At 60.1% G+C, this 457,617-nt stretch carries 411 protein-coding genes, 12 tRNA genes, 3 rRNA genes and 4 pseudogenes (2 of these 430 cut by a window edge); 178 read left to right on the forward strand and 252 right to left on the reverse strand.

The features are described from left to right. The 5 genes in view from B5495_RS00740 to B5495_RS00760 are tightly spaced (at most 60 nt apart) and all read left to right on the forward strand, a layout consistent with a single transcriptional unit that may run on beyond the window. Positions 1-3,764, forward strand: the 3' portion of a protein-coding gene (locus B5495_RS00740; protein ID WP_079550473.1) for a nitrate reductase subunit alpha. Its footprint begins 13 nt before the window's first position; the window shows 3,764 of its 3,777 coding nt (coding positions 14-3,777); its start codon lies beyond the left edge, outside the window; the stop codon is at positions 3,762-3,764. Continuing rightward, complete coding sequence (narH, locus tag B5495_RS00745) at positions 3,761-5,338, forward strand: nitrate reductase subunit beta (RefSeq protein ID WP_079550475.1); 1,578 nt, start codon at positions 3,761-3,763, stop codon at positions 5,336-5,338. The genes B5495_RS00740 and narH overlap by 4 nt, the downstream gene beginning before the upstream one ends. Beyond that, complete coding sequence (gene narJ, locus B5495_RS00750) at positions 5,331-6,134, forward strand: nitrate reductase molybdenum cofactor assembly chaperone (protein WP_079550477.1); 804 nt, start codon at positions 5,331-5,333, stop codon at positions 6,132-6,134. The genes narH and narJ overlap by 8 nt, the downstream gene beginning before the upstream one ends. A 12-nt stretch (positions 6,135-6,146) precedes the next feature. Then, the gene (narI, locus tag B5495_RS00755; protein ID WP_079550479.1) at positions 6,147-6,830 is read left to right on the forward strand and encodes a respiratory nitrate reductase subunit gamma; all 684 of its coding nucleotides are present in this window, start codon (positions 6,147-6,149) and stop codon (positions 6,828-6,830) included. A 60-nt stretch (positions 6,831-6,890) separates the two neighbouring features. Further along, positions 6,891-7,703: a peptidylprolyl isomerase gene (locus tag B5495_RS00760; RefSeq protein ID WP_079554831.1), complete on the forward strand. Its 813-nt coding sequence runs from the start codon at positions 6,891-6,893 to the stop codon at positions 7,701-7,703. 102 nt (positions 7,704-7,805) lie between these two features. Here B5495_RS00760 and B5495_RS00765 read toward each other — a convergent pair whose 3' ends face one another. Continuing rightward, complete coding sequence (locus B5495_RS00765; protein ID WP_079550481.1) at positions 7,806-9,347, reverse strand: cation:proton antiporter domain-containing protein; 1,542 nt, start codon at positions 9,345-9,347, stop codon at positions 7,806-7,808. A 236-nt stretch (positions 9,348-9,583) separates the two neighbouring features. Here B5495_RS00765 and B5495_RS00770 point away from each other — a divergent pair, with 236 nt between their 5' ends. Further along, positions 9,584-10,930 (forward strand): Na+/H+ antiporter family protein, encoded by a 1,347-nt coding sequence (locus tag B5495_RS00770; RefSeq protein ID WP_079550483.1) that lies wholly within the window; start codon positions 9,584-9,586, stop codon positions 10,928-10,930. 22 nt (positions 10,931-10,952) lie between these two features. On the opposite strand, the gene B5495_RS00775 is transcribed toward B5495_RS00770, so the two are convergent. The 8 genes from B5495_RS00775 to B5495_RS00810 all read right to left on the reverse strand — a co-directional run bounded on the left by B5495_RS00775 (position 10,953) and on the right by B5495_RS00810 (position 18,224). Then, positions 10,953-11,690 (reverse strand): RNA methyltransferase, encoded by a 738-nt coding sequence (locus B5495_RS00775; protein ID WP_079550484.1) that lies wholly within the window; start codon positions 11,688-11,690, stop codon positions 10,953-10,955. A 65-nt stretch (positions 11,691-11,755) separates the two neighbouring features. Continuing rightward, positions 11,756-13,078, reverse strand: a complete 1,323-nt coding sequence (locus tag B5495_RS00780) for an IS4 family transposase (protein ID WP_079550486.1) — start codon at positions 13,076-13,078, stop codon at positions 11,756-11,758. Between the two features lie 128 nt (positions 13,079-13,206). Further along, complete coding sequence (groL, locus tag B5495_RS00785; RefSeq protein ID WP_079550488.1) at positions 13,207-14,853, reverse strand: chaperonin GroEL; 1,647 nt, start codon at positions 14,851-14,853, stop codon at positions 13,207-13,209. 56 nt (positions 14,854-14,909) lie between these two features. After that, entirely contained in the window at positions 14,910-15,203 is a 294-nt protein-coding gene (locus B5495_RS00790) for a co-chaperone GroES (protein WP_079550490.1), read from the reverse strand. 182 nt (positions 15,204-15,385) lie between these two features. Continuing rightward, positions 15,386-15,904, reverse strand: coding sequence for an FxsA family protein (locus tag B5495_RS00795; protein WP_079550492.1), 519 nt, complete (start codon positions 15,902-15,904; stop codon positions 15,386-15,388). Between the two features lie 157 nt (positions 15,905-16,061). Beyond that, complete coding sequence (locus B5495_RS00800; protein ID WP_231897208.1) at positions 16,062-17,069, reverse strand: hypothetical protein; 1,008 nt, start codon at positions 17,067-17,069, stop codon at positions 16,062-16,064. 63 nt (positions 17,070-17,132) lie between these two features. Beyond that, positions 17,133-17,762 carry a hypothetical protein gene (locus B5495_RS00805; protein ID WP_079550493.1) on the reverse strand — a complete coding sequence of 210 codons (630 nt, stop codon included), beginning with the start codon at positions 17,760-17,762 and terminating at the stop codon, positions 17,133-17,135. Between the two features lie 377 nt (positions 17,763-18,139). Further along, positions 18,140-18,224: transfer RNA gene (locus B5495_RS00810), tRNA-Leu, on the reverse strand. Between the two features lie 110 nt (positions 18,225-18,334). Here B5495_RS00810 and B5495_RS00815 point away from each other — a divergent pair. After that, a complete protein-coding gene (locus tag B5495_RS00815) occupies positions 18,335-19,045 on the forward strand; it encodes a ComF family protein (protein ID WP_079550495.1) in 711 nt (236 codons plus the stop codon). 33 nt (positions 19,046-19,078) lie between these two features. Then, positions 19,079-20,053: a serine/threonine protein kinase gene (locus B5495_RS00820; RefSeq protein WP_079550497.1), complete on the forward strand. Its 975-nt coding sequence runs from the start codon at positions 19,079-19,081 to the stop codon at positions 20,051-20,053. Positions 20,054-20,082: 29 nt separating this feature from the next. Here the strand turns inward: B5495_RS00820 and B5495_RS00825 are convergent, their stop codons facing one another. Then, a complete protein-coding gene (locus B5495_RS00825) occupies positions 20,083-20,649 on the reverse strand; it encodes a hypothetical protein (protein ID WP_079550499.1) in 567 nt (188 codons plus the stop codon). Between the two features lie 300 nt (positions 20,650-20,949). Between B5495_RS00825 and folE the strand changes: the two genes are divergently transcribed. Together folE and B5495_RS00835 are read left to right on the forward strand one after the other, a co-directional pair. Further along, positions 20,950-21,501, forward strand: coding sequence for a GTP cyclohydrolase I FolE (folE, locus tag B5495_RS00830; protein ID WP_079550500.1), 552 nt, complete (start codon positions 20,950-20,952; stop codon positions 21,499-21,501). A gap of 168 nt (positions 21,502-21,669) precedes the next feature. After that, positions 21,670-23,127, forward strand: coding sequence for an NAD-dependent succinate-semialdehyde dehydrogenase (locus B5495_RS00835; protein WP_079550502.1), 1,458 nt, complete (start codon positions 21,670-21,672; stop codon positions 23,125-23,127). A 111-nt stretch (positions 23,128-23,238) separates the two neighbouring features. Here the strand turns inward: B5495_RS00835 and purH are convergent, their stop codons facing one another. The 8 genes from purH to ppa all read right to left on the reverse strand — a co-directional run bounded on the left by purH (position 23,239) and on the right by ppa (position 32,359). Beyond that, positions 23,239-24,819 carry a bifunctional phosphoribosylaminoimidazolecarboxamide formyltransferase/IMP cyclohydrolase gene (purH, locus tag B5495_RS00840; RefSeq protein ID WP_079550504.1) on the reverse strand — a complete coding sequence of 527 codons (1,581 nt, stop codon included), beginning with the start codon at positions 24,817-24,819 and terminating at the stop codon, positions 23,239-23,241. 47 nt (positions 24,820-24,866) lie between these two features. After that, complete coding sequence (gene fis, locus B5495_RS00845; RefSeq protein WP_079550506.1) at positions 24,867-25,202, reverse strand: DNA-binding transcriptional regulator Fis; 336 nt, start codon at positions 25,200-25,202, stop codon at positions 24,867-24,869. Continuing rightward, the gene (dusB, locus tag B5495_RS00850; protein ID WP_079550508.1) at positions 25,199-26,236 is read right to left on the reverse strand and encodes a tRNA dihydrouridine synthase DusB; all 1,038 of its coding nucleotides are present in this window, start codon (positions 26,234-26,236) and stop codon (positions 25,199-25,201) included. The genes fis and dusB overlap by 4 nt, the downstream gene beginning before the upstream one ends. A gap of 17 nt (positions 26,237-26,253) precedes the next feature. Next, positions 26,254-27,177 (reverse strand): 50S ribosomal protein L11 methyltransferase, encoded by a 924-nt coding sequence (prmA, locus tag B5495_RS00855; protein ID WP_079550509.1) that lies wholly within the window; start codon positions 27,175-27,177, stop codon positions 26,254-26,256. A 113-nt stretch (positions 27,178-27,290) separates the two neighbouring features. After that, on the reverse strand, positions 27,291-28,631 hold the full coding sequence (gene accC / locus B5495_RS00860) for an acetyl-CoA carboxylase biotin carboxylase subunit (protein ID WP_079550511.1): 1,341 nt from the start codon (positions 28,629-28,631) through the stop codon (positions 27,291-27,293). Between the two features lie 31 nt (positions 28,632-28,662). Next, a complete protein-coding gene (accB, locus tag B5495_RS00865; RefSeq protein ID WP_079550513.1) occupies positions 28,663-29,130 on the reverse strand; it encodes an acetyl-CoA carboxylase biotin carboxyl carrier protein in 468 nt (155 codons plus the stop codon). Positions 29,131-29,594: 464 nt separating this feature from the next. Continuing rightward, positions 29,595-31,490 (reverse strand): protein-disulfide reductase DsbD, encoded by a 1,896-nt coding sequence (gene dsbD, locus B5495_RS00870; RefSeq protein WP_079554835.1) that lies wholly within the window; start codon positions 31,488-31,490, stop codon positions 29,595-29,597. Positions 31,491-31,828: 338 nt separating this feature from the next. Then, a complete protein-coding gene (gene ppa, locus B5495_RS00875; protein WP_079550515.1) occupies positions 31,829-32,359 on the reverse strand; it encodes an inorganic diphosphatase in 531 nt (176 codons plus the stop codon). Positions 32,360-32,695: 336 nt separating this feature from the next. Between ppa and B5495_RS00880 the strand changes: the two genes are divergently transcribed. Further along, the gene (locus B5495_RS00880; protein WP_079550517.1) at positions 32,696-34,411 is read left to right on the forward strand and encodes a bifunctional protein-serine/threonine kinase/phosphatase; all 1,716 of its coding nucleotides are present in this window, start codon (positions 32,696-32,698) and stop codon (positions 34,409-34,411) included. Positions 34,412-34,615: 204 nt separating this feature from the next. Here B5495_RS00880 and B5495_RS00885 read toward each other — a convergent pair whose 3' ends face one another. Together B5495_RS00885 and rnt are read right to left on the reverse strand one after the other, a co-directional pair. Beyond that, positions 34,616-35,875, reverse strand: coding sequence for a 6-phosphofructokinase (locus B5495_RS00885; RefSeq protein ID WP_079550519.1), 1,260 nt, complete (start codon positions 35,873-35,875; stop codon positions 34,616-34,618). A gap of 143 nt (positions 35,876-36,018) precedes the next feature. Then, positions 36,019-36,687: a ribonuclease T gene (rnt, locus tag B5495_RS00890; RefSeq protein ID WP_079550521.1), complete on the reverse strand. Its 669-nt coding sequence runs from the start codon at positions 36,685-36,687 to the stop codon at positions 36,019-36,021. A 281-nt stretch (positions 36,688-36,968) separates the two neighbouring features. Between rnt and B5495_RS00895 the strand changes: the two genes are divergently transcribed. Then, complete coding sequence (locus B5495_RS00895; RefSeq protein ID WP_079550522.1) at positions 36,969-38,189, forward strand: argininosuccinate synthase; 1,221 nt, start codon at positions 36,969-36,971, stop codon at positions 38,187-38,189. A gap of 119 nt (positions 38,190-38,308) precedes the next feature. Next, positions 38,309-38,650, forward strand: coding sequence for an HlyU family transcriptional regulator (locus B5495_RS00900; protein ID WP_079550523.1), 342 nt, complete (start codon positions 38,309-38,311; stop codon positions 38,648-38,650). Between the two features lie 13 nt (positions 38,651-38,663). On the opposite strand, the gene B5495_RS00905 is transcribed toward B5495_RS00900, so the two are convergent. The 10 genes from B5495_RS00905 to B5495_RS00950 form a co-directional block, all read right to left on the reverse strand. After that, complete coding sequence (locus B5495_RS00905; protein ID WP_079550525.1) at positions 38,664-41,420, reverse strand: ATP-binding protein; 2,757 nt, start codon at positions 41,418-41,420, stop codon at positions 38,664-38,666. Then, positions 41,413-41,652 (reverse strand): hypothetical protein, encoded by a 240-nt coding sequence (locus tag B5495_RS00910; RefSeq protein ID WP_331712885.1) that lies wholly within the window; start codon positions 41,650-41,652, stop codon positions 41,413-41,415. Before B5495_RS00910 ends, B5495_RS00905 begins: the two co-directional genes overlap by 8 nt. Then, entirely contained in the window at positions 41,649-43,733 is a 2,085-nt protein-coding gene (locus B5495_RS00915) for a 3'-5' exonuclease (RefSeq protein WP_079550526.1), read from the reverse strand. The genes B5495_RS00910 and B5495_RS00915 overlap by 4 nt, the downstream gene beginning before the upstream one ends. Continuing rightward, complete coding sequence (locus tag B5495_RS00920; RefSeq protein WP_079550528.1) at positions 43,720-44,115, reverse strand: response regulator transcription factor; 396 nt, start codon at positions 44,113-44,115, stop codon at positions 43,720-43,722. Before B5495_RS00920 ends, B5495_RS00915 begins: the two co-directional genes overlap by 14 nt. Before the next feature lie 160 nt (positions 44,116-44,275). After that, entirely contained in the window at positions 44,276-44,911 is a 636-nt protein-coding gene (nth, locus tag B5495_RS00925; protein ID WP_079550529.1) for an endonuclease III, read from the reverse strand. Continuing rightward, on the reverse strand, positions 44,908-45,720 hold the full coding sequence (locus B5495_RS00930) for an RnfABCDGE type electron transport complex subunit B (protein WP_079550531.1): 813 nt from the start codon (positions 45,718-45,720) through the stop codon (positions 44,908-44,910). Before B5495_RS00930 ends, nth begins: the two co-directional genes overlap by 4 nt. Then, entirely contained in the window at positions 45,720-47,756 is a 2,037-nt protein-coding gene (gene metG, locus B5495_RS00935; protein WP_079550532.1) for a methionine--tRNA ligase, read from the reverse strand. The genes B5495_RS00930 and metG overlap by 1 nt, the downstream gene beginning before the upstream one ends. Positions 47,757-47,882: 126 nt before the next feature. Beyond that, positions 47,883-48,164 carry a hypothetical protein gene (locus B5495_RS00940; RefSeq protein WP_079550533.1) on the reverse strand — a complete coding sequence of 94 codons (282 nt, stop codon included), beginning with the start codon at positions 48,162-48,164 and terminating at the stop codon, positions 47,883-47,885. Positions 48,165-48,287: 123 nt separating this feature from the next. Continuing rightward, positions 48,288-49,496 (reverse strand): 1-acyl-sn-glycerol-3-phosphate acyltransferase, encoded by a 1,209-nt coding sequence (locus tag B5495_RS00945; RefSeq protein WP_079550534.1) that lies wholly within the window; start codon positions 49,494-49,496, stop codon positions 48,288-48,290. A gap of 24 nt (positions 49,497-49,520) precedes the next feature. Beyond that, complete coding sequence (locus tag B5495_RS00950; protein ID WP_079550535.1) at positions 49,521-50,474, reverse strand: recombination-associated protein RdgC; 954 nt, start codon at positions 50,472-50,474, stop codon at positions 49,521-49,523. 341 nt (positions 50,475-50,815) lie between these two features. Here B5495_RS00950 and B5495_RS00955 point away from each other — a divergent pair, with 341 nt between their 5' ends. From B5495_RS00955 to B5495_RS00995, 9 genes are all read left to right on the forward strand, one after another. Next, entirely contained in the window at positions 50,816-51,253 is a 438-nt protein-coding gene (locus B5495_RS00955) for an acyl-CoA thioesterase (RefSeq protein ID WP_079550536.1), read from the forward strand. Between the two features lie 146 nt (positions 51,254-51,399). After that, positions 51,400-54,129, forward strand: coding sequence for a DNA gyrase subunit A (gene gyrA / locus B5495_RS00960; RefSeq protein WP_079550538.1), 2,730 nt, complete (start codon positions 51,400-51,402; stop codon positions 54,127-54,129). Next, positions 54,113-55,216, forward strand: a complete 1,104-nt coding sequence (serC, locus tag B5495_RS00965) for a 3-phosphoserine/phosphohydroxythreonine transaminase (protein WP_079550540.1) — start codon at positions 54,113-54,115, stop codon at positions 55,214-55,216. The genes gyrA and serC overlap by 17 nt, the downstream gene beginning before the upstream one ends. Before the next feature lie 5 nt (positions 55,217-55,221). Continuing rightward, a complete protein-coding gene (pheA, locus tag B5495_RS00970; protein WP_079550542.1) occupies positions 55,222-56,313 on the forward strand; it encodes a prephenate dehydratase in 1,092 nt (363 codons plus the stop codon). Between the two features lie 11 nt (positions 56,314-56,324). After that, the gene (locus tag B5495_RS00975) at positions 56,325-58,592 is read left to right on the forward strand and encodes a bifunctional prephenate dehydrogenase/3-phosphoshikimate 1-carboxyvinyltransferase (RefSeq protein ID WP_079554839.1); all 2,268 of its coding nucleotides are present in this window, start codon (positions 56,325-56,327) and stop codon (positions 58,590-58,592) included. Further along, positions 58,592-59,290: a (d)CMP kinase gene (gene cmk / locus B5495_RS00980; RefSeq protein ID WP_079550543.1), complete on the forward strand. Its 699-nt coding sequence runs from the start codon at positions 58,592-58,594 to the stop codon at positions 59,288-59,290. The genes B5495_RS00975 and cmk overlap by 1 nt, the downstream gene beginning before the upstream one ends. A 186-nt stretch (positions 59,291-59,476) precedes the next feature. Next, positions 59,477-61,153 carry a 30S ribosomal protein S1 gene (gene rpsA, locus B5495_RS00985; protein WP_079550545.1) on the forward strand — a complete coding sequence of 559 codons (1,677 nt, stop codon included), beginning with the start codon at positions 59,477-59,479 and terminating at the stop codon, positions 61,151-61,153. 441 nt (positions 61,154-61,594) lie between these two features. Beyond that, positions 61,595-63,013: an IS1380 family transposase gene (locus tag B5495_RS00990; RefSeq protein ID WP_079550240.1), complete on the forward strand. Its 1,419-nt coding sequence runs from the start codon at positions 61,595-61,597 to the stop codon at positions 63,011-63,013. Between the two features lie 263 nt (positions 63,014-63,276). Then, positions 63,277-63,645: a histone-like nucleoid-structuring protein, MvaT/MvaU family gene (locus B5495_RS00995; protein ID WP_079550546.1), complete on the forward strand. Its 369-nt coding sequence runs from the start codon at positions 63,277-63,279 to the stop codon at positions 63,643-63,645. Positions 63,646-63,731: 86 nt separating this feature from the next. Here the strand turns inward: B5495_RS00995 and B5495_RS01000 are convergent, their stop codons facing one another. Next, the gene (locus B5495_RS01000) at positions 63,732-64,559 is read right to left on the reverse strand and encodes a helix-turn-helix transcriptional regulator (protein WP_079550548.1); all 828 of its coding nucleotides are present in this window, start codon (positions 64,557-64,559) and stop codon (positions 63,732-63,734) included. Between the two features lie 404 nt (positions 64,560-64,963). Between B5495_RS01000 and B5495_RS01005 the strand changes: the two genes are divergently transcribed. After that, positions 64,964-65,296, forward strand: coding sequence for a hypothetical protein (locus B5495_RS01005; RefSeq protein WP_079550550.1), 333 nt, complete (start codon positions 64,964-64,966; stop codon positions 65,294-65,296). 62 nt (positions 65,297-65,358) lie between these two features. On the opposite strand, the gene B5495_RS01010 is transcribed toward B5495_RS01005, so the two are convergent. From B5495_RS01010 to pilB, 6 genes are read right to left on the reverse strand one after another with little or no spacing between them, the layout of a single operon-like run. Continuing rightward, positions 65,359-66,240, reverse strand: coding sequence for a DNA replication terminus site-binding protein (locus tag B5495_RS01010; protein ID WP_079550552.1), 882 nt, complete (start codon positions 66,238-66,240; stop codon positions 65,359-65,361). A gap of 41 nt (positions 66,241-66,281) precedes the next feature. Continuing rightward, positions 66,282-66,530, reverse strand: a complete 249-nt coding sequence (gene yacG, locus B5495_RS01015) for a DNA gyrase inhibitor YacG (RefSeq protein WP_079550554.1) — start codon at positions 66,528-66,530, stop codon at positions 66,282-66,284. Positions 66,531-66,574: 44 nt separating this feature from the next. Further along, entirely contained in the window at positions 66,575-67,174 is a 600-nt protein-coding gene (coaE, locus tag B5495_RS01020; protein WP_079550556.1) for a dephospho-CoA kinase, read from the reverse strand. A gap of 26 nt (positions 67,175-67,200) precedes the next feature. Beyond that, positions 67,201-68,043, reverse strand: coding sequence for a prepilin peptidase (locus B5495_RS01025; protein ID WP_079550558.1), 843 nt, complete (start codon positions 68,041-68,043; stop codon positions 67,201-67,203). 9 nt (positions 68,044-68,052) lie between these two features. Continuing rightward, the gene (locus tag B5495_RS01030; protein WP_079550560.1) at positions 68,053-69,285 is read right to left on the reverse strand and encodes a type II secretion system F family protein; all 1,233 of its coding nucleotides are present in this window, start codon (positions 69,283-69,285) and stop codon (positions 68,053-68,055) included. Positions 69,286-69,288: 3 nt separating this feature from the next. Continuing rightward, positions 69,289-71,046 (reverse strand): type IV-A pilus assembly ATPase PilB, encoded by a 1,758-nt coding sequence (gene pilB / locus B5495_RS01035; protein ID WP_079550562.1) that lies wholly within the window; start codon positions 71,044-71,046, stop codon positions 69,289-69,291. A gap of 215 nt (positions 71,047-71,261) precedes the next feature. Here pilB and B5495_RS14990 point away from each other — a divergent pair, with 215 nt between their 5' ends. The 4 genes from B5495_RS14990 (at position 71,262) to B5495_RS01055 (ending at position 73,039) form a co-directional block, all read left to right on the forward strand. Further along, entirely contained in the window at positions 71,262-71,756 is a 495-nt protein-coding gene (locus B5495_RS14990; RefSeq protein WP_079550563.1) for a pilin, read from the forward strand. Between the two features lie 78 nt (positions 71,757-71,834). Next, a complete protein-coding gene (locus B5495_RS01045) occupies positions 71,835-72,350 on the forward strand; it encodes a pilin (RefSeq protein ID WP_079554841.1) in 516 nt (171 codons plus the stop codon). A gap of 12 nt (positions 72,351-72,362) precedes the next feature. Next, on the forward strand, positions 72,363-72,854 hold the full coding sequence (locus B5495_RS01050) for a pilin (protein WP_079550565.1): 492 nt from the start codon (positions 72,363-72,365) through the stop codon (positions 72,852-72,854). Positions 72,855-72,962: 108 nt separating this feature from the next. Next, a tRNA-Pro gene (locus B5495_RS01055) sits at positions 72,963-73,039 on the forward strand. Between the two features lie 82 nt (positions 73,040-73,121). Here B5495_RS01055 and B5495_RS01060 read toward each other — a convergent pair. Beyond that, positions 73,122-73,873, reverse strand: a protein-coding gene (locus tag B5495_RS01060; protein ID WP_422821999.1) for an IS5 family transposase whose coding sequence is annotated in 2 segments (ribosomal slippage) — positions 73,122-73,547 and positions 73,550-73,873 — 750 coding nt in all. Because the reading frame shifts where the segments join, the coding sequence is not laid out codon by codon here. Positions 73,874-73,985: 112 nt separating this feature from the next. Between B5495_RS01060 and B5495_RS14865 the strand changes: the two genes are divergently transcribed. From B5495_RS14865 to B5495_RS01100, 9 genes and pseudogenes are all read left to right on the forward strand, one after another. After that, positions 73,986-74,306, forward strand: a complete 321-nt coding sequence (locus tag B5495_RS14865) for a hypothetical protein (protein ID WP_154045158.1) — start codon at positions 73,986-73,988, stop codon at positions 74,304-74,306. A gap of 19 nt (positions 74,307-74,325) precedes the next feature. After that, positions 74,326-74,892: a PDDEXK nuclease domain-containing protein gene (locus B5495_RS01070; RefSeq protein WP_079550569.1), complete on the forward strand. Its 567-nt coding sequence runs from the start codon at positions 74,326-74,328 to the stop codon at positions 74,890-74,892. Positions 74,893-75,338: 446 nt separating this feature from the next. Then, positions 75,339-76,331, forward strand: coding sequence for an IS30 family transposase (locus B5495_RS01075; protein WP_079550571.1), 993 nt, complete (start codon positions 75,339-75,341; stop codon positions 76,329-76,331). Between the two features lie 92 nt (positions 76,332-76,423). Continuing rightward, positions 76,424-76,813, forward strand: coding sequence for an MbcA/ParS/Xre antitoxin family protein (locus B5495_RS01080; RefSeq protein WP_079550572.1), 390 nt, complete (start codon positions 76,424-76,426; stop codon positions 76,811-76,813). Between the two features lie 50 nt (positions 76,814-76,863). Continuing rightward, positions 76,864-76,992, forward strand: a pseudogene (locus B5495_RS14520) (IS630-like element ISHsp2 family transposase); the annotation flags it as partial. A 145-nt stretch (positions 76,993-77,137) separates the two neighbouring features. After that, on the forward strand, positions 77,138-77,887 hold the full coding sequence (locus tag B5495_RS01085; RefSeq protein ID WP_079550575.1) for an IS5 family transposase: 750 nt from the start codon (positions 77,138-77,140) through the stop codon (positions 77,885-77,887). Between the two features lie 229 nt (positions 77,888-78,116). Further along, positions 78,117-78,710 carry a sugar dehydrogenase complex small subunit gene (locus B5495_RS01090; RefSeq protein ID WP_172824503.1) on the forward strand — a complete coding sequence of 198 codons (594 nt, stop codon included), beginning with the start codon at positions 78,117-78,119 and terminating at the stop codon, positions 78,708-78,710. 121 nt (positions 78,711-78,831) lie between these two features. Then, positions 78,832-80,445, forward strand: a complete 1,614-nt coding sequence (locus B5495_RS01095) for a GMC family oxidoreductase (protein WP_079550578.1) — start codon at positions 78,832-78,834, stop codon at positions 80,443-80,445. Between the two features lie 2 nt (positions 80,446-80,447). Then, positions 80,448-81,962 carry a cytochrome c gene (locus B5495_RS01100; RefSeq protein WP_172824504.1) on the forward strand — a complete coding sequence of 505 codons (1,515 nt, stop codon included), beginning with the start codon at positions 80,448-80,450 and terminating at the stop codon, positions 81,960-81,962. Between the two features lie 164 nt (positions 81,963-82,126). Here the strand turns inward: B5495_RS01100 and B5495_RS01105 are convergent, their stop codons facing one another. The 4 genes from B5495_RS01105 to B5495_RS01120 form a co-directional block, all read right to left on the reverse strand. Beyond that, a complete protein-coding gene (locus B5495_RS01105) occupies positions 82,127-83,023 on the reverse strand; it encodes a hypothetical protein (RefSeq protein WP_079550580.1) in 897 nt (298 codons plus the stop codon). Between the two features lie 48 nt (positions 83,024-83,071). Continuing rightward, positions 83,072-84,589, reverse strand: a complete 1,518-nt coding sequence (locus B5495_RS01110) for a molybdopterin-dependent oxidoreductase (RefSeq protein WP_079550581.1) — start codon at positions 84,587-84,589, stop codon at positions 83,072-83,074. A 13-nt stretch (positions 84,590-84,602) separates the two neighbouring features. Further along, the gene (locus B5495_RS01115; RefSeq protein WP_079550582.1) at positions 84,603-85,130 is read right to left on the reverse strand and encodes a hypothetical protein; all 528 of its coding nucleotides are present in this window, start codon (positions 85,128-85,130) and stop codon (positions 84,603-84,605) included. Positions 85,131-85,783: 653 nt separating this feature from the next. Beyond that, on the reverse strand, positions 85,784-87,202 hold the full coding sequence (locus B5495_RS01120) for an IS1380 family transposase (RefSeq protein ID WP_079550256.1): 1,419 nt from the start codon (positions 87,200-87,202) through the stop codon (positions 85,784-85,786). A gap of 92 nt (positions 87,203-87,294) precedes the next feature. On the opposite strand from B5495_RS01120, the gene B5495_RS01125 reads away from it, so the two are divergent. Further along, positions 87,295-89,256 (forward strand): methyl-accepting chemotaxis protein, encoded by a 1,962-nt coding sequence (locus tag B5495_RS01125; protein WP_079550584.1) that lies wholly within the window; start codon positions 87,295-87,297, stop codon positions 89,254-89,256. 35 nt (positions 89,257-89,291) lie between these two features. On the opposite strand, the gene B5495_RS01130 is transcribed toward B5495_RS01125, so the two are convergent. From B5495_RS01130 to B5495_RS01140, 3 genes are read right to left on the reverse strand one after another with little or no spacing between them, the layout of a single operon-like run. Next, positions 89,292-91,517, reverse strand: coding sequence for a PepSY domain-containing protein (locus tag B5495_RS01130; RefSeq protein ID WP_079550585.1), 2,226 nt, complete (start codon positions 91,515-91,517; stop codon positions 89,292-89,294). A 22-nt stretch (positions 91,518-91,539) separates the two neighbouring features. Then, a complete protein-coding gene (locus B5495_RS01135) occupies positions 91,540-92,010 on the reverse strand; it encodes a DUF2271 domain-containing protein (RefSeq protein ID WP_079550587.1) in 471 nt (156 codons plus the stop codon). After that, a complete protein-coding gene (locus B5495_RS01140) occupies positions 92,007-92,390 on the reverse strand; it encodes a PepSY domain-containing protein (protein WP_079550589.1) in 384 nt (127 codons plus the stop codon). Before B5495_RS01140 ends, B5495_RS01135 begins: the two co-directional genes overlap by 4 nt. A 167-nt stretch (positions 92,391-92,557) precedes the next feature. Between B5495_RS01140 and B5495_RS01145 the strand changes: the two genes are divergently transcribed. The 3 genes from B5495_RS01145 to B5495_RS01155 all read left to right on the forward strand — a co-directional run bounded on the left by B5495_RS01145 (position 92,558) and on the right by B5495_RS01155 (position 95,283). Beyond that, on the forward strand, positions 92,558-93,217 hold the full coding sequence (locus B5495_RS01145) for a response regulator (protein WP_079550591.1): 660 nt from the start codon (positions 92,558-92,560) through the stop codon (positions 93,215-93,217). Then, on the forward strand, positions 93,214-94,539 hold the full coding sequence (locus B5495_RS01150) for a sensor histidine kinase (protein WP_079550593.1): 1,326 nt from the start codon (positions 93,214-93,216) through the stop codon (positions 94,537-94,539). The genes B5495_RS01145 and B5495_RS01150 overlap by 4 nt, the downstream gene beginning before the upstream one ends. Before the next feature lie 189 nt (positions 94,540-94,728). Continuing rightward, positions 94,729-95,283 (forward strand): cytochrome b, encoded by a 555-nt coding sequence (locus B5495_RS01155; RefSeq protein ID WP_079550595.1) that lies wholly within the window; start codon positions 94,729-94,731, stop codon positions 95,281-95,283. Between the two features lie 402 nt (positions 95,284-95,685). Here the strand turns inward: B5495_RS01155 and B5495_RS14870 are convergent. Next, a pseudogene (locus tag B5495_RS14870) lies at positions 95,686-95,853 on the reverse strand (transposase); the annotation flags it as partial. A gap of 110 nt (positions 95,854-95,963) precedes the next feature. Further along, on the reverse strand, positions 95,964-96,782 hold the full coding sequence (locus tag B5495_RS01165) for an AraC family transcriptional regulator (protein WP_079550599.1): 819 nt from the start codon (positions 96,780-96,782) through the stop codon (positions 95,964-95,966). An 86-nt stretch (positions 96,783-96,868) separates the two neighbouring features. Between B5495_RS01165 and B5495_RS01170 the strand changes: the two genes are divergently transcribed. Then, positions 96,869-98,062: an MFS transporter gene (locus B5495_RS01170; RefSeq protein WP_079550601.1), complete on the forward strand. Its 1,194-nt coding sequence runs from the start codon at positions 96,869-96,871 to the stop codon at positions 98,060-98,062. 108 nt (positions 98,063-98,170) lie between these two features. Here B5495_RS01170 and B5495_RS01175 read toward each other — a convergent pair whose 3' ends face one another. From B5495_RS01175 to B5495_RS01190, 4 genes are read right to left on the reverse strand one after another with little or no spacing between them, the layout of a single operon-like run. Continuing rightward, the gene (locus B5495_RS01175; RefSeq protein ID WP_079550602.1) at positions 98,171-98,575 is read right to left on the reverse strand and encodes a DUF6691 family protein; all 405 of its coding nucleotides are present in this window, start codon (positions 98,573-98,575) and stop codon (positions 98,171-98,173) included. Beyond that, positions 98,572-99,045: a YeeE/YedE family protein gene (locus tag B5495_RS01180; protein ID WP_079550604.1), complete on the reverse strand. Its 474-nt coding sequence runs from the start codon at positions 99,043-99,045 to the stop codon at positions 98,572-98,574. The genes B5495_RS01175 and B5495_RS01180 overlap by 4 nt, the downstream gene beginning before the upstream one ends. 45 nt (positions 99,046-99,090) lie before the next feature. Continuing rightward, positions 99,091-99,972 carry an MBL fold metallo-hydrolase gene (locus tag B5495_RS01185; protein ID WP_079550605.1) on the reverse strand — a complete coding sequence of 294 codons (882 nt, stop codon included), beginning with the start codon at positions 99,970-99,972 and terminating at the stop codon, positions 99,091-99,093. Positions 99,973-99,998: 26 nt separating this feature from the next. Then, a complete protein-coding gene (locus B5495_RS01190) occupies positions 99,999-100,304 on the reverse strand; it encodes an ArsR/SmtB family transcription factor (protein WP_197685631.1) in 306 nt (101 codons plus the stop codon). Positions 100,305-100,392: 88 nt separating this feature from the next. Here B5495_RS01190 and B5495_RS01195 point away from each other — a divergent pair, with 88 nt between their 5' ends. Next, positions 100,393-100,680: a YgaP family membrane protein gene (locus B5495_RS01195; protein ID WP_422822011.1), complete on the forward strand. Its 288-nt coding sequence runs from the start codon at positions 100,393-100,395 to the stop codon at positions 100,678-100,680. A gap of 235 nt (positions 100,681-100,915) precedes the next feature. Then, complete coding sequence (locus tag B5495_RS14525) at positions 100,916-101,092, forward strand: carboxymuconolactone decarboxylase family protein (protein ID WP_154045159.1); 177 nt, start codon at positions 100,916-100,918, stop codon at positions 101,090-101,092. Between the two features lie 179 nt (positions 101,093-101,271). Here the strand turns inward: B5495_RS14525 and B5495_RS14875 are convergent. Next, positions 101,272-101,451, reverse strand: a pseudogene (locus B5495_RS14875) (IS481 family transposase); the annotation flags it as partial. Between the two features lie 268 nt (positions 101,452-101,719). On the opposite strand from B5495_RS14875, the gene B5495_RS01200 reads away from it, so the two are divergent. Then, positions 101,720-102,574 carry an MHYT domain-containing protein gene (locus B5495_RS01200; protein WP_079550608.1) on the forward strand — a complete coding sequence of 285 codons (855 nt, stop codon included), beginning with the start codon at positions 101,720-101,722 and terminating at the stop codon, positions 102,572-102,574. 33 nt (positions 102,575-102,607) lie between these two features. Beyond that, positions 102,608-103,357 (forward strand): methyl-accepting chemotaxis protein, encoded by a 750-nt coding sequence (locus B5495_RS01205; RefSeq protein ID WP_079550610.1) that lies wholly within the window; start codon positions 102,608-102,610, stop codon positions 103,355-103,357. A gap of 42 nt (positions 103,358-103,399) precedes the next feature. Here the strand turns inward: B5495_RS01205 and B5495_RS01210 are convergent, their stop codons facing one another. The 4 genes from B5495_RS01210 to B5495_RS01225 all read right to left on the reverse strand — a co-directional run bounded on the left by B5495_RS01210 (position 103,400) and on the right by B5495_RS01225 (position 108,544). Further along, a complete protein-coding gene (locus B5495_RS01210; protein WP_079550612.1) occupies positions 103,400-103,579 on the reverse strand; it encodes a hypothetical protein in 180 nt (59 codons plus the stop codon). Between the two features lie 149 nt (positions 103,580-103,728). Further along, positions 103,729-106,218, reverse strand: coding sequence for a trimethylamine-N-oxide reductase TorA (gene torA, locus B5495_RS01215; protein ID WP_079550613.1), 2,490 nt, complete (start codon positions 106,216-106,218; stop codon positions 103,729-103,731). Then, positions 106,215-106,874, reverse strand: a complete 660-nt coding sequence (locus B5495_RS14530) for a TorD/DmsD family molecular chaperone (protein ID WP_154045161.1) — start codon at positions 106,872-106,874, stop codon at positions 106,215-106,217. Before B5495_RS14530 ends, torA begins: the two co-directional genes overlap by 4 nt. Further along, positions 106,871-108,544: a c-type cytochrome gene (locus tag B5495_RS01225; protein WP_079550615.1), complete on the reverse strand. Its 1,674-nt coding sequence runs from the start codon at positions 108,542-108,544 to the stop codon at positions 106,871-106,873. The genes B5495_RS14530 and B5495_RS01225 overlap by 4 nt, the downstream gene beginning before the upstream one ends. A gap of 373 nt (positions 108,545-108,917) precedes the next feature. Here B5495_RS01225 and tnpA point away from each other — a divergent pair, with 373 nt between their 5' ends. From tnpA to B5495_RS01250, 5 genes and pseudogenes are all read left to right on the forward strand, one after another. Then, entirely contained in the window at positions 108,918-109,274 is a 357-nt protein-coding gene (gene tnpA, locus B5495_RS01230; RefSeq protein WP_079550617.1) for an IS66-like element accessory protein TnpA, read from the forward strand. Beyond that, on the forward strand, positions 109,271-109,606 hold the full coding sequence (gene tnpB / locus B5495_RS01235; RefSeq protein ID WP_172824506.1) for an IS66 family insertion sequence element accessory protein TnpB: 336 nt from the start codon (positions 109,271-109,273) through the stop codon (positions 109,604-109,606). The genes tnpA and tnpB (B5495_RS01235) overlap by 4 nt, the downstream gene beginning before the upstream one ends. Before the next feature lie 75 nt (positions 109,607-109,681). Continuing rightward, positions 109,682-111,202: pseudogene (gene tnpC, locus B5495_RS01240) on the forward strand (IS66 family transposase); the annotation flags it as partial. Between the two features lie 103 nt (positions 111,203-111,305). Further along, positions 111,306-112,292, forward strand: coding sequence for an IS481 family transposase (locus B5495_RS01245; protein ID WP_079550619.1), 987 nt, complete (start codon positions 111,306-111,308; stop codon positions 112,290-112,292). Positions 112,293-112,482: 190 nt separating this feature from the next. Further along, a protein-coding gene (locus B5495_RS01250; protein ID WP_154045165.1) for an IS5 family transposase occupies positions 112,483-113,336 on the forward strand; the annotation gives its coding sequence in 2 pieces (ribosomal slippage) (positions 112,483-112,840 and positions 112,840-113,336; 855 coding nt in all). Positions 113,337-113,505: 169 nt separating this feature from the next. On the opposite strand, the gene B5495_RS14535 is transcribed toward B5495_RS01250, so the two are convergent. Further along, a tRNA-Met gene (locus B5495_RS14535) sits at positions 113,506-113,612 on the reverse strand. A gap of 445 nt (positions 113,613-114,057) precedes the next feature. Between B5495_RS14535 and B5495_RS01255 the strand changes: the two genes are divergently transcribed. After that, positions 114,058-115,206, forward strand: coding sequence for a PD-(D/E)XK nuclease family protein (locus B5495_RS01255; RefSeq protein ID WP_172824507.1), 1,149 nt, complete (start codon positions 114,058-114,060; stop codon positions 115,204-115,206). A 105-nt stretch (positions 115,207-115,311) separates the two neighbouring features. Here the strand turns inward: B5495_RS01255 and B5495_RS01260 are convergent, their stop codons facing one another. From B5495_RS01260 to B5495_RS14880, 4 genes are all read right to left on the reverse strand, one after another. Beyond that, positions 115,312-116,349, reverse strand: a complete 1,038-nt coding sequence (locus tag B5495_RS01260; RefSeq protein ID WP_079550622.1) for a helix-turn-helix transcriptional regulator — start codon at positions 116,347-116,349, stop codon at positions 115,312-115,314. 113 nt (positions 116,350-116,462) lie between these two features. Continuing rightward, positions 116,463-117,143, reverse strand: coding sequence for a DUF2201 family putative metallopeptidase (locus B5495_RS01265; RefSeq protein WP_079550624.1), 681 nt, complete (start codon positions 117,141-117,143; stop codon positions 116,463-116,465). Between the two features lie 106 nt (positions 117,144-117,249). Continuing rightward, positions 117,250-117,486 carry a hypothetical protein gene (locus B5495_RS15085; protein ID WP_422822028.1) on the reverse strand — a complete coding sequence of 79 codons (237 nt, stop codon included), beginning with the start codon at positions 117,484-117,486 and terminating at the stop codon, positions 117,250-117,252. Then, on the reverse strand, positions 117,402-117,857 hold the full coding sequence (locus B5495_RS14880; RefSeq protein WP_231897210.1) for a hypothetical protein: 456 nt from the start codon (positions 117,855-117,857) through the stop codon (positions 117,402-117,404). Before B5495_RS14880 ends, B5495_RS15085 begins: the two co-directional genes overlap by 85 nt. Positions 117,858-118,083: 226 nt before the next feature. Between B5495_RS14880 and B5495_RS01275 the strand changes: the two genes are divergently transcribed. The 3 genes from B5495_RS01275 (at position 118,084) to B5495_RS01285 (ending at position 120,349) form a co-directional block, all read left to right on the forward strand. Beyond that, on the forward strand, positions 118,084-118,500 hold the full coding sequence (locus B5495_RS01275) for a DUF6088 family protein (RefSeq protein WP_079550629.1): 417 nt from the start codon (positions 118,084-118,086) through the stop codon (positions 118,498-118,500). Further along, positions 118,497-119,441 carry a nucleotidyl transferase AbiEii/AbiGii toxin family protein gene (locus tag B5495_RS01280; RefSeq protein WP_079550632.1) on the forward strand — a complete coding sequence of 315 codons (945 nt, stop codon included), beginning with the start codon at positions 118,497-118,499 and terminating at the stop codon, positions 119,439-119,441. Before B5495_RS01275 ends, B5495_RS01280 begins: the two co-directional genes overlap by 4 nt. A 278-nt stretch (positions 119,442-119,719) precedes the next feature. Next, complete coding sequence (locus tag B5495_RS01285; RefSeq protein WP_154045167.1) at positions 119,720-120,349, forward strand: hypothetical protein; 630 nt, start codon at positions 119,720-119,722, stop codon at positions 120,347-120,349. A gap of 21 nt (positions 120,350-120,370) precedes the next feature. On the opposite strand, the gene B5495_RS01290 is transcribed toward B5495_RS01285, so the two are convergent. The 4 genes from B5495_RS01290 to B5495_RS01305 all read right to left on the reverse strand — a co-directional run bounded on the left by B5495_RS01290 (position 120,371) and on the right by B5495_RS01305 (position 123,150). After that, complete coding sequence (locus B5495_RS01290; RefSeq protein WP_079550636.1) at positions 120,371-120,883, reverse strand: opioid growth factor receptor-related protein; 513 nt, start codon at positions 120,881-120,883, stop codon at positions 120,371-120,373. A gap of 64 nt (positions 120,884-120,947) precedes the next feature. Further along, entirely contained in the window at positions 120,948-122,543 is a 1,596-nt protein-coding gene (gene tnpC, locus B5495_RS01295; RefSeq protein ID WP_079550638.1) for an IS66 family transposase, read from the reverse strand. A gap of 44 nt (positions 122,544-122,587) precedes the next feature. Beyond that, positions 122,588-122,944: an IS66 family insertion sequence element accessory protein TnpB gene (gene tnpB, locus B5495_RS01300; RefSeq protein WP_079550639.1), complete on the reverse strand. Its 357-nt coding sequence runs from the start codon at positions 122,942-122,944 to the stop codon at positions 122,588-122,590. Then, positions 122,941-123,150, reverse strand: a complete 210-nt coding sequence (locus B5495_RS01305) for a hypothetical protein (RefSeq protein ID WP_079550641.1) — start codon at positions 123,148-123,150, stop codon at positions 122,941-122,943. Before B5495_RS01305 ends, tnpB (B5495_RS01300) begins: the two co-directional genes overlap by 4 nt. Before the next feature lie 67 nt (positions 123,151-123,217). Between B5495_RS01305 and B5495_RS01310 the strand changes: the two genes are divergently transcribed. Both B5495_RS01310 and B5495_RS01315 read left to right on the forward strand, forming a co-directional pair. Next, the gene (locus B5495_RS01310; RefSeq protein ID WP_154045169.1) at positions 123,218-124,003 is read left to right on the forward strand and encodes a hypothetical protein; all 786 of its coding nucleotides are present in this window, start codon (positions 123,218-123,220) and stop codon (positions 124,001-124,003) included. 429 nt (positions 124,004-124,432) lie between these two features. Next, positions 124,433-125,450 (forward strand): IS630 family transposase gene (locus B5495_RS01315; RefSeq protein ID WP_154045171.1). Its coding sequence is split into 2 segments (ribosomal slippage): positions 124,433-124,822 and positions 124,824-125,450, totalling 1,017 coding nucleotides; the frame shifts between segments, so codons are not numbered across the junction. A gap of 292 nt (positions 125,451-125,742) precedes the next feature. Here the strand turns inward: B5495_RS01315 and B5495_RS01320 are convergent. Further along, on the reverse strand, positions 125,743-126,186 hold the full coding sequence (locus tag B5495_RS01320; protein ID WP_079550645.1) for an ECs1072 family phage-associated protein: 444 nt from the start codon (positions 126,184-126,186) through the stop codon (positions 125,743-125,745). 240 nt (positions 126,187-126,426) lie between these two features. Further along, positions 126,427-127,824: a nucleotide 5'-monophosphate nucleosidase PpnN gene (gene ppnN, locus B5495_RS01325; protein WP_422822012.1), complete on the reverse strand. Its 1,398-nt coding sequence runs from the start codon at positions 127,822-127,824 to the stop codon at positions 126,427-126,429. A gap of 192 nt (positions 127,825-128,016) precedes the next feature. Between ppnN and B5495_RS01330 the strand changes: the two genes are divergently transcribed. Beyond that, on the forward strand, positions 128,017-128,895 hold the full coding sequence (locus B5495_RS01330; protein ID WP_079550647.1) for a LysR family transcriptional regulator: 879 nt from the start codon (positions 128,017-128,019) through the stop codon (positions 128,893-128,895). Positions 128,896-128,989: 94 nt separating this feature from the next. Here B5495_RS01330 and gcvP read toward each other — a convergent pair whose 3' ends face one another. Further along, positions 128,990-131,938, reverse strand: coding sequence for an aminomethyl-transferring glycine dehydrogenase (gene gcvP, locus B5495_RS01335; RefSeq protein WP_079550648.1), 2,949 nt, complete (start codon positions 131,936-131,938; stop codon positions 128,990-128,992). A gap of 81 nt (positions 131,939-132,019) precedes the next feature. Next, positions 132,020-132,406: a glycine cleavage system protein GcvH gene (gene gcvH / locus B5495_RS01340; protein ID WP_079550650.1), complete on the reverse strand. Its 387-nt coding sequence runs from the start codon at positions 132,404-132,406 to the stop codon at positions 132,020-132,022. Positions 132,407-132,820: 414 nt separating this feature from the next. Between gcvH and B5495_RS01345 the strand changes: the two genes are divergently transcribed. Beyond that, complete coding sequence (locus B5495_RS01345) at positions 132,821-134,224, forward strand: alanine/glycine:cation symporter family protein (RefSeq protein WP_079550653.1); 1,404 nt, start codon at positions 132,821-132,823, stop codon at positions 134,222-134,224. Positions 134,225-134,424: 200 nt separating this feature from the next. Further along, on the forward strand, positions 134,425-135,537 hold the full coding sequence (gene gcvT, locus B5495_RS01350) for a glycine cleavage system aminomethyltransferase GcvT (protein WP_079550655.1): 1,113 nt from the start codon (positions 134,425-134,427) through the stop codon (positions 135,535-135,537). A gap of 157 nt (positions 135,538-135,694) precedes the next feature. Here the strand turns inward: gcvT and B5495_RS01355 are convergent, their stop codons facing one another. The 3 genes from B5495_RS01355 to B5495_RS01365 form a co-directional block, all read right to left on the reverse strand. Next, positions 135,695-136,564 carry a LysM peptidoglycan-binding domain-containing protein gene (locus B5495_RS01355; protein WP_154045175.1) on the reverse strand — a complete coding sequence of 290 codons (870 nt, stop codon included), beginning with the start codon at positions 136,562-136,564 and terminating at the stop codon, positions 135,695-135,697. Between the two features lie 8 nt (positions 136,565-136,572). Further along, complete coding sequence (locus tag B5495_RS01360) at positions 136,573-137,475, reverse strand: acyltransferase (RefSeq protein ID WP_079550658.1); 903 nt, start codon at positions 137,473-137,475, stop codon at positions 136,573-136,575. 125 nt (positions 137,476-137,600) lie between these two features. Then, positions 137,601-137,864 carry a GrxA family glutaredoxin gene (locus B5495_RS01365; protein WP_079550660.1) on the reverse strand — a complete coding sequence of 88 codons (264 nt, stop codon included), beginning with the start codon at positions 137,862-137,864 and terminating at the stop codon, positions 137,601-137,603. 164 nt (positions 137,865-138,028) lie between these two features. Here B5495_RS01365 and hybE point away from each other — a divergent pair, with 164 nt between their 5' ends. Beyond that, positions 138,029-138,481 carry a [NiFe]-hydrogenase assembly chaperone HybE gene (hybE, locus tag B5495_RS01370; protein WP_079550662.1) on the forward strand — a complete coding sequence of 151 codons (453 nt, stop codon included), beginning with the start codon at positions 138,029-138,031 and terminating at the stop codon, positions 138,479-138,481. Here the strand turns inward: hybE and B5495_RS01375 are convergent. From B5495_RS01375 to B5495_RS01385, 3 genes are read right to left on the reverse strand one after another with little or no spacing between them, the layout of a single operon-like run. Further along, positions 138,478-139,017 (reverse strand): response regulator transcription factor, encoded by a 540-nt coding sequence (locus tag B5495_RS01375; RefSeq protein ID WP_079550665.1) that lies wholly within the window; start codon positions 139,015-139,017, stop codon positions 138,478-138,480. The two genes, hybE and B5495_RS01375, sit on opposite strands and share 4 nt — an antisense overlap. A gap of 40 nt (positions 139,018-139,057) precedes the next feature. Continuing rightward, entirely contained in the window at positions 139,058-140,335 is a 1,278-nt protein-coding gene (locus B5495_RS01380) for an ATP-binding protein (protein ID WP_079550668.1), read from the reverse strand. Positions 140,336-140,340: 5 nt separating this feature from the next. After that, a complete protein-coding gene (locus B5495_RS01385; protein WP_231897211.1) occupies positions 140,341-140,820 on the reverse strand; it encodes a hypothetical protein in 480 nt (159 codons plus the stop codon). A 195-nt stretch (positions 140,821-141,015) separates the two neighbouring features. Between B5495_RS01385 and pyrC the strand changes: the two genes are divergently transcribed. Next, the gene (gene pyrC / locus B5495_RS01390) at positions 141,016-142,053 is read left to right on the forward strand and encodes a dihydroorotase (RefSeq protein WP_079550670.1); all 1,038 of its coding nucleotides are present in this window, start codon (positions 141,016-141,018) and stop codon (positions 142,051-142,053) included. A gap of 31 nt (positions 142,054-142,084) precedes the next feature. On the opposite strand, the gene mtnN is transcribed toward pyrC, so the two are convergent. Next, entirely contained in the window at positions 142,085-142,792 is a 708-nt protein-coding gene (gene mtnN / locus B5495_RS01395) for a 5'-methylthioadenosine/S-adenosylhomocysteine nucleosidase (RefSeq protein WP_079550671.1), read from the reverse strand. 54 nt (positions 142,793-142,846) lie between these two features. Then, a complete protein-coding gene (gene folD / locus B5495_RS01400; protein WP_079550673.1) occupies positions 142,847-143,731 on the reverse strand; it encodes a bifunctional methylenetetrahydrofolate dehydrogenase/methenyltetrahydrofolate cyclohydrolase FolD in 885 nt (294 codons plus the stop codon). 172 nt (positions 143,732-143,903) lie between these two features. Here folD and B5495_RS01405 point away from each other — a divergent pair. The 8 genes from B5495_RS01405 to B5495_RS01445 all read left to right on the forward strand — a co-directional run bounded on the left by B5495_RS01405 (position 143,904) and on the right by B5495_RS01445 (position 149,091). Next, a tRNA-Pro gene (locus B5495_RS01405) sits at positions 143,904-143,980 on the forward strand. Positions 143,981-144,077: 97 nt separating this feature from the next. Next, positions 144,078-144,154, forward strand: a tRNA-Arg gene (locus tag B5495_RS01410). A gap of 66 nt (positions 144,155-144,220) precedes the next feature. Further along, a tRNA-His gene (locus tag B5495_RS01415) sits at positions 144,221-144,295 on the forward strand. Between the two features lie 58 nt (positions 144,296-144,353). Continuing rightward, positions 144,354-144,428 (forward strand) — tRNA-His (locus B5495_RS01420). 396 nt (positions 144,429-144,824) lie between these two features. Then, the gene (locus B5495_RS01425; RefSeq protein ID WP_079550676.1) at positions 144,825-146,066 is read left to right on the forward strand and encodes an NAD(P)/FAD-dependent oxidoreductase; all 1,242 of its coding nucleotides are present in this window, start codon (positions 144,825-144,827) and stop codon (positions 146,064-146,066) included. 90 nt (positions 146,067-146,156) lie between these two features. Beyond that, on the forward strand, positions 146,157-146,366 hold the full coding sequence (locus B5495_RS01430) for a putative motility protein (protein WP_079550679.1): 210 nt from the start codon (positions 146,157-146,159) through the stop codon (positions 146,364-146,366). 207 nt (positions 146,367-146,573) lie between these two features. After that, positions 146,574-148,163, forward strand: coding sequence for a peptide chain release factor 3 (locus tag B5495_RS01435; RefSeq protein WP_079550681.1), 1,590 nt, complete (start codon positions 146,574-146,576; stop codon positions 148,161-148,163). A gap of 154 nt (positions 148,164-148,317) precedes the next feature. After that, complete coding sequence (locus B5495_RS01445) at positions 148,318-149,091, forward strand: TatD family hydrolase (protein ID WP_079550683.1); 774 nt, start codon at positions 148,318-148,320, stop codon at positions 149,089-149,091. A gap of 9 nt (positions 149,092-149,100) precedes the next feature. Here the strand turns inward: B5495_RS01445 and ygfZ are convergent, their stop codons facing one another. Further along, complete coding sequence (gene ygfZ / locus B5495_RS01450) at positions 149,101-150,087, reverse strand: CAF17-like 4Fe-4S cluster assembly/insertion protein YgfZ (RefSeq protein ID WP_079550685.1); 987 nt, start codon at positions 150,085-150,087, stop codon at positions 149,101-149,103. Between the two features lie 161 nt (positions 150,088-150,248). Here ygfZ and B5495_RS01455 point away from each other — a divergent pair, with 161 nt between their 5' ends. The 6 genes from B5495_RS01455 (at position 150,249) to B5495_RS01480 (ending at position 157,639) form a co-directional block, all read left to right on the forward strand. After that, positions 150,249-150,446, forward strand: a complete 198-nt coding sequence (locus B5495_RS01455; protein ID WP_079550688.1) for a hypothetical protein — start codon at positions 150,249-150,251, stop codon at positions 150,444-150,446. 30 nt (positions 150,447-150,476) lie between these two features. Beyond that, positions 150,477-152,501: an excinuclease ABC subunit UvrB gene (gene uvrB, locus B5495_RS01460; protein WP_079550689.1), complete on the forward strand. Its 2,025-nt coding sequence runs from the start codon at positions 150,477-150,479 to the stop codon at positions 152,499-152,501. A gap of 3 nt (positions 152,502-152,504) precedes the next feature. Further along, positions 152,505-153,332 (forward strand): endonuclease VIII, encoded by an 828-nt coding sequence (nei, locus tag B5495_RS01465; RefSeq protein WP_079550691.1) that lies wholly within the window; start codon positions 152,505-152,507, stop codon positions 153,330-153,332. A gap of 235 nt (positions 153,333-153,567) precedes the next feature. Next, on the forward strand, positions 153,568-155,076 hold the full coding sequence (locus tag B5495_RS01470) for a fumarate hydratase (RefSeq protein WP_079550693.1): 1,509 nt from the start codon (positions 153,568-153,570) through the stop codon (positions 155,074-155,076). A gap of 129 nt (positions 155,077-155,205) precedes the next feature. Next, positions 155,206-156,624: a cardiolipin synthase gene (gene cls / locus B5495_RS01475; RefSeq protein ID WP_079550696.1), complete on the forward strand. Its 1,419-nt coding sequence runs from the start codon at positions 155,206-155,208 to the stop codon at positions 156,622-156,624. 97 nt (positions 156,625-156,721) lie between these two features. Next, the gene (locus B5495_RS01480; protein ID WP_079550699.1) at positions 156,722-157,639 is read left to right on the forward strand and encodes a LysR substrate-binding domain-containing protein; all 918 of its coding nucleotides are present in this window, start codon (positions 156,722-156,724) and stop codon (positions 157,637-157,639) included. Between the two features lie 45 nt (positions 157,640-157,684). Here the strand turns inward: B5495_RS01480 and B5495_RS01485 are convergent, their stop codons facing one another. Beyond that, positions 157,685-158,779: a bifunctional nicotinamide-nucleotide adenylyltransferase/Nudix hydroxylase gene (locus tag B5495_RS01485; RefSeq protein WP_079550701.1), complete on the reverse strand. Its 1,095-nt coding sequence runs from the start codon at positions 158,777-158,779 to the stop codon at positions 157,685-157,687. A gap of 240 nt (positions 158,780-159,019) precedes the next feature. Between B5495_RS01485 and B5495_RS01490 the strand changes: the two genes are divergently transcribed. Next, complete coding sequence (locus B5495_RS01490; RefSeq protein ID WP_154045177.1) at positions 159,020-159,940, forward strand: YihY/virulence factor BrkB family protein; 921 nt, start codon at positions 159,020-159,022, stop codon at positions 159,938-159,940. Positions 159,941-159,947: 7 nt separating this feature from the next. Here B5495_RS01490 and B5495_RS01495 read toward each other — a convergent pair whose 3' ends face one another. Then, complete coding sequence (locus B5495_RS01495) at positions 159,948-160,886, reverse strand: D-2-hydroxyacid dehydrogenase (RefSeq protein ID WP_079550705.1); 939 nt, start codon at positions 160,884-160,886, stop codon at positions 159,948-159,950. A gap of 195 nt (positions 160,887-161,081) precedes the next feature. On the opposite strand from B5495_RS01495, the gene aspS reads away from it, so the two are divergent. The 12 genes from aspS (at position 161,082) to B5495_RS01555 (ending at position 171,847) form a co-directional block, all read left to right on the forward strand. Beyond that, positions 161,082-162,863: an aspartate--tRNA ligase gene (gene aspS / locus B5495_RS01500; protein WP_079550707.1), complete on the forward strand. Its 1,782-nt coding sequence runs from the start codon at positions 161,082-161,084 to the stop codon at positions 162,861-162,863. 104 nt (positions 162,864-162,967) lie between these two features. Beyond that, positions 162,968-163,516, forward strand: a complete 549-nt coding sequence (gene ruvC / locus B5495_RS01505) for a crossover junction endodeoxyribonuclease RuvC (RefSeq protein ID WP_079550710.1) — start codon at positions 162,968-162,970, stop codon at positions 163,514-163,516. Positions 163,517-163,633: 117 nt separating this feature from the next. After that, positions 163,634-164,233, forward strand: a complete 600-nt coding sequence (gene ruvA / locus B5495_RS01510; RefSeq protein WP_079550712.1) for a Holliday junction branch migration protein RuvA — start codon at positions 163,634-163,636, stop codon at positions 164,231-164,233. A gap of 60 nt (positions 164,234-164,293) precedes the next feature. Then, entirely contained in the window at positions 164,294-165,331 is a 1,038-nt protein-coding gene (ruvB, locus tag B5495_RS01515; protein WP_079550715.1) for a Holliday junction branch migration DNA helicase RuvB, read from the forward strand. Further along, on the forward strand, positions 165,328-165,753 hold the full coding sequence (gene ybgC, locus B5495_RS01520; protein WP_079550717.1) for a tol-pal system-associated acyl-CoA thioesterase: 426 nt from the start codon (positions 165,328-165,330) through the stop codon (positions 165,751-165,753). The genes ruvB and ybgC overlap by 4 nt, the downstream gene beginning before the upstream one ends. Positions 165,754-165,847: 94 nt before the next feature. Continuing rightward, positions 165,848-166,537: a protein TolQ gene (gene tolQ / locus B5495_RS01525; protein ID WP_079550719.1), complete on the forward strand. Its 690-nt coding sequence runs from the start codon at positions 165,848-165,850 to the stop codon at positions 166,535-166,537. A gap of 13 nt (positions 166,538-166,550) precedes the next feature. Then, positions 166,551-166,988: a protein TolR gene (tolR, locus tag B5495_RS01530; RefSeq protein ID WP_079550722.1), complete on the forward strand. Its 438-nt coding sequence runs from the start codon at positions 166,551-166,553 to the stop codon at positions 166,986-166,988. Beyond that, positions 166,981-168,060 (forward strand): cell envelope integrity protein TolA, encoded by a 1,080-nt coding sequence (tolA, locus tag B5495_RS01535; protein WP_079550724.1) that lies wholly within the window; start codon positions 166,981-166,983, stop codon positions 168,058-168,060. The genes tolR and tolA overlap by 8 nt, the downstream gene beginning before the upstream one ends. Positions 168,061-168,119: 59 nt before the next feature. Further along, positions 168,120-169,379 carry a Tol-Pal system beta propeller repeat protein TolB gene (gene tolB, locus B5495_RS01540; protein WP_079554846.1) on the forward strand — a complete coding sequence of 420 codons (1,260 nt, stop codon included), beginning with the start codon at positions 168,120-168,122 and terminating at the stop codon, positions 169,377-169,379. Positions 169,380-169,498: 119 nt separating this feature from the next. Next, positions 169,499-170,059 (forward strand): peptidoglycan-associated lipoprotein Pal, encoded by a 561-nt coding sequence (pal, locus tag B5495_RS01545; RefSeq protein WP_079554847.1) that lies wholly within the window; start codon positions 169,499-169,501, stop codon positions 170,057-170,059. A 102-nt stretch (positions 170,060-170,161) separates the two neighbouring features. After that, positions 170,162-171,028, forward strand: coding sequence for a tol-pal system protein YbgF (ybgF, locus tag B5495_RS01550; protein ID WP_154045283.1), 867 nt, complete (start codon positions 170,162-170,164; stop codon positions 171,026-171,028). A 57-nt stretch (positions 171,029-171,085) separates the two neighbouring features. Continuing rightward, on the forward strand, positions 171,086-171,847 hold the full coding sequence (locus B5495_RS01555) for a YciK family oxidoreductase (protein ID WP_079550727.1): 762 nt from the start codon (positions 171,086-171,088) through the stop codon (positions 171,845-171,847). Here the strand turns inward: B5495_RS01555 and B5495_RS01560 are convergent. Beyond that, a complete protein-coding gene (locus B5495_RS01560) occupies positions 171,844-172,509 on the reverse strand; it encodes an HAD-IA family hydrolase (RefSeq protein WP_079550729.1) in 666 nt (221 codons plus the stop codon). The two genes, B5495_RS01555 and B5495_RS01560, sit on opposite strands and share 4 nt — an antisense overlap. After that, positions 172,506-173,255 carry a bifunctional 2-polyprenyl-6-hydroxyphenol methylase/3-demethylubiquinol 3-O-methyltransferase UbiG gene (gene ubiG / locus B5495_RS01565; RefSeq protein ID WP_079550731.1) on the reverse strand — a complete coding sequence of 250 codons (750 nt, stop codon included), beginning with the start codon at positions 173,253-173,255 and terminating at the stop codon, positions 172,506-172,508. The genes B5495_RS01560 and ubiG overlap by 4 nt, the downstream gene beginning before the upstream one ends. Positions 173,256-173,352: 97 nt before the next feature. Between ubiG and galU the strand changes: the two genes are divergently transcribed. From galU to msrA, 6 genes are all read left to right on the forward strand, one after another. Beyond that, a complete protein-coding gene (gene galU, locus B5495_RS01570; protein ID WP_079550733.1) occupies positions 173,353-174,267 on the forward strand; it encodes a UTP--glucose-1-phosphate uridylyltransferase GalU in 915 nt (304 codons plus the stop codon). 2 nt (positions 174,268-174,269) lie between these two features. Then, entirely contained in the window at positions 174,270-175,586 is a 1,317-nt protein-coding gene (locus tag B5495_RS01575; RefSeq protein WP_079550736.1) for a nucleotide sugar dehydrogenase, read from the forward strand. Positions 175,587-175,595: 9 nt separating this feature from the next. After that, positions 175,596-176,366: a hypothetical protein gene (locus tag B5495_RS01580; protein ID WP_079550739.1), complete on the forward strand. Its 771-nt coding sequence runs from the start codon at positions 175,596-175,598 to the stop codon at positions 176,364-176,366. Positions 176,367-176,399: 33 nt separating this feature from the next. Further along, a complete protein-coding gene (gene tamA / locus B5495_RS01585; protein WP_079550741.1) occupies positions 176,400-178,307 on the forward strand; it encodes an autotransporter assembly complex protein TamA in 1,908 nt (635 codons plus the stop codon). A 9-nt stretch (positions 178,308-178,316) separates the two neighbouring features. After that, positions 178,317-182,510 carry an autotransporter assembly complex protein TamB gene (tamB, locus tag B5495_RS01590; RefSeq protein WP_331712887.1) on the forward strand — a complete coding sequence of 1,398 codons (4,194 nt, stop codon included), beginning with the start codon at positions 178,317-178,319 and terminating at the stop codon, positions 182,508-182,510. Positions 182,511-182,609: 99 nt separating this feature from the next. After that, complete coding sequence (msrA, locus tag B5495_RS01595) at positions 182,610-183,221, forward strand: peptide-methionine (S)-S-oxide reductase MsrA (protein WP_079550743.1); 612 nt, start codon at positions 182,610-182,612, stop codon at positions 183,219-183,221. Between the two features lie 16 nt (positions 183,222-183,237). Here msrA and can read toward each other — a convergent pair whose 3' ends face one another. Continuing rightward, entirely contained in the window at positions 183,238-183,885 is a 648-nt protein-coding gene (gene can, locus B5495_RS01600; protein ID WP_079550746.1) for a carbonate dehydratase, read from the reverse strand. Between the two features lie 186 nt (positions 183,886-184,071). Here can and gorA point away from each other — a divergent pair, with 186 nt between their 5' ends. The 4 genes from gorA to B5495_RS01620 all read left to right on the forward strand — a co-directional run bounded on the left by gorA (position 184,072) and on the right by B5495_RS01620 (position 188,053). Next, the gene (gene gorA, locus B5495_RS01605) at positions 184,072-185,454 is read left to right on the forward strand and encodes a glutathione-disulfide reductase (protein ID WP_079550748.1); all 1,383 of its coding nucleotides are present in this window, start codon (positions 184,072-184,074) and stop codon (positions 185,452-185,454) included. Positions 185,455-185,585: 131 nt separating this feature from the next. Continuing rightward, complete coding sequence (gene ectA / locus B5495_RS01610) at positions 185,586-186,164, forward strand: diaminobutyrate acetyltransferase (RefSeq protein ID WP_079550750.1); 579 nt, start codon at positions 185,586-185,588, stop codon at positions 186,162-186,164. Between the two features lie 113 nt (positions 186,165-186,277). Then, on the forward strand, positions 186,278-187,561 hold the full coding sequence (gene ectB, locus B5495_RS01615) for a diaminobutyrate--2-oxoglutarate transaminase (protein WP_079550751.1): 1,284 nt from the start codon (positions 186,278-186,280) through the stop codon (positions 187,559-187,561). A gap of 99 nt (positions 187,562-187,660) precedes the next feature. Then, positions 187,661-188,053, forward strand: a complete 393-nt coding sequence (locus B5495_RS01620; protein ID WP_079550753.1) for an ectoine synthase — start codon at positions 187,661-187,663, stop codon at positions 188,051-188,053. A gap of 203 nt (positions 188,054-188,256) precedes the next feature. On the opposite strand, the gene B5495_RS01625 is transcribed toward B5495_RS01620, so the two are convergent. Both B5495_RS01625 and B5495_RS01630 read right to left on the reverse strand, forming a co-directional pair. Continuing rightward, on the reverse strand, positions 188,257-190,299 hold the full coding sequence (locus tag B5495_RS01625) for a CocE/NonD family hydrolase (protein WP_079550755.1): 2,043 nt from the start codon (positions 190,297-190,299) through the stop codon (positions 188,257-188,259). A gap of 23 nt (positions 190,300-190,322) precedes the next feature. After that, positions 190,323-191,624: an ATP-grasp domain-containing protein gene (locus tag B5495_RS01630; RefSeq protein ID WP_079550757.1), complete on the reverse strand. Its 1,302-nt coding sequence runs from the start codon at positions 191,622-191,624 to the stop codon at positions 190,323-190,325. Positions 191,625-191,861: 237 nt separating this feature from the next. On the opposite strand from B5495_RS01630, the gene B5495_RS01635 reads away from it, so the two are divergent. From B5495_RS01635 to yidD, 6 genes are read left to right on the forward strand one after another with little or no spacing between them, the layout of a single operon-like run. Further along, entirely contained in the window at positions 191,862-192,701 is an 840-nt protein-coding gene (locus B5495_RS01635) for an ATP-dependent zinc protease family protein (RefSeq protein WP_079550759.1), read from the forward strand. A 48-nt stretch (positions 192,702-192,749) separates the two neighbouring features. Further along, positions 192,750-194,273, forward strand: a complete 1,524-nt coding sequence (locus B5495_RS01640) for an inactive transglutaminase family protein (protein WP_079550761.1) — start codon at positions 192,750-192,752, stop codon at positions 194,271-194,273. After that, positions 194,270-195,262, forward strand: coding sequence for an alpha-L-glutamate ligase-like protein (locus B5495_RS01645; protein ID WP_079550763.1), 993 nt, complete (start codon positions 194,270-194,272; stop codon positions 195,260-195,262). Before B5495_RS01640 ends, B5495_RS01645 begins: the two co-directional genes overlap by 4 nt. A gap of 54 nt (positions 195,263-195,316) precedes the next feature. Continuing rightward, on the forward strand, positions 195,317-195,778 hold the full coding sequence (locus B5495_RS01650) for a transcriptional repressor (RefSeq protein ID WP_079550765.1): 462 nt from the start codon (positions 195,317-195,319) through the stop codon (positions 195,776-195,778). Positions 195,779-195,791: 13 nt separating this feature from the next. Then, a complete protein-coding gene (hisI, locus tag B5495_RS01655; RefSeq protein WP_079550767.1) occupies positions 195,792-196,259 on the forward strand; it encodes a phosphoribosyl-AMP cyclohydrolase in 468 nt (155 codons plus the stop codon). Further along, positions 196,256-196,555, forward strand: coding sequence for a membrane protein insertion efficiency factor YidD (gene yidD / locus B5495_RS01660; RefSeq protein ID WP_079550769.1), 300 nt, complete (start codon positions 196,256-196,258; stop codon positions 196,553-196,555). The genes hisI and yidD overlap by 4 nt, the downstream gene beginning before the upstream one ends. On the opposite strand, the gene B5495_RS01665 is transcribed toward yidD, so the two are convergent. The 3 genes from B5495_RS01665 to B5495_RS01675 form a co-directional block, all read right to left on the reverse strand. Further along, positions 196,552-197,178, reverse strand: a complete 627-nt coding sequence (locus B5495_RS01665) for a DUF938 domain-containing protein (RefSeq protein ID WP_079550771.1) — start codon at positions 197,176-197,178, stop codon at positions 196,552-196,554. The two genes, yidD and B5495_RS01665, sit on opposite strands and share 4 nt — an antisense overlap. 22 nt (positions 197,179-197,200) lie before the next feature. Continuing rightward, positions 197,201-197,623 carry a SufE family protein gene (locus B5495_RS01670; RefSeq protein WP_079550773.1) on the reverse strand — a complete coding sequence of 141 codons (423 nt, stop codon included), beginning with the start codon at positions 197,621-197,623 and terminating at the stop codon, positions 197,201-197,203. A gap of 78 nt (positions 197,624-197,701) precedes the next feature. After that, positions 197,702-198,805, reverse strand: a complete 1,104-nt coding sequence (locus tag B5495_RS01675; protein ID WP_231897257.1) for a tyrosine-type recombinase/integrase — start codon at positions 198,803-198,805, stop codon at positions 197,702-197,704. A 213-nt stretch (positions 198,806-199,018) separates the two neighbouring features. Here B5495_RS01675 and B5495_RS01680 point away from each other — a divergent pair, with 213 nt between their 5' ends. Next, complete coding sequence (locus tag B5495_RS01680; protein WP_079550776.1) at positions 199,019-200,095, forward strand: DNA-binding protein; 1,077 nt, start codon at positions 199,019-199,021, stop codon at positions 200,093-200,095. 57 nt (positions 200,096-200,152) lie between these two features. Here B5495_RS01680 and nfuA read toward each other — a convergent pair whose 3' ends face one another. Next, positions 200,153-200,800 carry a Fe-S biogenesis protein NfuA gene (nfuA, locus tag B5495_RS01685; protein ID WP_079550778.1) on the reverse strand — a complete coding sequence of 216 codons (648 nt, stop codon included), beginning with the start codon at positions 200,798-200,800 and terminating at the stop codon, positions 200,153-200,155. A 196-nt stretch (positions 200,801-200,996) separates the two neighbouring features. On the opposite strand from nfuA, the gene B5495_RS01690 reads away from it, so the two are divergent. From B5495_RS01690 to B5495_RS01700, 3 genes are all read left to right on the forward strand, one after another. Then, on the forward strand, positions 200,997-202,121 hold the full coding sequence (locus B5495_RS01690; protein WP_079550780.1) for an ISAs1 family transposase: 1,125 nt from the start codon (positions 200,997-200,999) through the stop codon (positions 202,119-202,121). 168 nt (positions 202,122-202,289) lie between these two features. Beyond that, entirely contained in the window at positions 202,290-205,973 is a 3,684-nt protein-coding gene (metH, locus tag B5495_RS01695) for a methionine synthase (RefSeq protein ID WP_079550782.1), read from the forward strand. A 36-nt stretch (positions 205,974-206,009) separates the two neighbouring features. After that, on the forward strand, positions 206,010-207,317 hold the full coding sequence (locus tag B5495_RS01700) for an MATE family efflux transporter (protein ID WP_079550784.1): 1,308 nt from the start codon (positions 206,010-206,012) through the stop codon (positions 207,315-207,317). Here the strand turns inward: B5495_RS01700 and smrA are convergent. Then, positions 207,314-207,904: a DNA endonuclease SmrA gene (smrA, locus tag B5495_RS01705; RefSeq protein ID WP_079550786.1), complete on the reverse strand. Its 591-nt coding sequence runs from the start codon at positions 207,902-207,904 to the stop codon at positions 207,314-207,316. The two genes, B5495_RS01700 and smrA, sit on opposite strands and share 4 nt — an antisense overlap. An 87-nt stretch (positions 207,905-207,991) precedes the next feature. Here smrA and B5495_RS01710 point away from each other — a divergent pair, with 87 nt between their 5' ends. The 4 genes from B5495_RS01710 to B5495_RS01725 all read left to right on the forward strand — a co-directional run bounded on the left by B5495_RS01710 (position 207,992) and on the right by B5495_RS01725 (position 210,160). Continuing rightward, positions 207,992-208,477, forward strand: a complete 486-nt coding sequence (locus B5495_RS01710) for a gamma-glutamylcyclotransferase family protein (protein WP_231897213.1) — start codon at positions 207,992-207,994, stop codon at positions 208,475-208,477. A gap of 34 nt (positions 208,478-208,511) precedes the next feature. Then, complete coding sequence (gene wrbA / locus B5495_RS01715; protein ID WP_079550790.1) at positions 208,512-209,132, forward strand: NAD(P)H:quinone oxidoreductase; 621 nt, start codon at positions 208,512-208,514, stop codon at positions 209,130-209,132. Next, positions 209,132-209,539, forward strand: coding sequence for a DUF2069 domain-containing protein (locus B5495_RS01720; RefSeq protein WP_079550792.1), 408 nt, complete (start codon positions 209,132-209,134; stop codon positions 209,537-209,539). Before wrbA ends, B5495_RS01720 begins: the two co-directional genes overlap by 1 nt. Before the next feature lie 150 nt (positions 209,540-209,689). After that, positions 209,690-210,160, forward strand: coding sequence for a c-type cytochrome (locus B5495_RS01725; RefSeq protein WP_079550794.1), 471 nt, complete (start codon positions 209,690-209,692; stop codon positions 210,158-210,160). Between the two features lie 74 nt (positions 210,161-210,234). On the opposite strand, the gene B5495_RS01730 is transcribed toward B5495_RS01725, so the two are convergent. Beyond that, the gene (locus B5495_RS01730) at positions 210,235-210,915 is read right to left on the reverse strand and encodes a cytochrome b/b6 domain-containing protein (protein ID WP_079550796.1); all 681 of its coding nucleotides are present in this window, start codon (positions 210,913-210,915) and stop codon (positions 210,235-210,237) included. A gap of 131 nt (positions 210,916-211,046) precedes the next feature. On the opposite strand from B5495_RS01730, the gene B5495_RS01735 reads away from it, so the two are divergent. The 3 genes from B5495_RS01735 (at position 211,047) to pdxH (ending at position 212,785) form a co-directional block, all read left to right on the forward strand. After that, positions 211,047-211,736 carry an AzlC family ABC transporter permease gene (locus B5495_RS01735; RefSeq protein ID WP_197685633.1) on the forward strand — a complete coding sequence of 230 codons (690 nt, stop codon included), beginning with the start codon at positions 211,047-211,049 and terminating at the stop codon, positions 211,734-211,736. After that, positions 211,726-212,076 carry a branched-chain amino acid transporter permease gene (locus tag B5495_RS01740; RefSeq protein WP_079550800.1) on the forward strand — a complete coding sequence of 117 codons (351 nt, stop codon included), beginning with the start codon at positions 211,726-211,728 and terminating at the stop codon, positions 212,074-212,076. Before B5495_RS01735 ends, B5495_RS01740 begins: the two co-directional genes overlap by 11 nt. Positions 212,077-212,137: 61 nt before the next feature. Then, entirely contained in the window at positions 212,138-212,785 is a 648-nt protein-coding gene (gene pdxH / locus B5495_RS01745) for a pyridoxamine 5'-phosphate oxidase (protein WP_079550802.1), read from the forward strand. Positions 212,786-212,815: 30 nt separating this feature from the next. Here pdxH and B5495_RS01750 read toward each other — a convergent pair whose 3' ends face one another. Next, positions 212,816-215,566, reverse strand: a complete 2,751-nt coding sequence (locus B5495_RS01750; protein ID WP_079550804.1) for a bifunctional acetate--CoA ligase family protein/GNAT family N-acetyltransferase — start codon at positions 215,564-215,566, stop codon at positions 212,816-212,818. Between the two features lie 139 nt (positions 215,567-215,705). Here B5495_RS01750 and B5495_RS01755 point away from each other — a divergent pair, with 139 nt between their 5' ends. The 6 genes from B5495_RS01755 to dgoD all read left to right on the forward strand — a co-directional run bounded on the left by B5495_RS01755 (position 215,706) and on the right by dgoD (position 223,124). Continuing rightward, entirely contained in the window at positions 215,706-216,668 is a 963-nt protein-coding gene (locus tag B5495_RS01755) for a histone deacetylase family protein (RefSeq protein WP_079550806.1), read from the forward strand. Positions 216,669-216,931: 263 nt separating this feature from the next. Further along, on the forward strand, positions 216,932-217,984 hold the full coding sequence (gene gap, locus B5495_RS01760) for a type I glyceraldehyde-3-phosphate dehydrogenase (RefSeq protein WP_079550808.1): 1,053 nt from the start codon (positions 216,932-216,934) through the stop codon (positions 217,982-217,984). Positions 217,985-218,173: 189 nt separating this feature from the next. Then, a complete protein-coding gene (gene edd, locus B5495_RS01765; RefSeq protein WP_079550810.1) occupies positions 218,174-220,057 on the forward strand; it encodes a phosphogluconate dehydratase in 1,884 nt (627 codons plus the stop codon). A 7-nt stretch (positions 220,058-220,064) separates the two neighbouring features. Next, positions 220,065-221,063 (forward strand): glucokinase, encoded by a 999-nt coding sequence (glk, locus tag B5495_RS01770; RefSeq protein ID WP_079550812.1) that lies wholly within the window; start codon positions 220,065-220,067, stop codon positions 221,061-221,063. Positions 221,064-221,162: 99 nt separating this feature from the next. Further along, positions 221,163-221,927: a FadR/GntR family transcriptional regulator gene (locus B5495_RS01775; protein WP_231897214.1), complete on the forward strand. Its 765-nt coding sequence runs from the start codon at positions 221,163-221,165 to the stop codon at positions 221,925-221,927. A gap of 48 nt (positions 221,928-221,975) precedes the next feature. Beyond that, positions 221,976-223,124: a galactonate dehydratase gene (dgoD, locus tag B5495_RS01780; RefSeq protein ID WP_079550816.1), complete on the forward strand. Its 1,149-nt coding sequence runs from the start codon at positions 221,976-221,978 to the stop codon at positions 223,122-223,124. Between the two features lie 162 nt (positions 223,125-223,286). On the opposite strand, the gene B5495_RS01785 is transcribed toward dgoD, so the two are convergent. The 6 genes from B5495_RS01785 to B5495_RS01810 form a co-directional block, all read right to left on the reverse strand. Continuing rightward, positions 223,287-224,438, reverse strand: a complete 1,152-nt coding sequence (locus tag B5495_RS01785) for an IS3 family transposase (RefSeq protein WP_154045179.1) — start codon at positions 224,436-224,438, stop codon at positions 223,287-223,289. 120 nt (positions 224,439-224,558) lie between these two features. Further along, on the reverse strand, positions 224,559-224,909 hold the full coding sequence (locus B5495_RS01790; protein ID WP_079550820.1) for a TusE/DsrC/DsvC family sulfur relay protein: 351 nt from the start codon (positions 224,907-224,909) through the stop codon (positions 224,559-224,561). 13 nt (positions 224,910-224,922) lie between these two features. Further along, positions 224,923-225,216, reverse strand: coding sequence for a sulfurtransferase complex subunit TusB (gene tusB / locus B5495_RS01795; RefSeq protein ID WP_079550822.1), 294 nt, complete (start codon positions 225,214-225,216; stop codon positions 224,923-224,925). A gap of 12 nt (positions 225,217-225,228) precedes the next feature. Next, positions 225,229-225,594, reverse strand: coding sequence for a sulfurtransferase complex subunit TusC (tusC, locus tag B5495_RS01800; RefSeq protein WP_079550824.1), 366 nt, complete (start codon positions 225,592-225,594; stop codon positions 225,229-225,231). 25 nt (positions 225,595-225,619) lie between these two features. Next, entirely contained in the window at positions 225,620-226,012 is a 393-nt protein-coding gene (tusD, locus tag B5495_RS01805) for a sulfurtransferase complex subunit TusD (protein WP_079550826.1), read from the reverse strand. A gap of 99 nt (positions 226,013-226,111) precedes the next feature. Further along, on the reverse strand, positions 226,112-226,792 hold the full coding sequence (locus B5495_RS01810; RefSeq protein ID WP_079550828.1) for a Bax inhibitor-1/YccA family protein: 681 nt from the start codon (positions 226,790-226,792) through the stop codon (positions 226,112-226,114). Positions 226,793-227,364: 572 nt separating this feature from the next. Between B5495_RS01810 and B5495_RS01815 the strand changes: the two genes are divergently transcribed. Next, positions 227,365-228,783, forward strand: coding sequence for an IS1380 family transposase (locus tag B5495_RS01815; RefSeq protein ID WP_079550240.1), 1,419 nt, complete (start codon positions 227,365-227,367; stop codon positions 228,781-228,783). 335 nt (positions 228,784-229,118) lie between these two features. After that, the gene (locus tag B5495_RS01820; protein WP_079550830.1) at positions 229,119-230,105 is read left to right on the forward strand and encodes an IS481 family transposase; all 987 of its coding nucleotides are present in this window, start codon (positions 229,119-229,121) and stop codon (positions 230,103-230,105) included. 247 nt (positions 230,106-230,352) lie between these two features. On the opposite strand, the gene B5495_RS01825 is transcribed toward B5495_RS01820, so the two are convergent. Together B5495_RS01825 and B5495_RS01830 are read right to left on the reverse strand one after the other, a co-directional pair. Then, positions 230,353-230,934: a recombinase family protein gene (locus tag B5495_RS01825; protein ID WP_079554850.1), complete on the reverse strand. Its 582-nt coding sequence runs from the start codon at positions 230,932-230,934 to the stop codon at positions 230,353-230,355. A gap of 561 nt (positions 230,935-231,495) precedes the next feature. Next, a complete protein-coding gene (locus tag B5495_RS01830) occupies positions 231,496-231,870 on the reverse strand; it encodes a hypothetical protein (RefSeq protein WP_079550831.1) in 375 nt (124 codons plus the stop codon). 844 nt (positions 231,871-232,714) lie between these two features. On the opposite strand from B5495_RS01830, the gene B5495_RS01845 reads away from it, so the two are divergent. Beyond that, complete coding sequence (locus tag B5495_RS01845; protein WP_079550256.1) at positions 232,715-234,133, forward strand: IS1380 family transposase; 1,419 nt, start codon at positions 232,715-232,717, stop codon at positions 234,131-234,133. A 146-nt stretch (positions 234,134-234,279) separates the two neighbouring features. Here B5495_RS01845 and B5495_RS01850 read toward each other — a convergent pair whose 3' ends face one another. The 12 genes from B5495_RS01850 to B5495_RS01905 all read right to left on the reverse strand — a co-directional run bounded on the left by B5495_RS01850 (position 234,280) and on the right by B5495_RS01905 (position 245,271). Next, complete coding sequence (locus B5495_RS01850; RefSeq protein ID WP_079550837.1) at positions 234,280-234,981, reverse strand: antA/AntB antirepressor family protein; 702 nt, start codon at positions 234,979-234,981, stop codon at positions 234,280-234,282. A 296-nt stretch (positions 234,982-235,277) separates the two neighbouring features. Further along, positions 235,278-235,874: a hypothetical protein gene (locus B5495_RS01855; RefSeq protein ID WP_079550839.1), complete on the reverse strand. Its 597-nt coding sequence runs from the start codon at positions 235,872-235,874 to the stop codon at positions 235,278-235,280. A gap of 1,241 nt (positions 235,875-237,115) precedes the next feature. Beyond that, positions 237,116-237,862 (reverse strand): hypothetical protein, encoded by a 747-nt coding sequence (locus B5495_RS01860; RefSeq protein ID WP_079550841.1) that lies wholly within the window; start codon positions 237,860-237,862, stop codon positions 237,116-237,118. A 489-nt stretch (positions 237,863-238,351) separates the two neighbouring features. Further along, positions 238,352-238,711 (reverse strand): MarR family winged helix-turn-helix transcriptional regulator, encoded by a 360-nt coding sequence (locus B5495_RS01865; RefSeq protein WP_079550842.1) that lies wholly within the window; start codon positions 238,709-238,711, stop codon positions 238,352-238,354. Positions 238,712-238,732: 21 nt separating this feature from the next. After that, positions 238,733-238,912, reverse strand: coding sequence for a KilA-N domain-containing protein (locus B5495_RS15090; protein ID WP_079550844.1), 180 nt, complete (start codon positions 238,910-238,912; stop codon positions 238,733-238,735). Next, positions 238,900-239,064, reverse strand: coding sequence for a KilA-N domain-containing protein (locus B5495_RS15095; RefSeq protein WP_079550846.1), 165 nt, complete (start codon positions 239,062-239,064; stop codon positions 238,900-238,902). Before B5495_RS15095 ends, B5495_RS15090 begins: the two co-directional genes overlap by 13 nt. A 63-nt stretch (positions 239,065-239,127) precedes the next feature. After that, complete coding sequence (locus B5495_RS14540) at positions 239,128-239,496, reverse strand: hypothetical protein (RefSeq protein WP_154045181.1); 369 nt, start codon at positions 239,494-239,496, stop codon at positions 239,128-239,130. A 367-nt stretch (positions 239,497-239,863) separates the two neighbouring features. Next, on the reverse strand, positions 239,864-240,370 hold the full coding sequence (locus B5495_RS01885; protein ID WP_079550849.1) for a site-specific integrase: 507 nt from the start codon (positions 240,368-240,370) through the stop codon (positions 239,864-239,866). 248 nt (positions 240,371-240,618) lie between these two features. Beyond that, on the reverse strand, positions 240,619-242,037 hold the full coding sequence (locus B5495_RS01890; protein ID WP_079550466.1) for an IS1380 family transposase: 1,419 nt from the start codon (positions 242,035-242,037) through the stop codon (positions 240,619-240,621). 43 nt (positions 242,038-242,080) lie between these two features. Further along, positions 242,081-243,328 carry a DUF6538 domain-containing protein gene (locus B5495_RS01895; RefSeq protein ID WP_197685634.1) on the reverse strand — a complete coding sequence of 416 codons (1,248 nt, stop codon included), beginning with the start codon at positions 243,326-243,328 and terminating at the stop codon, positions 242,081-242,083. A gap of 101 nt (positions 243,329-243,429) precedes the next feature. Next, positions 243,430-243,519 (reverse strand) — tRNA-Ser (locus tag B5495_RS01900). Positions 243,520-243,564: 45 nt separating this feature from the next. Continuing rightward, positions 243,565-245,271, reverse strand: coding sequence for a potassium/proton antiporter (locus tag B5495_RS01905; protein WP_079550850.1), 1,707 nt, complete (start codon positions 245,269-245,271; stop codon positions 243,565-243,567). A gap of 152 nt (positions 245,272-245,423) precedes the next feature. On the opposite strand from B5495_RS01905, the gene B5495_RS01910 reads away from it, so the two are divergent. After that, entirely contained in the window at positions 245,424-246,554 is a 1,131-nt protein-coding gene (locus tag B5495_RS01910; protein ID WP_079550852.1) for an ABC transporter substrate-binding protein, read from the forward strand. On the opposite strand, the gene B5495_RS01915 is transcribed toward B5495_RS01910, so the two are convergent. Continuing rightward, positions 246,551-247,345, reverse strand: coding sequence for an alpha/beta fold hydrolase (locus B5495_RS01915; protein ID WP_079550854.1), 795 nt, complete (start codon positions 247,343-247,345; stop codon positions 246,551-246,553). The genes B5495_RS01910 and B5495_RS01915 overlap by 4 nt on opposite strands. Positions 247,346-247,370: 25 nt before the next feature. Beyond that, the gene (locus B5495_RS01920; RefSeq protein WP_079550856.1) at positions 247,371-248,039 is read right to left on the reverse strand and encodes a 7-cyano-7-deazaguanine/7-aminomethyl-7-deazaguanine transporter; all 669 of its coding nucleotides are present in this window, start codon (positions 248,037-248,039) and stop codon (positions 247,371-247,373) included. Positions 248,040-248,349: 310 nt separating this feature from the next. Between B5495_RS01920 and B5495_RS01925 the strand changes: the two genes are divergently transcribed. Further along, the gene (locus B5495_RS01925) at positions 248,350-248,667 is read left to right on the forward strand and encodes an ArsR/SmtB family transcription factor (RefSeq protein WP_079550858.1); all 318 of its coding nucleotides are present in this window, start codon (positions 248,350-248,352) and stop codon (positions 248,665-248,667) included. Positions 248,668-248,687: 20 nt separating this feature from the next. On the opposite strand, the gene sohB is transcribed toward B5495_RS01925, so the two are convergent. Further along, positions 248,688-249,758 carry a protease SohB gene (gene sohB / locus B5495_RS01930; RefSeq protein WP_079550860.1) on the reverse strand — a complete coding sequence of 357 codons (1,071 nt, stop codon included), beginning with the start codon at positions 249,756-249,758 and terminating at the stop codon, positions 248,688-248,690. A 136-nt stretch (positions 249,759-249,894) separates the two neighbouring features. Here sohB and B5495_RS01935 point away from each other — a divergent pair, with 136 nt between their 5' ends. After that, positions 249,895-250,206 (forward strand): SCP2 sterol-binding domain-containing protein, encoded by a 312-nt coding sequence (locus B5495_RS01935; protein ID WP_079550862.1) that lies wholly within the window; start codon positions 249,895-249,897, stop codon positions 250,204-250,206. A gap of 34 nt (positions 250,207-250,240) precedes the next feature. On the opposite strand, the gene nudC is transcribed toward B5495_RS01935, so the two are convergent. Genes nudC through B5495_RS01955 form a run of 4 tightly spaced genes read right to left on the reverse strand, consistent with a single transcriptional unit; the run spans position 250,241 to position 253,033 of the window. Next, positions 250,241-251,023: an NAD(+) diphosphatase gene (nudC, locus tag B5495_RS01940; RefSeq protein WP_079550864.1), complete on the reverse strand. Its 783-nt coding sequence runs from the start codon at positions 251,021-251,023 to the stop codon at positions 250,241-250,243. Continuing rightward, positions 251,010-251,759 (reverse strand): DNA polymerase III subunit epsilon, encoded by a 750-nt coding sequence (gene dnaQ / locus B5495_RS01945; protein ID WP_079550866.1) that lies wholly within the window; start codon positions 251,757-251,759, stop codon positions 251,010-251,012. Before dnaQ ends, nudC begins: the two co-directional genes overlap by 14 nt. A gap of 24 nt (positions 251,760-251,783) precedes the next feature. Continuing rightward, the gene (rnhA, locus tag B5495_RS01950) at positions 251,784-252,245 is read right to left on the reverse strand and encodes a ribonuclease HI (RefSeq protein WP_079550868.1); all 462 of its coding nucleotides are present in this window, start codon (positions 252,243-252,245) and stop codon (positions 251,784-251,786) included. Next, the gene (locus B5495_RS01955) at positions 252,242-253,033 is read right to left on the reverse strand and encodes a methyltransferase domain-containing protein (RefSeq protein ID WP_079550870.1); all 792 of its coding nucleotides are present in this window, start codon (positions 253,031-253,033) and stop codon (positions 252,242-252,244) included. The genes rnhA and B5495_RS01955 overlap by 4 nt, the downstream gene beginning before the upstream one ends. Before the next feature lie 63 nt (positions 253,034-253,096). On the opposite strand from B5495_RS01955, the gene gloB reads away from it, so the two are divergent. From gloB to ycaO, 7 genes are all read left to right on the forward strand, one after another. After that, positions 253,097-253,864 (forward strand): hydroxyacylglutathione hydrolase, encoded by a 768-nt coding sequence (gloB, locus tag B5495_RS01960; protein WP_079550872.1) that lies wholly within the window; start codon positions 253,097-253,099, stop codon positions 253,862-253,864. Between the two features lie 80 nt (positions 253,865-253,944). Further along, complete coding sequence (locus B5495_RS01965; protein ID WP_079550874.1) at positions 253,945-255,240, forward strand: transglycosylase SLT domain-containing protein; 1,296 nt, start codon at positions 253,945-253,947, stop codon at positions 255,238-255,240. Positions 255,241-255,276: 36 nt separating this feature from the next. Further along, the gene (locus tag B5495_RS01970; protein WP_079550876.1) at positions 255,277-257,136 is read left to right on the forward strand and encodes an extracellular solute-binding protein; all 1,860 of its coding nucleotides are present in this window, start codon (positions 255,277-255,279) and stop codon (positions 257,134-257,136) included. 40 nt (positions 257,137-257,176) lie between these two features. Continuing rightward, complete coding sequence (locus B5495_RS01975; protein WP_079550878.1) at positions 257,177-258,250, forward strand: microcin C ABC transporter permease YejB; 1,074 nt, start codon at positions 257,177-257,179, stop codon at positions 258,248-258,250. A 3-nt stretch (positions 258,251-258,253) separates the two neighbouring features. Continuing rightward, positions 258,254-259,339 carry an ABC transporter permease gene (locus B5495_RS01980; RefSeq protein WP_079550880.1) on the forward strand — a complete coding sequence of 362 codons (1,086 nt, stop codon included), beginning with the start codon at positions 258,254-258,256 and terminating at the stop codon, positions 259,337-259,339. Beyond that, on the forward strand, positions 259,332-260,912 hold the full coding sequence (locus B5495_RS01985; RefSeq protein WP_079550881.1) for an ABC transporter ATP-binding protein: 1,581 nt from the start codon (positions 259,332-259,334) through the stop codon (positions 260,910-260,912). The genes B5495_RS01980 and B5495_RS01985 overlap by 8 nt, the downstream gene beginning before the upstream one ends. A gap of 110 nt (positions 260,913-261,022) precedes the next feature. After that, a complete protein-coding gene (ycaO, locus tag B5495_RS01990) occupies positions 261,023-262,744 on the forward strand; it encodes a 30S ribosomal protein S12 methylthiotransferase accessory factor YcaO (protein WP_079550883.1) in 1,722 nt (573 codons plus the stop codon). Here ycaO and B5495_RS01995 read toward each other — a convergent pair. Both B5495_RS01995 and B5495_RS02000 read right to left on the reverse strand, forming a co-directional pair. Continuing rightward, complete coding sequence (locus B5495_RS01995; protein ID WP_079554852.1) at positions 262,741-263,445, reverse strand: pseudouridine synthase; 705 nt, start codon at positions 263,443-263,445, stop codon at positions 262,741-262,743. The genes ycaO and B5495_RS01995 overlap by 4 nt on opposite strands. 65 nt (positions 263,446-263,510) lie before the next feature. Continuing rightward, positions 263,511-264,341: an amidohydrolase gene (locus B5495_RS02000; RefSeq protein ID WP_079550885.1), complete on the reverse strand. Its 831-nt coding sequence runs from the start codon at positions 264,339-264,341 to the stop codon at positions 263,511-263,513. A gap of 290 nt (positions 264,342-264,631) precedes the next feature. Between B5495_RS02000 and rarD the strand changes: the two genes are divergently transcribed. Then, entirely contained in the window at positions 264,632-265,528 is an 897-nt protein-coding gene (rarD, locus tag B5495_RS02005) for an EamA family transporter RarD (RefSeq protein ID WP_079550887.1), read from the forward strand. On the opposite strand, the gene B5495_RS02010 is transcribed toward rarD, so the two are convergent. Both B5495_RS02010 and B5495_RS02015 read right to left on the reverse strand, forming a co-directional pair. Beyond that, on the reverse strand, positions 265,514-267,172 hold the full coding sequence (locus B5495_RS02010) for a methyl-accepting chemotaxis protein (RefSeq protein ID WP_079550888.1): 1,659 nt from the start codon (positions 267,170-267,172) through the stop codon (positions 265,514-265,516). The two genes, rarD and B5495_RS02010, sit on opposite strands and share 15 nt — an antisense overlap. Before the next feature lie 189 nt (positions 267,173-267,361). Then, positions 267,362-268,642, reverse strand: coding sequence for an O-acetylhomoserine aminocarboxypropyltransferase/cysteine synthase family protein (locus B5495_RS02015; RefSeq protein ID WP_079550890.1), 1,281 nt, complete (start codon positions 268,640-268,642; stop codon positions 267,362-267,364). Between the two features lie 112 nt (positions 268,643-268,754). Between B5495_RS02015 and B5495_RS02020 the strand changes: the two genes are divergently transcribed. Continuing rightward, a complete protein-coding gene (locus tag B5495_RS02020) occupies positions 268,755-270,482 on the forward strand; it encodes a SulP family inorganic anion transporter (protein WP_079554853.1) in 1,728 nt (575 codons plus the stop codon). Positions 270,483-270,580: 98 nt separating this feature from the next. On the opposite strand, the gene B5495_RS02025 is transcribed toward B5495_RS02020, so the two are convergent. The 6 genes from B5495_RS02025 to B5495_RS02050 form a co-directional block, all read right to left on the reverse strand. Beyond that, positions 270,581-271,288 (reverse strand): ABC transporter permease, encoded by a 708-nt coding sequence (locus B5495_RS02025; RefSeq protein WP_231897258.1) that lies wholly within the window; start codon positions 271,286-271,288, stop codon positions 270,581-270,583. Between the two features lie 43 nt (positions 271,289-271,331). After that, complete coding sequence (locus tag B5495_RS02030) at positions 271,332-272,297, reverse strand: ABC transporter ATP-binding protein (protein ID WP_079550893.1); 966 nt, start codon at positions 272,295-272,297, stop codon at positions 271,332-271,334. Then, on the reverse strand, positions 272,294-273,511 hold the full coding sequence (locus B5495_RS02035; protein WP_079550895.1) for an ABC transporter permease: 1,218 nt from the start codon (positions 273,509-273,511) through the stop codon (positions 272,294-272,296). Before B5495_RS02035 ends, B5495_RS02030 begins: the two co-directional genes overlap by 4 nt. A 3-nt stretch (positions 273,512-273,514) precedes the next feature. After that, the gene (gene osmF, locus B5495_RS02040; protein ID WP_079550897.1) at positions 273,515-274,426 is read right to left on the reverse strand and encodes a glycine betaine ABC transporter substrate-binding protein OsmF; all 912 of its coding nucleotides are present in this window, start codon (positions 274,424-274,426) and stop codon (positions 273,515-273,517) included. Between the two features lie 121 nt (positions 274,427-274,547). After that, on the reverse strand, positions 274,548-275,963 hold the full coding sequence (cysS, locus tag B5495_RS02045; RefSeq protein ID WP_079550898.1) for a cysteine--tRNA ligase: 1,416 nt from the start codon (positions 275,961-275,963) through the stop codon (positions 274,548-274,550). Positions 275,964-275,973: 10 nt separating this feature from the next. Then, positions 275,974-277,653 (reverse strand): glutamine--tRNA ligase/YqeY domain fusion protein, encoded by a 1,680-nt coding sequence (locus B5495_RS02050; protein WP_079550900.1) that lies wholly within the window; start codon positions 277,651-277,653, stop codon positions 275,974-275,976. Positions 277,654-277,815: 162 nt separating this feature from the next. On the opposite strand from B5495_RS02050, the gene B5495_RS02055 reads away from it, so the two are divergent. Both B5495_RS02055 and B5495_RS02060 read left to right on the forward strand, forming a co-directional pair. Next, positions 277,816-278,328, forward strand: coding sequence for a peptidylprolyl isomerase (locus tag B5495_RS02055; RefSeq protein ID WP_079550902.1), 513 nt, complete (start codon positions 277,816-277,818; stop codon positions 278,326-278,328). A gap of 14 nt (positions 278,329-278,342) precedes the next feature. Then, the gene (locus B5495_RS02060; RefSeq protein WP_079550904.1) at positions 278,343-279,125 is read left to right on the forward strand and encodes a UDP-2,3-diacylglucosamine diphosphatase; all 783 of its coding nucleotides are present in this window, start codon (positions 278,343-278,345) and stop codon (positions 279,123-279,125) included. 78 nt (positions 279,126-279,203) lie between these two features. Here the strand turns inward: B5495_RS02060 and B5495_RS02065 are convergent, their stop codons facing one another. From B5495_RS02065 to tig, 6 genes are all read right to left on the reverse strand, one after another. Beyond that, complete coding sequence (locus B5495_RS02065; RefSeq protein ID WP_079550906.1) at positions 279,204-281,039, reverse strand: SurA N-terminal domain-containing protein; 1,836 nt, start codon at positions 281,037-281,039, stop codon at positions 279,204-279,206. Positions 281,040-281,297: 258 nt separating this feature from the next. Further along, positions 281,298-281,570, reverse strand: coding sequence for an HU family DNA-binding protein (locus B5495_RS02070; protein WP_079550908.1), 273 nt, complete (start codon positions 281,568-281,570; stop codon positions 281,298-281,300). Between the two features lie 186 nt (positions 281,571-281,756). After that, on the reverse strand, positions 281,757-284,168 hold the full coding sequence (gene lon / locus B5495_RS02075) for an endopeptidase La (RefSeq protein ID WP_079550910.1): 2,412 nt from the start codon (positions 284,166-284,168) through the stop codon (positions 281,757-281,759). Positions 284,169-284,376: 208 nt separating this feature from the next. Further along, positions 284,377-285,657 (reverse strand): ATP-dependent Clp protease ATP-binding subunit ClpX, encoded by a 1,281-nt coding sequence (gene clpX, locus B5495_RS02080; protein WP_079550912.1) that lies wholly within the window; start codon positions 285,655-285,657, stop codon positions 284,377-284,379. 74 nt (positions 285,658-285,731) lie between these two features. Beyond that, positions 285,732-286,349 carry an ATP-dependent Clp endopeptidase proteolytic subunit ClpP gene (clpP, locus tag B5495_RS02085; protein ID WP_079550914.1) on the reverse strand — a complete coding sequence of 206 codons (618 nt, stop codon included), beginning with the start codon at positions 286,347-286,349 and terminating at the stop codon, positions 285,732-285,734. Between the two features lie 73 nt (positions 286,350-286,422). Continuing rightward, on the reverse strand, positions 286,423-287,775 hold the full coding sequence (tig, locus tag B5495_RS02090; protein ID WP_079550916.1) for a trigger factor: 1,353 nt from the start codon (positions 287,773-287,775) through the stop codon (positions 286,423-286,425). 246 nt (positions 287,776-288,021) lie between these two features. On the opposite strand from tig, the gene B5495_RS02095 reads away from it, so the two are divergent. After that, the gene (locus B5495_RS02095) at positions 288,022-290,541 is read left to right on the forward strand and encodes an EAL domain-containing protein (protein WP_079550917.1); all 2,520 of its coding nucleotides are present in this window, start codon (positions 288,022-288,024) and stop codon (positions 290,539-290,541) included. A 24-nt stretch (positions 290,542-290,565) separates the two neighbouring features. Here the strand turns inward: B5495_RS02095 and B5495_RS02100 are convergent, their stop codons facing one another. Together B5495_RS02100 and B5495_RS02105 are read right to left on the reverse strand one after the other, a co-directional pair. After that, positions 290,566-290,925, reverse strand: a complete 360-nt coding sequence (locus B5495_RS02100) for a hypothetical protein (protein ID WP_079550919.1) — start codon at positions 290,923-290,925, stop codon at positions 290,566-290,568. After that, the gene (locus B5495_RS02105; RefSeq protein WP_079550921.1) at positions 290,926-291,390 is read right to left on the reverse strand and encodes a flavodoxin domain-containing protein; all 465 of its coding nucleotides are present in this window, start codon (positions 291,388-291,390) and stop codon (positions 290,926-290,928) included. It lies immediately after the preceding gene. Between the two features lie 149 nt (positions 291,391-291,539). On the opposite strand from B5495_RS02105, the gene B5495_RS02110 reads away from it, so the two are divergent. Then, positions 291,540-291,758, forward strand: coding sequence for a DUF2788 domain-containing protein (locus tag B5495_RS02110; RefSeq protein ID WP_079550923.1), 219 nt, complete (start codon positions 291,540-291,542; stop codon positions 291,756-291,758). A 120-nt stretch (positions 291,759-291,878) separates the two neighbouring features. On the opposite strand, the gene B5495_RS02115 is transcribed toward B5495_RS02110, so the two are convergent. The 9 genes from B5495_RS02115 to B5495_RS02155 form a co-directional block, all read right to left on the reverse strand. Next, positions 291,879-292,187 carry an integration host factor subunit alpha gene (locus tag B5495_RS02115; RefSeq protein WP_079550924.1) on the reverse strand — a complete coding sequence of 103 codons (309 nt, stop codon included), beginning with the start codon at positions 292,185-292,187 and terminating at the stop codon, positions 291,879-291,881. Between the two features lie 75 nt (positions 292,188-292,262). Beyond that, positions 292,263-294,644 carry a phenylalanine--tRNA ligase subunit beta gene (pheT, locus tag B5495_RS02120; protein ID WP_079550926.1) on the reverse strand — a complete coding sequence of 794 codons (2,382 nt, stop codon included), beginning with the start codon at positions 294,642-294,644 and terminating at the stop codon, positions 292,263-292,265. Between the two features lie 26 nt (positions 294,645-294,670). Then, the gene (pheS, locus tag B5495_RS02125; RefSeq protein ID WP_079550928.1) at positions 294,671-295,690 is read right to left on the reverse strand and encodes a phenylalanine--tRNA ligase subunit alpha; all 1,020 of its coding nucleotides are present in this window, start codon (positions 295,688-295,690) and stop codon (positions 294,671-294,673) included. Positions 295,691-295,872: 182 nt separating this feature from the next. Then, positions 295,873-296,226 (reverse strand): 50S ribosomal protein L20, encoded by a 354-nt coding sequence (gene rplT / locus B5495_RS02130; protein ID WP_079550930.1) that lies wholly within the window; start codon positions 296,224-296,226, stop codon positions 295,873-295,875. A gap of 64 nt (positions 296,227-296,290) precedes the next feature. Then, positions 296,291-296,485 carry a 50S ribosomal protein L35 gene (gene rpmI, locus B5495_RS02135; protein WP_079550932.1) on the reverse strand — a complete coding sequence of 65 codons (195 nt, stop codon included), beginning with the start codon at positions 296,483-296,485 and terminating at the stop codon, positions 296,291-296,293. Positions 296,486-296,566: 81 nt separating this feature from the next. Further along, positions 296,567-297,106, reverse strand: coding sequence for a translation initiation factor IF-3 (infC, locus tag B5495_RS02140; protein WP_079550934.1), 540 nt, complete (start codon positions 297,104-297,106; stop codon positions 296,567-296,569). Between the two features lie 12 nt (positions 297,107-297,118). Beyond that, a complete protein-coding gene (gene thrS, locus B5495_RS02145) occupies positions 297,119-299,041 on the reverse strand; it encodes a threonine--tRNA ligase (protein WP_079550935.1) in 1,923 nt (640 codons plus the stop codon). A 242-nt stretch (positions 299,042-299,283) separates the two neighbouring features. Further along, on the reverse strand, positions 299,284-300,153 hold the full coding sequence (locus B5495_RS02150; RefSeq protein WP_079550937.1) for an OmpA family protein: 870 nt from the start codon (positions 300,151-300,153) through the stop codon (positions 299,284-299,286). Positions 300,154-300,424: 271 nt separating this feature from the next. Further along, positions 300,425-300,892, reverse strand: coding sequence for a DUF2489 domain-containing protein (locus B5495_RS02155; protein WP_079550939.1), 468 nt, complete (start codon positions 300,890-300,892; stop codon positions 300,425-300,427). Between the two features lie 216 nt (positions 300,893-301,108). Here B5495_RS02155 and B5495_RS02160 point away from each other — a divergent pair, with 216 nt between their 5' ends. Continuing rightward, complete coding sequence (locus B5495_RS02160) at positions 301,109-301,324, forward strand: hypothetical protein (RefSeq protein WP_079550940.1); 216 nt, start codon at positions 301,109-301,111, stop codon at positions 301,322-301,324. Positions 301,325-301,439: 115 nt separating this feature from the next. On the opposite strand, the gene rrf is transcribed toward B5495_RS02160, so the two are convergent. The 7 genes from rrf to B5495_RS02195 all read right to left on the reverse strand — a co-directional run bounded on the left by rrf (position 301,440) and on the right by B5495_RS02195 (position 309,396). After that, a 5S ribosomal RNA gene (gene rrf, locus B5495_RS02165) occupies positions 301,440-301,555 on the reverse strand. Between the two features lie 147 nt (positions 301,556-301,702). Further along, positions 301,703-304,590, reverse strand: a 23S ribosomal RNA gene (locus B5495_RS02170). Between the two features lie 262 nt (positions 304,591-304,852). Continuing rightward, a tRNA-Ala gene (locus B5495_RS02175) sits at positions 304,853-304,928 on the reverse strand. Between the two features lie 114 nt (positions 304,929-305,042). Beyond that, positions 305,043-305,119 (reverse strand) — tRNA-Ile (locus tag B5495_RS02180). A 167-nt stretch (positions 305,120-305,286) separates the two neighbouring features. After that, a 16S ribosomal RNA gene (locus B5495_RS02185) occupies positions 305,287-306,824 on the reverse strand. The 16S, 23S and 5S rRNA genes sit together here with 2 tRNA genes alongside, the layout of an rRNA operon. Positions 306,825-307,344: 520 nt before the next feature. Continuing rightward, positions 307,345-308,346 carry an adenosine deaminase gene (locus tag B5495_RS02190; protein WP_079550942.1) on the reverse strand — a complete coding sequence of 334 codons (1,002 nt, stop codon included), beginning with the start codon at positions 308,344-308,346 and terminating at the stop codon, positions 307,345-307,347. Between the two features lie 78 nt (positions 308,347-308,424). After that, on the reverse strand, positions 308,425-309,396 hold the full coding sequence (locus B5495_RS02195) for a calcium/sodium antiporter (RefSeq protein ID WP_079550944.1): 972 nt from the start codon (positions 309,394-309,396) through the stop codon (positions 308,425-308,427). A 194-nt stretch (positions 309,397-309,590) separates the two neighbouring features. Here B5495_RS02195 and B5495_RS02200 point away from each other — a divergent pair, with 194 nt between their 5' ends. The 7 genes from B5495_RS02200 (at position 309,591) to B5495_RS02230 (ending at position 317,576) form a co-directional block, all read left to right on the forward strand. Further along, entirely contained in the window at positions 309,591-310,958 is a 1,368-nt protein-coding gene (locus B5495_RS02200) for a paraquat-inducible protein A (RefSeq protein WP_079550945.1), read from the forward strand. Then, entirely contained in the window at positions 310,951-312,648 is a 1,698-nt protein-coding gene (gene pqiB, locus B5495_RS02205) for an intermembrane transport protein PqiB (RefSeq protein WP_079550947.1), read from the forward strand. The genes B5495_RS02200 and pqiB overlap by 8 nt, the downstream gene beginning before the upstream one ends. Positions 312,649-312,700: 52 nt before the next feature. Then, positions 312,701-313,291: a PqiC family protein gene (locus tag B5495_RS02210; RefSeq protein ID WP_079550949.1), complete on the forward strand. Its 591-nt coding sequence runs from the start codon at positions 312,701-312,703 to the stop codon at positions 313,289-313,291. A gap of 108 nt (positions 313,292-313,399) precedes the next feature. Beyond that, positions 313,400-314,662, forward strand: a complete 1,263-nt coding sequence (locus tag B5495_RS02215; protein WP_079550951.1) for a DEAD/DEAH box helicase — start codon at positions 313,400-313,402, stop codon at positions 314,660-314,662. Positions 314,663-314,757: 95 nt separating this feature from the next. Next, positions 314,758-315,261 carry a hypothetical protein gene (locus tag B5495_RS02220; RefSeq protein WP_079550952.1) on the forward strand — a complete coding sequence of 168 codons (504 nt, stop codon included), beginning with the start codon at positions 314,758-314,760 and terminating at the stop codon, positions 315,259-315,261. 8 nt (positions 315,262-315,269) lie between these two features. Next, positions 315,270-316,469: an MFS transporter gene (locus B5495_RS02225; RefSeq protein WP_079550954.1), complete on the forward strand. Its 1,200-nt coding sequence runs from the start codon at positions 315,270-315,272 to the stop codon at positions 316,467-316,469. Between the two features lie 105 nt (positions 316,470-316,574). Beyond that, positions 316,575-317,576: an asparaginase gene (locus B5495_RS02230; protein WP_079554855.1), complete on the forward strand. Its 1,002-nt coding sequence runs from the start codon at positions 316,575-316,577 to the stop codon at positions 317,574-317,576. Here B5495_RS02230 and B5495_RS02235 read toward each other — a convergent pair. Continuing rightward, positions 317,573-317,998 (reverse strand): SRPBCC family protein, encoded by a 426-nt coding sequence (locus B5495_RS02235; protein WP_079550956.1) that lies wholly within the window; start codon positions 317,996-317,998, stop codon positions 317,573-317,575. The genes B5495_RS02230 and B5495_RS02235 overlap by 4 nt on opposite strands. A gap of 206 nt (positions 317,999-318,204) precedes the next feature. On the opposite strand from B5495_RS02235, the gene queC reads away from it, so the two are divergent. Both queC and B5495_RS02245 read left to right on the forward strand, forming a co-directional pair. Next, complete coding sequence (queC, locus tag B5495_RS02240) at positions 318,205-318,915, forward strand: 7-cyano-7-deazaguanine synthase QueC (protein ID WP_079550957.1); 711 nt, start codon at positions 318,205-318,207, stop codon at positions 318,913-318,915. Then, positions 318,899-319,207: a YkgJ family cysteine cluster protein gene (locus tag B5495_RS02245; RefSeq protein WP_079550959.1), complete on the forward strand. Its 309-nt coding sequence runs from the start codon at positions 318,899-318,901 to the stop codon at positions 319,205-319,207. Before queC ends, B5495_RS02245 begins: the two co-directional genes overlap by 17 nt. 40 nt (positions 319,208-319,247) lie before the next feature. Here the strand turns inward: B5495_RS02245 and B5495_RS02250 are convergent, their stop codons facing one another. Together B5495_RS02250 and B5495_RS02255 are read right to left on the reverse strand one after the other, a co-directional pair. Further along, positions 319,248-323,144 carry an ATP-binding protein gene (locus B5495_RS02250; RefSeq protein WP_079550961.1) on the reverse strand — a complete coding sequence of 1,299 codons (3,897 nt, stop codon included), beginning with the start codon at positions 323,142-323,144 and terminating at the stop codon, positions 319,248-319,250. A 30-nt stretch (positions 323,145-323,174) separates the two neighbouring features. Then, positions 323,175-323,855: a MiaE family protein gene (locus B5495_RS02255; RefSeq protein ID WP_079550963.1), complete on the reverse strand. Its 681-nt coding sequence runs from the start codon at positions 323,853-323,855 to the stop codon at positions 323,175-323,177. A 331-nt stretch (positions 323,856-324,186) separates the two neighbouring features. On the opposite strand from B5495_RS02255, the gene acnB reads away from it, so the two are divergent. From acnB to B5495_RS02270, 3 genes are all read left to right on the forward strand, one after another. Next, positions 324,187-326,790 carry a bifunctional aconitate hydratase 2/2-methylisocitrate dehydratase gene (gene acnB, locus B5495_RS02260; RefSeq protein ID WP_079550965.1) on the forward strand — a complete coding sequence of 868 codons (2,604 nt, stop codon included), beginning with the start codon at positions 324,187-324,189 and terminating at the stop codon, positions 326,788-326,790. A 133-nt stretch (positions 326,791-326,923) separates the two neighbouring features. Beyond that, positions 326,924-327,406, forward strand: a complete 483-nt coding sequence (rraA, locus tag B5495_RS02265) for a ribonuclease E activity regulator RraA (protein WP_079554856.1) — start codon at positions 326,924-326,926, stop codon at positions 327,404-327,406. A gap of 6 nt (positions 327,407-327,412) precedes the next feature. Next, positions 327,413-329,323, forward strand: a complete 1,911-nt coding sequence (locus B5495_RS02270; protein ID WP_079550967.1) for a glycerophosphodiester phosphodiesterase family protein — start codon at positions 327,413-327,415, stop codon at positions 329,321-329,323. A 22-nt stretch (positions 329,324-329,345) separates the two neighbouring features. Here B5495_RS02270 and ggt read toward each other — a convergent pair whose 3' ends face one another. Both ggt and ppsA read right to left on the reverse strand, forming a co-directional pair. After that, entirely contained in the window at positions 329,346-331,169 is a 1,824-nt protein-coding gene (gene ggt, locus B5495_RS02275; RefSeq protein ID WP_079550969.1) for a gamma-glutamyltransferase, read from the reverse strand. Positions 331,170-331,297: 128 nt separating this feature from the next. After that, positions 331,298-333,670, reverse strand: coding sequence for a phosphoenolpyruvate synthase (gene ppsA / locus B5495_RS02280; protein WP_079550971.1), 2,373 nt, complete (start codon positions 333,668-333,670; stop codon positions 331,298-331,300). Positions 333,671-333,984: 314 nt separating this feature from the next. Here ppsA and ppsR point away from each other — a divergent pair, with 314 nt between their 5' ends. Then, positions 333,985-334,818, forward strand: a complete 834-nt coding sequence (gene ppsR, locus B5495_RS02285; protein ID WP_079550973.1) for a posphoenolpyruvate synthetase regulatory kinase/phosphorylase PpsR — start codon at positions 333,985-333,987, stop codon at positions 334,816-334,818. A gap of 20 nt (positions 334,819-334,838) precedes the next feature. On the opposite strand, the gene B5495_RS02290 is transcribed toward ppsR, so the two are convergent. The 3 genes from B5495_RS02290 to B5495_RS02300 all read right to left on the reverse strand — a co-directional run bounded on the left by B5495_RS02290 (position 334,839) and on the right by B5495_RS02300 (position 337,122). Then, positions 334,839-335,417, reverse strand: a complete 579-nt coding sequence (locus tag B5495_RS02290; protein ID WP_079550975.1) for a hypoxanthine-guanine phosphoribosyltransferase — start codon at positions 335,415-335,417, stop codon at positions 334,839-334,841. Between the two features lie 65 nt (positions 335,418-335,482). Beyond that, positions 335,483-336,508 (reverse strand): beta-N-acetylhexosaminidase, encoded by a 1,026-nt coding sequence (nagZ, locus tag B5495_RS02295; RefSeq protein ID WP_079550976.1) that lies wholly within the window; start codon positions 336,506-336,508, stop codon positions 335,483-335,485. An 86-nt stretch (positions 336,509-336,594) separates the two neighbouring features. After that, positions 336,595-337,122 carry a L,D-transpeptidase gene (locus B5495_RS02300; RefSeq protein WP_079550977.1) on the reverse strand — a complete coding sequence of 176 codons (528 nt, stop codon included), beginning with the start codon at positions 337,120-337,122 and terminating at the stop codon, positions 336,595-336,597. A 156-nt stretch (positions 337,123-337,278) separates the two neighbouring features. On the opposite strand from B5495_RS02300, the gene B5495_RS02305 reads away from it, so the two are divergent. Further along, positions 337,279-337,545 (forward strand): hypothetical protein, encoded by a 267-nt coding sequence (locus B5495_RS02305; protein ID WP_079550978.1) that lies wholly within the window; start codon positions 337,279-337,281, stop codon positions 337,543-337,545. Positions 337,546-337,570: 25 nt separating this feature from the next. Here the strand turns inward: B5495_RS02305 and B5495_RS02310 are convergent, their stop codons facing one another. Further along, the gene (locus tag B5495_RS02310) at positions 337,571-338,215 is read right to left on the reverse strand and encodes a TetR/AcrR family transcriptional regulator (RefSeq protein WP_079550979.1); all 645 of its coding nucleotides are present in this window, start codon (positions 338,213-338,215) and stop codon (positions 337,571-337,573) included. Positions 338,216-338,513: 298 nt separating this feature from the next. Between B5495_RS02310 and lexA the strand changes: the two genes are divergently transcribed. Then, the gene (gene lexA / locus B5495_RS02315) at positions 338,514-339,182 is read left to right on the forward strand and encodes a transcriptional repressor LexA (RefSeq protein WP_079550980.1); all 669 of its coding nucleotides are present in this window, start codon (positions 338,514-338,516) and stop codon (positions 339,180-339,182) included. A gap of 12 nt (positions 339,183-339,194) precedes the next feature. On the opposite strand, the gene B5495_RS02320 is transcribed toward lexA, so the two are convergent. Next, positions 339,195-339,866, reverse strand: a complete 672-nt coding sequence (locus B5495_RS02320; RefSeq protein ID WP_079554858.1) for an energy-coupling factor ABC transporter permease — start codon at positions 339,864-339,866, stop codon at positions 339,195-339,197. A 271-nt stretch (positions 339,867-340,137) separates the two neighbouring features. Here B5495_RS02320 and B5495_RS02325 point away from each other — a divergent pair, with 271 nt between their 5' ends. Then, a complete protein-coding gene (locus B5495_RS02325) occupies positions 340,138-341,721 on the forward strand; it encodes a ribonuclease J (RefSeq protein WP_079554860.1) in 1,584 nt (527 codons plus the stop codon). A gap of 27 nt (positions 341,722-341,748) precedes the next feature. Here the strand turns inward: B5495_RS02325 and moaE are convergent, their stop codons facing one another. The 15 genes from moaE to B5495_RS02400 all read right to left on the reverse strand — a co-directional run bounded on the left by moaE (position 341,749) and on the right by B5495_RS02400 (position 354,876). After that, positions 341,749-342,219 carry a molybdopterin synthase catalytic subunit MoaE gene (gene moaE / locus B5495_RS02330; RefSeq protein ID WP_079550981.1) on the reverse strand — a complete coding sequence of 157 codons (471 nt, stop codon included), beginning with the start codon at positions 342,217-342,219 and terminating at the stop codon, positions 341,749-341,751. 1 nt (position 342,220) lies between these two features. Next, positions 342,221-343,018 carry a cyclic pyranopterin monophosphate synthase MoaC gene (gene moaC, locus B5495_RS02335; RefSeq protein ID WP_079550983.1) on the reverse strand — a complete coding sequence of 266 codons (798 nt, stop codon included), beginning with the start codon at positions 343,016-343,018 and terminating at the stop codon, positions 342,221-342,223. A gap of 35 nt (positions 343,019-343,053) precedes the next feature. Continuing rightward, a complete protein-coding gene (mobB, locus tag B5495_RS02340; protein WP_079550985.1) occupies positions 343,054-343,638 on the reverse strand; it encodes a molybdopterin-guanine dinucleotide biosynthesis protein B in 585 nt (194 codons plus the stop codon). 25 nt (positions 343,639-343,663) lie between these two features. Continuing rightward, positions 343,664-344,914 carry a uracil-xanthine permease family protein gene (locus B5495_RS02345; protein WP_079550987.1) on the reverse strand — a complete coding sequence of 417 codons (1,251 nt, stop codon included), beginning with the start codon at positions 344,912-344,914 and terminating at the stop codon, positions 343,664-343,666. Between the two features lie 103 nt (positions 344,915-345,017). Then, positions 345,018-345,647 (reverse strand): uracil phosphoribosyltransferase, encoded by a 630-nt coding sequence (gene upp, locus B5495_RS02350; RefSeq protein ID WP_079550989.1) that lies wholly within the window; start codon positions 345,645-345,647, stop codon positions 345,018-345,020. 119 nt (positions 345,648-345,766) lie between these two features. Next, positions 345,767-346,462, reverse strand: a complete 696-nt coding sequence (gene ung / locus B5495_RS02355; protein WP_172824510.1) for a uracil-DNA glycosylase — start codon at positions 346,460-346,462, stop codon at positions 345,767-345,769. 12 nt (positions 346,463-346,474) lie between these two features. After that, a complete protein-coding gene (gpt, locus tag B5495_RS02360) occupies positions 346,475-346,954 on the reverse strand; it encodes a xanthine phosphoribosyltransferase (protein WP_079550992.1) in 480 nt (159 codons plus the stop codon). Positions 346,955-346,960: 6 nt separating this feature from the next. Further along, positions 346,961-347,506 (reverse strand): adenine phosphoribosyltransferase, encoded by a 546-nt coding sequence (locus tag B5495_RS02365; RefSeq protein ID WP_079550994.1) that lies wholly within the window; start codon positions 347,504-347,506, stop codon positions 346,961-346,963. Between the two features lie 49 nt (positions 347,507-347,555). After that, the gene (locus B5495_RS02370; RefSeq protein ID WP_079550996.1) at positions 347,556-348,851 is read right to left on the reverse strand and encodes an NCS2 family permease; all 1,296 of its coding nucleotides are present in this window, start codon (positions 348,849-348,851) and stop codon (positions 347,556-347,558) included. A gap of 113 nt (positions 348,852-348,964) precedes the next feature. Continuing rightward, positions 348,965-349,597 (reverse strand): riboflavin synthase subunit alpha, encoded by a 633-nt coding sequence (locus B5495_RS02375; RefSeq protein ID WP_079550998.1) that lies wholly within the window; start codon positions 349,595-349,597, stop codon positions 348,965-348,967. A gap of 203 nt (positions 349,598-349,800) precedes the next feature. After that, positions 349,801-350,526 (reverse strand): SDR family oxidoreductase, encoded by a 726-nt coding sequence (locus tag B5495_RS02380; protein ID WP_079550999.1) that lies wholly within the window; start codon positions 350,524-350,526, stop codon positions 349,801-349,803. Positions 350,527-350,839: 313 nt separating this feature from the next. Further along, positions 350,840-351,616 (reverse strand): hypothetical protein, encoded by a 777-nt coding sequence (locus B5495_RS02385; protein WP_079551001.1) that lies wholly within the window; start codon positions 351,614-351,616, stop codon positions 350,840-350,842. Between the two features lie 85 nt (positions 351,617-351,701). Next, positions 351,702-352,643 carry a retron St85 family RNA-directed DNA polymerase gene (locus tag B5495_RS02390; RefSeq protein ID WP_079551003.1) on the reverse strand — a complete coding sequence of 314 codons (942 nt, stop codon included), beginning with the start codon at positions 352,641-352,643 and terminating at the stop codon, positions 351,702-351,704. Continuing rightward, complete coding sequence (locus B5495_RS02395; protein WP_154045185.1) at positions 352,633-353,550, reverse strand: retron St85 family effector protein; 918 nt, start codon at positions 353,548-353,550, stop codon at positions 352,633-352,635. The genes B5495_RS02390 and B5495_RS02395 overlap by 11 nt, the downstream gene beginning before the upstream one ends. A gap of 288 nt (positions 353,551-353,838) precedes the next feature. Next, positions 353,839-354,876, reverse strand: coding sequence for a glycosaminoglycan attachment site (locus tag B5495_RS02400; RefSeq protein WP_079551007.1), 1,038 nt, complete (start codon positions 354,874-354,876; stop codon positions 353,839-353,841). Between the two features lie 393 nt (positions 354,877-355,269). Here B5495_RS02400 and B5495_RS02405 point away from each other — a divergent pair, with 393 nt between their 5' ends. From B5495_RS02405 to B5495_RS02425, 5 genes are all read left to right on the forward strand, one after another. Further along, complete coding sequence (locus tag B5495_RS02405; RefSeq protein WP_079550256.1) at positions 355,270-356,688, forward strand: IS1380 family transposase; 1,419 nt, start codon at positions 355,270-355,272, stop codon at positions 356,686-356,688. A gap of 802 nt (positions 356,689-357,490) precedes the next feature. Beyond that, entirely contained in the window at positions 357,491-358,534 is a 1,044-nt protein-coding gene (locus tag B5495_RS02410) for a methionine ABC transporter ATP-binding protein (RefSeq protein WP_079551009.1), read from the forward strand. Continuing rightward, positions 358,515-359,168, forward strand: a complete 654-nt coding sequence (locus B5495_RS02415; protein ID WP_079551011.1) for a methionine ABC transporter permease — start codon at positions 358,515-358,517, stop codon at positions 359,166-359,168. The genes B5495_RS02410 and B5495_RS02415 overlap by 20 nt, the downstream gene beginning before the upstream one ends. A gap of 117 nt (positions 359,169-359,285) precedes the next feature. Further along, entirely contained in the window at positions 359,286-360,071 is a 786-nt protein-coding gene (locus tag B5495_RS02420; protein WP_079551012.1) for a MetQ/NlpA family ABC transporter substrate-binding protein, read from the forward strand. A 107-nt stretch (positions 360,072-360,178) separates the two neighbouring features. After that, positions 360,179-360,667 carry a GAF domain-containing protein gene (locus tag B5495_RS02425; protein ID WP_079554861.1) on the forward strand — a complete coding sequence of 163 codons (489 nt, stop codon included), beginning with the start codon at positions 360,179-360,181 and terminating at the stop codon, positions 360,665-360,667. Between the two features lie 132 nt (positions 360,668-360,799). On the opposite strand, the gene B5495_RS02430 is transcribed toward B5495_RS02425, so the two are convergent. The 5 genes from B5495_RS02430 to B5495_RS02450 form a co-directional block, all read right to left on the reverse strand. Further along, positions 360,800-360,876, reverse strand: a tRNA-Val gene (locus B5495_RS02430). 60 nt (positions 360,877-360,936) lie between these two features. Then, a tRNA-Val gene (locus tag B5495_RS02435) sits at positions 360,937-361,013 on the reverse strand. A gap of 104 nt (positions 361,014-361,117) precedes the next feature. Further along, on the reverse strand, positions 361,118-362,512 hold the full coding sequence (locus B5495_RS02440; protein WP_079551014.1) for a class II fumarate hydratase: 1,395 nt from the start codon (positions 362,510-362,512) through the stop codon (positions 361,118-361,120). Between the two features lie 49 nt (positions 362,513-362,561). After that, positions 362,562-363,266, reverse strand: coding sequence for a DnaA regulatory inactivator Hda (gene hda, locus B5495_RS02445; RefSeq protein ID WP_079551016.1), 705 nt, complete (start codon positions 363,264-363,266; stop codon positions 362,562-362,564). Further along, a complete protein-coding gene (locus B5495_RS02450; protein WP_079551018.1) occupies positions 363,263-364,381 on the reverse strand; it encodes an AI-2E family transporter in 1,119 nt (372 codons plus the stop codon). The genes hda and B5495_RS02450 overlap by 4 nt, the downstream gene beginning before the upstream one ends. Positions 364,382-364,553: 172 nt before the next feature. Here B5495_RS02450 and purM point away from each other — a divergent pair, with 172 nt between their 5' ends. Beyond that, positions 364,554-365,645, forward strand: coding sequence for a phosphoribosylformylglycinamidine cyclo-ligase (gene purM, locus B5495_RS02455; protein WP_079551020.1), 1,092 nt, complete (start codon positions 364,554-364,556; stop codon positions 365,643-365,645). Continuing rightward, positions 365,642-366,373 (forward strand): phosphoribosylglycinamide formyltransferase, encoded by a 732-nt coding sequence (gene purN, locus B5495_RS02460; protein ID WP_079551022.1) that lies wholly within the window; start codon positions 365,642-365,644, stop codon positions 366,371-366,373. The genes purM and purN overlap by 4 nt, the downstream gene beginning before the upstream one ends. An 81-nt stretch (positions 366,374-366,454) precedes the next feature. On the opposite strand, the gene dcd is transcribed toward purN, so the two are convergent. The 5 genes from dcd to B5495_RS02485 all read right to left on the reverse strand — a co-directional run bounded on the left by dcd (position 366,455) and on the right by B5495_RS02485 (position 371,881). Next, a complete protein-coding gene (dcd, locus tag B5495_RS02465) occupies positions 366,455-367,021 on the reverse strand; it encodes a dCTP deaminase (protein WP_079551024.1) in 567 nt (188 codons plus the stop codon). 55 nt (positions 367,022-367,076) lie between these two features. After that, positions 367,077-367,877 carry an iron-sulfur cluster carrier protein ApbC gene (apbC, locus tag B5495_RS02470; protein ID WP_079551026.1) on the reverse strand — a complete coding sequence of 267 codons (801 nt, stop codon included), beginning with the start codon at positions 367,875-367,877 and terminating at the stop codon, positions 367,077-367,079. Between the two features lie 75 nt (positions 367,878-367,952). Then, positions 367,953-368,807 carry an enoyl-CoA hydratase-related protein gene (locus B5495_RS02475; RefSeq protein WP_079551028.1) on the reverse strand — a complete coding sequence of 285 codons (855 nt, stop codon included), beginning with the start codon at positions 368,805-368,807 and terminating at the stop codon, positions 367,953-367,955. Next, positions 368,804-370,966 (reverse strand): acetate--CoA ligase family protein, encoded by a 2,163-nt coding sequence (locus tag B5495_RS02480; RefSeq protein WP_079551029.1) that lies wholly within the window; start codon positions 370,964-370,966, stop codon positions 368,804-368,806. The genes B5495_RS02475 and B5495_RS02480 overlap by 4 nt, the downstream gene beginning before the upstream one ends. 69 nt (positions 370,967-371,035) lie before the next feature. Next, on the reverse strand, positions 371,036-371,881 hold the full coding sequence (locus B5495_RS02485) for an enoyl-CoA hydratase/isomerase family protein (RefSeq protein WP_079554863.1): 846 nt from the start codon (positions 371,879-371,881) through the stop codon (positions 371,036-371,038). 202 nt (positions 371,882-372,083) lie between these two features. On the opposite strand from B5495_RS02485, the gene B5495_RS02490 reads away from it, so the two are divergent. The 4 genes from B5495_RS02490 (at position 372,084) to B5495_RS02505 (ending at position 376,272) form a co-directional block, all read left to right on the forward strand. Continuing rightward, on the forward strand, positions 372,084-372,977 hold the full coding sequence (locus tag B5495_RS02490) for a MurR/RpiR family transcriptional regulator (RefSeq protein ID WP_079551031.1): 894 nt from the start codon (positions 372,084-372,086) through the stop codon (positions 372,975-372,977). Then, a complete protein-coding gene (locus tag B5495_RS02495; RefSeq protein ID WP_079551033.1) occupies positions 372,974-373,738 on the forward strand; it encodes a glycerophosphodiester phosphodiesterase family protein in 765 nt (254 codons plus the stop codon). Before B5495_RS02490 ends, B5495_RS02495 begins: the two co-directional genes overlap by 4 nt. Positions 373,739-373,939: 201 nt before the next feature. Continuing rightward, positions 373,940-375,670, forward strand: coding sequence for a proline--tRNA ligase (locus tag B5495_RS02500; protein WP_079551035.1), 1,731 nt, complete (start codon positions 373,940-373,942; stop codon positions 375,668-375,670). Then, a complete protein-coding gene (locus B5495_RS02505; RefSeq protein WP_422822014.1) occupies positions 375,667-376,272 on the forward strand; it encodes a lytic transglycosylase domain-containing protein in 606 nt (201 codons plus the stop codon). The genes B5495_RS02500 and B5495_RS02505 overlap by 4 nt, the downstream gene beginning before the upstream one ends. 67 nt (positions 376,273-376,339) lie before the next feature. On the opposite strand, the gene B5495_RS02510 is transcribed toward B5495_RS02505, so the two are convergent. From B5495_RS02510 to B5495_RS02515, 3 genes are all read right to left on the reverse strand, one after another. Further along, positions 376,340-376,495 (reverse strand): DUF1328 domain-containing protein, encoded by a 156-nt coding sequence (locus tag B5495_RS02510; RefSeq protein ID WP_079551037.1) that lies wholly within the window; start codon positions 376,493-376,495, stop codon positions 376,340-376,342. A 206-nt stretch (positions 376,496-376,701) separates the two neighbouring features. Next, positions 376,702-376,845, reverse strand: coding sequence for a cytochrome c oxidase subunit CcoM (ccoM, locus tag B5495_RS15100; RefSeq protein WP_422822015.1), 144 nt, complete (start codon positions 376,843-376,845; stop codon positions 376,702-376,704). Positions 376,846-376,972: 127 nt separating this feature from the next. Then, entirely contained in the window at positions 376,973-377,494 is a 522-nt protein-coding gene (locus B5495_RS02515) for an FKBP-type peptidyl-prolyl cis-trans isomerase (RefSeq protein ID WP_079551039.1), read from the reverse strand. A 121-nt stretch (positions 377,495-377,615) separates the two neighbouring features. Between B5495_RS02515 and B5495_RS02520 the strand changes: the two genes are divergently transcribed. Continuing rightward, positions 377,616-378,986, forward strand: a complete 1,371-nt coding sequence (locus tag B5495_RS02520) for an AmpG family muropeptide MFS transporter (RefSeq protein ID WP_079551040.1) — start codon at positions 377,616-377,618, stop codon at positions 378,984-378,986. Here B5495_RS02520 and B5495_RS02525 read toward each other — a convergent pair. Together B5495_RS02525 and B5495_RS02530 are read right to left on the reverse strand one after the other, a co-directional pair. Next, the gene (locus B5495_RS02525) at positions 378,970-380,787 is read right to left on the reverse strand and encodes an SEC-C domain-containing protein (RefSeq protein WP_079551042.1); all 1,818 of its coding nucleotides are present in this window, start codon (positions 380,785-380,787) and stop codon (positions 378,970-378,972) included. The genes B5495_RS02520 and B5495_RS02525 overlap by 17 nt on opposite strands. Before the next feature lie 125 nt (positions 380,788-380,912). Then, positions 380,913-382,163, reverse strand: a complete 1,251-nt coding sequence (locus B5495_RS02530) for an ABC1 kinase family protein (protein WP_079551044.1) — start codon at positions 382,161-382,163, stop codon at positions 380,913-380,915. A gap of 120 nt (positions 382,164-382,283) precedes the next feature. Between B5495_RS02530 and B5495_RS02535 the strand changes: the two genes are divergently transcribed. From B5495_RS02535 to B5495_RS02545, 3 genes are all read left to right on the forward strand, one after another. Then, positions 382,284-384,212, forward strand: coding sequence for a DNA topoisomerase 3 (locus tag B5495_RS02535; protein ID WP_079554866.1), 1,929 nt, complete (start codon positions 382,284-382,286; stop codon positions 384,210-384,212). A gap of 115 nt (positions 384,213-384,327) precedes the next feature. Then, a complete protein-coding gene (locus B5495_RS02540) occupies positions 384,328-384,843 on the forward strand; it encodes an invasion associated locus B family protein (protein WP_079551045.1) in 516 nt (171 codons plus the stop codon). Continuing rightward, entirely contained in the window at positions 384,840-385,775 is a 936-nt protein-coding gene (locus B5495_RS02545) for a ketopantoate reductase family protein (RefSeq protein WP_269457142.1), read from the forward strand. Before B5495_RS02540 ends, B5495_RS02545 begins: the two co-directional genes overlap by 4 nt. Positions 385,776-385,818: 43 nt before the next feature. Here B5495_RS02545 and B5495_RS02550 read toward each other — a convergent pair whose 3' ends face one another. The 6 genes from B5495_RS02550 to cysM form a co-directional block, all read right to left on the reverse strand. Continuing rightward, positions 385,819-386,940: an enoyl-CoA hydratase/isomerase family protein gene (locus tag B5495_RS02550; RefSeq protein ID WP_079551047.1), complete on the reverse strand. Its 1,122-nt coding sequence runs from the start codon at positions 386,938-386,940 to the stop codon at positions 385,819-385,821. Positions 386,941-386,982: 42 nt separating this feature from the next. Beyond that, entirely contained in the window at positions 386,983-389,631 is a 2,649-nt protein-coding gene (gene ppc / locus B5495_RS02555) for a phosphoenolpyruvate carboxylase (protein WP_079551048.1), read from the reverse strand. 55 nt (positions 389,632-389,686) lie between these two features. Continuing rightward, entirely contained in the window at positions 389,687-390,532 is an 846-nt protein-coding gene (gene mazG / locus B5495_RS02560; RefSeq protein WP_079551050.1) for a nucleoside triphosphate pyrophosphohydrolase, read from the reverse strand. After that, a complete protein-coding gene (gene relA / locus B5495_RS02565; RefSeq protein ID WP_079551052.1) occupies positions 390,532-392,811 on the reverse strand; it encodes a GTP diphosphokinase in 2,280 nt (759 codons plus the stop codon). Before relA ends, mazG begins: the two co-directional genes overlap by 1 nt. Positions 392,812-392,896: 85 nt before the next feature. Beyond that, positions 392,897-394,366, reverse strand: a complete 1,470-nt coding sequence (locus tag B5495_RS02570; RefSeq protein ID WP_079551054.1) for a TRAM domain-containing protein — start codon at positions 394,364-394,366, stop codon at positions 392,897-392,899. Continuing rightward, positions 394,367-395,263 (reverse strand): cysteine synthase CysM, encoded by an 897-nt coding sequence (gene cysM, locus B5495_RS02575; protein WP_079551056.1) that lies wholly within the window; start codon positions 395,261-395,263, stop codon positions 394,367-394,369. 155 nt (positions 395,264-395,418) lie between these two features. On the opposite strand from cysM, the gene B5495_RS02580 reads away from it, so the two are divergent. After that, positions 395,419-397,584, forward strand: a complete 2,166-nt coding sequence (locus B5495_RS02580) for an ATP-binding protein (RefSeq protein ID WP_079551058.1) — start codon at positions 395,419-395,421, stop codon at positions 397,582-397,584. Here B5495_RS02580 and acpS read toward each other — a convergent pair. From acpS to rpoE, 11 genes are all read right to left on the reverse strand, one after another. Further along, on the reverse strand, positions 397,581-397,958 hold the full coding sequence (gene acpS / locus B5495_RS02585; protein WP_079551060.1) for a holo-ACP synthase: 378 nt from the start codon (positions 397,956-397,958) through the stop codon (positions 397,581-397,583). The genes B5495_RS02580 and acpS overlap by 4 nt on opposite strands. Positions 397,959-397,961: 3 nt before the next feature. Continuing rightward, the gene (gene pdxJ, locus B5495_RS02590) at positions 397,962-398,774 is read right to left on the reverse strand and encodes a pyridoxine 5'-phosphate synthase (protein ID WP_079551062.1); all 813 of its coding nucleotides are present in this window, start codon (positions 398,772-398,774) and stop codon (positions 397,962-397,964) included. A gap of 30 nt (positions 398,775-398,804) precedes the next feature. Next, positions 398,805-399,503: a DNA repair protein RecO gene (gene recO / locus B5495_RS02595; protein WP_079554869.1), complete on the reverse strand. Its 699-nt coding sequence runs from the start codon at positions 399,501-399,503 to the stop codon at positions 398,805-398,807. Between the two features lie 21 nt (positions 399,504-399,524). Then, entirely contained in the window at positions 399,525-400,424 is a 900-nt protein-coding gene (gene era / locus B5495_RS02600) for a GTPase Era (RefSeq protein ID WP_079551064.1), read from the reverse strand. Beyond that, positions 400,421-401,113 carry a ribonuclease III gene (gene rnc, locus B5495_RS02605; protein WP_079551066.1) on the reverse strand — a complete coding sequence of 231 codons (693 nt, stop codon included), beginning with the start codon at positions 401,111-401,113 and terminating at the stop codon, positions 400,421-400,423. The genes era and rnc overlap by 4 nt, the downstream gene beginning before the upstream one ends. 106 nt (positions 401,114-401,219) lie before the next feature. Then, a complete protein-coding gene (gene lepB, locus B5495_RS02610) occupies positions 401,220-402,023 on the reverse strand; it encodes a signal peptidase I (RefSeq protein WP_079551068.1) in 804 nt (267 codons plus the stop codon). Positions 402,024-402,037: 14 nt separating this feature from the next. Continuing rightward, a complete protein-coding gene (lepA, locus tag B5495_RS02615; protein WP_079551069.1) occupies positions 402,038-403,855 on the reverse strand; it encodes a translation elongation factor 4 in 1,818 nt (605 codons plus the stop codon). 207 nt (positions 403,856-404,062) lie between these two features. After that, the gene (locus B5495_RS02620) at positions 404,063-405,499 is read right to left on the reverse strand and encodes a DegQ family serine endoprotease (protein ID WP_079551071.1); all 1,437 of its coding nucleotides are present in this window, start codon (positions 405,497-405,499) and stop codon (positions 404,063-404,065) included. A gap of 99 nt (positions 405,500-405,598) precedes the next feature. Beyond that, positions 405,599-406,567, reverse strand: coding sequence for a MucB/RseB C-terminal domain-containing protein (locus B5495_RS02625; protein ID WP_079551073.1), 969 nt, complete (start codon positions 406,565-406,567; stop codon positions 405,599-405,601). A 12-nt stretch (positions 406,568-406,579) separates the two neighbouring features. Continuing rightward, positions 406,580-407,344 (reverse strand): sigma-E factor negative regulatory protein, encoded by a 765-nt coding sequence (locus tag B5495_RS02630; protein WP_079551075.1) that lies wholly within the window; start codon positions 407,342-407,344, stop codon positions 406,580-406,582. 187 nt (positions 407,345-407,531) lie between these two features. Then, on the reverse strand, positions 407,532-408,131 hold the full coding sequence (rpoE, locus tag B5495_RS02635) for an RNA polymerase sigma factor RpoE (RefSeq protein ID WP_079551077.1): 600 nt from the start codon (positions 408,129-408,131) through the stop codon (positions 407,532-407,534). A 444-nt stretch (positions 408,132-408,575) separates the two neighbouring features. Here rpoE and B5495_RS02640 point away from each other — a divergent pair, with 444 nt between their 5' ends. Further along, positions 408,576-409,652: a 3-deoxy-7-phosphoheptulonate synthase gene (locus B5495_RS02640; RefSeq protein WP_079551079.1), complete on the forward strand. Its 1,077-nt coding sequence runs from the start codon at positions 408,576-408,578 to the stop codon at positions 409,650-409,652. 119 nt (positions 409,653-409,771) lie between these two features. On the opposite strand, the gene dinG is transcribed toward B5495_RS02640, so the two are convergent. Beyond that, positions 409,772-411,898: an ATP-dependent DNA helicase DinG gene (gene dinG / locus B5495_RS02645; RefSeq protein WP_079551081.1), complete on the reverse strand. Its 2,127-nt coding sequence runs from the start codon at positions 411,896-411,898 to the stop codon at positions 409,772-409,774. A gap of 5 nt (positions 411,899-411,903) precedes the next feature. Further along, complete coding sequence (rhlB, locus tag B5495_RS02650) at positions 411,904-413,178, reverse strand: ATP-dependent RNA helicase RhlB (RefSeq protein WP_079551083.1); 1,275 nt, start codon at positions 413,176-413,178, stop codon at positions 411,904-411,906. Positions 413,179-413,380: 202 nt separating this feature from the next. Between rhlB and B5495_RS02655 the strand changes: the two genes are divergently transcribed. Beyond that, a complete protein-coding gene (locus tag B5495_RS02655) occupies positions 413,381-413,632 on the forward strand; it encodes a hypothetical protein (protein ID WP_079551085.1) in 252 nt (83 codons plus the stop codon). Continuing rightward, entirely contained in the window at positions 413,632-414,465 is an 834-nt protein-coding gene (xthA, locus tag B5495_RS02660) for an exodeoxyribonuclease III (protein ID WP_079551087.1), read from the forward strand. Before B5495_RS02655 ends, xthA begins: the two co-directional genes overlap by 1 nt. A 10-nt stretch (positions 414,466-414,475) precedes the next feature. On the opposite strand, the gene B5495_RS02665 is transcribed toward xthA, so the two are convergent. The 13 genes from B5495_RS02665 to B5495_RS02725 all read right to left on the reverse strand — a co-directional run bounded on the left by B5495_RS02665 (position 414,476) and on the right by B5495_RS02725 (position 426,563). Then, positions 414,476-415,525, reverse strand: a complete 1,050-nt coding sequence (locus B5495_RS02665) for a coiled-coil domain-containing protein (RefSeq protein ID WP_231897215.1) — start codon at positions 415,523-415,525, stop codon at positions 414,476-414,478. Positions 415,526-415,563: 38 nt separating this feature from the next. After that, entirely contained in the window at positions 415,564-416,328 is a 765-nt protein-coding gene (locus B5495_RS02670; RefSeq protein ID WP_079551091.1) for an energy transducer TonB, read from the reverse strand. Continuing rightward, a complete protein-coding gene (locus tag B5495_RS02675) occupies positions 416,325-416,732 on the reverse strand; it encodes an ExbD/TolR family protein (protein ID WP_079551093.1) in 408 nt (135 codons plus the stop codon). The genes B5495_RS02670 and B5495_RS02675 overlap by 4 nt, the downstream gene beginning before the upstream one ends. Then, complete coding sequence (locus B5495_RS02680; RefSeq protein ID WP_079551094.1) at positions 416,725-417,279, reverse strand: MotA/TolQ/ExbB proton channel family protein; 555 nt, start codon at positions 417,277-417,279, stop codon at positions 416,725-416,727. The genes B5495_RS02675 and B5495_RS02680 overlap by 8 nt, the downstream gene beginning before the upstream one ends. Further along, complete coding sequence (locus B5495_RS02685; RefSeq protein WP_079551096.1) at positions 417,257-418,636, reverse strand: MotA/TolQ/ExbB proton channel family protein; 1,380 nt, start codon at positions 418,634-418,636, stop codon at positions 417,257-417,259. Before B5495_RS02685 ends, B5495_RS02680 begins: the two co-directional genes overlap by 23 nt. Beyond that, a complete protein-coding gene (locus B5495_RS02690) occupies positions 418,633-419,439 on the reverse strand; it encodes a DUF3450 domain-containing protein (RefSeq protein WP_331712888.1) in 807 nt (268 codons plus the stop codon). Before B5495_RS02690 ends, B5495_RS02685 begins: the two co-directional genes overlap by 4 nt. Positions 419,440-419,841: 402 nt before the next feature. Next, positions 419,842-420,828 (reverse strand): class 1b ribonucleoside-diphosphate reductase subunit beta, encoded by a 987-nt coding sequence (gene nrdF, locus B5495_RS02695; RefSeq protein ID WP_079551099.1) that lies wholly within the window; start codon positions 420,826-420,828, stop codon positions 419,842-419,844. Between the two features lie 54 nt (positions 420,829-420,882). Further along, positions 420,883-423,039 carry a class 1b ribonucleoside-diphosphate reductase subunit alpha gene (nrdE, locus tag B5495_RS02700; RefSeq protein ID WP_079551101.1) on the reverse strand — a complete coding sequence of 719 codons (2,157 nt, stop codon included), beginning with the start codon at positions 423,037-423,039 and terminating at the stop codon, positions 420,883-420,885. Further along, entirely contained in the window at positions 423,021-423,434 is a 414-nt protein-coding gene (nrdI, locus tag B5495_RS02705; RefSeq protein ID WP_079551102.1) for a class Ib ribonucleoside-diphosphate reductase assembly flavoprotein NrdI, read from the reverse strand. The genes nrdE and nrdI overlap by 19 nt, the downstream gene beginning before the upstream one ends. Continuing rightward, on the reverse strand, positions 423,431-423,664 hold the full coding sequence (nrdH, locus tag B5495_RS02710) for a glutaredoxin-like protein NrdH (protein ID WP_079551104.1): 234 nt from the start codon (positions 423,662-423,664) through the stop codon (positions 423,431-423,433). The genes nrdI and nrdH overlap by 4 nt, the downstream gene beginning before the upstream one ends. Positions 423,665-424,001: 337 nt before the next feature. Next, positions 424,002-424,613 carry a superoxide dismutase gene (locus tag B5495_RS02715; protein WP_079551106.1) on the reverse strand — a complete coding sequence of 204 codons (612 nt, stop codon included), beginning with the start codon at positions 424,611-424,613 and terminating at the stop codon, positions 424,002-424,004. 268 nt (positions 424,614-424,881) lie between these two features. Next, complete coding sequence (locus B5495_RS02720; protein WP_079551108.1) at positions 424,882-425,814, reverse strand: electron transfer flavoprotein subunit alpha/FixB family protein; 933 nt, start codon at positions 425,812-425,814, stop codon at positions 424,882-424,884. Then, positions 425,811-426,563 carry an electron transfer flavoprotein subunit beta/FixA family protein gene (locus tag B5495_RS02725; protein ID WP_079551110.1) on the reverse strand — a complete coding sequence of 251 codons (753 nt, stop codon included), beginning with the start codon at positions 426,561-426,563 and terminating at the stop codon, positions 425,811-425,813. Before B5495_RS02725 ends, B5495_RS02720 begins: the two co-directional genes overlap by 4 nt. A 284-nt stretch (positions 426,564-426,847) precedes the next feature. Between B5495_RS02725 and B5495_RS02730 the strand changes: the two genes are divergently transcribed. Next, positions 426,848-428,527: an electron transfer flavoprotein-ubiquinone oxidoreductase gene (locus B5495_RS02730; RefSeq protein WP_172824587.1), complete on the forward strand. Its 1,680-nt coding sequence runs from the start codon at positions 426,848-426,850 to the stop codon at positions 428,525-428,527. Positions 428,528-428,530: 3 nt separating this feature from the next. Here B5495_RS02730 and B5495_RS02735 read toward each other — a convergent pair whose 3' ends face one another. From B5495_RS02735 to B5495_RS02825, 19 genes are all read right to left on the reverse strand, one after another. After that, positions 428,531-429,349: a sulfurtransferase gene (locus B5495_RS02735; protein WP_079551112.1), complete on the reverse strand. Its 819-nt coding sequence runs from the start codon at positions 429,347-429,349 to the stop codon at positions 428,531-428,533. A 70-nt stretch (positions 429,350-429,419) separates the two neighbouring features. Continuing rightward, a complete protein-coding gene (locus B5495_RS02740; RefSeq protein WP_079551113.1) occupies positions 429,420-431,624 on the reverse strand; it encodes an ATP-dependent helicase in 2,205 nt (734 codons plus the stop codon). Further along, positions 431,615-432,178: a DUF1285 domain-containing protein gene (locus B5495_RS02745; protein ID WP_079551115.1), complete on the reverse strand. Its 564-nt coding sequence runs from the start codon at positions 432,176-432,178 to the stop codon at positions 431,615-431,617. The genes B5495_RS02740 and B5495_RS02745 overlap by 10 nt, the downstream gene beginning before the upstream one ends. A 62-nt stretch (positions 432,179-432,240) precedes the next feature. Beyond that, positions 432,241-433,071: a TatD family hydrolase gene (locus B5495_RS02750; protein WP_079554873.1), complete on the reverse strand. Its 831-nt coding sequence runs from the start codon at positions 433,069-433,071 to the stop codon at positions 432,241-432,243. Between the two features lie 54 nt (positions 433,072-433,125). Then, entirely contained in the window at positions 433,126-433,416 is a 291-nt protein-coding gene (locus tag B5495_RS02755) for a PilZ domain-containing protein (RefSeq protein ID WP_079554875.1), read from the reverse strand. Positions 433,417-433,474: 58 nt separating this feature from the next. After that, positions 433,475-434,485: a DNA polymerase III subunit delta' gene (locus B5495_RS02760; RefSeq protein ID WP_079551117.1), complete on the reverse strand. Its 1,011-nt coding sequence runs from the start codon at positions 434,483-434,485 to the stop codon at positions 433,475-433,477. Beyond that, the gene (tmk, locus tag B5495_RS02765) at positions 434,476-435,129 is read right to left on the reverse strand and encodes a dTMP kinase (RefSeq protein WP_079551119.1); all 654 of its coding nucleotides are present in this window, start codon (positions 435,127-435,129) and stop codon (positions 434,476-434,478) included. Before tmk ends, B5495_RS02760 begins: the two co-directional genes overlap by 10 nt. A 37-nt stretch (positions 435,130-435,166) precedes the next feature. Beyond that, positions 435,167-436,174: an endolytic transglycosylase MltG gene (gene mltG, locus B5495_RS02770; protein WP_079551121.1), complete on the reverse strand. Its 1,008-nt coding sequence runs from the start codon at positions 436,172-436,174 to the stop codon at positions 435,167-435,169. Beyond that, complete coding sequence (gene pabC / locus B5495_RS02775; RefSeq protein WP_079551122.1) at positions 436,174-437,010, reverse strand: aminodeoxychorismate lyase; 837 nt, start codon at positions 437,008-437,010, stop codon at positions 436,174-436,176. The genes mltG and pabC overlap by 1 nt, the downstream gene beginning before the upstream one ends. Beyond that, positions 437,011-438,249 carry a beta-ketoacyl-ACP synthase II gene (fabF, locus tag B5495_RS02780; protein ID WP_079551124.1) on the reverse strand — a complete coding sequence of 413 codons (1,239 nt, stop codon included), beginning with the start codon at positions 438,247-438,249 and terminating at the stop codon, positions 437,011-437,013. A gap of 213 nt (positions 438,250-438,462) precedes the next feature. Further along, positions 438,463-438,696 (reverse strand): acyl carrier protein, encoded by a 234-nt coding sequence (gene acpP, locus B5495_RS02785; RefSeq protein WP_079551125.1) that lies wholly within the window; start codon positions 438,694-438,696, stop codon positions 438,463-438,465. Positions 438,697-438,817: 121 nt separating this feature from the next. Beyond that, positions 438,818-439,576 carry a 3-oxoacyl-ACP reductase FabG gene (gene fabG, locus B5495_RS02790; protein ID WP_079551127.1) on the reverse strand — a complete coding sequence of 253 codons (759 nt, stop codon included), beginning with the start codon at positions 439,574-439,576 and terminating at the stop codon, positions 438,818-438,820. Between the two features lie 59 nt (positions 439,577-439,635). Next, the gene (fabD, locus tag B5495_RS02795; RefSeq protein ID WP_079551129.1) at positions 439,636-440,595 is read right to left on the reverse strand and encodes an ACP S-malonyltransferase; all 960 of its coding nucleotides are present in this window, start codon (positions 440,593-440,595) and stop codon (positions 439,636-439,638) included. 79 nt (positions 440,596-440,674) lie between these two features. Then, positions 440,675-441,703 (reverse strand): phosphate acyltransferase PlsX, encoded by a 1,029-nt coding sequence (gene plsX, locus B5495_RS02800; RefSeq protein WP_079551131.1) that lies wholly within the window; start codon positions 441,701-441,703, stop codon positions 440,675-440,677. Between the two features lie 41 nt (positions 441,704-441,744). Next, positions 441,745-441,915 (reverse strand): 50S ribosomal protein L32, encoded by a 171-nt coding sequence (rpmF, locus tag B5495_RS02805; RefSeq protein WP_079551133.1) that lies wholly within the window; start codon positions 441,913-441,915, stop codon positions 441,745-441,747. A gap of 35 nt (positions 441,916-441,950) precedes the next feature. Then, positions 441,951-442,484: a YceD family protein gene (locus tag B5495_RS02810; protein WP_079551134.1), complete on the reverse strand. Its 534-nt coding sequence runs from the start codon at positions 442,482-442,484 to the stop codon at positions 441,951-441,953. Positions 442,485-442,590: 106 nt separating this feature from the next. Next, positions 442,591-443,652 carry a signal peptide peptidase SppA gene (gene sppA, locus B5495_RS02815; RefSeq protein ID WP_079551136.1) on the reverse strand — a complete coding sequence of 354 codons (1,062 nt, stop codon included), beginning with the start codon at positions 443,650-443,652 and terminating at the stop codon, positions 442,591-442,593. Positions 443,653-443,661: 9 nt separating this feature from the next. Beyond that, on the reverse strand, positions 443,662-444,348 hold the full coding sequence (locus B5495_RS02820; RefSeq protein WP_079551138.1) for an HAD family hydrolase: 687 nt from the start codon (positions 444,346-444,348) through the stop codon (positions 443,662-443,664). A gap of 23 nt (positions 444,349-444,371) precedes the next feature. Beyond that, a complete protein-coding gene (locus B5495_RS02825) occupies positions 444,372-445,313 on the reverse strand; it encodes an RluA family pseudouridine synthase (protein WP_079551140.1) in 942 nt (313 codons plus the stop codon). A 772-nt stretch (positions 445,314-446,085) separates the two neighbouring features. On the opposite strand from B5495_RS02825, the gene rne reads away from it, so the two are divergent. Then, positions 446,086-449,190 (forward strand): ribonuclease E, encoded by a 3,105-nt coding sequence (gene rne / locus B5495_RS02830; RefSeq protein ID WP_079551141.1) that lies wholly within the window; start codon positions 446,086-446,088, stop codon positions 449,188-449,190. A gap of 151 nt (positions 449,191-449,341) precedes the next feature. On the opposite strand, the gene B5495_RS02835 is transcribed toward rne, so the two are convergent. The 8 genes from B5495_RS02835 to B5495_RS02870 all read right to left on the reverse strand — a co-directional run. Continuing rightward, positions 449,342-450,697: an IS1182 family transposase gene (locus tag B5495_RS02835; RefSeq protein WP_079551143.1), complete on the reverse strand. Its 1,356-nt coding sequence runs from the start codon at positions 450,695-450,697 to the stop codon at positions 449,342-449,344. Positions 450,698-450,858: 161 nt separating this feature from the next. Then, positions 450,859-451,884 carry a UDP-N-acetylmuramate dehydrogenase gene (gene murB, locus B5495_RS02840; RefSeq protein WP_079551145.1) on the reverse strand — a complete coding sequence of 342 codons (1,026 nt, stop codon included), beginning with the start codon at positions 451,882-451,884 and terminating at the stop codon, positions 450,859-450,861. After that, a complete protein-coding gene (locus B5495_RS02845) occupies positions 451,884-452,348 on the reverse strand; it encodes a low molecular weight protein-tyrosine-phosphatase (RefSeq protein ID WP_079551147.1) in 465 nt (154 codons plus the stop codon). The genes murB and B5495_RS02845 overlap by 1 nt, the downstream gene beginning before the upstream one ends. 9 nt (positions 452,349-452,357) lie before the next feature. Then, entirely contained in the window at positions 452,358-453,140 is a 783-nt protein-coding gene (gene kdsB / locus B5495_RS02850) for a 3-deoxy-manno-octulosonate cytidylyltransferase (protein WP_079551149.1), read from the reverse strand. 1 nt (position 453,141) lies between these two features. Next, complete coding sequence (locus B5495_RS02855) at positions 453,142-453,351, reverse strand: Trm112 family protein (RefSeq protein WP_079551151.1); 210 nt, start codon at positions 453,349-453,351, stop codon at positions 453,142-453,144. Beyond that, positions 453,344-454,360 carry a tetraacyldisaccharide 4'-kinase gene (gene lpxK / locus B5495_RS02860; protein WP_079551153.1) on the reverse strand — a complete coding sequence of 339 codons (1,017 nt, stop codon included), beginning with the start codon at positions 454,358-454,360 and terminating at the stop codon, positions 453,344-453,346. The genes B5495_RS02855 and lpxK overlap by 8 nt, the downstream gene beginning before the upstream one ends. Continuing rightward, a complete protein-coding gene (gene msbA, locus B5495_RS02865) occupies positions 454,357-456,093 on the reverse strand; it encodes a lipid A export permease/ATP-binding protein MsbA (protein WP_079551155.1) in 1,737 nt (578 codons plus the stop codon). Before msbA ends, lpxK begins: the two co-directional genes overlap by 4 nt. A gap of 56 nt (positions 456,094-456,149) precedes the next feature. Beyond that, positions 456,150-457,617: the 3' portion of a DNA internalization-related competence protein ComEC/Rec2 gene (locus B5495_RS02870; protein WP_231897216.1), read on the reverse strand. It continues 836 nt past the right edge of the window; the window shows 1,468 of its 2,304 coding nt (coding positions 837-2,304); its start codon lies beyond the right edge, outside the window; the stop codon is at positions 456,150-456,152.

Below are 457,617 nucleotides of genomic sequence, written 5' to 3' on the forward strand. Positions count from 1 at the left end.
TTGACCGGCTGAATTTTTTCCGCAAGGCCCGCGAGCCTTTTGCCGACGACCACGGCGAGCTGCGCCAGGAGTCGCGTAAATGGGAAGACAGCTACCGCCGCCGCTGGCAGCACGATAAGGTCGTGCGCTCCACCCACGGTGTGAACTGCACCGGCTCGTGCAGCTGGAAAATCTACGTCAAGAATGGCCTGGTCACCTGGGAAACCCAGCAGACCGACTACCCCCGCACACGCCCGGATCTGCCCAACCACGAACCTCGTGGCTGCCCGCGCGGTGCCAGCTATTCGTGGTACATGTACAGCGCCAACCGCCTCAAATACCCGCTGGTCAGAAGGCCGCTGCTGGAACTTTGGCGCAAGGCGCTGGCGGACAAGAAAGATCCGGTTGATGCCTGGGCGGCGATTGTCGAAGACCCGGCCTCCACCAAGCAATACAAGCGCGCCCGGGGCATGGGCGGTTTTGTCCGTGCGGACTGGGATGAGCTCAACGAAATCATCGCCGCTTCCAACGTCTACACCGCCAAGCAGTACGGCCCGGACCGCATTGTCGGCTTTTCGCCGATTCCCGCCATGTCGATGATTTCCTACGCCTCCGGCGCGCGCTACCTGTCGCTGATCGGCGGGGTTAATCTGTCGTTTTACGACTGGTACTGCGATTTGCCGCCGGCCAGCCCGCAAACCTGGGGCGAGCAGACCGACGTCCCGGAATCCGCCGACTGGTACAACTCCGGCTACATCATCGCCTGGGGCTCCAACGTGCCGCAAACGCGCACGCCGGATGCGCATTTCTTCACCGAAGTGCGCTACAAGGGCACCAAAACCGTCTCGATATGCCCTGATTACTCCGAAGTCTCCAAGCTCACCGACGAATGGCTTTCTGCCAAGCAGGGCACCGACGCCGCGCTTGCCATGGCCATGGGCCACGTGATTCTCAAGGAATTTCACCTCGAGAATCCGAGTCCCTACTTTACCGAGTACGTGCGCCGCTATACCGATATGCCGTGTCTGGTCGAGCTTGAGCCCCGCGAAGACGGCAGCTACGCGGCGGGCCGGCAAATGCGCGCCAGCGATTTTGAAGCGAGCCTGGGTCAGGACAATAACCCCGAGTGGAAAACGCTGGTGTGGGACGAGGCCCGCGACCAGATCGTCGTCCCCCGCGGTTCGATCGGTTTCCGCTGGGGCGAAGACGACGCCAATGTTGGCAAGTGGAACCTGGAATCGCTGGACGCTGACGGTGCCGAGCTGGCACCGCTACTGAGCATGGCCAAGAGCCATGACGACGTAGCGCGGGTGGCGTTTCCGTATTTTGGCGGCATCGAACACAAGCACTTTGAAAGCGTGAAAAACGAAGGCGTCCACGATGAAATCGTCTACCACAGCCTGCCGGTAAAGCGCGTCAAAAAGGCCGACGGCAGCGACGTGCTGATGGTCACCGTGTTTGACCTGATGTGTGCCAACTACGGCATTGATCGCGGCTTTGGTGCTGAGGGCGAAGACGACGGTGCGACGGACTATAGCCAGATCCGGCCGTACACGCCGGCGTGGCAGGAAAAAATCACCGGCGTGTCCGCTGATCAGGCCATCCGTATCGCCCGGGAATTTGCCGACAACGCGCATAAAACCAGCGGTCGCTCGATGATCATCGTGGGTGCCGGCATGAACCACTGGTACCACATGGACATGAACTACCGCGGCCTGATCAACATGCTGATCATGTGCGGCTGTATCGGTCAGACCGGCGGCGGCTGGTCGCACTACGTGGGTCAGGAAAAGCTGCGTCCGCAAACCGGCTGGACGCCGCTGGCCTTCGGCCTCGACTGGCAGCGCCCGCCGCGCCACATGAACGGCACCTCGTTTTTCTACAACCACTCCAGCCAGTGGCGCTACGAAAAGCTCGAAATCAAGGAGCTGTTGTCCCCGCTGGCCAAAGCCGAAGATTATTCCGGCAACCTGATCGACTATAACGTGCGCGCCGAGCGCATGGGCTGGCTGCCGTCCGCGCCGCAGCTGACCACCAACCCGCTGCATCTGGCCGGTGCCGCTGAAAAAGCCGGCATGGGCACCGCGGACTACGTGGTGGAACAGCTGAAAAACGGCAAGTTGGCCTTCGCTGCGGAAGACCCGGATAACCCCAAGAACTTCCCGCGCAACATGTTCATCTGGCGTTCCAACCTGCTGGGTAGCTCGGGTAAAGGGCATGAATACATGCTCAAGTACCTGCTGGGTACGCGCCACGGCATTCAGGGCAAAAACCTGGGCGACGCCGGCGAGCACAAGCCCGAAGAGGTCAAGTGGCACGACGATGCGCCCGAAGGCAAAGTCGACTTGCTGGTAACGCTGGACTTCCGTATGTCCACCACCTGCCTGTATTCTGACATCGTGCTGCCCACCGCCACCTGGTACGAGAAAAACGACCTCAATACCTCGGACATGCACCCGTTCATCCACCCGCTGACCGCGGCGACGGATCCGGCGTGGGAATCGCGCAGCGACTGGGAAATCTACAAGGGCATCGCCAAGACGTTCTCCAGGGTCTGTGTCGGGCACCTGGGCGAAGAAACCGATCTGGTCACGCTGCCCATGCAGCACGACTCCCCCGGGGAACTGGCACAAGCCGCCGTGCTCGACTGGAAAAAGGGCGAGTGTGACCCCATCCCCGGCGAGACAATGCCCAGCCTGATCGAGGTTAAGCGCAACTATCCGGAAACCTACGAACGCTTTACCTCGGTAGGCCCGCTGCTGGAAAACGTGGGTAACGGCGGCAAGGGCATCGGTTGGGAAACCAAGTCGGAAATCGAGCTGCTGGGCAAGCTCAACCACTGCAAGCTGGACGGCCCGGCCAAAGGCCAGCCGCTTTTGGAAAGCGCTATTGACGCCGCCGAAATGATCCTCACGCTGGCACCGGAAACCAACGGTCAGGTGGCGGTAAAAGCTTGGGGGGCGTTGTCGAAAATCACCGGCCGCGACCATACCCACCTGGCGAAGCCGAAGGAAGACGAGAAGATCCGCTTCCGCGATGTCGTCGCTCAGCCGCGCAAGATTATCTCCAGTCCCACCTGGTCGGGCCTTGAAGATGAGCACGTGTCTTACAACGCCGGTTACACCAACGTCCATGAGTTTATTCCGTGGCGCACGATGAGCGGCCGCCAGCAGCTGTATCAGGATCACCCCTGGATGCGTGCTTTTGGTGAAAGCCTGCTGGTGTATCGCCCGCCCATCGACACCAAGGCGGCGGCCAGCGTTTCTGAGCCGCAGGGTAACGGTAACCCGGAAATTGCGCTCAACTTCCTGACGCCGCACCAGAAGTGGGGGATTCACTCAACCTACTCTGACAACCTGCTGATGCAGACGCTATCCCGGGGCGGGCCGATTGTGTGGATGTCGGAAGACGACGCCCAGTCTATCGGCGTGGAAGATAACGACTGGATCGAAGCCTACAACGCCAACGGCGCGATTGCCGCACGGGCGGTGGTTAGCCAGCGGGTGAAAAACGGCATGGCGATGATGTATCACGCCCAGGAGCGGATCGTGAACATTCCCGGCTCCGAGGTCACCGGTACGCGTGGCGGTATTCATAACTCGGTGACGCGGGTGTGCCCCAAACCGACGCACATGATCGGCGGCTACGCGCAGCTGTCTTACAGCTTTAACTACTACGGCACCGTGGGCTCCAACCGTGATGAGTTTGTGCTGGTACGCCGGATGAAAAACATCGATTGGCTCGACGGCGAGAATAACGACTACGTTCAGGAGGCCGTGAAATGAAAATTCGCTCCCAGGTAGGCATGGTCTTGAACCTCGACAAGTGCATCGGCTGTCACACTTGTTCAGTGACGTGTAAAAACGTCTGGACCAGCCGCGAAGGCGTCGAGTACGCTTGGTTTAACAACGTCGAGACCAAGCCCGGCATCGGTTATCCCAAGGAATGGGAAAACCAGAACAAATGGAAAGGCGGCTGGATGCGCGGCAAAAACGGCAAGATCACGCCGCGCATCGGCGGTAAGTGGCGGGTACTGGCGAATATTTTTGCCAACCCCGATCTGCCCGAAATCGACGACTACTACGAGCCGTTCACTTTCGACTACCAGCACCTGCACAACGCCAAGCAGGGCGAGCACCAGCCCACTGCGCGGCCGCGTTCGCTGATTTCCGGCAAGCGCATGAAAAAGATCGAATGGGGCCCCAACTGGGAAGAGATTCTGGGCACCGAGTTTGCCAAGCGGCGCAAGGACATGAACTTCGAGAAGGTGCAGGCCGACATTTACGGCCAGTTTGAAAACACCTTCATGATGTATCTGCCCAGGCTTTGCGAGCACTGCCTGAACCCCACCTGCGTGGCGGCGTGCCCGAGCGGTGCGATTTACAAGCGCGAAGAAGACGGCATTGTGCTGATCGATCAGGACAAGTGCCGCGGCTGGCGGATGTGTATTTCCGGCTGCCCGTACAAGAAGATTTACTACAACTGGAAGTCGGGTAAATCCGAGAAGTGCACTTTCTGCTATCCGCGCATCGAGTCCGGTCAGCCGACGGTGTGCTCGGAAACCTGCGTGGGCCGGATTCGCTACCTGGGTGTGATGCTTTACGACGCCGACCGTATCGAAGAGGTCGCCAGCACCCCGGACGAGCGCGATCTGTACCACCGCCAGCGCGAAATTTTCCTCGATCCGCACGACCCCGAGGTCATCGCTCAGGCGAAGAAAGACGGCATCATGGACAACGTCATCAAGGCCGCGCAGGAATCGCCGGTCTACAAGCTGGCGATGGACTGGGGGCTGGCGCTGCCGCTGCACCCGGAATACCGCACGCTGCCGATGGTCTGGTACGTGCCGCCGCTGTCGCCGATCCAGTCCGCTGCCGAGGCCGGTGACGTCGAGTTTGACGGCATTCTGCCCAAGATCGAATCGCTGCGTATTCCGGTCAAATACCTGGCTAACATGCTCACCGCCGGTGAAGAAGCGCCGGTCGTGCTGGCGCTCAAACGCCTGATGGCGATGCGCGTTTACATGCGCGGCAAGCACGTTGAGGGCAATCCCGACGTTGCAGTGCTCAAAGAAGTAGGGCTGACCGAAGCCCAGGTGGAAGACATGTACCGCTACCTGGCGATTGCCAACTACGAAGACCGCTTCGTGATTCCCACCAGCCACCGCGAAATGGCCACCGAGGCCTTCCCCGAGCGCGGCGGCTGCGGCTTTAGCTTCGGCGACGGCTGTCACGGTGAAAGCGAGCCGAGCCTGTTTAACGGCAGCTCGACCACCTCGACGCTGGTCAAGCCGGTGGACGTGTACGATCCGCAGGAAAACGCGCCGGCGGAAACCAAGCTGGAGGTGCCCCATGAGTAACGCCGCTGAGATATATACGCCAGGGGCTGTTCCCACCGGTGCCGATGAGGCACCGGTGGCCCCGGAAGGCATGCTTTGTCTGCGCGTGCTGGCGCGGTTGCTGGACTACCCAACCGTCGAGCTACAGCAGGCGGCGGGTGAGATGATCGAGATTATTCACGCCGAGCGCCGCTGGGCGGCAGCGCACCGGCGCAGCCTGATGGACTGGTGTCAGCGCCTGGCCGATGCCGAGCTGCTTGACCTTCAGGCCGAGTACGTCGAGCTGTTTGACAAGGGCAAGGCGACGTCGCTTTTGCTGTTCGAGCACGTACACGGCGAATCTCGCGACCGCGGCCAGGCCATGGTTGATCTGATGAATGAGTACGAAGACGCCGGCTTTGAGCTTGACGCGCGAGAGCTTCCGGACTATTTGCCGATGTTTCTCGAGTATCTGTCCACCCGCGGGGAGGCAGACATAGGCCGCTGGCTGGGGGAAATTCGGCATATTCTGGCGCTGCTGACCGCCCGTCTGGAAGAGCGCGAAGCGGATCATGCGCTTGTGCCGCTGGCACTGCTGGCGCTGATTGGCGCCGAGGGCGACGTTGATAACCACCGCGCTGCGGCCCAAGCCGAGGAACCCGACGACACCCCTGAAGCGCTGGACGCCGTCTGGGAAGAGGAAATGGTGACCTTTACCGCCGACTCCGACCAGGACTGCGCGCTGCAGTCGGCCGAAGGCCGCCGCCTTGCCGAGCGCAAGAAGACGGTGCCCAGTGACCCCGTTAACATCATGCCGTCCGGTTCGTCCGCCCGCTAAAGGAGATACGCCATGTTTATCGAATACTTGCAGCACCTGATCTATGGCTACTATCCGTATCTGGCCGGTACGGTGTTTCTGGTGGGCAGCCTGATGCGCTTTGATCACGGGCAGTACACGTGGAAAACCGGCTCCAGTCAGATGCTTTCGTCAAAGAACATGCGTGTGGCCAGCAACGTGTTTCATATCGGCATTCTGGTGATCTTTTTTGGCCACCTGTTCGGTATGCTCACGCCGCACTGGATCTATGCGCCGTTTATCAGCGCCAGCGCCAAACAGATTATTGCCATTGTGATCGGCGGTATTGCCGGCGTGATGGTACTGATCGGCGGCGGCATGCTGCTTTATCGGCGACTGTACAATGCCCGTGTCAAGGCGTCTTCCAGCACCATGGATACGCTGATTCTGGGGATTCTGGTGCTGCAGGCAGCGCTTGGCGTGATCACCGTGTTTGTCTCGTTGGGTCACCTGGACGGCGAAATGATGCTGACCCTGGCGTCGTGGGCGCAGTCCATCGTGTTCTTCAGCGGCGGTGCGGCGGATTACATGGCCGATGTGTCATGGATCTACAAGCTGCACGTGTTTTTGGGGCTGACCATTATTCTGCTGTTTCCCTTTACCCGTCTGGTACACGTCTGGAGCGTACCGTTCGGCTACGTCACGCGGCGCTACCAGTTGGTACGCAAAAGAGGCTGATAGCAAACGGTTGATGCAGATGCAGACGGTTGAAGCAGGTAGAGAGGGATACGCATGTCCATACAGATGATTGATATTGAAGAGCTGCCCGGAAAGCAAACGCCGCCGCCGGTGGTCGTTGGCAATCGCGAGATCAACGAGGCAGACATCGCTGCTGAGATGCAGTATCACCCGGCCGATAGCGCCGGCAGCGCCCAGCTGAAAGCCGCCCGAGCGCTGGTCGTGCGCGAGCTTTTACACCAGCGTGCGCAGCAGATAGGGCTAACGCCTGCGGACAGCGACGCTGATAACGACGCCATCGCCGAGCTGTTGGAGCAGGAGCTTGCGGTACCCGAGCCCGGGAAAGACGACTGCGAGCGCTTTTATGCCATACATCCCGAGCGCTTCAGCCAGCCGGAGCAGCTTAGCGTGCGACATATCCTGCTGTCAGCGCCGCCGGATGACGCCAAGGCGCGCGATGCGCAATACCATCTGGGGGTTGATCTGCTTGAGCAGCTGTCAGCGCACCCCGAGCGTATGACCGAGCTGGCCCAGCGCTATTCGGCCTGCCCGTCAAAAGACGCCGGTGGCGAGCTTGGTTGGCTGTTGCCGGGGCAAACCGTGGCCGAGCTGGATCGGGCGCTCAAGCACCTGCCGGAAGGGCTTCACGAACGTCCACTGGCGTCGCGCTATGGCTGGCATTTGGTGTGGGTCGACGCGCGCGAAGAAAGCCGCCAGCTGCCGTATGAGGCGGTGGCCGAGCAGGTGCGTCTCAGCCTGCTCGAACAGGCCACCAGGCGCGGCCTGCGCCATTACCTGCTGGCGCTGGAAAGCGAGATCGGCGTGGCCGGGGTAACGCTGGACGAGGACAGCGGCGGCAGTCTGATGCGCTAAACTGCGAGCGTTTGTCGTACCGCTGTTGACAAGACTCAAGCCCCGAACGTGACCGCACGTTGCGGGGCTTTTTCAGCGATGACGCTGAGTAAAGCTGCCGCGCTAGGCGGAGGCCTTGAGGCATTCGCAGGTTTTCTCGGCAATGCCGATGCCCGCACCGGACATCAGCAGGTAGGTGTGATCCACACCCGCGGCCTTGAGCGGCTCTTCTTCATCTTGAAAGTGCAGCCCGGCGATAATATTGCCGTGAAACCCGCCTTTTCTCAGCTGCTGGGCGGCCATCAGCTTGCTTTCGATAGTAGGCATGGCCAGCGTCACGGCTTTCAGCTGCGCCATGTCCAAGTGATGCCAGAAGCCGGCGTCTTCGACGTCGGCGTAGAGTACATGACGCGCTTCCTGACCCGCTTTATTGGGGTCCGAATCGAGGCCTATAACGCTAACCCCCTGCTCGACAAAAAAGTCGTAGGCGGCGCTTCCGGTACGCCCCATGCCCAGCACCAGCACGTTGGCATCGCCCAGGTCAGCGGGCTGCTCGTCGGGGTGACGGGTGTCGGTCTCAAAGCGCACCAGGTACTTTTCCCAGCGGTCGAACAGCGCGTGGGCAAAGCGGTTGGCCGGAGCGGCAATCACAAACGACAGTGCTACGGTCACCGCCAACGGCACCAGCCACTCCTCAAGGATGCTGGCGGCGACAATCAAACCGAACTCGCTGTACGCGGCAAGGCTGAGCCCGCCGAGAAAAGCGTTGCGCGCGCGTACCCGAAACGCAATGAGCAGGGCGGAAAACAGCGCGCCTTTCAGCGGCAGCAGCAGCGCCATGATGGCGGCGAACATCAGCGCCTTGGCGTCGGGCAGGCCAGACATGCCGATCTGCAGAAAAAAGCTGATCAGAAACACTTCCTTGATGCCCCACAGCGCCTGGGACAGCTCCTGGGCACGCGGGTGCTGGGAGAGCACCAGCCCCATGGCCAGCGCGCCCACTTCAGAGCTCAAGCCGACCGCCTGAAAGCCCATTCCGCCGGCGGCTACGGCCAGTACCACGCCCATCAGCACCAGCAGTTCGTCGTGGGCTGCGACTTTCATCAGCCAGTAAAACAGCGGACGCAATAGCGGCAGTGCCAGCACCCAGAGTGCCCAGATCGAAGGCGTCTGCCCGCTGTAAACGCTGAGCACGGCCAGCGCGATCAAATCCTGCATCACCAGAATGCCGATAGCAATCCGGCCGTGAAAAGCACGCAGTTCGCCTTTGCTTTCCAACACCTTGGCGGCCAGCACCGTGCTGGAAAATGACAGTGCAATCGAGAGCAAAATAGCGGTTTCAAGGGGCAGGCCGGCCAGCCAGGCAAACCCGGCGGTAAACACGCTGCCGCTGATCAGCAGGTGGGCAAAAGCGCTGCCGAGCACCACGGGCTCGAACAGATTCTTGATATTGAGCTTGAGTCCGATGGTAAACAGCAGCAGCAATACGCCGAGGTGCGCGGTGTGCTCCAGAATCGGTCCGGCATCGCTTGGCAGGCCGACCATGGGGCCGTAAGCATTGAGAGCAAAGCCCGCGCCCAGAAATCCTACCAGCGGCGGAAGCCCGATTTGTCTGACCAGAATGCCGAACACGAAGGCGAACGAAAGGGTAACGACTTCAAGCATGCGTGAGGCCTGACGTGTCAACGGCTCTGGCTAACGCAGCTCTGGCGAACGTAGTGGCGTGGGGCATGGTGGCGGTGATCTCCTTGAAAGCGCGGCGGTCTTCGTGACCCGATAAAAAATGGCAGTATTATGCTGGCATTTTAACGTCTCTTGACCTGAACGCCAGCGGCCCGGCGCGTTTTATCTGCTAAAATCGGGCGCCTTTCTTTCAATCTTGATGCTTCTGGATATTTTCGATGAACGCTGTAATTCTTGCCGTACTTGTCATGGTGGCGCTCGCGCTTGCGCGCGTGTCGGTGGTGTTTGCTCTGGTGCTGGGGGCGCTGGTGGGCGGTATCGCCGGCGGGCTGACGCTTGAGCAAACGCTAAACGCCTTTAATGAAGGCGTGGGCGGCGGAGCCCAGGTGGCGCTCGCCTACGCCACGCTGGGGGCTTTTGCCGTGGCCATTTCGCGCTCCGGCCTGCCGGACATGCTGGCCCAACGCCTGATCGCCATGCTCGGCCAGGAAGCCGATGCGGCGCGTCGGGCGCGGGTCAAAATGCTGCTGCTGGTTGCGGTGCTGCTGGTGGCAATTTCATCCCAAAACCTGATCCCCGTGCACATTGCGTTTATTCCGATTCTGATTCCGCCGCTATTGAAGGTGATGAACCAGCTCAGGCTTGACCGCCGGGCGATTGCCTGCGCGTTGACGTTTGGCCTGACCGCGCCGTACATGATGCTGCCGGTGGGCTTTGGCGCGATTTTTTTGAACGATATTCTGCTGGCTAATATCAATAGCGCCGGCGCGCCGCTGGGCCTGGAAATTACCCGCGGTATGCTGCCGCTGGCCATGGCGGTGCCCGTGAGCGGCATGGCCGTGGGGCTCGCGGTGGCGGTGTTTATCAGCTACCGCCGGCCGCGCGACTATCAAGCGCTTGAGGTGGCCGATAGCACCACGCATGAGGGCCACTCGGCTCCCCGCCCCAGCGCGATGGGGCTTGCCATGTCGGGGCTGGCGATTCTGGCCGCACTGGGGCTGCAGCTTTACAGCGGCTCGATGATCCTTGGCGGTCTGGTAGGGATTGCGATCCTGTCGCTGAGCGGTATTTTCAAGTGGCGCGAGGCGGACGATCTCTTCACCAGCGGCATGCGCATGATGGCGCTGATCGGCTTTATCATGATCTCCGCCGCCGGCTTTGCCGAGGTGATGAAAACCACCGGCGAGATCGATGCGCTGGTGCAGGGCGCCTTTGCGCTGTTTGGCGACAACCGCGGCTTGGCGGCGATTGCCATGCTGCTGGTGGGGCTGTTTATTACCCTGGGCATTGGCTCGTCGTTTTCGACGATTCCGATTATTGCCGCGATTTTCGTGCCGCTGGCGGTGCAGTTCGGCTTTTCACCCTTGGCCACTACCGTGCTGGTGGGCACCGCGGCGGCTTTGGGCGATGCCGGGTCGCCGGCCTCGGATTCGACCCTCGGGCCCACTTCCGGGCTGAACGTTGACGGCCAGCACGACCACATCATGGGCAGCGTGGTGCCGACCTTCCTGCACTACAACCTGCCGATGATCGCCTTTGGCTGGACGGCCGCGATGATGCTCTAGGCTTTTGTTGAAATGTGCCGAGTCAGGCATCTTGCGGGTCGCCGGGTTCAAGCGCGCTCAACAGCCCGCGCAGCAGCGAAAGCTCCTTGCGGCTGGGCTCGGCGCGGGCAAACAGCGCCTGCAGCTGCTCTTCGGTGCGCGCGTGGGGCTGGGTCAAAAAGCCGCTGTGCTGCATCACCTTATGCAGGTGTTGCTGAAAATGCTCAAACTGCTCGCGGGTGGGCGGTGTGGCCTGGGTCGGTGCCTGATAGGCAAATTCGCTGCCGCGTTGGGTGCGCCAAGCGCGATGCACTTCATAAGCCAGAATCTGCACCGCCTGGGACAGGTTTAGAATACCGTAGTCGGGGTTGGCCGGAATGCTGACCTGATGCGTGCAGCAGCAGATTTCATCGTTGGTCAGCCCCGAGCGCTCGCGGCCGAACACCAGCGCAACCGGTGCGCTACGGGCATTGCCCAGCGCGCTTTGGGCCATGGTGTCGGGTTCATCAAAGTGGGGCAGCGGCAGGTGGCGCAGCCGAGCGCTGGCGCCAATTACCTGCACGCAGTCGTCAACGGCCTCACTCAGCGAGTCCACCACGCGGGCGTTGTCCAGCACGTCGGTGGCACCTGCGGCTAGCCGGGTCGCTTCATCGTCGGGAAAGGCGCGTGGGTTGACCAGCGTCAGCTCGGTCAGGCCCATGGTTTTCATGGCGCGGGCAGCGGCGCCGATATTGCCGGGGTGAAACGTTTGCACCAGCACAATGCGGATGTTGGAAAGCACAATAAAACCTCTTGCCGGAATCAGGGAGCCACGAACAAAAAACCCCGCCGAAGCGGTAATGCCAGTCAGTTAAGCCTGACTGGCATTTTTCGTCTGGTCGGATACTTCTGCGGCCTTTGCTTGACCGATCTGGGATAAGATCTCTCACGTCGCGCCGGTAGGATAAAAGACGGTGCCATGTCCAGCATTGACTGAATTACCTCGGGAATACGGCCTGGCGAGACCCAAGGTAACACTGTTAACTCCTTGATAATCCAATGAGCCGCCTGATGAAAGCTGAGCTGATTCGGGTGGACGGCTTTTAAACTGTAAGCCATGCGAGCCATCTGAAACCGAATCAGATTGTAGGCGAGTAACGTGCCCCAAAGCTCTTGGCAGATCATCTCGGGCGTCCGACTGCGCAGCGTCATACGATTTCCCAGCAACGATTGCTTGATTTCCCGATAGCCCAGTTCGATTTCCCAGCGGTAGCTGTAAAGATCGACAATATCCGCCGCTGGAAAACGCATCGGGTCCGTCATTGATGTCAGTACTTGAACCTCTTTTCCATTCACTTTCCGCCGTAGCAAGCGCGCGGTGACCGTCGACGGTAAACCGGGCCACTTCTTTCGGGCTTGCGGAGAGGACGTTAATGTCACCAATCGATCCTGCCGACCCAGCGACCGCTCTTCCTGGTACTGCGTACCCTTTTTTAACGGAATAAGCCAGTGACGCTGCTCGCCTGCGCTTTGCCAGGCATGCAACAGCCCCAGCGAGTAGAAACCACGGTCAAACAACGTCAGGGAGTGATCCGGCGTGCTGGTGATGAGCTCTGGCGTCAAGTCCATCTCGCTCCTCGCCACACTATCGAACGCGGATCCCGTCAATAGATGACTGGTTAACTCCATCTGACACACCATACGGACCTGCGGATAACCGGCTTCATGGTGTGCGTTACGGGTCCGGGCAAATGTGGTGTGGTTCTCGGGAGAATCAGGCGTGCGCCATACGACACCATCAACGCCCAGCAAGGTCAGGCCGCACCAATGCGGGTGAGGCGTCTGTTGGTGCCAAAGCGCTTGTGTCTGCTCGAAGACACGCTTCACGGGATCGACTCCCAGCCGTTGACGTGCCTGAACCACGGCGCTGGGTGCCACAAAGGGCCGTTTTCCGGGCAGCATAATATCAAGATGGTTGACGATCTGGCCCATGGGAATATGCCGGAACAGGGCCATCCCGACCACGGCCCAAACGACCATGTCCAGCGGCAGTCGTCGTTTACGTAGTGTGGCGACGCCGGCCTCCTCGAGGCAGGTATCGATCAAGTCGGGAGACAGCACCTCGGAGAGGCTGGAGAAGTCGTCGGGTACTGCTTTGGCGATGGCACCAATGGCTTGACTGAAATGCATACAAAAATCCGGCATCAGTAAGTGGCTGATGCCGGAATATCGCATTACCTGCCAGGTGATGAAAGGCTTAACTGACTGGCATTACGCCGAAGCGGGGTTTTTTAGCTGGCAATAGCGTGGTGAGAGGCTTACATCATGCCGCCCATTCCACCCATACCGCCGCCCATGCCGCCCATATCCGGCGCGGCGTCTTGCTCGTCCGGATCATCGGCGATCATGCATTCGGTGGTGATCATCAGACCAGCAACCGAACCGGCAGACTGCAGCGCGGTGCGGGTTACCTTGGCCGGGTCGAGTACGCCCATCTCGAACAGGTCGCCAAACTCGCTGGTTTGCGCGTTGTAGCCGAAGTTGCCTTCGCCGTCCTTGATGCGGCTGATGATGAGGGCGGGCTCGTCACCGGCGTTGGTGACGATCTGACGCAGCGGCGCTTCCATGGCGCGCAGCGCCATGTTGATGCCGTGGTTCTGGTCTTCGTTGTCGCCGGTCAGGCCGCGCACCTTGGACAGCGCGCGTACCAGCGCGGTACCGCCGCCGGGCACAACGCCTTCTTCGACCGCTGCACGGGTAGAGTGCAGCGCGTCTTCCACGCGGGCCTTCTTCTCTTTCATCTCGACTTCGGAACCTGCACCAACGCGGATAACCGCAACGCCGCCGGCCAGCTTGGCCACGCGCTCTTGCAGCTTTTCCTTGTCGTAGTCGGAAGACGTTTCCTCGATCTGGGCACGAATCTGGCTGACGCGCGCCTCGATGTCGGCTTCGGCGCCGGCACCGTCGATGATCGTGGTGTTTTCCTTGGACATGGTAATGCGCTTGGCGGTGCCCAGGTGGTCCAGCGTGGTCTGCTCGAGGGTCAGACCGACTTCTTCGGAAATCACCGTGCCGCCGGTCAGGATAGCGATGTCCTGAAGCATGGATTTGCGACGATCACCGAAGCCGGGCGCTTTGGCCGCAGCAACCTTGACGATGCCACGCATGTTGTTGACCACCAGAGTAGCCAGCGCTTCGCCTTCGATGTCTTCGGCGATGATAGCCAGCGGCTTACCGGCCTTGGCGACGGCTTCAAGGGTCGGCAGTAGTTCGCGGATGTTGGAGACTTTCTTGTCGACCAGCAGGAGGAACGGATCTTCCAGTTCAACCGCCATGGTTTCGTGGTTGGTCACGAAGTAGGGCGAGAGGTAGCCGCGATCAAACTGCATGCCTTCGACGACTTCCAGCTCGTTGTCAAAGCCGCGGCCTTCATCAACGGTGATCACGCCTTCCTTGCCGACTTTCTGCATCGCTTCAGCGATGATTTCACCGATGTGCTTGTCGCCGTTGGCGGAAATGGTGCCCACCTGGGCGATAGACTTGGTGTCGGTGCAGGGCACGGACAGCGTTTGAATCTCTTTGACCGCTGCCGCGACGGCCTGGTCAATGCCGCGCTTGAGGTCCATCGGGTTCATGCCGGCGGTCACGCCTTTCAGGCCTTCAGCAACGATGGCATGGGCCAGAACGGTCGCCGTGGTGGTGCCGTCACCGGCCGCGTCAGAGGTTTGTGACGCAACCTCTTTGACCATTTGCGCGCCCATGTTCTCGAACTTATCTTTCAGCTCGATTTCCTTGGCGACGGACACGCCGTCCTTGGTCACGGTCGGCGCGCCGAAGGATTTGTCCAGCACAACGTTACGTCCTTTCGGGCCCAGCGTTGCTTTTACGGCGTTAGCGAGTACGTCAACGCCGCGCATCATGCGCTTGCGTGCATCATCAGAGAACTTAACTTGCTTAGCTGCCATGTTGAATAATTCCTGAATAGTTAAAAGGTCAACGTGAAACGTAAAGCGTCGGCTGCTTAGCCTTCGACCACGGCCAGAATGTCGGCTTCGCTCATGATCAGGACTTCTTCGCCGTCAATTTTTTCCTTTTCGACGCCAAAGCCGTCTTTGAAAATCACGGTATCGTTAACTTTGACATCCAGCGCGCGGACGTCGCCATTATCCAGAATCCGGCCGTTACCCACTGCCAGGACCGTGCCGCGCGTGGGCTTTTCCTGAGCGTTGCCCGGAAGCACGATGCCGCCAGCGGTGGTCTGTTCTTCTTCAACGCGACGGATAACAACGCGATCGTGCAAAGGACGGATATTCATTCACGTTCTCCTGGGGTTTGATAGACGATGGTACTGATAAACAATAAGTGGCGACTGAATGACAAGGCCACACGGCCTCGCCGATCTTGTGTGCTGGCTAAAAAATGGGGGCTGGCGGCATCCTTTCAAGGGGCGCAAATGAAAAAAGTCGGCTTTTTTCATTCCCTTGGCCGCCGGACCGGCTAGCGCCGATGAAACGGCTCGTCGTGGGCGATAAAATCGCCTTCAAGGGGCTCGTCCTCGGTATGCGGTCGGTCCGCCTTGCGCGAACGTCGCTGTGAGCCCGAGGGGCGCTGGGTATTCCACTCGTTGGCACCGTGGGTGCTGCTGCTTTGAGTACCGCTGACGCTGGCCTTTAACCCCAGCCAGGCCAGCAGCTTGAACAGCAGGCGCCGGGCATCGGGTATCAGGCAGGCAAGGCCAAGGGCGTCGGATAAAAACCCCGGTGCCATCAGCAGCGCACCGCCAAAGATGAGGGCGGCGCCGGTAAACAGCTCGGTGGAGGGGACTTCGCCGGCGTTGAGGCGCTCACGCGCCCGGGCAAAGGTGTGGGCACCCTCGCGGCGGATCAGGTGCAGCCCGCCAATGCCGGTGAGCAGTACCAGCAGCAGCGTCGCCAAAAGCCCGATATGGCCGCCGACGCTGAACAGGACGACAAAATCGAGCAGGGTAAATAGGGAAATAACAATCAGTACCGGCATGGGGGCTCCGCCTCGTTCCAGCGCGCGTGTTTAATCTACAGTGCGGAGAATATGGTGACGCAGCACGCGTAAAACAAGCGTCAAGCCGGATGACGGACCAATAGGATGCGCCATGTCGTTAAGCAACGTCGTTCGTCAGCATTGCCGGTCCAAACAGTCAGTCAAAATAGTTTTCGGCCAACTGCTTTTGAAAGTACATTTCCACGCGCAGCGACATGGCCCAGCGGGGGTCGTAGCTGGTCTCGCGCTGAAAGTGCAGCTCGGGGATCACATCGGCGAACAGCACGCCCTTGTGCAGGTCGCGCCGATAGCGGGTTTGCAGATAGTAATTGGTCATGCGTGGGTGTGACGCGCTTTCGCCAATGGCGATGGCGGAATAGCGCAGGGCGCTGCGCTCATTCAACCGATGGTTCAGCTCGGCGGTTTCGCTGTATTCAAGCGTGTCTTCTTCTTCGCGCCACTGCACGTTGGTAATAAATCGTAGGTGCTGTGCGTCGCTTAGCGGGCGGCCGACATCCCAGCGGGTACGGGCAAAGTAGCCTTCGTTGTTGAACCACGAAAGCCGGTTATTGGATTCCAGTTGCCAGGGGCCGTCGCTCAGCTGCCATAGACGCTTGCTGGTAAAGCGCACGTAAGGGTCAATAGGCAGGCGCAGCCGCACACCGGCACTCACGCGGTTACTCCAGTTGTCGCGCTTGTCGCGGCTTTCCAGCCAGTCCAGCCCCAGCGTTGAGGTGCGTCGGTCACGCTGGTCATTGGTCAGCCGGCCGGAGCCCTGTTCGGCAAGCGTCCCCTGAGTTTCTTCGGGGTCGCTTTCAATAATGAGCCGCAAGCGTTCTTCCGAGGTGGGTAGGTCAATCCGGTAGCGCAGGCCGAAATCATTGTTGAAGCCTTCACCTTCCATCCAGTCGAGCTCCTGGCTGATGCGCAGGTACGACTCGTTGTCGACGTCGAGACTGTCCTGTGTGCCAAAAAAGCTGTCAATGCTGCGCGAAGTGCCGTCTACCCAGAGGCCAATACGCTCCCGTAGCGGTTCGACGCGTTCCGAGGCCCAGGCGGGCAGGTCGCTGTCCTGTTCGCCAGCATTAACACCGGCGGCGTTGGCATAGCCCGGCTGGTAAAAGACGAAGGTGCCCAGCAGTAGAAAAGAAAAACGTGTTTTCATGCTGTGTTATCCAAGCGTCAGGCTGTGCCTTGTGTTGTCGTTATGTGCTGTGTGCTGCAGGATTTAATAGGCTTTGTGTATTTCGATGTCTTCTGCCCACTGCAAAACGCGCTTGCGCTCGCGTTTGCTGTTCATACGGTGGGTGTCGATGGTGGTTGGCGCCAGCTGGCGCGCCGGCGATTCAGAGAGGTGCATCTTGAAGGTGCGCCAAGCGCCGATGGGCATGTCCTCTGAGCCGTAGAGCGCCACGACGCGTATACCAAGCGATAGGCCTTCCTGTTCGAGAACGGCGTCGTCAATGTCCCAGTAGCTCACAATCTGCTGCAGAATCGAGTTAAACGACTGTACGTGCAGGTAATCACCTGAGCCAAGCGGGCCCTGGTGGGTGCGATAGCAGTCTTCTTCCTGATCGTCGCCTTCCTGCTGGTATTCGACCACGTCCAGCGAGTAGGCCTGTTTTTCGGTGTGCAGGACAGCGATCAGATGCTGCACGTAAATGGCTTCGTTGCTCATGTTGCTGATCAGGCACAGCGCCTCCATGCCCACGCCCTTGCCACGGTTAATGATGATCCGCGGGCGCCGCTGGCGTGCATAGCCGGCGTAAAGCAGCTGCGCATAAAACACCCAGACGAACAGCGTACATATGCTGGTAACAGCCGAGATGGCCGAGCCGTGCTCACTGAGCCATTCCATTGTCGCGCTCCTTGCTTCAATTCAGGTGTCAAGGCGGATAACTGGCTTGATTGTAGGCGTAAAGCGCGAAGAGAAACAGAGGTTAATATGCCTGTTGCGACAGCTGAGTTAAGGTAGCTAATAGCCGTAGAGGGTATCTATGCACCTGAATTCAGGCAGACGGGGGTACAGGAGTCGGCAACAAGGGAAAGCGAGGCCAAATGCTGAAAACATAAGACGCAGAGAGAAGCTAAAAGAGTGTTAAAGCGTTAGGGGTAACGTAATACAGACGGGGCAGCCAGCGGATGGCACGTAACTCTTAGGGGGAAATCGCCGAGCGAAAGGAGATAGTCGGGGAAAACTATGACCGGGTATTGGGAGCTTGCTTATTACTGAATTGGTGCGGATGGGGAGACTTGAACTCCCACGCCTTACGGCACTAGAACCTAAATCTAGCGTGTCTACCAATTCCACCACATCCGCAGAATCGATGCACATCCTACCCATTATTCGGCTAAAGTCAACGTTTAATCCGCATCAACCAATACATTGGCTATGACATTGGCTACGCGGCTTGAGCGGGAGGCAGAATTATGTACACAAAAGTGGCGGGTTCGCTGGCCGCGCTGGAGAAGGTTCTGCACCGCCTGCTGCCGGGCTACTGCGCCTTTTGTCTGGGGGCGCCCGAGCAAGGGTTGAGTTGGTGTTTGCCCTGTTATCGGGCACTGGCGTGGAACGTGCACGGCTGTCGTGCCTGTGGCGAGCCACTGGGAAGGGCTCGCGGCCTGTGCCGGCACTGTCGCGACAGCCCGCCGGCTTTTGATGCGGCGTGCGTGCCGCTGGTGTATGAGGGCGCCATTCGTCAGCTGGTGCAGGACTTCAAGTTTCACGCGTCGCCCAGAGCCGGCGTGCTGCTCACCGAGCTGTTTGTCTCGGCGCTGGATGACCGTCAGGCGCAGGCACTGCTGCCGGTACCGCTGCACCCTGCGCGGGCCCGCGAGCGCGGATTCAATCAGTCGCAGTGGCTTGCCGAGCAGATCGGGTCGCGCCTGGGGCTGCCGGTAATGAAGGCGACGCGCAAGGCGGATACGCCCAGCCAGCGTGCGCTTTCACGCCGCGCACGGTTTGCCAATCTGGCCGACGCGTTTGCGCTGCCCCGAGCGCTGCCGGCACGCATTGCGATTATTGACGATGTGGTCACCACGGGAGCGACGGCGAATGCGCTGGCACTGGCGGCGCGAAAGGCCGGCGCACGAGAGATAACTATTTACGCGTTGGCGCGTACATCGCTGGCGTCGCCTTGATAAGATAGTGCTTTTACCCAAGCGGAGGCGGACATGACCCATGCGTTTAGCGCGCTATCGCCGGCTACCATCGTGACGGCTATCGAGTCGATCGGGATTTATCCGGCCGGTGAACCCTTTGCGTTAAACAGCTACGAGAACCGCGTGCTGCTGTTCCGCGACGACGAACGCTGTGGCTGGGTCGTCAAGTTTTATCGTCCCAAGCGCTGGACGACGGCGGCCATTCAGGAAGAGCACGACTATCTTCACGAACTTTTGCAGGCCGGCGTTCGCGTGGTAGCGCCGTTGCGCCTGGCCGGCGGGCAGACGCTGCATCATTTTGGCGGCTTTGATTTTGCGCTGTTTCCACAGCAGGCAGGGCAGGCCCCCGAGCTTGATAACCCCGCGCATCTGTTTGCACTGGGTGGAGTGCTGGGCCGGCTGCATACGGTGGCCAGCCGTCAGACGTTTACCCATCGGCGGCAGCTGGCGCTGGCGTCAGATGTGGCCGAAGCAAGTGCCAAGGTGTTGAAAAGCGGTTGGCTGACGAAACACCAGCGGCGCGCTTACGAAACGGTGACCTCACATCTCATGAAGGCGCTGGAGGGCCATCCCACGGCGCCGGCGAAGATGATCCGCTGTCACGGTGACTGTCACCTGGGTAATATTCTGGGGCGCGACGAAGCGTTTACGCTGGTGGATTTTGACGACTGCCTGATGGCGCCGGCGATTCAGGATATCTGGATGCTGCTCGCTATTGACGAGCCGGCCGCCTGGCGTGCCCAGCTGAGTGAGATCAGCGAAGGTTATGAAGAAGAGCGGCCATTTCCCCACGCCGAGCTTGATCTGATCGAGCCGCTACGCAGCTATCGGCTGGTGCGCCACAGCGCCTGGCTTGCCGCGCGTTGGGACGATCCCGCTTTCCCCCAGGCGTTTCCCTGGCTGGGTGAAAGCGGGTATTGGGACGGGCATATTCGCCAGCTTGAGCAGCAGCGGCTGCAGTTGAAAACGCCGCGCTGGCTGGCCTGAAAGAAGAGTCCTGAAAGAAGGGTAACGGCCTATTCGTCGCTGGCGTCAGGGTCCGGGCGATCAGCGGGAATGGGGTTGGCCACGCCTTCGCCGTCGGTCTGGCGGCGCTTCTCATTGATCCGTGCCGAGGGGTTGTCCTGCTCGGTAATTTCCAGCGGCGCGTTGAGGGTCAGCGTAAACGCGTGGCCCGATGCCAGCTCGCAGTCAGCGCCGTTGCAGCTGAGGCCGTAGTCACCGTCATCGCCGTAAACGGCGGCGTCGATCTCGCCGGAGAAAATCGAGCTGTCGGCCTCGTCGGTTTCAATGCAGGTGACGTCGTGGGTGGTGATGCGTACGCGGGCGTCGTCGCGCTGGGCATCACCCACGATGACGCAGTATTCGGGCAGGGTATGCGAGGCCTGGCTAATATCAGCGGGTCTTAATAAAATACCCTCCTGGCGGTTCTGGCCGTCGGCAAAGCTGATGGCATCGACCAGCTCCACGCCGACGGTGGCATCGTCCGGCAACGACAGCGTGGCCGCTGACGCCGACAACGGGGCGATCAGCAGAGCCGATAACAGGGATGACGCTAGCAAGGGTGTCTTGATGAAGGACATAACGGTCTCTCGCGGTTGGTGACTGCCGACAGGCTAAAACACTGCCGCTATTATATCACAGTGTGAGATTTTGCCGATGGCACGTCGCGCTGCACTGTTGCATGCCGCCGTTGCGGCTTACCGGTGCCCTGGCTGCCTGCTGTATAGTGGTATGTCTTGCCATGCTAGTGGCATGTCTCGTCATACCGGCGTCGCCCGGCGCGAGGGCGGGCTTTCAGCGTATTGAATGAGCCAAAGTCTTACTGAATAAGAGTCTTACGAGCAAGAGTCTTGATAAATAAAGGAACAACGAGGCGTCACATGACCGATGAAATCGCGCAGCACTACCGCCAGATCATGCAGCATCTGGGCGAAAACCCTGACCGCGAAGGGCTGAAAGATACGCCCCAGCGAGCGGCCAAGGCGATGCAGTTTTTGACCGCCGGTTACCATCAGACGCTTGAAGAAATCGTCAACGGCGCCGTGTTTGAATCACAAACCGACGAGATGGTGCTGGTCAAGGATATTGAGCTTTACTCCATCTGCGAGCATCACCTGCTGCCGTTCATCGGCAAGTGTCACGTGGCGTATCTACCCCGGGGCAAGGTGCTGGGGCTGTCCAAATTTGCCCGTATTACCGACATGTTTGCCCGCCGCCTGCAGATCCAGGAAAACCTGACGCTGCAGATTGCCGAGGCCGTTCAGGAAGTGACCGATGCGCGCGGGGTGGCGGTCGTCATCGAGGCGCAGCACCTGTGCATGATGATGCGCGGGGTGGAAAAGCAGAACTCCAGCATGTCGTCGTCGGTCATGCTTGGCGCGTTTCGTAACAACCAGCCCACGCGCCAGGAGTTCCTGACACTTATCAGCTGACGGCCAGACCTTTATCCTTGTATTTCTACCCTTGTACCTCTCGTGGTGAATAACCGCGCTACTTGGGGTTAATTGCGCTGTCATCCTTGGTTAGGCGCGGTATTTCGTCTTAGCATGAAGGCAACGGTTGTTTATGCCCCAATGCCACCCTCTGGTCTGGAGTCCGTCATGGAATCGCTAAAAGAAACCCAGCTTTATTGCCCGTTTGCGTATATCGACGGCAGCTGGGTCGCCGCTGATAGCGGTGAGCAAATCAGCGTCTACAATCCTGCCACCAACGAAGTTGTCGGCAACGTGCCACGTCTGGGCGAAGCCGAGACCCTGCGGGCGATTGATGCCGCCGACGCGGCCCAGCCGGCCTGGCGCGCGATGACCGCGCAGCAGCGCGCCGATTTGCTGCTCAAGTGGTACGACCTGATGCTCGAGCATCAGCGGGATCTGGCCATGCTGATGACCCACGAGCAGGGCAAGCCGCTCAAGGAAGCCGAGGGCGAGATCGCCTACGCGGCGAGCTTTTTGCGCTGGTTTGCGGAAGAAGGGCGCCGCGCTTACGGGGAAACCATTCCCGCCGCCAAGGCCAACCAGCGCATCGTCATCACCAAACAGCCGGTGGGCGTTGTGGGCGCGATCACGCCGTGGAATTTCCCTGCGGCGATGATCACGCGCAAAGCCGGTGCGGCGCTGGCGGCGGGCTGCACGATTGTGGTCAAGCCGGCCAGCCAGACGCCGTTTTCGGCCACGGCGCTGGCGCTTTTGGCCGAGCGCGCGGGGATTCCGCGGGGCGTATTCAACGTGGTTCCCGGCAGCGCCAAGGACATCGCCAAAGCGCTGACGCAGTCGCCCAAGGTGCGCAAGATTACCTTTACCGGTTCCACCGAAGTGGGCAGCCAGCTGATGACCCAGGCCGCCGAGAACGTGCAGAAGATTTCGCTGGAGCTGGGCGGCAACGCGCCCTTTATCGTGTTTGAGGATGCCGATCTGGACGCCGCCGTGGAAGGCGCGATGGCGGCGAAGTTTCGCAACGCCGGGCAAACCTGCATCTGCACCAACCGTTTTCTGGTGCAGTCGAGCGTGGTCAACGCCTTCTGTGAAAAGCTCGCGGTGGCCATGCACAGCGAGCTGCACGTGGGTGACGGTGAAAAAGCCAACAACAATATCGGCCCGCTGATTGATGAAGCCGGGGTCAAGAAAGTTACCGAACACGTCAAGGATGCGGTCGACAAAGGTGCCGAGCTGATGCTGGGCGGACATCCGCATCCGCTGGGCGGCAACTTCTTCTCGCCGACGCTGATCAGCGGTGCGACCCCCGATATGCTGGTGGCTCAGGAAGAAACCTTCGGTCCGCTCGCCGCGGTGTTCCCGTTTGATGACGAAGAAAGCGCTATCGAGATGGCCAATGACACCCGTTACGGGCTGGCGTCGTACTTTTATTCGCAGAATCTGGCGCGTGTATGGCGCGTGGCCGATGCGCTTGAGTACGGCATGGTGGGCATCAATACCGGCGCAATCTCCAACGCCGCCGCGCCGTTCGGCGGGATGAAAGCGTCAGGGCTGGGGCGCGAAGGCGGCCACCAGGGGCTGGATGAGTACCTGGAAACCAAGTATCTGTGCATGGATATTAGCTAGCGCTGGCAGTACGGAAGCACTCGCGTAGTACGGGATGACCCGCATAAAAAACCGGCGGCTGGTTCAACCAGCCGCCGGTTTTATGTGTTCGCCTGATATCAGTGACGACCCTTAGTGGCGAAAGTGACGCATACCGGTAAACACCATGGCAATGCCGGCTTCGTTGGCCGCGTCGATCACTTCCTGATCGCGCATGGAGCCGCCCGGCTGGATAACCGCGGTAATGCCTGCAGCAGCGGCGGCATCGATGCCGTCACGGAAGGGGAAGAAGGCATCTGACGCCATCACCGAGCCGGGCACCGAGAGATTCTCGTCGGCGGCTTTGATGCCGGCGATTTTGGCGGAGTACACGCGGCTCATCTGCCCCGCGCCGACGCCCACGGTCTGGCCGCCCTTGGCGTAGACGATGGCATTTGACTTGACGAACTTGGCCACGCGCCAGGCAAAGGTTAGATCATCCAATTCCTGCTCCGAGGGTGCGCGCTCGCTGACCACTTTCAGCTCATCGCGGCTGACCATGCCGTGGTCGCGTTCCTGCACCAGCAGCCCGCCGTTAACGCGCTTGTAATCCAGCGCGGGCGCTGCGGCGTCGATCGGCCAGCCGGCGCTGGCATCGAGCAGGCGCACGTTGCGCTTTTCCGCGACGATCGCGGCGGCGGCGTCATCAATCCCGGGGGCGATGATGACTTCGACAAACTGGCGATCAACGATCATGCGGGCAGTGTCGGCGTCGAGTGCGACGTTGAACGCAATGATGCCGCCAAAGGCGCTGGTGGGGTCGGTCTTGAAGGCCATGTCGTAGGCGTCAGCGGCGCTTTTGCCCACGGCGACACCGCAGGGGTTGGCGTGCTTGACGATCACGCAGGCGGTGTCGTCAAAGGCCTTGACGCACTCGAAAGCCGCATCGGTATCGGCAATGTTGTTAAACGACAGCGGCTTGCCCTGACGCGTCTGTGCAGTGGCCACGCCGGGCTCGCTGGCCTCGGGGTCGACATAAAACGCGGCGTTCTGGTGCGGGTTTTCGCCGTAGCGCATGTCCTGCTTTTTGGCCAGCTGCAGGTTGAAGGTGCGCGGGAAGTTGGCATCTTCGGCATTGATCTGACGACCCAGATAGTCGGCGATGGCGCCGTCGTAGCCGGCGGTATGTTCAAACGCCTTGACCGCCAGATCAAAACGCGTGGCGGTGCTGACCTGACCCTGCTGTGCGCCCAGCTCTTCGAGCACCCGGGCGTAGTCGACGGTGTTGACCACAATGGTGGTGTAGGCGTGGTTTTTGGCGCAGGCGCGCACCATTGTCGGCCCGCCGATGTCGATGTTCTCGATGGCGTCAGTCAGGCTGCAGTCGGGTTTGGCCACGGTCGCGGCAAAGGGATACAGGTTGACCACGACCATATCGATCGGCGTGATGTCGTTTTCCGCCATGACCGCATCGTCCTGCCCGCGGCGAGCCAGAATGCCGCCGTGGATTTTGGGATGCAGGGTCTTGACCCGTCCGTCCATGATTTCCGGAAAGCCGGTGTGCTCGGACACTTCCGTAACGGGCACCTGATTGTCCTGCAGCAGGCGGAAAGTACCGCCGGTGGACAACAGCTCGACGCCGTGGTCGCTAAGGCCACGGGCAAAGTCAACGATGCCGGTTTTATCGGAAACGCTTAGCAAAGCGCGGCGAACGGGAGTCGCGGTATTAGCCATCAATGTGCTCGTTTGCAATGAGTTCAAGAGGAAAACAACGACGCCCCTCAGGGGGCGTCGCTATCAATAAAGCCGTACGCTTTGAGTTTTTTGCGCAGGGTGCCGCGGTTAAGCCCCAATACCTTGGCGGCGCGGGTCTGGTTGCCGTTGGTGTATTCCATCACCGAGGCCAGCAGCGGGGTTTCCACCTCGGCCATGACCATGGCGTAAAGGTCGCTGGTTTCGCCGCCGTCGAGGTGTTCAAAATAGCGCCGCATGGAGGTTTCCACGGCTTCGCGCAGCGGCTGGGGCGGTGTATCCGGCGCTGCTGCGCGGGGCGGCGTCGAGTGAGCCAGGCCGGCGCTTGCGTGAGCGCCATGTGACATCAGATTGCGGTCAGTCATGCGGCATGGCTTCCTTTAGCTAACAGGCGCGCAGGGGCATCCGGCGCCATGGCATTGTTCATCCAGGCAAACTGCGCCGCCGGGGTGTCCAGCGCGTTGAACTGCTGCTTCAAAGTGCGCTGGAGCGCGGCGTCAAAGCGCGTATCCGCGGCGAGATACCAGCCCACATGCTTGCGCGCGATGCGCACACCCATGACCTCGCCGTAAAAAGCGTGCAGCGTGGCAAGATGTTCGCCGAGTACCTGATGGCGCTCGTCAAGCGTCGGCGGCGCCATATGAATGCCGTGGTCCAGATAGTGGCTGACCTGCTCGAAGATCCACGGGTTGCCCTGGGCACCGCGGCCGATCATCAGTGCGTCGGCCTGAGTATAGGCCAGAACGCGTGCGGCTTTCTCGGGACTGTCGATATCGCCGTTGGCAAACACCGGCAGCGACACCCGGGATTTCACTTCGGCGATGGTGTCGTATTCGGCCTCGCCGGCGTAGCGCTGCTGGCGGTGGCGGCCGTGCACGGCCAGCGCCTGAATGCCGGCATCCTCGGCAATTTTGGCCACGCGCACGGCGTTGTTGCTGTCGGCGCACCAGCCGGTGCGAATCTTGAGCGTGACGGGGACGTCCACCGCGGCGACTACGCCTGCGACGATCTCGGCGACCAGCCGTTCATCGCGTAGAAGCGCCGAGCCGGCAGCCTTGCGGCAGACTTTTTTCGCCGGGCAGCCCATGTTGATATCGATCACCTCGGCGCCCAGTTCGGCGTTCAGGCGCGCGGCTTCGGCGAGCATCTCGGCGTCGCCGCCGGCAATCTGCACCACCCGGGGAGCGGGCTCGCCGCGATGATCCATGCGCTGCCGGGATTTGCGTGTATGCCACAGGCTGGGGTCGGCCGTGACCATTTCACCCACCACCCAGCCGGCCCCCAGCCGCCGGCATAGCTGACGAAAAGGGCGATCGGTAACGCCCGCCATCGGCGCGAGTATCACGCGGTTGGGTAGCGTATAAGGGCCGATGGAAACAGCCGATGATGGTGGTGTCATAGCGTTAATCCGGGCGTTTAATTCGGGCGTGTGCCGGTCAGGCGAACCCAGCCTTCGCGAATTTCCGGCTCATCGATGATAAGCCCTTGAACCTCATAGGCCGCGCTAACATCGTCGGCCTGATTGGCGAGAATACCGGATAGCGCAATGCGCCCGCCCGGTGCCACGTGGCCGGCAATGGTGGCGGCAAGCTCGATCAGCGGGCCGGCCAGAATATTGGCGGTGACGATGGGGTAGCGCTGGTCAGGCAGCTGTTCGGCGAGCTGTTCAGGGTAGTACAGCGCCAGATCGGCGTCAGCAACGGCGTTACGCTCGGCGTTGTCGCGGCTGGCCTGCAGCGCCTGAGGGTCGATGTCGGTGCCCACGGCGTGGCTCGCCCCCAGCTTCAGCGCGGCGATGGCCAGAATGCCCGAACCGCAGCCCACGTCGAGCACGCGGGTGCCGGCCAGCTCGCCGTCTACCGCCAGCGCATCCAGCCAGGCCAGGCACAGCGCGGTGGTGGGGTGTGTGCCGGTACCAAAGGCCAGCCCCGGGTCGAGCATTAGGTTGACGGCATCAGAAGCTGGCGGAGTATGCCAGCTGGGCACGATCCACAGCCGCTGGCCCATTTGCAGCGGCTCAAAGCTGTCCATCCATTCGCGTTCCCAGTCGCGGTCGGCCAGCAGCTCGTATTCGATCTCGGGGCAGGGTTCGCCGGGAAAATGCTCGGCCCAGGTGGCGTGAATCCGCTCCAGCATTTCGCCCACGCCTTCCAGGTCATCATAGAGGCCGGTCAGCACGGTATCCTGCCACAGCGGCGTGGTGCCGCGCTCGGGCTCGAATACGGGGTCGTCTTCGGCGTCCTGCAGGCCAATGGCCGTCGCCCCTTCGTCAAGCAACAGCTCTTCCAGCTGTTCGGCCTGTTCGGGAGCCACATGGGCCTTGAGTTGTAGCCAGGGCATGGCGTTCTCCGCACGGCGGGGAAAAGGACGGGGTGGCGCTGGCCACCCCGTATCAGGTTGAGTATGACAAGTAGGGCTCGTCAGTGATCCGCGTCAGCCGTCGGCGGTAGCGGTCAAGACTCGAGCTTTTTTTCCAGATAGTGGATAGTGACGCCGCCCTGGCGGAAGTAGCTATCGCGTACCAGATCCTTGTGCAGATCAATATTGGTCTTGATACCTTCGACCAGCAGCTCGTCCAGCGCGTTGCGCATGCGCGTCAGGGCGATGTCGCGGTCTTCTCCCCAGGTGATCAGCTTGCCGATCAGCGAGTCGTAGTGGGGCGGCACGGTGTAGCCGGTGTAGAGGTGCGAATCCATGCGCACGCCCAGCCCGCCCGGCGGATGATACAGCGTGATCTTGCCCGGCGAGGGCATGAAGGTGCGGGCGTCTTCGGCGTTGATGCGGCACTCAAAGGAATGGCCGTTGATTTTGACGTCGTCCTGGGTGATCGACAGCGGCATGCCGGCGGCGATGCGTAGCTGTTCCTTGACGATATCCACGCCGGTGACCATTTCCGTCACCGGGTGCTCGACCTGCACGCGGGTGTTCATCTCGATAAAGAAAAACTCGCCGTCTTCGTAGAGAAACTCGAAGGTACCCGCGCCGCGGTAGTTGATGTCGATACAGGCGTCGCGGCAGGCGGTGAGCACCTTCTCCCGGGCGGCGGGATCGATACCCGGCGCCGGGGCTTCTTCCAGCACTTTCTGGTGGCGGCGCTGCAGCGAGCAGTCGCGATCAAAAAGGTGAATGGCGTTGCCCTGACCGTCGGCCAGTACCTGCACCTCAACGTGGCGCGGTTTTTCCAGGAATTTTTCCATGTAAACCGTGCCGTCACCAAACGCCGCGCTGGCTTCGGTGCGGGTGATGCTGATGGCCGAAAGCAGCGAGCCTTCGCTGTGCACCACGCGCATGCCGCGCCCGCCGCCGCCGGAGGCGGCCTTGATGATAACCGGATAGCCGATGCGCCGCGCGGTGGCCAGGTTGGCGTCGCCGTCGTCGCCCAGCGGGCCGTTGGAGCCGGGCACAGTGGGTACGCCGGCTTCTTTCATGGCCCGGATGGCGCTGACCTTGTCGCCCATCAGGCGAATGGTGTCAGCGCGCGGGCCGATGAATTTGAAGCCCGAGCGTTCCACCTGTTCGGCAAAGTCGGCGTTTTCCGAAAGAAAGCCGTAGCCGGGATGAATGGCGCTTGCATCGGTGACTTCAGCCGCGCTGATCAGCGCGGGAATATGCAGATACGACTGTGCCGAGGAAGCCGGGCCAATACATACGGCCTCGTCGGCGAGACGTACATGCATCAGCTCGCGGTCGGCCTTGGAGTGCACAGCGACCGTTTTGATGCCCAGCTCTTTGCACGCGCGCAAAATACGCAGGGCAATTTCGCCGCGATTGGCGATCAGTACCTTGTCCAGCATGGGAGAGTCCACCCGTGTCAAAAATGAAAGATCAGGCGATCACGATCATGGGCTGATCGAATTCCACCGGTTCGCCGTCTTCCACCAGAATGGCTTCCACCACGCCGTCGCGGTCGGCTTCGATCTGGTTCATCATCTTCATGGCTTCAACGATGCACACGGTATCGCCTTTTTTCACCGTGTCGCCGACGTCAGAGAAGGGCTTGGCGCCGGGCGCCGGGCTGCGGTAAAACGTGCCGACCATGGGCGAGTTGACGGCTTCGCCGCGGTAGGTAGGCGCGGCTGGGGCTTCCGGCGCGGGGCTGGCATGGCCCGGCGCGGCGGGATCGGGCGCCTGCTGCTGGGGCGGCGCATACTGCGGCATCGGCTGCGGCGCATAGGCGCTGCCGTTCGGGTGGCGGCTGATGCGTACCGACTCTTCGCCTTCCTGAATCTCGATCTCGCTGATATTGGATTCTTCCAACAGCTCGATCAGTTTTTTGACTTTGCGAATATCCATGAGAGAACCCCATCCTCAATGAAAGTGAAAAACAGCAAAAATAAAAGCGCTGAAAGTGATAGCCGTGACAGCCCGGCTCGTCGACGTAACGGCAGCGTTTAAGTAGCAGCTCCGCATTGGCAGCAGTCGCGGCGGTAGCGCTTAAACGGCGCAGCACGTGTGGTGAAAAAGCGCGTTGATCTTGCCTTTGGTAGCGTCGCTTTTTGTCGCAGTAAACCAGACTAAAAATAAAAGAGAACGCGGCACGTTAGCGAACGTTACAGCTTTATCAATGCCCAGTGCTGCGTATTCAGGCCGACGTGAAGGCGAAGTTTGCCGAAAAAAAGACCTGATGTCTAGCAAAGCAAAGGCGTGTCCAGATATGACTGCCGTAAACGAACGTTTGACGACGTTGGCGTCATGGGCGCGTCAAAATGCCGGCAAGGTCATGGGAAAAATGACCTTGCCGGCAGCGCGGCGGTAGATTAACCGGCCTGACCGTTCAGCCATTGCCCCAGACGCTCAAGGTGCGCGCTGAACTGCTGGGCATCCACTTCGCCCTGAATGCGTGCCTGGGAGATTTCTTCGCCTCCGGCAAAAAACAGCAGGCTGGGCGGACCAAACAGGTCGTAGTTTTGCAGCAGCTCGCGGGTGTCATCGTCGGTCTCGGTGACGTCGGCCTGAATCAGCGCATAGCCGGAAAGTGCCTTGGCGACGCGCGGATCGGGGTACACCTCGCGCTCCATTATCTTGCAGGAAATGCACCATTCGGCGGTAAAGTCGACAAACGCCGGTTTTCCCTGAGTGCTGGCGCGCTCAAGCTCGGCTTCAAGCCCGGTCAGGGTATCGACCCGGGTAAACTCGGGCGTTGCCACCGCCGCTGCGCCGCCGTTGCCAGCGTGCTGCAGGTTTTGCAGCGGGCGCAGTGGATTACCGTTGCCCTGAGCGGCCCCGAGCAGCAGGGCAATGCCCCAGGCGAGCAGCAAAACGCCCAGCGCCTGACGCGCTCGCGCCCAGCCCTGCGGCTGGTTGAACTGCAGTGCGCCCAGCGTCAGCGCGGTACCCACGGCCAGCGCGGCCCACAGCATCAGTGCCAGTGGGGCGCTTACCAAGCGTTCAATCATCCAGATGGCAACGCCCAGCAGCAGTAGGCCAAAGGCAATCTTGACGCCGTTCATCCACGCACCGGAGCGTGGCAGCAGCGTGGCCCCAAAAGTGCCCACCAAAAGTAGCGGCACCCCCATGCCCAGCCCCAGCGCAAACAGCACCATGCCGCCCAGCACGCCGTCGCCGGTGGACGAGATGAACACCATGGCGCCGGCCAGCGGCGCGGTCACGCAGGGCGATACCACGAGTACCGACAGCGCACCGGCCACGGCCAGCCCCAGCGGGCCGCTTTGCTGGGCGCGAGCTTGCCAGGCGTCCACTTTGGTTGCGATACGCGGCGAGAGGCGCAGCTCAAAGGCACCAAACATGGCCAGCGCAAACAGCGTGAACAGCACGGCAAAGGTAATCAGCACCGGCGCTGACTGCAGGTGTGCCTGCAGGTTAAGCCCGGCGCCGAACAGCCCCATCAGCACGCCGACCAGCGCGTAGGTCAGCGCCATGCCCAGCACGTAGCTCGTCGAGAGCACGAAGGCGCGCGGGCGCGTCGGATTCTGGCCGACGATGATCGACGACATGATCGGCAGCATAGGCAGTACGCAGGGGGTGAAGGTAAGCCCGAGCCCGGCGAGGAAGAAAAGCCCCAGCGCCAGCGGCAGGCTGGCCTCGTTGAGCAGGCTGGCAAAGCGGTGATCTTCGCTTTGGGGGCCGCTAAAGTCGGCAGCGGCCGCGCTGTTCTCTTGCTGTTTCTGGTCGGGGCCGTTGCTGGGCGAAGCTGCGGACGCCTCGGATGCGGTGGCCGCCGTTTGTTCACCGGCAAAGGCGGCGGGGGCCCGGGTTTCGCCGGCTTCAAGCGTCATGCGCTCGGGTGGATAGCAAAGCCCGGCATCGGCACAGCCCTGAAACGTCAGCTCAAGCGTAAACGGACCGGCGTGGGGCGCTTCCAGCGGCACCTCGAATACCACGCTATCGCGGAACGTGTAGACATCGCCGAGAAACTCATCGGTGGTGAAGGTGCCGGGGGGGATTTTCGGTTCGCCCAGGCTGACGTCCGGCGTCTGGCTTTCTACGGCGAACTGGTGGCGGTAGAGGTAGTACTCCTCGGCGGCCTTGACGCCGATATACAGCGTGTCGCCGTTGTGCCAGGCGCTGGGCTGAAACGCCTCGCGCACGGGCAGAAAATCACTCTGATCGTCAGAAAACCACTGTGCCTGAGCGCTGCTGAACGGTACGGCAAGCAGTAACACGGCCAATAGCCACAAGGCCAGTAGCGACAAGGCATCATGGCGCGAGAGCGCGGTCAGACGGGCAGGCAAGTGAACATGAAACAACACGGGATATCCTTCTTGCTGAAAAGCAGCTGGGCAGAAAAACGCGACCGGAACGGGAGTACGCTATATGGACAGCGGGGCGCGGGATAGATTCTGTGTATCAGGTGCGCCCATCTGTCGCGGCTGCGCCGGCGGTGGGATAGAAGCACCTTCATGGAATGTTAATCGTTGCCGGAAACGCCAGCGGGCTGCCCGAAGGCAGCCCGCTGGTGGTGTGATCATCGTTGTGCGTTAACGAGAGTGCGTTAACGATAACCATGGCACGGCAATGTTATCTGGCGCCATCAGGCTTTCTGGTAGGCGGCAGCGGATTTTTCAATCGCCTTGCGCGCAGCGTCGGCGCCTTCCCAGGATTCCACTTTCACCCATTTGCCTTTTTCCAGATCCTTGTAGTTTTCAAAGAAGTGGGCAATCTGCTGGCGCAGCAGCTCGGGCAGGTCGGTGACTTCCTCGATGCCGTCGTAAAGCGAGGACAGCTTGGCGTGGGGCACGCAGACCAGCTTGGCATCTTCGCCGGCTTCGTCGGTCATGTTAAGGACGCCAACCGGGCGGGCACGGATGATGCTGCCGGGCGTGACCGGGTGCGGCGTGACGACCAGCGCGTCCAGCGCATCGCCGTCGTCGGCCAGGGTGTGCGGAATGAAGCCGTAGTTGGCCGGATAGAACATTGGCGTAGCCATGAAACGATCCACCATCAGCGCGCCCATGTCTTCGTTGATCTCGTACTTGATCGGCGCGTGATTTGCCGGAATCTCGATGGCCACGTAAATATCGTTGGGCAGGTCCTTACCGGCGGGGATGTTAGCAAAGTTCATCGTTGGATCCTTGGGGCTTGTGCGTGTTGCAACGCGTCAGGGCATGATAGCGCTGACCGGTGCCGAACGTAATGGCGTTAAATTATACGAACATGGCGTAAGGATTACCAATGCGACATAGGGCGAGTCTATAAATAGGCCGGTTATGTAAAGAAGCGTATGTCAGGAACAGTGAGCCCCGGCGAAAAGTCCAACCGGCGCTGAGCGCATTTGGCAAGCCTTCTTTGTATGCAATAAGTCGCATAGTGGTATACAGCTTGCGGCGTGTATGATTCCTGGTTGTTTATGCATACCCCACAATAACCTCGGCCCGCCCGACGAGGTTGGGAGGAGAACGTGGCGCACGCACAGTTGCTTATCAGTTACGGCCAGGCGTTGGTGGCGCCTAACCGGGGCCAGCAGCGCAGCTCGATGTCGGTTAGGCTGCCCGAACAGCCGGTAATTCAGGCCAAGGGTGGCTGTGCGATTATCAGCGATTCAATCTCGCGCAACGCGCTGGCCAAGCAGGCGGGGGATTTGAGCGTACGCGCTTTTCTCGCGGATTATTTTGCCACGCCCGACCACTGGAACGTGAAAAAATCGGCCACGCGGGTGCTGAGTGCGCTGAACGGCTGGTGCTACGGCCAGAGCCGCCAGCTGGATGCCGGCAGCTTTGTCGCGTCGATGTCGGCGATGATCTTTCGCCGGCAAAGCGCGCATCTGTTTCATCTGGGGGATACGCTGGTGTTCCGCCTGCGCGGCGCGGAGTTCGAGCAGCTCAGCTGCGACCACGTGACTGACCTCGGCGGCTACCGCTATCCGTCAAGGGCGCTGGGGCTGGATAACAGTGTAGATATCGATTACGCCGAAATCCCGCTCAAGCAGGGCGATATTTTTCTGTTCACCACCCAGGCGGTGCGCGGCACGCTGTTGCCCTCTGACTATGTGCGTCTTATTCGTCAGGATGCCAGTGACCTTCACGCCGCCTGCGACCGACTGGCTGGCGAAGCCACCACGCGCGCCCAGCAGCGCGGCTACGCCGTGGATCAGTTCTGCTTTCAGCTGGTGCGCATCGATGAGCTGCCCGAGGTGCAAAGCGACGAGCCCAGCCAGCTTTACGGCAGCCTGCCGATTCCTCCGGAACTTGCTTCGGGTGATCGGCTTGACGGCCTGGAAGTGATTGATGTGCTCGCGCGCACCGCGCAGTCACGGGTCTATCGCGTGCGTGACGTGCATTCCGGGGCCGAGCGGGTGATGAAAGCGCCAAGCCCGGAGCTTTCGCTGCGCAATGCCTATCTGGAGCATTTTTTGCTGCAGCAGTGGGTGGTAGAGCACGTCAAATCGCCGTTTGTAGTGCGCGGGGTCGCGCCGTCTCGTCCGCGCCACTATCTTTACTATCTGCTGGAAAGCGTACGCGGTGAGACTCTGCGCGAGTGGGCAGCGCGTCACCCGCAGGCAACGCTTGGGCAACGTCTGGAAATGGCCGGCCAGCTGGGCAAGGCGGTACAGGCGTTGCATCACCACGAGGTGCTGCATCAGCAGATCAATCCGGATACCGTACTGGTCGATGAGCACGGCAAGCTGGTGCTGACCGATTTTAGTGCCTGCCACCTGCGCGACGCCGATGGCCATCGCCAGTCCGGCGAGATACTGCGCCCGATCGGTTTTACGCCGCATACGGCGCCGGAATACGCGCTGGGTGACGGTGTGGGACAGCGCAGCGACCAGTACGGGTTTGCCTCTACGGTCTATTGGCTGTTAACCGGCCAGCTGCCGTACCGGCTGACGCCGGATACGCTGCGCAATCATACCGATCTGGAAGCACTCAGCTACCGCAGTGCCCGCAGCGCCAACCCGGAAATCACCCCGGCGCTGGACGACATCCTGCGCCGCGCGCTCGACCCTCAGCGCGCGCTGCGCTTTCGGCGCATGTCAGAGCTTTTGCACGCGTTACGCAAGCGACAGGGTCTTTCGCCGCCGGACGCCGCACAGCGCGCCGACGCCCGGCGCTTCTGGCAGGGCGTGGCGGGTATTCTGCTACTGTTGCTGGTGCTGTCCTGGGTACTGCGGTAGGGCCGATACAACCTGGGGATGCCGTCGCGCGTGGGGTGTGGCAATGCACGGGTTTTGTAGGAGGCCGGCTTTGCCGGGCGAAGCGGGCCAGAGGCCCGCCGGGGTTGCTGTTGGATGTCGGTCGCGCAGCGGAGCTGCCCTCCTACAACCTCTTGATGTAGCAAGCTTTTCGCAGGAGGCCGGCTTTGCCTTTAGAGGGTAACTTCAGAGCGTAAACACGGGCAGGCGCTTTTCCACCTTGACCAGCTTCAGCTTGGCGACCTTGGGCAGGCCGTTTTCAAACGGCGGGAAATCCTCGCCCTGGATCAGCGGGGACAGATAGTCGCGGCAGATGGGAGTGATGCCGAAGCCGTCTTCGCTGATAAAGTCGCGCGGCATGAACTTTTCCTGATTGGCGATATCAACCAGCGGCGCAGAAATCACGTCCCACTGGTAGGGCGCCTGCGACGTGCGGCGAATCGCCGGCATCATCGAGTTCTTGCCGGCCAGCGCGAGCGTTACCGCTTCGCGGCCCACGGCGTACGCCTGTTCGACATCGGTTTTTGATGCCAGATGGCGTGCAGCACGCTGCAGGTAGTCGGCCACGGCCCAGTGATACTTGTAGCCCAGATCCTGCTTGACCATGCCCGCAAGCGTCGGCGCCACGCCGCCCAGCTGGCGGTGGCCAAAGGCATCGGTGTTGCCGGCATCGGCGAGAAAGGTGCCGTCTTCGTAGCGTGCGCCTTCCGAGACCACAATCACGCAGTAGCCGTAGTGCTTGACGCTGTATTCCACCCTGGCCATGACCGCTTCGCGGTCAAAGGCGATTTCGGGGAAGATGATCAGGTGCGGCGGCTCGCCTTCGCCCTGGCCGGCAAGCCCGCCGGCGGCGGCAATCCAGCCGGCGTGGCGGCCCATGACTTCAAGCACGAACACCTTGGTCGAGGTGGCGCACATCGAGGCGATATCCAGCGAAGCCTCGAGGGTTGAGGTGGCAATGTATTTGGCCACGCTGCCAAAGCCCGGCGAGTTGTCGGTAATCGGCAGGTCGTTGTCCACGGTTTTGGGCACGTGGATGGCGGTCAGCGGATAGCCGAGCTTCTCGGACAGCTGGGAGACTTTCAGGCAGGTATCGGCGCTGTCGCCGCCGCCGTTGTAAAAGAAGTAGCGGATATCGTGCGCTTTGAAAACTTCGATCAGGCGCTCGTACTGGGCGCGGTGAGTGTCGATATCCTTGAGCTTGTAGCGGCAGGAGCCGAACGCGCCGCCCGGCGTGTGGCGCAGCGCGGCAACCGTCTCGTCGCTTTCATGGCTGGCGTCGATCAAATCTTCGGTAAGCGCCCCGATAATGCCGTTATGACCGGCGTATACCTTGCCGATGTGTTCCGGCGCTTCACGGCAGGCTTCGATAACGCCGCAGGCGCTGGCGTTGATGACGGCGGTGACGCCTCCGGACTGAGCGTAAAAAGCGTTGTGCTGGGCCATGGAAACGGTGTGACTCCTGAAAAACGGGACGTAAAAAAACGCCGAGGACGGCAAGCCCCCTCGGGTGTGATTACATTAACGGTGACGAATTCTAGCGCAAAGCGCCGGCGGCTGCATCTGCCTCGCCGCCGGGCGGTAGGGTATTAGCCGGGGCTGTCCATATCCTGTTCACGCTGGGCAAGCTGCCAGCCGCCGAGGTCCTTGTAGCGGTTGACCATGGAGCAGAACAGCTCGGCGGTGCGCTCGGTATCGTAGCGCGCCGAGTGTGCTTCCTTGTTGTCAAACTCGATACCGGCCGCGCGGCAGGCGCGGGCGAGTACCGTCTGGCCGTAGACCAGCCCGGCAAGCGAGGCGGTATCAAAGCTTGAGAACGGGTGAAACGGGTTGCGTTTGATATCGCAGCGGTTGGCCGCCGCGTTCAAAAAGCCGTGATCAAAGGCGGCGTTATGGCCGACCAGAATAGCGCGGGTGCAGCCGTGGGCCTTGAGGGCCTTGCGGATAGGGCGAAAAATCTCGCCCAGCGCCTGCTGTTCATCCAGCGCGACCTGCTGGCGCAGCGGATCATCCAGATTGATGCCGGTAAAATCCAGCGCTGCCTGCTCAATATTGGCGCCTTCAAAGGGGCGAACATGATAAGAGTAGGTGGCATCGGGCAGCAGGTTGCCGTCCGGGTCCATGGTCAGCGTGACGGCCGCAATTTCCAGCAGCGCATCGCCATTGGCGTTAAAGCCGCCGGTTTCCAGATCGATCACGACCGGCAAATAACTACGAAAACGCCGGGCCATCAAATCGCGGGCAATTGCCTCGCTCATGCTGCTCTCCTTTAGCAAGTAGTAGGGATAGCGAGTAAGTGAAAACCCTCGAGGGCAAAAAAGGCACCGCTTTCAAGGTGACCAAACAGGCGGATTCTAGCAGCTTTATACGCAAAGCGTCGCTTGCGGTATTCGTTGGCAGCCCGGGGCGCTATACTTGGGGTTTGCTTTATCATCCATTTTTTACCTCTTTACTTTTACTCGTGGGATGTTTAGCCACGGGTTTTATCAACCCCCTTGGGTGCTAGTAATACGGGTTTTATTAACTGAAGGAGCACAAGATGTCCGATGTCAAAAAGGTGGTGCTGGCCTATTCCGGCGGCCTGGACACGTCCGTTATTGTCAAATGGTTGCAAGAAACCTACAGCTGCGAGGTGGTCACCTTTACCGCTGACATCGGTCAGGGCGAGGAAGTCGAGCCGGCGCGCGCCAAGGCCGAAGCGCTTGGGGTCAAGGAAATCTACATTGAAGATCTGCGCGAAGAATTTGTGCGCGACTATGTCTACCCGATGTTTCGTGCCAACACCGTTTACGAAGGCGAATACCTGCTGGGCACCTCGATTGCCCGCCCGCTGATTGCCAAGCGGCTGATTGATGTTGCCAACGCCACCGGCGCCGACGCCATTTCTCACGGCGCCACCGGCAAGGGCAATGACCAGGTGCGCTTCGAGCTGGGTGCTTACGCGCTCAAGCCTGGCGTCAAGGTCATCGCGCCGTGGCGCGAGTGGGACCTCAACTCCCGCGAGAAGCTGATGGCGTACTGCGAGGAGAACGCTATTCCGGTGGACTTCTCCGGCAAGAAGAAAAAATCGCCGTACTCCATGGACGCCAACCTGCTGCACATCTCCTACGAAGGCGGCATTCTGGAAGACCCCTGGGCCGAAGCCGAGGACGACATGTGGCGCTGGAGCGTCTCGCCGGAAGACGCGCCGGACACGCCCACCTACATCGAATTGACCTATGAAAAAGGCGATATCGTCGCCATTGACGGCGAGGCGATGAAGCCCCACGAAGTGCTCGAAAAGCTCAATCAGCTGGGCGGCGACAACGGCATTGGCCGGCTGGATATTGTCGAAAACCGCTACGTCGGCATGAAGTCGCGCGGCTGCTACGAAACGCCGGGGGGCACCATCATGCTGCGCGCCCACCGCGCCATTGAGTCGCTCACGCTTGACCGCGAAGAAGCGCACATGAAAGACCAGCTGATGCCCAAGTACGCCGAAATCGTTTATAACGGCTACTGGTGGAGCCCCGAGCGCCGCATGCTGCAGGCCGCCATTGACGAAACCCAGCACAACGTTTCCGGCGTGGCGCGCATGAAGCTTTACAAAGGCAGCGTGACGGCAGTTGGACGCAAGTCCGAGGCGTCGCTGTTCGATGAGTCCATCGCCACTTTTGAAGACGATGACGGCGCCTACGATCAGAAGGACGCCGAGGGCTTTATCAAGCTCAACGCGCTGCGCCTGCGCATTGCCGCCGGTAAAGGCCGCAAGCAGTCCTAGCGCCGTGTCAGGCACAGCGCCTGAGCCAAGCGGGGAACGACAAAAACGGCAAAGGCCACCAGGGTCTTTGCCGTTTTGTGCTATTAAGAGGGAATGGTCAAGAAAAGGGGAGAAGAACAATGTTAAAAAAACTGTTTGCCGGCCTGTTTGGCAGTGCGAAAAGCACGGGGGCGAGTCATGGCGCCCAGTCAGCCGAGCCGGTTGACTACAAGGGCTATCTGATTATTTCCTGTCCCGACGGGCAGAGTGGCCAGTTTCGCGTCAGCGGCATCATTCAGCAGCCGCTTGACGATGGCGAGGTGCGTGAGCATCGCTTTGAGCGTTCGGATATATTGCCTGGCCGCGAGGCCTGCGATGCGATGATGATCACCAAGGCGCAGCGTTTTATTGATGAGACCGGTGACGCCATGTTTGCGCTCGATCCACGCCGGCGAGACGATCACGACACCTCCGCGCAATAAGCGTTAATAGACCTTATTGCCTCGCCGCCTCATTCTCAGGGGCTTCGGGAAGCTCCAGGGTCAGGCAGGCGCCGGACAGACGCTGGCCGTTGTCGACCCATAGCCGCCCGCCAAGGTGGGCGATAATGCCGCGGCTGATGGAAAGCCCCAGCCCGGTGCCCCGAGGGCGACCTTGAGCGCTTGCCTGTTGCTGCAGCTGATGAAACTTCTCAAACACCCGCTCGCGCTCGGCGGCGCCGATGCCCGGGCCGTTGTCCTCGACGCTCAGGCGAAAGTGATCCTTGTGGCGGCCAAGGCGTAGGAGCACCTGTGGTGCTGTGGGGTCGGCGAACTTTCCGGCGTTATCCAGCAGGTTGATGATCACCTGCTCCAGGCGGTCCACATCGCCGACGATCATGGCCTGAGTGTCGGGAAGCTCGACCGCGAGGGTTATGCCACGGTCATGCTGCAACCGCGCGACGGCATCCACGCCGCGGCGAGCAAGCACGGCGAGGTCGAGCCGCTCGGGATTGAGCGTGAGGCGCCCGCTTTCCAGCTGCGCCAAATCAAGGATTTCTTCGATCAGGCGTGAAAGCCGCTGGCTTTCGTGGACCATGACTTCCAGAAAGTGGCGGCGTTTGTCGGCGTCCAGAGTGTCGTCAGCGTGCAGGATTTCAGCAAAGGCGCGAATGGACGTGAGCGGAGTACGCAGTTCGTGGCTGACCATGGCGACGAACTCGTCCTTGAGCCGGTCAAGCTCACGCAGGCGCTCGTTGGCACGGCGTAGCGCTTCGCTGGCGCGCTCAAGCTCGGCGGATTTCTGCTCCAGCCGGCGGTTATATTCAAGCGCCTGGGAGGTGGTATCCAGAATGCTGAGGATGGACGCCAGATCAAGGGCTTCGCCGCGCACCACGGAGTTGATCAGTACCCGCGCTGAAGCGTTGCCCAGCGACCCCGCCAGCGCCTGTTCAGCGCGAGTAATCAGCTGGTGCGATGCCGGCTTTTCAGCGGCCAACTGAGGTTGCGTTGACGACTGTTTTGAGGAAAGAGCAAACACCCGCTGGGTGGCCGCCGCGCCCAGATAGCGATTGACCAGCTCGCTCAGCTCGCCCTGGGTGGTTTGTCCGTGCCACAGCGAGGCGCTGGGCAGGTTGGGGTGCAGCGCCTCGGTGAACAGCGCCGCCTGGGTTTGTTCCAGCGCCGTAGGGCGGGTGAACAGCGACACGCCAACCAATAGTCCGATATTGGCCAGCAGGCTCCACAGCAGCGCATGGGTGTAAATATCCCAGCCTTCAAGGCCAAACAGCGCGTAGGGGTTGAGCCAGCCAATGCCCCAGGGCCCCTGTTCGATCAGCGAGATATCAAGCCAGCCCGATTGGGCAAAGCCGGGAATCAGCAGGGTATAGGCCCAGATGCCAAAGCCGGCGCCCAGCCCCAGCAGCGCGCCGGTGCGCGTCGCGCCGCGCCAATAAAGACCGATCAGCATGGCGGGAGCAAACTGTGCCGCCCCGACGAACGACACCAGACCAATGGTGACCAGACTGTAAGCATCGCCGATGAGCGCGTGGTAGCCATAGCCCAGCAGTAGAATCAGCACGATGGCCACACGGCGAATGCCCAGCAGCCAGGCGGCGAGCTCGCCTTTGCCGCTCAAATGCAGCAGGTCAAGGCGCAGCAGCAAGGGCATCACCAGCTGGTTGCTGACCATGGTGGAAAGCGCAATGGTTTCGACGATCATCATGCCGGTCGCGGCGGAAAGCCCGCCGATAAACACGAACAGCGGCAGCGCCTCGGCGCCGGCAGATAGCGGCAGGGTGAGTACGAAGCTGTCCGGGTCGGCATTGGCGCCGCCCAGCAGCAGCCCCGCCAGCGCAATGGGAATGACAAACAGGTTAATCAGTAAAAGATACAGCGGGAACAGCCAGCTGGCGCGGTCGATGTGGGTTTCATCAACGTTTTCGACCACCAGCACCTGAAATTGCCGTGGCAGGGTCAGAAACGCCAGCACGGCGAGCACCAGCACGCCCACCCAGCCCGTCGCGCCGCCGGGCACCTGCTCCAGGCTGAGCACGTGAGAAAGCTCGGGCGTGCGAGCCACCTGACCCAGCAGGTCGGCGGGGCCGTTGAACATCACGAAGACGACAAACACGCCGACGGCGAGAAACGCCACCAGCTTGACCAGCGATTCCAGCGCAATAGCGGCGACCATGCCTTCGTGGCGCTCGCTGGCGTCAAGATGACGGGTGCCGAACAGAATAATGAACACCGCTAGCACCAGCGCCACCCAGAACGATTTGTCGATCCAGAAATGCGCCTCTTCCAGCGCCACGTCGGCGGGCTGGGGATAATTCACCAGCACCGCGTGACTAACGGTAATCGCCTTGAGCTGAAGGGCGATATACGGCGTGCTGCTGATCAGCGCCATAAACGCCACCATGGCCCCCAGCCCTGCGCTTTTGCCGTAGCGGGCGCTGATGAAATCGGCAATCGAGGTGATCCGCTGGCGGGCGGCGATGCGCACCATCTTGCGGATCACAAACGGCGCGCTGAGCATGGCCAGCGTAGGGCCAAGGTAAATCAGCAAAAAGTGGGGCCCCTGCGTAGAGGCGCGTCCGACGCTGCCGTAAAACGTCCAGGCGGTGCAATATACCGCGATCGACAGCGCGTACACCGTGGGCGAGCCAATGGCCGAGCGGCCTGCTTCGGCGCGCCGGTCGCCCCAGGCGGCGACCACGAACAGCAGCGCCAGATAGCCGAAGGCCGCAGCCAGAATCACCGCGTCGCTATGCATGGTTGGGCGGCTCGCCCTTGTCGGGTGTCTCGCGGGTTTCCATCAGCCAGGCGGCAAGGCCGATAACGCTCGCCCAGGCGCCAAACAGGTACACTACCAGCCACACGCCGGTCACCGAGGGCAAGCGGTCAATGATCAGCAGCAGCGGCGGGCTGAATAACACCACGGCGGCAATAATAAGCGCGGCCAAGCGCTCTTTTTTGCGCGAAGGGGGGCGCGGAGACGTATTCACAGGCTGGCATCCTCCACGTCGATGGCGTTGGCCTGCAGCGCCAGCAGCGTTTCCAGGGTATCTATGCCTCGGGCTTCCAGGCGCGGCAGCAGGGCCAGCCACAGCGCAGCGGTGACCCGGGCATCGCCCAGTGCGGTGTGGCGCGTGCCCGGCGGGAAAGTGATGTCATAGCGCGCCGCAAGGCTGTCCAGATCGTGCCCGTCCAGCGCTTCGTCCAGCGCCCGGGAAATCAGCAGGGTGTCCAGCACCGGCATGGCAAATTCAACGCCGTGCTGGCTGATGGCGAGCATATCGAAGGAGGCGTTGTGGGCGAGGAGCACCGCATCGCCCACATAGTGGCGAAACTGCGGGAGCGTGGTGGCAAGCGTCGGCGCGTCGGCCACATCGGCGTCAATAAGGCCGTGGATGGCGGTGCTCGCGGCGGAAATGGCGCGTTCGGGGTTGACGTATTGAGCGAAGGTTTCGCTGGCCAGCACCCGGGCGTTGACGATGCGGCACGCGCCCAGACTGACCACGGTATCGCCGCGGCGCAGCGCCAGCCCGGTGGTTTCGGTGTCGAAGGCGACGACTTCCAGGCTGCGCAGCGACAAGTCGGCCAGCCTTTCATCGGGTGAGGGCAGATTGGCGATGCCGAAGTCATGGAACTCGGGGCGCGGCGCTACGGCGCGGGGCGGTGCGCCGACCCGCTCGGCGGCGGGCAGCGGCAGGCGAATGCGCGCTCGCTTGCCGTCGGCATCGGCCAGGCTCCAGATCTCGCTGGCGTGCTGGCGCAGCACCTCGGCGGCGGTAGGTGAGTGGGGCAGCGTGGTCAGCGGCTGGCGCTGCCAGCGGGCCAGCTCGCCTTCAGGCAGCGGTGGGCCGTGCCAGCTCATATCCAGATACACCCGTTTGTTGCCCAGCCCCATTTCCCCTTCAAAGCCAACGCCTTCAAAGCGGCCGGTGGGCAGCTGTGCGCCAAGAAATTGCAGCAGTGAGTCGAGCAGCGCGATCAGCGCCGGCGCGTCGCCCTTGAACCACGCGGGCATGCCGATGGGGGTAATCAGGCGGCGCGACGGGTCGAGCCGCTCGTCCAGTGCCTGCCAGAAATCGTTGGACCAGATCGGCGTCAGCTGCTCGCCCTGGCGCTGCATATCGTCAATCAGCTGGCCCATGTGGGTAATGCTGTGGCCCAGTGCCAGGCTATCTTCATCGATGGCGCTTTCCAGCCGCTCGCGCAGCGCGCTGGCATCAGCGTTGGATACGCTCAGCGTTTTCAGCACCTCGGCGGCGCTGGTGACGCTCGCCGCTTGGCGGCGCAGTTCGGCCAGCCGGGCGCCAAGCTCGGCGCGTACGCCCATTTCAGTACTCCAGGCGAGGGTGGCATCGGTGAAAGTGACAAGGCTTTCGCCGTCGCTTTCCGGCAGCCGGCGTAACGTCACCTTTAACCAGCGCTCATCGCAGGGCAGCAGCAGCTCGCGCGGAGTACCGTCATTGGGCAGCTGAGCCAGCGCGTTCTGCAGGCTGGCGGCCGGCAGTAATGCATCGATGCGCTTGCCCAGCCCCAGCCCGGTATGGCCGGCAAAAAAGCGTTCCGCCGCGGCGTTCAGCAGCAGCAATCGGCGGTGGCGGTCGCAGAGCAGCAACGGCGTGTGCAGCACCTGCAGCAGGGCTTCAAGCCGCTGGCGTACCTGGGCGGCGTCGTGCGCGCCTTCAGCATACGCCTGCGTTAGTCGACTACGGTCGGCGCGCCAGCTTTCCCGCACTCGCGCAAGATCCGGCCCCAACCCCGTTAGCCAGCCTTCGGGCGGGTTCTCATCGCGGGCATCGGGGCTTGCCACCAGGCGCGCCAGCTGTGCCTGCAAATGGCGCAGCGGAGTAAACAGCATGCGCTCCAGCGCCAGCCCTACGAGCAGAATCGTCGCGCCGCCGGAAAAACTCCCGAGCCACAGCGCGACGCGTTCACCGCCGCCCACGCCCAGCCGGGCATCCAGCCAGGCAGCAAAAATCGCGCCACCCACAAGGCTGACGCCGCTGAGCAACAGCCACAGGCCGATCAGGCGCTGGCGTTTGGGAAGCCCCTGACGGCGGTCATGGCGCGTCATGATCGGACTCGGTCAGTAGCGTCTTGACCTTCTCGACCAGCGCCTGAGTCGAAAACGGCTTGGTGATGTAGTCATCCGCGCCCAGTGCCATGCCTTTTTCGCGTTCGACCTCGCGGCCGTGGGCGGTGAGCATGATAATCGGCAGGCGGCGGGTCGCGGCGGCGGCGCGCAGCCGTTCGAGCACGTCAAAGCCGCTGATGCCGGGCAGGCTGATGTCGAGCAGCAGTAAATCGGGCAGGCCGGCGTCAATGCGCTCAAGGGCGCTTTCGCCGTCGGCGGCCGTGGTCACGTCAAATCCGGCCTGCTGCATCAGAAACTCAAGCGAGAGCAAGATGTTGGGCTCGTCATCGACCACCAGTACTTGCGCCGGTACCTGAGCCATGGCGTTCTCCTGCAGTGTTGAGCGTTGTTGTGGTTATGACTGGAGTCTATGCAAGCAGATGCCTTCAGCCAAGGCGACCTTGGCCGAATATCGGGAGCGGTGGTTCGGTTTAACAGAGCCGTGCTTTATCAGGGCTGGGTCTGCTCAGAGTCTCGTCTTGTCAGAGTTCCGTTTTTTCAGAATAGTCGCACAGGTCTTCAATGACACAGCTGCCGCAGCGCGGTTTGCGCGCGATGCAGGTGTAGCGGCCGTGCAGGATAAGCCAGTGGTGGGCATCCTGTTTGAACTCGCGAGGAACGTGGCGGATCAGTTTTTGCTCGACCTCGACCACGTTTTTGCCCGGCGCCAGCCCGGTACGGTTGGAGACGCGGAAAATATGCGTATCCACGGCGATGGTGGGCTGGCCAAAGGCGGTATTGAGGATCACGTTGGCGGTTTTGCGGCCCACGCCGGGCAGCGCTTCAAGCGCCTTGCGGGTGCGGGGCACCTCACCGCCGTGCTGGTTGACCAGCAGGTGGCAGGTTTTCATCAGATTGACGGCCTTGGTGTTGTAAAGGCCGATGGTCTTGATGTGTTCTTTGAGGCCGTCGAGCCCCAGGTCGATAATCGCCTGGGGTGTATTGGCGATGGGATAGAGCCGCGCGGTGGCCTTGTTGACGCCGACGTCGGTGGCCTGCGCGGAAAGCAGCACCGCGGCAAGCAGCTCAAAGGGCGTCGCCCAGTTAAGCTCGGTGGTCGGGTGCGGGTTTTCGGCCTGCAGCCGGGCAAAAATCTCAAAGCGCTTGTGGGCATTCATGGCGTGGCGTCAACGTCCGGTGAAGCGTCTTCAAGAGCCCGCTGGGCGTCGGCCACCAGCCGCTCGGCGCTGGGGATCTGGTCGATGGCGGTGGCCTCGGCGTCGGCATCGCCGCGTCGCCGCGCGCTGGAAAGCTGCTGGTGAACGCGCTTGAGCGCTTGCTCGGCCGCCCGCGCCGCGAGCTTTTTCTGGCGCAGCGCGGTAGCGTTGGCAGAGCTGCCGTCCGGCGTTGAGCCTGTGGGGCTTGCCGAGTGGCTTTTTTGCCGCCGACGTTTGCGCCGCTCGAGGCGTTTTTCGCGTGCCTCGCGGGTCAAACGCTGCTGGCGCGCGCGGTGGCGCTGGCGGCCGAGTTCGGCACGACGGGCGATATAGTCGTCTTGCTCTTCAGCGCTTCGCGACGCCTGCCAGGCGGGGTGTGCGACCATGTCGATACAGTCGACCGGGCAGGGTGCTACGCACAGCTCGCAGCCGGTGCACTCGTCGGTGATCACCGTATGCATGCGCTTGGCCGCGCCGAGAATGGCGTCCACCGGGCAGGCCTGAATGCACTTGGTGCAGCCGATGCATTCGTCTTCACGAATCACCGCGGCAAGTGGCGGCTGGGCGGGCTCGGCAAGCGTTTGCGCCGGCTGGCCGGTCAGCTTAACTAGCTGGGCAAGGGTGTCCTCGCCGCCCGGCGGGCAGCGGTTGACCGGCTCGCCGTCGGCGATGGCCTCGGCGTAGGGCAAACAGCCGTCGAAGCCGCATTTGCCGCACTGGGTCTGCGGCAGCAATGCATCGACGGCGTCTATCAGGGCGTGACGGCTCATCAGCTAACGCGCTGGCCGGGTTCGGCGCCGTCGTCCGGCGACAGCAGGTAAATGCCGTCGTCGTTGGCCGAGGCCAGCACCATGCCTTCCGATACGCCAAAGCGCATTTTACGCGGCGCGAGGTTGGCCACCATGATGGTCAATCGGCCTTCCAGCGCTTCGGGCGCGTAGGCCGAGCGGATGCCCGAGAACACGTTGCGCGTTTCGCCGCCGAGATCCAGCGTGAGCTGCAGGAGTTTGTCGGCGCCTTTGACGTATTCCGCCTTGGCGATGCGGGCGATACGCAGGTCGACCTTGCTGAAGTCGTCAAAGCTGACTTCCTCGGCAATCGGGTCGGCTGCCAAGGCACCTTTGGGGGCGTCTTTGAGTTTTTGCTCTTCCACCAGATCCTCCTTCGACGCCTCGACCATGGCCTCGATCTTGTCGCGTTCGATGCGCGTCATCAGCGGCTTGAACTTGTTGATGGCGTGGTGCGACAGCACCTTGTGGCGGCTTGCCCAGTCGAGCGTTTCAAGGTCGAGAAATGCGCGCGCCTGCTCGGCCATGGCCGGCACCACGGGCGCCAGATAGACCATCAGCTGGCGGAACAGGTTGATACCTACCGAGCAGATATCCAGCACTTCCTGCTCACGACCTTCCTGCTTGGCGAGCACCCATGGCTCGGCGTCGGCGATGTAGGTGTTGGCTTCGTCGGCCAGCTCCATCACGCGACGCATGGCGCGGGAAAACTCGCGGCCTTCAAAGTCGTTGGCGATGTCGTCGCCGGCGGCGATAAAGCGTGCCAGCATCGCCGGTTCGGCGCAATGCTCGGACAGCGTGCCGCCGCCGAGTTTTTTCACAAAGCCGGCGCAGCGGCTGGCAATGTTGACCACCTTGCCGACCAGGTCGGCGTTGACCTTCGCGGCGAAGTCGTCAAGGTTCAAATCCAGGTCGTCGACCTTTGACGTCAGCTTGGCGGCAAAGTAGTAGCGCAGGTATTCGGGGTTCAAGTAGTCGGCGTAGGTGGCGGCCTTGATAAAGGTGCCGCGCGACTTGGACATCTTGGCGCCATCGACGGTGACAAAACCGTGGCAGTTGACCGCCGTCGGCGTGCGCAGCCCCGCGCCGTGCAGCATTGCCGGCCAGAACAGCGCGTGGAAGTAGACGATATCCTTGCCGATGAAGTGGTATACCTCGGCGTCGGAGCCGGGCTGCCAGTAGCTGTCAAAGTCCAGCCCGTCGCGATCACAGAGGTTCTTGAAGCTCGCCAGATAGCCGATGGGCGCGTCGAGCCAGACGTAGAAATATTTGCCCGGCGCATCGGGAATCTCGAAGCCGAAGTAGGGCGCATCGCGGGAAATGTCCCACTCGTTGAAGCCTGCCTCGAACCATTCCATCAGCTTGTTGCGGATCTGCGGCTGCACGTGGCCGTCGTTGATCCAGTTTTGCATGAAGTCGGCAAAATCGGGCAGCTTGAAGAAATAGTGGCTGGAGGTTCGCACCTCGGGGGTGGCGCCGGAAACGGCCGAGACCGGATCGATCAGTTCGGCTGGGGTGTAGGTCGCGCCGCAGGCTTCGCAGTTGTCGCCGTACTGATCGTCGGCGTGACATTTGGGGCAGATACCCTTGATGAAGCGGTCGGCGAGAAACAGCCCTTTTTGCGGATCATACATCTGCTCGATATCGCGGGTAGAGATATGCCCGGCATCGCGCAGGCGGGTGTAGATCAGCTCGCTGAAGTAGCGATTTTCATCCGAGTGGGTTGAATGGTAGTTATCAAAGCCCACGCCAAAGCGCGCAAAATCTTCCTGATGATCCCGGGAGACGCGCTCGATCAGCGCCTCCGGGGTAATGCCTTCCTGCTCGGCGCGCAGCATGATAGCGGTGCCGTGGGCATCGTCGGCGCATACATAGTGGCACTGCTGGCCACGACTTTTCTGGAAGCGTACCCAGATGTCGGTCTGAATGTACTCAAGCAAATGGCCCAGGTGAATGGCGCCGTTGGCATAGGGGAGCGCGCTGGTCACCAGAATCTTGCGCGTGGCGGTGTTAGGCATGGTGGGTGATACTTCCGTTAACGTCAGGCGGTGTGTAAGGCCGTTGATAAAACCCGTATATAAGACAGCGTCAAAAACGGCGAAGCCTGTTGGCGCCTCGCCGTTGGGGGCAGTGAGCGGAGCGAGCTAGTAAAGCGCCTGCTCTTCGAGCACGACTTCACGCAGCAGCGCCAGAAACATCTTGTCGGCTTCTGAATGCTCGGCCGGGTCTTCCGGAATGTGCACGCTGGTGGTGTCAGAGATCTCGTTGGCCACGCGCGCCATGCTGTCGGCGCTGCCGCCGTTGTCCAGCTGTTGGCGGGCGGCGGCCAGCGACTGCTCAAGGATCTCAGGATCTTGCAGCAGCTTACGGATAAAACTTTGTAGTTCGTTGATAACGCGCGTTTTTTGAATTTCTGAAGCGGACATTGAGGCTCTCCTGAATACGCCTTGGCACGCGGCTACCCCGTCGGGGCGCAATTATTTGACCATAGCATTTTTTGCCGCTCGGCGCAGTGCCCGGGCGCCGCTTTGAAGGCGGCGGCGCCGGCGTTAAAGCGTCAAACGACCGGCCTTGTGCTTGACCGGATTGGCGTACTGGGCCAGCCAGTAAGGGCGCAGCGGCTCGGGCACCGCGGCGAGGCGCTTGGCAAAGCGTTCGCGGTCCTGCGCGGTGATGGCTTTGCGGGGCACCAGCTCAGGCGCATCCCCCAAGGCTTCAAGCGCCAGATAATGCGTGGGGAACAAGCGATAGCCGCCGATCACCTGACGGTCGATCTCGGCGGCCACTTCGTCCGGCGTGCCCATATCGGTGCCGATCGGGCGGCCAAAGTGCAGCTGTACGCGGCCTTTGTCGCCGGTGATGCCGGCAACGATTGACTGGATATCCTCGAACTCGCTTTTGTCGTAGCCGCCCCGGGTATCCATGTCGTAAAGCTCCTGGGCTTTCTGCACGTCGCAGGGGTCAAGCTCGTAGCTGATGGATACCGGCACGATGCGCAGCTCGGCAACCGCCTCGCCAAAGGGAGCCTGTTTGTCGGCCATGCGCCGCGCCATGGTGAGCATTTTGACGGTGGCGGAGTCAGTGAGATCGATGCCGGTTTTGGCGCGGCCTTCGCGCTGGGCCATCCAGATCGAGTGGTTGTCGGCGGTAATCGAATGGCGAATATAGGCCGACAGCTTCTGGTAGGCGGCGAGCATGGCGCGCTTGCCGCGCGCGCTGCGCGGCACGATAAAGCTTTTGTTGAGGCGCATCAGGTCGGTGACGTAGGGCTTTTTCAGCAGGTTGTCGCCGATGGCGATGCGCACCGTGTCGCGCCCGGCCTGATACAGCGCATAGTTGACGAACGCCGGATCCAGTGAAATATCGCGATGGTTGCCGATAAACAGGTACGCGACGTTGGCGTCCAGCCGGTCAAGCCCCGAGACCTCGAAGGCGTCCGTGCTGGTGCGGATCATGCGATCCATATAGTGGGCAATGCGCTGCTGGAAAGCGCGCACGCTGGTCACGTCTTTGACCTCACGGCGCACTGCTCGGCTGGCCAGCAGTCGCGCCAGCGGCGGTGCCACCCGGGCCAGGCGCGGCAGGCGGAAGCGCGTCAGCGCGTTAAGCAGTTCGTTATCACGTGCCAGCCGCTTGAGCACGGCGTTGACTTCGGCGTCGGTGTAAGGGCGAATCTCGGCCCAGGGGTCCGTTTCAGCTGAATCCGGGGCGGCGTGGGCTGAACTATGGGCCTGGGATAAATTATTGTCGTCAGTCATGCGATCCGTCGATCCGTCGAGTCGTTAGGGGGTATCCGAAAAGTGCCCGTGCTCGTTTGCGTTGCCGCTCTGCGCTTCGCCGCCGAGCCACTCGAGCAGGCGCACTGCGTCTTCGGAAAGCGCCTGGGCCATGAGGATAAAGTCGGTTTCCAGACGCGCCAGCGCATCGTCGCCGTCGTCGGCATGGTCAGCCTCTTCAATCAGCGCGTCGCCAAAGCGCAGCGATTTGAGCGTTAGATCGTCGGTGAGCACAAAGCCGAGCCGGCCTTCCACGCCCAGCGCGAGCTGGCTGGCCTGGCGGCCGCCTTCCAGCAGCTGCTGGATGTCATCGCCGTCAAGGTCGACCTGACGGGCGCGCAGCACGCCGTCGTCGCCCTTGGCCTTGAGCTCGACCTGATCGCCAAGGATCATGTCGGCGGGGCGGCTGGCGGGATCGGTCAGCCAGGTGGTCATCGCGCGGATGGGCAGCGTTTGCGCGGCCAGCGGGGTGACTTTCAGGCTGCCCAGCGTCTCGCGCAGCAGATCAAGGATGTCGTCGGCGCGGGCGCGAGAGCCGACGTTGATGCCGATCAGCCCCTGGCGCGTATCCCACCAGAGATCGGTCTTCTGTCGGCGGATGAAAGCACGCGGCAACAGATCCTCGGTGATTTCTTCCTTGAAGGCGGTCTTTTCCTTACGTGTGACCTTGCGGCCCTCGGCCTGTTCGATATCGGCCACCCGCTCGTCGACCTCTTCCTTGACCACGGACGCCGGCAGCAGGCGCTCCTGACGCAAGACCGAGAGCAGGCGATGGCCCTGGATTTCGTGTACGAACTGGCCGCCACCGGCGCGCCCGGCCGGCGCTGTCCAGCCCAAGCGGCGGGCATCGGCGTTGCCCAGCGGCGCGGCGGCGTGTTCGGTCAGCGCGTCTTCAAGCGTGGCGCAGTCGAGCTCGGGGGCGCCGTGTAGGCGGTAAAGCAGCAAATTCTTAAACCACATCGTTAAACCACATGTCGCCTGTCCTTGAGATCGGTTATTGAGATCTATTCTTGAAATGGATGCTGAGAAAAGGAGCACATTATGGCGAAAGCGGTGCCTTCCTGCCAGCGTGTCGCGGGGATTCCTGCCGGGGCTTTTGCTTAAGGGCTTTTCTTGAGCTTTTTCCTTGATAGGCACACTTGTTGTAGTCGTTTCAAACTTGTGTTTGATTGGGCTGGCGGTCAACACCCATGCCGGTAACGCTGCATGCAGCCACCGGCAGCCAAAAGACGTTAAGAACAGACGTTAAGAACAGACGTTAAGAACAGACGTTAAGAACAAAACACCAGGGAGCCATGACCATGAACGATTTACTCTCACGCACGGCGCTGCGCGTACGCGGGTATCAGCTGGACGGCTACGGCCACGTCAATAACGCCCGCTATCTGGAGTTTATGGAAGAGGGGCGCTGGGCGTTTTTCGACGAGCAGCCGCAGTTGATTGCCGGGCTGCATCAGGCCGGCCGGGCTTTCGTGGTGGTCAATCTGAATATTGATTACCGCAGCGCGGCGGTGCTCGGCGATGATCTGGTGGTGCTCACCGGCATTGTCCACGTGGGCGAGCGCAGCGCGGTATGCCACCACCAGATTATTCGCCGCCACGATAGCGCGCTGGTGGCACAGGCAGATCTGACCTTTGTGCTGCTGGATTTGAAAGCCAATCATGCCGCTTTTATTGAAGGCGACGTGCGTCAGGCGCTCAACGCGCTGATCACGACTCGCGAGGCTTTTACCGCCTAGCGGGGTAGTGTTCCAGGGTCAAGGGTGCCAGCGGCTGCCCTTGGCGCTTCTGCAGTGGTATGATGTGGCGATATTTGCGCGCCGTTGTCCGGTATTCGCGCTTTCCACTCTCGCAGTGCCAATGCAGTGCAAAGGATCTGACTTCCATGGGTGACATCGCCAGAGAAATTCTGCCCGTTAACATTGAAGACGAGCTTAAGCAGTCGTATCTCGACTATGCGATGAGCGTCATTATCGGCCGTGCGCTTCCTGACGTGCGCGACGGCCTTAAGCCCGTGCATCGGCGGGTGCTGTTCGCCATGCACGTGCTCAATAATGACTGGAACAAGCCGTACAAGAAATCGGCGCGTGTGGTCGGCGATGTGATCGGTAAGTACCACCCCCACGGGGATAGCGCCGTGTACGACACCATCGTACGCATGGCGCAGCACTTTTCGATGCGCCACGTGCTGGTCGACGGCCAGGGCAACTTCGGTTCGATCGACGGCGATAACGCTGCCGCCATGCGTTACACCGAAGTACGCATGGCGCGGCTGGCCCACGAGCTGCTGGCCGATCTGGATAAAGACACCGTTGACTGGGTCGACAACTACGACGGCACCGAGCGCATCCCCGACGTTCTGCCTACCCGCGTGCCCAACCTGTTGATCAACGGCTCCTCGGGCATTGCCGTGGGCATGGCGACCAACATCCCGCCGCATAACATGAGCGAGATCATCGACGCCTGCCTGGCGTTGATCGACGACTACACGCTGTCCATTGATGACCTGATGGAGTACGTGCCGGGGCCGGATTTCCCTACCGGCGGCATTATCAACGGCCGCGCCGGGATTCTCGAAGCCTACCGCACCGGCCGCGGGCGTATTTATATCCGCGCCTGTCACACCATCGAGCATGACGACAAGAGCGGCCGCGACCACATTATCGTCACCGAGCTGCCGTATCAGGTGAACAAGGCGCGGCTGATTGAAAAGATCGCCGAGCTGGTCAAGGAAAAGCGCATCGAAGGCATTGCCGAGCTGCGCGACGAGTCGGATAAAGACGGTCTGCGCGTCGTCATCGAGGCCAAGCGCGGCGAGTCCGGCGAGGTGATCGTCAACAATCTGTTTGCCCAGACCCAGCTGCAAAATGTCTTCGGCATCAACATGGTGGCGCTGGAAAACGGCCAGCCGCACCTGCTCAATCTGAAAGAGTTTCTCGAAGCCTTTGTCCGCCACCGCCGCGAAGTGGTCACCCGGCGCACGCTGTTCGAGCTGAAGAAAGCCCGCGAGCGCGGTCATCTGCTCGAAGGCCTGACCGTGGCTATCTCAAACATCGATGAAGTGATCGCGCTGGTTAAGGCCGCGCCCAACCCGGCCGAGGCCAAGGAAAAACTGCTGGCGACCACCTGGCAGCCGGGCCAGGTGACCGGCATGCTTGAACGCGCCGGCGCCACCTCGTGCAAGCCCGCAGAGCTGGATGAAGCCTTTGGCCTCAACACCGCAGCGACGGCCTATCAGCTGTCGCCGGCGCAGGCGCAGGCGATTCTGGAGCTGCGGCTGCACCGTTTGACTGGCCTTGAAACCGAGAAGCTGCTCAGCGAATACCTGACGATTCTTGAGCGGATTGCCGAGCTGACCGAGATTCTGGCCTCGCCCGACCGGCTGATGGACGTCATCCGCGAAGAGCTGGTCGCCGTGCGTGATCAGTACAGCGACCCGCGCCGCACCGAGATTCAGGCCAGCCATCTGGACCTGTCCATCGAGGACCTGATCGCCGAAGAAGACATGGTGGTCACCGTTTCGCGCTCGGGCTACGCCAAGACTCAGCCGCTGTCCGACTATCAGGCGCAGCATCGCGGCGGGCGCGGCAAGTCGGCCACGGCGATGAAAGACGAAGACGTCATCGAGCACCTGCTGGTCGCCTCGACCCACGACACCGTGCTGCTGTTCTCCAACCGCGGCAAGGTCTATTGGCTCAAGGTCTACGAAATGCCCAACGCCAGCCGTGGCTCGCGGGGCAAACCGCTGGTCAACATGCTGCCGCTGGCCGAAGGCGAAGCGATTAACGCCATCATGCCGGTGCGCGAGTACGATCCCGATCACTACATCTTTTTTGCCACGGCCAAGGGCACGGTCAAGCGCACCAGCCTTGAGCAGTTCTCGCGGCCGCGTAGCGTCGGGCTGATCGCCATTGATATCGACGACGACGACCGCCTGGTCGGTGCGGCGATTACCTCAGGTCAAGACCACGCCATGCTGCTGTCGTCCAACGGCAAGGCCATCCGCTTTGAAGAAGGTAACGTGCGCGCCATGGGCCGCACGGCCCGCGGCGTGCGCGGCATGCGTCTGGCCAAGGGCGCCGAAGTCATCAGTCTGATCATTCCCCAGCACCAGCAGATTGACGCCGAAGACGAGGCCAGTGCCGACGTTGAGAGTGCTGAAAGTGCAACGCACGTCGAGCCTGCCAGCGCGCCGTCGCCGATCTACATTCTGACCGCCAGTGAAAACGGCTACGGCAAGCGCACGCTGCTGGGCGAGTTCCCGCTGCGCGGCCGCGGCGGGCAGGGCGTTATCGCCATGCAGACCAGCGAGCGCAACGGCGCGTTGGTGGCCGGTATGCAGGTCTACGACAGCGACGAAATGATGTTGATCACCGACCGCGGCACTCTGGTGCGTACCCGGGTTGACGAAGTCTCGACCACCTCGCGCAACACCCAGGGCGTGATGCTTATCCGTCTGGGTAAAGAAGAGCACCTGGTGAAAACCGTGCGCGTTGACGAGCCCGAAGACACGGCGCCGGACGCGCTTGACGCCGACGCCGAAAGCGCTGACGAAAACGTCGAAAATCAAGACGTTGAGAATGAAGAGGGCGGCAGCGATGACCCGTCAGCATAATTTTTGTGCGGGGCCGGCAGCGCTGCCCACTGCGGTACTCGAGCGCGCTCAGGCGGAAATGCTCGACTACCGCGGCTACGGTCTTTCGACCATGGAAATGAGCCACCGCAGCGCCGAGTTTGTCGCCATTGCCGAGCGCGCCGAGGCCGATCTGCGTACGCTGTTGGGCGTGCCGGATAACTACAAGGTGCTGTTCTTTCAAGGCGGCGCCACGCTGCAGTCCTCCATGCTGCCGATGAATCTGCTGGGCAAGGGCGGCAGCGCCAACTTTATCCAAACCGGCATCTGGAGCAAAAAGGCGCTGGCGGAAGCGCAACAGCTGTGCGTGTCGCACCATTTGGCAGCGAGCACCGAGGCCGACGGCAACGTCGCGGTGCCGCGCCAAGAAGCGCTTTCTATCAGCCATGACGCCGCCTACCTGCACTACGCCGCTAACGAAACCATCGGCGGGCTGGCGTTTGACTACACGCCTCAGGCGCGCCGCGCCGATGGCGTTGACGTGCCGCTGGTGTGCGATATGTCATCGAGCATTCTCTCCGGCCCGATTGATGTCTCGCAGTTTGGTGTGATCTACGCTGGCGCGCAGAAAAACATCGGCCCGGCGGGGCTGACGCTGGTCATCGTCCGCGACGACCTGCTGGATCAGGCGCAAGCGGGCATGCCCGGTTTGTTTAGCTACAAGGCCATGGCCAAAGCTGGTTCGATGATCAACACGCCGCCGACCTACGCCTGGTACCTGACCGGGCTGGTATTTGAATGGCTCAAAAACGACGTGGGCGGCCTTGAGGCGATGGACGCGATCAATCAGCGCAAAGCCGACAAGCTCTACGCGGCGATTGACCAAAGCGGCTTTTACAGCAACCCGATTGCACCGTTAAACCGCTCGCGGATGAACGTGCCCTTTGTGTTGGCGGATGCGCGTCTGGACGACGAGTTTTTGCAGGACGCCGACGCCGCCGGGCTGTTGAATTTGAAAGGCCATCGGAGCGTGGGCGGCATGCGTGCCAGCCTGTACAACGCCGTACCCGAAACCGCCGTGGATGCGCTGACCGCGTTCATGGCCGATTTTGAACAACGAAAAGGCTAACCACCATGTCTGATGCGTCAGCCAGGCTGGACGCGCTGCGAGAGCGCATCGACCAGCTCGACAGCGATATTCTTCATCTGATCAGCGAGCGCGCCCAGTGCGCCAAGGATGTCGCTGCAGTCAAGCTTGCCGAAGATCCGACCACGCTGTTCTACCGCCCCGAGCGTGAAGCCCATGTGCTGCGCCGGATCATGGCGGCGAACAAGGGGCCGCTTTCCGATGAGGAAATGGCGCGGCTGTTCCGCGAGATCATGTCGGCCTGTCTCGCGCTTGAGCAGCCGGTCAAAGTCGCCTATTTGGGGCCCGAGGGCACCTTTACCCAGCAGGCGGCGCTCAAACACTTCGGAGAAAGTGCGGTCAGCCTGCCGATGGCAGCGATCGACGAAGTATTCCGCGAGGTAGAAGCGGGGGCGGTGAACTACGGCGTAGTGCCGGTGGAAAACTCCACCGAAGGCGTGGTCAACCACACCCTGGATACTTTTCTGGAATCGTCGATTCACATCAGCGGCGAAGTGGTGCTGCGTATTCATCACCACCTGCTGGTGGGCGAAAATACCCGGCGCGACAAGGTCTCGCGGGTGTATTCGCATCCGCAGTCGTTCGCCCAATGCCGAAAATGGCTGGATGCCCACTACCCGCACGCCGAGCGTGTGGCCGTGGCCTCCAATGCCGAAGCCGCCAAGCTGGTCAGGACCGAGTGGCACAGCGCCGCGATTGCCGGCGACATGGCCGCCAAGCTTTACGATCTTGAAGTGATTGCCGATAAAATCGAAGACCGCCCGGATAATTCCACGCGGTTTTTGATCATTGGCAGCCAGGATGCGCCGCTCTCGGGTGACGACAAGACCTCGCTGGTGGTGGCCATGCGTAACCAGCCCGGCGCGCTGCACGACCTGCTGGAGCCGTTCCATCGCCACCAGATCGACATGACGCGGCTGGAAACGCGCCCCTCGCGCAGCGGCGTATGGAACTACGTGTTCTTTATCGACTTCATCGGCCATCACGAGCAGCCCCATGTTGCCGCGATGCTTGATGAAGTGCGCCTGCGCGCTGCCGACCTGAAGGTGCTGGGGTCTTACCCCCAAGGTGTGCTGTGAGCCAGGCGTCAGTGAATGAATCTGCCGTTGATGAGTCACGCTTGCTGATTGTCGGGCTGGGGCTGATCGGCGGCTCGCTGGCCGCCGCGCTGCGCGCTGCCGGCTTTCAGGGCGAGATCATGGCCTGCGACCCCGACGCCCGCGAGATTGAGCGCGGCATCGAGATGGGGCTAATCGACGGTGGCAGCACGCGGCTGGCCGAGCAGGCGCCAGCGGCAAGTATGATTGTGCTGGCCGTGCCGGTGCTGGCCATGGAAAGCGTGATGGGCGAGCTTGCCACACTCAACCCCACGCTTGCCGGGCAGGTGGTCACCGATGTGGGCAGCACCAAGGCAGCGATTCGCGATGCGGCCCTCAAGGTATTTGGCCATATGCCGCCTACGCTGGTGCTCGGCCACCCGATTGCCGGCTCGGAAAAAAGCGGCGTGGCGGCGGCCAATTCCACCCTGTATGTGGATCACAACGTGATTCTAACGCCCGAAGCGGAGACCGATGCCGGCGCCTTGGCGAGGGTGCGCGCGCTGTGGCAAGCCTGCGGTGCCCAGGTGCTGGAAATGGACGTATCGCGCCACGACGAAGTGCTGGCGCAAACCAGCCATTTGCCGCACCTGCTGGCGTTTTCGCTGGTGGATACGCTGGCGCGTCAGGATCAGCGGCTGGATATTTTCCGCTACGCGGCGGGTGGTTTTCGTGATTTTACCCGCATTGCCGGCAGCGATCCGGTAATGTGGCGGGATATCTTTACCGCCAACCGCGAGGCGGTGCTTTCCTCGCTGGATGATTTCGAGAGGGGGCTTGCGCGCCTGCGCACGGCCGTTGAAACCGGCGACGGCGACGCCATGCTGGCCACCTTTGATCGCGCCAGCCATGCGCGCCATTATTTTGAATCACTGCTGAATAAAACCAGTTATCAGACGGAATATGCTATGCAATCACAGGGTCAGGTGACTTACCGGGTGCGTCCGGGCGGCAGCGCTCAGGGCAGCGTGCGCGTTCCCGGCGACAAGTCGATTTCGCACCGTTCGATTATGCTCGGCGCGCTCGCCGAGGGCGTTACCACGGTGACCGGCTTTCTCGAAGGCGAAGACAGCCTCGCCACGCTGCAGGCGTTTCGTGAAATGGGCGTAGCCATTGAAGGGCCGCACCAGGGGCGCGTGGTCATTCATGGCGTAGGCATGCACGGGTTACAGGCGCCGTCAGGGCCGATTTACGTCGGCAACTCGGGTACCGCGATGCGCCTGTTTGCCGGGCTGCTGGCCGGTCAGGCCTTTACCAGCGAACTCACCGGTGATGAATCGCTGACCAGGCGCCCGATGAATCGCGTGGCCGAGCCGCTGCGCGCCATGGGCGCGGTCATCGACACCGCCGAGGGCGGCCGCCCGCCGCTGCATATTCACGGCGGCGCGTCGCTTAAAGGGATGTATTACGACATGCCGGTGGCCAGCGCTCAGGTGAAGTCCTGCCTGCTGCTGGCCGGCCTCTACGCCGACGGCGAAACCCGTGTGCGCGAACCGGCGCCCACCCGCGATCACACCGAACGTATGCTCGGCGGCTTTGGCTACCAGGTCGAGCGTCAGGGCGATACCTGCTGGCTCAACGGTGGCGAGCGTCTGACCGCCGGCGCGATTGACGTGCCCGCGGATATTTCCTCGGCGACGTTTTTCATGGTTGCCGCAGCGATTACGCCGGACGCCGACCTGACGCTTGAGCACGTGGGCATCAATCCCACGCGCATTGGCGTGATCAACATCCTTACGTTGATGGGCGCGAACCTTGAGCTGGTCAATGAGCGCGAAATAGGCGGCGAACCGGTCGCGGACATCCGCGTGCGCTATGCGCCGCTGACAGGCATTGATATTCCCGTAGCGCAGGTGCCGCTGGCGATTGACGAGTTTCCCGCGCTGTTTATTGCCGCGGCCAACGCCTCGGGCACCACCCGGCTGCGCGGCGCCGCTGAGCTGCGGGTCAAGGAGTCCGATCGCCTGCAGGCCATGGCCGACGGCCTTGCCACGCTGGGCGTTGAGCACCGTCTGCTCGATGAAGGCATCGACATCGTCGGCAACGGCGATGCGCAAACGCCCAGCTACGGCGGCGGTCGCATCGATAGCCTGGGCGATCACCGCATTGCCATGGCGTTTGCCGTAGCAGCGTTGCGCGCCGGTGATGACATCGTTATCGACAACTGCGCCAACGTCGCCACGTCGTTCCCCGACTTTATCGAGCTGGCCACGCGCATCGGCATGACGCTGGACGCGGAGCGCGCGGGCGGAGAAGGCTAATGAACGCCAGCGTTCTGACCGATAACGTGTTGACCATTGACGGCCCCGGCGGGGCGGGCAAGGGCACCATCAGCGGCTTGCTTGCCGAGCGGCTGGGCTGGCACCTGCTGGACAGCGGCGCGCTCTACCGGCTGACCGCCTATGCCGCAGGCAAGCACAGCATCGCGTTTGACGACGAAGCCGGCCTTGCGCAAGTCGCCGAAAACCTTGACGTAGCGTTTCCGGTGGCCGACGGCGCGGTGCAAACGCTGCTTGAAGGCGAAGACGTCAGCCGCGCGATTCGTACCGAGCAGGCCGGTGAGCGCGCCTCAAAAGTGGCCGCATTGCCGGCAGTGCGCACGGCACTGCTCAAACGCCAGCGCGACTTCAGCCAGCCGCCGGGGCTGGTGGCCGACGGCCGCGACATGGGCACGGTGGTGTTTCCTGGCGCGGCGCTGAAGATATTTCTCACCGCCAGCGCTGATGAACGTGCCCGCCGCCGGTATGAGCAGTTGCAGCAAGCCGGCGTGGATGCTAGTCTTTCAAGTCTTTTACAGGAAATTCAGGCACGCGATGCACGCGACACGCAGCGCAGCGTGGCACCTCTCAAGCCGGCAGATGATGCCATTACGCTTGATACCACGCGCCTGAGTATACCGGAAGTGGTTGAACAGCTGACCGAATGGCTTGCCCTGCGGGGTATGACGTCCGGCGCTTGATTCTCCCTTGCGGCGCTTTTGATGCGGCGTCACGGCGTGGCCGGGCAGTTTACTCACACACGATGAGCCCGACCAGGTCTAACCAGCGTTAACGCCCTTGAAAGCAGAGTGACATTAGGCCCGTACTTGCTGGTGGTACGGAGAAGGCAGCGATGCCTCAAACAACGTTGATCACGTAGGAACACCATGAGCGAAAGCTTTGCTGAACTGTTTGAACAGTCTCTTAACGACATCAATATGGAGCCGGGCGCGATCGTTGCGGCTCAGGTTGTCGACATTGACGGTGACTGGGTTACCGTTAACGCCGGTCTGAAATCCGAAGGCCAGATCCCCGCTTCGCAATTCCTCGACGAAAACGGCGAGCTCGCCATTGCCATCGGCGATGACGTGCACGTGGCGCTTGAAGCCGTGGAAGATGGCTTCGGTGAAACGCGTCTGTCGCGCGAAAAAGCCAAGCGTGCCGAAGCGTGGAAAGTGCTGGAAGCTGCTTTCGAGAAAGACGAAATCATCAAGGGCGTGATCAACGGCAAGGTCAAGGGTGGCTTCACCGTTGACGTTGATTCCATTCGCGCCTTCCTGCCGGGCTCGCTGGTTGACGTGCGTCCGGTGCGCGACACCACGCACCTGGAACACAAAGAGCTGGACTTTAAAGTCATCAAGCTCGACCCCAAGCGCAACAACGTTGTCGTATCGCGTCGTGCCGTGCTTGAAGCGGAAAACAGTGCCGAGCGCGAAGCGCTGCTGGCCACGCTTCAGGAAGGCCAGCAGATCAAGGGTATCGTCAAGAACCTGACCGACTACGGCGCCTTTGTTGATCTGGGTGGCGTTGACGGCCTGCTGCACATCACCGATATGGCCTGGAAGCGCATCAAGCATCCGTCCGAAATCGTTGCCGTTGGCGACGAGATCAACGTCAAGGTGCTGAAGTTTGACCGCGAGCGTAACCGCGTATCGCTGGGTCTCAAGCAGCTGGGTGAAGATCCGTGGGTCAACATCAAGGGCCGCTACCCGGAAGGCACCAAGGTTCACGCCACCGTGACCAACCTGACCGACTACGGCTGCTTCGCCGAGCTGGAAGAAGGCGTCGAAGGTCTGGTTCACGTCTCCGAAATGGACTGGACCAACAAGAACATCCACCCCTCCAAGGTTGTGCAGGTGGGTGACGATGTTGACGTCATGGTGCTGGATATCGACGAAGAGCGTCGTCGTATCTCGCTGGGTATCAAGCAGTGCACGGCCAACCCGTGGGAAACCTTCAACGCCGAGTTCAACAAGGGCGATCGCGTTTCCGGCACCATCAAGTCGATCACCGACTTCGGTATCTTCATCGGTCTGGCTGGCGGCATCGACGGCCTGGTACACCTGTCCGACATCTCCTGGACTGACACCGGCGAAGAAGCGGTACGTGGCTTCAAGAAAGGCGACGAAGCCGAAGCCGTTATCCTCTCGATTGATCCCGAGCGCGAGCGCATCTCGCTGGGTATCAAGCAGATGGATACCGATCCGGTAGCCGAGTACCTGTCGGTTAACGACAAGGGCACCATCGTCACCGGTCGTGTCGTTGAAGTTGACGCCAAGGAAGCTCAGGTTGAGCTGGCGACTGACGTCGTTGCTCTGCTGAAAGCCTCCGAGATCAGCGCTGATCGCGTTGAAGACGCGCGCAACGTGCTTAACGAAGGCGACAGCGTTGAAGCGCGCATCGTCAGCGTTGACCGCAAGAGCCGTCAGATCAATCTTTCGGTCAAGGCCAAGGATCAGGACGACACGCGTCAGAACATGAAGAAGTTGCAGGACCAGGATCAGGATGCAGGTGGTGCCACTACCATCGGTGACCTGATCAAGCAGCAGATGGGTCAAGACTAAGCGTCTCAGATTGACTGCTATGATTAAACGCCGCCCTCCGGGGCGGCGTTTTTTATGCGTGCCGATTAATGCTCGGGTGAGCGCTGCGCTAACGATTGGGTTGAAAGCTGTGGTTTAAGGTTTAGCCAGTGATTGTTATAAATGCCGCTATATGCAATTAATATGATCGTGACTATTACGCCACGATGCGCGAGTCTTTTGCTACGCTTCTATGATTAATGGTTGCGAGTTGCCGTTTATACAGCAATAATATGTCAGGTAATTGAACGCCTGTTCCTATTGGTGGTCAATATATTTTGTTACGGTCGTACTGATTCTGCTCTCTGCGATTTTCCGCCTGTATGCGGTTCTTGCAGGTGTCATTCAGTCACGTCCCCCCGCCTTATTCACCGGGCTGAGACAGAAAAGAAGATGGCGAGCAGTTTCTCTTGTAGAATCAATATGTTCCTAACCGAACTTGACTCAAGAGGACCACTCGCCATGGGTGAAAGCCTATCCCCCTGGACCCCGTCATGCAACGGGTCCATCCGCGTCGAGCTCAGCGGCCATCGCACCACCAGCGACAGCGGTGCTTTGCTGTTGCGTGAAGCCCTCGACAACAGCGGCATGATCGATGCGCTGGACGACCATCTGGTCGATCATCGCGACCCGGATCGCGTCCGCCACTCGTTAGCCAGCCAGCTGCGTACCCTGGTGCTGCAGCGTTCGATGGGCTGGATCGACCTCAGCGATACCGACACGCTCCGCCGTGACCCGCTCTGGCAGCTAGCCTGCAGTGATGCCCGCGGGACAACGCCGTTGGCTCAGGACCGGCCATCTCAAGCGACGCTGTCGCGGCTGCTGACGTGCCTGGGCCGCGACGACAATATCGATACCGTGCATGAGGGCCTGCTGCGGCTGGCGGTCTGGCGACTGACCTCGCTGGACGGCGGCGAACGCCCCGAGCATCTGACGCTGGACATCGACGGCTTGCCGATCGACGTCCACGGCCACCAGGGCGGTTCGGCGTTTCATGGACTTTACGGGGCCAGAATCTACTCGCCTTTGGTGGCCTCGCTGGCAGAGACCGGCGACATGGTGGGCGGTCTGCTGCGTGAAGGTAACGCCGGCCCAGCCGAGAATGCCGATACCTGGATCCCACATCTGGTGCGGCGACTCAACGAGAGCACCGGGGCCAAGGTCAAGGTACGCATCGACGCGGGTTTCACCGACAACGACACGCTTGAGGCGCTGGAAGATCGCGACATCGAGTATCTGGGCCGGTTGCGCAGTCATACGGGCCTGCAGACACTGGCAGCGCCACATCTGAAGCGGCCACGCGGCCGGCCCCCCGAGCAACCTCGGGAATGGTGCCATGACCTGGCGTACCAAGCCGGTACCTGGCCGGCGCCGCGGCGCGTGGTGCTGGTGGTACAAGAGCGGCCCGATGATCTGCTGCTGCATGCCTTCTTTTTGGTCACCAACCTCGGCAAGTTCAACTGGCCGCCGGAAAAGGTCCTGGCGCTTTATCGCAAGCGCGGCAGCGCCGAAGCCCACATGGGCGAGGTGAAGTCGGCGCTCGACCTGCATCTCTCCTCGACTGATCGCGGTGTCTCCACCGTCCAGGACGTCATGGCCCGCAACGAGGTAAACCTGCTGCTGACTCTCTGCGCTTATCAGGTGCTACACGGGCTGCGTTGCCTGTTGGAACGACAGACCCGGCAGGGCTGGAGCCTGAAGCGGATGCGCGAGCAGGTGCTTAAGGTGGCCGCCACGCTGACAGTGCACGCCCGGCGCATCACCGTGCACCTCGGCGATGCCGCCGATAAATGGTGGCCATCTTTACTGAAAGGGTTGCCGCGGCTGACGGCATTGACCTGACACGTCGCATTACTCAGCCTTTTCCAGCAGACAAAACGGCCACTATGGAGGCCGACGACCACGGCTGCGCCGACACTCGAAACCAATGAACTTCAGTTATAAACATCACGTCATTGATACGATAAAGCTATGCGCTAATCGGCTACGCAACGACCGTATGACATAAAAGTCGGTCGGTACCGGTCATCACGGGACGTAAAACGCTCGTTCGGCGTCCTGATGAATAAGGCGGGGTCCCCTGATCCACAGAAGGATTTTTTTCCATGTCTTTGATTAACGAATATATTCAGAAAGAGCAACAGCTCAAACAACTGCAGCAAGAACTGGCGCGTCTTGAAGACGACCAACGCTTGAAAAGCGAGCTTGAGTTCAAGGCGAAACTTGAAAGCCTGATGGCTGAGTTTGAAAAACGTCCGGCTGACGTTATCGCACTGCTGGATCCTAACCAGGGAAGTGGCAAGTCGGCTACCAGCACAACCGGCCGCCGTAAGCGCCGCTTGAAAATCTATAAAAACCCGCATACCGGCGATGTCATTGAAACACGTGGCGGTAATCATAAAGAGCTGCGCGGCTGGAAAAGTGAACACGGCGATGAAACCGTCGAATCCTGGCTGGTTCGCATGGAAGACTAAGCCGCGAGGTAAACTGCCGCTGCTACGACTGCCGCACTTTGCCGGCTCAGGCAGGGCGGCGCACGGGTCAAATCGGGTAGTGTCTGCTAGGGGCCGAGCGGAATACGCAGCTCCGGGTAACCTTCCAGCCACAGCACGTAAGGCGCCTTGCCGCTGATATGGTAAGGCACGGGTTGGCGTAGCAGGTCGCGCACAAGGCAGTCCACGGCATCGTCCAACTGGCTGATATCTTGCAGGCGGATAATGGCATAGTGCTGTGCCTCAACGTGTAAACGGCGATATGAGGCGGGTAGCGGCAAGCTGTCTGCTTCGCTTTGCGGAACCAGACACAGCCCGATGTCGGTACGTCGTGACGCGGTTGTCTCAGCGCATGCGCCGATGCGCTGAGACAGCAAATCCGGCAGCGCAATGCCCGGGGCTGCTTCGCTGTACCGGCTATCCATTCCCAGCAAGTCACTCGCGTGAAGGTCTGGTTGACCCAGCGGCCAAAGCGTATCGGGCGCCTGGTAGAGACGGCGCATGATGGCGTAGTGGCTACTCTTTTGTTCGATGCGTGTGACCATGTCACAGGGTGGCGGAAGTCGGTTCAGCGTTTGACGAACAGTGCTTCGATAGCAACGGGGCGTTTCGCCATAGGTGCGCTGAAAAGCACGCGAAAACGCGGAATGATTCTGATAGCCGCAGGCGACCCCGATGTGCGCTATATTTTTGCTACCCAGCGCAAGCAGTACGGCAGCGCGTTCAAGGCGCCGCCGATCGCGATATACACCCGGTGAGCTGCCAAAGTAGTGGCTGAACTGGCGCCTGATCTGCGACGTTGAATATCCCAGATGCGCGGCAAGGGCATCAATACCCAGCGGAGTGCTGAGTGAATCCTGTAGCCAGATTTCGGCGCGTGTCATCGCATTCAACATGAATTTGCCTCCCTTGCGTCTGTCGGGCAGGCGATTACATGCTTCGCCTGCATTGCACTATCCCGGTGCGTAGAGGTAAAACTGCCAAACGTGGTTGATACGCGCACGCAAGGTCGAGTCGATGGTCTGCTGGTCTGGGCGGCTGTAACGCTGCGGCATTGATATAAAATGGCAAAAACCCACGATAAATGTGCAAAAAAACGCTACATGCACTGCCTTTATGCGGGTTTTATAAGGGAAATGGCAAGTTTACTTTGCCCGTGTGCGCGTTTAAGCACAGTTTTCATAAGAAATTCGTTATGAACTATCTTGAGCCAGCGTTTTGCCGGGCGTTGCGGCCTTTGTAACGCGATGGCCGTCTTCAAAGCGACAGCATTTTTCCAACAGGTGTAAATGGAACATCAATGAAATATCGGAAAGCGGATAAACCGCATAACGAACGCGATAAGCTGCGCCAGTTCAAAGACCTGGACGATGCTTTTTCCAAAGCATTGCAGGCGCTGGATGATCCGAATAACAGCCTGGACATTCCTACCGGGCCGCCGGTGCGCTCGCTTGCAGCATTGGAGGAAGAAGACACCCAGGCGCAGGCAGAAGGGCGCCATCAGGAATTTACGCGTCGGATCGAGGCACTGCTCAATGAATATGGGATACCCCACGCAGAGCTTACGGAGCTGATTGAAACGCTGCTGGAACACGGGCTCTGGCAAGAACAGGCGCCCGCGCCGCGCACATAGTCCGTTTGATATCGTCCGTTTCACACAAGCCCTTCAGCGCAGCCCTTCCATGCAGGCGCCGCTTAGCGGTAGCGGTAGACTCGCAGGCTTGGCAGAAACGGTTCGCTCTCGAGCTTCTCATCGCGGCGTTTGGCGCGTGTGCGCTTTTCGGGAGGTGTGAGCGGCGGCAGGTTGGTGTGCGGCAGGCGGCCATCTTCACTGGGCATGAAAATCGGCATGGCAACGTTTAACGCGCGCCGCGTGTGGCCGTCTTCAAGAGGTTCGGTAAAAAACAGGTTGGCACGCATCAGCGGTGCTTGGGGTTGCACCTGTGCCAAGGGCTCGGCACTGGGAATGCCGGCCAGCTTGCGCAGTTGGATGCGCACGTGCGCGGCCTCGCTATCCAGCGCGAGCAATTTTTTTTCCACCTCCTGTACGCTTAGCCGCTTGATCGAGCGCCCGCTGCTGTACCAGGCAAAACGTACGCGGGATACCGGCGCTTCGGCCACTGGCAGATGGCGCCAGCACTGCTTCAAATGCAGGCGGGCAAGGCCGTTACGTTCGAGCACCGCTTCAACCTGCGGGTGACGTCCTGGCAGCCGCGAGCGGCTCTCGCTGAGCAAGGCCGGCGCCTGCTGCTTGATCGCCTGCAGGCATTCGCTAAAGGCGCTTTTGGCCGCGTTAGCCTTAAGCACGGCTTGCATCAGCTCGTCATCTGCGGCAATGAGCCCAACATAGTTGCGCGTTTCGCGTCCGTCCTGGCCCTGCTGATGCCACATGTCAAACAGCGCCGTGTTCAGCCAGTCAGCATCCGCGCTGGTGCCATCCAGCGTCCAGGCGCTGGCGGAGCCCTCGGCAAACCGGGCGGTTACCTGGGTAAGCGCGGTCAGCACATCGTCAAAGCAGTTATCCAGACGGTGAAGTAGCTGATAGTCAAGTTGTTGGGCGTCTGGCGGGCTGGGCATGGTGGCTCCTGATCAAGATAGCGGCTCAAGACGGTAGTGGTTCAAGATAGCGGAGCGTCGCGGTCGGCCTCGCGCAGCATGGCGTCGATATCGGCTTCGTCCATGGCGGATTCGCCGCCGATACGGTGTGATTCATCGGCCCAGGCGCCCAGGTCCAGCAGCTGACAGCGACGACTGCAAAAAGGTCGGTAGGCGTTTTCTGACGACCAGACAACGCGGGTGCGGCACTGGGGGCAGGGGAGCTCGCTGGGGGCACGCGGGGCGCTATCGTTGGGGTTGGCGGGGGGCATAAAGGCTCCTTGCTGGCTGAGTTCGGGTGACAACGCGCAGCGCGTTAGGGGGCAAGCGCACGGTAGCGCGCATCAAGGGCGCTGACCTGTTGACGCATGAACGCCGCGTCCCCGCTATTATCGATGACATCGCAGCCGTGGGAAAGGCGCTTTTCACGCGATAGCTGCGCGGCCAGAATCGCGTTGACCTGATCGCGGCTGACGTTATCGCGTGCAAGCGTGCGCTCGCGCTGTAGCGCTTCGGGAAGATCCACCACCAGGCAGCGCTCAACCAGCGCGTCCTGTCCACTTTCAAACAGCAACGGCGAGACCAGCAGCACGTACGCGGCGGGCGTGGCCTGCAGGCGTTCAAGGTGGGTCAACAGGCGTTCGCGGACGCGCGGGTGGGTCACGCTTTCCAGCCATTCGCGCTCGGTCGGCGTAGCAAAGATAATCTCACGCAGCGCCGCACGATTAAGCGTGCCGTCCTGCTGGAGCACGGCCTTGCCGTAGCGGCGGCTGATCGCCTCAAGCGCCGGTTCGCCGGGGGCGACAATCTCCCGGGCGACGTCATCGGCGTCTACCCAGGCCGCTCCCAGCGCGGCAAACGCGCGGGCGACGGTGGATTTTCCCGAGCCGATGCCGCCGGTCAAACCGATAATCATGGTGACTCTCCGGTGGGTTGAGACGGTCAGATAACCAGCGCCAAGTAGGCGGCCATCAGCTCATCGCCAACGAGCAGTGCCGCCCAGCCCGCCATGGCCAGGAACGGGCCAAAGGGCATGGGCATGCCTCGACGTGCCGGGTTGGCCTGAAGAGCCAGCCCGACCATGGCACCAAACCCGGCCGAAAGCACCAGCATCAGCGGTAAAAAACTCCAGCCCAGCCAAGCGCCGAGTGCGGCCAGCAGTTTAAAGTCGCCGTAGCCCATACCCTCCTTGCCGGTAATCAGTTTGAACAGCCAATAAAAGCCCCAGAGCACCAGATATCCCGCCATGGCGCCGATGACCGCGGAGGGCAGCATTAGCGGCTGGAACAACAGCTGATATAAAAGGCCTGCCCACAGCAGCGGTAGCGTAATAATGTCGGGCAACAGCTGGGTGCGAAAATCAATCACCGCCAGCGCCAGCAGCATAAGGCATGCCGCGAGGATAAAGCCTGATTCCCAGCCAAGGCCGAACAGGGCAAAGACGGTAATGCTTAATATACCGCCGGCAAGTTCGATCAGCGGATACTGCACACTAATACGAGTATGACAGTCTGCGCAGCGGCCACGTCGCTTTAACCAGCCAATAAGAGGAATATTATCGTGCCAGCGAATAGGAGCTTCACAGACTGGACACAGTGATTGGGGAACGGCCAGGTTAAAGCGCGACTGCGATTCGACGGGCAGCTCAAGCGCGGTGCGCGCTTCAGTGCGCCACTCGCGCATCAGCATCACCGGCAAGCGGGTAATGACCACGTTGAGAAAGCTGCCCAGGCAGAGCCCCAGCAAGAGCACAAATAGCCAGACAGAAAGTAAAAGCGGTGACATGAGGATCCTTTATAGCGCCGTACCCAGATTGATGATGGGAAGATACATGGAAACCACCACGCCGCCAACGAGCACACCCAGCACTACAATGATGACCGGCTCCATTAGCGAGGTCAGCGCATCAACCTTGTTATCGACTTCTTCTTCGTAGTAGTCCGCTACGCGATTGAGCATGGCATCTAGCGCGCCGGACTCTTCGCCAATGCTGATCATCTGCACGACAAGAGAAGGAAACTGATTGGTCATGCGCATGGAGAAATGCAGCGGTTGGCCGGTTGCCACATCCTGGCGCGCCTGCATGACAGCGCGTTGATACACCTTGTTGCCCGTAGCGCCGGAACAGGTTTGAAGCGCCTCAACGAGCGGTACACCCGCGGCAAAGGTGGTGGCGAGCGTGCGGGAAAAACGCGCTACGGCGGACTTTTTTAAAATATCGCCCACGATGGGCAAGCGCAGCAGCAAAAAATGCAGGCGGTAGGCCAGCTTTGGCGAACGACGGGCGGCCCGGCGTAACAAAAAGATGCCGGCGGCAAGCCCACCAACCGCGTGCAGCCAGTAGGCCTGCGCTAGCTCCGAAAGGTGCAGGGTCATCCGGGTCATGGCCGGCAGTTCGGCACCAAAGCTATGAAACATGTCTTCAAACTGCGGCACTACCTTAATCAGCAGCAGCATGGTGATTCCCATGCCTATGGACATGACGGCGGCAGGGTACCACATGGCTTTTTTGACGCGCCCCTTGAGCATTTCCACCTTTTCCTTGTAGGTGGCAATGCGTTCCAGCATCTGATCGAGCGCGCCGGCCTGCTCGCCGGCCTCGACGAGGTTGATGAATAGCTGATCGAAATGCCTGGGGTGGCGGCGCAGCGCATCGGAAAAGCTGGCCCCGGCCGACACCTCGTTGATCATTTGCTGAATCAACAGCACCATCACCGGCTTTTCAATGCTTTCCGTCACGATATGCAACGCTTGAAGCAGCGGTACGCCGGCACGAATCATGGTGGCCATCTGACGTGCAAAAACGGCGATATCCTGCGCCTTGATCCGCCCACGGCCATGCAGGCTGCTTGTTTTACGCACGCGCCGGATAATGATGTCGTGGCGTTTAAGCTCGGTGCCGACTTCCGTTTTGCTGCGGCTGACCATCTCACCGCTGAGTTTGCGACCGCTTGTGCTCTTGCCGCTCCATTTGAACCGGTACAGCTGAATGGCCGGCGTGCGGCGCTTGCGATGTGATTGCGCCATGCTTTATTCCCTGGTGACCCGGTTGACTTCCTCAAGGCTGGTGACGCCCTGCATCACTTTTATCAGGCCGCTATGGTGCAGGTTGGCGTAGCCCTCTTCGCGTGCGAGCCGGTCAATATCCAGCGCGTGCGCTTCGTGCATGATGAGCTGGCGCATCGCTTCGGTCACGGGAACCACTTCGTAAATGCCGATACGCCCTTTATATCCCTGGGTACACTGTTTGCAGCCCACAGGCTGATAGATGGTCGAGCGCGTAATATCCGCATCGTTGAACCCTTCGCGGCGGAGCGCCTGATCCGGAATATCAGCCGGTTCCTTGCAGTGCTTGCACAGCACCCTGACCAGCCGCTGGGCGATGATCAGACTGACGGCACTGGCTATATTGAACGGCGAGACGCCCATGTTGGAAAGACGCGTGAGCGTTTCTGCCGCCGAGTTGGTATGTACCGTGGATAGCACCAGGTGACCCGTTTGTGCGGCTTTAATAGAAATTTCAGCTGTTTCCAGGTCACGAATTTCGCCGACCATCACTACGTCGGGGTCCTGGCGTAAAAATGCGCGCAGGGCGCTGGCAAAATCCAGCCCAATCCGGGGTAGCACGTTGACCTGATTGACCCCCGGCACTTTGATTTCCACCGGGTCTTCAGCGGTGCAAATGTTGCGCTCAATCTGGTTGAGTATATTAATGCCGGTATACAGAGACACGGTTTTACCACTGCCGGTCGGCCCCGTGACCAGGATCATGCCCTGGGGCTGGGCCAGTGCCTGCTCGTAAAACGTGCGCTGATCATCCGTAAAGCCCAGCTGGTCAATACCCATTTGAGCAGCGCTTGGATCCAGCAGACGTAATACGATTTTCTCACCGTATACCGTGGGTAGAGAGTTAACGCGAAAATCCAGCGACCGGGTACGTGAAAGCCTGAGTTTCAGCGCGCCATCCTGTGGCAGGCGGCGTTCGGAAATATCCAGCCGTGCCATGATTTTCAAGCGGGCGGCGATGCGATTGCGCATGGCAAACGGCGGGCGGGCAATCTCGGTCAGCATGCCGTCAACGCGAAAGCGAATGCGGTACTGGGTTTCGTAAGGCTCAAAGTGGATGTCGGAAGCACCCCGACGAATTGCATCGAGTAATATTTTGTTAACAAATTTGACGACCGGTGCATCGTCGCTTTCCCGAGGCGTTTCGTCCAGGGGAACTTCTTCGCCTTCAGCACCCTGCACCACGCCAAGTGAGGAGACCGCGTCGTCAACGCTGTCGAGCTCTTCAAGCATGCTGCGCTCGTTCTGCGCCAGATAATGGTTCAGGGCGTTTTCCAGCTTGTCAATCGGGGCCAGCACGCCCTCAACGCTTAATCCGGTCGCAAACTGCAGCTCGTCCAGCTGCGTTAACGTGGCCGGGTAGGGGACGGCCACTGTCAGGCGGTGGTTGTGTCGCGCCAGCGGCAACACGCCGAGATTTCTCAGCACCTTGACCGGATAGTTCTCGGCCGGCGGCAGTGCGCTGATACGCACCGCGTCAAGGTCAATCACGGGCAGCCCATACTCCCAGGCCGCGGCGACCGTTGCCTCCGCAGGGTCAACCAGGCCGCACTCCACCACGTGGCGCAGCAGCGGAATTTCCTGCTCCTCGGCGGCGGCCTCGGCTGTGGCGATCTGAGCCTGGGTCAACAGGCCGTGGTTGACCAGGCGTTCGGCAATACCGCGTAGCCCGCCGCGCGCTGCTGCGTGACTCAGCGTTGACTCAAAAGAAGATTGGCTCATGCGCTACTCGTTGGTGGCTGTTCGCTGTGCGCCTTACTTGTACCACACTTGAGGCATGAGCGGCATCAGCCCACACCCGGCTGCGCGCTAACTGATTTACGTCAGTAAAAATGCGCGGCATAGTTGAAAAGGCTTAAGTCGTAAGGTATTGTAACAAAATGAAGCCTGTCCATCCGGCAGCCCTGTCGGGTATCTTCTCTCAAGGAGCAGAATCGATGCACAACACGAAAACGCGCGCAGTACGCCCGCTCAAGCAAGCCGGTTTTACCCTGATTGAGCTGATGATCGTCGTGGCGATTATCGGCGTTCTCGCCTCCATCGCGATTCCGCAGTACCAGAATTACACCGCCCGCGCCCAGGCCAGCGAAGCGCTGTCGATCACCGCGGGTGTGCGTACCGACATTGCCGAGCAGTACTCGCTCAAAGGTGAAATGCCAGTAAAAGCGGATCTCGGATTAACTGACGACGATGGTAACTTGGAGGCAATGTCTGGTCGCTATGTCGACACAGTCAGCTATGCTGACTCTGCTATTTCAGTAACGTTTAAAGAAGATTCTGCTATTGGGACAAAGGTCATGAACATCGCGCCGGTAGATCCGGTAGATAATAACGGCGTTAGCCCCGGCAACGGCTGGACCTGCGCTTGGAATGATACTGATACTAATGAAAGCTGGCTGCCTTCCGGCTGCAAGGAAGCATCTTCTACTTAATCAGAAGTAGGGCGAATAACAGCCACGGATAGATAAAAGGGGCCTTCGGGCCCCTTTTTTATAACAGGAGAAAAAGAAATGAAGGGATTTCAGCGCGGCTTTACGTTGATCGAGCTGATGATTGTGGTGGCGATTATCGGGGTGCTGGCCTCCATCGCGGTGCCGCAATACCAGAACTACACCGCCCGGGCGCAGGTGGCGGAAGGGATCAGCCTGACAGTGCCCCTGAAAGCGGCGCTTGCCGAGTTTGTCGCCCTGAAAGGGCGGATGCCAACAGATGCAGAGCTGAAGGAAGAGTTTAAGGACCTGACCGATGGCATGAGCGGTAAATATATTGCAGGGGTTGAACCGCACGGCGTTTTTGATAGTTCGTACATGGGCAATAGTAACCCGCGCAGCCTGTTCCGGCTGTATTTCAAGAATGAAGGCGTTAACCCTGATCTCCAGGGTAAAGCAATGATCATGTTTGGCCGCTTTGCGGGAGACGGCAACAGCTCCGGTTCCATTGAGTGGCTGTGCCAGTCTGCCTCGGCCAGTGATGCTTCCATTCCCGATAAATACTTTCCCAGCTCCTGCCGTACCGCGAAAGAATAAAAGGCCGCTAACATGACTGTAACGAAAAACCGTGGTTTTACCCTGATCGAGCTGATGATTGTAGTGGCAATTATTGGGGTGCTGGCCTCTATCGCGATTCCGCAGTACCAGAATTATACTGCGCGGGCGCAGGTGTCTGAAGCACTGAGCGTCTTGATTGGCGTTAAGGCGAGGCTGGCGGAGGAATACGCGTTTGAGGGCACTTTCGACAATATATCGGAGGACGAAAAGGAAAAAATAGAAGGTCTTGTCACCAATACGCGCTATGTGAACGGCGAAGGCATCGAGATATTTCCCAGTGGCGATAACATTGCCATCGGTATAGCGATGCGTGATGACCAAGATGCGTCAGTTGCCAAAGAAGTGCGCGGTACACGGCTGCGTATCGAAATGTATGCCGCCGGCGGCGCGGTCAAGTGGAAATGCATGCCTGCCAAACAAAAGCCAATGGACAAAAAATACCTGCCAGGTAGCTGCCGCGCTGAAGTGAACGATGATTTTTAGCGATGACCTAACCGGCTGAAAAGAAAGCACAAAAAAGGCTTTTCATTAGCGGCGAAAAGCGCTATTATACGCTCCGTCTTAAGGCGCTTTAATGGCCAAAGGCTAAATCGGAGCGTGGCGCAGCTTGGTAGCGCGTTGCAATGGGGTTGCAAAGGTCGCAGGTTCGAATCCTGTCGCTCCGACCAAGAATATAAGTAAAAACGGCCACTTAGCTAACATGCTAGGTGGCCGTTTTTCGTTGTGTTTGGCTCTAGGGGGCGTTAACAATTAGGCCAGCCATATAACCGCTGACACGAGACAGAGTAGTGACTGGTAGTTTCTTGCCAGTCGCTCATAGCGTGTAGCCAATCGCCTGAACTGCTTGATTTTCTGAAAGAACCTCTCTACCAGATTGCGATCTTTGTAGCAGTGCCAGTCTACTTCGATGTGCGCCAAGCGATTCTTTTTCGGAGGAATCACCGGCTCTGCACCCACGGCCTGAATAAGGTCCCGCAAAGCAGTGGAATCGTATCCCTTGTCGCCCAGCACCGCTTGCGGGGAAAAACCGTCTAGTAACGCGGGAGCGGCACCATACTCCGATGCCTGGCCCGGTGTAAGAACCAACCGTACCGGGTTACCCAGCGCATCGACCGCGGCATGGATCTTGGTGCTCAAGCCCCCTCGAGACGTGCCCATGGCTTCCGCGTTCTGAGCGGTTTTTTTGCCGCTCCCTGTTGATGGACCCTGACAATACTGCCATCGATCATCAGCTGTTCCAGGTCGGGATCATCGGCTAGCGTGTCGAAAATCTGCTGCCATACCCCCTTCTTACACCAGCGGTTATAGCGCATATAGGCAGTATGCCAACGACCAAAGGCGTCGGGTAGATCGCGCCAAGGAGCGCCTGTCCGGGCAATCCAGAGAATGGCTTCTACGAATAGCCGATTGTCCTTGGCTGTCACCCCGCGGTCCGAGGCCTTGCCGTGAAGGAGGGGCTCAATTCGACGCCATTGATCATCACGCAGGAGTAGCCGAGCCATAGTCTATCCTCAAATCTTTCCATGCTAAATCAGTTCAACGCTCATCATCAATTGTTAACGCCCCCTAGGTGACAAATAGGTGGCAAGCGTCCGAAGGTGATGCGAGGCCTGTATGGTGCAGCTCCTTCATGTCGTACCGGGTGAGCCGCTGGCCGCTCCGCACGGGGAGGGGCTGGACCAAGTTAACTTGCCGGGGCTGCGCCGGCCGACGTATCTGCAGCCAGGCGATATTCGTTTCATGGCCAAATGGCTGCGCCACGACGCGGCGCTGGTGGGGCGGGTGCCGCCGAATACGGCATGGATAACCACAAGCTGGAGTGGGGCGATACCATCCGCAACCCCTTGCTGCTGGATGCCAGCGGCGGCCTACGGCAAACAGCAGATGCAGCGCCTTTCCGGCGAGCTGACCGACGCCCTTCGGCAAGGGCTTTGACGTCACCAACCTGCGCAATATGCGTCAGTTTTACGAGGCGTTTCCAAAACGCGAGACAGTGTCTCTCGAATTGAGCTGGTCGCATTATATTCGCCTGGCACGTATCGAACAGGAGGCCGCGCGGCATTGGTATCAGCAGGAAGCGATCCAGCAGGGGTGGAGCGTCCGTGCACTGGAGCGCCAGATCAGCACGCTATATTACGAACGCCTGCTCAGCAGCCAAGACCGCGACGCCGTGGAGCACGAGGCCGAGCAAAACACCGCGCCGCTGGCCCAACCCAACGCCAGAGACGATGCCAAAAACTATTTGCGCGACCCCTACGTGCTGGACTTTCTCAACCTGCCGGCGGGGAGCTACCTTGAGGCCGATCTTGAGCGTGCCCTGATCGATAATCTTCAGGATTTCCTGCTGGAGCTGGGCAAGGGCTTCGCCTTTGTCGGGCGCCAGCAACGCATCCGCACCGAGGATCAGGATTTCTACGTTGACCTGGTGTTCTACCATTTCAAGCTCAAGTGCTTTCTGCTGGTGGATCTCAAGCTGGGCAGGCTTACCGAGAGACGCTTTACGAACCATTTTGTATTTTAACTCAGGATCATCGTATAACGTACTGACAGATAAAAAACGCTATGTCATAAAAATCAGTCGGTTGAGATAATACCTATTCGCAGACACTTGAATAGTTGTGAAAAAGGTTGCTATTCCCGTTTTTTTGGAGAGTTATAACCTATTATTTGAGGATGACTATCCAATTGGGGGTGTAGCAATGCGTGCTCCCGTCGTGTTATTGACAGCCAGCATCATCTTCCCCTGAATGGCCTTGGCAGGGGATCGTTTATATGCATATCAAGAGGGTAACGTTCGTTCGGAGATGTTATTAGTAGCGCCCTGCCAAGGAGGGGGCTATGTGAAAAAGCAAAAAAGGCGAGAAACCTGAATTCATAGAATAACCGCAGCACTTTGGATCACAGGGTAGAGGCAGGAGGGCCAGCGCCGGTACCCTCCCTGCTTTACCGACCAAAGTGAAGCAGAGCATGGCATATCGACAGCTGACCCAAGCACAACGATACCAGATTCACGCCTTCAGGAGCATCCACATGAGCCAGCGAAAGATCGCTCGTCGGCTCGGCGTGAACAGCAGCACCATCAGTCGTGAACTGCGGCGTAATACCACCGCTACCGGCTATGAACCCGACACGGCGCATCGCCTCGGTGACCGTCGGCGTCGGGCCGCCTGGAAATGGACAAAGCGGCTTCCCAGCCTGATGACGGCGGTGGTCGGGCGCCTTCGGGAAGAGTGGAGTCCGGAGCAGATCAGCGGCTTCATGGCGCCACTGGCGGGTGTTGGCGTCAGCCATCAATGGATCTATTCCTTGATCTGGGACGACAAGGCGCGCGGAGGCGACTTGTGGCGGCATCTACGCCAACCCAAGCGACGCAGCCGGTGCCGTGTGCAGGCCAAAAGTGCCGGGCTTGGCAAAATCCCCCACCGCGTGGGCATCGAGCATCGCCCAAATGAGGTCGATAACCGACTCACCATTGGCCATTGGGAGGGCGACACCGTTCTCAAAGGACATAAGCAATCAGGCCTGGTGACGCTGGTGGAGCGCCGCAGTGGCTACTTGCTGGCAGCGCGCCTGCCCCAGATAACGGCAGGCTTGACGGCGGCAGCCATGAACCGGCTGCTCAAGCCACGTCGCGGCGTAGTAAAGAGCATTACGCTGGATAACGGGTCGGAATTTGCCCATCACGAAGCGGTTGCCAAGGCCGTGAGCGCCTCCGTTTACTTCTGTAATGCCTACTGCTCGGGGCAGCGTGGCACCAACGAAAACACCAACGGTTTGATTCGGCAGTATTTTCCGAAGGGGACTGACTTCCAGAAAGTCACGGATGGCGAGGTACGACGCGTGGTCAATAAGCTGAATGACCGGCCGAGAAAGCGTCTCGGTTATCGCACTCCGGCACAGGTGTTTCTGGGCGAATACTCAGGCGCACTCAATACCGCAGGTGCTGCACTTATTGCTTGAATTCAGGATCTGTCATCGTGGCGATACGTGCATCGAAGCGGTCTGGATCTGACAGGTGGGTTAGCGCCGTAAAACAGGATGGGGAGGAGCGCATGCATAAAGAACAGGACATTGAGATTAACTGCACCCGTGCCGGCCCCATGTTGATGAAGCTATTTCGGCACTGGCAAATATCCACTGGCGAACAGCTCAGTTTACTGGGACTGCCCCAGGACGATCGAGCAGCCCTGGCCAAGTATCGCAACGGGCAGCCCATTGCCGACGACAGAGACAAAATGGAACGAGTAGGAATGCTCTTGGGTATTCATAAATCTCTTCGCTTGCTGTTCCCACATAACCGCGAGCTGGCCTATGGATGGATGACCCAGCCGAATCTGGCATTTCAGGGCGCAACCCCTGTAGAGCTCATCGGCGAGCAAGGTATGGCAGGGCTATCTATGGTGCAGGCTTATCTGGATGTTCAGAAAGCAGGCAGTGTGTAGCGATATGCCTCAAACAAAGCGCGTAAGGCACCGCGTTGCGATTCATGTCTGTTTACCGACCCGCTTACTCGCCAGAAATTAGCTTGATCGAGATCTTTTGGCGGCAGGTCAAATACGACTGGCTGCCCCTGGAAGCATATTTATCGTTTGATTGGCTTCGCCGACGTAATCATCTTTGATAAGCTAAGATGCTGAGGAGGCTAACTAACCCTTAGTCGGGCTGGCGGTGTTAGGGCGTGTTGACGTTTCATGGCAGGGGTATTGGCAGGATAGGGGCAAGCTCGCAGAATAAAGGTTCCTACGCCAACAAACTGCAAGCCTGCCATGCCCCGACAAATGCTCACGGATGAACACTGGTCGAAGCTGAAACCTATCCTGCTTCAACAAGGTATTTATGACAAGGCTGACTTGCGTACCACGGTGGAAGGCATCCTGTATCGGATGCGCACCGGCTGCCCGTGGCGGGATCTACCGGAGACGTTTGGCCCCTGGAATACGGTCTACAAGCGTTTTAACGCCTGGTCAGCGAGTGGAAAGCTGATGAGGATTTTCAACACGCTGGTGGAAGATCCTGATGTCGAGTGGCTGTTCATTGATGGCTCCTACGTCAAGGCTCATCAGGACAGCACAGGGGCTGCCACGGAAGACGCAGAAGCCATCGGCAAAAGTCGTGCAGGCAATACCAGCAAGATCCACTTGACCGTGGATGCTTATGGGTTACCGATTGCCTTCAGGATAACCGGGGGTGAGGTGCACGACAGCACGGAAGCCCAGGCATTGATTGACGACTTGCCAGCAGGTGATGCGCTGGTGGCTGACAAGGGCTATGACAGTGAACGTATCCGTGAGCAGATCGAGGCCAAAGGCATGGCGGCGGTGATTCCACGCAGGCGTAACTCGAAAAAAGGAAATGCCAATCTGGACAGGGGGTTATATCGCTACCGGCATCTGGTTGAGAATGCCTTTGCTCGACTGAAACCGTATCGCGCCATTGCGACGCGCTACGATAAGCTCAAGCGAAACTACGAAAGCATGGTGGCCTTGGCGTGCTGTTTGTTGTGGCTCCCAATGTGAAACGTCAACAGGCCCTAGCTCTTAAAGAGAAAGTAAGCGGCTTGGGACAAGTATCGATGTGCCGTTCCCGATGAGATGAGAACCCTCTTTCTTCAGGGAGAAGGGTAGTCAAACCTTGGACTACTGTTGGGATGCGGTTGTTACCCTTCCTGTCTTGTTACTGTTTCCGCGGCTGCCTAAGCGCATGCCGTGTGTTAATTATTGTGCATTTATTGCTCGGGAGAGCCACATGTCCACACGCGAAGGTATCGCTGGGTACAACGATCAGACATCAGAAAGTGCCCGTATCAGCAGTCCGGCGCGTCGTCGGGTGCTCAAGCTGGGGGTCGCGGGTCTGGGCGTGGTGGCACTTTCAAGCCTGTCACTCTCGGCATTGGCGGCGAGCAATAAGTCAGAAAACGTCTCATCAGATCATCATGATGACTCCACGTTCGCCGCTTTTATGACGCTGTCGGCGTGGCTCCTGAGCGACAAGGCCTTGGGCGAGCGCCTGGGGCAGCGGCTTTTCGAGGCGCTGGAACGCATCCCGGCGGATAACGTACCGGGCATGGAGCGCTTACCGGCCTTGAAGCAGAAGCTGTTGTCACTGGGTGAGACGCGCGACCACCTGACGGAAGATGACCTCGACGCGTCCGAGATGCAGCTGGTGCGTCGACTGCTACAGGCCTGGATGCTGGGAACGGTGGGTAATGCCATCGATGACCCGGCGGCCGAGGTGATCGCCTATGAGCATGCGGCCATGTATGCCGGCCCGCGTGACGTGCAGGTCGTGCGCACCTATTGCCCAAATCAGCCCGGATTCTGGGCCGAACGTCCTGCGTAGGCACGCTATACCGTCAGTTCTGCGCTGATGCTCGCTATTATACTTTTGCTGATCGCTTGACCCGTGTTCTATCCGGTTCAGGCTCACGCCCTATAAAGAAGTCCTCTGAGGAGAAATCTGAATGGCTGCGGAATCCCATTCGCACGATGCCGATGTCATTGTTGTCGGCTCTGGTGTTGCTGGCGCCCTGATTGCTCACCGGCTTGCCGAGGCAGGCAAATCGGTGATCATGCTTGAGGCTGGCCCGCGCATGCAGCGCTGGCAGATTGTGGAGCGCTTTCGCAATCAGGCCGACAAGATGGACTTCATGGGCCCGTATCCGGCCAGCAAAGCCGCACCGCACCCGATGCTGTACGGCGATAATGCCGGCTATCTGGTACAGAAGGGCGAGCAGGCCTATGACGCCCAGTACATCCGCGCGGTAGGGGGCACCACATGGCACTGGGCGGCGGCCGCCTGGCGGTTTTTACCCCACGATTTCCGCCTGCACAGCGAGTATGGCGTGGGGCGGGATTGGCCGATCTCCTACGATGATCTGGAAGGCTATTACGTCCGTGCCGAAGAGGCGCTGGGCGTATGGGGCCCGAATGATATCGATCTTGGCAGCCCGCGTAGTGCGGACTATCCAATGTCGCCGTTGCCGCTGTCGTGGAATGAGCGGCGTATTAGCGAGCGGATCAATCCGCACGGCTTTGACATGGTCACCGAGCCGGTAGCGCGCAACAGCCGGCCCTACGATGGCCGTCCGACCTGCTGCGGTAACAACAACTGCATGCCGATTTGTCCGATTGGCGCAATGTACTCCGGCATCATCCATGTCGAGAAGGCCGAGCGCGCGGGGGTGAAGCTGATCGATAATGCCGTGGTGCATCATCTGGAAAGCGGCGCCGACGGCAGCATTCGCGAGGTGCGCTATCTGGATCCTGAGGGTGAAGAGCATCGCCTGAGCGCACGCCGTGTGGTGTTGGCGGCCAACGGCATCGAGACGCCCAAGCTGCTGCAGATGTCGGTGAACGGCCATACGCCAAATGGGGTGGGCAACCAGAATGATATGGTTGGCCGTCACCTGATGGACCATCCGGGTACCGGCGTCAGCTTTTTGGCGGATGAAGCGCTCTGGGCGGGCCGTGGCCCACAGGAGATGACGTCGGTTATCACTTGGCGCGACGGCGATTTTCGCCGTGAGCATGCGGCCAAAAAACTGCACCTGTCGAATACCGCGCGCACCCAGCAGATGACCACCGAGGTGCTGTCCGAAACGCCTTTACGGCTGGGCGCCGACCTGCAGGCGCAGATCGACCATCGCGCCAGCCGCTTTGTGCAATTCGATAGCTTTCACGAGCTGTTGCCGGAGCCGAGCAACCGCATCACGCCCTCGAAAAAACGCGATGCGCTGGGCCTGCCGCGACCCGAATTCCGCTATGCGATAGATGATTACGTCAAACGCAGCGCCGTGCATACGCGCGAACAATATGCCCGTATCGCTAAGCTGATGGGGGGCACGGACATCGAGTTTCGTGACGAATACTCCAACAACCAGCATATCTGCGGCACAACCCTGATGGGGGATGACCCGAAGACGTCCGTAGTGGACCGCGATTGCCGCGTGCACGGCCATGACAATCTGTTTGTCGCCAGCTCCGGCTGCATGCCAACCGTTGGCTCGGTGAATTGCACCCTGACCCTCGCGGCCTTGTCGCTGCGTATCGCCGATCGGCTAGAACAGGAAATATGAGCATGAAGCAGCCAGATCGTAATGCCGTGAATGCTGAAAACCTTGCCAAGAAGCGCCCGCTAATTCGCTCGGCGTCTCATCGTCTGGGAAGCGCCATGCGTCTCGTCGCATTTGCCGGCGTGAGTACGCTGCTGCTCAGCGGCTGTGGCAATGATGCGGACGAGCACGACCAACAGGTGGAGGCTGACAAGGCCGCCACCAGTGACCCGACGCTGGTCAAGCAAGGCCTGTATATGGCCCGGGCCAGCGATTGTGCTGCCTGTCATACCACCGAAGGCGGCGAGAACTATGCGGGCGGTCTGGCGTTCGAGACACCGGTAGGCGAGATATTTTCGACCAATATCACGCCGGACGCCGAGCACGGCATCGGGGATTACACCCTTGATGACTACACCCGCGCATTGCGCGAAGGTAAAACGACCGATGGCCATCTGTATCCGGCCATGCCGTTTCCATCCTTCGCCCGGCTGACCGATGACGATATCGAGGCGCTCTACGCGTGGAACATGCACGAGGTGGCGCCCGATAGCACCCCGAACCGTGCAAGCGAGATTCCGTTCCCGCTCAACATGCGCTGGCCGATGTGGCTGTGGGAAAAGAGTTTCTCGTCGCTGGAACCATGGCAGGACGACGCGGAGCAGAGCGCCGAGTGGAATCGGGGGGCGTATCTGGTGCAGGGCCCCGGCCACTGCAGTAGCTGCCACACCGAGCGTGGTCTGGCCCTCCAGGAGAAGGCGCAGACTCAAGACGAAGACGGCTATCTGGGCGGTGCGATGATCGACGGCTGGCGCGCCTTCAATCTGACACCGGACGTAAAAGATGGTCTGGGCAGCTGGAGCGAGCAGGATATTGTCACCTATCTCTCGACCGGCAACCTGCAGGGAAAGGCGCAGGCGGGCGGGCCGATGGCGGATGTCATCACCCACTCCACGCGTCATATGAGCGATGACGACCTGAACGCCATGGCGGTGTATCTGACGTCGCTGCCGGCGCTGAACGGCGAGGGCGAGGCGGGTGACGCCGTCAATGACGACGACCGCGACGCCGAAAACCCGACCGCCACGCGTTTCAATCAGGGCGCACCGGCGGATGATGTGCTGGCGCTGCGGGGCCAGCCGCTAGATACGCGCTCAGATGACGAGAATCGTGTTGGCCAGCTAACCGACGCAACGGCTGGCGATCGCCTGTACCTCGGCCACTGCGCTGCGTGTCACGGCGCCAACGGTGGCGGCACACCGAATGGCGACTATCCGTCATTGTTCCACAACAGCGTTACCGGCAGCGTCTATGCGGATAACCTTGCGCAGGTCATCCTCAATGGCGTCGAGCGTGAGGGCAACGAGCATAGCGTGTTCATGCCGGCATTCGAGCGCCGCTTAACGGACGACGAGTTGATCAACCTGATGGATTATCTGGAGAATCGTTTCGGTAGAGATCAGCAAAAAACGTCGCTGGAAGCGCCCAATAGCCGTCGCCAGCAGCTGAACGATAAGCTCACGGACTGGCACGACGAGTAAAGCCAAACGCCAGCATCGTTCGGTCATCAGGGGCAGCCACGGGAACGTGGCTGCCCCTGATGCGCTTGGGAAGGGCCGCAGAACGGGGCTATGATTTTACTCAGCATTGGTGTCCATTAATTGTAGTGGCCAAAAATACTTGACCACTACACTACTCGCTGGCGCTAGGTTGCAGCCCTTGATCCGGTGAGCGGCTGTGGGTTGCGGACCCGATGGCGGCGGAAAAATTTTCCACGCTCCGCTTTCTCCGCTTGCTGAAGCGCAGTCTCGGCCACCTTTGCAGGCGAGGCCAGGCCGAGCTCCTGCAGCACGGCCTCCGCGCGGGCTGCCCGCGCCTCGAAGGCGTGCAACGCCGCCAGGGTTTTCTCATCGAGGCGCCCTTGAGACTCAAAGTACTTCAGTCGCGGGTAGCGCCCTGCCAGCGCGACACCCCAATTAAGCGCAGGATCCCACCATGAATTGATGTCGCGATCCTTGCCCGTCGCGTGGTGCTCCAGCACGTCATTAAGTGCCCCGTCCAACAACTTCAGGTCGAAGTCGGTGCCTGGCACCGGGTCAGGTACAGCGTTAGGTGCCGGGCCATCGGGCGCCGCACCATAGGCGTCAACGCCCGTTCGCGAGGGCCCGGTACGAGTATCGCGATAGCGTGCGAGCGTCATCATATCGCTCGCCAGCACCGGTTCGTTGACGGGCAGGCGGGTGGCCTCGGGATCCCCCATCAGCTGGCCCCAGGACATACGAATGAAGGTGTGCTGGTCTTCCATTCCGGGACGGGTGCAGCGCAGCCCGATGGCATACGCCTCCAAGGGTTCCTGCAGGAACTGAAACCCGCTGTAGCGCGCCCAGCGGACCATCAGAAACTCATGTGCCGCGCCGCCGGGCAGATGGAAATCAACCTCTTGCAGGTAGTCCAGCACGATCTGAACCTGTTCATCCGACAACTCGATGTCTTCGTGAAGGGGGTACATCCCTTCAAAGGTGTTGCGCACCGGTCTGGGTCGCGCGGCCATGTCAGCATCGAGCTCGGCCTGGGTACGTGGGCGTGTTTTTTGCAGAGTCATGGTGCTGTTTCCTCTTGTTCTCGCGGCCTGTCAGATTCTCGCGAACGGTCAGATCAACTGGTTGCGGTCAAAGAAGTCCGTGTCCTCGAAGTAGCCACCGCGGCCCTCAAGAATAATATCGTAACGGTTAACCACCTCAATACGTTCCAGCCACTTCAGGCTGCGAAACCCGGTCGACGTTTCCAGACGCAGCCGCACCGGGGCCCCATTTTTGGCCGGAATCTCGCCTTCGTCGTTAAGCTCGAAGGCAATCAGCGTCTGGGGCATCCGCGCCTCCACCATGGGGGTGGATTCGTAGTAGGTTCCCCCCTCGTACAGGGCGTCATCGCGGCCCATGTTCTGGAAGCTTGTGTAGACGACGTCCGTCGCGCCGGGCAAGGGCTCCACCATGTCCAAAAGGTCTGACACGGTAATGCCGCGCCACCGCCCAATCGAGGTGAAGCCCTGTACACAGTGGTGCAGCGTCGTCTGGGAGTGGCCGGCGGCAAGCTCGCGAAGCTGCGCAACCGTCAGCGTCATCGGGCGCTCCACGTAGCCACCGATCTCGAGCACATAGTCGTCCTCGTAGCCGTTGGCCATAAGCGCCAGGTATTCGTCCGTTTCCGGTGGCCGCCCGCTGCCACGGAAGTGGTGGGTGGTGTTATCAAGCCCCACATCCTTGCCCGTGATATTCGAGCGATCGTAGTGCATGCGCGCGGGCAGCCGGTACAGCAGATTGGACCACGGCCGCACAATCGTGTTGTGCAGCCTCTCAACGGCACGGCCGTCCGCCAACGACCACCGCGTGGCGACCACGTGCAGGGTGACCACAAGGGCGAGGCCGATGGTGAAAATAGCGCCGCCCACCACGGGATCGTTGGAGTGCCCCAGCACCATCTTGGATGTCTCGTGCAGGTAGCCGTGAAGAAAAACCAACGGCACGTGTATAGCGAAGAATGCCAGATACCCCACAAGGCAAAAAAAGTGGACGCTACGGATCACCTGGCGGCCACCCAGCGCACGGGTAATAAAAGAGCAAGAGTTGGCGATGGCTGGAGACTGAAAGGCACCCGTGATAATCACCAGCGGCGTCAGTATCAGTATCACAAACCCGTAGGACAGCTGCTGCAGGGCATTGAACACAGCCCCGTCAGCGACGTGGGGCATGGTAAAGGCGAGATAGGCCAGCATGTCCTGACCCGCCTGGGCAAACGTGTCCCAGCTGGTGGGCACGTAGCGCCGCCACTGGCCGGTCGCCAGCAGCAACACGAAGTAAATGAACCAGCAGGTAACAAATCCCGTTACCGTCATGAAGTGCCAATACCGCCCAAGCCCCAGCAGGCCACGCCCGGGGAGAGCAACGCGCGGGGAGTAGTCGTTGTACTCATCGCCCACCGTGTAGTACTTGTGCTTCGGTTCCTCCCGAATCGTAAACTGAGCCCAGGATGAGCCGGGCACGCTGTGCTGCGAGCGGTAAAGCTTGGGGTAGGAACCCAGAATCTCGAGGCCCGAGCGCACGAGAAATGAAATAAAGATGATATTGAGGAAGTGCTCCACACGAAGCCACCACGGAAATCCGAGATCCATTGCGAAACCCTTGTCAGTCCATGAAATATTGATTGTCGGGAGCGGCGACGATCATCCCGTAGCGCAGCGCCGCAAAAAGCACGAGGTAGCTGAGAGACGCAAAAAGCGTCAGATTCCAAATCGCAGCGGAAACGACACTGGCCCCATTCCAGATATACGGCGCATCACCCACGAGGCCGCCAATGTAGATCAGCAGGGAAGACAGAGCGATCATCAATCCCCACTTCCAGATTCGGGCTGAGGTCATCAAACCAACGGCGACGAACACGGCGGCAGCCCCGAAGACACTCCACAAAACTGGAGTCGCGAAGGGAAAGGGTTCTTGGTTCGATAGCGCGACAGCCGCCGACGCAGCACCGATGACAGCCACCATTGCAACGAGAAGCAGCCGGGTGGTCCGCGGGAGATTGATGCGGATGTAGCGCAACAACGGAGCACGCTTTTTACCCGGTTTGATGTGTTCAAGGACTGGCTGGGTCGCGTTTTTGCTGCCACGAAAGTTCACACTGGCACGCAGAGCTGGAGAGTTTTCGTCTTCCATTACTATGTACTGCCTCCATCGAAGATCATTAATCGCCGGCCGGTGTTCAGCACCGCTGCCAACGCTACAACACCTGAATGCTTAGAATCCTGAATTCATAGAATAACCGCAGCACTTTGGACCACTGCGTAGAGGCAGGAAGGCCAGCGCCGGTCCCTTTCTGCCTTGCCGATCAAGGTGAAGCAGAACATGGCATATCGACAGCTGATCCAAGCATAACGATACCAGATTCACGCCTTCATAAGCATCCACATGAGCCAGCCCAGTACTGGCAAAACGTATTACCAACGCTTGCGGTCCTGCTGCCATTTTATTTGATGTAAATCAAATATGGCTTATGCACGAAAGGAATATCATTGTAGCTTCTACTCATCCTGCCGATAGGGATGTCGGGCACTTTCCATGGCATACACGCCTGACCCCGCCTTATTCATCAGGACGCCGAACGAGCGTTTTACGTCCCGTGGTGACCGGGACCGACCGGCTTTTATGTCATACGGTCGCTGAGTAGCCGATTAGCACATAGCTTTATCGTATCAATGCCGTGATATTTATAACTGAAGTTCATTGGTTTCGAGTGACGGCGCAGCCGTGGTCGTCGGCCTCCATAGTGGCCGTTTTGTCTGCTGGAAAAGGCTGAGTAATGCGACGTGTCAGGTCAATGCCGTCAGCCGCGGCAACCCCTTCAGTAAGGATGGCCACCATTTGTCGGCGGCATCGCCGAGGTGCACGGTGATACGCCGGGCGTGCACTGTCAGCGTGGCGGCCACCTTGAGCACCTGCTCGCGCATCCGCTTCAGGCTCCAGCCCTGCCGGGTCTGTCGTTCCAACAGGCAACGCAGCCCGTGTAGCACCTGATAAGCGCAGAGAGTCAGCAGCAGGTTTACCTCGTTGCGGGCCATGACGTCCTGGACGGTGGAGACACCGCGATCAGTCGAGGAGAGATGCATATCGAGCGACGACTTCACCTCGCCCATGTGGGCTTCGGCGCTGCCGCGCTTGCGATAAAGCGCCAGGACCTTTTCCGGCGGCCAGTCGAACTTGCCGAGATTGGTGACCAAAAAGAAGGCATGCAGCAGCAGATCATCGGGCCGCTCTTGTACCACCAGCACCACGCGCCGCGGCGCCGGCCAGGTACCGGCTTGGTACGCCAGGTCATGGCACCATTCCCGAGGTTGCTCGGGGGGCCGGCCGCGTGGCCGCTTCAGATGTGGCGCTGCCAGTGTCTGCAGGCCCGTATGACTGCGCAACCGGCCCAGATACTCGATGTCGCGATCTTCCAGCGCCTCAAGCGTGTCGTTGTCGGTGAAGCCGGCGTCGATGCGCACCTTGACCTTGGCCCCGGTGCTCTCGTTGAGTCGCCGCACCAGATGTGGGATCCAGGTATCGGCATTCTCGGCTGGGCCGGCGTTACCTTCACGCAGCAGGCCGCCCACCATGTCGCCGGTCTCTGCCAGCGAGGCCACCAAAGGCGAGTAGATTCTGGCCCCGTAAAGTCCATGAAACGCCGAACCGCCCTGGTGGCCGTGAACGTCGATCGGCAAGCCGTCGATGTCCAGCGTCAGATGCTCGGGGCGTTCGCCGCCGTTCAGCGAGGTCAGTCGCCAGACCGCCAGCCGCAGCAGGCCCTCATGCACGGTATCGATATTGTCGTCGCGGCCCAGGCACGTCAGCAGCCGCGACAGCGTCGCTTGAGATGGCCGGTCCTGAGCCAACGGCGTTGTCCCGCGGGCATCACTGCAGGCTAGCTGCCAGAGCGGGTCACGGCGAAGCGTATCGGTATCGCTGAGGTCGATCCAGCCCATCGAACGCTGCAGCACCAGGGTACGCAGCTGGCTGGCTAACGAGTGGCGGACGCGATCCGGGTCGCGGTGATCGACCAGATGGTCGTCCAGCGCATCGATCATGCCGCTGTTGTCGAGGGCTTCACGCAACAGCAAAGCACCGCTGTCGCTGGTGGTGCGATGGCCGCTGAGCTCGACGCGGATGGACCCGTTGCATGACGGGGTCCAGGGGGATAAGCTTTCACCCATGGCGAGTGGTCCTCTTGAATTGTGTTCGTTCAGGAACATCTTGATTCTACAAGAGAAACTGCTCGCCATCTTCTTTTCTGTCTCAGCCCGGTGAATTAGGCGGGCTGACGCTACTTCGAGAGACACTTCCAATGATGCATCTGCTGCACCGCATACCCATGGGTCGGAAATTTCTGCTGATCCTGCTGCTCCCCTTGATGGCACTGGCCTGGTTCGCCGGCAGCGGTATTGTCGAGCGACAGCGCCTGGTCACGAATATGGATTCGCTGCAAACGTTAACCGCTCTTGCCCAACGGGCGGGCAATCTGGTTCATGAACTGCAGCGTGAGCGGGGCATGTCGGCGGCGTTTATCGGCCGGGCCGACGATGCAGCAGAAAGTCGGCTGAAGGCCCAGTATGTGGCCAGCGACCGCGCTCTTGCCGCCTACCGCGATGAGCAGCAAGTCATGGGTTCGGCGGTGCTCAGCGATGCCATGGCCGAGGATATCGCCAGCATCCGCCAACAGCTGGCGGCGATGATCGATATCCGCGAACGGGTTCAGCGCCAGAACATTGACGTCAACGATGCGGTCAGCCGCTATACCAGCGTCAATGACGCCTTGCTGACGCTGGTCAGCCAGCTGACGCACATGACCGTGGATGCCGACATTGCGCGGCGGCTGGGTGCCTATGTGATTCTGCTCAAGGCCAAGGACCTGACCGGTATCGAGCGCGCTCTGCTGGCGAATGCCTTCAGCATCGACCGGATGCGCGCGCCGATGTACCGGCGACTGCTGGCCATGCAGGGCCAGGAAACCGCGTATCGGGAAAGCTTTCGTGCGCTGGCCAGCGACCGCACCAGGCAACAGTTCGCCGACTTTCTGAGCGGCGAGCAGGTCAAACAGGCAGAGCAGCTGCGCGAGGTAGCACTGGAGCGGGGAGTTATCGGCGGTTACCGCATTGATCCGGAACGCTGGTTTGACCAGCAGACGCGCAAGATAGATGGACTAAAGAAGCTGGAGGACAGCTTGGCGGGCAGCGTGCTGGCAGAAGCCGAGAGGCTGCACGGGGAAGCACGCCGGGACCTGATCGGATATCTGGTAGTAGCAGTGGCGGCCGCGCTGTTTGCCATTCTGGCCACGGCCCTGATCGTACATAGTCTCGTGCGGGCGCTGCGCGCGGCGCTGAATGATATCAATCACCGGGGCGGTGATCTGACCCGCCGCGTCACGGTGCCGGGTAGTGACGAGCTGTCGCAGCTGTACCTGGCCTTTAACGCCGCCTCTGCCGAAACCGAGGCGCTAGTGGGCAACATTCAACGCAGCGCGCTTTCGGTGGAGTTGGCCAGCGGTGAAATTGCCCGGGGTAACCAGGATATGGCTCAGCGGACCGAAGAGCAGTCTGCTTCGCTGGTGGAGACGGCCTCGAGTATGGAACAGATCACGGCAACCGTTCGGCAAACGGCCGATAATACGCGTCAGGTCGAATCCATGACCAACAAGGTGGTTAGCGAGGCCGATGAAGCCAGCCAGGTTGCCGAGCGTGCCAGCCAGGCGATGGAAGACATTCATACCGCCAATCAGGAGGTCACCAGCATTGTCGAGGCCATCGACAGCATCGCCTTTCAAACCAACCTGCTGGCGCTGAACGCCTCGGTCGAGGCGGCTCGCGCCGGTGAGCAAGGGCGCGGCTTTGCCGTGGTTGCCGCCGAGGTGCGCAAGCTGGCCAGCCGCAGTGCCGAAGAGGCCGGGCAGATCCGTCAGCTGGTGGCCAACAACGTGGCGCGGATCAATGAAGGGGAGACGCTGGTGAGCAATACCAGCGCGACGTTGGGCACCATCACCCAGGAGATTCGCCAGGTAGCCGGGCTGATTCGTGACGTTTCCGCTGCCACCGGTGAACAGTCGGCCGGTATTGAGCAGGTTAATCAGGCGGTCACCCAGCTGGAGGAAGTTACCCAGCAGAACGCCGCGCTGGTAGAGCAGGTGGCGGCCGCGAGTCGTTCGCTAGATGAGCAGGCAAGCGATATGGCGGGAATGGTTAGCCACTACACCGTTGGCGATGCACCTGCGCCGCAGGCGCATAGCCTGCTGGCCGCTAGTTCGGGCGCTTGACGCTTTACGCCGCGACGATAAAGCGCAGGGGCGGATCAATATACGTCTTCACGGTAGCGCCCCTGAGCTTTCAGCGTGGTGACGTCGATGCCCAGCGGGGCGATGATGTCATCGAGCGCCGAGATGACGCTGGTGGCCATGCCGCGCCCGCCGCAGACCAGGATCTGCGCGCCTTTGTCGATCAGCCGGCGTAACTCCGGCCCGTTGGCGGTCAGCTTGTCTTGCACGTAGGCGCGTTCGTCGATGCGCGAAAAAGCCGCATTCAACTGGGTCAGCCGCCTGTCGGTGAGATACGCGTTGAGTTCGGTCTCATAAAGAAAATCAGACTGGGGGTTACGCCCGCCCCAATAAAGGTGCATGGGGTGGTGCGTTTTGTTGTGGCGTATAAAGCCGACCAGCGGCCCGATGCCGGTGCCGGCGCCGATCAGTACGACCGGTGCCTTGCCGGATGTGGGGCGAAAGTTGGGGTTGGGCTGGATAAAGGCGTCGATAGTGCCGCCCACCGGCAGCGCATGGAGGAAGCTCGAGCACAGGCCGTGGGGATGCTGGCGCACGCAGATCTCCAGCACGCCATCCGTTGAGGCCGACGCCAGCGAATAAAAACGCGGCGTCTGACTAGCGGGCGGCAGGATGCCGACCAGGTCGCCGGCCTCGAAAGACGGCAGGCCAGTGCGTTTTAGCCAGCGGCTCAGCAGGGCGGTTTTGCCGCTAGCGGCGGGCGCCTTGAAGCGCAGTACGTCGGTCGGCGCCTGTACGCCAGCGCCGTAATCCACGCGCTCGGCAAGGGCCAGCGCCGTGGTGCGTGGGCGGGTGGGCGTATGAACTAGCGCTAGCTTAGTGCCGAGCGCCTTGCCTACCGCATTGCCCCAGCGGGTAAACGCCTGACCTGACTGCCGGTCGATGGTGTCGAGCGGCAGCAACAGCGGCCAGCCCTTGGCGGTGAGCGATGCCTCAATTTTTTTCGCGAACCCGCAGAACTGCGGAAACTGCTGATCGCCAAAGCCCAGCACGGCTACCGGGAGTTGGGGCGTATCCGTGATGTTGTCGAGCCGCGTCAGAAACCGGCTGGCCGAGGCCGGCGCGTCGCCATCGCCGTAGGTCGCGGTGAGGATGAATAGCCGTTTTGCATGGCGATAACGCGACGCCAGCTGGTTCATTGGGGCGGTGTGCACGCGGTGCCCCGCCTGGGTCAGGCTATCGTGCAGCGTCTTGGCGAAGCCCCAGGTTGTATTACCTTCGCTGCCGACGAGAATCACGCTGTCCGCGGCGTTCGCCCCGCTGTTGGCGACGATTTTCGGCCGCGAGCGGCGGCGTTTCCACCAGATCATCGCGCCGGTTATGGCCATCACCGGCACCGTCAGGGCGGACAGGCCGAGAATCAGACCCAGCCACCAAAGCCCTTCGCCGGTGTGCAGCTGATAGATGAGCGCATAAACGCTGTGAGTGGCGTCGTGGGGCTGGTAGGACAGCCATTCACCGCTGGCCTGATCGATAAACCCGGCGCCCTGATGGGTCTCCAGGGAATACATGTCCGTGGGGTCATCCGGATAGGGATAGACCAGCTCTCGCAGGTCGTTCAGGTCAGTTGCCTGCAAAACCGGCAGGGTATCGATGGCGGCGGGGGTGCCGCCGCTGACTTCCAGAGGAAAGTCGGGCTCGGCTTCCACGCCCTCGGGGGCCAGGCCGAACGTGGTGGCGGAGAGATAGGCGCCGGTTAGCCCCGAAAGTAGCAGGCCGAGTAGTGCCGCCCGCCCCAGTTCGAGGTGCAGCCGCTGGCTCAAGGTGCCGCGTATGGGGCGCAGCAGCTGGCGCCATCCGCCCAGCCGAGCGGCCAGCAGCAGCGTGCCGGAGATCGTCAGTACGATCATCGCCAGCGCCGTGATGCCAGCAACCATGCGGCCGGGCGTGTCGAGCAGCAGGGAGCGGTGCAGGTTTTTTACCCAGCGCGAGAACGACGACGGCGCATAGGGTGCAATGGCCTGCCCGGTGCGTGGATCTATGCGATCGGCGCCTACGTCACCGTCGCGGGTATAATAGACGATAAGGGTGCCCGAGGGCGTGCGTTTGATCTGCTCGGCTCCCGGGTAGTGCCTCGCCACCGTGTCCGCCAGCTCGGCGACGCTGACCTGCCCGGCGGCGGGCACGCTGGCATTCGCCCGCTCGAGCGCCGGGCTGAACGAGAGGATAGCACCGGTCACTGCGAGAACAATGGCGAACAGCGCGGCGATCAGGCCGGGTAGCGAGTGAAGCTTGCGTAGCATGGTAGTTGTGCTCCCCGGCTGGTCAGAAAGTGTAGCGGAACGACTGCACGTAGCCACGGCCCGAAACCGCCTGGCCGGCGCCCTCGGTGGTCAGCGCCACGGCGACGTCGGCGCGATTGTCGCGGTTGTCCTCGACGGCGGTGTCGACGCGTACGTCATAGCCTGCGTCGATCAGCTCATCGGCAATGTCTAGCGTGATATTCAGGGAGCGTCCGCTACCGACGCTGGCGCCGGTGAGGCCGTCATATTCGCGGCTACGCAGACCGCTGCCCCGTGCCCAGTCGCGCAGGTGCTTGTAGTACTTCGATTTTTTCCCGGCGATCCACAGCGTGTCCTGGTACTGGCCGTTGGCATCGGTAAGATAGAGCGCCATATAGGCCTCATCGCCGCCGTAGTCTTTCAGCTCGGTGGTGAAGGTGACCTCGCGCGCCAGGGCGGCCGTCGACAGCGCGAGAGTGGCAACAAGGCCAAGTGTCAGGGTGAGCTTGTTCATGGTTGATCTCCCTTGCTGGCTTTATCGGTGTCGTTCTCTGTGTCTTTTTCTGTATCTGCGCCATCGTCATCGCCGCTGTAGAGGCTGGCGGGTATTACGGCGTCTTCTTTGAACTTTATTTCCAGCTCACGCAGGCGCAGCGATGAAGGCGTGTAGTCGGCCTCGACTTTATTGCCGTGCTGGTCGAAGCCTTTGACTTCGTAGCAGCCGTCATCAACCTTGATGCGGCGCACTTCCCAGCCTTTATCTTCGAGCTGTTGTCGCAGGACATCGCGGGGTTGCCAATCGGCTACCGGGTCCTTGCAGTCATGGTCGGCGTGAGCGATGGTCGCGATGGACAGCGCACAAAGGGTCACGGTCGCGTGTAATAAGAGTTTCATTGTTCTGGTCCTCTTGGGTTAAGGCATACGGCCACTGTAGCCGGCGATTCTGACAGCAACCTGAAACGCCCCCCGCCAGGCTGGCGCAACAATTCCGGCTCCCTTCAGTTAGCCGTCAGGTCGACGCGTTAGGCTTTGGATAGCGGGAGACAAGGAGGAAGCAGGCGATGCGCATACTATTGGTTGAGGATGCCCTCATGCTGGGGGAAGCGGTACGCGATCAGGTGGCCGAAGATGGCCATGCGGTGGACTGGATGACGTGCCTTAAGCACGCCGAAGCCAGCGTTGCCACCACCGATTATGACCTGATCCTGCTCGATCTGACGCTGCCCGATGGCAATGGGGTCGACCTGCTGGGACGCTGCCGCCGTGCGGGTAATACCACGCCGGTAATTATTCTGACCGCGCGCGATCAGATTTCCGATCGTATCGCCGGTTTGAATGCCGGCGCGGATGACTACCTGGTGAAGCCGTTTGATCTGGCCGAGCTATCAGCGCGTATTGCCGCTGTGGCTCGGCGCTATGCGGGTAATCCGAACCCGCTTATCGAAGTGGGCGAGTTGGAGGTAGATCTGGTCAACCATTCGCTACGTCGCGCTGGGCATGGCATCGAGCTGACCGCCCGGGAGTGGGCGCTGTTTGAGGCATTTGTGCAGCGCCCCGAGGCGCTATTATCTCGCTCCCAGCTCGAAGATCGTCTATACGCCTTTGGCGCCGAGATAGAGAGCAATACCATCGAGGTGCATATCAGCCGCTTGCGCAAGAAGCTGGGGCGCGGCGCTATCGAAACGGTGCGCGGTATGGGCTACCGGCTGGGTCAGGCGTGAGGCGCGCGACCAGTCTGCAGCGTCGTCTGGGTTTTGGCCTGACGCTTGGGGTCACGTTGCTGTGGCTGCTCGCGACTGCGGTCACAGCGCTGGTCGTTGAGCATACGCTGAACAAGACGCTCGATAGCGTTCTGGAGGAAACGGCACAACGCCTCCTTTCGCTGGCCGTTGTCGAGATATTTAACCGTGAAGATACCGATCTGCTTCAGCAAGTGGCGGCTCTGCACCCCCATGAGGAATACATCACCTACTTGGTGCGTGGAAAGGACGATGTCCCCTTGTTGGTCTCTCACGACATTGACCTCTCGGTTTTTCCCGAAACGCCTCAAATGGGACTGCGTAGCACCGCGACGCACCGAATTTACGGTATTTCAGCCGTCAGCAATACCTTCTTTATTGAGGTAGCCGAGCCGCTGGCCTCACGCCGTCAGGCAAAATGGCAAACGCTGGGCATGTTGCTCTTGCCGTTGGTGGTTCTGATTCCCCTGAGCCTGATCGGCATCTGGTGGTTCGTACGCCATAGTCTGCGCGGGGTGCTTGAGTATCGGAATATGCTCGAAGCTCGCGGAGCAGGTGACCTATCGCAGGTGAGGGGCAAAAACCTGCCGGCAGAAATCGTACCGATCGGCGATGCAGTTAATCAGCTGTTAGAACGACTACGTCGAACGCTAGAGGCGGAGCGCAGCTTTACCGCCAACAGCGCCCACGAGCTGCGCACGCCGCTGGCCGCGACCCTGGCTCAGGTGCAACGCTTGCGCCGCGAAGTGCCCGATGGGCCAGTACAGGATCGGGCGGCGCGTATCGAGGTCTCGCTGCGCGAGCTTTCGCGACTCTCGGAGAAACTGATGCAGTTGGCCAAGGCAGAGAGTGGCGGGCTGTTGGCTGAAACACCTCAGGATATCCTGCCGATTATCAGCCACATCGTCGACGATTTTCAGCGCGCCGCCGAAACGCCGCTGGTGCTGACGCTGCCCAACGAAGCACGGGTCATGTCATCGATCGATCCGGATGCGCTGGCGATCCTATTGCGCAACCTGATCGAAAATGCACTGAAACATGGGCAGGAGAACCAACCCGTCGAGATTATCGTGTCGGGTGATGGCATGTTGCGCGTTATCAATGCGGGGGTAGTCGTGCCCCGGGAAGCGCTGCATCGACTGACGGATCGCTTTCAGCGAGGAAAGAGTCGCGCCGGCGGCTCGGGCCTGGGGCTTGCCATCGCCCAGGCGATCGCGGTGGGGGCGGGCGCCACTTTGACTCTAGCTTCCCCCGCGCCGGGCAGGATAGACGGATTCGAGGCGAGCTTTTTGCTTGCACACTGAACCTGGGGTTGTTCAGTTCGCCGGCGGGAATACGCATATCCCCTATATCTCCTGCCCCTATATATCCTGAATATATGCCGATATTACATCACGGCTTAAGCCCTCTGTCAGGTTGGGTTGTCATCATGCTGCCATGCCAGTTTGGCCTGGCTCGCAAGATACGATCACGATGATATAGGGAGAGGGACAATGTCTTATCATGACACACAGCAGCGTTACGGCGTCATCAGTCGTCTAATTCACTGGACAATGGCGCTGCTGATTCTGGCCCAATTCATGGCGCTCGGGGGTTATATCAACGATGGCGATCACTGGATTGGTAACACGATCGTTCCCTGGCACGTAGATATCGGTTTGCTACTGCTTGTCCTTGTGTCGCTCAGGATCGTCTGGATGTTAAGCCAGCGGCAACAGCGTCCTGAACTAAAGGGTCAGGGCGTCATGGCGTTGCTGACAAAAGGAGCGCATCTGCTGCTCTACCTGTGCATGGTGTTGATGCCGGTGACAGGCGTTCTGCTTATGCTGGGGGAAGGTCACGGCCTGGCGGGCTTCGGCATCGAGCTCGTTGCCGAGAGCGAGCAGGAAATGGCTTGGGCTATTGCATTAGGCCAGTGGCACGCCCAGATATCCTGGCTGTTCGTCGCGTTGGTCCTCGGCCATCTTGGGGCAGCGCTTTATCATCATTTCGTCAAACACGACGATACCCTGGCGCGTATGACGACAAAGCGCTTGGGTGATAGCTGAGTCAGGAACTTGATCGCGAGGCGGCGGAATGCGCTACCTTACGGAACCTGTCAACCTGATTCAGACAGATCGTTAGGGGACTGATGCGTTTCGTCACCGGCCTGTGCTTCACTGACATCTTCGTCGCCTCTGAGAGCTGGCTGAACAACCGCGCCACCAACCTTACCCGGGGCCGGCTGTTGGCCGTCTATATGGTGGCCATATATTTGGGGCAGGGCGGTGGTGACGCTACTGCTCGTTGACACGCTCGCCCCGGACGTCAGCTTCGCGTCGCGTATGCCCGTGAACCGGCTGTTTCGTGTTTCGGCCTTTGGTGCTGGTTTTGTACGAAAAATTGGCACGCAGACAATGGTCTGTGCACGCTAGGCATACCATGGCACGAAAACTGTGGGCCAGCTTGTCATAGCGATCTGGCAAGTCGCGCCACTGTGCCCCGGCGCAGAGAATCCACAGAATGCCGTTGAGCATCTGGCGATCATCCCGGCGTGGGCGTCCCATAGCCTGCGGCGGAGAAACGATATCTTCGATCACTTGCCAGCGCTGATCGGAAAGTTCGTAACGGCCTGCCATAGCGGTCTCCTGCTCAATCAACAGGGACAGCATAACAGCCATGACTTTTCAGACAGAACCTAGTCTTTCCTTTCGCGATACGCGTGTGCGGGTGTGTTACTGCTGTACGACTATGATGCGGGTGCACCCGTATCGTTCTGGCGCAGCCCTGCAAAATAGCGGGCGGGTGGCGTACCCAAGGCCTTTTTAAACATGGTAATAAAGGCCGTCACGGAGTCATAGCCGAGGTTGCCGGCGACCTGCTGCACCGTGGCACCCTCAGCCAGCTGGCGCAAAGCGACAAGCAAACGTAGCTGCTGGCGCCAGCGCCCGAGGGGCAGGCCCGTTTCTCGCTGCACAAGCCGTGCCAGCGAACGCTCGCTCATGGCGAGTCGGCTGGCCCACTGCGCCGCCGTGGTGCGGTCGGCAGAATTCTGCTCCAGAGCATCGGTTATCAGGCGGATTTTGGGATGTTGCGGCACCGGAAAGTGCAGCTGCTGTATGGGCGCCATGGGCAGCTGCTCCAGCAGTACTGCTGCCAAGCGCGCGGTCGGGCCTTCCCGAGGGTAGTCCGGGGCTTGCGCAAGATGCTGTATAAGCTCGCGCACCAGCGGGTTAATGGCCAGAGTGCAGCAGTGGTCGGGCAGGTTGGCGGCACCGGGTTCGATGAACAGAAAGTAAATGTGCGCGTTGGCCGTTGCGCGGTTGCTGTGCGGGACCTCACCGGGAATCCACACCGCATGCTGCGGCGGCACCATCCACCTTACCCCGGGCACATCGCATGTCACGCCGCCGTATAGCGCCAATACCAACTGCCCTTTGCGGTGTTGATGTATCGGTTGCTCCGAATCGTTCTGGTCGACGGCTACCCGTAGTGCCACTACCGGACGGTCATCAGGATCCGGTTTGAAGTTATCGAGCAAATTCGTTAGCAGGCTGCTTTTTGTCATAATTTAGCGATTGAGTGTCATTGTAGCGATATTAAAGCATGACAAGGCGGGATAAAGTACAGACCTTTCTCCCAACAGAGCGCTTCATGACTACCTCGATACATCGGCCAATGGCCAGCAAGGCGATCTTGCTGGTGGGCATTTTACTGATCGCTGCCAACCTGCGGGCACCCTTTACTGGCTTGCCACCGCTGCTCGGCTTTCTGGCAAGCGACTTCAACCTGAGCACCACGGCCGCGAGTGCGCTGACCACTTTGCCGCTGCTGGCTTTCGCCATCGTGTCGCCGCTTAGCGCTCGCGTGGCGCGCGCTCTGGGGATTGAGCGCGCGCTTTTTGTGGCACTGGTGGTGATAGCCGCGGGCATTGGGCTGCGCTCGACCGGCCCGCTGTGGGGGTTATATGTCGGTACCGGTCTGATCGGTATGGGCATTGCCGTAGGCAACGTGCTGCTGCCCAGCCTGATCAAGCGGGATTTCCCCTACCACATTGCCGCGCTGACCGGGGCGTACGCGCTGTCTATGGGTGTGGCCGCGGCGCTGTTGTCCGGCCTGGCGGTACCCATGGCGGAGCAGTGGGGCTGGAGCGGTTCGCTGGGAGCCTTCATAGTGCTGCCACTGGCAGCGCTTGCCGTCTGGGTGACTCAGCTGAAAGCCCCTGCGCCACAAGCGGCGGAGCAGCAAGCGCCGTCATCCCGTGGCATTAGCATCTGGCGTGTGGGCCTTGCGTGGCAGGTAACGCTGTTCTTTGGGCTCAACTCCACCATTTATTACGTCGGCATTGGTTGGCTGCCGGCGATACTCGCCGATGCGGGCATGTCGCCCGAACGTGCCGGCTCCGTGCACGGTGTACTGCAGTTTGCCACCGCCGTGCCCGGGCTGGTGCTGGGGTTGATTTTGCGCCATATACACGACCAACGCCTGCCCGCCGCCGGGTCGGCGCTGATGTCGGCCGTCGCTCTGCTGGGATTGATGGCGGCACCGCAGCAGGCGCTTTGGTGGTCGGTGCTGTTTGGGCTGGGCACGGGTTCAGGCATCATCATGGGGCTTACGTTTATTGGCCTGCGCACCGGTAGCGCACAGCAGGCCGCCTCCTTGTCCGGCATGGCCCAGTGCATTGGGTATCTGCTGGCCGCCGCCGGGCCGCCGATCATGGGAGTGCTGCACGACTCGCTGGGCAGTTGGACGGTGCCGTTGGGGATATGCGCCATGTTGGCGTTGGTCATCGCCGTCATGGGCCTGCTCGCCGGGCGGGATCGGCACATTGCCTGTTCTGGTAGCTAAGGTGATGCCATCGTCGCTTTCCTTTTATGCAAACCCTGTCTCCCAGGTTTTCATGGAAAGCCGGCCGCGCAAGTCCGGACAATACGGGCTGGCGCCGAGTGCTTTCAGCTAGGTTGATACCCGCGTCAGGTACCACCCGGCCACCATGGCAACGAGCATGGCGATAAGCGGGGCGCTGGGCGTGGCGATGGAGGCAATGGCCGGGCCGGGGCAGTAGCCGGAAAGCCCCCAGCCGATGCCAAACAGTGCCGCACCGCCCAACAGGCGGGTATCCAGCGTTTGGCGCGTGGGCAGTTGAAAGCGCGGGGCGAACAGCGGTGCGCTGCCGCGCAGCACCCGCCGGTAGCCGATGAAAGCGGTCACTACCGCGCCGCCAAGCACGAACGCAAGCGTCGGGTCCCAAGCGCCGGCGACGTCCAAAAAGCCCAGCACTCTGGCCGGATCGGTCATGCCCGATATGGCCAGCCCCAGCCCGAAGAGCAGCCCGGCGATGTAGCCTGAAAGCGTTTTCATGGGTTGCCTCCGAGTCCGTGGCGGACGATAAATACGGTGATCATGGCGGCGATGAGAAAGGTCAGCGTGGCCGCCAGCGAACGCGGTGAGCGCCGGGCCAGACCGCAAACGCCGTGGCCGCTGGTACAGCCGCTGCCCAGCCCCGTGCCTACGCCTACCAACAGCCCGGCGACGAGCATCAGCCCGACGCCGCCCGCCGGCTGGCCGACTACCTTACCCGGCGCGCCGGCCACGTTGCCCAGCGTACTGCCGGTTTGGGCATTGGCGAGCATCACCAGCAGCGGGCCTGTGACCATGCCCAGCACAAACGCCAGCCGCCAGGCGTTTTGCCGCTGCGGCCGGGCGGTGACCAGCGTGCTCGCGATGCCGCTAATGCCGGCAATGCGTCCCAGCGACGCCATCAGCCAGGTGGCGGAAAGGCCGATTAAAATCCCGCCAATCAGCCCCTGCAGGCCTGCTTGTATATCCATTCCTGGTCTCCCTGGACGAGTCGCTTTTAATAGGCGCTTTACCGGCTAAAAGCGGTTGAGCGGCACCTTCAAATACACCTGGCCGTTGTCTTCTGCCGGGGGCAGCTCGCCGGCGCGCATGTTGACCTGCACCGAGGGCAAAATCAGCCGCGGCATGCCCAGCGTGGCGTCGCGCTGGGTGCGCATCTTGACGAATTCGCCTTCGCTTATGCCCTCGTGGACGTGGACGTTATGCTCGCGCTGTTCGGCCACGCTGGTTTGGTGCTGGTAGGTGTCGCGGCCGGGGGCTTTGTAGTCGTGGCAGAGAAACAGCCGCGTCTCATCCGGCAGCGCCAGTACCTTGTGGATGGAGCGGTAAAGCGTCCGGGCATCGCCGCCGGGGAAATCGCAGCGGGCGGTGCCGTAGTCGGGCATGAACAGCGTATCGCCGACGAAGGCCACGTCGCCGATGACGTAGGTCAGGCACGCCGGCGTATGGCCGGGGGTCTGCAGCACGCGGCCGACAAGCCCGCCGATGGCGAAGGTGTCGCCTTCGGCAAACAGGCGGTCGAACTGGCTGCCGTCCCGGGCGAACTCGGTGCCGGCGTTAAACGCCTTGCCGAATACTTCCTGCACCACGGTGATATTGGCGCCGATGCCGGTCTGGCCGCCCAGCGTTTCGTGCAGATAGGGCGCGGCGGAGAGATGGTCGGCGTGGACGTGGGTTTCCAGCACCCATTCCACCGTCAGCCCCTCGGCGCGGATAAACTCGCTGATGGCATCGGCAGAGCGCACGTCGGTGCGCCCGGCGGCGTAGTCGAAGTCGAGCACCGAGTCGATGATCGCGCAGGCCGTGCTTTGCGGGTCGCGCACCACGTAGCTAAAGGTGCTGGTGGCGTCGTCAAAAAACGCCGTGACTACCGGCCGATCGTTAGCTGAGTCGGGCATGGAATATCCTCCATTGAAGCGTTAAATCAATCACTGGCATCAGCGCAGAACTGCTCGTAGAGCGTCTCGATTACCGCCATGGCTTTGTCGTCATGGATGCGGTAATAAATTTGCTTGCCTTCCCGCCGCGTAGCAACAAGCGCCTCCCGCCGCAGCACGGCAAGCTGCTGGGAGAGGGTAGGTTGCTCAATGCCCAGCTCGCGCTCCAGTTCGCCGACGTTCATTTCGCCCTGGGAGAGCTGGCAGAGCAGCATCAAACGGTCGGTGTTGGCCAGCGTTTTGAGCAGCCCGCGGGCCTCGTTGGCGCTGTGGCGAAGGCGTGATAGCTCCATCGAGTTCTCTTGTGGCATGGCGTTCAGGGTTTCGGTGTTGTTGGGTTATTCATTTTACTATAACACATTATGTTTTTGTTGAAAGTGTTTGTCGTCGAGGCTAGGCTGTCAGGACATTGCCCTGCTGGCGACCGATGACATGGCCAGTGGGCTTGGCCATCACCGTGACACCGTGGAGAACACCATGAGCTGCAACGTGGGAAAAACAGATAAAACCGTACGCATCGTCGTTGGTATTGCGCTGATTCTGCTGGCGCTGACCGGCGTTGTCGGCGCTTGGGGCTGGATCGGCATCGTGCCGCTGGCCACCGGCTTTTTCAGCTTCTGCCCGGCCTATCGCCTGCTGGGCCTAAACACCTGCCAGCGGAAGCGGTAGCCACGAACCCAGCCGGCGCGGCTGGGTTTGTGGCAATTCGGTGCCACTCAATCATAAGCGGGAGGCAATGCGCCATGACGCGACAAGCCACGCTCGCCATTCTGGGTGTCGGCACGGCTGGGCTTACGGTACTGAAGGAAGCGGGCGGTAGGCGTCGGCGCTGAAGCGGCGCAGCAGGATCAGGCAGGAAGCCGAGAATACCGTAGATCATGCACTGCTGGATCTGGATCTGGCGATGCTGGAAGAGCACGGCCACGTCACCGATGACGTTCTCCAGGCAGCCCATGGGGCAGGCTTGGATAACGCAACGTTGGTGGAAGTAGTGGGAATGGTCAGTGTCAATAGCCTGAGCAACTGGATGAACAACATGATTCGTCCGGCTATCGACTTTCCTGAGGTGGCGCTGGTTTAGCGATTGGCCGGCGGACTCAGCGGTAGAAAGTTAAGCTCGCCGTCCGAGCTTAACCTCGTTATTGAGAACGCCTTGCCTGTGAAGAAAGCAGAGTGATCTGCCGGATGCAGCAGTGTGATGCTCGTCCACGGGTATCGTTCTCATACAGGAGTGTCGTTCTGCTGTGAAAGCCTTGTTCCTTAGCGATCGGGGTCTGTTTGATTAATTACCCGTTTAGTTAATAGCGCTGGCCGTTTGGCTTGCCACTCATTCAACGCTTCGATCGGTGATTGATGGTGCAGCGCCTTTGGTGGGACGTGATGATTATACAGCCAGGAATAGCGGTGGAATGTCTGTTCCAAGTCATCGCCTGAGATATGCCAGCACGCCGCTGATACTTTCACGCCCAACGTCGCAGAGCCATCATGAACAACCATTTAGCGTAGATATATAGATATAGTATAGTGCCCGCTCGATACTGCTTATCGCGTCATTTCGGCGATGCGTTCTTTTCAAAACCTGAACTCACAGGCGCCCTTCATGGATTCAACGTCAATGCTACAACAGCTACAGGCGCACTTTATGTTCTTGAGCTCTGCCAACTCGGAAGAGATGGCGTTTGTGTCAGGGCAATAACGGCCCGCGCTGGTGTTATTGTCGGTCACGGTGGCCGTGGTGCTGTCGTGGGTAGCGCTACACACCGCGGATATTGCGCGCCACATGCGTAATCGCCGTTATTACCATCTGGCGATTGCCATGGCGACCGTGGCACTGGGCGGCGGCATCTGGACCATGCATTTTATCGGCATGCTGGCTTACCGCCTTCCCGCCCCCGTCGATTACTCCATGGGCCTGACGATTCTATCGGTAATACCCGCCTGCGCTGCCTCGTGGCTGGCGTTGAACAAGCTCGCGCAGGATGAATTACCGCCTATACAGCTGATGGTCAGCGGGGTGCTGGTGGGGGCGGGTATCGGTGCCATGCACTATCTCGGCATGGCCGCGATGATGACGCCGCTGGAGATGCGTTACGTGCCGGCGATTTTTGCGCTGTCGACTGTCGTGGCAGTAGTGTTGGCCATGCTGGCGCTGTGGGCGCACACCGGCCTGGGGCGGACCGCGCTTCATCCGTGGCTGCGGTTTATCCTCAGCGGCATGGTCATGGGCGCAGCGATTGCGGGGATGCACTACACCGGCATGTCGGCCGCTCGCTTTATCGGCCAGTCGGACATGGCCGGCGACATGACTTCGTCGCCCCAGACGTATACCGCGCTGATATTGGCGGCGTTTGCCATTCTGGTAGGGGCGCTGGTAGCGGCCGTGAACGGCTTGCTGCGGTCACGCGAGTTTCTGGTGACGGCGGTGGGTTCGCTCGAGCGGATCGCCCAAGCGGATCTGTCAGAGCCTGTGGAAGTGCGCGGCCGTAATGAGATGGCCCAGCTGTTTACCGCCATCCGCGATATGCAACAACAGCTGGCCGCGATTGTGGCAGAAACCTGGTAGCATGCAGACTCGGTGAGTACCGGCGTGAGCGAGATGACGGCCGGTAACGACGAGCTGAGTAACCGCACGCAACAGCAGGCGTCCAGCCTGGAACAAACGACCGCCTCGATGGAGCAGATGACCTCTACCGTTCAGCAAAATGCCGACAACGCGACCCAGGCCAATGAGTTGACCCGCAGCGTACGCAAGCAAACGGATGAAGGCACCCAGGTCATCAGTCGGGCCGTATCCGCCATGGGCGAGATTGATGCGGTGAGTCAAAAGATTACCAGCATTGTCGGCCTGATCGAGGATATTGCGTTTCAAACCAACCTGCTGGCATTGAACGCTGCCGTGGAGGCCGCACGCGCCGGTGAACAAGGGCGCGGCTTTGCCGTAGTGGCCGGTGAGGTGCGCAACCTGGCCAGCCGCAGTTCGTCAGCGGCCAGGGATGTCAAGGATCTGGTGACGGACAGTACCGCGAAGGTTCAGGAAGGCTCCCGGCAGGTTGGGCTATCGGGCCAAGTATTTGATGACATCGTGGAGTCGATTAACCGGGTCGATCATATCGTCTCGGAGATTGCGGCTGCCAGCAGCGAGCAATCCAGCGGCATCGATCAGATCAATCTGGCGGTCACGCAAATGGACAGCACGACCCAGCAAAACGCCTCGCTGGTTGAGCAGTCGGCGTCCGCCAGCCGCTCATTGAACGAGCAGGCAGAAGCGCTCAAACATCAGGTAGCGTTCTTCAAGCTTGCCGACAGCGCAAACGAGGACGTCAAGGCGTTGCCCGAAACTTGCTGAACCACGAGGGCGGAGCGCGGGCCGGGTCGTGCGTTTAGCGGATTATTCGACTAGCGTATTCTGCACCTCTAGCGTTGCCGTCTGATTGTCAAGTTCGGCGGTGTAAGAGGTAAAGTTGCCGGTACTATCGCTCGTGTTCTCAGTCCATGCTGATGCGTCAGCCAGCTCCAGCGAGTCTTCGCTATCGCCGCTGATTTTTAGCTCGTTATCACCGTCGGTCATATCGAGCACAGTCCTGCACTGTAGTGGCTAAAAACACTTGGCCACTATAGAAGCACATTCAGAATTTGCCCGGGCACAGCGTCGAGCAAGAAAAAACCGGGCCGCATTGGCGGCCCGGTTAAGGGTCAGAGCACTGCGCTATGCCAGCATCAGCCGGCGTTGCGTGGTAACGGTTGGGAAAACACCGTTATCTCGGGCAGATCATGGGTAAACTTCTCGACGTCGGCGACGCCGGTCTGCCCGCAGTTGGCCTGGGCTAGTTTGGAGGTGGCGATGCCCGGCGTCAGGACGTTGACGTCACCGTAGCTACATAGGCTGCCGATTTCACGCGGGTTGACAGGATCGAACCAGCCGCCTTCCTGAACGCGGATAACGCCGGGCATGATGTCCTTGGTGATGACCGCGCCGGCGAGCAGCTGCCCGCGATCGTTGAAGACCCGCACGACGTCGCCGTTCTTGATGTCGCGCTCCCTTGCATCCCGGGGATTGAGCCAGCAGGGCTCACGCCCCTGCACCGCATAAGTTTCACGGAAAGCAGTGCCGCAAATCTGCGAGTGCAGGCGGCCGCGAGGGTGTTTGCTGGCAATGCTCAGCGGATAGCGAGTAGTAGGGCCGTCCAGGCGCTCGATGGGCTCAAGCCAGGTCGGGTGCGGCGGGCAGTCGTCGTAGTTGTACTCGGCAATGGCCCGGGAGTAGATCTCGAACTTGCCGGTGGCCGTGCCCAAGGCGTTGAGGATCGGGTCTTCGCGGAAGGTCTGGTGCCTGACGAAGTACTTCTGCTCGTCCTTCAGCGGGAAGGCGAGCGGCTCGTTCGATTCCCAGAAGACGTCGAAGACCGGCATTTCCATGCCCTTGGCTCGGGATTCGATCTTGGCGGCCTCGTAGAACCCGCGAATCCAGTCCATCTCCGTGCGCCCCTGGGTGAATTCATAGCCCTTGCCCATCTTGTCCGCGATGGTGGCAAAGATGTCGAAGTCGTTACGCGCCTCGAACTGCGGCTCGACGATCTTCTTCATCGCCACGATATGACTCAGGGCGTAATCGCCGACTTGCTCGATGTCGTTGCGCTCGTAGGAGGTGGTCGTGGGCAGGACGATATCGGCATGCCGCGCGGTCGCGGTCCACTGGAAGTCGTTGACGATGAAGGTATCGAGCTCACGCCAGGCTCTGAGCATCTCGTTGCGATCCTGGTGGTGCGCGAAGGGATTGCCCCCCGCCCAATAAGCGAGCTTGATCAATGGCAGCTCGATTTCCCTACCGTTGAACTGCATCGTTTCACCGGGATTCAAGAGCGTTTCGACGAAGCGCGCCACCGGAATCGAGACGCTGCCGCCGCTGGCTAACCACGCTTGGCCGGAAGCCTTGGCACCGGAGGCATCATTGATGCTTTGCAGGATGGGGCTTGCATGGGTCGGCGCCCCGCCGGAAGAATAGTGATAGCTCAGGCCATAACCGCCGCCGGGCAAACCGATCTGTCCGAGCATGCAGGCCAGGGTGACGAGCATCCAGGTGGACTGCTCACCGTGGTGCTGGCGCTGGGTGGCGTAGCCGAGCGCCAGCATGGTGCGGTTATTGGCGAAACGCCGGGCCAGATCGCGAATGGTATCGGCATCGAGTCCGCAAATGTCCGCAGCCCAGTCGGCATCCTTGGATTGTCCGTCCGATTCGCCGGTCAAGTAGGGCTTGAACTCATCGAACCCGCTGGTATAGCGATCGAGGAATTTCTGATCGTGCAGGTCCTCGCTGTAGAGCGTGTGGGCGATGCCCAGCATCAGCGCGACGTCCGTCTGCGGCTTGGGCGAAAGCCACTCGCCGTCAAGATACTCGCAGGTATCGGTCTTGAGCGGATCGATGGAAATGACCTTGACGCCGGCTTCCTTGAGCGCCTCGATGCCCGGGTAGGCCCCATGATCGGCCACCTGCCAGGAGATCTGGGAGTTGTTCCTGGGATCACAGCCCCAGAACACCATAAGATCGGTATTCTCGGCGAGCACCGGGTAGGTGGTGCACTGTTCATAAACTTCGATCGACCCCGAGACGTAGGGCAAAATGACCTGAGCCGCACCAGTCGAATAGTCACCGGTACTCGAGGTAAAGCTGCCGGTCAGATTGAGCATTCTTTTCAACAAAGTCTGGCAGTTGTGAAGCCTGCCGGGGCTTTTCCAGCCATAGGAGCCGCCGAAGACCGCCTGCTGTCCATGTTTCTCACGCACGCGGGTGATTTCGTTGGCGACCAGCTCGATCGCCTTGTCCCAGGAGACGCGCACGAAATCGCCGCTACCACGACCGGCCGGATCGGCACCGGGACCCTGCTCGAGCCAGGCGCGACGCACCATCGGGTAGCGGATACGCGAGGCTGAGTAGATCGAATCCCGCACCCCCTCGAGCTGCGGCGAGGGTTGCGGATCCCCTGCCCAGGGTTTGAATTCGACGGCGCGGCCGTCCTCGACGATGCCCTTGAAGACCCCCCAGTGGCAGCCAGAGAGAATTTCCTGTCGCCCGGTCTGGGCCAGCGCGCCACGGCTTAGCAAGGACATCGAGAACGGCATGGAACCCAGCGCCACCGTGGCGGCAGAGCCCTGTAGAAAACGGCGCCGGGATAAGGCGTTGACGGAAGCATCGGGATACTTGGTACTCATGCGAACTCTCCTTCCATTCGTTCGGTCACTACTGTTTTTTCTTCCCCGAGCGAAACAGCGGTCTCGCGGATCAGGGCAAGCAGTAAATCTCCGGCGGCGGCATAAAACCCGCCGGTATCCTGGTGGGCTAGCGCCGCGCAGAAGGCCGGCACCCAGCGTTGCAGCCGGCACGTCATTTCCCGGGCGATGGTGTCTTGACCGTCGCGCAGCGCCATGGTGAGGGCCGCAAGTTCGATGGCTAGGTGGTCGGCAGGTTCGTGGCAATCGCCGCTGACATGCAGGTCGAGGGCGCGCAGCGTGGCTGCCATGTCGGGGATCGGCGTGCCGCCGAGTACCGTGCCGCTGGTGCCGGGCTGCCAAGCACTTTCGTAGGGCAGCACGGCGCGGTGCCGGAAAATCCCTTCGAACAGCGCTGTGTAGCGGCGCTGAAGCGTGACAGTCAGTGGTGCGGGCGCTTCCCCGGTAAGGGCCTGTTCCAAGGCCCGAGTCGCTTCCCGGGCATTCAGCTGTTCCCCCATTTGGACTAGAGCGTTGCGGCCGGCTGGGGCGGTGAACTCTTTCACCTGCTCGGCGGTGGGTGGGGCTATAAACACCCCGCCAAGCCAGTCTGCCCCGGCTATCAGCGCGCCAGTATCAGTTACGGTGTCACGGCTCATTGCGGCACTCCTTCACCGGCATGTTCCGGCACTGCCCTACCAGTTTCCTCGGGCGTCAGGTCGCTAGAGTGGTTCTGCAAGTACGCAAGAATCAGGCGATACTCGTCATCGCTGAAGGAAGTGAAGCGCTTCATGGACTTGAGCGTGCCAACCCACTGGTTAGCGGTGTAGTGCTCTTTATCGGGAAGCGTGTGGCAAGACGAGCAGCTGGTTTGATAAGCCTCTTGGCTGTAGCTCCATAGCTCATCCAGATCGCGATTGACCTCGTCGGCTTGGGACCAGGCCTCCAGAGTGACGGGACGCCATACCTGATCAGTATTGGGGTCGGTTTCGCTTTCGCCGCGCCGGGTGGCCTCAATAGCCTTGTCGCCCAGGGCAGCCATGATCACCCGCTGGCCCTTTTCCTGATAAATCACCGTGGGCGAGTTCTCCGGCTGCCAGCCCGTAATCTCGAACTTGAGCCTGTCGTTTTCCCGGCTCAGAACTTCAAGGGAAGCGCCACCCAGCAGCTTGCCGTCTTCGCTCTCGCCATCTTGCTCTTCTGACGAAAGATACAACGACTTGGTGCCAGCCACATAGACGTTATCGCCCACGTCAATCTTCTGTGGCTCGCTGGTCGGCAGCGGCGGCCGGTTGTCCACTATGGTGTCGAGCATCACGACTTCTTCGGTGCGGTTGGGTTCGGGCATGCCCGGAGCCGGGTTATCGATGGCCGGCAAATGGTTCAGGTATACCGCCATGGCCTGCAGGTCTTCCCAGGGCAGCTGCGAGGTGTTGTCGATGACTTCTGCCATGTCGCCGCCGGCATTGCGCCCGATCGGGTTGATGCCGGTATGCAGGTAGTTGGCGATGGAGGCGGCCGACCAGAAGCCGATGCCGGTCTCGTCCGGGGTGATGTTTGGGTAGTGGCCGGTGCCTTCGGGGTTTTCACCGCCGGCGTAGCGCTTGTCGCCGGGCACGTTACCCATGAAGGTGCGCGGCGAGTGGCATTCCACGCAGTGGCCGGCGCCTTCCACCAGGTAGCGGCCCTTTTCAAACTGCTGGCGGTCGACGCCTTCCGGCAGATTGTCAGCGCTGACGCCGACTTCTTCGGTGCTTTTGTCGTTGAGAAAGGCAAGCCGCCAGACACCGATCCCCCGGCGCAGGTTGTAGGGGAACTTGAGCTCGTGATCGGGCACTGCCTTGTCGCTTGCGGGCAGCTCCATCATGTAGGCGTAGAGGTCGCGCACGTCTTCCGGCTCCATGCGGACATAGGAGGTATAGGGAAATGCCGGATAGAGGTTTTTGCCGTCGGGCCAGATGCTGCTGGGACTGACGCCCTCGCGCAGCGCGCGGTCAAACTCGGCCAGGGACCAGCCGCCGATGCCGTGCTCCGGGTCGGGCGAAATGTTGGGCATGTGAAACTCGCCGAAGGCGGTATCCAGCACCATGCCACCGCCCAGCTGCTCGTCACTTGCCTGGTCGGTGGTAGCGTGGCAGGTGGCGCAGTCGGAGGCGACGAAGATGCGCCGGCCGTTGTCGATATCCGCCTCGCCCTCGGCGCTTTCAATATCGGGAATATCGTGTGTCGCTGACCACATCCAAGGGGAGGTCAGGACGAGGAATCCGGCGATGCCGATGATGGCTAACACCACCACCGAAACGGAAATTTTCTTGCCTTTGCTTGGCATGGATCGCTCCCATGGTTGCCGCAATGGTGATGCGCATAACTTACGCAGTATCCCGCTCGGGACCGACGGTCTGCTTCGCCAACCATCGGTGAATGACCTGGCTTCTCCTGCGCGATTTTTTCCACGCTAAAGGATAAGAGCGATAGTGATAAGAGAGGTATTGCCTCAATTGAGCTTTTATTGATGTGGATCAAAAGAAGCACGTTTTATTTTTGTCTCTTTACCTGGTTTGGTGATTTTTGTCGGCTATTATAAAAATGCTTTTTAAATGCCTCTTATTAAAAAAAGAAGGTAAGCGTCTGGTAATCCCATCTTGAGCCTGGTGCCGCAGCCGGCAAGATAGTGTCCACTTATTCCTTGGTGGACACTAATCATGAGCGACACAAGAGCACTCCGACCTTACCGCAAGCGCCGGCAATACACCCCAGAATTCAAGGCCCAACGGGTGGCTGAAAGCCAACAGCCTGGAACGTCTGTTGCCCGTGTTGCTTTGGATAATGACCTCAACGCCAACTTGCTTCGGCGCTGGATCAGCGAGGCGAAGCAAACAGGTAAAAACCTGTCGCCCGCGTTTGTGCCTATCAATGCACCGGCGGCGACGCCCCCGGTCGTAGAAAAACCGGGCACCATCCGTATCGAAATCCCCCGGGCCGGCGGCCCGGTTGTGGTGGAATGGCCAGCCGACCAGGCGCATCAGTGCGTGGCGCTTCTACGGAACCTGCTGCAATGATCCGCATCGATGAAATCTGGCTGGCCACAGAGCCATTAGACATGCGCGCTGGACCAGACACGGCGTTAGCGCGTGTGGTGCAAGTGTTCGGCTCGGCCAGGCCACACTGTGCTTACCTGTTCGCCAATAAACGCGGCAATCGGATGAAGGTGCTGATCCACGATGGTCTGGGCGTCTGGCTCTGTGCCCGCCGCCTGAATCGTGGCAAGTTCCACTGGGGCGAATCCTGGCGCGGTGATCAACTGCGTTTGACCGATGAGCAGCTGGCCGCTCTGGTTCAGGGGCTTCCCTGGCAGCGCCTGGGTGCCGCCGGCGTTATCTCGGTGCTGTAACCACACGTCGAGCCTTCTGACCATGATCAGAAGGGCGCATCGCCACGGTGGCCGTGGCTTGGCATACTGCTCACCATGTCACAACGTCCCGATCTTGACCATCTCTCCCCCGACCAGCTCCGCGCACTCGCAGCGGCGCTGTTCGATCGCGTGGAGCATAAAGATCGGACGCTCGTTCACCGCGATGCGGTTATCGAAAAACTGACTCACGAAGTGGCCATTCTCAAGCGCCACCAGTATGCCCAACGCAGCGAACAACGGGACGCGGCTCAGGGCAGCCTGCTGGATGAGCTGGTCGACGGCGACCTTGCCGCCATCGAAGCTGAACTGGCACAGCTAACCGCCGATGACGCACCGGCCCCACCTAAAAAACAGCCCAGGCGGGCGCCACTGCCGCCCGAGCTGCCCCGCACCTTGATCCACCACGAGCCTGAGAACACCCAGTGCCGCTGCGGCTGCCAGCTCAAGCGTGTGGGGGAAGACATCAGTGAAAAGCTGGATTACGTCCCTGGCGAGTTCACGGTCGAGCGCCATATTCGGGGTAAATGGGCCTGTAAACAGTGCGACACCCTAATCCAGGCGCCGGCACCGGCCCAGGTCATCGACAAAGGCATTCCGACTGCCGGGTTGCTGGCTCAAGTGCTGGTCGCCAAATACTCGGATCATTTGCCGCTGTATCGTCAGGAACGTATCTTCGGTCGCGCCGGTCTTACCATCCCGCGTTCCACCCTGGCAGCGTGGGTAGGCAACGGCGGGGTCCAGTTGCAGCCGTTGGTGGATGCACTGAGAGACATCCTTCTGCAACGCAATGTCCTGCACGCCGACGAAACACCGGTCAGCATGCTGGCCCCGGGCAAGAAGAAAACCCATCGCGCCTACGTCTGGGCGTACTGCACGACACCGTTTTCAGATCTCAACGCGGTGATTTACGCGTTCGCCCCCAGCCGCGCCGGTGCGCACGCTCGTACCTTCCTGGGCGACTGGCAAGGCAAGCTGGTCTGCGACGATTATTCAGGTTACAAGGCCGGCTTCGGTAACGGCATCACCGAAATCGGCTGCATGGCTCATGCCCGCCGCAAGTTCTACGACCTTCACCAGACCCATAAGAGCACCCTTGCGGCACAAGCGCTCGAATACATCGGTCAGCTGTACCAGATCGAGCGGGAAGCCAAAGACCTGCCCCCGGATAAACGGCAGTCCATCAGAGATAAAAAGGCCCGGCCCATTGCCGATGCGCTGCATCAATGGATGCTGGCTCAACGACAGAAAGTGCCGGATGGTTCCGGCACCGCCAGGGCGTTGGATTACAGTCTCAAACGCTGGAAAGCGCTGACGCGCTATCTCGATGATGGCGCGGTGCCTATCGATAATAACCGGGTGGAAAACCAGATACGCCCGTGGGCACTGGGGCGTTCCAACTGGCTGTTCGCGGGCTCACTGAGAAGTGGCCAGCGTGCGGCGGCGGTGATGACGCTAATCCAGTCCGCCAAGCTCAATGGGCACGACCCGTATGCCTATCTAAAAGACGTGTTGACGAGGCTGCCGACGCAGAAGAACAACGCCATTGATGAGTTGCTACCGCACAACTGGAAACCGACGGTCATTAGCTGTAGAGCCCCGGATGATAGATTAAGCCATAGGAGTTATCCTCTGTTGGCAGCGCGCGACCTCATTGCGCAATTTATCCAGGAGCAGCGAGATGGATATCAAACTGCATAAAACGGCCACTACAACACCACGCACCCGTCAGGAGATTCAGCAAGCGCCGACGGCAGTCAGCGATAGTGAATTGGCCCGGCGCTATCATGTGTCGTGTCCCACCATTGCCCGATGGCGCTATCGCACGACTCAGCATGACCGCTCGCACACGCGCCACCATCTGCTGACAACCCTATCGCCGGCACAAGAAGAGATCGTGGTGGCACTGCGCGAGTCCCTGCGCTTGAGCGTTGACGATTTGCTGACAGTGGCCAAGGAGTTTCTCCATCCCGACCTGTCGCGCTCTGCTCTTGAACGCCTGCTGAAACGCCGTGGTTTGCCTAGCCTTGCCACCTTGAACAAGCAGGAGAAGGCAGCTCAAAAACCGCCTTACAAGCCGTTCAAGGACTATGAGCCGGGCTACGTTCATGTTGACGTCAAATACCTTCCCAAGATGCCTGACGAAGACCAGAGGCGTTATCTCTTCGTGGCTATTGACCGGGCAACCCGCTGGGTTTATCTGGAGGTGCGTCAACATCAGTCCGCCAACGATGCTGAGGTCTTTTTACATCACGTTCGCGAGCAAGCCCCGTTCAAAATCAAAACGTTGCTGACAGACAATGGCAAGTGTTTCACTGACCGTTTTGCGGCAGGGGGAGAACGTCGACCTACTGGCAAACATCGGGTGGATCAGTTCTGTGAGCATCACGCGGTGGAGCACCGTCTGATACCCCCTTACCGGCCGCAAACTAACGGCATGGTAGAGCGCTTCAATGGCCGCATCAGTGATGTGTTGAATACGCACCGATTTGACTCTCGGGATGACCTAGAGACCACGCTCAAGCGCTATAACTGGTTGTATAATCACCATATCAATCAAAAAGCCTTGCACCACCGGACGCCGATTGGTGCAATGAAGCAATGGCAGCAAGATCGCCCCGAATTATTCCGGAAACGCGTAATTAATCATGCGGGACCCGACAATTAGCAAGGCGTGATGGCCGGACGCTTACAAAAGAAGTATTCGATTTACCTTTTAAGAGAGTTACTGTTCTTTCAAGCCTACCTCTGTCAACGCTTGCCTATCAGTACTTATCGACAAAAAAGCAGCTCCGCTAGGTTCTGTCCGAAAAGTCATGGCTGTTATGCTGTCCCTGTTGATTGAGCAGGAGACCGCTATGGCAGGCCGTTACGAACTTTCCGATCAGCGCTGGCAAGTGATCGAAGATATTGTTTCTCCGCCGCAGGCTATGGGACGCCCACGCCGGGATGATCGCCAGATGCTCAACGGCATTCTGTGGATTCTCTGCGCCGGGGCACAGTGGCGCGACCTGCCGGAGCGTTATGGTCCGTGGAAAACCGTCTATCAGCGCTTCCGACAGTGGCGTGACGACGGCACGTTCGACCACATTCTGTCCCGCCTACATCTGCGTCTGCGTGAAGATGGCTATATGGACCTCAATACTTGGATGGTGGATTCGACGTCCATCAGAGCAACCCGGTCGGCCAGCGGTGCCGGCAAAAAGGGGGGTCAATAGAACCGCTGGATCATGCACTCGGCCGCAGTCGTGGCGGGTTGACCACGAAGATCCACCTGCTGTGTGACAGCCAGGGCGTTCCCATCACATTTTCTTTGTCTGCAGGCCAGCGCGCGGATTCGACCTACTTAACGGAGCTACTGGAGAAGGTTCGATTGCCGGGGCGTGCGGGTCGTCCTCGCAAGCGCAGCCGCTATCTTGTGGCGGACAAGGGCTACGACAGCGATGCATTACGACATTACTGCACACGTTACGGTATGCGCCCGATCATCCCCAGACGGCGCATGCATCGACGCCCGAGGCCAGGCCTGCCGCATCAGTTTGATAGACCCAAATACCGTCAGCGCAACGTGGTAGAGCGTCTGTTTGGCTGGCTCAAGGAAAAGCGTCGGCTGAATACTCGCTACGACAAGCTTGCCAGCAGTTACAGAGCGATGGTCACGCTGGCCTGCATCGAACGATGTATGAGGGTCGACTTTTCAGACAGAACCTAGGCACACACGCAACAAAAAAGGCAGACCAGTAAGTAACTGATCTGCCTCTTTAAATAGTGGTAGCGGGGACCGCCGGTGTGAAACAAGAGCGAACCGATGACCTTCGGGCTAGGCACACACGCAACAAAAAAGGCAGACCAGTAAGTAACTGATCTGCCTCTCGAAATAGTGGTAGCGGGGACCGGATTTGAACCGATGACCTTCGGGTTATGAGGCTGATTGAAGTCGATTTTCTTATTTTTTCTTATGTGGCACAAAATGCCGTTAATCCCCGCCATGATGCGGCTTGTAGCGGTTTTTGAAGAGAGAATAATGTCGTTTGGCGTCAATTGTGGCCTGACGAGCTTGTCACAAAATAAAAAGTGAATTTTACGGCAAATTTTGACCTTGAGGCAGTGAAGCGTTGTGTCCATGAATATCCCACGTTGTTTTTCATCTCAGGCTAAGCATGTCAACCATCCTGCTGACGTTTGTGTAGCTCTAATTCGAACGGTGTGGCAAGGAAGTCAGAACAGAGAATATCAGTCATTGCTTTGGCCAAGTCTTACCACCAGCAACCCCCGAACTGCTGGGTGCCATGATTTGCTATCTTCGCCAGCTCAGCTCAAGCCAAACCTTGGGCCGTTGTACTGCAAGATAAATGGCTATCACGCTACTCTTCCAAGCGTATGATCCAACCTGTGCTAATGTAGCCGGGCTCTATCATCGACAAGGATGCTATATGGACGATTCTCTATTGGTTAGCCTTCGACAGTATCGCCCCCGGGAGGGGCGTGACTCTCTTGAGGATTTCATCACTGAGGTTTTTGCCTGGCTGCTACGCAATGTGGAAGGAGTGGCTGCAAAGGTGCTTGAAACTACCGTCATGCGCATGCGAGCGGACCGCAGAATCGATGTTCCAATGTGCGATGTGACTTGGGACACCCAAGTAGCCTATCCCGGAGCTCGCCTAGACATGCTGGCGCAATGGGCGGGCGGGGCGATCCTGTTCGAGCACAAGGTGCATGCCGCACTGCATCAGGAGCAGGTTCTCCGCTACCAAGAACTTGCCCAGAACCACTTTGAGGGCCAAGAAGCTAGAGTCGTTGTGATCAGTACGACCTTTGATCAACATCGCTCCGAAGCCGATGGCTGCCTCTGTTGGCACCACATCTACACCGCACTGGAAGAGTATGTCGGCCAATGCGATAACGCGACCGAGCAGTTTCATATCGACAGCTTTTTGGCCCTATTGCGCCATGAGGGACTGCATCCCGCTGCTCCCATCGACCATCAGGCCATCCGCTATTATCCTATCGCTGGAAAGTTGCCAAACCAGATTTCGCAGGCTCTTTCTCCTCTAGCCGGCAGGCACTGGCCGCTTGAAGGTGGATACGAGAGTTCCATGAAGAATTATCGGTGGGGACGCCTTGGCTTTGAGCTAGTGCATGCGTCTGGCCCCGTCAAATGGATGCCTGGGATCTTTGTTGGCGTCATCCTGGATGGGACCGATCACTCGGTACAGCATCGCCATCCCGATCAGGTCATGCTGCAGATGATTTTGGATTTCTCGCACGCGCTGCATCAGACCTACAGTTATCTGCCAAGTTACCTCTCTCTGGTGGAGTCCCTGAGAGAGGGAGCACCAAGCACACGTTGGTCGTTTTATCACCATAGAGAGGAAGATCGCTCCAATAATTATCATCCCATCTACCTGGAAACCCCGCTGTTGGACGTTTTGCGCGGTACTCAGACCATTGAGGACCAGCAGGAAGCCTTGTATGCGGCCATCTGCGAGGCACTTCAGCTTCTACAACATGATCGCTGTCTGTCGGCTCTCACTGAAGAATGCCGAGCGACCCTTGAAGCTGAGTTACTTCCCAGTGACTGAGCTAATGCCATCTGGTTATGCTGAGATCGAGTGTAATGGTCAAGTATTTACGGCCACTGCCTATATGGTGAAGCTTATCGGGGTGTCCGCTTCAATTAGATCGCTTTAAGTATCGTCGTGGACAGCCGAGGCATCATCCGCATAGTGCGCCAGCACCCGCTCGGCGGTGGCTTTTAGCTCGTCGCGCCATGCACTGGGCGCCAGTACCTTGACGTTGGCGCCGAGCCCCATTAGCCACCAGAGTGTTTGTTGATCGTCGGGGACACGGGCAGTTAAGCGGTACCAGTCCGAGCCTGGAAGTGCTTCGATGGACTGCTCGTGGGAGAGCGGCGTTTCCTGCAAAAGCCAAGCGACTGACCGAGCGATATCCGCGCTCAAGGTAACGTCGTGCGCTCCTTGCCGGTAACCAAAAGCGCCGCCTTGAATGTATGTATCAATATTGAAGTCTTCTCTGGCGCGCCACGGCTGCTCGCTTAACGCTGCGTGCCTGACTCGATGCAGCGCGAACTGACGAATATCGGCGTAGCTGTTCACCGTGGCCAGCAGGTAGGTCACGCTGTGCCGGCTGACCATCCCTTGGGGGTGTAGCGTCAACGGTTTCTCGGTTTCACTGCTGCGCGACAGATAGGTCACGTCGATGGCCTTTTGCTCCAGCAGCGCCTCAGTGACTACTTGCCAAGTATCTGCATTCAACTCGGCTGGAATCAGCGCCTTGCCGTTGGGAATCGCGCGCACCTTGCGTGCCCAGCGGCTCAGCCCGTTGGACGACAGCTCATCCAGCAGCCGACGGGCATCGGTAAAGTGCGGCGACAGCTGACCGATAACCACCGGTGGTAGCAGGCCCTTGAGGTACTCTTCGGCAAGTACCAGCGTGAGCGCACTGGGCACGTCCAGTGCAGGTAGGTTGCAATGAAAATCCCGATCAAAATACCAACGATAGGGCTTTTGGCTGTCGTCGCAGACCAGCGGAAAGTGCACGGAAAGGCGGTCGCGCAAATCGCGCTGGAGCGAGCGAGAATCAATCTGAAAGCCACGCTCGGCCAGCTTTTCCTTCAGCACCGGCGTAGAAGCACGCCCCGGATAACGCGGAATCAGTTGCAGCAGCGTCAAATAACGAAACAGCGTATCGCGCAGATCAGACATGGTGCCCCTTGTGATGATTGTTTGGGTGACTGGCTTGATGACCGTTGTGGAGATAGTCATGGAGAAGCTGCTGAGAATGCCGTGGCAATAATCACATAAAGCTAATGCACAGTTTAGCGCGATACACAAAACGCGGCGACCATAGTGGGCAGTGCCGGTATCTCACGCGCGGCTAAATGCGCTCGGCGTCGCCACAGGGCAATAAGCGCAGGATCAGCCAAGGCGGAAGCCCCGTATAGCCAAAGGGCTGCCGGATGAATATCCGGCGTGGATTCACTCTGTGGCGAAGGGTGGTCCGCCAGCCAGTGGTACACCTGCAAGGCACTGTGTCCGCAGCGTGCGGGAAATAGCACGGCGTTATCAGAAAGCGGCACATCAAGCGCCAGCAACAGGCTGTTGATTTCGTGGTCGCAGGCAAGGTGCCAGCGATGGGCATGTACGCCTAACGGTGCATACAGGTGGCCGGCAACACAGTGCCAGATCAGGTGTGCGTGCCAAAAGCGGCGCTCAGTATCGGTTAGCGTTGCGCTATACACGGGGCAAAAATACAGATAGCGGCCATCGGTACTGACGGTGGTAAACCCTGGTTGCTCAACCGGCTGTAACGTCAGGCAGTGGCTGAGCCAGCCCAATACTGGCAAAGCGTCTTCCCAATGCTTGCGGTCCTGCTGCCATTTTTCCAGTTCTTGATCGGCTTGCGATGAAAGCGCAGCACTCAACGCAGGAGTAGGGTGAGATGAGCAACGGTTGAGAGATGAGGTGTGGTCAGGAGCTACCGTGTTGAGCGTATTCATTTGCTACCATCCGAAAAACCCAGTGAATGGCAACAGGCTAGGCGATGGGTGCGACAGGGCAGGACGCATGCCTGCCAATATGGTTAGATAGACAAAGCCAACAGTTTTATAAGGCTGATTTAAAAACAGTTTCATCCCTTGTTGCTTGCTCAAGCCATGCCTGAATCTTGCTCAACGCCGCCGTTGAGGGTCTGGCGTTAGCCGTGCCGCTGGCCTCGCTGAGCACCCATGAAGCGCCTTGGGGGCGTAGCGCTACGGTCACGGATTCAGGGTCGTGCATGTGATAAAGCGCCACCTGACCCGCCGCCACGGTGCCGTGGTAGGCGCCGACGCAGTGCTGCATGTGGCGTCCTTCTTGTAGCAGCCCGTCCCAGCTGATGATCGGCTCAATGCAGGCGTTCCCCGGCAGCGGCGGTTCGGGATAGAAACCGTATCGCTGCAAAAGGTCTCGGGCGACCATGCCTCAAGGGCACCGCGCTCCACCAGTAGCACCAGCAATAGCGGCGCGCTGACTGCCAGATCGCGCGCGGCAGCAAACCGGCTGCATACCTGAGCCAGCTCCACGCCCAGAAAAGGGGCCACGCGAATCACCGCGCGCACGCCTTCAGGCATTCCCGCCAGCAGGTGCTCACCTTGCACCTCTTTCAGCATCTCCCTGCCAATACCCGGTGGCGCCAAAAAATCGCCCCGCGCGAGCACGTCGCCTTCACTCATGCTATGCCAGCCAGTCCTGAAAACGAGCAAGCATGAGCAGGGCTCCTGTACGGGGTGATCGCCAAGCGCGGGGCGCGGCGTATTTTGGGTCACAATATATTATATAAGGCCATGATATATAATAATTTTATTTTAATTAATGCGATTTTTGTTGTCGTGTTTTTGCCTCTTTACAGTGGGCGTTATAGACTATGAGTCATGAGAGCTCGGCGTCTGGAGGTGTGACATGCGCACTGAACCCCTTAAAACCCGCATACGCGATAAGATCCGCAAGAGTCGGCGGACGGTATTTCTGCGCGACGACTTCGCCGTGTTGGGTGACTACGACCAAGTCGGCCGGGCGCTTCGGCAACTGGAAGCCCAAGGGCGTGTGGTTCGCGTCGGCAAAGGACTCTATGCCAAAGCGCGTCAAAACCGCATTACCGGCCAACCGATGCTGGCAGCCCCTGGCGGCTTTACTCAGGTCGCCAAGGAGGCGCTAAATCGCCTGGGCGTACAATGGGAACCTGCCAGCGCGGAAAAAGCCTATCAGGCGGGCAGCACGCAAATTCCCGCGCGCGTCGTGGTCAGGGTAAAGGGACCGTTTCAGCGGCGTATTGCCTACGGAAAATACCGCTTGGGTATTGAGCGCGCTTCAGCATGAACATTGATCCGGGGTTATTTCCTGACGTAGCCGATGCACTGGGCATTGATAGCCCTGCCATCGTGGAAAAGGATGCGTACGCCGTACAGTTGCTGAGCTTGTTGTCAGGGCTTCACTCAGCGCGTTTCACTCTGGTGTTTGCGGGTGGAACGAGCTTGGCAAAAGCACATCGCAACCTTTTCCGTATGTCCGAGGATATCGATATCAAGCTGGTGGCTCGTGAAGGCGTGGCAGAGGAGATGTCGAGAACCGCCTTGAAGGCGGCTCGCAAAGCGGTGTTAACCGAGATTACCCAGCTCATCCATGAATCCGCCGTGTTTGAGCTTGACCCCGAGCATGGCATCGCCAAGCGTAATGAATACCGCTATGCCGAATTCACGGTTCGCTATCCCCGGACGCAGGCTGGCATCTCCGCTCTTCGGCCAGACTTGAAGCTGGATATCACGGCCTCTGAGTTGTTTGAGCCTGTCGTAACGTGCTCTGTCAGTTCCCTGTATGCCGATGCTTTGCAACATTCCCCGGAAATAGCGTCTTTTCCCGTGGTCTCTATACAGGCCACGATCAGTGAAAAATTGGTGGCGTTGCTCCGTCGCACCGCGCATGTTGGCCGTGACCGTTCTTGCTACGATGATGAAACCCTGATCAGACACGTCTACGACCTTCACATCATCGCGGCATCCGGCTACGACGCCACGGCATTGAGCAGCTTGATCCACAACGTCGTACAGACGGATGCGGAACAACTCGGGCGTCAACATCCACAATTTTTGGCAGCGCCGATACCCGAGCTACTGTATGGCCTTGAATGTTTGCGTACCAACCCCGTTCATCAAGTGCGTTATGAGCGCTTTATTGGGCCGCTGGTGTATCACGATACCCCGGCATCCTGGCATGTTGCCTTGCAAACGGTGACTGAACTGACTCATAACCTGTTGCGCTAGCCGTCCTTACAGCGTGTTCGTTACCCCTCACGGCATTAGCGAAGCCTCTCTCAGCATTTCCCAGCCAATGCTCAGCGGCGCCAATCTGGCAAGAGGAGTATCAGTGATGATGCTGTCGTTATGCGACATTTACTGTCGCATAACGATGTTATTAATAGGACGAGGTCTGATAGGCGTATGCTGCTAAGTGAAAATGAGCAGTAAACTGAAAGACTTGGGCGATTGGCTGGTCCGCTAATCATCCGGGTTTCGATAGCTAATAAAAAATCAGGAAAGTGATGAAATCTTCACCCAATAATCGAATAAACGCTATTATGAGCGCACTATTGGCGGCTCATGCTGATGCACAGCAGCTGTCCCGCTCATCTTTGAACCGCATGCCCGAGTTCTTTATGGCGGTGCGTGTGGCTGATTATTTTGCCGCGCATTTTCGTAATTTTCATTATCGGCTTGAAGCACAGGTGAAGCGCACCTTTGAGGCTTCTGATATGCCGGCTGAGGAGGTGGAAAAGCTACTTCAAGATTCCGATCTGCGTCCTGATGGCCGCTTCGACCTGGTGTTGCAAACAAGCAAGAAGGGGACAACGGCGCATATTCTGGAGTTTAAGCGTGGCGATACTATGCGCGGACTGATCAGCGATATTCGCCGTTTGGCCAAGGTTTGCGCCTATGCCGACCGCCATAGTTTGCAGACCAACTATCTGGTGCTGACGCGTAGCTGCCCTTCTGAGCGGGATACCACTGATCGCCTGGTTGAGCGGATCAATACCGCGCTTGATGAAATAGATTTGGGTCATATTGGTATCAATGTTGTCTGCTCTGAGAAGCTGGAGCCGTATCTTAACCGTGACCATCAGCCCGTCGCCAACCGTGCTTTTCAAATTGTGGTTCTCGAGGTCCAGAGGTAAATCGGTAGCGAGCGCGGGGCCTCAATGGCGATTGGCATTACGCCAGTAGGCTACTGACTGAGCAGATACGATGCCCTGTGTTGTTCCCAGCGAAATAACCGCCTGCTGAAACGATGCCGCAAACTCCGGCTGATGGCACAGATGCAGGCTGCGTATGATGCGCGAAATACGTAGGTGGTTGTGCCCGCCAGCTTTTAGCCAGATGTGGGTGGCAATATCGAGTTCCGGCAGCGCAACAACCGCTTGGCCTTCGCGGGTCAGGCCGTAAAACCTGAGCATCACGTCCAGCGAATGGCGCTGGCGTTCACGTAGCGCGGTGTCTTCGGCAAATGCCTCGCAGATGCCGTCGGTAAGCAGCGGCGCAAAGGTATTGAAGCGGCTCGCTTCGGGAATGGGAAACAGCCACTGAATGTAGTCGTGGATGTGTTCCAGCCAAAAGGCATCAAGCTGCCAGATGTCGTCAATAGTGCGCTCTTGGTGATCGGGCGCTTCGCCGCGATAAAAGTCGATTAGCGGAGAGATGGAGTGGCTCATGCGTATGGCTCCTGAGGTTAGGGGCTTGTAAGCGCGCCATGAACCCCACCTGTCCCGTCCCGAATCAGGCTGGTAGGGTTTCTTCCCAGCACCAGGGTAGTAGCGCGTCGACATCGTCATCTTCGCCAAGCGTCGGCAACGTCTCGAACACGAATTGCAGGTAGTCGTAGGGCGATAAGCCGTTGGCCTTGGCCGTCTCGATCAGGCTGTAGATCGCCGCACTGGCCTGGGCACCGCTGGGTGTATGACTGAACAGCCAGTTTTTGCGGCCCACCACGAAGGGGCGGATGGCATTTTCAGCCGGGTTATTGTCCAGCGGGATCAGGCCGTCATCGAGGAAGCGCGTCAGGCGATTCCACTGGCCAGCCAGGTAGTGCAAGGCTTTGCCCAGCGCACTCTTGGGCAGGACCTGGGTCAGCGACTTGTCGAGCCAGGTGCGTAACTGGGCGATCAGCGGTCGGCTCTTCTGGTCGCGCAGCGTTTGGCGCGCATCAGGTTCCAGCGTCCTGGCCTGTGTTTCCACCGCGTAGAGCTTGCGGATCTGGTTGAGCGCCCAGCCGGCCTTGCCGGTCTTGCCTTTGGGCTGCACCTTTTGGGCGTCGACGAACTTGCGTCGCGCATGCGCCCAGCAGCCGGCGTGGGTGAGGCCATTGCGGCGCACCACTTCGGCGTAGCCTTCGTAGCCATCGGTGACCAGGCGACCGGCGTAGTCACCCAGCAGGCGCACGGGCACCCGACCCGCGCGGCTGGCGTCATAGTCGAACAGCACCACCTGCTGGCCCGGTGGTCCACCACGTTGGAGCCACATGTAAGACGTGGCGCTCGCCGGCCGGTCAGCCTCAACGTTGACCTGCAGCGTGGTCTCGTCCATGTGGATCAGCGGCGCCTGCAACAGCTGCCGGCGCAGCGCTTCGATCAGAGGCGTCAGCCGCTCACCGGCCTGAACCATCCAACGCGCCAGAGTGTTGCGCGGAATCTCGGCACCGTGGCGGGCAAAGATCTGGCTCTGCCGATAAAGCGGTAAGGCATCCTGGTACTTGGCGGTGGCCACATAGGCGAGCAACGTGGCGCTGGCATTGCTCTTGGGCAGGAGTTTGGCCGGCAGCCGGGCCACCTGTACCCCGTTTTCGCAGCGCGGGCAGGCGTACTTGTGCCGCACATGGCGGATGACCTCGACCCGTGCCGGGACCACGTGCAGCTCTTCGCTGACGTCTTCGCCGATGACCTTGAGCGCGTTACCATCGTCGGCGCAGTGACGCTCTGCCGCGTCCAGCTCATGAACGACCTCGACACGCGGAAGCGTTGACGGCAAGGCCACGCGACCACCATGGGTGCGGCGCCTGGCTGGCGGGAGAGCCTCGGGAGCCGACTCGTCAGCGGCCAGCTCGTCGGTAGCAACGGCATTGTCTTCATCCACGGCCGCTTCGGCTTCGTTGATGAGGAGATCGCCTTGCTCGACACGATACTTTTCGGTGGAGGGACCAAACTGGCGCTCGATAGCCAGCCGGAATTTCTCGAATAACGTGGCCTTGGTGGCCTCCCACGCCGCTTCCTTCTTGGCCATCAAGGCCAACAGGCGCTCATTTTCTGCCTCAGAAGTGGCCAGCTTGCGCTGCAGCTGGCCGACCGTATTAGCGGTGTGGGAAGCGGTAGACATCATGCGGATATTTTATCAAATCCCGCCTCGCAATGGGAGCGAAATCACTACCCAACTGATTGAAAATCAAGTGCCTTATGCGGCTGCATGGCGCTGAGGTCGTAGCCATCGAGAAGCCAGTTGAGTTCCTGGCCCGAGAGCGTGACAGTATCGCCCTTCAGTCGGTCGGGCCACTTGAAGCGCTCGCGCTCCAGGCGCTTGTACCAGACCACGAACCCGTTGCACTCCCAGAACAGCAGCTTCACCTTGTCGCGCTTGCGGTTGCCGAACACGAACACTGCCTTGTCGAAGGGGTTGAGCTCCATGGCCTCCTGGACGAGCAAGGCCAGGCCATCGATCTGCTTGCGCATGTCGACCGGCTCGCGGCACAGATAGACTCGCAGTCCAGTATCCGGCCGGATCATTGCATCACCTCCACGGCGACAAAGCGCGCTGGCCGATGGCGCGGTGGCACCGATATCCCCTGCACAATGATCCGCTTCTCCCAGGCGAGTAGTGAGGCCAGGTCAAGTTGTTGCTGGGTGGCGTATTCACTTAGCGGCTGCTGCCGGGATGACGCATGAAACAGATGGCCCAGCCAGTAGGCCTGTGTCGATGTCAGCTCATTCATGGTGTCCTCCTTGCTATTGGATGGCACCAGTCTGATCGACGTTATTCAACAGCAAAAGATGGAGTTCGTGGATCGCTTACGTTGTTTTGCATTTTTTGCCATGATTCGTTTTCTTATTGTTATGGTTGTTATGATGAATGGCCTAGTGGATCAGGCATTCGTGGAAAAAAATATAGAACCAAAAATGCAAGAAATTAAGGAAGCTAGTCATGAGGTTTCACAAGATGCCAGGTCAGGAGGTGAGCTTGATCAGGATAAAAGACAGGGCTTGATTGAAATGCGTAATGAGCTTAAGGAACAGCGTACAAAAGTCGATCAGGATATACAAAAAAGCGAGAAGCTGTTAGCAGGTTCAAAAGAAAATATTAGTCTCATCGAAGATCAAGTTAACGCTATGAAGGATAAAATGGGAACAGTTGAGAAACTCAACGTTTTCTCAAGAGAAGAAGAGTATGCCGATGCAATAGATACGTTTGAAGTAGCGCAGTCGGAGGTAGAAGAAGTACAGGAACGTCTGGAGAATCTTGAGGATCAGCGTAACACCATTGATCATGATGTTCAGAAAACCAGCGATATACTGGCCGGGAAAAATGTTGACGAAGGCTGGATGACCAGCATGAGGAACAAAATAGCCAGTTTCAGGGATATGGCGAAGTGGGAGCGTATTGTGACAACAGTCAGGGATATTATTCCCACGATGGTAAAGCTGATGGCCGCATTTCTTTTGAAGACGCTTGTGATGCCCCTCATTTTTCTGGCTTTATTTATAAAGGGGTTTAAGTATATTTGGGGTATTGATCCAAGGAAATGGGCAAAAAATGAATATGCTAAAATGCGGAAAATAGAAGAATAATAGGCTAGAAAAAAAAGCAAAATGCCGGGGTGATGCGCTTCATCCCGGTATCTTGGTACTTTGTATCATCAGAGCTTTTTGGTTTTTCTGCATCTCTAAGTAGGTGTCGGATCCCATGTGATTAGCCACCCGTTGAGTCAATAACTCAGGCCATTTGCTCTGGCCGACTCCCGCATCCGTTATCCCCATTCCATAGACGTCTCTTGATCTGGTGTATGGCTCATCATATCGGCATCTTGCGACGCCGTGTGTCGCATTAGCCTGTTACTCTGCTTCAAGGCTATAAGCAACGGGAGGCAGTATGGACACACTGACGCTGGATAGCTGCGGCGGCGCGGCACTTTTTGGCCCTTGCGGTAACGCTGATAAGTGCCTGACCTTAAGTTTTCGTGTAACATCGATGTTTCGATCGCTGACACGGATGCACCCATGGTAAAGCGCCGCTTCGTTGCCCCTCTCACTGAATCTGAACAGCAGACGCTGACCTCGGCTTATCACCACGGTGAGAAGCGAGTCCTACGCAGGCGCGCTCATGCCATTCTGCTGAGTGATCAAGGCCATACGATCAACCAAATCAGTGAGATACTGCAAGTTCGACGCGATGCCGTATCACGGTGGCTCAAGCAGTGGGAAGTGTCGGGTCGCGACGGGATCATCGACAAGCCGCGCAGTGGCCGGCCGCCTATCCTGGATGAGCACGACCACCAGCGACTGAAGGAGCTGGTCGCCGAGCAGCCTCATCAGATTCGCTCCTTGCAGGCTCGCCTGCAAGAAGAGACCGGAAAGACGGTCAGCACGGTGACCCTTCGCCGGGTGTTGAAAAAAAAATCACCATAGCTTCAAGCGCATTCGGCACTCACTAAAGGCGCGACGTGACGAAACGGATTTCCGTAATACCCAGGGCCTCTTGAAGGCGCTGCAAAAGCGGGAAGATCAGGGCGAGCACGAGCTCTATTACTTTGATGAATCGGGCTTTTCGCAATCTTCATCGGTGCCGTATGCATGGAGTCCCATCGGCAAACCCTGGGAGGTGACCGCCTACTCATATAGCCGAAGGCTGAACGTGCTGGGGTTCCTTAGCCGAACAGGGAAGCTGGTTTACCACACCACCACCGAGTCGGTTACGACGGAGACCGTCATCGAGGCATTTGACCAGTTTGTGGCCCAGAAAGACCCAGACGCCTTCGCCGTGGTGGTGCTCGACAATGCTAGCATGCATCGCTCCAAGGCTTTCAGGCACAAGATAGTGGAGTGGATGTCGCATCGAGTGTATCTGATCTACCTGTCTGCCTACTCGCCGGAGCTGAACCTGATCGAAATTCTGTGGCGGCAGATGAAGTACACTTGGCTGCCCTTGACCGCCTACCGTTCGTTCGACCGTCTCTGCGATGAGGTCCATCGCCTACTCGGAGGTTACCGAGCTAATAACGCGATTAATTTTGAATAACCACTTACCATGTTTTTACGCTTACCTCCAATTTAGCTATAACGAAATAATGGCGGATGCCGTTTCTGGGTGAAACACGCCCATTGGATGGCAGGTTGGTTCCTTTCGGCTCGGCAGAGACTGACGGGTGAGGCCGTTGACAGTCTCGCTGGTACCATGGCTGCCGTGGGCTGTGTGTACCCGCACCGACGATCAGGATTTCTACATGCACGACGTGAGAGGTCTTATCCCAAATCGGTCAAGTTCAATGTGAAACTTCCTGCAGTCGCAATAGGGGGCGAGTTTCCGCAGGTCACACGACATCATCAGCGTCGTCTTTAAAAAACTGCGACTGGCCGTGCTCGATAAAGCCTTCCAGCCCGGCGGTGGTGATGTCGAGACGGCAGGCGTCCAGGGCTTCGTCGGGCAGCTTGAAGCGACTTAGCTCCTTGTGCAGCGCGAGTATCATATCGGTGTCGCTTAGCGCTCGGGCGGTGTCGGGCGTCCAGTTGTACTTCTCCATTACCAGCAGCTCCAGTACCCGGCGACCGGCAAGCGGTGTCCAGGGCGCGGCGCGGGTCTGGCGAACTTCCTGGCCAAAACACGCGAGCAGAAACCGCGGGAAACAGTCACCGAGCGCTTTTTCAGCGGCCTGCTGGCTGTCCAGCGCGGGATATTCCTCACTCACCCAGCGCTGTGATTCTTTCAGCAGATCGTCCCACACGCTGGGGTAATCCATCTGTATCAGATTAGGCATGTTGTACTCCTCCTGCCGGCGAGCGGCGTTTCGTCCTTGTGCCCCGTTGTGTCGTCTTGTCGTGACACCTCTTGTTGTTACTTTAGCTGACTGGCCGCTAAAGACCATCTGGCGAGTTTGACCCGCCGGTTATTGTTGCCAAGGGCCGATACTCGCTCGCACCGGCTGTATTCAAGTACTGCTATTCAAGCGCCGTTATTTAAAAACATGTTATTCAAGGGCACGTTATTCCAGAACACGCTATTTAAGAACATAACAGGGTGTGTAGGGCTGGCCGTCGAGCTTCATGCGCCCCTGGGCGACAAACGAGGTGAGCAGGGCGTCGAGCTTTTGCATCAGCGCGGGTTCGGCGCTGAGTTCGAACGGACCGTGGGCAGCAATGGCGCGAATGCCGTCTTCCTTGACGTTACCCGCGACGATGCCCGAAAACGCCCGGCGCAAGTTGGCCGCAAGCTCGTGGGTGGGCTGCTGGCGATGCAGCTTGAGGCTTTGCATGGCAGCGTGGCTGGGCTCGAAGGGCGCCTGGAAGTCCCGCGCGACGGTCAGGCGCCAGTTATAGTAGAAGGCGTCCTGATGGGTGCGGCGAAACTCGGTGATGTCATCGATGCCCTGGCGCATGTTGCGAGCTACGTCGGCCGGGTTGCCGGTGATGATGGTGTAGTAGCGGCGAATACCCTCGCCCAGGGTGTACACCAGAAATTCGTCGATCTTGTTGAAGTAATCCGCAGAGCTGGCCGGCCCGGTCAGAATCAGCGGGTAGGGCATGTCGGCGTTTTCCGGATGCAGCAGGATGCCCAGCAGGTAAAGGATCTCTTCCGCCGTGCCGACGCCACCGGGAAACACGATAATACCGTGGCCGAGGCGCACGAAGGCCTCCAGGCGCTTTTCGATATCCGGCATGACCACCAGTTCGTTGACGATGGGATTGGGCGACTCGGCGGCGATGATGCCGGGCTCGGAAATCCCCAGGTAGCGGCTGTCGCTGCGGCGCTGCTTGGCGTGGGCGAGATTGGCGCCTTTCATCGGGCCTTTCATTGCACCGGGGCCGCAGCCGGTGCAGATGTCGAGGTCGCGCAGGCCCAGCTGATAGCCAACGTCCTTGGTATATTCGTACTCTTCGCGCGAGATCGAGTGCCCGCCCCAGCACACCACCAGGCTGGGGTCGCGGCTGGGCTTGAGCGTGCCGGCCTTGCGCAGAATATGAAACACCGCGTTGGTAGTACCTTCCGCGGTGGCAAGGTCAAAGCGGTTGTGCTGCTGGATTTCGTTATACACGTAGACGATATCGCGGATCACCGCCGAGAGATGCTCGCGGATGCCGCGAATCATGCGCCCGTCAACAAAGGCTTCGGCCGGGGCGTTGGTCAGCTTGAGGCGAATGCCGCGATCCTGCTGCAGCACTTCGATATCGAAATCCTTGTAGGCTTCCAGCAGCGCCAGGCTGTCATCGGTGGGCATGCCGCTGTTAAGCACGGCCAGCGAGCAGCGGCGGAGTAAATCGTGCAACCCCGTCTTCGAGGTGCGCTTGAGCCGATTCACCTCGTGTTGCGAGAGCACTTCAAGGCTGCCTTCCGGCGAAATGATGCTGGAAAGCGTCGGGCGTTTTGTGACGGTGTCGCTCATCGTGGGGCTGTCCATCCTGGCATTGAGTCCTGACGTTAAGGTTTGTGGCCTATATTACCATGCTCCCCGGAGTGATACAGCGCACGCCGGGCGCTGCCGGCAGTGTGCTAACATGGCCGGCATTTAATGGGCAACGCAGGACGGCTTTGATCATGCCTCACCACAGTTTCCAGCACTGTTTTGGTTTCCAGCACTGTTTTTATCGCCATGTTTAACGCGCACTATTTCCGCACCTATATCATGCTGGTGGAAACGGGCAGTTTTACTCGCACGGCTCAGCGGCTGGAGATGACCCAGCCGGGCGTCAGCCAGCATATCCGCAAGTTGGAAGCCTACCTCGGCAAGCCGTTGCTGGAACGCCATGGGCGGCGTTTTACGCTCACCGAACAGGGGCGGCGCACTTACGACTATGCGCTCAAACTATTTGCCGAGCACGAGCAGTTTCGCCACGGGCTGGACGACGACTCGCTGGATAGCGGTGAGTGCCGCATTGCCTCGCCGGGCAGCGTGGGGCTGATGCTCTACCCGTATATTCTCGGCCAGCAGCAGATGCATCCCAACCTGACGGTCAACTACAGCTTTGCCTTTAATCACGAAATCGTGGGGGACCTGATCAGCGGCCGCTACGACGTGGGGATCGTCACCGACGCGGTGAAAAGCCCGGATCTGACCTGCACGCTGTGGCATAAAGAGCCGCTGTGCCTGGTGGTGCCCGCGGATTTTGCCGGAAGCACGCTGTCTGACCTGATGGGTATCGGTTTTATCAACTATTACGATGGCATCAGTCAGGCCACCACGCTACTGCGCGAAAACTACCCCGAGGCGTTTCGCTCGATGGTGCATTTTCGTCATCAGGGCTTTACCAACGAAGTCAGCATGGTGCTGGACGCCGTCGCGCGGGGGCTGGGGTTTACCGTGGTATCGCGGCTGGTGCTGGAAACGTCGCCCTGGCAGCGCCAGGTCAAGGAGCTGAGCCTTGAGCGTTCGGTGGATGAGCTTTTATATCTGGTGCATCGGCGCGGTGCAGCGATGCCCAGGCGTTACGCGAAACTGCTGGAAGGCTTCAAGGAGCAGCGGCTGAGCTGACCCGAGTCGGCATGAATGACAAAAAAACGCCCCGCGGCCTGTTGCTCAGTGCCGGCGGGGCGTTTGGGTTCAGCTTTCGTTGAGCGTTGCGGGTTTAGTCGCGATACTCATCGATGCTCGGGCAGGAGCAAATCAGCTGGCGGTCGCCAGAGACGTTATCGACCCGGTTGACGGCCGGCCAGTATTTGCCTGCCTTGACCGCCTCGGTGGGGAAGGCGGCAAGTTCGCGGGAGTAGGGGTGTGCCCACTCGGCGTCGGCCACGTCGGCCATGGTGTGCGGCGCGTTGACCAACGGGTTGTTCTCTAGCGGCCATTCGCCGTTTTCTACCCGGCCGATTTCGTCGCGGATGGCAATCATCGCGTCGCAGAAGCGGTCGATCTCGTAGCGCGATTCGGACTCGGTGGGCTCGATCATCAGCGTGCCCGGTACCGGGAACGACATGGTCGGCGCGTGGAAACCGTAGTCCATCAGGCGCTTGGCGACGTCTTCTTCGCTGATCCCCGAGGCGCTTTTCAGCGGGCGCACGTCGATGATGCACTCGTGCGCCACGGTGCCGTTGGCGCCGCGATACAGGATCGGGAAGTGGTCTTCCAGCCGCTTGGCGATGTAGTTGGCGTTGAGAATGGCAAGCTCGGTGGCTTCGCGCAGGCCGCGCGCGCCCATCATTTTGATGTATGCCCACGAGATCGGCAGGATCGAGGCGCTGCCAAACGCGGCCGCCGCGACGGCGGTGCTGGAGGGCTCAACGCCGTCGATGGGCGTTACGCAGTGGTTGGCAACAAAAGGTGCCAGATGGGCTTTGACGCCGATGGGGCCCATGCCCGGACCGCCGCCGCCGTGGGGAATGCAGAACGTCTTGTGCAGGTTCAAGTGCGAGACGTCGCCGCCGAAGTCGCCGGGGCGCGAGAGGCCGACCTGGGCATTCATGTTGGCGCCATCGACGTAGACTTGCCCGCCGTGGAGGTGGATGACGTCGCACACCGCGCGGACGTGGGTTTCAAACACGCCGTGGGTGGAGGGGTAGGTGATCATCACCGCGGCCAGACGTTCGCTGTACTGCTCGGCCTTGGCGGTGAGGTCGTCCAGATCGACGTTGCCGTCGACGTCGCACTCGGTGACCACCACCTTCATGCCCAGCATCGCCGCGGACGCAGGGTTGGTGCCGTGGGCGGAGCTGGGAATCAGGCAGACGTCGCGGTGCGCTTGACCCTGAGCGGCCTGGTAGCGGCGGATGGCCAGCAGGCCGGCGTATTCGCCCTGGGCGCCCGAGTTGGGCTGCATGGAAATATGGTCGTAGCCGGTGATTTCCACCAGAAACGCGGCCAACTCGTCAATCATCTGCTGGTAGCCGGTGACCTGATCACGCGGGGCGAACGGATGCAGATTCGAAAACGCCGGCCACGACACGGGAATCATCTCGCTGGTGGCGTTGAGCTTCATGGTGCAAGAGCCCAGCGGAATCATCGCGTGGGTCAGCGATAAATCCTTGTTCTCCAGACGCTTCAGGTAGCGCAGCATTTCGGTTTCGCTGCGATAGCGGGTAAACGTCGGGTGAGTCAGAAAATCGCTTTCGCGCTGGCACGCGGCGGGAATGCCGCTGTCGTCGCTGGCGGCGATGGTGTCGTCCAGCGCGGCGACTGACAGGCCGTGCTCGTCGCCCAGCAGAATATCCCACAGCAGGGTGACGTCCTGGGCGGTGCTGGTTTCGTCCAGACTGATGCCGATATCGCCGTTGTCACCTTTAGCGTCATTGAGAAAGTGACGCAGATTGGCGTCGGCGTTCATCGCCCGGCCGTGAATGCTGCCGGTATCGACGCCGGTCAGGCGCAGGGTGTCAAAGAAGCTGTCGTGGGCAAGCGTGACGCCGGCTTGCGTGAGCCCGCGCGCTAGAATCGTGGTCAGGCGATGCACGCGCCGGGCGATTTTCCGCAGCCCGTCAGCACCGTGGTAAACGGCATAAAACCCGGCGATGTTGGCCAGCAGCGCCTGCGCGGTGCAGATGTTCGAGGTGGCCTTCTCGCGGCGGATATGCTGTTCGCGGGTCTGCATTGCCATGCGCAGCGCGGTCTGGCCACGGCTGTCTTTGGAGACGCCGATGATACGCCCGGGAATCGAGCGCTTGAGCTTGTCGGTAGTGGCAAAAAACGCCGCGTGTGGGCCGCCAAAGCCCATGGGCACGCCAAAGCGCTGGGAGTTGCCCACGACGATGTCGGCACCCAGTGCGCCGGGCTCTTTCAGCAGCACCAGGCTGAGTAGATCAGTAGCGACGCTGGTCATGGTGCCGCGCTCGGCGGCGGCGCTCAGCAGCGGCTTGAGATCGCGTACTTCGCCGCCGTTGCCGGGGTATTGCAGCAGCGCGCCGAAGACGTCGTGCTCGGCGATGGCTTCGGCCGGCGCGATGATCAGCTCAAAGCCAAAGAACTCGGCACGGGTCTTGAGCACGTCGAGCGTCTGCGGGAAGACGTCGTCGGCGACAAAAAACGCGTTGGACTTGTTCTTCTTGTTGGCCCGCTTGCACAGCGCCATGGCTTCGGCGGCGGCGGTGGCTTCGTCCAGTAGCGAGGCGTTGGCCAGTTCCATGCCGGTCAGGTCCATCACCATCTGCTGGAAATTCAGCAGGCCTTCCAGCCGGCCCTGGGAGATTTCCGGCTGATACGGGGTGTAGGCGGTATACCAGCCGGGATTTTCCAGCACGTTGCGCTGAATCACGGCGGGCATGTGCGTGCCGTAGTAGCCCTGGCCGATAAAGTTGCGCGCGACGCGGTTCTGGCGGGCCAGCCCGGCGAGATACTCCAGCGCTTCGGCTTCGCTGCGCGGCTCTTCTACGTCCAGCTCACGGGCCAGGCGAATATCGCTAGGCACCGTCTTGTCGATCAGCGTGGCCATACTCGGCATATCCAGCGCGTTCAGCATGGCGTTGACGTCGTCAGTGCCGGGGCCGTTATGACGCTGGATAAACGCATCGTGATCGGCCAGCTCAGCCAGGCGAGGCGTGGCCTGTGAGCGCTTTAGAGAGGGCTGCTTTAAAGAAAACTCGGACATAAGGGGTATTCCAGACGAAAAGAAAAGCCGGGCGGGCGCGCGAAAAATGCCTGCCCGCAGGCAGGCAGACGGCAGCGGAGGTTATGCGTCGGCGTCGATAGTGGCCTTATAGGCATCGGCGTCCAGCAGCCCTTCAACGGCGCCGTCCAGACGGACTTTCATGATCCAGCCGTCTTCGTAGGGCGCTTCGTTGACGTTTTCCGGCGAATCTTCCAGCGTTTCGTTGATTTCAACAATTTCGCCGCTGATCGGCGCGTACAGGTCAGAGGCGGCTTTTACCGACTCGATAACGCCGAACTCGTCGCCCTTGGCCAGCGTCTGGCCGACGTCCGGCAGCTCGACAAACACGACGTCGCCCAGTGCTTCCTGAGCGTGATCGGAGATGCCAACGGTAACGGTGCCGTCGCCGTTGTCGAGGACCCATTCGTGGCTTTCAGCGTAGTGGCGATTCGCGGGAACTTGGCTCATTCTGCTTTCCTGTCGTCAGCGGGTGAGGAGGCACGTTTCTACACGCGCGTGCAACGCGCGAGACGCTCCCTCATAAGAAGATAAAGTGGCGCCATGTTACCGCGTTTGCCAAGGGAAACAAATTGCTTGTTGGCTCTAGGCGTCTGGCCCGAGTTGCTTTAGCGTATTGCCCGTGATGGTGCATGCGCAGTATTTTTTACTGCTGTAGTCGCTGTTGCGCATAAATATATACTACATAAGTCGAATAAGCTGCGTATTCAAGCGGTTAAACGTTGAAATCCGTGCGTGACAACATCCGCGCAGACAACCAGAATAAATGCGCGCCGGTGGTATTGGGCTGCCAGCATCCAACGCAAGTTGCCCGCTTACAATTCTAATGCGACATAGCGCCAAAGGGCATTAAGGAGAATAACAATGGAAACACTAAGCAGCGTCTTTCAGGCGATAAACGGGGTCGTGTGGGGCCCCTTGATGCTGATCCTGCTGTTGGGCGTGGGCCTTTACCTGCAGGCAGGCTTGAAAGCAATGCCCATCAGGAAGCTCGGCACCGGCTTTAAACTGCTATGGGAAGGGCGTGACGCGAAAACGCCCAAAGGGCAGGCAAAAACCGACGATGACGGCGAGATTTCACCGTTCAACGCGCTGATGACCTCGCTTTCAGCGACCATCGGCACGGGTAACATCGCCGGTGTAGCCACCGCGATTGCCCTGGGGGGGCCGGGGGCGGTCTTCTGGATGTGGATTACCGCGCTGGTGGGCATGGCCACCAAATTTGCCGAAGCGGTGTTGGCGGTGCGCTACCGTGAAACTGACAGCACCGGCTATCACGTTGGCGGGCCGATGTTCTACATCAAGAACGGTCTGGGCAGAAAGTGGCTGTGGCTGGGCGGCGCGTTTGCCTTCTTCGGTGCGGTTGCGGCGTTTGGTATCGGTAACACGGTGCAGTCCAACTCGGTCGCCGATGCCATGGACTCCACTTTCGGCGTTCCCGCATGGCTGACCGGTATCGTCATCATGGTGCTTTCCGGCGCGGTGATTCTCGGTGGTATCAAGCGTATCGCCAAGGTGGCGGGCAAGCTGGTACCGGTCATGGGCATTGCCTACATCATCGGCGGCCTCATCGTGCTGGTGATCAATGCCGATCAGCTGATCGATACGCTGGGCATGATTTTCTACTACGCCTTTAACCCGCACGCGGCGTTGGGCGGCTTTGCCGGCGCGGCAGTGATGGCGGCGGTACGCTTTGGTGTGGCACGCGGCGTGTTCTCCAACGAAGCGGGTCTGGGTAGTGCGCCAATCGCTCACGCGGCGGCCAAGACCAAAAACCCCGTGCGTCAGGGCCTGATTGCGATGCTGGGCACGTTCATCGATACCATTGTAGTGTGTACCATCACCGCGCTGGTCATCCTGACGGCATCGGTATGGGAAACCGGTGAAGCCGGCGCCTCGCTGACCGCGATGTCGTTTGATTCGGCGCTGCCGGGCTTTGGTAACGAAATCGTCTCCGTGGCGCTGGCCATCTTTGCCTTTACCACGATTCTGGGCTGGTCGTTTTACGGCGAGAAGTGCTGCCAGTTCCTGTTCGGTGCGCGTTCGATTCCGCTGTACCGCGTGGCGTTCGTGCTGGCGATTCCGCTGGGCGCCATGGCCAATCTGGGCTTCATCTGGCTGATGGCGGATACCTTCAACGCGTTGATGGCGATTCCCAACCTGATCGCACTGGCGCTGTTGTCGCCGGTAGTGTTCAAGCTGGCCAAAGCCTACTTCAACGGCGAAGATATTCGTCCGGGAGAAGAGCTGGATCACGATAAGTCGTAAGTCTGCTCTGGCCAGTCGCGGGCCACCAGCACGACGGCGCGTGGCAATGTTATGCTGAACGCGCCTTTACAGCCGGGAAGGCACCCAAGGGTGGCTTCCCGGTTTTTGTTGCCAAGTATGAAACAATATGTATGAAACCAGACGTATGAAACGATACGCATGCCAATTCACGCATGAACGTGCCAGATGAGGAACGCTGCATGACCGAACCCAAACATACGCCGCTTTTTGACCTGCACTGCGAGCTGGGGGCAAAAATGGTGCCCTTTGCCGGCTATGAAATGCCCGTTCAGTATCCCTTGGGCGTCAAGAAAGAGCATGAGCATACTCGCGCCCACTGTGGGCTGTTTGACGTCTCGCACATGGGGCAGATCAACATCTCCGGCGATAACGTGGCCGAGGCGCTGGAAACGCTGATTCCCGCGAACCTTGTCGATCTCAAGACTGGCGGCCAGCGCTACGGCATCTTCACTAGCAACGAGGGCGGGATTCTTGACGACCTGATGATGGTCAACGCCGGCGATCATTTTTATCTGGTGGTCAACGCGGCGTGCAAGGATCAGGACTTGGCGCACCTGCGCGCCAATCTGGGTGAGACTCACGAGATTGAATATCTGGACCGCGGCCTGCTGGCGCTGCAGGGCCCCGAGGCCAAAGATGTCATGGCGCGGCTGTGTCCGGCGGCCTGCGAACTGGTGTTCATGCAGCACGCCCGCTTTGAGTTGGAGGGTGAAGACGTGTGGATCAGCCGCTGCGGCTATACCGGCGAAGACGGATTCGAGCTCTCCATGCGTGCCGAGGCCACCGAGGCCATCGCCCGGCGCCTGCTGGCCGAGCCGGAAGTAGAGGCCATCGGCCTGGGTGCGCGCGACTCGTTGCGTCTGGAAGCCGGCCTGTGCCTGTACGGCCACGACATGAGCGCCGAGACCACGCCGGTGGAAGCCGGTCTGATCTGGGCCGTTAGCAAGCCGCGGCGCCACGGCGGTGAGCGCCCGGGCGGCTTTCCCGGCGCGGATGTGATTTTGCATCAGATCGATGCCAGGGATCACACGCGCAAGCGGGTCGGGCTGCTGGGCGAAGGCAAGGCGCCGGTACGCGAAGGCGCTGTGCTGGTGGACGACGCGGATAAAGAAATTGGCGTGGTAACCTCCGGCGGTTTTGGCCCCATCGTGGGCAAGCCGGTGGCCATGGGCTACGTCGAGCGCGAGTTTGAGCCGCCGGAGTCTCAGGTGTTTGCGTTGGTGCGGGGTAAAAAACGCGCCATGATCGTAACGAAAATGCCGTTTGTCGCACCGGGGCACTTTCGTGGTTAAACGCGCTGTGGCTAGTTAACTAAAAGCGTCGCGCTGAGTCGGCCAATAGACTGGTACAACCTATCGCCCCGCACGGAATTCCCGTGCGGGGCGTATTTTTGTGAGCGCATTATTTTAACCGCGTTAAACAGCCTTTTAGAGCGCTATATGAGCGGGGTTAATTCAGCAGCCGGTCAGGATCAATGGGCTTGCCGTTACGGCGCAGGTCAAACAGCAGAACAAAGCGCCCGCTGTCTTCGTTTTGCGCGATGCGGCACAGCGCATCGCCGGCTTTTACCTGCTGTCCCGTGCTGACGCTGACCTTGTCGCACAGCGCATAAACGCTTTGCAGGTTGTTGTCGTGGTGGACAATGACCACCTGGCCCAGCTGGCGCATGGTGTCGGCAAAGCTGACTTCACCGGGGGCGACGGCCTGAGCTTCGTCGCCTTGCTGGGCGGCCAGTAGCATGGGCTGCAGGCGGTCGCGGTCATCCTTGCCGTAGCGGCGCACTACGCGGTAATCATCCAGCGGCCACGGCCAGCTGCCGGCCGAAGAGGGCAGCGCTGACGTGTTGGCGGGCGACGTCCGGGTGGATGACGACGTGGCCTGCCGCGTTGGGCTCTTGCTGGCACTTGAAGCACCTGCCAGAGGTACCTTGATCAGCTGGCCGACGCGCAGCGCGCTTGGCGATGCACCGGGGTTGGCAGCCTGAAGGCGGCTGGCCCTTGCGCCAAAATGCCGTGCAACACCGGTGTAGGTATCACCCGGGCGTATCTGATAGCGGTAAGGCCCGCCCGACGGCGCGCGTTCGCGGCGGGTCGGCACCAGAATGCGCTGGCCGACCTCCAGCTTGCGTGCGCGCACGCCGGGGTTGAAGCGCTTCAGGCGCACCAATGGCACGCCGGCACGTTTGGCCAGTACGCCCAGCGTATCGCCGCGCTGGATGCTCACCCAGTGCCCGCCAAGGCTGGTCGAGCTGGCGGTCTTGGCAGGCGTTGCGTTTGTTGAGTCAGTGGCACAGCCCGCCAACAGGCAGAGCAGTAGCATGGTGACGCCTAGCGTCCGGTAGCGCCGCCAAGCTGTGCGTCCAGCTGGCGATCCTTTTCCTGCCAGAGTGCATTGATCCATAAGTGGAAGCGTTCCTTGTGCTGCGGGTCGGCGTGGTTGGGTGCGCTGTGCATCCAGGCGGGTATGTCGAGTTTGCGTGCGGTTAGCGTGACCGGGGCTTCCTGACCGCATAAAAACCGCCAGAAGCTGGGCGCGGGATCGGCATAGCTGATAGTGACATCCACAATGCCGTCAAGCCGATCACCGAGCAAGCTGAGTACCTGGGCCACGCCGCCGGCCTTGGGTTTCAGCAGGTGGCGATACGCGCCGTGTGGATCGTGGCGTTGCTGCGCCTCGCGCTTGGCCGGGGCAAAGCGCGTGCCTTCGAGAAAATTAAAGATGGCAATGGGCTGGTGACGGGCGCGCTGACACATGCGCTCGGTGGCGCGGCGGTCGGTCTCGGCCAGTTTGGGGTTCTGCGCCATTTGCTCGCGGCTGTAACGGCGCATGAACGGGAACTCAAGCGCCCAGAAGGCCAGTCCCACCACGGGAATCCAGATCAGCTGGGTCTTGAGAAAAAAGCGCGGCATGGGCACCCGGCGGTGCAGCACCATCAGCAGCATGAAAATATCGGTCCAGCTGCGGTGGTTGGATATCACCAGCCACCATTTGTCCGGGCTTAGTCCGTCGGGCACTGAGGCGCTGAGCGAGGGCTTGAGCCAATGGCGCATCCACCAGAGGTTAAAGCCGATCCAGTTGAGGGCAATGGCGTTAAGGCCCTTGAGTACCGCCGGCTGAAGCGTGCGAGGCGCAAGGATTTTGACCAGTGTGAGCCCGATTAACGGCAGCGCCCAGAACAGCGTGTTGCAGGCCAGCAGCAGGATGCTGACCAGCCCGATAGCAATTGGCATACTCGTTTACCCTGCAGCAATTTATCCTGTCGTCAAGCGGCCCGATGGCAGCGTTGAAGCGAGGACGCTGCCCCGATAGCAGGAAGAATATAACAGGAGATGCATGAAGGGCGCGAGACGCCGTGTCAGGCACTTAGCGCAGGGTGGCGGCTGACGAACTGATCAAATTCGGTAAAACCGCCGATATGTTGCTGATCCACAAACACCTGGGGCACCGTCTGTATAGGCTTGCCGGCGAGTTTGGCAATATCGGCTTTGGTGATGCCTTCAGACGGCATATCAACGTAGCGCACGCCGTCGATCTGGCCGCTTTTTTCGAGCTGTTCGGCCAGCATTTTGGCGCGTACGCAGAACGGGCAGGATAAGCGCCCATAGATAACCACAAACATGCTCATGACTCCTGTATTGGATTCGAACTATTTTGTGCCTATTGTGACGCAGTCGCGCTCCAGCCTCCAATAGAACTCTGCTACACAGGCGATTAAGCCGCGTTATCATGTGGCCCCGAATCGTTTCAAAACACGCTTAACCCACTGTCACGGGAGACGTCTGGATGCACGCAGCAACGCCGAGCGGCGAAGAATACGCCATGTTGGCCGATATGGCGCGGGCGTATCGCGACGAACACCTGGTCGCGCTCAAGCAGTTGGCCTGCTACAACCCGCATCTGGGGGTGGATGCGCTGTGTTTTCAGCGCCTGAGCGACGAGGGCGGCGTAGCGATGCTGGCCGGCGCGCTGATCACGCCCTGCGCGCTGTGGCTGGTGGCGTTGCCCCTTGAGAATGGCGCGGTGAACCATGCTGCTGAAACACCGGCAGCCAATGAGCACGTGCTGGCGCTGCCTTCTGGTGACTACCGGCTGGAGCGTCATGCGTTTGGTCAGCAGGCGTGGTATCAGCGGCGTGTGCTGGATGATTTAAGCGAGCTTGGCAGCATGCAGGAAGCCACACGGCTGGCGCAGCAGCTGATGGCACGGCTGATGCAGCCCGCAGTAGACGACGCCTAGCGCCGTACCGGGCGCTTTTGCAGCTTGCGCTGCAGCGTGCGCCGGTGCATGCCCAGCGCTCGGGCGGTGGCGGAAATATTGCCGTCGTGTTCCTGCAGCACCTTCTGGATGTGCTCCCAGGTAATGCGGTTGACCGAGGGTGGGTTGTCAGCGACTTCGGTATCGGGATCACCCTGCTGGTGCTCGAAGGCTCCCAGCACGTCGTCGGCGTCGGCCGGCTTGCACAGATAGTTGGCCGCGCCCAGCTTGATCGCTTCAACCGCCGTGGCGATGCTTGAGTAGCCGGTGAGCACCACAACGCGGCATTGGGGCACCGCGGCGAGCAAATCGGGCAGCAGCTTCAACCCCGAGCTGTGCTCCAGCTTGAGGTCCAGCGTGGCCATGGTGGGTTTAAGCTCAACGGCCAGCGCCAGCGCCTGATCGGCGTCATGGGCGACGCTGACCTCAAAGCCGCGCCGGCTCAGCGCGCGGCTGAGCACATGGCAGAACATTTCGTCATCATCGATGATTAACAGGCGTTGTGCAGGCGTTGGCATAATGTCCTCGACTGATGTTGATCTTGCACCCGGCGCCGCGTCATCGCCAGGCGGTGGGCGGCATGCTGTGCGGTAACGTGACTTCGGTCAGCGTACCGCCATCCGGATGATTATACAGGCTGACGCCGCCGCCAAAGCGGTTGATGGTCGCGTGGGTCAAAAAGAGCCCGATACCCATGCCCTTGCTTTTGGTCGAGACAAAGGTCTCGCCCAGCTGGTCGGCAATGGCGAGTTCGACGCCGGGGCCGTGATCGCGGATGTCGATCACCACGCTGTCATCCTGCCATTCAAGGCTGATGGCAATGTCTTCCGGGTTGGCATCGGCGGCGTTATTGAGCAGGTTGGTCAGCGCCTGATCCAGCGTCGCATCTACCGCCAACCAGGGGCGGCCGCGGTGCTCGGTTACCGTCAGGCGGTGGCTGACATCAGGGCGCAGCACCAGCCAGCGCTGCACCACGCCGGACAGCCAGGTGGCGCCGTCGAGTATTTCAGGCTCGGCCATGCGCCGGCGGTCGGCGCTGGCCACCAGGTTTTGCAAGCGCGACTTGCAGATATCGACCTGCTGGCGCAAAAGCGTGACGTCCTGATGCAGGGGCGTGCCATGGTCGGTTTCGTTTTCCATTTCGTTGAGCAGTATCGCCATGGTAGACAGCGGCGTGCCCAGTTCGTGGGCGGTGCCGGCGGCCTGGGTGGCAACGGCGAGCACCTGCTCATTGCGCAGCGCCGCTTCACGGGTGCGCGAGAGTGCACGGTCGCGGCGCCTTAGCGCGTGGGCCATCTTGTAGATAAAAAACGTCACCAGCCCCGCCGAAAGGCCGAAGTTCAGCCACATACCCAGAATGTGCAGACTGAGCGTGGAGTTGCCGATCATATGCAGCTGCGGAATCGGATGGTAATAAAACATCAGAAAGCTGTAGCCGGCCATGGCGCAGGCGGCAATCACCCAGGTGTGCCACCAAGGCAGCGTGGCGGCGGCAATGGTGACCGGCACCAGATAATAGGTGATGAACGGATTGGTCGCGCCGCCGGTAAAGTAAAACAGCAGCGTCAGCCCGGCGATGTCAGCCAGCAGGTGCAGCAGGTATTCGGTGTGCTCCACGTCCCGGGGGCGTCCCAACCGCCACCAGGTGGCGATGTTGAGCGCACCCATGGCAATTACTACGCTGACTACGGCCGGCACGGTCATTTCAAAGCCGAGTAGCTCCACCCCCACAATAATGGCGAGTAAAAAGCCCGTCCAGGTAATGCCACGCACGATGGTCAGGCGTACCAGGTTGCGGTTGGGCGTGGACAGCGGCAGGGGAAGCTCGGTGGGCATAAGGATCAGCTCGTGCTGTTGTCTTGGGAACCGTTGCTTTTGGAACTGTTATTTTTGGCGCTACTGTTTTTGAAACCGTTGTTTTTGACACCGTGGATCAGGAACCTGATGAACAGCGTCACCATGAACGTCAGCCAGCCGGCGCTGGCGAGCACGTTGACGACGAGCATTTTCGGCGGTAGCCAGGCGCCACCGAATATGGCGTCGAATATCAGGTAGAGCGCCATGGCCAGCAGCAGCGGCAGCGCCAGCAGATGGACCCACATATCCGTGCGGCGTTTGCGTACGTGGTAGCGGCGCAGCAGAAAACGCAGCGGCCGGTGCACCCAGCTGAAGAAAGTGACGGTGCCGATAAGCAGCACGGCAGCCAGCGTCGGTTCGCTGCTGCCCTGATAAACCGAGAGTGAAATCGACCAGCCAAGGCCTAGCCACATCAGGCCTTCAAGGCCGGCCACAACATCGGCGTAGCGGCGCACGTTATGCATAAAGTAAATCCCTGGTACCCGAACGACCGCCAATGATACGCCACTTGGCGCGTTCTGTGCGCGGCGCGGCGTGTGGTTTTCTCTGCGATTTATCTGGAATGTCGATGCGTTATACTCTGGCCGCCCGATTATTAAACACGCCAGTGTTAGCATTAATGCTAACACTGGCGTATTCAACGCCTGAGAGGAAAGCCTGTGGACGCCATTACCCTGACCCGCCCGGACGACTGGCATTTGCACCTGCGCGACGACGCCGTGCTTGACGCGACGGTCGCTTATAGCGCCGCACAGATGGGGCGGGCGATCATCATGCCCAACCTCAAGCCGCCGGTGACGACCACTGAACAGGCCGTGGCCTACCGCGAGCGGATTCTGGCCGCGCTGCCGGAGGGTGCTGACTTTGATCCGCTGATGACGCTGTATTTGACGGATACTACACCGTCCGAGGAGATCGAACGCGCCCGGCAAAGCGGCGTGGTCAAGGCCGTCAAGCTGTATCCGGCGGGGGCCACCACCAACTCGGCGTCGGGCGTGACCGATCTGGCCGGGTGCGATGCGACCATTGCCGCACTGGCCGAGTCGGGGATGCCGCTTTTGGTACACGGCGAAGTGACTGATGCGGATGTCGATATTTTCGACCGCGAGGCGGTGTTTCTCGAGCGGGTGCTGGCGCCGCTGTTAAAACGCCACCCCAGCCTGAAAGTGGTGTGCGAGCACATTACTACGGCGCAGACGGCGGATTTTGTGCTGGGGGCGGGTGACAACGTGGCGGCCACCGTGACGCCGCAACATTTGCTGCTGAACCGTAACGATATGCTCGTCGGCGGGATTCGTCCGCACTATTACTGCCTGCCGATCCTCAAGCGCGAGCGCCACCGTCAGGCGTTGGTAAACGCGGTGACGTCAGGCAGCACGAAGTTTTTCCTCGGCACTGACAGCGCCCCTCACGCCCAGGGCGATAAAGAATCCGCCTGCGGCTGTGCCGGCGTGTTTAGCGCCCCGGCAGCGGTTGAGCTTTACGCCACGGTGTTTGAACAGGCTGGCGCGCTGGATAAACTGGAAGCCTTTACCAGTCATAACGGCGCCGACTTCTATGGCCTTGCACGCAACACCGGCAAGGTCACCCTTGAGCGGCGCGACTGGCAGCTGCCGGAAAGCTATGCCTACGCCGGCGGGCATCGCATTGTGCCGATGAAAGCTGGCGAAACCCTGAACTGGAAGCTGGTGCGCTAAAGCGGTTTAAAAGCGCCTCACGCCTCACGCCTCATGCGTCAGCCAGCTGGCGTAGAATCTGGTCGACCATGCGCGAGGAGCGCTGGGCGGCCAGTTCGAGAAATTTCTCAAACGAGAGGTGGTTGTCGCCGCTGCCGGGAATGTCGGAAAGTGCACGAATGACCACGAACGGGCAGCTAAACAGGTGGCAGGCCTGAGCGATGGCGGCGGCTTCCATGTCCACGGCAAGCATCGACGGAAAGCGTGCGCGGGTGGCGTCTACTTGCGCGGGGTCGGCCATGAAGCTGTCGCCGGTGGCAATCAGTCCCTCACGGACACCCACTTCGTCGAGCGCCTTGACGGCGTGTCGGGCGATCTGGCGCAGGCCGGCATCGGCTTCAAAAGCGGCGGGCATGCCCGGCACCTGACCGAATTCGTAGCCGAAGGCGGTGACGTCAACATCGTGGTGGCGTACTTCATCCGATACGACAACGTCGCCGATGCGCATGTCGCTGGCAAAACCGCCCGCCGAGCCGGTGTTGATGATGGCGTCCACGCGATATTGCTCAAGCAGCACGGCGGTGCCGACCGCAGCATTTACCTTGCCAATGCCGGATTGCAGTATCACCACGTCGAGGCCGTGGCGGCGGCCGGTATAAAAGATGCCGCCGGCGTGCTCATGGCGCTCGGCGTTTTCCAGTTGGCTGGCCAGAATGCTGACTTCCTGCGCCATCGCGCCAATGATTCCAATACGCTGCAAGGCGTTCTCCTTTGGCTACTCGCTCGGGCTATTCATTCGGGCTATTCTTGCGGGCTATGCCGGCTCGGGTTCGTGGTATGCGCTGGATGGGTCGTGCAGTTCCGCCGCTTCGAGGGTGTTTTCCAGCAGCGTGGCCACCGTCATCGGGCCGACGCCACCGGGGACCGGGGTAATGTGACCGGCAAGCTCTGCCGCGGTGTCAAAGTCGATGTCGCCGGTCAGCTTGCCGTCGTCCTGACGGTTGATGCCCACGTCGATGACGATGGCGCCGGGCTTGGTCCATTCGCCCTTGACCAGCCCCGGCTTGCCTACGGCCACGACCAGCACGTCCGCGCGGCGCACGTGTTCTTCCAGGTTTTGCGTAAAGCGGTGGCATACCGTGGTGGTGCAGCCGGCAAGCATCAGCTCGAGAGCCATCGGACGGCCGACAATATTGGAGGCGCCGATCACCGTGGCGTCCAGTCCGCGTACCGGCAGGCCGCTTTTTTCCAGCAGCGTCATGATGCCTTTGGGCGTACACGGACGCAGCGCGGGAATGCGCTGAGCCAGACGGCCAAGGTTGTAGGGGTGAAAGCCGTCGACGTCCTTGTGCGGAAGAATGCGCTCAAGGATCGGGCGGGCATTCAGGTGTTCGGGCAGGGGCAGCTGTACCAGAATGCCGTCGACCCGGGGGTCGTCGTTGAGTGTATCGACCAGCGCTTCCAGCGTGTGCTGGGGCGTGTCGGCCGGCAGCTCGTGCTGGAAAGAAATAATGCCGGCCTGTTCGCAGGCGCGGTGCTTGTGCTTGACGTAGATTTGCGACGCCGGATCACCGCCGACGATTACCACGGCGAGCCCCGGGGCGCGAGCGCCGACGCTAAACCGCGCGCCGATCTTCTCGCCAACCTGCTGGCGTACATCGGCGGCGATGGCTTTACCATCGATCAGTTGGGCAGTCATCAGTGCAGTCCCTCGTGGATGAGATGAGAATAATGGGGTAATTTTCGCATGCCGGGGCGGTAAGGCAAAGTCGGACAATAAATCTGGCGTTGTTGGTTGACTTTAAATAGGAAAACAGTAGTATAAGCCTCGCTTGAGACGAGCCATGCGGTAACGTCATAGGTGACAGGTTCGGGATGTAGCGCAGCCTGGTAGCGCGCCTGCTTTGGGAGCAGGATGTCGGGGGTTCGAATCCCTCCATCCCGACCACGCCTGATGTGGAAGTTGGCGTTTTGTTTATCCAAGCGTTAGCTTTGGTGCAGTGCTCTTACGTAGCTCTAGTGATTTTTGCTAGCAGATATACAGTGCGCTCATAGCTCAACCGGATAGAGCAACGGCCTTCTAAGCCGTAGGTTGCGGGTTCAATTCCTGCTGGGCGCGCCAGTTTTCACTGAGCAGCAAGCCCGGTGTCAATACAGCTCAAGTAGATTGTAAGAATTGCTTTTAATGGTGGGTGTAGCTCAGTGGTAGAGCCCCGGATTGTGGCTCCGGTGGTCGTGGGTTCGATCCCCATCATCCACCCCATTAAAGCAAGTGTAAAACAGCCAGCGAAGCAACGCTGTCTGCGCAGTAATCGGTTGTGGTGGGTGTAGCTCAGTGGTAGAGCCCCGGATTGTGGTTCCGATGGTCGTGGGTTCGATCCCCATCATCCACCCCATTACCGATTTCCTTCCTGATTAATTCGTCATCCCTTTCGTTTTATCCCGCACTCTCGCTATTGCGCGAGCGTTTTTGCGTCTTGGTTTTCTCCTGTTTTCTATCGTTGCCTGCATTCTGCTTTTGCCTATACGGTATAAGGCTGCTTGGCGTATGCCGTGCGCGGCGGTGCGTCGGTCAATAAGTTTGGGCGATTCCTCTATATACGTATATTTTTTAGGATTTTGCGCTGTCCTTGTCCCTGAAAAGAGCTTATCAGGCTATATAAAAACGCTATATTTAGTGATATTTTTTATTATAGCTGCGCAGCACTCGCTGCGCGTAAAACCTCATTGATACTGCTGGCAGCCGGGTTAAGGCGGCCGGCAACTATTCTATAGATTCAGGGGAGCAGGATATGGCGCGTCGAACGCTGGTGCTGGGGGCAGGAATGGTGGGTGTCAGTATTGCCTGGCATTTGGCCAAACGCGGGCGTGACGTGGTGATGATTGACCGCCGGGAGCCGGGGCGCGAAACCTCGTTTGGTAACGCCGGCATTATTCAGCGCGAGGCCGTGCGCCCCTACGCGTTTCCGCGCGATGTGAAAACCCTGCTCGGCGTATTGCCCAACCAGCGCGTGGATATCCGTTATCGCCCGTTTGGCATGCTGCATGCCGCCACACCGCTGCTGCGCTATTGGCTGAACTCCGCACCCAAGACGTATAAGCACATTGTGCCGGAGTACGCGTCGCTGATTAAGTGCTGCCTCGAGACCCACGCGACGATGATTGAAGCCGCGGGTGCTGAATCGCTGATTCAGAAAAACGGGTTTCTGGAGCTTTTCCGCAGCCAAACGCGCTTTGACAAGCGAGTGAAAGAGGCCGAGGAAGGGCGTCAACGTTTTGATGTACGCTTCAAGGCACTCGACCGTGAGGCGGTCGTTGCCAAAGAGCCCGACCTGAGCGATGACATTATCGGCGCGATACACTGGCTCGACTCCTGGACCGTTGCCGACCCCGGCGCGTTGGTGGCGGCCTATGCGCGCGCCTTTGAAGTGCAAGGCGGTAAGCTCCTTAAAGATGATATTACCGACGTGGCGAAAACGGAGGACGGCTGGCGCGTGACGACTGCCACGCAGACGCTCGAAGCCGACGACGTCGTCGTGGCGCTGGGCCCCTGGGCGGGGCGCTGGTTGAAGCCGCTGGGCTATCATTTCCCCACGTTTGTGAAACGCGGCTACCACATGCACTACGCCAGCAAAGAGAATGCCAGGCTCAACCACTGGGTGATGGATTCAGAGGTGGGCTATCTGCTGGCGCCCATGAATGCCGGCGTGCGGCTGACCACCGGTGCTGAGCTTGACGATCTGGATTCGCCGGCTCACGTTGAGCAGCTGGCCTCGGCGGAGAAAGTCGCGCGTACGCTGTTTCCGCTGGGTGAGCGCCTCGACGCCGAGGCGTGGAAGGGCGCTCGCCCGTGCCTGCCGGACATGAAGCCCGTGATTGGCCCCGCGCATCGTCACAAAGGTCTGTGGCTGGCGTTTGGTCACGGCCATCAGGGCTTCACCCTGGGGCCGGCTACCGGTGAGTTGTTGGCTAACATGATGGAAGGCGACAAAACCGCGATTGATATGGCGCCGTTTCGCGCCGACCGGTTTTAGGCCGTAGCGCCATTTTGCGCGCTGTTGAAAGCTTTGCTATTGTTGCAGGCAGCAAGAGTTGTCAACCATTTTTAACTCAAGGAGTCTGCGATGGATGTTTCCATAAGCAATATGGTTAGCCAGTCGCTGTATATGAATCAGGCGCAGACGGCGCAACAGGCGCAGATGCACATCTTCAGGGAGTCGCTGGATAATCAGCAGCAGCAGGTAACGGCGCTATTGGAATCCGCCACTACCGGCGGCCAGATGGATCTTGCCACCGAAGGCAGCGTGGGCACTCAGGTCAACACCTACGCGTAGTGGCTGGGCCTAATGGCTTAGGTTGATATTGAAAACGCCGGCTTTTTAGCCGGCGTTTTTGTATCTGGGCGGCGGCGCTATAACAGGGCGGCTGTATGCCGTTTCGTCGGTTATGCGTTACTATGCGCGCCTTGGCTGGGCCTAGCGGCCTACACACGGCCTATTGTTCAGAATGTCCAATGTTCAGAATGTCTAATCGAGAGTCCCATGTCTGACGCTATTGTCGCGCGCGAGGCCGATCTTCGGCGCACCTTCGCCATTATTTCGCACCCCGATGCCGGTAAAACCACCATTACCGAAAAAATGCTGCTGTTCGGCAATGCCATTCAGATGGCTGGCTCGGTCAAGAGCAAGCGTAACGACCGCAGCGCCACGTCCGACTGGATGAAGATGGAGCAGGAGCGTGGTATCTCGGTCACCACCTCGGTGATGCAGTTCCCCTACGGCGGGCGGATGGTCAACCTGCTGGATACCCCCGGCCACGAAGACTTCTCCGAAGATACCTACCGTACGCTAACGGCGGTGGATTCGGCGTTAATGGTGATCGACGCGGCCAAGGGCGTGGAGGCGCGTACCGTCAAGCTGATGGAAGTCTGTCGCTTGCGCACCACGCCGATTTTGACGTTCATCAACAAGATGGACCGCGATACCCGCGACCCCATCGAGGTGATGGACGAGGTGGAAACGGTGCTTAACATCCAGTGCGCGCCGATGACCTGGCCGATTGGCATGGGTCGCCACTTCAAGGGCGTATACCACCTCTACAACGACGTGATTCACCTCTACACCCAGGGGCAGGGGCAGCGTATTCCCGACGACAAGCGCATCGAAGGGATCGACAGCCCCGAAGTGGACGAAGTGCTCGGCGAAGACCAGGCCGAAGAGCTGCGCATGGAAGTCGAGCTGGTGCGCGGCGCTTCCCACGAATTCGATCTTGAGGCCTATCGCCGAGGTGAGCTATCCCCGGTGTATTTCGGTACCGCCATGGGCAACTTCGGCGTGCGTGAAATGCTCGACGGCTTTGTCGAATACGCGCCGCCGCCGCAGTCACGGGACACCGATACCCGCGAAGTGACCGCCGACGACGAACGCTTTTCGGGTTTTGTGTTCAAGATCCAGGCCAACATGGACCCCAAGCACCGCGACCGTATCGCCTTTTTACGCGTGTGCTCGGGCAAGTACGACAAGAACATGAAAATGCGCCATGTGCGGCTGGGCAAGGACGTGAAAATTGCCGATGCGCTGACGTTCATGGCAGCAGACCGCTCGCAGGTGGAAGAGGCCTGGCCGGGGGACATCATCGGGCTGCACAACCACGGCACGATCCAGATCGGCGATACCTTTACCCAAGGCGAAGAGATGCGCTTTACCGGCATTCCGCACTTTGCCCCTGAGCTGTTCAAGCGTGTGCGCTTAAAGGATCCGCTGAAGATGAAGGCGCTGCAAAAAGGCCTGCAGCAGCTCTCCGAAGAAGGCGCCACCCAGGTCTTTATGCCGGTGGACAACAACGACCTGATTCTGGGCGCGGTAGGCTCGCTGCAGTTTGACGTGGTCGCCCACCGCCTGAAAGAAGAATACAAGGTTGACTGTATCTACGAAGGCGTCAACGTGCATACCGCGCGCTGGGTGTACTGCGACGACGCCAAAAAGCTTGAGGAATTCAAGCGCAAGGCGAGCACCAATCTGGCTATCGACGGCGGCGGCTGCCTGACCTACATCGCCCCCACTCGGGTCAATCTGCAGATGACCCAAGAGCGCTGGCCGGAGGTGCGCTTCCAGCACACGCGCGAGCACTAGGCTTTGTACGAAAAGTGCCTGCGCTTGCCCATGCTGTGTTAAAAACCAGCTAAAAATGCTCATTTACACGCTGTAAACTGCGCTTTTTCGCTGTTTTTTGCCTTGCCTGACCTGCGCTCGACGACTTTTCGGACAAACCCTAAGGTGTGTGACCATGCTAATCGACGCGCACTGCCACTTGGATTTTGCCGCTTTTGACGACGATCGCGACGCGATGTTTGCCCGCGCCCAAGCGGCGGGGGTGCGCCACTTTGTGGTGCCGGGCACCACGCGCAGTGGCTGGCCCGGCGTGCTGGCGCTTGCCCAGCGTGATGACGTCAGCGCGTGTCTGGGGCTTCACCCCTACTTTATAGATGCGCATCGGCTGAAAGGTGACGCGGACATCGAAGCGCTGGACATCGCACTCGGCGAACATTTAGACATCGTGGCGGTGGGAGAATGCGGCATCGATGTCCGCTTTGGCGATACGCTGGATGCCCAGTGGCAGCTGTTCGATGCTCAGCTGCGCCTGGCCAGGCAATATAAACTGCCCGTGGTGATTCACTGCGTGCACGCCAACGATCAGGTGGCCAAGCGGCTGCGCCAGCTGGCCCTGCCGGCGGGCGGGCTGATTCATGCGTTTTCCGGCTCGCCTCAGCAAGCACAGGCATTTCTGGATCTGGGCTTTATGTTGGGTCTGGGTGGGGCGGTGACGTACCCGCGTGCCAAGCGCCTTCAGCGGATGGTGAAAGCGTTGCCGCCCGACGGTTTTGTGCTGGAAACCGACAGCCCCGATATGCCGCTTGACGGCTTTCAAGGCGAGCGCAACGAACCCGCCAACGTCGCCCGCGTAGGCGCCCGCATCGCCGCGCTTCGCGATGTTGCCCCCTCCACCATTACCACCCAGTCCACGGCCAACGCCCGCGCTTTATTTTCGCTGCCACTGTAACGATCGTGTTTATGAAACGTTATCGGCCAGCACTTCGGGGTCGAGGCGTTCGATAGTGTAGGGCAGTTCAGCAAGCGTCAGATCAGCCCCTTCGATACATAGCGCCGGTGATTGCTCAAGCGGCCGGGTGTTCAGCACGGCGAGCACGGCATATTGGCCATTTTCCATCGAGGCGCTGGCGACCACCTCGCCGATGTTTTTGCCGTCTTCGCCGCTGTCTTCCTTGATGGTAATGCTGGCGCCGTTGTCGGGTGGCGTGCCGGCGTCGAGGTAGCCAAGGCTCAGGCGCTTTTTCACCTGACCGCGAAAATGCGCCCGGGCCACGACTTCCTGGCCGGTGTAGCAGCCTTTCTTGAAGCTGATGCCGCCCAGCGCTTCCCAGTTGAGCATTTGCGGCAGGTAGGCATCCTGCTGATCAGCATCGAGCCAGGCCAGCCCGCGGCGAATATCCGCCAGCTGCCAGCGGCTAGCGTCGGCCTGGGCGTCAAAGCGTGCGGCCTCGGCGTGCGTCAGGCTGAAAACCCAGCGGTAGGTGTCGTTTTCGTCAACGCCCTGGGGGTAGCAAAGCACGTTGGCATTAGCGGTTGATCCTTGTTGCCAAGATGCCTGTGGCAATTCAAGGCCGAGCGCGTCGGCAAGCGTCTTTGCGTCTTGTTCGTTGGCGCCCAGCAGCACGGCGTCCTCGGCGGCTTCAAGGGTCACGCGATAAAACGGCGCGAACTTCTTCAGGTGAGCCATCAGCGGCTCAACCAGCGAGGCCGCGAGCACCAAACGTAGGTGGCCGTCGGCGACGCGCATCAGCTGGCCGTTCGCTAGCATCCGGCCTTTGGGCGTGCAAAAGCAGGTGAGCGGGGCAAAGTGGCCGTTGGCCAGGTTGACCTGAGCGCTGGTTTGCCCCTGTAAAAAGCCGGCGACATCATCGCCTTTGATATCCAGCGCCGCCAGATGCGTCAGCGGCGCGGTCGCGGTGAGCGCGATGGGGGACTCGGTCGGCATTCTATCTCCTTGCTTGAAAACGGCTTTAGAAAACGGCGCTTGAAAACAGCCGTTAACCCTACCATGTATTGCCGTGGTGGCTTAATGGCAGGCATCTGGCGCCATGTTACACTGGCGTTTCGTTAAATAATTTTTGTATGGGTTTTGCATAGGGTTTTCTCATGGCGCAGCAGTCACTGACGTTTCGCGGCGTAAAAGACGCCGAGCAGGTCAACCAGATAACTACCGCGCTGATGATGCTGGACGGCGTCGATAGCGCTGAGGTCGGCATTCACGGTGCCGAGGTGGACGGGCGCGCCCGTCGCGACGCGCTAATTCGCGCGATTGACGCGCTCAAGCTGGGCGTCAAGGTATCGTAGAGGGCACCCCGTGCCGGTTCAGGAGATCCGATGAGTAAAGCTTTCCGTCTGCAGTCCAAGTTTTCACCCGCAGGTGACCAGCCAGCGGCCATTGCCGGGCTGGTCAAGGGTCTGGAGGCGGGGCTTTCCCACCAGACGCTGCTGGGCGTTACCGGCTCGGGCAAGACCTTCACCATGGCCAACGTGGTGCAAACGCTGCAGCGGCCGACCATCGTCATGGCGCCCAACAAGACGTTGGCGGCTCAGCTTTACGGCGAGTTCAAGGCGTTCTTTCCGGATAACGCCATTGAGTATTTCGTCTCCTACTACGATTACTACCAGCCCGAAGCCTACGTGCCCGCGTCGGATACGTTCATCGAGAAAGACGCCTCGATCAACGACCATATCGAGCAGATGCGCCTGTCGGCCACCAAAGCACTGCTTGAGCGCCGCGATGCGCTGATTGTGGTATCGGTCTCGGCGATTTACGGCCTGGGTGACCCCGAGCAGTACTTGAAAATGCGCCTGCACTTTAACCGCGGGGAAGAGATCGACCAGCGCGCCTTTCTGCGCCGCCTGGCCGAGCTGCAGTACACCCGTAACGATACCGATTTTCGTCGGGGTAACTACCGCGTGCGCGGCGACGTCATCGATATTTTCCCCGCCGATTCTGAAGAGGAAGCGGTGCGGGTTGAGCTGTTTGACGACGAGATTGATACCATTCGGCTGTTCGATCCGCTCACCGGCGCCGTTCGCGGGCATGTGCCGCGCATGACGATCTACCCCAAGTCGCACTACGTCACCCCGCGCGAAACCATTGTCAAAGCGATCGACTCGATCAAGGCCGAGCTGGTCGAGCGGCTGGCGTGGCTGCGCCAGCACGACCGCTTGGTGGAAGCGCAGCGCCTTGAACAACGCACGCTTTACGATATCGAAATGATGTTGGAGCTGGGCTACTGCAACGGCATCGAGAACTACTCGCGCTATCTTTCCGGGCGCAACCCGGGCGAAGCGCCGCCGACGTTTTTTGACTACCTGCCGGACGACGCGCTGGTGCTTATCGACGAATCCCACGTTAGCGTGCCCCAGGTTGGCGGCATGTACAAAGGCGATCGTTCGCGCAAGGAAACCCTGGTGGAATACGGCTTTCGCCTGCCTTCCGCGCTGGATAACCGGCCGATGAAGTTTGCCGAGTGGGAAGCCATTTGCCCGCAGACGATATTCGTTTCAGCAACGCCCGGGCCTTACGAAGCCGAGCACGCCGGCCAGGTGGTCGAGCAGGTGGTGCGCCCCACGGGGCTGTTGGACCCGGAGATCGAAGTGCGCGCGGCTACCACTCAGGTAGACGACCTGCTCTCTGAAATACGCCTGCGCGCCGAGGTGGGCGAGCGCGTTTTGGTTACCGTGCTGACCAAGCGCATGGCCGAAGACCTGACCGAATACTTCGACGATCACGACGTGCGCGTCCGCTACTTGCATTCGGACATCGATACCGTCGAACGGGTGGAAATCATCCGCGATCTGCGGCTGGGCAAGTTCGACGTTTTGGTGGGTATCAACCTGCTGCGCGAAGGGCTGGATATTCCCGAGGTCTCGCTGGTGGCGATTCTGGACGCCGACAAGGAAGGCTTCTTGCGCAACGAGCGCTCGCTGATTCAAACCGTCGGGCGCGCGGCGCGTAACGCTAATGGCAAGGCGATTCTCTACGGCGATCGGGTGACGGTCTCGATGCAGCGTACCCTTGACGAAACCCAGCGCCGGCGCGACAAGCAAACGGCGCACAACGAGGCGCACGGTATTACGCCGACCAGCATCTCGCGCTCGGTGGCGGACATCATGGAAGCCGGCCAGGCCCCCGGCGCCAAGAAAACCAATGGCCGCGGCAACGAGCGCAAAGTCGCTGAGCCGGCGGTGCAGTACGATCCTGCCGGTATGGGGCCGGAGGAGCTGGCCAAGACCGTTAATAAACTGGAAGACGCCATGTTTGAAGCGGCGCACAGCCTTGAGTTTGAGCAGGCCGGCAAGCTGCGCGACCAGCTCCATGTGCTTCGGGAAAAACAGCTGGAGGTTGGCTGATTCATGCCCGAAGGTCCCGAAATCCGCCGCGCGGCCGACCGTGTTGAACATCAGCTGGCCGGTGGCACTATCGAACACGTCTGGTTTGCCTTTGAGGCGCTGAAACTCCACACCGCCTCGCTGATTGGCCGGCGCGTCGAGCGGGTAGAAACCCGCGGCAAAGCCATGTTGACGCGCTTTGATGATGGTCGCGTGCTGTATTCGCACAACCAGCTTTACGGCTTATGGAAGCTCCACCGTGCCGATGAGCCGCCGCAAACTACGCGTTCGCTGCGCGCAAGGCTGGTAGTCGACGGCCGCGCGGCAAGCCTTTACAGCGCCTCGAGCATCGCCATGTGGCACGCCGATACGCTAGGCCAGCAGCCGTTTTTGGCACGGCTGGGGCCGGATTTGCTCAGCGAAGCCGTTAGTGAAGACGCCGTGCTGGCGCGGTTGAACGAAGCGCGCTTCAAGCGCCGCGGGCTGGGTGGGCTGCTGCTGGATCAGGGCTTTGTGGCGGGGCTGGGTAACTACCTGCGCAGCGAAATCCTGTTTTTTGCCGGCCTGCATCCCAAGCGGCGCCCGGCTGATTTGGATGATGAGCAATGCCGCCAGCTGGCGCGCTATATGCTGGCGCTGACCTGGCAAACCTACCGCAGCGCGGGCATTACCAATACGCCCGAATGGATCGAAGCCGCCAAGGCGCAGGGCGAAACGCGCCCGCAATGGCGCTTTGCCGTGTTTGATCGGCAGGGGCTTGCATGCCACCGGTGCCAAACGCCGATTGTGCGCACCATGGTCAGTTCGCGGCGGCTATATTTGTGCCCGCTATGCCAGCCGGAAAGTGGCTAGCCTGAATGGTTGGCGTTGTAATAAAAGTTATACCGTTATATTGCGCTGTGACATCAACATTGATGATGGCGGCATCCTGTCTGGCCGGTTAAACCGCCACGTGGAGCAGGGCACCCCACCAAAGGCTAACTTTATCGCCGTTTCACCGGCTGCGGAGCATGGCGGCAATACGGTATAATGGCACGACGCTGCCGCCTGGCGCGCCTAACGACGATAATTCAGGAGCCGCTTCTCCATGACCGTGATTCGACAGGACGACGTGATACAAAGCGTCGCCGATGCGCTTCAGTATATTTCCTATTACCACCCCAAAGATTTCATCGACGCCATGGCGGCCGCCTACGAGCGTGAAGAAAACCCTGCCGCCAAAGATGCCATCGCCCAGATTCTGATCAATTCGCGTATGTGCGCCATGGGCCACCGGCCGATTTGTCAGGATACTGGCATCGTCACGGTATTCGTCCACGTGGGCATGAACGTACGCTTTGATGACGCCAGCATGAGCCTTGACGACATGGTCAACGAAGGCGTGCGCCGAGCTTACAAGCTGCCTGACAACGTGCTGCGTGCATCAATACTTGCCGATCCCGACGGCAAGCGCGCCAACACGGGGGATAACACGCCGGCCGTCATTCACCACAAGCTGGTGCCCGGTGATACCGTCGAGATTCACGTTGCAGCCAAGGGCGGCGGCAGCGAAGCCAAGTCCAAATTTGCCATGCTCAACCCGTCGGACAACGTGGCCGATTGGGTGATGGAGCAGCTGCCCAAAATGGGCGCCGGCTGGTGTCCGCCGGGCATGCTGGGCATCGGCATCGGCGGTACTGCCGAAAAAGCCATGGAGCTGGCCAAGGAAGCGCTGCTCGATCCCATCGATATTCAGGACCTGCAGGCGCGCGGCGCGCAAAACCGCAGTGAAGAGCTGCGCCTTGAGCTGTTCGACAAGGTCAACCGCAGCGGCATTGGCGCCCAAGGGCTGGGCGGGCTGACCACGGTGCTGGATATCAAGGTCAAGGATTACCCGACCCACGCGGCTAACAAGCCGGTAGCGATCATTCCCAACTGCGCAGCGACCCGTCACGCGCAGTTTGCGCTGGATGGCTCGGGCCCAGCGACGCTTGAGCCGCCGCGGCTGGAAGACTGGCCGGAGATCACCCGCGAGGCGGGGGATAACGTCAAGCGTGTTGATCTGAACAGCATTACGCCGGAAGACGTCAAGGCCTGGCAGCCCGGCGATACGCTGCTGCTCAGCGGCAAGCTGCTGACCGGCCGCGACGCCGCGCACAAGCGCATGATCGATATGCTGGCGAAAGGCGAGCCGCTGCCGGTGGACCTGAAAGGGCGGTTTATCTACTACGTCGGGCCGGTTGATCCGGTGGGCGCTGAAGTGGTGGGGCCGGCAGGGCCGACGACCGCCACGCGGATGGACAAGTTTACCCGCACGCTGCTCGAAGAAACCGGCCTGCTGGGCATGGTCGGCAAAGCCGAACGCGGGGAAGCGGCGATCGAGGCGATCCGCGACAATCAGGCGATCTACCTGATGGCCGTGGGCGGCTCGGCATATCTGGTGGCGCAGGCCATCAAGCACTCCCGCGTGGTAGGCTTTGAGGACTTGGGGATGGAGGCCATTTACGAATTCGACGTGGAAGATATGCCCGTCACCGTAGCGGTCGATACCCAAGGCACCTCGATCCACCAGACCGGGCCGGCCAAGTGGAAAGCGATCATCGCCGAAACAGCGTAAGATATTCTTGCTCGATGCCTGACACACAAAGCCCCGTTCAACGGGGCTTTGTTGTTGAGTCACTGTATTCAATGAGTGGATTAAAGCCGGCGCAAAAGCGTCACCCAGACACTGAACGATGGAGCCTGTATGACCTCCTCGCTGCTTGGCTTAAGCATCGCGCTGATTTACCTTCTGGGCATTGTATCGGCCATTATGGCGCTGATGTCGAGCCGCACGTCCCAGGGGGCGGTGGCATGGATTATCTCGCTGCTGACCTTTCCCTACGTTGCCGTTCCCGCCTACTGGCTGTTTGGCCGGCCGCGCTTTTACGGCTACGTGTCGGCGCGCGGCGCCCGCGACAGCGTGCTGCGCCAGGTGCTGTCGCGCTACCGCGATAACGTGATGCCGCACCTTGCGCAGCCGGGCAGCGCGGAGATTCAGGCGGTTGAACAGCTGGCCATGATGCCGCTGACGCAGGGTAATCAGGCAGCGCTGTTAATCGACGGTGAGGCCACGTTTGCCAGCCTGTTTGCAGGGTTGGCAGAGGCGCAGGAGTATATCCTGCTGCAGTTTTTCATCATTCGCGACGATGCGCTGGGACGCAAGCTGCAGGGGCACCTGATCAAGGCGGCCCAGCGCGGCGTGCGGGTGTATTTTCTGTATGACGAAATCGGCAGCCATGCGCTGGGCGAAGGCTATCTGCGCGATCTGGAAGAAGGGGGCGTTGAGGTGAGCGCGTTTCGCTCCTCGCGGGGTTTCAGGCATCGTTTTCAGCTGAACTTTCGCAACCACCGCAAAGTAGCCGTGGTTGACGGCAAAAAAGGCTGGGTGGGCGGCCTTAATGTGGGCGTGGAATACCTGGGACAAAGCCCACGCCACGGCGCCTGGCGTGACACGCACCTGGTGCTTGAGGGGCCCAGCGTTCTGGGGCTACAGGAGGCGTTCTGGGAAGACTGGCACTGGGCCACGGGCGAGGTCATCAGTCTGGGCTGGCTGCCCCACGCCACGTCGGCGGCAGACCACCGCGTGGTGATTGTGCCGTCGGGCCCGGCCGACGAACAGGATACCGCAAGCCTGCTGGTGCAAAACCTGATTCATAGCGCGCATGAGCGGCTATGGTTGACCAGCCCTTATTTTGTGCCCGATCAGGGCGTGCAGGATGCGCTGCGGCTGGCCGCCATGCGCGGCGTGGACGTTCGCGTGATGATGCCCGAGCGCCCCGACCATCTGCTGGTGTTTTTGTCAGCGTTCGCCTTCCTGCCCGATATGCTGCGTGCCGGGGTGAAAATATACCGTTATCTACCAGGGTTTTTGCATCAGAAAATTATCCTTATCGACGGCAGTGCCGCAAGTGTCGGCACGGTCAATCTGGATAACCGCTCGTTTCGGCTCAATTTTGAAATTACCGCGTTTGTTCCCAGCGTTGAGTTCGCCACCGAGGTAAGCAACATGCTGGAAGAAGACTTTACCCGGTGCCGCGAGGTCACGCTTGAAGAGCTGCGCCAGCAGCCACTGTGGAAGAAGGTCATATCGCGCGCGGCTTATTTAACATCGCCTATTCAATAGCCGGCATGGCAGAATACGGAATTTACAGCGGCCCTGGCCGGACAGGCAGTAACGTGCAGGCAGGCAGCAGCTCTTATCAGTCAGCAAGGAGACTCGGGTGAATCTGGAAACGAAATGGCTGGAAGATTTTGTTGCCCTGTCCAATACGCGCAGCTTTTCCGCCTCTGCCCGACAGCGCCACGTGACCCAGCCGGCCTTTAGCCGGCGTATCCGCGCGCTTGAGCAGGCCGTGGGCGTAACGCTGGTCGACCGTTCCACGACGCCGATTGGTCTGACCTCGGAAGGGCAGCTGTTTCTGGTCACGGCGCGCAATCTCGTCGAGCAGCTCAATGAGTCGCTGAGCCACCTGCGCGGGCTGTCGATTGCCAACGAGGCGCTGGATATTGTCGCCGCGCACTCCCTGGCGCTAAGTTTTTTCCCACCGTGGATTTCACGCCTGCAAAAAGGGCTGGGCGAGCTACCCACGCGCCTGGTCGCCACCAACGTCGGTGATGCCATCCACGTGCTGCGCGAGGGCAACTGCGACCTGATGCTGGCGTACTACGACCCGTTTGCCACCATGCAGCTTGACCAGAAAGTGTTCCCATCGTTTTCCATCGGCAAGGTCAAAATGCTGCCCGTGACGCTACCCAATGCCAACGGTGAGCCGCGTTATTCGCTGACGGGTGAGGAGCCCATCCCGTATCTGGCTTATACCCAGGGCGCGTTTTTAGGCCGTAGCGTACGTATGCTGCTGAAAAACGACCCGCTGCGTATGCGTCTGCGCACCGTTTATGAAACGGCCATGGCCGAAGGCCTCAAGGGCATGGTGATGCAGGGCGTGGGCGTGGCCTGGATTCCCGATTTTTGTATTCGTGAAGAGTTGAAAGCCGGCCGTCTGGTACGTGCCGGCGACGAGGTCTGGGATATCCCGTTGGAAATACGCCTGTATCGCTGTTCGCTGGTACATAAACCCGGCGTGGAAAAACTCTGGCGGCAGATGATGGAACTGCCGCGAGACTTTTTGCAGGCCTGAGATATGAGCGGCCTATCAGGCTACAGGCGTGCGCTAACCCCCGGCTCAGGCGCCGCCGCTGAAATCGGCGGGCAGCCCGAGAAAGTTCTGAATGATAAAGAAATGATCTTCAAACAGGCTGTCCGGCTCCAGATCGGCAAGCGCCACCCAGCGCGCGTGGTCGCCGCCCTTGACCGGCTTTAAGCGCGGCAGCTGCTGATCCGGGCGCAGGGCAAAGTAAAACGCTTCGGCCAGGGTGCGCCCGCGCCAGCTGCGGTGGGGCTCGTCGAACAGTCGCTGCCCGCGCAGCGAGCCTTTCAGCACCGGCTCGGGCACCTTGAGCCGAATGCGTTCGCGCAGCTCGCGCAGGCAGGCGTCCAGCAGCCGTTCGTGGGGGCTGATAAACCCGCCCGGCAGCGCATAAAGCCCTTTACCCGGCGCTGATGTGCGCCGCGCCAGCAAAATATGCCCGGACTGTACGACCACTGCGTTCACGGTCACGAAAATCGGCGGATAGGGCGCGTCTGCCCAAGCGTTGCGATACTGGTCCAGCAGCCGCTGCTCTTCGATCAGCTGAGCGTAAAATGACGTCTGGCAAAAGTCGTCAATGCGCTCCACCACGCCCGGGGGCAGGTCGTGCAAGGCACCGGTGCTCAGGTAGTCAGCGCTTGAAGCGGGCGAACGAAACACGCGCTCGCGTATCTGGCTGGCGGAAATCCCCTCGACCAGCGGCACGCTGACGGATTCCCACTGGGGAAACAGCGACAGGTAATAGCTCGACTGGCCGCGGCTGGCACCAATCAGCCCGATGCGCGGTAGGCGCGCGTTATCCGGCGTGGTCAGGTTGCGCACCCGGCTTTGTACATCGCGGACCCAGACGTCGTCGTTGTACAGCGCGTCCAGCAGCGGAGTGATTTCCAGCCGCCGGTTATCGGCGTCGTCAAAGCCCGAGCGGAGCATGGCCTGACGTTCGTCAAAGCGCCAGGGGTTGCGCAGGGAGCGCGCCTGCCATGCGGAGCCGACGAGCACGATTACTTTGCGTGCGCGTTTTAACGCCTCGCGTATCACGGCCAAGTGCCCCAGATGCGGCGGCTGAAAGCGGCCGATAAATACCAGACAGTCGAAATCAAAACTCGTCGCAGCCGGGCGACACTGAGGCATAGTAAGGTCCTTTTTATGCGGTACTTTTTATACAGTATTTTTTTATGCAGTACTGTTTATGCAGTACTGTGCGGATAATAAACGGCGTTTGTTACGCACCTGTCGTCGGGTGTGAGCAGAACACGAATATAGCGCGTCATTATGGCAGCGGGGCCGTAGTGTGTAACCTTTTCCGCCTGCGAAAGTCGGGTGTGTCACGTATGCTGCACATAGCACTAATAAAAAACAGGGATGCCAACAATGAAAAGCACAGTTATTTTCTGGAGCAAGGTGTTTCAAGACGCCGTCAGCGTGTGGCTTGAGCGTAACGCGTTCAGCTATGCGGGTTCGCTGGCGTTTTATACGCTTTTTTCTCTGGCGCCAACGGTGATTATTGCCGTTACCGTGATTGGCGTAGTGATGGGCGAGGAAGCAGCGCAGGGCCAGATTGTGGCGCAGCTGCAAGATACGTTGGGGCCGGACGCGGCGCTGGCCATTCAGGATGCGGTCGCGCAGTCGCGTCCTGAGCAAGCCGGTATCTGGCCCACGTTGCTCGGGGTGGGTACGCTGATGATCGGTGCGACCACCGTCTTTGCCCAGATGCAGTTTTCGCTCAATACAATTTGGGGGGTCACGGCAAAACCCACCTCCAACAGCCTGTTTATTTTTATTAAAAATCGCCTGTTATCGATGACGGTGGTGCTGTCCATCGGCTTTATTCTGCTGGTGTCGCTGGCGTTGGGGGTCATGGTCAGCAGCATGCTGCGCGCCGCCAACGGTCTGTTGCCGTATACGGTGGTGCTGACTCAAGGGGCCGAATCGCTGGTGTCGCTGGGCGTGGTGATATTGCTGTTCGCGACGATTTTCAAGGTGCTGCCCGACGTGGTGCTGGGTTGGAAAGACGTGCTGGTCGGCGCGGTGGTCACCGCCGTTCTGTTCACTATCGGCCGCAGCGTGATCGCGCTGTATCTGGCCTATACCGCCACGGCGTCTACCTATGGCGCCGCCGGTTCGGTGGTGATGATTCTGCTGTGGGTGTACTACTCCTCGCTGATCCTGCTGTTTGGCGCTGCGTTTACCCGCGCGCTGCTGCTGCGTCGGGGGCGCAAACTGGTGCCGCGCAACAGCGCCGTGCTGGTCAAACGCGAGTTGGTCCATGATTTAGACGCGGACAACACCTAGCCGTTGCTTATGCGTTGGCAAAGCCGGCAATGTTGTCGGCGGTCAGCGCAATGATCTTTTGCCGCGCTTCGGGCGTAATCCAGGCGTTGTGCGGCGTGACGATCAGATTCAGCGGCTCGGTCAGCGCATCAAGCATGGCGTGGCCGTCCCGGGGCGGCTCGCTGGGCAGGGTATCAATACCCAGCCCGCCAAGGCGGCCGGCACGCAGGGCGTCGAGTGCGGCGTGTTCGTCAATAATGCCACCACGGGCGCAGTTGACGATCAGCAATGACGTCTTGGCACGTTTCAGCCGCTCGGCGTCAATCAGGTGCCGGGTAGCCTCGGTCAGCGGGCAGTGCAGGCTGAGTACGTCGGCGTCGGGCAGCAGCGCATCAAGCGACGGGCGCTGGTCGGCGGCCGCGTTTCCCGGGCGGGCGGCAAAGCTTATGCGCATGCCAAAGGCCTCTGCCAGGCTCGCCACGGCGCTGCCCAGCTCGCCCTGGCCGACGATGACCAAATGCTTGCCGGCAAGCTCCAGCGTGGTATGATCCTGCAGACAGAAAAAATCGCTTTGTTGCCATTGGCCGTGTAACACATCGCTTTGGTAGCGGGGCAGCCGGTTGGCCAGCGCGAGAATCAGCATCATGGTGTGCTGTGACACGCTACGGGTGCCGTAGCCGACAACGTTTTTGACCGCGATGCCCCGGGCACTCGCGGTGTCCATGTCGATGTTGTTAAGCCCGGTTGCCATCACGCAAATCAGTTTGAGCCGGGGCAGGGCGGCCAATGTTTGCGCATCAAGCACGACCTTGTTGACGATGGCGATATCGGCATCAACGAGCCGCTCACGGGCGTTTTCGGCGGTGCTTTTATCGTAGACGGTCAAGTGACCGACCTGATCGCGCACGGGGCTCAGGTCAACGGCAGGGCCTAAGCTTTGTGCATCCAACATAACGGCGTGAGCCATTTTGACCTCCTTATAAAGGGTAAGCGCAGCGAGCCTTGCCCGCCGAGGGTAACAAAAGGGTATAATACCCGTTGCAGAAAATAAGCGCCGAACCGCTTGCCGATTGCCCGGCATGCAAGCGCGATACATTATCGCGCCTGGCCGGTGCCCGGTGCCGAACACGTTTATTTGCCACGAAACACAACAGGATTTGACATGCGCAGCCATTATTGCGGCCAGCTGAACGAAACATTGGTGGATCAAACGGTCACCGTTTGCGGGTGGGTACATCGTCGTCGTGATCACGGCGGGGTGATTTTCCTCGATATGCGCGATCGCGACGGCATTGCTCAGTTCGTGGTCGATCCGGATACCGTTGATGCGTTCGCCAATGCCGACCGCGCGCGCGGTGAATACGTGCTGCGCATTACTGGCAATGTACGTCTGCGCCCTGACGGCACGCAAAACCCCGACATGCCCACCGGCATGATCGAAGTGCTGGCCAAGGACGTTGAGGTGCTCAATACCGCCGCAACGCCGCCGTTTCAGCTCGACGATCACGGTAAGGTTGGCGAAGAAGTGCGCCTCAAGCACCGCTACGTTGATCTGCGCCGCCCGGACATGATTCAGAAGCTGCGCCTGCGTTCGCGCATTTCGCACAACGTGCGGGCGTTTCTGGAACAGGAAGGCTTTCTCGACATTGAAACGCCGGTGCTGACCCGCGCCACGCCGGAGGGCGCGCGCGACTATCTGGTGCCCAGCCGTACGCATCCGGGCGAATTTTTCGCTCTGCCCCAGTCGCCGCAACTGTTCAAGCAGCTGCTGATGGTCGCGGGCTTTGATCGCTACTACCAGATCGCCAAGTGCTTCCGCGATGAAGACCTGCGCGCTGACCGTCAGCCGGAGTTTACCCAGATTGATATCGAAGCCTCGTTTATCGAGGAAGACGATATCATGGGCGTTACTGAAACCATGATCCGCCAGCTGTTTGGCGAAGTACTCGACGTGGCGCTGCCCGAGTTTCCGCGCATGACCTGGCACGACGCCATGCAGCGCTTCGGCTCGGACAAGCCCGATCTGCGGATTCCGCTGGAGCTGACCGACGTTGACGACCTGATGAAAGACGTCAACTTCAAGGTGTTCTCCGGCCCGGCCAACGCCGACGACGGCCGCGTGGCCGCGCTCAAGGTATCCGGCGGCGCCTCGCTGTCGCGCAAGGCGATCGACGAATACACCCGCTTTGTGGGTATTTACGGCGCGAAAGGGCTGGCCTGGATCAAGGTCAACGAGCGTGCCAAGGGCATTGAAGGCCTGCAGTCGCCCATCGTCAAGTTCATGGATAACATCATCGAAGACCTGCTTGACCGCGTTGATGCCAAAGACGGCGACATCATCTTCTTTGGTGCCGACAAGGCCAACATCGTCAACGAAGCCATCGGCGCGCTACGCGTGCGTCTGGGCGCTGACCTTGAGCTTTACACCCACGACTGGGCACCGCTGTGGGTTGTCGACTTCCCGATGTTTGAAACCGACGGCAGCGGCCGCTTGAGCCCGCTTCACCACCCCTTCACTGCGCCCGCTTGCACGCCCGAAGAACTCAAGGCCGATCCCGCCAACGCGCTTTCTCGCGCCTACGACATGGTGCTCAACGGCACCGAGCTTGGCGGCGGTTCGATCCGTATCCACGATCAGGCCATGCAGAGCACGGTGCTCGAGATTCTGGGTATCGGCGCAGAAGAAGCTCAGGAGAAGTTCGGCTTCCTGCTGGACGCCCTGCAGTACGGCGCGCCGCCCCATGGCGGGCTGGCCTTCGGTCTGGATCGTTTGGTCATGCTGATGACCGGCGCGACCACCATCCGCGAAGTCATCGCCTTCCCCAAAACCCAGAGCGCGGCCTGCCTGATGACCAACGCCCCGAGCGACGTCACCGCCGAGCAGCTGAAAGACCTCAACATCCGCCTGCGGCAAAAAGCCAAGGTCGAAGAAACCGTCGAATAGCCTTCGCCAGACGGCGTGTTTGATCCGATGACACCGGCGCCTTTGGGCGTCGGTGTTTTTGTCTGACGCGCTAAAACAGCGTGACCGCAAAGGAGGGCATTGCCATGACACAGGCTCATTCGCCGACCACACGTATTCTCGGCATTGACCCCGGCTCGCGGATTACCGGCTACGGCGTGATTGACGTGATGAACGGCAAGCCATGCTATGTGGCAAGCGGCTGCATTCGCACGCGGGATGGCGCCCTTGAGCAGCGCCTAGCGCAGATTTACGCCGGGCTGGCCGAAGTGGTGGGGCTGCACCGGCCCGACAGCGTTTCCATCGAACGGGTGTTTATGGCCAAAAACCCCGATTCAGCGCTCAAGCTGGGTCAGGCGCGCGGCGCAGCGCTGGTGTGCATGGCCAACCACGGGCTGGCGGCGGCCGAATACGCTGCGCGCCAGATCAAACAGGCGGTAACCGGCCAGGGCGGCGCGGATAAAACCCAGGTGCAGCATATGGTAACCGCCATTCTGGGTTTGTCTGCCACGCCCCAGGAAGACGCCGCCGATGCGCTGGCGATCGCGCTGACTGACGCCTACGCGCAAAGTGGCCTGATGGCGACGAGCAGTACGCCATCGCGGCGCGGTGGTAGCGGACGCTGGCGGCTGTAGCCATCGTGGCTGGCCGTTGTGATTCAGCGGCACGATACTGGTCAGCCGTACAGAGTGGCTTTATGCTAGGCGTCTATCAGCAGCATTTTCATGGATTAACCAGAAGCGAGCGCCGCTATGATTGGACGTTTGACCGGGCAGCTGTGGGAAAAAAAGCCCCCGTGGCTATTGCTTGACGTGAACGGCGTGGGCTACGAACTTGAAGCCTCGATGAATACGCTGGTGGCGCTGCCGGCGGTGGGCGAAACGGCGATGCTGTATACCCACCTGACCGTGCGCGATGACGCCCACCTGCTGTACGGCTTTGGCCGCGAGCGCGAACGGGCATTGTTCCGGGCGCTGATCAAGGTCAACGGCGTGGGCCCCAAACTGGCGTTGGCGATTCTTTCGGGCATGGACGAAGACGCCTTTATGCGCTGCGTGCACGACGACGACAGCAAAGCGCTGACTCGGTTACCCGGCGTGGGCAAGAAAACCGCCGAGCGGTTGATTATCGAAATGCGCGATCGCTTCCCCGAGTGGCAGCAGGGCGATGCGCCGCTGCCGATGGAAGCCGCCGCTAGCCCCGTGCAACATAGCGTTGCCGACGCCGAAGCCGCGTTGGTCAGCCTGGGTTACAAGCCCACCGAGGCCGCCAAAATGCTGACCGACCTTGATCACAGCAGCACTACCGAAAAGCTGATCAAGGCCGCGCTGACTCGGCGAATTGGCCGCTAAAGGTTTCCTCCAGGCAGATGTCTTTATGACAAGAACGTCCTTAATGACAAGAGCGTCTTTATGATCGAGCACGACCGGCTGATTGCCGCTGAGCCAGAGCAGGGCGAGGTCAGGGTTGATTACGCCATACGCCCCAAGCACCTTGCCGACTACATCGGCCAGCCCCGCGTGCGCGAGCAGCTGGAGATCTTTATCGGCGCGGCGAGACTGCGCCAGGAAAGCCTCGACCATACGCTGGTGTTTGGCCCACCAGGGCTGGGCAAAACCACGCTGGCCAACATCATCGCGGCGGAAATGGGCGTGGGGCTGAAATCCACTTCCGGTCCGGTGCTTGAGCGCGCTGGCGATCTGGCCGCGATACTCACCAATCTGGAGCCGGGCGATGTGCTGTTTATCGATGAAATTCATCGTCTCTCGCCGGTGGTTGAAGAAGTGCTGTACCCGGCAATGGAAGATTTTCAGCTCGACATCATGATCGGCGAAGGCCCCGCGGCGCGCTCGATCAAGCTAGATCTGCCACGCTTTACGTTGGTCGGTGCGACCACCCGAGCGGGCCTGTTAACCTCGCCGCTGCGCGACCGCTTCGGCATCGTCCAGCGCCTGGAGTTCTATAATCTCGAAGAGCTTTCCACCATCGTCGCGCGCTCGGCGGGGCTGATGGGCGTGGCAACCAGCGAAGACGGCGCGGTAGAAATCGCCAAGCGCTCGCGCGGTACGCCGCGTATTGCCAACCGGCTGCTGCGCCGGGTGCGTGACTACGCCGACATCAAGGGCGACGGCCGGGTCGACGTCGCCATGGCGGATGCCGCGCTCAACATGCTCAACGTTGATCATCATGGCCTCGACCACATGGATCGCCGGCTTTTGCTGACGATGATGGACAAGTTTGACGGCGGCCCCGTGGGGGTCGATTCCCTCGCGGCGGCGATCAGTGAAGAGCGCGATACCATCGAAGACGTGATTGAGCCGTACCTGATTCAGCAAGGGCTGATGATGCGCACGCCCCGCGGGCGCATGGTTACGCGTCAGGCCTGGGCACATTTTAACCGGGTACCCCATGAAGATGCCGCCAACATCCAGGGCGAGGTGCGCCCATGAGTGACTCTTTTACGGGTAACGCCGATTTCACGCTGCCGGTGCGTGTCTACATTGAAGATACCGATGCCGGCGGCATCGTTTACTACGTCAACTATCTCAAATTCATGGAACGCGCCCGCAGCGAATGGCTGCGCGGACTCGGGCTGACTCAGGCATCGCTGCTGGATGAGCAGACCCAGCTGGTGGTATACCGCCTTGACTGCCATTATGCCCGCCCGGCGCGGCTTGACGATGCGCTTGAAGTAACCGCCAAAGTGGTGTCGCAGAGCCGTTGCCGCATGAGCTTTGCTCAGGCGGTCTACTGCGAAGGCACGCTGTTATGCAGCGCCACCGTTGAAATTGCCTGCCTGGACGCTAGCCGCCTGCGCCCCAAAGTCTGGCCGCCGCGACTGGCTGACGTTGTTGGCGACATTAAGCAATGATCATGAAAACATAGTGCGTACCGGCGTCATTTATGCCGGCAACGTTTAGACTCACTGCCACGCCATACGGGCAACACATGCAAAGAGGGCGACTGTGAACGATAACTCCATGTCCATTCCCCACCTGATTGCCAACGCAAGTCTGGTGGTTCAATTGGTGCTGCTGCTGCTGGTGGCCGCGTCGCTGCTTTCCTGGGTCGTGATTTTTCAGCGCAGTTTCGCGCTTAGCCGGGCCCAGAAGTCGCACGAACAGTTTGAAAACACGTTCTGGTCGGGCGTGGATCTGAATGATCTGTACCGCGACATTCCCGCCGATGACGCTCGGCGCGGCGCCGAGAACATTTTTCAGTCAGGATTTCGCGAGTTTCATCGTCTGGCCCCGAAAACCCAGCGTGCCGACACGGTGCTGGAAGGCGTGCAGCGCAGCATGCGCGTGGCCTGGTCGCGCGAAGAAAACCGCCTGACCCAGCATCTCGTCTTTCTCGCCACGGTGGCCTCGGCCAGCCCGTATATCGGGCTGTTTGGCACCGTCTGGGGGATCATGGGTTCGTTTCAGTCGTTGTCCATGGCGCAACAGGCCACCCTCGCCACCGTCGCGCCCTGGATTGCCGAAGCGCTGATTGCCACGGCCATGGGGCTGCTGGCGGCCATTCCGGCGGTCATCTTCTATAACCGTCTGTCCAGCCAGGCCACGCGTCTTCTCGGGCAGTACGAAGACTTTGCCGAAGAGTTTTACGCTATCTTGCATCGCAATCTGCAAGGGCGTGACGCCACGACCCGCTAAAAGGGAGTTACCCATGCAAGGACCCTTTAATCGCAGTGGCCAGCGCCGCCCGATGGCAGAAATCAACGTGGTGCCTTTTATCGACGTGATGCTGGTGCTGCTGGTCATTTTCATGATTACCGCGCCCATGCTTAATCAGGGCGTCGATGTAGATCTGCCCCAGGCAACGGCCGAGCCGATCGATACGCCGGATAATACCGAGCCGGTGATCGTGTCGGTCGATCAGGACGGCAGCTACTATATTACGCTGGGTGAAGACACCGCCGCGGTCGAGTCGGATGAACTAACCAAGCGGGTGAGCGCGATTATTCAACGTAGCCCTGAGACGCCGGTCATGGTACGAGGCGACCGCAACGTCGCTTACGGCCAGGTCGTGACGCTGATGAGTACGCTGCAGCGCTCCGGCGTTGCCAACGTGGGGCTGATATCCGAGCCGGGGCACGATGAGTAAGCGTTTAGGGCGAAAATTTCGCAAGCGTCCAACAGAAAGTTATTTCTGGCCGACGCTGCTGGCGGTTCTGCTGCATCTGGCGGTGTTTGTGTTTAGTCTGATAAAGCTGCCGGCAAACGAAGAGACGCCGGATTCGTCGTCCATTGTGCAGGCCACGCTGGTCAGCACCGAGACGCGGACGGACGTCGCCCAGCAGATCAACGAGCAACAGGCAGCGGCCAACGCCGAAGAAAAAGCGCCCCCCGAGCCGAAACAAGAGACCGAACCGGAACCCGCGCCAGAACCAGAGCCGCAGGAAGACGACACGCCCAGCGAGCTTGAACAGGCCGTGATCGATCAGGCTGAAGCCATGGCCGCCGCGGAAGAGCAGCGTAAACAAGCAGCCGCTGAACAAGCCAAAGCCGAAAAGGCCGCGGAAGAAGAGCGCCAGAAAGAAGCCGCTGAACAAGCCGCAGCCGAAAAGGCCGCGGAAGAAGAGCGCCAGCAAGAAGCCGCTGAACAAGCCGCAGCCGAAAAAGCGGCGGAAAAAGAACGCCAGAAAGAAGCTGCTGAACAAGCCGCAGCCGAGAAGGCGGCGGAAGAAGAACGCCAGAAAGAAGCTGCTGAACAAGCCGCAGCCGAGAAGCGCAAGCAAGAAGCCGCTGAAAAGGCCAAAGCTGAAAAAGCCGCAGCGGAAAAGCGTAAACAAGAAGCCGAAGCACAACGCAAGAAAGAAGCCGCCATGCAGCGCCGGCTTGAAGGCGAAAGAGAAGCGGCGGCCAAAGCCAAACAGGCAGAAGAGGCCGCCAACGGCTTTATTGCCATTGTGCGTCGCGCGGTCGAACAAGCCTGGCTGATTCCGGCCGGGGCAAGCGATAGCATGAGCGCGACGCTAAGCGTGCGTTTAGGGCCATCCGGCGAAGTGCTGGCCGTTACGGTGGCCACGTCAAGCGGCGATAGCAGCTTTGATCGTTCCGCCGTGCAGGCGGTTGAGCAGGCCTCGCCGTTTATCGAGCTGCGCGATCTGCCCGCTGCGCAGCAGTCCGAATTACGCCAGTTCAACCTACGTTTCACACCGGGAGATGTTCGCTGATGAAAGTATCAAGAAGCACCGCCTTACTGCACCCGGCGCGGTTGTTATACGGCGCCCTGATGCTCGCGCTTGTGCTGTTCAGCAGCGCGGCAAGCGCCAACAACCTGACCATCGAAATTACCCGCGGCAGCGATAGCGCACTGCCGATTGGCGTGGTGCCCTTCGAGGGCGCTGGGGGTATGCCGGAGGACGTGGCGCAAATCGTCCAGGATGACCTGGCGCGCAGCGGTTATTTTGATCCGCTCGCCCGCGAGTCCATGTTTGCCCGCCCGCACAGCGCCGACGACGTGGCCTTTGGCGAGTGGCGCTCGCTGGATGTGCGTTACCTGCTGGTTGGTCGCAGCCAGAAAACCGCCGACGGCTATCAGATCGAATATGATTTGCTCGACGTCAGCGGCGCGCGTCCCATGCTGCAAGAGCGCATCAGCGCCAGCGGTAACAACCTGCGCGGCGCGGCGCATCGCATCAGCGATGCCGTGTTCGAGGCCATTACCGATATTCGCGGGGCGTTTTCCACGCGCATTGCCTACGTCACCGCCCAGGGCGTTGGCGATAACATCGACTACGGACTTTACGTGGCGGACGCCGACGGGCATAACAGCCAGCAGGTGCTGACTTCCGATGAGCCGATTCTGTCGCCGGCGTGGTCGCCGGACGGCAAGAAGCTGGCTTACGTTTCCTTTGAGAGCGAGCGTCCGGCTATTTATGTGCAGCAGGTGGCCAGCGGGCAGCGGATCCAGCTGACCGACTTTGACGGCATCAACGGCGCGCCGGCGTGGTCGCCGGACGGGCGCAAGCTGGCCATGTCGTTGTCGAAAGACGGCCAGCCTGAAATCTACGTGATGAATCTGTCCGGCCGTGCGACGCAGCGCCTGACCAATAACTCAAGCATTGATACCGAACCCTCCTGGGCGCCCGATGGCCGCAGCCTGCTGTTTACCTCGGACCGCAGCGGCGGGCCACAGCTGTATCGCTATACGCTGGGCAGCGGCAATGCCGAACGGCTGACCTTTACCGGAAAATACAATGCCCGGGGCCGCTTTTCTCCTGATGGCGAGAAGATCCTGCTGGTTCACCGTTCAAAAAATGGCTACCAGATAGCGCGTCAGGAGCTGGAATCCGGCCGTCTGGTGGTATTGAGCGAGACCACCCACGACGAGTCGCCCAGTGTTGCGCCTAACGGCACCATGGTACTCTTTGCCACTCAGCAGGGCGGGAAGGGCGTGCTTAGCGCCGTATCCGTTGATGGTCGTGCTTCGTTCCGTCTGCCTGCGGCTCAGGGAGATGTGCGCGAGCCCGCGTGGTCGCCGTTCTTGTAGCGATGCCGTTTTGCACTATTTTTGCACTACGATCGTTATTTGCAATAAACCGAACTCAGCTAAGGAATGACACGATGTCTTTATTCAACAGGGCTTCATCCATCGCCTCTTTTCGTCAGGTGCCGCTTAAAACGCTGGCACGCTCTACCGCCGTGGCATTATCCATTGTCGTGATTGCCGGCTGTTCCAGCACTGGCGGCACGCAAAACGGCGAATCTTACGGAGGTCAGCAAGGTGCTGGCACGGGCACCAACGGTGCCGGCACGTCGGGCACCGGTAACGGTGGCCAATATGGCTCGGGTACAGGTACCGGCACGAGCAGCGGCGTTGGCCAGCAGGCCGACTCGCGCATCCCCGACGTACGTACCATCTACTTCGAGTTTGACCGCGACACGATTAAAAGCGAGTACGAATCGGTGGTCATGGCACATGCTCGCTACCTGCGTTCCAACACCAATGCCCAGGTCGTGCTGAAAGGCCATACCGATGAGCGCGGCACCCGCGAATACAACCTGGCGCTGGGTGAGCGTCGCGCCAACGCGGTGAAGCGTTTTCTGCGTGTACAGGGCGTCTCGGGTTCGCAGGTAAGCGTGGTGAGCTACGGTGAAGAGCGTCCGGCCGCACGCGGTCAGGGCGAGTCAGCCTACTCCAAGAATCGTCGTGTCACGTTCAGCTATTAAGCAAACAGGGAGGCGCCAGCCGGCGGCCCTGCGGGAGCGATCATGAAGCACAGTCTTACGCCCGGTCTCAAGTGCGGCTTTAAGTACGATCTCAAGCATGCCATGGAGAGGCTGTGTGGCACGCCGGCGCGGGCACCCTGGTGCCTCGCGCTGGCGTGCGCCATATTGCCTATCAACGCTTTGGCACAACAGCCCGTTGTTGAGGACCGGTCAGGCTCGTCAGACGGGTTTTATCAGCAGACGGAGACCCGTTCATCGGGCAGTCTGGTGATGTTCAATCAGGTGCAGGAGCACCAGCGCGAGCTGCAGGAGCTGCACGGCCAGGTTGAAGAGTTGCGCCACGAGCTGGAAAAACTGCGTAGCCAGTCCCAGCAGCGCTATCTGGATCTGGACGGCCGCCTGGCAAGGGCGGCTGCCAAGGCAAGCAGTGCGAATACAGGCAGCACCGATGCCGATAGCGCGGAAGCCGATATGACTGATGCCGATCTCGGGAATACCGATCTTGGCAACACTAGCGACAGCACTACCGACAACGCCGACACGTCGAAGACAGCGGCAGGATCGTCCTCGTCGCCTTCATCGTCCACCAGCGCCGCCGCGCAGCAGGACTATCAGGCGGCTTTTGCCCACGTGCAGGCGCGGGAGTTTGATCAGGCCATCGCTGCGTTTGAGCAGTTTGTCAGCGAACATCCGGATACCCGCCTGACGCCCAACGGTTATTACTGGCTGGGCGAGCTGCATGCGTCGGAGGATAACCTTGGCGCGGCAGAGCAGGCCTTCACCCGGGTGATCGACAAGCACGCCGGCAGCAGCAAAGTGCCTGATGCGCTGTACAAGCTGGGGCTGGTGAAAGCACGCCAGGGCGACACTGAGCGCAGCCAGGAGCTGCTGGAACAGGTGAAAGACGACTACCCACAGAGCACTGCGGCAGGGCTTGCCAGCGACTTTTTACGCCAGTCGGCGGGCTGATAAGCGGCGTGTTTTTTCATCAGACAAATGTTGAAGGGCACTATTTCAAGGGACGCTATGAACTGCAAGATAGACTATCAGCCGGCGGCTGATTTGCTGAACGAGCGCATTGTTCTGGTCACGGGCGCCGGCGACGGCATTGGCCGTGCCGCTGCGCTGGCCTATGCCAGCCACGGCGCCACGGTCATTCTGCTGGGCCGCACCATTGCCAAGCTGGAAAGCACCTACGACGCCATTGAAGCCGCCGGCGGGCCGCAGCCGGCAATTTTCCCGCTGAACTTTGAAGGTGCGACCTATCGCGACTACCAGGATATGGCGGAAACGCTATATCAGGAGTTTGGCCGGCTGGACGGTATTTTGCACAATGCGGGCCTGCTGGGGCGCATCACGCCCTTTGAGCAGTACAATCCCGAGCTTTGGGAGCAGGTCATGCAGGTCAACGTCAACGGCCCGGTGTGGATGACCCAGGCGCTGCTGCCGTTGCTGAAAGAGTCCGCAGACGCCTCGATTATTCTCACGTCGTCCGGCGTAGGGCGCAAAGGGCGCGCCTACTGGGGCGCGTATTCGGTGTCAAAGTTTGCCACCGAAGGCTTTATGGAAGTGCTGGCTGACGAAATGGACAACCAGTATCCAATCCGCGTGAACACGCTTAACCCGGGGGCGACGCGCACGCAAATGCGCCGTACCGCGTTTCCCGGAGAAGACGCCAACAGCCTGCGTACGCCGGAGGATATCCTGCCGACGTACCTGTGGCTGATGGGGCCGGATAGCCGTGGCACCAACGGACAGAAGCTCGACGCCCAGCCGCCGCGCAGCTAAAAAGCGTTGAGTGCCGTGACCAGTGCCGTGCAGTCGTCAAACCAGACGTCTGCCGGCCACTGGCGGTAATCATCCCCCTCACTGATATAGCCGTAACCCACGGCCACGGCGGTCATGCCGGCGGCCCGAGCGGCCTCCATGTCGCGAATATGATCCCCCACGTACCAGCACGCTTCCGGTGCTACTCCCAGGCGTCGGGCCGCTTCCCACAGCGGCTCGGGTGAGGGTTTTTTCACCGCCAGATCGTCGGCGCATAACAGCGCGCCGGGGCTAAGCGCCAGCGCTTCAATCAACGGTTCGGCGTAGCGTCTTGGCTTGTTGGTCACAATGCCCCAGGGGCGGCGTTGCTGTTGCCAACCATGCAGCCAGTCATCCAGCGGCGCGAATACGCGGCTGTGAATCGCAAGCGCCTGCGCGTAGGCATCCAGCAGGCGGCTGCGCGCCGCATCGTGGTCGGGGTGCTCGGCATCAAGCCCCAGCGCCAGTGTGACCAGCGCGCTTCCGCCGTTGGACACCTGGGTGCGAATCAGCTCAAAGGGCAGCGGGTCCAGGCTGTGATGCCGGCGCAGCGCGTTGGTCGCCGCGGCGAGATCCGGCGCGGTATCCACCAGGGTGCCATCGAGGTCAAACAGTACGGCCTTTACCGGCAAGGCAGATGTCATTCCTCACCCCGCTTTTGGCAGGCCATCATGTAGTTGACCGACACATCGTAAGGCGTAAGCCGGTAGTGGCGCGTCAGCGGGTTGTAGGTCAGACCGGTCTGCTCGCCAACGTCCAGCCGGCTGTGGCGACACCAGGCCGCCATTTCCGACGGGCGGATGAATTTGGCGTAGTCGTGAGTGCCCCGTGGCAACATTCCCAGCACGTATTCGGCGCCAAAAATGGCCAGCGCCCGGGCTTTATGCGTGCGGTTGAGCGTAGAGAAAAATACCCGGCCGCCGGGGCGCACCAACCGGCTACAGGCGGCGATCACCGACGCAGGATCGGGGACGTGTTCGAGCATTTCCATGCAGGTAACGACGTCAAATTCGCCGGGCTGCTCTTCGGCCAGCGCTTCTACGGCGACGTGGCGGTAGCTGACGCTAACGGCGCTTTCTTCAGCGTGGCGGCGCGCCGCATCAAGCGGTGCCTGGCCCAGGTCAATACCCGTGACCTCGGCACCGCGATGCGCCATGGACTCGCTTAAAATTCCTCCCCCGCAGCCCACGTCCAGCACGCGCTTGCCGGCCAGCCCCGCCCGCGCGTCGATAAAGTCCAGCCGCAGCGGGTTGATGTCATGCAGCGGTTTGAAATCGCCGTCACGATCCCACCAATGGCCGGCCAGTGCCTCAAACTTGGCCACTTCTTCGGCATCCACGTTTTCGGCGGCAGAGGCGGCGCGGCGATTATCCTTGTCGGTAGCGTGCATGTATCAGCTCCTTGGCGGGCAATGTGTCGTGTATGATGGCCATTCTAACCACTCCCGGACCGGAAAGCATGACCGGAAAGCACGATTAAGGACCGCTATGATTCGCAAAGCTGTACTTCCTGTTGCCGGATTCGGCACCCGCTGTTTACCCGCGTCTAAAGCGATCCCCAAGGAAATGATCACCGTCGTTGATCGTCCGGTGATTCAATACGTGGTGGAAGAGGCCGTGGCCGCCGGTATCCGCGATATCGTACTGGTGACGAGCAGCAGCAAAAGCGCGATTGAAAACCACTTTGATACCCACGCCGAGCTTGAAGCCAGTTTGGAAGCCAAGGGCAAGCATGCGCTGCTGGAAAGTATTCGCCACATTGTGCCCGCTGACGTCAACATCATCAGCGTGCGCCAGGGCGAACCGCTGGGGCTTGGCCACGCGGTGCTCTGCGCCCGCCCGGTGATCGGTGATGACGAACCCTTTGCCGTACTGCTGCCCGACGTGCTGGTCGATAATGCTCTGGTCGAGAACGCAGGCAGCAAAACGGATAGCGCGAGTGATTTAAGCGGCATGTTGGCGGCATTTGAACGCACTCAGGAAGCGCAGCTGATGGTCGAAGAGGTCGATTGGCAACACGTCGAGCGCTACGGCATTGTCGCGCCCGAAGGTGACGCACCCGCGCCGGGTCATGCCGCATCGCTTTCCGGCATGGTGGAAAAACCCGCGCGCGACGCGGCGCCGTCCAATCTGGCGGTGATCGGGCGTTACGTATTGCCCGGCGATATTTTTCCGCTGTTGGCCGATACGCCACCGGGCGCGGGCAACGAAATTCAGTTGACCGATGCCATCGAGCGGCTGCGCGTCAAGCGCGGGGTGCAGGCCTACCGCATGCAGGGCATTACCTATGATTGCGGCCAGCCGCTGGGCTATCTGGAGGCCACGCTGGCCTTTGGCCGGCGCCACCCGACGCTGGGCGACGCGTTTAACGCGTTGCTCTCACGCTACCATCAGGGAGACTAGGCATGCGGGTCTTTGTATACGGCAGCGAATTGGGAGCTGCCACCGCCGCGGCCGCATTGGCCTGGGTGGGGCATCACGTCAGCTGGCTGCCGCACGCCTCGCAGCCGTGGTCTCTACTGCAGCACGCCGACTGGCTGCGCCGCGAGCCGCAGCTGTTCGAGCAGCTTGAACAAAGCCTGGCTGACGGCCACCTGACGCTGGTCGATAGCCCCGACGACGCACTCGCGTACGCCGATACGCTGTGGCTGGGCCTGTCGCCCGCCCAGCGCGAAGACGCCGCCGCGCTGTTGGTGCACCCGGCCGTCGAGCGCTGCCAGGCGCTGGTGTTGATCAATAACTCGACCTTTCCCGTGGGGGAGACCGAGCGGCTGGAGCAGCGGCTGGGCGGGCGTCACCTTGGCGTAGCACTGCCCGACATGCTCGAAGAAGGGCGCGCCTGGGCGACGTTTACCCGTCCGGCGCGCTGGCTGCTGGGCTGTGACGATGACCACGGCGAACGCCACGTGCGCGAGCTTTTGCGCGCCTTCAACCGTCGCAGCGAAGTCTTTCAGCGCATGCCACGCCGTGCCGCCGAGCTTACCAAGCTGGCCATCAACGGCATGCTGGCCACTCGTATCAGCTACATGAATGAAATTGCCGGCCTTGCCGATACGTTGGGCGTTGACGTGGAAGACGTGCGTCAGGGCATGGGGGCAGATACCCGCATCGGGTTTGAATATTTGTACCCCGGCTGCGGTTTTGGCGGCCCGAACTTTTCCCGGGATCTCATGCGTCTGGCCGACGTGCAGTCGTCCAGCGGGCGCGAATCAGCGCTGCTCGACCGTGTGATGGACATTAACGAGCAGAAAAAAGAGACGCTGTTTCGTAAGCTCTGGGCCCACTTTGAGGGCAACCTGCAGGGCAAGACCGTGGCCATTTGGGGAGCGGCCTTCAAGCCCGGCACCGCGCGCATTGATCACGCGCCGGTACTGACGCTACTCGATGCGCTCTGGGCTCAGGGCATCAAGGTGCGGCTGCATGATCCCGCCGCAGTGCCCGCGCTGGTGGAAGCGGTGGGCGAGCGCGCCGACCTGGCGACCTTTACCCAGGACCCGTACCGCGCCTGCGACGGCGCCGATGCGTTAATGCTGGTGACCGAATGGAAAACCTACTGGAATCCGGATTGGCAGCGGCTGGCACAGGCATTAAGCGCTAAGCTGGTATTGGACGGGCGCAATATTTATGATCCCGGCTTTGTGGCAAGCTGTGGGCTTTACTATCGGGGAATAGGCCGCCGCGCTGATCCGACGCCTGCCCAAGGCATCGCCAAACGGCCGTAAGGAGAGTTCATGTCAGAATCCGCCGCACCTTCGCGTATCGTTCCCGACGTTGACCAAAGCCTCAATGCGCGCCACCTGCGCCAGCCAAAAAAGCCGCGACTCTGGCCGTTATGGCTCTTGGTGGTGGTGTTGATCGCCGCTATTGCGGTGCTGGCGGCAGGTTTCTGGCTGGAGCGCGAGCGGCTGATGAGCGAGGTTGAGCGGGTCAGCGGCAACGTGTCCAATATGCACGCGCGACTGGACTCGGGTGACAGTGGTGTACAGGATAAGTTAACGTTAGTACAAGCTCAGGTAAGCACGCTGTTCCAGGAACAGGAGCAGTTGGCGATGCACTTCAATAGCACTCGCGAAGAACTTTTGAGCCTGGTGCCGGCAAGCGAGGACAGAGTCTCGGCGGAGGCCATCGAGACACTGCTGCAGCAGATCAAGGCGCAGCAGGGCGCCGCTGAACGGCGTGACGCCCAGCTGGCGGCGCTGAGTGCCTCGCTTGATTCGCTGGAGAACGCCGCGGCGAGTACGCATGAACAGCTCAGCGATGACGTGGCTCGCCTTGAACAAGCCGCTGAGCGGCGCGTTGAACGCAATAGTGCTAGCGACGATAAACGTTTTGCCGCACTCAACGAGACGCTTGATGCGCTGGCAGGCGATGTTACTGCTCTTGAGCAAAGTCGTGGAGCGCTCGATGAGAAACTCGGCCGGCTGAAGGCACTGGAAAGCGACATGCGCCAGATTCGTCAGGCGCAGCTGGCCTTCAGCGCGCAGCTTGAAATGCTGCGTTAATTGATACGCCCTCGACGGGTCAGGAAGCACGCGATGGAAAACTACCACCGAGGACAAGGCGCCAGCCGGCTAGCGCGCTATGCCGCGCTACCGCTGCTGTGCGCCGCACCGTTGGCGTTTGGCCTGAACGCATCGGTCGAAGGCGTAAACGACGACGTCAAAGCCAATATCGAGGCGTATCTGGAAAACCTTGAAGGCGACGAATACACCGAGACTCGCCTGAAAGGCGAGGTCAAGCGGCGTAGCGGCGAAGCCATGCGCGTTTACGGTTACTACGAGCCCGAGATTACCGTGACCGTTGCCGGAAAAGAGGCCAAGAAAAAAGCCGTCAGCGTCGCCATCAAGCCCGGCGAGCGGGTCAGCATCGAGACGCTTGCGATCACCCTTGAAGGCGATGCCAAAGACGACCCGCCGTTTCGTAAAGCGGTTGACGACTTTCCGCTCAAGGAAGGGGATCCACTGCTACACGCCCCCTGGGACAAACTCCGCGGGCAGCTTTCCGGAACGGCGCTTGAGCGCGGCTATTTTGACTGGCGGTTCGCCCAACGGCGCATGGAAGTACGGCCCTACAAGCAAAGCGCACGCCTGTACCTGGATTTTGACAGCGGCCCGCGCTACCGCTTTGGCGACGTGGTCATCAGCGGCAGCCATATCGAGCCGGCGCGTCTTGAAGCCATGCGCACCTTTGACACGGGCGAGCCGTATCTGGCGCGCTCGATTGCCGAATACAACCAGCGGCTGGCCGAAACCGGCTGGTTTCGCTCGGTGATGGTGCGCCCGCGTTTTGACAGTATTCAGGAACTTGCCCTGGCGTCTTCAGAAGGGACGCAGAACTGGTGGGACCGTGCGGCCATCGCTCGTCAGCAAAGCGGGCCCCAGGACGGCGAGTCCGATCAGCAGGAACAGGCGCCGCGGCTTGAGCGAGACGCGCTGAGCAGTGCCATGCGGCTGTATCGTCAGGAGAATACGCAACTGCCGGTTGACGTGGTGGTGGAGCCCGCCGATCGCCATCAGTTTGAAGTTGGCGTCGGCTATGCCACCGACGTCGGGCCACGCCTGCGCTTTGGCTGGAATCAGCCGTGGATCAACCGCTACGGTCACAGCCTCGATCATGATCTGTATATCTCCGCGCCCGAGCAGCGTTTCTCCGGCACGTATAACGTGCCACTCGAAGACCCGCTGCGCGATAGCTATCGGCTGCAATACGGGATTAAAAACCTTGACGACGGCGATACGCAGTCACTGGAAGGCACCGTTGAGCTCGCCCGGCGCTGGCAGTTTGATAACGACTGGGTGCAGTCGGTCTATGTGCGGACGACCTACGAAGACTTCACTCAGGGCGGGGAAAGCGAAAAAGTCTGGATCTATTACCCCGGCATTCAATGGACGCGCACGCGTACGCGTCAGCAGCGCTTTCCCACCTGGGGCGATCGCCAGCAGCTTTCCATCGAGTATTCCGATACCGCCTGGGGCTCGGACGCACAGTTTTTACGGCTGACCGGCGATACCGAGTGGATTCGTATGTTGGGCGATAAAAACCGCTTTGTCGGCGGGATCAGCGTGGGTGCCATTGAAACCGATGACTTCAGCAAGATTCCGCCATCGTTGCGCTTTTTTGCCGGCGGCGACAACAGCGTGCGCGGGTATTCCTACGAAAGCCTGTCGCCGCGTAACGCCAAGGGTAAACTGCGCGGTGGCCAGCAAATGTTGACCGCCAGCGCCGAGTATCAGCGCAACGTGACCGGCGACTGGTGGGCCGCGGCCTTTGTCGATACCGGCGATGCCTTTGACAACTGGGGGCCGGATGGCCTCCAAACCGGCGCCGGTTTGGGCGTGCGCTGGATATCGCCCGTCGGCCCTATTCGCCTCGACGTGGCCCACCCGTTTGACGATGACGACAATGACTGGCGGCTGCATTTTTCCATCGGTCCGGAATTCTAGGAGACGTACGTGCCCGACGCTAAACCAACGCCTGACAGGCGCCGCGCCGATGCGCACAAACGTTCTCGCAAGCGCCCGCAAAAGCGTTCGCAACGGCTGAGCACTCGGCAGCGGCTATGGCTGTTCGGCTGGAGCCTGTTTCGCCTGCTGATCTGGCTGCCGCTGTGGCTGCTGGCGTTGCTGATGCTGGTATTAGGTCTGGTGCTTGCGCCTTGGGGCATCGGCTTTTTGCTGTCGCAGGCAGAAAAGCGCGATGTCATTAGCGTTGAGCACCACGAGGGAGGCCTGCTGGATGATTTTCGCCTGCAGGGCTTTGCCATGAATGCCTTTGGCGTACAGGCCCGCATCGGCGAGTTTGAGCTGACCTGGGCCGATGACTGCCTGCTTTCCGGCAAGCTCTGCCTGGACACGCTACGCGTGGTTGACGCCGATATTCGCCTGTCGCCGGCCGGCGAGCCTGAGGCGCCGCCCCCCGAGCCGGAAGAACAGGAACCCGCTGGCGAGATTGCGCTGCCGTTTCCCATCGAGCTGCGAAAGCTTGCGCTGGATAACGTCAGCGTCCAGCTGGGCGACGGCACCCGCCTTGGCTGGGCACATTTTGAAAGCGCGCTGAGCGCTGCCGGCGGCGAGATCAACATCGCCCCGACAACGCTGGATAAGCCACGTCTGTATCTGCCGCCCAGCCCCGGGGTGCGTTTAACCCAAAACGTCGATACACCGCTGTTTGCCGAAGGCATCGACGCCGCCATTGCGCTACAAACGCCGGCTGACACCGAGACCGTGCCTGAAGAAGAGGCAGTGCCGCTTGATGAAGCGCTGGCCGCGCGCAAGCCCATTCAACTGCCGGCCATTACGCTGCCAGTCAACGTCAATCTTGAACGGCTGGAGGTGAACGATTTTGTCGTCAGTGGTGCTGCCGAGTATACCGTTAACGAATTACGCCTGGGGCTTGAAGGTGACGGAGAGAAAATCACGCTGACCCAGTTCAATCTCGTGACACCAGACGCCAGCGCACGGCTGGATGCCAACACCACGCTAAGTAACGCCTACCCGCTGTCGGCGAACCTCCACGTGGTGCTATTTTTGCCCGAGCTGATGCCCGAACTCAGCGGCGAAGAGCTGACCCTTGAGCTTTCCGGCGCGCTTGACGACCTGAAGGCCGAGCTTAACGCCAGCGGCACGGTGAACGCCCGGTTCACCGCCAAAGCCAACCTGCTGGCTCCCGCCATCCCGTTTGAGCTGCGCCTGCAAAGCGATTCACTGCAGTGGCCGTTGCCGTCCCGGGATGCTGCCGCGCTGGCCGAAAGCACGGCGGTGAACGCAGGTGCCGCTACTCAGGTGGCGCCGGCATCTGCGCCTGAACCGCCGGCGGACAAAGGCGCGGGAGAAGCTCAGGCCACAGCGGAAATCGACCCCTATCAGCTGCGTTCGCTGAATCTTTCGGCCAGCGGGAGCCTTGAAGGCTACAGCGCCCGGCTGTCGTTTCAGGCCGAGGGGCCCAGCGTACCGCAAACAGATGTATCGCTTGCCGGTACCGGCGATATTGCCCATTTCGCCTGGGAACCGCTGACGGTAGATACCGGCGACGGCAGCCTGGTCAGTCAGGGGCAGGTGGAATGGCTGGCACCGTTTAACGTCAATGCCACGCTGTCGCTTGATGACTTCGACCCCAACCAGTTTGTGGATGCGCTGGAAGGCCGGCTCAGCGGCAACGCCGAGCTGAGCGTGCGCCAGCTGGACGACCAGTGGGCAATTGCCATTCCCGCGCTGGATATTGGCGGTAAGCTACAGGGTTACCCGCTGACGCTTGAAGCGGCGCTTGAGGCCAACAGCAACCTGAATCTGGATATTAGCCGGTTGAACTTCGCCCAGGGCAACAACCGCCTGACGGCCAGCGGCATAGTCAGCGAAGAGATCATCACGCTGGACGCTGACATCAACCTGCGCGAACTGGACAGCATTTCATCCGAACTGGGTGGCACCCTGACCGGCGACATCACCGCTCGGGGAAGCTTTGCGGCGCCGGAAATCGTCGCCAACCTTGAGGGTAATACGCTGCGTTTTGCCCAGAATACGCTGCAACGGCTGCAGCTGGAGGCCGACGTGCGCGGTATTGATGATCCGGCGCTGGACGTGAGCCTTGCGCTTTCCGGGCTGGAGGCCGGCGGCCAGTCTCTGGATAGCGTCACTCTTGACCTTGACGGCAAGCTGTCACAGCACCGATTGGCGCTTGAGGCGAAGGGCGGTGCTGATAACGAGATACTGACGCGTGCACAGCTGGCCCTTGATGGCGGCCTGAATCAGGCACAAAGCCGCTATCAGGCGACGCTTTCGCCGCTTGAAGTGGATTCCAGCGCCGGGGATATTCGCCTGGAATCGCCGCTGGATATCAGCTACCGGCTGGACCGCAGCGAGCTGCAGCTGACACCGTTTTGCCTGCGCCGCGAGCAGGGCGGCGTGGTCTGCTCGACAAAACCGCTGACGGCCTCGGCGCAGCAGGGCGAAGCCGCACTGTCGCTGCGAGAGGTGCCCACGGAAGCCGCCGAGCCGTTCCTGCCCGAAGGCTGGCAGTTAAGCGGCGATACCACGGCGGATCTCGCGGCGTCGTGGTCGGCGGGCGGCACGCAATGGCAGGCCGACGGCGACCTGGCAAGCGAGCTTTCGATTACCGCCATCAACGACTATGGCCAGCCGGTTGAGCTGCCGCGCATCAACCTGGACACCCAGCTCAAGGCCACGCCACGTCAGGCCGGAGCCGACGTGACGCTATCGCTTGCCAATGCCGGGGAAGCTACGTTGAACGTGAGCGTGGCTGATCCTTTGGGCGCCGGTGCACTAGACGGCACGCTTGCCATTAACAACGTCGAACTCGCGCCGTACCGGCCGCTGGTGGTGGGCATGTCCGAGCTTGCCGGCACCCTGAATGGTGACGTTAACATCTCCGGCTCTACGCAAAAGCCCGACTTGCAGGGGGCGCTTGAGCTGACCGGCATCAACGTGGCCGGACCGGATATCCCCGTGACCGTGCCCGATGGTGAAGTCAACGTGTCGTTCAACGGCGAACGCGGCAACATCGACGGCTTTTTGGCGGCTGAACGGGGCCGGCTGAATATCAACGGCGACGCCGTATGGCCCAGTGGCGATGCGTGGCGCGTTAACGTGGACCTCAACGCGGCCTCCCCGCTACTGGTGACGCTGCCGCAGTTCGGCCGGCTGGAAGCATCGCCGGATATTCAGATCCGCGTCAATCCTGAGCGGCTGCAGGTGCGCGGCAACGTGAACGTGCCCTGGGCGCGGCTGGAAGTGGGTGACATACCCAGCTCGGCGACCATGCCCAGTACCGACGAAGTCATTATTACCGAGCGTGAAGATAAAGAAGCCGAGCAGCTGGCCGAAAAACGTCGGGCAAAGCATCCCGATACGCCCAGTGCGGCCGACGAGCTGGCAAGCGCCGGCATGGCCATGGATGTACGCATTACCATTACGCTGGGCGGCGATATGCAGCTGTCGGCTTACGGACTGGAGTCAGGACTCGGCGGCTCGCTTGAGGTGCGCCAGAACAGCGGCGGACTGCAGCTGTTTGGCGATGTGAACCTGGTGGACGGACGCTTCAAGGCGTTTGGCCAGGATCTGTTGATTCGTCGCGGCAAGATCTACTTCAGCGGGCCGCCGGGATTGCCGGCACTTGATTTTGAGGCGATCCGCAACCCGGATATCACCGAAGACGACGTGATTGCCGGGGTCCGCGTTACGGGCATTGCCGCAGAGCCCAATATCGCGATTTTCGCGGAGCCGGCAATGAATGAAACTCGCGCGTTGTCCTATCTGCTGCGTGGCCGTGCCCCGGACGCGTCGGGCGGCGGTGTAGACAGCGCCCTGGCCACTGCGCTGATCGGTATGTCGTTGGGTCGCGCCGGCGGTGCGGTCGGCTCGGTGGGCGAAGCCTTCGGCATCGATGATTTAACCCTGGATACCACCGGGGCCGGCGACGACAGCCAGGTGGCCGTCAGCGGCCAGCTAAGCGAAAGGCTGCGAGTCAGCTATGGCGTGGGCATCTTTTCGCCCATCGCCGAGCTTACCTTGCGCTATACGCTGTGGCGTAACTTGTATCTGCAGGCGGTGTCCGGCGCCAGCCAGGCGGTAGACCTGATTTATCAGTTCAGCCGCGAGGGAAATCCGCAGGTGCTGAAGCTCGACAACTAGCCGAAACCGTCGCTGATAGCGGCGGTCAAAGACACACGTCACGTCACACTGGTCAAGCAGAACGGGGCACACAGAATTAACTCAACAGAGGACAGCGTTATGACACTATTTGCAGGCGCGCTTTCCGGCCGCGATACCCCCATTGCCACTAGCAAGACGCACGCCGTCAGCGGCGCGTCGCTGCATCCGCCGTTTGCTGCGGGGCATGAGATAATCGTGCTGGGAATGGGCTGTTTCTGGGGAGTCGAGCGGCTTTTCTGGCAGCTGCCCGGCGTTATTGTCACCGCCGCGGGCTATGCCGGTGGCCAGACGCCCAACCCGACCTACAAGGAAGCCTGTAGCGGGCGCACCGGCCACGCGGAAGTGGTGGAAGTCGTGTATGACCCGGCAGTAATCAGTGTGGAGGCGCTGTTAAAGACGTTCTGGGAAAATCACGACCCGACCCGGGGGAATCGGCAGGGCAACGATATCGGCCCGCAGTACCGTTCGGTTATCCTGACCACCACGGAAGCCCAGCTTGACGCCGCCGAGCAGAGCGCCGCGGCCTTTCAGCCATCGTTAACCGAGGCCGGGCGCGGCGCTATCACCACCGAGATAAAACCGCTTGAGCATTTTTACTACGCCGAGGGATATCACCAGCAGTATCTGGCCAAAAACCCGCAGGGCTACTGCGGGCTGAAAGGCACCGGCGTCAGCTGCCCGGTGGGCTAACCCACCGGGCGAGGCGTCAATCGCTGGGCGTCAGGCGGTCGATACGGTACAGGGTTTCGACCTGATCAAGCCCTGAGACCGTGCAGTTGAGGTTTTTGACCAGACCGTCGCTGAGCCCGTAAACCCAGCCGTGTATGGTGACGTCGTCGCCGCGTTGCCAGGCGCGTTGCAAAATCTTGGTGCGGCTTAGGCTGTTGACCTGCGCTTTGACGTTGAGCTCGCACATCCGGTCGATCTGCTCGTTAAGCGGAAGGTGATCAAGCGAGTTGCGGTGGCGGTTGTACAGCTCGCGTACCGAATGCAGCCAGAAATCCACCATGCCGCACTCGCCCCCCTGCACCGCCGCCTTGATCCCGCCGCAGCCGTAGTGGCCGACAATCATGATGTGCTTGACCTTGAGCACATCGACCGCATATTGCACCACGGAGAGCGCGTTCATATCGGTATGGTTCAACAGGTTGGCGACGTTACGGTGGACAAATACCTCGCCCGGCGGCAGGGCAATGATCTGGTTGGCCGGCACGCGGCTGTCCGAGCAGCCGATCCATAGGTAATCGGGGTTTTGCTGCCGCGATAGCCGCGCAAAGTAGTCCGGGTCGTCCTGGCAGATTTTCTCGGCCCATTCGCGGTTATTGTCCAGGAGGTGGTTCAGCGAGTCTGACATTGGCTTTCTCTGGCAATGGCTGGAATAAAAAAGGGTACGTGTAAGGATGCGCAGCAGGGTAAAACGAGAGCTATATGAAACGCTAACGGGGTAAACCAGTGACGGCACCGGCAGACGCTGCTAGCGTGGCGAACCTAGCGTGGTAAACAACATGGCGCCGCTGACACAATCGTACAGGAGCATATAATGGCAGACGCAGCATCCTATGAGTATGACCTTTTTGTTATCGGCGCGGGTTCAGGCGGCGTGCGTGCGGCGCGTACGGCTGCGGCAGAAGGCGCGCGCGTGGGTATCGCCGAAGACCGCTATCTGGGTGGCACCTGCGTTAACGTGGGCTGCGTACCGAAAAAACTCTATTCCTATGCGGCACATTTTCACGATAGCTTTGACGATGCGGCAGGGTTTGGCTGGGAGCTTGCCGCACCCGCCACGTTCAACTGGGTAACGCTCAGGGAGAACAAGAAAGGCGAAATCAAGCGTCTCAACGGTATTTATCAGCGCCTGCTTGAAGGCGCCGGCGTAACGCTGTTCAACGCCCGCGCCACGGTGATGGACGAGCACACCGTTATGCTCCGCAGCGACCAGGGCGAGCAACGCATCAGCGCAGCCAAAATTCTGGTGGCCACCGGCGGCTGGCCGTGGGTGCCTGATTTTCCCGGCTGTGAATATGCCATTGATTCCAATCAGGTATTTGATCTGGAAACGTTTCCCGAGCGTTTCTTGGTGCTCGGCGGCGGCTATATTGCCGTGGAGTTTGCCAGTATTTTCAACGGGCTGGGCAGCGAGACCCATCTGATCTATCGGCAGGATCTGTTTCTGCGCGGCTTTGATCACGAAGTCCGCGAGTTCACCCGGGATGAAATGGCGCGCAAAGGCGTTAACCTGCACTTTAACGCCAATATCGTGCAAATCGAGAAGGGCGCTAACGGCTATCGCGTGACGCTGACCGACGGCGAAGTGCTTGAGGTGGATGCCGTGCTTGCCGCGACCGGCCGCCACGCCAATATTCAGGGGCTCGGACTGGATACGCTGGGCATTATTCCCGACGCTCAGGGCAAGATTCCGGTCAATGAGCGTTTTGAAACCGCCGTGCCGTCAGTGCTTGCGCTGGGTGATGTGATTGAAGGCCCGGAACTGACGCCGGTAGCGCTGGCAGAAGCCATGCAGCTGGTGGACACCCACTTCAAACAGCAAAGCCCGCCGCCGCTTGATTACGACACGATTCCCACCGCGGTGTTCTGTCATCCCAATATTTCGACCGTGGGGCTGACAGAAGAAGAGGCACGCGAGCGTAACGGCGACATTCGCGTGTACCGCACCGATTTTCGCGCCATGCAGCATACGCTTTCCGGCAGCCAGGAGCGCACGCTGATGAAGCTGTTGGTGGATGATGCTACCGACGTGGTGATTGGTGCCCATATGGTGGGCGAAGACGCCGGCGAGCTGATCCAGGGTGTTGCCATTGCCGTGCGTGCGGGGCTCAAAAAAGCTGATTTCGACCGTACTATCGGCATTCATCCGACCGGGGCGGAAGAATTCGTCACCCTGCGCACGCTTAGCCGGCGCTGATGTTCCACAACGCTTCACATGGCTACTATAAAAAATAATTATAGAAACAGGCATAGTGAATAATAGGCTTTTTGAATTCGACTCGGGCTGATGTTATTATCAGCCCAACATCGCAACAGCGAAGCACGCACATGAACAGACCAATACAGCCGTTTACACCATCCGCAGACCTTGTCCGGCCGACCGTTGCCGATGCCGTGGTAGGGCGTGCGGAAACGCCGCTGTTTATCCGCAAGCCCAACGCCGAAGACGGTTGGGGCATCTACGAACTGATCAAATCCTGCCCGCCGCTGGACGTTAACTCCGGCTATGCCTATCTTTTGCTTGCTACCCAGTTTCGCGATACCTGCGCGGTAGCGCTCAATGAAGAGGGTGAAGTGGTGGGCTTCGTTTCGGGCTACGTCAAGGACAACGCGCCGGATACGTATTTTCTCTGGCAGATTGCCGTGGGTGAAAAGGCCCGCGGAACGGGGCTCGCCCGTCGTCTGGTAGAGGCCGTCATGACGCGTCCGGAACTTAATAACGTGCATCATCTCGAAACCACTATCACCCCGGATAACATGGCATCCTGGGGGCTGTTCCGGCGCTTGGCCGCACGTTGGCATGCGCCGCTCAACAGTCGTGAATATTTCTCGACGGAACAGCTGGGAGGTGAGCACGATCCGGAAAATCTGGTGCGTATCGGGCCTTTTCAGACGAGTGCTATATAGCAATATTTAATGGCACTCGGTAAATCGCTTCATTTAACCTTTCAAGGCGCCAGGTTTCATCGCGCTTAGCTTTGTTTATTTGCTTGTAACACGATCCAAAAAGGAGGTCGCTCATGCAGACCGAGACGTTTGAACGCCTGGAATCGAATGTTCGTACGTATTCACGCTCTTTCCCGGTGGTTTTCACCAAGGCGAAAGGCGCTTGCCTGACCGATGAAAACGGCCGCGAGTACATCGATTTTCTGGCCGGCGCGGGCACGCTGAACTACGGGCACAACAATCCGCACCTCAAGCAGGCGCTGGTTGATTACATCGCAACAGACGGCGTCGTGCATGGTCTGGACATGTGGACAACCGCCAAACGCGACTATTTTGAAGCGTTTGAAGAGCTGATCCTCAAGCCGCGTAACCTTGACTACAAGATTCAGCTGCCGGGGCCGACGGGTACCAACGCGGTAGAAGCCGCCATTCGTCTGGCACGCAAGGTCAAGCAGCGTCACAACATTGTGGCGTTCACCAACGGTTTCCACGGTGTGACCATGGGTGCACTGGCGACCACGGGTAACCGCAAGTTCCGCGAAAACACCGGCGTACCGACGTTAGGCGGTAGCTTTGTGCCTTTCGACGGCTACATGGGTGATTCCACCGATACGCTGGACTACTTTGAAAAGCTGCTCGGCGACAAGTCTGGCGGTCTGGATGTACCGGCCGCGGTTATCGTCGAAACCGTACAGGGCGAGGGCGGTATCAACGTCTCCGGCCTTGAATGGCTCAAGCGCTTGGAAAGCATTTGCCACGCTAATGACATCCTGCTGATTATCGATGACATTCAGGCGGGCTGTGGCCGTACCGGCAAGTTCTTCAGCTTTGAACACGCTGGCGTCGTGCCGGACATGGTCACCAACTCCAAGTCACTCTCTGGCCTGGGGCTGCCGTTTGCCCATGTATTGATGCGTCCTGAGCTGGATCAGTGGAAGCCCGGCCAATATAACGGCACGTTCCGTGGTTTCAGCTACGCCATGGTGACCGCCACGGCAGCGCTGAAGCACTACTGGTCTGACGATGCGTTTGAGCTTGAAGTACAGCGCAAGGGCAAGATCGTCGAAGAGCGTTTCCAGAAGCTCGCTGCTATGCTGAGCAAAGCCGGCATGCCGGCGTCTGAGCGTGGCCGTGGCCTGATGCGTGGCATCGACGTGGAAACCGGCGATATTGCCGACAAGATTACCGGCAAGGCGTTTGAAAACGGCCTGATCATCGAAACCAGCGGTCAGGACGGCGAAGTCGTGAAGTGCCTGTGCTCGCTGACCATCACCGATGACGAGCTGCAAAAAGGCCTGGATATTCTGGAAGCGGCAGTGAAAGACGTTGCCGGTGCGAAAGCCACCGCAGACGCATAACGCTCAGCGTTTGTCTGGCGTTAAAATGCTGATAGCATTAGCACGTTAACTAAATCGTCAGCGGCTCGATCTCGGGCCGCGTTTTTCCAGGAGCTTTTCATGATCGTTCGCAACCTTGAAGAAGCACGCAAAACCGACCGCAAAGTCACCGCAGCCAACGGCAACTGGGACAGCACGCGCCTGTCACTGGCCGACGACGGCGGCAACTGTTCTTTCCATATCACACGGATTTTTGAGGGCACCGAGACTCATATCCACTACAAGAACCACTTTGAAGCGGTTTACTGCATCGAAGGCGAGGGTGAAGTCGAGACGCTGGCCGATGGCAAAATCTGGCCGATCAAGCCGGGTGATATCTACATCCTGGATAAGCACGACGACCACCTGCTGCGTGCTTCCAAGACCATGCACCTGGCCTGCGTGTTCACGCCGGGGCTGACGGGCCATGAGAATCATCGCGCAGATGGCTCCTACGCGGCGCCCGGCGAGTAAGGCATCAGCCACTCGCTGACAGATTGCCAAAGCCTCGCTGAAAAGCGGGGCTTTGGCGTTTCTGGATGAAGGTGTATCACCTTTGACGCCGCTACGCACTAGTTCGCATAATATATATTATGTTAAATTCAGGGTGCCAAGAATGCTGATGCGAGATGATATGCAGGACGCGGCCACGTCGCTACCCAGCTCGGCCGCCCCCTCTAAACCAGATCACGCGGGATCTCTTCATCCCAGGTCTTGGAAAATATACGACTGTTCCCTTCATAGGCATCCAGAGTCGCCCTCAGCCGAAAGTTCTCGGCGTCGGCCGTCATCAACGTGCGTGCTATGGTATGCACTTCCCAATCACCACGCCTGAAGGTGCGTCTCCATTCGGTCCAGCCGCTCAGGCTGTCGTAGTTGTCATAGGAATAGCTATAGCGCTCGACCACCTTAGCCGTGATGGTGAGATCGATATCGTCGAGGCGATAGCTGCCCTCATCGTTGATGACCTCAAGGATATTATTATCGCTGCCCATGTCGCGAATCACTCGCCATTCTTCCTGGCTGGGCTGGATGAGGGTCCGCGCCAACGGCGGTGCCCCTTCGGGTTCGCCGAAGGCATTCAATGACGCCTCTTCCCGGGGTTGTGGCTGGCGACAAGGGAGCAGCAAACAGCTGGCAGCGGGGTTAATCGTCAGTTTGACTGGCTTCGGGGACGGCCAGGCCAAGGGCCAGTAACTGGTGGACAGCGACAGACGAATGGCATGACCCGCGGCAAATTGCTGAGCGATGTGCTTGAGCTTGATGCGTACACGATAGCGCTTGCCCGGCATCAGCGGCTCGGGAAACTCGTCGCTGTCACGATGCGTCAGGTTGAGCAACCCGTAGGAGACGCGCGTTGCCTTGTCATCCATGGCGATGTCGGACAGGCGTAGTGCCACCATCGCTATCGGTTGATCGGCTTCAATATCGAGCTCGACCTCGGGCTGGCCGCAAATCTCCATGGCCTCTTCCAGCCGGGATGTCTGAAAGATGAGCGATCCACCGTCCTCGTCACGCTGGTCATGAGGCAGATCCGGCGGCGCATTATAAGAGCACCACTTGCCGGCATACAGGCCCACGGAGAGCGGAGAACGAATCGTTAGCGGCACGTCATCGGCGGGTGCCAGGGGCGGTGAGTCAGTGGCTTCGGGCAACAGGCCATGACCACTGGTCAGACGAAACGTCTGCTGGATGATGCGCGGCGATGGCCAGCTCGGCTCGCTGACCCAGCGGCCCGGGCGTGTGTCATAACGTGCCGAGGGTGGCACTGAATCCTGCATCCAGACCCGTAGCATCGGTTCATCCATAATGCCGGTCTCTTCGCCCTTCAGCCACTGATCCCACCAGCGCAATGACTCCTGTAGAAAGCCGATGGCCGGCCCCGGCACGCCAAGGTGCGGATACTTGTGTGCCCAGGGGCCAACCAGCCCCTTGCGCGGCACCTCGAGCCCGGCAAGCAGGTGGAAGACGGCGTTGCAGTAGCCATCGGCCCATCCGCTGATGGCATACACCGGGCACTGGATGCGTGAGAAGTCTTCACACACCGAGCCATGCTTCCAATACTCGTCGCGGCGCTGATGCTCAAGCCATTTGGCCAGCCACAGACCACTCCCCTCGAGCCGCTCGAACCACATGTCGCGCCAGCGCTCGCCCACCAGCGCCGGGTCCGGCGGAGAGGCGTTGCCATCGAACATGGTCGATGCCCAGGACAGGTTGTCGCCGAGCAGGCAGCCGCCCATATGGTGGATGTCGTCGGCATAGCGATCATCCGTGGAACACAGGGTAATCACCGCCTTTAGCTCCGGCGGCTGGAGCGCGGCGATCTGCAAGCCATTAAAGCCGCCCCAGGAGATACCCACCATGCCGACACTGCCGGTACACCAGGGCTGCTCGCCCAGCCAGCGCAGCACTTCGACGCCATCTTCCAGCTCCTGCGGCAGGTATTCGTCCGTCAGCACCCCATCTGACTCACCGCTGCCGCGCAGGTCGACGCGCACACCGGCATAGCCGTGACCCGCCCAGTAGGGATGCATCTGAGCATCGCGCACGGCCGTGAGATCGCGTTTACGGTAAGGCAAGTATTCAAGAATCGCCGGTACCGGATGGTGTTCCGCATCCACCGGTCGCCAGATGCGTACGCCCAAGCGGCAGCCATCCGTCAAGGTGATCCAGGTTTCTTCCTCCTGAATTTGGCAAGGAAAGTCGCTGACGATATGCATGGTTCGCTACCTCCTGGTGTTTCCTACCCGACGACATCCTCAAACTCGAAGAGCAGCTTATCGGCCAGACGCCGATAATTGTCCTCGAGCGCCTCGTCGCTGTCCGCCCCCATCCAGATATACGCCAGCGCAAAACTGTAGCTATCCTGCTCCAGCAACGCGGAGAGTTTCGAACCGACCTCGACCTGCAAAGCGATAAGGGTCCCCGGGAATTCTTGCTGCAAGGCCGCGATTTCCTCTTCACTGGGTACCCGGGTGACCACGGCATCGACGAAGAACACTCGATAGAAAAACTTGCCCGCCACTTCGAACTCGCCATGGCGCGATGGCATATCCGGTAGTTTTCCCAGCACCAGGTCAACCGTCACCTGTTGGTTACTGACCCCGTCGACCTTCTCAAACAGATCACAGTGCGACTGGGAGATACGGGTATTGATCTCCAGCAACCAGATGCGGTTTTGTACCTCATCCCAGAAATACTCGACGTTGAACGCTGCATTGTCGTAGCCAATGTGAGTCATGATGGTATCGGTCAGCTCGCGCATCTTGTCCTGGATGTACTCTGGCAAACGCGAGGGGTAACGGTAATAAAAGAAGCTCAAGACATGCGGATAGCGAATGGAATCGACAATGCCGTAGGGTACGACCTTACCCTGATAGACATAGCCCTCGACGGTACACTGCCAGCCGCCAATGATCTCCTCGGCCATGCAATAACCGCCGTCCACGTCACGCACTGTCTGAGGCAGATTGGCCTGATCGAGCACATAGTTGAATGGCTCGGAAATCAGCCCGATATCCTCGCGTAAGCGCTTCACCGCGGCCGTAAAATCCTCGGGATTGTCGATGCGAAAGCCCAGCCGTGAGCCGGAGGACTTGATCGGCTTAATGAAAAAGGGAAAGTACAGACCCCCTTCCCCAATACGCGACAGCGCCCTGTCATCGAAGGGATCAAAGGCGGTAAAACGCGGGATGTAGTTGCCGATCACCTCACGCTGGGCCAGGCGGCTCCAATACTTGTGCTCGCATTTGAGCAGACTTTCGAGGCTCGTGGTACGGGTGCCAAAGCGCTCGCACAAGAGCGGCAACATGGTCGAGACAGGGAAGTCCATATAGCCCGCGATGGCATCGACAGGCCCCTCGAATGCCCGTAGTTGAGCCTCTGCGCGACTGAGCATGTCCTCGATAGGGAAAAAATCGGTCTCGTAGACCTCCTCTGGTTCGATGACACCGTGAAAGCGATAGTTCCTGGCGCCACGCAGCTGCTCGAGCCGCTCACGGTTGAAGCTATTAAGCCCCACGACGAAGATATTGCGATGATCCATGGTGTCCTCTCTGGCGCTCTTGTGTGCGTCAAGCGCTTGCCGTCCAACTTGTGGTCTCATGCGCTGCCCCGCCGAATGCGTCAGAAACCCGTTTATTGCATAAAGCATAGACCCTTATCGCCGCGCGGATGTGGTCTTTGAGTGCAAAACGATGGACCCCCAGGCCAGCACCGATGGACAACCCTACCGTCTTGTCCTTATCATCCCTCTTCCCTACGGCTTAAGGATACGTTCACTATGCGCTACGGTTTTGTTGGGCTGGCAGCGGCGTTGTCACTCACGCTTGCCGGCTGCTCTTTGATGCAGCCTGAAACGCCAGCGCCTTCCCCGTTAACCGGGCCGGCCTTTGACGCGCGCATTGATGAGTTGGAAAGCCGCCTCTCCCAGCAGTGTGATTCTTCCGAGGCGCTGCGCAGCCAGCTTGATTATCAGCAAAACCTGACGGCCGATGTGCGCGAAGTCGGCGGCCTTTTGCGGCATCTGCGCGGTGATGTGGCCACGCTCAAGACCAGCCGCGACAGCGAACCCGCCGTGGTGAACAAGGCCTGCAAGGCCGACGACCTGTTAAGCACCAAAACGCTGGTGGGCCGTAGCGAATGGGTAGGACTGCCCAAGCTTGAGACCTACCTGAAAGCGCGCATTGATTCCGGCGCCAAAACCTCATCGCTTTCCGCCGGCGAGATTACGACGTTCGAGCGTGACGGCGACGACTGGGTACGCTTCAAGCTGGCGCTGAAGGATGATGACGAGGTGGTTGAGGCCAGGCGTGATGAATGGATCGAGGCCCCCATAGAGCGCAAGGTGCGTATTATTCAGGCCTCCGGTGAAGAGTCTCGCCCGGTCATCTCTCTGCTCATGACGCTGGGCCCGATTCGTCAAAACGTCGAGTTTACCCTCAACGACCGTTCGCATCTGGACTATCCGGTGCTGCTGGGACGGCGATTCCTGCTTGATATAGCGCTGGTCGATGTAGCCCAGCGCTACGTTCACGAGCGCCCTTCTTTTTCCACTGCTGAGTCTGACGGTCAAGCCAACGCCGAGTCTGATAACCAGGCCGGTGACGAAGACGACGAGTAACGCCCGGCGCGGCATTGCCGCCGGATTTAATCAACAAGGATTTTTTGCATGTCACGGCTACCGTTTTACTTGATCGTCGGGTTTTTGCTGATTGTCGGCAGCGCGATGACGGCTCATCGCCACCTGCAGTTTGAAATCCCCTGGCTACCCGGCGAACAACGCCAGGTCTGGGAGGTGGAGGCGATGATCGCCTATGATGCCGATGACGGTCCCGTCTCGGTAGACTTTGCCCTGCCCTCGCATCAGCAAGGGTTCCGTGTGTTGACCGAAAACACCGCGTCGTCGGGCTATGGCCTGGCCTATCAGGCCGATGAGTATGGCCGTCGTGCCAACTGGACGGTGCGTGAAGCGTCGGGTGAACAGCAGCTTTACTACTCGGTACAGATGCTGGTCGCGCCGGAATCCCAGCCCGGCGTGCAAACGCCGCCGAAGCTGTCGGCCACCACGCCCTGGGAGCGCCCTTATGACACCGCGGCCAATCAGGTCATTGAACGTGCCTGGTCGCGCAGTGCCAATAACGCCACCTTTGCCCGCGAGCTGATCCGTGACATCAACGGCGAACAGCAGGGAGAAAACGCGCGCTTGCTGCTGACCCAGTTCGACTCGACAGAGCTGATCGTGCGGCTTTTGCATCAGGCTGATGTCAAAGCGCGTGCGGTGAGCGGGCTGATCCTCAAGGACGGGCGCCGCCGGCAGACACTGAGCAGCTGGCTACAGGTGTTTAGCCAGGATGATCAACAATGGTGGCTGTTCAACCCTGCCACCGGCGAGCGCGGTAAGCCGGAGAATCTGCTGCTGTGGGAAGCCGGTGGCCAAGCCGTGCTGGAAGTGGAAGGCGCTAGCGACTCAGGCGTCACCTTTTCCATGCTGACACACGCTCAGCCGGCCGCCGCCGCGGTACGTAATCACCTGTCTGAAGATAGCCTGCTGAACTTCTCGATTCATAGCCTGCCGCTTGAAGAGCAGGCGCTGTTCCAGACGATTCTGCTGATTCCCATTGGTGCACTGGTCGTGGTTCTTTTGCGCGTGCTGGTCGGGGTTAAAACCTCGGGCACTTTCATGCCGGTGTTGATCGCACTGGCGTTTATCCAGACGTCGTTAATGACGGGGCTGCTGGGCTTCCTGTTGATCGTTGCAGTGGGGCTGGTGATTCGTAACTACTTATCATATTTGAATTTATTGCTGGTAGCGAGGGTCTCGGCGGTGATTATCACCGTGATAGCGATTATTTCGATCTTCTCGGTCATTGCCTACCGCATGGGGCTTAATGCCGGACTGACAATCACCTTCTTCCCCATGATTATTCTGGCCTGGACGATCGAGCGCATGTCGATTCTCTGGGAAGAAGAAGGCCCCAAGGAAGTGCTGATTCAGGGCGGCGGCAGCCTGATGACGGCGGTGATCGTGTATCTGGCGATGAACAATCCCGTAGTGCGCCACATCACCTTCAACTTTTTGGGCGTGCAGCTGATTCTGATGGCGCTGATTCTGCTGTTGGGGAATTACACCGGCTACCGTTTGCTTGAGCTGCGCCGCTTCAAACCCATTACCGACGACGAGCCTGGCGTATGAACTGGCTGAAGGACTGGACCTGGCCGACGCGTCTGCGCGATAAAGGTATTATCGGCATGAACCGGCGCAACATACGCTATATCGGGCAATATAATGATCGCCGCCTGTATCCGCTGGTCGATGACAAACTGCAAACCAAGCTGCTGGCGCGCACTCACGGCGTGACCACGCCGGCACTGATCGGCACGGTCACGACCCAGTTTGAGGTCAAGCGTATTGGTGCCATGCTCAAGGACCATCAAGGCTTTGTTGTGAAGCCGGCCAAAGGCAGCGGCGGCAAGGGGATACTGGTCATTGAGAAGGCCAATGCCGAGGGCTTTTTCAAACCCAGTGGGGCGCGCCAGACCCTGACGGATATCGAACGTCACGTGTCGAACATTTTATCCGGGCTTTACTCGCTCGGCGGTTCGCCGGATGTGGCCGTGGTTGAGACGCTGATCAACTTTGAAGACAGCCTGATGGCCTACACGTACGAAGGCGTCCCTGATATCCGCGTCATCGTGTTCCAGGGCTATCCGGTCATGGCGATGATGCGCCTTTCTACCGCCGCGTCAGACGGCAAGGCCAACCTGCACCAGGGTGCCGTGGGCGTAGGGATCGACATGGCCAGCGGCCATGCGCTGCGGGGCGTGCAGTTTGACCGCCCCTGCCACCGCCACCCGGATACCCGGCACGATCTGGCCAGTCTCGTCGTGCCCCAGTGGGATACCCTGCTTAATCTGGCAGCAAGCTGTTACGAAATGACCGGGCTGGGTTATTTGGGCACCGACATGGTGCTGGATCGCGCAGACGGCCCGATGCTGCTGGAGTTGAACGCGCGCCCGGGGCTGGCGATTCAAATGACTAACGGCGAAGGACTGCGGCGTCGGCTCGATCTGATCGAACAACAGACCGAAAAGCGTTCGCCGGAAGAGCGCGTGGCCTTTGCCCAGCACCACTTTGCCCGCCAGAGTGAGCTTGTTGAGCAGCCTGAGCCGGTGGAGGCCTAGCGCCCTCTCGTTCAGGTCGTTTTTATCCGCTCGTCTTTTTCAGGTGCGCCGCCCATGAGTCAATTACATACGCTGCTAGCCCAAGCCGATGCCCAGTGCCTGGCGCGCGGCGTGCGCTTTACGCCGATTCGCCGGCGTGTGCTTGAGCTTATCGCAGCGAGTGGCGGCGGCCTTAAAGCCTATGACCTGCTGGATCAGCTGTCCGTCGAGCACGCCGCCACGCGCCCGCCAACCATATACCGAGCGCTGGAGTTCTTGATCCAGCAGGGGCTTGTTCACCGCATCGAGTCACAGAATGCCTACGTGGCCTGCGCCTGCCCCGAGCACGCCCACGGTTTTCAGCTGCTGATTTGCCGCGCCTGCGGTCAGGTTGAAGAGATCCACTTCGACGAGATCAGCGAGCAGCTGGCCGCCCGCGCTGGTGATCAGGGCTTTCGCGTTGAACGCCAAACCATCGAGTTGATCGGCCTCTGTGCCCCCTGCCTCGCGCTTTCTACGCCCTCGACCCGATCTTAAAGCGAGCCGAACCATGTCACACGTTGAAAAAGACCCCGCCAATACGCTGTTCAAGCGGCTAGAAAGCGCCCTGCCCGATGACCGCCTTCCGGCCGCGGCCGACCTGCTGGACGCGGTCAAGTTCAATGCCGACGGATTGATTCCTGCGATTGCCCAGCAGCACGATAGCGGCGAGGTGCTGATGATGGCGTGGATGAACCCTGAAGCGCTGGATGAGACCCTGCGCACGGGGCGCGTGTGCTACTTTTCGCGCTCGCGGGGAAAGCTCTGGCGCAAGGGTGAGTCGTCCGGCCAGCAGCAGCATTTGAAGGCCGCCGCGCTCGACTGCGATGGCGATACCCTGCTGCTGCAGGTGGAGCAAACGGGCGCCGCCTGTCACAGCGGCCGGCGCAGCTGCTTCTATGTGGACGTGACCGCACAGCCGCGTATTACCAGCGCCCCGCTGATTGACCCTGAAAGCCTCTACGGCGGCAAGGCGTGAAACGCCTGCTGAGCCGCGGTTTGGCCGGGCTGCTGGTGGCGCTGGTGCGGGTGTACCAGTGGGTGATAAGCCCCGTTCTCGGGCCGCGCTGCCGCTTCTGGCCGAGCTGCAGCGCCTACACGATAGAAGCCTTGCAGGTGCACGGGCCGCTGAAAGGCGCAGCGATGGCGGTCAAACGCATTGGCCGCTGCCACCCCGGCAGCGACGGTGGGCTAGACCCGGTACCGGGCGGCCCCAGCGAGACGCTTTGCCGGGAAGATCCCGAACTCGGCGACAATTTTCGTCCGCGCGATTAACGCGCACCGCGACGAAAGATCACGCTCAGGTTGTTGGCCGGCATTTCAATCACCCGCTCAAGCAGCAAACCATTAGCGGCGGCCTCGGCCTCAACGCGTTCCAGATCGCGCAGACCCCAGGACGAATCGCGGGCTTTCAGATCGGTATCAAACGCCTGATTGCTGGGAGCGGTGTGCTGGCCGCCCCGCCGGTACGGGCCGTAAAGAAACAGCACGCCATTATCGCTCAAGTATTCGTTGGCCTGCCGCATCAGCGTTTGGGTGACCTGCCAGGGCGAAATGTGAATCAGGTTGATAGCCACGATGGCGTCGAACGCTGCCGCCTGCCACTCGGCTGGCCAGCGGGTAATCACGTTCAGCTCTGCCGGTGCCAGCAGATTTTCGATTAGCGTGCTTTCTTGCCAGGCGCGGGTGGAGGCCAGCGCAGCGGGATTGGTATCGCTTGGCTGCCACTGCCAGCCGGGCATGGCTTGGGCAAAGTGCATACCGTGCTCGCCGCTCCCGCTGGCCAGTTCCAGCACACGGGCCTGAGGCGGAAGATGCTCGCGCAGCACCGCCAGAATCGGGTCGCGATTACGCGCCGCAGCGGGGCTTTGCAGCCGCTGATCATCAGATGCTGACATGGTTTGGACTCGCGTCATGCGGTTAGCTTGAGCTCGCTGTTTCTTGCTCGGCGACTCGGTATATCGTCTTCAGCATGGCATTCAGCCCGTTGCTGCGCGTGGGCGACAAGTGCTTGTCGAGCCCCAGGTCGGCCAGAAAATGCGGCTCTGAAGCGCGGATTTCCGCCGCCGTACGCTCGCTGTAGATGCGTAGCAGCACGCCGATCAGCCCCGATACAATCGCGGCATCCGAGGTGGCGTAAAACGTCAGCGTATCGCCCTGGATGTCGTGGTTCATCCAGACGTTGGACTGACATCCCCTGATTTTGTAGCCATCGATTTTCCACGCGTCGGGAAACGCCGGCAGCTGTTTGCCCATATCAATAATGTATTGATAGCGATCCATCCAGTTATCAAATATCTCAAACTCTTCGATGAGCTCTTGCTGAGCCTGTTCAACGCTCATGGCGAGTCCTTTTTCGTCGGGTGAATTATAGCCCCTATTATACCGCGTTAGCCCGCGGGTGAAACGTTGGTCTCTTGTTCAATGCGGTGGTTCCGTACGACTTAAACGATGGCGCTGCTGCTCGGTGTGCCAGCGCGCATCTTCGGTATGCAGATAGCGCGACGTGGTATCAAGCCGCGAATGACGCGCACTTTCGGCCAGATAGTGCAGGTTGATGCCGGCCTGCGCCTGATGGGTGATCGAGGTATGGCGCAGCCAGTGGGGGGTTGCCCGGCGCAGCGTGTGTACGTGCGCCGGCTCGCCGTTTTCTTCCTCCAGTGCAACGGCGGCACGGTTGAAGGCCTGGCGTATCAGTCGGTAAAGCTGGTTGTCGCCAATCTCGCGCTGCCCGTCCAGCGCACGGATCAGCGGCGTGGGCTCCTCGTGGCCGGGCATTGCGGTAAGCCCGAGCGTCGCTCGCCACTGGCTCAGGCACTCAAGAAAGTCTTCCGGCACCGGCACGTCGGCCTGCTTGCCACCCTTGCCCACCACCCGCCACCAGATGCGCCCCTCGCGGCTAAAAAAGTCGTCCATGCGCGCGGTGGCCATTTCGCTGACGCGCGGCGCAAGCAGATAGGCAAAGCCAAACACAAAACACAGTCGTTTCCGCTCGTAGCGTTGGCGCGGGGTGACGTCTTCACTCTGCGGGCGATTAAGCCACTGCCAGAACCAGTCCCACAGTTCGCCTTCCAGGTAGCGCTCGACCCGCATTTGCTGATTATTGAGCCGCCGCGATTTGTCGCGCATCAGTCGAAATGGATTGTGCCGCACCCACCCCGCCTCCACCAGCCAGCTGAACAGCCCCTGCAGGATGACCAGCGCTTGCCGGCGGCTGGCCGGCGACAGTGCCCCGCGAAACGGCCGCCAGTCGGGGTGATTTTCAGGGCGGCTGGGGCCGGTCCACGCGACGGGCGGAGCAGCCAGAAATGCCTCAAAGCGGCGCAGCGCCTCACGGTCAACGTCATGCAGGTAGGCGCCCTGCTCTTCAAGCCACAGCAACAGCCGCTTCGCCTCGCGCCGGTAAGCGCGCAGCGTTTGCGGGCTGTCCTGGTACTCGGCAAGCCAGTGGGCAACGGCGTCGGCGTCGCTTTCGGCCTGAATGCGCACGTCAGTGGGAGCGGCGTCACCAAGCCTGGCAGGCATAGGGGGCGCTGGTTGAAGCGGTGCTTGCGTCATGGGGTTTCCTCCGTGCCTGAGTGTGACGCTACACACCACAAAACTCAAGATAAGGCGGGTAATCTTGAATTTATGGATCATTTAATAAATAAAATTACGTAATACGTATTATGTAATAATTGCTTTTTGCCTTTACTGCGCTGACAATGCGGCATCAATACGGCAAGCAAGGAGTTCGTAATGGCGCGCAGCGGCATACAGTACGCTGACGTTCAGCAGGCGATTGATGCGCTATTGACGCGGGGCGATGCGCCCAGCGTGCAGCGCATTCGCGAAGTGCTGGGCACGGGAAGTTTCACCACCATCAGCGAGCACTTTCGCCATTGGCGTAATGAGCGCGAGCAGAACCGCGACGTGCCCCCGCCCAAGGGCGTACCCGAGGCCGTGGCAACGCTGGCAACCGATATGTGGCGCCAGGCGCAGGAGGTGGCCAACGAAGGGCTGGTCCACTATCGCGAAGAGGCCAACCGCAAGGTGGAAGCGGCGCAGGACGAGGTATTGCAGGCCACGCGGGAGGCAGGAGACGCCGCACAGCGCGAATGCGCGCTGGCCGAGCATCTTCACCACCGCGAAGAACGCATGGAAGCCCTCGGTGCGCAGCTGGCCGATAGCCAGGCGCAGCAAAGCGCCCTGTTGGCGCGGTGTAACAACGCGGAGCAGGACAGTGCAGCATGGGCGAAGGATGTCGGAAGATTAAAAACGCGCCTTGAGCAGCAGACCAGCGAACACGCCCAGCAGCGCGAGACCGAGCGTGGCCTGTTTGGCCAACAGCTCGGCGAAGAACAGCAGCGCAACGAGGCAACCGAGGGCAAGCTGTTGGCCCTGCTGGATAGCGTGCGCCAGGAGCGCGCCGATGACGACAAGGCGCAGCGTAAACGCACTCAGCAGCTGCAGGCGCGCCTTGAATCAGCCAGCGAAGAAGGTCGGGAAAGCCGGCGCGAGCTCAAGGCCGCCGAAGAGACTCAGGCGCAATGGCAGCGCCGCTACGAGCAAGCAGAAAATGAAGCACGCGCTCAGCACGAGACTGTTTTGCAGCACCGCCGCGAGGCAGAAGCCCTGCACGAACGGCTGCTTCGCGCCGAGCGTACGCTTGATGCCGAGCGCGAACAGCGGATTCAGGAAGCCGACTGGCAGGTCAGCCTGAGCCAGCGCCTGGACGCGTTGCAGCAGCAGGTAGCAACGTTGCCCGCCACAGCGCCTGAAAATGATGATGACAAGCCGGCGGAAGATCATTCAGACAGCCCGCCCAAAACGTAAAACGCCCCGCTTTTTAGCGGGGCGTGGGATTAATACGGGTGAAGCTAACGCTCGGCGTTACTGATAGTAGGCGTTGGTGGTGTCGGTGTGGTCGGTGACGTCGCGGATACCGCCAAGCTCGGGGATGCGCTCCATCAAGGTGCGCTCGACGCCGTGCTTGAGCGTGATGTCTACCGCCGCGCAGCCCTGACAGCCGCCGCCAAAGGAAAGCACGGCGACGTTTTCATCGGCGAGCTCAACCAGCCCGACTTCACCGCCGTGGGCGGCAAGCCCGGGGTTGATCTCGCTGTAAAGTACGTAGTTGACGCGGTCTTCCAGCGGGCTGTCGGCGTTGACCTTGGGCATCTTGGCGTTGGGCGCCTTGATGGTCAGCTGGCCACCCATGCGGTCGGCGTTGAAATCAACCACGGCTTCATCGAGAAACGCGAGGCTGTTCTTGTCGAGCAACACGTTGATTTTTTCCAGCTCAAGCAGTTTGTCGGTGGGCTCTTCTTCACCCGGGCGGCAGTAGGCCAGGCAGGTTTCTGCATAAGGCGTACCCGGCTGGGTGATGAAGATACGCACGGCAATACCTTCAACATCCTGTTTTTCAAGCAGTTCGGCCAAGTATTCCTGAGCGCTCGGGGTAATCTCGATACCCTTCTTTTCTTCGTCAGCGGCACCCTGCTGTGTTTGGGCGTCTTTCTCTTCAACGGTCGTAGTCATGGTGCTTTACTCCTCACGTGGCAGCGGTGCTGCGCACTGCGAAAATTAGTTACCGTTATGGTAAGCAAAACCGGCCGCTGACACAATCCTGAGCGTTTTACTCGGCTTTGGCAGGGCAATCGCATGACCTGAATCGTTCGTATTTGAATCCTGTCGCGTGAACAGGTATAGCTGGGGCTTTGGTCAACGATTCCTTATGTCTCATTCTCCGCAGTCCATGCTGGAGGTCTTCGCCGGTGTTACCGATCCACGTCATCCCAACAGGGTCCAACATGCCTTGCCGGAAGTCCTCACGGTCGCCGCCTGCGGCATCCTCGTCGGCGCCGACACGTTCAAGGAGATCGAACTCTGGGCCCAGGAGAAGCGTGCCTGGCTCCAACACTACCTGCGCTTGCCCAATGGCATTCCCTCTCACGATACCTTCGCACGTCTCTTCGGCCTGATGGATCCTCAGGCGTTCGAAGCCGCCTTCCGCGACTGGGTGGACGGTGTGTTGCCCGGGGTTTCGCCCCAGGTCGTGGCACTGGATGGCAAGACCAGCCGGCGCTCGGCCAAGGCTTGTGAAGGCCCGTTACACCTGGTCAGTGCGTTCGCGGCGGATGCTGGCGTCATCCTCGGCCAGCAGGCGACCGCCACCAAGTCGAACGAGAAAACGGCGATCCCCGAGCTGCTGGCGTCCCTGGCACTCAAAGGCTGCATCGTGACGATCGATGCCATGGGGACACAGCCCAGCATTGCGCAGGCCATCCGTGACCGTCAGGCGGACTATGTGCTGGCCGTCAAGGACAATCAGCCCCAGCTCAAGACCGCGATCGAGGACTTCTTCGACCTGTTCCAGTCAGCACCCGCGGACAAGACGCCGCACCAGGTCAGCGAAACGGTCAACAAGGATCACGGGCGACTGGAAACGCGTCGCTGCTATGTGTTCGATGCCCTCGCGTGTCTATCCCATCCGGAACGATGGCCCGACCTGCGCTGTTTTGCCGTCGTCGAGTCGAGCTGTGAGCGGCAAGGCAAGGTGACGCGGGAACGGCGTTACTACCTCAGCAGCCTAGGCCCCGATGCCGAGCAGCTGGCCAAGGCGGTACGCCAACACTGGGGCATCGAGAACCGGGTACACTGGTGTCTGGACGTGACCTTTGGCGATGACCAGATGCGAGCCCGCACAGCCCATGCCGCCCACAACCTGGCGATTCTAAAGCGCTTGACGCTGAATTTAATTCGTCTGGACCCGGTCAAACGCGAGGGCAGTTTCAAGACCAAGCGGATCATCGCCGCCACATCCGACGCGTACCGGGCACACCTGCTGGGCCTCGAATGAGAATAGTTCGCCTCATGCGATTGCCCTGTCGGCTTTGGGCGGAAGCTGCGCCGGGAGCCTCACTTTGGTATAATGTGCCCCCGTTTGCCGCGCGCGCTCACCCAGCGGCAGCGTAACAAGACAATAATTTCCCCCTTTTGACGGTGACGCTGGAGAACTTTCTTCGCTATGGCTGCTAGTGCTTTAACCGCGACTCTGACCGAGCGCCTTGCCCAACGTATCCTGATCCTCGACGGTGGCATGGGCACCATGCTGCAAAACGCGCAGTTAAGCGAAACAGAGTTTCGAGGCGAACGCTTCAGCGACTGGCCAAGCGATGTCAAAGGCAATAACGACCTGCTGGTGCTGACCTGCCCCGATGTTGTCACCCGCATCCACCGCGACTATCTGGAAGCCGGCGCGGACATCATCGAGACCAACACCTTCAACAGCACGCAGCTGTCGCAGTCCGACTACGGCATGGAAGCGCTGGTTGGTGAGATCAACTTCGAGGCGGCGCGGCTGGCGCGCGAGGTGTGCGACGCCGTGGCCAGCGAAACCGGCACCCCGCGCTATGTGGCCGGCGTGCTCGGCCCGACTTCGCGTACCGCGTCGCTGTCGCCGGACGTTAATGATCCGTCAAAGCGTAACGTGACCTTTGATGCCCTGCGGGAAAATTACCTTCAGGCAGCCACGGCGCTGGTCGAAGGCGGCGCTGACCTGATCCTGATTGAAACCATTTTCGATACGCTTAACGCCAAAGCAGCCATCTACGCGCTGGAAGAAATGTTCGAGGCACGCGGCGAGCGCACGCCGGTAATGATCTCGGGCACTATCACCGACGCTTCGGGGCGTACGCTTTCCGGCCAGACCACCGAGGCGTTCTGGAACTCCATTCGTCACGCCAAGCCGTTTTCGGTGGGGCTCAACTGCGCGCTGGGCGCTGCCGAGCTGCGCCCGTATCTGGCCGAGCTTGCTGAAAAAGCCGATACCTTCGTTTCCGCGCACCCCAACGCCGGGCTGCCCAACGAGTTTGGCGAATACGACCAGACGGCGGAAGAAATGTCGTCGATTGTGGCCGAGTTCGCCGAGAGCGGGCTGGTCAACATCATTGGCGGCTGCTGCGGCTCAGCGCCCGAGCACATCCGCATGATCGCCGAGGCGGTGGCCGACATGGCGCCGCGCGAGGTGCCCTCTCGCCCCCCAGCCTGCCGTTTGTCGGGCCTTGAGCCGTTCAACATCGATGCCGACTCGCTGTTCGTTAACGTCGGCGAGCGGACCAACGTCACCGGCTCGGCACGCTTTAAACGGCTGATCAAGGAAGACGATTATACCACCGCGCTTGAAGTGGCGCTGGAACAGGTCGAAAACGGCGCTCAGGTCATCGACATCAACATGGACGAAGGCATGCTGGAGTCCCAGGAAGCGATGGTGCGCTTTCTCAACCTGATTGCCGGCGAGCCGGATATCGCCCGGGTGCCGATCATGGTGGACTCCTCCAAATGGGAGATCATCGAGGCCGGTCTGCAGTGCATTCAGGGCAAGGCGGTAGTGAATTCCATCTCGCTCAAGGAAGGTGAAGCGGCGTTCCGCGAGCAGGCCACCAAATGCCGGCGCTTTGGCGCGGCCATTGTGGTGATGGCGTTCGACGAAGAAGGCCAGGCCGATACCTTTGCGCGCAAGACCGAGATTTGCCAGCGCGCCTACCGCCTGCTGGTCGATGACATCGGCTTTCCCGCCGAAGACATCATCTTCGACCCCAATATCTTTGCCATCGCCACCGGCATCGAAGAGCACAACAACTACGCCGTCGACTTCATTCAGGCCGCCGAATGGATCCGCGCCAACCTGCCCCACGCCATGCTCTCCGGCGGCGTTTCCAACGTGTCGTTCTCATTTCGCGGCAATAACCCCGTGCGCGAAGCGATCCACTCGGTTTTCCTCTACCACGCGGTGCGTGCAGGCCTGAGCATGGGCATCGTCAATGCCGGCCAGCTCGGTGTCTACGACGACCTGAACGCCAAGCTGCGCGACGCCGTGGAAGACGTGGTGCTCAACCGCCGTGACGATGCCACCGAGCGGCTGCTCGACCTCGCCGAGAGCTACAAGAACGAAGCGTCCGGCGGCGGTCCCAAAAAAGAAGACCTGGAATGGCGCGAATACGCCGTGGAAAAGCGCATCGAACACGCGCTGGTTAAAGGGATCACCAGCCACATTATTGATGACACCGAAGAAGCCCGGCAGAAGCTTCCCCGCCCTATCGAGGTCATCGAAGGCCCGCTGATGGACGGCATGAACGTGGTTGGCGATCTGTTCGGCGCGGGCAAGATGTTCTTGCCCCAGGTGGTCAAGTCGGCGCGGGTGATGAAGCAGGCGGTCGCCCACCTGCTGCCTTACATCGAAGCGGAAAAAGACGAGAATACTCAGGCCAAGGGCAAGATCGTCATGGCCACGGTAAAAGGTGACGTCCACGACATCGGCAAAAACATCGTCGGCGTGGTGTTGCAGTGCAACAACTACGAGGTGATTGACCTTGGCGTAATGGTGCCGGCAGCGAAGATTTTGCAAACCGCGATCGATGAAAAGGCCGATATCGTTGGCCTGTCGGGGCTGATTACGCCGTCGCTGGACGAAATGGTCAGCGTGGCCAAGGAAATGCAGCGTCAGGAATTCGAGCTGCCGCTGCTGATCGGCGGCGCCACCACGTCCAAAGCGCATACCGCGGTAAAAATCGACCCGCAGTATAAAAACCCGGTGATCTACGTCACCGATGCCTCCCGCGCGGTGGGCGTTGCCAGCAAGCTGCTGGCCGCCGATGCCAAAGCGGATTACGTGGCCGAGATCAGCGCCGAGTACGACAAGGTGCGTGAACGCAACGCCAAGCGCCGCCCCAAAGCCGCCGACCTAACCTACGAGCAGGCGCGCAAGCGGCGTTTTCGTACCGACTGGGACGCCTACACCCCGCCGGCGCCTAACTCTCAGGGGCTGATTACGTTTGACGATTACGACCTCGACGCGATTATTGACTTCATCGATTGGACGCCGTTTTTCATGAGCTGGCAGCTGGCCGGCAAGTATCCGAAGATTCTCGACGACGACGTCGTTGGCGAAGCGGCGCGCAACCTGTTTGCCGATGCCAAGGCCATGCTCAAGAAAATGGTCTCGGAAAAACGCATCCAGGCACGCGGCGTGATTGGCCTGTGGCCGGCCAACAGCGTGGATGATGACGTGATCGACACCCGCAGCGAAGTCGTCGAGCGGCTTTACCATATTCGCCAGCAAACCACTAAAGGCCGCGACGGGCTGTGCTATAGCCTGGCGGATTTCGTGGCGCCCAAAGAGACCGGCAAACCCGACTGGATTGGCGGCTTTGCGGTGACCACCGGCCACGGCGTTCACGAACTTAGCCAAGCCTATAAAGACGCCGGTGACGACTACAACGCGATTATGGTGCAGGCGCTGACCGACCGTATGGCCGAGGCCTTTGCCGAGCTGCTGCACGGGCGCGTACGGAAAGAATTCTGGGGCTACGTGCCCGAAGAAACGCTGGATAATACCGAGCTGATTGCCGAGAAGTATCAGGGCATCCGCCCGGCGCCGGGCTACCCGGCCTGCCCCGATCACACCGAAAAAACCAAGCTTTTTGAGCTGCTGGACGCGACCCAGCAGACCGGCCTTGAGCTGACCGAGAATTTTGCCATGTGGCCGGCAGCCGCCGTCGCCGGCTGGTATTTCGCTCACCCGCAGTCGAAGTACTTTTCTACCGGCAAGATCACCCGCGATCAGGTCGAAGCGCTGGCCGAGCGCAAAGATCGCCCGCTCGATGACATGGAACGCTGGCTGTCTCCGGTGCTTTCCTACGACCCGAGCTAGCCTGTGACGCTGCTTGCTCCGCGACGTCTCAAGGTAATGCGCCTGGCGCTGCCGGTGATGTTGGGCATGCTGTCGCAAAGCGTGCTCAACCTGATCGACGCCGCGCTGGTGGGCTCGCTGGGGGAGGTCGCGCTGGCCGGCGTGGGCGTGGGCGGCTACGCCATGTTCATGATGACGGCGTTGGTCTTTGGCCTGTCGTCGGCGGTGCAGTCGCAAACCGCGCGGCAGCTGGGCGCTGACGCCGATTCACCGGCCGGGCCGCTCAATGCGGGGCTGGTGCTTGCCGTTGCGGTCGCGCTGCCGTTGACGCTGCTGGCCTGGTGGCAGGCGCCCCGGCTGATCGGGCTGATCACCCAAACGCCCGATGTGAAAGCGCTTGCCGTGACCTATTTCCGCTGGCGGGTGATCGCGCTGGTGGCGGTGGCCATGACGCTGTGCCTGCGCGGCTACTGGAACGGCCGGCAGCAAACCGGCATGTATCTGCGGATTATCCTCTGCGTCCATGCGTTTAACGTGCTGGTCAGCATGGGGCTGATTTTCGGCCTCGCCGGGCTACCCAGAATGGGCGCCGCCGGTGCCGGTGCCGGCACTGCCCTGTCGCTGTTGCTGGGGCTTTTGCTGTGGCTGGCGGTCAGCCTCAAAGGCGCGCTGGGCCACGGCTTTTTAACTCGCTGGCCATCGGCATACGTCTTCCGTCGGCTGAGCGCGCGGGCGCTTCCCCACTCGTTGCAGCAGCTGTGGTTTGCCGCCGGCTACGCGGTGCTATTTTGGATGCTCAGCCAGATCGATACCCAAAGCGTGGCCGTGGGGCACGTGCTGATCAATCTTTCGTTATTGCTGGTACTGCCCGGCGTCGGGCTGGGCGTTGCCGCCATGAGCCTGGTGGGCGAGGCGCTGGGGCGCGACGCCTACCGCGATGCCCACCGCTGGGGACTCGATGCGCTGCGCCTGGCCTGGCTACTCTTAGCGACGTTGGCACTGCCCATGCTGGTGTTTCCCCAGCAGATACTCGGGCTGTTTCTCGCCGATGATGCGCTGGTGGAGCTGGGCACCCTGCCGCTGCGGCTGACCGGTGCGATGATCGTACTCGACGCCGCCGCGCTGGTGCTGGCGCAGGCACTGATGGGCGCCGGTGCCCAGCGCACGGTGATGGCACTGACGCTTTCCATGCAGTGGCTGATATTTTTGCCTGTTGCCTGGTGGGTTGGCGTTGCTGGCGGCTACGGGCTGTTGGGCATCTGGCTGGTGCAGCTGGGGTATCGGGTGCTTAACTCGCTGGGCTTTTTGTGGGTGTGGCAGCGACGCCGGTGGGCAGAAACCGGCGTCAACAGTGCTAAAACCTAGCCACGGCGCTTTTGCTGGCGCTCGCGGTTATTGGTTTTGGCACGGGCACTTTTGCGCAGCATGACCCAGGTGGCGCCCAAGCCGCCGTCGGACGGCTGTGCCGAGACGTAGGCCTGCACCTGCTCGAACTGGGCCAGCCACTTGGCCAGATACGAGCGCAGCACGTTGGCGGGACTGTCGATTTCACGCCCGCGGCCGTGAACGATCAATATAGAGCGCAGGTCGTGGGCGTAGGCATCTTCCATAAACGCAAACAGCATGCGCCGGCATTCGGCCAGCGGGCGACGTCGCAAATGCAGCTGCGCCTGAACCGGATAGCCGCCGTGCTTGAGTTTGTCAGCCACGCCCTGCTGGATGCCATCACGGCGAAACGCCATCGGGTCAATGGGCGGCAGCAGGTCAACAAAATCGTCCGAGAGAAAATTACGCTCGCCGGTGCCTTCCTCGGCGGCGTCGCGTCTGGCCTGCCAGGCCTCGGCTGAGGTCGGCGGCTTTTTTCCCGGATCGGCGCGGTTATCTCGCTTAAGCGGGGTCACATCGCCTATCATCGCCTCGAAGCCCACTTCATCGCGCAGTGACTGATTCATGTTCATTCCTCCGGCTGACGGCAAATGAGTTCTCGTATCCTAGCAAACCCCGACAGCAGGCTTAAGCGTGGCGTGAAACGATGCGTCATGCTGGCCGGTATTCTGTTACTGGCCGTGGCGACCTGGCTATGGTTCACCATGCTGAGCCCTTGGTATTATCAGCGCCCGCCGGACCTTGCGCCCGTCGCTGATGGCCCGCATCAGGTGTTTGTCTACGGCACGCTGCGCTATGCGCCGATTCGATTCGTGGTCATGGGCACTTCGGGCAGCCCCGAAGCGGCCTCGCTCGGCGGCTACCGGCGCTGCGGGCTGAACATTGCGCCGATAACGATACCCTCTGTCACCACTAAACCGGCGCCGGACAGCCTAATCAACGGGCTGGTGCTTGAGGTGTCGGCGCTCGAACTCGCCCGCCTTGATCGCTATGAACGCCTCGGCGTGCGCTATACGCGTCGCCAGATCACGCTGCAGGATGACACCCCTGCCTGGGTGTACCGGCGGTTAGCGTCAAAAGCACCGGCAGGAGAAGCCATCGGTTGCCCGGGCTCTGATACCATTGATCGCCCGATTTGATTTTCGACACTGACGCTCACCAAGGACACCCCAGATGAGTACCGAACTGCCGTATATTCTCGTGTTGTATTATTCCCGCTCCGGGGCGACGGCCACCATGGCGCGTCAGGTGGTCAAGGGGATTGAAAGCATGCCCGGCATTGAGGCGCGCCTGCGCACCGTGCCGCCGGTATCGCCAACCTGTGAGGCGGTGGAGCCGGAGATTCCCGAGGAAGGCGCGGTATACGTCGATCATGACGATCTGCGCCATGCCAGCGGGCTGGCGCTGGGCAGCCCCACGCGCTTTGGCAATATGGCTGCCCCCCTGAAGTATTTTCTGGATACCACCAGCGGGCTGTGGCTGAACGGCGCAATGATCGATAAGCCCGCCAGTGCGTTTACTTCCACGGCAAGCCTGCACGGCGGTCAGGAAACCACGCTGATTTCCATGCTGCTTCCGCTGTTACACCACGGCATGGTGTATGCGGGTATTCCCTACAGCGAAACGGCCCTGCTCGAAACTCAGGGCGGCGGCACGCCCTACGGGGCCAGCCACGTGGCCGGTGCGCGCAGCGACCGTCCCGTTGATGATCACGAACGCGAGCTGTGCGTGGCTCAGGGCAAGCGTATCGCGCGGCTGGGGCTTGCCCTTCACGCCATGCGGGAGGCGAGCTAATGCGCGAATGGTTGGAAGACGTGGAACGTAAGCACGGTCTAGCGCCTTTGACGCGCTACTCCCGCCAGCTGGTCGTCGCCAGCTTTGTCGTATTGCTGTTGCTGATGGTGTATCGCGGCGCGCTGATTCAAGGTGCCGACGGCTTTAACTGGCGCCCTGTCATCGCCTTTGTACTGCCGCTGGTGCTGTTTCTGCCTTCGGTTATCGGCAAGCGCCCGCGGGGGCATGCCTGGTTGGCATTTGTCAGCCTGCTGTATTTCATGCAGGGCGTCATGGTGGCTACGCTGCCGGAACAGCACCTGCGTGGCATTGTGGAAGCCTGTGTCTCACTCGCTCTGTTTACCGGCTGCATGGGTTACGCGCGCTTTCGTAGCCGGCTCTTGCGTGAACAAGCCGCGACCGGCTAAAGATGCCACTTTTTTACGTCTTCAAGTGCTAAGCTTATTAGGCTATTGTTAAGTAGCGAGACGCCTGAGTGGAAACGGCGTTTTGTGATGGCAGGCCCGTTATAACAGACCGTTATGGCAAGCCCGTATTAACGATGAGGGAGACACCGAATGCGTATAATAAAAGCCAGCCTGAGTGCTGTTGCCTGTGCGGCTATGCTCGCCGCCAGCGTTACCGCCAGTGCCGTTGAGCCGGAAGACGCGATTCATTATCGTCAGTCGGCTTTGGGGGTAATGGGGTGGCACTTCGGGCCGATGGCCGATATGGCCAAGGGCGATATTGAATACGATGCCGATGCCTTCGCTCGCCACGCGCAAAACGTCGGCGATATCGCGCGTATGCCCTGGGAAGGTTTTGTCGAAGGAAGCTACCAAGACGATGGCCACGGCGTTGAAACCGACGCGCTGGCAAAAATCGCGGACAATCCCGACGATTTCGAAAAAAAGCAAAAAGCCCTGATTGATGAGGCGCAGACGCTTGCCGAGGTTGCCCAGGAGGGTGATTTCAAGATGGCGCGTGCCCAGCTTTCAAAAGTAGGCAAAACCTGCAAGAGCTGCCACGACGACTACCGCGCTGAATAATCGCTGCAAGGCTGAAACATAAAAAACGGGAAGCCTTGGCTTCCCGTTTTTTATTCAGGGTGTTGGACACAGCGTTACCAATACCACCAGGTCAGGCTCACCGCACTGGCGCAGGCAATGGCCAGCAATGCACGCCACAGCGGCGCGCGGGGAGTCTCACGGCTAGTGTCAGCATCTATCGGCGCGCCGGAGAGGCGTTTAGTGCCGGTTACCATGGCGCCCACCAGTTTTTCGCCCATCAGCCGATGCGCCACAATAGCCACAAGGTGCAGGCCGATAAGTACCAGTAGCAGCGTACTGTTATAGCGATGCAGCGTCAGCAGCGTTTTGCTCACATCTTCCCCCAGCGTGGCGTAAAGCGGCGCTTCAAAGAAAATATCGTCGCTTAAAAACAGCCCGCTTGCCCCCTGAAAGGTGAGCGAGAGCAACATGACCAGCACCATCCAGCCGCCTACCGGATTATGCCCTGCGTAATGCTTCAGCCGGCGCCGCGTCAGACTGATGGCATAACCAAATGACACCACGGGGGATGTCAGGAAGGTGCTGAAGCGGGCAAAAAAGCTGCCAAAAAGGCCCCACAGCCAACGAAAGCTCAGCAGTCCCAGCACGATATAGCCGGATTTGGCATGAATCTCGGCGGGGAATAGAAACGGCGCCCCTTCGGTTTTCATGGTGTAAAACGAAACCAGCACCGCCGCCACCAGTGCCCAATGAAAAAGACGCACATACACGTCCCAGACATAAATACGCTTCATCGCCTGTCTTGGCCTCAACCCTTGGTATGTCGTTATAGCATTTTCGCATGTATTCTGCCTTCATCATAGAATGTTGCATGGTCAAGCGTATCAGTGGCAGTTATTACCGTTGTTCATAAGGAGATAAGCGAGTGATTAGCCAAATGTGGCGTGAGGCCGGCAAGCAAACGCTGCCGGTCATGTTTGGATACCTGCCGTTAGGCGCTGCATTCGGCATCGTCGCCATTGAAGTGGGCGTGCCCTGGTATGCCGCCGCCGCGATGTCGTTGATTATTTATGCCGGCGCCGGCCAGTTTCTGGCGATAACGTTGTTGGCCGCCGGCGCGGGGCTGACCGAAGTGGCGGTGGCCACGATAATGCTCAATTCGCGACACACCTTCTATGGCCTATCGCTGTTGAAACGCTTTCAGGGGGCGGGCTGGCGCAAGCCTTACATGATTTTCGCCCTGACCGATGAAACCTATTCGCTGTTGACCAGCCAGGCGGCATATTCCCATGCGCTGGGCTTTCGCGTCAGCCTGCTCAACCAGCTGTGGTGGTTCACCGGTACGCTGATCGGGATTGCGGTAGGCAGCGCCCAGCTGTTCAACAGTCAGGGTATCGAGTTTGCCCTGACCGCGCTGTTCATTGTCCTGACGCTTGAACAGGCCAGGCGGCTGAAACATTCGTTGCCCTTTGTGATTGCGCTTGTGACCGGGCTGGGCGCCCTTTTTCTGCTGCCGGAGCGTCATCTGCTGCTGGGAGCCATCGGCAGTGCCAGCCTGTTATTGCTGGTGCATTATCGTTTCAGCCAACGCCAGGGTGATCACCATGCTGTTTGATCCGATTTGGCAACTGATTATAGTTTGCGCCCTGGCGACGTTTGCCACGCGGATGCTGCCCTTTGTGGCGCTGTCGCGTCAGGCCGACAACCCGTTGATTTTGCATCTGGGACGCTATCTTCCGCCCGCGGTGATGCTGATCCTGGTGATCTATGCGCTGCGCGATTTCACCCCGCTGGCATCCGATTGGCGGCTCAATATGGGCGATGACGGACTGCCAATGCTGATAGCATCGCTGATTGTGGCCGGTATGCACCTGTGGCGGCGCAACGCCCTGCTTTCCATCATGCTGGGAACCGGCGCGTATATGCTCATGGTGCAGCTGGGCTGGTCCGGCTAAACGGTTGAGCTTTGCCGTTATACCAGCGAACATGGTGTTAAACATTCAAGAGAGAAGCACAATGACACGCAACATAGCCGATATCAGGCGTGACTATGAAGGCGGCCGTCTTGATGAGTCGCAACTTTCCGAAGATCCTTTTGCGCTGTTTGACGAATGGTTGACGCTGGCACTGGAAAACGAGGGTCAGGATGGCAATGCCATGACGCTTGCCACAGCCGATAGTCAGGGCCGGCCGCACGCGCGTGTGGTACTGCTGAAAGGGTTTGATGACGATGGGATGGTGTTTTACACCAACTATCATAGTCACAAGGGCAGCGAGCTTAATAACGTGCCCTATGCGGCGCTGACATTCTGGTGGCCGTCAATTTCCCGTCAGGTGCGTATCGAAGGCAGCGTTGAACAAGTGCATTCCGACGAATCGGATAGCTACTTTCATAGCCGCCCCCGCAACAGCCAGCTGGGCACCTGGATCGCCACGCAAAGCGTGGTCATCCCGGATCGTAACTGGATTGAAGAGCGTCAGAAGCGCTTTGAACGCGCCTATGAAAAGCAGGACATTCCGCGCCCGCTGCACTGGGGCGGCTACCGTGTAACGCCCGACATGATCGAGTTCTGGCAAGGCCAGCCCAGCCGCTTACACGATCGCATCCGCTACGAGCGTCGTGATGGCGGCGGCAGCTGGCAGCGCTTTCGTCTAGCACCCTAACCGCGATAGCGTGCCACCGCACCGGACAAGTTACTCGCCCGAGGGGCTTTCCAAACGATGGCGCTGCCATTCGCTTTGCGGCTCATTCAACCGCATTACCGCATCAATCACCTGTTCTTCCATGTTGTAACGGCAGGTGAAGCCCAGGTGTTTCATCAAGGCCCGCATGGGGTGATTATCCATCATGATCGTGCCTGCCATCTCGATGATGCCGATATGACGGCAGTAGCTGATCATTTTTCGCATCAGCAAGCTGCCGATGCCCAGCCCCTGCAGATCATCACGGATAATGATGGAAAACTCCGTGCGTAAATTGTCCGGGTCATTCCACACACGTACCACGCCGAGCATTTGCTTGCTCCCGTCGTCGGGCTGGTGCTCGGCAATAAAGGCCATCTGGCGGTCGTAGTTGATATGCGCAAGCGTCGACAAATCGCGCTGGGACAGATCCGCCTTGTTGTGAAAATAGCGAAAGCGAATGCTTTGTTCGGAGAGCTGCCGGTGAAAGGTGGTAATCAACGGCGCATCTTCGGCGCGAATGGGGCGTACTTCAACGTTCCAGCCGTTCTTCAGCGCCGTCCATTCCCTGAGTTCTTCGGGGTACGGCATGATGGCAAAACGCGCCGGCTGGCCAAGATCCATGGCAAAATCTACTGCGACCATGCCGTCGCGGTTCAACAGTAGCGGATTCAGCTCAAGCCCCTGCAACTCGACAAGGTCGGTGGCCATCTGCGAAAGCTTGACCAGCAGCTGGCACAGCTGCTGAATATCGCGCTGCGGCTCGGCCGAGTGCTCGCGTATCAGCGATGCGGCGTGGGTTCGGCCCACCACGTCAGCCGCCAGGCTCATGTTTAGCGGCGGTAGCGCTACCTGGCGATCGGCCAATATGTTGACCTTGTAACCGCCAATGCCAAACACGATGAGCGGGCCGAAAACCGCATCCCGGGTAATACCCGCGCAGATCTGCATGGAATGTTTGCCGCGCTGCATCGGCTGCAGACAGTATTCACGGATGGCGACGTCAGGAAATTTCTCGCGCACCTTGTCGCCCAGCCGGGTCACGGCGTCGGCCACCTGTTCCGGCGTATCCAGATCCTGCAGCAGCCCGGCAGAAATCTTGTGCGGATGCTTACGGTAGCGAAACGGCCGGCAGTTGCCCTCGTGCACGATTTTCAGTGCCTTGAGCCCCTGAATCTGCCGTGCTGCCTCAAGGGCTTCTTCCGGCGTCTGTAAATACAGGCTGGTGGCGGCGGGAATGCCGTACGCTTCAAGCACCTGAGCGGTTTCGGAATGCGTCAGCGTTTTCCGGCCGGCCGCTCTGGCCGCCTTGATCAGTGTGTGGCAGCGAGCACGGATCTCAGCGCTGGTCGAAAACGGCAGGCTTGGCGGCGTTTCCTGCAAGAGCAGCTGCACGCGCTGATAATCCACCATGTGCATGAACGCCTTGACGGCCTTCTCGGGTGATATATAGGTCGGAATACCGGCCTGATTGCATGCCTGACGGGCACTGAGTGCTTCTTTCAGCCCCATCCAGCTGGTCAGGAGATTACGCCGGAACTTGCCTCGGCCGGCAATGACCGCTTGTGCGGTAGCCAGCGAAGGCGCCAGGCGGGTCGCGGCATGCACCAGCAGCACCGCATCCACGTTCGGGTCGGCACTGACGATGGATAATGCCTCGACGAGGCGCTGCGGCGTCGCGTTGCCACTGAGATCCACCGGGTTTTCACCGGGTTTGCTGATGTCCAGGCCGTGACGATCAAGCGCATGCTGGGTATCCCCGCTGAACCGGGCCAGTTTCCCCCCGGCACTGACCAGCTTGTCGATGGCCAGCATCGCCGGCCCCAGTCCGTTGGAGACCACGGCCAGGCGATCGCCTTTCAGCGGGCGCATGCGGGATAGGGTTTCCAGCGCATCAAGCAGCTCGTCCGAGTCATCGACGCGCACCACGCCGGCGCGGGAAAAGGCCGCATCGAAGACCGTATCACGGTGGGCAATGCCGGGCGTGCCCGGCTGTACGGTCAATTCCGAAGCGGCCGTACGGCCGCTTTTGATCGCCACCACCAAGTGGTTACGCGACGCATCGCGCAATGAGGTCATGAAATGCTGCGCGTCGCGGATATGCTCGAGGTGCAGCAGAATCGCCTGCGCCGGCGAGTACTGGTTAATGTAGTCGAGTACGTCAGGCAGCAGCACATCGACACTGTTGCCGATGGTGACGACATGCGAAAACCCGACGTCACGCCCTGCAGCCCAGTCGATCATGGCGTTGGCCAACATGCCGGATTGGCCCAGATAGGCAACACGCCCCGGCTTGACCGGCTGGCTGGCATAGGAAGCGTTGAGTTTTTTGCCCGGCACAATGACGCCCATGCATTCAGGCCCCAACAGGCGGATACCGGACGCACGGGCGGCTTTAAGCATGCGTTCCTTTATGGAACCCTGACTATCGCTGTCGCGATCCAGATGGGCACCGCCGGAAAGCACCAGTGCCGCTTTAATGCCGAACTCGCCCAGTGCTTTAATCAAGGCAGGTACACCTTCAATGGCAGTACAAACGACGGCTAAATCGGGTACCTCCGGTAAATCGCGTACCCGGGAAACGCTCGGTGCGTTAAACACGTTGGCATAGCCGCGCCGGTTGACTGCCCATATTTTGCCCCTGAAGTCGCCTTCCTGAATATTACACAGGACCAGCCCCCCGAGGGATTCAGGCTTTTCCGAGGCGCCGATCACCGCGATCGACGACGGCTGTAAAAAATGGTGCAGAAACTTTGTGCTCACCCTGTTTTCTCCCGCAGCAATTTCCGGCAACGACCTTGTGCAATCTTGAGGCATCACCCAGCCGTGTTACGACCTATGGGCACTGTTACATACCCAGGCTTTTTGCTTAAGCTATCTTTAGTCATAACGGAGCCCTCAGATGATCACGTCCTTTATTACCCATCCCTACTGCGCGTTGCACTATATGGGGCCGGAACATCCCGAGAATCCTCAGCGGCTCGAAGCGATCAGCGCGCGTTTATCGCTTGCCGGGCTATTACAGCAGACCATGCAGGCGGATGCCAAAGAGGCCAGCCAGGAAGACCTGGCGCGGGTACACCCCAGTCGCCACCTCAGGGCACTGAAAGACTGCGTTCCGCATGAGAATATCGTGATGCTCAATGACGATACGCTGATGAATCCGGACAGTTTGAAAGCGGCGGCCATGGCGGCAGGTGCCGCACTGCGCGGCGTTGACCAGGTGTTTCGCCACCAGGCCGATAACGTGTTTTGCGCGGTGCGCCCGCCCGGCCATCACGCTGAAGCGGCAGGCACCATGGGATTCTGTTTTTATAATAATGTGGCCGTGGCCGCTGCCTATGCGCGCGAGAAGTACGCGGCCAGGCGCATTGCGATCCTGGATTTTGACGTGCACCAGTGCAATGGCACCATCGACATCTTCAAGCAGGATCCGGATATCCTGATTTGCACGAGCTTTCAGTCACCCTTCTATCCGTGGCGCTACTTACACGATGAGCATCATAATGTGGTCAACACGCCGCTTGAGGCGGGCAGCAACGGCGAGGTGTTCCGCGAGGCGATAGAAAAACAGTGGCTACCGGCACTTCACGCGTTCAAACCCGAGCTGGTGCTGCTATCGTCCGGCTTTGATGCGCACCGGGACGACCCGATGTCGGAGATACGGCTCGATGACAGCGACTTTTATTGGGTGACGCGACTGGCGATGGATATTGCCACGCAATATGCCGACAACCGGCTGGTCTCGGTATTGGAAGGCGGTTACCACCTTGAGTCATTGGCAAGCGCCACGGAAGCCCATCTCAAGGCATTGCTGGGGCATCCGTTTGAGCCTCCGACCCAGGTGTATGGCCCCGGGAAGTAGTGGCCTGGGTCATCAGGAAAAAGTTCGCAACCTGCCCCGCCACACCGCCACGTGGAAATCACTCAGAAATCTTTAAAGCCCATCTTTCGTAGTAAACTTACTGATATTTCTTGTGCCCCTCATTTCCTTGCGGCACATTGGATGAAAGCAAACAGGCTACCGACCTGCTATTTCCACACCAGCGCTATCTCAGGGAATAGCCCGACACCTTCGCCTGCGGTTTGATAACCCCCAAGACATCACTGCACTGTAAGGTAAGTACCATGACTCTCAGAATCGCTATAAATGGCTTCGGCCGCATCGGCCGCAATATTCTTCGCGCACTCTACGAAGGCGGTTATCGCGAACACATTCAGGTCGTCGCTATCAATGATCTGGGTGATCCTTCCATCAACTCTCATCTGCTGCGTTTCGATACCACTCATGGTCGTTTCGCCACGCCGGTGGAACAAGACGACACTGGCCTTAGCGTTGACGGTGATCGTATTGAGGTTTTTGCCCAGCGCGACCCCGATGCGTTGCCCTGGAAGCGCTTGAACGTGGATCTGGTGATGGAGTGCACCGGGCTATTTACCCAGAGAGCCGATGCGGCGCGTCACCTGAACGCGGGCGCCAGGCGTGTATTGATTTCCGCACCCAGCCCCGATGCCGATGCTACCGTGGTATACGGCGTTAATGAAAAGACGCTGACCGCCGAGCACACAGTGGTATCCAACGCGTCCTGCACGACCAACTGCCTGGCCCCTGTCGCCCAGATTCTTAACGATTCTGTGGGCATCGAAAACGGCCTGATGACAACGACGCACGCCTATACCAACGACCAGAACCTGTCTGACGTCTACCATAAAGACCCTTACCGGGCGCGCAGCGCCACCCACTCGATGATCCCTACCAAGACCGGTGCCGCCGCCGCGGTCAGCCTGGTATTGCCGGAGCTGGCGGGCAAGCTCGATGGGCTGGCCGTGCGCGTACCGGTCCTCAACGTTTCGCTGGTGGATTTGACCTTTACCGTCGGCCGCGAGACCAGTAAGGAGGAGATCAATGAAATCATGGCGCGAGCAGCAGAAACATCACCGGTTTTGTCGCTTAACGCTCTGCCGCTGGTTTCCATCGATTTCAATCACGATCCCAGCTCCGCCGTTTTCGACACGAATCACACTCGCGTCAACGGCCGTATGGTGAAGGTCATGGCCTGGTATGACAACGAGTGGGGCTTTTCCAACCGCATGCTGGATACCGCACTGGCGATGCAAGCGGCTGGCTACGCCACCGCTTCCTCTCGTGCCAGGGCGGACCTCGCCTTCGGGTCGCCCTGACGCCCCTATTGCCGGCACTCGGCTGGCTCGACTAATGTTTAAGAATACCGGTGTTGAGAGTGTCGAGCTTGAGAATACGAAGTCTAGGCGAGTACGCTTGAAAGAAGGCAAGCCTCTCCTGATACGAGGGTTTGTTGCTAAATTTACTAACATTGCTGACTATCATCGATAGCTGAGGTCGCCACTGCCATGTCTACCGTTCCCCTGAACGATACCGTCCGGCGCGTCACCGAACGCATTCGCCACCGTTCCAAAGAGCGCCGTGCGCTTTACGAGCAGCGCATGGAAAACCAGCACAGCCTTGGCGTGCATCGCGGTGAACTTTCCTGCGGCAACCTGGCCCACGGCTTTGCCGCCTGCGGGGAGGTCGACAAGGGCCGACTCAAGCTGATGAACAGCGCCAATCTGGGTATTGTCTCATCGTATAACGACATGCTTTCCGCCCATCAGCCATTGGCTCCCTTTCCCGACATCATCAAGGAGGCTGCCCGGGCGATGGGCTCCACCGCGCAATTCGCCGGTGGCGTGCCGGCCATGTGTGACGGGGTCACCCAGGGCCAGCCGGGGATGGAGCTGTCGCTGTTTTCCCGCGAGGTCATTGCCATGGCCACCGCCGTGGCGCTTTCCCACAACATGTTTGATGCGGCCTTGTATCTCGGCGTTTGCGACAAGATCGTCCCGGGGCTGTTTATCGGCGCGGCACGCTTTGGCCATCTACCGGCCATTTTCGTCCCCGCCGGCCCGATGCCCAGTGGCCTGCCCAATAAGGAAAAGGCTCGGATACGTCAGCTATACGCGGAAGGCAAGATCGGCCGCGATGAGCTGCTCGAAGCCGAGTCTCAGTCGTATCATAGCCCCGGCACCTGTACGTTTTACGGCACCGCCAACTCCAACCAGATGATGATGGAGATCATGGGGCTGCACCTTCCCGGCGCTTCGTTCGTCAATCCCAATACGCCCCTGCGCGATGCTCTGACCCGCTTTGCCACGGAGCAGGCGATACGCAATAGCGAACCCGGCGGCAACTATCGTCCCTTCTACCGCCAGATCGACGAACGTTCTATCGTCAATGCCCTGGTTGGCCTGCTTGCATCCGGCGGCTCAACCAATCACACCCTGCATCTGGTGGCCATGGCCGCCGCGAGTGGCCTGACCCTCACCTGGGATGATTTCAGCGAGCTGTCCGGCGTCGTGCCGAGCCTGACGCAGATATACCCCAACGGCCAGGCGGACATCAACCATTTTAACGCCGCCGGCGGCATGAGCCTGCTGATCCGCGAGCTGCTGGGCGCCGGACTGATTCACGGTGATATCCCCACGATGATGGGCACCGATTTGTCCGCCAGCTACACTCAGGAGCCATTCCTCGAAGAAGGCAAATTGGTATGGCGTGAAGGTCCCTTGAAGAGCCATGACGAGGAGGTTCTGCGCCCGGTGGCGTCACCCTTCGCCCCCACCGGAGGACTCAGCGTGCTCGATGGCAACCTGGGGCGCGGCGTGATCAAGATTTCTGCGGTTGAGGCCAAGCATCGTCGGGTCGAAGCCCCGGTGCGTATCTTCAACGACCAGAATCAGCTTAAGGGCGCCTTCGAGGCTGGCGAACTGGATCGCGATGTCATTGTTGTGGTGCGTTTCCAGGGCCCCAAAGCCAATGGCATGCCCGAACTGCACAAGCTCACTCCGCACCTGGGCGTATTGCAGGATCGTGGCTTCAAGGTGGCGCTGATTACCGACGGGCGCATGTCCGGCGCTTCGGGCAAGGTGCCGGCCGCAATCCACGTGACCCCGGAAGCGCTGACCGGCGGCCCCCTCGCCCGGCTGCAAGATGGCGACGTCGTCCGTCTCGATGCCGAAAGCGGCACCCTGGATGTGCTGATGGACGCCACTCAATGGCACTCCCGCCAGCCCGAGAGCGCCAATATTGAAGGCAGCCACTTTGGGCTGGGCCGCGAGCTATTCGCCGGCTTTCGCCACCTGGCCAGCGGCGCCGAGCAGGGTGCCAGCGTTTTTGGCAGCTTCGAGGCGGACGACTTGACGCTGGAAGACGCCTCAATTCGCGAGCTGGATGCCTGAGGCCCCTATGTTACGCCCCGCACTGCTCGGCGATATCGGCGGTACTAACGCGCGCTTTGCGTTGACAACGCCGGGCGCCATTGCCCCACATTCCATCCATAGCCTGCCCTGCGCGGATTACTCCGGGCCGGTAGCGGCCATCCGCGATTACCTGACTCGCGTTGGCATTGATGGCACTGACCTTGAAGACAGCCAAACTCCCAGGGAGGTGTGTCTGGCCTTCGCCTGCCCGGTGCACAATGAACGCATCGCCATGACCAACAACCCCTGGAACTTCACCCGCCAGGAGGTTCGCGAGGCGCTGGGTCTGACGTTGTTCAAGGCCATCAACGACTTTGAGGCCCAGGCGCTCGGCGTTCCCCACGTGGCCGAGCACGAGTTGGTGACGCTGCAGGCGGGCGTCACCGCGCCCCATGCGGCCCGCCTGGTTATTGGCCCGGGCACCGGGCTGGGTATGGCCGGCGTGTTTCCCGGCAGACACGGCTGGATTCCACTGCCCACCGAAGGCGGCCACGTCAGTTTCGCCCCCACGGATCAGCAGGAACAGGCGCTTCTTGACTACTTCCGTCACCACGGTTTTCATCACCACGACGGGCGTATCTCTGTGGAACGGCTGCTGTGCGGCCAGGGAATACTGACTCTGTATTTTGCCCACTGCGCCCTTGGCGGCACCACGCCGCGCTGTGATTCTCCCGCCGCCGTCACTCGGGCGGCAGCGAACGGGGATGCTCTGGCCAGGGACACAGTTCTGCGCTTTCTCAAGATTCTTGGTGACGTCAGCGGTGATGCCGCCCTCACGCTGGGAGCACGTGGCGGTATCTATCTGTGTGGCGGCATTCTGCCACGTCTGCTCGACTGGCTACCGGACAGCCGCTTTCTGGAAGCCTTTACCAACAAGGGCCGCATGCATCACTACACCGCCGAGATTCCCGTGCGGGTCGTCACGGCCCCCTGGACCGGCCTGCTGGGCGCGGCGGAAGCGCTGCATAACGAGGAAGTCGATTAAACACCTGTGCACATGCCGAGTATCTCCGCACGCTTGTAAATATGTCTGACATATATAAAATAAAGTCAGATATATTTTGGAGTATGCTGGAGCATGACCATGAATGCCCTATCAAATATTCCCTTTGCCCCTGACGCCGGAGGGGCTTTTGCACTCGCCACCACGCTTGCGCATGCTGTCCTATCGGGTCACTGGGCACCTGGCGACACCTTTCCCCGCGAACTGGATTTGTGTCAGCACTTCGACGCCAGCCGCAATCGGATGCGCAACGCGCTAGCGTCTCTGGTCAGCGCCGGGCTGATCGAGCGTACTGCCGGACGCGGCACCGTCGTCCGCGATATCGCCGACTGGCATCTGCTCGACCCACAGGTCAGCGACTGGATGGCCGGCCTTGAAACGCCCCACCCGCAGCTGGTGCGCGAGGTTTATGCCTTCCGCCTTTCCGCCGAGCCCTATGTCACTGAACTTGCCGCCCTGAACGCTACCGCCCAGGACCTCGCGCATCTCGAGGCAGCCTTCGAAGGCATGCGCGAAAGCGCCGGCGACCCCGCGCGTCGCGAGGAGCATGCCGACTACGACGTCGCCTTTCACCAGGCGGTTTATCGTGCCAGTCACAATCTGGTCTGGCATCAGATGGGGCATTTACTGCGTCCCTCGATCATGCAGCTCATCAAGACATCGCATCATCAGGTCGGCAACCTTGACGACAGCCTCAAGCGGCATCGCCGGGTGATGGACGCGATTCGCCTGCGACAGCCCGACGCCGCTCATGAAGCCGCCGAGCGGGTGCTGGAACGCACGGCCGCGGATTTGGGCGTCGACCTCAAAGGTCGCCCTCTCAAAACGCCTGCCTTACCGGCCTAGCTTACTGACAACCCACTCTACCCACCTGCTCACGCAAGGATTACCCTCATGAAAATTACCCGACTCAAAACCTGGCAGGTACCGCCGCGCTGGCTGTTTCTCAAGATCGAAACCGACGAAGGCTGTTACGGCTGGGGCGAGCCGGTCATTGAAGGCCGCGCCGCCACCGTCGAGGCGGCTGTGCATGAGCTGTCCGACTATCTGGTGGGTCAGGACCCGCGCAATATCGAGCATCTGTGGAACGTGATGTATCGCGGCGGCTTCTACCGTGGCGGCCCGATTATCATGTCGGCCATTGCCGGTATCGATCAGGCGCTGTGGGATCTCAAGGGGCGTGATCTGGGTGTGCCCGTACACCAGCTGCTCGGCGGACCGGTGCGCGACAAGATGCGCATGTACGCCTGGACCGGCGGCGACCGCCCGTCTGACGTGGGTGCAGGCGCCAAGGCACTGGTCGATCAAGGCTTTACCGCTTTCAAAATGAACGGCACGCCGGAGCTGCAGATCGTCGATTCGCACAAAAAGATCGACGACGCCGTGGCGCGCGTTGCGGAAGCCCGGGACGTGGTCGGCCCCGATGTGGGTATCGGCATCGACTTCCACGGCCGCGTACACCGTCCCATGGCCAAGGTACTGCTGCGCGAGCTCGAACAGTTCAACCCGATGTTCGTCGAGGAGCCGGTATTGTCAGAGCACTTGCCGAGCCTGAAGCATATCGCCGGCGGGCTGGGCTATCCGCTGGCCACCGGCGAGCGGCTACACACCCGCTTCCAGTTCCGCGACCTGCTCGCGGACGGCATGGTCGACATCGTCCAGCCGGACCTGTCGCACTGCGGCGGCATCAGCGAAGGCCTCAAGATCGCCACCCTGGCATCGGCCTACGATGTCGCGCTGGCGCCACACTGCCCGCTTGGCCCGCTAACGCTGGCCGCTTCTCTGCAGCTTGACGCGGTGTGTCACAACGCCTTTATTCAAGAACAGAGCATGGGCATCCATTACAACAAGGACAACGACGTCCTCGACTATCTGGTCGACAAGGATGCGCTGTCGATCGAGAACGGCTTCTGTGCCATTCCGCAGGGGCCGGGGCTCGGGGTCGAAATTAACGAGGCGTTCGTCGAAGAGCGCGCCCAGGTCGGCCATCGCTGGCGCAACCCGGTATGGACCCACGAAGACGGCTCCGTTGCCGAGTGGTAGGCCTCTGGCCTCAGCGCGCGTGATCCCGACATCCCCTTGAAACGTCAGGGTCGCCACAAGGTGACGGCCCGCCCCGATGCAAGATGGAGTTCCCATGTCAGCAGCCAACGCTTCTTCCCAGACGCCGGCCTTCGCCGATTTTCGCTATCCCGACTGTAGTGGTCAAGTGTTTTTGGCCACGGCCTTTTGAGCATTCCAGTATGTCGTTTCTGCCGCATTCGGTGGCAGCCCATCGTTATGTGTGTGCGGCCTGAGGCAGCTGTAGTAGCTGATTATATATTCAGTGATGGATTGCTTCGCCGCCGCCATATCGAGATAGCCCGTTGCTGGTACCCACTCTGTTTTCAGGCTTCTGAAAAAGCGTTCCGTTGGCGCATTATCCCAGCAATTCCCTCGGCGACTCAGGCTCTGTGTCATCTGATAGCGCCAGAGGCATTGCCGGAAACCCAGGCTGGTGTATTGGCAACCTTGGTCCGAATGAAAAAGAACGCTCTTGGGTTCATGGCGAGATTCATACGCCATCATCAACGCCTTGTTAACGAGCTCTGTGTCCGGTGACGGCGACATCGCCCAGCCCACCGGCTTGCGTGAAAAAAGGTCAATAACCACCGCCAAATACGCCCAGCGTGATCCAGTCCAAATATAGGTGATGTCACCAGTCCAAGCCTTGTTGGGCGTCTTTACATCGAACTGCCGGTCGAGTCGATTCGGAATAGCCAGGTGCGGCTGCATCGCCTTTTTGTAGGCATGGCGCGGCGGCTGTGTGCTCGCCAACCCAAGCCGTTTCATCCGTTTTCCGGCACGGTAGCGGCTCAGCGGCACTCCTGCTTGGGTCACCATCTTGGCAATGCTCCGCGCCCCTGCAGAGCCCTTGCTGGCTGCATGGGTATCGACGATTCGCTGCAGCAGGGCTCGCTCTTCCTGGCTTGGTACCGTATTTCTGTTACGCCATGCGCGGTAACTGCTGCGGTGCACCCCAAATACGCTACACAAGCGCTGCACCGCATAGCTCTCTTCAAGTCGCTCGATTAACGTCACGGCCAGAGCAAAACCCGCGGTGACGGCGGCATCCACGGCGTTGCCGCCCTTGGCCAGCACGTCGCGGGAGACCTCGGAGGCCAGGAAGTGGCTGGTGGCGACCATGCCTTGAGCACTCTCCTGAGGATGAAAACGTTCGCCTTCCAGAATAGTCTGTTGTGCCATAACCAGTGGAGAAAGCAGCAGAGTGCCCGCCAAGAAGCCAACAGACAGCCCCTTGATGGCACGAGCGTTGGGAGGAGTCGTAGGGCGAGCGGCAGCATGATATGGGGCCATGGGCATTTCCTTGTTGTTATAATGGATAGTCATGATGGATGGCAGCAAAAATTGCTGCCATCACTATCGTGCGCCATGGAGGGATTACGCAAGTTTTCCCGTTTTTCCGGGATCGTACCTCTAGAGACAGTTGGTGGGTTTGGGCAGGCCGGCGATTTTAGCCGCCCGCTTTGCCGGGCTTCCCGGAAACAGCGACATCAGGTAAATCGAACGCCCCTTTTCCTCTCCGAGACTTTGCTTGACCGCTTTTACCCAGGCGCGCATGGCCGGCGCCATTTCATATTTGGCGTAAAAATCCCGCAGCACCTGGATAAGTTCCCAGTGGGCAGCGGTTAACTCAATGCCCTCATCTTCGGCCAGCGCTGTTGCCACCTCAGGCGACCATTCATTTCTGTTGACGAGATAACCTTCGGGATCTAGAGGGATGTTATTATCATCTAAAAGATAACGGTATATTTTTGATTCTGACATGACTTCTTGCCCGTTAATACCAGCTGACTGTTTGGTGAGCTTCTGCCGTTAAGGCCACAAAGGCGTCAACGCTGAGAAGCTCAGGTTGCTGCCGGCCGGCAATATCCGCCAGCCCGCGGGAGGCAACATCGTCTTCCAGCGCGTGGATGCGTTCCGCTGCGATGCGCCAGCCCTGCCACTGGGCATCAAGCACGGCAAAGACGGCCTCTTCAATCAATATCAATCGGTCTTCCGGCGCCATGACGGCAAGCGCCTGAGACGCTGCCTGCCCGCTTTGCGGAGCGCGATTCACAATATGCAATATCATCTAACAGCCCCGTTAAAAAGTAAGAACATGCCGAGCATCATGAAACAGTGCCTGTACCTGCCCCGTATCAAGCACCCTGGCGCCAGCCACGAAGTCAGACGAGGAAAGCCCCTGTGCGTGTACTTCGTTTTCTGCCAGGTACAGCGTCTCAATATCGTACATTTCGAGCATCTGAATGACGGGCAACGTTGATTTTTGCCCCGGCGCACCGGGTGTCTGGCCGGGCAATAGCGCAAACATGCCCTGCCCCATGAACAGGGGCACCACAGGCCTGCCAAAAGCTGCCCCCACCAGCAAAGCATCGAGGCTTTCACGCAGCCGGATACCATCGTGCGGGGCACTGCGTATCACGATAAGTAGCGTATCACGTTGGCTCATTATCACTTCTCTCGTAGACGAAGATTCATGCGGCAAAAGTAATCACACGATCGCAGCGCTGCTGTAGCTCAAGAAGCTGCCCCAGGCCGGTTAACTCAAAAGGAGCTGCGACGTTATAGCCAGGCTGACCGTGACGCCGGGCTTCCGCCTCGTTCAGCAAACCGCGTCGCAATGAGGCGGCAATGCATACATCAAGCGCCACGCCGTGCTCGTCATTGAGCGCGAGCCACTGCTGATAAAGGTTGTCTTCATCTTGTGGCGGCGTCAGCAGAAACGAGGCGTTGTGTACGCCGTCCTGATAGAAAAAAACGCTGTCCAGGGTGTGCCCCTGGGCCAGCAGTGCCCGCGCAAAGCGCAGCGCCGAGTGCGGTGCCTGGCTGCTATAAGGAGCGCCCATTACCAGCAATGCATATCGCATGAGAGCCTCTGGTGAAAAACCGTGTGACACAAACAAACAGACCCCGCCAAGGCAGGGTCTGCTGTTACCAAGTCTGCCTGAAAGGCATGCCTGACAATGTTAATCGTTGCTCATGATGCCCAGCAGGGAAAGCAGGCTGATGAACAGGTTATAAATGGAGACGTATAGCGTAATGGTGGCGAGAATGTAGTTGGTCTCACCCGCGCGGTGCACCATTTCACTGGTCTGATAAAGAATGGCCGCTGAAGAAAACAGCACGAAACCGGCTGATACCATTAGTGACAGCGCAGCGATGTTGAAGACCATTCCTGCCACCATGGCAAGAATCAGCACGATGGCGCCAGCCATCAGAAAGTTACTCAAAAAGCTGAAGTCTTTTTTGGTGACAAGAGCAACCGCAGACAGACCGACGAACGTCAGCCCCGTCATGGCCAGTGCCGTCATGATCAGCTCGGCACCGTTAGGCAAGGTGAGATACGCTGAAAGAATAGGACCTAGCGTGAATCCCATAAAACCGGTAAAGGCGAACGTCGCCAGCAGCCCTGTGGCTGAGTTTGCCGTTTTGTGAACGAGGAACATCAGGCCGTAAGCGCCGATGAAAAACACCAGTATGTTGATACGCTCAATGCCCATGGCCATAGCGGCACCGGCCGTTACCGCAGAAAACAGCAGCGTCATTGACAACAGCGCGTAGGTATTACGCAGCACCTTGCTTGCACCAAGGTCACTTACCCCTTGGGCAGATTGCGTTTTGGAAAGGTGTGATTCGTTGTAAGCCATTTGAACATGCTCCCTCGGTCGTGTTCTCAAACTAATCGACAAGCATGCCGCCAGCAGGTTCCATACGCAAGCCTCAAACTTTATTTTGCCTGACCGCTATTCAACGCTAGCGGCATACTGCCAGACACAATCTGGATACGCTGATAGACCGGCACAGATTATCGAGCAGAGGGTAGGGAGAAGAAAGAAAGCGTAGAAACGAAAAAAGCGCCCGTAGGCGCTTTTTTCGTAAAGATATTGGCGGAGGGACAGGGATCGCTCACGCTCAAAATAAAGCCTTTTTAAATCAGTAGCTTAATCTTTATATCTATATATCACTGTAGCGGTTTTCTGTAACATTATCAAATTGAAAGCTGTTTAGTATCGGTATATCTATATCCGCTCCCATGCCATTCACGTAGCCAGTGATTTCAAGGAACTGTAAAGTTCTAGCTTAGTGGTTAGCAAACAGCTCCACTCCCTATACTTAGTGGATTTGAAGAGATGATATATGGATAGACAGTTCCTCCCGCCTTATTCACCGGGCTGAGACAGAAAAGAAGATGGCGAGCAGTTTCTCTTGTAGAATCAATATGTTCCTAACCGAACTTGACTCAAGAGGACCACTCGCCATGGGTGAAAGCCTATCCCCCTGGACCCCGTCATGCAACGGGTCCATCCGCGTCGAGCTCAGCGGCCATCGCACCACCAGCGACAGCGGTGCTTTGCTGTTGCGTGAAGCCCTCGACAACAGCGGCATGATCGATGCGCTGGACGACCATCTGGTCGATCATCGCGACCCGGATCGCGTCCGCCACTCGTTAGCCAGCCAGCTGCGTACCCTGGTGCTGCAGCGTTCGATGGGCTGGATCGACCTCAGCGATACCGACACGCTCCGCCGTGACCCGCTCTGGCAGCTAGCCTGCAGTGATGCCCGCGGGACAACGCCGTTGGCTCAGGACCGGCCATCTCAAGCGACGCTGTCGCGGCTGCTGACGTGCCTGGGCCGCGACGACAATATCGATACCGTGCATGAGGGCCTGCTGCGGCTGGCGGTCTGGCGACTGACCTCGCTGGACGGCGGCGAACGCCCCGAGCATCTGACGCTGGACATCGACGGCTTGCCGATCGACGTCCACGGCCACCAGGGCGGTTCGGCGTTTCATGGACTTTACGGGGCCAGAATCTACTCGCCTTTGGTGGCCTCGCTGGCAGAGACCGGCGACATGGTGGGCGGTCTGCTGCGTGAAGGTAACGCCGGCCCAGCCGAGAATGCCGATACCTGGATCCCACATCTGGTGCGGCGACTCAACGAGAGCACCGGGGCCAAGGTCAAGGTACGCATCGACGCGGGTTTCACCGACAACGACACGCTTGAGGCGCTGGAAGATCGCGACATCGAGTATCTGGGCCGGTTGCGCAGTCATACGGGCCTGCAGACACTGGCAGCGCCACATCTGAAGCGGCCACGCGGCCGGCCCCCCGAGCAACCTCGGGAATGGTGCCATGACCTGGCGTACCAAGCCGGTACCTGGCCGGCGCCGCGGCGCGTGGTGCTGGTGGTACAAGAGCGGCCCGATGATCTGCTGCTGCATGCCTTCTTTTTGGTCACCAACCTCGGCAAGTTCAACTGGCCGCCGGAAAAGGTCCTGGCGCTTTATCGCAAGCGCGGCAGCGCCGAAGCCCACATGGGCGAGGTGAAGTCGGCGCTCGACCTGCATCTCTCCTCGACTGATCGCGGTGTCTCCACCGTCCAGGACGTCATGGCCCGCAACGAGGTAAACCTGCTGCTGACTCTCTGCGCTTATCAGGTGCTACACGGGCTGCGTTGCCTGTTGGAACGACAGACCCGGCAGGGCTGGAGCCTGAAGCGGATGCGCGAGCAGGTGCTTAAGGTGGCCGCCACGCTGACAGTGCACGCCCGGCGCATCACCGTGCACCTCGGCGATGCCGCCGATAAATGGTGGCCATCTTTACTGAAAGGGTTGCCGCGGCTGACGGCATTGACCTGACACGTCGCATTACTCAGCCTTTTCCAGCAGACAAAACGGCCACTATGGAGGCCGACGACCACGGCTGCGCCGTCACTCGAAACCAATGAACTTCAGTTATAAATATCACGGCATTGATACGATAAAGCTATGTGCTAATCGGCTACTCAGCGACCGTATGACATAAAAGCCGGTCGGTCCCGGTCACCACGGGACGTAAAACGCTCGTTCGGCGTCCTGATGAATAAGGCGGGTTCCTGTTAGATGTAGAGCCCCGGATGATAGATTAAGCCATAGGAGTTATCCTCTGTTGGCAGCGCGCGACCTCATTGCGCAATTTATCCAGGAGCAGCGAGATGGATATCAAACTGCATAAAACGGCCACTACAACACCACGCACCCGTCAGGAGATTCAGCAAGCGCCGACGGCAGTCAGCGATAGTGAATTGGCCCGGCGCTATCATGTGTCGTGTCCCACCATTGCCCGATGGCGCTATCGCACGACTCAGCATGACCGCTCGCACACGCGCCACCATCTGCTGACAACCCTATCGCCGGCACAAGAAGAGATCGTGGTGGCACTGCGCGAGTCCCTGCGCTTGAGCGTTGACGATTTGCTGACAGTGGCCAAGGAGTTTCTCCATCCCGACCTGTCGCGCTCTGCTCTTGAACGCCTGCTGAAACGCCGTGGTTTGCCTAGCCTTGCCACCTTGAACAAGCAGGAGAAGGCAGCTCAAAAACCGCCTTACAAGCCGTTCAAGGACTATGAGCCGGGCTACGTTCATGTTGACGTCAAATACCTTCCCAAGATGCCTGACGAAGACCAGAGGCGTTATCTCTTCGTGGCTATTGACCGGGCAACCCGCTGGGTTTATCTGGAGGTGCGTCAACATCAGTCCGCCAACGATGCTGAGGTCTTTTTACATCACGTTCGCGAGCAAGCCCCGTTCAAAATCAAAACGTTGCTGACAGACAATGGCAAGTGTTTCACTGACCGTTTTGCGGCAGGGGGAGAACGTCGACCTACTGGCAAACATCGGGTGGATCAGTTCTGTGAGCATCACGCGGTGGAGCACCGTCTGATACCCCCTTACCGGCCGCAAACTAACGGCATGGTAGAGCGCTTCAATGGCCGCATCAGTGATGTGTTGAATACGCACCGATTTGACTCTCGGGATGACCTAGAGACCACGCTCAAGCGCTATAACTGGTTGTATAATCACCATATCAATCAAAAAGCCTTGCACCACCGGACGCCGATTGGTGCAATGAAGCAATGGCAGCAAGATCGCCCCGAATTATTCCGGAAACGCGTAATTAATCATGCGGGACCCGACAGTTAGAACAGGCTGAATCAATGCAGAACATGATGGTGGATCGTGCTACAGGTGGAGCCCCTTCTGACTTTGAATACACCAAGGTTCGATCAAGCTTATTGTCTGATACTGGTATAGCACCGCTTGTACCTAAGATGGTGAAAACCTGCCGATCAATAAGTCAGTTTTGGGCCTTCATCAAAAAAATTACCCCACCGAAAATAAAAGGCTAATAAATAAAACTTATAGAATAATATTAATTAATAACCTTTGATTATAATATCTTTGTATTCCCCTTATGTGTCCGACAGGCTCGCTTAACAGATGCTGTAGAGATGTCGAATTGTTCCGCTGTAGCCTTAATGCTGGCGCTATTCTCCTGACGCCAATGAGCTACATCCTCATCATTGATAATCTTCTCCCTACCGAGAGCCTTTCCCTCTGCTTTGGCTCGGTTGATGCCCGCTAACTGTCGTTCCTTGATGTTAGAACGTTCAAGCTCTGCCATCGCGGACAGCATGGTAAGCATCGCTTTGCCCATTGGCGTACTCATGTCGAAGCCTTCACGGAGTGAGACTACTGCTACTCCCTTGGCATTGAGTGTTTCGACCGTTTCCAGTACATCAACGGTATTACGTCCCAAGCGGTCGATAGCATAGACGATGACGGTATCGCCATCGCGGACAAAGTTCAGTAGTCCACCTAATCCCTTTCTGTCTTTCGCTTTGATAGCTCCTGAAGTGGCTTCATCAACGAACCAGTGGTCAACCTTATGACGTTCTTCGATAGTCGCCCGCTGCGTGTTGGTGGACTGGTCTTCCGTGCTAACTCGAACATAGGCAATGGTGGCTGACATTAGGTTATCCCTCTCATGGTAGCTCATTAAGTGTGGCTCACAATGTAGGGCATGGGTCATTGATTATCAACACCTTTGATCCAATTCATGGGATGGTTTATAGAATGGATCGCAGGGTACACCTTTTGAGCCAAGCCAATACGTACAACTAGAACAACAATCAAAGGCGTTAGGAGTGTCTGGTGAGCGTCTAGCGAGCGCAAGCAAAGCAGGACTGAGGGTAAGCTCTCTTAGATATATGGTGTCCCTCTGGTCGGACAATAAGTAGCCTGGAACTCAGCAGGTTTGTACTTTGATCGGTGGGAAGGCGAGGCAGTAGACGAGCTATGCCGCCAAGCATCATGATCCAGTGTTGTGACACCTGATTCTTAGCTTTTGTTGAGGTGGGTGTCCATCAGTGTTGTTTACTCCCCATGGGTATTGAAAAGTCGGCTTTCTGATAGGTCGTAGGCGCTAGCTGGGCAGGGCTATGGGGAAATTCAAAGCCCTGTATATATATCAATACCGGCTCAGATTTTTGTGGTGAAATAGTCCGACCCACTGACGACACATCGTTGACCTCTACACCTCAAGGAAATCTGGGTCATTGGTATCCACGGATTCCCCACGGACTAACAAGAAGAACAGGACTATAGCGGTCTCCAGACCCTTGGTCTCCTCTCTGAAGGAGTCACCGACGGAGCTTCTACACGGGCCATTCTCACGAGACTTCCTCAGCTTGAGCATAATCCTTCGTCCAGGGCAGTCCTTCCAGTGGTCAAACGCCTGGGCATCGAACCGCATTAACTCATTGAGGACAGCCGGTGTAATCAGCAAGCCATTCTCGACGAGATGGACAGGCAGGTTTCTCCTACAGACGGTCTTATAGAGATGCCGGAGCTTAGTCAGTGGGGTTTCACCCTTCAGCTTGTCGACGGATCGTACTTCGAGTGTCATATCACCTCTCTCGCTTCTTAGTTTCTACACTTCAGCAGCGACATCGTTCGGTTACTGCTGCACCTCCAAGTTAACCCCATGCGCCTGACAGGCCCGCGTAACGGTAGTCCTACTGACGCCGAAGACACGGCAGGTTTCCGTGACGCTAGCTCGGTTCTCTTTTCGGTAGTCAGCGATAGCCTTCCAGTCTTTCCTGAAGGAGGCTCCCCCAGACGGAACAGGTGACTGGTAGGACATGCCGGCTTTACGCCAGAGTTCTTGGACATAGGCGGCACTGAGTCCGAAGTGTTCAGCCGTCTTCCGTCTGGACGCCTTGTTTTGAAGACGCCACTGAATGACGTCTTTATGATTGACCTTACGTTTTCTGCCTCGATTATTTGCTGTAGTCATTGTTTTCGTCTCCTTGGGTGCGTTGGCACTTACCATTTTTGTGTTGTTCCTCGATATTGGTAATTACTGACCAATGACAGATGGGAGCCCATAAGGCCCCCATAACAGTTACCGTCCAGATGATCGCTGTGGAGGACATTAGGCAGCCTCCGCTCGGTCGAGACCATACTTAGCCGAGTTAATGACTCCACCGAACGTCGGATAGAGAATTCCTTGAAGCTCGTCCATGTCCGTCTTCCCAGCCTTGATCAGAGCGAAAGCCATGTCGTAACAGCGGACGTACAAGACAAGATCATCCACATCGAGAACGTCACGGATGCCTTTCTTCCACTTTGCCCGCCAGTCACTCGGTCGGAGGCCAGTCAGGATTTCACACACGAACACCTTAACCCGCCTAATTCACCGGGCTGAGACAGAAAAGAAGATGGCGAGCAGTTTCTCTTGTAGAATCAAGATGTTCCTGAACGAACACAATTCAAGAGGACCACTCGCCATGGGTGAAAGCTTATCCCCCTGGACCCCGTCATGCAACGGGTCCATCCGCGTCGAGCTCAGCGGCCATCGCACCACCAGCGACAGCGGTGCTTTGCTGTTGCGTGAAGCCCTCGACAACAGCGGCATGATCGATGCGCTGGACGACCATCTGGTCGATCACCGCGACCCGGATCGCGTCCGCCACTCGTTAGCCAGCCAGCTGCGTACCCTGGTGCTGCAGCGTTCGATGGGCTGGATCGACCTCAGCGATACCGATACGCTTCGCCGTGACCCGCTCTGGCAGCTAGCCTGCAGTGATGCCCGCGGGACAACGCCGTTGGCTCAGGACCGGCCATCTCAAGCGACGCTGTCGCGGCTGCTGACGTGCCTGGGCCGCGACGACAATATCGATACCGTGCATGAGGGCCTGCTGCGGCTGGCGGTCTGGCGACTGACCTCGCTGAACGGCGGCGAACGCCCCGAGCATCTGACGCTGGACATCGACGGCTTGCCGATCGACGTTCACGGCCACCAGGGCGGTTCGGCGTTTCATGGACTTTACGGGGCCAGAATCTACTCGCCTTTGGTGGCCTCGCTGGCAGAGACCGGCGACATGGTGGGCGGCCTGCTGCGTGAAGGTAACGCCGGCCCAGCCGAGAATGCCGATACCTGGATCCCACATCTGGTGCGGCGACTCAACGAGAGCACCGGGGCCAAGGTCAAGGTGCGCATCGACGCCGGCTTCACCGACAACGACACGCTTGAGGCGCTGGAAGATCGCGACATCGAGTATCTGGGCCGGTTGCGCAGTCATACGGGCCTGCAGACACTGGCAGCGCCACATCTGAAGCGGCCACGCGGCCGGCCCCCCGAGCAACCTCGGGAATGGTGCCATGACCTGGCGTACCAAGCCGGTACCTGGCCGGCGCCGCGGCGCGTGGTGCTGGTGGTACAAGAGCGGCCCGATGATCTGCTGCTGCATGCCTTCTTTTTGGTCACCAATCTCGGCAAGTTCGACTGGCCGCCGGAAAAGGTCCTGGCGCTTTATCGCAAGCGCGGCAGCGCCGAAGCCCACATGGGCGAGGTGAAGTCGTCGCTCGATATGCATCTCTCCTCGACTGATCGCGGTGTCTCCACCGTCCAGGACGTCATGGCCCGCAACGAGGTAAACCTGCTGCTGACTCTCTGCGCTTATCAGGTGCTACACGGGCTGCGTTGCCTGTTGGAACGACAGACCCGGCAGGGCTGGAGCCTGAAGCGGATGCGCGAGCAGGTGCTCAAGGTGGCCGCCACGCTGACAGTGCACGCCCGGCGTATCACCGTGCACCTCGGCGATGCCGCCGACAAATGGTGGCCATCCTTACTGAAGGGGTTGCCGCGGCTGACGGCATTGACCTGACACGTCGCATTACTCAGCCTTTTCCAGCAGACAAAACGGCCACTATGGAGGCCGACGACCACGGCTGCGCCGTCACTCGAAACCAATGAACTTCAGTTATAAATATCACGGCATTGATACGATAAAGCTATGTGCTAATCGGCTACTCAGCGACCGTATGACATAAAAGCCGGTCGGTCCCGGTCACCACGGGACGTAAAACGCTCGTTCGGCGTCCTGATGAATAAGGCGGGCTTAAGGAGCTTCTCTCGACTAGCCGCTTCACTGGGGACAGCACCTTTGCTGATCTTTCCGTCTTGGGCCTTTCGTCCCACCTTGGATCGGAAGTGATGCGTGATGGCATTGTCCAGTTGAATAAGAGACTGGACGCGTTCGGGCTGGTGCTTGGAGAGGCGAAGAACACATTCCTCCATGTCGAGGAAGTATTGACGAATTTCATCCCCCTCAACCGTGTTGGCTTGCATAGCCAGCTTAGCGGCAACGTCACGGGAGAGCTTGTAGTCTATCTGCTTAACGTTTTTACGCTTGCCAACAAGGCTTTCCTCTACTTCGATTTCCCCTTGGAACCGCGCGCTTTTTTCCGCGTCGTTCCCTAGGAGCGATTTAATATAGTCTTCGGCCCAATCTCTGAACCTACCATGAGGCTTACCGATCTTTTCCCAGAGCTTCCGGGCGTCGATTTGTGGTTCCTGCCGATCTTCCACTATGGGGAGTACACGGCGAACTTTCATCATTCTGTCGGCCTGTTCTTGTGTGAAGCAGAGGGTTAATGTCAAGGTCTTCTTTGGGGCATGGTTGATGTCGGTAACGATGGATCGACCGTTACGCTTTGCAGTGCTATTAGTCATGGCATTGATTCCTCATGTGTGAACGCACCGCTCCAGCGAGCACACCCCCTGTCTGGCCCACGAACTCCCCAACGCCAAGGGAAGCCAGCAGGGCAAGCCAGAGTGATGCGCTCACAGATGCGGGTTCGTGTGTGAAGTGGTGTAACGGTGAAAGACAGTTGTGTGAACTGCTGCGGATGATGATTACTACTACTGCTCAGATCGGTATTAGTCTCGTCTGAGAATGTTTTCACACGTTCTTGTGTCGAAAACTCAAGGGGTAAATCAGTTATACGACTTCGCTCTCACACCCACTGTCAGTGGATAGTCATATCGTTTGGGTTCTCTACCCGGTAGAACTCTAGATCATCGATGTCTAATGCCCCCATCTCCTCTGCCTTCTCTAAGACTTCCACCTCTGACAACCCCAGCGTTTCTGCCAAGTCACTCGTGCTGTACAGAGGGCTCCCGTCGTGGTCATGAGCGATAGGCTTCAGATTGGGGGAGGTCTCATTGAATGCTTTATCGAGCTCGTCCTGTAGCTGTTTCCGAAGATAAGGCGGTTGGCTCTTGTTATGCGCCAGCTCAATAATCTTCTCTGCAGCCTCACTTGTAGGAGAATTGCAGTCACTCGTGTCTACTTTGGAGAAGAAGGCGCTCTCAGTAGCTTGGATGCGTTCTTGGATCAGAGCATTCACTTCACTCGTATTATCAGGATCCAGAAGATCGTTAAGGCAATATCCGTTCTCATCATCGTCGTCCTTAATGAGTTGAGCTAATGCCCATGTGGCGTTCGGGGGAAGACCTTCCGATAGTCCCAGGCCAGCGTCAGCGGCAGCAAATAGCTCTTCGCTCAAACGGTCGAGGGTCGAGTGAGAGTAGTGGTTGGTGTAAGCGGATGTATGTGTAGTCATGGTGTAGTGGTTTGCTCCATGTTTGATGATTTTGGTGGAGGGTGGAAATCGCTTCCTCTTCCTTAGGTGCAGGGTAATTATTTGGTTATAAAGCTACACCGCCTTTATTCATTTTTGTTATGACAAGATCGGCAATGTTTTTCCGACGTATTGGAGACGCACGCCAGGTGGAGGAAGGCTGACTACAGGGCTCTGGGATTTCCGGTCAGTTTGCTCAGTCGGAGCAGTCAATCGTGACTGCTGTAGATAGACCGAGAGGTAAAGACTCAGGCTTACTGGAAGTTTTCGATCAGGAAAGAAACCTAACCTGTGTCCGAGCCAAGCGGCATAGCCGCCTTACTTGATTCATCCTTAAAACTTCCCGTCAGAGCCAACCTTGAACCTCACTGGCGAGAGTGGCGGATGGCTTTAAGGTTTTGCCTACGGAAGGCCCTGGTTAGTGGTTTGCACCACGGTTGATTACATCACCTACCGCTGAAACTGATAGAGAAGCGTGGGACATTTTTTGCCCTTAAAGAGTATGTAGGTAGGCACGTTATTACCCATCCCACAGAAGATGTTTAGTCCGATGCGTCTTCAGTACATGACACCGTGACTCAAAGACTCCGATAGAAAAGCTCTCTGAAAAACTGGAGGGGGAATGCTTGCGTCGTGTCTCAGATTTTGGACAGGCCCTTTGCTGTGATCTCTACAGCTTAGGATCAACTACGCAAACGCAACCCTCGCCAGAGTTACATCGTCCCGATGAACCTACATGCTGGCGCTAAGCTATACGGACACATGGCCTCCAGGGACTTCCTGATCTCTATGGGAGTGCCCAGTAGGGTCTTCCCGATGAACAGCCAGAACAGTCAAGTGGAGAGTCTTGTGGATCGACTGGCGTGACTAACTGGAAGCATCAGCCGCGGAGTAACGAAGTCCACATTGTCCGTACCCACGAGCGTTAGCGAGCTTACTGGTTCATGCAGTGAGGCTACTTCAACATAACCACTGGACTCGCTTTCGGCCCTCCATGGCATCAACCAGTGAACAACCTTGAAGCCCCACCCCACCGATGGCCTGGTAAGTGGTGATGGTGGTACATCACTTATTACATTCATTCCTACCGATCAAGCCAAGAGGTTATATGAAGGTTGTCGTGGAGTTTTTCTTTTAGATTCATCTTTGAGGATCATCAGGTGGGTTCCCCCTTAATACTGCGACGGTTAGAATCCGATTATAAGATATTGATTTATATGTTTTTATAGGAAGCGCTCTGTTTGAATCCAATCATCAAGTTGGTCTTCCAGGGGCTCTGTCGTTTCCCTCGGTGCTTCTACCGAATCGCCTTGGCTCACTTCGTATGTTTGTGCATCCTCGGTCAACAATGATCGTGCCAAAAATGGTAGTGCAATCTCACAAGCCTTGACGTACTTCTGTGCTTGACGGTCATTCACATCGAGAAGCTCCTTGATTCCCCTCGTGGAGATTACGTCAAGCTCCTGAAGAATAACGTACAGGCTGATCTTGTTGAGCGGTAAGCTTCTACCGTTGCGTCTCTGGTTATCAAGGTTCGCTATTCCAGACAGAATATCTGAGGCAGGACAGCCTAAATCACCGACCGCCCGTCCTCGCATGGCTGATCGTACGGTATTCTCGATCCGCTTCTCTCGATTACTCCCCTTACGGGGATTGGTAGAAGCCTTTTCGAGCGTCACAGCTTTACCACTGAACTGGGCACGGAGCTTGGCTGTTCGCCCCCTCCCTAACCGCCTCATCAGGTTCGGCATCTGCTCTATCGGGTGGACTGGCCCATCGCCTGTACCAAACGGCCACGCATCACTGGGCAGGTTGTCGATCTTTTGGAGGCTTCTCTCGTATCGTTCCTTGAGCGCCATCCCACGGGCCACCATTTCTTCATATCCCGGTGTCCTGCTTCTATTATGTATCTCAACATCAGACTGGGTATGGCTGTCAGTGCTCCTAGCCGTTGCGGCATTCATGTTCATATCGCGTATTCCTCGCCAGTGGGAACCTACCACCAGCGAGCCCACAACAAACCCATAAGCACAGGAATACCTCACCGGACATACGAAAGGCCCAGTTATGCGCTTGGTTAGTTAAGTGATGCTACTGGTGGGAGTTTAGGTAAGTGATAGGTGGTTGGTGGGAGAGATGTGCTCCTCCTTAGGTGCATGGTAATTACACGAGATGGGCACGCTCCTCCTTAGGTGCAGGGCAATTCCCAATAGGTGGGCGGCGCGGAGAATGGGCTTGTGAGGCTTTGTGAGAAATGCTGGGGGGAAAGCAGTAGGGTTGGCAGCGGAAGGAGATCTATGGGTGACAGAGGGCTTATAGGCGGGAGATATAGACGTGCTGAATTGAAGCTCTGCTTGATGATAATCAGGTAGCAGTGAGGTTGTCTGTGAGTATGCTGGTTTAATACCCACAGACAGGGAGTGAGGTGTAATCAGCTATTGTAATGTCATCGCTCAGGATCAGTGCAGTATGTCCGAAAGAGTCGCGGCCAGTTCTTCGCCCTTATCAGTTAGATGCACCAGCTTCCTTCTGCGCTCTCCAGGGTCTTCCTCAGTCCAGATCAAACCGAAACCAGGCTTTTCGTGTTCTTGCCATTCGGACAGAACAGCAATGCTCCTTGAGCAAGTCGACTGCTTGGTATTGGTCTGTTTTCGTAGTTCGTTCATTGAAATGCCAGGACTCGCCGCGACGTAGGCAAAAAGTGAAACTGTCTTCAACGGCAGATCAAACTGAAGCTTGCTAAATTCAACCATAACGTCCAATACACGCTGAATGGAGACTCTTTCGCTGAGGGGCAAACTTGATAGCTGATGTTCCATTATGCAGTTCCTCTTTGTGGGCTAGTCGAATCGTATGCTTTGACCCCTTTCGTCACAAGCCACCGAGAACCGAACGTCCAACCAGCGGGCAAAGAATACGGCCAGCTTGGGATGCGCCCAAGTGCCACCGTAGCGGCCTCGGGTAGTTTCAGAAAGGCCGTAGCTTAAATCACCGGGATTCTGGCTATTTAATTCTGGCAATGTTTTGAAAGCTCATAGCAATAGTTACGGGTATCTATATTGTCCCAAAAATGTTGAATACGTTTACCAAACTGCTTAGCGGCCTTCGTCATGTTGAAGTAACCGTCTTCGCGGAACGTGAGTGTCTTGCCGTGCCACTGCTTGGTGATCATTGCGTTGCTCGGCTTTACCGTTTGTGAGTTAAAAACCGCTGTCTTTTGGCGAGGGCTTTAAAATCAGCACCCGTACTGACCGGATAGATAGCTTAATGCCAGGTCGGCAAAAGGGGCTTCCATATTTCTATCTCGTCGTTCCCACGTTTCTATAAGCATTTCTGTTTGATAGGCCGGATGGCGTATCGATTCATCCCCTTCAAATAGTTTACAAAGTTCATCTCCTCCTTTCCCTTCATTACGTCTTGCCCCCTCCATAGCAATTAGCCCATCAAAAACACCTTGTGAATAGCTGATCGCCATTGTTTCGCCCTCTCGGCTATTATCCAGCATTTCTTTTACTTTCATAACTGACATTTCGTTAGCTTGCGCTTTTACTGAAAAAACAATAGAGATAGATGTTAAGAAAATTGATTTTTTTATATTAAGCATTTAAGCGCTACCTTTTAAGACGGCGACAATTTAAAGTTATAGTAAACCAACCCACAGCATAACGCCGTGAATAACTCCAATAGGAAAGAACAAAGCCCCTGCTATTAGAAAACCCCACCATCCCTCATTCAGAGAAGTTATAATATGTGTCAACCACGCTAAAGCGCTTATAATCAATATTGTGGTGACAGCAATCGAACTATAGTCAGTTACATCTTCTTTAATTTTCATTTACCCAACCCATATTTATATTGCCAAAGTTGTTATTCAGAAATCCCCTGGCAAATGCATCCAGCTAACCTAAATTAGAACGTATAATCCCACCCTAGCCGACAGCAAGGCTATGTTTCAATACACTTAGCTAATTTTATTGGGGATACAGGTGGCTCAGGTCTAACCCTTTATGCTCAAGCTGACACATAGCCTCATTCAGCACGTCTAGCGAGTACCCTGCCCCGTACCTGCCAGACATACCCGACTCACTGTGGCCCTGTAGGGCATTCATCACGTCTTTGGAAATACCCGAGTTTCTACAGGCGTCCTCGAAATTGTGACGTAGCGAGTGAAAAGCGTTTTGCTCACGTTTGACCTTGAGATTAATAAGTAGCGATATGAAGCGCTTAGAGTAAACAGACGAATAATAACCATCACTCCCCATTGGCATGTCAGGGAATAGCCTTTTGCTGCCTTGTTGGCGCATCTTCTGAACATGCTCAAGAAAACCTAACCGCTTCAACTCGGGGTGGACGGGCGTCTGTCGGCGACTACCAGGATTTTTTAGCTTTTTATCATCACCATCGACGTTGATGTCTATAATGTCGATACCGCCTGTATAGATCACATCAGAAACATACAGCTGTAGGATTTCCCCCATCCTCGCACCAGTAAACCCGCCTTATTCATCAGGACGCCGAACGAGCGTTTTACGTCCCGTGGTGACCGGGACCGACCGGCTTTTATGTCATACGGTCGCTGAGTAGCCGATTAGCACATAGCTTTATCGTATCAATGCCGTGATATTTATAACTGAAGTTCATTGGTTTCGAGTGACGGCGCAGCCGTGGTCGTCGGCCTCCATAGTGGCCGTTTTGTCTGCTGGAAAAGGCTGAGTAATGCGACGTGTCAGGTCAATGCCGTCAGCCGCGGCAACCCCTTCAGTAAGGATGGCCACCATTTGTCGGCGGCATCGCCGAGGTGCACGGTGATACGCCGGGCGTGCACTGTCAGCGTGGCGGCCACCTTGAGCACCTGCTCGCGCATCCGCTTCAGGCTCCAGCCCTGCCGGGTCTGTCGTTCCAACAGGCAACGCAGCCCGTGTAGCACCTGATAAGCGCAGAGAGTCAGCAGCAGGTTTACCTCGTTGCGGGCCATGACGTCCTGGACGGTGGAGACACCGCGATCAGTCGAGGAGAGATGCATATCGAGCGACGACTTCACCTCGCCCATGTGGGCTTCGGCGCTGCCGCGCTTGCGATAAAGCGCCAGGACCTTTTCCGGCGGCCAGTCGAACTTGCCGAGATTGGTGACCAAAAAGAAGGCATGCAGCAGCAGATCATCGGGCCGCTCTTGTACCACCAGCACCACGCGCCGCGGCGCCGGCCAGGTACCGGCTTGGTACGCCAGGTCATGGCACCATTCCCGAGGTTGCTCGGGGGGCCGGCCGCGTGGCCGCTTCAGATGTGGCGCTGCCAGTGTCTGCAGGCCCGTATGACTGCGCAACCGGCCCAGATACTCGATGTCGCGATCTTCCAGCGCCTCAAGCGTGTCGTTGTCGGTGAAGCCGGCGTCGATGCGCACCTTGACCTTGGCCCCGGTGCTCTCGTTGAGTCGCCGCACCAGATGTGGGATCCAGGTATCGGCATTCTCGGCTGGGCCGGCGTTACCTTCACGCAGCAGGCCGCCCACCATGTCGCCGGTCTCTGCCAGCGAGGCCACCAAAGGCGAGTAGATTCTGGCCCCGTAAAGTCCATGAAACGCCGAACCGCCCTGGTGGCCGTGAACGTCGATCGGCAAGCCGTCGATGTCCAGCGTCAGATGCTCGGGGCGTTCGCCGCCGTTCAGCGAGGTCAGTCGCCAGACCGCCAGCCGCAGCAGGCCCTCATGCACGGTATCGATATTGTCGTCGCGGCCCAGGCACGTCAGCAGCCGCGACAGCGTCGCTTGAGATGGCCGGTCCTGAGCCAACGGCGTTGTCCCGCGGGCATCACTGCAGGCTAGCTGCCAGAGCGGGTCACGGCGAAGCGTATCGGTATCGCTGAGGTCGATCCAGCCCATCGAACGCTGCAGCACCAGGGTACGCAGCTGGCTGGCTAACGAGTGGCGGACGCGATCCGGGTCGCGATGATCGACCAGATGGTCGTCCAGCGCATCGATCATGCCGCTGTTGTCGAGGGCTTCACGCAACAGCAAAGCACCGCTGTCGCTGGTGGTGCGATGGCCGCTGAGCTCGACGCGGATGGACCCGTTGCATGACGGGGTCCAGGGGGATAGGCTTTCACCCATGGCGAGTGGTCCTCTTGAGTCAAGTTCGGTTAGGAACATATTGATTCTACAAGAGAAACTGCTCGCCATCTTCTTTTCTGTCTCAGCCCGGTGAATAAGGCGGGGTAAACAGACCAACCAGCGGTGCCCAATACATACCGGAGTTTTTAGGAACTAATGATCCAGACTGCCGCCAGTGATGCAGTGATTTACAGCCAGTGAATACCGGAGCCTGGAAGATGGTTTGTAGCTCGCTCAACGTGAAGGGGTCGCGTTCTTCCCGAGCGCGTTTTTTGAGGGTGACTTTCATACCATTCAGTGGGTTAGGCGGACACTCATCGTATTGCTTTGCTGCCCAATTCCAAAAGGCAGCGGCATAGCCTATTAGCTTGTTCACGTTCTTGGCTGACATAGGTGCCATACCCAGTTCATCCGCTCGCTCTGCTGCCCTATCGACACTTTGCCCCGTGAGTTCTCTCTGCTTTGTCCAATTGCTGGGCAGTTTGAGCAAGGTCGATTTAAAGGCTCGCCCGTCAGCCTTCGAATATGCGGCCAGCGGCTTATCACCTGCAACAGTGATGAAGTTGTCGATGGTGGTACGGTGATCGTTGGTAGTCTTGCTTGCCCACGATGCGGCCTTCTCTGTTATCCATTCATCAGCCAGAACAGACAACAATGGCCCTTGTTCATCGCTTGGACTGCTTAGAGGTCTCTGTGAGGTTGCTTTGGCGACGGTCGGTGTAGGCACCACCTCCCCTTCGTTTCGTGCCTGTTTGTCCTTCCCTGCCCGTATATAGGCAGCTTGGATCGCTCGAACTAGTGGACGCCAGCTTAGAGAGTCAGAAGACAAAGCAAGCTCTACACCATCCCATGACAAAATATCCTCAGCCTCGTCCTTGAAGAAGGCATCCTGTCGACCGCGGGCGTAATAGTGGCGAGTATGTGCCAGACTATCTTCAATGTCCTCGGCGTACTCATCGAAGTCCCACCGCTCCCAATCCGATCCTGGTTCCCCTGGTTCTTCCTCAAAGATGCCTCCCGCCCTAATGTCTTCGTCTTCATCCAAAAGTGAAGCATGGTAAAGACTTGCGAGGCGGTCTATTTGATCATCAGTAAGGTTGTCTAGGGGATTGGCTTGGGCTGATATCCAATGGCGGTGCTTATCAAACTTTCTATCCACCTCAACGGCGGCCTTACGGACAAGGCGTAATGCCTCTTGATAATCGGCGGTCTTGAGGGAGAAGGTCTCTTCCGCTTTGGGGTAACTGTCCTGAATATCCAGGGGTATCGCTGCCCGATGATAGTAACGAGCGCCACGACGATATAGGCGGGGATGTCCGGTAACTTTCACTGTTCTCATGGCCTCCCAATGTAACACTTCACTGGGGCAGCCAGAAACAAAAAAGCCCCAAGGTCAGTAAGTTACTGATTCCTTAGGGCCTCATGTTCGAGTGGCGGAGGGACAGGGATTCGAACCCTGGGTAGGTATTAACCTACGTCGGTTTTCAAGACCGGTGCATTAAACCGCTCTGCCATCCCTCCGACTTGGTGCGTATATTACCAGCATTCCTTTAAAAGTCAATGCCTTTAGTAAAGCCGTAACCCCACTCGGGTAATCATATTGCCATCCATCTCGCTGACCACCCACTGAATGCCGTGCCAGTCCACGGCATCGCCCACGACGGGATGCCCACCCACCCGCAATGCCATGAACTTGCCAAGCGTCATGCCCGGTGTGCTTGAGCTCAGCGTCAGGCCATAGGCTTCGGCCACCTCCTGCATCAGAGCGCCCCCCTCAAGGGTGAAAGCACCAAAGAATGCCCTTTCCTGCTTGAGTTTGGCATCGCCGTTAAACAGCCGGTTGAGTGCTACTACGTCTTCCTCCCGACCGATCACACAAAGCATGTCGCCTATTTTCAACCGCGTATTGCCTTTCGGGTGCAGCATGGAGCGCTTGCGAAACAGCGCCGATATCAGCGCGCCGGAGGGGAAGCGCAGCAAACGGATGGGCACATCGTCGAGATCCTGGTTCTCCACGTCATAAACAAACATTTCAAAATCATTTTCCGGCAGAATGCCCAGCGACCCGCGGCGATTAGGCGTCGTGCCATTGGGAATTTCAACCTTCATCCAGCGTGCCACCCAGGCAAGCGAACCACCCTGTATCAACAACGACATCAGCACTACGGCAAACGCTACGTTGAAATATAGCGATGCGTTTGCCACGCCCCCGATCAGTGGGAAGATGGCCAGTACAATCGGTACCGCCCCCCTGAGCCCGACCCAGGCAATAAACAGCAGCTCGCGGGTGCGAAATTTGAAAAACGGCTTGATGACCGCGAAGACCGCAATGGGCCGAGCCACAAAAATCAGCGCCAGCGCCACAATCGACGCAGGTAGTGCGACATCCCACAGCTGGCTTGGCGTGACCAAAAGGCCAAGCACCAGAAATAGCCCGATCTGGCTTAACCAGGCCAAACCATCGTGGACGGGCAGAATACAGCTGAGATGGCGCCCGGGCTGATTGCCGATCATCAGCCCGGTCAGGTAGATCGCCAGAAATCCGCTGCCGCCGAGCACGCTAGTCAGCCCGAACACGCTAAAGCCCAGCGCCAACGCCAGCATGGAATAAAGCCCGGGTGCCAGATCCAGCCAACGCAGCAGCTTGGCGCTGATCCAGCCACCGCCAATGCCTACGGCAAGCCCGATGCCAAACTGCGATACAAAAAACAGCACCGTTTCGGTCACGCCGCCAATCTCGCCCACCAGCATTTCGACCAGCATGAGCGTTAAAAAAATCGCCATCGGGTCGTTGGTGCCCGACTCGATCTCAAGCGTTGCCCCTACCCGCTCGTTGAGGTTAACGCCGCTCCCGTTGAGCATGGAAAACACCGCGGCGGCGTCGGTAGAACCCACAATTGCCCCGACCAGTAGCCCCTGAAACAGGGTCAGGTCGAATATCAGCATGGCAATAGCGCCGACAATCGCACTGGTCACCAGCACCCCGAACGTGGCCAGCAGCAGCGCCGGCTTGAAGCCTACGCGGAATGTTTTCAATCGCGTGCGCAGGCCGCCATCCAGCAAAATCATGGCAAGCGCCAGATGCCCGATCACGAAGGCCATCGAGTAGTCGTCAAACTCAATGCCGAGAATACCCTCTTCGCCGGCCAGCATGCCCAGCCCCAGGAAAATCAGCAAAAGCGGCAGGCCAAAAAACGATGACAAGCGGCTGGCCAGGATGCTTAATGTCATCAAGCCGCCGCCCAATAAAAAGAAGGTATAAAGTGTATCCATGATTCTCCATCTCGACCGCATTGGCTTGGTTATTATGACATGCAGGCCATATCTTTACCGTGACTTATTGCTTGCCGGGCGTTGAACGCCAAACTAGCCAGGCCATTTGCCATACGGCTACACTTCGCCCTATGACATCGAGAGTTTTCATCATGTTGCGATATCGACTTGGCTTTGTGCTGTGCCTTTTGCCGTGGCTCTGGCTGGTGAGTACAGGCGTCTGCGCCCAGCCGACGGCACCTGCCACACCGCCCGCCGCTGACAACAGTGCCGGCACATTGACGCTGGATACCGAGGTTCAGGTGCCCGAAGGGCTCTGGCCGCCCAGGCAGGCCGTTATTAAAGCGCCCAGCGCCGCCATTGCGCCACCGGAGCCACTAAGCCCGCCGCCGGTAGAGCCGCTTACCATCATGCTCGACTGGTTTTTGAGCCCCCAGCACGCACCGCTGTTGATTGCCCAGATACGCGGGCTTTACCAAGCGCAGGGGCTTGAGGTTATGCTCAAACCGCCGGCAGACCCCTCGTTACCTGTCAAGCTGCTGGCCGCCGGTGAAGTGGATGCTGCGCTGGCCCGCCAGCCGCTCTTGCATCTGAGCAATCACGATGATGCCGGCCTCGTGCGCATAGCCACGCTGATGGAAACACCGCTCAATGCAGTCATCGTTGCCGGTGACGTCGCGCCGGAAAACCATGCGGCACTTGCCACTCGCACCTACGGCTATACCACCCGTGAAGGTGCCGAGCTTATCGTGCCGCTCTTGGTGCCCGAGACCGTGCGCCAGACCGATGACTACGTGACCGCACGCAACGTGCATTACGACGGTGAGCGCGGGCTACAGGAAGGCAGCATCGGCGTATTGGCCGACGGCTTTTACAACGCGCTGCCGGCACAGCTGGCCACCGACGGTATCAGCGCCAGCGTGGTGTCCTATGCTGACCTTGGCCTGCCCAGACACGACGGGCTGGTGCTAATGGTCAACGGCGACACGCTGAACCGGCGCAAGCAAACCTGGCAGCATCTGGTTATTGCGCTGGAAAACGCCGCAAGCTGGATTACTGAACACCCCGAGCGTGCCTGGGACGCCCTTGTTGAGGCGTATCCGGCGCTGGATAACAGCGCCAATGCTGACGCCTGGCCGGGCATTGTGCGCCGTATGGCGCTACGTCCGGCCGCGGTGGACACCCGCCGCTATCAACGTCTGGAAGCCTTTTTACAGCAGCGCGGCATTATCCAGACGTTGCTACCGACAAGTGCCCTTGCCGTTGACCCACATGCGCTTTAGCCCGGGTGTGCAGCGATAAAGGCCTCGACCGCCTGATGAAAGGCGTCAGGCTGATCGGCATGCAGCCAGTGTCCGGCGTCTTTCAGCGTAATCACACGGGCCCGGGGCAGCACCTCGCGCAACGTTGGCAGCATGTCGTCCTGAACGTAGGGTGAATCTGCGCCGCGCAGTACCAGGCACGGCCCGTCAAACGCCACCTCGCCCGCCGGCGGCGCGATAATGGCCGGGTAGCCGGCGATGATCTGATCCAGCCCCACGCGCAGTGTAAGCTCGCCATCACCACGCTGGAGGTTGGTGGCCAGAAACAGTCGCACCGCCCGGGAATCAATATGCCGGGCAAGTAGCGCATCCGCCTCGCGACGATCCGTCGGCCGTCCGTTTTGCACCTCACGCATAGCCGCAAAGATATCGTCGTGGCCGTGTTGATACGCTACCGGCGCGATATCAGCCACCAGCAACGACGCCACCCGCCCGGGTGACAGCCGGGCAAGGCTCATGGCCACCTTGCCGCCCATGGAGTGCCCCAGCACGTGGGCCCGTTTTATGCCGAGCGTATCCAGCAGTGCCAGCACATCATCACTCATGGCGGCGTAATCCATGCCCTCGGCGTGGGGCGAGCGCCCGTGATTGCGCAGATCCACCGCGACCACGCGGCGTTTTTTGCGCCAGGTGCGAATATGCGAACGCCAGTTATCGGCGCTGCCCAGCAGACCATGGATGATGACCAGCGGCAGCTCGCCGCCGTCATCCGCACCGCTATCGAGGCAGTACAGTTCAACGCAAGACGGCATAAAGGCTCCTATTTTATAAGACGTATCAGGCGGTGCGCGGCGCTGTGTCGGCATCACCCGTCCACACCATCAGCCGGCGCATCAGCCAGGCCAGCAGCACGCCATATAGCGGAAGGAAGAACAACAGGCTGACCCCCAGCTTGATGGCGTAATCCACCAGCGCGATTTCCAGCCAGTTAGCCGCCATGAACGCATCCGGGCTTTGGTAAAAGGCCGTAGAGAAAAACGCGAGCGTATCAGCAAGGTTACCGATCACCGTGGAGCATACCGGCGCGACCCACCACACCAGCCGACGCAGGCGATTGAACACCTGCACGTCAAGCAGCTGACCGATCGCGTAAGCCAGGAAGCTGGCCAGCGCAATACGCGCGACAAAGGTGTCCCATTCTCCCAACGCAGCAAGTCCCGCATAGTTTCCTCGAGGAAATACCACCGATACCACGTACGAGACCACCAGCGCGGGCAGCATGACTCTGAGAATAATCGACCGCGCCGGCCCTTTGCCGAACAGACGGACGGTCAGATCGGTGGCCAGAAAGATAAACGGAAAGCTGAATGCGCCCCAGGTGGTATGCAGGCCAAATAGCATAAAAGGCAGCTGCACCAGGTAGTTGCTGGCGGCAATGATAGCGATATGAAACGCCACCATAAGAAAAAGGCAGCGGCGGTATTGGAGATCGGTCAAGACAAACATGGTCAGGATCCTTTTTGGTGGGAAAAATGGAGGGGTGAGGGAACCCTCCTGCCCGTATGGGCGGCGCAGGCATTATACGCAACGCCAGCACGAAAAAAAGACGCGCAGGCACACCCCGCCCAAGACCGTTTAGCCCCTGCGTTGAAAAACCATTTATTTATCGTTGAATACTCTTTAGACAAGCCAAGCTAATTTACGGAAAATTAAATCAGCATGAAGATGCAACACCGGCACCCAAGACTTTATGCCTCGGCTGCCGGCATGACAGAAACCCAAGGATGTCAGGAATCAACTATGTCAGGAGTTCAAGATGCCTAGCTTTCATCGCGCCGCTGTGCACCTGCTGGGTAATAATGGCGGCTCTATCGACGCAGGCGCCCGGGTATTAAAGGCCATGGCCAACGCCAAGCGGCTGCATATTCTGTGCCTGCTGGCTGAGGAAGAGCTGTCAGTTACCCAGCTCAACCAGCGACTCGAACTCAGTCAGTCAGCGCTTTCCCAGCATTTGGCCATCCTGCGCCAGCAGGCGCTGGTCACCACACGGCGGGAATCACAGACAATCTACTATTCGCTTTCAAGCCAGACCGTTAAAGCCGTGATTCAGGCACTCGCCGAAAACGACGCTTAGCGCTTTTATGAGTACTTTTATTAGTGCTTTTGCCAGCGCGCCGCTTCCAGTGCGCCCAGCGCCTTGACGCCTGCACGCTCAACGCCGGCTGAGATCGCGATGCCTAGCCTGTCCCCGAGGCTCTGAGGTGCTTCCAGCCAGACGCTGAAAACACGCGCCTGCTGCATGCGCTCAACCAGATACGCCTCGCTGGTCTGCACGCTGTCAATCAAGCCGTGGTCGAGCGCCTCGCTGCCATACCAGATCTCGCCGGTGGCAAGCATTTCGATATCCACGGCGGGGCGATGCCGGGACACGTAGTCCTTGAACAGGCGGTGAGTGTTTTCCAGATCGCCGATAAACTTTTCGCGGCCTTCTTCGGTATTCTCCCCCAGCACGGTCAGCGTGCGCTTGTACTTGCCCGCGGTCAGAAGCTCCACGTCAATGTCATGGCGCTTGAGCAGGCGGTGTACGTTAGGCACCTGAGCGACCACGCCAATAGAGCCGAGGACCGCAAAGGGGGCCGCTTTAATGTGGCTGGCGGTACACGCCATCAAATAGCCGCCGCTGGCCGCGACCTTGTCGATACATACGGTAGTAGCCAGGCCGGCCGCCGTCAGCCGCTCCAGTTCGGCCGCTGCCAGGCCGTAGGCGTGCACCAGCCCGCCGCCGGATTCCAGCCGCACTACCACCTCGTCATCAGCGCTTGCTACGTCGATGACCGCGGAGATTTCTTCGGCGAAGTGCTCGGTGGCAGATGCCTTGATATCACCGTAAAAATCCAGCACCCAGACACGGGGCTGCTTGCCCTGTTCGGCAGAGTCTTCTTGCGAGCTGGTTTTCTCGGCGTTTTTATCCTTGCGGCCGGCTTTGCGCTTGGGGCACAGCGCGTGCCACCATTTTTTACCCCGCTTGGGTTCTTTGCTGGCCGTATCCAGCTGACGATGACGCTGGCGGCGCTGGTCGTTAAGCGTCTCGATATGCAGCGTCAACCCGTCATCGTCGCCGCCGCTTTTGGCACGCCGAAACAGCAACGCCGTTAGCCCCACCAGGCCGATCACAATCACCGCCTGTATGAAAAACGTGACAATATTGATTACCCAGTCACCCACTTGCTTTCTCCTCGTGTTGGCGCACTCATCGTCGCGCGCCGTTTACCGCTAACGCGGCAAGTGATGTTACGCTCATATGTCTGTTACTGACTGCCAAGCCAACGTTATTTATTGCCCAAGACCAAGAGAGCCCGCCATGTCGTCCACTACGCTTGAAAAACTGCAGGCACGCTTTGATCCGGACGCCGCTCGCAACATGCACGAAGTGTTCCAGTTTCATTTTTCCGACCTCGGCGATTACTACCTGCGCATCAACGACGGCACGCTAGACGTAAAAACGGGAGAACACGACGATCCTTCCGTTAGCCTGAGCCTTTCAAGCGACACGCTCAAAGGCCTCATGCGCGGTGAGATCAACGGCATGAGCGCCTTTATGAGCGGCAAGCTTAAAGCCACGGGCAACGTGATGCTGGCGACCCGGCTAAGCGCGCTGTTCCCCGACGCCTAGCCGTGTGGCCGCCTCTGATAAATACAGGCTCTTATCAGCTACGCCATTTCGCCAGGTGTACTTCGATTAGCTCCCGGGCGATGGAGTAAGGTTGCGGCAGCCCGGGTAGCTGTCGCGGGGAGAACCAGGCCGCGTCGCTGATTTCGTGTTCATCGATACGGATCCGCCGAGTTGTTGCTTCGGCAAAATAGCCCAGCATCAGCGAGTGCGGAAACGGCCACGCTTGGCTGTGGTGATAACGCAGGTTATCGATGTGCACGCCCACCTCTTCAAAGACTTCCCGGTGCACGGCCTCCTCGGCCGACTCACCCGGCTCGATAAACCCGGCCAGCGTGGAATACTGCCCCGGCCGAAAGCGCGGGCTGCGCCCCAGCAGCATCGCTTCACCGCAGGTCACCAGCGTAATGATGCACGGCGAAATACGCGGATAGTTGCGGTGCCCACAGGCGTGACAGTGCATGGCGAACTCGGCGGCAAGCCTGGTTGCGCGTGCGCCGCAGCGCCCGCAGAAGCGATGATTCTGCAGCCAGGCCCCTACCTGTAGCGCCGTGGATAGCAGGCTGAACCAGCGGTGTGACAGCTCGGCCATCCATTGGCGTCCGTCAATCCAGCTATTGTCAGGGGCGTCAGCCACCGCCAGCGCGACCGGCTCGTCCTGCCAGTAGCACAAGGGCTGCATGGTTTCATCCCAGCTCTGCCAGGGCTGAAGCGGTATCAGCGCTGTTTCGCCGGCGGCGGGCGCGGGCGCAATCTTGTTGTGGGAAATAACAATCACACGGCCGGCACTGACGCCGGCAGGAATTTCACGCCTGAGCATCGTGGACCTCACCCTCCTGCCAGCGCAGCTGGTGCGCGGTGCACTTGGTCTGATGGGCGGCTTCTTCTTCGGCGCTGGGCGCAACCACGCGCAGACGGCCCGGCGCCAGCGACATCCGCTGTATGGCAAGCCCCTGAGCGCCTTCGCCATTGCCATTGGCGGGCTCATCGCTTGGCGCCTCGGCATCCAGCGTCAGCATCGTTTGCCCGCCGGTCATCGCCAGGTAGACGTCAGCCAGAATTTCGGCATCGAGCAAGGCGCCGTGGAGCACACGGTGGCCGTTCTCGATATCGTAACGCTTGCACAGCGCATCAAGGGTGTTGCGCTGGCCCGGGTGTTTTTTCCGCGCCATGGTCAGCGTATCAAGGATGCCACAGTGCTCGGCCACCGGGGCAAACGCCGGCGCCGGGCGCTGCTTATTCAGCCGCGCTATCTCGTGGTCGATAAAGCCCACGTCAAAGGGCGCGTTATGGATGACCAGCTCGGCCCCTTCGATAAACGCCCAGAACGCATCGGCCACCTGGGCAAACACCGGCTCATTGGCGACCTTGTCATCGTCGATACCGTGAATCGCCACCACTTCGGCGTCGATGTGGCGCTCGGGGTTGATGTACTGATGGTAGGTGCGTCCGGTCAAACGCCGGTTGACCATTTCCACCGCGCCAATTTCCACCAGCCGATGCCCTTGTCTGGGATCAATGCCGGTGGTCTCGGTGTCCAGAATGACCTGGCGCATCGGGCTCTCCTATCTCGTTCGTCTTTATCCAATATTCTCATCGATGGCCTGATTGGCCAGGGCATCGGCGCGCTCGTTGCCGGGATGGCCGCTATGCCCTTTGACCCAGTGCCATTCAACGCGATGACGCTGTGTTTCGGCATGCAGCGCCTGCCACAGCTCGGCGTTTTTGACCGGCTGTTTGGCAGCGGTTTTCCAGCCGCGTTTCAGCCAGTTATGAATCCACTGGGTAATGCCCTGACGGACGTATTGGGAATCGGTCCAAAGCGCTATCTCGCAGGGGGTATTCAGGGTGCGCAGCGCGCTGATCGCGGCCATCAGCTCCATGCGGTTATTGGTCGTATGGGCTTCAAAGCCGTAAAGCGTTTTTTCATGGTCGCCGCTTTGCAGTACCACGCCCCAGCCGCCAACGCCGGGGTTGCCCCGGCAGGCGCCGTCGGTATAAACCGTCACGCATGGCAGGGGCGTGCTTGCTTGTGTACTCAACGCATCTTCCTTTTACGGGTGTCATTGTCCGGTGCCGTTGACTGCAGGCGTGTAGCACCAAACGGGCGCGATGCAGCCGGTGCTTGCAGGCCAAACCTGAGCCGCTGCACGGGGGCGCGGTGGCGTTTGCGCCGCGCCCGGATCATATAGCTGGCGCCCCACGGCAGGTTATAGCGCCGCCCAAGCGCTTCCCAGCGCTCGCGGCACGCCTTGGTGCCGAGGGCGCGAAACCCGCAGTAGTCTACGCGCTCGACTTCAAAGTCGACAAATTCCAGCCAGTCACGCAGCCTGCCCGGTGTTTTCCAGACGCCGTTGCCGGGGTACTCCCGGCGCTTCGGGCCAAGGCGGTGCTCCAGCGTGGCCACGCCCAGCGGGTGAAAGCCGAAAATCACCAACAAGCCGCTATCACTCGTGACGCGCGCCGCCTCGGCGAGCCCGCGGTGCGCATGGGGGCAGTGTTCCAAAAAGTGGTGAACCAGTGTGACATCGATACATTCATCGGGGAGCGCCAGCGCCCCGGGCGGGCAGACAAGAGTGGATTCGTGCTCGGCACATTGCCGCGCTGGCGCCCATTGCATCACATGGGATGAGCGGGCCAGCGGCGTTTGCGCCAGCAGCGACGCCCCCATCGAGAGTTCCAGACCGTGCTGATCCCGACGCGATTCGAGTAGCGGCCCCAGGCAGGCTGTCTGTGCCGCGACAAGCGTTTTTCCACGCTCGGAGCGCCAGTAGCGCCGGCTTGACGCCAGCCGCTCGCGCCACGCGACATCCGCCTGCGAAGTTGACATAGAAAGCGCTCCCCTCCAAAGTATCGGCGTTTTTGACGTCCCATGTTTGATAAGGATCTCGCCATGCTGAGCGTGACACCGATACCCGCCTTTAGCGACAATTATATTTGGCTCCTGCGCCAGGACGCGAGCCAGAATGTTTGCGTGGTAGACCCCGGTGAAGCCGCTCCGGTGATCGAGATGCTCGAGCGCGAGTCGCTCACTCTGGAAACGGTGCTGATCACCCATCACCACCATGATCATACCGGCGGACTCAGCGAGCTGATCAGCCGCTATGCTCCCCGGGTGATCGGGCCGGACAATCCCGCTATCAAGGGCATAACCGACGCCGTAGGCGAAGGGGACGAAGTGCGCGTCATGGGGCGCCTGTTTGAAGTCATGGCAACGCCCGGCCACACCCTGGACCACCTCAGTTTTTTCACCCCGGGCATCCCCTCGCTGCTGTTCTGCGGCGACACGCTGTTTTGCGCCGGCTGCGGCAGACTGTTTGAAGGCACGCCCGAACAGCTTTACACCGCGCTTAATCGCTTTGCCGAACTGCCCGAGGAAACCCTCGTCTTTGCAGCCCATGAATATACCCAGGCCAACCTGGTATTTGCCCGCGAGGCGGACCCTGATAATAAACATGTGGCCCATGCCCTGCAGGATTGCCGGCGTGCGCGCGAGGCCGAGCGGCCGACGCTGCCCAGTACAATTGGACGCGAGTTGAACATTAACCCCTATTTGCGTGTCCATACCGCCAGCGTGCGCAACGCCGCCGGTGCCCAGGGCGCCAACGGCGATAACCTTGACACCTTTACCACGCTGCGGAAATGGAAAAACCGTTTTTAACTCACAGACAGCTCACCGTGCATCGCTTTTTTTGTCGCGGCACGGCAGCGCGCTCCAATCAGACTTCACGTTAATCGCCTATGACCTATCGCACAATGCGCCAACGCTTTCTGCTCAGCGCCGGCAGCACGGTAATGATGAGCCTGCTGCTTGCCGCCACCGAACAGCACGCCGCGGCCATGCCCAGCGTTGCCGGCGCCGCGACGCTTGCCAGCTCGTCTTATAGTTCGCCTCAGCCTACGTCTTATAGGGCTTCTTCCGGTACCTCCGACAGCACCTCTCACGGCACGCCGGCGGGTATAACGGCGACTGTCGCGCATCCTTCGTTGACGCCTGATGTTACCTCCCGAAGCTTCTTCTGGGACGCGGTGGATGCCGTACCGCAGGATGCTTGGACGCAGCTGCGCAAAAGCTTTACCTGGGATATCGACGCGCTGCCGCCCAGCGCCCGGGCGCGCGTGGACAAGTGGATCGCTCGCTATCGCCAAAGCCCGGAAAACATTGTCAGCATTACGCGTGAAGCCAGGCCGTGGCTGGCGTGGATTACCCAGCAGGTCGAAGAACGCGGTCTGCCGGGCGAGATCGCGCTGCTGCCATTCATCGAAAGCTCATTTGACCCCGGTGCACGCAGCTACAGAGGAGCGGCCGGCCTGTGGCAGTTCATGCCGCGCACCGGTGATGCACTTGGCCTGGTGCGTAACGGGCGCTATGACGGCCGTCTGGACGTCACCGCCTCAACCGGTGCCGCCCTTGACTACATCGAAATGCAGGCCGACCAGTGGTACGGCGGCGATATCCCTTTGTCACTGGCGGCGTATAACGCCGGTGCCGGTACGGTTAACGGCGCCCGCCGCCAAGCTCAGCGTCAAGGCCGCGGCGGCGATTACTGGGCACTCAACACCCTGCCCGGTGAAACCATGCAGTACTTGCCCAAGCTTTACGCGATCGCCCAGATTATTGGCGATCCCGAGCGCTATAACGTCAGCCTGCCCGAGATTCACGCCGCCCCAGCGTTTGCCAGCGTGACGATTGACCGGCGTATCACGTTAAAAAGCGCCTCCCGGCTGCTCGACGTTAGTCAGTCGCGGCTGGCACGGTTGAACCCGGGGCTGCTTCAGGGCACGCTAGACCCCGGCAACGCCCGCACGTTGCTGGTACCCAGTGATGCTGATCGCCAGGCAATTGCCGCACTTTCCGGCACCGATAACCGCAGCGGAGCGCAGGTAGCGTCAACCCATCGCGTTGAGCGCGGCGACAATCTTTCGGCCATTGCCACACGCTACAACGTAAGCCAGCAGGATCTGATTCGCTGGAACGCCATTGACCGCCCCAGCACGTTACAGCCCGGGCAGCTTTTGTCCCTGTCAGGCGGCTAGGGTCGTCAGCGACATCCTCAAGGGAGGCAGGAAGCGATGGACAGCAGGATCCTCTCATCAGCCCGCCAGCGCGTTAGTCGCTGGCTCGCCGTCGCGCTGTTATGTGCGGTTAGCGCAGGCGGAACCGCAACGGCTGACGTTGCGACCGTCAATGCCCTGTCGCTTTACGGCTCACCCGAGCTTCCCGCTGATTTCACCCACTTCCCCCATGTGAACCCCCAGGCGCCCACGGGCGGCACCATGGTGCGCACGGCCGTGGGCGGCAGCTTTGATTCCACCAACCCGTTTATCGTGCGCGGCACCCCGGCCAGCGGCGTCAGGCAAATTTACGACACCCTGATGGACTCCAACCCCGGCGAGCCGTTCAGCCTTTACGGTCTGGTGGCAAGCGGCGTGAGGATCGCGCCCGACCGCTCGTGGATCGAGTTTGACCTGCGCCCCGAGGCGCGCTTTCAGGACGGCGAACCGCTGACCGCCGACGACGTGGTCTTCAGCCTTGACCTGCTACGCGAAGACGGCAATCCCTTTTATCGCAGCTATTACGCCGGCGTGGGCGAGGCCGTGGCGCTGTCGCCGCATCGCGTGCGCTTTACGCTGAACGATACCGACTCCCGCGAGCTGCCGCTGATCGTCGCGCAAATGCCGATTCTGCCTCGCCACTACTGGGCATCCCACGACTTTACCGCGCCCACGCTGGCTCACCACCCCGGCTCCGGGCCTTACCGCATCGACGAGGTCAATCCGGGCCGGCGCATCGTCTACGCCCGCGACGATAACTACTGGGGCAAAGACCTGCCGGTTAACGTCGGGCGCTATAACATCGACCGGCTGGTATTCGACTACTACCGCGACCGGGACATTGCCTGGGAGGCGTTCAAGGCGGGATTGACGGACTTTCGTACCGATGCGCGCGCGGCCACCTGGGCTATCGGCTATGATTTCCCGGCCTTTGAAGACGGGCTGGTCAAGCGGATCACCGTGCCCGACGTCACGCCCTCGATGATGCAGGCCTTCGTCTTCAACCTGCGCAAGGGCAAGTTTCAGGATCCCAGGGTCCGCGAAGCACTCAGCCTGACGTTTGATTTTCCCTGGCTGAACACCAATATTTTTTATGGCACCTACCAGCGCACCCAGAGCTTTTTTCAAAACTCGCCGATGCAGGCCAAAGGGCTGCCCTCAAGCGACGAGCTGGCGCTGCTTGCGCCCTATCATGACGCGCTGGTGGACTCTCACGGCTCGGCCGATCTGTTTGAAAAGCCGCTGCCCATCGAACAACCCACCGCCCTGCGCGCACGGCTGAAAAAAGCGCTCGGGCTGCTGCGCGAGGCGGGCTACCGCGTGGAAGACGGGACGCTGGTCCATGAGCAAAGCGGCCGGCCGCTACGCCTTGAAGTGCTGTTGTACGACTCCGGCCTTGAACGCGTCGTCCAGCCCATGCTGCGCAACATGGCGCGTCTCGGGGTAGAGACGTCGATCCGCATCGTCGATATCAGCCAGTACCTGAATCGCGTGCGCAATTTTGACTACGACATCGTCATCAGCCACTTCCCTCAGTCCAACAATCCCGGCAACGAGCAGCGCGATTTCTGGACAAGCGCCGCCGCAGACCGGCCACAAAGCCGCAACGTCATGGGGCTTGAAAGCCCGGCCGTGGACGCGCTGGTTGAACAGTTGATCAGCGCCGACAGCCGCCAGGCGCTCAACACCGTGATCCATGCGCTTGATCGCGTGCTGCGCTGGGGGTTTTACGTCATTCCCCACTATCATTCGGGCGAAACGCGCCTTGCCGTGTGGGACAAGTTTGGCTACCCCCAGCCGTTTCCCGCCTACGGCATGGATTTAGACGCCTGGTGGGTGGATACTGAGCGCGAAGCTGAACTTGAGCGCCGCCGCTAACGGCTGCCCCTGCTAACGAGGCTGCACAAGGAGTTGCGCTGTGGCTCGCTACACCCTACGCCGATTACTGCTGATGATTCCCACGCTGGTGGGCATCATGCTGCTGAACTTCATTATCGTGCAGGCAGCCCCCGGCGGGCCGATCGACCAGATGCTCGCGCGCTTTGAGGGCGCCGACGCCATGGCCAGCACGCGGCTGGATACCGGCGGCGCGGATATTCAGGTCAACGACGACTCCCGCGGCGCGCGTGGCATCGACCCGCGCTTTATCGAGCAGCTCGAGCAGCAGTTCGGCTTTGACAAGCCCGCCCACGAGCGTTTTCTCGGTATGCTCGCCGACTACGCCACCTTCGACTTCGGCACCAGCTTCTTTCGCGACCGCCCGGTCATTGACCTGATGATCGAACGCCTGCCGGTATCCATCTCGCTGGGGCTCTGGACGACGCTGCTGGTATATTTCATCTCGATTCCACTGGGCATCCGCAAAGCGCTGCATCACGGCTCGCGTTTTGACGTCTATTCCTCGGGGCTGGTGATTGTCGGCTACGCCATTCCGGGGTTTTTGTTCGCCATATTGCTCATCGTGCTATTCGCCAGCGGCGCCTATTTTGACTGGTTCCCGCTGCGTGGCCTGACCTCGCCCGACTTTGCCGACCTTTCCGCCTGGGGCAAGGTGAAGGATTACGTCTGGCACATCACGCTGCCGGTTCTCGCCGCCGCCATCGGCAGCTTTGCCACGCTGACGATGCTGACCAAAAACAGCTTTCTCGACGAAATCCACAAACAGTACGTGCTCACCGCACGCGCCAAGGGGGCCGACGAACACCGCATCCTCTACGGCCATGTATTTCGTAACGCCATGCTGATCATCATTGCCGGCCTGCCCGCCGCGCTGGTGGGCATTTTCTTTACCGGAGCGCTGTTGATCGAGGTGATTTTCTCGCTGGACGGGCTGGGGCTGCTGGGCTTTGAGGCGGTTTTGCAACGCGATTACCCGGTGATTTTCGGCACGCTCTATCTGTATACCCTGATCGGGCTGCTGCTCAAACTGGTGTCCGACCTCACCTACGTGTGGGTCGACCCGCGCATTGACTTCGATACGCGGGAGGCCTGACCCATGGCTTTTTTCTCACCCCATCTGTCGCCCATTACCCGCCGGCGCATCGCCGCGTTCAACGCCAACCGCCGCGCGCGGGTGTCGCTCTGGCTGTTTGTGGTGCTGTTTGTGGTCAGCCTGGCTGCCGAGCTGATCGCCAACGACAAACCCATCGTTATGCAGTTCGACGGCGAATGGTATGCGCCACTGCTGTTTGACTATCCCGAAACCGAGTTCGGCGGCTTTTTGCCCACGCGCACCGACTACCTGGACCCGTTCGTCGCCGGCCAGATCCAGGAGTACGGCTGGGCGCTGTGGCCACCCGTGCGCTTCTCCTACCAGACGCTGGACATGCAGATGACCCAGCCTTCTCCCGCGCCGCCGGATGGCCGCCACTGGCTGGGCACCGACGATCAGGGGCGCGACGTCATGGCCCGGGTGATTTACGGCTTTCGCCTCTCGGTGGTGTTCGCGCTGGTGCTCACCGCAGGGTCGCTGGTGCTGGGCGTGGTGATCGGCGGCGTGCAGGGCTATTTCGGCGGCAAGGTCGACTTGATCGGCCAGCGCGTTACCGAGATCTGGTCGGGGCTGCCGGTGCTGTTTTTGCTGATCATTCTGGCCAGCTTCGTCCAGCCGGGGTTCTGGTGGCTGCTCGGGGTCATGCTGCTGTTTTCCTGGCTGGGGCTGGTGGACATCGTGCGCGCCGAGTTTCTCCGCGCGCGCAACCTGGAATACGTGCGCGCCGCCAAAGCCATGGGGCTGACGTCGCGCCTGATCATGTGGCGCCACGTGCTGCCCAACGCCATGGTCGCCACGCTGACGTTTATCCCCTTTCTGTTTACCGGGGCGATCAGCACGCTGACCGCGCTGGACTTCCTCGGTTTTGGCCTGCCACCCGGTTCGCCGTCGCTTGGCGAGCTGGCGGCTCAGGGTAAAAACAACCTGCACGCACCGTGGCTGGGCATTACCGCCTTTTTGACGCTGGGCATCATGCTCTCGCTGCTGGTGTTTATCGGCGAAGGGCTGCGCGATGCCTTCGACCCGCGCCACGCCGCAACCAGCGGCAAGGCAGCATCCACCGGCAAGAAGGAGGCCGCGCATGGCTGAGTCGCTGTTGTCGGTTGAGGATTTGACCATCGCCTTTGACGGCACAAACGTTGTTGAGAGGCTGTCGTTTCACATCAAGGCCGGTGAAACCTTGGCGCTGGTGGGCGAATCGGGCTCGGGGAAATCGGTCACCGCACTCGGCATCCTCAACCTGCTGCCGCCCAACGCGACCGTTGCCGGCACGCGGCGGCTCAACGACAGCAATCTCGCCACGCTGAACACGCGCCAGTGGAACGGCGTGCGCGGCAATCAGGTGGGGTTTATTTTCCAGGAGCCAATGACCTCGCTCAACCCGCTGCACCGGGTGGGCCGACAAATTGGCGAAACTCTGCGGCTGCATCAGGGCCTGAGCGGTCAGGCCGCCCGTGCGCGCACCCGCGTGCTGTTGGAACGCGTCAAGCTGCCCCGCGTCGATGAGCTGATGAACGCCTGGCCGCACCAGCTTTCCGGCGGCCAGCGCCAGCGGGTGATGATCGCCATGGCCATCGCCAATAATCCCCGACTGCTGATTGCCGACGAGCCCACTACCGCGCTGGACGTCACCGTTCAGCAGGAGATTCTGGCGCTGCTGCGCGAACTGCGCGACGACTACGGCATGGGATTGTTGTTCATTACCCACGACTTGAATCTGGTGCGTCGCCACGCCGACCGCGTGTGCGTGATGTACCACGGCCGCGAACAGGAAACCGGCAGCGTCAAGACGGTCTTCGACACGCCGCAAACCGCCTACACCCGGGCGCTGCTTGCCGCCGAGCCGGAAGGCCGCCCGGCGCCGGTGCCGAGCGCGCCGCCGCTGCTGCAGGCCGAACAGCTCAGCGTCAGCTTTGCGCGTCCCCGGCGCGGGCTGTTTCGTGCCCCGCCGCCGGCTTTCGAGGCGGTCAAGCCACTGGACCTGACCTTGCGGGCGGGCGAAACCCTGGGCGTGGTCGGTGAGTCCGGCTCGGGCAAAACCACCCTGGCCTCGGCCATCATGCGGCTGGTGACAAGCCGGGGCGCAGTCACGCTGGGTGAGGCGCGCCTTGACCAACTCTCCGGCAAGGCGCTGCGGCGCCAGCGCCACCGCCTGCAAATGGTGTTTCAGGATCCCTACGGCGCGCTGTCACCGCGCATGCCAGTGTTTGACATCGTCAGCGAAGGGCTGCGCTTTCACTTTCCCCACCTGAGCCGCGCTGAGGTCAGCGAGCGCGTCTACCAGACGCTTGCCGACGTTGGCCTGCCGGAAAGCGTGGCGGCGCGCTACCCTCACGAGTTTTCCGGCGGCCAGCGCCAGCGCATTGCCGTGGCCCGCGCGATTATCGTCGAGCCCGAGCTGCTGGTGCTCGACGAACCCACCTCGGCGCTTGATCGCAGCGTGCAAAAGCAGCTGATCGAACTGCTCCGCACGCTGCAGGCCAAGCGCGGGCTGAGCTATCTGTTCATCAGCCATGACCTTGCCGTGGTGCGCGCCATGGCGCACCGCATTATCGTGCTCAAGGACGGCGAGGTGGTCGAGCACGGCAACTGCGCGGACGTGCTGAAAGCGCCCCGCCACGCCTATACCCGGCAGCTGGTCGAAGCGGCACGGCTGGGTTAGAACGACACTCAAGGTAGGACGAAAGCCGGGCCAGCGCGCAATCATCTGGCTGCCATCAGCGCGGAATGATACAGTTCGCGCCTTAATTTTGACGACTCTGGACGCCTCCCATGACGCATACCTTTATCCCCGGCAAAGACGCCGCGCTTGAAACGTCGCTTGATACGCTTAAGGGGCATATTGAAGGCCTTGGCTTTAACATTGTGGAGGCGCGCTGGCTGAACCCGGCACCGCATATCTGGTCGGTGCATATTCGCGACCGCGACTGCCCGCAAGTGTTTTCCAACGGCAAGGGCGCGACCCGCAACGCCGCCCTGGCCAGCGCCTACGGCGAAGTGCTTGAACGCCTGGCCACGCGTTACCTGTGGGCCGATTTCTACCTCACGCCCGCGCTGCAGTCGTTTGACTTTATCCATCAGGCCGAAGAACGCTGGTTTGCCCCGGAAACCCCGCTTGCCGAGGTGCTCGACGACGTTTTCCATCAGCGTTACAGCGGCAACGACCTGACGCTGGCCGAGCTTCACGACATGAACGGCGGCGACAGCGGCCGCGGCGTGTGCACGCTACCCTACGTGCGCCAGCGCGACGCCAAAACCGTCAACGTGCCGGTCAACCTGATCGGCAACATGTTTGTCTCCAACGGCATGTCGGCGGGCAACACCCGTGATGAAGCACAGGTGCAGGGGCTGTCGGAGATCTTCGAACGCGCGGTCAAAGAGCGCATCATTCGCGATGCCATTACGCTTCCCGAAGTGCCCACAGACGTGCTCGCACGCTATCCGCGTATTCAGGAAGGCATGGCCGCGCTGGAAGCCAGCGGTTTTCAACTGCGTGCGCTGGACGCCTCGCTCGGTGGCATTTATCCGGTCATGAGCGTGATGCTGCTGAATCCCGAAGACGGCGGCGCCTACGCCAGCTTCGGCGCTCACCCGCGCTTTGAAGTGGCGCTTGAGCGGGCGCTGACCGAACTGGTACAGGGCCGCGCTCTCGACGAGCTGGGCGGCTTTCCGCCACCCACCGCCGACATGGACATGGTCGCCGACCCGCACAATCTGGAACTGCACTTCATCGATGCCAGCGGTTACGTCAGCTGGGCACTGCTGGGAGAAACCCCCGACGTGGCGTTCAGCGACTGGGACGATACGCGCACCAACGCCGAACAGCGCGACAGCCTGATTGCGCTGCTGCACGACGAAGGCCACGAGGTTTACATCGCCGAGCACACCCAGCTGGGCGCTTACGCCTGCCGCATTCTGGTGCCGGGCTTCTCGGATATTTATCTGCCCGACGAACTGAAATGGCACAACAACAACCAGGCACTGCCCCACCGCAACACGTTGTTTACCCTGGCGGAAGCCGGCACGGATGCCTGGCAGGCACTTTTGGACACGCTTGAAGACGACAACGTCAACGACCAGATGAGCGTGCTGGAATGGGCCGGCATTGTCGGTGATCCGAACACGGCCTGGGAGCGGCTGCGCGTGGGCGAGCTGAAACTCTGGCTACTGCTGGCACTCGGCGAGCACGACGCGGCCTTTGAGCAGCTTGAAATGGTACGCGCCTCGGGCAATCTGGTAGAGGAAGACACCCAGCGCTTTAACGCGCTGGCAAGCGTGCTGGAGCTGTGGGTCGCCGGCGAAGCGCTCGACGACTACGCCCGCGCGCTCAGCTTCTATCACGGTGAAGCCTTTGCCGAAGCCCGAGCGCTTGCCGGCGGTGAAACGCACTTCCCGGGGCTTGATGCCATGAACCCGGACGCGCCGACCGTCGGCCACAAACGCCTGCTGGAAGCCTACGCCAAGGTATTGAACGGCCAGCTGCGCGCTGGTTAAAAAAGCGCGATTTCTTCTGCGGAAAGCTCCCGCCACTCGCCGGGAGCCAGGCTGTCGTCCAGCGCCAGCGGGCCGATGGACTCACGGTGCAGAGCAGTCACGCGGTTGCCCAGCGCGCCGAACATGCGCTTCACCTGATGGTAGCGGCCTTCGGTAATCGCAAGCTCGGCCTCACGCGGGCCGAGCATCCGCAGCGTCGCCGGTTGGGTCGGCGTGTCATCGTCCTCAAGCCACAGACCTTCGGCCATCCGGGCTATCGCCCAGGTGGCCGCTTCCCCTTCCAGCGGGTCGGCAAGCGTCGCGCGGTAGACTTTATCGCAGCGGCGTTTGGGCGAGGTAATACGGTGCAACCACTGGCCGTCGTCGGTCATCAGCAGCAGTCCTGTGGTATCGACATCCAGACGCCCCACCGGCTGCAGCCGTTCCACCTTGGGCACGTCGAGCAGGTCGATCGCGCGCGTATACAGCCCGCGCCGCGCCGAGCATTCCACCTCCAACGGCTTGTGCAGCATGATGTAGCGCATGCCGACCAGCGCCAGCGTCTCGTCCCCCCACATCACCGCGTCTTCATCGGGATCGATTTGCGTCGCGCTCTGTTTGACCAACTTGCCGTTCAGCAGCACTTCACCGCTTTTCAGCGCGCGCTTGGCCAGACTGCGCGTCAGCGGTGTGGTTTCGCTTAAAAAACGGTCAAGGCGCATGGTGGCGGGTTTACTCATAAAAAGGGGGTCTCATCAACTGTTTCAGGTATCAAGATCTTCAGGTATCAAGGTCGGGCGTTGTCTGGCTCGGCATCGGGCAATAGCTGGTAGCGGTCGGCGTCCTGCCAGGCGGGAAATTTTTCCCGGAATGCCTTCAGCGCCTCGGTGTCGAGCGTGCCGGTTTGGATAAAGGCCGCGTCAGCCGGCGGGTCGATCAGCGGCTCGCCCTTGAAATCGACCAGCATGGAGTCGCCGCTATGGGCCAGACCGTTGGCATTTTCGCCGACCCGGTTAACGCCGATCACATAGCTTAAATTTTCAATCGCGCGCGCCTGAAGCAAGGTACGCCAAGCGTGGCGGCGCGGAGCCGGCCAGTTGGCCACGCACAGCAAGGCATCATACTCGAAGTGCTCGCCGGCGGCCGGTTGCTGGCGCAGCCACACCGGAAAGCGCAGATCGTAGCAGACGCTAAGCAATAGGCGCACGCCTTTGTACTCAATCACCGGGCGCTCACTGCCCGCCGCGTAGCGTTCGTGCTCGCCGGCCATACGAAACAGGTGGCGCTTGTCGTACAGGATCAGCTCACCGTCGGGCTGGGCCCACACCAGGCGATTGTAATGGCGGCCGTTGTCTTCGACGGCAATGCTTCCGGTCATCACACAGCCGCGGGTTTCGGCCTGATGGCAAAGCCAGGCGACGCTTTCGCTCTGGGCCATGGGCTGAGCCATCTCGCGGGAGTTCATGGTGAAGCCGGTGGCAAACATCTCCGGCAGCACGATTACGTCGGTATCGTGCCCGCCCAGTTCACCCAGCTTTTCTTCCAAGTGCCGGTGATTGGCGGCGGGATCTTCCCAGCGCAGATCGCACTGTACGAGGCTGACTTTTAGCTGACTCATCGTGTTTGCATCCCTCATATCAGGACAATGTGATAGATTAGGCTGTGTCCGAAAAGTGCCTGCGCTTGTCCATACGGTGTTAAAAACCAGCTCAAAATGCCCATTTACACATTGTAAACTACGCTTTTTCGCTGTTTTTTGCCTTGTCTGGTCTACGCTCGACAATTCTTCGTACAAACCCTAGCACCGTTACCCAGTGCTTTTACCCAGCGTGTTATTCCCTGCGTCTTCTTCAGACACTTTTTTCTGCGTCTTTGATCTGCCGACACTCTCTCCCTAGCGAGGCCACCATGTCCAGCCATTCTGTCCGCGATCCCGAAGCTGCCAAAGGCGTCGGCTTCGGGCTTATTGCCTACCTCACCTGGGGCTGCTTCCCGCTTTTCTTTGCGCTGTTTGACGGCGTGCCGGCGTTTGAGATTGTGCTGCACCGGATACTCTGGTCGTGTTTGTTTCTGGCCGGGCTGATTACCCTGATGCGGCGCTGGGCACCGGTCGCGGAAGCCTTGCGCTACCCCAAACGACTGGGACGCGTGCTGGCTTGCGCTGTACTGATCGGCCTTAACTGGGGCATTTACATCTACGCGGTAGAAACCCAGCACGTTTTACAGGCCAGTCTGGGCTATTTTCTGACACCGCTGGTGAACGTGGCGCTGGGCGTTATCGTACTGCGCGAAACCATGGTAAAGGCCCAGCTGGTGGCGCTGGGGCTGGCTACCGTGGGAATTGGCATGCAGTTTTTTCTGCTCAACGAGCTGCCGTGGCTGAGCCTGATGCTGGCTTTTTCCTTCGGTACCTACGGGCTGTTTCGCAAGCAGGTGCCGCTTGACGGTTTGTCGGGGCTGTTCGTGGAGACGCTGTTGCTGCTGCCGCTGGCGCTGCTGGTCTTTGCCTGGCTAAGTGCCCAGGGGCTGTCGCACTTTGCCGACACCCCCAAGGCAACCGGGCTGCTGATTGCCGCCGGCGTGATCACGGCCCTGCCGCTGCTGGCGTTTGCCGGCGCGGCACGGCGGCTGCGTCTGGCCACGCTGGGATTTCTGATGTACATCAACCCGAGCATTCAGTTCCTGATCGCGCTGCTGGTGTTTCACGAGCCGTTAAGCACGGTACAGCTGGGCACCTTCGGGCTGATCTGGGTCGGGCTGGGGGTGTATTCCTGGTCAGCTTGGCAGCAATCACACGCGCGCTAGCTGGCCGCCGTCCGGTAGCGCCGCCGTTCCTGACCGGCGCTGTGGTTCAGGCGTAGTAGCTACCGGCGCTTTCTCCGGCTGATAGCCGATACGAAACCCGCCCCAGTGTTTGCCGTTAACGTATATCGGCACGGACAGATCGTGCATGATCTCGCCGGTATCACGCTTATAGGTTTGCAGCAGCAGCGGTTTTTCATGGGCGCCGCAGCGGCTGCCGGTAGGGTCGTCAAAAATGCGTTTGCTGCGGCAAAACGCCAGGTCGTGCTCGTAATCGCCGGTGGGCGTGCGGCTGACGGCCTTGTTGTGCGTCGGCACATAGCCGCGACGGTCACAGGCGATGGCATAGCTTAGCCCCAGCGCTTCCAACATGGGCTCTTGCAGCGCCGGCAGATAGCGATCGGTAAAGTCATCAAAGGCGGTTTTATACAGCGGCGGCCGAGTGTGGGAGAGCTGTTCGTAACGCGCAGTAAAAAGCCCCGCTTCCTTCAGCTCGCCACGGCTTAAGGCTTTTTCCAACAGCGTGCCAATACGATTGGCGGTTTGCCGTGCCTCGGCAAAGACGGCCTGATGCCGGCCGTTCAGCCGCTGCTGGGCCAGTTCTGCATCGACACCTTCAGCGGCCTCCATCAGCGCGCGAGCCTGCTCGGCCAGGTCGTGCATATTGCGATTGCCCTCGTCCACATCGTCTTCCAGCTGACGCAGGCTGACCGCTACGGTCTGGCTATGTCGCTGCGTGCTTTCCATGGCCTCGGCCACACTTTTGATTTCATGGTGCACGTTCTCCACGTCATCGGTCATCTTGCCCAGGCGCGTACCCACCAGCTGAATACCGGCGGCGCGTTCACTGACACGGCCCATCAGGTGGCTCATGGTATCCACCACGCTTTGTCCGCTGTGGCTGATATCCTTGACCAGCTCATCCACACTTTGGGTGGCAGTGGACGTTTTCAGCGCCAGGCTGCGCACCTCTCCTGCAACCACGGCAAAGCCGCGCCCGTGCTCTCCTGCCCTTGCCGCCTCGATGGAAGCATTAAGCGAGAGTAGATGGGTTTGTTCGGCAATATCTTCGATCATCGAGGTGACGCTTCTGACCCGCTCGATCTTGTCATTCAGCGTACCCAGCATTTCCAGCGCCTGGCCTGAGCGATCCGAGACGTCGGTCATTTCCTGAATGATGGCATCCAATTCTGCGCGGTTTTCATGGCTTTCACTGCGCGCGTGTTCGGCCAGTGAGGCGACCTGCGCCGCGCTGCTCGTCACCTGGGTGATCGCCGTATTGATCGCCGCCATGCTGGCGGACGCCTCTCGAGCCATGGCTTCCTGGTTGTCCAGACGATGATCCATGAGATCGGCGTAGTGTGACACTTCGGCCGAAGCAATTGCCGTGCTGCTGGCTCGCCCCATCAACCGGTAGGCCATCCCCCGCAGAGAGCGGTAATCGCGCATCGGCCAGAGCCATGATGATGCTTTGTCCAGCGCGTCACGGTCGCCGTAGTACACGCCCAGCACGCCGCTGAAGACCAGCGCTGCCCCGCCAAGGGCGGCACAGAAAAGCCCCGGATAGACCCAGAGGCCGCCGACCCCTACCAGGCCGACGGAAACCGCCAGCAGCCCTGATGCCGCCAGAATGGAAATGAAGCGCATGATTATTGTTCTCTATGCTGATGGAAACGGCGGGCTTGTACGGGATTCGTTTGGCCACGACATCCGTACAACACGGCTCCGCGTTAGGCGTAATAACGGGAGCCTCGCCCCCGTCAGCAAGCGTAGCCGTTCAACAGCATTAAAGAACTAGCACTTTGGAATTAACACTTTGGGAGAACGAGCGCCTTCTCAAGACTGACTTTGGCTTGCCACCAGCGCCTGATCAATATCCGCAATGATATCGTCGAGATGTTCGATACCCATGGATAAACGCACCATATCCGGCGTCACCCCGGCGTTTTTCAGCTCTTGCTCATTCAGCTGGCGGTGCGTGGTCGCCGCGGGAATCGACGAGCAGCTCTTGGCATCCCCGATATTGACCAGCCGCAGGATCAGCCCTAACGCATCGTAAAAACGTTCGGCCGCGGCCTGGCCGCCTTTCACCCCGAAGCTTAAAATGCCCGAGGCCTGCCCGTTCATGTAGCGCTGCGCCAGCGCGTGGTCAGGGTGGCTTTCAAGGCCGGCGTAATGCACCCAGCTGACCTGCGGGTGAGATTCCAGATGACGGGCAACCGCTTGGGTATTGGCGCAGATACGCTCGATGCGCAGGGAGAGCGTTTCCAGCCCCTGAAGCAGGTTCCACGCCGCCTGGGCAGACAGCGCCGCGCCCATGTTGCGCAGCGGCACCACCCGGGCACGGGTAATAAAGGCCGCCTCGCCCACGTCACGGGTGTAGCTGATGCCGTGGTAGGACGCGTCGGGCTCGTTGAGTAGCGGAAAACGGCTGGCATGGGTGGCCCACGGAAACTTGCCGGAATCCACGATCACGCCGCCAAGCGTGGTGCCATGGCCGCCGATATACTTGGTCGCCGAGTGCACGACAATATCCGCGCCGTGCTCGATCGGACGCCATAAAAACGGCGTCGCCGTGGTGTTATCCACGATGAGGGGAACACCGTAACGGTGAGCAATCTCCGCAATACGCGCGATATCGACAATGCCGCCCGACGGATTCCCCACACTTTCGCAAAACACCGCCTTGGTGCGCCCATCGATAAGCGCTTCGAGATCATCAAACGCCGCTTTATCGGCAAAGCGTACGTCAATGCCCTGGCGCGGCAGCGTATGGGCAAACAGGTTATAAGTGCCGCCATAAAGCTCGCTGATCGAGACGATGTTGTCGCCCGTCTCGGCAATCGTCTGGATCGCGCAGGTGATCGCGCTCATGCCCGACGCCACCGTCAGGCCGGCAATGCCTCCTTCAAGGGCGGCCACGCGCTGTTCCAGCACGCCGCAGGTGGGGTTCATGATGCGCGAATAGATGTTGCCTTCGACCTTGAGGTCAAACAGGTCTGCCGCGTGTTGGGCACTGTCAAAGCTGTAGGACGTGGTCTGGTGGATGGGAACGGCAACGGCGTTTTGACTATCCGGCGTGTAGCCGTGATGCAGCGCAATGGTTTCGGGTTTCATGGTGGCTCCCAAAGAATGGTGGGGTGACATGATCAATGCTAATCAACCCTCAACCTTTAGGCCAATATCGTTTAGGCTGAGCGCTATGACACCCCGTGGCCACGCTTTTATCATGCTGAAACGCTACTTCCCCATTTTTTCCTGGCTGCCTCACTATCAGGCACGGCTTTTTGGCGCCGACCTGCTGGCCGGCCTGATCGTTACCGTGATGGTGATTCCGCAGTCGCTGGCCTACGCGCTGCTGGCCGGGCTGCCGGCGGTGGTCGGCCTGTATGCGAGCATTCTGCCCCAGCTGCTGTATAGCGTATTCGGCACCAGCCGGACGCTGGCCGTGGGGCCCGTGGCCATTGTCGCGCTGATGACCGGGGCGGCGCTAAGCAACATTGCCGCCCCCGGCAGCGCCGAATACATCGAAGCGGCGCTGGTCCTCTCGCTGCTTTCCGGCGGCATTCTGGTGCTGATGGGCGCGTTGCGAATGGGCTTTTTCAGCAACTTTTTGAGTCATCCGGTGATCTCCGGTTTTCTGACCGCCTCGGGCATTCTGATCGCCGCCAGCCAGTTCGGTGGCCTACTGGGCGTGGAAAGCGGCGGTTTTACCCTGTTTGAACGCCTTGCAACGCTGTGGGTCAACCTGCCCAACTTTAACCCGGCGACTCTGCTGATGAGCCTTGGCGTACTCGCCTTTCTGGTGTGGGTCCGCCGCTACGGCAACGCCAGCCTGAAGCGGCTGGGGCTGCCCCACGGCGCGGCTGATTTGCTCGCCCGGGCGGGGCCGATACTCGCCGTGGTGGTCACCACGCTGGTCACCTGGCTGTGGCAGCTGCAGGATCAGGGCGTCGCCGTTGTCGGCACGATTCCCAGTGGCCTGCCACCGCTGAGCCTGCCCTGGCCCGACGCTTCGCTGTGGCACACCCTGCTAGTGCCGGCGCTGTTGATCAGCCTGGTGGGGTTTGTCGAGTCGGTCTCCATGGGGCAGATGCTCGCCGCCAAGCGCCGCCAGCGTATCTCGCCCAATCAAGAGCTGATCGGGCTGGGAGTGGCAAACCTGGCCGCCGGCGTATCCAGCGCCATGCCGGTCACCGGCGGGCTGTCGCGCACGGTGGCCAATTACCATGCCGGTGCACAAACGCCGGCCGCCGGCGCCTTTGCCGCGCTGGGTATTGGCGTGGTGACCTATACGCTGACCGACTGGCTGTATTATCTGCCTATTGCCACGCTGGCGGCGTTTATCACGGTCTCGATCCTGACACTTGTCGATATTCCCACGCTGCGCGCCACCTGGCGCTACTCACGCAGCGATTTTGCCGCGCTGGCCATGACCATTGCTTTAACACTGGGGGAAGGTATCGAGGCCGGCATTATTGGCGGTATTACCCTATCGGTGGCGCTGTTTCTCTACCGCACCAGCCGTCCACACAGCGCGTTGATCGGCCGGGTTCCCGATACCGAACATTTTCGCAACGTGGTGCGCCACGAGGTAGAAACCGCGCCTCAGGTCGCCCTATTGCGCATTGATGAAAGCCTGTATTTTGCCAACGCGCGCTATCTGGAAGACACGCTGTATAACCTTGTCGCCAGCCGACCAGCGCTGGAAGACGTGGTGATTGTGTGCTCGGCGGTCAATCTGATCGATGCCTCGGCGCTGGAAAGTCTCGAAGCGATCAACGCCCGGCTGAAAGACTCCGGCGTCACCCTCCACCTGGCCGAAGTCAAAGGCCCGGTGATGGACCGACTCAAATGCAGCGACTTTCCCGATCAGCTCACCGGTCGAATGTTTCTCAGTACCTATGCCGCCTGGCAGGCGCTCAGCCGCCCCGCATCACCGGGCAATAGCGCTTGATGATCCGGTTTTATAAGGCGTAAAGCAGGAAATCAAAAACTGGTTGGGAAAACATGTGAGATAACGGTATAAAATTAAAGTATAAAGTGCTTTGAACGTTATCGCCGCACTAGCTGCCGCTGCCAGGCATCAAACAGGCTATCTACGCTTAGCGCCAGCAGCGCAATAATCACGGCGCCCTGCACGATATAAGCGGTATTACCGTTCACAATACCGGCGATAATCGGGTCGCCCAGGTTACTCGCTCCCACGGTGGCACCCAATGCGGCAGTGGCAATATTGATGGTAATCGAGGTACGCACTCCGGCGAGAATCACGGGCGCAGCCAGCGGCAGCTCAACGCGGTAAAGCCGCTGCCGGCCGGTCATCCCCATTCCCCGAGCGGCGGACACCACGGACGCATCCACGCCCTGAAGGCCCGCCAGCGTATTGCGTACAACCGGCAGCAGGCCGTAAAGCACCAGCGCGACGATAATTGGCAAGGTGCCAAACCCCAGCGCCGGCACCGCTAGCGCCAGCACCGCCACCGGCGGAAACGTTTGCCCCAGCGAGGCGCACTGGCCCACCAGCGGCAGAAAATCCCGCCCCCACGGCCGCGTTACGGCGATACCGGCGGCAATCCCCACGCTCACGGTCACCGCCGCCGCCACGCCAACCGTTAGTGCATGGCGCCACAGCAGCGTTGAAAACGCCGCGCGCTGGTAGATCACCTGGCGAGCATCCGGCGCCAGCCACTTAAGCGCTGGTTCAGCCAGCGGCATGGCCCACACCGCCAGTCCCAGCAGCAACAGCCAGACACCCGGCATCAGCCAGCGTGCCGGATGAGCGACGCCGGTCAGGCGCTGAGCATCAGGATTCACTCGCGCTCTCCTGCTGTGCATGGGCCTCTTTCACCAGCCTGCGCAGCGAGAGTTCGCCCACCGGTACATCGTGCTTATCTGCCACGGTAACGCGCTCACAATGGTCGCGCAGCATCACCGAAAGCGCCTGGCGCAGCGTGTAGGTATCGGGAATGCGCGACTGAGCAGGAAGTGTCGGCCCCAGCGGCGCCATATGGTCACGCACCCGGGTCAGCGATGCCTGTTTCAGGCCCCGCTCAAGCCCGCCCAGCATGGAATCGACAAAGTCGTTGGCAGGCTTTTGCAACAGCGCCAGCGGGCTGCCCTGCTGCACGATCTTGCCATCACGCATGACCACCAGATGATCCGCCAGGCGCAGGGCTTCGTCCATGTCGTGGGTCACCAGCACGACAGTTTTATGCAGACGTGCCTGCAGCCTGGCCAGCATGGCCTGGAGTTTTTCCCGGGTAATCGGATCCAGCGCGCCGAAGGGTTCGTCCATCAGCAGGATGTCCGGGTCAGCGGCCAGCGCTCTGGCAACGCCTACGCGCTGCGCCTGGCCGCCGGAAAGCTGGTGCGGATACTTGTGCGCAAACTCGCCGATGGGCAGGTTCAGAAACTGCATCAGCTCTTCCACGCGCTCGCGCACCTTGCTCGCCGGCCATTTCAACAGCCGCGGCACGGTGCCGATATTGCGCGCAACGTTCCAGTGCGGAAACAGGCCGGTGTCCTGAATCACATAGCCAATACGCCGGCGCAGCTGCACGGGGTTATAGGCAGCGACCGCCTGACCGTCGAGGATGATTTCACCGTCGCTATGTTCGGTCAGGCGATTGATCATGCGCAGCGTGGTGGATTTGCCACAGCCTGACGTGCCCACCAGCGCACAAAATTTGCCTTTGGGTACGGTAAAGCTGATGTCATCGACGGCTACCGTATCGCCGAAGCGTTTAGCGACGTTATGCAGCTCGATCATGCCGTTTCTCCCTGGCTCGAATTTTCTCCCTGACGCAGCTTTTCGGCCAAAGCCCCCAGTGCGGTATCTGCCATGAGCGCCATGGCGATGATCGGTAGCGCGCCCAATAGCACCATATCCATTGCGACCTGGCCCAACCCCTGAAAAATGAAAGTGCCGAGCCCACCCGCGCCGATCAGCGCAGCGACGGCAGCCAGCCCCACCGCCTGTACCGTGGTAATACGAACCCCCTCCAATAAAATGGGCAGCGCCAGCGGCAAACGCACCTGCCAGAAACGCTGCGCGGGGCGCATTCCCATACCGCTGGCGGCGTCCAGCGTGGCGGGGCTGACCGCATCAAGTGCCACATAGGTGTTACGCACCATGGGCAACAGGCTGTACGCAATCAGGGCAATCAGGGCCGGCGTCCAACCAATTCCCTTCACGCCCAGGTCGGCAAGCCAGTCAAAACGCGCGGCCAGCCAGGCCAGCGGCGCCAGCAACAGCCCGAAAAGCGCCAGACTGGGGACGGTTTGCAAAAAGTTAAGCACGGCAAAGGCGACTTTTCGACTGGCGCTGAAGCGGTGGATCAGCATGGCAATGCCGATCCCCAGCACTACGCTTGCCGTCACGGCAATACCCACCAGCGCCACGTGCTCGCCCAGCGCACGATAAAACGCCTCATGGCGCGCCTGAAACTCCTGCACCAGTGCCAAACGCTCAAGCCAGAACGCGGCACACAGCCACCATACGCCGAGAATCCCGAGAAGAATCAGCAGCATCCAGCCGCGCGCCAGTCGCATGCGCAGGCGTAGTTCGACCAGACACAACGAGAGCATGAAGAGCAGCGTCCAGTACGCCGGACCAATACCCAGCCGTGCCTGCGCCGTGTCGGGCGCTATCAGCCAGTGCGACGCCAGCATCAGGCCAAAGGGCATCAACAGCAAAAGAAGGCAGCTGGCGGCCAGCAGTGCCGGATAGCCAGAGCGCTCGGGACGCGCAGCAAGGCCGATCATCACCGTTAACAGCAACGTGGCAAGCCCGGCGCCCGGCCAGCCCAGCGCGTGCCACACCGGGTAGCCGGTGCTTTCCACAATGCGGTTGGGCGCCACGCTGACCACATCCAGCCCCCAGAGGGCGGCGAGCATCGCGACGGCCAAACACAGCAGCACCCGGTTAGGGCGCCACCGCGCCCAGCGTTCGCGACGAATCGGTAGCGCGTCCATCAGCGGCATGGACTACCAGTCCATATTGCTGAGGTAGTCGCCGGCCACCTTGTCGGCCGCCCGGCCGTTAACCGCTACGTCAGCATTGAGGCGCTGCAGTGTCGCCAGATCCAGCGTATCGAATACCGTTTCCAGCGCGGTTTCGATCTCGGGATACGCTTCAAGCACCCATTCGCGTGCCACTGGCGCGGGCTGGTAAATCGGCTGTACGCCCAGCGTATCTTCCAGTACCACAAGCCCCAGCGCCTGCAGGCCGCCGTCGGTGCCATAGGTCATGGCAGCGTTGACGCCACTGGTCTCGCGGGCAGCAGCGCGCATGGTCGCGGCGGTATTACCGCCGGACAGCACCAGCAGCTGATCGTCATCCAGCGTGAAGCCGTAGGCCTCTTGAAAGGCCGGCAGGGCCTGCTCGGATTCGACAAATTCAGCGCTGGCGGCAAACTTGAACGTGCCCTCATTCGCCAGATAGTCGGCCAGGTCTTCCAGAGTCTTGAGATTGTGCTGACGCGCGAGATCTTCGCGCACGCTCATGGCCCAAGTGTTGTTGGCACTTGCCGGCGATAGCCAGACCAGCCCGCGCTCGGCGTCCTTCTCACGCACGGTCTGCCAGGCTTTTTCGGCATCCTTCCACACCGGGCTGTCGGCCATGTCGAAAAAGAACGCCCCGTTGCCGGTGTATTCGGGGTAAAGATCGATTTCTCCCGCGGTTAACGCGCCGCGCACGACGCTGGTCACGCCGAGCTGCAGACGGTTCTCCACGGGCACGCCCTCCTGCTCCAGCGTTTGCAGTATCAGCTCGCCGAGCACAGCGCCTTCCGTGTCGATCTTGGAGCCGACAACCACCGTTTTTTCGGCCGCAAAAGCCGGGGCCGAAACAGCCGCTGCCGTGAGACCGGCATAAATCCAGGGTGTGAGCCAACGCATTGTTATCATCCTTTATCGCTGCGGGGTGACATGCACTTTCATCAAAGCACTTTCAACAAAGTGCTGTCACCAGACTATAGCCAGAGGGGCCGGCGTGCGATAGCCACATCGCATACCGGTTTTACGCTGATGTCGATTGCACTACCCAGCGCGTGCCTTCGCGAGAATCCTTCAGCTCGATGCCCTGGGCCGCCAGTTCATCGCGGATGCTGTCGGCCAGGGCGAAGTCCTTATTGGCCTTGGCGTCGGCACGCTTGGCGATTTGCGCTTCAATGTAGGCGTCGTCCAGCGCTTGTGCCGACGTATTGCCGCCGTGTAGAAACGCCTGCGGCGACTGAGTCAATAGCCCCAGCGTCTCGCCCAGGCCTTTCAGTTCAAGGGCCAGCGCGCCAACGCGCGGTGATTTTTCCGCCTTGGCGCGGTTAAGCTCGCGCGCCAGATCAAACATCACCGACAGCGCTTCCGGGGTGTTGAAATCATCATCCATCACCGCGGTAAAGCGCTCGTGATAGGCACCGTCGGTAGGCTCGGCGTCCGCTGTAGCGGCGTCACCATCAGCAATAACACCTTCCAGCGCCGTGTAGAGCCGCGTCAGGGATTTGCGTGCATCGACCAGCGAGTCGGCCGAGTAGTTGATCGGGCTGCGGTAGTGGCTGGCCACCAGCAGGTAGCGCACCACTTCCGGATCGTGTTCGCTTAACACGTCGCGGATGGTGAAAAAATTGCCCAGCGACTTGGACATTTTTTCCTGATCGACCCGTACCGCGCCGGCGTGCATCCAGGCGTTGGCGTAGGTCTGGCCGGTCGCGGCTTCCGACTGGGCAATCTCGTTTTCATGGTGCGGAAAGGTCAGATCCGGCCCGCCGCCGTGAATATCAAACGTATTGCCCAGGCAGCAAGTGGACATCGCCGAGCATTCGATATGCCAGCCGGGGCGTCCCTTGCCCCAGGGCGACGGCCAGTGGGCTTCATCGGGCTTGGCCGCTTTCCACAGCACGAAATCCAGCGGGTCTTCCTTGTGCGTGTCGACGTCAACCCGCGCGCCCGAGCGCATATCGTCCAACTTGCGGTTATTGAGCTTGCCGTAGCCGGCAAATTCGCGCACGCGGTAATAAACGTCGCCGTTGTCTGCGGCGTAGGCGTAGCCTTTGGCAATCAGCGTTTCAATCATGGCCACAATCTCGTCGATGTGGCCGGTAGCGCGGGGTTCCTGATCAGGCGGCAGCACGCCAAGGCGCGCTTCGTCTTCGTGCATCGCGGCAATCATGCGCTCGGTCAGCGCGCCGATGGTTTCACCGTTATCGGCGGCTCGCTTGAGGATCTTGTCGTCGATGTCGGTAATGTTGCGCACATAGGTCACATCAAAGCCGCGCGCGCGCAGGTAGCGGCTGATCACGTCAAACGCCACCATCACCCGCGCGTGCCCCAGGTGGCAGTAGTCGTAGACCGTCATGCCGCACACGTACATGCTGACATTACCCGGCACCCGCGGCGCCAAAGGCTCCTTGCGCCGGGTCAGGGTGTTATAAATCTGCACTGGCGTCTCCTTAACCCTTTTGCTTGATCTTCGCCCAGGTATCCTTGAGCCCCACGGTGCGGTTGAACACCAGTTTCTCCGGCGTTGAGGCGTGACGATCGGCGCAGAAATAGCCCACACGCTCAAACTGGAAGCGCGATTCGGGCGCCGTTCCGGCAAGGCTCGGCTCGCCAATGGCCTGACAGATCGTCAGCGACTCGGGGTTCAGGTGCTCGAGGAAGTCGGCATCCTTGTCACGATCGGGCTGCTCGGCCGTGAAGAGGTTGTCGTAAAGGCGCACTTCCATGGGAATGCCGTGGGTGGCGCTCACCCAGTGCAGCACGCCTTTGACCTTGCGCCCTTCGGGGTTCTTGCCCAGGGTGTCGAAATCCACCGAGCAGCGCAGCTCGACGACTTCCCCAGCGGCGTCTTTGATCACTTCATCGCAGCGCACCACGTAGCTGTTACGCAGGCGCACTTCCTTGCCCGGCGCCAGACGGAAAAACTTCTTCGGCGGCTCTTCCATGAAGTCGTTGTGGTCGATGTACAGCTCGCGGGTCAGCGGCACCTGACGCACCGGCATATCTTCGCGGGCGGGATGCCCCGGCACCTCGTAGATTTCTTCAAAATCGTCGGGGACGTTGGTCAGCACCACTTTCAGCGGCTTGAGCACGCACATGGCGCGTGGCGCGCTATCTTCCAGATCCGAACGAATGGCATGGGTCAGCATGGCGATATCCACCAGCCCGCTGTCGGAACGCGACACCCCGACCATGTCGCAGAACTTGCGCAGCGAGGCCGGCGTGTAGCCGCGACGGCGCATGCCCGAAATCGTCGGCATACGCGGATCGTCCCAGCCGGCCACAATGCCGTCGTCAACCAGCAGTTTGAGCTTGCGCTTGGAGGTCAGCGTGTAATTCAGGTTGAGGCGAGCAAACTCGATCTGGCGCGGCTTGGCCGGCACCGGCAGATTATTCAAAAACCATTCGTACAGCGGACGATGAGCTTCGAACTCCAGCGTACAGACCGAGTGGGTAATGCCCTCGATGGCGTCAGACTGCCCGTGAGTAAAGTCATAGGACGGATAAATGTGCCATTTGTCGCCGGTCTGGTGGTGCGTGGCGTGGCGGATACGGTACAGGATCGGATCGCGCAGGTTGATGTTCGGCGAGGCCATGTCGATCTTGGCGCGCAGGACTTTACCGCCTTCGGCAAAATCACCCTGGCGCATACCTTCCAGCAGCTCAAGGTTTTCATCAACGCTGCGCTCGCGGTACGGGCTCGGCCGGCCTGGCTCGGTGAGCGTGCCGCGGTATTCACGAATCTCATCCGGCGACAGGTCGTCGACGTAGGCATTGCCTGCGTTGATCAGGTGCTGCGCCCAGGCGTAGAGCTGGTCAAAGTAATCCGAGGCAAAGCGCACATCGCCCGACCACTCGAAGCCCAGCCAGTGGACGTCTTCCTTGATCGCGTCAATGTAGGCCTGCTCTTCCTTGGCCGGGTTGGTGTCGTCAAAGCGCAGGTGGCATTGCCCACCCGTTTGCTCGGCAAGGCCGAAGTTCAGGCAAATCGACTTGGCGTGACCAATATGCAGAAAGCCGTTCGGCTCCGGGGGAAAGCGCGTCACGATGCTGGTGACCTGGCCGCCCTCGATCTCTTCACGTATCTGGTTACGGATAAAGTTTGGCGCCGGGGTGGTCTCAGTGGTCATGGTAGCGTTGAAAACCTCATGGTCGATGGCGTGCCGGGCTTCGCGGTGCCGGGCAAAACCGGTATTATAACGTGACGCCCATGCTTAGCGCCAAGGCAAACGTCTTTATTAAACAGTCTTTATTAAACAAGGCGAATGCCTTTATTGAACAGGAATGTACCCATGATCGTATTACAGACCAGTCAAGGTGATATCACTATCGCGCTGAACCACGAAAAGGCCCCCAAGACGGCTGCCAATTTCGAGCGCTATGTCAAGGAAGGCTTTTATGACGACACGCTATTTCATCGGGTGATCGACGGCTTTATGGTTCAGGGCGGCGGCTTTGACAAGGATTTCAACCAGAAACCGACCCACGACCCGATTGAAAACGAGGCCGATAACGGGCTGAAAAACGTCAAGGGTGCGCTGGCCATGGCGCGTACGCAAGATCCAAACTCTGCCACGGCACAGTTTTTCGTCAACGTCGGCGATAACGACTTCCTTAACCATACCGGCAAAAACATGCAGGGATGGGGCTACGCCGTGTTTGCCGAAGTGGTAGACGGCATGGACGTGGTCAACACCATCAAGGGAGTGGCTACCACGCGCCGCGGCATGCATGCCGACGTGCCGGCCGAGGACGTGATGATCGAACGCGCCTATTTCAAGGACGCGGCCAAGGACGCTGACTGATTACGGAGAGCCCCATGCGCACGCTACTGGTAGCCGACCTGCACCTGAGCGAGCAAACCCCGGCCATGACGCAGGGGTTTATCCGCTATCTTGAGACCACGGCTCAGGGTGCCCGCGCCCTGTATATTCTCGGCGACCTGTTTGATGCCTGGGTGGGCGATGATCTGCTCGATCAACCGCATCCGCTGGCCGACGTTGCGCGCCAGGTTATTCAGGCGCTGCGACACCTGGCCAATAGCGGTACCGATGTCTATTTTATGCACGGTAATCGTGACTTCTTGATTGGCGAGCGCTTTGCCGAGGCCTGCCAGGCCACGCTATTGCCCGAGGTACAGGAAGTCGAACTGCACGGCATTCCCATGGTGCTGCTGCACGGTGACAGCCTGTGCACGCGGGACAGTGCCTATATGGCCTTTCGCCAGCAAGCGCGCAGCCGTGAATGGCAGGCACAAATGCTGGCACGCCCGCTTGCCGAGCGTGCGGCGCTAGCCAAACAACTGCGCCAGACATCCGGCGAGGCCAATGCCGGCAAGGCAGAAGATATCATGGACGTTACGCCGTCCGAGGTCGTCAAACTGATGGAACAGTGCGGCGTTGCCACCATGATCCACGGCCACACTCACCGCCCCAAAGTGCATGATCTGACCGTGGAAGACGTGCCGGCCAAGCGCTATGTGCTCGGTGACTGGAGCGAGGAACACGGCTGGGACATTGTGGTAATGGAAGACAGCGACGCACCGTATGCCCACCTGCGCCTGCGCCAGTTTTCGTTGGGGGAGCCGCCTGCCAGCGGTTGATACGAGCGCCTGGTACGCAACAAAAAACGCCGGCCCTGAGGGTCGGCGTTTTGGGTTTCATCCAACACGATCACGACACTAGCTGTCGGTTTCGATCGTTGCTTCCTCGTGGAGATAATCGATCAGCCCCTGAATCACGGCCTGGCCGCGCAGCTGCTCGGTCATTTGGGCCACGAACCCTTCCACTTCCGCATTGGGCTCGCCCTGAGACACGCGGTCCAGCGCGATAATCGCTACGCCGCTGGGCATAGCCACATGGGCATAAGTGCTCTGCCCCTCTTCCGGGCCAGGCATACGAAACGCCGCATCGACGACTTCGCGGGCAACCGAGGTATCTGCCTGGCGCGAAACATCGCTTGCCTGCTGCCATTGAAGATCGGTACTTTCAGCAGCGTTCTCATCCGCCTTGAGGTTACCAATCAGCGTTTTAGCGCGCTGAGTCAGCGCTTCTTTCTGCTGACGCGCTTGCACCAGTTGCTCGACGTCGTCGCGCACCTCATCCAGCGCCAGCGTTGTCGCTTCGCGATGTTCAGCAACGCGTAGCACCAGGCGGCGATCCTCATCCAGCTCGATCACGTCACTGTTATAGCCATCTTCCAGCACGTCGTTGCTAAACGCCTTGTCCATGACGCCAGGCTCTGACAGCACGCCTTTACCGCCATCACGGGCAAGCCAGTCGCTGTTTTCAACGGTCGCCCCGATATCTTCGGCAACGCCCTGCAGATCATCCGCGGCGAAGCTTTCATCAATCAAGAGCTGTGCGCGCTCGTTGAATTCACCGTCCACCTGGCGGCTGGCGATCATCTGACGCAGCTTGTCGCGCTGCTGCTCAAACGGCGGCCGATTGATATCCGTGACTTTGATGATGTGCAGAGCACCATCCATCTCGACCGGATTGGAGACATCGCCCTGGCTTAGCGAAAAGGCCGCATCATCAAAGGACTCGCCAAAAAAGCCTCGGCTGATTTCGCCTAAATCGCCGCCGTTTTCGGCACTCGCGGTATCGTCCGAGTAGCGTGCGGCGGTATCGGCAAAGCTCTCGCCGCCATTCAGATCATCCAGCGCCTTGTCGGCAACCGCGTCCGCCTCTTCGCGGCTACGCTCATCACCAAAGCCGATCATGATATGTGAAATACGGCGATCGGCATTATCACTCTGCTCGCGCCAGGCCTGGCGCAGCTCGTCTTCACTAACATCGGCTTCATCCGCCATGGTCTGGCGATCCAGCACGATGTAGTTCACCCGCACCTGCTCAGGGCGTTTAAAGCGTTCGGTGTTGGCTTCATAGTAGGCCGTGACATCGTCAGGCGAGACGCTTACATCAATCGCCGTATTGTCCGGCGTGAGCGTGGCATAGCGGAAACTGCGCGCCTGACGCTGAAGCTCTGCCAGACGCTGCTGCTCTGCTTCAAGGGTGAAGTCGCTGAGCGCCAGCCCTTGTTGGAGCTGGCGGCGCATGATGTCGGCACGCAGCTCGTTGCGAAACGCCAGCGGTGTATAGCCGGCACTGCCGAGGCGGTTACGAAACAGCTCAGCGGAGAAGTTGCCTTCCTGATCCTTGAATTCGTCCAGGCTGACGATCAGCTGGTCCAACTGGTCATCCGATATTTTGAACTGGCCGTCTTCCGCATACTGAGTCAATAAACGCTGAGTAATCAGCTGATTCAGCATATCGTTGCGTAACGCGCTCTCCTGCTCCGACGGCACCTGACCCGAGCGCATCGTGCGCTGAACTTCAAGCTCGACCTGCTGGCGGGTAATGGTTTCGCCGTTGACGCTGGCCGCTTCGTCAGGATCCTTGCCGAAGACGCTAAACAACGACTCCACGCCAAACAGCGCCATGGCCGCGACCATGACGCCGATGATAATTTTCGCGGCCCAGCTTTTGGAACCGTTTCGAATACTTTGCAGCATGCTTGCCTCAGATAAACACAGCCAGAAGGCTCAAGTGAGAGCGTTGGATTAGCGCGCCTGCTTTTCCCGTGATTTTTCCCGCGTTAAAAATGACATGGGCGCACCGCGTTGGCGATGCGCCCATGTCACTATATCCTGGCAGCGTCATCGGTCCTGGCAGCGTTGTCTTTGCCCATGCCCGATGCGCGGCTCAAGATTCGCAGCAGCGCTTATGATCCGCGGTAATGCCTGAATTGAGCGTAACGCCCAATCCCTGCCTCAATTAACGGCGTCTTTCAGCGCTTTACCCGCCTTGAAGCTCGGCACCTTGGCCGCGCTGATTTCAATCGGCTGGCCGGTTTGCGGATTACGACCGGTACGCGCGGCGCGCTCTTTGATCGTGAAGGTACCAAAGCCTACCAGTGAAACACTTTCGCCCTGTTTGAGGCTATCGGTGACAGACTCCACCATGGCATCCAATGCGCGTGTTGCTGCTGCCTTGGGAATATCAGCAGACGCAGCAATGGCTTCAATCAGCTCGGACTTATTCACACTTCACCCCTTGACTGTTTCAAAAAATAGCTCTGAAAGGCACGGTCACCGCTTGGCTCGACGATCAAAGCATAGCCGTTGTTTATAGCAACGCGGTGAAATGACTGTCAAGCGACCGTGCCACAAAACGCCCGCCATACAAGGCTTTGGGCGTTATTCTACATGTTGGAAAAGACGCTTTTCGGCTTAATGCGTATTGGCAAGTGCTTCACGCGCCAACGCCTTTTCCCCTTTATCCGTAACGGCGCCATCCTGACCGGTGTCGCTCAAGGCAATCGCGAGCACGTCGTCGACCCAGCGCAGCGGACGGATATCCAGCGCGTCCTTGATATTATCCGGCACTTCCTTGAGATCACGGCGGTTTTCCTCGGGTATGAGGACGGTCTTTATACCACCGCGCCGGGCCGCCAGCAATTTCTCCTTGAGGCCACCAATCGGTAGAACCTCACCGCGCAGATTCACTTCACCGGTCATTGCCACATCGCAGCGGACCGGCTGCTTACTATAGGCCGAGACCATTGCCGTTACCATCGCGACACCGGCACTCGGCCCATCCTTGGGCGTCGCCCCTTCGGGAACGTGAATATGCAGGTCTTCTTTCTCAAACCGCTCAGCGTCGATACCATACGCCTCTGCACGCGCACGCACCACCGTATGCGCGGCGCTGACCGATTCTTTCATCACATCGCCAAGTGAGCCGGTCTTGTTGACGCGCCCCTTGCCCGGTGTCACCACTGACTCGATGGTCAGCAATTCACCGCCCACTGATGTCCAGGCAAGCCCGGTAACCCGGCCGACCTGGTCGTGCTGGTCAGCCAGCCCGTAGCTATAGCGCCGGACGCCGGCGTAATCTTCGATGTGCTCAGCTTCAAGCACGCTGCCCGGCTGCGGCTTCTTGCCCGCCCCCTCTTGCTCCAGGCGCTCACGCAGCACTTTACGCGCTACCTTGGCAATTTGGCGCTCAAGCTCACGCACGCCGGCTTCACGCGTGTAATAGCGGATCAGCTCCAGCAGTGCGTCATCTTCCAATGCCAACTCGCCGCTTTTCAGGCCGTTGGCCGTTAGCTGCTTGGGCAACAGAAAGCGCTTGGCGATACCCAGCTTTTCGTCTTCGGTGTAGCCCGGCAAACGGATGATCTCCATACGGTCGAGCAACGGACCGGGGATGTTCATCGAGTTGGCGGTGCAAACAAACAGCGTTTCGGACAGATCGTAGTCAAGCTCCAGGTAGTGATCACTGAAACTGTTGTTCTGTTCGGGATCCAGCACTTCCAGCAGCGCCGAAGAGGGATCCCCGCGATGGTCCATGCCCAGTTTGTCGACTTCATCCAGCAAGAAAAGCGGATTCTTGACGCCGGCACGGCTCATGCGCTGCATCAGTTTACCCGGCAGCGAGCCAATATAAGTGCGCCGGTGACCACGGATTTCCGACTCATCGCGCACGCCGCCAAGCGCCAGACGAACATACTTGCGGTTGGTGGCCCGGGCGATGGATTGACCCAGCGAGGTCTTCCCCACCCCTGGCGGGCCGACCAGGCACAGCACCGGCCCTTTCATCTTGCGCACGCGCTTCTGTACCGCCAGATATTCGAGAATGCGCGATTTTACCTCTTCAAGGCCGTAGTGATCCTCGTCGAGCACTTCCTGCGCCCGGATCAGATCATGCTTGACGCGCGTGCGCTTTTTCCACGGCACCGAGACCAGCCAGTCAAGATACGAGCGCACCACGGTGGCTTCGGCCGAATTGGCCGACATCATTTTGAGCTTGTTGAGCTCCTGCGTAGCCTTTTCCGCCGCTTCCTGGGGCATGCCGGCGGTCTCGATGGCCTTCTCGTACTTCTCGACTTCGTTGGGTACGTCGTCGAGTTCACCTATTTCCTTCTGAATGGCTTTCATCTGCTCATTCAGATAGTACTCACGCTGGGTCTTTTCCATCTGCTCCTTGACCCGCGAGCGGATACGCTTTTCTACCTGCAACAAGTCAATTTCCGACTCGATCAGCGCCATCAGGTGCTCGATACGATCGCGCACGCGATCCATTTCCAGCAGTTCCTGCTTGTCTCCGATCTTGAGCGACAGGTGCGCACAGATGGTATCTACAAGGCGGCTGGGATCTTCGATGCCCGACAGCGAGTTAAGCACCTCATTGGGCACTTTTTTGGACAGTTTAACGTACTGCTCAAACTGGTTGAGCAGTACGCGCACCAGCGCTTCGCGCTCGCGCTCCGTCAGCGGCTCGCTTTCACGCGGCGTGACGCAGGCCTGAGTATAGCCGTCGTCGTGCTCGTCGGTACTGGTTACGTCGGCACGGAAGCTGCCTTCAATCAGCACCTTGACCGTGCCATCCGGCAGCTTAAGCAGCTGCATGATGTCGGCCACGGTGCCCATGGCATAAAGGTCGGCGTTGTCGGGCTCATCCTGCGAGGCTTCGCGCTGGGCAACCAGAAGCACGCGCTTGTCGGCTTCCATGGCCGCTTCCAGCGCCTGGATGGATTTTTCACGCCCGACAAACAGCGGAATAACCATCTGCGGGTAAACCACAACATCCCGCAGCGGCAATAAAGGAAAACACTGTGACTTTTCGGCGTTCTGCTGCATCGCAGACGTTCCTCAACAAATCGGGTGAGTTCTTAAGATGAGCTCTTAAGACAGGAACTTAAGAAATGCTTAAGCGAATACGTGGATCAGGCACGCAACGGCGGAGGCGCTCATTAACCACGCCATGGCGCCTAAGCAAAAGGGGCCGCCAAGGCGACCCCTTTTTCGATGGCGCAAGCGGTATCAGCCAGGCCTGCGCGACCGTAAGCTAGCCGTCGGTGCCGTCACTTTGCGCCTGCTCTTGCTGCGCGTAGATGAGCAATGGCTCGCTCTCCTTGGCAATCACCGAGGCATCGATCACCACTTTGCTGACCCCTTCAAGCGAGGGGATCTCGTACATGGTGTCCAGCAGCACGGACTCAAGAATAGAGCGCAGCCCGCGAGCCCCGGTCTTGCGTTCCATGGCATTGATGGCAACGGCACGCAGAGCGTCTTCGCGAAACTCCAGCGTCACGTCTTCCATCTCAAACAGCTTGACATACTGCTTGACCAGCGAGTTCTTGGGCTCGGTCAGAATCTGCACCAGCGCGTCTTCGGTCAGCTCGGTCAGCGTAGCAATGACCGGCAGACGACCGACAAACTCGGGGATAAGGCCAAATTTGACCAGATCATCGGGTTCCACGTCGGCCAGCACTTCGCCCACGCCACGCGCGGTATCCTTGCTTTGGACGCTGGCGTTAAAGCCGATACCGCCCTTTTCAGTGCGATCGCTGATGACCTTGTCCAGACCGGAAAATGCGCCACCCACGATAAACAGCATGTTGGCCGTATTAACCTGCACAAACTCTTGCTGCGGGTGCTTGCGACCGCCTTGAGGCGGTATCGATGCGGTAGTGCCTTCGATCAGCTTGAGTAGCGCCTGCTGAACCCCCTCACCGGATACGTCGCGGGTAATCGAAGGATTGTCGGACTTGCGTGAAATCTTGTCGATTTCGTCAATGTAAACAATCCCGCGCTCTGCCTTTTCGACGTCGTAGTCACATTTTTGCAGCAGCTTCTGGATGATGTTTTCGACGTCTTCACCCACGTAGCCGGCTTCCGTCAGCGTGGTTGCATCCGCGATGGTAAAGGGTACGTTCAACAGTCGTGCCATGGTTTCGGCCAACAGCGTTTTACCGCTGCCCGTCGGGCCAATCAGCAGGATGTTTGACTTACCCAGCTCAACGTCATCTTCAGCCACGCCGGACTTGAGCCGCTTGTAGTGGTTATACACCGCCACTGACAGCACCATTTTGGCGCGATCCTGCCCGATGACGTAATCATCCAGGGTATAACGAATTTCGCGAGGTTTCGGCAGACGCTCTTCATCACTCTCGGCATCGGCTTCGAGAACTTCCTCGCGAATGATGTCGTTACACAGGTCGACACACTCATCGCAGATATACACGGACGGACCGGCAATCAGCTTACGTACTTCGTTCTGGTTTTTGCCACAAAACGAGCAGTAAAGCAGTTTACCTTCTTCGTCTTTGCCTTTGCCGTCGGACATTCGCGTACCTCTGTCACTGCGGCGGCAACAGCCGCCAAAAAAGCTCGTTGAAAAAACGGAATCCTATCACGCTATCAGGATGTAGGCCGCTTATCCAGCACTGCGTCGATCAGACCATACTCGCTGGCCTGCTCGGCACTCATGAAATTATCCCGATCGGTATCGCTCGATACTGTCTCAATTTTCTGGCCAGTATGATGCGCGAGGATATGATTCAGGCGTTCGCGGATACCCAGAATTTCGCGGGTATGAATTTCGATATCCGATGCCTGCCCCTGGTAACCGCCCAGCGGCTGGTGGATCATCATCCGCGAGTTCGGCAGACAAAAGCGCTTTTCCGCGGCACCACCGGCCAGCAGCAGCGCGCCCATGCTTGCCGCCTGCCCGATACAAACTGTCGATACATCAGGCTTGATGAACTGCATGGTGTCGTAAATCGACATGCCCGCCGTCACCGAGCCGCCCGGCGAATTGATATAAAGATGAATGTCTTTATCCGGGTTTTCCGACTCGAGAAACAGCAGCTGCGCCACGATCAGGTTGGCCGAGTAGTCTTCTACCGGCCCCACCAGAAAAATCACGCGCTCTTTCAACAGGCGTGAATAAATATCGTAGGATCTTTCCCCTTTGGCGCTTTGTTCAACCACCATGGGCACTAAACCGCCGGCGTTTTGAATATCCAACTCACTCATTCAGGTGATTCCTTGCGTCCGGTCAGGGAAAGGCGCGCCGTCTTGGCGGCGCGCCGCGTGTTGAAAACCGATATCAGGCGCTTGCCTGCTCATCCGCGTTTTCTTCCTCGCCTTGCTCGGCCTGCTGCTGTGCTGCGGCGAGCGCCTCCTGGTAGGTCATTTCGACTTCGGCTACCTGGGTTTGCTCGAGCAGCTGAGCAACTGCTTTCTCTTCCAGAATGGCAGATTTCACCTGGGTTTTCAGCTGATCGTTGCTCATGTAGTAGTCAACGACTTCCTGCGGATCCTGGTACTGACCGGCAAGCTCTTCTACCTTGGCCTTGATCTCATCATCGCTGGCTTCGAGCTCGTTTTGCTTGATGACTTCCGCCAGCAGCAGACCCACCTGAACGCGGCCCTTGGCCTGCTCTTCAAACAGCTCGTTGGGCAGCTGGCTGACATCAAAGTCTTCACCGAGACCAAACTGCTGTGCCGCCTGGCGCTTCATGCCGTCGGTTTCCTGCTGAACCAGCGCGCTCGGCACCGAGATATCGTTCGCGGCCTTGAGCGCATCGAGCACCTGCTGCTTGACGCGGTTATCCACGGCCTGCAGCGCCTCACGATTCATGTTTTTCTTCACTTCAGCGCGAAACTCGGTTTCATTTCCGCCTTCAACGCCAAAACGCTCGATAAAGGCAGCGTCGATTTCGGGCAGCACCTGCGCGCTGATCTGGTGCACCTTGACCTTGAAGGTGGCTTCTTTACCGGCCAACTGTTCGGCTTGATAGTCGTCAGGGAAGGTGACGCTGATGGTCTTGTCTTCACCGGCTTTGGCGCCTTCAAGCTGGCCTTCAAACCCGGGAATAAAGCTGTTGGAGCCCAATACCAGCTCGTGCCCTTCTGCGCTGCCGCCTTCAAATGGCTCATCATCGATGTAGCCTTGAAAGTCGATCTTGACCTGATCGCCGTCGCTCGCGGCACGCTCGACTTCCTGCCAGTCGGCGTTTTGCTTGCGCAGCGTCTCGATCATTTCTTCAACGTCGGCATCGGTCACATCAACGACCGGGCGCTCAACGCTGGTGCCTTCAATGGAGGCCAGCTCCACCTCGGGGTAGATTTCCATGATGGCGACGAACTCGAGGTCCTTTCCGGCCTCGTTGACGTTGGCGTCAATCGACGGATAGCCCGCCGGGTTCAGCGATTCCTCGGTAATGGCACGAACATAGCGCTCGCGCATGACTTCGCCTACCACGTCATTGCGAACGCTCGGGCCGTAGCGCTTTTCCACGACCGCCATCGGCACCCGGCCTTGGCGAAAGCCATTCAGGCGTACGTTCTTCGCGGTGTCTTTCAAGCGAGCGCTGACAGCCTCGTCGATTTCAGCGGCCGGCACCTGAATGGTAATGCGGCGTTCGATCGGGGAGGTTGTCTCAACGGAAACTTGCATGAACTGTCCTCTAGCGGCTGGGCAATATAGTGATATCAATAAAAAATTAAGGGGACGATTTTAAGAACCCTTTTGCACGCTGGCAAGCGCCATGCGCGTAACATGGGGGCTTGGCGTTGAATTACAAGTCCACCGACTGGGGCGCAGGGCTTTTTTGTCATGCCTGCTTTGCAATACAGGCCTGCATGTTAAGCTTGCAAACCAATCTTTTTTCAGCATCTGCCTTGAGCTTTGATCATCACGCCTATGAATCAAGATCTTTCCATTTCACGCATCATGCAGACGGGAATGCTCAAATGCTCGCCCCAAACGCCGCTTAGCGAGGCCGCAGGGCGCATGGCCGAACGTCACTGCAGCTCCATTCTCGTGGTCGAAAACGATCAGCCCGTGGGCATCTGGACCGAGCATGATGCACTGGCCGTGGACTTTAGCCAAGCGGCTGAAGTGCGCCGCCCCATCGCTGAGCGCATGAGCCATCCGGTTGCCACCATCAACGCTCATGAAACGCTGGGTGAAGCGGCACTGCTACTGAAAGCGCTGGGCTATCGCCACCTGCTGGTCGTCGATGACGATGCCCCTGTGGGTATTCTATCGCAAACCGACATTGCACTGAACCAGGGGCTCGAGCCTTATTTACGGCTGCGCGAAGTGCATGCGGCAATGCGTACGGCGCCGCTGATACTACCAGGCGAAACGCTGCTGGCCGAAGCGGCCGACAAAATGCACCGCTGCGGGCACGAAGCCATTATCGTGCTGTGTGGCGATGCACTCGGCATTCTGACCGAGCGCGACCTTGTGCGCTTTATCGCCCGTCATCCGGGCAACACCGCGATTGCCGGGCTTGCCAGCCAGCCGCTGTTAACCATTGATGAAAACGCGCCGCTGCTACAAGCGCGCGACCTGCTGCTTAATCATCGTATTCGTCATCTGGCGGTGCTTGACGCAGAGGGCCATACCAGCGGATTACTGGGCTTTCGCGACATGCTGGTCGGCGCCGAGCAATTTTATCTGAAAGATCTTCGCGAGGCGCTCGAGCAACGCGATGCGGCACTCGTCCGCTCGCGCCAGCACCTGCAGCTGGCCGAAAAGGTGATCGATTCGTCGCTTGAAGGCATCATTATTACCGACCCTGACATACGCATCGAGTTTGTTAACCCGGCGTTTACCCACCTCACCGGCTATACCCTTGAAGACGTGGCCGGCCGCAATCCCGGCGTGCTGTCGTCGGGGCGTCAGGACGCGGCCTTTTATCAAAAAATGTGGCACACGCTTAACCAGACCGGCTTTTGGCGCGGCGAGGTATGGAATCGCAAAAAATCCGGCGAGCTGTATCTGGAACTGCTGACCATTACGGCAATTAACGACGATCAGGGCAACATCCAGCATTACGCCGGGCTATTTACCGATATCACCCATATGCGTGAAAACGAGCAGCAAATTCGCCATCTGGCCTACTATGATGCGCTAACACGCTTACCCAATCGGCGGCTGCTGGACGACCGCATCACGCTGGCCATTCGCCATGCACACCGCTCAAAAAGCCCGTTGGCCGTTATTTTTATCGACCTGGACCACTTCAAACAGGTCAACGATACGCTCGGTCACGCCCTTGGCGACGAGCTGCTGCTGCAGGTCTCGGAGCGCATGGGTCAGAAGCTGCGCGAAGACGATACGCTGGCACGCCTCGGAGGCGATGAGTTTATTGCCCTGCTGCCCGATATCAATGACTTTGCCGAAGCCACGCGTATTGCTCAGCGGCTGATTGATACGGTCAGCGCGCCCTTTTGTATCGCACAGCACACCTTTCGCATTGGCTGCAGCCTGGGTATCAGCCTCTACCCGGACGATGGCACCACGCCTGAAGCCTTGATCCAGAGCGCTGATGCGGCGATGTACCGGGCCAAAAACGAAGGCCGCAACACCTATCGCCTGCACCGTTCGGAAATGGACGTGCAGGCGCGCCATCACCTGAGCCTGGAAACCGAACTGCGCGACATGCTGGAACGCGGTGACGGCCTGGTAATGCACTATCAACCGCTGTTCAGCCGTGACAGCGGCCAGCTGAAAAGCGCCGAAGCACTGGTACGCTGGCAACACCCGGTACGCGGGCTGATACCGCCGGGGGAATTTATTCCTCTGGCCGAACGCTCGGGGCTGATTTTGCCGCTGGGTGAGCAAATACTCGACCGGGTGATCAGCGACATCACCCGGTGGCAAAATGAGGGGCAGGCGCCGGTTCCCGTGGCGATCAACCTGTCGGCCGCGCAATTCTGGCAGGCCGGCTTTGCCGACGATATCGCTGACCGGTTCTCGGCTGCGGGTATCCCGCCCGAACTGATTATTTTTGAGCTGACCGAAAGCATGCTGCTGAACAAGCACGACCAGGGCATGGCAATCTTGACGGCCCTTAACGAGCGTGGCTTTCGCATTGCGCTAGATGACTTCGGCACCGGCTATTCATCGCTGAATTATCTGCAGAACATTCCGGCCCACAGTCTCAAAATAGATCGCAGCTTTATCGTTGCACTGGACAATAACACTCGCGGCAGCCGCGCGATTATCGCCGCTATTGCAAGCCTTGCCCGGGAGCTTGGCCTGATCGTTGTCGCGGAAGGCGTGGAAACGCAAAAGCAGTGGGATCAACTGGGCGAGTACGCCATTGACCTGATCCAGGGCTTCTATACCGCACGCCCCATGACGGCTGACGCGTTTACGACGCTGCTGAACACCCAACACAGTGCTGCGATACCGCAAACCGACAGCTGACGATGCGCAACAAATGAAGCTGCATCAGCGGCGCCATAGCGTCAGCGCATACAACAACAGCCCGAAGGTTGCACCGTGGGATAGCGAGACCGCCCACCCGCTACCTGAACCGGTCATCCCATACCAGGCAAAGCTTGCGCCTACTCCCAGCACCAACAGGCCGAGCAGACGCGTAAACAGCGCTGGCAGGCGCTGCTTGCCCTCTTCGGGCAGCCAGCGCCACTGGATGCCCATGACCAGCACAATGGCTGCAACCGCCATCAGGACAAGCGTGAGTCGCGTATCGTGGCCGCCGGCCACATAGCGCGGCAGCGTCGCCAGCATAATCGCGCACAGCCCCGCGCCCAAGCTAATGCGCTCGGGTGATGTCATGCGTTGGCTCATTCAGGCAACCTTCAGCTGCTGTGATTCGATCCACTCTTCTACCCACGGCACCGCGGCGTCGTCGGCCATGAACGTTTCCATGGCGTCAACCTCAAGGCGCTCGCCCAGCCGCGTTGCTCCCAGGTCTTCAAGCCGGGCGTCCAGCGCGCGCCCCGCACCGCAAAATGTCTCGTCGTAAGAGCTGTCGCCCAACGCAATAATGCCGTAACGCAGCGCAGCCAGTGCCGGGCTTTGCTCCTGAAGCTCGCGGGCGAAGGGCACAAAATTGCCCGGGAAATCCCCATTCCCGGTCGTGGAAACGCAAAACAGCGTGAGCGCTGACGTATCGGCGGTCAGCATCTCAAGCGTGGGCTGCTCGATAATCTCGACGCAGTAACCCGCGTCTTCAAACAACGGCTTAACCTGTTCGGCCACATCCAGCGCGCCGCCGTACATGGTACCGACAAAAATATTCAACTGAGACACTTACGGCTCTCCTGTCATCGTTGCCTGCTTGCCGACGCCTACCCTTTAACGGTCGACAAATACCTGATGAATTTGGTCAAATATTAGCACGTTCCTGATTGCCCTCGCATCCAGCATGCTGAATGCGCCCATCTCGCCTGAGGTTATTAATGCACCCTACTCTGCAACAAACGTTTGAAGCCTGGGTCACCCCGATAATGATCGGCGGACTGATCATTTTCATGTGCTTTATCATCTGGGACCTGGCCAAGAAGTCTAACGCCGGCCGCTTTGGCACGTTCATGCTGTTTATCGTGCTGGGCGCCGGTATGTTTGGCTACGTTTTCAAGGTGGTCATTACCTGGATGCTGGAAAGCGGCATCGTTTAACGCCGCATGTCAGCGGTATACAAATGCTGGACGAAAAAAGGAGCGCCACCGGGGCACTCCTTTGCTCTTTGGCTGTTGCTGGCCACCGCCGTGTCTGGCCGCTGATACCGGCAGGATACGCTATCTGCCGTGCTGTTTGTCCGTACTGCTTTCGACCTGCTGCTTGAGCTTTTGCCCCGGGCGAAAGGTCACGACCCGACGTGCTGAAATCGGAATTTCTTCGCCGGTTTTGGGGTTGCGCCCGGGCCTCTCGCGCTTATCGCGCAGATCAAAGTTACCAAACCCTGATAGTTTGACCTGCTCGTTTTCGCGCAGACAGGCTCGGATTTCTTCAAAAAAGGTTTCGACAACCGATTTTGCTTCCCGCTTGGACAATAAAAGCTCGGCATGCAAATGCTCCGCCAGCTCTGCTTTGGTCAACGCACCCATCAGACTTCTCCTCATACCGGGCGCCACCCCGGAGGGTGACGTCGGCCGTCGGCGGCGAACTCAATTAACACTCGATTAACCACGCAACACGGCGTTAAACCCATGCTGCACCTGCTCAACAATTGAATCCACCAACTGGTTGATTTCATCATCATTTAGCGTGCGCGATGGATGCTGCCAGGTCAAGCCCAGGGCGATACTCTTATCCCCTTCGGCGACGCCTTTGCCGGCGTAAACGTCAAATAGACGTGTTGCGGTGAGGTGCTCACCAGCATTTGCCGCTGCGGTATCCAGCAGCGACTGCACCGGCACGGACTGGGCAACGGTAAACGCCAGATCTCGGCGTACCTCGGGATAGCGAGATAGCGGCACAAACGCAGGCACACGGCCGTTACTCAAGGCGTCCATGCTGACCTCAAACCCTACCGCATCGGCCTTGAGCCCCAACCGGGCGCGCACCTCAGGGTGCAGCGTACCCAGCCAGCCGGCTTCCTGACCCCGATACAGTATGCGTGCGCACTGTCCCGGGTGCAGCGAAGGGTGCTCTGCCGATTCCATACGCCAGTCTTCGGGGCAGCTGCCCAGTGCAAACAGGCTTTCAAGGTCACCTTTGATGTCATAAAAATCGACCGGTTCTCGATTGCCGCTCCAGCCTTCGGGGTAACGTGAGCCGCACGCCAGCGCACCGAGCATTGGCGTCTGGCGCAGATTGTCCAGATGGCCGTTAAACACCAGCCCCGTCTCGAACAACCGCACGCGCGTCTGCTGTCGATTAAGATTGTAGTCCAACGCGCGTACCAACCCCGGGAACAGGCTGGCACGCATTACCGACAAATCACTGGAAATGGGGTTCGCAAGCGTCGGTGACACAGCGTCAGGCAACAGCGTTGCCTGAAGCTCCGGGGCCACAAAGCTGTAGGTAATGGCCTCTTGATACCCGCGTGCGACCATTTGCCGGCGCAGCTGCGCCTGGGTCACGCCGGCCTCATTACCCGGGCGCAGCGCGAGGCGCGCAGCCGGACGCCGTACCGGGAAATTGTTGTAGCCGTGAATGCGCGCCACTTCCTCGATCAAATCTTCTTCAATGGCCGCATCGAATCGCCAGCTGGGCGCGCCCACGTCCCAGCCATCGGCCGTTACGCTAACGTCAAAGCCCAGGCGGGTGAGAATATCGCCTACGTCATGCGCCGCCAGCGCCTTGCCCAGAATTTTTTCCAGCCGCGCGGCACGCAGCGTAATACGCGGCGGCGTTGGCAAGTGAGCCTCGCTTTTTACGTCTATCAGCGCGCCGGCGCTTCCACCGCATATGTCCAGCAGTAACGCCGTTGCGCGCTCAATGGCGTCAGCGGTCAGCTGCGGATCAACGCCGCGCTCAAAGCGGTGTGATGCGTCAGTATGCAGCCCGTAGGAGCGAGCCTGTCCGGCAATGGCCAGCGGCGAGAAAAACGCTGATTCCAGAAAGATGCTGCGGGTAGCCGGGCTAACGCCTGAGCCTTCGCCGCCCATGATGCCCGCAATGGCCAGCGGTTTCTGATGATCGGCAATCAGCAGCGTTTCCGGACGCAGCGTCATTTCCTGGCCGTCCAGCAGCGCCAATCGTTCGCCGTCATGCGCCTGACGCACAATGATGCCGCCTTCCAGGTTATCGCGGTCGAAGGCGTGCAGCGGCTGTCCCAGTTCCAGCATGACGTAGTTGGTGATATCCACCACGGGATCAATCGAACGCACGCCACTGCGACGCAGGCGTTCGACCATCCAGAGTGGCGTCGGCGCCGACACGTCCACGCCTTCTACCACACGCCCGACATAACGCGGGCATTGCTCCGCCGCTTCAATCTGTACCGGCAGCGTCGCGTCGATGCTCACTGCTACCGGCTGCGTTTCCGGCAGGGTAACGGCCAGGCGGTTAAGCGCACCGACTTCCCGGGCAAGCCCCTTGAGGCTCAGGCAGTCACCGCGGTTGGGCGTCAAATCCACCTCAATCGTGGTGTCATCCAGCCCCATGTAGCGGCGAAAATCTTCTCCCGTGGGAGCCGATGCCGGCAGCACAAAAATGCCCGGCGAGGCTTCTTCTGCCAACCCCAGTTCGGAGTCAGCGCAGATCATGCCACGTGACTCAACGCCACGCAGCTTGGCTTTCTTGATCTTGAAGTCGCCGGGCAGCACGCCACCCACTTGTGCAAAGGGGACCTTTTGCCCGACTGCCACATTCGGCGCTCCGCATACGACCTGCACCGGCTCTGGCGAGCCGTCGTTGACGGTGCAGACATTCAGCTTGTCGGCATCAGGGTGCTGCTCTTTGCTCAGCACTTCGGCAACGACAACGCCGCTAAATGCCTTGGCTACGGGTTCGATGGCGTCTACTTCCAGACCCGCCATGGTGATTTGATCGGCCATGGCCTGCGTATCCAGCTGCGGAGACACCCATTCACGCAGCCACTGTTCAGAAAACTTCATGTTCTATCCTGTGTTCAGCAGTAGGCTTAGGCAAACTGGCGCAAAAAGCGCAGGTCGTTATCGAAAAACAGGCGCAGATCGTTAACGCCGTAACGCAACATGGCCAAACGCTCTGCCCCCATGCCGAAAGCGAAACCGCTGAAGCGCTCAGCGTCAATTTCCGAGTGCTTGAATACCTCGGGGTGCACCATGCCGCAGCCCATCACTTCAAGCCAGCCGCTGTGAGAGCACACGCGGCAACCTTCACCGCTGCATATCACGCATTGGATATCGACTTCTGCCGACGGCTCGGTAAACGGAAAGTAAGAGGGGCGAAAACGCACCGACAAATCTTCGCGTTCAAAAAAGCCGTGGAGAAAATCTTCAATGGTGCCCTTCAGATCGGCAAAGCTGATGCCTTCGTCAACCAGCAACCCTTCTACCTGATGAAACATCGGCGTATGGGTCAAGTCCGAGTCGCTACGATACACCCGCCCGGGGCAAACGATACGAATCGGCGGTTCGCTGGCCTTCATGGTGCGCACCTGCACCGGCGAGGTATGCGTACGTAACAGCCGCGTGGCGTCAAAGTAAAAGGTATCCGCCATGCCGCGCGCTGGATGGTGCGCGGGAATATTGAGCGCCTCGAAATTATGATAGTCGTCTTCAATTTCGGGCCCTACGGCAACGTCAAAACCGATGCGGGTAAACAGCGCTTCGATGCGTTCCAGCGTGCGTGTTACCGGGTGAAGGCCGCCCTGGGGCTGGCCTCGCCCGGGTAGCGTTACGTCAATTTCTTCCGCCGCCAGCCGTGCTTCAAGCGCCGCCGTTTCCAACTGGTTACGCTTTTGCTCAAGATCGTCGGCAAGCGCCTTTTTGGCTTGATTGATGCGCTCACCGGCCGCCGGGCGTTCCTCGGCTGAAAGCTTACCCAGCCCTTTAAGCAAGGCCGTGACCTGGCCCTTTTTGCCCAGATAGTGGACACGTAATTCTTCTAGCGCCGCGACGCTTGATGCTGCCTGGATGGCAGAGCGTGCGTCAGAGACCAGAGTAGGAAGGTGATCCATCCGATTGACTCCGAGTTAGGCATTCTCCTGATGTCAGAAATGACCAGCATCAAAAATGACAAACATCAGGAATGGCAAGTTGACGGTGACAAAAAAACAGGGGAAGAGCGGCTGCTCTTCCCCTGTACGGGTCACGTGATGAGACCTATCGCATTACGTACGCGCGCGGCGCCAATAATGCGTTAGTGGGCAGCCTTGGCTTTTTCCACGATGGCAGCAAACGCCGCTTTCTCGTGAACAGCCAAGTCAGCCAGTACCTTACGATCAATTTCGATACCGGCTTTCTTCAGACCACCAACAAAACGGCTGTACGACAGCCCTTGCTGACGTGCACCGGCGTTGATCCGCTGAATCCACAGCGCGCGGAACTGGCGCTTGCGGTTACGGCGGTCACGATACGCGTACTGACCGGCCTTGATAACGGCCTGCTTGGCAACGCGGAAAACACGCGACCGGGCACCGTAATACCCTTTGGCCTGCTTCAACACTTTTTTATGGCGACGACGGGCAACTACGCCACGCTTAACACGAGTCATAACACACTCCTGACTTTAAAGGCTGGAACAACGCCATTTGGCGTTTTCCAGAAAATTCGACCGCTTACAGGTTCGGCAGCATACGCTGGATCAACGCTTTATCGGCGCCGTGAATCTGCTTCATACCACGCAGCTGACGCTTACGCTTGGTCGACTTTTTAGTCAGAATGTGGCTACGGAAAGACTGCTTGTGCTTGAAGCCGTTAGCGGTCTTCTTGAAGCGCTTTGCAGCACCGCTGTTGCTTTTGATTTTCGGCATGAGAATAGCTCCGCTCGATATTTTTTAGAAAACCCAAGGCCAACCAGCGAAAAACGCTGGCCCGTTTGACCGGCCATTGGATCACTTCTTCTTCGGGGCAAGAATCATGATCATCTGGCGCCCTTCCATTTTGGGAAAGGACTCCACTGATCCGATATCATCCAGGTCTGCGGCGATCCGTTCCATCAGCTTGCGGCCGATGTCCTGGTGCGCCATTTCACGTCCCCGGAAGCGCAATGTGACCTTACCCTTGTCACCACCTTCCAGAAAGCGGGTCAGGTTTTTCAGCTTTACCTGATAGTCGCCTTCATCGGTGCCAGGACGGAATTTGACTTCCTTGACCTGGATTTGCTTTTGCTTCTTCTTTTGAGCAGCTTTTTGCTTTTTCTGCTCGAAGACGAATTTGCCGTAGTCCATTATCTTGCAGACGATAGGATCGGCATTCGAAATTTGCACGAGATCCATTCCCGCTTCTCCAGCACGCTCGAGAGCGTCGCGCGTGGGCACGACCCCGAGCTGTTCGCCGTCACTGTCGATCAGGCGTATCTGGTCCACGATAATGCGCTCGTTCATTGGTGGGCGCTTTTCTTGTGGGCGCCCGCGCTGGTTGCTTCGCTTGATTGCTCCGTCTCCTTAGGCAATTGACGATGTCGTCAGAGCTGCTCTCTCGGTGTCAAGACGTTGGATGAGTTCTTCAATCGCCATGGTACCAAGATTTTCGCCGCTGCGCGTGCGTACGGCGACCGAGTCAGTCTCAACTTCCTTATCTCCTACCACCAGGAGATAGGGAACCTTCTGTAGCGTGTGCTCACGGATTTTAAAGCCGATCTTCTCATTCCTCAAGTCGGCTTTCACCCGAAGGCCCTGTTTTTGCAAACGCTGCTCTAATGCCAGGGCATAATCACGTTGCGCATCAGTGATAGTCATGACCACCACCTGCTGCGGCGCAAGCCAGAGCGGCATCGCGCCGGCGTAGTGCTCTATCAAAATGCCCAGAAAGCGTTCGAACGACCCCAGTATAGCGCGATGCAGCATAACCGGCACTTTGCGGCTACCGTCTTCATCAACGTACTGAGCACCCAGCCGCCCTGGCAGGTTGAAGTCTAACTGCAGCGTACCACATTGCCAGACACGATTCAGGCAGTCACGCAGCGCAAATTCAATTTTCGGGCCGTAAAAAGCGCCTTCCCCCGGCTGGAGCTCCCAATCAAGGCCGGTAGCGTTGAGCGCCGCCTCAAGCCCCTTTTCAGCCTGATCCCAAAGCACCGCTTCTCCCAGGTAGCCTTCCGGGCGTGTGGAAAGCTTCAGTTCAACATCACTAAAGCCAAGCGCTTCATAGACCTCAAGCGTCAAGGCAATAAACGCCTCGGCCTCCGCCTGAATCTGATCTTCAGTACAGAAAATATGCGCGTCATCCTGGGTAAAGCCACGCACCCGCATCAAGCCGTGCAGCGAACCTGAAGGTTCATTGCGGTGACAGCAGCCAAACTCGGCCAGGCGCAGCGGCAGGTCACGGTAGCTCTTGAGCCCCTGATTGAAGACCTGCACGTGACACGGGCAGTTCATCGGCTTGACTGCGTACTCGCGCTTTTCCGATTCCGTCGTGAACATCAGCTCATTGTAATGTCCCCAGTGCCCCGATTTTTTCCATAGCGACAGATCGACTACCTGAGGGGTCTTGATTTCCTGGTAACCGTTTTCACGCTGTATCCGCCGCATATAGTCTTCAAGCGACTGATACATGCTCCACCCGTTGGGGTGCCAAAACACCATGCCCGGGGCTTCTTCCTGCAGGTGAAAGAGGTCCATCTTGCGTGCAAGCTTACGGTGGTCACGCTTCTCCGCTTCTTCAAGCCGCTTGAGATAGGCCTTGAGCTGTTTTTTATCGCCCCAGGCTGTGCCATAAATGCGCGTCAACATCGGGTTTTCAGCATCACCGCGCCAGTAAGCGCCGGCCAGCTTGGTTAGCTTGACCGCCTTGAGATGGCGCGTATTGGGCACATGCGGCCCGCGGCACATGTCCACGTATTCTTCGTGGTGATACAGCCTGATGGTCGCGCCTTCGGGGATATCCCGCACGATTTCCTGCTTGTAAGGTTCATCCCGGTGCAGAAATGCCAACATGGCTTTATCACGGTCGACATATTCGCGCACCACATCGTATTCCCGCTTGATCAGCGACTGCATGCGCGCTTCGATCGTCTCAAGGTCTTCTGGCGTTACCGAACGACCGAAGTCGACATCGTAGTAAAAGCCATCATCAATCACGGGCCCAATCGCCATTTTCGCGTCGGGATATAGCTGCTTGACCGCATGCCCAACCAGGTGAGCACAGGAATGGCGAATGATATCCAGCCCTTCGGCATCACGTGATGTGATAATCGCCACGTCGGCATCCTGCTCAATCAGATCAGCAGCATCAACCAGCACGCCATCGATTTTTCCGGCGATGCAAGCCTTGGCCAAACCAGGGCCAATGGATTCTGCCAGCTGCATAATAGAGAGCGGCTCGTCCGGCGAACGCTGGCTGCCGTCAGGCAAGGTAACTATGGGCATTCAATTCTTTCCTTGAGCGCAGTGGTGATCCACACCAAGGATCACATATCGCTATCAATGGTCGTTATCGGCGGTATAAAGCGGCAGACTGAGCCGCACAATGGCGACACAGCCTACCAGATTTCAGGCATCCCAGAAATAGAAAAGCGGGAGGCGTATACGCCTCCCGCTTGTTCACAGCGATACATTCACTGCTGTCAGCTCAATACATTACGCCTCTTATTTCAGCGTGTACTGGCTGCTTAGTTCCACTCGTCAAGTGCTACGCGACGGTTTTCAGCACGGCCAGCGTCAGTATCGTTGGTCGCTACCGGACGCTCTTCACCAAAGCCAACCGACTTCATACGATTTTGCTGTACGCCGCTCGACTGGAGATAGCTAGCCACGGATTCAGCACGACGCTGCGACAGATCCTTGTTGTACTGCGCACCACCTACGGAATCGGTATGCCCTTCAATGCGTACGCGCACTTTGGGGTTGTTTACCAGCTTCTCGGCTACGTCATCCAGCTCGTATTCGGCCTGACTGGTAAGCGTAGCAGAATCAAACTCGAAGTTGACGCCTTCCAGTACCAGGCTTTCCGGGCAGCCCAGCGCGTTGACTTCCTCACCGGCCGGAGTGTTCGGGCACTGGTCGCGGTAATCCGGCACGCCATCATTGTCAGAGTCAAGCGGGCAGCCTTTGGCATCAACGGCAACGCCTGCCGGTGTACCCGGGCACTGGTCACGGTAGTCCGGCACGCCATCGTTGTCCGAATCAAGCGGGCAACCTTCTGCATTGACGGCGACGCCGGCCGGCACTTCACCGTAGCTCGGGCACTGCGGCTTGACTTCTTCAGACTTGTCAGCACAGAGGTAAGCCGCAATAGCAGCGCCTGCCGTTGCGCCGACAGCCGCGCCGGTATCTTCGTCAGACTCACTGCTTGAGGCATAACCCAGACCGCCACCAATCACACTGCCGGCCAGACCACATACAGCAGGATGCTGATACCAGCTGCGGTCTGCATCACTGCTCGCCGTTTGCCCAGACGTTTGTGACGCCGAGCTGGCGCAGCCGGAAAGGCCAACAGCAAGGGCAGAACCGATCAGCAAGCCAGTCGTTGATTTTTTCATGCGAAACTCCTTCATTGATCCAATGCGGGAAGTGATATCACGAACCAGCTTCCACTTTCGTGCTTCTTTTATTTAAGCATCCGCAGGCGTTATCCCAGCACAGGCCGGCACACATGCCATAAGAGCCAAACGGCACGTCCATCATTGAACATCCTGCCACCAAGAAGCAATACACAACGTGGCGCAGCCAATGCCCGTACAACACAGTCTAGTGTGACTACATCAACAGTCTAGCATAAAGATAAGCCGTGCATTTTCAATGCCGTATGCTTTAATGCAATGTTTTTCCACCGTTGGCACGCCATTGAATCACGGCTTGTGCAGCTTGCAGCACAGGCTGGCGCATTTCATCTTCGACCTGAAGCCTTTCCTTGTCTTCGCGCATACGCTCGCGAGGTGTCAGCTTACTTCGCGCTGAATGTGTCTGCAAATGCCGTGTACGACTGTAAACTTCAGCAAATGCACTAAATTCTGCGCGCTCAGCAAGGCTCGGTTCTACAATTTCCAGCAATACCTTACAGCGCCAGGCGCCTTCGGTAATCTCGACCTGTTCCTGCACCAGCGCTGCGGTAACGTAATCCAGATTTTCCAGACTATTGGTGATAGCCCGCGCATCTTCTTCACACCGGAATGCGTCGCGCCGCTGTACTTCCCCGCGAAGCTTGACGGCATAAGCCACCAGCGCGACGATTACAGCGGCACCAACGGCCAGAAGGATTAATGCTACGCTTAAACTCATGTGGCTACCTTTTAGAGTCGCTAAAATACTTTACCAAAATTGTACACCTCACCCCGCATCGTGCATACCAAGGTAGATATTTTATTGCGTGCAGATTTTTGTATTAATACGGCAGGGATATGAAATATGCGTGAATCCATATTTTTGCATCACTTTCATGCTAAATGTCAGTATGTTGTATGCTGAATACCGCATTTTTATCAAGGAGAAATACCGTTGCGATACAACCGCTTACTATGCTTCTGCCTCATTTTTTTTCTTGGCGCCGTCATATCCGGCTGCACCACTTATACTTGGCCCGACGGCTCTCGGGAAACCGTCATTGGCGTTCCGGTGGAAGATGAAAATGCGCGCTACGAAGACACACAGGACGGCACCGTGCGCTACCGCATTCCGGGTGAAGTCCCTGATACAGAAAACACCGGCAGATAAAAAAAGGGCCCACCGACTCACTTAGCTGCTGCTATTTCATCTCTTCATTCATGCCACTTGTCTTCCACGCACACAAAAAACCCAGCCGATTGGCTGGGTTGATTGCAGTATAAGTGCCTGACGATGACCTACTCTCGCATGGGGAGACCCCACACTACCATCGGCGCTGAGCGGTTTCACGACTGAGTTCGGCAAGGGATCAGGTGGTTCACGCACGCTATGGTCGTCAGGCGAAACGGGTATATATCATGCTGACTTTTTTAAACACGTTGTGCTAAAAACGCTATGTGATCGTCTCATCGTATCCGGCCTGTCATCAAGGTCGTTGCCTTATGACAGCTTATCGTTGTCCTGCGACGCCAACCCCTTGGGTGTTATAGGGTCAAGCCTCACGGGCCATTAGTACACGTTAGCTCAACGCCTTGCAGCGCTTCCACACCGTGCCTATCAACCAGCTCGTCTTGCTGGGCCCTTCAGGAGGCTCTTGGCCTCGGGGATGTCTCATCTTGAAGGGGGCTTCCCGCTTAGATGCTTTCAGCGGTTATCCCGTCCGCATTTAGCTACCCGGCAATGCCACTGGCGTGACAACCGGAACACCAGAGATGCGTCCACTCCGGTCCTCTCGTACTAGGAGCAGCCCTTCTCAAACATCCTACGCCCACGGCAGATAGGGACCGAACTGTCTCACGACGTTCTAAACCCAGCTCGCGTACCACTTTAAATGGCGAACAGCCATACCCTTGGGACCGACTTCAGCCCCAGGATGTGATGAGCCGACATCGAGGTGCCAAACACCGCCGTCGATGTGAACTCTTGGGCGGTATCAGCCTGTTATCCCCGGAGTACCTTTTATCCGTTGAGCGATGGCCCTTCCATACAGAACCACCGGATCACTAGAACCTGCTTTCGCACCTGCTCGACGTGTCAGTCTCGCAGTCAAGCACCCTTATGCTCTTGCACTCATTGCACGATGTCCGACCGTGCTGAGGGTACCTTCGTGCTCCTCCGTTACGCTTTAGGAGGAGACCGCCCCAGTCAAACTACCCACCACACACGGTCCTCGATCCGGATTACGGACCAGAGTGAGAACGCCAATGATGCCAGGCTGGTATTTCAAGGGTGGCTCCCTCCGATCTGGCGACCGGAGTTCAAAGCCTCCCAGCTATCCTACACAGGCAACATCAGCGTTCAGTGTGAAGCTATAGTAAAGGTTCACGGGGTCTTTCCGTCTAGCCGCGGGTACACCGCATCTTCACGGCGATTTCAATTTCACTGAGTCTCGGGTGGAGACAGCGTGGCCATCATTACGCCATTCGTGCAGGTCGGAACTTACCCGACAAGGAATTTCGCTACCTTAGGACCGTTATAGTTACGGCCGCCGTTTACCGGGGCTTCAATCAAGTGCTTCGCCGAAGCTAACACCATCATTTAACCTTCCGGCACCGGGCAGGCGTCACACCCTATACGTCCGCTTGCGCGTTAGCAGAGTGCTGTGTTTTTAGTAAACAGTTGCAGCCACCTGGTATCTTCGACCGGTTCGGGCTGAGAGAGCAAGTCTCTTCACCCTACGCCGGCGTGCCTTCTCCCGAAGTTACGGCACCATTTTGCCTAGTTCCTTCACCCGAGTTCTCTCAAGCGCCTTAGGATTCTCACCCTGACCACCTGTGTTGGTTTGGGGTACGGTCTCGCAGTATCTGAGGCTTAGAGGCTTTTCCTGGAAGCGTGGCATCAATGACTTCAACACCGTGGTGTCTTCGTCTCGTCTCTCGGCCTTAGGAATCCGGATTTACCTGGACTCCCAGCCTACGGACTTTCACCAGGACAACCAACGCCTGGCTCACCTAGCCTTCTTCGTCCCCCCTTCGCAATACTGTGAGGTACGGGAATATTGACCCGTTTTCCATCGACTACGCCTTTCGGCCTCGCCTTAGGAGCCGACTCACTCTGCTTCGATTAGCGTCGAACAGAAACCCTTGGTCTTCCGGCGAGGGCGTTTTTCACGCCCTTTATCGTTACTCATGTCAGCATTCGCACTCGTGATACCTCCAGCAGACTTCTCAATCCACCTTCATCGGCTTACACGACGCTCCTCTACCGCTCATCCATAGGATGAACCCGTAGCTTCGGTACCTGGTTTAGCCCCGTTACATCTTCCGCGCAGGCCGACTCGACTAGTGAGCTATTACGCTTTCTTTAAAGGATGGCTGCTTCTAAGCCAACCTCCTAGCTGTCTGAGCCTTCCCACATCGTTTCCCACTTAACCAGGATTTCGGGACCTTAGCTGACGGTCTGGGTTGTTTCCCTTTTCACAACGGACGTTAGCACCCGCTGTGTGTCTCCCACGCTCGCACTCACCGGTATTCGGAGTTTGCCTCGGGTTGGTAAGTCGGGATGACCCCCTAGCCGAAACAGTGCTCTACCCCCGGCGGTGATACGTGAGGCGCTACCTAAATAGCTTTCGAGGAGAACCAGCTATCTCCGGGCTTGATTAGCCTTTCACTCCGACCCACAGCTCATCCCAGCATTTTTCAACATACTTGGGTGCGAGCCTCCAGTTGATGTTACTCAACCTTCACTCTGGCCATGGGTAGATCGCCCGGTTTCGGGTCTATTCCCAGCAACTGTTCGCCCTGTTAAGACTCGGTTTCCCTACGCCTCCCCTAGTCGGTTAAGCTCGCTACTGAAAATAAGTCGCTGACCCATTATACAAAAGGTACGCAGTCACAGAACAAGTCTGCTCCTACTGCTTGTACGCACACGGTTTCAGGATCTATTTCACTCCCCTCACTGGGGTTCTTTTCGCCTTTCCCTCACGGTACTGGTTCACTATCGGTCAGCCAGGAGTATTTAGCCTTGGAGGATGGTCCCCCCGTCTTCAGTCAAGGTTTCTCGTGCCCCGACCTACTCGATTTCACGCGATCAGATTTTCGACTACGGGGCTATCACCCACTATGGCGGCATTTCCCAATGCCTTTGTCTAATCAGTCACACGCTTAAGGGCTGGTCCCCGGTCGCTCGCCGCTACTGGGGGAATCTCGGTTGATTTCTTTTCCTCGGGGTACTGAGATGTTTCAGTTCCCCCGGTTCGCCTCGCATCCCTATGTATTCAGGATGCGATACTCACCTTATGGTGAGTGGGTTTCCCCATTCAGAGATCGCCGGGTCGCAGGTTGTTTGCCACCTCACCGACGCTTATCGCAGGCTACAACGTCTTTCATCGCCTCTGGCTGCCTAGGCATCCACCGTGTGCGCTTCATTGCTTGACCCTATAACCCGAAGGAGTCGGGGTCGCAATGACAACGATTATTGCCGGATACGCTTGAGACGTATCACATGATGCTTTCATCAAGCTCTTGTTTTAAAAACATTAAAACAGAATTCTTAACGAAACCATCGGTTTTTATCAGCATGATATACATTGTTAAAGAGCAACTGTTCAATGAACAGTGATAAGCACAACATGCGTTATGTACTTATCAATGGTCATGGAACACAAACAAACGGAAAATAACGTGACGTGTGGCGTATTGGTGGAGCCTAGCGGGATCGAACCGCTGACCTCCTGCGTGCAAGGCAGGCGCTCTCCCAGCTGAGCTAAGGCCCCAAATCGTTTTACTAAAACCGCACTGCTCACCAAAAATTTTTGTGAGGCCAGGAAAAACTCAGCGAAGTATAGCCTGCTATACGAGCTGTGTTTTAACGCCGCATCACGCAAATTTGGTGGGTCTGGGCAGACTCGAACTGCCGACCTCACCCTTATCAGGGGTGCGCTCTAACCAACTGAGCTACAGACCCGGTTTTTAACCGGCACAAACAAAGCTAAATCGGCCGATACTTACCAACTGATTTAACGTTTTATGCGACAGCTAAAATAGCCATTATTATTTAATAGCTACCGTTTGCTCTATTCGCTTGATCAGGTAATTCATTGTGAGCGCTTGCCGGGCGGATGACGCATCGTTTAAGGAGGTGATCCAGCCGCAGGTTCCCCTACGGCTACCTTGTTACGACTTCACCCCAGTCATGAACCACACCGTGGTGATCGCCTTCCGAAGTTAGGCTAACCACTTCTGGTGCAGTCCACTTCCATGGTGTGACGGGCGGTGTGTACAAGGCCCGGGAACGTATTCACCGTGACATTCTGATTCACGATTACTAGCGATTCCGACTTCACGGAGTCGAGTTGCAGACTCCGATCCGGACTGAGACCGGCTTTATGGGATTCGCTTACTCTCGCGAGTTCGCAGCCCTTTGTGCCGGCCATTGTAGCACGTGTGTAGCCCTACCCGTAAGGGCCATGATGACTTGACGTCGTCCCCACCTTCCTCCGGTTTGTCACCGGCAGTCTCCTTAGAGTTCCCGCCATTACGCGCTGGCAAATAAGGACAAGGGTTGCGCTCGTTACGGGACTTAACCCAACATTTCACAACACGAGCTGACGACAGCCATGCAGCACCTGTCTCTGCGTTCCCGAAGGCACCAAGGTATCTCTACCAAGTTCGCAGGATGTCAAGGGTAGGTAAGGTTCTTCGCGTTGCATCGAATTAAACCACATGCTCCACCGCTTGTGCGGGCCCCCGTCAATTCATTTGAGTTTTAACCTTGCGGCCGTACTCCCCAGGCGGTCGACTTATCGCGTTAACTTCGCCACAAGGATCTCAAGGATCCCAACGGCTGGTCGACATCGTTTACGGCGTGGACTACCAGGGTATCTAATCCTGTTTGCTACCCACGCTTTCGCACCTCAGCGTCAGTGTCAGTCCAGAAGGCCGCCTTCGCCACTGGTATTCCTCCCGATCTCTACGCATTTCACCGCTACACCGGGAATTCTACCTTCCTCTCCTGCACTCTAGCCTGACAGTTCCGGATGCTGTTCCCAGGTTGAGCCCGGGGCTTTCACAACCGGCTGATCAAGCCGCCTACGCGCGCTTTACGCCCAGTAATTCCGATTAACGCTCGCACCCTCCGTATTACCGCGGCTGCTGGCACGGAGTTAGCCGGTGCTTCTTCTGTGAGTGATGTCTTTCCGCCGGGGTATTAACCCGACGGCGTTCTTCCTCACTGAAAGTGCTTTACAACCCGAGGGCCTTCTTCACACACGCGGCATGGCTGGATCAGGCTTGCGCCCATTGTCCAATATTCCCCACTGCTGCCTCCCGTAGGAGTTCGGGCCGTGTCTCAGTCCCGATGTGGCTGATCATCCTCTCAAACCAGCTACGGATCGTTGCCTTGGTGAGCCATTACCCCACCAACCAGCTAATCCGACATAGGCTCATCCAATCGCGAAAGGCCCGAAGGCCCCTTCTTTCCCCCGTAGGGCGTATGCGGTATTAGCGTGGGTTTCCCCACGTTATCCCCCACGACTGGGTAGATTCCTATGCATTACTCACCCGTCCGCCGCTCGACGCCTCCTAGCAAGCTAGGATCGTTTCCGCTCGACTTGCATGTGTTAAGCCTGCCGCCAGCGTTCAATCTGAGCCATGATCAAACTCTTCAGTTTACAATCATTGTGATTCTTACTCTCCCGCCACCCGTAGGCATTGGGAAAAAGCGAATCAAACTTGGCTCAAGGTTTCAAACGTTCTCAAAAAAACTCAACGGCCGAAGTCGCTTCATCTTTGACGAGTCGCTTGCCTTGATAATAGGTGATTTGTCACCCACTCAGGCAAGCGCCCACATGAATTACCTGATCAACTTGTTAAAGAGCGTGTCGCGGGGTGAGTCATAAAAACTTACCCTGAACAACGTGTCGTTGTCGCTAGTGACTCAGCGGCTAACGTTGCTGCGAAGAAGGCGTATTATACGCATTCCATGGTGTTTGTCAAGGGCGCTTTCAAAACCGGTTATCGAAAAACAAAACGTAAACCGACGCGCTAACTGCCTGACAAACAAGAGCTTTTAAAGCTCTAACACCGCCGGTGACGTGAGACGTCGTCGGCAGCGAGTGCGCATTCTACGGCTTGATGGCCGCGTTGGCAAGGGCTATTTGCAACTTTTTGCGCGTGCGACTCCACCTGCTCTTATTCATTCGCCAAACGCTCCAATCGATCCAGCAGATCAGCGCGCCTATCACGAGACATGAAGCCGGCTTCGATAGCATTGCGGGTGAGCTGATAAAAAGTAGCTTCATCCCAGCCAAACGCTTCGAAACACGCCTGATGGTTCGCCAGCATGCCACCTCCGAAATAGGCCGGATCGTCCGAACTGATAGTGACATTCAGCCCAGCATCAAGCATGGCGGGAAGCGGGTGATCCCCCAATTCCTTGACCACGCCCAGGCTTACGTTGGATAGCGGGCAGACGGTCAATACCGTTTGCTCATCGCTTAACCGTTTAACCAGCGTTTCGTCTTCCAGGCACCTTACGCCGTGGTCAACACGCTCCACCCCGAGCATGTCCAGTGCCTCGATTATATAATCAGCGGGCCCCTCCTCGCCGGCGTGCGCCACTCGCGCCAGCCCCAGCTCAGCGGCACGCGAAAAAACGCTGGCGAACTCACCTGGCGGATTACCATTTTCGGCGCTATCCAGGCCGACCGCATCAAGCTGTGACCAGAAAGGGCTGGCCTGTTCCAGCACGGCGAGCGCCTCGTCGGCGGGCCGATCACGCAAAAACGCCATGATAACGCCGACCGTCAAATCCAGCGATTGCTCCGCCTCCTGCCTGGCACTCAGCAGGCCTTGCATGACGGCTTCAAGCGTGACGCCGCGCTGCAGGTGCGCCTGCGGATCAAAATGCATATCCAGATGCACAACGCCCTCTTCATGCGCTCGCATGAAGTACGTCATGGCCAGGTCATGAAAATCCTGCGACGTACGCAGCACGTCCATTCCCTGAAAATAGAGCGCCAGAAAGCCTGGCAAGTCGTCAAACCGGTAGGCGTCCCTGACCTCATCAACGGTGGCATAAGGCAGCGTAATGCCATTGCGGCTGGCAAGCTTGAACATCAGCTCTGGCTCCAGCGTGCCCTCTATATGCAGATGCAGCTCTACCTTGGGCAGCTGCTGTAAGAAATCTTGCATGGCACCTCCTTTCATTACCCATCATCAGAAAAGGCAAAACCGCCTTGATTCAGGCCGGCATGATGCCGTGAGATAGCATCAGGACATAACGAGCGATACCATATACGAGGTATAAGCCACAAACAGCGCCAGCAGGATGCCACCTTCCAGACGGTTTATCCGGCGTGGGCGCCCGCGCCAGGAAAAGGCGAAAACGATCATTAGTATGGTCATCACCGTCATCACGACCCAGTCCCGTGTGAGAACGTCAGATCCCGCCTCAATCGGTGTAATCACGCCGGCAAGCCCGACAACGCCCAATGTATTGAACAGGTTAGACCCGACGACGTTACCCAGCACCATATCGTGCTCTTTGCGCCGCAGCGCGCTAATTGACGAGGCCAGTTCGGGCAATGACGTACCAATCGCCACCACCGTCAGACCGATAATAAGTTCGCTGACGCCAAAAGCAGTGGCGATTTCCACCGCTCCCCATACCAGCAGACGAGAACTCGCCACCAGCACGACCAGCCCCACCAGCGTCCAGGTAAGCGCCACGCCCCGAGACAGGGGATGACTGTTTAGCGTTTCACTGACCTCATCCGTCAAGGCATCGTTTTTCTGCGCCCGCGACTGCAAAACACTGAATAGCATGAAGCCCGCAAGAACCAACAGGATAACGGCGGCCTCCCAGCGTGCCACCAAACCATCCAGCAGTATGATGCCGGTCAGCAGTGTGACCACCATCAACACAGGCATCTCTCGGCGAATAACGCTGGAATGCACGGCGAGCGGCGTCAATAGCGCAACAAAGCCCAACACAAGGCCGATATTGGCAATATTAGAGCCATAGGCGTTACCCACGGCAAGCTCTGGGCTACCTTCCAGAGCAGCCAGTACCGACACCATCATTTCCGGTGCCGAGGTGCCAAAACCGATGACCAGCATACCGATCAAAAGCGGCGATAACCCCAGCCAGCGTGACGTTGCCGCCGCACCATCGATAAACTTGTCGGCACTCCAAACCAATAGAATCAGGCCGGCCACAACGGCAAGGACGGGAAGCAACATAACGTTTCCTTCGTGAGGTTATCTGGGTACTATCGCCGCTGCATCGTTATTGAAGCGGCCGTGTGGGTCAAGCTTCGCATCAGGTACCAGGAAAAAATGGCTTTACGGCTTCATGCTCGCCGCAACCTTGCACCACCTGTCGACCTGACACGCCCGGATGCTGGCATTATAACGTCCTGATAAAAGGAGGAGGATTGATCAATTATCGCTTTCTCAAGCGGCCTGCATTAACCAACCAGGCACCGTATGTCGACCGCTCTCCTCCCGAAGCGCGCACCCAGCGCCGGCGGCTTCGTGCCTGCCATGAGTGCGACTGGGTCTGTGCGCTACCGCCCCTGAGCCCAGGCGAAAAGGCCGCCTGCCCGCGCTGCGAATGTACGCTCGTACGGCGTCACCACTACCCCGCTCAGCGCAGCATGGCGCTGGCCATTGCGGCTTTTATCGCGCTGTTGGCCGCCGTGTCCTTTCCCTTTATCAGTTTTAGCGTCAGTGGCGTCAGCAACCGCATCGGGCTTGCACAGACCGCCACGGCGATGATCAGCTTCCATCAGCCGATTGTCGCCATCGTTGTCATCATGACGATTGTGGTATTGCCGGCCTGCTATCTGCTTGCCGTGATGTGGCTGCAAACGGGCCTCATGCGTCACCGCCCCTTGCCGTTTAGCCGCGATATTGCACGCACCCTGGCGCACCTTACGCCGTGGATGATGGCCGACGTGTTTATTATTGGTGCGCTGGTCAGCCTGATTAAAATCGCCGGCCTTGCCGAGATTTCACTCGGCCTGTCGTTCTGGGCATTTTGCGTTTTCGCGTTTTTGCTGCTGCTGACCAGCCAGTCTCTGGATGCCGACTGGATGTGGTTTTCACTCGACGGAGAGCCGCTGGCCCCTGAAGGCACGCAAGCCGCGGCGACTGCGGCCGAACAACAACTCACCGGCTGCCCTACCTGCGGACTGGTCAACCGCTTGCAGAATAATGGCCAGAAAACACGCTGCCGACGCTGTCATGAGCGCTTGCACGCACGCCACCCGCATAGCCTTCAACGTACCTGGGCATTTTTAGTGGCTGCCGCCATCCTGTATATTCCGGCCAACCTGTATCCGATAATGAATGTGACAAGCTTGGGGGAAACCTCTTCTTCTACCATTATCGGCGGTGTGATAGAGCTTTATCAGACAGGTTCATGGCCTATTGCCCTCGTTATTTTCGTTGCCAGCGTCATGGTGCCGGTAGGCAAACTGTTTGCCCTTTCCTGGCTTTGCCTTGTCGTCAAACGCAGCCACGCACTCAACGCCCATAGCCGCACCGTGCTTTATCGCATCACCGAGTTTATTGGCCGCTGGTCGATGGTCGATGTATTTGTCGTGGCGATACTCGTTGCGTTGATTCGCGCCGGCACGCTGATGTCGATCACTCCCGGCCCCGCGGAACTTGCCTTCGGCGCCGTCGTTGTGCTCACTATGCTGGCAGCCATGTCTTTTGATCCGCGCCTGATATGGGATCAGACTCGGTCCCACGCCGCGCCCCCACACACAGCCTCCCAGGGAATTGTTGATGGCTAACGATACACCGCATAACTCACACTCAGAGGAAGAGCCTTCACACTCTCCCAGGCTGGACCGCGCCAAAGCCTCGACACAGGCCAGGCTGTCGCCCATCTGGATTATTCCGCTGATCGCCATTGCTATCGGCATGTGGCTGATATACGACAACTATACCAGTCGCGGCACCCTGGTCAGGTTGACCATGGACAACGCTGAAGGGATCGAAGCCGGCAAAACCCTGATTCGCACGCGCAACGTGGAAGTCGGGCAGGTACAAAGCGTGCAGCTGTCCGATGACCTGTCCAATGCCGTCATCAGAGCACGTATTCACCCCGAGGCAGAGGCTATGCTCACCGAAGACAGTCGCTTCTGGGTGGTCAAACCCCGCATTGGTCGCGAAGGTATCAGCGGGCTTAACACCGTGCTTTCCGGCGCCTATATACAGCTGGAACCCGGCAGCTCGGAAGAGTTTAAGCGCGAATTCAAGGTGAGCGATGTGCCCCCGATCGCACCCGCAGGCGTGGCCGGGCTGCAGCTGACCATTGTCAGCCAGCTGGGCAACTCGTTAAAAGTGGGCGACCCGGTGTCTTATCAAGGCTATACCGTGGGGCGCGTAGAAGAGGTCAATTTTGATCCTGACGAACGCCAGGTATCGCACCATATTTTTATCGAAAAGCCGTACGCCAGCCTGGTCACCGATAACACCCGCTTCTGGAATACCAGCGGCATTGATTTCCGTCTGGATGCCGACGGCATACGGGTCAACCTGGAATCACTTGAGGCCCTGCTGGGCGGCGGCGTGACGTTCGGCGTGCCCGCCGATTTACCCATGGGTCAGCAGGTCGAATCGAGTACCCGCTTCAGCCTTTACGACGGCGAAGACAGCGCGCGCCAAGGCACTTTTGATCGCTATATCGAATACGTTCTGCTGGTGGACGATACGGTACGCGGCCTGAAGCAAGGCGCGCCGGTGGAGTTCCGCGGCGTGCGCGTGGGTACCGTCGCTTCTGTTCCCTGGAAATTCACCGCCCCGCAGCCAGACTCGCGTTCAAGCTTTGCCATTCCCGTGCTGGTGCGCATTGAGCCTCAGCGGCTGGGCGTGGCGGATGCGCATATCGACCTCGATGAATGGCAGACACGCTTTGAGCGCCTGTTTGGGATCGGCCTTCGCGCAACGCTCAAAAACGGCAACCTGCTGACCGGCGCGCTGTTTGTCGACCTGAATTTCCAGGGTGAATCCAGCGATAGCTATACCGCTGAAACGTTCGCCGACGTTAGCGTGTTCCCCACCACGACCGGCGGATTCGCGCAGATTCAGGGGCAGATCACCGCCCTGCTGGACAAGCTCAACGGGCTTGAAGTGGATCCGCTGTTAACTGGCCTGGACCGCAACATGCAGGCAGCCGAGGCCACGCTCAAGGAAGTTCAGAGCGTCTCCGAATCGCTTAATCGTCTGCTTGACGATCCCGAGACCCAGGAAGTGGGGGGTAATTTGAATGCTACGCTCAAAGAACTGCGCACCACCCTTGAGGGGCTGTCGCCCAGCTCGCCGGCGTATCAGGATGTGCTGTCTACCATGGACCGCATCGAGCGTTTGCTGCGCGATCTGCAACCGCTGACCAAAACTCTGAACGAGAACCCGCGGGCACTGTTGTTTGATAATCTGGACACCACGGACCCCGTGCCGCGCGCACCGGCAGCGCCCTGATGTCGCGCCCGGAAAACGCCAACAGGCAAGAGCCACATAAAAAGGAAATGCCATGTCCGTCTTTCAGCGTTCACTGCTTATCATCGCCGCGCTGATGCTGCTTAGCCTCGGGCTAAGCGGCTGCGCCGGCACGGTAACACCGTCCACGCGCTACCTGCTGCCAAGCACCGCGCCAGCCACGCCCGACGCGCCAGATGCCACGCTTGAAATCGCCCGGCTACGGCTGGCGCATTATCTGGATGTCGACGGCATCGTCATGCAGCTGGATGATATCGAACTGCGTGAGGCGAACGAGCACCAGTGGGCAGAAGGTTTGGATCAGCAGCTGGCACGCGGCCTGCAAGCGAACCTTTCTCGCGAGCTGCCGGGCTGGCGCGTGATGCAGGGCCAATCCGGTGATGACAGCGCGCTATCGCTGCACATCAGTATTGATCAGTTCCAGGGGCGCTACGACGGCTATGCCCTGACCAGCGGACAATGGCAGCTGCGTGACGATCAAAACCGCCTGATACACATGGCCAGTTTCCACACTCAAACCGCGCTGGAAAGTGACGGCTATCCGGCGCTGGTACGCGCGCTTGGCCAAAGCTTTGAAAAGGCAAGTAAAGACATTGCCGCCGCGATCCAACGCGCCGTGTTATGATACGCCACCGCGTAAATAACGCGACGCTTTAACATTCCCCTGCGCCTGGCGGCTACCGCCCGGCGTTTTTATCACACGGCAATTTTCAAGTCGCCGTGCGGAGACACTATGGATTTTTCTGATCTTGGCTTATCGGCCGAACTGCTTGATGCCATCAATGCCGAAGGCTACAGCACACCTACCCCTATTCAGGCGCAGGCAATTCCTGCCGTGCTTGAAGGCCATGATTTGCTGGCCAGCGCCCAGACCGGCACCGGCAAGACGGCGGGCTTTGGCCTGCCCCTGTTACAGCGCCTGAGCCAGGGTAAACGCGCCTCCAGCCGCCAGGTTCGCGCGCTGGTGCTCGCGCCCACACGCGAGCTGGCCGCTCAGGTTGGCAAAAGCATCGCCACGTACGGCGCCAAGCTGCCGCTGCGCACGCATATCATTTTTGGCGGCGTGGGTCAGAACCCTCAGGTAGAAGCACTCAAGCGCGGCGTCGATGTCTTGATTGCCACGCCCGGCCGCCTGCTGGATTTGCAGCAGCAAGGCCATGTCGATCTTTCCCGCCTGGAAGTGCTGGTGCTTGACGAAGCCGACCGCATGCTCGACATGGGGTTTATCCACGATATCAAGCGGCTTTTGCGCCTGATGCCGGCCAAACGCCAGAACCTGCTGTTTTCAGCCACGTTCTCCAACGAGATTCAGGCGCTCGCCAAGCAGCTGCTGCATGATCCCAAGATGATCGAAGTGGCACAGCGTAACGCGACGGCCGACAAAGTCGAACAGACCGTTTATCAGGTTGACCGCGAGAAAAAGCGCGACCTGCTGGCGCACCTGATTGAAACGCAAAAATGGTATCAGGTACTGGTCTTCAGCCGCACCAAGCACGGCGCCAACCGCCTCGCTGAACAGCTTTCCAAGCGCTCCATTCCGGCCATGGCCATACACGGCAATAAAAGCCAGGGAGCGCGGACTCGGGCACTCGGAGCGTTTAAAAGCGGTGAACTGCAAGTGCTGGTCGCCACCGACATTGCCGCACGCGGCATCGATATCCACCAGCTGCCCTATGTGGTCAACTTCGATTTGCCCAACGTCGCTGAGGACTATGTTCACCGCATCGGCCGTACCGGTCGCGCCGGCAGCCAGGGCGAGGCGATTTCGCTGGTTTGCATTGACGAAGCTCAGCTGCTGAAAAACATTGAGCGTCTGATCAAGTCTTCGCTTGAACGCCGCATCGAGCCAGGCTTTGAGCCCGATCCCAACGCCGTCGCCCAGCCGATCGAAAACGGCCGCCGCTCTGGTCCGCCGCGCAATGCCAATCGCGCCGCAAAGCCCGGCCGCACGCGTAAACCGCGCACCCGCAATCGTTCGTCATCAGAGCGTAGCTAACGTCCGCCCGAACTATGCACATGTTGAGCCCTTAGCGATGTTAAACCCGCTAACAGGCAGGACCACCCTAAACATTGACTCACCGTGGAGTGACTATGGCGTCGTCTGAACTGATTGCCGATTACCGCCGCTGGCTCACGTTTCAACATCAGGAACAGCTGAGCCGCGAACATTCGGGCATTGTCCAACGTCTGGAAGATGCCCACGCCTCTTCCCGACAAGTGATGCAGGCCTATCGCAGCATGGCGGAAAAGGCCGCTGCGGAAGGCGCCTGCTACCGCACGCTGTTTTTACGCACCCGCGAGAACAACGAAGCGCTGGTGTGTGAAGGCTGGCTGTTTATCCGCCGCTTACTCAGTGAAGGCGAGCAGGCGCGAGTTCGCGCTACCCTGCTGGAAACTTTTACCCTGGAAGACGGCATTATCGCCCCCGGCGACAAGCCTGCCCGCAAGGTCACCCTCGAGATATTTGACCGCGTGCACATGGATAAAGGCATGCGCACCAGCGTTCAGGTTGACTGCGTGGATACCGAGCACGACTACCACTTCATCACGCTGCTTGATGCCGTTCGCGGTGATTTGCGCCCCCACCTGAAATAAGCCTGCTCATGTCATCGCGCCGTGCCGTTACCTTCTTGCTCTTGATGTTTATTGTCGGGCTCAATCTGCGCCCGGCGTTGTCATCTGTCGCGCCGTTGCTGACACGGCTACAGGAAGTGGCCGGGCTAAGCGCCTCCCAGGCAGGCATTCTGACCACGCTGCCCGTGCTGTTTCTGGGGCTTTGTGCACCGCTGGCGCCCGCCCTTGCCAATCGTCTGGGAAGCGAGCGTGCGCTTAGCGCGGCGCTGCTCATTCTGGCAGCAGGGCTGGTGCTACGTGGCCTGCCACTGCCCGGCGCGCTGTACATCGGCTCGATACTGGCCGGTGGCGCCATCGGGCTGGGTGGCACGCTGCTGCCGGCACTGGTCAAGCGCGAGCTGCCCGGCAGCGCTGATATCGTCACGGGCCTTTACACCATGGCGCTGTGTCTTGGCGGCGCGTTAGGCGTGGGGCTTAGCGTGCCGCTGGCCACATGGCTTGGCAGCTGGCAGGCAAGCCTGATGAGCTGGGCGCTATTGGCACTTCTGGCGCTGGCCTTCTGGGAAATAAGCCTGCCCAAGCAGCCAGCTCGATCGGTTTCCTCGCCTGAAACCAGCGGCATTATCCGGCTGCTTCGCCAACCGCTGACCTGGCAGGTCATGGTATTCATGGGGCTGCAATCGTCCATGGCCTACGTGGTATTTGGCTGGCTGCCAACGCTGCTGGTCGACCGCGGCTATAATGAAGCCTCGGCCGGCTGGACCATGTCCATTTCCATCATGTGTCAGCTGGGATCGGCGCTTGCCGCGCCCTGGATCGCACGGCTGGGGCGCGATCAGCGTCCGGCACTGGTGCTGATGCAGCTGCTTTCCGCCTCGGGGTTAGCGCTTTTGCTCATCGCCCCGCTCTACTGGAAATGGCCGGGCGCAGTGCTGCTGGGTCTGGGCCAGGGTGGCAGCTTTAGTCTGGCGCTTAGCCTATTGGTGTTGCGCACGTCCTCGTCGCGCCTTGCCGGGCAGCTTTCCGGCCTGGTGCAGGGCGGTGGCTATACGCTGGCCTCCATGGGGCCTTTTGTTGTAGGGCTCAGGCTGCAGGCCGGCGCCAGTACCGCGCAAATTGCCTGGCTGCTGATTACCATACTTGGCGTCTGCTGCGGCTTTGCCCTGTTCGCCGGGCGTAACCACCGCCTGGATGAGCAGGAGGGTCAGCTCATCGTCAGGCGCTATTAACGCGTCAAACGCTATTCATCCGCTGTTATCAAGGAGCCGTGTGTGAACCTGTCATCGACGACCGCGTTACCCGTTTTGGTCATCTATACCGGTGGCACCATCGGTATGCGGTCAGGCCCGAACGGGTTGACGCCGGGCGGCGACTTTGCCGCCCGCATGCATCGCGCCCTTGAGACACTGCCCGCAGAGAAGCGCCAGACGCTTCCCCGCGTGGAGGTCATCAGCTATTCCCCCCTGATCGACTCAAGTTCCACCACGCCGCTCGACTGGCAAACGCTTGCCGACGATATTCGCACGCGCCACGCCGATTACGCCGGCGTGGTGGTCGTGCACGGTACCGATACGCTCAGCTGGACGGCGGCCAGCCTGGCGTTCCAGCTGAGCGACATTACGCGGCCGGTCGTCGTCACCGGCGCCATGCACCCGCTTGAAGCACCGGACAGCGATGCGCGAGATAACCTTTACGGTGCCCTGCGCTTTGCCATGGCGCCGGCGCTTGACGGCGTCGCCGTCTACTTTGCCGGCCATCTGCTGCGCGGCGTCCGCGCTACCAAGCAACACGCCAGCGCCAACGCTGCCTTTATCAGCCCCAACGCCCCGCCGCTGGGCGAGTGTCTGAATGAACCACTGGTCTACGCGGATGAACGGCCCACGCAGGTCAACGATGCAGCGTTAGCGGCTGACAGCCCGCGCGCTGATTACCGTCGGGTGGCTCAGGGAGAAGTGGTGCGCATCGCGTTCTGGCCAGGCATGGCGGCCTGGCAGCTTGACGCCTGGCTAGGTGATAACAGGGTCAAGGGCGCGCTTTTACAGCTGTGGGGAGCGGGTAATATGGCTGACGATCCGGCCCTGATCGAGGTGCTCAAACGAGCCAACGACCAGGGCAAGCTGATTGCCGCGGTCAGCCAGTGCCCGCGCGGCAGCGTTGACATGGGCGCCTATGCCGCCGGCGGCGACCTCGCTAAAGCGGGCGTACTCTCGGGCGCCGACATGACGCCGGAAGCGGCCTATACCAAGCTTGTCCACCTGCTGGCACTGCCGCTTGAGCATGCCGCGCGTCGCCGTGCCTTTATGGCCACATGGGTCAGCGAACGCAGCGACGGCTAGCCGCGTTCGTCGTTCAACCGGGCTTCCACCCGCTCAAGAATCTGCCGGCTGACCTTGCTCACCAGCGGTGTTGCCGCCCGGTTGACCGCCTTTTCCATCAGCCGATTGCCGATCTCATAGCTCAGGGTCAGCATGACCCGTGTGCCCTCGGGAACACGCTCGAGCTGATAACGTCCCTGGTTTTTCACCCCGCTAAGCGATGCCCAGGCAAGCGTTGTCGGCGCGCTTTCCTCCACCACTTCCACGTCAAACGTCCAGTCCATCTTGAGTGCGTGGACATGCCAGCGGTAGCGGTCATCGCCCAGGGGTTCAATCCGTTCGATCAGGTCGGAATAGTCGGCAAAATCTTCAACCCGACGCAGCAGTGCAAAAACGCGCTGGGGTTCAGCGCTGACAATTTCGCTATGTTCAATGGTGGCCATAGTGACTTCCTGCCGACATACGTTAAAAACGTGACGCAACAACCGGCCATTCAAGGCACGGAACACAGCATAAGCGTAACACGCCGGCGCTCAACAACGGTTCGTCTTTGCACAAGCTTGCCGCTTGCGTAAACTGCCGGCATTCCGGACCGGATCCCGGAGCTGGCCGTCTGCCGGCCAGAAAACTCTCCGCACGAGGACTCAGCATGCCCACACCGTCTACCGCTAACGCCACCGTAGTAATCTACTCCGGCGGCATGGATTCTTTTACCGTTTTGCACCGCGCGCTGCGTGAAGGCCGTAACGTCCATGCGCTGTCGTTTGACTACGGCCAGCGCCACGTGCGCGAGCTGGATACCGCTCAGCGCGTCTGCCACGCGCTGGACGTACCCCATCAGGTGGTCGATATTCGCGCCATTCACGGGCTGATCGATAGCTCGGCACTGACCGACGCCGCCCAGGCCATGCCCCACGGCGACTACGCCAGCGACAACCTGGCCTCAACCGCGGTGCCCAACCGCAACATGATTCTGCTCTCGCTGGCCATTGCCAAGGCGGTCAACATCGGCGCCGACCGCGTGGACTACGGCGCCCACGGCGGCGATCACGTGCTCTACCCCGACTGCCGCCCCGCGTTTGTTGACGCCATGCGCCATGCCGCTGGCCTTGCCAATCTGGAGCCGGTCGAAATACACGTGCCCTACCTGCACGCCACCAAGGCCGATATTCTGCGCGACGGACTGGCCATGGGGCTGGACTACGCCGATACCTGGACGTGCTATGAAGGCGGTGAACAGGCCTGCGGCCAATGCGCCAGCTGCCGCGAACGGCTTGAGGCATTTGCCGACAACGGCATGACCGACCCGCTCGACTATTCACCCCGACACGCAGAGACAGCGCATGCCAACACGCCTTAGCGACGCGGGCAAGGTATTCCACACCGAGCCGGCCGCTCCCGCGGGGTGCCGCGCCGGCTGCGGCGCCTGCTGCATCGCGCCGTCGATCACCTCGCCAATTCCCGGGATGCCCAACGGCAAGCCCGCCGGTGAGCGCTGCGCACAGCTGGATGCGGATAATCTCTGCCGCCTGTTTGGCGACCCTCGCCGTCCCGCCGTCTGCGGCCAGTTTGACTACGACGCGGACATTTGCGGCGAGCAGCGCCAGCAGGCGCTGGATACCCTGACCGAGCTGGAAACGCTCACCCGCTGACGTTCCAGCCTCCACGTATTTCCTATCTCATTTCCCCGGCTCAGCTTTCCGGCTGCAGGGCGGCCAGCCGGCGATCGCCCAGGCTCATCCAGCGCAGCCATACCGGCGCATCGCTATGCTGCACATCGCCCAGCAGACGCCGGAACTCGGCCAACGCCGCGCCGTCATCCGGAGCGATGCGTGTCAGCCAGAGTTCGAGTGCCGCCAGCTCCTGGTGGCGATTTCCCTGCTTGCGCGCCTGGGTGATCGCCAGGCTGGCGAGCGCCTTGATCGCGTCAGGCGCCCGCCCCTTGCGTTCGCGCACGTAGGCCAGCTGCAGGGCCAACTCGGGCAGAAACAGCGTGTTGCGCTCAAGCGCAATGTCCAGACACTGGTCCAGATAACCCTCCACCGTATCGAGCTTATCCAGCGCCAAACAGGCGTCGGTGTACCAGAGCACCGGCCGCAGATAGCGCTCAAACCCGGTCAGTTCGGCCATTTCTTCCAGGCACTGCTCAAGCTCGCCAAGCCCTCGGGCATCGCCGCCCAGCGATTTTTGCCAGCCCAGCACGCCCTGCGCCGAAAGCTGCCACAACGCCATGTCCGGCGTGTTCGATATGGCCGCCGCTTTTTCTGCGTGGCGCCGGGCCATGTGCACGTGCCCCAGCTGGCGATACAGCGCGGCACCCACCAGAAAGGCCATCGCCAGCGTGCCGGGATGGTTGATCTGTTCAGCCAGGCGTATTGCCCCGGCAATCTGGCGCTCGGCGCGAGAATAATCACCGCGCAGGCACAGTGCCCAGCCGTGAATACAGGCCGCGGTCACCTGAGGATGATCTGAAAACGGCAGCCATTCGATCATCATCGGCGTATTCAGCGGATCAAGCGCTTCAAGCTGCCGATGGGCTTTCTCGACATGGCCCGACCAGTACTCGCAGTGGGCCCGGGCGTAGTCGGCCAGCCGGCGATAGCACGGGTCTTCAAGCTTTGCCGCCAGCTCGGCAAGGATCACGGTCAGCGCAAAGGCCTCCGCATGGTCATAGCGCTGGCTATGCGCGACCCAAAGCCCCCACTTGACCAGAAAAACCGCTGCCGGATCAACCGGATCAGCGCTCCCTTCCTGCGCCTCGCGCAGTAGCGTACGCGCGCGTTCAAAGCTCTCGAGCGCCGTGTGCGAACCGTGGCCTTCAAGCGCGAATGCCGCCTGACCGCGCACCGTCAGCAGGCTGATGGAACGCTCCGGTTCGTGCCCGACGCGCTCAAGGCTTTCAAGCCCTGAATCCGCCATACGCAGCGCCGTGCGGTTGGCGCTGACTTTCAGCGCTTCCCGGGCGGCGAGTTCAAAGTAACGGGCGCTGCGAGCATCGTGGCCGCTGCGGCTCAGGTGTACGGCAAAATCGCCCGGATGACGGCTGATCCACACCGGAAAACGTTCTTCGATCAGCGTGACGACCTGCTGATGAAGCCGCGTGCGCACATCGCGCGGGCACGATAGATAAGCGGCCTCCTGCAGCAGCCGATGGCTGAACTGGTACTCCTTCACGGTGCTCTGCCTGTCACCTGCCGGCTCGATGATTTCCAGTCTGTGCATCTGCTCAACGGCCCGGCTCAGCGCTGCCGGCTCAAGCTCGCTGCACGCCGCCAGAAAATCCAGACGAAAGCGCCGCCCCAGCATCGCGGCCACGTGCGCCACGTCGCGATCACCGCCCAGCTGGTCAATCCGGCTGGCCAGCAGGCCGAAAATACCGTTGGGCAGCGCATCCAGCTGTACCGTGCGGCCTTCGCGCCGGTCGATATCCAGTCGCCGGCAGATTTCCTGCAAATACAGCGGCACGCCGTCGCAGCGCTCCACTACCTGATGACGCAAGCGTGGGCTCAGGTGCAGGCGATAACGCCTTGAAAGAAGAGATAAAAGCCGCGACGACTGCAGCGCGTCCAGCGGGCCAAGAGACACTTGCTGGTCCCAGTGCAGCCTGATCGGCAGCGATTCGCGCCCGTGGTGGCTTGCCACCAGCATAAAGGCAGTGTTGATCGGCAGGCGTGCCTGCAGGCCGGCAAGCACCTTGAACGAGGGTTCATCGACCCACTGCAAGTCGTCGATCATCAATACCAGCGTGTGCTCATTGGCGATATGCTCGACCAGCCGATGCACCAGTGCCACCACCAGCTCGGTAGCTTCGCCGCTTTGGGTCAACCGCGCGGCGTCCTGCACCTCGCGCGCACCGAGCGCTTCTTCCAGACGCTGCTGACGGGCGGTGTCCAGCACCGGCATAGCCAGCCGGCGCTGTAGCGTACGCAAATGCGTCGCATCGGGGCGCGCCTCGCAGTACCAGGCGATCAAATTACGCGCGATGCCGTAAGGTTCAAGCACCGAAAGACGCGTCGTGGGCTGCCAGCAAATTGCCACGCCGCGGCTCAATTCAAGTTGACGAAAGCTCACCATCAGCGCCGACTTGCCCATCCCCGACGCACCGCTCACCATCACGCTCTGGCGCAGCCCGATACCCGCACGCGCCAGCGCATCGCACAGCTTGCGCAGCGCGGTTTCGCGCCCCACAAGGCTCGGCGGTGTGGCATCTCGCCCGCCTTCATTCTGCCCCAGCGCCAGCGCCCGCAGGCGTACACGGCCATCACTGGCCACCAGCCGTGAGGCCAGCCGCGGCTGCAGGTCAAGTGCCGGCGGCATGTGCTGGCTGGCCTCTTGGGAAATCACCAGCTCACTGCCTTCGGCGGCGCTCATCAGCTCAAGCGACATTTGCGTCACCTGCCCCAGCGGATCCGCCAGCTGGCGCTCGGGCAAATACACCGCGCGGCCGCTGTGCAGGCCGGCGGCAAGCGTAAAATGCGGCGGTTCGCCGGCGCCGCCCCAATGGCGCTCGGCCTCTTGGGGCAGCGCATGGCGGCAGTGTTCGTAAAGGGCGACCAGTTCGGCCAGCTGATGCGCAGGCCCATGAGTGCCAAAGCAGGCCAGCCCCAGGCCGCCGGTGGCGCCGGGCAGCCAAAAGCCACCCAGGTGATGGCACTGCTGCTCTAGCCAGCGCAGCAGTTCCAACTGCAGCGTCAGGCAGCGCTGCACCGCACCGCGATCCTGCCATTCGCCTTCGAGCGTCAAACGGATGGCCATGACCGAGAGCTGACGCAGCTCGATTTCATCTTCCCGCAGAGGCGCGCTGCCGGCGGCAAGGGCGCGCGAGTAGGCTCCCTTGGGCGTCATCGCGCGCGGGTCGGCTTCGCCGTCGGACCAGTAACTGGCCAGCTGTAAAAACTCGGGTTCGGGCTGCTGCCCGGATAGCGGCAGCAGCTGCAAGTAGGCGTTATAGCGCTCGTGAGCCGCCGCCATCTGCCCCTGTTCGGCCAGCTGCTTTACCAGCCGCTGGTGAAACGGCCCATAGCCGGAAAACCGGCTGACGAGTTGTTCCAGCACGCCGTCCGACACTTTTTCGGCCGCGTCCAGCACCTGCTCGGCAAAGCGCACAACCCGCTGGCGCCACTCGTTGCGTACCTGCACCAGCCAGCGTTGAAACGCCGCACAGTTGACCAGCTGCAGCTCTTCCACCAGCTCGCCCCGGTAGCACGCCAGTACCGCATCAAGATTGACCAGATCCTGCGGACCGTCGAGCAGCGACTCCAGCCGATGCACATCCATCTGCCAACCCTGGGGCAACGTCACGCCAATGGTCTGGCGCGACACGCTGAGCACGTCATCCGCGCGCTCCCCCAACGCATGGCGCAGGCAGTGCAACGCATGGCGCAGGTTGGTGCGCCCCGAGGATACGCCCTGATCCGGCCACAACAGCTCAGCCAGCGCCGCCCGGCTAACCGGCTGGCGGTGCAATAGCAAATAGACCAGCAGCGCCTTGACCTTATCGTAGCTGAACTGGGTCAACGCTCCCTGGTCAAGGGTGAGCGAAAAATGTCCTAAAAGGACAAGCTGGTCAGACTCACAAGCATCGCGCATGGGGATAATCCTGCCTGGACAATTGGCGGGCTAGGCGGGCACGCCGCTATGGAAACGAAAATCCGTATCGACAGAGCGTATCAACTCTGCCTCACGAGCGACGAAAAACGCGATGCGCTCAGCCAGCGGCTCGGCCGTCTGCTTTTCTGCCAACAGCAGATAGTCTTCAAAGTGACGGCCTTCCGACTTCACCAGCGTGCGATAAAACCGCGCCAGCTCTGCGTCAAGATAGGGAATCAGCCGGGCAAAACGTTCGCAGCTGCGCGCCTCGATCAGCGCGCCGACGATCAGTACGTCGATCAACCGCTCCGGGTCGTTGGACCGCACGTGACGACGCAGCTCCCCGGCGTAGCGCGAGGCGCTGAGATGGCGGTAGGTCACGCCGCGTTTTTCCATCAGCGTGACCACCTGCTCGAAGTGCAGCAGTTCTTCGCGCGCCAGCTGAGACATCTTGCTCAACAACAGCGGCTGATCAACGTAGCGGTAAAGCAGGTTCATGGCCGTAGAGGCCGCTTTTTTCTCGCACTGGGCATGGTCGATCAGCAGCGTTTCCGGGTGCTCCAGCGCCCAGCCAAGCCAGGCCTGGGGCGTTTCGCAGGCGAGAAAATCCAGCAGGCTGTCAGGCAGCAGGTCAGCGGCGGTAATGTCGTGCCCGGCAGGTGTCGGTACGCAGCCAGGCGTAGCCGGTGCGGTTGTTACAGATTGTGTCATATACGGTTACCAGAGGCGAAAAGCCGTCGTGCATCAATGCCCGGCGTTGGGGGCAGACGCCGACGTTGGGTGTTAGACGCTAGCGTTGCAAACCATGGCGTTAGACTATGGTAACGCGACATTTAGGGAATCACACCCGCCGCCGCCTGCCGGTCAGCGGTAGTCCAGCGCCAAAAACGGCACGCAAAACGCGACTCGGGTGATATTTTACACCACGCCCTGCCCCCAAAGTGCAACGCCGTCATGGCGCCGCTCGCTTAACATTGTCAACAATTTACCGTAAAATCCTGCCATCCAGTCGCGCCATCCAACGCAACCGAGAGGGTCCACCGTGCTTGAAGCCTATCGCCAACATGTTACCGAACGTGCCGCTGCAGGAATTCCACCCAAACCTTTGAATGCCGAACAGGCCGCTTCTGTGGTGGATCTGCTGAAAAACCCGCCGGCGGGCGAAGAAGAGTTCATTCTGGACCTGATCACCCAGCGCATTCCCCCGGGCGTTGACGAGGCCGCCTACGTCAAGGCCGGTTTTCTTACCGCCATCGCCAAGGGCGAAGCCAGCTCACCGCTGATCGACCCGATTCACGCGGTCAAACTGCTGGGCACCATGCAAGGTGGCTACAACATCGCCGCGCTGGTCGAACTGCTGGATAACGCCACGCTTGCTCGTGAAGCCGGCGAACAGCTCAAGCACACCCTGCTTATGTTTGACGCCTTTCACGACGTGGAAGAGCGCGCCCGTAGCGGCAACACGGTCGCCCAGGACGTCATGCAGTCCTGGGCCGAGGCCGAATGGTATCTCTCCAAGCCCGCGCTGGCGGAAAAAATCACCCTGACCGTGTTCAAGGTGCCGGGCGAAACCAACACCGACGACCTCTCCCCCGCGCCCGATGCGTGGTCGCGCCCGGATATTCCGCTGCATGCCAACGCCATGCTGAAAAACCCGCGCGACGGCATCGAGCCGGTAACGCCGGGCGAAACCGGCCCGCTTGAGCAGATTGAAGCGGTCAAGGCCAGCGATTTCCCAGTGGTGTATGTCGGCGATGTGGTCGGCACCGGCTCATCGCGCAAGTCGGCCACCAACTCGGTCCTGTGGTTCTTCGGTGACGACATTCCCTACGCGCCCAACAAGCGCGCCGGCGGCTTCTGCTTTGGCGGCAACATCGCACCGATCTTCTTCAACACCATGGAAGACTCCGGCGCGCTGCCCATCGAGATGAACGTCGACCAACTGGCCATGGGCGACGTGATTGACGTTTACCCCTACGCGGGCAAGGTGTGCCGTCATGGCACCGACGAAGTGGTCTCGACCTTCGCGCTGAAAACCCAGCTGTTGCTGGACGAAGTACGCGCCGGCGGGCGGATTCCGTTGATCATCGGCCGCGGCCTGACCACCAAGGCGCGCGAATCGCTGGGGCTTGAGGCATCCGAGGTCTTCCGCCTGCCCGAGCAGCCCGCCGATACCGGCAAAGGCTTTACCCTGGCGCAGAAGATGGTCGGCAAGGCCTGCGGCCTGAACGGCGTACGCCCCGGCATGTACTGCGAGCCGAAGATGACCACCGTGGGTTCCCAGGACACCACTGGCCCGATGACCCGCGACGAGCTCAAGGATCTGGCCTGCCTCGGCTTTCAGGCGGACCTGGTGATGCAGTCGTTCTGCCACACCAGTGCCTACCCCAAGCCGGTTGACGTAGACACTCACCACACCCTGCCCGACTTCATCATGAACCGCGGCGGCGTCTCGCTGCGCCCGGGCGACGGCATCATCCACTCGTGGCTCAACCGCATGCTGCTACCCGACACCGTGGGCACCGGCGGTGATTCCCACACCCGCTTCCCCATGGGCATTTCGTTCCCCGCGGGCTCGGGGCTGGTGGCCTTTGCCGCCGCTACCGGGGTGATGCCGCTGGATATGCCGGAGTCCGTGCTGGTGCGCTTCAAAGGCCAGCGCCAGCCCGGCGTGACGCTGCGCGACCTGGTTCACGCGATCCCCTATTACGCGATCCAGCAGGGGCTGTTGACGGTTGAAAAATCGGGTAAGAAAAACGCTTTCTCCGGCCGCGTGCTGGAAATCGAAGGGCTTGAAGACCTCACCGCCGAACAGGCTTTTGAGCTGTCCGACGCCTCCGCCGAACGCTCGGCCGCCGGCTGTACCATTACCCTGTCCGACGACAGCGTTAGCGAGTACCTGCGCTCCAACATCACCCTGCTCAAGTGGATGATCGGCAACGGCTACGGCGAAGCGCGCACCATCGAACGCCGTATTCAGGGCATGCAGGCGTGGCTGGACAACCCCAGCCTGATGCGCGCCGACAAGGACGCCGAGTACGCCGAAGTCATCGAGATCGACCTCGACGAGCTCAAGGAGCCCGTGCTCTGCGCGCCCAACGATCCCGACGATGCACGCCTGCTTTCCGACGTCGCCGGCGAGAAGATCGATGAAGTCTTTATCGGCTCGTGCATGACCAACATCGGCCACTTCCGCGCCGCCGGAAAACTGCTGGAACAACAGCCCGCCGGCAGCCTGAAGACCCGCCTGTGGCTCGCTCCGCCGACCAAGATGGACCAGCACCAGCTGACCGCCGAAGGCTACTACGGCATCTTTGGCCGCGCCGGCGCACGCATGGAAATGCCCGGCTGCTCGCTGTGCATGGGTAACCAGGCGCGCGTCGCGGCCAAGAGCACCGTGGTGTCCACGTCGACGCGTAACTTCCCCAACCGCCTGGGCGACGGCGCTAACGTTTACCTCGCCTCGGCCGAGCTTGCCGCCGTCGCCGCGGTAGAAGGCCGCCTGCCCAGCGTCAGCGACTACCGCCGCTACGTCAGCGAGTTTGACGCCATGGCCGGCGAGATCTACCGCTACATGAACTTCGATGAAATCGAGGAATACCAAAAGGTCGCCTCCAACGTGATTCCGGTCGCCGAACAGGCCTAACAAACACCGCTAACGTAGGCCTCTGCACACGCGCCCCTCTTGATTGCTCCAGTGATACATGGAGAATCAACGGGCGCTTTTCTTTTATTGATCAAACGGCCATTCAGAGGAACCACCCGTGACGCAACCCGACGTGAATACCATTGTGACTCCGGATATCTGCGACGCCTACCCCGAGGTCAGCGTCATCGCCCCGCTGTTTACCAACTTCGGCGGCGTTCGTGCCTTTGCCGGCCCGGTACGCACCGTGACCTGTTTTGAAGACAACTCCATGGTCAAGCAGGCGGTGGGCGAACCGGGCGACGGCGCGGTGCTGGTGGTCGATGGCGGCGGCTCCCAACGCTGCGCCATGCTGGGTGACATGCTGGCGCAAAAAGCCGCCGACAACGGCTGGGCGGGTATCGTGATGTACGGCTGCGTGCGCGACGTGGACATTCTCGCGCGCACTCAACTAGGCGTGCAGGCGCTGGGCAGCCACCCGCGCAGAAGCAATAAGCGCGGCGAAGGCACGCGCGATATCACCGTGGATATTGCTGGCGTCAGCGTGCGCCCCGGCCAGTGGTTATACGCCGACAACAACGGCATTGTGATTGCCGAGCAGGCGCTTGAGCTTTAATCGCGTATGCCGCCTCACGTAACGCCACACCTGCAGCCACTCAGACAGCTTGGCGCCTCACTACTGCGCACGTTTCGCGAGCGCCTGCGCACGCTGATCGCCTTTCACCTGCTATTTACCCTGCTGGCCTCCACGCTGGTGCTGCCGGGCATCGCCTGGGCAACCCGCGCGCTGTTTGCCCGGCTGGGTTCTGCCGTGGTCACGGCCGACGAGCTGGTCGCGCTACTATTTACCCCCGTGGGGCTGGTCAGCGTGCTCGCCGCGCAGGGGCTGGCCTTCTGCATCCTGTATTGGCAGCAGGCCGGCATGCTCCACGTGGCCACCAGCCGCCATGACCAAAGCCACTACCGCCTCACGCTTTGGGCTCTGTGGTCAAGCACGCGTCGCCTGCCTGCACTGGCCGGGCTGGTGGTGCTTCAGGTGGGTAGCCACCTGCTGCTGCTGGCGCCGTTCATGGCGGGCATCGCCTGGCTGTACGACCTCTGGCTTGGCGGGCTGGATACCTACTACCTGCAAAAAGTCCGCCCGCCGGTGCTGTGGTACTTCATCGCCTGCGCCCTGCCGCTGCTGCTGGGCTGGGCATGGCTTGCCGGGCGGTTATATCTGCGCTGGCTGCTGGCGCTGCCGCTGGTCGCGCTGGAACATGAAGCGCCCCACCGCGCGCTGGCGCGCAGCGTCGCACTGACCCGCGGCTGGCACCGCTCTATTGGCGCGGCCGTCATGCTGGTGCTGGTTGGCATTATTGCGCTGCCGATACTCGCCACGCTGGCCTTTGATGCGCTGTTCACCCCGCTTTTGGCGTGGCTGCCCGAACGTTATAGCGTGCTGCTGCCCGCCATGCTGGCCTATCTCACGGGCTATGTGTTGCTGACTCTGGCCCTGACGTTTACCGGCATTGCACTCAACGCGCTGCTCTCGGCGTGTTTGTACATGCAGCTCGCTCACCGGCAACAGCGCCCCACCGCACCGCCCGGCGCCCGTGCAGGAAGGCTTGGCTGGGCCGTCGAACTGGGCGTCATCGCGCTGGCCGCGCTGCAGGCCGGGTGGATTCTCAACAGTTTTGAGCTTGAAGACGACGTGGCCATCATCGCCCATCGCGGCAGTTCCAAACGCGCCCCGGAAAACACCCTGTCGGCTTTCAAGCGCGCCATTCAGGACGGCGCCGACGCCATCGAGCTCGACGTGCGCCTGAGCGCCGACAGCCAAGTGATGATTTATCATGATCGCAGCCTTGCCCGGCTGACCGGAGACCCGCGTGATATCAGCGATTTGACCCGCGAGGAGCTATCTCACTTTGACATCGGCAGCTGGTTTGGCCATGCCTTTCGCGACGAGCGTATTCCCTCGCTTAGTCAGGCACTTGAGACCACTCGCGGCAAAGCGGGACTAATGATTGAGCTCAAACCCGCCCCCGGCAACGAGCGCGCGCTCGCCACTTCGGTGATCGCCGAACTTAATGCAGAAACCGACGCCCGTTACGCCTGCTGGGCAGAAGTATCAGCGCCCGCCAGCGCCTATCCCCGGTGCGGCTACCCGGATGCCTGGCCCGAAATGCGCATTGCGTCCATGTCACCGTCGCTGGTGAGCACGGTCGAAAAACTGGCACCCTCGCTACGCACCACGCTACTCGCCCAGCTGGTGCTTCCCGGCACCATTGATCGCCGCGGATTTGACGCGCTGGGGCTACGGCACAACCGCATCACGGAAAACGAAATGCGCCTGGCAGCCACCTACGGCTATGAAGTACACGCCTGGACGGTCAACGGCCGCAAGCGCATGGCGACGCTGCTGGATATGAGCGTGGATGCGATCATTACCGACTACCCCGACCGTCTGGCTGCCCTGCTGGCCGAACGTAGCGAGTTAAGCGATGGCGGCCTGCTGCTGATCAAACTGCACAGCTGGCTGCGCCAGTAGGCGCAATCCCACTAGCTCGGCGCTAGTCACCCATCACGATGCCTTCGCGGCGCGGATCGGCGCCGCCGAACAGAGTGCCATCCTGCTGGCGGACGATTACACCGAGTCCGCTGGTCAAATCGCGCTCGTTAAGCGTATGCCCTCGCTCGCGCAGGGCATCTGCCGTGGCATCCGGCAGGCGATCTTTTTCCACATACACTTCGCCACCCAGCGTTACCACGTGGGGCAGTTCAAGCGCCTGCTGGGCGTTTAATCCCCAGTCGCGCAGCGCCACCAGGGTTTGCGCCACGTAGGGAATAATCGCCGCGCCGCCGGGGCTGCCCAGGCTGGCCACCAGCTCGCCAAGCTCATTCTCACCCTCGCTTTCGTGCTCACTATTGTTCTCAAATATCAGCGTCGGGCTCATGCTCGAGCGCGGCCGCTTGCCGGGCTGAACACGGTTGGCCACCGGCTTGCCGTCTACCTCCGGGGTAAACGAAAAGTCGGTCAGCTGGTTATTCAGCAGGTAGCCGCCGGCAAGCCCGGTGCCGCCATCGGCGAAAATCCGCGAACCGAACGCCTGCTCGATGGAGGTGGTCATGGCAACGGCTCCGCCGTCGGCATCAACAATGCTGATATGGCTGGTGCCATATTCAGGCTGGCGCGGCGGTGTGGCCAGGCTTACATCAAGCGCTCCCGGCTGGCCCGGCGCCACCTCGTCGCCCAGGCTTTTGTCGGGCGACATCAATTCGGCACGGCGCTCCAGATACGCCGGCGCCAGCAGGGTTTGCCAGTCGCCGCCGGGAGCCTCGACAAACGCCGGGTCGCCGATATAGCGGTTGCGGTCGGCAAAGGCCAACCGTGAGGCTTCAATGAAGCGATGCAGCCAGTCGCTGCTGGGTGCGCCGTGATCCAGCGGTGCCTCGGCCATGGGCTTTTGATCCAGCATGCCGAGTATCTGCATCACGGTCAGATGCCCCGATGACGGCGGCGGAAAACCGCACACCTCCCACTGCTGCCACGGCGTACACACAGGCTCGCGCTCTTTGATTTCATAGCTTTCCAGATCATCGACCGTCAAGGTGCCCGGCTGCGCCTGTGACTGAACCCGGTCAGCCAGATCCCGAGCAATACTACCCTCATAAAACGCCTCACTACCGCGCTGGGCAATATCTTCCAGTATCGCGGCCAACGCGGGGTTGGTCAGCGTTTCGCCCACGGCCAGCGGCTCGCCCTCAGCGGTATAGTAAAATGCCTTGGCGGCCGGGTTGCGCGGCAGGGCCTCATTGCTTGCCAGGCTCTGGTGCAGCCGCTGGCTCACTTTGAAACCGTCTCTGGCCAGCGTAATGGCTGGCGTAAACAGCGTCTTCCACGCCAGCTTGCCGTATTCAGCGTGGGCTTTTTCCAGCATTTTTACCGTACCCGGTACGCCCACCGAACGGCCGCTGGTGACGGCGTCCATAAATGCCAGCGGTTCGCCCTGCTGATCAAGAAACAGCGTCTCATCGACGCCCGCCGGCGCGGTTTCACGACCATCAAAGGCGGCCACTTGGCTACCGTCGAAATGCAACAGGAAGCCGCCGCCGCCAATGCCGCTGGACTGCGGCTCTACCAGCGCGAGCACCATCTGCACGGCGACTGCGGCATCAATCGCGTTGCCGCCCGCCTTCAGAATCTGGTAGCCCGCGTCCACCGCCAGCGGGTTCGCCGCCACCACGGCGAAGGAGTCGGCACTCCATCCCGGCTTTTCCTCAAAGCCTGAGGCCGATTCAGGGCTGATCGCCGGCGTTTGGTAATCAAAGCCCAGGGCCGCAAGCGGCAGTAGCAACATGCCCAGCGGAACCAGCCGTTTTTTAAAACGTAGCATACGTAATTTTCCTCTGATCAGCGTAACGAAAAGGCCCGGCACATGGCCGGGCATTCGCTTCAGGATCGGGCGCAAACCGAGGATGAAGCCAAGACTAAAGGTAGCGCAAAACAGCTGGCGCAAAAACGCTAGTCCTGTGTTTTACCGGCGAGCATCAGCCAGGTTTCGAGCACCGCATCAGGATTGAGCGATACCGAATCGATACCCTGCTCCATCAGCCACTTGGCAAAATCCGGGTAATCCGACGGCCCTTGCCCACAAATCCCCACGTACTTACCTTGAGCTTTGCAGGCTTGAATCGCCATGGCCAGCAGTTTTTTCACCGCCGCGTTACGCTCGTCGAACAGGTGCGCCACTATGCCCGAATCCCGATCCAGCCCTAGCGTCAGCTGGGTCAGGTCGTTGGAGCCGATCGAGAAACCGTCAAAGTGTTCAAGAAACTCGTCGGCCAGCAGGGCGTTAGCCGGCAGCTCACACATCATGATGATTTTCAGTCCGTTTTCACCGCGCTTCAGGCCGTTGGCGGCGAGCAAATCAACGACCTGGCTAGCCTCGGCGGGCGTACGCACGAACGGCACCATGATCTCGACGTTATCCAGCCCCATTTCCTCGCGCACGCGCTTCAACGCCCGACACTCAAGCTCAAAGCACGGCCGGAAGGCATCAGAAATGTAGCGCGACGCGCCGCGGAAACCGAGCATGGGGTTTTCTTCGCCGGGCTCGTAAAGCTTGCCGCCAATCAGGTTTTCGTATTCGTTGGACTTGAAGTCGGACAGCCGCACAATGACGCGCTTGGGATGAAACGACGCCGCCAGCGTGGAAATGCCTTCAACCAGTTTATCCACGTAGAAGCTGACCGGATCGGCGTAACCGGCGGTGCGCAGATCAATAACCTGCTGCAGCTCGGTGGGCAGCGTGGCGTAGTCCAGCAGCGCCTTGGGGTGGACGCCAATCATGCGATTGATGATGAACTCAAGCCGTGCAAGCCCGACGCCGGCGCTGGGCAGGCCGGCAAAACCAAAGGCGCGGTCGGGGTTGCCCACGTTCATCATGATATCGAACGGCAGCTCCGGCATGGCATCAATGCTGGATACCTTGCGATCAAACTCCAGCAGCCCTTCGTAAACGTGTCCGGTATCGCCTTCGGCGCAGGAGACGGTGACATCAACACCTTCATGCAGCTGCTCGGTGGAATCGGCGCAGCCAACGACCGCCGGAATCCCCAGTTCGCGAGCAATAATCGCCGCGTGGCAGGTGCGTCCGCCGCGGTTGGTCACAATGGCCGAAGCGCGCTTCATCACCGGCTCCCAGTCGGGGTCGGTCATGTCGGTCACCAGCACGTCGCCGTCCTGAACCTTGTCCATATCATCCGGACTTAGTATCACCTTGACCGCACCGCGCCCGATGCGCTGGCCAATCGCCCGTCCGGTGACCAGCGTGCGGCCCTTTTCACGCAGGGTGAAGCGCTCCAGGCGGCCACCTTCCTGCTGGGAAACGACCGTCTCCGGGCGCGCTTGAACGATGTAAAGCTCGCCGTCGTCGCCATCCAGTGCCCATTCGATATCCATCGGGCGGTGGTAGTGCTGCTCGATGGTCACCGCCTGACGGGCAAGCGCCATGGCCTGCTCATCGTTGATACAAAAACGGTTGCGGTCCTTGTGCTCAACGTCAACGGTCTCGACCGACTTGCCGGCGCTGGCCTCTTCGCCGTAAATCATCTTGATGCGCTTGGAACCCAGGTTACGGCGCAGCACTGCGGGGCGCCCGGCGGCGAGAGTCGGCTTGTGCACGTAAAATTCGTCGGGATTGACCGCACCCTGCACGACGGTTTCACCCAGCCCCCAGGAGGCCGTGACAAACACCGCATCGCGGTAGCCGGACTCGGTGTCCAGGGTGAACATGACGCCCGACGCGCCGGTCTCCGAGCGCACCATTTTCTGTACGCCAGCGGACAGCGCGACGTTTTCGTGCGCGTAGCCGCGGTGCACGCGGTAGGAGATCGCGCGATCATTGAACAGTGAGGCGAACACCTCGTGCACGGCGCGCTTGATGTTGGCGAAGCCTTCAATATTGAGGAAGGTTTCCTGCTGGCCGGCAAAGGACGCGTCGGGCAGGTCTTCCGCCGTGGCAGAGCTGCGCACCGCGGCCTTGAGGTTGGGATGGCGCACCAGCAGTTGATCGTAGGCATCCGCCAGCGCCGCCTCAAAGGCCGGCGGCAGCGGCGTATCGATGATCCACTGGCGAATCTCGCTGCCGGCTTTTGACAGCGCTTTAACGTCATCAACATCAAGGCGTTTGAGCGTGTCATTAATGCGCTCGTTCAGCCCGTCGTGGGAGAGAAACTCGCGATACGCATGGGCGGTCGTGGCAAAACCGCCAGGTACGGTCACGCCCACCCCCGACAGATTTGAAATCATTTCACCCAGCGAGGCGTTCTTGCCGCCAACGCGTTCGACATCGGTCATGCCCAATTGATCGAACCATAAAATGTACTCTTCCACGCAACCCCCTCGCACTGGTTTTTGCAGCGGCTCTGTTACCCGCGGCGTTTGCCACGACCGAGCTGCAACGGCTTGTCACCACGGCCGGTAGACCGCCGGTTATTAACGTTGCCACCCTAGCATTCAGGCAAGGCCTAAACCATTGGTCTAATCGCTAAGAAGATGGAGGAGATTTACAACAAAAGGGGGATTTCCGGTAGTTTTGTAGTCAGCGGCAAATACTCGGTTCTGCGTGCTACCCTAGCTGCCAGCCATTATCGCGTTCCTCATGGACAACCCGCTCATTACCGGCATCACGAACAGGGCTTCAGGTTATGACACGTACCGCTTTTTTTATTTCCGACGGCACCGGGATTACGGCCGAAAGTCTGGGTCGCAGCCTGCTGGCACAGTTCAGCGGCGTTGACATCACCATGCTGACCAAGCCGTATATCGATACCGTGGAAAAAGCCGAGGAGCTTGCCGCTATTATCGAGGCCACCGCTGACCGCGACGGCGTGCGCCCGGTGGTGATCGACACCATTGTCGATGAGGATATTCGCGAGGTCATTCGGGCCGCGCCGTGCTTCAAGGTGGATATTTTTTCCACCTTTCTGGCCCCGCTTGAGCAGGAGCTGGCCACCCACTCGTCTTACAGCGTCGGGCGCACCCACGCCATCGGCAGCGACGACGTGTACATGGATCGTATCCACTCGGTGCATTTTGCCCTGGATAACGACGACGGCGCGCGTATTCACCAGTATGACGAAGCCGACGTTATCCTGATTGGCGTCTCGCGCTGCGGCAAAACGCCGACGTCACTGTATCTGGCGCTGCAGTTTGGCATCCGCGCAGCCAACTACCCGCTGACCGAAGACGACCAGGACGAAGACGGCGTGCTGAAGCTGCCCCGGTTTCTGGCCGAGCACCATCACAAGCTGTTCGCCCTGACCATTGACGCGCGCCGGCTGGCGGCCATCCGCAACGAACGCCGGCCCAACAGCCGCTACAGCTCGATGGACCAATGCCTGCAAGAGGTAGAACAGGCAGAATCGCTGTACCGTTCGCTGCACATTCCCAGCATCGACACCACGCGCTTTTCCGTCGAGGAGATTTCCACCCGCATGATTTCCGAAACCGGGCTGGTACGGCGATTTTCACCGCGTTAAAGCGCTTGTTGAATCCCCACTTAAAGCCCTTTGGGTGCAAAGATGCCCGGCGCATTGCGCCAATAGCCTTTGTAATCCATACCGAAGCCAAACACGTAGCGGTCGACGACTTTCAGGCTGCAATAATCGGCCTTGAGCCCCGGCACGGCCTTGCGGTCGTGCTGCTTATCCACCAGCACCGCAGTGGTAACGCTTGCCGCCTGCGCTTCTTCGCAATAATCCAGAATCGCGGCAAGCGTTGAACCTTCGTCCAGAATATCGTCGACGATGACCACGTGACGCCCGGCCATGGGCACCTCGGGTGACACCCGCCAAAAAAGATCGCCGCCGTGCAGCTGGCTGCGATACCGAGTGGCATGGATATAGTCCACTTCCAGTGGAAACCCCAGCCGGGTTAGCAGATGCCCGGTGGTAATCAGCCCGCCGTTCATCACGCAATAAAATACCGGCAGCTTGTCCCCCAGATCACGGGTAATGGCCTCTGCCATGCGATCCAGCGCCTGTTCTACCTGCTGTTGGGAAATCAGGCAGTCGGCATTATCCATCAGCTCGCGCATCGAGTCGCGAGACTCAAGCGCTTGTTTATCCAGCGTTACCATGTCGGGATCCAGGGAGTTCGAAAAATCGGAAAGATAGAGTCAAAGAAAGCGATCGCCACGCGCGGCTATGAATCAACACCGCCATCGGCCAGTGCTTCAAGGCGTGCGTGGGTACGCCGCCAGCGGTTAAGGGCGACCAGCGCCTCCAGCTCGGGGCGGGCGCGGCCGTACCGCAGCTTGGCCGGCCGGCGGGTTTGCTGGCCGGCGTAAGCCGCGACCACCTCGCGCGCCGCGTCGCGGTCATTGCACACCAGCAGCATATCGCAGCCGGCACTCAGCGCAGCCTCGGCGCGCTCTATTGGCCCGCCCGCTTCGTGGGCGCCCCGCATGCTCAAGTCATCGGAGAAAATGCAGCCCTTGAAGCCCAGCGATTCGCGCAGCATGCCCAGCCAGCTGGGCGAAAAGCCCGCCGGACGCGCATCAAAATCGGGATAGATCACGTGTGCCGGCATAACGCCATCCAGCTGCCCCGCCAAGTGCGTAAAAGGCACCAAATCGTGCGCTTTAAGCTCGGCAAGCGGGCGTTCGTCTACCGGCAGCGCCACGTGCGAATCCGCCGCCACGCCGCCGTGGCCGGGGAAATGCTTGCCCACCGCCGCCATACCGGCTTCGTGCAGTCCCATGACGAATGCTTCGCCAAGGATCGCCACGGCCTGCGGATCGCTGCCAAAGCTGCGATCGCCGATCACGCTGGAAAGGCCGCAGTCGACGTCGAGCACCGGCGCAAAGGTAATGTCCAGCCCGCAGGCAGCCATTTCCATGCCCAGTAGCCAGCCGGCATCTTTGGCCAGTGAGGCGCCCTCTTGGGGCGAATCCACAAAGCGTTCGCCCAGCCGCGCCATCGGTGGCAGGCGGGTAACGCCTTGCCTGATGCGCTGCACGCGACCGCCTTCCTGGTCAATGGCAATCAGCAGCTCGGGGCGCTGGCGGCGAATTTCGGCGCACAGCCGGCTGACCTGCGCAGCGTTTTCCACGTTGCGGGCAAACAGAATGACGCCGCCTACCGCCGGTTCGCGCAGCAGGCGCGCCTCGGTAGCGCCAAGGCTTGGCCCTTCAAGGTCAAGCATGACCGGGCCTAGGGGTTGAGTCATCGTCAAGGATCCTGCAAAAGGGGAGCGTAATGTTAGACGATCATCGACGGCTGTCACAATACATCGAACTATTCACGCCGAACTATTCACACCGAGCCATCGTGCAGCCAGACCGGCGTGCCGGGTGACGCTTGGGTGAATAAGTAGTGTAGATCGTCAAGGCGCAGGCGCACGCAGCCGTGAGAGGCGGGCACGCCCATGGGCTCGTCGGGTGGCGTGCCGTGCAGATAAATATAGCGCCGTTGGGAATCCAACTGACCGCCGCGGTTGTGGCCTTTTTCCAGCCCGCACAGCCACAGGATACGGCTCAAAACCCAGTCGCGCTCGGGGTGTTTGGCGGCAAGCGCCGGGGTGTAGACGTCACCGGTTTCGCGCCGGCCACGAAAGGCGGCGTTGTCGGGAGCATCGGCGCCAATGGCGGCGCGCACATAGTGCCAGCCCAGCGGCGTTTGTCCACTGCCCTCACTCTGGCCGGTGCCGGCCTTGCCGGTCGAAATCAGGCAGCGGTGGCCTGGCGTTTGCCCGTGCCACAGCGTCAGCGACTGGTCGTGAATATCAATTTCAACCCATGCCGCGCTTTGCGGCGGAAGGTCGCTCAGTGTCGGGGTATGCATAAAGGTCCTGATCCTGACTGGCCTACGAGTCGTTAAAATAAAGCGGTATGCTGAGTATTCCGTGGCCGCGCTGAGTATCACACCGCCGGCCGCCCTGTCTCCAAAGCTATTACCACAACAGTTACCAAAACTGTTGCCCAAACCGATAGGTACTCCATGCCCCATTACGCTGACACCTGGACACTGAAGGAAATCGATCGGAGCCGGGGGGATCCCAAAGGGACGGCCTTTCGTGCCTTCAAGCGGCTCAAGGCTGGCTTTATCGAAGGCCACGATTTTTTCTACTTGAGTGCCAGCGAAGACGCTGAAAGCATCGAGCAATTACGCGACTCCGGGCGCATTTATGCCGCCACCATCAATGCGCTACTGTTTCCTGAAGCCAGCTATCAGGCCATTGTGAAACAGCTGGACACGGCATCCTGACCACTCGCCTACCGTGCCCGAGCGGTTACGCCTCGGCGGGCAGCGGCGCGTTCATGGCCGCGACCACCACCGGGCGCAGGCGTCTGACCAGGTCGCGCGTGGTGACCTGTTCGTCATAGTCTTTTTCGGCAATGTCTTTCAGCGCATCCAGCCCCGACAGGGTGAAAATCACCGTGCCCAGCACAAAGTGCAGCCGCCAGAAACGCTCGGCGTCGGGCAGCTCCGGCGTAGCCTTGCGCACCAGCTCGGTAAAGCGGGTAAACACATCGCCGTAGTGCTGTTGGATATGGCGACGCAGGTGCCCCTGTGCCTGGCTGTAGGCAAGCCCCAGCAATCGCATGAACACCTTGAGGCTGTTGCGCTCGGCGGGGACGGCAAGCACCGTGGCAGCCATGCTTTCGAGCAGCGCTTCAAGCGGAATGACCCGACCTTTATGCTCAGCTTCCAGCGCGTCAAGCGCAGCGTGAAAACGCAGCGTAAACGGATCAAGGTAGCGCGAAAAAACCGCCTGAATCAGCGCTTTCTTGGAGCCAAAGTGGTAGTTGACCGCAGCCAGGTTCACCTGGGCCTTGCTGGTAATGTGACGTAGCGACGTCTCGGCAAAGCCGCGCTCTGCAAACAGCACCTCGGCGGTATCCAAGATGCGCGTCATTGTATCCGGCTGAGCCATACGGCGCTCTCCCAAAACGGCTGTTTAAAACATAGCGGAATATTACGCCATGGCCAAACGCGGCTCAATCTTTCTCACGTACGGGCAGTCCCGTTGCGCCTGTATGCAGAGCGAGGCACCGGGCCATAGCACCGCTATTTTCAGACTATGTACTGGACATAGCCCCATACTGTATACTTAACCACAATCGCGCCGGGGTAAAACGCCGGCGCAACATGAGCCATCACCACACCATTAACCTCTGCATTAGCAACCCGCTGCCAACCACTGCGGGGTTGTTGCGATCCGGGAGCTTCCTATGGCGCAGGCATTAACCGCACGTCAGCAAAACGTGTACGACTTTATCGTCAAGACGATGGGCGATCACGGCTACCCTCCTACCCGTGCCGAAATCGCCCGGGCGCTGGGGTTTCGCTCGCCCAACGCCGCTGAAGAGCACCTGCGCGCGCTGGAACGCAAAGGCGCCATTCGTATCGTGCGTAATACCTCGCGCGGCATTCGCCTGCCCGCCCAGGACGCCTCCGTCGAATCAGCGATAGACACCGTCGGCAACAGCGACAGCGCTTCTCAGGGGCTGCCGATTATCGGCGAAGTCGCCGCTGGAAGTCCGATACTCGCCGCCGAGCACATCGACCGCTACTGCCCGCTGCCGGCGGAATATTTCACGCCCAAAGCCGACTACCTGTTGCGCGTACGCGGGCTGTCCATGAAAGACGTGGGTATTCTGGAAGGCGATCTGCTCGCGGTACACCGCACCGAACACGTTCGTGACGGGCAGATCGTGGTCGCCCGGATTGACGACGACGTCACGGTCAAACGTTTCCAACGCCAGGGGCATCACGTTCAGCTCACCGCCGAAAACACCGACTTCCCCCCCATTGATATTGACCTGCGCACCCAGGCGTTGGATATCGAAGGCGTCGGCGTTGGCGTCATCCGCGGTGGCAACGGCCAGGCGCTGGGCTAGTCATTGACTATCTCATTGACTATCGATATAGCGCTGATCGTTGAAGGTGGCCACCCAGTGCGGGTGGTACACCATCAAAATGATCAGCAACATGCCGGTAATAAAAGCTTCCGCCGGCATTAGCAGCGGCAAAAACCGGGCGTATTCTTTCGCCAGCAGTATCGCATGAGCGTCCTGGCTACCAATGAGAATCAGGCCGACGGCCGAGAGCCCGCCGGCCAATGTGGCCAGCGCCGAGCCGAAAAAACCGCAGACAAACATGAACAGCATGATGTTATCCGGCAGCTTGCGGTCGACAAATCGCCAGACCAACCCCACCACCACGGCCGGCACGATCCCCGTGACCAGCACGTTAACGCCCAGTAGTGTCCAGTCGTTGCGCCCGATGGCCACCATCGCCACGTTGACCAGCACGTTGCTCACCAGCGCCAGCGGCGCTTTGAACAGCAGCAATAGCAGCGTGGTAAACACCAGGTGCAGCGTCAGCCAGTCAACCGCTTGCGCACGCAGCTGCCACAGCACCACCACGCCGAGCGTTGCCGCCAGCCAGCGATGCTGAAGCGCGGTATCGTTGACCAATGCCTGCCAGGGCCTGAGCGTCATCAGCCAGGCCAGCAGTGCAAGAGAAACAGCGGCACACAGCACCAGCAACCAGGGCGACAGCACACTTTGCGCAAAAGACATAGCAACCTCGGCCTGAGACGTCCCCGCTAACGCCAAGGTGGCATCAAAACGGGACATGAGCGAAAAAAACGGCGGACGCAGTGTAGCGGATAGCCGCACGCAGCGCACTCGCCACCGCCCCGGCGATTGTGAGCCGCCCCCGCAATCCCGTATAGTAAAGCCCTACTTTCAAGGCATTTTATACCCGATGGATCCCACACGCGTTACCGTTCGTCCCCGACACCGCCATCCCCTGCGTCTGCTGCCGCTGGGCGGATGCGGCGAGATCGGTATGAATCTGACGCTTTACGGCTATGCCGATGAGTGGATTGCCGTGGACTGCGGCATGATGATCCGTCAGGACCTGCCCGACACACCCCTGCAAGTCCCCAATTTCGAGACGCCCCGGACGCTGGGCATTACGCCCCGCGCGCTGTTTATTACCCACGGTCATGAAGACCACATCGGTGCCGTGGCTTGGCTATGGCCACACTGGCAGTGTCCGATTTACGCCACCCCGCTTGCCGCCGGGTTGCTGCGCCTCAAATTTGCCGAACATGGCCTTGCGCCTAACGCCATTCGCGTTATAGAGCCGGGAGAAGCCTTAAGCTCGGGGGCTTTTACCCTGCGCTATCTGCCGCTGCCCCACTCTATTCCGGAAAGCTGCGCGCTGATGATCGCCGCCGGGCGCCAGCGCGTACTGCACACCGGCGACTGGAAGCTTGACCCCGACCCGCTCGTTGGCCCAGCGCTGGACGCCGAGCAGTTCCGCGCGCTCGCGCCTGTGGATCTTGTCGTCGGTGACTCCACCAACGCGCCGGTACCGGGGCATTCGGCCAGTGAGGGCGACGTCGCCCGGGCGCTGGCCGAGACGCTGGCCGAGTGCCGGGGCCGCGTGGTGGTTTCCTGCTTTGCCAGCAACATTGCCCGCATTGTGGCCGTGGCGCGTGCGGCCAACCAGACGGGACGGCGTATCAGCCTGATGGGGCGCTCAATGGAGCGCATGGTCAGCGTTGCCCGAGGGCTTGGCTATCTGGAAGAGTTGCCGCCGCTGGTGCCGATTCACGATCTGGGCTATTTGCCGCCCCATGAAGTGGTGGTTATCGCCACGGGTAGCCAGGGAGAGCCCCGCGCGGCGCTGACACGACTGGCGCAGGGGCGACACCCGCACATGGAGCTTGCCACCGGCGACAGCGTGATTTTTTCGGCCAAAGCCATTCCCGGCAACGAGCGCCCCATTGAGCGGCTTAAAACGCGGCTTGAGCGTCTCGGCGTCACGCTGTTTGATGAGTTCAATCGCCCCGCGCTTCACGCCACCGGCCACCCCGCACAGGAAGAGCTGAAAACGCTTTACAGCTGGATCAAACCCACGCATTTACTCCCCGTTCACGGCGAAGCGCGCCACCAGCAGGTTCATCGGGAGCTCGCGGAGTCGCTGGGCATCAATGCACCTCTGTCGCCGCTCAACGGCGACATGATCCGCTATGATGAAAACGGCCTGCATCGTGAAGCACGCCACCCGCAACCGCCGTGTATTGTCAGCCAGAACGCCGTGGTGGCCCACCCGGGGCTTGATGACGCCAGCGCACACGGGCGCCGGGGCAGCCTGCATCTGGCCCTGCCAGTCACCGCCACTGATACCGGCTGGGCGCGCATCGGCCGGCTGATGCTCGAAAGCACCGGCGCCAGCCCGCTGGATGAAGACAGCTTCAGCGACTGGCTGGACGATCAGCTAGACGCCATTCACGCCGACACCCTGGCTGAACTGCGCCAATCGCTGAAGCCGTGCCTGCTGGGCTGGCTGGCCGAGCATATGCAGCACCTGCCCAGCATCCACTTGCAGATCATGGCGGCAGAGATGCCGTCTTTTAGCTGAGCGCCAGCCCGCGACGTCACGGCTAAATCAAGACTCCCAGCGGTCGGCATCAGCGTAGTCGGTGGCGCGCTCCTTCACCCAGTAATCCCCGCTTCTGGCGTGTTCTTTTTTCCAGAACGGCGCCCGGGTTTTGAGAAAATCCATGATGAAATCGCAGGCCTCAAAGGCATCGCGCCGGTGGGCGCTTGCTGCACTAACGCGCACAATGCCGTCGCCCGGCGCCATGTAGCCCACGCGGTGAACGATGCGCACGCCCTTCAGCGGCCAGCGCTTCCACGCTTGCTCGCCGATCTCTTCAAGCGTGCGCTCGGTCATACCGGGGTAGTGTTCCAGGGTCAGCCCGGTGACATCGGGCGTTTCGTTGAAATCGCGCACCAGACCGGTGAAACACACCACTGCCCCGATATCGGTACGCCCGTGGCCAAGCTCGCGGCTGTCATCGACGCCGCTAAACGGTTCGCGCTGAACGCTGACGCGAATGTCTTTGTGAACGTCCATGCTAGCCCCCGGTGACGGGTGGAAAAAACGCCACCTCGTCTTCGTCGGTAATACGTGCGCTGTCGTTGGCCATGACCTGATTAATGGCACACAGAATACGCCGTTCGCCCAGCGCCTCAAACGCTGAGTCGCGCGCCGTCAGCGTGGCCTTCAGGCCCGCCACGTCGCAGTTTTCCAAGTCATCCAGCGCCACTACCGCTTCACTTTCACCCACCCGCTCGCGCAGTTCAGCCAGAAACTTGACGCGCACGCAGGGGGCATAACAGCGCTCGCCCAGCGACACCTCACGCGTAGCGCTATCGCCCGTCACGATGGGCAGTGTAGCGCTGCTGCGCTGATAAACGCCTCGCCGGCCGCCGCTTTTGTGCTCCAGCTGCACCGCCTCAATGCGCATGTCCTTGTCCACCGCCTTGCACATGTCATAAAGCGTCAGGCACGCCACCGACACGGCGGTCAGCGCTTCCATTTCCACCCCGGTGCGGCCGGTCAGGCGACACATCGCCTCAACGTGGACACAGCTGTTCGCCACGTCTATATCAAACTCCAGCGCCACTTTGGAAAGCGCCAGCGAATGGCACAGCGGAATCAGCTCGTGGGTACGTTTGGCCGCCTGGATACCGGCGATACGCGCCGTGGCGATCACGTCGCCCTTGGGTAGCGCACCGTCCACCAGCAGCTCAAGGGTTTCCGGCTGCATCACGATGCGCCCCGAAGCGATGGCCTCGCGGCGGGTTTCTTCTTTATCGCCCACGTCGACCATGCTGGCTTCGCCGTGCGCGTTAAGATGCGTCAACTGCATGTTTTCACCTTCCGTATCATCCCGCCGTTCAGGCATTATGCGTTGAGGGGCTGGCCAACATCAGCGCCGCGCCACTGTGCTGCAAAGCGGGCTATCCAGCCCGCAATGGCGCAGGTATCGTCGAGATCAAGCCGGCTGATGCCGGACGTCGCATGATGTTGGTCAAGCACGTGTTCGTCTGCCATCTTGAGGGCCACTGCGCGTACCCAAGGGTCTTTGAAAATAGCCGGATCCCCCACGCCGTCGCGATACAGCACCAGCTTGGGCAGCGGCCAGGCCTTGAAGCCTTCTACAATCACCAGATCCGGCGCGTGCAGCGCCATCATCTGAAGTAAATGGGCCAAATCCGGCTCGGCCTGACCGGGGGTTTCCTGCATCAGCGCGAAGCGCTCGCGGGAAGCCACCAGCATGGGCGCGGCGCCGGCGCTACGCAGCCGGTAGCTATCCTTGCCGGGCTTGTCCACGTCAAACGCATGGTGGGCATGCTTGATCACGCCGACGTTCAGCCCCCGGTCGCGCAGTAGCGGCAGCAGCTGCTCAAGTAGCGTTGTCTTTCCCGTCCCGCTCCATGCCGCCACGGCAAGCACCGGAAACGGCACGTCAAGGTCAGTTGCTGACATGGTGTCTCCTGATCAAAGCGCGCGGTTAGTCATCATCGCTTGCGCGAGGCAGCACCCAGTTAAGCACAATCCCCACCACGGCGGCCAGACTCACCCCCTGCAGGGTGAACTGGCCGTTGCCAAACTGCATGCCGCCGATACCAAAGACAAGAATCAGCGACACCACGACCAGATTACGCGGCGCGGTCAGCGCGTGCCCGGCGCGCACCAGGGTATTCATCCCCACCACCGCAATCGAGCCAAACAGCAGCGTCATGATACCGCCCATCACGGGGCCGGGAATGGTCTGCAAAAACGCCCCGAGCTTGGCCACAAACGCCAGCACAATCGCGGTGATCGCGGCGATAATCATGTAGGTCGGGTTAAACGCGCGCGTCAGCGTCACCGCGCCGGTGACTTCGGAATAGGTGGTGTTCGGCGGGCCGCCAAACAGCGCCGCCGCCATGGTCGCCAGCCCGTCGCCCAGCAGCGTGCGGTGCAGGCCGGGTTTTTCCAGATAGTTTTTACCCGTCACCGACCCAATTGCCACCATGTCGCCGATGTGCTCAACCGCCGGCGCGATGATGACCGGCACCATGAACAGCATCGCCGCCCAGTGAAACGTCGGCAGGGTAAAGTCGGGCAGCGCCACCCAGCTCGCACTGGTCATCGGGGTGAAATCCACCACGCCCATCAGCAGCGCCAGCACGTAGCCGGTGGCAATGCCGCCCATGATCGGCACCAGCCGCAGCAGGCCACGGCCGAATACGGCAAGTACCAGCGTCACCAGCAGGCTCGCCATCGACAACACGATCGCGCTGCCGTAGCCGATGTGATCACTGGTTTCACCGGTCGCCATGCTCACCGCCACCGGCGCCAGTGCCAGCCCGATCACCATGATCACCGGCCCGACCACAATCGGGGGCAGCAAGCGGTGCAGCCAGGCGGTGCCTTTCAAGCGTACCGCCTGCGACACCGCTACGTAAGCAAGGCCTGCCGCCATCAGCCCGCCCAGCGTATCCGAGACGCCAAAGCTTGCCACCGAGCCCTGAATAGGGGCGATAAACGCAAACGACGAGGCCAGAAACACCGGCACGCTGTTACGGGTGACGAAATGAAAGATCAGCGTGCCGATGCCCGCGGTAAACAGCGCCACGCTCGGCGAAAGGCCGGTCAACAACGGCACCAGCACCAACGAGCCAAAGGCGACAAAGAGCATTTGCACGCCGGTTAACAGCAGCTTTGGCCAGGACTCGACCGAAGCAGCAGCACTCGCTACCTTATGGCTTTTTCCCATCTTGTTTCTCCTGCGCCAACGCCGTTCGGGCGTGCGTTGGCGTTTGCTTGACAAAAAAATGCCCCCGGCGTCGAACGCAAGGGGCAATTAACACGGGCACCGCTTATCGGGTACCGAAAATCTTGTCGCCGGCGTCGCCAAGGCCGGGCACGATATAGCCGTTTTCATCGAGGCGCTCATCCACCGAGGCGGTGTAAATTTCAATATCGGGATAGGCTTTCTGTACGCGCTCGATCCCTTCGGGAGCGGCGACCAGCACGATCACTTTCATTTCCTTGCAGCCGCGCTGACGCAGCATATCCAGGGTGGCAAGCATTGAGCCGCCGGTAGCCAGCATGGGATCAATGACAATCGCCAGCCGCTCTTCGATATCGTTGGTGAACTTGTCGAAGTAAGGCACCGGCTGCAGGGTTTCCTCATCGCGATACAGGCCGACAACGCTAATCCGTGCGCTGGGGAGTAAATCGGTCACGCCTTCCAACATGCCAAGCCCCGCGCGCAGAATCGGCACTACCGTTACCTTCTTGCCCTTTAGCCGCCGCGTCGCGATCGGCTCGCCGTTCCAGCCCTGAATCTCGTGATCTTCCAGCGACAGCCCCTGGGTGGCTTCATAAGTGAGCAGCTTGGCCACCTCACCGGCCAGTTCGCGAAAGCTTTTGGTACTAAGGTCAGCTTCGCGCAACAGCCCCAGCTTGTGTTGCACCAGCGGATGGTTAATGGCGTGAACGCTCATGGGAGTTCCTCGTTCGGGGATGGGCAACGGCCGGCGTCGCCTAGCGTGCGGAATAAATAGGCGTGCGTAAAATTGCGCGACATTATACGCGCAATTCCTGCTCAGGTTAAGACCGAACTTCAGGCCGGCTCGTCAGGATGATCCGGCAGCTGCCATTGAACCGGCGCTCGACCCTGCTCCGCCAGAAACGCATTGGCACGGGAAAAATGCCGTGTGCCGAAAAACCCCCGATACGCCGACAGCGGTGACGGATGTGGCGCTTCCAGCACCAGATGGCGCCGTTGATCAATCAGCGCCTTTTTCTGCCGCGCATGGCTGCCCCAAAGCATGAACACACAGGGTGGCGCATGGGCACTGACGGTTTCAATGGCACGATCGGTGAAGGTCTCCCAGCCTTTGCCCCGGTGCGAGGCCGCATTGCCCTGCTCCACCGTCAGCGCGGTGTTGAGCATCAACACGCCCTGGCGTGCCCAGGGTTCGAGAAACCCGTGCTTCACCGGCGTAAATCCCACGTCGCTTGCCAACTCCTTGTAGATATTGACCAGCGAAGGCGGGACTTTGATGCCGGGCTGTACCGAAAAGCACAGCCCGTGCGCCTGGCTCGGGCCGTGGTACGGATCCTGACCCAGAATAATCACCTTGACCCGAGAAAGCGGCGTCAGCTCAAAGGCACGGAACCATTGGGAGGAATGGGGAAAAACGGCTTTTTTAGCGGCTTTTTCTTCAGCGAGAAAACGCTTCAGCGCCTGCATATAGTCGGCCTGAAACTCGTCGCCGAGCCATTGGTTCCACTCAGAGGGTAGCGGACTGATCATCATCGACTCGCGTTACTTTTTGACCTGATCGACCAGCGGCTCGACGTACGCCACACCCATGTCCCAGGGGAACTGGATCCAGCAGTTCTGGCCGACTTCGGTCAGGTACTGATCCACCAGCGGGCGCCCTTCGGGCTTAGCATAAATGGTGACGAAATGCGCCTTGGGCAGCATTTCGCGCACGGCGCGTGCGGTTTTTCCGGTGTCAACCAAGTCGTCTACCAGCAGCCAGCCTTCGCCGTCGTGATCCATGCCCTTGAGCACTTCAAGGCCGCCCTGATCCTTGTAGTCGTAGCTTTTGATGCACACGGTATCAATCAGGCGCACGTTGAGCTCGCGGGCAATCAGCGCCGCCGGAATCAAACCGCCCCGGGCAATCGCGATGATGCCCTTGAAGTCGCGCTCGATCAGCTGGTGACTCAGCTGGCGCACATCGCGGTGCAGCTGGTCCCAGGATACGGTGAAATGCTGATGGTAGCGTTCGCTGCTCATGGGGCGTTACTCGTCTTCGGTGAAAGAACAAACCGCGAATACGCTATAGCCGGCATCGCGAATTTTTTGTGACCCGCCCAGTTCAGGCAAATCGATAATCGTGGCGGTCTCAACCACATGACCGCCGCAGCGTTGTATCAGGTTGGCCGCAGCCAGCATGGTGCCGCCGGTGGCAATCAGGTCATCCATCAGCAGAATGCGATCATCCTGATGAAAGGCATCGGAATGCAGCTCGACTTCGGAATGCCCGTATTCCAGCTTATAGGTCTCACTGATGGTCTTGAACGGCAGCTTGCCTTTCTTGCGCACCGGCACAAAGCTGCAGCCAAGCTCGTAAGCCAGCGGCGCGCCGATGATAAAGCCACGGGCATCAATCGACGCGATGGCATCCAGGTTCATGTCCTGATAGCGATGCACAAAGCTGTCGATCAGCTTGCGGAACGCCGAGCTGTTTTGCAGCAGCGGGGTAATATCGCGAAAGTTGACGCCCTGCTCCGGCCAATCTGGCACGGTGCGAATCACCGACTTGATATAGTCGCCGTAGATACTCATCACGTCTCTCATGGGCTGGTGAATGGTCAATAAAGGTCAGTGGCGCGGCCTACAAGTAGACGAACTTGCCCACAAAAAGCAGTGCCAGAATGATAACGGCCGGGTTAAGTTCGCGAAAGCGGCCGGACAGCAGCTTGATCGCCACGTAGCTGATAAAGCCCAGTGCAATACCTTCCGCCACCGAGTAGGTCAGCGGCATGCCGATAGCCGCCAGCAGTACCGGCGCCGCCTCGGTGGGGTCTTCCCAGTCGGCGTGGGACAAACTGCCTGCCATCAATACGGCGACGTAGAGTAGCGCGCCGGCCGTGGCATACACTGGAATCGAGCCGGCCAGTGGCGCAAAGAACAGGCTGATCAAGAACATCACGGCAACTACTACGGCGGTCAGGCCGGTACGCCCGCCCGACGCGATACCCGCGGTGGACTCGATGTAACTGGTGGTGGTCGACGTACCCAGCATAGCGCCGGCCATGGTGGCCGTACTGTCAGACACCATGGCGCGCCCCAGGCGCGGGAAATTGCCGTCTTCATCCAGCAGTTTTCCGCGCTGGGCAACGCCGACCAGCGTACCCGAGGTGTCAAACAGATCGACAAACAGGAAGGAGAAAATGACGCTGAGCATGGCTACATCAAGCGCGCCGACAAGGTCCATCTGCATGAAGGTCGGCGCAATCGAGGGCGGCATGGACATCAGTCCGCCGTATTCATTATGGCCCAGCAGCGTCGCCACGAGGGTCACGCCCAGAATCCCGATCAGTACGGCACCGGTCACGCGCAGGTAAGCCAGCGCGGTAATCACGAAAAAACCGGCCAGCGCATAGATGGCAGATGGCTGACTCAGATCCCCGAGTGCAACAAACGTCGCCGGATTGGCCACCACGATCCCGGCATTTTTCAGTGCGATCATCGCCAGAAACAGCCCGATACCGGCGGCAATCCCCAGCCGCAACGACAGCGGGATGGAATTGATGATCCATTCACGCACGCGCAGGATACCCAGTACGAAAAAGCACAGCCCCGAGAAGAATACCGCCCCCAGCGCGGACTCCCATGAATAGCCCATCCCCAGCACGACGGTGTAGGTGAAAAAGGCGTTAAGCCCCATGCCCGGTGCCTGGGCAATCGGATAGTTGGCCAAAATACCCATGATCAGACAGCCGATAGCGCCCGCCAGGCAAGTGGCGACAAAGACCGCGCCGTAATCCATCCCTGCTTCCGACAAAATGCTCGGGTTCACAAAGATGATGTAGGCCATGGTGAGGAAGGTGGTGATCCCCGCAATGATCTCGGTTTTTATATTGGTATTGTGCTCGGTGAGCTTGAAATAGCTATCGAGAAATTTCATGGTCTTTTTATCCTTCGCGCCAACGCTCTCGCGATAGCAGGGGGCAAGAAAAGGCGCATATCTTACCCAAAGGCGTGCCGTGATGCGAGCCTCACGGACACCCTGCCGCCGTGTTAAACGCCTGCCCGGTGGCTTTGCAGAAAGCGCTCTGCCGTTTCTACAATCGCCTGGGTCTGCGGGTCTATTTCAATGTTTATCACGTCTCCCGGCACGCGTTCGCCAAGCGTGGTGCGGGTCAGGGTTTCAGGAATCAGGTTAACGCAAAACGACGCCGGCGCATCATCGGGGCGGCGCACTTCGCCAACGGTCAGGCTGATGCCGTCCACGCCCACGTAGCCTTTATCAAACACAAACCGCGCGCACTCGTCGGGTAAGGCAAACCACAGCCGGCGATTGTTGGGCGCCTCTTCAATGGACAGCACCTCGGCCACGTTCATCACATGGCCGGACATCGCGTGCCCGCCAATTTCATCCCCGAAGCGCGCCGCCCGCTCAAGATTGACGCGGTCGCCAACGGCGATTTTCCCCAAGTTGGTCACCCGCAACGTTTCGCGCATCAAGTCAAAATGCACGTTGTCGCCGTCAACCGCCGTCACCGTCAGGCAAACGCCGTTGTGCGCCACCGACGCACCGATCTCAAGCCCCTCGCGTAACACCTCGGGCATGGCCACCACGTGAGTGCGAAACGCCTCACGCTCGCGTACTTCCACCACTTTTGCCGTCCCCTGCACGATACCGGTAAACATGGTTGCGTCTCCTTGATGTGTCAAAATTCCGCGCCAGGCCCAAGCAGCCTGGCACCGATCCGGGCGCTATTGTGCCATTAGTGAGGGGGATTTTTCGCCTGCGGGGTGCGGGATAGCGCCTCATTAACCGGCGGCTGTAGCGAAGACGCGTCGTTTATTGAACAGGGGCAGCCTGAGTTGGAAATCAGCCGGTCAACAACACTTCATACCAATGCGCCACCCCCATCCACGGGCATGGTCTGCCCCGTCACATAAGCGTTGAGCATCGAATAAACATAAGCGGCGGCGGCCTCTTCCGGAGAGGCACTCCTTTGCAAAGGCAGCTCTGCAACAGCCGCGTGCAATACTTCATCGGGCATTTGCTTACTGTGCTCGGTCAAGGTAAGCCCCGGGCATACCGTATTAACCCGCACCGGCGCGAGATCAACGGCGAGACCACGTGCCATGTGCTCTACCGCCCCGATGACGGTGCTCGTCAACAGAGCGCCTTTCTTCGGGCGATGCGCAAGCATGCCGCTGGTCAGTGTGATCGAGCCATTCGAAGCGATGTTACGGCTGGCGTGCTTGACGGCAGCGAGGGCTCCCCAGAAACGGACTTCAAAGCTATCGCGCGCTGCCGCGAGATCAATATCCGACGTGGTGCCCGAGCCAGCACTACCCCAATCATTGGCGGTAACCGCGAGGTGATCGAACTCGCCGAGATTTTCAAAAAAATTCGCTATGCTGGCTTCGTCACGCAGATCGACGCTATCACCCGCCGCACCCGGCAGGCGCTCGACAGCAGCATCGATACGGGCAGAGTTACGTGAGGCAATCACGACCGCCGCACCTAATTCTTGTGCGAGCTTGGCAACCGCAAAGCCGATGCCAGAGGTTCCACCGATAACCACGACCCGCTTCCCCGCGAGAGATATAGCTGCATGGGTCATTGTCCGTCTCCTTTGAAGTAGTCTCACTCAGGCATGATAGCCCACTGAACTCATCTATATATTGGTGGATCAGAACTCGGCGAACAACGCCGATATTGAGGCTGGACACATAGCCCCGAAACTTTACTCTCGACAGAATCTATATTCTCGCCACTCACCTATAGATATGGAAACCACTCCATGTTCAAAATACTGTATTTAATTAACGACTATAACGCAGAGCTTTGCGGAAATTTTGAAAGCGCAAAGCGGTTTTAAAATTGTCCGGCAACAGCATCTTGTTAGAACAATAATCCCAATAGTTTAATTTGCTTCACTTAACTGAAACAGGAGCAGTCCAGCTGTAACCAATTTCCTTAAAAGCGCTTAGCATAGGCTCAAGAAGAAATCCTTTCTCGATAAGGCGATCACTAGCAGTCGCATGACGTTTTTTGTAATAGTACGTTAACGCGGATGCTCCGAATTTTCCTTCATAATTATTGAGGTAGTTATTCAGTTCCATCATGTAATCACATAAGTCAGCCAAGACTACACGATCATGATCTGTAACAGGATCATAATTCTTAGGGATAGAACTTATACCCTTTGACGGAGCCGAACTCGAAAAGAAAAAACCTAACGTCGCACCTGCGACGAAATCTACTTCGCTAGAATGAAGATTGCTTATCTCACTATGGACGAACTTTATCATATTAAAAAGCTCAGCTCGCTCCGATTCATTTTTGTTAAATTCTACAGATTTTTCAGCGGTACTTTTAGCTAGCTCCAGCTCCTCCCTAATTAAGCCTAGTGAAATCTGCGAATTTTTAAGCTCGAATCGCTGAAACATTATTGTAACTAGAAGCGCGAGAAAGGTTAGGAAAGAGAATGCGGGAGTCAGCACTCCACCTAGAAACGTGCCAAACTCCGCCCAAGCATCATGCTCAGAGGAGATGCCCCCAGGGAAATACCTTCCATAAAAAATCAGAACGGAGAGTGTGAACAAAAAAGCCACGGCTGCAATCAATGCCAGACCAGAGTATACGGCGTCGATTCTATGCCAAACACTTTTAGTCGGCTTAGCTGCCGGCTTACGTATATGTATCTTCAATGTACGCCTCTCTTTCTAACGCCCGGCTCACGCGCCAGTTTGGAGCCGCAAAGCGGCGGAAAATCGGTCGCTGTGCTGCCGATTGTTACAAATCCATAGTCCGAATTTGATGTATTTCTTTGAAGAACTTACTGGACAGCCCGGAGTGGAAATCTGGGGCTACATAATGACAGTAAGCTAAGTGCCCAGCTAGCGATGGTACTTCCTTTGGATCAAGCTTACCTTTTGAAAAGAGGCTAAGCATTAATCTTATATGATCCTTATGCTTGCGATTTATAGTGATACGACCGTCTGAACAGATCTTTAGCCCAGTAACCGAAGCCGATCCGCCCGTGCTACTACCTAAGCGAGTTTTAGATTCATTTATTTCCAAAACAGGAGACTTGCAAACACTAACAATTTCCTTAACAGCCTTAATTATTTCCTTGCAAGCCCCCTTTTGATTAGTCGAAAAAACCATATCATCAGCATACCTAGTATATACCACGTCTCCATATTTCTCTGACCCAATTTCGTTGAGAATCTTGGAATCAAAATCCCTCATAACTATATTACTAATGGCAGGGGACGACGGATACCCAACTGCTAATCTAGCATCCTTATAAAAACAAGACTGGTTAATAAATTCCAATGATTTATCGTTCAAGTCCCACTCTGGTTTGAAATTTCGGTGCCACGCTTTAATATGAGATTCAACATCTTCGAAGCGTATGCTAGGAAAAAAATCTTTGAAATCCATTCTTAAGAAGTACCGGTTCAACGAATGGACTCTGGCATTATGTAGTATCGAGATCCCCTCTCTATATGCCATCGCAGCATCGCTTAGGGGCATATTGCAAAATACCGAATGCATTAACCAATACTGGATAACCTTAAGCTTTTTCGATGGATGGAAAATTTCTCTAGAACCACCGGATCTTTTAGGAATTTGAAACTTTTTCACTCGAACTCTAGCTCCAGAAATTGCCTCATTGATGAGACTTTCTGGAACCTTAAGGTCTCTTGAGATCACTTCTTCAATACGCATAAAGTCTTTCCGGGTATTTTCTTTGCGCGTAATTCCGAAAAACAGCTATAAAAGGAGACAAATCGAAATTATATTTATAGTAACAATCCGACTTTTTTGATCGATAAAGACCCTTCACGTTTCTTTCAATTGAACCAAAAGCGCAGAGAATTGCTAAGAGCTTAGAGACGTTATTAAAGTTTGACTTACCAAAGAGCTGTATCAATAACTCTATTACTTCCTTATGGGTAAGAGGCCCCGACAAGAATACTAAATCATGTAAGAACATCGCAGAATACTTATCGAACGAATCGCCTGGATGTAGGGACTCTAGCTTTGCGGATTTTGACTTGGACTTCAAAGGCTTTTGAAAAAGATTATATATCTTATAAAACGTATCTCCGATCGCATCCTTTGACCATATGCCATCATTGCTCATCTTATAACAAATAATTCTTTCCGGACCTGACGACTCATTGATAGCTTTAATCGGCCCGAGGTTTATAAAAGACTCTTCGTCTTTAAACTTCTCATCGTTTATGATGACAAGTTTTTCACGCAAAGTCCGATGAGAGAATGCACCCAGTTCGGTGAAAGAACTCGGGCTTTCCAAAACGATTAGGACGTAATCAGAGAAATCAGAAATCAAATGCTCAACATCAAGAAGATTTTCTTTATGGCCCTCTTCTTTTAGTGTTGAAAACATTCTTTCTGCCAGGAAAAAATATGTATGAGGCAGGTGTTTGTCAGAAAAATCCATGAGCGCTCTACGTCGCTCTGATATTTCTTCTTTTGATTTATTAGCTCCGCACAAAAAAACGAAACGGGCAATAGTAGGGGGAAGAAGAACACGACCGGAGTTAATTGACCGTCTCAGCGCGCTTAGACGGTCATGTACCAGTCTTTTATGTCTAATTTCATGAAGCATTGTAAGTTGTCACCTACTTAAGCACGCGTTACTTCCTTTGACGGAAGGCGCTGACTAGCGCCTTCCGTCAAAGGAAGTAACGCCAGAAAGTTAAAAATCCAGAGGCAGAACACGACTCGTGTTCCGATGGGCCTAAGCCCATAATCGCTAGGTGACATCAGAAAGATACCTCTTCCCTCTCTGTTAGTCAATCCAACGAACCTAGCCATTGATTTGTAACGCTTTGGCTTTGCGGCGCCCCGAAGCGCCAGCGTAGGTGCGTCCGACAACAGCCTATTGTTAGGCATTCTAGCTTCCGCCACTTTTGTCCACTTTGACTGACATAAGCGATCGCATGAGCAAGAAATCATCTGGTGCGGAAAAGTCTAGCTCACCGTCATCCTTCACAAAACCCTGGGCTAACCTCTCATGACTCAACGCACTTGGCTTTAGCGGGTGCTTAGCAAAGGGATTATGTAACACGCACAAACCATCCGAAAGATGCTCGAAATACTCGGACTTTGAGATCTTCCTAATGATTGGATAAAGTGAACCACGGTTTGGGTGATAAGTAGTATATACAGTCATTGCAGAAGGGTTATCAGCCAACGCCCTTACTTTCCCCCAAGTAGCAAGACTACTGAAAATTACGGCGCTAACATCTGAATATTCTGGCGAACAAAAATAACCAAGATCTATAGTTGCATTCTCATTCTTTAATACGCCACTTACATTATAGCTGACCATCTCATTTGAGCCTGAAGCTAAAGTTTGTTCTTCGTCATGGTACAGACCATATAATGCGCTTATGATTGGCCTAAACGCAGACATATGAGAGAATGGTCTATCAAATGACGCGATAGCTAAAACGAATGGCTTGTTTTTGCATTGTGCTAACTTTGAGTACCTTTCCCTCAGTCTTTTCACTTTCGAAGTGAAGCTATTGCATAGCCTTATCGTTGCGTCTTGGTTAAATCGATTAAAGTCACTTGGCAAGGAATCCATTGAATACCCATGCGCTGGTTGACCGTCCATCGGAGGTGCCGAGATGGTAGCCTCTATGCAAAAAGGCTCCTCTGCATCGACCACAAAATCTGGCGCTGAATAGCTAAAATCAATGGTAGCTCCTAGCTCTTTCAGAAAAGCATGGAGATACAGCTCCCACAAACAAGGCTCAAAGCTGGTCTGGAATTCGTGACAGAATTTTCCATCTCGATCTTCGAAACCATCCGACCATTCAAGCAAGACCTTGCGCTCAGGCGCATAGTCACCATCCCGAATCATCTGATAGACCGGATGTTGAGCCTCTATTTTTGCTACATCCTTAAACAATGGTAGTTCTGACATAATTTTGCCTAACAGGTATTAGACAGCGCGCTCTATGATTGGATAAACGTGCCGGCACGTTTATCCGACAAAAATAGCCCGCCTCTTTCGCCTAACACATTGATTTATATTATAATTAATTAAAATTCGGCTACCTATGCAGGATTCGCACGCTTGCGCTTTTTCCCGGCACCCATAAAACTGTGCGTATATCCATATAGCAAGAGAACAGCCGCCTGGACACACAACAAGCCGTCCAAACCGGTGAATCGCGTGAAGGCCGTAATGCGAGTGAATGCTATAGCCCTCATGCCGAAGAGGCCTGTTGCGACTGGGTACGTAACTTTATCCCGCCTAATTCACCGGGCTGAGACAGAAAAGAAGATGGCGAGCAGTTTCTCTTGTAGAATCAAGATGTTCCTGAACGAACACAATTCAAGAGGACCACTCGCCATGGGTGAAAGCTTATCCCCCTGGACCCCGTCATGCAACGGGTCCATCCGCGTCGAGCTCAGCGGCCATCGCACCACCAGCGACAGCGGTGCTTTGCTGTTGCGTGAAGCCCTCGACAACAGCGGCATGATCGATGCGCTGGACGACCATCTGGTCGATCACCGCGACCCGGATCGCGTCCGCCACTCGTTAGCCAGCCAGCTGCGTACCCTGGTGCTGCAGCGTTCGATGGGCTGGATCGACCTCAGCGATACCGATACGCTTCGCCGTGACCCGCTCTGGCAGCTAGCCTGCAGTGATGCCCGCGGGACAACGCCGTTGGCTCAGGACCGGCCATCTCAAGCGACGCTGTCGCGGCTGCTGACGTGCCTGGGCCGCGACGACAATATCGATACCGTGCATGAGGGCCTGCTGCGGCTGGCGGTCTGGCGACTGACCTCGCTGAACGGCGGCGAACGCCCCGAGCATCTGACGCTGGACATCGACGGCTTGCCGATCGACGTTCACGGCCACCAGGGCGGTTCGGCGTTTCATGGACTTTACGGGGCCAGAATATACTCGCCTTTGGTGGCCTCGCTGGCAGAGACCGGCGACATGGTGGGCGGCCTGCTGCGTGAAGGTAACGCCGGCCCAGCCGAGAATGCCGATACCTGGATCCCACATCTGGTGCGGCGACTCAACGAGAGCACCGGGGCCAAGGTCAAGGTGCGCATCGACGCCGGCTTCACCGACAACGACACGCTTGAGGCGCTGGAAGATCGCGACATCGAGTATCTGGGCCGGTTGCGCAGTCATACGGGCCTGCAGACACTGGCAGCGCCACATCTGAAGCGGCCACGCGGCCGGCCCCCCGAGCAACCTCGGGAATGGTGCCATGACCTGGCGTACCAAGCCGGTACCTGGCCGGCGCCGCGGCGCGTGGTGCTGGTGGTACAAGAGCGGCCCGATGATCTGCTGCTGCATGCCTTCTTTTTGGTCACCAATCTCGGCAAGTTCGACTGGCCGCCGGAAAAGGTCCTGGCGCTTTATCGCAAGCGCGGCAGCGCCGAAGCCCACATGGGCGAGGTGAAGTCGTCGCTCGATATGCATCTCTCCTCGACTGATCGCGGTGTCTCCACCGTCCAGGACGTCATGGCCCGCAACGAGGTAAACCTGCTGCTGACTCTCTGCGCTTATCAGGTGCTACACGGGCTGCGTTGCCTGTTGGAACGACAGACCCGGCAGGGCTGGAGCCTGAAGCGGATGCGCGAGCAGGTGCTCAAGGTGGCCGCCACGCTGACAGTGCACGCCCGGCGTATCACCGTGCACCTCGGCGATGCCGCCGACAAATGGTGGCCATCCTTACTGAAGGGGTTGCCGCGGCTGACGGCATTGACCTGACACGTCGCATTACTCAGCCTTTTCCAGCAGACAAAACGGCCACTATGGAGGCCGACGACCACGGCTGCGCCGTCACTCGAAACCAATGAACTTCAGTTATAAATATCACGGCATTGATACGATAAAGCTATGTGCTAATCGGCTACTCAGCGACCGTATGACATAAAAGCCGGTCGGTCCCGGTCACCACGGGACGTAAAACGCTCGTTCGGCGTCCTGATGAATAAGGCGGGTTTATGCGTGTTCATGGCACCGCCATTCCTTTGGCATGAATTGAGGTTTTGTGTGGCTACCGTACGCCCCGACAGAGTTATAGCTAGCTCAATTAACTCAGCCTAATGCAGCCGCTTTCCCAATACCAGACGAAATGGCGTCGCAGCCAACGTGGCAGAGGCGCTGCCTGGCCTGCACGACGTATTCATTTCATCGATGGCTACTCAACCTGACTGAGTAAAATTCTATTAAAAAACCCAAAAACAGGCATAAAAACCACGTTTTCGCCGATTTTCATCAGATGTGCCTACTCGAAATTTGACATTATCAGGATGCAATACCTAAAATGGACGTCGCTATACATCATTGTCCAGACGCCGATTTGTCCCCAGATTGCGGGCGTCCACCGAGCTTGAAGCTCGGTGAAGTGCAGCTAAACGGGTGTGTCCAGCGTTGATGGCCACCCGCCAGGGTGGCCTTTTTTTGTTTATCCCCCTACGCTTGCTCCCTCGCAGTCCGTCTTCGGCCTCACACGTTTTCAGCCAACGCGTTGTTCTCGCTACGTTTTGGTCTACACAAAGCAGACGTCATGATAGAACTAAGCAACGTCAGTAAAACCTACGGCAGCGGCGCCGACGCCGTGCATGCCCTGCGCGATGTCGACCTGCATATTCCCGAGGGCAGCATTCACGGGGTTATCGGCCTTTCCGGAGCGGGGAAATCCACGCTAATCCGCTGCGTTAACCTGCTGGAGCGCCCTACCGGCGGCAGCGTTACGGTCAACGGGCAGGAAATGACGCGTCTGGATGGCCAGGCCCTCAACCGGGCACGCCACCGCATCGGCATGATTTTCCAGCACTTCAACCTGCTCACCACGCGTAATGTGTTTGATAACGTGGCGCTGCCTCTTGAGCTGATGGGCCACAACCGCGCCAGCATCAAACAGCGCGTATTGCCGCTGTTAAAGCTGGTGGGGCTTGATGATAAAGTTCAGCAGTTTCCTGCTCAGCTTTCCGGCGGGCAGAAGCAGCGCGTGGCGATTGCCCGGGCGCTGGCGAGTGAACCGGCGGTGCTGCTCTGCGATGAGGCCACCTCGGCGCTTGATCCACAAACCACCGGCTCCATTCTCGAGCTGCTGCGCGACATCAACCGCACGCTGGGCATCACGATTCTGCTGATCACTCACGAAATGGAAGTGGTCAAATCCATTTGCCATCGCGTGGGCCTGATTTCCGACGGGCGGCTGGTGGAAGAGGCCGAAGTCGGCGACTTCTTTACCGCGCCCGAGACTCAGCTGGGCCGCGAATTCCTCAACGACTTTTTGCAGCTCTCGCCCCCGCAGGAGCTCGTCAACCGCCTGGAAGACGCGCCGGACGAGCACACCCACCCCGTGGTGCGGCTGACGTTTTCCGGCGATGCCGTGGCCACGCCGCTTATCTCGCGGCTGGCCCGGGAATGCGGCGTTGATGTCAGCATTTTGCAAGCCAAGGTGGAATCCATCCAGGAGCGCACGCTGGGGCTGATGATCGCCGAACTGTTAGGCACGCAGGCGCAGACCCAGCAGGCCATGCGCTACCTTGAATCCCACGAACTGAAAGTCGAGGTGCTTGGGCATGTCCAGCGCGATGATTGATCTTATTTTGCAGGCCACGCTTGATACGCTGTATATGGTCGGCGTCTCCGGGCTTATCGCCACGCTTCTGGGCGTACCGCTGGGCGTGCTGCTTTACATCACCCGCCCGGGCCAGATTATTGCCATGCCGCTGGCGAATCAGGCGCTGAGCATTGTGACCAACATCGGGCGCTCGATTCCGTTCATCATTCTCATGGTCGCCATCATCCCGTTCACGCGTATGCTGGTAGGCACATCGATCGGCATTAACGCCGCCTCGGTACCGCTAACCATCGCCGCAATTCCGTTTGTGGCAAGACTGGTGGAAGGCGCGTTGAACGAAATTTCACCGGGGCTGATCGAAGCGGCTCAGGCAATGGGCGCCACGCCCTGGCAGATTGTGCGCAAGGTGCTGCTACCCGAAGCACGCGGCGGCATTATTACCGGACTGACCATTACCGCGGTCACGCTGGTCAGCTACTCGGCCATGGCCGGCGCAGTTGGCGGCGGCGGGCTTGGTGATCTGGGCATTCGCTACGGCTATAACCGCTTCAACCCCACGATCATGCTGATCACCGTGGTTATTCTCGTGGTCATGGTGCAGGGTTTTCAAAGCCTGGGCGATTACCTGGTACGCAGAAGCGACCGTAAGTAAACGCTCATCGATAACCAAAAAGCATTAGACATCTGTTTTTTATCGCTGCAATATTAAACATCTGTTTTTATCACGCGATATCCGTACAACGTATTCAGCAATGATCGGAGTCTGAGCATGCAAAAACTATTGATTGGTAGCATCACCGCGCTGGCACTAGGCATTAACGTCGCCAACGCCGACACCCTCAAGATCGGCACCGTTGCCGGCCCGGAAACCGACTTGATGCAGATCGCCGTCGACCTCGCCGAAGAACAACACGGCCTGGACGCCGAGATCATCGAGTTCACCGACTACGTCACGCCCAACGCGGCGCTGGCCGACGGCAGCCTGGATGCCAACGCCTTCCAGCACGAGCCCTACATGCAGTCCATGGTCAACGACCGCGGCTACGACTTCGCCGTCGCCGGCTACACCTTTGTTTACCCCATCGGTGCCTACTCGGAAGAATTCGACAGCATTGACGATCTGCCGGACGGCGCGCAAATTGCGCTGCCCAACGACCCGTCCAACGAAGGCCGGTCGCTGATCCTGATGCACAACAAAGGGTTGATCACGCTTAACGATCCGACCAACCTTGAAGCCACGCCGATTGATATCGCTGAAAACCCGCATGACTTTCGTTTCCTCGAAATCGAAGCAGCCCAGCTGCCCCGCGTACTTCCCGACGTTGACATGGCGTTCATCAATAACACCTTCGCCCAGCCGGCAGGCCTGAGCCTGGACGACGCGCTGATCAAGGAAGGGCCGGAATCGCCCTACGTTAACCTGATTGTGGTGCGCGGCGGTGACGAAGACCGCGAAGATATCCGCCAGCTGGTGGATGCCTACCAGAGCGATGCGGTTATCGAAAAAGCCGACGAGCTGTTCAAAGGCGCTGCCGTTCCTGGCTGGACCGAATAAACACGCTTGCCGGAATGTAAGGCAATCCTCTTTCGCAGGCCGGCTTAATGCCGGCCTGCGGCTTTTCAGCCACGCTTTTTATCCGCCGCAACCCGAGAGGCAACGCAATGAATACGCCGATAACCGATGCGCCCAGCTACGCCCTGCTCAACCGCCAGCTGGAGGCGCTGCTGGATACCCGCGACTGGCTGACCAACAGCGCCCAGCTGTGCGCGTTCATGTTTCAGCAGGTGCCGGCGCTCAACTGGGCGGGGCTTTATCTGCAGCGCGAACCTGCCCTGCTCAGCCTTGGGCCATTTCAGGGCAAACCGGCCTGCCATCCGATTCCGTTCAGCAAAGGCGTGTGCGGTGCTGCCGCCAGCCAGCAGCAAACCCAACGGGTGGATGACGTTAACGCCCTTGCCACGCATATTGCCTGCGACGCCGATTCACGCGCCGAGCTGGTCGTGCCCATCGTCCAAAATGGCGTGTTGTGGGGCGTGCTCGACCTCGACAGCCCCGAACAGGGCCGCTTCAGCGATGAAGACCAGGCCGGCGTTGAAGCCCTGGTGGCGACATTTATCGCCGCTACCGACCTGCCCGATTTTTTGCGCTAAAAGCTGTTGGTTGAAACCACGCGGGGCCGTTGATTGAGCTTTCGTGTGTTCTATACGCACATAATAAAACGCCTCGCAGACTTCCCTGAAGGGGCTCTGCGAGGCGTTTGATTGTGCTGTTAAGCACTTGTCTGGTAGGACCAGGCGGATTTGAACCGCCGACCTCCACGATGTCAACGTGGCGCTCTAACCAACTGAGCTATGGTCCTGTAAATTGTGGCTATTAACGTTAGCCGGCTGCCATGCAACGTATGCGTGAAAAATGCGCTTGGTAGGACCAGGCGGATTTGAACCGCCGACCTCCACGATGTCAACGTGGCGCTCTAACCAACTGAGCTATGGTCCTATTTAACATTACTATTTCGCATTGCTATCTGGCATTAGATGCTGGGCAACGGATGCGTATTTTACGGTTTCGCGGCTGAAATGCAAGCACTTTACGCGCCGGCCTTATTCCGGAATGCCCCCTTCCGTGAGTTTCTTGGGATCGAGCAGGCGTTCGAGCGTTTCGCGGTCAAGGTCGGTCTCTTCTTCGGCGACGTCAATAATCGGCCGCCCTGCCTCATAGGCCTTTTTGGCCACCTTCGCCGCGGCGTTATAGCCGATCACGCTATTAAGCGCGGTCACCAGAATCGGGTTGCGTTCAAGCGGCGCTTTGAGGTTATCTTCACGCACTTTGAACGCCGGAATTACCCGCTCGCCCAGCAGCCGCGCGGTGTTTGCCATCAGGTTGATCGAGGTCAGCAGATTGGTCACCACCAGCGGCAGCATCACGTTGAGCTGAAAGTTGCCGCTCTGGCCAGCTATCGTGATCGCCGTATCCAGGCCAATCACCTGTGCTGCCGCCTGCACCGCCGATTCAGGCAACACCGGATTAACCTTACCCGGCATGATCGAGCTGCCCGGCTGCAGCGCTTCAAGCTCGATCTCGCCCAGCCCCGCCAGCGGCCCCGAGTTCATCCAGCGCAAATCGTTACCGATTTTCATAATCACGCAGGCGAGCCCCTTGAGCTGGCCCGAAAGCTCGACCGCGGCGTCCTGCGAGGAAAGGCTGGCAAAAAAGCTGTCGTTGGGGCGAAAGGCCAGCCCGGTCTGCTCGCTCAGGTGAATCGCCACGCGCTCGGCAAAGCCTTCCGGCGCGTTGATGCCGGTGCCCACGGCCGTGCCGCCCTGGGCGATGCGCTGAATGCGGTTCATGGCGCTGTCGATGCGCTCGATGGCCTGATCCAGCTGGTTGACCCAGCCGCCCAGTTCCTGGCCCATGGTCAGCGGCATCGCATCCATCAGGTGGGTGCGCCCGGTTTTCACCACGTGCTCGAGTTCTTCAGCGCGTTTAGCAATGCTTGTGCGCAGCGTAATTAGCGCCGGCCTGAGCGACTGCTCAACGGCAATCGCCGCCGACACGTGAATCGCCGTGGGCACCACGTCGTTGCTGGACTGCCCCATGTTGACGTGGTCGTTAGGGCGGACCTCGACGCCACCGCGGCTGGCCAGGTGTGCCAGCACTTCGTTGACGTTCATGTTGCTTGACGTGCCCGAGCCGGTTTGGAATACGTCGATGGGAAACTGGTCGTCGTACTCGCCGCTAATAACCGCCTTAGCCGCCTGTTGAATAGCGCCTGCGCGCTCGTCATCCAGCAGGCCCAGTGCGGCGTTGGTGTGCGCCGCGGCCAGCTTGACCCGGGCAATGGCGTGGATAAACCCAAGCGGCATGGCCTGCTGCGAGACGGGGAAGTTATTAATGGCGCGCTGGGTCTGGGCGCCGTAAAGCGCATCCGCCGGCACGTCAAGTTCGCCCATGCTGTCGCGCTCTGTCCGCATGGTGGATCCTGAATGATGAGACATCTTGGCTCTCCTTCGGGTGACTCAGTAACGACACTCGCCTGATATGCGTCTACCAGCCGAGCGCCTGCTTGACAAAGGGAATGGTAAGTTTGCGCTGGGCCGACAGCGACGCCCGGTCCAGCGTGTCAAGCGACCGGCAAAGCTCGCTTAGTTGGCGCGGCCCGCGGTGTAAAATGTAGCGCGCCACATCGTCGGGCAGCTCCATACCACGCGCCTCAGCGCGTAGCCTGAGGGCTGCCCGCCGGCCATCATCGTCCAACGGCTGCACGTGAAAGGTCATCCCCCAGGTCAGCCTTGACGCCAGATCAGGCAATAGTACTGGCAGCTGGCGCGGCGAGGCGTTGGACGCAATCACCAGCCGCTTGCCGGCGTCGCGCAGGCGATTAAACGCATGAAACAGCCCTTCTTCCCAGCGCTTGCGCCCCACCACGCACTCAAGGTCGTCGATGGCGACCAGATCCAGCCGCTCGATGTCTTCAAGCATCAGCGGCGGGAAATGCCCCAGATCAGCGAGCGGCAGGTAAAGCGCCCGAACGTCTTGATCGGAGGCCTGATGACAGGCCGCCTGCAGCAGGTGGCTGCGGCCGGTGCCGGAAGCCCCCCAGAGATACAGGTACGGCTCGCCGTCCGGGCTTAGCTGCCGGGTTAACTGCTCAACGAGAGGGGCGTTATACGCGCCCGGGTAATAGTTGCCAAACGTGGCATCGTCACGCAACCCTACGCCAAGCGGCAGCTGTGCCGGCGCTCGATTCATGATGGCTCCCTTTCGTCACGGCGGCTCTGCGCGCCATCTGGGCGGCCGTTTTCCTGCTCGGCCGGCTGGTTACTGGCATCGTATAAGGTACTTTTTTTATACCGTTCAAGCAGCTCACGCAAGAGCACCATGACCACGGCGGCGGCGGGCAGCGCCAGCAACACGCCCATAAAGCCAAACAGCTTACCGCCGGCAAGCACGGCAAAAATGACCGCCACCGGATGCAGGCCGATCTTGTCGCCCAGAAGCTTGGGCTGGAGAACAACGCTTTCCACGGTCTGGCCGATAGCAAACACTCCCACCACGCCGATAATCGACCACAGTGTTCCTATCTGAAAAAGTGCCACCGCCAGCGCAATGCTCATACCCACGATAAAGCCCAGAAACGGCACGATGCTGGCAAGCCCGGCAATCACCCCGATGATCAGCCCCACGTTCAGCCCTAGCAGGCTAAGCCCCAGCGCGTAAATACCGCCCAGGCACAGCATGACCAGCAGCTGGCCACGCAAAAACGCCGACAGCACGTCATTGCAGCGCCCGGCCAGACGACGCGCGTCATCAACCCAGGGGCGCGGAATCAAGGCTGTGATGTTATCCATCAGCCGCCGCCAGTCCAGTAACAGATAGAACGTCACCACTGGAATCAGCGACACGTACGTCACCCAGGAGATAAGTGCCATGCCCGACCGCCCCAGCTGTCCCAGCGCCTGGGCTAGATAGCCGCCTGCATCGCGCCAATTGTCGGCGAATACCTGCTTGAGACCGGCAAGCTCAGTGCTCAGGTCATAGCCTACCCATTCCTGTAGCTTGGGCGCCAGCGCGTTTTCTACCCAGCTGAAAATGGCCGGCACGGCGTCGCTTAGCTGCTTGATCTGCTGCACAATCAACGGCACCAATATCAGCAAGCTTAGCGTCAGCACCACCAGCAGCACCAAAAAGACACTGGTCACCGCAAACGCGCGATTCATGCCCCAACGTTCAAAACGGTGGGTCAGCGGATTGGCCATGTAGGCCAAAATAAGACCGGCGATAAACGGCATCAGCACGGTATCGAGCAGATACATCAATGCTACTACTATGCCGAGCAACAAAAGCCACCATAATGAATGTCGCACTACCGCCGTCTCCTTAGCTGTGTCTGTTTGTCAGAGCCTGACTGTTGTCAGATGCGCGATGCCATAAGCCCCGCTGGGTGTTACAATTCGCCGCGTTATCGCACCGGCGCTGGCCGCTTGCCAGCATGCGCACCGCGACTAGTTTCACAGGACTTGCCTTACAGGACTTGCCATGACCGAGACATCCCCTTCCCAATCGGCCACCGCTTCGCTGAGCTATAAAGACGCCGGCGTGGATATTGACGCCGGCAACGCGCTGGTAGAACGCATCAAGCACGTTGCCAAAAGCACCATGCGCCCGGAAGTCATGAGCGGCCTCGGCGGCTTTGGCGCGCTCTGCGAGCTTCCCGCAGGCTACCGGGAGCCGGTGCTGGTCACGGGCACCGACGGCGTGGGCACTAAGCTACGGCTTGCCATGGAGCTTGGCAAACACGACACCATCGGTATTGATCTCGTGGCCATGTGCGTGAACGACCTGATTGTTGCCGGCGCCGAACCGCTGCAATTCCTTGACTACTATGCCACGGGTAAGCTTGACGTGGATATCGCCGCCGACGTGGTCACGGGCATTGGTACCGGCTGCCGGCAGGCGGGTTGCGCGCTGGTGGGCGGCGAAACCGCGGAAATGCCCGGTATGTACGCCGGCAGCGACTACGACCTGGCCGGTTTTTGCGTCGGCGTGGTAGAGAAATCCGAGATACTCGACGGCCGCCGAGTCGGCGAAGGCGACGTTATCCTCGGGCTTGCCTCGTCCGGCCCGCACTCCAACGGCTACTCGCTGATCCGCAAAATTCTTGAGGTCAGCGGCGCTTCGCTAGATACCGCCATTGACGGTACGACACTAGGTGACGCACTGATGGCGCCGACGCGTATTTACGTCAAACCGCTGCTGTCGCTGATGCGCGACACCGACATCAAAGTGCACGCGCTGTCGCACATTACCGGCGGCGGCCTGCTGGAAAACCTGTCTCGCGTACTGCCCGAGCATCTCGCCGCCCATCTTGATGCCGCCAGCTGGCAGCGCCCCGAGGTGTTCAACTGGCTCAAACGCCACGGCAACGTCGACGAGATCGAAATGCACCGCGTGCTTAACTGCGGTATCGGCATGGTGCTGGTGGTATCCAGCGAACAGGCAGAACACGCCCAGACCTACCTTGAAGCCCAAGGCGAACAGGTCTATCGCATTGGCCGGGTTGCCGCGCGCCAACACGCGGACGAGAGCGTTACGCTCGATAATCTGGCTGAAGGAGGTTCGCCGGCATGAGCGACAGCGATACGTTAAACGACTTCACCGCCGAGACCGCCACGCCGCCGCGCATTGTGGTGCTGATTTCAGGCAGCGGCAGTAACCTTCAGGCGCTGATCGAGGCGCAGTCTCACGACCGTCTGGGCGGCGAGATTGCCGCGGTGATTTCCAACGTACCCGACGCCTACGGCCTCAAGCGCGCCCGGGATGCCGGCATTGATGCCGTCGCGCTGCCCCACCGCGAATACGACAATCGCGAGGCCTACGACGGCGCGCTGATCAAGGTGATCGAGCGCCACGAGCCGGATCTGGTCGTGCTCGCCGGCTTTATGCGGATTCTTTCGCCGCGCTTTGTCCAGCGCTTTATTGGCCGTGTTTTAAACCTTCACCCGTCGCTGCTGCCGGCCTACCAAGGGCTTGATACTCACGCCCGAGTGCTGGCCGACGGCGTCGCCAATCACGGCTGCAGCGTCCACTTCGTCACCGAAGAGCTCGACAGCGGCCCCGTCGTGATACAAGCCGCGCTGGACGTGACCGAGGACGACACACCGGCTACGCTAAAAGCCAAGGTTCATGCCCGCGAACATCTTATCCTGCCCATTGCCGTTAACTGGTTTTTGCAGGGTCGGCTGCGCTATGCAGGTCAGAGTGTCACCATGGACGGTACGCCGCTCCCTGCCCACGGCATGCGCCTAAGCCATGCAGACGCCGCCGAAGAGCTGGATGAAGACGACCAGGCAGAATAAGCCGAATAAAAAGCGGCGCACGATGATGTATCGTGCGCCGCTTGCTTTGCTCCCGGCGTATGTATGCCAGGGTCTCCGAACCTAGGTGCGCGGCAGCGTCACCCCGCGCTGATGCATGTACTTGCCGCCGCGGTCCTTGTACGACATTTCGCAGACTTCGTCCGATTCCAGAAACAACATCTGCGCCACGCCCTCGTTGGCGTAAATCTTGGCCGGCAGATTCGTGGTGTTGGAAAACTCCAGCGTCACGTGCCCTTCCCACTCCGGCTCCAGCGGCGTCACGTTGACGATGATGCCGCAGCGCGCGTAGGTCGATTTACCCAGACAAATCGTCAGCACGCTGCGAGGAATACGGAAATACTCCACCGTGCGCGCCAGCGCAAAGGAATTGGGTGGAATCACACAGACATCACCTTTCACATCGACAAAGCTTTTTTCGTCGAAGTTCTTGGGATCGACGATCGCCGAGTGGATGTTGGTAAACACCTTGAACTCGTCGGCACAGCGCACATCGTAGCCGTAGCTTGAAGTGCCGTAGGAAATCACCCGCTGCTCGTTAACGTAGCGCACCTGTTCGGCTTCGAACGGCTCGATCATCGCCTCGCGCTGCGCCATGCGGCGGATCCACTTGTCTGACTTTATACTCATAGTTGCCTGCTTATATACCGTGCCCGGCGCGCCGATCAGGGGCGCGCGCCTGTGCTTAATCGCTAAAGGAAATCGTCGGACCCTTGCCGGGCGCCTGATCCATTGAACCCGCCACCTGACGCGCCATGCTGGCAAACGTCTGGCTGACGGCGCTATCCGGTTCGGAGACCACCGAGGGCTGGCCGGAATCGGCAAACTCGCGGATCGACAGGCTCAGTGGCAGGCGCCCAAGCACGGTGGTGTCATATTCTTCGGCAATGCTGTCACCGCCGCCGGCGCCGAAAATGGGCGCTTCGTGGCCGCAGTTTTCACAGTGATAAAGGCTCATGTTTTCAACCACGCCAAGCACCGGCACGTTGACCTTGCGAAACATCTCGATGCCCTTGCGCGCGTCCAGCAAGGCAATATCCTGCGGCGTGGTGACGATGACCGCGCCGGAAACCGGCACCTTCTGGGACAGCGTCAGCTGAATATCACCGGTACCCGGCGGCATGTCGATCAGCAGGAAATCCAGATTATCCCACAGGGTCTGATTCAGCAGCTGCTGAAAAGCGCCCACGACCATCGGCCCGCGCCATACCATGGGCTCCCGGGTGTTGACCAGAAACGCCATCGACATCGCCTGAATCCCATGAGCCTCAAGCGGGTAGAACGCTTTATCGCCCTGGGTTTTAGGCCTTGTACCTTCGGCCACGCCCAGCATCTGCGCCTGGCTGGGACCGTAGATATCCGCATCCAGCACGCCCACGCGGTAACCCTGGGCAGAGAGCGCTAGCGCCAGATTGACCGTCACCGTGGATTTGCCTACGCCGCCTTTGCCCGAGGCAACGGCAATAATATGCTTTACCCCTTCCATCGTGCGCTCCTTGATCCAGTGCCGTTTGATTATCGCTGCCGATGATACCCCTAAGCCTGACGCGTATAAACCACGCTACTTGTTCGCCATCTTTTCCAGCATGGTGTTGACCGCCTCCAGATGCTCTGGCTCGTTGTGGCACATGCCCTGAAATACCGCGCACACATCCAGAAACGGCTTCAACTCCATCTGTTGGGCCTGCTTCATCAGCCGCTTGGTCAGCCGCGTGGCCTTGGGCGGCTGGGCGGCAATTTTCCGCGCGTGTTCCATGACACGCTCCATTAGCGCCTCCGGTTCGGCGACTTCCAGCACAATGCCGTAGTCTTTTGCCTCGACGGCGTCGATCACCCGGCCGGAAAGCGTCAGTTCAAAAGCACGCTGATAGCCGATTTGCCGCTGCATGAACCAGGCACCGCCGTCGCCGGGAATAATCCCCAGATTCAGGAAGGTTTCGCCGAATTTGGCCCGACTTGAGGCGATGCGCATATCCGCCATATTGGCCAGATCAAACCCCGCCCCGATCGCCGCCCCGTTGATCGCCGCAATAATCGGCACCTCCACCGCTTCAAGCGCCAGCGGGATACGCTGAATGCCACGCCGATAGCGCTCGGCCACTTCGGCCACGTCGCCGGCAAAATCACCGCCGCGCTCGGCCATATCCTTGACGTTGCCGCCGGCGGAAAACGCCGAACCGGCGCCGGTGATCACCAGCACCGACACCGCATCGCAGCGGTTGACCCACTCGGCGACGGCGACGATATCGTCAACCAGCGCCGTGCCGGTCAGTGCATTGCGCACATCGTGGCGGTCGAGGGTCAGCGTGGCGATGCGGCTCTCCAGCGTTAACGTGGCGTCAGTCAAACAAGGTAACGGTATAATAGTCGTATCGACGTTAACGTATGTCTCTGTATTCGCTTGGCTATCGGTCATTCGGGTCGCTCCAGAATAATGCGCGCATCTACCACGGCGTAGCCGTCGGGGTAGGCAATCACGGGATTCAAATCCAGCTCGGCGATGTGCGGGTAGGCCTCCATCAGGCCTGAAACGCCAAGCAACAGCTCGATCAGCGCGTCCTTGTCCACGCTTTCGGCACCGCGCACACCCTCCAGCACCTTGCCGGCCTTGAGCTGATCGATCATCGACGCGGCGTCGTGGCGGCTTAACGGCGCGGCGCGAAACGCCACGTCTTCGAGGATCTCGACAAACACGCCGCCCAGACCAAACATCAACACCGGGCCAAACGTCGGGTCGCGCATCAGGCCAACGATCACTTCCACGCCTTTTGCCGCCATGGGCGTGACCAGCACGCCCTCAATCCAGGCATGGGCATCGTAGACGCTGGCCGAATGCATGATGTCGGCGTAGGCAGCCGCAAGCGCCGGCTCGCCTTCAAGACCAAGGGCGACCCCGCCGGCGTCGGACTTGTGCAGAATATCGGGGCTGACGATTTTCATCGCCACCGGCGTACCGGCAAAGGCTTGTGCCACCTCGGCCATCTCAGCGGCATCGCGGACCACTCGTTCCCGGGGGACGCCAATGCCGTGTTCGGCCAGCAGTGCCTTGGCTTCGGGCTCCAGCAGGTCGCGTCCCTGCGACCGGGCGTTGTCGATCAGCGCCTGCCCTTTGGCGCTGGACACGACGGCCGCTACCGGCGCTTGCCCCGCGCGAGCCAGGTATTCACCGCGCGCGCCAAGCTCGGCCAGCACGCGCACGGCTTTTTCAATCGAGGCATACACCGGCACGCCGGCCTCGCGCAGCCGCCGTAACGCCGGCGGCTTCACCGGCGTATACAGGCTATACACCACCACCGGCTTGGTGCTTGAGTCGGCAAGCTCCACCATGGCTTCTGCGCCGCGCATCTCATCGCCCAGCAGCGACTCGTCGAAGCGCTGGCTGTAGCCGCCGAACATGCCTACCAGCAGCACGCTGTCCACGCCCGGGTCGTTGGCCACTATTTCCATGCAGGTGGCCAGCAGCGAGGGGTTGGCATCGGTGGAACCTGCCACGTCAACCGGGTTGGCGGTCGAGGCCTGGGCGAACAGCGCGGTTTTCAGCATCGCGCGGGTTTCCTCCGAAAGTACCGCAAGCGACAGCCCCGCTTCGGTCAGCCGGTCGGCGGCAATGGTGGCCTGCCCGCCGCCGTCGGCGATCACCGCCACACGCTTGCCCGGTGAGCGCTGTAGCCGCCCCAGCCCTTCCGCCACGGGCAGAATATCGTCGGAATACTGCACCACGTTGACGCCCGCTTGGCGCAGTACGTCCACGGTCATCCGGTAGCTGCCGGCCAGGGCGCCGGTGTGCGAACTGGCCGCTTTTTGCCCCTGCGCAGTCGAGCCCGACTTGTACACGACCACTGGCTTGACCGCGCTGACCTCGCGCGCCGTTTGCAAGAATGCCCGCCCGTCGCGAAAGCCTTCCACATAGAGCGTGGCTACGCGGGTGTGCTCGTCTTCCCCCAGATAGCGCAGGTAGTCATTAAAGCCGATATCGCTCTGGTTGCCCGGCCCCACGTAGGTGCTGAAGCCCACCTCGCCGTTGTGCTCGGCCTCAAGCGCCAGTGACAGCAGCATGTTGCCGGACTGGGATATCACACCGATATCGCCTGTTTTGACGTGATCCAGCGCCAGCAAATTCAGCTGATGATGCAAATTGAACACGCCCGAGGTGTTCGGGCCGATCAAACGCACGCCGCAAGCGCGCGCCTGCGCCAGCATTTCCTGCTCAAGGCGCACGCCCTCACCGCCCATTTCGCCAAAGCCGCTGGCCAGAATAATCGCGCCCTTGACGCCGCGCTTGCCGCACTCGGCAATCAATCCGGGAACCGTGGCCGCTGGCGTACAAATTAACGCCAGCGCCGGTGCTTCGGGCACATCGGCGAGACTCGGCCAGGCGTTAACGCCAAGAATCGACGCCGCTTTGGGATTGACCGGATATACCGCGCCGCGATAGCCGCCTTTCACCAGCCCCAGCATGGCCTTGTAACCGCGCTTGGTAGGGTCGGCGGACGCGCCGATAACGGCAACGCTCTCGGGGGCAAGCATCGCGTGCAGCGGGCTTTGCCGGGGAAGATGACCTTTGATCGGATACATGACGGACGGATACCTGTTAACGGGGAAACGAGTGGCGGGATGACGCAACGCAAGCAGCGCGGATCGCTGCTAGCGGCCCTGAAACCGTGGCGAACGCTTTTGCGCGAAGGCATCTACGCCTTCCTGCCAATCGGCGGTGGTCGAGCAGGTAAAGACCGCGTCCAGTTCCTGCTGCAGATGGCCGTTCAGGTCATTTGCCGCGCCGAGGTTAACCAGCCGTTTGAGCATGGCGATGGATACCGGCGCCTGCGCGGCGAGGCGTTCGCCAAGCGCTAGCGCCTGTTCCGGCAGCGCGCCCTGCGGGTAGGCGGCCAGTGCCAGCGCGAGCCGTGCCGCTTCGCTGCCGGTGATTTTTTCGCCGGTATATAAAAGCCGCCGCGCCTGAGTCAGCCCCACGATCTGCGGCAGGATTTTGGACACGCCGCCGCCCACGCAGGTGCCGATGCTGGTTTCGGGAAAGCCGATCTGCGCGTCTTCAGCCATCAGGATGAAATCGCAGGCCACGGCCATTTCCGCCCCCGCCCCCAGTGCGTAACCGTTGACCGCCGCGATAACCGGTTTGGGCAGGCGGTACAGCGCCTCGCAGACGTCGTTACCGCGCTGTAAATAGGCGCGCCGCTGGTAGAGCGTACGCGCCGCGCCGCCGTGTTCTTTCATATCGGCGCCGACGCAGAACGCCCGCCCTTCACCGGTCAGGATGACCGCACGCACGCTGTCGGTATCGCGGGCAAAGGCCAGCGCGTCCAGCAGCTCGTCGTAAAGCGCTTCAACCACCGCATTTAGCCGGTGCGGCCGATTCAGGCGAATTTCCAGCACGCGGCTGTCGGCTTCCGGCGTCAGCCAGGCAAGGCGCAGGGTTTCGTAGTTAGGGAACGTCGCGGGTAACGTGGCGGGTACAGAATCGGGGCAAGGCATGGTGTCAGCTCGCTTACGGAACAAAGCAAAAAACACAAACGTATCTTTATACTAAAAAATGAGAAACGCTTGTTTCATTAATCGAATCATAGCGGCGCTCCTGCCCCTCGTCAACACAGCTGTGCCGACCGGTATTTTTCCGGTACAGTTGTGCCATTCCTTTGCTCGACAAAATCCCCTTGATAACGCAGCCAAACAGCCGATGAAGCCATATACCGAAAACGCTCCCGAAGAACGCCTGAATGCGATCTCCCGCGATCTGGCCGAGGCGTATCCCGCGCTTAGCCCGCAGCTGAAACAGGCGGCGGGTTACGTGCTTGACCACCCCGGTGAAGTCGCCTTTCAGTCGGTGCGCGGCTCGGCTAGCGCCGCCGGCATCACGCCGTCTACGCTTGTGCGGCTGGCGAAAAAACTGGGCTTCACCAGCTACGAGCCGTTTCGTCAGGTGTTTCAGGCCGCGCTGCAGGCCGGTTCCGGCGAACTCTCCGACCGTGCCAGCCGGTTGAAAAGCCTTTCCGCAACGCGTCAGAACCCGGTATTTACCGACGTCGGCGATGCCGCCTTTGCCAATATCGGGCACCTGTTCACCGCGGATAACCAGACCCGGGTCGAGTCAGCCGCACGGCGCCTGCTGGCCGCACGCCGCATTGCGGTGATCGGCTTTCGCGACACCTTTGCCTGTGCCTACCACTTTGCCTATGTCGGGCGCATCGCCATGCCCAACATCGCGCTGGTGCGTGGCCTTGAAGGCGGGCTGCTGACCGAGCTTGCGCCTTTCGGCGAGCAGGACGCCGCCGTCATCTTCGGTTTTGCCCCCTACTGCGCCGAAACCCTGAAAGCACTTGAAATCACCCGCCAGAGCGACGTCAAATCCATCGTCATCACCGACACCATGCGCTCGCCGCTGGTGCCGGGAGCTGATCTGGTATTCACTCTGGCCAGTGACACGCCGCATTTTTTTCCTTCGATCCTTGCCGCCATTACGCTGATCGAGGCCATACTCGCGGAGTGCGTGGCCCAGGGCCCCGCTGAGCTGGTCGATAACGTGACCCACTTTGAACAGCGCATGCGCGCGCTGGGAGCCTACGTCGAATGATGCCACCCGAGCTGCCTGCCCATCCGGCTATCAGCGTGCCCCGGGTTATCGCCCACCGCGGCTATAGCGCCCGCGCCCCGGAAAATACGCTGGCCGCCGTGCGCGCCGCGCACCAGGCTGGCGTCCGCTGGGTGGAGCTTGATGTACAGCTGCTGGGCGACGGCACGCCGGTGATCTGGCACGACCGCGACGTCAAACGCTGCTCGAACGGCAGCTCCGCCCTCGCCGCGCTTGACCGGGAAAGCGCCCAGCGCCTCGACGTGGGTGCCTGGTTTAGCGCGGCGTTTCAAGGCGAACGCATGGCGCGCCTCGAGGAGATGCTGGCGCTGTTAAACACGCTCAACATGGGGCTAAACCTTGAGCTCAAAATCAACAAGGGCCATGACCCACTGGCGCTGACGCAACGAATAATCCCCGAGGTGCTGGCCGCGTTGCCGCCCGAACGCCTGATTGTCTCGTCGTTCAGCCAGCCGGCACTTGCCGCCGCGCGAGCCATGGCCCCGCCACAGGCGTTGGCACTGGGGCTTCTGGCCAAACGCCTGCCCTGCGATTGGCCGCACCGGTGCAACGCTATCAGCGCCTTTAGCGTGCACCTGGACTGGCGTTACGTAAAAGCTGCCTCGCTGGCAGCGCTCAATCGGGCAGGCGTTACGGTAATGTGCTACACCGCCAACGATCCCGTGGCGTTTGCGCCGCGCTGGCAATGGGGCGTGAGTAGCGTGATCAGCGATAATCCGACCGTTTTCATGCCGCCCGGTTAGCCGCTGTGCCGAGGGTTTCTGCCGCGTTCCACGCTTCAGCGTACTTTCTTTGCCGCGTTCCACGCTTCACCGTACTTTCTTTGCCGCGTTCCACGCTTCACCGTACAATGCCCGCATTCCACGCTGCCGGCACTCTGTCGTCAGCGCTTTGTGTTTGTGCTTTCTGTTAACCGTCTGCCAGCTTAAGGAACGTAACTCGTCATGCGCGCCAGCCAACTTTTAATTGCCACCATGAAAGAAACCCCGGCGGATGCCGAAGTGATCAGCCATCAGCTGATGCTGCGCGCGGGGATGATCCGCCGGCTCACCTCGGGCCTTTACACCTGGCTGCCGCTGGGGCTGAAAACCCTGCGCAAGGCCGAGGCCATTGTGCGCGAAGAAATGAACCGTGCCGGCGCTCAGGAAGTGCTGATGCCCGCGGTACAGCCGGCCGAGCTGTGGCAGGAGTCCGGCCGCTGGGAACAGTACGGCCCCGAGCTTCTGCGCCTGAAAGACCGCCACGCGCGGGATTACTGCGTGGGCCCCACGCACGAAGAAGTGATTACCGATCTGGTGCGTAAGGAAATCGCCAGCTACAAGCAGCTGCCGATGAATTTCTACCAGATTCAGACCAAGTTCCGTGACGAGATCCGCCCGCGTTTTGGCGTGATGCGCTCGCGCGAGTTCATCATGAAGGACGCCTACTCCTTTCACGTTGACGAGGCGTCGCTCAAGCAGACCTATCAGGGCATGTACGACGCCTATTCGCGCATCTTCACCCGGCTGGGGCTGGACTTCCGCCCGGTGATTGCCGATAACGGCTCGATTGGCGGCACCGGCTCCCACGAGTTTCACGTGCTGGCCGACTCCGGCGAAGACGACATCGTCTTCTCGACCGGCTCCGACTACGCCGCCAATATGGAAAAAGCCGAGGCGCTGCCCGCTCCGGTGGGCAGCGAGGCCACTTGCGCCACGCCCGCCGAAGAACTACGTCTGGTCGATACGCCGGATGCCAAGACCATCGCCGCGCTGGTCGAGCAGTTTGAGCTGCCCATCGAAAAAACCGTCAAGACGCTGATGGTGCACGCCGCCGAAGACGGGCTGGTCGCGCTGATTATTCGCGGCGACCACACGCTCAACGACGTCAAGGCGGAGAATCTGGCGCAGGTGGCAAGCCCGTTGGCCATGGCCAGCGAAGAGGAAATCCGTGCCGCAGTGGGTGCCGGCCCGGGCTCGCTAGGGCCGGTCAATCTTGACCTGCCAATCATCATCGACCGCAGCGTAGCGCTAATGCACGACTTTGGCGCCGGCGCCAACGTGGACGACAAGCACTACTTTGGCATCAACTGGGAGCGCGACGCCGCGCTGCCCGAGGTGGCCGACCTGCGCAACGTGGTCGAAGGCGATCCCTCGCCGGACGGCCAGGGCACGCTTGCCATCAAGCGCGGTATTGAAGTGGGCCACGTCTTCCAGCTGGGGCAGAAATATTCCGAGGCCATGAACGCCACGGTGCTCGGCGACAACGGCAAGACCAGCCATCCGTGGATGGGCTGCTACGGCATTGGCGTGACGCGCGTGGTAGCCGCTGCCATCGAACAGAATCACGACGCCGCCGGCATTATCTGGCCCAACGCCCTCGCCCCGTTTCAGGTGGCGCTGGTGCCAATGAATGCGCACAAGTCCCAGCGCGTACGCGAAGAAGCCGAGCGGCTTTATCAGACGCTGACCAACGCCGGGCTCGACGTGCTGTTGGACGACCGCGACACCCGCCCGGGCGTCAAATTTGCCGACCTGGAGCTGATGGGTATTCCCCATCGCGTGGTGATTGGCGATCGCGGGCTGGACAAAGGCGAGCTTGAATACAAGGGCCGCCGCGACAGCGACGTCACCATGACCCCCGCCGATCAGATCGTGGAGTTTTTGCGTGCGAAAGCTTGTGCGAATGTTGCGTGAGAAAAGCCGATCTTGCTGATCCGGGTAAACCGGTCACGCACAGCAAACGACGCCCGGCCGTATGGCTGGGCGCCGCTGCAATATGCGCCGCGCTGAGCGTTGGCGCGGCCCGTGCCGACGTGCAGCCGACCTTTGGCGCGGCGCAACCCAGCGCCCTTCAGCAACTTGAGATTCGCCGTTTTCACACTGAGATGGACCGCCCGCTGGCAACGTTTATGCCGAGCGCCAAGGCGCGCGCACGCCTGCTTGAACGCGTCTACCGCGAAGCCCGGCTTGCCGGGCTGCCACCGGCGCTGGTGCTGGCGTTAATCGAGGTAGAAAGTGGTTTTCGGCCAGCGGTGGTGTCATCCGCCGGCGCGGTGGGGTTAATGCAGATTATGCCTTTCTGGATCGCCGAGCTGGGGCTTGCCGCCGATGACCTCAAGGCGCCGTCGCGCAACCTGCGCTACGGCTGCACCATTCTTGCCCACTATCTGGCCAGGGAGAACGGCGACTTTACCCGGGCACTGGCACGCTATAACGGTAGCCTGGGTAAAACCCGGTATCCGGAACGCGTAATGAATGCTTGGCAAGCGCGCTGGCACTTACCTCTCTCACTCTGACCTCCTGCCCAACCGCGATGAACATCTGGGGGCATCGTTTTCCGGCGCACTCAGGCGTCAGCCTGTTCTACTTCCTGCCTTTAATTAACGACACCACGAACAGGATAAGGAAGATAACAAAGAGAACCTTGGCAATCGTCGCGGCAACGCCTGCGATACCACCGAAGCCAAATACGGCAGCAATAATGGCAATGATCAGAAACACCACAGCGTTATTTAACATGAGTCACTCCTTTTGAATGGGCATTCACGCACCGGTACATGCTGCTCTCCTTTAGTTGTAACCGCATGAGTAAATGCCTGTCAATTCTATCTACTCTCGCTTCATACCCACGCAAAAAAATGCCGGCTCCGAAGAACCGGCGACTGGAAGCCTTGGTTGCCTGAATTCAGGTTTTACTTCGGCCTCCTCCCTGACGACTGATAAACCTACTTTTTACGACGATGATCGCGGACAATGAAACCCACCCAACCGGCCATGAAAACAATCATCATGCCGACGGTGACCAACCCGAATATTACTGCATCATCCCAATACATAGTCTTGCTCCCGCCGCGATGTGTTGCCCTCATACTAGGCAACAAACGACGGACAAAACCTGACGTGGATCAACCCTTGCACCTCATCGGGAAGACGCCGCATGGCTAATTGATCCACGTCATCTTTACCTTTAGCGCGCTATTTTTCAGGCCAAACTTCTTAAAGAACCTTGCGATCTTCAACGCTTGAGGCAGCCACTTCCGGCGCCAGCGGATGGCCCTTGGCAAGCTCGGCACGGGTCGCATCGCGCACCGTCAGCACGCGCACGTCGTAACGCAGCGTACGCCCGGCCAGCGGATGATTGGTATCCACCGTTATCTGTTCGCCGTCTACTGCCAGCACGGTAACAATCTGCGGGCCGGCCTCGCCTTCGGTCTGAAAGCGGCTGCCGGGTGACAGCTCAGCGCTGCCAAAGGCGCTACGCCCTACCTGCTGCACCAGCGCTTCATCGCGCAGGCCGTAAGCATCAGCAGGCATCAGGGTAACGCTAAGCTCGGCGCCTTCCGGCTGGCCTTCCAGCGCGCGTTCAAGCCCTGCCACAATGTTCTCGTGGCCGTGCAGGTACTCAAGCGGCTGGCCACGCGCGGCGGAATCGTCCAGCACGTCTCCCTGACCGTCACTTGATACGTGGTCACTCAATACGTAGTCCAGCGTGACAACGCGGTGCGCGGCAATCGACATACAAAACTCCTCTCCGGTAAGCTAGCGGACGTTTGATTCCACGTGTTCTTCAAGCAGCGCAGTTTAACAGCTGTCGGTGCTCGCGTATTTTAGCCGTTTGCCCAAGTTCAGGAGCCTGTCTATGCCCATCCCCGCCGCCCAGCGCAGCTGGCGAGCATCACTGGCGGTTTATTGGCGCGCCCCGGTTATCACCATGCTGTTTTTGGGCTTTTCCGCCGGCCTGCCGTTTTTGCTGGTGTTCTCGACGCTTTCCGCGTGGCTGCGAAGTGCCGGTGTGGAAGTGGCTGCCATCGGCTTTTTCGCCTGGATAGGCATGCTTTATTCGATCAAGGTTTTCTGGGCGCCGGTGGTCGACCGCGTAGCGCTGCCGCTATTGACGCGCGCGCTGGGCCAACGCCGCAGCTGGATGCTGCTGGCGCAGGCGGTCATCGCTGCAGGACTGGTGGGCCTTGCCGCGACGCCGCCGATGGGTAATCTGGGCTGGGTGGCGGGGTTCGCCCTGCTGGTGGCCTTTGGCTCGGCCACTCAGGACATCGCGATTGACGCCTTTCGTATCGAGTCGGCCGACGATGACAAGCAGGCCGCCATGGCCTCGACCTATATCATCGGCTACCGCGCCGGGCTGTTGGCCGCCGGCGCCGGGGCGCTTTACATTGCCGCCACCGTCTCGTGGCACGCGGCCTATCTGACCATGGCTGCGCTGGTCGGTGTGGGTATGCTCACGGTATTGGTGCGCCCCGAACCTGCGCGAATGACAGGCAGCGGCAAACCCGTGCTGGAACCCCGGGTGCGTGCTTTTTTGCGCAACAGTCGCCACCAGCCCCGCCTTTGGCGGCACTTTGTGGCCTGGATCATCGGCGCCATCGTCTGCCCGTTCACCGACTTTTTTGTGCGTCACGGCATGAAAACGCTGGGGCTTTTGGCGTTTATCGCGGTGTTTCGCATCAGCGATCTGGCCATGGCGTCGATGGCCAACCCGCTGTATATCGACCTGGGGTTTTCGTTGGCCACCATTGCCAGCGTCACCAATATTTTCGGCATTGCCATGAGTATTGGCGGCGGTATGCTCGGCGGGCTGCTGGTGGTTCGCTACGGTATCGGGCCGCTGCTGGTGGTGGGGGCTATGCTGACGATGCTGACCAACCTGCTGTTTGCCGCGCTTTCCCTGATGGGCGATCAGCTGCCCATGCTGGTGGTGACCATCATCGGCGATAATCTGGCCAATGGCCTGGCCAGCGCAGTATTCATCGCATTTTTATCCAGCCTGACGTCGCGCGCCTACACCGCGACGCAGTACGCGCTGTTTTCTTCGTTGATGACGCTGCCCGGCAAGTTTTTAAGCGGCTTTGGCGGGCTGCTGGTCGAGGCCCAGAGCTACGCGAGCTTTTTTATCCTGGCCTCGCTGCTGGGGATTCCCGCGGTCATGCTTGCCGTGTGGGTCAACCGTGATCGCGACCTTTACGGCAAGCCTGCCGCTAGCGGCGCTCGCTGAGCCACTCCAGCGCGCCGGGGGTCACCCGCCACTGATCGCGCATCAGCGTGCGGTACTGCCAGGCCTCGGCGCGCGTACCGGGTGCCATGCTCCCGTCTTTCCCCGGCAAGGCCGGGCGCGGGTGTTCGGTGCAGAGCATCTCCAGCGCGTAGCGGCTGTGGCGCTTGACGTCACCCAGCGCTTCTTCGGCCTGTTCCCACTCTTGTAAGCGGTACAGCGCCAACGTGCGCCCAAGCAGAATATTGAGCCACAGCGAGCCGTCGTCTTCCGCGGCGTCCGCCAGCGTCAGCGCATCGCGGTTGCGCTCGTCACGCAGCAGCTGGTCAAGCACCAGCTCGCGCAGGCCAAGGCTGTCTTCGCGATTGATGGCCAAAAGCTCCTCGGCCAGTTGGCGGGAATGCTGGCGTGCGCCGCGCTCCATGCCTACCACCAGCGCCAGACCGATCCGCAGCAAAAACGCGTTATTGGCATCGTCCCAACACAGGCTGCCGTCGCCTTCGGCGCGCGCCTGCTCAAGCCAGCGCGATAGCCGCAGCGCCAGCGGCTCGAGCAGGCTCGGCGCCATCCACGGCAGGCTGCCAAAACGGCTGGTCAGCGCCAGCGTCAGGTCCTGGACCACTTGGGGCGAGTCCAGCCATTCGGGGTGCGCGCACAGCGCCGACATCCACTCAATGGCGTTGCCCCAGGGATCATCACGAAAGCCCAGCGCCACATCGGTATCCACCAGCACCTGAAACTGCTCGTGCCAGGCGGCAAACAGCGTGGCCTCGCGAGAGTTTTCGTGATACTCGAGCCGCCCGGTCTCCGCCTGCGCCTGAAACTCAAGCTTGGGCGCGGTATGCAAGGCGGCCAGCAATGACTGCAGCCCGATCAGCGGCGTGGCCAGGTCTTCCTCGGCACTTAACAGCTGATCGGCCAAGGTGGCGCCGGGGTTATCGGCCAGCGCGGCCAGAAACGCCAGCTGATCTTCGTCGAGATCGCCCTGACGCACCAGCCGGCGGTACCAGAAATGCGCGCGTTCTTTGGCTTCCTGCTCATGCCCCTCATGGAGCAGCAGCATGGCCTCGATGTAAGCCAGCGTCGGCGAATCAGGCAGCGCCTGCTGCGCGCGAACAAACGCCGCCCGGGCGCTGTCCAGATCATCGTTATCCAAGTGCATCAGACACAGCCGCTCAAGCGCGACGCCGCGCAAAAACAGTGGGCCGCGTTCCAGCACTTCGTCGAGCAGCTCGGTGCGCTTGCGGGTAAAGCCGCGCTCCTGGAACAGGTCGAGCAGAATCTCGAACGCCGGCTCGGCCTGCTCCGGCAGGCGTGACCAGTCGCGGCCGTCAAACAGCGACTCGAGGATCTGCATCGAACGCCCGGTCTGGCCGCTTTCCGCGGCAATCAAACCGGCTTCCAGCAGCGCCTGCGCGGGTGCTTCCCGGCTTTGTAGCGCGGCTTTGAGCGTGGCGCCCTTCCACTCGCGCAGCGACAGCATCCACATCATCTGCTCGGGGATCTCGGTGGGGAAATCAACGGGGTAGCAGCACTGCTTGTACTTGCGCCCCGAGTCGCACCAGCACGGCTCGTTGCGCCCCGGCTCGGCCAGCGGCTCGCCGGAAAATGCCAGCCGCTCCAGCGGCGTTTGCGACCATAACACCGGCGCCAGCGCCTGCGCCGTGGCAAAGTCGCCGTTGAAATAATCGCCGCCCTCGGCGCGCACCCAGATCATGAAGTCGGGGTAGTGCTCTTTTTGCCGGATTGCCGAGAGTGCCTCAGAGGCAAAACCCAGCAGCTGATCAACCCATACCGCCAGCATTGCCGTCTCCATATCGTCTTGAGCCAGCGCGAAAAGCGCCGCTAAGTAAAGCGCCGTAGTCTAGCATGCCCGCGGGCGGCTACGCAGGAGTAGGCACGGGGATTAAACGCCAGCGTGTCAACGCTTCAACGGCGGGCGCTCGCCCACCTCAGCAACGGCTGACAGCGCCGGTGCATGTCGAGCCGAGCGCCCAGACGCACCATGTTCCAGTAATGGCCGTTGAGCGCCCGGGACAGCAGCAGCGTGTCCGCCGGCGGCTGCAGGCGGTCCATGGCCGCCCACACCCGCGGCGAGAGCTCGCGCAGGCCACGGTGAACACGCACATCGGCAAAATCCTGCTCGCCGGGAGCAAACAGCGGCGCCACGGCGTCGGCCGCCTGGCGATACAGGGCCAACGGCGCCCCTTGCCCCTTGCGCCCGCCGAGCGCCAGCATGGCGTCATCCATGGCCATGGGGTCACCGGCAAGCGTGGCTTCCAGCAGCGCCATCATCGCCGCCAGGCGAGCTTCGGGCACCGCGACCACCGCGCCAAAGTCGTAGATAATCAGCCGCGACTCGGCGTCCACGGCAAAGTTGCCGGCGTGGGGGTCGGCATGCAACTCGCCGTAGGTAAACAGCTCCTCGGTCAGCCAGTCGGCCAGGGTGGCAGCCACTTGCTGGCGCACCACGCCGTCAGCGTCGGCCATTTCGTCCAACGGTGTGCCGGCGAGATAGCGCATGGCCAGCACGCGTTCGCCGCACAGCGCCTCAACCGGCTCGGGGATGCGCAGCCGCGGCTCGTGACGATAGCGCTCCCGGTAGCGGGCAAGTGTTTGTGCCTCGGCGCGATAGTCCAGCTCGTCGCGCAGCCCCGCGGCCAGCTCCTCGAACAGCGCGTCCAGTCGCGACGCCGACACCTTGAGCCAGCGGCCCAGGCGCATCATTCGTCTGACCTGGCGAAGATCGCCTTCCAGGGCGTCGGCAAGGCCGGGGTACTGCACCTTGAGCACCAGCGTATCGCCTTCCTGGGTGATGGCCTTGTGTACCTGACCCATGGACGCACTGGCAAAAGGCTGCGGTTCAATATGGCGAAAGTGGGCGTCGAGATCGCCGTACTCGGCCTGAAGCGTCTCGCGGATGCGCGGCCAGGGCATGGGCTCGGCCTGGCGCTGCAGGCGCGCCAGCTGGTCGGCCAGCTCCGGCGGCAACACGTCGTCCCACTGGGCGACAATCTGTGCCAGCTTCATGGCCGGGCCGCGCAGCTCGGAAAGTCCGTCGAACAGTGCCTCACCCAGCGAGTTCCAGTCGGCGCTACCGCCCATGCGGTTCTTCAACAGCGTGCCGCCGGTGCGCGCGCCGAGGCCGAATAGCCGGCGCGTTCTGCCATGTTCACGCATGGCTGAATCCTTGATCGCAATATGTCATACAAAAGCTATACGAAAAGAAGACAAAAGCAAAGGTCGACCAACGCGCTCGCGCGCTCTGTTATCATGGCCTTTTGCTCAGAAGCTTTTGCCATGCGTTTGATTATTGCCGAAAAGCCCAGCCTGGCGCGGGCCATTGCCGAAGCACTGCCCGAGCGTGCCCGGCGGGAAGACGGCGCCCTGCACGCCGGTGACACCGTGGTCACATGGTGTTTGGGCCACTTGCTGGAGCAGGCGCCGCCCGAGGCCTATAACGCCGCCGACAAACATTGGCAGCTGGACCGCCTGCCCATTGCCCCGGCCGCGTTCAAGCACGTGCCGCGCCCCAAGGCGCGCGGGCAGCTGGCGATTATCCGCCGGCTGATCAAACGCGCCAGCAGCGTGGTTCATGCTGGCGATCCCGACCGCGAAGGCCAGCTGCTGGTGCAAAACGTGATTGAGCATCTGGGCTACCGGGGGCCGGTACAGCGCCTGTTGATCAACGATTTGAACCGCCCGGCGGTGAAGCGAGCTTTGGGCGCGCTTGCCGACAACGCCACGTTCGCGCCGCTGTACCGCGCCGCGCGAGCACGGGCGCAGGCCGACTGGCTTTACGGCATCAACCTGACCCGTGCCTGGACACTGCTCGGCCGTCAGGCGGGGCATTCCGGCGTGCTTTCCGTAGGCCGCGTGCAAACGCCGGTACTGGGGCTGATTGTGCGCCGCGACAACGCCATCCGCGACTTTACCCCCTACCCGTTTTATCCGCTGTGGGTCGACGTTCGCGTTGCCGGCGGCGAACTGCGTGCCTGGTGGGTGCCCCGCGCGCCGCATCCTCTCGACGACAAGGGCCGGCTGCTTGAACGCGCGCCGGCGGATGCGCTGGCGCAAACGCTGCCGGGCAGCCACGGCCGAGTGGCGCGTCTGTCGCAGCAGGAAAAGCGTCAGGCGCCGCCGCTGCCGTATTCACTCTCGGCGCTGCAGGTGGACGCCGCCCGGCGCTTCGGGCTATCCGCCAAAATCATACTCGATACCTGTCAGGCGCTTTACGAGCGCCACCGACTGATTACCTACCCGCGCTCGGACTGCCGCTACCTGCCCGACGAGCACTTTGGCGAAGCACAGCGCACGCTGGCCGGTGCCTGCCGTTCAGACGCCACGCTTGGCGGCTGGCTGGACGGCGCCGACTTCAGCCGCCGCTCCAAGGCGTGGAACGATAGCAAGGTGGGAGCGCACCACGCGCTGGCGCCCAGCGGTAAAACGCCGGATTTTGCCCGGCTTTCGGCCACGGAAAGCCGCATTTACCGGCTGATTGCGCGCAATATGCTCGCGCAATTTTATCCACCGCTGGTGACGTTTGAGGTAAAAACCGAGTTGACGTTTGCCAATGAGGCATTTCGCGCCAGCGGTCAGCAGGTGCTTGACCCCGGCTGGAAGCCGCTTTTCACCACCCGGGAAGAAGCCCCGCCGCTGCCGCCGCTGACCGAGGGCGAAGCCTGTGAGGCACTGGCCGCAGGCGTGGAAACCCGGGAAACCCGGCCGCCGGAGCCGTTCACCGATGCCAGCCTGATCAAGGCGATGATGAACATCGGCCGCTACGTGGATGATCCCGCCGTCAAGCGCACCCTGCGCGACACCGACGGGCTGGGCACCGAAGCCACCCGCGCAGGCATTCTGGAAACCCTGGTCGCGCGCGGCTATCTGGTCCGCCGGCAAAAAGCGCTGCGCGCCACGAAGCTCGGCAGTGCGCTGATTGGCGCTTTGCCCGAGGCCGTGGCCACGCCCGAGCGCACCGCTCAGTGGGAGCAGCGTCTCAGCGCGATTGCCGAGAGTCAGGACGACGAAGGTGCTTTCCAACAAGCGCTGCTGACGGACTTGCGCGGCCTGCTGACACAAAGCGACGCCGGCAAGCTGCGCCACAGCCTGCAAACCGCGCAGGGCGAAGCCGTGCCCGCCGCGACGGCCAAGCCCAAACGCCCGCGCAAAAAATCTGCACCAAAAACACGTCGCCCAGCTGCCCCGCCCAAAGGTAGCCGTTCATGAACGGTTGCACCGTGCCGGCACGCTCCGGCATTCTTGTAGCGCTAGAGACGGTGTCGCCCACCATCATCAGCGTCACGCACGTCTCGCCAATGGAAAGTAAAGGAGAACTTGCTTCATGTTTGATCAACTTGCACCACGTCTGCGCACCGCCGGCTTGCTGGGTTTGATGGCCCTGTCGCCCGCGGCGTTCGCGCAGGATTCAGGCCCGGCAATGAACACCGAGAACTTTCAGGACTGGGAAGTCAACTGCCCGGTCAGCGCCAGCGACGGCAACTGCGCCATGACCCAAATGGCCAAAGACGCCAGCGGAGAGCCGGTACTGCAAGTGGTCGTCGGCAATCCGCCCCAGCTGGACAGCGCCGCCATCACTTTCCTGACACCGCTGGGTGTTCGCCTCGCCTCTGGCCTGCAGCTTCAGGTAGACAGCAATGAGCCGATTGGCATGCCCTATCAGGTCTGCTTGCCTCAGGGTTGCCGCGCCGACCTGCCGGTTCGCTCGGAACTGCTGACTCAGCTGCGAGGCGGGAGCACCGCGACGGTCAGCATGATTGACCCGAACGCCCAGCGTCTGGATGTGGATGTGTCCCTGATGGGCTTCAGTGCCGCCAAGCAGCGCATCGACCAAAATTGATCGGCTTCACCGGCGGTCACCTGATCGTCGGCCCCGGCGCGTTGGGCCGCATGCTCGCCCACGCGCTGGCGCCCACCCAGGGCGTCACGCTGATAAGCCAGCGCGCATTGCCCGCTCAGCAAACACTCACCACGCCCGAGGGCGAAACCGTTACCCGCCGACTGCCCGTCATTCGCCTGGCGGCACTTGCGCCAATAGGAAGTCCGGCGCTTATTCACCTGACCACCAAAGCCTACGCTGCCGAAGCAGTGGCCGTGGATCTGGCCGAGAAAGTCGCCCCCGGCACAGCCCTGGTGCTGTGGCAAAACGGCTTTGGCGTGCAACCAAGCCTGACCCGGCGCTGGCCGGGGCCGGTGCTCTGCGCGTCGACCACCGAAGGCGCTTACGTGGTGGATGATGCCGCTATTGTTCATGCCGGGCATGGCGAAAGCGTGATCGGTGACTTACACGGCCGCCATCTGGCGCTGGCCCATTCGCTTGCCGCAACGCTGACCCGCGCCGGGCTGAAAGCGGCAGCGGTCGACGATATTGGTGTACGGCTGTGGCAGAAACTGGCGGTAAACGCAGCGATAAACCCACTGGTGGCGCTTTATGAAGTGCCCAACGGGGCGCTGCGCGAGGCGCGCTTTGACGCCGAGCTCACCGCGGTAATCGAGGAAATCGCGGCAATTCTGGCTGCCGAAGGCATCGCTCCGCCCAGCGGGAGTGGCGCGGCAGGCTGGCGGCGGCTGGTCGACAAGGTGATCGAGGCGACCGCCGACAACCGCGCCTCGATGCTGCAAGACGTGGACGCCCGCCGCCCCACCGAGCGCGGCGCTATTTTAGCCCCGCTGATCGAGCGCGCCGAACATAACCGGCTGCCCTGCCCAACACTTGCCGCTCTTGATGCGCGGCTCGCCGAGAAAGAAGCGGCGTTTCGCCTTGAGGGATAAGCCTTGCTCAGTCCTGTGTTCAGCCCTATGGTCAGCCCAAGGGCTAATTCAGGTCGGCCAGCGGGTTTTGTGCCCATGGCTCGGCCAGCATGGCCTCGATAAAGCTCGGGTCGACGTCGGCCAGGCACGCATAGCGAAACTGCGGCGTGCGGTCTTTATCGACCAATAGCGCACGCACACCTTCGGCCAGATCGCCCTGACGGCAACACTGCACCGACAGCGCCACCTCCGAGCGAAACACCTCGGCAAGCGACATATACCGCGTGCGGGTAAGCTGGGCATCGATCAATTTGATCGACACCGCGCTGCCCTTCGCCAGCGTCTGCCGGGCACGGGTCAGCCAGGGGTCATCGCTGTGGCCGTCAACAATCGCCGCCACCTGCTGCTCAACGGTGTCGTGATCCATCAGCTCGTCGATCAGTTCGGCGTGCTCGGCAACCGGCATCGGCATGTCGCTAAACGCCGGCGCGGCCTCGCGCTCAAGCTCGCGCAGTGCGCGGTTCACCGCGGCGTGCGCATCAAGCGAACCATCCGTCGCATGCCAGCGGGCATCAATCAGCCGCTGGATCAGCGTTTCGCGCTGATCGCTTGCCAACATGCGGTCGGCAAGCCCCAGCCGATGAGCATCGCGGGCGTTCAGCGGGCTGCCGGTGAGCGCCAGAAACCGCCCCGTTTCGCCCGGCAGGCGGTTTAAAAACCAGCTGGCGCCGACGTCGGGATACAGGCCGATGGTCACTTCGGGCATCGCCAGCCGCGACGTTTCGGTCACTACCCGGTGGCTGGCACCGTTTAGCAACCCCATGCCGCCGCCCATGACGATACCGCTGCCCCAGCCGATAATCGGCTTGGAATACGTATGCAGACGATAATCCAACCGGTACTCGTGAGCAAAATAGCGCTCATCGAGGGTTTTATCATCGGCGTTACCGGCAAGCGAATGATACAGCGCCACGACATCGCCACCGGCGCAAAAGGCTTTCTCGCCGGCCCCGCACAGCACGATCGCAACCACCCGATCGTCGTCTTCCCAGGCGTCCAGCTGCGGCAATATCGCCTCGATCATCTCAAGCGACAGCGCGTTGAGCGAACGCTCGGCATTGAGTCTGATCTCCCCCACGCTATGGCCGTCATCCGTGGGGTGTTGGGTAAAGTCGACGCTGCTCATACCTCGGTTAACTCCTTGAAGCCGATTAAATAATCCTGGTATTTAACCCGTGTTACGCAGGCCGGCGGATATCCCCGCCATGGTAACCATTAATGCGCGTGACAGGTCGGCGCTGATTGCGCCGTCAGCGTCGCGATTGCGCTGCAATAGTTCGGCCTGCAGGCCGTGCAGCGGATCGATATAGGGGTTGCGCACTTCGATGGCCTGACGAATCAACGGCGTTTTTTCCAGCAGGTCGTCCTGCTCCAGCAGTGTCAGCACGCTGCCTTCCAGCAGCTCGAAACGCTCGCGGAGCTTTGTGCCCAGCGCCTTGAGCGCCGGCTCGTCTACCAGCCGCTGCTCGTAATAAGCGGCAATGCCGACATCGGCTTTGGCCAGCAGCATTTCGAGCATGTCGAGGTAGGTACCGAAAAACGGCCACTGGTCGCGCATTTCCTGCAGCACCTCGCGCCCACCGGGCTGTTCAAGGCGCCCGCTAAAGGCCTGCTCGCTGCCCAGCCATGCCGGCAGCATCAGCCTGGTTTGCGTCCAGGCAAAGATCCAAGGGATGGCGCGCAGCGTTTCCACGCCGCCGTCCTGACGCCGCTTGGTGGGCCGCGAACCCAGCGGCAGCCGGCCAAGTACGCTTTCCGGCGTGACCGCACGGAAGTACGGCACGAACTCCGGATCATCGCGCACCACGTTGACGTAAACCTCGTGGGACACCTCGGCCAGCTGATCCATTTCATCGCGCCAATTGGCCTTGGGTGCGGGCGGCGGCAGCAAGGTGGCCTCGAGCACCGCGCAGGCGTAGATTTCCATGGAGCGCAGGGCGATATCCGGCTGGCCGAACTTGAAGCGGATCATTTCGCCCTGTTCGGTAACCCGCAGGCTGCCGTCGACCGAGCCCGGCGGCTGGGACAGAATTGCCGCGTGGGCCGGACCGCCGCCGCGCCCCACGGCACCGCCGCGGCCGTGGAACAGCGTCAGCTTGACGTCGTGCTTGCGGCACACCTCGACCAGCGCTTCCTGAGCGCGATACTGCGCCCAGGCGGCGGCCAGCTGCCCGGCATCCTTGGCCGAATCCGAATAGCCGATCATCACTTCCTGACGCCCCTGCATCAGCGCGCGATATTCCGGCAGCGCCAGCAACTGGTCAATCACTTCACCGGCGTGATCCAGATCGTTGAGCGTTTCAAACAGCGGCGCAATGGGGAGCGCAGCGCGACCGCCCACTTCCTGCATCAGCAGCGCCACCGTGAGCACGTCGGAAGGCTCGGCCGCCATGGAAATCACGTAGCTGCCCAGCGCCTCCGGCTGCTCTTCCGCCACTACCCTGAAGGTTTCCAGCACTTCGCGGGTTTCCGCGGAACACTGCCAGCGCAGCGGAATCAGCGGCCGGTTGGACTTCAATTCGGTAAGCAAAAATGCCTGGCGCTCGGCTTCGTTCCAGTCCTGATAGTGGCCCAGCTCAAGCTCATGGGTAATTTCTTCGAGCACCTGCGCATGCCGGCTGGCTTCCTGACGCAGATCGAGCTTGGTCAGGGTAACGCCGAATACCGCGACTCGGCGCAGCGTGTCGAGCAATGCGCCGTTGGCAATCACATCCAGCCCCGAGTCGCACAGCGAGCGGTAGCAGGAGAGCAACGGCGCGTAGAGCTGATCGCGGGTTTCAATAATCGGCCCGCCGTCAAAGCTGCGCCCGTCCAGCCCGGCCTTGGCCCAGTCCCGGGTGGCCTGCATGCGCGTCACAATGCGCTTCAACAGTTCGCGATAGGGCTCGGCCACATCGCCAACTTCGGCTTTCAAGGCACTGTTGGCCTTCCACATGGAGAGTTCGTTCTTGAGCTGCTCCAAATCGCGCAGATACAGATCCGCCGCCATCCAGCGCCCCAGCAGCAATACCTCGCGGGTCACGCTGGCGGTGACGTTGGGATTACCGTCGCGGTCGCCGCCCATCCACGAGGCGTAGCGGATCGGTGCTGCGTCCAGCGGCAGCCGCTCGCCGGCAGTATCGAGCAGCAGGTTGTCCAGATCGCGGTGAAAATCGGGGACCGCCTGCCACAGCGAGTTTTCGATGACCGCAAAGCCCCACTTGGCTTCATCCACGGGCGTCGGGCGTTCGTGACGAATCTCGTCGGTGTGCCAGGCCTGACTGATCAGCTCGGCCAGCCGCCCGCGGGCTCGGGTGGCACGCTCGGGGGCGTCTTCGGCGCCCTCAATGGCGGATAAGCAGTCGTCGATGGCGTCGTACTTCTGGATCAGCGTGCGGCGGATGATTTCCGTAGGGTGGGCGGTCAGCACCAGTTCCACACGCATATCGGCAAGCGTCTGCACCAGCGCACGCGGCGAGCTGCCGGCCTGCTGCGCGCGCTCCAGGAGTTTTTCCAGCGTGGGCTGGCTGCCCGGTTTGTAGTCTTCAACGTGGCGAAAGCGCGCGCGGTAGTGCTGCTCGGCGATGTTGGCCAGGTTCAAAAACTGGTTGAAGGCGCGGGTCACGGGCAGCAGGTCGTTATCGGGTAGCTTGCGCAGGTAGTCGATCAGCTCGCGCTGTTCGAGCGTATCCTTCTGGCGCCCCTGCTTGGCATAGGAGCGGATGGTTTCAATCTTGTCGACAAACGCCTGGCCCAGATCATCGGCAATGGTGTGGCCAAGGCTGTCGCCCAGAATGCGCACGTTGTCGCGCAGAGATTCGTGCAGGTCGTGACTCATGTCATGGCCTCCTTGCAGGGCACGCGGATCGGTTCAAACAGGCGGCCTGGATTTTTTATTCGCTTTTTTCAGTCGTCTTGGCGGCTTGCCAGTGACGCTCCATCTCGTCAAGCGAGGCCTCTATCGGCTGCAGGCCCTGCCCCGCGAGCTGGCGCTCCACATAGCGAAAGCGGAACTCAAACTTGGCATTGGTGGCGCGCAGGCACTGCTCGGGGTCGGCCTTGACCCGGCGCGCCAGATTGGTGACGGCAAATAGCAGATCACCAACCTCTTCTTTTACATGCGCTTCTTTTATCTGCGCGTCATCGTCGCTGGCCAACGCTTGCTCCACTTCGGCCAGCTCCTCGCGGATTTTGTCCAGCACGCCGCGGGTATCGGAAAAATCAAAGCCCGCGCCTGCCGCACGCTTGCCCAGCTTGGCCGCGCGGGACAACGCCGGCAGCGTGCGCGGCACGTCGTCAAGCGCTGACGGCGCCGCATCCGCGCGCTGCTCGCGCTCATCGGCCTTGAGCGTTTCCCAGCGCTGCTTGACGTGGCGCTCCTCCACGGCCTCTGCGTCAACGTCCGGCGGACGGCGCGAGTCGAGCGTGCCGTCGGGAAACACGTGCGGATGGCGCCTGAGCATCTTGGCGGTCAGGGTGTGCACCACATCGCCAAAGTCAAAACGCCCTTCCTCGCGGCCGAACCGGGCGTAGTACACCACTTGAAACAGCAGGTCGCCCAGCTCGCCGGGCATCTCGTCAAAGGCGCGCCGCTCAATGGCGTCGGCCACCTCGTACGCTTCTTCCAGCGTATGCGGCACGATGCTGTCCCAGTTCTGGCGCACATCCCAGGGGCAGCCCTGCACCGGGTCGCGCAGCACGTCCATCAGCGTCAGCAGGTCGTCCAGAGTGTAGCGCATCAGGATTCCCCTTTACGCACGACTTTTGGCGCAGCCGCGTTACGCAGCCGACGCACTTCGATCACGTTCTGCAGCTGCTGGATACGCGAAAACAGGCGCCCGAGGGTTTCCAGGCCGTCGACTTCCAGGGTGATGCGCAGCCGCGCGGTGCTTTCGTCGGTATCGCTCAGGGTGTTGACCGCCAGCACGTTGACTTTTTCGTGGCCCAGCAGGCTGGTGACGTCGCGCAGCAGGCCGGAACGGTCCCAGGCGCGAATTTCAATGGTCACCGGGTAGCGGGTGTGTTCGCGCTCGCCCCATTCCGCTTCGATAATGCGCTGAGGCTCTTCAGCGCGCAGCTGCAACAGGTTGGGGCAATCCTGACGGTGAACGGTGACGCCGCGCCCCTGGGTAATGAAGCCGGCGATGGGCTCGCCGGGCACGGGGCGGCAGCAATTGGCCATGCTGGTTTGCAGGTTGCCCACGCCCAGCACGGTAATATCGCTTTTGGCCTTCTGGCTGGACTGGCGTTTGGGCTTGGCCAACAGCCGGTTGAGCTTTTCCTCGTCGTCGTTTTCACCAAACAGCTGCTGCGCCTGATTGAGCACCTGACCAATGCGCAGGTCGCCAGCGCCCAGTGCGGCGTACATGTCGTCGGGGTTCACGTAGTTGACCGCCGCTGCCAGGCGCGCAAGGTTTAGCCCTTCCACGTCCAGCCGCTGCATTTCGCGCTCGAACAGCGCGCGGCCTTCTTCGAGATTCTGATCGCGCGCCTGAAACTTGTACCAGGCCTGGATCTTGGCGCGCGCCCGGGAGGTGCGCACATAGCCCAGACTCGGATTCAGCCAGTCGCGGCTGGGGCCGCCTTTGCTGGCGGTGAGTATCTCGATCTGCTGGCTGGTCTTGAGCTTGTAGGTCAGGGGCACAATGCGCCCGTCCACCTTGGCGCCCCGGCAGCGATGCCCGACTTCGGTATGCACCCGGTAGGCAAAGTCGATCGGCGTGGAAATGCTCGGCAGATCAATCACGTGCCCGTCAGGCGTGAAGACGTAGATGCGATCCGGCGCGACATCGCTGGCAAGCCCTTCGCGCAGGTCGCCATACTCGCCCACTTCGTCCTGCCATTCGATGACGTGGCGCAGCCAGGCGATTTTTTCTTCATAGCCGCGGCTTTTGCCGCCGTTGGTATCGTGCCCCTTGTAGCGCCAGTGGGCACACACGCCCAGCTCGGCTTCGTCGTGCATGGCAAAGGTACGGATCTGGATTTCCAGCACCTTGTTTTCAGGGCCGAGCACCGCCGTATGCAGTGACTGATAACCGTTTTTCTTGGGGTTGGCGATGTAGTCGTCAAACTCGTTGGGCACGTGGTGCCAGCGCGAATGCACAATGCCCAGTACGGTGTAGCAGTCGGCCACTTCGGGCACCAGAATACGCACCGCGCGCACGTCGTTGACTTCGGAAAAAGGGATTCCCTTGCGCTGCATTTTACGCCAAATAGAGTAAATATGCTTGGCGCGGCCGCTGACGTCGTAATCGTGAAGGTGCTGTGCTTCTATCAGGCGTTTAAGGGTTTCAACCACGTCTTTGATATAGCGCGTGCGATCTAGGCGCTTTTCGGCCAGCTGTTTGGCAATGGCCTTGTAGTCGTCTTCGTGCTGATAGCGAAACGCCAGGTCCTCAAGCTCCCACTTGATCTGGCCAACCCCCAGACGGTGCGCCAGCGGTGCGTAAATGTCCGTGACTTCGTTGGCCACCTGCAGGCATTTTTCCCGCGGTGCACCGCGCACCTGACGCAGCGCACAGGTACGCTCGGCGATCTTGATCAGCGCTACGCGCACGTCGTCCACCATGTTGACCAGCATTTTGCGCAGGTTTTCCTGCTGATTGTGCTGGCTCATCCCATGGTGCGGAGCGTGCGGATAACTGATGGCTGCCATTTGTAAAACGCCGTCGATCAAGCGGGCAATCTCGGCGCCAAAACGTTTGCCAATCGTCTCCAGACTGATGAGGTTTTCACGCACGGCGCGGTACAGCACAGCCGCCTCAAGCGCCGGTTGCTCCAGCTTGAGCTCGCCGAGAATATCGGCCATCTCAAGCCCCATGCGAAAGCTCGAGCTCGGCGTCAGCCAGCCACGCTCGGCATCGGGTGACTCCATCTCCAGCGTTTCAGCAAGCTCGCAAGCCTGTAGCAAACGCGCCGGGTCGGTCAGGCGCACGTCATCTTGCAGGCGCGTCATCCATTTTTGTATGTCTACCCTTCCGCCAGCCGTCAGCGGTTGGTCTTCACGCACTTTGACCATGTTGTTCACTCATCCCTTCAGCAGTTGCCGCCAATACCTGACCCTGACGGCCTTTCGAGCACCATTTAGCCCTCGTGTTGCGACGTCACGACGCCTCGGGTGTGCTCGTATCCTGCAGCAGCACTAGCGTTTCCATGTGGGCAGTGTGCACAAACATGTCAGCCACGACTACGTGCATAATGCGATACCCCCCGGCCACCAAATGCGCAACATCGCGGGCTAGCGTAGCCGGATCACAGGACACGTAAGCAATCCGCGCCGCACGCCGGGGCGCGTGGACAAGCGCCTGGCAGACCGCTTCGGCGCCGGCGCGCGGCGGGTCGAGAATCACCGCGTCGGGGGCGGTGTCAGCCAGCAGCGTTGCCACACCGGCGCCGGCATTAAGGTCGGCCTGGACGGCGCGAACCTCAAGGCCGTTACGCCGGGCATTGGCCGTTAAGCGCTCGACCATTGCCGGATTGCCCTCCGCCGCAACCACCTCGGCCCCTGCGGCGGCAGCCGGCAGGCTGAAATTGCCAATACCGGCGAACAAATCCAGCAGCGTTTGATCGTTTGCCGGCATCAGCCAGTCAAGCACCTTGGCCACCATCTGCGCGTTGACTGCGGCGTTAGCCTGCAAAAAATCGCCGGGGGCAAAGCCCAGCGTCAGCGCCGCGCGCCCGGGCAGCGCCAGCGTTTCTTCAAGCACCGGCGGCGCTGTTAGCCATTCAAGCTGCGGCGTCGGGCGGCCCTTGAGCAACCCAAGCGCCACACTCGAGGACGCTGTAGGCAATGAGCCAAGCGTGGCGGCAAAGGCCTGCCAGCGCTCGGCATCGTCGGCGTGGGGCTTTAGCTGTCGCACTATCACCGCGCAGGTATCAGGCGTGGCAATCAGCTCGACGTGGCCCACGTGGCGCGGCGCCTCAAGCGACTGGATAACCTCACGCAGCGGCGTCAACAGCGCCTGCAGTGCGGGCACCAGAATATGACAGTGCTCGATATCTACCAGCCGGTGGCTACCCGCCGCGCGAAAGCCCACGCGGATGCGTCCCTGACCGTCGACGTTGACGCCTAGACGCGCCCGGCGGCGGTAATGCTCGGTGTCGGCGTACAGCATGGCGATATCGGGGAGCTCCAGCCCCTGACGGGTGAAAAGCTCGCGCACCACGTCGCGCTTGTGCTCGCGCTGCGAGGCTATTGCCAGATGCTGCAGATCGCAGCCGCCGCAGCGGCCAAAATATGCGCAGGGCGGCACAACGCGCTGCGGCGAGTCGTCAAAGCGCTGTTTGATATGCGCTTCGTCATAACGTTTGCGGGTGAGGTGCGTGGCAACGCTCACATGCTCGCCCGGCAATGCGCGATCGACAAACACCGTCTTGCCCGAGGGCAAGTGCCCTACGCCGCGCCCGTCGTGGGCCAGACGTTCGATGAGCACACCACCTTCATCCGTGCTTTCATCAATGCTTGCATCCATGGCCGCAGCGGCCGGTGCCGGCGTTTTGGGCTGCGGCTCACGCGCCAGCCCCGAGACGCCCGAGGCGCGCCGCGACGGGCGCTTTTTTCCTAGCATGGCCATTTAAACCTCCGGGGCAAACAAGCCGGTAGACAGGTAGCGATCGCCGCGGTCACAGACGATAAACACAATCACGGAATTTTCGACCTGCTCGGCCACGCGCAGCGCACCGGCCAGGCTGCCGCCCGACGAGACGCCGGCCAGAATGCCTTCTTCGCGCGCCAGCCGGCGCATATGCTCTTCGGCTTCGGTCTGGCCGATATCCAGCGTGACATCCACCCGCGTCGCGTCAAAAATCGACGGCAGATACTCTTCGGGCCAGCGGCGAATACCGGCGATGCTGGCACCGTCTTCGGGCTGCAGGCCCACCATCTGAATTGCCGGGTTCTGCTCTTTCAGATAGCGCGACACGCCCATGATGGTGCCGGTGGTGCCCATGGCGCTGACAAAGTGCGTCACCTCGCCGCCGGTTTGCTCCCAGACTTCCGGCCCGGTAGTTCGATAATGCGCCAGCGGGTTATCCGGGTTGGCAAACTGGTCAAGGGGCTTGCCCTCGCCCCGTGCGATCATGGCCTCGGCAATGTCTCGGGCCTCTTCCATGCCGCCCTCTTTGCTCGCCGATATCAGCGTCGCGCCGTAGGCGGCCATGGCATGCTTACGCTCTTGTGAAGCGCTTTCCGGCATCACCAGCACCATGCGGTAGCCCATGATCGCGGCCGCCATGGCCAGCGCAATACCGGTATTGCCCGACGTCGCCTCAATCAGGGTATCGCCCGGGGTGATCTCACCCCGCGCCTGCGCTTCGCCCAGCATGGCCATGGCCGGACGGTCTTTAACCGAGCCGGCGGGGTTTTGCCCTTCAAGCTTGGCCAGCAGCGTGTTGTTACGCCCGGCGTTAATGCGCTTCAGGCGCACCAGCGGGGTGTTGCCAACAATGTCTTCCAGAGTGGGGTAGTCCATGATGCATTCCTTCTAATCGCCGTTATGCGGCATTATATCGGGGCAAGCCTGAGCTGGACAGGCGCCACGCCATTTGAATACCACGTGAATCACTATAATGTTATGCAATACAAGGTGATGGAATACGGATCCCCAGGGAGGGACGGGCATGCCTCATGTCGCTTAATCGTCTACTGATGGCCTTGGCCGGCATACCGCTGATCGTCTACGCCGTGTTGGCAGTGCTTCTCGTGGTGTACGGCAACGTCCAGCCGCGTGGCCAGTGGATTGTCATGTCGGGTCTTGGCGGTGTGCTGCTGGGTAGCGTACTGGCACCGCTCGCGCTTGCCATCAATCGCCGCGTCACCCGCGAACTGGCGTTGGCACGCCACGGCGCGCTGCGTGCCAACGCCGTCAAGTCGGAGTTTCTGGCCAGCATGAGCCATGAAATTCGCACGCCGCTTAACGGCATCATCGGCTTTTGCCGGCTGCTGGGCCGCTCGCGTCTGGATACGCGCCAGCAGGAATGGCTGCAACACGTTCATCATGCCTGCGACAACCTGCTGTTGCTGGTCAACGACGTGCTGGATTTTTCCCGGCTGGAGGCCAACCGGTTAACGCTGGAAGACACCGCGCTGGACATGGTGACGCTGGTGGATGAAGCCATCGGACTGCATGCCCCCGACGCCCAGCGCAAGCAGCTGCACTTGCTCGCCATGGTGTACGACGATGTGCCCACCCCCGTTCGCGGTGATCCGCTGCGGATTCAGCAAGTGCTTAACAACCTGATCGGTAACGCGCTCAAGTTCACCCACACCGGCGGCGTTATCGTACGCGTGATGCTCGACGAACAGGCCGACGACGAACGCCAGCAGCGCCGCGTGCTTCGCCTCAGCGTAAGCGATACAGGCATTGGCTTGAGCCACGCGCAGCAGGCCCGCCTGTTTCAGGCCTTCACCCAGGCCGAACCCAGCCATGCGCGAGAGTTCGGCGGCAGCGGGCTGGGTCTGACCATCTGCCGCCAGCTGGTTCAGCAAATGGGCGGCAAGATCAGCGTAGACAGCCTGCCAGACGGCGGCTCGACCTTTGCCGTCACCTTGCCGCTACTCGCACCTGACGCCGCCGAACGCCCGGTTGAGATTAGCCTGCCCGAAGGATCATTCATTACCCTGCATGAACCCCATGCCCCTACGCACTTTGCGCTGGCACATCTGATAGAGCGCTGGGGCGGCCGGATAAACGCGGCCAACGCCCCTGCGCTAAAAACCGCTCCGCCGGCCGACCGTCAGCTATGCCTTATCGCCCTGACCCAGGCCGACCTGAACGCTGAGCGCCGCGCCGGCTGGCAAGCGTACATCCACGCGGCCGGCTGCCCCACTCTCGTACTGGCCAACGCCACCGGGCTGGACGCCGCGACGTTCACCTTTCCCCATGGCGGCGAGCTGCTGGGCAAACCCTGTGGCCGTGATGCGCTGGCCGCCGCGCTCAAGCGCCTGCTGGTATCAACCCCGATGCATCAAGCGCAGCCTCCTGGTTTTCCAGCACCCGTCGCGGCGCCCGTTCGGCAACTGCTGATCGTCGATGACAACGCGTCCAACCGACAGCTGTTGAAAGTCCTGCTGGAAAGCGAACGTTTTCAGACGCGCCTTCAGGTAAGTACCGCCCCGAGCGGACATACAGCGCTGCACATGGCACGGTATGCTCAGCGTCCCTTTGATATGGTGCTGATGGATATTCGCATGCCGGACATGAGCGGCATACAAACAACCCAGGCGCTGCGCCGGCTCAGCAGCCGCTGGGCGCGCTGCCCGATCATTGCGGTGACGGCCCACGCGCTGAGCCATGAACGCCGACAGTGGCTGACCGAGGGGTTTGATGATGTGCTGATCAAGCCGGTTGACGTGGAGCAGCTACAGGCGCTGTTACAGCGTTTTCCAGGCACCCGACCCGCCGCCCATGAACAGCCGTCTGCACTGGAAGATACATCAGCCGCCGTTAAGCCACTCGCCGTAACGGATCTGGCGCTGGGTAGGAAACTGGCCGGTGGAAATGCCGTCCGGGCGCGACGGCAGCTTATCGCCCTGATTGAAAGTCTCGGCCAAAGCGAGCGTGAGATGTATCAGGCACGCCGGCAAGGGGATGAAAAAGCACTGCTGGACGCCGTTCACTGCTTGCACGGCGCCAGCCGCTACTGCGGCGCGCCAGAGTTGGCGCTGAGGGTGGAATCGCTGGAAACGCAGCTGCGCACTCGAGGAATGGACCACGCAGACTCGCTGTTGGAAGGGTTGTATCAGGCCATGGCACGCCTGCACGCGGCAAAGCCTCAGCTAGTGAGCGTCTAACGTTCTAAAACAACAAAGGCCACGGCGTACTCGGCCTCATCGCTCAGCGTCACGTGGCTGGCATTCACGCCGGCTAGCCGCGCCTGTTCGGCGGCCTCGCCGCTCAAGCGCAGCACCGGCTTGCCCAGTGCATCGTTGAGCACCTGAATCTCTCCCCACTCCATGCCGCGGCGGAACCCCAGCCCCAGCGCTTTGACGAACGCCTCCTTGCCGGCAAAGCGCTTGGCCAGAAACGCGGCGGGGTGCGCATGCCGGGTAAAAAGCGGCTGCTCATCCTCGCCCAGCAGCCGTTTGGCAAAGCGCTCGCCGTGACGCTCAAGCGCGGCCTCAAAGCGGGCGACACGGGCAATATCCGAGCCGATGCCGATAATCATGGATCAGTGCTCGTGGGCGTGATCGTGATCGTGTTCGTGTTCGTGGTCATGAGCATCCAGCGCGGCCATCAACCCGGCTTCCTGACCGGCAATGATCAGACGCTTCATCTCGCCAACGGCCTCTTTCAGCCCGACAAAGACGGCACGAGCGATAATCGCATGGCCGATATTCAGCTCGTTGATGCCGGGAAGTGCCGCCACGGCTTCAGCATTATGGTAATGCAGGCCGTGACCGGCATTGACCACAAGCCCCCGCTCGGCGGCGTGAATGGCGGCGGCGGTAAGGCGCTGGTATTCGGCGTTGGCGGCCGCACTGCCCGGCGCGGCGGCGGCAAATCCGCCGGTGTGTAGCTCAATAGTGGGCGCACCGGCGCGCGCGGCGGCGTCGATCTGCGCCGCGTCGGGGTCAATAAACAGCGACACGTCGCAACCGGCAGCGGCCAGCCGCCGGCAGGCGCTGGCACAGGCGTCAACCCCGCCGGCGACGTCGAGCCCGCCTTCGGTGGTCAGTTCTGCGCGTTTTTCCGGCACCAGACACACGTGCGCCGGGCGGATCTCTTCGGCCAGCGCGAGCATGTCGTCGGTGATCGCCATTTCCAGGTTCATCCGCGTGTTGAGCACTTCGGCCAACAGACGCACGTCGCGGGGCTGGATATGGCGCTGATCTTCGCGCAGGTGCACGGTAATGCCATCGGCCCCCGCCTCTTCCGCCAGCAAGGCGGCCTGCACCGGATCGGGATAGCGCGTGCCGCGCGCCTGACGCAGCGTGGCAATGTGGTCGATATTGACGCCTAACAAGATACGCGGGGGGTGCATAGAGCCTCCAAACATGACAAAAGCAAGCCGTCAGCGCGCCGCGCGACGACGGTGGACCAGATCCTGCATCAACTGGCGAGAACGCAGCTCGGCGCTGCCCAAAAGCGGCGCCAGCGCCTGGCGCATCACCACTTTTAACGCGCCGGCAAGCCCCGGGTGCTGCCACGCACCCTGCTCGACATAGCCCAGCGTGCGCCCTTCGATGCCGCCGCTGGACGGGGTAAACGCGCCGCTTGGGGCATCAAAGCGGTAGCGCGTCTGGCCATCAAGCCGGGCGCCGTCCGGGGTGGCAAAACGCGGCGTCGCGCCACGCGCCTCCAATAGCGACCATTCAAAGCGCCGCAGCGCCAGCGCGCGTTCGGCCGGCAACGCCAGCGCTTCAAGCAACGCGGTATAAAACGCGAACACGTCGGCGGCGGGCATTTCCAGCGGCAACAGCCGAGTGGCCACTTCGTTGGCATAAAGCCCGCACAGCAGCCCTTCGCCGGCCAGTAATGCCACGTGGCCACGGGTTTCCATCAGTACCAGCCGCTTGAGTTCGCGCTCGCCCTGCCAGGTCACAAACAGCGGCGCAAACGGCTGCAGCCGCTGGCGGGACTTGGCGCCGGGGCGCTGCACACCCCGCGCCACGGCGCGTATGCGACCATGGTTCAACGTCAGCAGGTCCACCAGCGCGCTGGTTTCGCGGTACGGCCGGCGATGCAGCAAAAACGCGGGTTCAGGCGGCATGGCGGCCTTCACAAGAACGCCTTAATCGAGGTTGTAGCCAAGACTTTTGAGCGCGCGGCTGTCATCCGACCAGCCACGCTTGACCTTGACCCACAGGTTGAGCATCACCTTGCCATCGAGCACGCGTTCGATATCCAGACGCGCCTCGCGGCCAATGCTTTTGATGCGTTCACCACGATCGCCAATCAAAATCACCTTCTGCCCCTGACGTTCGACCAGAATCAGCGCGCTGATATGGGTGACTCGGCCGGCTTCGCGAAACTCTTCGATTTCGACGGTCATCTGGTAAGGCAGCTCGTCGCCCAGTTGGCGCATGATTTTTTCACGCACCAGCTCGGCGGCCATGAAGCGCAGGCTTTTATCGGTGATCTGGTCTTCAGGGAAGTAATGCACGCTCTCGGGCAGGTGCTTGGCCACTTCGGCTTCCAGCGTATCCACCTGGGTACCGTGCTTCGCCGATATCGGTACGATGGCGGTGAAGTCACGGCGCGCGCCAACCGACTCAAGCCAGGGCAGCAGCTCGGTCTTGTCCTGCAGCCGGTCGACCTTGTTGACGGCCAGAATAACCGGCGCCGTAACGTGCTCAAGGCGCTTGAGTACGGCCTGATCTTCCTCGCTCCAGCGGGTGCGGTCGATGATGAAGACCACGCAGTCGACGTCGCGCAGCGCCTGGCCGGCCGCCTGGTTCATGAAGCGGTTGATGGCTTTGTTACGGTCTTTCGACATGATGTGCATGCCGGGCGTATCCACGTAAACAAACTGCGCCTCGTCCTGGGTCTTGATGCCCATGACCTGATGGCGCGTGGTCTGCGGACGACGCGAGGTGATCGATACCTTCTGCCCCAGAATGCGGTTCATCAGCGTTGATTTGCCGACGTTGGGGCGCCCAACGATGGCCACGAATCCACAGGTTTGGCTCATGCGTTCTCTCCGGGGCGTTTTTCCAGGTAGCTAAGGGCTTCTTCGGCGGCCTGCTGTTCAGCGTGGCGCCGGCTCGACCCTTTGCCGGTCGTATGCTGGTCGAGTAGCTCGATATGGCACTCGACGGTAAACGTCTGGGCGTGGGCTTCTCCCTTGACCGAGACGACGTCGTAAAGCGGCAGTGCCGCCTGACGCGACTGCAAAAATTCCTGCAGCCGCGTTTTCGGATCCTTTTGCGTATCCTGCAGCGAAATATTCGCCAGCCGTTCGCTGAACCAGGCGTGAATACGCTCGCTGACCGCCGGCATTCCGGCATCAAGATAAATCGCGCCGATCACGGCCTCGACGGCATCGGCAAGAATTGATTCGCGCCGATGGCCGCCGCTTTTCATTTCCCCCGACCCCAGCCGCAGGCATTCGCCAAAGTCCATTTCGCGCGCCAACTCGGCCAGCGTCTGGCCTTTCACCAGCCGCGCACGCAAACGCGAAAGTTGACCTTCACGCGCCTGGGGAAACAGCTCGAACAGCGCCTGGGCAATAACGAAGTTGACGATCGAGTCGCCCAGAAATTCCAGGCGCTCATTGTTGCGCCCCCCGTAGCTGCGGTGCGTCATCGACAGCTCCAGCAGCGCGGCATCGTTAAAGTCATAGCCGATACGTCGGCTAAAAGCGTTCAGGGAATTACTCACGGGGCTCCCACGTCAGAGACGGGTATTTTTTCAATTGGTAAAAAACACGACATTAATAAACCATGAGACATTAATAAAAACGTGACACGCATAAAAGCGAGGGCATTTATTCAATATGCCTGACACTGGTGAAACTGGGCAAACCGCCGTCCCAGTGCATCCACACGGCAAAGGCACGGCCGACAATATTTTCTTCCGGCACAAACCCCCAGTAACGGCTGTCGTTGGAGTGGTCGCGGTTATCGCCCATCATAAAGTACTGCCCCTCGGGCACCTCGACCTCACGCATTTGCGGGCCGGGATCGAGCGGATTGTTGTAAATGGCATGCTGCGCGTCCCCCAGCGTTTCACCCAGCAGCAGCTGCCGCGGCGAGGCATCGGGACCTTTTTCCACCAGCGACTTGGCCACCGGTTCGCCGTTGACGTAGAGCTGTTTACCTTCATAGCGAATCTGATCGCCGGGCAGCCCTACCACGCGCTTGATGAAGTTGACGGACGGCTCTTTGGGAAAGCGAAAGACCATCACATCGCCGCGCTCAGGCTCGGCCACGTCCAGAAACTTGGTGTTGACGACGGGCAAACGCAGACCGTAGGCGTATTTGTTGACGAGGATGAAATCGCCCACCTTGAGCGTTGGCCGCATGGAGCCCGACGGTATCTGGAACGGCTCGACGATAAAGCTGCGCACCACCAGAACCACCAGCAGCACCGGAAAAAACGAGCGCGCGTAGTCAACCGGCCACGGCTCCTTGTAGAGCTTTTCCCGCTCTGCCGTGCCCAGCCCACCGTCGCTTGCCGCCTCGGCGCTCGCCGCGCGGGCGCGACGCTTCGGGCGTAACACCACCGCATCCAGCAGGTAAATCAGGCCGGACAGCGCCACGGCAAGAACCAGAAGTAACGAAAAATTCATGGGGAGCAATTGTCCTAGTCGTCGTTGACCTTAAGCACGGCCAGAAAGGCGTCCTGCGGAATTTCCACACGCCCTACCTGCTTCATGCGTTTTTTACCTGCTTTTTGCTTTTCCAACAGTTTCTTTTTACGTGACATATCACCGCCGTAACATTTTGCCGTTACGTTCTTGCGCAGCGCCTTGACCGTCGAACGTGCTACGACCTGGCTGCCGATAGCGGCCTGGATCGCCACGTCAAACATCTGCCGGGGAATCAGCTCTTTCATTTTTTCGACCAGCAGCCGCCCACGCGAATGCGCATGATCGCGGTGGATAATCACCGCCAGCGCATCCACCTTGTCGCCGTTGATCATGACATCAAGGCGTACCAGTTTGGCGGTCTCAAAGCGCTCGAAATTGTATTCCAGCGATGCATACCCTTTGGAGATCGACTTCAGCCGGTCAAAGAAATCCATGACCACTTCGGACATGGGCAGCTCGTAGGTCAGCTGAACCTGGTTGCCCAGAAACTGCATGTCCAGCTGGGTGCCGCGACGTTTTTCGCACTCGGCAATCACATTGCCAACAAACTCCTGCGGCACCAGCATGCTGGCGCGCACAACGGGCTCGCGCATTTCGTCAACGTTGGCCATATCCGGCAGCTTCGACGGGTTGGATACGTAGTTGACCTCGCCATTATTCATGGCCAGCTCGTAGACTACCGTGGGCGCGGAGGTCAAGAGATCAAGGTTGTACTCGCGCTCCAGTCGCTCCTGGACGATTTCCATGTGCAGCGTGCCGAGAAACCCCACGCGAAAACCGAAGCCCAGCGCGTCCGAATTTTCGGGCTCATAGGCAAGCGAGGCGTCGTTCAGCGCCAGCTTTTCCAGCGCGTCGCGGAAATCTTCGTAGTCATCGGCGCTGACCGGGAACATGCCGGCATATACCTGCGGCTGCACTTTCTGAAAGCCCGGCAAACGCTCGACATCGGGCGTTTTGCTATGGGTAATGGTATCCCCCACCGGCGCGCCGTGAATATCCTTGATGCCCGCGACCAGAAAGCCGACTTCGCCGGCGCGCAGTATCCCGGTTTGCTTGCGCTGTGGCGTAAAAATGCCCACCTCGGTCGTCACCCAGTCGCCTTTTGTCGACTTGATGCGCACCTTTTCGCCTTTGCGCAGGGTGCCATCGAACAGCCGCACCAGCGACACAACGCCCAGGTAGTTATCAAACCAGGAGTCGATAATCAGCGCTTGCAGAGGCGCCTCGGGGTCACCCTGGGGCGGTGGGATATCACGCACGAGGCGCTCCAACAGCGCGTCAATGCCGATCCCACTCTTGGCCGACACCTGACAGGCATCGGTGGCATCAATGCCGATAATTTCTTCGATTTCCTGCGCCACGCTGTCCGGGTCGGCCTGGGGCAGGTCAATCTTGTTGAGCACCGGCAGCACTTCAAGCCCCTGCTCAACGGCCGTATAACAGTTGGCCACGGACTGCGCCTCGACGCCCTGAGCGGCATCGACGACCAGCAGCGCGCCTTCGCAGGCGTAGAGCGAACGCGAGACTTCGTAGGAGAAATCAACGTGGCCGGGCGTATCGATAAAGTTGAGCTGGTAGGTCTCGCCGTCAGCGGCCGTGTAGTCCAGCGTCACTGACTGCGCCTTGATGGTAATACCACGCTCGCGCTCGATATCCATCGAATCGAGCACCTGCTCTTTCAGCTCACGGTCGGTCAGCCCTTCACAGGTCTGGATCAGGCGGTCCGACAGCGTTGATTTGCCGTGGTCGATGTGCGCGATGATGGAGAAATTTCGTATATGCTTGGTTTTACTATGGTTTTTATCTGTCATCAGGTGCCACAATCCGATTCAAGTACACGTCGGCGACGGCTATAAACACAGCCCAAAGCGACGCGTGTACGTATGTGCGAGCGTAATGGCCGACATTGTACCGTTCCCGGGTGCGCCGTGCCATGGCACGCCACGACGAGCCGGGCAAACCGCGCAATAAAAAAAGCCCGGCACAGCGGCCGGGCCTTGAACGCTTACAGCGCGGGACTATTCTATCCGCAGCGCCACAAACAGTGAGCGCCCGTCACGGTAGAGCCGCAGCGGAATGGCGCGGTCCGTCGGCAGCTCTTCAACGATGCCGGCAAACTCGCTGGCCGAGGTCACGCTTTGGTGATCCACGCTGACCAGAATATCGCCGGGTTGAATGCCCGCGCTCGCTGCCACGCTCCGTGGCTTGACCTCGCGAACCTGCACGCCTCCGTCAATATTCAGACGCTCACGCAACGTGTCGTCCACGTCACGGACCGTCACGCCCAGACGCGTCTGGCTGGCGGTTTCGCTTTGACGCTGGCTCTTTTGCCGCCCCTGCTCGCTGTCAGGCCAGCTGCCCAGCGTCACGCTTTGGGTCATTTTGCGGCCGTCCCGCATCAGCGCAAGCGTTACTTCATCTTCCGGCGCTACACGGCCAATAAGGCGCGGCAGCGTGCTTGAACGCTCAACTTCCTGGCCGTCTACCTCAAGAATGACGTCCCCGGCCTGCAGGCCGCCCTTCGCCGCCGGGCCTTCCGGGTCCAGATCAGCAATCAGCGCGCCGCCGGGCTTTTGCATGCCGAAGGATTCGGCCAGATCGCGCGATACCGGCTGAATCATCACGCCCAGCCAGCCGCGATCCACCTGGCCTTCGTCGCGCAGCTGGTCGGCCACGTCCATCGCCACGTTGATGGGGATGGCGAACGAAAGCCCCATAAAGCCGCCGCTGCGGGTAAAGATTTGCGAGTTGATTCCGATGACCTCGCCGTCCAGGTTGAACAGCGGCCCGCCCGAGTTACCCGGGTTGATCGCGACATCGGTCTGGATAAAAGGCACGTAGGCATCGCGCGGCAGGGTGCGATTGGTCGCACTGATAATCCCCGCGGTCACCGAATGGTCAAAACCGAAGGGTGAGCCGATAGCGGCAACCCACGACCCCACTTCCACGTTATCGGAGTCGCCAAGCTCAAGTGTCGGTAGATCATCGGCCTCGACCTTGATCAGCGCGATGTCCGTCTGTGGATCGCTGCCGATAATCTCGGCCGCCAGTTCACGGCGATCGTTGAAGCGCACCAACACTTCGTCGGCATCTTCAACCACGTGCGCGTTGGTCAGGATATAACCGTCTTCTGCTATCACGAACCCTGACCCCAGCGACTGGCGCTCCTGAGACTGGCCACGCTCACCGTCGGGGGCGCCGGGGAGCCGGTCACCAAACTGGTCACCAAAAAAGTGGCGAAATATCTCGGGGATGTCCTGACCGTCAAAGCCGTGCAGCGACGCGACGCCACGCCGCTCGACCGTGCGACTGGTGGAAATGTTCACTACGCCCGGCGCGGCCTCTTTGACCAGCTGGGTAAAGTCCGGCAGCTCGCGTGCCTGAGCGGCACTGCCGGCAACATAAAGGAACATCACGCACAGCCACAGCGTGGAAGGGAGAATCAAGCGTTTCATGCACGAACTCCTTGGGTAACATTAGACTTGGCGGCTAATCCGCCGGCTTTGAGTTGACCCGCAGCGGGTAGCGATGTTCCGCAGGGCCTCGGAGAAACGCTATTTTTCCGTATAAGTGACGGAACGGGCGATTCGACCCAACAGCTCAGGCGGCACTTCGCCAATGGCAATTACCTGCCAGGAAGCAGGCGCAGTGTGGCGCTCAACGGCAATGGCCGAGACACCCAGCTTGTGTACGCCGGTAGAAAGCGCGGTGGATACCACCGGTGATTCCACAAACAGGCTGACAGTGGCCAGTCCATCACTGTAAAACCGCTGGGTGCGGCCACGTGATGCTTGCCGGGCGGCACCCGGCTGAGGCTCCATACCCTCGGGCAGCCAGCCCACCTGCCAGTCGGGCTCGTCAACGCTGTCCGGGCGCGCGACTACCACGTCATCCGGGTAGCGTTCGGGTGTTTGCAGCCTGGTGACCTGAAACGTTTCCAGAATAGCGTCGTCGGCGTCGCGCAGCACGTGCTTGAGCAACAGGCCGGTTTTCTGGTCAAGCCACCACTGATGGCGGTAGCGATCACCCTGTTTTGGCATGAAGGTAAGCTGCACGGCGTCACGATCGGCGACGCGTTTGTCGGCCTCAAGCGTAATATCATAGACCGACGCCACATGCTCGGCCCAGCGTTCGGGCATGGGAGCAGGGTCAGCGGAAGCGCTGGCATCAAGCCAGCCCCAATGACCGACCGGCGCGCGGCGCTCAACGTTGACGGACGGCCCATCCAGGTGTTGAACCACCTGCTGGCGAACGCCATCTTTAATACGATGTGACAGCGCCAGGGTACGCACATTGAAGGTATCAATCGCCACGGCCCGCGCCTGAAAACTATAGCAGTGGCTGGCCCAGAGGCTGTAGGTCAGCCAAGCAACGGGCGCTTGGGGCGCCTCGTTCTCAAGCATGCTGCAGCTGAGCGTTGTCTCGGCGTCAGCCGCCTCCGACTGTTGCGCCATTACGCCTGGCGCGGCAAGTGCCGTGAATGCCAGCGCAAGCGTCAGGCGGGTCGCGCGTGTGCCTACCATTCGCATGGCCGGTTAGCGCCCCAGCGCGTCGGATATCGCCGACGAGCGCGTCAGTGGCAGCCAGCTGTCGCTATTGCTGTAGGCGGCGCCGTGGGCATGCTGTTGCAGATAAGACTGCAGCAGGCGTACCTGATCGCTCCCCATCGGTGCTGCCTGCCGGGATACATCGGCTTGTCCCATGGGCGAAGCAAAGCCACTGTCGCTGACGGTCATCAGGCCTGAGCGCTGCGTCTCACCGTTCAGACGAAATGGCGTTGGCTCGAACATCGGCATATTGCTGCCACCCGACACCGAGGCGCTGGAAGCGGCAAGGCTGGCGGGTTGAGCCAGTGAGGCATCAACGTTAACTCCACCATTGTCGGCATCGGCCAGTTCACCGGCCACGTTTTGTGTACCGCCTGTGCCATCACCGGCGGTTCCGCCAAAGTACTGCACGCCGGTAATCACCATCAGCGATACGGCAGCGGCCACGCCGGCACCGCGCATCAGCGACACCCGCGGCGTTCTGGCCGGACGCGCCGCTGTCGCGGCACCTGTGTTGTTCACGGCGACCGGCACCGGCTCGTCGCTCAGGCGTGCCATGATGCCGGCGGAAAGATCGGTAGCGGTATCCACGCCGCGCTCACGCTGCATCAGGCTGCGTGCCAGATGATAGCGACGCCATGTATCTGCCGCGTCGGAATCGTCGGGGAGTGCTTTCAATACTCGGCGCAGTTCAAGCGTTTCACTCTCACCGTCCATTAACGCAGAAAGTGATTCCCGTGTGTTTTGACTCATGCTTCACACCCTCACACTGATTTGAGAAAGCCGGCGTTCGTTCAGGGCTTGCTGACCTTTACCACCCGAACCGCGCTATCGCGTTTGCTTGGGGGTATGACGCTGCCAAGCGACAACAGTTCAACAACCGGGCAAAAACGGTAACGTTTTGTTGATGCCGCACAGCGCCTCGCAACGTCATAGACCGTTAATCGTCGCGACTGTTCCGTGACGTGGTAACCAACGGGCGAATATGTTCATCCACCGCCTCTCGTGCGCGAAAAATACGCGACCGCACCGTACCGACCGGGCACTGCATGATCTGGGCAATATCTTCATAGGCCAGGCCGTCAAATTCACGTAGCGTAATCGCCGTGCGCAAATCGTCCGGCAATTTCTCGATCGCCTGAAAGACTGCCGCTTCGAGCTGATCACGGGCAATGGCCGCTTCGGGCGACTCGCTATCGGCCAGGCGTCCGCTCTGGTCGACGATTTCTGCATCCGCAATATCCACATCGCTGCCCGGCGGCCTGCGCCCCCGTGAGACCAGATGGTTCTTGGCCGTATTGATGGCGATACGATACATCCAGGTATAAAACGCGCTTTCAGCGCGAAAGCTGCCCAGCGCCCGATAGGCCTTGATAAAGGCTTCCTGCGCCACATCCTGCACCTCAGCGTGATCGTGTACGTAGCGACCGATCAGGCCGATTATCTTGTGCTGGTATTTTTTCACCAGCAGGTCAAACGCGTAGGTCTCGCCTTTTTGGGCACGTTCAACAAGCTGCTGATCAGTTTCCCGAGTGCCCATTCACACGCTCCTCAAGCTCTCACGACCGGCGTTGCGCCCGATTTTCTCCAAAACTTTCTCCAAGGCGCTTTCAAAAGCTTTCTCAAGCCCCCTTTCACTCCCCCGTTTACGAGAGGCATTCACGGCAAAAAGCATAGTGTCCCTTGGGCAGTGTTCATTTTAACGTTCATTTTAGCAATTGGCATGGCTCGACGCGTTCTTGCACCGCTTTTCCCCACCTTGTTTGCCATAACGCGCAAGCGCTGCACGAAAGCGCCCAAGTGTTGCGCGTTCCATCCGCCGCATCAAGCACTTAACGCCCGCATGGCGTAGCAGATCCGGCACCTTACCGCCTCGTCAATCGTCTGAAACAATTGATTTTTACCGTTCAGGCAAGCGATAGTAGTGCCACAGACAACAGTAGTGACACGTTTCGATCACCGCGCATGCACAGCAGGTAGCAAGATGCCCGAACAACAGGTTAACAACCTTAACGTCCTCGCTCAGGACGTGCTTATCACTCCGGATGACCTCAAGCGGGACATTCCCCTGACGGAAAAAGCCGAACGCACGGTCGTTGAAGGCCGCCAGACGATCCAGAACATTCTCGATGGTCACGACCCGCGGCTGCTGGTCGTGGTCGGCCCCTGCTCGATTCACGACGTCGACGCGGCCATCGATTACGCCGGGCGCCTGCGCGAGCTGGCCGACCAGGTCAGCGAAAGCCTCTACATCGTGATGCGCGTCTACTTTGAAAAGCCCCGCACCACCGTGGGCTGGAAAGGCCTGATCAACGATCCGCACCTGAACGGCTCGTTCGAAATTGAAGAAGGCCTGCACAAGGCGCGCCATCTGCTGGTCGAGCTTTCCGAAATGGGCCTGCCGCTGGCCACTGAAGCACTCGATCCGATTTCGCCGCAGTACATCCAGGACTGCATCAGCTGGTCGGCCGTGGGCGCGCGTACCACCGAGTCGCAAACTCACCGCGAAATGGCCTCTGGCCTCTCCGGCCCCGTCGGCTTCAAAAACGGCACTGACGGCAGTTTGGGCGTGGCCATCAACGCGCTGGAATCCGTCGCCAGCCCGCATAACTTCCTCGGCATCAACCACGAAGGCCAGGTTGCCATCATTCGCACCCGGGGCAATACCTACGGCCACGTGGTGCTGCGTGGCGGCAACGGCAAGCCCAATTACGACAGCGTCAGCGTCGCGTTGGCCGAGCAGGAACTGGCCAAGGCCGACCTGTCATCCAATATCATGATCGACTGCTCACACGCCAACTCCAACAAGGACGCCGGGCTGCAGCCGCTGGTGCTGGAGAACGTTACCAATCAGATCCTCGACGGCAATACCTCTATCATCGGCCTGATGGTCGAGTCGAATATCGGCTGGGGCAACCAGAAAGTGCCCGACGATCTTAGCCAGCTCACCTACGGCGTATCCATCACCGATGCCTGCATCGACTGGGACACCACCGTCAAGGCCTTCAACCTCATGAACGAGCAGCTGGCCGCAGCGCTGGCCAAGCGCATCGCTGCTTAATCTTTCGCAAGACCCGCTCGCAAGACCTGTTTGCAAGGTCACTTGCAAGCATCAACCAACGCCCCGGCGCCTTTTCTGGCTCCGGGGCGTTTTTATTTTTTACCTTTAGCGACTTAACCTCAGGCAATTTCGCGCGAGAAAGGCGGCAGCGCGTTAAGCAGCGCTTTGCCGTAACGGCGCGTGAGTACCCGGCGGTCAAGCAGCGTAATGCGGCCGCGGTCGCTTTCCTTGCGGATCAGCCGCCCGCAGGCCTGCACCAGTTTTACCGACGCATCGGGCACGCTGATGCGCATGAACGGATTACCCCCCTGGCTTTCGATCCATTCGGCAAGCGTAGCGCCTACCGGATCATCGGGCACGGCAAACGGCAGCCGGGTAATCACCACGTGGGTGAGGTAATCGCCGGGCAAATCGATGCCTTCGGCGAAGCTTGCCAAACCGAAAATAATACTGCCTTTACCGCCATCCACCGCGGCGCGGTGGCGTTCCAACAGCTCGCGTTTAGGCAAGGCGTCCTGCGCCAGCAGCCGTTTATCCACGGCATCCGGCAACGCCTTGCGCACGGCGCGCAGCTGCGCCCGGGACGAAAACAACACCAGCGCCGCCTCGCGCGGGTCAAGCCCGCTGATAAACGCGACAATAGCGCGCTCGTGCCCTTCCCTGTCGCTGGGGTCGGCGGCCTCCGATGGCACGCTGAGCACGGCCTTGGAATAGTCAAAGGGGCTGGGCAATGCCTGATAGCGGTAGCGGCCCGCAAGCCCGGCGCGTTCCTGAATGCGCTCGAAACGCCCCAGCGCGGTCAGCGTAGCCGAGGTGACCACCGCCCCGTGGCAACGCCCCCAGAGGTTTTTGGCCAGCGTATGCGCCGCCGAGACAGGGCTTGCCGAAAACTCGATTTCAGCGTCTCCGCCCGCGCGGCTGAGCGTCACCCAGCGTGCCTGGGGCGGCTCGCCCGGCGGGTCTTCAGCGCCAAACGCCTGCCACAGCGCATGGGCTTCCAGCGCCCGGCCGTGCAACAGCGCCAGAAGCGGAAGCCAGGCCTCGGCCTGCTCACGACCGAGCCCCGTTTGCTTATCCGGGTCCAGGCTTTCGCGCAGGATGTCGCTGATGCTCTCAAGGCTGCGCGACAGCTCGGCAAACATGACCAGCAGCTGCCCCGCCTGCTCGCGCAGCGCCTGGGGCACATCGCCCTTTTCAAAGCGCTGCTGATAGGTGGTTTCTTCATCGCCCAGCCCGTTCTCCCGTCCGGCCAGCTGATGGCCCACGGTAAACACGTCCTGAAGCGCGGGCTCCACCGCCTGCAGCGTTTGCGGCAATTTGGCCAGCAGCCGCGCGATAACCGGCTGGACACCCAAGGCCTGATTGAGCTCGGTCAGGCTGGACTTCAGCGTTTTCAGCCAGCGCAAACAGCCGTGAACGGCAAAGCGGTGGGCGAAGTGCGAAAGCGCTTTGTCCGGCAGGTGGTGCCCTTCGTCAAAGATAAAGATGCACTCTTCGGGGTCGGGCAAAATCGCCCCGCCGCCCAGCGCCAGATCGGCCAGCACCAGATCGTGGTTGGCCACGATCACATCGGCGTTTTCCAGCTCGCGACGAGAACGGAAAAACGCGCAGGCGGAAAAGTGCCCGCAGCGCCGGCCGGTACATTGGCGGTGATTGACGGTGAGCCCGCGCCAGGTGGCGTCGTCGATGGCCTCCGGCCAGCTGTCACGGTCGCCCTCCCAGTCGCCGCTGCCGTAGGCGGTGGCCATGTCGGTGGCAAGGCTAGTGAACTCACCGCTTTTGGCGATCAGATCCTGCTCGAACAGCGACTGCGTCGGATTGGGCTCGCTATCGCCCATCGCGTCGTCAAGGCGCGCCACGCAGACGTAGCGCCCGCGCCCTTTGGCCAACGCGTAGCGAAACGCCAGCCCGCTGTGGGCAGCCAGTGACGGCAGATCCTGATTCAGCACCTGTTCCTGCAGCGCCACGGTCGCGGTAGACACCACCAGCCGCTTGCCCTGGGCCTTGGCGATGGGCAGCGCGGCAATCAGGTAGGCCAGCGTCTTGCCGGTGCCGGTACCCGCCTCAAGCACGCAGACGTGGGTATCATTCTGCCGCTTGCCGGCATCGTCCACGCGAATGGCGCCCAGCGTGCGGGCAATTTCGGCAATCATCAGCCGCTGGCCGTAGCGCGGCGTCAGCGATAGCTCGTCCACCACGCGCCGATAAGCGGTTTGAATCTCGCCCTTGAGCACATCATCAAGCATGGCGGTTAGAGCATACCTTCCGGCGGGTGCTCGCAGGGCAGTTTGTCATCAATATAGCGCTCGATTTCGGGCAGCGAGAAAGCGTCTTCTTCGCCCGCAAAGCTGATGGAAACGCCCTTGGCGCCGGCACGACCGGTGCGCCCGATGCGGTGGACGTAGTCTTCCGGATCTTCAGGCAGGGTGTAGTTGATGACGTGGCTGACGTCGTCGATATGAATGCCGCGCCCGGCCACATCGGTAGCCACCAGCACCTGCAGCTCGCCTTCGCGAAAGCGCTCAAGCGTGGTGATCCGCTGCTCCTGGGGGACATCGCCCGAGAGCATTGCCGCGCTGATGCCGGCTTTTTTCAGCTCGCTGTCCAGCTCGCGCACCAGATCGCGGCGGTTGCAGAACACGATGACTCGCTCAAAGCTGTCCTGACCCAGCAGATTCACCAGCAGGCGCTGCTTATCCGCGTCGGACACCAGATACACGTGCTGGTCGATATCCGCCTGGTTATCGAAAGTGGCTTCGATTTCCACGTGGGCCGGCGTTTGCGTCCACTGGCTCGCCAGACGCGCGACATCGTCGCTAAACGTGGCGGAAAACAGGAACGTCTGGCGCTCTTCCGTTTTCGGCGTGTAGCGGATAATGCGCTTCACATCGGGCATAAAGCCCATCGACAACATGCGGTCGGCTTCATCCAGCACCAGCACTTCCGTCTGGCTCAGATCCAGCTCGCCCTTCTGCTGAAAGTCGAGCAGACGCCCAGGCGTTGCCACCAGAATATCGACGTTTTTATCCAGCTGTTCGCGCTGCTTCTGGTAATCCATACCGCCCACAACGCTTGCCACGTTGAGCTTGGTAAAGCGGGCAAGCCCCTTGGCGTCTTTTTCGATCTGCAGCGCCAGTTCGCGGGTGGGAGCAACGATCAACGCGCGGGGCGCGCCGTTTTTCTGCCCGTCGGGCGCGGGTTCTTCCAGAAAGTAGGCCAGCACCGAGATCAGAAAGGCCGCGGTTTTACCCGTGCCGGTCTGCGCCTTGCCGACCATATCGCCACCCAGCAGCGTATGGCGCAGCGCTTCGGCCTGAATCGGCGTGCAGTATTCAAAACCCTGGGCGTGGATCGCACGCATCAGCGGTAGCGGCAAATCAAAGTCATGAAACCGCCACTGGCCGGCAACGGCGGGCACCTTGAACTGGCGCAGATCCCAGCTGGACTGGCGACGACGCGGCTTGCGGCGGCGGCGTTTCGGCTTGCCCGACACCGCTGCTTGTGTGGTTTTTTCCGACTCGCTCATAGGCTTTCTATACTATCCGTTACGGTGGATGAGAGGCATCACGAAAGGCGTATTGTAACAGGGCTTGGCGTTAAGGGCTCGGGTTGCTATGTGTCGAGCCCCACCGCCTGTTAGAATAGGCGCCAATTCACTTGCCCTGGTGTACTGAGCAACTGCATATATTGAGCAACTGTACTGGGCAACATATTACTCGGAGCGCCACATGACGCGTCATAAAAAGACCCGCTCGCTCGCCGACAAGGTAAAGATTCGCACCGGCCGGCGTAAAGATTACAAAAAATGGCGCCACGAGAATCCCGATGAAGCGGGACCCTCGCGTCGCTTTGTGTCAAAAAAGCAGCAGCAGCGCAAGCAGCAGGCGCAAAAACGCCTGGAGCGTCAGCAAAATGCGCCGACCATCGAGATTCACCCGTCTGCGCCCAAGGATGCCCCCGACTCGGGAGATGAGCACTGATGCGTCTCGTCTCGTTTAACGTCAACGGCATTCGTGCGCGCCCACATCAGCTGAAAGCGCTTATCGACGCGCATCAGCCGGACGTAATCGGCCTGCAGGAAACCAAGGTTCAGGATAGCGAATTTCCCGTGGAAAGCGTCGAAGCGCTGGGCTATCGCGTCTTTTATCACGGCCAGAAAGGCCACTACGGCGTGGCGCTGATGTGCCGCCAAACGCCAGAGGCCGTGTTTTACGGCTTTCCCGATGACGACGAAGATGCCCAGCGGCGCATGATCGGCGTGCGCCTGCGCACCGCCGGCGGCGAAGCGGTCACGGTGTGGAACGGTTACTTTCCCCAGGGGGAAAATATCACCCACCCGACCAAGTTTCCGCACAAAGAGCGCTTTTATGCCCAGCTCTCAAGCCTGCTGAGCGAGCAGCACCGTCCTGACGACTACGTCGCGGTGATGGGCGATTTCAACGTGTCTCCGGAAGATCAGGACATCGGCATCGGCGAGGCCAACCGTAAACGCTGGCTGCGCGAAGGCAAAACCAGTTTTCAGCCGGTAGAGCGCGAGTGGCTTGAAGGCATCAAGGACTGGGGGCTGACCGATAGCTATCGCCTGTGCCACCCCACGCGGGACGACCACTTCAGCTGGTTCGACTACCGCTCCAAGGCGTTTGACCGCGAGCCCAAGCGCGGCCTGCGCATCGACTATATTCTGGTCACCCCGCCGCTGGCCAAGCTGACCGTTGAGGCCGACATCGACTATGCGCTGCGCGCCATGGAACGTCCATCGGATCACGCCCCGGTCTGGACGCAGTTCAAGCTGGCGCTTGAGCCGTCAGAATAAACGGCCGGCGTTAAAAGCCGGCCAGCCACGTCTCGGCTTGGGTGTCACCCAGCGCGACGGCGCGCTCAAAGGCCGCTTTGGCCCGGGCGTCTTCGCCCCAGGCGTAGGCCAGCTGACCCAGCGTTCGCCATTCGTGGGCACTTTGAGTCTGTTGCGCAAGCGCCCGCTGGGCGGCCAGCGCACGCGACGGCTCACGCGCCTGCTGCCAGGCACCGGCAAGCAGCCGCAACGTCAGCTCGCTGCGCACCACGTCACCATGGGCAAGCCCCTGCGCTAAAAGCTCCGCCGCTCGGGCGGGCGTGCCGCCGGTCAGGTGCAGGTCTATCAGCTGCCAGTAGTCGGCCGGGCGTTCAAACTTGCCCAGCCGCCAGCCGGTATCCCAAATACCGGCAGCCATGCCCGGCTGGCCGGCACGCTGGGCAACGCCGGCGGCCTTGCGCCACACCGCCGCGCCGCTGTCGGCGTTCAATTCTGTCACCAGTCCGCTTAACGCGCGCTCCATACGCCCGGCGTTGAGGTCCACCGCCAGCGCCAGTTCACGCTGCCCGGCGGTGGTCAGCTCGCCGTGTTCCCGTGCCTTGTCCAGCTGTCTTGCGGCGTCTTCCCAGCGCTTCTCACGCGCCAGCCAGCCGACCAGACGCCAGCGTTCGCGCTGGCTTTCTGCGCCGGCAGTGCTAACGTCAAGCCATCGACTGAGCCGGGTAATGGCGAGATCACGCTGCCCCGCAGCGTGATGCAGCCGAGCCTCTTCGCGCAGCCAGCGTTTGGCCTGGGCGGTGCCCTCTCCCACGCCTTCTTGCGCCTTGGCCAGCTGATCGGCACCGTCGGCGTAGCGCTTCTGCCGTGCCAGCGCATTCGCCGCCAGCTGGCGATACAGCGCGCTGGCGTAGCGGTCCGCCGCGTTGCCGGCGGCGAGGCGCTCCGCCTGACTTTCAGTATGCTCAACAACGTGGTCGAGCTTGCCATGTTCCAGCGCCTGCTCGGTAGCGCTCAGGTCACGGATAATCCCGCCGGAAAGCGCCGGGGCGGCCAACGCGGCAGCGCTTGTCGCCCACAGCAACAGAGCGCATAACAATCTTGTCCCATAACGCGGCATGGCTACCTCAACTTGAACTGGATGCGCTGGGTGGCGCGGCGACGCTGATCGCTCGGCTCAAACTGCCATTGCGCAATGGCCTTGCGCGCCGCTTTCTCAAACACCCGCCGCGGTTTGGCGCGGGTTACGTCGATCGAGCCCGCCTGCACGCTGCCGTCGCGGAGAATGATAAAGCTGACTTCCACGAAACCTTGCATCCCGCGGCGCTGGGCGCGCGACGGATACATCGGATTCACCCGGCTGGTGGGGGTGGCCTGCCCCACGTCCACCGGCTCGTTAGACGTCGGCCTGGCGGACTCTGCCGTAGGCTTAGCGCTGGCCTCGCTGCGGGAAGAGGTCGTACTCGCCGGCGTGGCGCTGGCCTTGGCAACCGGGGCAGGCTCGGGCGTCGGCCGGGGTTTGGGCTGTGGTTTAGGTTTGGGTTCGGGCTTGGCTTCGGTCAGCTCGGGCAGCTTGCTCTCAAGCGCCACGGTTTCCGCCGGCGCGTCGGGGAGCTTGGCGTCGGGCAGCGTAATGGGGCTACTTTCTGCGGACGGCGGTGCCGGGGCGGGCGGCGGCGGTGTCGCACTTTCCACCGGTGCGGGCGGCGTATCGACCGGCGCCGGGGCACTCTGCCTGACCGGCGGCGCCTCAACCACCGACAGCGTCACCTCCTTGACCGGCTTTTCAGTCTCGGCGCTCGGCGGCATCACCAGCAGCGCCAGTAGCCAGAAAAGGCCCAGCGCCATCCCTGCACCGCCCAGCAGCGCCGCGGCGCGACGTATCATGACGTCTCCCGACTGGCCGCGACGGCGACCTGCTCAACGCCGGCCTGCTTGAGCCGGTCCATCACCTCGATCAACAGGCCGGTGGTCGAGTCGCGGTCGGCCTGAATGACCACCCCTCCGTCGTCGCTGACCATGCCGGCCACCTTCTGCCCGACGCGGTGGGTATCCACGGGGTTGCCGTCGACCCACACCGCGCCTTCCGGCGTCAGCGCGACCAGCACCTGGGTATCGGGGCGCGGGCTTGCTGCGCTCGATTCGGGACGCTCGATCTCGACCCCGCTTTCCTTGATGAAGCTGGTCGTGACGATAAAGAAAATCAGCATGATGAACACCACGTCGAGCATCGGCGTGAGGTTGACTTCATTGCTGTCGGCGTCGGCCTCCAGCGAGCGGCGTCTACGCATCCTGTTCCTCCAGCGTCTGGTTCTCAAGTGCCTGGGCCAGGCGATCGTGTAGCCGCTGATCTTCACGGCGGATCACGTGTTCAAGGCGGCTAATAAACAGCAGCCCGACCACGGCAATGGCCATGCCGGTAAGCGTGGGCAGCGTCGCCCGCGCAACGCCGTCGGCCATGGCGCGCGCCTGCCCGGTATCGTTGATCGAAAGGCTGTCAAACACGCTGATCATGCCGGTGACCGTACCCAAAAGCCCCAGCAGCGGGCATAGCGCCACCAACAGCTTGAGCCATGGCAGCGGCCGGCGCAGCCGCGCCATCAACGCTTGCGCCCAGACGTGGCGTAGCGTGCGTGCACTCCAGCTGTGGTGATCGCTGCGCGCGGCCCAGCGGCGCACCAGCTGCTGGCGCTCGGGGCGCCAGCTCAGGCGGTAAAACCAGAAGCGTTCCAGCGCCAGAGTGAACACCAGTACCGCCACGCAGGCCAGCACCACCAGCACGATACCGCCGGCATCCATCAGCCGTTCGACCGGCTCAAGCCAGAGTGGGAGCATCATGCCCGGCCTCCGTCGTGGCCGGATAGTGATACGCCTCCAGGTGGCTGGCCAATGCCGCGCTCGCTCGCCCTTCAATGCCTTGGGTCAGGGCGCGGCTACGACTGGACAGCGCCGTCTGAGCAAACAACAGCGGCACCGCCGTGACCAGCCCCAGCACCGTGGTCACCAGCGCCTGGCTGATACCGCCGGCCATCAGCTGAGGGTCACCGGTGCCAAACACGGTAATCGCCTGAAACGTCACGATCATGCCGGTCACGGTGCCCAAAAGCCCCAGCAGCGGCGCGATAGCGGCCAGCAGCTTGACCAGTGGCTGGCCGCGCTCCAGACGCGGCAGTTCGGCGAGTACGGCTTCATCCAGCCGCGCTTCCAGCGCTTCGGGCGTTTGCTGTTTATCCAGCCGCTCAAAGCGCAACAGCACGCGTCCCAGCGGGTTATCCGGCTGCAGCGCATATGGCGAGCGCCGCTGGCGGCTTACCTTGACGCTGACCCACAGCAGATAAACGTACTGCAACATGGCGACCAGCAGCCCGATGATACCCAACGTCACGACGACGTAGCCGACGTAACCACCCTGATGAAAGCGCTGCCACAGGCTGGGGCGCTGCAACAGCGCTTCAAGCACGCTGCCCCGGGACGGATCGACGGCCAGGGTACGGCTCTCGCCGCGGGCATAGGGCGCCAGCCACTCGCCCACTTCTGCCGGCGTCTCGGGCTGTAGCGCCAGATGCTCGGCATCGTTTCCCGAGGCCAACAGCGCCGTGTCGGTAAAGGCGGCAAAATCGCCCAGCCTGACCACCTCGCGCTCGCTGATGTTACCGCCGGCATCGGCCACGGGCAGCGTCATCGTGCTGGCCTGCCCCGTCGCCCGGGTCAGCGCGGCGAGGCTGTCGACCACACCTTTCAGATGGCGCTGTTCAAGCACGCTGGCCTCGTCCAGACGCGGCGGCAGCGGCGTGTCGCCAAGCGTCAGCCAGCTATCATCGCCCAGCGCGTTGCGTACCTCGGTGCTGTGCCGGGACAGCGCCGACAGCAGCTCGGCAAATGGTGCATCCTGCTCGCTTTGACGGCTTTCAAGCGTAGCGGCATTGAGCGCCTGCGCCGACGCCTCAATGCGCAGCGCAGCGTTTTCTCGTGCGGCCTGGGCGTGTTCTTCACGCGCTTCTCCCAACGCGCTTTCAAGCGCTTGCTGATCGTCCAGCAACTCGAGCAGGCGCTGCTGGTCGCGCATTTCGGCGGCTTCCCGCGCCTGGCGCAGCGAATCAGCCTGCGGCTCGGGCTGAGCGCTGGCCACGCCGGCAAACAGCAACGCCAGCACGGCAACGCACGCCACACGCGTGATCAACCCTGAATGCCTCATTGCTCGCCTCCTGACGCCGGGCGCTGGCTATCGGCGTCGGCCACCTTGATGGACAGCGGCACGGTTAAAAGCCCCGGCGCGCGCTGATCTTTGGCCACCTGCAGGCCGTGGCGCACTTCGCGGCGCTGGGCTTCATCCAGCGGCTGCCACTCGCGGCTGTCTGTTTGCCACACCCCACCCTCGCGGCCATCGGGCGTCAGGTAATACCAGCCGATGCGCCCCAGGCGTAAAAAGTCGACGTCGCGCTCCTCGCCGTCGTCCTGTATCAGACGCCCGCGCCAGCTATCAACCTCGCGACCGTAGTCCAGCTCCATGCGCCAGGCTTTCAATAGCTGACGGATGTGCGCCGTGCTCTCAAGCGTGTCATCGCTGGCCTTTACCCGCGCCAGGCGCTCCTGTTCAAGAAACGGCATGTCCTGCCTGATGAAGCCTTCCAGCTGGCGGACCATATCCTGCTCGATACGCGGCAACGCTTTGCGGGTTTGCGCAAGCGTGTCGAGCGCCAGCGCCAGCTTGCGCTGCCGCGTGGCCTCATTGGCCAACTGACGCGTACGTTTTTCATTCTGGTAGCGCAGCGTGCGCGTTTCGCCCTCAAGCTGGCGCAGCTCAGCAAGCGCACCTTGCGTCTGGGCATCGGCCTGATCGATCTGGCCTTGCAGCGCTGCCTGGGTTTGCTGGGCATCCACGCCGTCGAGCGCTAAGCGCGACGTATCGGGGTCTGCCGCGGCGAATGACGCGCTGGCGGGCACCATGCTACCGGCCAGTGCCAGACTACACGCCGCCGCACGAAACCTTTTATTCACAGAAATTCTCCACACGAAATTTTCACATGAACCCTTCATATCCACCTTTCACAAAAGCCTTCCACACCAAGCCGGCGCACAACATCCTGGCAACGAGGGGATGCATCAGTTATAGCGTAGCCGGTCTCCAAGTAAGAACGGCTAAGATATAAGAACGGTTTACGTTTATGCGCTACAGCCTATCAGCTCACGCGAAGATGACAATATTTATCATTAATATATGGTGATTAATCCCGGGGTAAAGTCACGCGCAAGGCGACCCATACCTGCGTTTTCGATGGCAGGATTAACGCCGCCGCACAGATGTGAGCGCATCGGCTTGAGAAAAATAAAAATCATCGGCCACACAGCAAAAAGCCTCGCTTAGCGAGGCTTTTTGCACCGAGTTCTAGCAGCGAACGCTTAGAATGCCCAGTCGTCGTCTTCGGTAGCTTCTGCACGGCCAATCACGTAGGACGAGCCCGAGCCCGAGAAGAAGTCGTGATTCTCGTCGGCGTTGGGCGCCAGTGCCGCCATGATGGTCGGATCGACGTCGGTCATGCTCTCGGGGAACAACGCCTCAAAGCCCAGGTTCATCAGTGCTTTGTTGGCGTTGTAGTGCAGGAACTTTTTGACGTCTTCGGTGAGTCCGACGCCGTCGTACAGCGACTCGGTGTATTTCACCTCGTTGTCGTACAGTTCCATCAGCAGCTCGTAAGCGTAGTTTTTCACTTCGGCCTGACGCTCTTGGGTTTCTTCTTCGTAGGCCAGCTGGAACTTGTAGCCGATGTAGTAGCCGTGTACCGCTTCATCACGAATGATCAGGCGGATCAGGTCGGCAGTATTGGTCAGCTTGGCGTGACTTGACCAGTACATCGGCAGGAAAAAGCCCGAGTAGAACAAAAACGACTCGAGGAACACGCTCGCGACCTTACGCATCAGCGGATCTTCGGAGTAGTAGCGCTCCAGAATCAGCGTCGACTTGGCCTGCAGCGTGGGGTTTTCCTCACTCCAGCGGAAGGCGTCGTCCACGTCGCGGGTAGCGCACAGCGTCGAAAAAATCGAGCTGTAGGAGCGCGCGTGCACCGCTTCCATAAAGGTGATGTTGGCGTACACCGCCTCTTCGTGGGGCGTGCGCGAATCGGGCATCAATGACGGCGCGCCGACACTGCTTTGAATCGTATCGAGCAGCGTAAGACCGGTAAATACACGAATGGTCAGCTGCTGCTCTTCGTCGGTCAACGTATTCCACGACTGGATATCGTTGGACAGCGGGACCTTTTCCGGCAGCCAGAAGTTGCTGGTCAGGCGGTTCCATACGTCCAGATCCTTGTCGTCCTGAACGCGGTTCCAGTTAATCGCGTCAATCCGCGTCAGCTGCGGCGCGGCCGGCGCTTGCATATCTGTCATGTCGCTCACCTTGAAAGCAATGCGATAAGTAAAAGGAGTCAGGGGTCACCCGCGTTATAGCGTGCAGGAAACGCAGCCCTCAACCTCGGTACCGGCCAGCGCAGATTGGCGCAGGCGAATGTAGTACAGCGTTTTGATCCCTTTACGCCAGGCGTAGATCTGCGCGCGGTTGATATCCCGAGTGGTCGCCGTATCGGGGAAAAACAACGTCAGCGACAGCCCCTGGTCCACGTGCTGAGTGGCTTCGGCGTAGGTATCGATGATTTTTTCCGCGCCGATCTCGTAGGCGTCCTGGAAATACTTCATGTTGGCGTCGTAAAGGTACGGTGCCGGGTAGTAGGCGCGCCCCAGCTTGCCTTCCTTGCGGATCTCGATCTTCGCCGCCACCGGATGGATGCTCGACGTCGAATGGTTGATATACGAAATCGAGCCCGTCGGCGGCACCGCCTGCAGGTTGCGGTTATATAGGCCGTGCGCCATCACCGAGGCTTTCAGTTCGCGCCAATCCTCTTGGGTAGGCAGAACGATACCTTCGCGCTCAAACAGCCCCTGGACTTTCTCGGTACGTGCCGGCCACGCCTGCTCGGTGTACTTGTCGAAAAAGCTGCCGTTGGCGTAGTTGGAGTCGGCAAAGCCTTTGAAGGTGTCGCCGTTCTCGATCGCCAGGCGGTTGGACGCTTTCAACGCATGGAACGTCACGCAGTAAAAATACAGGTTGGTGAAGTCCAGCCCTTCGTCCGAACCGTAATAGATATGCTCGCGCGCCAGAAAGCCGTGCAGGTTCATCTGCCCGAGGCCAATCGCCCGGGACTGGGCGTTGCCGTTGGCCACCGAGGGCACCGACGACAGATTGCTCATCTCGGAGACCGCGGTCAGCCCGCGAATCGCGGTATCAACGCTTTGGCCGATATCCCCCGAATCCATCACCTTGGCGATGTTGAGCGAGCCCAAGTTGCAGGAAATATCTTCGCCAATGTGGGAATAGCCCAGGCTTTCATCATAGCGGCTGGGCGTATTGACCTGCAGAATTTCCGAGCACAGGTTGCTCATGTTGATGCGCCCGGCGATGGGGTTGTGGCGGTTGACGCTGTCTTCAAACATCACATAGGGATAGCCCGACTCAAACTGCAGCTCGGCCAGCGTCTGGAAAAATTCCCGGGCGTTGATCTTGGTCTTGTGGATGCGCTTGTCCGCGACCATCTCGTGGTACTTCTCGGTCACGCTGATATCGCCAAACGGCACGCCGTAGACGGCCTCTACGTCGTAAGGCGAGAACAGATACATCACCTCGTTGTTCTTGGCCAGCTCAAAGGTGATATCCGGAATCGTCACGCCCAGCGACAGCGTCTTGATGCGGATTTTCTCATCGGCGTTTTCACGCTTGGTATCCATGAAGTGCAGGATATCCGGGTGGTGGGCGTTCAAATACACCGCCCCGGCACCCTGGCGCGCGCCCAGCTGGTTGGCGTAGGAAAACGCGTCTTCCAGCAGCTTCATGATCGGAATAATGCCCGACGACTGGTTTTCGATACGCTTGATCGGCGCGCCCTGCTCGCGGATATTGCTGAGCAGAAACGCCACGCCGCCGCCGCGCTTGGACAGCTGCAGCGCCGAGTTGATCGAGCGGCCGATGGATTCCATGTTGTCTTCGATGCGCATCAAAAAGCACGACACCAGCTCGCCGCGCTGGCGCTTGCCGCAGTTGAGGAACGTCGGCGTTGCTGGCTGAAAACGGCCGTTGATGATTTCATCCACCAGCGCTTTGGCCAGCGCTTCTTCGCCGCGGGCAAGCGTCAGCGCGACCATGCACACGCGGTCTTCAAAGCGCTCCAGATAGCGCTTGCCGTCAAACGTTTTCAGCGTATAGCTGGTGTAGTACTTGAACGCGCCGAGAAAGCTCGAAAAGCGGAACTTGTAGGCGTAAGCCTGCTCGAACAGCGCTTTGATAAACGCCGGGCTGTACTGATCGAGCATTTCGGCTTCGTAGTAATCCTCTTCAATCAGATAGTCGAGTTTTTCTTCCAGCGAGTGGAAGAACACGGTGTTCTGATTAACGTGCTGCAGAAAATACTGGCGCGCCGCCTCGCGATCCTTGTCCAGCTGCAGGCGGCCATCGGCGCCGTAAAGATTAAGCATGGCGTTAAGGGCATGATAATCCAGCGTTTTTGATGCCTGCTGGGACGGCGCTGGTGCTACAGATGTTGTTGCCAAAACGAGGTAACTCCCTGACGAACGTTAGCGACGTCTTGCGACGTGCCAAACAGCTCGAATCGATACAATAGCGGCACATCGCACTTTTCCGCGATGATGCGCCCGGCAATACCGTAGGCCGTGCCAAAATTGGTATTCCCCGCCGCAATCACGCCGCGAATGAAGCGCCGGTTGTGCTCATCGTTTAAAAAATGGATGACCGGCTTGGGCACCGCGCCCGCGGCGTTGCCACCGCCATAACTGGGCACAATGAGAATATAGGGTGACTGTACTTTCAACGGCGCCATATCACTTTCAAAAGGAATGCGTTGCGCCGCCAGCCCTAGCTTCTCGACAAAGCGTCGGGTATTGCCCGACTTGGTCGAGAAGTACACGACCCCGGGCGATTCGCTCATGCCGTGGCGGCGGAGAGTTCGCGGATGCGATCCGGACGAAAGCCCGACCAGTGCGTCTCACCGGCGGTGACCACCGGCAGCTGGCGGTAGCCAAGACGCATGATGTCGTCTTTGGCTTCGGGTGTCTCGTCCAGATTGATAACGGTATAGGAAAGCCCCAGCTTTTCCATTTCACGGTAGGTTGCCGAGCACTGAACGCACGCCGCCGCGCTGTAAACCGTAATAGTCATTGCTTTTCCTCGCCAGATCGCGTGTGAAATAGGCCTTACAAAGGCATCAGCGCTTGAGAGCACCCGCCCGATGCACACAATATATAGTATATATCGGCCATTTCAAGCTAGAAAATATCTATATGTAGATGTGCGAGGAAATAAAAATGTCAATATACCCACACGCCAGATTTTGTGCTAAAGGACAAAACGGCCAAGCGCAGGCAGGGGATAAGAACCGCTGTGAAGGTATAAAAAAAGCACCCAAAGACAAGCCGTTAACGCAAAAAAACCGCCCGCTGACTCAACAGCGGGCGGTCATCTCACGCTACCGTCAGGGTAGCGCTAGCGCGTTCGCTTACGCGACGGCTGCTTGATAACGGCGCTCAACGTCTTCCCAGTTGACGACGTTAAAGAAAGCGGCAATGTAATCCGGACGCTTGTTCTGGTACTTGAGGTAGTAAGCGTGCTCCCAGACGTCCAGCCCCAGCACCGGCGTGTTGCCGTGAGAAATCGGGCTGTCCTGGTTGAGGCTGTTCTCAACGACCAGCTTTTTCTCCGGCGTAACGGAGAGCCATGCCCAGCCGCTACCGAAACGACCCAGCGCAGCTTTCTTCAGCGCGTCCTGGAAAGCTTCATAGCCACCCAGCTCAGAGTCGATGGCCTTGGCCACGTCACCGTGCGGATTACCGCCGCCGTTGGGCGACATCATCTGCCAGAACATGGTGTGGTTGGCAACGCCGCCGCCGTTGTTGATGACCGCCTGACGCTTGGCTTCGGGGACGCGATCCAGATTGGCCAGCAGTTCCTCGGCCGGTACGTCTTCAAGGCCCGTGCCTTCAAGCGTGGCGTTGAGGTTGTTGACGTAGGTCTGGTGGTGACGCGAATGGTGGATTTCCATGGTCGTCGCGTCGATGTGCGGCTCTAGCGCGTCGTAAGCGTAGGGTAGCTCGGGCAGTGTATGTGCCATTTTCATCCTCTCCTTGCGTTATGATTTCGCCAGTGCTTTTGTTGACACCCCATAAGGTGCGGCCTGATCGGGTCGATTTCAACCGCTTGGGCTTTTTACCTGCCCCGTCTATAAAAACTGACGATAGAAACCGGCAACGGCAGCGGGCATAAAACCCAGCGGCGTCGTCAACTATTCAGAGTGTATCGAATACGCCACGCAGAAAAAAGCCGATGCGCGCCCTTAGAGCCCGCCGCTGGATGGCAACAAGCAGTGTACATTCAATTGCTTAAAGTTTGCTTTCAAGCTCCGGCAGCACCTCGAACAGGTCGCCCACCAGACCGTAATCGGCCACCTGAAAAATGGGCGCGTCTTCATCCTTGTTGATGGCAACGATCACCCGCGAGTCTTTCATGCCGGCCAGATGCTGAATCGCACCGGAAATCCCCACGGCGATGTATAGCTCCGGCGCGACGATTTTCCCGGTTTGCCCGACCTGCATATCGTTGGGCACAAAGCCTGCATCTACCGCCGCCCGCGAGGCGCCTACGGCGGCGCCGAGCTTATCGGCGACGCCGCCCAGCAGCCTGAAATTCTCGCCGTTACCCATACCGCGCCCGCCGGACACGATCACGCTGGCACCGCCAAGTTCCGGGCGCTCGCTTTGGGCCAGCTTTTCGCTGACAAAGCTCGACTGCGTGTTGGCGGCGACGTAGTCAACGGCCTCGATGGTGGCGCCAGCCTCCGCACGCTTGCCCAGGGCATCAAAGGCGCTGGGGCGCACCGTCATCACCTTGAGCGCATCGGCGCTTTGCACCGTCGCCACGGCGTTGCCGGCGTAAATCGGGCGCTTGAATGTATCGGGCGCTTCCACGGCGATGATATCGGACATCTGCCCGACGCCCTTGAGCGCGGCCAGGCGCGGCAGCACGTTTTTGCCCGTGGTCGAGGTGCTGGCCAACACGTGGGTGTAGTCAGCGGCCAGCGCGACGAGCAATTCGCCCATCGGCTCGGCCAGCTGGTGCGCATACACGGCGTTATCCGCTACCCGCACCCGGCTGACACCGTCAAGCGTCGCGGCCTGTTCAGCGGCTGAGTGAACGCTGTCACCGGCCACCAGCACATCGATACTGCCGCCAATGGCGCGAGCCGCCGCCACCACATGGGCCGTTACGCCGGCAAGCTGGCCGTCGTGCAGATCGGCAAGTACCAGAATGCTCATGAAATCACCTTTGCTTCGTTCTTGAGTTTTTCGATCAGCTCATCGACCGACGCAACTTTCACCCCGCCCGGACGTTCGGCCGGCGGTTCGACGCCCAGCAGGCTGATATTTGAGGCCATGCTGACACCCAGCGCCTCGGGCGTGCGCACGTCCAGCGGCTTTTTCTTGGCCTTCATGATATGCGGCAGCTTGGCGTAGCGCGGCTCATTCAGGCGCAGATCGGTGGTGATGATCGCCGGCAGCGAGAGCCGCAGCGTTTGCAGCCCGCCGTCAATTTCGCGCGTTACCGTAACGCTCTGCTCGTCGACCTCGAGCGCGGAGGCAAACGTGCCCTGGGAAAAGCCGGTCAACGCCGACAGCATCTGGCCGGTCTGATTGTTATCGCTGTCAATCGCCTGCTTGCCCAACAGCACCAGTCCGGGCTTCTCCTCGTCGACGACGCTTGCCAGCACCCGGGCAGCAGCGAGGGAATCCACGCGCTCATCGGTGTCTACGTGAATCGCGCGGTCAGCGCCCAGCGCCATGGCGGCACGCAGCTGTTCCTGCGCGGCCCTGGGGCCGATGGTCACGGCCACGATTTCGCTGGCAACGCCCTTTTCCTTGAGCCGCACGGCCTCTTCCACGGCGATTTCGCAGAAGGGATTCATGGCCATTTTCACGTGGGTAAGATCAACGTCGGAGCCGTCCGGCTTGACCCGGATTTTAACGTTGTAGTCGATGACGCGTTTCACCGCGACGAGTACTTTCATAGGTGCCTCGCTTGGCCTGAAGTTAACGCCGATGCTCGGGATGGTTATCCGCGCACAACGCCGTGCTGGCGCGCTTGCGGACGAGCGTCGGCATGAAAATGCGCGCGGATAACCATCGAAGGAGTGTTCTTGCGCAGGTATTATGCCTACCATGCAGCATAATCAGAAGCAAACGACCGTTTAAAAATGAGGCCGTATCGCATAAGATTTGCCTGCAAGCGGCCCGCAGGAGAACAGGAGAGACCGCGGTGGAAAACGGGGACCAGAACGGGGGTGAAAGCATGATGAAAAACGGGATAGACAACACCGTAGAGCGCGACGTCATGGAGTTTGACGTCGTCATTGTGGGCGCCGGCCCGGCCGGACTTTCCGCCGCCTGCCGGTTGATGCAGCAGGCCAACGCGGCCAGCCACGAGCTGTCGGTTTGCGTGGTGGAAAAAGGCTCCGAGGTAGGCGCCCATATCCTCTCCGGCGCTATCTTCGAGCCCCGCGCGCTGGACGAGCTGTTCCCCGACTGGGCCGAGCGCGGCGCGCCGCTTGACACCCCCGCCGTGCGCGACGAAGTCTACCTGCTGAAAGACGCGCAGAAAGCACAGAAACTGCCCCACGCGCTGGTGCCCAGGAGCATGCGCAACACCGGCGGTGGCGTCACACGCTACGTGGCAAGCGCAGGTAACCTGTGCCGCTGGCTGGCCGAGCAGGCCGAAACGCTCGGCGTTGACGTATTTCCCGGCTTTGCCGCCCAGCACACCCTCATCGAGGACGGCCGCGTCGTCGGCATTGTCACCGGCGACATGGGCGTCGCCGCCGACGGCACGCCCAAAGACGGCCACATGCCCGGCATGGAGCTCCGCGCCCGCTACACGCTGTTTGCCGAAGGCTCGCGCGGGCATCTGGGCAAGGAGCTGATCGAGCAGTTCTCGCTCGACGCAGGCCGTGATCCCCAGCATTACGGCCTCGGCCTGAAAGAACTCTGGGAAGTGCCCGCCGAACAGCACGAGCCGGGGCTTGTCTTGCACGGTGCCGGCTGGCCGCTCAGCGGCGACACCCACGGCGGCTGGTTTCTGTACCACGCCGATAACCGCCAAGTGGTTGTCGGGCTGATCGTGGACCTTTCCTACCGGAACCCGTGGGTGTCCCCCTTCGATGAGTTCCAGCGCATGAAGCATCATCCGGTGCTCAGCCAACACCTGCAGGGCGGCAAACGCCTGGCCTACGGCGCGCGCGCGCTGACCAAGGGCGGCATGAACTGCCTGCCCAAAATGACCTTTCCCGGCGGCCTGCTGCTTGGCTGCGATGCCGGCACGCTGAACTTTGCCAAGATCAAAGGACTACATACGGCAATGAAATCCGGCATGGTCGCCGCCGAAAGCGTATTTGAAGCGCTTGCCGCCGGCGATGAAGGCGGCCGCGAACTGACCGAATTTACCGCCAAATGGGAAGCCAGCTGGGCCTGGGCCGAACTCAAGGCAAGCGCAAGCTTTGGTCCGGCCATTCACCGCTACGGCACCGTACTGGGCGGCGCGTATAATTTCGTTAATCAGCTGATCGGCAATCGGCTGCCCAACGTCCACGATACGAGCACCGATTACGGCACGCTCAAGCCCGCCGCCGCGTTCACGCCCATCGACTACCCCAAACCCGATGGCAAGCTATCGTTCGACAAGCCCTCTTCGGTGTTTCTCTCCAACACCAACCACGAAGAGAACCAGCCCTGCCATTTGCACCTGGCGGACCCCGAGCTTCCCGTGCGCGATAACCTGCCCGAATACGCCGAACCGGCGCAGCGCTACTGCCCGGCCGGCGTGTATGAAATCGTGGAAGATAGCGACGGCAAACCGCAGTTCCAGATCAATTTCCAGAACTGCGTGCACTGTAAAACGTGTGATATCAAGGACCCGGCGCAAAACATCACCTGGGTAGCGCCGGAGGGCGGCGGCGGCCCCAACTACCCCAATATGTAGCGTCTAGCCGGTGGCCACGGGACGCTCGCCGTCCGTGATCCATTCGCTCCATGAGCCGGCGTAAAGCCGCGGGAGCGGCCGCCCCGCCACGGCATAGGCCAGCACGTTATGACAGGCGGTAATGCCGGAGCCACAGTAGGCCACTACCGCCGGCGCGTCAGGCAACTCGCTGGCTAGCGTGGCGGCCGGCTTGAAATGTCCCGTGTCAGTCAGGTTATTCGCGCTTGGCCGGCACTGGGCACCGGGAATATGTCCGGCCACCGGATCCACCGGCTCGGCCTCGCCGCGAAAACGCGCGGCAGCTCGGGCGTCCACCGGCAGCATGGAACCCTCCGCCACCGCGTCGGCATCAACCCAGGCGCTGTCATCCAAGCGAGGCTGCCAATCGCTTGGCGACGGCGCGCCGGCATCGGTTGCCCACTCACCGCCGGTTTGCTGCCAGGCATCCAGCCCGCCGTCCAGCACGCGTACGTCAGGGTGGCCGGCCCAAACGGCCAGCATCCACCAGGTGCGCGCGGCCGCCAGCTGGCCGCCGCGATCATCGTAAACCACCACCGGCTGCGCGGGATCAATCCCCAGCCGCTGTACCACGCTGATAAACGCCTCGGGGCTGGGCAGCGGGTGGCGCCCACCGCACCCTGGCGGCGCGGCCAGATCGCGATCCAGATCCACATGCTGGCTAGTCGGCACGTGACCTTCAAGCCACAGCCGTTCGCCGGCACCGGCGTCGTCAAGCCGTGCGCGGCAGTCGAGCACTCGGGGCGGCTTCGCCCCGGAAAGCGCGGCGCCCAGCGCCTCAGCGGTGATCAACGGATGTTTCATGGCGTGCTCCTTGTTTACACCCAGGCCTACTGATTACCAAGCCCGGTTAGCGTAAGCCCAAGCTTGCCTCCTAACGCCCCGCGGCGTCCAGCGGCTCGATCGGCGCACGGCTGGCCACCAGGCGCCGCCGGCCCGCACTGAGAAATCGCACGTCGATGACCGGGTCGTCAGAATTCCCCTCAACCGCGGCCACCTCACCCTCACCAAACACCGCATGACGCAGTCGCTGGCCAGGAAAGTAACTCGACGCGGCGCCGGCGTTCGCAGGCGCTGAGGCATCTCGCACGCTTTCAACCAGGGCAATATCGTCGCGCCCCAGGGCGGACAGATAGCATTGTGCCAGGCCGGGGTCGGCCACGGGAAGTGGTGCGTCAGCCGGCATATCGGCGGCAATCCGCCCGGCTATCGCCATGCTGTCCTGCCAGGCGCACTCGCCGATGAAGCGGCTGGGGCGATGTCCGCCGCCGTCATGAAGCAGCCATAACTCTTCCTGGGCGCGCGTCACGCCCACATAAAACAGCCGCCGCTCTTCTTCCAGGCGCTCATTGGAAAGCGGATTATCGCGGCTGTAGTGGGGGAAATCTTCTTCATTGACGCCGGCCATGGCGACCAACGGCCATTCAAGCCCTTTGGCGGCGTGAACCGTGCTGATCAGCACGCCGCCGGCCTGGTTTTGTACCGGCCGCTGCAGCAGTTCGATAAAGGCGTCGGCGTCGGGCACGTTTTCCGCCTGCTCGATCAGTACGTCCAGCAGGCGCACGTCTTCTTCGCCCTTGGCGCGTCTCGCGGCGGCGCGTTTGAGCACTTTCTCGGCCTCAACCGCATTAACCACATGGCGCAGCAGCTTCGCCGGCGGCCAGGCGCTCAATGTGGGCAGCTCGCACAGCAGCGCCCAGCGTTTTTTCAGCGTGCGCCGCTGCATCGGCTTGAGCTCGGCCAGCAGCGGATCGCTGCGGTCGGGCCAGTTTTGCGTCTCGGCCAGCCGGGAGGCTAGCCGCCGGAGCCGCTCCCGGGCCACAAAGGTCGTCGGCTGCGCCAGCAACAAGTGCAATAACTCGGGATCGTGCAGCAGCGCTGGCTGGCGGGCGAGCCGGAGATAGCCGGCCAGCGCCTGCACCAGCGGCAGCCGGAACACAAAGCGGTCTTCCCGCGCTAAGCGAAACGGCAGGCCGGCCTGTAACAACGCCAGCTGAAACGGCACCGACAGCGCCCAGCTGCGCACCAGCAGGCAGGTCTCGGCAAGCCCCCGCCCCTTGGCCTGCCAGTCGGCCAGCGCATCGAGCAGTACCCGGCTGCCCTGCCCCACGGACACCCGGGTCGCGGGGTTGGCATCGGCGGCCAGGCACAGCTGGTCGGGGCGGCGCTGATTGGCAGCAATGGCGTGGTTGGCCGTCAGCGCCAGCGCGTGGCCGTGGCGAAAGGTGATCGACAGCGGGTAATCACGGGCCTGGCCAAAGGTGGCGGTAAAATCGGTCAGCATGGTGTCAGGGTGCGCACCGCGCCACTCGTAAATGCACTGGTTGGCATCGCCTACCGCCATGACAGCGGCTTTCTTTCCCGCCAACAACGCCAACAGCCGCTGCTGAGCGGCGTTGATGTCCTGATATTCGTCGATGATAACGTGGTCAAGAAAGCCGGCCACCCGCGCGCGCAGCGCGTCATCGGCTTCCAGCGCACGCAGCGGCCGGTAAAGCAGGTCGGCGTAGGTCATCACGCCTTCAGCGCGTAGCAGGCGTTCGGCCTCATGAAACGCGGCGGGGAAATAGTCGGTATCGTCGTCCAGATCAAGGCGCGGGTAGAGCGCTTCGGGCTCGGCCATTTCGGCTTTGACCAGTGCGCAGTAGTGCGCCAGGGTTTCCAGGCGGTCGCCTTCGAGTGCGGCGTCGCGGCGTTCGCGCTCGTGTTCCAGCACGTTGAGGCTGGCTTGGCGCAGCAGGCGCTCCAGCTGCCAGTCGGCGGCGAGCAGCCGGCGCGGCTCAAGCGCGCCCCAGCGGCACAGGCTCTGGGTCAGCCGGTGGCCCAATGAATGGAAGGTGCGTACGTCGGGCAGCGGCTGCCCCGCCGGCGCCATGAGCCCCAGACGGCGCTGGAAATCTTCCCGCGCCGAACGGTTGAACATCAGCACCAGCATGCGCCTTGGCGCGACGCCTTGTGCCAGCAGGTGCAGCACGCGCGCGGCCATGGTGGTGGTTTTGCCCGCCCCCGCCACTGCCGCGACCCGCGCGTGGCCGCCATCGTGGCGGATCACCGCCTGCTGCTGTGAGGTCAGTTCCACGGCGACTCGCTTGCCTCAACGTCGTTCAGCGTGCCCAGCACGTGCCAGACACCGGCGCTTTCCACCCCGACGTCGGTATGGCCTTCACCCTCGCGCAGGCTCGCCGCGTCAACCAGCTGATAATAGACGTTGCGACTCAGCCGCGCGGCAAGGCCAAAGCGCACCGGTACTTCGGGCGCTTCATCACCGCCTGGCGTACGCGTCATGGTGAGCGGATGGTCAACGTCAAGCGTCAGCTCGTCGCCGTGCTGCGTGGTCAGCCGCCAATCACCGCCAATTTGATGCGCGGCAACAATCATCAGCGGGCAGTCTTCCACCTCAATGCGAACGCGCTCGGTGGGCGTGACCAGACAAACGCCTTCAGGGTCATGACGCAGGAGACTGGCCAGCAGCCGGACAAGCTCGGGACGCTTAAACGGCGCGCCTTCGTGCCACCAGCTGCCGTCGGCCTTGATGGTCAGCGGCATGTCGCCACAAAAAGGCGGCTGCCACTGATCAACCGGCGGAATGGTGGCCGCCGTTTCGCTGTGCTGTAGCAAATGATCAAGGTTCATGCTGGCCTACCCCTCCGCGGTGTTGCTGTCTTGACGAGTTGCCGTCTTGAATAGATGGTGCGTTACACAAGCCCGGCCTTGCCTAATGATTCGCGCTGCTGCTTTGAGGCTTGCGGGGCGGCCGCGCGGAACAGATGGTAGAAATTCGCCGTGGTCTGCATCGCCAGCTCGTCTACGCTGATGCCGCGTTCTGCGGCAAGGCACTCAGCCACGTTAACCACAAAGGCCGGCTCGTTGGGCTTGCCCCGATACGGCACCGGCGCCAGATAGGGGCTATCGGTCTCAATCAGCATGCGGTCAAGGGGCAGCTTGCGCGCCAGCTCACGCAGCGCGGTGGCGCTGGCAAAAGTGACAATGCCGGACAGCGAGATATAAAACCCCAGCCCTACCGCGCGGCGCGCCATGTCGAGATCTTCGGTAAAGCAGTGCAGCACTCCGCCAACGCTTGGGTCAACGTGCTTTTCCAGAAGCGCCAGGGTATCTTCCTTGGCCTCGCGGGTATGCACGATAACCGGCAGCCCGAGCTCGCGGGCGGCAATCAGGTGTTGTTCAAAGCGGGCGTGCTGAACGTCTGCCGGAACGCTTTCACGATAGTGGTAGTCAAGCCCGGTCTCGCCAATGGCGACCGCCCCGTGTTGGGTCGCGGCGTCCATGATGGCGTTGGCATCAGGCTCGGTCTCCGGCGTATGCAGCGGGTGCAGGCCGGCGGAAATCACCACGTCATCGTGCTCCCGGGACAGCGCGGCAAGCGTCGGCATGTCGTCGAGGCTGACGGCCACGGCCAGAAACTGGGTGACGTGAGCGGCGCGGGCGGCGTCTAGCGTTGCGGCAACGTCGCCGCCGTGGGTCTTGTCGGAAAGGCGGTCGAGATGGCAGTGAGAATCAACAAACATGAAAAAAACTTCGCAGTTGGAAAGCAACGCGGCGCATGGCGCAGCACGCGGCGGTTACAGGGTTAAAGACGGCCCGGCGGTATCCAGCTGCCCGGCCAGCAGGGTCTCGATCCGATCGCGGACGTTGTAGTCCTGCTTGCTGAAATGCACGCCGATACCCGGCCTGCGCCGCCCGGACACGCCTTCCGGTGAAATCCAGACGACTTGACCGTTAACCGTCAAATCCTCATTTTCCCCGGGCAACGCCATGATCAGCACCACCGCATCACCTAACGCATAGTGATGGTGGGTGGCCACGAAAAGTCCGCCGCGATCCAGAAACGGCATATACACTGACAGCAACATGGGCACATCGGGAATATCCAGCGATAAAACGTTTGGCGTGCTCACAGTGGTTCTCCCTTCAAGAGCGCAACAGCGCCGACCAGCGCACCAGCCAGGCTTCCAGCACCAGCTGCGGATTGGGGTTGGCGCCTACGGCAAGCAGGCGACGCTGCTCGCGCGCGTAGTCCAAAAGCCGGAACCAATCCTGTACGCGGGCATTTTTGACCGCCTGACGATAAAGCGGCACCAGGTCGGGATTTTTGAGCGTACGGCCGTCACCGGCAAGGCCAAAGCCAATCAGGTCTTCCAGCCAGGCGATACCGTACCACAGGATGGCATCTACCGCTTGGCGGTCAAGCCGCGCCGCTTCAGAGACCGGCTCGGCGCCGCGCACCAGCTGCTCAAAACAGTCGTGCAGCTGCTGGCGCAGCGCGCGTTGTTCGGGGGCGGCAAGCTCAAGCGCCAGCAGCGGTAGCCCGCCAGCTACCTGCCACCAGAAGCGCGCTTCATCTTCGCCCTGCAGCGCTTCCACCAGCCAGCCGCGGCAGTCGGCAAAGGCCACGGAGGGCAGCGACCACTGCTGGCAGCGCGAACGAATCGTCGGCAGTAAGCGTGAAGGTACGTCGGACAACAGCAAAAATAGCGTCTGTGTGCCCGGCTCTTCCAGGCTTTTCAACAGCGCATTGCTGGCCGCCACGTTCATCGCTTCAGCCGGTGAAATGACGATCACGCGATAGCCGCTTTGCTGGGCCGTCTGGCTGACAAAACGATTGACCTCGCGCACCGGGTCGATACGAATTTGCCGCTTGCCTTCTTCCGGCGAAATACGCAGCAAATCGGGATGATACCCCGCCGCCAGCATTCGGCAGCTGTGGCACTCACCGCAGGCCATCGCGCTGTTTTCGGCGCACAGGGTACGCGCCACCAGCGCCTCGGCCAGCTTCTGCTTGCCAACGCCGTGGGGGCCACTGAACAGCAGCGCGTGAGGAAACCGACCGCTCTGCTCAAGGCGCCAAAGCTGATCCCAGAGCTCGCTGTGCCAGGGCAACGGCGTAGGGGGCGATAAGCGCGGCGATGGTGTTAGCGCCATAAGGCCGTCCGCTGATCAAGCGTGATTTCCAGCTGAGCCTGCACCGCACTGAGCGATTGCGCCGCGTCAATCAGGGCAAAGCGCTCGGGCTCGGCGGCAGCGCGCGTCAGGTAGCCGTCGCGCACGGCGGTAAAAAAGCCGCGCTGCTCGCGCTCGAAGCGGTCGCGCTCGCCGCCCAGGTCATCAAGCCTTGAGCTGACGCGACGCGACGCGGCTTCCACGGGCATATCCAGCAGCAGGGTCAAATCCGGCGTCATGCCTTTTTGCACGAAGCGCTCCAGAATCGCGATGCGCTCAGCGTCAAGGCCACGCCCGCCGCCCTGATAGGCGTAGGTAGCATCGGTAAAGCGGTCACACACCACCCAGGCGCCGCGCGCCAGCGCCGGCAGAATCTTCTCCGCCAGGTGCTGGGCCCGGGCGGCAAACATCAGCAACAATTCGGCGTCCACGCTCAACGGCTCAGCGGGGGCGGGATCCAGCAGCAGCGCGCGAATCGCCTCGGCGCGCGGCGTGCCGCCCGGCTCCCGAGTGCTCACTACCTCTAAGCCCCGGGCTTCAAGCCAGGCGGTCACAAACGCCACGTTGGAGGATTTGCCCACTCCTTCCCCGCCTTCCAGGGTAATCAAGCGCCCGCGCTGGATCATAAGAGCCTCGCCGCCGTGTGTCAGGTGAATGTAAGGGTTAATCGTTACCGCGAATAAAGCGGTTTACCGCATTATTGTGTTCGCGCAGGCTGCGCGAAAAGTGATGCGAGCCATCGCCTCGGGCGACAAAATACAGCGTATTGCCCGGCAGCGGGTTCACCGCAGCCTCAAGCGCTGCGCTTCCCGGCAGGGCAATCGGCGTGGGCGGCAACCCGTCGATCACGTAAGTGTTATAAGGGGTTTTTTCTTTCAGGTCAGCGTGAGTAATATTGCCGTCGTAGCGGCTACCCATCCCGTAGATGACGGTGGGGTCGGTCTGCAGACGCATGCCGCGTTTCATACGACGCTTGAATACGCCGGCAATCTCGCGACGCTCGTCGGGTGCGCCGGTCTCGCGTTCGATCAGCGAGGCCATAATCAGCGCCTCATAGGGCGTGTCGAACGTCAGCCCGTCCGCGCGATCGGCCCACGCGGCCTCCAGCATCTTCTCCATGCGCTGGTGCGACTGGCGCAGAATATCCGCGTCGCTCATGCCCAGATGGTACTGGTAGGTATCGGGGAAAAACCAGCCTTCGGGATGGTCTTGGTCGGCGTCAAGCAGCGCCATGACCTCGGCATTGCTCATGTCGGCGGTAAGGTGCTCGAGCTTTTTGGCGCTATCCAGAAGCCCGCGCATCTGGGCAAAGGTCCAGCCTTCGGGCACGGTCAGCGAGTAGGTCACCACCTCGTTACTGGCCAGCAGCGCCATCATGTCGCGACTGTTCATGTCCGGCGTGAGCCGGTACTCGCCGACGCGCAGCGCCGGCACCTGATCCGGCGCCACTCGGGCCAACACGCGCAGCGCCCAGGGGTCGGCAATGACGCCGCGCCGCCCCAGGTCTGCCACGACCTGATTGAACCCGGCGCCTGCAGGCACCTGATACAGCAGTGGCTCGGTAAGCGCCAGCGGCTCGGCCAGGCGGCTTTTCCAGTAGGCATAGCCGCCTGCAGCGCCGGCAAGGCCCAGCATGATCAGTACAATCAGCGCGGTGATGATGCGTTTCACTAGCGTTTCTCTCCCGATAAAGACGGCCCGGATAAAGGCACATAGCCCAGCAGGCGATGCGCGGCGGCCTGAAGTGGCGACGCGGAGGTCGGTGAAAACCGGCGCAGCGGCTCGCCGTCAGGCGTTGTCAGCGTATTGACCGGCCACACGCCCTGTACCGAGTTGCCCACAAACAGCTGCTCGATCAGCTCGCTGTCCAGCAGTGTCTCAACGCTTAATGGCGCCTCACCCACCACGCCCTGCTCAAGCAGTGCTGCGCGCAGCGTACCGGCCACGCCGCAGGCATCCAGCGGCGGCGTTCGGAACACGCCGTCCGCCAGCCAGAATACGTTCATGGCCGTGGCTTCGACGAGATTTCCGTCGCTATCGGCCAGCAGGCCTTCGGCGATATCCGCGCGCTGCCATTCCTGTCGCGCCAGCACGTTTTCCAACCGGTTCAGGTGTTTGATGCCCGCCAACGCCGGCTGGCGCGCCAGGCGCAGCGTACACAGACAGACATCAACCCCCTGCCAGCGCGAGGCAGCCGGCGCAAAGGGCGTGCGCCGACTCAGCAGGCGCGGTGCGGGACTTTCAGGCAGCGCGTAACCGCGCCCGCCGCTGCCCCGGGTGAGGATAATCTTGAGCACTTCAAGCCCGCTGGCCGGTGCCTGCCAGGTGGCGGCAAGGGCTGCATCATCGGGCGGCTCGAGCCCTAACACCCGGCAGCCACGCAGCAGCCGTGCGCGGTGATAGGGCCACAGTAAAGGCACGCCGTCGCGCAGCAGCACCGTCTCGAACACGCCGTCACCATAGGCCAGACCGCGATCATCAAACGGCACCTGATCCGCTGACGTCATTCAGATCTTTTTAAACAGCAAGGAGCCGTTGGTACCGCCAAAACCGAAGGAGTTGGACAGCGCCACGTCAATACGCATATCGCGCGCCGTGTGCGGCACGTAGTCGAGCCGGCAACCTTCCTGGGGGTTATCCAGGTTGATCGTCGGCGGTGCGACCTGATCACGAATCGCCAGCACGCTGAATACTGCTTCAACCGCACCGGCAGCTCCCAGCAAGTGGCCGATCATGGACTTGGTCGAGCTGACTGCCACGTTGGCGGACGCCTCGCCCATTACACGTTCAATCGCACGGCTTTCGGCCAGATCACCGGCGGCCGTCGAGGTGCCGTGGGCGTTGATGTAATCCACATCAGCGGGGGCAAGGTCTGCATCCTTGATGGCGTTGCGCATCGACTGCGCCGCACCGCTGCCGTCTTCGGGCGGTGACGTCATGTGGAACGCATCATCGCTCATGCCAAAACCGCCAAGCTCGGCATAGATGTTGGCACCACGCGCCCTGGCATGTTCGTACTCTTCAAGCACCAGCACGCCGGCGCCGTCAGACAGCACAAAGCCATCGCGGTCGGCATCCCACGGGCGGCTTGCCGCTTCGGGATCGTCGTTGCGGGTGGACAGCGCACGCGCTGCCGAAAAGCCGCCCAGACCCAGCGGCGTGGTGGCCATTTCGGCGCCGCCGCAGACCATCACGTCAGCATCGCCGTAGGCAATGGTGCGCGCGCTGTAGCCGATGTTGTGTGTGCCGGTCGTGCAGGCGGTGGTAATGGCGATATTGGGGCCTTTGAAGCCGTGCTGAATCGCCATGTTGCCGGAAATCATGTTGATGATGGAGCCGGGCACAAAAAACGGCGAGATACGTCGCGGCCCGCTTTTTTCCAGCGCCTTGTGGTTGTGCTCGATCATCGGCAGGCCGCCAATGCCCGACCCAATCGCCACGCCGATGCGCTCGGCGTTGTCATCACGGCATTCAATGCCCGAATCTGCCACGGCCTGGGCGCCGGCCGCCATACCATACTGGATGAACAGATCCATCTTGCGCGCATCTTTGGGATTCAGATAAGCCGAAATATCAAAATCTTTTATCGACCCACCAAAGCGCGTGTTAAAGCCGCTGGTGTCAAAGTGCTCAAGTGGGGCGATGCCGCTTTTACCGGCGACAATGCTGGCCCATGATTGATCGACGGTATTCCCGACCGGGGTCACCAGGCCTAACCCGGTTACCACTACCCTTTTTCGTGCCATCAGCTTTCCTCCAGGCATCCTTGGTGACGCAACCCGCTTGGGGCATTGGCTGCAGATTCTGCATTGCAGGTATCAAGATGCACAGTATAACGACATTTATTCGTCATATTCACCGGAACGGTATTCAGGCTGCCAAACAAAAAGCCGCCCATGACAGGACGGCTTTTTATGTGGGCGATTACACCGCCCCGCTTTGTTGCTGCGACGTAGCCCTTACTGGTGGGCGTTTACGTAGTCGACAGCTTCTTTAACCGTGGTGATCTTCTCGGCTTCTTCGTCGGGAATTTCGGTATCAAATTCCTCTTCCAGCGCCATGACCAGCTCAACGGTGTCAAGCGAATCAGCACCCAGATCTTCGGTAAAAGAAGAACTGCTCTGGATGTCTTCTTCTTTAACATTCAGACGCTCGGCCACAACCTTCTTTACGCGCTCTTCAATAGTGCTCATTAACGTACTCCAGTCATTCTCGTTAGCCGCCTTACTGCCGGCTATTTAGAAACCGCATGCCAAAAGCTGCGGGTAGTTTATAGACGCCCTTGGGCTGACGCAACCGCCAGTTCAAAGGTCATCAACGCATATTCATGCCGCCATTAACGTGCAGCGTTTCGCCAGTGATATAGCCGGCAGCGTCGCTGGTCAAAAAGCCCACGGCCGCCGCAATTTCATCAGGCTCACCCAGGCGCGTCAGCGGTATCTGGGCCAGCAGCGCTTCTTTTTGCGCCTCGGGCAGCGCTTCGGTCATGTCGGTGGCAATAAAGCCGGGCGCCACGGCGTTGACGGTAATCGCACGCGAGGCAACTTCACGCGCCAGCGCACGGCTAAACCCTTCCATGCCGGCTTTGGCCGCGGCGTAGTTGCTTTGCCCCGCATTACCCATGGTCGCCACCACTGAGCTGATCGAGACGATCCGTCCGAAACGCGCTTTGGTCATCCCCCGCAGGCAGGCCTTGCTCACCCGGTAGACAGACTTCAAGTTGGTATCCATGACGTCGTCCCACTGATCTTCTTTCATGCGCATCAGCAGGTTGTCGCGGGTAATACCGGCGTTATTGACCAGAATCGTCGGCGCGCCAAAGCGTTCGCCGATGGCCTTGAGCACGCCGTCAATACTGGCTTGCTCGGTAACGTTGAGGCACATTCCCGCGCCTTCAATGCCCTGGCTCTTGAGATCGGCATCAATTTTTTCGGCCCCTGACTCGCTGGTCGCAGTGCCCACGACGATACGGCCCTGGCGACCCAGCTCATGAGCCACCGCTCGGCCAATACCCCGAGAAGCACCGGTTACCAACGCCACTCGACGCGGCTGTGTCGTATCTTCCTGTGTCATTGCGCTATGCCTTTACTGATGGTAACACGCGGCCCGCAAACGCCAGACCGTTGAAGCCCTCATGCCTCACTGGCAACCTCTGCTCGCGCCAGCTCCAGCGCGGCGTCGAGGCTATCGGGATCATTCACCGCAAGCCCCTTGCTGCCACGCACAATACGCTTGTTAAGCCCGGTGAGCACCTTGCCCGGACCGCATTCAACAAATACGTTGGCGCCTTGTTCCTGCATCGCCAGCACGCAGTCGCTCCAGCGTACCGGCTGATACAGCTGTTCGATCAGACGCGTGCGCAGCGTGTCGGCATCCGCGTGGGCCTTGGCATCCACGTTCTGAATGACGGTGTAGCGCGGCGTACGCAGCTTGATGTCGGCCATGGCTTCCGACAGGCGTTCGGCGGCCGGACGCATCAGCTCACAGTGCGACGGTACCGACACCGGCAGCGCCAGCGCCCGCTTGGCGCCAGCTTCCTGACAGGCGGCAATGGCGCGATCCACCGCATCCCGGGCGCCGGCAATCACCACCTGTCCCGGGGCGTTGTAGTTAACCGCCGAGACCACATCGCCCTGAGCCGCTTTTGCACAGGCCGCTTCTACCGCGGCGTCTTCCAGCCCCAGAATCGCGGCCATGCCACCCTCGCCCTGAGGCACGGCTTTCTGCATGGCTTCGCCGCGCAGGCGCACCAGGCGAATGCCTTCGGCAAAACCGATCACGCCGGCACATACCATGGCGCTATACTCACCCAGGCTGTGCCCCGCCATAACGCCGGGCCGCGGCCCTTCAAGCTCCTGCCAGACGCGCCAGACGGCTACGCTTGACGCCAGCAGCGCGGGCTGCGTGCACGCCGTAGCGTTAAGCGATGCTTCCGGGCCTTCCTGAACGACCTTCCAAAGGTCATAGCCCAAAGCTTCCGACGCTTCTTCAAAAGTGGTACCCACCACGCTGTAGCGTTCGGCCAGCTCCCGCAGCATTCCCGGCTGCTGAGAGCCTTGCCCGGGAAACATGAGGGCAAGGGGTTGAGACATGTCGTTCACCTTTGCTCTTGTTGGCTTTTCTTGGCATTTGCTCGTTTGAGCGATAGGCGCCTGCGTTAATCGCTGACCGCTATGGCGCTGCTCGCCAACGCTCGGCCAGGCGCTCGGGAAGATTGTGCTCTACTTCCTGCATCGCACGTAATATAGCGTAGTAAAACCCTTCCGCATGGGCGCCGCCGTGACTTTTCACCACGATACGCGAAAGCCCTAGCAGGCTTGCGCCGTTATAACGCACGGGGTCAAGCTCGCGCTTTAATCGTTTCAGCACGGGCCGCGCCAGAAGACTTGCCAGCCGCCCGCTTAGACGCGATTCAAAGGCCGCCTGAACGCGCTCGACCAGCATGCTGGCAAGCCCCTCACTGGACTTTAGCACCGCATTGCCGACGAAACCGTCGCAGACCATCACGTCCACGCAGCCGCTGTACAAATCGCCGCCTTCCGCATAGCCGCGATAATCAAACACGCCCTGTGCCGCATAGCGACACAAAATGACGTCGGCCTCGCGCACACTGGCACTGCCTTTGGTCGCCTCGGCACCCACGTTCAACAGGGCGACGCGAGGCTTCTCGATACCATCCACGCACTGCGCCATTGCCGACCCCATTACTGCAAAATCCACCAGGCGTTGCGCCGGCGAATCCACATTGGCACCCAGATCAAGCAAATAGCATTGGCGCTGCTTACGCGCCGGGATCGCCGTGCTGATGGCCGGACGACTGATCCCCGGAAGCATTCCCAGAGCACGGCGTGAAAGCGCCACCAGCGCCGCCGTATTGCCGGCGCTGACGGCGGCATCAATACCGGAATGAGTATGGCTCAGAGCATCAAGCATCAGCGCCATGCTGCTGCCTTGCCCATGACGCAGTGCCCAGGCAGCGGTCGCCTCCTGAGGGACAGCATCAGCCGCATCACGGGGGACCAAACGCGACGCTGCCGCAGCCAGGGGCTGCGGCAAGCGCGAAAGCTCAGCCATAACGTGCTGGCGTGGGCCAAACAGCTCAAGGGTCAGCGCGGGATTGTCCTGCACTGCCCGGGCGGCACCGTGAATGATGGCGCGGGAGCCGTGATCGCCCCCCATGACATCAATCGCTATACGCACGCGTCGCCGAGCCGTTTAACCGCGTAAAACGCTTAAGGCTTTTAAACCTCGACAACCTTGCGGCCACGGTAAAAACCGTCCGGGGCAACGTGGTGACGCAGGTGAGTCGTGCCGGTTTCCTTGTCTTGGGAAAGCGTCGGCGCGCTCAGCGAATCGTGGCTACGACGCATGCCGCGAGTGGAACGGGTTTTACGGTTCTTCTGAACTGCCATGGGTCATTACTCCAGGGGTTATAAAGTAAAAGTGCTTATTTTTTGCCTTTCAGGGTGCGAAGCACCGCAAAAGGGTTATCGGCAGGCGCTGATGCGTCTGTCGGGCCGTCATCATCCTTGCTGACCAGCTGCTGCGCCGAGACAAGGCAGTCAGCTTCGTCGTGGTAGACCACTTGGGGCAGACTCAGGATCAACTCATCCTCAATCACCGTCAAAAGGTCCAGCTGCTCGTTTTTCACCAACACCGGCTCGTGACTCGCCGGCAGCTCGCTGGCCAACGCCCCGTCGGTCACCATGCCCAGCAAAAATTCGCTTTCTACCGGCATTGCCATGGATTCCAGGCAGCGCCGGCAGCCAAGCATGAGATCTGCCTCGAGCGAACCACGAATTTCGTGGCGACCCTGAGCATCAATACCGAAATCGAGTGTTACGCGACAGTCACCCGCCTGGGCACCTGCTTCATCGGCAAGGCGCTTGAGGCCGTTCAGTGCTACCAGGCCTTCGAGTTGTTCGCGGCGGGCGGCAAGCTTGTAAGGCTCCACCCGGCTGGGGATTTGTGAGGTCAACATAGGCGCGCAATGATAGGCACTCCCCCCGCCGGTGTCAAAGCCCCGTCGCAATTCTTGCCGCCCGACCGGCCATCTTTATGCCTCGGTACTGTTTATCGGTACTGTTTTATCGGCCCGATTCAAAGCGTAGCGGCGAGGGCGATGTGGAAAGCCCCAGCACCTCGGCGGCCGTTTGCGTAAAACGACGCGTCAGGCGATCCAACGGGCTTAAGGCCGGCGTATAGTCCTGCCAGCGTACGGTCCCCGTATACTCACGTGAGAGTTCCTCAATATTGGCCAGGCGGTCGATCAGCCCCATGTCGAGGGCCTGCTCGCCGCTCCACACCAACCCTGAAAACAGCTTCGGATCGTCAGACAGACGCTCACCACGACCGGCTTTGACGTCGGCGATAAATTGCTGATGGGTGGTGTTCAATACCGTCTGCCAAAAGACTTCGGTGTCTTCGTTCAGCGGCTGGAAGGGGTCAAGAAACGCCTTGTTTTCGCCGGCGGTCATTACCCGGCGCTCAACGCCCAGCTTATCGATAGCCTGATCAAAGCCAAAACCTGAATAAATGACGCCGATGGACCCCACCAGGCTCGCCGGCGAGGCCACAATGTCATCCGCTGCGGCGGCAATATAGTAGGCACCGCTGGCACCGATATCTTCAATCACGGCAATAATCGGCTTATCGCCCGCCTCGCGCAGACGCATGATTTCGGCATACACACGCTGCGACTGCACGGGGCTGCCGCCGGGGCTGTTGATATGCAAAACAACGGCTTTGGCGTTATCCGCCTGCCAGGCGCTGTTCAAGCCGCGGATAATGCGCTCGGCATTGGCCGGTGCGTCGCTGGCAATGACGCCGCTCACCTCAACCACGCCCAGATGCGGCTGCGCGCCCACGGCGGTCGCCGGCTTGTCGCCAAACAGGCTGTAAAGGCTGAGCGACACCGAAGCCAGCAATAGTGCGACCAGCACAAAGCGGAAAAACAGCTTCCAACGCCGACTGCGGCGCTGCTCGGTGAGTACGCCGCCAATCCAGCGATCCATCATTTCCATCTGCATCAACCGCTGGCGTTCACGCAGCGTATCCGCATCGTCCTTGGCGGATGACGAATCAGTGGCCGCCGTATCGTTTTGTGTCCAGGGGTCGCGGGGCGCCTGCCCGGATTGATCTTCGCTCATGTTATCTCCTTATAACGCTCGCACAGCCGGCCGTGAGACAGGCGCTGCGGCATCCAGCCAGTCAAACAGTCCGGCTACGCCATCGGCAATATACAGCGGCTCACAGGCGGCAAGCCTTGTCACATCGTGCACGCCGTAGCTGACTCCGACGCGTGGCATACCCAGCGCCCGCGCCATTTCCAGGTCATACTCGGTGTCTCCGACCATCACCGCACGGCTGGCCGGCACATTAAAGTCAGCCAGCAGCTCGCTGAGCATTTGCGGATGCGGCTTGGAGCGAGTTTCATCTGCGGTGCGGCTGGCATCGAACCAGCTGCCGCTTTGGGTATCGGCAAAAATGCGATCCAGTCCGCGCCGGGTCTTGCCCGTGGCCACCGCCAGTTTGAGCGATTCGCGCTGACGCAAGCGTGCCAGACGCGCCTCGACGCCGGCAAAAAACGCCATCGGCGTGGTATCGGCATGCACAAAATGGTGCGCATAGCGCTCGCGCAGCCGCGCCGACTGCGCCGACGAAATCCCCGGGCAGAGCATCGCCACCGCTTCAGGTAGCCCCAGCCCGATGATGTTTTCTACTGCGGCCGGGGCCAGCTCGCCCCACTCGGCATCGCGGGCCGCGGCCTGCATGCTGGAAACAATGCGCGGCACCGAATCCATCAGGGTGCCGTCCCAATCAAAAATCATCAGTTCAAACTGCATCGTGGTGTCCTGGCAGAGGGTTCCTATCGGCGGGCGCTGGTCAGCGCGGCTTGCAGCGCTTCGGGAAGCGGCGCCTTGACCGTGATCATGCGTCCGCTGCCCGGCTCGGGAAAGCTTAGCGAGCGCGCATGCAGAAACAGCCGGCTCACGCCGAGTCGCCGGGAAAGCGCCGCACTTTCGCGGCTGGAGTACTTGTCATCACCCAGCAGCGGATGCCCCGCATGGGTCGCATGCACGCGAATCTGGTGGGTGCGACCGGTCACCGGCTCGGCCTCGATCAGCGTGGCGCGTTCAAAGGTTTCTTCCACGGCAAAGCGGGTACGCGCCACCTTGCCGGCGGCGTCGACCCGCACGCGGCGCTCGCCGTTGCCCGCGTCATAGCGGTCTAACCGTGCGCTGACGAAGGTCTTGCGCGCCGGCCAACGTCCGCTGACCAGCGCCAGATAGCGCTTTTCCATGGCGTGCTGCTTGAGCGACTGATTGAGCGCCAACAGCGCCTCGCGGGATTTGGCCAGTAGTAAACAGCCCGACGTATCGCGGTCCAGACGGTGCACCAGCTCCAGAAAGCTGACGTCATCACGCACCTGGCGCAGCGCCTCGATCAGGCCGATCTTGACGCCGCTACCGCCGTGCACCGCCAGCCCCGAGGGCTTGTTCAACACCATCCAGTCGGCATTTTCGCGCAGCACGCTGCCCAGCAGCACGTCGCGCAGGTTGTCGCTGACTTCCTTGACCGCTTCTTTGGGCGCCAACCGCAGCGGCGGCACGCGCACCATGTCTCCGGCCTGTATACGATAGGTGACCTTGATGCGTTTTTTGTTTACCCGCACTTCGCCTTTACGCACGATGCGATAAATCAGCGCGCGCGGCGCGCCCTTCAATCGCGTCAGCAAAAAATTGTCGATGCGCTGCCCTGCCTGCTCCGGGGCGATTTCGACCCACTGCACTTCACGCCCTTCGGCCATGGCCGTTTACTCCCTACTGTGCTGAAAGCCGCCATTCTATCCCAGACGCTTTGACAATGCGTCAATTGCTGGTAGGTAGCTTTACTGTTATATTCCGAAATGCTCGCCCTCCAAGCGTCTCCACGCTTTTATGTGTCACACCTCTTCGCACGATTGATAAGTGCCACATCGCAAGACGTGCGTCACACAAAGGAAGCGACTACTTACGCTGAACGCTTGTTTGCGGCCCATGCGCCTGCCCGTCCGACACGCAGGCCAGAGCAAGGTGAGAGCGGCCATGTATGCATGGCCACAGACACCAGTAACAATATGCAGGACCGCTGACGCCGGCCATGCCGTCGCCAGCTGAAACACGCAAGACACAGACAAACGCTAGGCGGCAGATTGCCACTAGCGTCGCCCGGTTTTATCCACGGGCAACGATAAAGACAAACGCCACGCTCGTCGCCACCGCGCTTTCACGTCACAAAACGCGCTTGCGGCGAGCGGAAAAGTTCAACGTTGTGCCGGTGGCCGGCGTTGGTAAATCGATGAATGCTAGCAGGTGTTGGCGGTGCCAGCAGAGCCGGATGGTCGTGACAGCCACCGAAACACGTTCTGCCTCCGCCACGGACCCAGCGCGTTTCGCGCCCGGATTGCCACATTGTAATCCGGGGCCGGCGCCAGTACGGCTGCGCCAGAAACCTCATGCGCTGGGCACAAGCACGCAGCAAAGCGATTTACTTCCGCCACCGTTAGCGGATCACCGGCACGCAACGCCATGCGAGACAACATGAAACGGATGCTCATCAATGCGACCCAGCCCGAAGAGCTGCGCGTCGCCCTTGTCGATGGTCAGCGCCTTTACGATCTGGATATTGAATCCGGCGCGCGCGAGCAGAAAAAAGCCAACATCTATCGCGGCAAAATCACCCGCGTCGAGCCCTCTCTGGAAGCCGCTTTTGTCGACTTCGGCGCCGAGCGCCACGGCTTTTTGCCGCTGAAAGAAGTGTCGCGCGACTACTTCCTCAAGGAAGTTAGTGGCCGCCCCAGCATTAAAGAAGTGCTCAAGGAAGGCCAGGAAGTCATCGTTCAGGTCGACAAGGAAGAGCGCGGCAATAAAGGCGCGGCGCTAACCACCTTTATCAGCCTGGCCGGCCGCTTTCTGGTACTGATGCCCAACAACCCCCGCGCCGGCGGTATTTCACGGCGCATTGAGGGCGAAGAGCGCAGCCAGCTCAAGGAAGCCATGGGCCAGCTGACCATACCCAACAAGATGGGGCTGATCGTGCGTACCGCGGGTATCGGCCGCACGCCCGAAGAGCTGCAGTGGGATCTGGACTACCTGGCCCAGGTGTGGGAATCGGTGACGGACGAAGCCGGCAAGCGTTCGGCACCGTTTTTGATCTACCGCGAATCCAACGTCATCATCCGCGCCATGCGCGATTACCTGCGTCAGGATATCGGCGAGGTGCTGATCGATAGCCCCGAGATCCACGCCGAAGCACTCAGCTTCATCCGTCAAGTCATGCCGTCGTATCAGCAGAAGATCAAACTCTACGCTGACGAAGTGCCGCTGTTCTCGCGCTTCCAGATCGAATCACAAATCGAGACCGCCTACGAACGCGAAGTCAAGCTGCCCTCCGGCGGCTCCATCGTGATCGACCACACCGAAGCGCTGGTCTCCATCGACATCAACTCGGCGCGCGCGACCCGCGGCAGCGACATCGAAGAAACCGCGCTGCAGACCAACAGCGAAGCCGCCGACGAGATCGCCCGCCAGCTGCGCCTGCGCGATATTGGCGGCCTGGTGGTCATCGACTTTATCGACATGGGCCCCGCGCGCAATCAGCGCGAAGTGGAAAACCGCACCCGCGACGCACTCAAGATCGACCGCGCACGGGTGCAAATCGGGCGCATTTCACGCTTTGGCCTGATGGAAATGTCGCGCCAGCGCCTGCGCCCTTCGCTTGGCGAAACCAGCGGCGTAGTCTGCCCTCGCTGTAACGGCCAGGGCACCATCCGCGACGTACGCTCGATGTCGCTGTCGATCATGCGCCTGATCGAAGAAGAGGCCATGAAGGAGCGCAGCGCACAGATCCGCGCGATCCTGCCCGTACCGGTTGCCACCTACCTGCTCAACGAAAAGCGCAGCGTGCTGGCCGCTATCGAAGCGCGTCAGGACGTCCGCGTAGTACTGCTGCCAAGCCCGGAAATGGACACGCCGCACTATGACGTACAGCGTCTGCGCGACGACCATCTCGACGACGGCGAAGTGCAGACGGTATCCAGCTTTGAAATGTCGGCGGCCACCGATGTCGGCAAAGAGCCCGATCCAACCTTTACCCCGCCCGCCCAGCGCGACGAAGCTGCGGTAAAAAGCGTCGCTCACAACGCTCCGGCGCCCGCTTCGCTGCGCAGTGACAGCGAGAGCGCTCCCAAGGTGCGCGGCGAAACGCCTGACGAGTCACCCAGCGTCGTTGGCCGCTTCATTCGCGGCTTTGCCAAGTTCCTTGGCGCCGAGGAGTCTGCCCAGGAACAACAGCCCGCGCAGGCGCAGGAAACGCCCAAGTCCGCCGAGCGCCCGTCACGCTCAGCGGCGGCCAGGCGCAAGCCGGCAACCGAACGTCGTAGCTCGGGTAACGCGTCCAACAATCGCTCCAGAAATGGTTCCAACAGGACTGCCGCTTCTACCGATAGCGCGAAAACCGACACGGCGAAAGCCAATTCGGCCAAAACCAGCCCGGAAAAATCCCGCCCGGCCAAGGCTGAAGATACCGGCAAGGATGCGCCCAAACCCCAGCGCAATACGTCCCGTTCAGACAACGCCGACAAGCGCTCAGGAAATGGCGACAAGGCTGACGAGAACAAGAGTGACGACAAGCAGCGTCCCAACGTTGACGAACAGCGCACCGGCCCAAGCCGTAGCCGCAATCGTCGTCGTCATCCTCAGGAAGCCAACAGGGCGCAGGATAACGCGACACCTGCTCAGCAAAGCCCGGAAAAAACCGGCCCGCCACACGCGGACAAGCCGGCCGACAAACCCGCTGCACCGAAGAAAAATACGGATCAGCAGGCCGGCAAGCAAGATCGCGACGAGCAAGATACCGGAAAAGCAAACGACAGCGCCCCGGCAGCCGCGGTAGACAGCACGCCCAAGCGCACGCGCAATAACCCGCGCCAGCGTACGCGTAAGCAGGCGCTGAACCCTCAGGCCGAAACCGAGCAGCTCAAGCTGCAGGCCGACGCTGAAAAAGCCGAAAGCCAGCCGCAACAGGCAGAGCAGCCGCAAGCGCCCGAGCCCAAGCCCGAGCCGGTAGAACAACCGCAAAAGGCTGAGGTCGAGCCCAAGCCGGAAGCACCGGTCAAAGCGGAAGCACCCGAGCCCAAGCCGGAAGCGCCTGAGCCGGTCGAGCAGCCGCCCAAGGCTGACGCCGCGCCGAAGGTAGAACAGCCGGAAGCGCCGGCCGTGGAAACACCGGCTAAAGTGGAAACGCCCCAGCCCGAACCGGCAGAAAAGCCGCAGAAGGCCGAGACTGCGCCGACGCCGGAACCCAAGGCAGAGCAGCCGCAAAAGGCCGAAGAGCCCAAAGCGCCTGCGCCCAAGCCGGAAGCCCCGGTTAAAGCGGAAGCGCCTGAGCCCAAGCCCGAGCCGGTAGAACAGCCACCCAAGGCTGACGCCGCGCCGGCGCCCGAAGCGCCGAAAGCAGAACAGCCGGAGAAGGCCAAGGAACCGGAAGCGACTGAACCCCAACCGGAGCAGTCGGACGTACCGGCAGCACCGGAAACGGCTGAAGCGCAACAGGAAACGGCTTCACAGTCGCGCCGCCGCCGGCGGGCGCATAACGACCCGCGTGAACAACGTCGACGCCAGCAGCAGGAAAATAGCGCCGACTAGCAGTCTGTCGGACTTGATGTTGATAAAGGCATTGAGACGTAGGTCTTTCAACCATCCCTTATGTTGGTGATGGTATATGACCCTTAACCTGCCCCTCGGCTTCTACTCTGCGAGGTGATTATCCGTCGTTACCGGCTGAGCGCTACGCGCCTCAGCCCGCTGCCAACCGGTGCATCCGTTTAATGTTCCATGCCATGGTGACCAGCCGCCACTCACCGCTGACATTCTCCAGCCCTCGTAGCGAGACCTGCCGGAACCCCATCACGTGTTTAATGATCCCGAAGACCGGTTCCACGGTATGTTTGCGCAACGCGTAAAGCGCTCGCCCCGCCTGTGTCTTCAAGTGGTGTGCCATTTGCTCAACAGGCTCCTTGCTCGCTGGAGTAGGCGGATCAGCGGCAAAGCGCTCAAGGACCGGGGGATGGTGGACATCGCGCTTCATTGCTATCAGAGGCTTGATACGGTGGTCGTGGCAGGCTTGAACATTGGCAGCACTAAAGTAGCCGGTATCGGCCAGTAAGTGGTCTGGTTTTGCTAACGGTGCGGGGAGTCTCGCCAACGCCGTCAGTAGCGGCATGACCTGCTGTTTGTCGTTGGTCGCTTGGGTGACATGGGTATGAGTCACCAGCATGCTGTCAGTATCGACTGCGGCCTGGGCGTTATAGCATTGATCGAAGCCCTTGCCGGTGACCGGCATGATGCGTGACTGCGGATCAGTAAGGTTAACCTGATCTTTGTCACGCGGGCCACCTGTTGGCGGTTCAGGGTCACGTCCGCGAGGTTTCTTTCCCGTCTTCCGCTGCGCATCACGCCGTGCCACCTTTTCCTGGTAGGCCGCTTTTTCAGCGGCCTCACGCTCCTTGGCCCGAGCCTCGATCTTGGTCTTCGCTACGGCGATCGCTTCCAAGCGTGCTTCACGCCGGGCTATCTCGGCAGGAATATCCATGCCGTCGGCCGCGTCATCCTTGTCCGCCGATGCAGCCCGCTGGGTCAGCGCCTTCACCTCAGCCTTGAACTGCGCCTCCAGTTTCTTGGCATGACCATATGACAATGCCTTGTGCTTGCTGGCATTGGCGTTGAGTTTGGTGCCGTCCAAGGCGATGGTGCCGAGCGTGAGTAGCTTCATTTCTCGGGCCAGCAGCAGAACTTGAACGAACAGCTGCTCCAGTTCCGGCAGAAAACGCCGACGAAAGGTAGCCAGGGTGTCGTGGTCGGGGTGGGTGTTGGCGGCCAAATAGCGAAACGCCACCGAGTCATAGGTGGCACGCTCAATCTTGCGACTGGAGACCACGCCGGTAGCGTAGCCGTAGACCAACAGGTTCAGCAGTACCGCGGGATGATGGGCCTTGGAGCCCCGGCCCGCGTAACGCCGAGTCAGGGCTGAGAGGTCCAGTTGCTCGACGACATCGACGACGAACCGCGCCAAGTGGCCATCCGGCAACCACTCGTCTACCGAAGGCGGCAGTAAGTAATCGGTCTGACGGTCCACAGGGATAAAGCGGTTCATGGCGATGTTCTCAGTTCGGGGTGACAGCGGTTAGTATCTCACGGTGCGGCGGAAAGTCCGACAGACTCCTAGCCTCATAGGCGCAACAAAAAGCCCGGCACCTTAACGGTACCGGGCTTTTTTTATGCCTGCTGGTTTTTCCACTATCGGCCTGACATCGTTCAGGCCTGTATCGTGCGCGGCTCCACTTCCAGCGCCACGCCAAAGCGTTCCATGACCGCCCCCGCCACCTGATCAGCGGCGCGCTTGAGGCCGGCGCGATCACCGCCGCCAAAGTGCACCAGCACCAGCGCCTGACGCTCATGCACGCCAAACGCACCAAAGCGCTGCCCTTTCAGGCCGCAGCGGTCAATCAGCCAGCCGGCGGCCAGCTTGCAGCCCCCGCTCGCCTGAGGAAATTGCGGCATATCCGGATGCTTTTCAAGCAGCCGCTGAGCGGCGGCCGCATCGATCACCGGATTTTTAAAAAAGCTACCGGCATTGGGCAAACGCTGCGGGTCCGGCAATTTCTCCCGACGAATGGCGCTGACCGTTTGCGCCACATCAAGGGCGCTGGGCGCGTCACCTGTGCGCGCAGCAAGATCCCCGTAACCCAGCACCGGCCGAGGCTCACGGCTCAGCTCAAGCACCAGGCGGGTAATGGCGACTTTTCCGGCAAGCTCGTGTTTGAACACGCTGTCACGGTAGCCAAAACGGCATTCACGGCGTGACAGCCAGCGGGTTTGGCCGTCGGCCAGCGACATCACCTGAACGCCCGCCAGCACATCGGCCAGCTCAACGCCGTAGGCGCCGATATTCTGCACCGGTGCGGCCCCGCAGTCACCGGGAATCAGCGCCAGGTTTTCACTCCCCCAAAGGCCACGCGCGGCCAACGCCATGACCAGCGCGTGCCAGTTAACTCCGGAGCCGACATAGGCGCGGGTGCGCTTGCCGTCACGCTCCAGCCACCACTGGCCAAGCGCCGGACGCACGACCACACCGCCAAGCGTTGACGGCAGCAGCACGTTACTACCGCCACCCAGCAGCGTAATGCGACGCCCCTCGCGGCGTGCCCGGGCAATGCAGCCACGCAGCGCTGACAACGTTGTCGGAGCGGCAAAAAACTGCGCCCGACTGGGCAGGCGCAGCGTATTGAGGTCGGTCAGGTCACAGTAGCGCTGCCACGGAGTTGGCTCCGGCAACGGCATTACAGCGAGGCTTCAATATGTTCAATCAGCCCCTGGGACGCTGCTTCGATCATGTCGAGCACGTCTTCAAAGCCCTGCTCGCCGCCGTAGTAAGGGTCCGGCACTTCGCCCTGGGGCGTGCCCGCAAAGGCCAGGAACAGTTCGACATGGGCGCCGTGTTCCGCAGGCGCCATGGCGCGAATATCGCGCAGGTTGCCGTAATCCATCGGCAGGATGTAATCGAACGCCTGAAAATCATCGCGGCTGAACTGACGCGCTGAAAGCCCGCTGATATTGATATCCCGGCGCTCGGCCGCAGCCTGCGCCCGGGCATCGGGCGGGTTGCCCGCGTGCCAGTCACCGATGCCGCAAGAATCCACCGTGATACGCTGCTCAAGCCCCGCCTGCTCCAGCGCACGGCGGAACACGCCTTCGGCGCTCGGCGAACGGCAGATATTGCCCAGACAGACGAATAGCACCTTCATGGTTTCTCCCTAATCAGTATTATCGTGGCGGGATGCAAAGCTCTGGCGTACCCGCTCAAGATCTTCCAGCGTATCCACGCCGGGCGGATTGACCGCGCAGGCAAGCGCTACCTGAATGGCGTGCCCGCGCTGCAGCGCACGCAGCTGCTCAAGCTGTTCCAGCTGCTCAAGCGCGGCCGGCGGCCAGTCGCGGTAGGCATACAAAAATGCCGCACGGTAGGCATAAATCCCGATATGACGCAGCCAGGCATCGGTCGACAACAGCGTCGGAGACGCCGTGAAGTGCTCACGATCCCAAGGCACCGGCGCCCGGGAAAAGTACAGCGCACGCCCGTCAAACGCCCGTACGACCTTGACCACGTTGGGGTTGAACAAAGACTCGACGTCGGTGATCGGCTCGGCCAGCGTCGCCATCGAGGCCGCCGGATCGTCGGCCAGGCGCCTTGCTACCTGATCAATCAGCGCCGGTGGGATCAGCGGCTCATCGCCCTGAACATTGACCACCAGGGCATCATCGGCAAGCTCAAGCGCGGCGGCGACTTCCGCCAGCCGGTCGGTTCCCGAGGCATGCTCGGCGCGCGTCATGACGACCTCGGCATTGTAGGGCGCCAACGCCTCGCGAATACGTTCGTCATCGGTGGCCACCACCACGCGCGTGGCCGCGCTCTGGCAGGCACTGCGCCACACATGGGCAATCATCGGCTCGCCGGCAATCGCCAACAGCGGCTTGCCCGGCAGCCGCGAGGAGGCGTAGCGCGCCGGGATCACCGCAATAAACTCGGAGCCTGCCATATCAGGCGTCTCCCGTGCGGCCCGCTGACGTCGGCAGCTTCTCGTCGGCGCTCAAGGGGCGGGCCTCTTCAGGCAGCATGACCGGTATGTCATCGGTGATCGGATACGCCAGGCCGTCATACAGGCAGTGCAGCTCGCCGGCCTCACGCACGTATTTAAGCTTGCCTTGGCACAGCGGGCATACCAGCAGCGCCAGCAGTTGTTTATCCATGAGCGTGTCTCCTGCAGGAAAGAGCTGACAGCCGCGCGGCCAGCCAGCGTTCAAAATCGGGGGGAAGTACCGCCTCTACGTCGAGTACCCAGCTGTTGGGCGGCGCCAGAGCCTGACACTTCACCGCGTCCTTGGCGGTCATCACCAGCGCCTGCCCGTCATGCACGGTCAGATCCCGGGCGGTAAAGCGGTGGTGATCGGCGAAGCCGTGCCAGCTGCCGTGCACGCCCAGCGTTTCCAGCGTGGTAAAAAAACGTGCTGGACGGCCAATCCCGGCGATGCCACGTACTGGCAGCGTAAACGGCAGCGGGGTTAACGCATGCGCCTGCCCCGTCGCCAGCGCTCGCCAGCATTGCGGCGCCAGCTGCATCGGCTGCGTTTCCACCTCCAGCGCGGCGCGAAGCTCACCGTTGACCAGCACCGCATCCACGTCGGCCAGCCGCTCTGGGGGCTCGCGCAGCGGGCCGGCCGGCAAGCACTGGCCGTTGCCCAGCCCACGGACACCGTCAACCACCGCCAGTTCAACGTCGCGCGCAAGCGCCAGATGCTGCAGCCCGTCATCGCTTACAATGATGTCGCAACCGGCGGCCACCAGCGCCTGTACGCCACGGGCGCGCTGCGGGTCGGCCACTACTGCCGCGCCGGTTTGCTGCACCAGCATCAGCGGCTCATCGCCGCTTTGCGTGACCGGCGTGCTCGGCGTCACCCGCAGCGGGTAACTTGCGGCCTTGCCGCCGTAACCCCGGGTAATAATGCCCGGCGTATAGCCCTGCTCACTTAGCCAACGCACCAGCCAGGCCACCAGCGGCGATTTCCCCGTACCGCCCAGGGTAATGTTGCCCACCACAATAACCGGCACCGACGCCCGCCACGCCGCTTTTTTACCGCTGGCATACGCACGCCGGCGGCGTTCCATGACGTAGCGATAAAGGGCGGCCAGCGGGCGCAGCGGATAAAGCCAGAGGCTGCCCTGATAGGCCGCGCTCACCCAGCGCTGGGCAAGGCTCACGCTGCGTCCTGAAACTGCAGCCGGTGCAGCGCCGCATAGGCGCCGTCGGCACCCAGCAACTCGCGGTGCGTACCCTGTTCGATGATCTGCCCCTGCTCCATGACCACGATGCGGTCGGCCCGCTCAATGGTCGATAAGCGGTGGGCAATCACCAGCGTCGTGCGGTCCTTACAAACGTGCTCAAGGGCTTTTTGGATATAGCGCTCGGACTCGGTATCCAGCGACGAGGTGGCCTCGTCAAGCACCAGAATCGGCGCATCCTTGAAAATCGCCCGGGCAATGGCCAGCCGCTGACGCTGCCCGCCCGACAGCATAACGCCGTTATCACCCACCCTGGTGTGATAGCCGTCAGGGAGTTTTTCGATAAATTCGTGGGCGTAAGCCGCACGTGCGGCGGCCTCGATCGCCTCCTCATCGGGCTCAATGGCGCCGTAGGCAATGTTGCTGGCGATACTGGTGTTAAACAGCGTGACCTGCTGCGACACCAGCGCGATCTGCTGGCGCAGCGGGGCGAGCTGATAGTCGCGCACGTCAACGCCGTCAATCGTAATGCGCCCGTCGGTGCAGGTATAAAAGCGCGGCAGCAGGCTTGCCAGCGTGGATTTGCCGCTGCCCGAGCGCCCCACAATGGCGACAAGCTCGCCGACGGCAATATCCAGGCTAATGCCGTGGAGCACATCGGGCTGATCCGGGGCGTAGCGAAAGCGCACGTCGCGCAGTACGATATCGCCGTTAAGCCGCTGCGGCGGGCGCTTGCCGCTGTCGTCTTCGGTGGGTTCGTCCATCAAGCCGAACAGCTCGGTCGCCGCGGCAATGCCCTTCTGGATTTCGCTGTTGATTTCCGTGAGCTGACGCACCGGCTTGATCATCAGCGCCGCGGCGGTAATGAACGCGACAAATTCCCCCGGGGTCATGCTGTTGAGTAGCGCAGGCGCCATGGCCAGCCACACCAGCACCGCCATGGAAAATGCCACGAGCATCAGGATAATCGGCGAGGTGATGGCTTTGGTCAGCGCCTCCTTCATGCTCTGCCGGCGGTTTTCTTCGCTGACGCGTTCAAAGCGTTGCTTTTCGTAGGCTTCGGCGCCGTGGGTACGCACTACGCGATACCCCGACAGCGCCTCGGAGGCCACGTGGGTAACATCGCCCATGGAATGCTGAATACGCTTGGAAATCCGCCGAAATCGCTTGCTGGCGTAGCCGACCACCAGCGAAATAATCGGCGTGACCGCGAGAAATAGCAGCGTTAACAACCAGTTGGTCCAGAACAGGTAGCCCAGCAGCCCGACTACAAAAAGACCTTCACGCAGCAGAATGGTGACCGCTTTAGTCGCGGCGCCCGCTACCTGCTCAACGTGGTAGGTTACCCGCGAGACCAGGTGCCCGCTTGAATGGTGATCAAAAAACACGCCGGGCAGGTGCAACATATGGGCAAACACATCACAGCGCAGCGTATGAATGACGTAGCGCCCCACGTACGCCATGAAGTAGGTGCTCAGGAAAGTGCCCAGCCCCCGGGCGGCAAACATGACCACCACAAACAGCGGCAGAAAAAACCGAAACGCCGCATCGGGGTTTTGAATACCGTCAATCAGACGCTTCATTAGTTCTGCCAGCGCCGTGCTTGAGGCGGCATAAATGCAAAACCCCACCACGGCGAGCATAAAGGCACGCCAGTGCGGCCTGACATAGCCCAGCAGGCGTTTATAGATGGCCAATCCTGAATCGATCACGCGGACTCCCGGCGCTAATAGATAATGCGCCCGATTCTACCTGAAGCCGGCGTGCATCAACACCGCTTAGCGCGCAGGCCGCCACGCTCGGGCAGGATACGAATGGCCTCACCCGGCACCAGCCAGAACGTTAGCGCCCCGTCGTGTGCGGTATTCCAGAGGCAGCTTTGTTGTCGGCGAAAGCGCCGTACAACGGTCTCAACCGGATGCTGAAAACGATTGTCGCGCCCGGCGCTGAATATCACCTGACGCGGCGCAACGGTACGCACAAACTGAACGCCGGAACTTGTGCCACTGCCGTGATGCCCTGCCACCAGTACGCTGACCGGCGTATCCGCCTCACGCAGAAACTGCCGTTCAACCCGGGCACTGACGTCCCCCGTGATCAATAATCGATGCTCGCCTGCCGCCACCTGCAACACGCAGGAACGGTCGTTGGGTGACAGGCTGTTGTGGCCTTGTGGCGGCCACAGGTGCTCAAACTCGATGCTATCCTGCTGCCACCGTTGGCCACGATGGCAAGACGTCTGACCGGCAACGACACTTTCTTGTAAAGGCGCCAGCCACTGTTTGACTCGGTGCTTTTGCACCAGCGCCTTGACCCCGCCGGCGTGGTCGCTGTCCGAATGGCTGACAATCACCCGATCAAAGCGGCGCCCCGGCGGCCATAGGGTTTCGATGGGCATAAACCCCGAGCGAAAACGCGGGCCGGTATCATAGAGCGTGCGCGTATAGCGCGTACGCAGCTCAATCAGCTGCCCCTGCCCCACATCAAACACTCGCACGCGTAGCGCGCCTTCAGGCCAGGCCGGCATCGGCGCGGCATAAAGCACCAGTGGCACCAGCGCAAGGCTGAGCACACGTAACACACGCGGCACCGCCGGCAGCCCCCAGCATAATGCCAACACCCCAAACGCGCCGGCGAGCCATACGGCCTGCCCGGGAGAAGGCTCCCACAACGGGGCGGCGCCCACGGCCAGCGTGAGCAGCTGATGCAACGGCGCCAACGCTTGGGTAAAGCCCCACCAGATAAACTCGCTGGCATACGGTAACGGTGCCAGCAGCCAGCCAAGCAGCGCACCGGGGACCAACACCATGCTGACCCAGGGCACCGCCAGCAGGTTGACCAGCGGAGATAACGGCGCAACGCGCCCAAACGCCAACACCACGGCTCCCGCCATGACCGGGGCCAGCAACAGCTGCGAGCGGCCAAGCGCCCACAGCCAGCCGCGCACGCCCACGGGGCGCCGCCGACTCTGCCAAATCACGATCAGCCACGCCACCGCCAGAAAGGAAAGCCAGAAGCCCGGCCGCCAGACGGCCAGCGGATCGCTTATCACGATAACTGCCAACGCCAGCCACCATGCCTGCCAGGCGCCGGGAGCATGGCGCCCGCTTAATGCCCAGAGGCCGATCAGCGCCATCACCATGGCCCGCGTTGCCGGTGGTGATAGCCCCGCCAGCACCGCATAGGCCACGGCACAGGCCGCCGCTGCCCACCACGGCCAGACGCGCAGCCGCCAG

The sequence above is a fragment of the Vreelandella subglaciescola genome (assembly GCF_900142895.1).
In the GTDB taxonomy this organism is placed as follows: Bacteria; Pseudomonadota; Gammaproteobacteria; order Pseudomonadales; family Halomonadaceae; genus Vreelandella; species Vreelandella subglaciescola.

What these genes read in the sequence shown, in the direction of transcription:
- B5495_RS01865 (WP_079550842.1), bottom strand. Translation starts at nt 238,711, where the DNA reads ATGGAACATCAGCTATCAAGTTTGCCCCTCAGCGAAAGAGTCTCCATT.
- edd (WP_079550810.1), top strand. Translation starts at nt 218,174, where the DNA reads ATGTCTACCGTTCCCCTGAACGATACCGTCCGGCGCGTCACCGAACGC.
- B5495_RS02715 (WP_079551106.1), bottom strand. Translation starts at nt 424,613, where the DNA reads ATGGCACATACACTGCCCGAGCTACCCTACGCTTACGACGCGCTAGAG.
- B5495_RS00955 (WP_079550536.1), top strand. Translation starts at nt 50,816, where the DNA reads ATGAACGATTTACTCTCACGCACGGCGCTGCGCGTACGCGGGTATCAG.
- thrS (WP_079550935.1), bottom strand. Translation starts at nt 299,041, where the DNA reads ATGCCCATAGTTACCTTGCCTGACGGCAGCCAGCGTTCGCCGGACGAG.
- B5495_RS01120 (WP_079550256.1), bottom strand. Translation starts at nt 87,202, where the DNA reads ATGTTCCTGAACGAACACAATTCAAGAGGACCACTCGCCATGGGTGAA.
- pqiB (WP_079550947.1), top strand. Translation starts at nt 310,951, where the DNA reads ATGGCTAACGATACACCGCATAACTCACACTCAGAGGAAGAGCCTTCA.
- purM (WP_079551020.1), top strand. Translation starts at nt 364,554, where the DNA reads ATGACCGAGACATCCCCTTCCCAATCGGCCACCGCTTCGCTGAGCTAT.
- B5495_RS02760 (WP_079551117.1), bottom strand. Translation starts at nt 434,485, where the DNA reads ATGGCGCTAACACCATCGCCGCGCTTATCGCCCCCTACGCCGTTGCCC.
- B5495_RS00780 (WP_079550486.1), bottom strand. Translation starts at nt 13,078, where the DNA reads ATGCATTTCAGTCAAGCCATTGGTGCCATCGCCAAAGCAGTACCCGAC.
- B5495_RS01130 (WP_079550585.1), bottom strand. Translation starts at nt 91,517, where the DNA reads ATGCTACGCAAGCTTCACTCGCTACCCGGCCTGATCGCCGCGCTGTTC.
- B5495_RS01080 (WP_079550572.1), top strand. Translation starts at nt 76,424, where the DNA reads ATGCATAAAGAACAGGACATTGAGATTAACTGCACCCGTGCCGGCCCC.
- pilB (WP_079550562.1), bottom strand. Translation starts at nt 71,046, where the DNA reads ATGAGCCAATCTTCTTTTGAGTCAACGCTGAGTCACGCAGCAGCGCGC.
- B5495_RS01905 (WP_079550850.1), bottom strand. Translation starts at nt 245,271, where the DNA reads ATGGATACACTTTATACCTTCTTTTTATTGGGCGGCGGCTTGATGACA.
- B5495_RS00945 (WP_079550534.1), bottom strand. Translation starts at nt 49,496, where the DNA reads ATGACTGACGACAATAATTTATCCCAGGCCCATAGTTCAGCCCACGCC.
- B5495_RS02475 (WP_079551028.1), bottom strand. Translation starts at nt 368,807, where the DNA reads ATGACCGATAGCCAAGCGAATACAGAGACATACGTTAACGTCGATACG.
- rpsA (WP_079550545.1), top strand. Translation starts at nt 59,477, where the DNA reads ATGAGCGAAAGCTTTGCTGAACTGTTTGAACAGTCTCTTAACGACATC.
- dcd (WP_079551024.1), bottom strand. Translation starts at nt 367,021, where the DNA reads ATGAGTATAAAGTCAGACAAGTGGATCCGCCGCATGGCGCAGCGCGAG.
- rne (WP_079551141.1), top strand. Translation starts at nt 446,086, where the DNA reads ATGAAACGGATGCTCATCAATGCGACCCAGCCCGAAGAGCTGCGCGTC.
- B5495_RS02680 (WP_079551094.1), bottom strand. Translation starts at nt 417,279, where the DNA reads ATGATGCTCCCACTCTGGCTTGAGCCGGTCGAACGGCTGATGGATGCC.
- B5495_RS01785 (WP_154045179.1), bottom strand. Translation starts at nt 224,438, where the DNA reads ATGGCCCCATATCATGCTGCCGCTCGCCCTACGACTCCTCCCAACGCT.
- B5495_RS02480 (WP_079551029.1), bottom strand. Translation starts at nt 370,966, where the DNA reads ATGTATCCGATCAAAGGTCATCTTCCCCGGCAAAGCCCGCTGCACGCG.
- nrdI (WP_079551102.1), bottom strand. Translation starts at nt 423,434, where the DNA reads ATGAGCGAATCGCCCGGGGTCGTGTACTTCTCGACCAAGTCGGGCAAT.
- B5495_RS01110 (WP_079550581.1), bottom strand. Translation starts at nt 84,589, where the DNA reads ATGGATCTCGGATTTCCGTGGTGGCTTCGTGTGGAGCACTTCCTCAAT.
- B5495_RS02495 (WP_079551033.1), top strand. Translation starts at nt 372,974, where the DNA reads ATGATGCCACCCGAGCTGCCTGCCCATCCGGCTATCAGCGTGCCCCGG.
- B5495_RS01925 (WP_079550858.1), top strand. Translation starts at nt 248,350, where the DNA reads ATGCCTAGCTTTCATCGCGCCGCTGTGCACCTGCTGGGTAATAATGGC.
- B5495_RS01575 (WP_079550736.1), top strand. Translation starts at nt 174,270, where the DNA reads ATGCGGGTCTTTGTATACGGCAGCGAATTGGGAGCTGCCACCGCCGCG.
- B5495_RS00950 (WP_079550535.1), bottom strand. Translation starts at nt 50,474, where the DNA reads ATGTGGTTTAAGAATTTGCTGCTTTACCGCCTACACGGCGCCCCCGAG.
- B5495_RS02515 (WP_079551039.1), bottom strand. Translation starts at nt 377,494, where the DNA reads ATGTCGATTGCCGCGCACCGCGTTGTCACGCTGGACTACGTATTGAGT.
- B5495_RS01165 (WP_079550599.1), bottom strand. Translation starts at nt 96,782, where the DNA reads ATGACAAAAAGCAGCCTGCTAACGAATTTGCTCGATAACTTCAAACCG.
- purN (WP_079551022.1), top strand. Translation starts at nt 365,642, where the DNA reads ATGAGCGACAGCGATACGTTAAACGACTTCACCGCCGAGACCGCCACG.
- B5495_RS00835 (WP_079550502.1), top strand. Translation starts at nt 21,670, where the DNA reads ATGGAATCGCTAAAAGAAACCCAGCTTTATTGCCCGTTTGCGTATATC.
- upp (WP_079550989.1), bottom strand. Translation starts at nt 345,647, where the DNA reads ATGAGCGTTCACGCCATTAACCATCCGCTGGTGCAACACAAGCTGGGG.
- B5495_RS01555 (WP_079550727.1), top strand. Translation starts at nt 171,086, where the DNA reads ATGAACTGCAAGATAGACTATCAGCCGGCGGCTGATTTGCTGAACGAG.
- B5495_RS02155 (WP_079550939.1), bottom strand. Translation starts at nt 300,892, where the DNA reads ATGAGTTTAAGCGTAGCATTAATCCTTCTGGCCGTTGGTGCCGCTGTA.
- B5495_RS01740 (WP_079550800.1), top strand. Translation starts at nt 211,726, where the DNA reads ATGCTGTTTGATCCGATTTGGCAACTGATTATAGTTTGCGCCCTGGCG.
- B5495_RS01435 (WP_079550681.1), top strand. Translation starts at nt 146,574, where the DNA reads ATGTCTGACGCTATTGTCGCGCGCGAGGCCGATCTTCGGCGCACCTTC.
- fabG (WP_079551127.1), bottom strand. Translation starts at nt 439,576, where the DNA reads ATGACACAGGAAGATACGACACAGCCGCGTCGAGTGGCGTTGGTAACC.
- B5495_RS01100 (WP_172824504.1), top strand. Translation starts at nt 80,448, where the DNA reads ATGAAGCAGCCAGATCGTAATGCCGTGAATGCTGAAAACCTTGCCAAG.
- B5495_RS01935 (WP_079550862.1), top strand. Translation starts at nt 249,895, where the DNA reads ATGTCGTCCACTACGCTTGAAAAACTGCAGGCACGCTTTGATCCGGAC.
- queC (WP_079550957.1), top strand. Translation starts at nt 318,205, where the DNA reads ATGCCCACACCGTCTACCGCTAACGCCACCGTAGTAATCTACTCCGGC.
- B5495_RS14865 (WP_154045158.1), top strand. Translation starts at nt 73,986, where the DNA reads ATGGTGCAGCTCCTTCATGTCGTACCGGGTGAGCCGCTGGCCGCTCCG.
- pheS (WP_079550928.1), bottom strand. Translation starts at nt 295,690, where the DNA reads ATGGATCACCTTCCTACTCTGGTCTCTGACGCACGCTCTGCCATCCAG.
- glk (WP_079550812.1), top strand. Translation starts at nt 220,065, where the DNA reads ATGTTACGCCCCGCACTGCTCGGCGATATCGGCGGTACTAACGCGCGC.
- coaE (WP_079550556.1), bottom strand. Translation starts at nt 67,174, where the DNA reads ATGATTATCGGTTTGACCGGCGGCATCGGCTCGGGAAAATCCACCGTC.
- B5495_RS01280 (WP_079550632.1), top strand. Translation starts at nt 118,497, where the DNA reads ATGAACATTGATCCGGGGTTATTTCCTGACGTAGCCGATGCACTGGGC.
- dusB (WP_079550508.1), bottom strand. Translation starts at nt 26,236, where the DNA reads ATGACACCACCATCATCGGCTGTTTCCATCGGCCCTTATACGCTACCC.
- B5495_RS02670 (WP_079551091.1), bottom strand. Translation starts at nt 416,328, where the DNA reads ATGATACGTCGCGCCGCGGCGCTGCTGGGCGGTGCAGGGATGGCGCTG.
- B5495_RS01890 (WP_079550466.1), bottom strand. Translation starts at nt 242,037, where the DNA reads ATGTTCCTAACCGAACTTGACTCAAGAGGACCACTCGCCATGGGTGAA.
- B5495_RS02835 (WP_079551143.1), bottom strand. Translation starts at nt 450,697, where the DNA reads ATGAACCGCTTTATCCCTGTGGACCGTCAGACCGATTACTTACTGCCG.
- tnpC (WP_079550638.1), bottom strand. Translation starts at nt 122,543, where the DNA reads ATGATGTCTACCGCTTCCCACACCGCTAATACGGTCGGCCAGCTGCAG.
- B5495_RS01690 (WP_079550780.1), top strand. Translation starts at nt 200,997, where the DNA reads ATGTCTCATTCTCCGCAGTCCATGCTGGAGGTCTTCGCCGGTGTTACC.
- ubiG (WP_079550731.1), bottom strand. Translation starts at nt 173,255, where the DNA reads ATGCACGCTACCGACAAGGATAATCGCCGCGCCGCCTCTGCCGCCGAA.
- gorA (WP_079550748.1), top strand. Translation starts at nt 184,072, where the DNA reads ATGGCAGACGCAGCATCCTATGAGTATGACCTTTTTGTTATCGGCGCG.
- B5495_RS01625 (WP_079550755.1), bottom strand. Translation starts at nt 190,299, where the DNA reads ATGCATATCGTCAGCGACTTTCCTTGCCAAATTCAGGAGGAAGAAACC.
- B5495_RS01485 (WP_079550701.1), bottom strand. Translation starts at nt 158,779, where the DNA reads ATGCCTCAGTGTCGCCCGGCTGCGACGAGTTTTGATTTCGACTGTCTG.
- uvrB (WP_079550689.1), top strand. Translation starts at nt 150,477, where the DNA reads ATGAGTAAAGCTTTCCGTCTGCAGTCCAAGTTTTCACCCGCAGGTGAC.
- B5495_RS02675 (WP_079551093.1), bottom strand. Translation starts at nt 416,732, where the DNA reads ATGCGTAGACGCCGCTCGCTGGAGGCCGACGCCGACAGCAATGAAGTC.
- ygfZ (WP_079550685.1), bottom strand. Translation starts at nt 150,087, where the DNA reads ATGCCGACCGAGTCCCCCATCGCGCTCACCGCGACCGCGCCGCTGACG.
- tnpA (WP_079550617.1), top strand. Translation starts at nt 108,918, where the DNA reads ATGAGCGACACAAGAGCACTCCGACCTTACCGCAAGCGCCGGCAATAC.
- B5495_RS02245 (WP_079550959.1), top strand. Translation starts at nt 318,899, where the DNA reads ATGCCAACACGCCTTAGCGACGCGGGCAAGGTATTCCACACCGAGCCG.
- B5495_RS01810 (WP_079550828.1), bottom strand. Translation starts at nt 226,792, where the DNA reads ATGGCTTACAACGAATCACACCTTTCCAAAACGCAATCTGCCCAAGGG.
- clpP (WP_079550914.1), bottom strand. Translation starts at nt 286,349, where the DNA reads ATGAGTGAGTTGGATATTCAAAACGCCGGCGGTTTAGTGCCCATGGTG.
- B5495_RS02550 (WP_079551047.1), bottom strand. Translation starts at nt 386,940, where the DNA reads ATGAGCAGCGTCGACTTTACCCAACACCCCACGGATGACGGCCATAGC.
- B5495_RS01170 (WP_079550601.1), top strand. Translation starts at nt 96,869, where the DNA reads ATGACTACCTCGATACATCGGCCAATGGCCAGCAAGGCGATCTTGCTG.
- metH (WP_079550782.1), top strand. Translation starts at nt 202,290, where the DNA reads ATGGCTGCTAGTGCTTTAACCGCGACTCTGACCGAGCGCCTTGCCCAA.
- ggt (WP_079550969.1), bottom strand. Translation starts at nt 331,169, where the DNA reads ATGCTACGTTTTAAAAAACGGCTGGTTCCGCTGGGCATGTTGCTACTG.
- B5495_RS02820 (WP_079551138.1), bottom strand. Translation starts at nt 444,348, where the DNA reads ATGCAGTTTGAACTGATGATTTTTGATTGGGACGGCACCCTGATGGAT.
- B5495_RS01630 (WP_079550757.1), bottom strand. Translation starts at nt 191,624, where the DNA reads ATGGATCATCGCAATATCTTCGTCGTGGGGCTTAATAGCTTCAACCGT.
- B5495_RS01495 (WP_079550705.1), bottom strand. Translation starts at nt 160,886, where the DNA reads ATGGCTCACGCCGTTATGTTGGATGCACAAAGCTTAGGCCCTGCCGTT.
- kdsB (WP_079551149.1), bottom strand. Translation starts at nt 453,140, where the DNA reads ATGGCAGGCTCCGAGTTTATTGCGGTGATCCCGGCGCGCTACGCCTCC.
- B5495_RS01345 (WP_079550653.1), top strand. Translation starts at nt 132,821, where the DNA reads ATGGAAACACTAAGCAGCGTCTTTCAGGCGATAAACGGGGTCGTGTGG.
- gap (WP_079550808.1), top strand. Translation starts at nt 216,932, where the DNA reads ATGACTCTCAGAATCGCTATAAATGGCTTCGGCCGCATCGGCCGCAAT.
- narH (WP_079550475.1), top strand. Translation starts at nt 3,761, where the DNA reads ATGAAAATTCGCTCCCAGGTAGGCATGGTCTTGAACCTCGACAAGTGC.
- B5495_RS02685 (WP_079551096.1), bottom strand. Translation starts at nt 418,636, where the DNA reads ATGAGGCATTCAGGGTTGATCACGCGTGTGGCGTGCGTTGCCGTGCTG.
- B5495_RS01285 (WP_154045167.1), top strand. Translation starts at nt 119,720, where the DNA reads ATGAAATCTTCACCCAATAATCGAATAAACGCTATTATGAGCGCACTA.
- B5495_RS01025 (WP_079550558.1), bottom strand. Translation starts at nt 68,043, where the DNA reads ATGTCACCGCTTTTACTTTCTGTCTGGCTATTTGTGCTCTTGCTGGGG.
- pheT (WP_079550926.1), bottom strand. Translation starts at nt 294,644, where the DNA reads ATGAAGTTTTCTGAACAGTGGCTGCGTGAATGGGTGTCTCCGCAGCTG.
- ppsR (WP_079550973.1), top strand. Translation starts at nt 333,985, where the DNA reads ATGACACGTACCGCTTTTTTTATTTCCGACGGCACCGGGATTACGGCC.
- fabF (WP_079551124.1), bottom strand. Translation starts at nt 438,249, where the DNA reads ATGGCACGAAAAAGGGTAGTGGTAACCGGGTTAGGCCTGGTGACCCCG.
- B5495_RS01070 (WP_079550569.1), top strand. Translation starts at nt 74,326, where the DNA reads ATGCGTCAGTTTTACGAGGCGTTTCCAAAACGCGAGACAGTGTCTCTC.
- B5495_RS01290 (WP_079550636.1), bottom strand. Translation starts at nt 120,883, where the DNA reads ATGAGCCACTCCATCTCTCCGCTAATCGACTTTTATCGCGGCGAAGCG.
- B5495_RS01385 (WP_231897211.1), bottom strand. Translation starts at nt 140,820, where the DNA reads ATGCATAACGTGCGCCGCTACGCCGATGTTGTGGCCGGCCTTGAAGGC.
- B5495_RS02345 (WP_079550987.1), bottom strand. Translation starts at nt 344,914, where the DNA reads ATGGGAAAAAGCCATAAGGTAGCGAGTGCTGCTGCTTCGGTCGAGTCC.
- wrbA (WP_079550790.1), top strand. Translation starts at nt 208,512, where the DNA reads ATGAGTACCGAACTGCCGTATATTCTCGTGTTGTATTATTCCCGCTCC.
- B5495_RS01095 (WP_079550578.1), top strand. Translation starts at nt 78,832, where the DNA reads ATGGCTGCGGAATCCCATTCGCACGATGCCGATGTCATTGTTGTCGGC.
- B5495_RS02825 (WP_079551140.1), bottom strand. Translation starts at nt 445,313, where the DNA reads ATGGCCGAAGGGCGTGAAGTGCAGTGGGTCGAAATCGCCCCGGAGCAG.
- B5495_RS02150 (WP_079550937.1), bottom strand. Translation starts at nt 300,153, where the DNA reads ATGAAAAAATCAACGACTGGCTTGCTGATCGGTTCTGCCCTTGCTGTT.
- mobB (WP_079550985.1), bottom strand. Translation starts at nt 343,638, where the DNA reads ATGTCAGCAACTGACCTTGACGTGCCGTTTCCGGTGCTTGCCGTGGCG.
- B5495_RS15085 (WP_422822028.1), bottom strand. Translation starts at nt 117,486, where the DNA reads ATGCAGCACTGCGTCGGCGCCTACCACGGCACCGTGGCGGCGGGTCAG.
- B5495_RS01210 (WP_079550612.1), bottom strand. Translation starts at nt 103,579, where the DNA reads ATGACCGACGGTGATAACGAGCTAAAAATCAGCGGCGATAGCGAAGAC.
- ppc (WP_079551048.1), bottom strand. Translation starts at nt 389,631, where the DNA reads ATGAGTCACGACCTGCACGAATCTCTGCGCGACAACGTGCGCATTCTG.
- sppA (WP_079551136.1), bottom strand. Translation starts at nt 443,652, where the DNA reads ATGAGCGAAGATCAATCCGGGCAGGCGCCCCGCGACCCCTGGACACAA.
- B5495_RS02225 (WP_079550954.1), top strand. Translation starts at nt 315,270, where the DNA reads ATGTCATCGCGCCGTGCCGTTACCTTCTTGCTCTTGATGTTTATTGTC.
- B5495_RS01640 (WP_079550761.1), top strand. Translation starts at nt 192,750, where the DNA reads ATGTCACGGCTACCGTTTTACTTGATCGTCGGGTTTTTGCTGATTGTC.
- B5495_RS00820 (WP_079550497.1), top strand. Translation starts at nt 19,079, where the DNA reads ATGACCCATGCGTTTAGCGCGCTATCGCCGGCTACCATCGTGACGGCT.
- B5495_RS01650 (WP_079550765.1), top strand. Translation starts at nt 195,317, where the DNA reads ATGAGTCAATTACATACGCTGCTAGCCCAAGCCGATGCCCAGTGCCTG.
- B5495_RS02230 (WP_079554855.1), top strand. Translation starts at nt 316,575, where the DNA reads ATGCGGTCAGGCCCGAACGGGTTGACGCCGGGCGGCGACTTTGCCGCC.
- B5495_RS01855 (WP_079550839.1), bottom strand. Translation starts at nt 235,874, where the DNA reads ATGACTACACATACATCCGCTTACACCAACCACTACTCTCACTCGACC.
- hda (WP_079551016.1), bottom strand. Translation starts at nt 363,266, where the DNA reads ATGAATCGAGCGCCGGCACAGCTGCCGCTTGGCGTAGGGTTGCGTGAC.
- B5495_RS02625 (WP_079551073.1), bottom strand. Translation starts at nt 406,567, where the DNA reads ATGGTAGGCACACGCGCGACCCGCCTGACGCTTGCGCTGGCATTCACG.
- B5495_RS01635 (WP_079550759.1), top strand. Translation starts at nt 191,862, where the DNA reads ATGCGCTACGGTTTTGTTGGGCTGGCAGCGGCGTTGTCACTCACGCTT.
- B5495_RS01665 (WP_079550771.1), bottom strand. Translation starts at nt 197,178, where the DNA reads ATGTCAGCATCTGATGATCAGCGGCTGCAAAGCCCCGCTGCGGCGCGT.
- B5495_RS00790 (WP_079550490.1), bottom strand. Translation starts at nt 15,203, where the DNA reads ATGAATATCCGTCCTTTGCACGATCGCGTTGTTATCCGTCGCGTTGAA.
- nth (WP_079550529.1), bottom strand. Translation starts at nt 44,911, where the DNA reads ATGAATGCCCACAAGCGCTTTGAGATTTTTGCCCGGCTGCAGGCCGAA.
- B5495_RS02220 (WP_079550952.1), top strand. Translation starts at nt 314,758, where the DNA reads ATGGCGTCGTCTGAACTGATTGCCGATTACCGCCGCTGGCTCACGTTT.
- groL (WP_079550488.1), bottom strand. Translation starts at nt 14,853, where the DNA reads ATGGCAGCTAAGCAAGTTAAGTTCTCTGATGATGCACGCAAGCGCATG.
- B5495_RS02415 (WP_079551011.1), top strand. Translation starts at nt 358,515, where the DNA reads ATGTCCAGCGCGATGATTGATCTTATTTTGCAGGCCACGCTTGATACG.
- B5495_RS01050 (WP_079550565.1), top strand. Translation starts at nt 72,363, where the DNA reads ATGACTGTAACGAAAAACCGTGGTTTTACCCTGATCGAGCTGATGATT.
- gcvP (WP_079550648.1), bottom strand. Translation starts at nt 131,938, where the DNA reads ATGTCCGAGTTTTCTTTAAAGCAGCCCTCTCTAAAGCGCTCACAGGCC.
- B5495_RS02055 (WP_079550902.1), top strand. Translation starts at nt 277,816, where the DNA reads ATGATCGTATTACAGACCAGTCAAGGTGATATCACTATCGCGCTGAAC.
- B5495_RS02425 (WP_079554861.1), top strand. Translation starts at nt 360,179, where the DNA reads ATGAATACGCCGATAACCGATGCGCCCAGCTACGCCCTGCTCAACCGC.
- B5495_RS01560 (WP_079550729.1), bottom strand. Translation starts at nt 172,509, where the DNA reads ATGACATCTGCCTTGCCGGTAAAGGCCGTACTGTTTGACCTCGATGGC.
- cmk (WP_079550543.1), top strand. Translation starts at nt 58,592, where the DNA reads ATGAACGCCAGCGTTCTGACCGATAACGTGTTGACCATTGACGGCCCC.
- B5495_RS02535 (WP_079554866.1), top strand. Translation starts at nt 382,284, where the DNA reads ATGCGTTTGATTATTGCCGAAAAGCCCAGCCTGGCGCGGGCCATTGCC.
- prmA (WP_079550509.1), bottom strand. Translation starts at nt 27,177, where the DNA reads ATGCCCTGGCTACAACTCAAGGCCCATGTGGCTCCCGAACAGGCCGAA.
- B5495_RS02015 (WP_079550890.1), bottom strand. Translation starts at nt 268,642, where the DNA reads ATGAAACCCGAAACCATTGCGCTGCATCACGGCTACACGCCGGATAGT.
- pheA (WP_079550542.1), top strand. Translation starts at nt 55,222, where the DNA reads ATGTCTGATGCGTCAGCCAGGCTGGACGCGCTGCGAGAGCGCATCGAC.
- nrdH (WP_079551104.1), bottom strand. Translation starts at nt 423,664, where the DNA reads ATGACTATTACGGTTTACAGCGCGGCGGCGTGCGTTCAGTGCTCGGCA.
- accB (WP_079550513.1), bottom strand. Translation starts at nt 29,130, where the DNA reads ATGGATATTCGCAAAGTCAAAAAACTGATCGAGCTGTTGGAAGAATCC.
- B5495_RS01375 (WP_079550665.1), bottom strand. Translation starts at nt 139,017, where the DNA reads ATGCCAACGCCTGCACAACGCCTGTTAATCATCGATGATGACGAAATG.
- pdxJ (WP_079551062.1), bottom strand. Translation starts at nt 398,774, where the DNA reads ATGCACCCCCCGCGTATCTTGTTAGGCGTCAATATCGACCACATTGCC.
- B5495_RS02010 (WP_079550888.1), bottom strand. Translation starts at nt 267,172, where the DNA reads ATGCGCTTCATTTCCATTCTGGCGGCATCAGGGCTGCTGGCGGTTTCC.
- rpmI (WP_079550932.1), bottom strand. Translation starts at nt 296,485, where the DNA reads ATGCCGAAAATCAAAAGCAACAGCGGTGCTGCAAAGCGCTTCAAGAAG.
- B5495_RS02390 (WP_079551003.1), bottom strand. Translation starts at nt 352,643, where the DNA reads ATGCGTATTGAAGAAGTGATCTCAAGAGACCTTAAGGTTCCAGAAAGT.
- B5495_RS01995 (WP_079554852.1), bottom strand. Translation starts at nt 263,445, where the DNA reads ATGCGCCTTGACCGTTTTTTAAGCGAAACCACACCGCTGACGCGCAGT.
- B5495_RS00990 (WP_079550240.1), top strand. Translation starts at nt 61,595, where the DNA reads ATGTTCCTAACCGAACTTGACTCAAGAGGACCACTCGCCATGGGTGAA.
- pdxH (WP_079550802.1), top strand. Translation starts at nt 212,138, where the DNA reads ATGACACGCAACATAGCCGATATCAGGCGTGACTATGAAGGCGGCCGT.
- tmk (WP_079551119.1), bottom strand. Translation starts at nt 435,129, where the DNA reads ATGATCCAGCGCGGGCGCTTGATTACCCTGGAAGGCGGGGAAGGAGTG.
- B5495_RS01275 (WP_079550629.1), top strand. Translation starts at nt 118,084, where the DNA reads ATGCGCACTGAACCCCTTAAAACCCGCATACGCGATAAGATCCGCAAG.
- rplT (WP_079550930.1), bottom strand. Translation starts at nt 296,226, where the DNA reads ATGACTCGTGTTAAGCGTGGCGTAGTTGCCCGTCGTCGCCATAAAAAA.
- B5495_RS02235 (WP_079550956.1), bottom strand. Translation starts at nt 317,998, where the DNA reads ATGGCCACCATTGAACATAGCGAAATTGTCAGCGCTGAACCCCAGCGC.
- tig (WP_079550916.1), bottom strand. Translation starts at nt 287,775, where the DNA reads ATGCAAGTTTCCGTTGAGACAACCTCCCCGATCGAACGCCGCATTACC.
- B5495_RS01090 (WP_172824503.1), top strand. Translation starts at nt 78,117, where the DNA reads ATGTCCACACGCGAAGGTATCGCTGGGTACAACGATCAGACATCAGAA.
- B5495_RS01115 (WP_079550582.1), bottom strand. Translation starts at nt 85,130, where the DNA reads ATGGAAGACGAAAACTCTCCAGCTCTGCGTGCCAGTGTGAACTTTCGT.
- ybgF (WP_154045283.1), top strand. Translation starts at nt 170,162, where the DNA reads ATGGAGAGGCTGTGTGGCACGCCGGCGCGGGCACCCTGGTGCCTCGCG.
- osmF (WP_079550897.1), bottom strand. Translation starts at nt 274,426, where the DNA reads ATGCGTTGGCTCACACCCTGGATTTATGCCGGTCTCACGGCAGCGGCT.
- nei (WP_079550691.1), top strand. Translation starts at nt 152,505, where the DNA reads ATGCCCGAAGGTCCCGAAATCCGCCGCGCGGCCGACCGTGTTGAACAT.
- B5495_RS02290 (WP_079550975.1), bottom strand. Translation starts at nt 335,417, where the DNA reads ATGGTAACGCTGGATAAACAAGCGCTTGAGTCTCGCGACTCGATGCGC.
- B5495_RS00940 (WP_079550533.1), bottom strand. Translation starts at nt 48,164, where the DNA reads ATGTCCGCTTCAGAAATTCAAAAAACGCGCGTTATCAACGAACTACAA.
- B5495_RS01670 (WP_079550773.1), bottom strand. Translation starts at nt 197,623, where the DNA reads ATGAGCGTTGAACAGGCTCAGCAAGAGCTCATCGAAGAGTTTGAGATA.
- B5495_RS14540 (WP_154045181.1), bottom strand. Translation starts at nt 239,496, where the DNA reads ATGCTTAATATAAAAAAATCAATTTTCTTAACATCTATCTCTATTGTT.
- acpP (WP_079551125.1), bottom strand. Translation starts at nt 438,696, where the DNA reads ATGAGCACTATTGAAGAGCGCGTAAAGAAGGTTGTGGCCGAGCGTCTG.
- yacG (WP_079550554.1), bottom strand. Translation starts at nt 66,530, where the DNA reads ATGCCCCCCGCCAACCCCAACGATAGCGCCCCGCGTGCCCCCAGCGAG.
- nrdF (WP_079551099.1), bottom strand. Translation starts at nt 420,828, where the DNA reads ATGACAGATATGCAAGCGCCGGCCGCGCCGCAGCTGACGCGGATTGAC.
- B5495_RS02270 (WP_079550967.1), top strand. Translation starts at nt 327,413, where the DNA reads ATGCCGCCTCACGTAACGCCACACCTGCAGCCACTCAGACAGCTTGGC.
- B5495_RS02485 (WP_079554863.1), bottom strand. Translation starts at nt 371,881, where the DNA reads ATGCCTTGCCCCGATTCTGTACCCGCCACGTTACCCGCGACGTTCCCT.
- B5495_RS01000 (WP_079550548.1), bottom strand. Translation starts at nt 64,559, where the DNA reads ATGTTGAATGCGATGACACGCGCCGAAATCTGGCTACAGGATTCACTC.
- nudC (WP_079550864.1), bottom strand. Translation starts at nt 251,023, where the DNA reads ATGCTCAGGCGTGAAATTCCTGCCGGCGTCAGTGCCGGCCGTGTGATT.
- B5495_RS01815 (WP_079550240.1), top strand. Translation starts at nt 227,365, where the DNA reads ATGTTCCTAACCGAACTTGACTCAAGAGGACCACTCGCCATGGGTGAA.
- ycaO (WP_079550883.1), top strand. Translation starts at nt 261,023, where the DNA reads ATGACGCATACCTTTATCCCCGGCAAAGACGCCGCGCTTGAAACGTCG.
- B5495_RS02530 (WP_079551044.1), bottom strand. Translation starts at nt 382,163, where the DNA reads ATGCGTGAACATGGCAGAACGCGCCGGCTATTCGGCCTCGGCGCGCGC.
- tusB (WP_079550822.1), bottom strand. Translation starts at nt 225,216, where the DNA reads ATGATATTGCATATTGTGAATCGCGCTCCGCAAAGCGGGCAGGCAGCG.
- hisI (WP_079550767.1), top strand. Translation starts at nt 195,792, where the DNA reads ATGTCACACGTTGAAAAAGACCCCGCCAATACGCTGTTCAAGCGGCTA.
- B5495_RS01380 (WP_079550668.1), bottom strand. Translation starts at nt 140,335, where the DNA reads ATGCCCACCGAGCTTCCCCTGCCGCTGTCCACGCCCAACCGCAACCTG.
- dgoD (WP_079550816.1), top strand. Translation starts at nt 221,976, where the DNA reads ATGAAAATTACCCGACTCAAAACCTGGCAGGTACCGCCGCGCTGGCTG.
- dnaQ (WP_079550866.1), bottom strand. Translation starts at nt 251,759, where the DNA reads ATGCGCCAGGTCATTCTGGACACCGAGACCACCGGCATTGATCCCAGA.
- B5495_RS02060 (WP_079550904.1), top strand. Translation starts at nt 278,343, where the DNA reads ATGCGCACGCTACTGGTAGCCGACCTGCACCTGAGCGAGCAAACCCCG.
- B5495_RS01645 (WP_079550763.1), top strand. Translation starts at nt 194,270, where the DNA reads ATGAACTGGCTGAAGGACTGGACCTGGCCGACGCGTCTGCGCGATAAA.
- B5495_RS01430 (WP_079550679.1), top strand. Translation starts at nt 146,157, where the DNA reads ATGGATGTTTCCATAAGCAATATGGTTAGCCAGTCGCTGTATATGAAT.
- B5495_RS01620 (WP_079550753.1), top strand. Translation starts at nt 187,661, where the DNA reads ATGATCGTTCGCAACCTTGAAGAAGCACGCAAAACCGACCGCAAAGTC.
- B5495_RS02655 (WP_079551085.1), top strand. Translation starts at nt 413,381, where the DNA reads ATGACGCGTCATAAAAAGACCCGCTCGCTCGCCGACAAGGTAAAGATT.
- mazG (WP_079551050.1), bottom strand. Translation starts at nt 390,532, where the DNA reads ATGCGCTACACTCTGGACGACCTGCTGACGCTGATGGACGTGCTGCGC.
- B5495_RS02745 (WP_079551115.1), bottom strand. Translation starts at nt 432,178, where the DNA reads ATGAACCTTGATCATTTGCTACAGCACAGCGAAACGGCGGCCACCATT.
- B5495_RS14525 (WP_154045159.1), top strand. Translation starts at nt 100,916, where the DNA reads ATGCTGGAAGAGCACGGCCACGTCACCGATGACGTTCTCCAGGCAGCC.
- tolB (WP_079554846.1), top strand. Translation starts at nt 168,120, where the DNA reads ATGCTCGCGCTTGTGCTGTTCAGCAGCGCGGCAAGCGCCAACAACCTG.
- B5495_RS01105 (WP_079550580.1), bottom strand. Translation starts at nt 83,023, where the DNA reads ATGACTCTGCAAAAAACACGCCCACGTACCCAGGCCGAGCTCGATGCT.
- gpt (WP_079550992.1), bottom strand. Translation starts at nt 346,954, where the DNA reads ATGAGCAGCGAACGCTACCATCAGCATTTCACCGTATCCTGGGACCAG.
- B5495_RS02810 (WP_079551134.1), bottom strand. Translation starts at nt 442,484, where the DNA reads ATGTTGACCTCACAAATCCCCAGCCGGGTGGAGCCTTACAAGCTTGCC.
- B5495_RS02255 (WP_079550963.1), bottom strand. Translation starts at nt 323,855, where the DNA reads ATGACACAATCTGTAACAACCGCACCGGCTACGCCTGGCTGCGTACCG.
- ccoM (WP_422822015.1), bottom strand. Translation starts at nt 376,845, where the DNA reads ATGAGGGCAACACATCGCGGCGGGAGCAAGACTATGTATTGGGATGAT.
- B5495_RS00915 (WP_079550526.1), bottom strand. Translation starts at nt 43,733, where the DNA reads ATGACGCGCCATGACCGCCGTCAGGGGCTTCCCAAACGCCAGCGCCTG.
- B5495_RS01915 (WP_079550854.1), bottom strand. Translation starts at nt 247,345, where the DNA reads ATGCCGTCTTGCGTTGAACTGTACTGCCTCGATAGCGGTGCGGATGAC.
- B5495_RS00885 (WP_079550519.1), bottom strand. Translation starts at nt 35,875, where the DNA reads ATGGCCCAGCACAACGCTTTTTACGCTCAGTCCGGAGGCGTCACCGCC.
- tusD (WP_079550826.1), bottom strand. Translation starts at nt 226,012, where the DNA reads ATGCGATATGCATTGCTGGTAATGGGCGCTCCTTATAGCAGCCAGGCA.
- B5495_RS02370 (WP_079550996.1), bottom strand. Translation starts at nt 348,851, where the DNA reads ATGAAATTTCTCGATAGCTATTTCAAGCTCACCGAGCACAATACCAAT.
- B5495_RS02580 (WP_079551058.1), top strand. Translation starts at nt 395,419, where the DNA reads ATGTCGCTTAATCGTCTACTGATGGCCTTGGCCGGCATACCGCTGATC.
- hybE (WP_079550662.1), top strand. Translation starts at nt 138,029, where the DNA reads ATGCACGCAGCAACGCCGAGCGGCGAAGAATACGCCATGTTGGCCGAT.
- nfuA (WP_079550778.1), bottom strand. Translation starts at nt 200,800, where the DNA reads ATGACTACGACCGTTGAAGAGAAAGACGCCCAAACACAGCAGGGTGCC.
- B5495_RS01140 (WP_079550589.1), bottom strand. Translation starts at nt 92,390, where the DNA reads ATGAAACTCTTATTACACGCGACCGTGACCCTTTGTGCGCTGTCCATC.
- folE (WP_079550500.1), top strand. Translation starts at nt 20,950, where the DNA reads ATGACCGATGAAATCGCGCAGCACTACCGCCAGATCATGCAGCATCTG.
- B5495_RS02110 (WP_079550923.1), top strand. Translation starts at nt 291,540, where the DNA reads ATGCACCCTACTCTGCAACAAACGTTTGAAGCCTGGGTCACCCCGATA.
- B5495_RS02720 (WP_079551108.1), bottom strand. Translation starts at nt 425,814, where the DNA reads ATGAGCATTCTGGTACTTGCCGATCTGCACGACGGCCAGCTTGCCGGC.
- B5495_RS01675 (WP_231897257.1), bottom strand. Translation starts at nt 198,805, where the DNA reads ATGCCTGCCAGGCTTGGTGACGCCGCTCCCACTGACGTGCGCATTCAG.
- B5495_RS02190 (WP_079550942.1), bottom strand. Translation starts at nt 308,346, where the DNA reads ATGCAAGATTTCTTACAGCAGCTGCCCAAGGTAGAGCTGCATCTGCAT.
- recO (WP_079554869.1), bottom strand. Translation starts at nt 399,503, where the DNA reads ATGCCGCCTGAACCCGCGTTTTTGCTGCATCGCCGGCCGTACCGCGAA.
- B5495_RS02400 (WP_079551007.1), bottom strand. Translation starts at nt 354,876, where the DNA reads ATGTCAGAACTACCATTGTTTAAGGATGTAGCAAAAATAGAGGCTCAA.
- B5495_RS02305 (WP_079550978.1), top strand. Translation starts at nt 337,279, where the DNA reads ATGCCCCATTACGCTGACACCTGGACACTGAAGGAAATCGATCGGAGC.
- B5495_RS01045 (WP_079554841.1), top strand. Translation starts at nt 71,835, where the DNA reads ATGAAGGGATTTCAGCGCGGCTTTACGTTGATCGAGCTGATGATTGTG.
- lepB (WP_079551068.1), bottom strand. Translation starts at nt 402,023, where the DNA reads ATGAATTTTTCGTTACTTCTGGTTCTTGCCGTGGCGCTGTCCGGCCTG.
- B5495_RS00995 (WP_079550546.1), top strand. Translation starts at nt 63,277, where the DNA reads ATGTCTTTGATTAACGAATATATTCAGAAAGAGCAACAGCTCAAACAA.
- B5495_RS02115 (WP_079550924.1), bottom strand. Translation starts at nt 292,187, where the DNA reads ATGGGTGCGTTGACCAAAGCAGAGCTGGCGGAGCATTTGCATGCCGAG.
- B5495_RS02395 (WP_154045185.1), bottom strand. Translation starts at nt 353,550, where the DNA reads ATGCTTCATGAAATTAGACATAAAAGACTGGTACATGACCGTCTAAGC.
- B5495_RS00920 (WP_079550528.1), bottom strand. Translation starts at nt 44,115, where the DNA reads ATGGCTCAGGTACCGGCGCAAGTACTGGTGGTCGATGACGAGCCCAAC.
- B5495_RS00765 (WP_079550481.1), bottom strand. Translation starts at nt 9,347, where the DNA reads ATGCTTGAAGTCGTTACCCTTTCGTTCGCCTTCGTGTTCGGCATTCTG.
- B5495_RS02420 (WP_079551012.1), top strand. Translation starts at nt 359,286, where the DNA reads ATGCAAAAACTATTGATTGGTAGCATCACCGCGCTGGCACTAGGCATT.
- B5495_RS02500 (WP_079551035.1), top strand. Translation starts at nt 373,940, where the DNA reads ATGCGCGCCAGCCAACTTTTAATTGCCACCATGAAAGAAACCCCGGCG.
- B5495_RS00815 (WP_079550495.1), top strand. Translation starts at nt 18,335, where the DNA reads ATGTACACAAAAGTGGCGGGTTCGCTGGCCGCGCTGGAGAAGGTTCTG.
- B5495_RS01710 (WP_231897213.1), top strand. Translation starts at nt 207,992, where the DNA reads ATGCTGGCCGGTATTCTGTTACTGGCCGTGGCGACCTGGCTATGGTTC.
- B5495_RS02050 (WP_079550900.1), bottom strand. Translation starts at nt 277,653, where the DNA reads ATGACCACTGAGACCACCCCGGCGCCAAACTTTATCCGTAACCAGATA.
- B5495_RS01205 (WP_079550610.1), top strand. Translation starts at nt 102,608, where the DNA reads ATGACGGCCGGTAACGACGAGCTGAGTAACCGCACGCAACAGCAGGCG.
- B5495_RS01135 (WP_079550587.1), bottom strand. Translation starts at nt 92,010, where the DNA reads ATGAACAAGCTCACCCTGACACTTGGCCTTGTTGCCACTCTCGCGCTG.
- B5495_RS02195 (WP_079550944.1), bottom strand. Translation starts at nt 309,396, where the DNA reads ATGTTGCTTCCCGTCCTTGCCGTTGTGGCCGGCCTGATTCTATTGGTT.
- serC (WP_079550540.1), top strand. Translation starts at nt 54,113, where the DNA reads ATGACCCGTCAGCATAATTTTTGTGCGGGGCCGGCAGCGCTGCCCACT.
- B5495_RS01425 (WP_079550676.1), top strand. Translation starts at nt 144,825, where the DNA reads ATGGCGCGTCGAACGCTGGTGCTGGGGGCAGGAATGGTGGGTGTCAGT.
- B5495_RS01180 (WP_079550604.1), bottom strand. Translation starts at nt 99,045, where the DNA reads ATGGATATACAAGCAGGCCTGCAGGGGCTGATTGGCGGGATTTTAATC.
- narJ (WP_079550477.1), top strand. Translation starts at nt 5,331, where the DNA reads ATGAGTAACGCCGCTGAGATATATACGCCAGGGGCTGTTCCCACCGGT.
- B5495_RS15095 (WP_079550846.1), bottom strand. Translation starts at nt 239,064, where the DNA reads ATGATCACCAAGCAGTGGCACGGCAAGACACTCACGTTCCGCGAAGAC.
- B5495_RS02410 (WP_079551009.1), top strand. Translation starts at nt 357,491, where the DNA reads ATGATAGAACTAAGCAACGTCAGTAAAACCTACGGCAGCGGCGCCGAC.
- B5495_RS01030 (WP_079550560.1), bottom strand. Translation starts at nt 69,285, where the DNA reads ATGGCGCAATCACATCGCAAGCGCCGCACGCCGGCCATTCAGCTGTAC.
- B5495_RS02730 (WP_172824587.1), top strand. Translation starts at nt 426,848, where the DNA reads ATGAAAAACGGGATAGACAACACCGTAGAGCGCGACGTCATGGAGTTT.
- B5495_RS01490 (WP_154045177.1), top strand. Translation starts at nt 159,020, where the DNA reads ATGAAAAGCACAGTTATTTTCTGGAGCAAGGTGTTTCAAGACGCCGTC.
- ectB (WP_079550751.1), top strand. Translation starts at nt 186,278, where the DNA reads ATGCAGACCGAGACGTTTGAACGCCTGGAATCGAATGTTCGTACGTAT.
- B5495_RS01125 (WP_079550584.1), top strand. Translation starts at nt 87,295, where the DNA reads ATGATGCATCTGCTGCACCGCATACCCATGGGTCGGAAATTTCTGCTG.
- B5495_RS01255 (WP_172824507.1), top strand. Translation starts at nt 114,058, where the DNA reads ATGGACGATTCTCTATTGGTTAGCCTTCGACAGTATCGCCCCCGGGAG.
- B5495_RS01825 (WP_079554850.1), bottom strand. Translation starts at nt 230,934, where the DNA reads ATGTCAGCCACCATTGCCTATGTTCGAGTTAGCACGGAAGACCAGTCC.
- B5495_RS01005 (WP_079550550.1), top strand. Translation starts at nt 64,964, where the DNA reads ATGAAATATCGGAAAGCGGATAAACCGCATAACGAACGCGATAAGCTG.
- folD (WP_079550673.1), bottom strand. Translation starts at nt 143,731, where the DNA reads ATGACTGCCCAACTGATCGATGGTAAAGCCATCGCCGCCGATGTACGC.
- tnpB (WP_079550639.1), bottom strand. Translation starts at nt 122,944, where the DNA reads ATGATCCGGCCGGATACTGGACTGCGAGTCTATCTGTGCCGCGAGCCG.
- B5495_RS01145 (WP_079550591.1), top strand. Translation starts at nt 92,558, where the DNA reads ATGCGCATACTATTGGTTGAGGATGCCCTCATGCTGGGGGAAGCGGTA.
- B5495_RS02490 (WP_079551031.1), top strand. Translation starts at nt 372,084, where the DNA reads ATGAAGCCATATACCGAAAACGCTCCCGAAGAACGCCTGAATGCGATC.
- clpX (WP_079550912.1), bottom strand. Translation starts at nt 285,657, where the DNA reads ATGTCCGACGGCAAAGGCAAAGACGAAGAAGGTAAACTGCTTTACTGC.
- rnt (WP_079550521.1), bottom strand. Translation starts at nt 36,687, where the DNA reads ATGAGCGAGGCAATTGCCCGCGATTTGATGGCCCGGCGTTTTCGTAGT.
- B5495_RS02855 (WP_079551151.1), bottom strand. Translation starts at nt 453,351, where the DNA reads ATGGATAAACAACTGCTGGCGCTGCTGGTATGCCCGCTGTGCCAAGGC.
- msrA (WP_079550743.1), top strand. Translation starts at nt 182,610, where the DNA reads ATGACACTATTTGCAGGCGCGCTTTCCGGCCGCGATACCCCCATTGCC.
- B5495_RS02065 (WP_079550906.1), bottom strand. Translation starts at nt 281,039, where the DNA reads ATGCTGCAAAGTATTCGAAACGGTTCCAAAAGCTGGGCCGCGAAAATT.
- B5495_RS02035 (WP_079550895.1), bottom strand. Translation starts at nt 273,511, where the DNA reads ATGCCGCTGATGGACGCGCTACCGATTCGTCGCGAACGCTGGGCGCGG.
- B5495_RS00905 (WP_079550525.1), bottom strand. Translation starts at nt 41,420, where the DNA reads ATGCATAGCGACGCGGTGATTCTGGCTGCGGCCTTCGGCTATCTGGCG.
- accC (WP_079550511.1), bottom strand. Translation starts at nt 28,631, where the DNA reads ATGCTGGACAAGGTACTGATCGCCAATCGCGGCGAAATTGCCCTGCGT.
- B5495_RS01775 (WP_231897214.1), top strand. Translation starts at nt 221,163, where the DNA reads ATGAATGCCCTATCAAATATTCCCTTTGCCCCTGACGCCGGAGGGGCT.
- apbC (WP_079551026.1), bottom strand. Translation starts at nt 367,877, where the DNA reads ATGGAAGGGGTAAAGCATATTATTGCCGTTGCCTCGGGCAAAGGCGGC.
- B5495_RS02735 (WP_079551112.1), bottom strand. Translation starts at nt 429,349, where the DNA reads ATGAAACATCCGTTGATCACCGCTGAGGCGCTGGGCGCCGCGCTTTCC.
- B5495_RS14530 (WP_154045161.1), bottom strand. Translation starts at nt 106,874, where the DNA reads ATGAGCCGTGACACCGTAACTGATACTGGCGCGCTGATAGCCGGGGCA.
- tamA (WP_079550741.1), top strand. Translation starts at nt 176,400, where the DNA reads ATGGAAAACTACCACCGAGGACAAGGCGCCAGCCGGCTAGCGCGCTAT.
- B5495_RS02380 (WP_079550999.1), bottom strand. Translation starts at nt 350,526, where the DNA reads ATGACCCATGCAGCTATATCTCTCGCGGGGAAGCGGGTCGTGGTTATC.
- cysM (WP_079551056.1), bottom strand. Translation starts at nt 395,263, where the DNA reads ATGGACTACCCCACTCTGGAAGACATTGTTGGCAACACCCCGCTGGTG.
- B5495_RS02325 (WP_079554860.1), top strand. Translation starts at nt 340,138, where the DNA reads ATGAATCTGACGCTTTACGGCTATGCCGATGAGTGGATTGCCGTGGAC.
- ppnN (WP_422822012.1), bottom strand. Translation starts at nt 127,824, where the DNA reads ATGGACAGCCCCACGATGAGCGACACCGTCACAAAACGCCCGACGCTT.
- nagZ (WP_079550976.1), bottom strand. Translation starts at nt 336,508, where the DNA reads ATGACTCAACCCCTAGGCCCGGTCATGCTTGACCTTGAAGGGCCAAGC.
- B5495_RS01680 (WP_079550776.1), top strand. Translation starts at nt 199,019, where the DNA reads ATGGCGCGCAGCGGCATACAGTACGCTGACGTTCAGCAGGCGATTGAT.
- B5495_RS01700 (WP_079550784.1), top strand. Translation starts at nt 206,010, where the DNA reads ATGCGCCTGGCGCTGCCGGTGATGTTGGGCATGCTGTCGCAAAGCGTG.
- rpmF (WP_079551133.1), bottom strand. Translation starts at nt 441,915, where the DNA reads ATGGCAGTTCAGAAGAACCGTAAAACCCGTTCCACTCGCGGCATGCGT.
- B5495_RS01245 (WP_079550619.1), top strand. Translation starts at nt 111,306, where the DNA reads ATGGATATCAAACTGCATAAAACGGCCACTACAACACCACGCACCCGT.
- B5495_RS02365 (WP_079550994.1), bottom strand. Translation starts at nt 347,506, where the DNA reads ATGAGTATCTACGGCGACTATATCAAGTCGGTGATTCGCACCGTGCCA.
- B5495_RS01075 (WP_079550571.1), top strand. Translation starts at nt 75,339, where the DNA reads ATGGCATATCGACAGCTGACCCAAGCACAACGATACCAGATTCACGCC.
- B5495_RS01580 (WP_079550739.1), top strand. Translation starts at nt 175,596, where the DNA reads ATGTCAGAATCCGCCGCACCTTCGCGTATCGTTCCCGACGTTGACCAA.
- B5495_RS01225 (WP_079550615.1), bottom strand. Translation starts at nt 108,544, where the DNA reads ATGCCAAGCAAAGGCAAGAAAATTTCCGTTTCGGTGGTGGTGTTAGCC.
- B5495_RS01455 (WP_079550688.1), top strand. Translation starts at nt 150,249, where the DNA reads ATGGCGCAGCAGTCACTGACGTTTCGCGGCGTAAAAGACGCCGAGCAG.
- B5495_RS00900 (WP_079550523.1), top strand. Translation starts at nt 38,309, where the DNA reads ATGTTAAAAAAACTGTTTGCCGGCCTGTTTGGCAGTGCGAAAAGCACG.
- B5495_RS02755 (WP_079554875.1), bottom strand. Translation starts at nt 433,416, where the DNA reads ATGTTGCTGTCAGTGTATATGCCGTTTCTGGATCGCGGCGGACTTTTC.
- fabD (WP_079551129.1), bottom strand. Translation starts at nt 440,595, where the DNA reads ATGTCTCAACCCCTTGCCCTCATGTTTCCCGGGCAAGGCTCTCAGCAG.
- B5495_RS01830 (WP_079550831.1), bottom strand. Translation starts at nt 231,870, where the DNA reads ATGACACTCGAAGTACGATCCGTCGACAAGCTGAAGGGTGAAACCCCA.
- B5495_RS02525 (WP_079551042.1), bottom strand. Translation starts at nt 380,787, where the DNA reads ATGCTGGCGGTATGGGTTGATCAGCTGCTGGGTTTTGCCTCTGAGGCA.
- lexA (WP_079550980.1), top strand. Translation starts at nt 338,514, where the DNA reads ATGGCGCAGGCATTAACCGCACGTCAGCAAAACGTGTACGACTTTATC.
- ppa (WP_079550515.1), bottom strand. Translation starts at nt 32,359, where the DNA reads ATGAACTTTGCTAACATCCCCGCCGGTAAGGACCTGCCCAACGATATT.
- B5495_RS01955 (WP_079550870.1), bottom strand. Translation starts at nt 253,033, where the DNA reads ATGTCAACTTCGCAGGCGGATGTCGCGTGGCGCGAGCGGCTGGCGTCA.
- rpoE (WP_079551077.1), bottom strand. Translation starts at nt 408,131, where the DNA reads ATGGGCACTCGGGAAACTGATCAGCAGCTTGTTGAACGTGCCCAAAAA.
- B5495_RS02300 (WP_079550977.1), bottom strand. Translation starts at nt 337,122, where the DNA reads ATGCATACCCCGACACTGAGCGACCTTCCGCCGCAAAGCGCGGCATGG.
- lon (WP_079550910.1), bottom strand. Translation starts at nt 284,168, where the DNA reads ATGCAGCAGAACGCCGAAAAGTCACAGTGTTTTCCTTTATTGCCGCTG.
- B5495_RS01860 (WP_079550841.1), bottom strand. Translation starts at nt 237,862, where the DNA reads ATGAACATGAATGCCGCAACGGCTAGGAGCACTGACAGCCATACCCAG.
- B5495_RS02750 (WP_079554873.1), bottom strand. Translation starts at nt 433,071, where the DNA reads ATGTTTGTTGATTCTCACTGCCATCTCGACCGCCTTTCCGACAAGACC.
- B5495_RS02845 (WP_079551147.1), bottom strand. Translation starts at nt 452,348, where the DNA reads ATGAAGGTGCTATTCGTCTGTCTGGGCAATATCTGCCGTTCGCCGAGC.
- B5495_RS01260 (WP_079550622.1), bottom strand. Translation starts at nt 116,349, where the DNA reads ATGTCTGATCTGCGCGATACGCTGTTTCGTTATTTGACGCTGCTGCAA.
- B5495_RS00895 (WP_079550522.1), top strand. Translation starts at nt 36,969, where the DNA reads ATGTCCGATGTCAAAAAGGTGGTGCTGGCCTATTCCGGCGGCCTGGAC.
- cls (WP_079550696.1), top strand. Translation starts at nt 155,206, where the DNA reads ATGACCTCCTCGCTGCTTGGCTTAAGCATCGCGCTGATTTACCTTCTG.
- metG (WP_079550532.1), bottom strand. Translation starts at nt 47,756, where the DNA reads ATGCCTAACACCGCCACGCGCAAGATTCTGGTGACCAGCGCGCTCCCC.
- dinG (WP_079551081.1), bottom strand. Translation starts at nt 411,898, where the DNA reads ATGCTTGATGATGTGCTCAAGGGCGAGATTCAAACCGCTTATCGGCGC.
- B5495_RS01725 (WP_079550794.1), top strand. Translation starts at nt 209,690, where the DNA reads ATGCGTATAATAAAAGCCAGCCTGAGTGCTGTTGCCTGTGCGGCTATG.
- ung (WP_172824510.1), bottom strand. Translation starts at nt 346,462, where the DNA reads ATGATCAGTCCGCTACCCTCTGAGTGGAACCAATGGCTCGGCGACGAG.
- B5495_RS02520 (WP_079551040.1), top strand. Translation starts at nt 377,616, where the DNA reads ATGCCCATCCCCGCCGCCCAGCGCAGCTGGCGAGCATCACTGGCGGTT.
- B5495_RS01185 (WP_079550605.1), bottom strand. Translation starts at nt 99,972, where the DNA reads ATGCCCGACTCAGCTAACGATCGGCCGGTAGTCACGGCGTTTTTTGAC.
- era (WP_079551064.1), bottom strand. Translation starts at nt 400,424, where the DNA reads ATGAGCCAAACCTGTGGATTCGTGGCCATCGTTGGGCGCCCCAACGTC.
- B5495_RS01445 (WP_079550683.1), top strand. Translation starts at nt 148,318, where the DNA reads ATGCTAATCGACGCGCACTGCCACTTGGATTTTGCCGCTTTTGACGAC.
- B5495_RS02725 (WP_079551110.1), bottom strand. Translation starts at nt 426,563, where the DNA reads ATGAAAGTACTCGTCGCGGTGAAACGCGTCATCGACTACAACGTTAAA.
- B5495_RS01175 (WP_079550602.1), bottom strand. Translation starts at nt 98,575, where the DNA reads ATGAAAACGCTTTCAGGCTACATCGCCGGGCTGCTCTTCGGGCTGGGG.
- B5495_RS01820 (WP_079550830.1), top strand. Translation starts at nt 229,119, where the DNA reads ATGGATATCAAACTGCATAAAACGGCCACTACAACACCACGCACCCGT.
- tusC (WP_079550824.1), bottom strand. Translation starts at nt 225,594, where the DNA reads ATGAGCCAACGTGATACGCTACTTATCGTGATACGCAGTGCCCCGCAC.
- B5495_RS02440 (WP_079551014.1), bottom strand. Translation starts at nt 362,512, where the DNA reads ATGTCTCATCATTCAGGATCCACCATGCGGACAGAGCGCGACAGCATG.
- B5495_RS01790 (WP_079550820.1), bottom strand. Translation starts at nt 224,909, where the DNA reads ATGTCAGAATCAAAAATATACCGTTATCTTTTAGATGATAATAACATC.
- aspS (WP_079550707.1), top strand. Translation starts at nt 161,082, where the DNA reads ATGCGCAGCCATTATTGCGGCCAGCTGAACGAAACATTGGTGGATCAA.
- B5495_RS01755 (WP_079550806.1), top strand. Translation starts at nt 215,706, where the DNA reads ATGATCACGTCCTTTATTACCCATCCCTACTGCGCGTTGCACTATATG.
- ruvA (WP_079550712.1), top strand. Translation starts at nt 163,634, where the DNA reads ATGATTGGACGTTTGACCGGGCAGCTGTGGGAAAAAAAGCCCCCGTGG.
- B5495_RS01730 (WP_079550796.1), bottom strand. Translation starts at nt 210,915, where the DNA reads ATGAAGCGTATTTATGTCTGGGACGTGTATGTGCGTCTTTTTCATTGG.
- B5495_RS01850 (WP_079550837.1), bottom strand. Translation starts at nt 234,981, where the DNA reads ATGACTAATAGCACTGCAAAGCGTAACGGTCGATCCATCGTTACCGAC.
- B5495_RS01085 (WP_079550575.1), top strand. Translation starts at nt 77,138, where the DNA reads ATGCCCCGACAAATGCTCACGGATGAACACTGGTCGAAGCTGAAACCT.
- B5495_RS02640 (WP_079551079.1), top strand. Translation starts at nt 408,576, where the DNA reads ATGCCCGAACAACAGGTTAACAACCTTAACGTCCTCGCTCAGGACGTG.
- ruvB (WP_079550715.1), top strand. Translation starts at nt 164,294, where the DNA reads ATGATCGAGCACGACCGGCTGATTGCCGCTGAGCCAGAGCAGGGCGAG.
- B5495_RS01980 (WP_079550880.1), top strand. Translation starts at nt 258,254, where the DNA reads ATGGCTTTTTTCTCACCCCATCTGTCGCCCATTACCCGCCGGCGCATC.
- smrA (WP_079550786.1), bottom strand. Translation starts at nt 207,904, where the DNA reads ATGAATCAGTCACTGCGCGATGAAGTGGGCTTCGAGGCGATGATAGGC.
- B5495_RS01320 (WP_079550645.1), bottom strand. Translation starts at nt 126,186, where the DNA reads ATGCCTAATCTGATACAGATGGATTACCCCAGCGTGTGGGACGATCTG.
- B5495_RS00800 (WP_231897208.1), bottom strand. Translation starts at nt 17,069, where the DNA reads ATGAAAACACGTTTTTCTTTTCTACTGCTGGGCACCTTCGTCTTTTAC.
- B5495_RS01265 (WP_079550624.1), bottom strand. Translation starts at nt 117,143, where the DNA reads ATGAATACGCTCAACACGGTAGCTCCTGACCACACCTCATCTCTCAAC.
- tnpB (WP_172824506.1), top strand. Translation starts at nt 109,271, where the DNA reads ATGATCCGCATCGATGAAATCTGGCTGGCCACAGAGCCATTAGACATG.
- B5495_RS01970 (WP_079550876.1), top strand. Translation starts at nt 255,277, where the DNA reads ATGGACAGCAGGATCCTCTCATCAGCCCGCCAGCGCGTTAGTCGCTGG.
- B5495_RS01985 (WP_079550881.1), top strand. Translation starts at nt 259,332, where the DNA reads ATGGCTGAGTCGCTGTTGTCGGTTGAGGATTTGACCATCGCCTTTGAC.
- tolA (WP_079550724.1), top strand. Translation starts at nt 166,981, where the DNA reads ATGAGTAAGCGTTTAGGGCGAAAATTTCGCAAGCGTCCAACAGAAAGT.
- B5495_RS01720 (WP_079550792.1), top strand. Translation starts at nt 209,132, where the DNA reads ATGCGCGAATGGTTGGAAGACGTGGAACGTAAGCACGGTCTAGCGCCT.
- B5495_RS01920 (WP_079550856.1), bottom strand. Translation starts at nt 248,039, where the DNA reads ATGTTTGTCTTGACCGATCTCCAATACCGCCGCTGCCTTTTTCTTATG.
- gcvT (WP_079550655.1), top strand. Translation starts at nt 134,425, where the DNA reads ATGACCGAACCCAAACATACGCCGCTTTTTGACCTGCACTGCGAGCTG.
- B5495_RS02030 (WP_079550893.1), bottom strand. Translation starts at nt 272,297, where the DNA reads ATGATCGAGCTGCATAACGTCGCTAAACGCTTCGGCGATACGGTAGCC.
- galU (WP_079550733.1), top strand. Translation starts at nt 173,353, where the DNA reads ATGATTCGCAAAGCTGTACTTCCTGTTGCCGGATTCGGCACCCGCTGT.
- B5495_RS02570 (WP_079551054.1), bottom strand. Translation starts at nt 394,366, where the DNA reads ATGGCCATGCTAGGAAAAAAGCGCCCGTCGCGGCGCGCCTCGGGCGTC.
- B5495_RS01190 (WP_197685631.1), bottom strand. Translation starts at nt 100,304, where the DNA reads ATGGAGCTATCACGCCTTCGCCACAGCGCCAACGAGGCCCGCGGGCTG.
- pabC (WP_079551122.1), bottom strand. Translation starts at nt 437,010, where the DNA reads ATGACGTCAGCGGATCAGGTGCCGTTTGATGATCGCGGTCTGGCCTAT.
- B5495_RS00930 (WP_079550531.1), bottom strand. Translation starts at nt 45,720, where the DNA reads ATGAGCCGTCACGCCCTGATAGACGCCGTCGATGCATTGCTGCCGCAG.
- ectA (WP_079550750.1), top strand. Translation starts at nt 185,586, where the DNA reads ATGAACAGACCAATACAGCCGTTTACACCATCCGCAGACCTTGTCCGG.
- can (WP_079550746.1), bottom strand. Translation starts at nt 183,885, where the DNA reads ATGTCAGACTCGCTGAACCACCTCCTGGACAATAACCGCGAATGGGCC.
- B5495_RS02310 (WP_079550979.1), bottom strand. Translation starts at nt 338,215, where the DNA reads ATGGCTCAGCCGGATACAATGACGCGCATCTTGGATACCGCCGAGGTG.
- torA (WP_079550613.1), bottom strand. Translation starts at nt 106,218, where the DNA reads ATGAGTACCAAGTATCCCGATGCTTCCGTCAACGCCTTATCCCGGCGC.
- relA (WP_079551052.1), bottom strand. Translation starts at nt 392,811, where the DNA reads ATGGTCAAAGTGCGTGAAGACCAACCGCTGACGGCTGGCGGAAGGGTA.
- B5495_RS01910 (WP_079550852.1), top strand. Translation starts at nt 245,424, where the DNA reads ATGTTGCGATATCGACTTGGCTTTGTGCTGTGCCTTTTGCCGTGGCTC.
- B5495_RS01845 (WP_079550256.1), top strand. Translation starts at nt 232,715, where the DNA reads ATGTTCCTGAACGAACACAATTCAAGAGGACCACTCGCCATGGGTGAA.
- B5495_RS00770 (WP_079550483.1), top strand. Translation starts at nt 9,584, where the DNA reads ATGAACGCTGTAATTCTTGCCGTACTTGTCATGGTGGCGCTCGCGCTT.
- acpS (WP_079551060.1), bottom strand. Translation starts at nt 397,958, where the DNA reads ATGATTATCGGCATCGGCTCGGATATTGCCCGTGTCGCCCGCTTTGAG.
- B5495_RS02215 (WP_079550951.1), top strand. Translation starts at nt 313,400, where the DNA reads ATGGATTTTTCTGATCTTGGCTTATCGGCCGAACTGCTTGATGCCATC.
- B5495_RS14880 (WP_231897210.1), bottom strand. Translation starts at nt 117,857, where the DNA reads ATGAGTGAAGGCGACGTGCTCGCGCGGGGCGATTTTTTGGCGCCACCG.
- B5495_RS02540 (WP_079551045.1), top strand. Translation starts at nt 384,328, where the DNA reads ATGTTTGATCAACTTGCACCACGTCTGCGCACCGCCGGCTTGCTGGGT.
- xthA (WP_079551087.1), top strand. Translation starts at nt 413,632, where the DNA reads ATGCGTCTCGTCTCGTTTAACGTCAACGGCATTCGTGCGCGCCCACAT.
- B5495_RS01355 (WP_154045175.1), bottom strand. Translation starts at nt 136,564, where the DNA reads ATGCTACTGCTCTGCCTGTTGGCGGGCTGTGCCACTGACTCAACAAAC.
- B5495_RS02510 (WP_079551037.1), bottom strand. Translation starts at nt 376,495, where the DNA reads ATGTTAAATAACGCTGTGGTGTTTCTGATCATTGCCATTATTGCTGCC.
- rhlB (WP_079551083.1), bottom strand. Translation starts at nt 413,178, where the DNA reads ATGAGCGAGTCGGAAAAAACCACACAAGCAGCGGTGTCGGGCAAGCCG.
- tolR (WP_079550722.1), top strand. Translation starts at nt 166,551, where the DNA reads ATGCAAGGACCCTTTAATCGCAGTGGCCAGCGCCGCCCGATGGCAGAA.
- narI (WP_079550479.1), top strand. Translation starts at nt 6,147, where the DNA reads ATGTTTATCGAATACTTGCAGCACCTGATCTATGGCTACTATCCGTAT.
- B5495_RS00805 (WP_079550493.1), bottom strand. Translation starts at nt 17,762, where the DNA reads ATGGAATGGCTCAGTGAGCACGGCTCGGCCATCTCGGCTGTTACCAGC.
- rarD (WP_079550887.1), top strand. Translation starts at nt 264,632, where the DNA reads ATGTCCAGCCATTCTGTCCGCGATCCCGAAGCTGCCAAAGGCGTCGGC.
- B5495_RS01330 (WP_079550647.1), top strand. Translation starts at nt 128,017, where the DNA reads ATGTTTAACGCGCACTATTTCCGCACCTATATCATGCTGGTGGAAACG.
- moaC (WP_079550983.1), bottom strand. Translation starts at nt 343,018, where the DNA reads ATGCAGTTGACGCATCTTAACGCGCACGGCGAAGCCAGCATGGTCGAC.
- murB (WP_079551145.1), bottom strand. Translation starts at nt 451,884, where the DNA reads ATGCCGTTGCCGGAGCCAACTCCGTGGCAGCGCTACTGTGACCTGACC.
- B5495_RS01155 (WP_079550595.1), top strand. Translation starts at nt 94,729, where the DNA reads ATGTCTTATCATGACACACAGCAGCGTTACGGCGTCATCAGTCGTCTA.
- B5495_RS01305 (WP_079550641.1), bottom strand. Translation starts at nt 123,150, where the DNA reads ATGAATGAGCTGACATCGACACAGGCCTACTGGCTGGGCCATCTGTTT.
- B5495_RS02100 (WP_079550919.1), bottom strand. Translation starts at nt 290,925, where the DNA reads ATGAGCCAACGCATGACATCACCCGAGCGCATTAGCTTGGGCGCGGGG.
- B5495_RS01365 (WP_079550660.1), bottom strand. Translation starts at nt 137,864, where the DNA reads ATGTTTGTGGTTATCTATGGGCGCTTATCCTGCCCGTTCTGCGTACGC.
- B5495_RS00795 (WP_079550492.1), bottom strand. Translation starts at nt 15,904, where the DNA reads ATGCCGGTACTGATTGTTATTTCCCTATTTACCCTGCTCGATTTTGTC.
- B5495_RS02025 (WP_231897258.1), bottom strand. Translation starts at nt 271,288, where the DNA reads ATGCCGGGTGTCTGGCTGTTGCTGCTGGGACTGGCGGTGTGGGCCATG.
- B5495_RS01470 (WP_079550693.1), top strand. Translation starts at nt 153,568, where the DNA reads ATGACCGTGATTCGACAGGACGACGTGATACAAAGCGTCGCCGATGCG.
- ybgC (WP_079550717.1), top strand. Translation starts at nt 165,328, where the DNA reads ATGAGTGACTCTTTTACGGGTAACGCCGATTTCACGCTGCCGGTGCGT.
- B5495_RS02405 (WP_079550256.1), top strand. Translation starts at nt 355,270, where the DNA reads ATGTTCCTGAACGAACACAATTCAAGAGGACCACTCGCCATGGGTGAA.
- B5495_RS00825 (WP_079550499.1), bottom strand. Translation starts at nt 20,649, where the DNA reads ATGTCCTTCATCAAGACACCCTTGCTAGCGTCATCCCTGTTATCGGCT.
- B5495_RS02250 (WP_079550961.1), bottom strand. Translation starts at nt 323,144, where the DNA reads ATGCGCGATGCTTGTGAGTCTGACCAGCTTGTCCTTTTAGGACATTTT.
- gcvH (WP_079550650.1), bottom strand. Translation starts at nt 132,406, where the DNA reads ATGAGCCAAGTTCCCGCGAATCGCCACTACGCTGAAAGCCACGAATGG.
- B5495_RS01885 (WP_079550849.1), bottom strand. Translation starts at nt 240,370, where the DNA reads ATGGGGGAAATCCTACAGCTGTATGTTTCTGATGTGATCTATACAGGC.
- ruvC (WP_079550710.1), top strand. Translation starts at nt 162,968, where the DNA reads ATGACACAGGCTCATTCGCCGACCACACGTATTCTCGGCATTGACCCC.
- B5495_RS02630 (WP_079551075.1), bottom strand. Translation starts at nt 407,344, where the DNA reads ATGAGTCAAAACACACGGGAATCACTTTCTGCGTTAATGGACGGTGAG.
- B5495_RS02000 (WP_079550885.1), bottom strand. Translation starts at nt 264,341, where the DNA reads ATGAGTCAGCTAAAAGTCAGCCTCGTACAGTGCGATCTGCGCTGGGAA.
- B5495_RS02620 (WP_079551071.1), bottom strand. Translation starts at nt 405,499, where the DNA reads ATGAAACGCTTGATTCTCCCTTCCACGCTGTGGCTGTGCGTGATGTTC.
- B5495_RS02095 (WP_079550917.1), top strand. Translation starts at nt 288,022, where the DNA reads ATGAATCAAGATCTTTCCATTTCACGCATCATGCAGACGGGAATGCTC.
- B5495_RS02375 (WP_079550998.1), bottom strand. Translation starts at nt 349,597, where the DNA reads ATGTTTACCGGTATCGTGCAGGGGACGGCAAAAGTGGTGGAAGTACGC.
- B5495_RS01010 (WP_079550552.1), bottom strand. Translation starts at nt 66,240, where the DNA reads ATGCCCAGCCCGCCAGACGCCCAACAACTTGACTATCAGCTACTTCAC.
- lepA (WP_079551069.1), bottom strand. Translation starts at nt 403,855, where the DNA reads ATGACAGATAAAAACCATAGTAAAACCAAGCATATACGAAATTTCTCC.
- B5495_RS01360 (WP_079550658.1), bottom strand. Translation starts at nt 137,475, where the DNA reads ATGCCAATTGCTATCGGGCTGGTCAGCATCCTGCTGCTGGCCTGCAAC.
- gloB (WP_079550872.1), top strand. Translation starts at nt 253,097, where the DNA reads ATGCTGAGCGTGACACCGATACCCGCCTTTAGCGACAATTATATTTGG.
- B5495_RS14990 (WP_079550563.1), top strand. Translation starts at nt 71,262, where the DNA reads ATGCACAACACGAAAACGCGCGCAGTACGCCCGCTCAAGCAAGCCGGT.
- gyrA (WP_079550538.1), top strand. Translation starts at nt 51,400, where the DNA reads ATGGGTGACATCGCCAGAGAAATTCTGCCCGTTAACATTGAAGACGAG.
- B5495_RS01965 (WP_079550874.1), top strand. Translation starts at nt 253,945, where the DNA reads ATGACCTATCGCACAATGCGCCAACGCTTTCTGCTCAGCGCCGGCAGC.
- B5495_RS02210 (WP_079550949.1), top strand. Translation starts at nt 312,701, where the DNA reads ATGTCCGTCTTTCAGCGTTCACTGCTTATCATCGCCGCGCTGATGCTG.
- B5495_RS02320 (WP_079554858.1), bottom strand. Translation starts at nt 339,866, where the DNA reads ATGTCTTTTGCGCAAAGTGTGCTGTCGCCCTGGTTGCTGGTGCTGTGT.
- B5495_RS02020 (WP_079554853.1), top strand. Translation starts at nt 268,755, where the DNA reads ATGCTGAAACGCTACTTCCCCATTTTTTCCTGGCTGCCTCACTATCAG.
- purH (WP_079550504.1), bottom strand. Translation starts at nt 24,819, where the DNA reads ATGGCTAATACCGCGACTCCCGTTCGCCGCGCTTTGCTAAGCGTTTCC.
- moaE (WP_079550981.1), bottom strand. Translation starts at nt 342,219, where the DNA reads ATGGACGTTCACAAAGACATTCGCGTCAGCGTTCAGCGCGAACCGTTT.
- fis (WP_079550506.1), bottom strand. Translation starts at nt 25,202, where the DNA reads ATGACTGACCGCAATCTGATGTCACATGGCGCTCACGCAAGCGCCGGC.